444 protein-coding genes, 3 tRNA genes, 1 other RNA gene, 4 pseudogenes, 1 riboswitch and 2 other annotated features (1 of these 455 only partly in view) are annotated in these 461373 nt (G+C 47.1%); of the genes and pseudogenes, 69 read left to right on the top strand and 383 right to left on the bottom strand.

All coding sequences use genetic code 11. From position 1 onward, the window contains the following. Positions 1-90: 90 nt before the first annotated feature. The 19 genes from B4V02_RS10715 to B4V02_RS10625 all read right to left on the bottom strand — a co-directional run bounded on the left by B4V02_RS10715 (position 91) and on the right by B4V02_RS10625 (position 19775). Positions 91-1593, bottom strand: a complete 1503-nt coding sequence (locus tag B4V02_RS10715; RefSeq protein WP_094154753.1) for an AAA family ATPase — start codon at positions 1591-1593, stop codon at positions 91-93. Beyond that, complete coding sequence (locus B4V02_RS10710; protein WP_007430788.1) at positions 1586-2119, bottom strand: hypothetical protein; 534 nt, start codon at positions 2117-2119, stop codon at positions 1586-1588. Before B4V02_RS10710 ends, B4V02_RS10715 begins: the two co-directional genes overlap by 8 nt. A 661-nt stretch (positions 2120-2780) precedes the next feature. Continuing rightward, a complete protein-coding gene (locus B4V02_RS10705) occupies positions 2781-3563 on the bottom strand; it encodes a (S)-acetoin forming diacetyl reductase (RefSeq protein ID WP_094154752.1) in 783 nt (260 codons plus the stop codon). A 764-nt stretch (positions 3564-4327) separates the two neighbouring features. Next, the gene (locus B4V02_RS10700) at positions 4328-4852 is read right to left on the bottom strand and encodes a cell wall elongation regulator TseB-like domain-containing protein (RefSeq protein WP_094154751.1); all 525 of its coding nucleotides are present in this window, start codon (positions 4850-4852) and stop codon (positions 4328-4330) included. A gap of 38 nt (positions 4853-4890) precedes the next feature. Continuing rightward, the gene (locus tag B4V02_RS10695; protein ID WP_094154750.1) at positions 4891-6192 is read right to left on the bottom strand and encodes an amidohydrolase; all 1302 of its coding nucleotides are present in this window, start codon (positions 6190-6192) and stop codon (positions 4891-4893) included. After that, positions 6179-6832, bottom strand: a complete 654-nt coding sequence (locus B4V02_RS10690; RefSeq protein WP_007430792.1) for a redox-sensing transcriptional repressor Rex — start codon at positions 6830-6832, stop codon at positions 6179-6181. Before B4V02_RS10690 ends, B4V02_RS10695 begins: the two co-directional genes overlap by 14 nt. A 45-nt stretch (positions 6833-6877) precedes the next feature. Further along, positions 6878-9745: an ATP-dependent DNA helicase DinG gene (gene dinG / locus B4V02_RS10685; RefSeq protein WP_094154749.1), complete on the bottom strand. Its 2868-nt coding sequence runs from the start codon at positions 9743-9745 to the stop codon at positions 6878-6880. A 161-nt stretch (positions 9746-9906) separates the two neighbouring features. Continuing rightward, positions 9907-10554 carry a tetratricopeptide repeat protein gene (locus tag B4V02_RS10680; protein ID WP_094154748.1) on the bottom strand — a complete coding sequence of 216 codons (648 nt, stop codon included), beginning with the start codon at positions 10552-10554 and terminating at the stop codon, positions 9907-9909. A gap of 82 nt (positions 10555-10636) precedes the next feature. Continuing rightward, the gene (gene panD / locus B4V02_RS10675; protein WP_007430795.1) at positions 10637-11020 is read right to left on the bottom strand and encodes an aspartate 1-decarboxylase; all 384 of its coding nucleotides are present in this window, start codon (positions 11018-11020) and stop codon (positions 10637-10639) included. Next, the gene (gene panC / locus B4V02_RS10670) at positions 11013-11954 is read right to left on the bottom strand and encodes a pantoate--beta-alanine ligase (RefSeq protein ID WP_094154747.1); all 942 of its coding nucleotides are present in this window, start codon (positions 11952-11954) and stop codon (positions 11013-11015) included. Before panC ends, panD begins: the two co-directional genes overlap by 8 nt. Beyond that, positions 11951-12850 (bottom strand): 3-methyl-2-oxobutanoate hydroxymethyltransferase, encoded by a 900-nt coding sequence (panB, locus tag B4V02_RS10665; protein ID WP_094154746.1) that lies wholly within the window; start codon positions 12848-12850, stop codon positions 11951-11953. Before panB ends, panC begins: the two co-directional genes overlap by 4 nt. Positions 12851-13197: 347 nt before the next feature. Continuing rightward, complete coding sequence (locus tag B4V02_RS10660; protein WP_094154745.1) at positions 13198-14172, bottom strand: biotin--[acetyl-CoA-carboxylase] ligase; 975 nt, start codon at positions 14170-14172, stop codon at positions 13198-13200. Continuing rightward, on the bottom strand, positions 14165-15511 hold the full coding sequence (locus B4V02_RS10655; RefSeq protein WP_094154744.1) for a CCA tRNA nucleotidyltransferase: 1347 nt from the start codon (positions 15509-15511) through the stop codon (positions 14165-14167). Before B4V02_RS10655 ends, B4V02_RS10660 begins: the two co-directional genes overlap by 8 nt. A 54-nt stretch (positions 15512-15565) precedes the next feature. Continuing rightward, on the bottom strand, positions 15566-16729 hold the full coding sequence (gene bshA, locus B4V02_RS10650; RefSeq protein ID WP_094154743.1) for an N-acetyl-alpha-D-glucosaminyl L-malate synthase BshA: 1164 nt from the start codon (positions 16727-16729) through the stop codon (positions 15566-15568). Between the two features lie 128 nt (positions 16730-16857). Then, a complete protein-coding gene (gene bshB1, locus B4V02_RS10645; protein ID WP_094154742.1) occupies positions 16858-17550 on the bottom strand; it encodes a bacillithiol biosynthesis deacetylase BshB1 in 693 nt (230 codons plus the stop codon). Next, on the bottom strand, positions 17547-17984 hold the full coding sequence (gene mgsA, locus B4V02_RS10640; protein WP_007430802.1) for a methylglyoxal synthase: 438 nt from the start codon (positions 17982-17984) through the stop codon (positions 17547-17549). Before mgsA ends, bshB1 begins: the two co-directional genes overlap by 4 nt. Before the next feature lie 57 nt (positions 17985-18041). Then, the gene (dapB, locus tag B4V02_RS10635; RefSeq protein WP_094154741.1) at positions 18042-18845 is read right to left on the bottom strand and encodes a 4-hydroxy-tetrahydrodipicolinate reductase; all 804 of its coding nucleotides are present in this window, start codon (positions 18843-18845) and stop codon (positions 18042-18044) included. Positions 18846-18876: 31 nt separating this feature from the next. Then, positions 18877-19395 (bottom strand): tetratricopeptide repeat protein, encoded by a 519-nt coding sequence (locus tag B4V02_RS10630; RefSeq protein WP_094154740.1) that lies wholly within the window; start codon positions 19393-19395, stop codon positions 18877-18879. A gap of 50 nt (positions 19396-19445) precedes the next feature. After that, entirely contained in the window at positions 19446-19775 is a 330-nt protein-coding gene (locus B4V02_RS10625; RefSeq protein WP_007430805.1) for a nucleotide pyrophosphohydrolase, read from the bottom strand. A 213-nt stretch (positions 19776-19988) separates the two neighbouring features. Between B4V02_RS10625 and B4V02_RS10620 the strand changes: the two genes are divergently transcribed. After that, entirely contained in the window at positions 19989-20858 is an 870-nt protein-coding gene (locus tag B4V02_RS10620; protein WP_094156982.1) for a YitT family protein, read from the top strand. 95 nt (positions 20859-20953) lie between these two features. Here B4V02_RS10620 and B4V02_RS10615 read toward each other — a convergent pair whose 3' ends face one another. From B4V02_RS10615 to B4V02_RS10575, 8 genes are all read right to left on the bottom strand, one after another. Continuing rightward, on the bottom strand, positions 20954-21811 hold the full coding sequence (locus B4V02_RS10615; RefSeq protein ID WP_094154739.1) for a sporulation protein YpjB: 858 nt from the start codon (positions 21809-21811) through the stop codon (positions 20954-20956). An 86-nt stretch (positions 21812-21897) separates the two neighbouring features. Continuing rightward, entirely contained in the window at positions 21898-22548 is a 651-nt protein-coding gene (locus tag B4V02_RS10610) for a DUF1405 domain-containing protein (protein ID WP_094154738.1), read from the bottom strand. Positions 22549-22828: 280 nt separating this feature from the next. Continuing rightward, positions 22829-23008, bottom strand: a complete 180-nt coding sequence (locus B4V02_RS10600; protein ID WP_007430809.1) for an IDEAL domain-containing protein — start codon at positions 23006-23008, stop codon at positions 22829-22831. Between the two features lie 22 nt (positions 23009-23030). Further along, positions 23031-23537, bottom strand: coding sequence for a gamma carbonic anhydrase family protein (locus B4V02_RS10595; protein WP_007430810.1), 507 nt, complete (start codon positions 23535-23537; stop codon positions 23031-23033). A gap of 52 nt (positions 23538-23589) precedes the next feature. After that, on the bottom strand, positions 23590-24699 hold the full coding sequence (locus tag B4V02_RS10590) for a hypothetical protein (protein WP_094154737.1): 1110 nt from the start codon (positions 24697-24699) through the stop codon (positions 23590-23592). Between the two features lie 168 nt (positions 24700-24867). Next, positions 24868-25470: a histidine phosphatase family protein gene (locus B4V02_RS10585; protein ID WP_094154736.1), complete on the bottom strand. Its 603-nt coding sequence runs from the start codon at positions 25468-25470 to the stop codon at positions 24868-24870. A gap of 33 nt (positions 25471-25503) precedes the next feature. Next, entirely contained in the window at positions 25504-26130 is a 627-nt protein-coding gene (locus B4V02_RS10580) for an anti-sigma factor (protein ID WP_094154735.1), read from the bottom strand. Then, entirely contained in the window at positions 26127-26723 is a 597-nt protein-coding gene (locus B4V02_RS10575) for an RNA polymerase sigma factor (RefSeq protein WP_007430814.1), read from the bottom strand. The genes B4V02_RS10580 and B4V02_RS10575 overlap by 4 nt, the downstream gene beginning before the upstream one ends. Positions 26724-27410: 687 nt before the next feature. Between B4V02_RS10575 and B4V02_RS10565 the strand changes: the two genes are divergently transcribed. After that, a complete protein-coding gene (locus tag B4V02_RS10565; RefSeq protein ID WP_094154734.1) occupies positions 27411-28025 on the top strand; it encodes a class I SAM-dependent methyltransferase in 615 nt (204 codons plus the stop codon). Positions 28026-28307: 282 nt separating this feature from the next. On the opposite strand, the gene B4V02_RS10560 is transcribed toward B4V02_RS10565, so the two are convergent. The 21 genes from B4V02_RS10560 to mtrB all read right to left on the bottom strand — a co-directional run bounded on the left by B4V02_RS10560 (position 28308) and on the right by mtrB (position 47289). Then, entirely contained in the window at positions 28308-29396 is a 1089-nt protein-coding gene (locus tag B4V02_RS10560; RefSeq protein ID WP_094154733.1) for a prephenate dehydrogenase, read from the bottom strand. A 26-nt stretch (positions 29397-29422) separates the two neighbouring features. Next, positions 29423-30526 (bottom strand): histidinol-phosphate transaminase, encoded by a 1104-nt coding sequence (gene hisC, locus B4V02_RS10555; RefSeq protein WP_094154732.1) that lies wholly within the window; start codon positions 30524-30526, stop codon positions 29423-29425. Between the two features lie 59 nt (positions 30527-30585). Beyond that, on the bottom strand, positions 30586-31392 hold the full coding sequence (trpA, locus tag B4V02_RS10550) for a tryptophan synthase subunit alpha (RefSeq protein ID WP_094154731.1): 807 nt from the start codon (positions 31390-31392) through the stop codon (positions 30586-30588). Further along, the gene (gene trpB / locus B4V02_RS10545; protein ID WP_094154730.1) at positions 31389-32585 is read right to left on the bottom strand and encodes a tryptophan synthase subunit beta; all 1197 of its coding nucleotides are present in this window, start codon (positions 32583-32585) and stop codon (positions 31389-31391) included. The genes trpA and trpB overlap by 4 nt, the downstream gene beginning before the upstream one ends. Continuing rightward, complete coding sequence (locus B4V02_RS10540; RefSeq protein WP_094154729.1) at positions 32582-33268, bottom strand: phosphoribosylanthranilate isomerase; 687 nt, start codon at positions 33266-33268, stop codon at positions 32582-32584. Before B4V02_RS10540 ends, trpB begins: the two co-directional genes overlap by 4 nt. Continuing rightward, positions 33265-34059 (bottom strand): indole-3-glycerol phosphate synthase TrpC, encoded by a 795-nt coding sequence (trpC, locus tag B4V02_RS10535; RefSeq protein ID WP_094154728.1) that lies wholly within the window; start codon positions 34057-34059, stop codon positions 33265-33267. Before trpC ends, B4V02_RS10540 begins: the two co-directional genes overlap by 4 nt. Continuing rightward, positions 34049-35095 carry an anthranilate phosphoribosyltransferase gene (gene trpD, locus B4V02_RS10530; protein WP_094154727.1) on the bottom strand — a complete coding sequence of 349 codons (1047 nt, stop codon included), beginning with the start codon at positions 35093-35095 and terminating at the stop codon, positions 34049-34051. The genes trpC and trpD overlap by 11 nt, the downstream gene beginning before the upstream one ends. Positions 35096-35170: 75 nt before the next feature. Next, positions 35171-36721, bottom strand: coding sequence for an anthranilate synthase component I (gene trpE, locus B4V02_RS10525; protein WP_007430823.1), 1551 nt, complete (start codon positions 36719-36721; stop codon positions 35171-35173). 382 nt (positions 36722-37103) lie between these two features. Beyond that, positions 37104-37478 (bottom strand): chorismate mutase, encoded by a 375-nt coding sequence (gene aroH, locus B4V02_RS10520; RefSeq protein ID WP_007430824.1) that lies wholly within the window; start codon positions 37476-37478, stop codon positions 37104-37106. Between the two features lie 2 nt (positions 37479-37480). Beyond that, positions 37481-38575: a 3-dehydroquinate synthase gene (gene aroB / locus B4V02_RS10515; protein WP_094154726.1), complete on the bottom strand. Its 1095-nt coding sequence runs from the start codon at positions 38573-38575 to the stop codon at positions 37481-37483. Position 38576: 1 nt separating this feature from the next. Beyond that, the gene (gene aroC, locus B4V02_RS10510) at positions 38577-39746 is read right to left on the bottom strand and encodes a chorismate synthase (protein ID WP_007430826.1); all 1170 of its coding nucleotides are present in this window, start codon (positions 39744-39746) and stop codon (positions 38577-38579) included. A 232-nt stretch (positions 39747-39978) separates the two neighbouring features. Next, positions 39979-40779 carry a CheR family methyltransferase gene (locus B4V02_RS10505; protein WP_007430827.1) on the bottom strand — a complete coding sequence of 267 codons (801 nt, stop codon included), beginning with the start codon at positions 40777-40779 and terminating at the stop codon, positions 39979-39981. 30 nt (positions 40780-40809) lie between these two features. Beyond that, the gene (gene ndk / locus B4V02_RS10500) at positions 40810-41253 is read right to left on the bottom strand and encodes a nucleoside-diphosphate kinase (protein ID WP_094154725.1); all 444 of its coding nucleotides are present in this window, start codon (positions 41251-41253) and stop codon (positions 40810-40812) included. A 111-nt stretch (positions 41254-41364) separates the two neighbouring features. Beyond that, positions 41365-42339 (bottom strand): polyprenyl synthetase family protein, encoded by a 975-nt coding sequence (locus tag B4V02_RS10495; protein ID WP_094154724.1) that lies wholly within the window; start codon positions 42337-42339, stop codon positions 41365-41367. Next, complete coding sequence (locus B4V02_RS10490) at positions 42336-43202, bottom strand: menaquinone biosynthetic enzyme MqnA/MqnD family protein (protein ID WP_094154723.1); 867 nt, start codon at positions 43200-43202, stop codon at positions 42336-42338. The genes B4V02_RS10495 and B4V02_RS10490 overlap by 4 nt, the downstream gene beginning before the upstream one ends. Next, positions 43159-43821 (bottom strand): UbiX family flavin prenyltransferase, encoded by a 663-nt coding sequence (locus B4V02_RS10485; RefSeq protein WP_094154722.1) that lies wholly within the window; start codon positions 43819-43821, stop codon positions 43159-43161. Before B4V02_RS10485 ends, B4V02_RS10490 begins: the two co-directional genes overlap by 44 nt. 5 nt (positions 43822-43826) lie before the next feature. After that, positions 43827-44693, bottom strand: a complete 867-nt coding sequence (locus tag B4V02_RS10480; protein ID WP_007430832.1) for a UbiA-like polyprenyltransferase — start codon at positions 44691-44693, stop codon at positions 43827-43829. After that, complete coding sequence (locus B4V02_RS10475; RefSeq protein WP_094154721.1) at positions 44686-45414, bottom strand: demethylmenaquinone methyltransferase; 729 nt, start codon at positions 45412-45414, stop codon at positions 44686-44688. Before B4V02_RS10475 ends, B4V02_RS10480 begins: the two co-directional genes overlap by 8 nt. A 9-nt stretch (positions 45415-45423) precedes the next feature. Then, positions 45424-46293 (bottom strand): heptaprenyl diphosphate synthase component 1, encoded by an 870-nt coding sequence (locus tag B4V02_RS10470; RefSeq protein WP_094154720.1) that lies wholly within the window; start codon positions 46291-46293, stop codon positions 45424-45426. Positions 46294-46408: 115 nt separating this feature from the next. Beyond that, positions 46409-46960, bottom strand: a complete 552-nt coding sequence (locus B4V02_RS10465; RefSeq protein WP_094154719.1) for a hypothetical protein — start codon at positions 46958-46960, stop codon at positions 46409-46411. A 98-nt stretch (positions 46961-47058) separates the two neighbouring features. Beyond that, entirely contained in the window at positions 47059-47289 is a 231-nt protein-coding gene (mtrB, locus tag B4V02_RS10460; RefSeq protein WP_007430836.1) for a trp RNA-binding attenuation protein MtrB, read from the bottom strand. Positions 47290-47445: 156 nt separating this feature from the next. Here mtrB and B4V02_RS26105 point away from each other — a divergent pair, with 156 nt between their 5' ends. Next, the gene (locus tag B4V02_RS26105; RefSeq protein ID WP_007430837.1) at positions 47446-47619 is read left to right on the top strand and encodes a hypothetical protein; all 174 of its coding nucleotides are present in this window, start codon (positions 47446-47448) and stop codon (positions 47617-47619) included. An 87-nt stretch (positions 47620-47706) separates the two neighbouring features. Here B4V02_RS26105 and B4V02_RS10455 read toward each other — a convergent pair whose 3' ends face one another. From B4V02_RS10455 to B4V02_RS10435, 5 genes are all read right to left on the bottom strand, one after another. Continuing rightward, entirely contained in the window at positions 47707-47979 is a 273-nt protein-coding gene (locus tag B4V02_RS10455) for an HU family DNA-binding protein (RefSeq protein WP_007430838.1), read from the bottom strand. Positions 47980-48223: 244 nt separating this feature from the next. After that, a complete protein-coding gene (locus B4V02_RS10450; protein ID WP_007430839.1) occupies positions 48224-49210 on the bottom strand; it encodes an ABC transporter permease in 987 nt (328 codons plus the stop codon). After that, positions 49207-50724: a sugar ABC transporter ATP-binding protein gene (locus B4V02_RS10445; RefSeq protein WP_094154718.1), complete on the bottom strand. Its 1518-nt coding sequence runs from the start codon at positions 50722-50724 to the stop codon at positions 49207-49209. Before B4V02_RS10445 ends, B4V02_RS10450 begins: the two co-directional genes overlap by 4 nt. Before the next feature lie 74 nt (positions 50725-50798). After that, positions 50799-51914 (bottom strand): sugar ABC transporter substrate-binding protein, encoded by a 1116-nt coding sequence (locus B4V02_RS10440; RefSeq protein ID WP_094154717.1) that lies wholly within the window; start codon positions 51912-51914, stop codon positions 50799-50801. Positions 51915-52138: 224 nt separating this feature from the next. Beyond that, positions 52139-53071 (bottom strand): zinc-binding dehydrogenase, encoded by a 933-nt coding sequence (locus tag B4V02_RS10435; RefSeq protein WP_094154716.1) that lies wholly within the window; start codon positions 53069-53071, stop codon positions 52139-52141. A gap of 134 nt (positions 53072-53205) precedes the next feature. On the opposite strand from B4V02_RS10435, the gene B4V02_RS10430 reads away from it, so the two are divergent. Continuing rightward, on the top strand, positions 53206-54117 hold the full coding sequence (locus B4V02_RS10430; protein ID WP_094154715.1) for an MmyB family transcriptional regulator: 912 nt from the start codon (positions 53206-53208) through the stop codon (positions 54115-54117). 202 nt (positions 54118-54319) lie between these two features. Here the strand turns inward: B4V02_RS10430 and spoIVA are convergent, their stop codons facing one another. The 15 genes from spoIVA to B4V02_RS10355 all read right to left on the bottom strand — a co-directional run bounded on the left by spoIVA (position 54320) and on the right by B4V02_RS10355 (position 68236). Further along, positions 54320-55798 (bottom strand): stage IV sporulation protein A, encoded by a 1479-nt coding sequence (spoIVA, locus tag B4V02_RS10425; RefSeq protein ID WP_007430844.1) that lies wholly within the window; start codon positions 55796-55798, stop codon positions 54320-54322. Positions 55799-56213: 415 nt separating this feature from the next. Beyond that, positions 56214-56564, bottom strand: a complete 351-nt coding sequence (locus B4V02_RS10420; RefSeq protein ID WP_094154714.1) for a 2Fe-2S iron-sulfur cluster-binding protein — start codon at positions 56562-56564, stop codon at positions 56214-56216. A 42-nt stretch (positions 56565-56606) separates the two neighbouring features. Beyond that, the gene (locus tag B4V02_RS10415) at positions 56607-57257 is read right to left on the bottom strand and encodes a hypothetical protein (protein ID WP_094154713.1); all 651 of its coding nucleotides are present in this window, start codon (positions 57255-57257) and stop codon (positions 56607-56609) included. A gap of 194 nt (positions 57258-57451) precedes the next feature. Continuing rightward, complete coding sequence (locus B4V02_RS10410) at positions 57452-57727, bottom strand: stage VI sporulation protein F (protein WP_007430847.1); 276 nt, start codon at positions 57725-57727, stop codon at positions 57452-57454. A gap of 168 nt (positions 57728-57895) precedes the next feature. Continuing rightward, on the bottom strand, positions 57896-58936 hold the full coding sequence (locus B4V02_RS10405) for an NAD(P)H-dependent glycerol-3-phosphate dehydrogenase (RefSeq protein ID WP_094154712.1): 1041 nt from the start codon (positions 58934-58936) through the stop codon (positions 57896-57898). Continuing rightward, positions 58929-59537: a glycerol-3-phosphate 1-O-acyltransferase PlsY gene (gene plsY, locus B4V02_RS10400; RefSeq protein ID WP_068499469.1), complete on the bottom strand. Its 609-nt coding sequence runs from the start codon at positions 59535-59537 to the stop codon at positions 58929-58931. The genes B4V02_RS10405 and plsY overlap by 8 nt, the downstream gene beginning before the upstream one ends. An 11-nt stretch (positions 59538-59548) precedes the next feature. Then, on the bottom strand, positions 59549-60871 hold the full coding sequence (der, locus tag B4V02_RS10395; protein ID WP_007430850.1) for a ribosome biogenesis GTPase Der: 1323 nt from the start codon (positions 60869-60871) through the stop codon (positions 59549-59551). Between the two features lie 145 nt (positions 60872-61016). After that, a complete protein-coding gene (gene rpsA, locus B4V02_RS10390; protein ID WP_007430851.1) occupies positions 61017-62243 on the bottom strand; it encodes a 30S ribosomal protein S1 in 1227 nt (408 codons plus the stop codon). A gap of 120 nt (positions 62244-62363) precedes the next feature. Then, positions 62364-62957 (bottom strand): lysophospholipid acyltransferase family protein, encoded by a 594-nt coding sequence (locus B4V02_RS10385; protein ID WP_007430852.1) that lies wholly within the window; start codon positions 62955-62957, stop codon positions 62364-62366. Beyond that, a complete protein-coding gene (gene cmk, locus B4V02_RS10380; RefSeq protein WP_094154711.1) occupies positions 62954-63661 on the bottom strand; it encodes a (d)CMP kinase in 708 nt (235 codons plus the stop codon). The genes B4V02_RS10385 and cmk overlap by 4 nt, the downstream gene beginning before the upstream one ends. Before the next feature lie 129 nt (positions 63662-63790). After that, positions 63791-64450: a flagellar brake protein gene (locus B4V02_RS10375; protein WP_094154710.1), complete on the bottom strand. Its 660-nt coding sequence runs from the start codon at positions 64448-64450 to the stop codon at positions 63791-63793. Positions 64451-64615: 165 nt separating this feature from the next. After that, entirely contained in the window at positions 64616-66010 is a 1395-nt protein-coding gene (gene ypeB, locus B4V02_RS10370) for a germination protein YpeB (protein ID WP_094154709.1), read from the bottom strand. A 263-nt stretch (positions 66011-66273) separates the two neighbouring features. After that, positions 66274-66969 (bottom strand): glutamic-type intramembrane protease PrsW, encoded by a 696-nt coding sequence (gene prsW, locus B4V02_RS10365; RefSeq protein ID WP_094154708.1) that lies wholly within the window; start codon positions 66967-66969, stop codon positions 66274-66276. An 84-nt stretch (positions 66970-67053) separates the two neighbouring features. Beyond that, entirely contained in the window at positions 67054-67668 is a 615-nt protein-coding gene (locus tag B4V02_RS10360; protein WP_007430857.1) for a genetic competence negative regulator, read from the bottom strand. A 199-nt stretch (positions 67669-67867) separates the two neighbouring features. Continuing rightward, the gene (locus B4V02_RS10355; RefSeq protein WP_007430858.1) at positions 67868-68236 is read right to left on the bottom strand and encodes a hypothetical protein; all 369 of its coding nucleotides are present in this window, start codon (positions 68234-68236) and stop codon (positions 67868-67870) included. Positions 68237-68329: 93 nt separating this feature from the next. On the opposite strand from B4V02_RS10355, the gene B4V02_RS10350 reads away from it, so the two are divergent. Next, a complete protein-coding gene (locus tag B4V02_RS10350; protein WP_094154707.1) occupies positions 68330-69214 on the top strand; it encodes a polysaccharide deacetylase family protein in 885 nt (294 codons plus the stop codon). A gap of 106 nt (positions 69215-69320) precedes the next feature. On the opposite strand, the gene B4V02_RS10345 is transcribed toward B4V02_RS10350, so the two are convergent. Continuing rightward, on the bottom strand, positions 69321-69662 hold the full coding sequence (locus B4V02_RS10345; RefSeq protein WP_007430860.1) for a hypothetical protein: 342 nt from the start codon (positions 69660-69662) through the stop codon (positions 69321-69323). Continuing rightward, on the bottom strand, positions 69659-70246 hold the full coding sequence (locus tag B4V02_RS10340) for a type II CAAX endopeptidase family protein (protein ID WP_094154706.1): 588 nt from the start codon (positions 70244-70246) through the stop codon (positions 69659-69661). Before B4V02_RS10340 ends, B4V02_RS10345 begins: the two co-directional genes overlap by 4 nt. 709 nt (positions 70247-70955) lie before the next feature. Between B4V02_RS10340 and serA the strand changes: the two genes are divergently transcribed. Further along, positions 70956-72548 (top strand): phosphoglycerate dehydrogenase, encoded by a 1593-nt coding sequence (serA, locus tag B4V02_RS10335; RefSeq protein ID WP_094154705.1) that lies wholly within the window; start codon positions 70956-70958, stop codon positions 72546-72548. A gap of 203 nt (positions 72549-72751) precedes the next feature. On the opposite strand, the gene B4V02_RS10330 is transcribed toward serA, so the two are convergent. The 6 genes from B4V02_RS10330 to B4V02_RS10305 form a co-directional block, all read right to left on the bottom strand. After that, positions 72752-74203: an ATP-binding protein gene (locus tag B4V02_RS10330; RefSeq protein WP_094154704.1), complete on the bottom strand. Its 1452-nt coding sequence runs from the start codon at positions 74201-74203 to the stop codon at positions 72752-72754. Position 74204: 1 nt separating this feature from the next. Beyond that, positions 74205-74921, bottom strand: coding sequence for a response regulator transcription factor (locus B4V02_RS10325; RefSeq protein ID WP_007430864.1), 717 nt, complete (start codon positions 74919-74921; stop codon positions 74205-74207). Positions 74922-75030: 109 nt separating this feature from the next. Continuing rightward, complete coding sequence (locus B4V02_RS10320) at positions 75031-75789, bottom strand: pseudouridine synthase (RefSeq protein ID WP_007430865.1); 759 nt, start codon at positions 75787-75789, stop codon at positions 75031-75033. Between the two features lie 78 nt (positions 75790-75867). Further along, on the bottom strand, positions 75868-76398 hold the full coding sequence (locus B4V02_RS10315) for a spore maturation protein (protein ID WP_007430866.1): 531 nt from the start codon (positions 76396-76398) through the stop codon (positions 75868-75870). Between the two features lie 7 nt (positions 76399-76405). Continuing rightward, the gene (locus B4V02_RS10310) at positions 76406-77149 is read right to left on the bottom strand and encodes a nucleoside recognition domain-containing protein (RefSeq protein WP_094154703.1); all 744 of its coding nucleotides are present in this window, start codon (positions 77147-77149) and stop codon (positions 76406-76408) included. A 12-nt stretch (positions 77150-77161) separates the two neighbouring features. Then, positions 77162-78424 carry a D-alanyl-D-alanine carboxypeptidase family protein gene (locus B4V02_RS10305; protein WP_094154702.1) on the bottom strand — a complete coding sequence of 421 codons (1263 nt, stop codon included), beginning with the start codon at positions 78422-78424 and terminating at the stop codon, positions 77162-77164. 195 nt (positions 78425-78619) lie between these two features. Here B4V02_RS10305 and B4V02_RS10300 point away from each other — a divergent pair, with 195 nt between their 5' ends. Next, entirely contained in the window at positions 78620-79345 is a 726-nt protein-coding gene (locus B4V02_RS10300) for a protein-glutamine gamma-glutamyltransferase (RefSeq protein WP_094154701.1), read from the top strand. Positions 79346-79432: 87 nt separating this feature from the next. Here the strand turns inward: B4V02_RS10300 and ytfJ are convergent, their stop codons facing one another. The 19 genes from ytfJ to B4V02_RS10205 form a co-directional block, all read right to left on the bottom strand. Further along, entirely contained in the window at positions 79433-79924 is a 492-nt protein-coding gene (gene ytfJ / locus B4V02_RS10295) for a GerW family sporulation protein (protein WP_094154700.1), read from the bottom strand. A gap of 85 nt (positions 79925-80009) precedes the next feature. Continuing rightward, the gene (locus B4V02_RS10290) at positions 80010-80711 is read right to left on the bottom strand and encodes a DUF2953 domain-containing protein (protein ID WP_094154699.1); all 702 of its coding nucleotides are present in this window, start codon (positions 80709-80711) and stop codon (positions 80010-80012) included. A gap of 134 nt (positions 80712-80845) precedes the next feature. Further along, positions 80846-81454 (bottom strand): SMC-Scp complex subunit ScpB, encoded by a 609-nt coding sequence (gene scpB, locus B4V02_RS10285; RefSeq protein ID WP_094154698.1) that lies wholly within the window; start codon positions 81452-81454, stop codon positions 80846-80848. Next, positions 81423-82217, bottom strand: coding sequence for a segregation and condensation protein A (locus tag B4V02_RS10280; RefSeq protein ID WP_094154697.1), 795 nt, complete (start codon positions 82215-82217; stop codon positions 81423-81425). The genes scpB and B4V02_RS10280 overlap by 32 nt, the downstream gene beginning before the upstream one ends. 173 nt (positions 82218-82390) lie before the next feature. After that, positions 82391-82855, bottom strand: a complete 465-nt coding sequence (gene ribH / locus B4V02_RS10275; protein ID WP_007430874.1) for a 6,7-dimethyl-8-ribityllumazine synthase — start codon at positions 82853-82855, stop codon at positions 82391-82393. A 31-nt stretch (positions 82856-82886) separates the two neighbouring features. Then, on the bottom strand, positions 82887-83570 hold the full coding sequence (gene ribB, locus B4V02_RS10270; protein WP_094154696.1) for a 3,4-dihydroxy-2-butanone-4-phosphate synthase: 684 nt from the start codon (positions 83568-83570) through the stop codon (positions 82887-82889). 61 nt (positions 83571-83631) lie between these two features. Then, positions 83632-84297, bottom strand: a complete 666-nt coding sequence (gene ribE / locus B4V02_RS10265; RefSeq protein WP_094154695.1) for a riboflavin synthase — start codon at positions 84295-84297, stop codon at positions 83632-83634. 327 nt (positions 84298-84624) lie between these two features. Then, positions 84625-84798: riboswitch (FMN riboswitch) on the bottom strand. A 68-nt stretch (positions 84799-84866) separates the two neighbouring features. Then, positions 84867-85334 carry an IDEAL domain-containing protein gene (locus tag B4V02_RS10260; protein ID WP_007430877.1) on the bottom strand — a complete coding sequence of 156 codons (468 nt, stop codon included), beginning with the start codon at positions 85332-85334 and terminating at the stop codon, positions 84867-84869. Between the two features lie 174 nt (positions 85335-85508). Next, complete coding sequence (locus tag B4V02_RS10255; RefSeq protein WP_094154694.1) at positions 85509-87797, bottom strand: thiamine pyrophosphate-dependent enzyme; 2289 nt, start codon at positions 87795-87797, stop codon at positions 85509-85511. After that, positions 87797-88810 carry a 2-oxoacid:acceptor oxidoreductase family protein gene (locus tag B4V02_RS10250; protein WP_007430880.1) on the bottom strand — a complete coding sequence of 338 codons (1014 nt, stop codon included), beginning with the start codon at positions 88808-88810 and terminating at the stop codon, positions 87797-87799. The genes B4V02_RS10255 and B4V02_RS10250 overlap by 1 nt, the downstream gene beginning before the upstream one ends. Positions 88811-89054: 244 nt before the next feature. Further along, a complete protein-coding gene (locus tag B4V02_RS10245) occupies positions 89055-89489 on the bottom strand; it encodes a peptidylprolyl isomerase (RefSeq protein ID WP_007430881.1) in 435 nt (144 codons plus the stop codon). Positions 89490-89649: 160 nt separating this feature from the next. Beyond that, positions 89650-91017, bottom strand: coding sequence for a diaminopimelate decarboxylase (gene lysA, locus B4V02_RS10240; RefSeq protein WP_094154693.1), 1368 nt, complete (start codon positions 91015-91017; stop codon positions 89650-89652). A 110-nt stretch (positions 91018-91127) separates the two neighbouring features. Next, a complete protein-coding gene (locus tag B4V02_RS10235; protein WP_094154692.1) occupies positions 91128-92822 on the bottom strand; it encodes a spore germination protein in 1695 nt (564 codons plus the stop codon). Between the two features lie 26 nt (positions 92823-92848). Next, positions 92849-93271 (bottom strand): stage V sporulation protein AB, encoded by a 423-nt coding sequence (locus tag B4V02_RS10230; RefSeq protein WP_094154691.1) that lies wholly within the window; start codon positions 93269-93271, stop codon positions 92849-92851. Continuing rightward, positions 93268-93921: a stage V sporulation protein AA gene (locus tag B4V02_RS10225; protein WP_094154690.1), complete on the bottom strand. Its 654-nt coding sequence runs from the start codon at positions 93919-93921 to the stop codon at positions 93268-93270. Before B4V02_RS10225 ends, B4V02_RS10230 begins: the two co-directional genes overlap by 4 nt. A 172-nt stretch (positions 93922-94093) precedes the next feature. Continuing rightward, positions 94094-94849 (bottom strand): RNA polymerase sporulation sigma factor SigF, encoded by a 756-nt coding sequence (gene sigF / locus B4V02_RS10220; protein ID WP_007430886.1) that lies wholly within the window; start codon positions 94847-94849, stop codon positions 94094-94096. An 11-nt stretch (positions 94850-94860) separates the two neighbouring features. Next, positions 94861-95316: an anti-sigma F factor gene (gene spoIIAB / locus B4V02_RS10215; RefSeq protein WP_094154689.1), complete on the bottom strand. Its 456-nt coding sequence runs from the start codon at positions 95314-95316 to the stop codon at positions 94861-94863. Continuing rightward, positions 95313-95666 carry an anti-sigma F factor antagonist gene (spoIIAA, locus tag B4V02_RS10210; RefSeq protein WP_007430888.1) on the bottom strand — a complete coding sequence of 118 codons (354 nt, stop codon included), beginning with the start codon at positions 95664-95666 and terminating at the stop codon, positions 95313-95315. The genes spoIIAB and spoIIAA overlap by 4 nt, the downstream gene beginning before the upstream one ends. 96 nt (positions 95667-95762) lie before the next feature. Next, entirely contained in the window at positions 95763-96956 is a 1194-nt protein-coding gene (locus tag B4V02_RS10205) for a D-alanyl-D-alanine carboxypeptidase family protein (protein WP_094154688.1), read from the bottom strand. A gap of 237 nt (positions 96957-97193) precedes the next feature. Here B4V02_RS10205 and B4V02_RS10200 point away from each other — a divergent pair, with 237 nt between their 5' ends. Beyond that, complete coding sequence (locus B4V02_RS10200) at positions 97194-98405, top strand: O-antigen ligase family protein (protein WP_094154687.1); 1212 nt, start codon at positions 97194-97196, stop codon at positions 98403-98405. A 126-nt stretch (positions 98406-98531) separates the two neighbouring features. Here the strand turns inward: B4V02_RS10200 and B4V02_RS10195 are convergent, their stop codons facing one another. The 7 genes from B4V02_RS10195 to B4V02_RS10165 form a co-directional block, all read right to left on the bottom strand. Further along, positions 98532-99356, bottom strand: coding sequence for a purine-nucleoside phosphorylase (locus B4V02_RS10195; protein WP_094154686.1), 825 nt, complete (start codon positions 99354-99356; stop codon positions 98532-98534). A gap of 84 nt (positions 99357-99440) precedes the next feature. Beyond that, positions 99441-100385: a site-specific tyrosine recombinase XerD gene (gene xerD / locus B4V02_RS10190; protein WP_094154685.1), complete on the bottom strand. Its 945-nt coding sequence runs from the start codon at positions 100383-100385 to the stop codon at positions 99441-99443. Positions 100386-100427: 42 nt separating this feature from the next. After that, complete coding sequence (locus B4V02_RS10185) at positions 100428-100601, bottom strand: DUF4227 family protein (RefSeq protein WP_244188540.1); 174 nt, start codon at positions 100599-100601, stop codon at positions 100428-100430. A gap of 233 nt (positions 100602-100834) precedes the next feature. Further along, positions 100835-101332 (bottom strand): ferric iron uptake transcriptional regulator, encoded by a 498-nt coding sequence (gene fur, locus B4V02_RS10180; protein WP_043891159.1) that lies wholly within the window; start codon positions 101330-101332, stop codon positions 100835-100837. A gap of 100 nt (positions 101333-101432) precedes the next feature. After that, positions 101433-102086, bottom strand: a complete 654-nt coding sequence (gene spoIIM, locus B4V02_RS10175; protein ID WP_094154684.1) for a stage II sporulation protein M — start codon at positions 102084-102086, stop codon at positions 101433-101435. Between the two features lie 191 nt (positions 102087-102277). Continuing rightward, on the bottom strand, positions 102278-103474 hold the full coding sequence (locus B4V02_RS10170) for an endonuclease Q family protein (RefSeq protein ID WP_094154683.1): 1197 nt from the start codon (positions 103472-103474) through the stop codon (positions 102278-102280). Continuing rightward, complete coding sequence (locus B4V02_RS10165) at positions 103471-104079, bottom strand: NUDIX domain-containing protein (RefSeq protein ID WP_094154682.1); 609 nt, start codon at positions 104077-104079, stop codon at positions 103471-103473. The genes B4V02_RS10170 and B4V02_RS10165 overlap by 4 nt, the downstream gene beginning before the upstream one ends. Positions 104080-104205: 126 nt before the next feature. On the opposite strand from B4V02_RS10165, the gene mciZ reads away from it, so the two are divergent. Next, on the top strand, positions 104206-104349 hold the full coding sequence (gene mciZ, locus B4V02_RS10160) for a Z-ring formation inhibitor MciZ (RefSeq protein WP_094154681.1): 144 nt from the start codon (positions 104206-104208) through the stop codon (positions 104347-104349). A gap of 59 nt (positions 104350-104408) precedes the next feature. On the opposite strand, the gene B4V02_RS10155 is transcribed toward mciZ, so the two are convergent. Further along, positions 104409-105542 (bottom strand): tripeptidase T, encoded by a 1134-nt coding sequence (locus B4V02_RS10155; protein WP_007430899.1) that lies wholly within the window; start codon positions 105540-105542, stop codon positions 104409-104411. An 85-nt stretch (positions 105543-105627) separates the two neighbouring features. Between B4V02_RS10155 and prli42 the strand changes: the two genes are divergently transcribed. Beyond that, positions 105628-105732 carry a stressosome-associated protein Prli42 gene (prli42, locus tag B4V02_RS10150; RefSeq protein ID WP_016822268.1) on the top strand — a complete coding sequence of 35 codons (105 nt, stop codon included), beginning with the start codon at positions 105628-105630 and terminating at the stop codon, positions 105730-105732. Positions 105733-105863: 131 nt separating this feature from the next. On the opposite strand, the gene lipB is transcribed toward prli42, so the two are convergent. The 6 genes from lipB to B4V02_RS10120 all read right to left on the bottom strand — a co-directional run bounded on the left by lipB (position 105864) and on the right by B4V02_RS10120 (position 111966). Further along, the gene (gene lipB, locus B4V02_RS10145) at positions 105864-106556 is read right to left on the bottom strand and encodes a lipoyl(octanoyl) transferase LipB (protein ID WP_094154680.1); all 693 of its coding nucleotides are present in this window, start codon (positions 106554-106556) and stop codon (positions 105864-105866) included. Positions 106557-106618: 62 nt separating this feature from the next. Then, positions 106619-107998, bottom strand: a complete 1380-nt coding sequence (locus B4V02_RS10140; RefSeq protein WP_094154679.1) for a dihydrolipoamide acetyltransferase family protein — start codon at positions 107996-107998, stop codon at positions 106619-106621. An 88-nt stretch (positions 107999-108086) separates the two neighbouring features. After that, positions 108087-109073 (bottom strand): alpha-ketoacid dehydrogenase subunit beta, encoded by a 987-nt coding sequence (locus tag B4V02_RS10135; RefSeq protein WP_007430902.1) that lies wholly within the window; start codon positions 109071-109073, stop codon positions 108087-108089. Positions 109074-109075: 2 nt separating this feature from the next. After that, complete coding sequence (locus B4V02_RS10130; RefSeq protein WP_094154678.1) at positions 109076-110104, bottom strand: thiamine pyrophosphate-dependent dehydrogenase E1 component subunit alpha; 1029 nt, start codon at positions 110102-110104, stop codon at positions 109076-109078. A gap of 141 nt (positions 110105-110245) precedes the next feature. After that, on the bottom strand, positions 110246-111667 hold the full coding sequence (gene lpdA, locus B4V02_RS10125) for a dihydrolipoyl dehydrogenase (protein ID WP_094154677.1): 1422 nt from the start codon (positions 111665-111667) through the stop codon (positions 110246-110248). An 86-nt stretch (positions 111668-111753) separates the two neighbouring features. Continuing rightward, the gene (locus tag B4V02_RS10120) at positions 111754-111966 is read right to left on the bottom strand and encodes a hypothetical protein (RefSeq protein WP_208618714.1); all 213 of its coding nucleotides are present in this window, start codon (positions 111964-111966) and stop codon (positions 111754-111756) included. 228 nt (positions 111967-112194) lie between these two features. On the opposite strand from B4V02_RS10120, the gene B4V02_RS10115 reads away from it, so the two are divergent. Continuing rightward, positions 112195-112791 (top strand): thymidine kinase, encoded by a 597-nt coding sequence (locus B4V02_RS10115; protein ID WP_007430906.1) that lies wholly within the window; start codon positions 112195-112197, stop codon positions 112789-112791. Positions 112792-112927: 136 nt separating this feature from the next. Beyond that, positions 112928-113704: a sporulation protein gene (locus B4V02_RS10110; protein ID WP_094154675.1), complete on the top strand. Its 777-nt coding sequence runs from the start codon at positions 112928-112930 to the stop codon at positions 113702-113704. An 89-nt stretch (positions 113705-113793) separates the two neighbouring features. Here the strand turns inward: B4V02_RS10110 and B4V02_RS10105 are convergent, their stop codons facing one another. The 3 genes from B4V02_RS10105 to B4V02_RS10095 form a co-directional block, all read right to left on the bottom strand. Next, complete coding sequence (locus B4V02_RS10105; protein WP_094154674.1) at positions 113794-114204, bottom strand: hypothetical protein; 411 nt, start codon at positions 114202-114204, stop codon at positions 113794-113796. A 174-nt stretch (positions 114205-114378) separates the two neighbouring features. Beyond that, positions 114379-116079 (bottom strand): methyl-accepting chemotaxis protein, encoded by a 1701-nt coding sequence (locus B4V02_RS10100; protein WP_094154673.1) that lies wholly within the window; start codon positions 116077-116079, stop codon positions 114379-114381. A gap of 124 nt (positions 116080-116203) precedes the next feature. Continuing rightward, positions 116204-116818, bottom strand: coding sequence for a TetR/AcrR family transcriptional regulator (locus tag B4V02_RS10095; RefSeq protein ID WP_167383752.1), 615 nt, complete (start codon positions 116816-116818; stop codon positions 116204-116206). A 194-nt stretch (positions 116819-117012) separates the two neighbouring features. Here B4V02_RS10095 and B4V02_RS10090 point away from each other — a divergent pair, with 194 nt between their 5' ends. Continuing rightward, the gene (locus B4V02_RS10090) at positions 117013-117771 is read left to right on the top strand and encodes an SDR family oxidoreductase (RefSeq protein WP_094154672.1); all 759 of its coding nucleotides are present in this window, start codon (positions 117013-117015) and stop codon (positions 117769-117771) included. Positions 117772-117884: 113 nt separating this feature from the next. On the opposite strand, the gene spo0A is transcribed toward B4V02_RS10090, so the two are convergent. The 29 genes from spo0A to B4V02_RS09945 form a co-directional block, all read right to left on the bottom strand. Next, positions 117885-118688 (bottom strand): sporulation transcription factor Spo0A, encoded by an 804-nt coding sequence (gene spo0A / locus B4V02_RS10085; protein ID WP_094154671.1) that lies wholly within the window; start codon positions 118686-118688, stop codon positions 117885-117887. A 216-nt stretch (positions 118689-118904) separates the two neighbouring features. Beyond that, complete coding sequence (gene spoIVB / locus B4V02_RS10080) at positions 118905-120059, bottom strand: SpoIVB peptidase (protein WP_094154670.1); 1155 nt, start codon at positions 120057-120059, stop codon at positions 118905-118907. Positions 120060-120182: 123 nt separating this feature from the next. Further along, the gene (gene recN / locus B4V02_RS10075) at positions 120183-121901 is read right to left on the bottom strand and encodes a DNA repair protein RecN (protein WP_094154669.1); all 1719 of its coding nucleotides are present in this window, start codon (positions 121899-121901) and stop codon (positions 120183-120185) included. Positions 121902-121947: 46 nt separating this feature from the next. Further along, positions 121948-122397: a transcriptional regulator AhrC/ArgR gene (gene ahrC, locus B4V02_RS10070; RefSeq protein ID WP_007430915.1), complete on the bottom strand. Its 450-nt coding sequence runs from the start codon at positions 122395-122397 to the stop codon at positions 121948-121950. Positions 122398-122413: 16 nt separating this feature from the next. Then, entirely contained in the window at positions 122414-122890 is a 477-nt protein-coding gene (locus B4V02_RS10065; RefSeq protein WP_094154668.1) for a hypothetical protein, read from the bottom strand. A 148-nt stretch (positions 122891-123038) separates the two neighbouring features. After that, complete coding sequence (locus B4V02_RS10060) at positions 123039-123890, bottom strand: TlyA family RNA methyltransferase (RefSeq protein WP_007430917.1); 852 nt, start codon at positions 123888-123890, stop codon at positions 123039-123041. A 78-nt stretch (positions 123891-123968) separates the two neighbouring features. Beyond that, positions 123969-125867 carry a 1-deoxy-D-xylulose-5-phosphate synthase gene (gene dxs, locus B4V02_RS10055; RefSeq protein ID WP_094154667.1) on the bottom strand — a complete coding sequence of 633 codons (1899 nt, stop codon included), beginning with the start codon at positions 125865-125867 and terminating at the stop codon, positions 123969-123971. A 107-nt stretch (positions 125868-125974) separates the two neighbouring features. Further along, a complete protein-coding gene (locus tag B4V02_RS10050) occupies positions 125975-126898 on the bottom strand; it encodes a polyprenyl synthetase family protein (RefSeq protein WP_007430919.1) in 924 nt (307 codons plus the stop codon). Continuing rightward, positions 126870-127130, bottom strand: coding sequence for an exodeoxyribonuclease VII small subunit (gene xseB / locus B4V02_RS10045; RefSeq protein ID WP_094154666.1), 261 nt, complete (start codon positions 127128-127130; stop codon positions 126870-126872). Before xseB ends, B4V02_RS10050 begins: the two co-directional genes overlap by 29 nt. Continuing rightward, positions 127120-128484, bottom strand: a complete 1365-nt coding sequence (gene xseA / locus B4V02_RS10040) for an exodeoxyribonuclease VII large subunit (protein WP_094154665.1) — start codon at positions 128482-128484, stop codon at positions 127120-127122. Before xseA ends, xseB begins: the two co-directional genes overlap by 11 nt. A gap of 12 nt (positions 128485-128496) precedes the next feature. Then, on the bottom strand, positions 128497-129354 hold the full coding sequence (gene folD, locus B4V02_RS10035; RefSeq protein ID WP_094154664.1) for a bifunctional methylenetetrahydrofolate dehydrogenase/methenyltetrahydrofolate cyclohydrolase FolD: 858 nt from the start codon (positions 129352-129354) through the stop codon (positions 128497-128499). Between the two features lie 37 nt (positions 129355-129391). Continuing rightward, entirely contained in the window at positions 129392-129841 is a 450-nt protein-coding gene (gene nusB / locus B4V02_RS10030) for a transcription antitermination factor NusB (protein WP_068499346.1), read from the bottom strand. Positions 129842-129975: 134 nt separating this feature from the next. Further along, complete coding sequence (locus B4V02_RS10025) at positions 129976-130209, bottom strand: DUF2273 domain-containing protein (RefSeq protein ID WP_007430925.1); 234 nt, start codon at positions 130207-130209, stop codon at positions 129976-129978. 15 nt (positions 130210-130224) lie between these two features. Continuing rightward, positions 130225-130764: an alkaline shock response membrane anchor protein AmaP gene (gene amaP / locus B4V02_RS10020; RefSeq protein ID WP_007430926.1), complete on the bottom strand. Its 540-nt coding sequence runs from the start codon at positions 130762-130764 to the stop codon at positions 130225-130227. 73 nt (positions 130765-130837) lie between these two features. Beyond that, a complete protein-coding gene (locus B4V02_RS10015) occupies positions 130838-131251 on the bottom strand; it encodes an Asp23/Gls24 family envelope stress response protein (protein WP_007430927.1) in 414 nt (137 codons plus the stop codon). Positions 131252-131376: 125 nt separating this feature from the next. Next, the gene (gene accC / locus B4V02_RS10010; RefSeq protein WP_094154663.1) at positions 131377-132720 is read right to left on the bottom strand and encodes an acetyl-CoA carboxylase biotin carboxylase subunit; all 1344 of its coding nucleotides are present in this window, start codon (positions 132718-132720) and stop codon (positions 131377-131379) included. A 61-nt stretch (positions 132721-132781) separates the two neighbouring features. Further along, a complete protein-coding gene (accB, locus tag B4V02_RS10005; protein ID WP_094154662.1) occupies positions 132782-133273 on the bottom strand; it encodes an acetyl-CoA carboxylase biotin carboxyl carrier protein in 492 nt (163 codons plus the stop codon). Between the two features lie 138 nt (positions 133274-133411). After that, positions 133412-134170: a SpoIIIAH-like family protein gene (locus tag B4V02_RS10000; RefSeq protein WP_007430930.1), complete on the bottom strand. Its 759-nt coding sequence runs from the start codon at positions 134168-134170 to the stop codon at positions 133412-133414. 61 nt (positions 134171-134231) lie between these two features. Further along, positions 134232-134873 (bottom strand): stage III sporulation protein AG, encoded by a 642-nt coding sequence (gene spoIIIAG, locus B4V02_RS09995; RefSeq protein ID WP_094154661.1) that lies wholly within the window; start codon positions 134871-134873, stop codon positions 134232-134234. Between the two features lie 16 nt (positions 134874-134889). Beyond that, positions 134890-135660, bottom strand: coding sequence for a stage III sporulation protein AF (spoIIIAF, locus tag B4V02_RS09990; RefSeq protein WP_094154660.1), 771 nt, complete (start codon positions 135658-135660; stop codon positions 134890-134892). A 38-nt stretch (positions 135661-135698) separates the two neighbouring features. Beyond that, the gene (gene spoIIIAE, locus B4V02_RS09985; protein WP_007430933.1) at positions 135699-136889 is read right to left on the bottom strand and encodes a stage III sporulation protein AE; all 1191 of its coding nucleotides are present in this window, start codon (positions 136887-136889) and stop codon (positions 135699-135701) included. 12 nt (positions 136890-136901) lie between these two features. After that, on the bottom strand, positions 136902-137291 hold the full coding sequence (gene spoIIIAD / locus B4V02_RS09980; RefSeq protein ID WP_007430934.1) for a stage III sporulation protein AD: 390 nt from the start codon (positions 137289-137291) through the stop codon (positions 136902-136904). Positions 137292-137299: 8 nt separating this feature from the next. Beyond that, positions 137300-137503: a stage III sporulation protein AC gene (gene spoIIIAC / locus B4V02_RS09975; RefSeq protein WP_010345636.1), complete on the bottom strand. Its 204-nt coding sequence runs from the start codon at positions 137501-137503 to the stop codon at positions 137300-137302. A 12-nt stretch (positions 137504-137515) separates the two neighbouring features. Continuing rightward, on the bottom strand, positions 137516-138034 hold the full coding sequence (gene spoIIIAB / locus B4V02_RS09970; protein ID WP_010345634.1) for a stage III sporulation protein SpoIIIAB: 519 nt from the start codon (positions 138032-138034) through the stop codon (positions 137516-137518). Next, a complete protein-coding gene (gene spoIIIAA, locus B4V02_RS09965) occupies positions 138027-139022 on the bottom strand; it encodes a stage III sporulation protein AA (RefSeq protein WP_094154659.1) in 996 nt (331 codons plus the stop codon). The genes spoIIIAB and spoIIIAA overlap by 8 nt, the downstream gene beginning before the upstream one ends. Positions 139023-139357: 335 nt before the next feature. Beyond that, a complete protein-coding gene (locus tag B4V02_RS09960) occupies positions 139358-140611 on the bottom strand; it encodes an aspartate kinase (protein ID WP_007430938.1) in 1254 nt (417 codons plus the stop codon). Positions 140612-140810: 199 nt separating this feature from the next. Further along, on the bottom strand, positions 140811-141368 hold the full coding sequence (gene efp, locus B4V02_RS09955; protein ID WP_007430939.1) for an elongation factor P: 558 nt from the start codon (positions 141366-141368) through the stop codon (positions 140811-140813). A gap of 33 nt (positions 141369-141401) precedes the next feature. Next, positions 141402-142475 (bottom strand): M24 family metallopeptidase, encoded by a 1074-nt coding sequence (locus tag B4V02_RS09950; RefSeq protein ID WP_007430940.1) that lies wholly within the window; start codon positions 142473-142475, stop codon positions 141402-141404. A gap of 81 nt (positions 142476-142556) precedes the next feature. Continuing rightward, entirely contained in the window at positions 142557-143141 is a 585-nt protein-coding gene (locus B4V02_RS09945; RefSeq protein WP_094154658.1) for a YqhR family membrane protein, read from the bottom strand. Positions 143142-144003: 862 nt separating this feature from the next. Between B4V02_RS09945 and B4V02_RS09940 the strand changes: the two genes are divergently transcribed. After that, positions 144004-144996, top strand: a complete 993-nt coding sequence (locus B4V02_RS09940) for a DUF1385 domain-containing protein (protein ID WP_094154657.1) — start codon at positions 144004-144006, stop codon at positions 144994-144996. Between the two features lie 7 nt (positions 144997-145003). Next, positions 145004-145324 (top strand): hypothetical protein, encoded by a 321-nt coding sequence (locus B4V02_RS09935; protein WP_094154656.1) that lies wholly within the window; start codon positions 145004-145006, stop codon positions 145322-145324. A 114-nt stretch (positions 145325-145438) separates the two neighbouring features. Here B4V02_RS09935 and B4V02_RS09930 read toward each other — a convergent pair whose 3' ends face one another. The 3 genes from B4V02_RS09930 to mntR form a co-directional block, all read right to left on the bottom strand. Next, on the bottom strand, positions 145439-146428 hold the full coding sequence (locus B4V02_RS09930) for a patatin-like phospholipase family protein (RefSeq protein WP_007430944.1): 990 nt from the start codon (positions 146426-146428) through the stop codon (positions 145439-145441). Positions 146429-146523: 95 nt separating this feature from the next. Further along, positions 146524-148263, bottom strand: coding sequence for a family 10 glycosylhydrolase (locus B4V02_RS09925; protein ID WP_094154655.1), 1740 nt, complete (start codon positions 148261-148263; stop codon positions 146524-146526). Positions 148264-148401: 138 nt separating this feature from the next. Next, a complete protein-coding gene (mntR, locus tag B4V02_RS09920; RefSeq protein ID WP_007430946.1) occupies positions 148402-148827 on the bottom strand; it encodes a transcriptional regulator MntR in 426 nt (141 codons plus the stop codon). Positions 148828-149078: 251 nt separating this feature from the next. Between mntR and splB the strand changes: the two genes are divergently transcribed. Then, positions 149079-150143: a spore photoproduct lyase gene (splB, locus tag B4V02_RS09915; RefSeq protein ID WP_094154654.1), complete on the top strand. Its 1065-nt coding sequence runs from the start codon at positions 149079-149081 to the stop codon at positions 150141-150143. Here splB and B4V02_RS09910 read toward each other — a convergent pair. The 8 genes from B4V02_RS09910 to adhE form a co-directional block, all read right to left on the bottom strand. Then, a complete protein-coding gene (locus B4V02_RS09910) occupies positions 150136-150852 on the bottom strand; it encodes a cytochrome c biogenesis CcdA family protein (protein WP_094154653.1) in 717 nt (238 codons plus the stop codon). The genes splB and B4V02_RS09910 overlap by 8 nt on opposite strands. Before the next feature lie 155 nt (positions 150853-151007). Further along, positions 151008-153026, bottom strand: a complete 2019-nt coding sequence (gene metG / locus B4V02_RS09905) for a methionine--tRNA ligase (RefSeq protein ID WP_094154652.1) — start codon at positions 153024-153026, stop codon at positions 151008-151010. 392 nt (positions 153027-153418) lie between these two features. Next, positions 153419-153715, bottom strand: a complete 297-nt coding sequence (yidD, locus tag B4V02_RS09900) for a membrane protein insertion efficiency factor YidD (protein WP_094154651.1) — start codon at positions 153713-153715, stop codon at positions 153419-153421. Between the two features lies 1 nt (position 153716). Then, a complete protein-coding gene (locus tag B4V02_RS09895) occupies positions 153717-154208 on the bottom strand; it encodes a Fur family transcriptional regulator (protein WP_007430951.1) in 492 nt (163 codons plus the stop codon). A 254-nt stretch (positions 154209-154462) separates the two neighbouring features. Then, positions 154463-156682, bottom strand: coding sequence for a copper amine oxidase N-terminal domain-containing protein (locus B4V02_RS09890; RefSeq protein WP_007430952.1), 2220 nt, complete (start codon positions 156680-156682; stop codon positions 154463-154465). A 213-nt stretch (positions 156683-156895) separates the two neighbouring features. Further along, positions 156896-157654 carry a pyruvate formate-lyase-activating protein gene (pflA, locus tag B4V02_RS09885; RefSeq protein ID WP_007430953.1) on the bottom strand — a complete coding sequence of 253 codons (759 nt, stop codon included), beginning with the start codon at positions 157652-157654 and terminating at the stop codon, positions 156896-156898. Positions 157655-157720: 66 nt separating this feature from the next. After that, entirely contained in the window at positions 157721-159982 is a 2262-nt protein-coding gene (gene pflB / locus B4V02_RS09880) for a formate C-acetyltransferase (RefSeq protein WP_007430954.1), read from the bottom strand. Between the two features lie 316 nt (positions 159983-160298). Beyond that, complete coding sequence (adhE, locus tag B4V02_RS09875) at positions 160299-162911, bottom strand: bifunctional acetaldehyde-CoA/alcohol dehydrogenase (protein WP_094154650.1); 2613 nt, start codon at positions 162909-162911, stop codon at positions 160299-160301. A gap of 258 nt (positions 162912-163169) precedes the next feature. Between adhE and B4V02_RS09870 the strand changes: the two genes are divergently transcribed. Next, positions 163170-163886: a Crp/Fnr family transcriptional regulator gene (locus B4V02_RS09870; protein ID WP_007430956.1), complete on the top strand. Its 717-nt coding sequence runs from the start codon at positions 163170-163172 to the stop codon at positions 163884-163886. Between the two features lie 121 nt (positions 163887-164007). Here the strand turns inward: B4V02_RS09870 and B4V02_RS09865 are convergent, their stop codons facing one another. The 7 genes from B4V02_RS09865 to B4V02_RS09830 form a co-directional block, all read right to left on the bottom strand. Then, positions 164008-164775, bottom strand: coding sequence for a DODA-type extradiol aromatic ring-opening family dioxygenase (locus B4V02_RS09865; RefSeq protein WP_094154649.1), 768 nt, complete (start codon positions 164773-164775; stop codon positions 164008-164010). Positions 164776-165521: 746 nt separating this feature from the next. After that, a complete protein-coding gene (locus tag B4V02_RS09855) occupies positions 165522-165866 on the bottom strand; it encodes a winged helix-turn-helix transcriptional regulator (RefSeq protein ID WP_043891085.1) in 345 nt (114 codons plus the stop codon). Between the two features lie 246 nt (positions 165867-166112). Continuing rightward, entirely contained in the window at positions 166113-166844 is a 732-nt protein-coding gene (locus tag B4V02_RS09850; RefSeq protein ID WP_094154647.1) for a ThuA domain-containing protein, read from the bottom strand. 20 nt (positions 166845-166864) lie between these two features. Further along, entirely contained in the window at positions 166865-167833 is a 969-nt protein-coding gene (locus B4V02_RS09845) for a sugar phosphate isomerase/epimerase family protein (RefSeq protein ID WP_094154646.1), read from the bottom strand. A gap of 39 nt (positions 167834-167872) precedes the next feature. After that, positions 167873-168955, bottom strand: coding sequence for a Gfo/Idh/MocA family protein (locus B4V02_RS09840; protein WP_094154645.1), 1083 nt, complete (start codon positions 168953-168955; stop codon positions 167873-167875). Beyond that, positions 168948-169715, bottom strand: coding sequence for a sugar phosphate isomerase/epimerase family protein (locus B4V02_RS09835; protein ID WP_094154644.1), 768 nt, complete (start codon positions 169713-169715; stop codon positions 168948-168950). Before B4V02_RS09835 ends, B4V02_RS09840 begins: the two co-directional genes overlap by 8 nt. An 18-nt stretch (positions 169716-169733) precedes the next feature. Next, positions 169734-170840 (bottom strand): Gfo/Idh/MocA family protein, encoded by a 1107-nt coding sequence (locus B4V02_RS09830; RefSeq protein ID WP_094154643.1) that lies wholly within the window; start codon positions 170838-170840, stop codon positions 169734-169736. Between the two features lie 165 nt (positions 170841-171005). Here B4V02_RS09830 and B4V02_RS09825 point away from each other — a divergent pair, with 165 nt between their 5' ends. Next, complete coding sequence (locus B4V02_RS09825) at positions 171006-171824, top strand: AraC family transcriptional regulator (protein ID WP_094154642.1); 819 nt, start codon at positions 171006-171008, stop codon at positions 171822-171824. Positions 171825-171909: 85 nt separating this feature from the next. On the opposite strand, the gene B4V02_RS09820 is transcribed toward B4V02_RS09825, so the two are convergent. From B4V02_RS09820 to B4V02_RS09800, 5 genes are all read right to left on the bottom strand, one after another. After that, a complete protein-coding gene (locus tag B4V02_RS09820) occupies positions 171910-173394 on the bottom strand; it encodes an alpha-N-arabinofuranosidase (RefSeq protein ID WP_094154641.1) in 1485 nt (494 codons plus the stop codon). A gap of 280 nt (positions 173395-173674) precedes the next feature. Further along, complete coding sequence (locus B4V02_RS09815; RefSeq protein ID WP_007430967.1) at positions 173675-173956, bottom strand: DUF6171 family protein; 282 nt, start codon at positions 173954-173956, stop codon at positions 173675-173677. 91 nt (positions 173957-174047) lie between these two features. Next, positions 174048-174368 (bottom strand): hypothetical protein, encoded by a 321-nt coding sequence (locus B4V02_RS09810; protein ID WP_094154640.1) that lies wholly within the window; start codon positions 174366-174368, stop codon positions 174048-174050. Positions 174369-174447: 79 nt separating this feature from the next. Further along, entirely contained in the window at positions 174448-175389 is a 942-nt protein-coding gene (locus tag B4V02_RS09805; protein WP_094154639.1) for a Gfo/Idh/MocA family protein, read from the bottom strand. A gap of 160 nt (positions 175390-175549) precedes the next feature. Continuing rightward, complete coding sequence (locus B4V02_RS09800) at positions 175550-176239, bottom strand: TerC family protein (RefSeq protein WP_007430970.1); 690 nt, start codon at positions 176237-176239, stop codon at positions 175550-175552. A gap of 352 nt (positions 176240-176591) precedes the next feature. On the opposite strand from B4V02_RS09800, the gene B4V02_RS09795 reads away from it, so the two are divergent. Next, positions 176592-177209: a TVP38/TMEM64 family protein gene (locus B4V02_RS09795; protein WP_094154638.1), complete on the top strand. Its 618-nt coding sequence runs from the start codon at positions 176592-176594 to the stop codon at positions 177207-177209. Positions 177210-177387: 178 nt separating this feature from the next. Further along, positions 177388-178359: a peptide-methionine (S)-S-oxide reductase MsrA gene (gene msrA / locus B4V02_RS09790; RefSeq protein WP_094154637.1), complete on the top strand. Its 972-nt coding sequence runs from the start codon at positions 177388-177390 to the stop codon at positions 178357-178359. A 93-nt stretch (positions 178360-178452) separates the two neighbouring features. Here msrA and B4V02_RS09785 read toward each other — a convergent pair whose 3' ends face one another. The 3 genes from B4V02_RS09785 to B4V02_RS09770 all read right to left on the bottom strand — a co-directional run bounded on the left by B4V02_RS09785 (position 178453) and on the right by B4V02_RS09770 (position 181642). Then, entirely contained in the window at positions 178453-179256 is an 804-nt protein-coding gene (locus B4V02_RS09785) for a lipid II flippase Amj family protein (protein WP_094156979.1), read from the bottom strand. Positions 179257-179582: 326 nt separating this feature from the next. Beyond that, positions 179583-180287: a YitT family protein gene (locus B4V02_RS09775; protein ID WP_094154636.1), complete on the bottom strand. Its 705-nt coding sequence runs from the start codon at positions 180285-180287 to the stop codon at positions 179583-179585. A gap of 464 nt (positions 180288-180751) precedes the next feature. Then, complete coding sequence (locus tag B4V02_RS09770; protein WP_094154635.1) at positions 180752-181642, bottom strand: DMT family transporter; 891 nt, start codon at positions 181640-181642, stop codon at positions 180752-180754. Between the two features lie 336 nt (positions 181643-181978). Here B4V02_RS09770 and B4V02_RS09765 point away from each other — a divergent pair, with 336 nt between their 5' ends. From B4V02_RS09765 to B4V02_RS09750, 4 genes are all read left to right on the top strand, one after another. Beyond that, positions 181979-182392, top strand: coding sequence for a YhjD family protein (locus tag B4V02_RS09765; RefSeq protein ID WP_094154634.1), 414 nt, complete (start codon positions 181979-181981; stop codon positions 182390-182392). A 110-nt stretch (positions 182393-182502) separates the two neighbouring features. Beyond that, on the top strand, positions 182503-183966 hold the full coding sequence (locus tag B4V02_RS09760) for a spore germination protein (RefSeq protein ID WP_094154633.1): 1464 nt from the start codon (positions 182503-182505) through the stop codon (positions 183964-183966). Continuing rightward, on the top strand, positions 183959-185050 hold the full coding sequence (locus B4V02_RS09755; RefSeq protein WP_094154632.1) for a GerAB/ArcD/ProY family transporter: 1092 nt from the start codon (positions 183959-183961) through the stop codon (positions 185048-185050). The genes B4V02_RS09760 and B4V02_RS09755 overlap by 8 nt, the downstream gene beginning before the upstream one ends. Continuing rightward, positions 185047-186168: a Ger(x)C family spore germination protein gene (locus tag B4V02_RS09750; protein ID WP_094154631.1), complete on the top strand. Its 1122-nt coding sequence runs from the start codon at positions 185047-185049 to the stop codon at positions 186166-186168. The genes B4V02_RS09755 and B4V02_RS09750 overlap by 4 nt, the downstream gene beginning before the upstream one ends. Before the next feature lie 14 nt (positions 186169-186182). Here the strand turns inward: B4V02_RS09750 and B4V02_RS09745 are convergent, their stop codons facing one another. From B4V02_RS09745 to B4V02_RS26570, 4 genes are all read right to left on the bottom strand, one after another. Further along, complete coding sequence (locus B4V02_RS09745; RefSeq protein ID WP_094156978.1) at positions 186183-188708, bottom strand: transglycosylase domain-containing protein; 2526 nt, start codon at positions 188706-188708, stop codon at positions 186183-186185. 549 nt (positions 188709-189257) lie between these two features. Continuing rightward, positions 189258-189911, bottom strand: coding sequence for a glycosyltransferase (locus B4V02_RS09740; RefSeq protein WP_208618713.1), 654 nt, complete (start codon positions 189909-189911; stop codon positions 189258-189260). A gap of 208 nt (positions 189912-190119) precedes the next feature. Further along, positions 190120-190797, bottom strand: a complete 678-nt coding sequence (locus tag B4V02_RS09735) for a pyridoxal phosphate-dependent decarboxylase family protein (RefSeq protein ID WP_244188537.1) — start codon at positions 190795-190797, stop codon at positions 190120-190122. A gap of 81 nt (positions 190798-190878) precedes the next feature. Beyond that, positions 190879-191076, bottom strand: coding sequence for a hypothetical protein (locus tag B4V02_RS26570; protein WP_244188493.1), 198 nt, complete (start codon positions 191074-191076; stop codon positions 190879-190881). Between the two features lie 75 nt (positions 191077-191151). On the opposite strand from B4V02_RS26570, the gene B4V02_RS09730 reads away from it, so the two are divergent. Beyond that, the gene (locus B4V02_RS09730; protein WP_244188492.1) at positions 191152-191712 is read left to right on the top strand and encodes a LysR family transcriptional regulator substrate-binding protein; all 561 of its coding nucleotides are present in this window, start codon (positions 191152-191154) and stop codon (positions 191710-191712) included. 78 nt (positions 191713-191790) lie between these two features. Here B4V02_RS09730 and B4V02_RS09725 read toward each other — a convergent pair whose 3' ends face one another. The 9 genes from B4V02_RS09725 to B4V02_RS09685 all read right to left on the bottom strand — a co-directional run bounded on the left by B4V02_RS09725 (position 191791) and on the right by B4V02_RS09685 (position 202456). Beyond that, complete coding sequence (locus B4V02_RS09725) at positions 191791-193059, bottom strand: DNA polymerase IV (protein ID WP_094154629.1); 1269 nt, start codon at positions 193057-193059, stop codon at positions 191791-191793. A gap of 205 nt (positions 193060-193264) precedes the next feature. Further along, entirely contained in the window at positions 193265-194065 is an 801-nt protein-coding gene (locus tag B4V02_RS09720) for a Cof-type HAD-IIB family hydrolase (protein WP_094154628.1), read from the bottom strand. 52 nt (positions 194066-194117) lie between these two features. Further along, on the bottom strand, positions 194118-194303 hold the full coding sequence (locus B4V02_RS09715; protein WP_094154627.1) for a hypothetical protein: 186 nt from the start codon (positions 194301-194303) through the stop codon (positions 194118-194120). Positions 194304-194662: 359 nt separating this feature from the next. Continuing rightward, the gene (locus B4V02_RS09710) at positions 194663-195883 is read right to left on the bottom strand and encodes an MFS transporter (RefSeq protein WP_094154626.1); all 1221 of its coding nucleotides are present in this window, start codon (positions 195881-195883) and stop codon (positions 194663-194665) included. 160 nt (positions 195884-196043) lie between these two features. Next, on the bottom strand, positions 196044-197042 hold the full coding sequence (locus B4V02_RS09705; protein WP_094154625.1) for an ROK family protein: 999 nt from the start codon (positions 197040-197042) through the stop codon (positions 196044-196046). 265 nt (positions 197043-197307) lie between these two features. Next, positions 197308-197595 (bottom strand): stage VI sporulation protein F, encoded by a 288-nt coding sequence (locus B4V02_RS09700; RefSeq protein ID WP_007430988.1) that lies wholly within the window; start codon positions 197593-197595, stop codon positions 197308-197310. Positions 197596-197706: 111 nt separating this feature from the next. Next, positions 197707-199755: an ATP-dependent DNA helicase RecG gene (gene recG / locus B4V02_RS09695; protein WP_094154624.1), complete on the bottom strand. Its 2049-nt coding sequence runs from the start codon at positions 199753-199755 to the stop codon at positions 197707-197709. 1 nt (position 199756) lies between these two features. After that, positions 199757-200626, bottom strand: coding sequence for a DegV family protein (locus tag B4V02_RS09690; protein WP_007430990.1), 870 nt, complete (start codon positions 200624-200626; stop codon positions 199757-199759). A gap of 51 nt (positions 200627-200677) precedes the next feature. Next, positions 200678-202456, bottom strand: a complete 1779-nt coding sequence (locus B4V02_RS09685) for a DAK2 domain-containing protein (RefSeq protein WP_094154623.1) — start codon at positions 202454-202456, stop codon at positions 200678-200680. Between the two features lie 508 nt (positions 202457-202964). On the opposite strand from B4V02_RS09685, the gene rpmB reads away from it, so the two are divergent. Beyond that, positions 202965-203153, top strand: coding sequence for a 50S ribosomal protein L28 (rpmB, locus tag B4V02_RS09680; RefSeq protein ID WP_007430992.1), 189 nt, complete (start codon positions 202965-202967; stop codon positions 203151-203153). A 223-nt stretch (positions 203154-203376) separates the two neighbouring features. On the opposite strand, the gene spoVM is transcribed toward rpmB, so the two are convergent. The 20 genes from spoVM to B4V02_RS09580 all read right to left on the bottom strand — a co-directional run bounded on the left by spoVM (position 203377) and on the right by B4V02_RS09580 (position 225939). Next, entirely contained in the window at positions 203377-203457 is an 81-nt protein-coding gene (spoVM, locus tag B4V02_RS09675) for a stage V sporulation protein SpoVM (RefSeq protein ID WP_010345573.1), read from the bottom strand. A gap of 141 nt (positions 203458-203598) precedes the next feature. After that, a complete protein-coding gene (locus B4V02_RS09670; protein ID WP_244188491.1) occupies positions 203599-203826 on the bottom strand; it encodes a hypothetical protein in 228 nt (75 codons plus the stop codon). Between the two features lie 20 nt (positions 203827-203846). Then, complete coding sequence (rpe, locus tag B4V02_RS09665; RefSeq protein WP_094154621.1) at positions 203847-204515, bottom strand: ribulose-phosphate 3-epimerase; 669 nt, start codon at positions 204513-204515, stop codon at positions 203847-203849. Between the two features lie 4 nt (positions 204516-204519). Next, positions 204520-205437 carry a ribosome small subunit-dependent GTPase A gene (gene rsgA / locus B4V02_RS09660; protein ID WP_007430995.1) on the bottom strand — a complete coding sequence of 306 codons (918 nt, stop codon included), beginning with the start codon at positions 205435-205437 and terminating at the stop codon, positions 204520-204522. Positions 205438-205510: 73 nt separating this feature from the next. Continuing rightward, positions 205511-207787: a Stk1 family PASTA domain-containing Ser/Thr kinase gene (gene pknB, locus B4V02_RS09655; protein WP_094154620.1), complete on the bottom strand. Its 2277-nt coding sequence runs from the start codon at positions 207785-207787 to the stop codon at positions 205511-205513. After that, a complete protein-coding gene (locus tag B4V02_RS09650; protein ID WP_010345568.1) occupies positions 207784-208560 on the bottom strand; it encodes a Stp1/IreP family PP2C-type Ser/Thr phosphatase in 777 nt (258 codons plus the stop codon). The genes pknB and B4V02_RS09650 overlap by 4 nt, the downstream gene beginning before the upstream one ends. A 6-nt stretch (positions 208561-208566) precedes the next feature. Next, on the bottom strand, positions 208567-209607 hold the full coding sequence (gene rlmN / locus B4V02_RS09645) for a dual-specificity RNA methyltransferase RlmN (RefSeq protein WP_094154619.1): 1041 nt from the start codon (positions 209605-209607) through the stop codon (positions 208567-208569). Between the two features lie 185 nt (positions 209608-209792). Then, the gene (rsmB, locus tag B4V02_RS09640; RefSeq protein WP_094154618.1) at positions 209793-211208 is read right to left on the bottom strand and encodes a 16S rRNA (cytosine(967)-C(5))-methyltransferase RsmB; all 1416 of its coding nucleotides are present in this window, start codon (positions 211206-211208) and stop codon (positions 209793-209795) included. Continuing rightward, positions 211205-212194 (bottom strand): methionyl-tRNA formyltransferase, encoded by a 990-nt coding sequence (fmt, locus tag B4V02_RS09635; RefSeq protein WP_094154617.1) that lies wholly within the window; start codon positions 212192-212194, stop codon positions 211205-211207. Before fmt ends, rsmB begins: the two co-directional genes overlap by 4 nt. A 6-nt stretch (positions 212195-212200) precedes the next feature. Then, positions 212201-212698, bottom strand: a complete 498-nt coding sequence (gene def, locus B4V02_RS09630; protein ID WP_094154616.1) for a peptide deformylase — start codon at positions 212696-212698, stop codon at positions 212201-212203. Between the two features lie 135 nt (positions 212699-212833). Next, entirely contained in the window at positions 212834-215446 is a 2613-nt protein-coding gene (priA, locus tag B4V02_RS09625; RefSeq protein WP_094154615.1) for a primosomal protein N', read from the bottom strand. Further along, entirely contained in the window at positions 215446-216762 is a 1317-nt protein-coding gene (gene coaBC, locus B4V02_RS09620; RefSeq protein WP_094154614.1) for a bifunctional phosphopantothenoylcysteine decarboxylase/phosphopantothenate--cysteine ligase CoaBC, read from the bottom strand. The genes priA and coaBC overlap by 1 nt, the downstream gene beginning before the upstream one ends. 90 nt (positions 216763-216852) lie before the next feature. Then, on the bottom strand, positions 216853-217053 hold the full coding sequence (gene rpoZ, locus B4V02_RS09615) for a DNA-directed RNA polymerase subunit omega (protein WP_007431004.1): 201 nt from the start codon (positions 217051-217053) through the stop codon (positions 216853-216855). Between the two features lie 122 nt (positions 217054-217175). Next, complete coding sequence (gene gmk, locus B4V02_RS09610) at positions 217176-217748, bottom strand: guanylate kinase (protein ID WP_094154613.1); 573 nt, start codon at positions 217746-217748, stop codon at positions 217176-217178. A 14-nt stretch (positions 217749-217762) separates the two neighbouring features. Continuing rightward, on the bottom strand, positions 217763-218023 hold the full coding sequence (remA, locus tag B4V02_RS09605; protein ID WP_005548256.1) for an extracellular matrix/biofilm regulator RemA: 261 nt from the start codon (positions 218021-218023) through the stop codon (positions 217763-217765). Between the two features lie 56 nt (positions 218024-218079). Beyond that, on the bottom strand, positions 218080-218967 hold the full coding sequence (locus tag B4V02_RS09600) for a YicC/YloC family endoribonuclease (protein WP_094154612.1): 888 nt from the start codon (positions 218965-218967) through the stop codon (positions 218080-218082). Between the two features lie 35 nt (positions 218968-219002). Further along, positions 219003-220895 (bottom strand): bifunctional homocysteine S-methyltransferase/methylenetetrahydrofolate reductase, encoded by a 1893-nt coding sequence (locus B4V02_RS09595; RefSeq protein ID WP_094154611.1) that lies wholly within the window; start codon positions 220893-220895, stop codon positions 219003-219005. A 155-nt stretch (positions 220896-221050) separates the two neighbouring features. Next, a complete protein-coding gene (locus B4V02_RS09590; RefSeq protein WP_094154610.1) occupies positions 221051-222076 on the bottom strand; it encodes a hypothetical protein in 1026 nt (341 codons plus the stop codon). A gap of 123 nt (positions 222077-222199) precedes the next feature. After that, positions 222200-223030 (bottom strand): diaminopimelate epimerase, encoded by an 831-nt coding sequence (dapF, locus tag B4V02_RS09585; protein WP_094154609.1) that lies wholly within the window; start codon positions 223028-223030, stop codon positions 222200-222202. 110 nt (positions 223031-223140) lie between these two features. After that, positions 223141-225939, bottom strand: coding sequence for a calcium-translocating P-type ATPase, SERCA-type (locus B4V02_RS09580; protein WP_094154608.1), 2799 nt, complete (start codon positions 225937-225939; stop codon positions 223141-223143). Between the two features lie 229 nt (positions 225940-226168). On the opposite strand from B4V02_RS09580, the gene B4V02_RS09575 reads away from it, so the two are divergent. Then, entirely contained in the window at positions 226169-227914 is a 1746-nt protein-coding gene (locus B4V02_RS09575) for an Rqc2 family fibronectin-binding protein (RefSeq protein WP_094154607.1), read from the top strand. Between the two features lie 146 nt (positions 227915-228060). Here the strand turns inward: B4V02_RS09575 and B4V02_RS09570 are convergent, their stop codons facing one another. From B4V02_RS09570 to B4V02_RS09530, 9 genes are all read right to left on the bottom strand, one after another. Then, entirely contained in the window at positions 228061-228930 is an 870-nt protein-coding gene (locus B4V02_RS09570; protein WP_094154606.1) for a PHP domain-containing protein, read from the bottom strand. Beyond that, on the bottom strand, positions 228927-229886 hold the full coding sequence (locus B4V02_RS09565; protein ID WP_007431015.1) for a selenium metabolism-associated LysR family transcriptional regulator: 960 nt from the start codon (positions 229884-229886) through the stop codon (positions 228927-228929). The genes B4V02_RS09570 and B4V02_RS09565 overlap by 4 nt, the downstream gene beginning before the upstream one ends. A gap of 235 nt (positions 229887-230121) precedes the next feature. After that, positions 230122-230559 carry a hypothetical protein gene (locus B4V02_RS09560; protein WP_007431016.1) on the bottom strand — a complete coding sequence of 146 codons (438 nt, stop codon included), beginning with the start codon at positions 230557-230559 and terminating at the stop codon, positions 230122-230124. Between the two features lie 227 nt (positions 230560-230786). Further along, positions 230787-231047 carry a YlbG family protein gene (locus B4V02_RS09555; protein ID WP_007431017.1) on the bottom strand — a complete coding sequence of 87 codons (261 nt, stop codon included), beginning with the start codon at positions 231045-231047 and terminating at the stop codon, positions 230787-230789. Positions 231048-231085: 38 nt separating this feature from the next. Then, positions 231086-231526: a YlbF/YmcA family competence regulator gene (locus B4V02_RS09550; protein WP_007431018.1), complete on the bottom strand. Its 441-nt coding sequence runs from the start codon at positions 231524-231526 to the stop codon at positions 231086-231088. 104 nt (positions 231527-231630) lie between these two features. After that, positions 231631-233673, bottom strand: coding sequence for a helicase-associated domain-containing protein (locus B4V02_RS09545; RefSeq protein WP_094154605.1), 2043 nt, complete (start codon positions 233671-233673; stop codon positions 231631-231633). A 6-nt stretch (positions 233674-233679) separates the two neighbouring features. Then, positions 233680-235503, bottom strand: a complete 1824-nt coding sequence (locus B4V02_RS09540; protein WP_094154604.1) for a DNA repair helicase XPB — start codon at positions 235501-235503, stop codon at positions 233680-233682. Between the two features lie 145 nt (positions 235504-235648). Next, entirely contained in the window at positions 235649-236077 is a 429-nt protein-coding gene (locus B4V02_RS09535) for a CBS domain-containing protein (protein ID WP_007431022.1), read from the bottom strand. A gap of 97 nt (positions 236078-236174) precedes the next feature. Next, the gene (locus tag B4V02_RS09530) at positions 236175-237377 is read right to left on the bottom strand and encodes a M20 metallopeptidase family protein (protein WP_094154603.1); all 1203 of its coding nucleotides are present in this window, start codon (positions 237375-237377) and stop codon (positions 236175-236177) included. Between the two features lie 251 nt (positions 237378-237628). On the opposite strand from B4V02_RS09530, the gene ftsW reads away from it, so the two are divergent. Beyond that, entirely contained in the window at positions 237629-238882 is a 1254-nt protein-coding gene (gene ftsW, locus B4V02_RS09525) for a putative lipid II flippase FtsW (protein WP_007431025.1), read from the top strand. Positions 238883-239049: 167 nt separating this feature from the next. Here the strand turns inward: ftsW and B4V02_RS09520 are convergent, their stop codons facing one another. Further along, on the bottom strand, positions 239050-239415 hold the full coding sequence (locus B4V02_RS09520) for an Asp23/Gls24 family envelope stress response protein (protein ID WP_007431026.1): 366 nt from the start codon (positions 239413-239415) through the stop codon (positions 239050-239052). Positions 239416-239607: 192 nt separating this feature from the next. On the opposite strand from B4V02_RS09520, the gene cax reads away from it, so the two are divergent. Beyond that, a complete protein-coding gene (cax, locus tag B4V02_RS09515) occupies positions 239608-240678 on the top strand; it encodes a calcium/proton exchanger (protein ID WP_007431027.1) in 1071 nt (356 codons plus the stop codon). 244 nt (positions 240679-240922) lie between these two features. Here the strand turns inward: cax and B4V02_RS09510 are convergent, their stop codons facing one another. The 5 genes from B4V02_RS09510 to B4V02_RS09490 form a co-directional block, all read right to left on the bottom strand. Beyond that, entirely contained in the window at positions 240923-241213 is a 291-nt protein-coding gene (locus tag B4V02_RS09510; RefSeq protein WP_094154602.1) for an Fpa/YlaN family protein, read from the bottom strand. A gap of 140 nt (positions 241214-241353) precedes the next feature. Next, positions 241354-241596, bottom strand: coding sequence for an HPr family phosphocarrier protein (locus B4V02_RS09505; RefSeq protein WP_007431029.1), 243 nt, complete (start codon positions 241594-241596; stop codon positions 241354-241356). A 91-nt stretch (positions 241597-241687) separates the two neighbouring features. Further along, on the bottom strand, positions 241688-242803 hold the full coding sequence (locus B4V02_RS09500; RefSeq protein WP_007431030.1) for an aminopeptidase: 1116 nt from the start codon (positions 242801-242803) through the stop codon (positions 241688-241690). A gap of 76 nt (positions 242804-242879) precedes the next feature. Further along, positions 242880-243731 (bottom strand): hypothetical protein, encoded by an 852-nt coding sequence (locus B4V02_RS09495; RefSeq protein ID WP_094156977.1) that lies wholly within the window; start codon positions 243729-243731, stop codon positions 242880-242882. Between the two features lie 200 nt (positions 243732-243931). Then, the gene (locus B4V02_RS09490) at positions 243932-245917 is read right to left on the bottom strand and encodes a sensor domain-containing diguanylate cyclase (RefSeq protein WP_094154601.1); all 1986 of its coding nucleotides are present in this window, start codon (positions 245915-245917) and stop codon (positions 243932-243934) included. Between the two features lie 436 nt (positions 245918-246353). Here B4V02_RS09490 and rpsD point away from each other — a divergent pair, with 436 nt between their 5' ends. Beyond that, a complete protein-coding gene (gene rpsD / locus B4V02_RS09485) occupies positions 246354-246953 on the top strand; it encodes a 30S ribosomal protein S4 (protein ID WP_007431033.1) in 600 nt (199 codons plus the stop codon). 78 nt (positions 246954-247031) lie between these two features. Here the strand turns inward: rpsD and B4V02_RS09480 are convergent, their stop codons facing one another. Both B4V02_RS09480 and tyrS read right to left on the bottom strand, forming a co-directional pair. After that, positions 247032-247901 carry an AraC family transcriptional regulator gene (locus B4V02_RS09480; protein WP_094154600.1) on the bottom strand — a complete coding sequence of 290 codons (870 nt, stop codon included), beginning with the start codon at positions 247899-247901 and terminating at the stop codon, positions 247032-247034. Positions 247902-248104: 203 nt separating this feature from the next. Further along, positions 248105-249358 (bottom strand): tyrosine--tRNA ligase, encoded by a 1254-nt coding sequence (gene tyrS / locus B4V02_RS09475; protein ID WP_094154599.1) that lies wholly within the window; start codon positions 249356-249358, stop codon positions 248105-248107. 67 nt (positions 249359-249425) lie between these two features. Beyond that, positions 249426-249693, bottom strand: a binding site (T-box leader). A 135-nt stretch (positions 249694-249828) separates the two neighbouring features. Here tyrS and B4V02_RS09470 point away from each other — a divergent pair. Beyond that, the gene (locus tag B4V02_RS09470; protein WP_094154598.1) at positions 249829-252852 is read left to right on the top strand and encodes a penicillin-binding protein 1A; all 3024 of its coding nucleotides are present in this window, start codon (positions 249829-249831) and stop codon (positions 252850-252852) included. 84 nt (positions 252853-252936) lie between these two features. On the opposite strand, the gene acsA is transcribed toward B4V02_RS09470, so the two are convergent. Next, positions 252937-254652, bottom strand: a complete 1716-nt coding sequence (acsA, locus tag B4V02_RS09465; RefSeq protein ID WP_094154597.1) for an acetate--CoA ligase — start codon at positions 254650-254652, stop codon at positions 252937-252939. A gap of 250 nt (positions 254653-254902) precedes the next feature. Here acsA and B4V02_RS09455 point away from each other — a divergent pair, with 250 nt between their 5' ends. Continuing rightward, on the top strand, positions 254903-255535 hold the full coding sequence (locus B4V02_RS09455; protein ID WP_043891090.1) for a GNAT family N-acetyltransferase: 633 nt from the start codon (positions 254903-254905) through the stop codon (positions 255533-255535). A gap of 10 nt (positions 255536-255545) precedes the next feature. Here the strand turns inward: B4V02_RS09455 and B4V02_RS09450 are convergent, their stop codons facing one another. From B4V02_RS09450 to B4V02_RS09435, 4 genes are all read right to left on the bottom strand, one after another. Then, complete coding sequence (locus B4V02_RS09450) at positions 255546-256244, bottom strand: 5'-methylthioadenosine/adenosylhomocysteine nucleosidase (RefSeq protein WP_007431039.1); 699 nt, start codon at positions 256242-256244, stop codon at positions 255546-255548. Positions 256245-256370: 126 nt separating this feature from the next. After that, positions 256371-257378 (bottom strand): catabolite control protein A, encoded by a 1008-nt coding sequence (gene ccpA / locus B4V02_RS09445; protein WP_007431040.1) that lies wholly within the window; start codon positions 257376-257378, stop codon positions 256371-256373. Positions 257379-257484: 106 nt separating this feature from the next. Further along, complete coding sequence (gene ytxJ / locus B4V02_RS09440; RefSeq protein ID WP_094154595.1) at positions 257485-257826, bottom strand: bacillithiol system redox-active protein YtxJ; 342 nt, start codon at positions 257824-257826, stop codon at positions 257485-257487. A gap of 101 nt (positions 257827-257927) precedes the next feature. Further along, positions 257928-258374 carry a hypothetical protein gene (locus B4V02_RS09435; RefSeq protein ID WP_094154594.1) on the bottom strand — a complete coding sequence of 149 codons (447 nt, stop codon included), beginning with the start codon at positions 258372-258374 and terminating at the stop codon, positions 257928-257930. Positions 258375-258772: 398 nt separating this feature from the next. Here B4V02_RS09435 and B4V02_RS09430 point away from each other — a divergent pair, with 398 nt between their 5' ends. Beyond that, positions 258773-259309, top strand: a complete 537-nt coding sequence (locus B4V02_RS09430; RefSeq protein WP_094154593.1) for a type 1 glutamine amidotransferase domain-containing protein — start codon at positions 258773-258775, stop codon at positions 259307-259309. Positions 259310-259401: 92 nt separating this feature from the next. Here the strand turns inward: B4V02_RS09430 and ptsP are convergent, their stop codons facing one another. The 4 genes from ptsP to aroA form a co-directional block, all read right to left on the bottom strand. Further along, on the bottom strand, positions 259402-261147 hold the full coding sequence (ptsP, locus tag B4V02_RS09425; protein WP_094154592.1) for a phosphoenolpyruvate--protein phosphotransferase: 1746 nt from the start codon (positions 261145-261147) through the stop codon (positions 259402-259404). Continuing rightward, a complete protein-coding gene (locus tag B4V02_RS09420) occupies positions 261144-263027 on the bottom strand; it encodes a glucose PTS transporter subunit IIA (RefSeq protein WP_094154591.1) in 1884 nt (627 codons plus the stop codon). Before B4V02_RS09420 ends, ptsP begins: the two co-directional genes overlap by 4 nt. Positions 263028-263267: 240 nt before the next feature. Then, a complete protein-coding gene (locus B4V02_RS09415) occupies positions 263268-263702 on the bottom strand; it encodes a CoA-binding protein (protein ID WP_094154590.1) in 435 nt (144 codons plus the stop codon). A gap of 34 nt (positions 263703-263736) precedes the next feature. Next, positions 263737-265029, bottom strand: a complete 1293-nt coding sequence (gene aroA / locus B4V02_RS09410) for a 3-phosphoshikimate 1-carboxyvinyltransferase (RefSeq protein WP_094154589.1) — start codon at positions 265027-265029, stop codon at positions 263737-263739. A gap of 269 nt (positions 265030-265298) precedes the next feature. Between aroA and B4V02_RS09405 the strand changes: the two genes are divergently transcribed. Next, positions 265299-265604 carry a rhodanese-like domain-containing protein gene (locus B4V02_RS09405; RefSeq protein WP_094154588.1) on the top strand — a complete coding sequence of 102 codons (306 nt, stop codon included), beginning with the start codon at positions 265299-265301 and terminating at the stop codon, positions 265602-265604. A gap of 191 nt (positions 265605-265795) precedes the next feature. Here B4V02_RS09405 and gndA read toward each other — a convergent pair whose 3' ends face one another. After that, a complete protein-coding gene (gene gndA, locus B4V02_RS09400; protein WP_094154587.1) occupies positions 265796-267202 on the bottom strand; it encodes an NADP-dependent phosphogluconate dehydrogenase in 1407 nt (468 codons plus the stop codon). A 178-nt stretch (positions 267203-267380) separates the two neighbouring features. Further along, positions 267381-267980 carry a hypothetical protein gene (locus tag B4V02_RS09395; protein ID WP_007431051.1) on the bottom strand — a complete coding sequence of 200 codons (600 nt, stop codon included), beginning with the start codon at positions 267978-267980 and terminating at the stop codon, positions 267381-267383. Positions 267981-268260: 280 nt separating this feature from the next. On the opposite strand from B4V02_RS09395, the gene B4V02_RS09385 reads away from it, so the two are divergent. Further along, entirely contained in the window at positions 268261-268893 is a 633-nt protein-coding gene (locus B4V02_RS09385) for a YktB family protein (protein WP_094154586.1), read from the top strand. Positions 268894-268935: 42 nt separating this feature from the next. On the opposite strand, the gene B4V02_RS09380 is transcribed toward B4V02_RS09385, so the two are convergent. Continuing rightward, positions 268936-270222: an MFS transporter gene (locus B4V02_RS09380; RefSeq protein WP_094156976.1), complete on the bottom strand. Its 1287-nt coding sequence runs from the start codon at positions 270220-270222 to the stop codon at positions 268936-268938. Between the two features lie 186 nt (positions 270223-270408). Here B4V02_RS09380 and B4V02_RS09375 point away from each other — a divergent pair, with 186 nt between their 5' ends. After that, on the top strand, positions 270409-271884 hold the full coding sequence (locus tag B4V02_RS09375) for an aminotransferase class I/II-fold pyridoxal phosphate-dependent enzyme (protein WP_007431054.1): 1476 nt from the start codon (positions 270409-270411) through the stop codon (positions 271882-271884). 112 nt (positions 271885-271996) lie between these two features. On the opposite strand, the gene B4V02_RS09370 is transcribed toward B4V02_RS09375, so the two are convergent. Then, a complete protein-coding gene (locus B4V02_RS09370) occupies positions 271997-272302 on the bottom strand; it encodes a DUF1292 domain-containing protein (protein ID WP_007431055.1) in 306 nt (101 codons plus the stop codon). Positions 272303-272381: 79 nt separating this feature from the next. Then, entirely contained in the window at positions 272382-272921 is a 540-nt protein-coding gene (locus B4V02_RS09365; RefSeq protein ID WP_043891169.1) for a hypothetical protein, read from the bottom strand. A gap of 219 nt (positions 272922-273140) precedes the next feature. Between B4V02_RS09365 and B4V02_RS09360 the strand changes: the two genes are divergently transcribed. Further along, the gene (locus tag B4V02_RS09360; RefSeq protein WP_094154585.1) at positions 273141-273902 is read left to right on the top strand and encodes an MBL fold metallo-hydrolase; all 762 of its coding nucleotides are present in this window, start codon (positions 273141-273143) and stop codon (positions 273900-273902) included. 121 nt (positions 273903-274023) lie between these two features. Here B4V02_RS09360 and B4V02_RS09355 read toward each other — a convergent pair whose 3' ends face one another. Continuing rightward, positions 274024-274260 carry a DUF3892 domain-containing protein gene (locus tag B4V02_RS09355; RefSeq protein WP_007431058.1) on the bottom strand — a complete coding sequence of 79 codons (237 nt, stop codon included), beginning with the start codon at positions 274258-274260 and terminating at the stop codon, positions 274024-274026. A gap of 87 nt (positions 274261-274347) precedes the next feature. Then, on the bottom strand, positions 274348-274791 hold the full coding sequence (locus B4V02_RS09350; protein ID WP_007431059.1) for a GNAT family N-acetyltransferase: 444 nt from the start codon (positions 274789-274791) through the stop codon (positions 274348-274350). Between the two features lie 138 nt (positions 274792-274929). Between B4V02_RS09350 and B4V02_RS09345 the strand changes: the two genes are divergently transcribed. Beyond that, a tRNA-Val gene (locus B4V02_RS09345) sits at positions 274930-275001 on the top strand. Positions 275002-275226: 225 nt separating this feature from the next. Here B4V02_RS09345 and B4V02_RS09340 read toward each other — a convergent pair. The 3 genes and pseudogenes from B4V02_RS09340 to nirB (B4V02_RS09330) form a co-directional block, all read right to left on the bottom strand. Continuing rightward, positions 275227-276072: pseudogene (locus B4V02_RS09340) on the bottom strand (Rpn family recombination-promoting nuclease/putative transposase). A gap of 349 nt (positions 276073-276421) precedes the next feature. Then, the gene (nirD, locus tag B4V02_RS09335; RefSeq protein WP_094154584.1) at positions 276422-276754 is read right to left on the bottom strand and encodes a nitrite reductase small subunit NirD; all 333 of its coding nucleotides are present in this window, start codon (positions 276752-276754) and stop codon (positions 276422-276424) included. 13 nt (positions 276755-276767) lie between these two features. Next, the gene (gene nirB / locus B4V02_RS09330) at positions 276768-279200 is read right to left on the bottom strand and encodes a nitrite reductase large subunit NirB (RefSeq protein ID WP_094154583.1); all 2433 of its coding nucleotides are present in this window, start codon (positions 279198-279200) and stop codon (positions 276768-276770) included. A gap of 450 nt (positions 279201-279650) precedes the next feature. Between nirB (B4V02_RS09330) and B4V02_RS09325 the strand changes: the two genes are divergently transcribed. Together B4V02_RS09325 and B4V02_RS09320 are read left to right on the top strand one after the other, a co-directional pair. After that, a complete protein-coding gene (locus B4V02_RS09325; RefSeq protein ID WP_094154582.1) occupies positions 279651-280253 on the top strand; it encodes an ANTAR domain-containing response regulator in 603 nt (200 codons plus the stop codon). A gap of 19 nt (positions 280254-280272) precedes the next feature. After that, the gene (locus B4V02_RS09320) at positions 280273-281343 is read left to right on the top strand and encodes an anthranilate phosphoribosyltransferase (protein ID WP_094154581.1); all 1071 of its coding nucleotides are present in this window, start codon (positions 280273-280275) and stop codon (positions 281341-281343) included. A gap of 109 nt (positions 281344-281452) precedes the next feature. Here B4V02_RS09320 and nasC read toward each other — a convergent pair whose 3' ends face one another. Continuing rightward, the gene (nasC, locus tag B4V02_RS09315) at positions 281453-283576 is read right to left on the bottom strand and encodes an assimilatory nitrate reductase catalytic subunit NasC (protein WP_094154580.1); all 2124 of its coding nucleotides are present in this window, start codon (positions 283574-283576) and stop codon (positions 281453-281455) included. A 72-nt stretch (positions 283577-283648) separates the two neighbouring features. Then, positions 283649-285850, bottom strand: a complete 2202-nt coding sequence (nirB, locus tag B4V02_RS09310; RefSeq protein WP_094154579.1) for a nitrite reductase large subunit NirB — start codon at positions 285848-285850, stop codon at positions 283649-283651. Positions 285851-286267: 417 nt separating this feature from the next. On the opposite strand from nirB (B4V02_RS09310), the gene B4V02_RS09305 reads away from it, so the two are divergent. Next, entirely contained in the window at positions 286268-287518 is a 1251-nt protein-coding gene (locus B4V02_RS09305) for a nitrate/nitrite transporter (RefSeq protein ID WP_043891170.1), read from the top strand. Positions 287519-287760: 242 nt separating this feature from the next. Further along, on the top strand, positions 287761-289479 hold the full coding sequence (locus B4V02_RS09300; RefSeq protein ID WP_094154578.1) for an NAD-dependent malic enzyme: 1719 nt from the start codon (positions 287761-287763) through the stop codon (positions 289477-289479). Between the two features lie 148 nt (positions 289480-289627). Here the strand turns inward: B4V02_RS09300 and B4V02_RS27205 are convergent, their stop codons facing one another. After that, positions 289628-289708, bottom strand: a complete 81-nt coding sequence (locus tag B4V02_RS27205; RefSeq protein ID WP_094156975.1) for an IS3 family transposase — start codon at positions 289706-289708, stop codon at positions 289628-289630. 176 nt (positions 289709-289884) lie between these two features. Next, positions 289885-291012 (bottom strand): L-dopachrome tautomerase-related protein, encoded by a 1128-nt coding sequence (locus tag B4V02_RS09290; RefSeq protein WP_094156974.1) that lies wholly within the window; start codon positions 291010-291012, stop codon positions 289885-289887. Between the two features lie 266 nt (positions 291013-291278). Here B4V02_RS09290 and B4V02_RS09285 point away from each other — a divergent pair, with 266 nt between their 5' ends. Then, the gene (locus tag B4V02_RS09285) at positions 291279-293042 is read left to right on the top strand and encodes a methyl-accepting chemotaxis protein (protein ID WP_094154577.1); all 1764 of its coding nucleotides are present in this window, start codon (positions 291279-291281) and stop codon (positions 293040-293042) included. A 124-nt stretch (positions 293043-293166) separates the two neighbouring features. On the opposite strand, the gene B4V02_RS09280 is transcribed toward B4V02_RS09285, so the two are convergent. The 7 genes from B4V02_RS09280 to B4V02_RS09250 all read right to left on the bottom strand — a co-directional run bounded on the left by B4V02_RS09280 (position 293167) and on the right by B4V02_RS09250 (position 303677). Further along, positions 293167-294219 carry a glycoside hydrolase family 53 protein gene (locus B4V02_RS09280; protein ID WP_094154576.1) on the bottom strand — a complete coding sequence of 351 codons (1053 nt, stop codon included), beginning with the start codon at positions 294217-294219 and terminating at the stop codon, positions 293167-293169. 55 nt (positions 294220-294274) lie between these two features. Continuing rightward, positions 294275-296362 carry a beta-galactosidase gene (locus B4V02_RS09275; RefSeq protein ID WP_094154575.1) on the bottom strand — a complete coding sequence of 696 codons (2088 nt, stop codon included), beginning with the start codon at positions 296360-296362 and terminating at the stop codon, positions 294275-294277. Between the two features lie 30 nt (positions 296363-296392). Next, on the bottom strand, positions 296393-297271 hold the full coding sequence (locus B4V02_RS09270; RefSeq protein ID WP_094154574.1) for a carbohydrate ABC transporter permease: 879 nt from the start codon (positions 297269-297271) through the stop codon (positions 296393-296395). A gap of 27 nt (positions 297272-297298) precedes the next feature. Next, complete coding sequence (locus B4V02_RS09265; RefSeq protein ID WP_010345499.1) at positions 297299-298189, bottom strand: ABC transporter permease; 891 nt, start codon at positions 298187-298189, stop codon at positions 297299-297301. A gap of 237 nt (positions 298190-298426) precedes the next feature. After that, positions 298427-300109, bottom strand: a complete 1683-nt coding sequence (locus B4V02_RS09260; RefSeq protein ID WP_094154573.1) for a type 2 periplasmic-binding domain-containing protein — start codon at positions 300107-300109, stop codon at positions 298427-298429. Positions 300110-300256: 147 nt separating this feature from the next. Beyond that, complete coding sequence (locus tag B4V02_RS09255) at positions 300257-301882, bottom strand: response regulator transcription factor (protein ID WP_094154572.1); 1626 nt, start codon at positions 301880-301882, stop codon at positions 300257-300259. Further along, positions 301857-303677, bottom strand: coding sequence for a sensor histidine kinase (locus tag B4V02_RS09250; protein ID WP_094154571.1), 1821 nt, complete (start codon positions 303675-303677; stop codon positions 301857-301859). The genes B4V02_RS09255 and B4V02_RS09250 overlap by 26 nt, the downstream gene beginning before the upstream one ends. Positions 303678-303791: 114 nt before the next feature. Between B4V02_RS09250 and B4V02_RS09245 the strand changes: the two genes are divergently transcribed. Further along, entirely contained in the window at positions 303792-303998 is a 207-nt protein-coding gene (locus B4V02_RS09245) for a hypothetical protein (protein WP_094154570.1), read from the top strand. A gap of 21 nt (positions 303999-304019) precedes the next feature. On the opposite strand, the gene B4V02_RS09240 is transcribed toward B4V02_RS09245, so the two are convergent. Then, positions 304020-304457 carry a NucA/NucB deoxyribonuclease domain-containing protein gene (locus tag B4V02_RS09240; RefSeq protein ID WP_094154569.1) on the bottom strand — a complete coding sequence of 146 codons (438 nt, stop codon included), beginning with the start codon at positions 304455-304457 and terminating at the stop codon, positions 304020-304022. Positions 304458-304596: 139 nt separating this feature from the next. Between B4V02_RS09240 and B4V02_RS09235 the strand changes: the two genes are divergently transcribed. Together B4V02_RS09235 and B4V02_RS09230 are read left to right on the top strand one after the other, a co-directional pair. Then, a complete protein-coding gene (locus tag B4V02_RS09235) occupies positions 304597-304791 on the top strand; it encodes a hypothetical protein (RefSeq protein WP_094154568.1) in 195 nt (64 codons plus the stop codon). Positions 304792-305173: 382 nt separating this feature from the next. Beyond that, a complete protein-coding gene (locus tag B4V02_RS09230) occupies positions 305174-305476 on the top strand; it encodes a hypothetical protein (RefSeq protein WP_007431081.1) in 303 nt (100 codons plus the stop codon). 69 nt (positions 305477-305545) lie between these two features. Here B4V02_RS09230 and B4V02_RS09225 read toward each other — a convergent pair whose 3' ends face one another. The 8 genes from B4V02_RS09225 to B4V02_RS09190 form a co-directional block, all read right to left on the bottom strand. Then, positions 305546-307423 (bottom strand): Ig-like domain-containing protein, encoded by a 1878-nt coding sequence (locus B4V02_RS09225; protein WP_094154567.1) that lies wholly within the window; start codon positions 307421-307423, stop codon positions 305546-305548. A gap of 119 nt (positions 307424-307542) precedes the next feature. Continuing rightward, a complete protein-coding gene (locus B4V02_RS09220; protein WP_007431083.1) occupies positions 307543-307965 on the bottom strand; it encodes a hypothetical protein in 423 nt (140 codons plus the stop codon). A 16-nt stretch (positions 307966-307981) separates the two neighbouring features. Next, the gene (locus B4V02_RS09215) at positions 307982-308650 is read right to left on the bottom strand and encodes a uracil-DNA glycosylase (protein WP_094154566.1); all 669 of its coding nucleotides are present in this window, start codon (positions 308648-308650) and stop codon (positions 307982-307984) included. A gap of 242 nt (positions 308651-308892) precedes the next feature. Then, a complete protein-coding gene (locus tag B4V02_RS09210; protein ID WP_094154565.1) occupies positions 308893-309570 on the bottom strand; it encodes an S-layer homology domain-containing protein in 678 nt (225 codons plus the stop codon). 100 nt (positions 309571-309670) lie between these two features. Continuing rightward, positions 309671-311731, bottom strand: coding sequence for a glycosyl hydrolase 115 family protein (locus B4V02_RS09205; RefSeq protein WP_208618712.1), 2061 nt, complete (start codon positions 311729-311731; stop codon positions 309671-309673). 299 nt (positions 311732-312030) lie between these two features. Continuing rightward, a complete protein-coding gene (gene iolG, locus B4V02_RS09200; protein WP_094154564.1) occupies positions 312031-313053 on the bottom strand; it encodes a bifunctional inositol 2-dehydrogenase/D-chiro-inositol 1-dehydrogenase in 1023 nt (340 codons plus the stop codon). A 20-nt stretch (positions 313054-313073) separates the two neighbouring features. Continuing rightward, a complete protein-coding gene (locus tag B4V02_RS09195; RefSeq protein ID WP_167383795.1) occupies positions 313074-314048 on the bottom strand; it encodes a sugar phosphate isomerase/epimerase family protein in 975 nt (324 codons plus the stop codon). A 339-nt stretch (positions 314049-314387) separates the two neighbouring features. Further along, a complete protein-coding gene (locus B4V02_RS09190; RefSeq protein ID WP_094154562.1) occupies positions 314388-315296 on the bottom strand; it encodes an AraC family transcriptional regulator in 909 nt (302 codons plus the stop codon). A 722-nt stretch (positions 315297-316018) separates the two neighbouring features. Between B4V02_RS09190 and B4V02_RS09180 the strand changes: the two genes are divergently transcribed. Both B4V02_RS09180 and B4V02_RS25880 read left to right on the top strand, forming a co-directional pair. Further along, the gene (locus B4V02_RS09180) at positions 316019-317869 is read left to right on the top strand and encodes a terpene cyclase/mutase family protein (RefSeq protein WP_094154560.1); all 1851 of its coding nucleotides are present in this window, start codon (positions 316019-316021) and stop codon (positions 317867-317869) included. 158 nt (positions 317870-318027) lie between these two features. Then, on the top strand, positions 318028-318309 hold the full coding sequence (locus B4V02_RS25880) for a hypothetical protein (protein WP_007431090.1): 282 nt from the start codon (positions 318028-318030) through the stop codon (positions 318307-318309). Positions 318310-318662: 353 nt separating this feature from the next. Here B4V02_RS25880 and B4V02_RS09170 read toward each other — a convergent pair whose 3' ends face one another. The 4 genes and pseudogenes from B4V02_RS09170 to B4V02_RS09160 form a co-directional block, all read right to left on the bottom strand. Then, positions 318663-319046, bottom strand: a complete 384-nt coding sequence (locus tag B4V02_RS09170) for a hypothetical protein (RefSeq protein WP_094154558.1) — start codon at positions 319044-319046, stop codon at positions 318663-318665. A gap of 164 nt (positions 319047-319210) precedes the next feature. Further along, a pseudogene (locus B4V02_RS26565) lies at positions 319211-319516 on the bottom strand (glycoside hydrolase family 25 protein); the annotation flags it as partial. Between the two features lie 105 nt (positions 319517-319621). Then, positions 319622-319996: pseudogene (locus B4V02_RS25875) on the bottom strand (phage holin family protein); the annotation flags it as partial. A gap of 8 nt (positions 319997-320004) precedes the next feature. Beyond that, a complete protein-coding gene (locus B4V02_RS09160) occupies positions 320005-320223 on the bottom strand; it encodes a hypothetical protein (protein ID WP_094154557.1) in 219 nt (72 codons plus the stop codon). Positions 320224-320732: 509 nt separating this feature from the next. Between B4V02_RS09160 and abc-f the strand changes: the two genes are divergently transcribed. Beyond that, a complete protein-coding gene (gene abc-f, locus B4V02_RS09155) occupies positions 320733-322220 on the top strand; it encodes a ribosomal protection-like ABC-F family protein (protein ID WP_094154556.1) in 1488 nt (495 codons plus the stop codon). Between the two features lie 202 nt (positions 322221-322422). Here the strand turns inward: abc-f and B4V02_RS09150 are convergent. Next, positions 322423-322623, bottom strand: a pseudogene (locus B4V02_RS09150) (nitric oxide synthase oxygenase); the annotation flags it as partial. Between the two features lie 534 nt (positions 322624-323157). Between B4V02_RS09150 and B4V02_RS09145 the strand changes: the two are divergent. Next, positions 323158-323451 carry a hypothetical protein gene (locus tag B4V02_RS09145; protein ID WP_244188490.1) on the top strand — a complete coding sequence of 98 codons (294 nt, stop codon included), beginning with the start codon at positions 323158-323160 and terminating at the stop codon, positions 323449-323451. Between the two features lie 5 nt (positions 323452-323456). Further along, entirely contained in the window at positions 323457-324014 is a 558-nt protein-coding gene (locus B4V02_RS09140; RefSeq protein ID WP_244188489.1) for an SAM-dependent methyltransferase, read from the top strand. A gap of 216 nt (positions 324015-324230) precedes the next feature. Here the strand turns inward: B4V02_RS09140 and B4V02_RS26560 are convergent, their stop codons facing one another. From B4V02_RS26560 to B4V02_RS09070, 15 genes are all read right to left on the bottom strand, one after another. After that, positions 324231-324317: a terminase small subunit gene (locus B4V02_RS26560; protein ID WP_244188536.1), complete on the bottom strand. Its 87-nt coding sequence runs from the start codon at positions 324315-324317 to the stop codon at positions 324231-324233. Between the two features lie 317 nt (positions 324318-324634). After that, positions 324635-324793, bottom strand: a complete 159-nt coding sequence (locus B4V02_RS09130; RefSeq protein WP_244188488.1) for a hypothetical protein — start codon at positions 324791-324793, stop codon at positions 324635-324637. 1162 nt (positions 324794-325955) lie between these two features. After that, entirely contained in the window at positions 325956-326258 is a 303-nt protein-coding gene (locus B4V02_RS09125; RefSeq protein WP_094154553.1) for a phBC6A51 family helix-turn-helix protein, read from the bottom strand. Between the two features lie 57 nt (positions 326259-326315). Then, positions 326316-328421, bottom strand: coding sequence for a phage tail tape measure protein (locus B4V02_RS09120; RefSeq protein ID WP_094154552.1), 2106 nt, complete (start codon positions 328419-328421; stop codon positions 326316-326318). A gap of 31 nt (positions 328422-328452) precedes the next feature. Then, a complete protein-coding gene (locus B4V02_RS09115) occupies positions 328453-328803 on the bottom strand; it encodes a hypothetical protein (protein WP_094154551.1) in 351 nt (116 codons plus the stop codon). A gap of 10 nt (positions 328804-328813) precedes the next feature. Further along, a complete protein-coding gene (locus B4V02_RS25870) occupies positions 328814-328951 on the bottom strand; it encodes a hypothetical protein (RefSeq protein ID WP_157739730.1) in 138 nt (45 codons plus the stop codon). A 23-nt stretch (positions 328952-328974) separates the two neighbouring features. Continuing rightward, positions 328975-329352, bottom strand: a complete 378-nt coding sequence (locus tag B4V02_RS09110; protein ID WP_094154550.1) for a phage tail assembly chaperone — start codon at positions 329350-329352, stop codon at positions 328975-328977. Positions 329353-329550: 198 nt separating this feature from the next. Continuing rightward, entirely contained in the window at positions 329551-329751 is a 201-nt protein-coding gene (locus B4V02_RS09105; RefSeq protein ID WP_244188487.1) for a phage scaffolding protein, read from the bottom strand. Between the two features lie 59 nt (positions 329752-329810). Continuing rightward, entirely contained in the window at positions 329811-330692 is an 882-nt protein-coding gene (locus B4V02_RS09100) for a hypothetical protein (protein WP_094154548.1), read from the bottom strand. Positions 330693-330711: 19 nt separating this feature from the next. Further along, the gene (locus tag B4V02_RS09095) at positions 330712-331032 is read right to left on the bottom strand and encodes a cold-shock protein (RefSeq protein WP_157739729.1); all 321 of its coding nucleotides are present in this window, start codon (positions 331030-331032) and stop codon (positions 330712-330714) included. Beyond that, a complete protein-coding gene (locus B4V02_RS09090; RefSeq protein WP_094154546.1) occupies positions 331029-331382 on the bottom strand; it encodes a hypothetical protein in 354 nt (117 codons plus the stop codon). Before B4V02_RS09090 ends, B4V02_RS09095 begins: the two co-directional genes overlap by 4 nt. Continuing rightward, on the bottom strand, positions 331382-331663 hold the full coding sequence (locus tag B4V02_RS09085; protein WP_094154545.1) for a hypothetical protein: 282 nt from the start codon (positions 331661-331663) through the stop codon (positions 331382-331384). The genes B4V02_RS09090 and B4V02_RS09085 overlap by 1 nt, the downstream gene beginning before the upstream one ends. Before the next feature lie 299 nt (positions 331664-331962). Further along, on the bottom strand, positions 331963-333369 hold the full coding sequence (locus B4V02_RS09080) for a TOTE conflict system archaeo-eukaryotic primase domain-containing protein (protein ID WP_094154544.1): 1407 nt from the start codon (positions 333367-333369) through the stop codon (positions 331963-331965). A gap of 206 nt (positions 333370-333575) precedes the next feature. Then, positions 333576-333851: a helix-turn-helix transcriptional regulator gene (locus B4V02_RS09075; protein ID WP_208618711.1), complete on the bottom strand. Its 276-nt coding sequence runs from the start codon at positions 333849-333851 to the stop codon at positions 333576-333578. Positions 333852-334055: 204 nt separating this feature from the next. Continuing rightward, a complete protein-coding gene (locus B4V02_RS09070; protein WP_094154542.1) occupies positions 334056-335036 on the bottom strand; it encodes a hypothetical protein in 981 nt (326 codons plus the stop codon). A 246-nt stretch (positions 335037-335282) separates the two neighbouring features. Between B4V02_RS09070 and B4V02_RS09065 the strand changes: the two genes are divergently transcribed. Next, a complete protein-coding gene (locus B4V02_RS09065) occupies positions 335283-335621 on the top strand; it encodes a hypothetical protein (protein ID WP_094154541.1) in 339 nt (112 codons plus the stop codon). 136 nt (positions 335622-335757) lie between these two features. On the opposite strand, the gene B4V02_RS25865 is transcribed toward B4V02_RS09065, so the two are convergent. From B4V02_RS25865 to B4V02_RS26555, 5 genes are all read right to left on the bottom strand, one after another. Further along, positions 335758-336024, bottom strand: coding sequence for a hypothetical protein (locus B4V02_RS25865; RefSeq protein WP_157739727.1), 267 nt, complete (start codon positions 336022-336024; stop codon positions 335758-335760). A gap of 76 nt (positions 336025-336100) precedes the next feature. Next, entirely contained in the window at positions 336101-336469 is a 369-nt protein-coding gene (locus tag B4V02_RS09060; RefSeq protein WP_094154540.1) for a hypothetical protein, read from the bottom strand. Continuing rightward, entirely contained in the window at positions 336459-336626 is a 168-nt protein-coding gene (locus tag B4V02_RS09055) for a hypothetical protein (RefSeq protein WP_157739726.1), read from the bottom strand. The genes B4V02_RS09060 and B4V02_RS09055 overlap by 11 nt, the downstream gene beginning before the upstream one ends. 50 nt (positions 336627-336676) lie before the next feature. Then, positions 336677-336880 (bottom strand): hypothetical protein, encoded by a 204-nt coding sequence (locus B4V02_RS09050; protein WP_094154538.1) that lies wholly within the window; start codon positions 336878-336880, stop codon positions 336677-336679. Positions 336881-336973: 93 nt separating this feature from the next. Beyond that, the gene (locus B4V02_RS26555; RefSeq protein ID WP_244188486.1) at positions 336974-337255 is read right to left on the bottom strand and encodes a hypothetical protein; all 282 of its coding nucleotides are present in this window, start codon (positions 337253-337255) and stop codon (positions 336974-336976) included. Positions 337256-337654: 399 nt separating this feature from the next. Here B4V02_RS26555 and B4V02_RS09040 point away from each other — a divergent pair, with 399 nt between their 5' ends. Both B4V02_RS09040 and B4V02_RS09035 read left to right on the top strand, forming a co-directional pair. Further along, positions 337655-337903, top strand: a complete 249-nt coding sequence (locus tag B4V02_RS09040; protein ID WP_014282208.1) for a helix-turn-helix domain-containing protein — start codon at positions 337655-337657, stop codon at positions 337901-337903. Positions 337904-338115: 212 nt separating this feature from the next. After that, the gene (locus B4V02_RS09035) at positions 338116-338667 is read left to right on the top strand and encodes a DUF3102 domain-containing protein (RefSeq protein WP_244188485.1); all 552 of its coding nucleotides are present in this window, start codon (positions 338116-338118) and stop codon (positions 338665-338667) included. A 119-nt stretch (positions 338668-338786) separates the two neighbouring features. Here B4V02_RS09035 and B4V02_RS09030 read toward each other — a convergent pair whose 3' ends face one another. The 4 genes from B4V02_RS09030 to B4V02_RS09020 form a co-directional block, all read right to left on the bottom strand. Further along, positions 338787-339401, bottom strand: a complete 615-nt coding sequence (locus tag B4V02_RS09030) for a hypothetical protein (protein ID WP_094154535.1) — start codon at positions 339399-339401, stop codon at positions 338787-338789. A 545-nt stretch (positions 339402-339946) separates the two neighbouring features. Next, positions 339947-340021 (bottom strand): putative holin-like toxin, encoded by a 75-nt coding sequence (locus B4V02_RS27200; protein WP_425270788.1) that lies wholly within the window; start codon positions 340019-340021, stop codon positions 339947-339949. Positions 340022-340176: 155 nt separating this feature from the next. After that, the gene (locus tag B4V02_RS09025; protein WP_094154534.1) at positions 340177-341127 is read right to left on the bottom strand and encodes a tyrosine-type recombinase/integrase; all 951 of its coding nucleotides are present in this window, start codon (positions 341125-341127) and stop codon (positions 340177-340179) included. 142 nt (positions 341128-341269) lie between these two features. Further along, a tRNA-Leu gene (locus B4V02_RS09020) sits at positions 341270-341355 on the bottom strand. Positions 341356-341592: 237 nt separating this feature from the next. Here B4V02_RS09020 and B4V02_RS09015 point away from each other — a divergent pair. Continuing rightward, positions 341593-341751 carry a hypothetical protein gene (locus B4V02_RS09015; protein WP_007431130.1) on the top strand — a complete coding sequence of 53 codons (159 nt, stop codon included), beginning with the start codon at positions 341593-341595 and terminating at the stop codon, positions 341749-341751. A gap of 155 nt (positions 341752-341906) precedes the next feature. Beyond that, entirely contained in the window at positions 341907-342098 is a 192-nt protein-coding gene (locus tag B4V02_RS09010; RefSeq protein ID WP_094154533.1) for a hypothetical protein, read from the top strand. 67 nt (positions 342099-342165) lie between these two features. Here B4V02_RS09010 and B4V02_RS26100 read toward each other — a convergent pair whose 3' ends face one another. The 3 genes from B4V02_RS26100 to B4V02_RS09000 form a co-directional block, all read right to left on the bottom strand. Then, on the bottom strand, positions 342166-342318 hold the full coding sequence (locus B4V02_RS26100; RefSeq protein WP_007431132.1) for a hypothetical protein: 153 nt from the start codon (positions 342316-342318) through the stop codon (positions 342166-342168). A gap of 95 nt (positions 342319-342413) precedes the next feature. Beyond that, a complete protein-coding gene (locus B4V02_RS09005; RefSeq protein ID WP_043891174.1) occupies positions 342414-342740 on the bottom strand; it encodes a YnfA family protein in 327 nt (108 codons plus the stop codon). Positions 342741-342792: 52 nt separating this feature from the next. Continuing rightward, the gene (locus B4V02_RS09000) at positions 342793-342975 is read right to left on the bottom strand and encodes a hypothetical protein (protein ID WP_094154532.1); all 183 of its coding nucleotides are present in this window, start codon (positions 342973-342975) and stop codon (positions 342793-342795) included. A 682-nt stretch (positions 342976-343657) separates the two neighbouring features. Here B4V02_RS09000 and B4V02_RS08990 point away from each other — a divergent pair. Then, positions 343658-344689 (top strand): glycosyl hydrolase, encoded by a 1032-nt coding sequence (locus B4V02_RS08990; RefSeq protein WP_043891097.1) that lies wholly within the window; start codon positions 343658-343660, stop codon positions 344687-344689. A gap of 73 nt (positions 344690-344762) precedes the next feature. On the opposite strand, the gene B4V02_RS08985 is transcribed toward B4V02_RS08990, so the two are convergent. The 6 genes from B4V02_RS08985 to B4V02_RS08960 form a co-directional block, all read right to left on the bottom strand. Beyond that, positions 344763-344978 carry a hypothetical protein gene (locus B4V02_RS08985; RefSeq protein ID WP_007431136.1) on the bottom strand — a complete coding sequence of 72 codons (216 nt, stop codon included), beginning with the start codon at positions 344976-344978 and terminating at the stop codon, positions 344763-344765. 187 nt (positions 344979-345165) lie between these two features. After that, complete coding sequence (locus B4V02_RS08980; RefSeq protein ID WP_094154530.1) at positions 345166-346266, bottom strand: glycerol dehydrogenase; 1101 nt, start codon at positions 346264-346266, stop codon at positions 345166-345168. Between the two features lie 133 nt (positions 346267-346399). Continuing rightward, the gene (locus B4V02_RS08975) at positions 346400-346948 is read right to left on the bottom strand and encodes a GNAT family N-acetyltransferase (protein ID WP_007431138.1); all 549 of its coding nucleotides are present in this window, start codon (positions 346946-346948) and stop codon (positions 346400-346402) included. Between the two features lie 250 nt (positions 346949-347198). Beyond that, entirely contained in the window at positions 347199-348185 is a 987-nt protein-coding gene (locus tag B4V02_RS08970) for a ketoacyl-ACP synthase III (protein WP_094154529.1), read from the bottom strand. A gap of 32 nt (positions 348186-348217) precedes the next feature. Further along, positions 348218-348568: a hypothetical protein gene (locus B4V02_RS08965; protein WP_094154528.1), complete on the bottom strand. Its 351-nt coding sequence runs from the start codon at positions 348566-348568 to the stop codon at positions 348218-348220. A gap of 200 nt (positions 348569-348768) precedes the next feature. Further along, positions 348769-349422 (bottom strand): cell wall hydrolase, encoded by a 654-nt coding sequence (locus B4V02_RS08960; protein ID WP_094154527.1) that lies wholly within the window; start codon positions 349420-349422, stop codon positions 348769-348771. 434 nt (positions 349423-349856) lie between these two features. Between B4V02_RS08960 and B4V02_RS08955 the strand changes: the two genes are divergently transcribed. The 3 genes from B4V02_RS08955 (at position 349857) to B4V02_RS08945 (ending at position 351617) form a co-directional block, all read left to right on the top strand. After that, complete coding sequence (locus B4V02_RS08955; protein ID WP_094154526.1) at positions 349857-350522, top strand: cupin domain-containing protein; 666 nt, start codon at positions 349857-349859, stop codon at positions 350520-350522. A gap of 113 nt (positions 350523-350635) precedes the next feature. Continuing rightward, the gene (locus B4V02_RS08950) at positions 350636-350866 is read left to right on the top strand and encodes an LSm family protein (RefSeq protein ID WP_094154525.1); all 231 of its coding nucleotides are present in this window, start codon (positions 350636-350638) and stop codon (positions 350864-350866) included. 484 nt (positions 350867-351350) lie between these two features. Continuing rightward, a complete protein-coding gene (locus tag B4V02_RS08945) occupies positions 351351-351617 on the top strand; it encodes a DUF2642 domain-containing protein (RefSeq protein ID WP_094154524.1) in 267 nt (88 codons plus the stop codon). A 68-nt stretch (positions 351618-351685) separates the two neighbouring features. Here B4V02_RS08945 and B4V02_RS08940 read toward each other — a convergent pair whose 3' ends face one another. Both B4V02_RS08940 and B4V02_RS08935 read right to left on the bottom strand, forming a co-directional pair. Continuing rightward, positions 351686-353236, bottom strand: a complete 1551-nt coding sequence (locus B4V02_RS08940) for a GH25 family lysozyme (protein ID WP_094154523.1) — start codon at positions 353234-353236, stop codon at positions 351686-351688. 235 nt (positions 353237-353471) lie between these two features. After that, entirely contained in the window at positions 353472-354497 is a 1026-nt protein-coding gene (locus B4V02_RS08935; RefSeq protein WP_094154522.1) for a YeiH family protein, read from the bottom strand. 117 nt (positions 354498-354614) lie between these two features. On the opposite strand from B4V02_RS08935, the gene B4V02_RS08930 reads away from it, so the two are divergent. Next, positions 354615-355538 carry a LysR family transcriptional regulator gene (locus tag B4V02_RS08930; protein ID WP_094154521.1) on the top strand — a complete coding sequence of 308 codons (924 nt, stop codon included), beginning with the start codon at positions 354615-354617 and terminating at the stop codon, positions 355536-355538. Between the two features lie 10 nt (positions 355539-355548). On the opposite strand, the gene B4V02_RS08925 is transcribed toward B4V02_RS08930, so the two are convergent. The 7 genes from B4V02_RS08925 to B4V02_RS08895 form a co-directional block, all read right to left on the bottom strand. Continuing rightward, on the bottom strand, positions 355549-357117 hold the full coding sequence (locus tag B4V02_RS08925) for a glycoside hydrolase family 43 protein (protein WP_094154520.1): 1569 nt from the start codon (positions 357115-357117) through the stop codon (positions 355549-355551). Beyond that, the gene (locus B4V02_RS08920; RefSeq protein ID WP_094154519.1) at positions 357083-358087 is read right to left on the bottom strand and encodes a pectinesterase family protein; all 1005 of its coding nucleotides are present in this window, start codon (positions 358085-358087) and stop codon (positions 357083-357085) included. The genes B4V02_RS08925 and B4V02_RS08920 overlap by 35 nt, the downstream gene beginning before the upstream one ends. Positions 358088-358112: 25 nt before the next feature. Then, entirely contained in the window at positions 358113-358997 is an 885-nt protein-coding gene (locus tag B4V02_RS08915; protein WP_094154518.1) for a dienelactone hydrolase family protein, read from the bottom strand. 24 nt (positions 358998-359021) lie between these two features. After that, positions 359022-360383 (bottom strand): glycoside hydrolase family 28 protein, encoded by a 1362-nt coding sequence (locus tag B4V02_RS08910; RefSeq protein ID WP_094156972.1) that lies wholly within the window; start codon positions 360381-360383, stop codon positions 359022-359024. 204 nt (positions 360384-360587) lie between these two features. Next, positions 360588-362108: an extracellular solute-binding protein gene (locus B4V02_RS08905; protein ID WP_094154517.1), complete on the bottom strand. Its 1521-nt coding sequence runs from the start codon at positions 362106-362108 to the stop codon at positions 360588-360590. A gap of 28 nt (positions 362109-362136) precedes the next feature. Beyond that, a complete protein-coding gene (locus B4V02_RS08900; RefSeq protein ID WP_094154516.1) occupies positions 362137-362760 on the bottom strand; it encodes a YesL family protein in 624 nt (207 codons plus the stop codon). A gap of 21 nt (positions 362761-362781) precedes the next feature. Continuing rightward, positions 362782-363699: an ABC transporter permease gene (locus B4V02_RS08895; protein WP_007431155.1), complete on the bottom strand. Its 918-nt coding sequence runs from the start codon at positions 363697-363699 to the stop codon at positions 362782-362784. 267 nt (positions 363700-363966) lie between these two features. Here B4V02_RS08895 and B4V02_RS08890 point away from each other — a divergent pair, with 267 nt between their 5' ends. After that, positions 363967-364866, top strand: coding sequence for a carbohydrate ABC transporter permease (locus B4V02_RS08890; RefSeq protein ID WP_094154515.1), 900 nt, complete (start codon positions 363967-363969; stop codon positions 364864-364866). A gap of 29 nt (positions 364867-364895) precedes the next feature. Here the strand turns inward: B4V02_RS08890 and B4V02_RS08885 are convergent, their stop codons facing one another. Next, positions 364896-367157 (bottom strand): helix-turn-helix transcriptional regulator, encoded by a 2262-nt coding sequence (locus tag B4V02_RS08885; protein WP_094154514.1) that lies wholly within the window; start codon positions 367155-367157, stop codon positions 364896-364898. 220 nt (positions 367158-367377) lie between these two features. Between B4V02_RS08885 and B4V02_RS08880 the strand changes: the two genes are divergently transcribed. Both B4V02_RS08880 and B4V02_RS08875 read left to right on the top strand, forming a co-directional pair. Then, positions 367378-368874: a GDSL-type esterase/lipase family protein gene (locus tag B4V02_RS08880; protein ID WP_094154513.1), complete on the top strand. Its 1497-nt coding sequence runs from the start codon at positions 367378-367380 to the stop codon at positions 368872-368874. Positions 368875-369041: 167 nt separating this feature from the next. Next, the gene (locus tag B4V02_RS08875) at positions 369042-369374 is read left to right on the top strand and encodes a hypothetical protein (protein WP_007431160.1); all 333 of its coding nucleotides are present in this window, start codon (positions 369042-369044) and stop codon (positions 369372-369374) included. Between the two features lie 131 nt (positions 369375-369505). Here the strand turns inward: B4V02_RS08875 and B4V02_RS08870 are convergent, their stop codons facing one another. The 12 genes from B4V02_RS08870 to lspA form a co-directional block, all read right to left on the bottom strand. After that, positions 369506-370129: a LysE family translocator gene (locus B4V02_RS08870; RefSeq protein ID WP_094154512.1), complete on the bottom strand. Its 624-nt coding sequence runs from the start codon at positions 370127-370129 to the stop codon at positions 369506-369508. Between the two features lie 682 nt (positions 370130-370811). Beyond that, positions 370812-370885 (bottom strand) — tRNA-Ile (locus B4V02_RS08860). 113 nt (positions 370886-370998) lie between these two features. Further along, a complete protein-coding gene (locus B4V02_RS26095) occupies positions 370999-371163 on the bottom strand; it encodes a hypothetical protein (RefSeq protein WP_010345444.1) in 165 nt (54 codons plus the stop codon). A 148-nt stretch (positions 371164-371311) separates the two neighbouring features. After that, positions 371312-371953, bottom strand: a complete 642-nt coding sequence (gene pyrE / locus B4V02_RS08855) for an orotate phosphoribosyltransferase (protein WP_094154511.1) — start codon at positions 371951-371953, stop codon at positions 371312-371314. Continuing rightward, positions 371950-372687, bottom strand: coding sequence for an orotidine-5'-phosphate decarboxylase (gene pyrF / locus B4V02_RS08850; RefSeq protein ID WP_094154510.1), 738 nt, complete (start codon positions 372685-372687; stop codon positions 371950-371952). Before pyrF ends, pyrE begins: the two co-directional genes overlap by 4 nt. Before the next feature lie 125 nt (positions 372688-372812). Then, positions 372813-376031, bottom strand: a complete 3219-nt coding sequence (gene carB, locus B4V02_RS08845; RefSeq protein WP_094154509.1) for a carbamoyl-phosphate synthase large subunit — start codon at positions 376029-376031, stop codon at positions 372813-372815. A 1-nt stretch (position 376032) separates the two neighbouring features. Next, positions 376033-377169, bottom strand: coding sequence for a glutamine-hydrolyzing carbamoyl-phosphate synthase small subunit (gene carA / locus B4V02_RS08840; protein WP_094154508.1), 1137 nt, complete (start codon positions 377167-377169; stop codon positions 376033-376035). Positions 377170-377232: 63 nt separating this feature from the next. Next, positions 377233-378555, bottom strand: a complete 1323-nt coding sequence (locus B4V02_RS08835) for a dihydroorotase (RefSeq protein ID WP_094154507.1) — start codon at positions 378553-378555, stop codon at positions 377233-377235. 59 nt (positions 378556-378614) lie between these two features. Continuing rightward, positions 378615-379529, bottom strand: a complete 915-nt coding sequence (locus B4V02_RS08830; protein ID WP_094154506.1) for an aspartate carbamoyltransferase catalytic subunit — start codon at positions 379527-379529, stop codon at positions 378615-378617. Continuing rightward, on the bottom strand, positions 379526-380092 hold the full coding sequence (gene pyrR, locus B4V02_RS08825; protein WP_094154505.1) for a bifunctional pyr operon transcriptional regulator/uracil phosphoribosyltransferase PyrR: 567 nt from the start codon (positions 380090-380092) through the stop codon (positions 379526-379528). Before pyrR ends, B4V02_RS08830 begins: the two co-directional genes overlap by 4 nt. A 505-nt stretch (positions 380093-380597) precedes the next feature. After that, positions 380598-381569: an RluA family pseudouridine synthase gene (locus B4V02_RS08820; protein ID WP_094154504.1), complete on the bottom strand. Its 972-nt coding sequence runs from the start codon at positions 381567-381569 to the stop codon at positions 380598-380600. A 1-nt stretch (position 381570) separates the two neighbouring features. Further along, the gene (lspA, locus tag B4V02_RS08815) at positions 381571-382062 is read right to left on the bottom strand and encodes a signal peptidase II (protein WP_007431170.1); all 492 of its coding nucleotides are present in this window, start codon (positions 382060-382062) and stop codon (positions 381571-381573) included. A 226-nt stretch (positions 382063-382288) separates the two neighbouring features. Here lspA and B4V02_RS08810 point away from each other — a divergent pair, with 226 nt between their 5' ends. Beyond that, a complete protein-coding gene (locus B4V02_RS08810; RefSeq protein ID WP_007431171.1) occupies positions 382289-383026 on the top strand; it encodes a TraR/DksA C4-type zinc finger protein in 738 nt (245 codons plus the stop codon). A 28-nt stretch (positions 383027-383054) separates the two neighbouring features. Here B4V02_RS08810 and B4V02_RS08805 read toward each other — a convergent pair whose 3' ends face one another. The 37 genes from B4V02_RS08805 to B4V02_RS08625 form a co-directional block, all read right to left on the bottom strand. Beyond that, positions 383055-383447, bottom strand: coding sequence for a DUF5665 domain-containing protein (locus B4V02_RS08805; protein WP_094154503.1), 393 nt, complete (start codon positions 383445-383447; stop codon positions 383055-383057). A 140-nt stretch (positions 383448-383587) separates the two neighbouring features. Next, positions 383588-386677 carry an isoleucine--tRNA ligase gene (ileS, locus tag B4V02_RS08800; protein ID WP_094154502.1) on the bottom strand — a complete coding sequence of 1030 codons (3090 nt, stop codon included), beginning with the start codon at positions 386675-386677 and terminating at the stop codon, positions 383588-383590. Between the two features lie 80 nt (positions 386678-386757). Continuing rightward, positions 386758-387039, bottom strand: a binding site (T-box leader). Between the two features lie 173 nt (positions 387040-387212). Continuing rightward, a complete protein-coding gene (locus B4V02_RS08795; protein ID WP_007431174.1) occupies positions 387213-387722 on the bottom strand; it encodes a DivIVA domain-containing protein in 510 nt (169 codons plus the stop codon). Positions 387723-387894: 172 nt separating this feature from the next. Then, a complete protein-coding gene (locus B4V02_RS08790) occupies positions 387895-388677 on the bottom strand; it encodes a YlmH family RNA-binding protein (RefSeq protein WP_094154501.1) in 783 nt (260 codons plus the stop codon). An 8-nt stretch (positions 388678-388685) separates the two neighbouring features. Beyond that, positions 388686-388940, bottom strand: a complete 255-nt coding sequence (locus B4V02_RS08785; RefSeq protein WP_094154500.1) for a YggT family protein — start codon at positions 388938-388940, stop codon at positions 388686-388688. Between the two features lie 6 nt (positions 388941-388946). Then, entirely contained in the window at positions 388947-389399 is a 453-nt protein-coding gene (locus B4V02_RS08780) for a cell division protein SepF (protein WP_010345429.1), read from the bottom strand. Then, positions 389390-390091 carry a YggS family pyridoxal phosphate-dependent enzyme gene (locus B4V02_RS08775; protein ID WP_094154499.1) on the bottom strand — a complete coding sequence of 234 codons (702 nt, stop codon included), beginning with the start codon at positions 390089-390091 and terminating at the stop codon, positions 389390-389392. Before B4V02_RS08775 ends, B4V02_RS08780 begins: the two co-directional genes overlap by 10 nt. Before the next feature lie 8 nt (positions 390092-390099). After that, positions 390100-390984 carry a peptidoglycan editing factor PgeF gene (gene pgeF, locus B4V02_RS08770; RefSeq protein WP_094154498.1) on the bottom strand — a complete coding sequence of 295 codons (885 nt, stop codon included), beginning with the start codon at positions 390982-390984 and terminating at the stop codon, positions 390100-390102. 81 nt (positions 390985-391065) lie between these two features. Continuing rightward, on the bottom strand, positions 391066-391401 hold the full coding sequence (locus B4V02_RS08765; RefSeq protein ID WP_094154497.1) for a YlmC/YmxH family sporulation protein: 336 nt from the start codon (positions 391399-391401) through the stop codon (positions 391066-391068). Positions 391402-391518: 117 nt separating this feature from the next. Next, the gene (sigG, locus tag B4V02_RS08760) at positions 391519-392301 is read right to left on the bottom strand and encodes an RNA polymerase sporulation sigma factor SigG (protein WP_007431182.1); all 783 of its coding nucleotides are present in this window, start codon (positions 392299-392301) and stop codon (positions 391519-391521) included. Between the two features lie 96 nt (positions 392302-392397). Further along, complete coding sequence (sigE, locus tag B4V02_RS08755) at positions 392398-393138, bottom strand: RNA polymerase sporulation sigma factor SigE (RefSeq protein ID WP_013311082.1); 741 nt, start codon at positions 393136-393138, stop codon at positions 392398-392400. Between the two features lie 53 nt (positions 393139-393191). Beyond that, entirely contained in the window at positions 393192-394205 is a 1014-nt protein-coding gene (gene spoIIGA / locus B4V02_RS08750) for a sigma-E processing peptidase SpoIIGA (protein ID WP_094154496.1), read from the bottom strand. Positions 394206-394393: 188 nt separating this feature from the next. Then, a complete protein-coding gene (gene ftsZ / locus B4V02_RS08745; RefSeq protein ID WP_094154495.1) occupies positions 394394-395518 on the bottom strand; it encodes a cell division protein FtsZ in 1125 nt (374 codons plus the stop codon). Between the two features lie 67 nt (positions 395519-395585). Then, positions 395586-396857 carry a cell division protein FtsA gene (gene ftsA / locus B4V02_RS08740; protein WP_094154494.1) on the bottom strand — a complete coding sequence of 424 codons (1272 nt, stop codon included), beginning with the start codon at positions 396855-396857 and terminating at the stop codon, positions 395586-395588. 199 nt (positions 396858-397056) lie between these two features. Beyond that, positions 397057-397821: a cell division protein FtsQ/DivIB gene (locus B4V02_RS08735; RefSeq protein WP_094154493.1), complete on the bottom strand. Its 765-nt coding sequence runs from the start codon at positions 397819-397821 to the stop codon at positions 397057-397059. Positions 397822-397877: 56 nt separating this feature from the next. Further along, the gene (murA, locus tag B4V02_RS08730) at positions 397878-399188 is read right to left on the bottom strand and encodes a UDP-N-acetylglucosamine 1-carboxyvinyltransferase (RefSeq protein WP_007431189.1); all 1311 of its coding nucleotides are present in this window, start codon (positions 399186-399188) and stop codon (positions 397878-397880) included. Further along, positions 399178-400083 carry a UDP-N-acetylmuramate dehydrogenase gene (murB, locus tag B4V02_RS08725; protein ID WP_094154492.1) on the bottom strand — a complete coding sequence of 302 codons (906 nt, stop codon included), beginning with the start codon at positions 400081-400083 and terminating at the stop codon, positions 399178-399180. The genes murA and murB overlap by 11 nt, the downstream gene beginning before the upstream one ends. Positions 400084-400229: 146 nt before the next feature. Beyond that, complete coding sequence (gene murG, locus B4V02_RS08720; RefSeq protein ID WP_094154491.1) at positions 400230-401339, bottom strand: undecaprenyldiphospho-muramoylpentapeptide beta-N-acetylglucosaminyltransferase; 1110 nt, start codon at positions 401337-401339, stop codon at positions 400230-400232. Between the two features lie 6 nt (positions 401340-401345). Then, a complete protein-coding gene (gene spoVE, locus B4V02_RS08715) occupies positions 401346-402443 on the bottom strand; it encodes a stage V sporulation protein E (RefSeq protein WP_007431192.1) in 1098 nt (365 codons plus the stop codon). Positions 402444-402492: 49 nt separating this feature from the next. Then, positions 402493-403914, bottom strand: coding sequence for a UDP-N-acetylmuramoyl-L-alanine--D-glutamate ligase (gene murD, locus B4V02_RS08710; protein ID WP_094154490.1), 1422 nt, complete (start codon positions 403912-403914; stop codon positions 402493-402495). Positions 403915-403918: 4 nt separating this feature from the next. Then, the gene (gene mraY, locus B4V02_RS08705; RefSeq protein ID WP_007431194.1) at positions 403919-404887 is read right to left on the bottom strand and encodes a phospho-N-acetylmuramoyl-pentapeptide-transferase; all 969 of its coding nucleotides are present in this window, start codon (positions 404885-404887) and stop codon (positions 403919-403921) included. Between the two features lie 22 nt (positions 404888-404909). Next, a complete protein-coding gene (locus B4V02_RS08700; protein WP_094154489.1) occupies positions 404910-406313 on the bottom strand; it encodes a UDP-N-acetylmuramoyl-tripeptide--D-alanyl-D-alanine ligase in 1404 nt (467 codons plus the stop codon). Continuing rightward, on the bottom strand, positions 406313-407800 hold the full coding sequence (locus tag B4V02_RS08695) for a UDP-N-acetylmuramoyl-L-alanyl-D-glutamate--2,6-diaminopimelate ligase (RefSeq protein WP_094154488.1): 1488 nt from the start codon (positions 407798-407800) through the stop codon (positions 406313-406315). The genes B4V02_RS08700 and B4V02_RS08695 overlap by 1 nt, the downstream gene beginning before the upstream one ends. A 55-nt stretch (positions 407801-407855) precedes the next feature. Further along, on the bottom strand, positions 407856-409772 hold the full coding sequence (locus B4V02_RS08690) for a stage V sporulation protein D (protein WP_094154487.1): 1917 nt from the start codon (positions 409770-409772) through the stop codon (positions 407856-407858). Between the two features lie 82 nt (positions 409773-409854). Next, a complete protein-coding gene (locus B4V02_RS08685; RefSeq protein ID WP_094154486.1) occupies positions 409855-412227 on the bottom strand; it encodes a penicillin-binding transpeptidase domain-containing protein in 2373 nt (790 codons plus the stop codon). A 59-nt stretch (positions 412228-412286) separates the two neighbouring features. Then, positions 412287-412667, bottom strand: a complete 381-nt coding sequence (locus tag B4V02_RS08680; RefSeq protein ID WP_007431199.1) for a type VI secretion system membrane subunit TssM — start codon at positions 412665-412667, stop codon at positions 412287-412289. A 23-nt stretch (positions 412668-412690) separates the two neighbouring features. Further along, on the bottom strand, positions 412691-413641 hold the full coding sequence (rsmH, locus tag B4V02_RS08675) for a 16S rRNA (cytosine(1402)-N(4))-methyltransferase RsmH (protein ID WP_068502155.1): 951 nt from the start codon (positions 413639-413641) through the stop codon (positions 412691-412693). 17 nt (positions 413642-413658) lie between these two features. Next, positions 413659-414096 (bottom strand): division/cell wall cluster transcriptional repressor MraZ, encoded by a 438-nt coding sequence (gene mraZ, locus B4V02_RS08670; protein WP_007431201.1) that lies wholly within the window; start codon positions 414094-414096, stop codon positions 413659-413661. Positions 414097-414433: 337 nt separating this feature from the next. Further along, positions 414434-415699: an adenosylhomocysteinase gene (locus B4V02_RS08665; protein ID WP_007431202.1), complete on the bottom strand. Its 1266-nt coding sequence runs from the start codon at positions 415697-415699 to the stop codon at positions 414434-414436. A gap of 79 nt (positions 415700-415778) precedes the next feature. Continuing rightward, positions 415779-417410, bottom strand: a complete 1632-nt coding sequence (gene bshC / locus B4V02_RS08660; RefSeq protein WP_094154485.1) for a bacillithiol biosynthesis cysteine-adding enzyme BshC — start codon at positions 417408-417410, stop codon at positions 415779-415781. A gap of 122 nt (positions 417411-417532) precedes the next feature. Continuing rightward, positions 417533-418471, bottom strand: coding sequence for an ABC transporter ATP-binding protein (locus B4V02_RS08655; protein ID WP_179032928.1), 939 nt, complete (start codon positions 418469-418471; stop codon positions 417533-417535). An 11-nt stretch (positions 418472-418482) separates the two neighbouring features. Then, positions 418483-419433 (bottom strand): ABC transporter permease, encoded by a 951-nt coding sequence (locus B4V02_RS08650; RefSeq protein WP_094154484.1) that lies wholly within the window; start codon positions 419431-419433, stop codon positions 418483-418485. A gap of 4 nt (positions 419434-419437) precedes the next feature. Next, positions 419438-420370: an ABC transporter permease gene (locus tag B4V02_RS08645; RefSeq protein ID WP_094154483.1), complete on the bottom strand. Its 933-nt coding sequence runs from the start codon at positions 420368-420370 to the stop codon at positions 419438-419440. A gap of 193 nt (positions 420371-420563) precedes the next feature. Then, positions 420564-422267: a peptide ABC transporter substrate-binding protein gene (locus tag B4V02_RS08640; RefSeq protein ID WP_094154482.1), complete on the bottom strand. Its 1704-nt coding sequence runs from the start codon at positions 422265-422267 to the stop codon at positions 420564-420566. 153 nt (positions 422268-422420) lie between these two features. Further along, positions 422421-422810, bottom strand: a complete 390-nt coding sequence (locus tag B4V02_RS08635) for a DUF3397 domain-containing protein (RefSeq protein ID WP_094154481.1) — start codon at positions 422808-422810, stop codon at positions 422421-422423. 4 nt (positions 422811-422814) lie between these two features. Next, a complete protein-coding gene (locus tag B4V02_RS08630; protein WP_094154480.1) occupies positions 422815-423774 on the bottom strand; it encodes a ketopantoate reductase family protein in 960 nt (319 codons plus the stop codon). A gap of 126 nt (positions 423775-423900) precedes the next feature. After that, positions 423901-424551 (bottom strand): RsfA family transcriptional regulator, encoded by a 651-nt coding sequence (locus B4V02_RS08625; protein WP_010345394.1) that lies wholly within the window; start codon positions 424549-424551, stop codon positions 423901-423903. Between the two features lie 297 nt (positions 424552-424848). Here B4V02_RS08625 and B4V02_RS08620 point away from each other — a divergent pair, with 297 nt between their 5' ends. Beyond that, positions 424849-425946 (top strand): coiled-coil domain-containing protein, encoded by a 1098-nt coding sequence (locus tag B4V02_RS08620; protein WP_007431210.1) that lies wholly within the window; start codon positions 424849-424851, stop codon positions 425944-425946. 100 nt (positions 425947-426046) lie between these two features. On the opposite strand, the gene B4V02_RS08615 is transcribed toward B4V02_RS08620, so the two are convergent. The 5 genes from B4V02_RS08615 to B4V02_RS08595 all read right to left on the bottom strand — a co-directional run bounded on the left by B4V02_RS08615 (position 426047) and on the right by B4V02_RS08595 (position 432379). Beyond that, on the bottom strand, positions 426047-427378 hold the full coding sequence (locus B4V02_RS08615) for a PhoH family protein (RefSeq protein ID WP_007431211.1): 1332 nt from the start codon (positions 427376-427378) through the stop codon (positions 426047-426049). 376 nt (positions 427379-427754) lie between these two features. Continuing rightward, a complete protein-coding gene (locus B4V02_RS08610; protein WP_094154479.1) occupies positions 427755-428816 on the bottom strand; it encodes an LCP family protein in 1062 nt (353 codons plus the stop codon). Positions 428817-428933: 117 nt separating this feature from the next. Beyond that, positions 428934-430775, bottom strand: a complete 1842-nt coding sequence (gene typA, locus B4V02_RS08605) for a translational GTPase TypA (protein WP_007431213.1) — start codon at positions 430773-430775, stop codon at positions 428934-428936. A gap of 292 nt (positions 430776-431067) precedes the next feature. Further along, positions 431068-431559: a hypothetical protein gene (locus tag B4V02_RS08600; RefSeq protein WP_094154478.1), complete on the bottom strand. Its 492-nt coding sequence runs from the start codon at positions 431557-431559 to the stop codon at positions 431068-431070. Between the two features lie 160 nt (positions 431560-431719). Further along, a complete protein-coding gene (locus tag B4V02_RS08595) occupies positions 431720-432379 on the bottom strand; it encodes a TerC family protein (RefSeq protein WP_094154477.1) in 660 nt (219 codons plus the stop codon). Between the two features lie 249 nt (positions 432380-432628). Between B4V02_RS08595 and B4V02_RS08590 the strand changes: the two genes are divergently transcribed. After that, on the top strand, positions 432629-433330 hold the full coding sequence (locus B4V02_RS08590) for a TerC family protein (protein ID WP_094154476.1): 702 nt from the start codon (positions 432629-432631) through the stop codon (positions 433328-433330). 73 nt (positions 433331-433403) lie between these two features. Here the strand turns inward: B4V02_RS08590 and thiI are convergent, their stop codons facing one another. The 6 genes from thiI to B4V02_RS08560 form a co-directional block, all read right to left on the bottom strand. Then, positions 433404-434630 (bottom strand): tRNA uracil 4-sulfurtransferase ThiI, encoded by a 1227-nt coding sequence (thiI, locus tag B4V02_RS08585; protein ID WP_094154475.1) that lies wholly within the window; start codon positions 434628-434630, stop codon positions 433404-433406. 1 nt (position 434631) lies between these two features. Further along, positions 434632-435780, bottom strand: a complete 1149-nt coding sequence (locus tag B4V02_RS08580; RefSeq protein WP_094154474.1) for a cysteine desulfurase family protein — start codon at positions 435778-435780, stop codon at positions 434632-434634. A gap of 153 nt (positions 435781-435933) precedes the next feature. Further along, positions 435934-436632, bottom strand: coding sequence for a lytic transglycosylase domain-containing protein (locus tag B4V02_RS08575; protein WP_094154473.1), 699 nt, complete (start codon positions 436630-436632; stop codon positions 435934-435936). Positions 436633-436817: 185 nt separating this feature from the next. Continuing rightward, a complete protein-coding gene (locus B4V02_RS08570; protein ID WP_068502095.1) occupies positions 436818-437213 on the bottom strand; it encodes a hypothetical protein in 396 nt (131 codons plus the stop codon). A 44-nt stretch (positions 437214-437257) separates the two neighbouring features. After that, complete coding sequence (locus B4V02_RS08565; RefSeq protein WP_029390016.1) at positions 437258-437485, bottom strand: DUF1540 domain-containing protein; 228 nt, start codon at positions 437483-437485, stop codon at positions 437258-437260. A gap of 179 nt (positions 437486-437664) precedes the next feature. Next, positions 437665-438171, bottom strand: a complete 507-nt coding sequence (locus B4V02_RS08560; protein WP_094154472.1) for a YpuI family protein — start codon at positions 438169-438171, stop codon at positions 437665-437667. A 186-nt stretch (positions 438172-438357) separates the two neighbouring features. Here B4V02_RS08560 and B4V02_RS08555 point away from each other — a divergent pair, with 186 nt between their 5' ends. Next, entirely contained in the window at positions 438358-440238 is a 1881-nt protein-coding gene (locus B4V02_RS08555; protein ID WP_094154471.1) for a S8 family peptidase, read from the top strand. A 111-nt stretch (positions 440239-440349) separates the two neighbouring features. Here the strand turns inward: B4V02_RS08555 and B4V02_RS08550 are convergent, their stop codons facing one another. After that, positions 440350-440574: a hypothetical protein gene (locus tag B4V02_RS08550; protein ID WP_007431224.1), complete on the bottom strand. Its 225-nt coding sequence runs from the start codon at positions 440572-440574 to the stop codon at positions 440350-440352. An 88-nt stretch (positions 440575-440662) separates the two neighbouring features. Next, positions 440663-442138 (bottom strand): MocR-like pyridoxine biosynthesis transcription factor PdxR, encoded by a 1476-nt coding sequence (pdxR, locus tag B4V02_RS08545; protein WP_094154470.1) that lies wholly within the window; start codon positions 442136-442138, stop codon positions 440663-440665. 116 nt (positions 442139-442254) lie between these two features. Here pdxR and B4V02_RS08540 point away from each other — a divergent pair, with 116 nt between their 5' ends. After that, the gene (locus B4V02_RS08540; RefSeq protein WP_094154469.1) at positions 442255-443475 is read left to right on the top strand and encodes an aminotransferase-like domain-containing protein; all 1221 of its coding nucleotides are present in this window, start codon (positions 442255-442257) and stop codon (positions 443473-443475) included. Positions 443476-443931: 456 nt separating this feature from the next. On the opposite strand, the gene rnpB is transcribed toward B4V02_RS08540, so the two are convergent. The 17 genes from rnpB to yqfD all read right to left on the bottom strand — a co-directional run. Continuing rightward, positions 443932-444329, bottom strand: an RNA gene (gene rnpB, locus B4V02_RS08535) — RNase P RNA component class A. Between the two features lie 100 nt (positions 444330-444429). Continuing rightward, positions 444430-445545, bottom strand: a complete 1116-nt coding sequence (locus B4V02_RS08530; protein ID WP_094154468.1) for a Nif3-like dinuclear metal center hexameric protein — start codon at positions 445543-445545, stop codon at positions 444430-444432. Continuing rightward, entirely contained in the window at positions 445521-446282 is a 762-nt protein-coding gene (locus tag B4V02_RS08525; protein ID WP_094154467.1) for a tRNA (adenine(22)-N(1))-methyltransferase, read from the bottom strand. The genes B4V02_RS08530 and B4V02_RS08525 overlap by 25 nt, the downstream gene beginning before the upstream one ends. After that, complete coding sequence (locus B4V02_RS08520) at positions 446279-447118, bottom strand: hypothetical protein (protein WP_094154466.1); 840 nt, start codon at positions 447116-447118, stop codon at positions 446279-446281. The genes B4V02_RS08525 and B4V02_RS08520 overlap by 4 nt, the downstream gene beginning before the upstream one ends. 86 nt (positions 447119-447204) lie before the next feature. Next, positions 447205-448338: an RNA polymerase sigma factor RpoD gene (rpoD, locus tag B4V02_RS08515; protein WP_007431230.1), complete on the bottom strand. Its 1134-nt coding sequence runs from the start codon at positions 448336-448338 to the stop codon at positions 447205-447207. A 43-nt stretch (positions 448339-448381) separates the two neighbouring features. Continuing rightward, positions 448382-450256, bottom strand: coding sequence for a DNA primase (gene dnaG, locus B4V02_RS08510; protein WP_208618709.1), 1875 nt, complete (start codon positions 450254-450256; stop codon positions 448382-448384). Next, positions 450249-450731, bottom strand: a complete 483-nt coding sequence (locus B4V02_RS08505; protein WP_007431232.1) for a YaiI/YqxD family protein — start codon at positions 450729-450731, stop codon at positions 450249-450251. Before B4V02_RS08505 ends, dnaG begins: the two co-directional genes overlap by 8 nt. A 115-nt stretch (positions 450732-450846) precedes the next feature. Continuing rightward, positions 450847-452922, bottom strand: coding sequence for a glycine--tRNA ligase subunit beta (glyS, locus tag B4V02_RS08500; RefSeq protein WP_094154465.1), 2076 nt, complete (start codon positions 452920-452922; stop codon positions 450847-450849). Continuing rightward, positions 452915-453802, bottom strand: a complete 888-nt coding sequence (gene glyQ / locus B4V02_RS08495; RefSeq protein WP_007431234.1) for a glycine--tRNA ligase subunit alpha — start codon at positions 453800-453802, stop codon at positions 452915-452917. Before glyQ ends, glyS begins: the two co-directional genes overlap by 8 nt. A gap of 401 nt (positions 453803-454203) precedes the next feature. Beyond that, entirely contained in the window at positions 454204-454956 is a 753-nt protein-coding gene (gene recO, locus B4V02_RS08490) for a DNA repair protein RecO (RefSeq protein WP_007431235.1), read from the bottom strand. A 42-nt stretch (positions 454957-454998) separates the two neighbouring features. Next, positions 454999-455136, bottom strand: coding sequence for a YqzL family protein (locus tag B4V02_RS08485; RefSeq protein WP_081276746.1), 138 nt, complete (start codon positions 455134-455136; stop codon positions 454999-455001). 526 nt (positions 455137-455662) lie between these two features. Beyond that, entirely contained in the window at positions 455663-456565 is a 903-nt protein-coding gene (era, locus tag B4V02_RS08480; RefSeq protein WP_010345365.1) for a GTPase Era, read from the bottom strand. Positions 456566-456613: 48 nt separating this feature from the next. Next, the gene (locus B4V02_RS08475) at positions 456614-456991 is read right to left on the bottom strand and encodes a diacylglycerol kinase family protein (RefSeq protein WP_094154464.1); all 378 of its coding nucleotides are present in this window, start codon (positions 456989-456991) and stop codon (positions 456614-456616) included. Beyond that, on the bottom strand, positions 456991-457488 hold the full coding sequence (gene ybeY, locus B4V02_RS08470) for an rRNA maturation RNase YbeY (RefSeq protein WP_094154463.1): 498 nt from the start codon (positions 457486-457488) through the stop codon (positions 456991-456993). Before ybeY ends, B4V02_RS08475 begins: the two co-directional genes overlap by 1 nt. Positions 457489-457543: 55 nt before the next feature. After that, the gene (locus B4V02_RS08465) at positions 457544-459790 is read right to left on the bottom strand and encodes an HD family phosphohydrolase (RefSeq protein ID WP_094154462.1); all 2247 of its coding nucleotides are present in this window, start codon (positions 459788-459790) and stop codon (positions 457544-457546) included. Between the two features lie 93 nt (positions 459791-459883). After that, complete coding sequence (locus B4V02_RS08460; RefSeq protein ID WP_007431241.1) at positions 459884-460855, bottom strand: PhoH family protein; 972 nt, start codon at positions 460853-460855, stop codon at positions 459884-459886. A 6-nt stretch (positions 460856-460861) separates the two neighbouring features. Continuing rightward, a protein-coding gene (yqfD, locus tag B4V02_RS08455) for a sporulation protein YqfD (RefSeq protein ID WP_094154461.1) crosses the window boundary here: on the bottom strand, positions 460862-461373 show its end. Its footprint extends 682 nt past the window's final position; 512 of the gene's 1194 nt are visible here — the last part of the coding sequence; its start codon lies off the right edge, out of view — the gene reads right to left on this strand; it ends in the stop codon at positions 460862-460864.

Genomic DNA, 461373 nt, shown 5'->3' with positions numbered 1-461373 from the left:
TCTTTGTCGAAAAATACATGTTTATGTCCCAATAGATAATAATATCTTAGCACGGACTAAATGTAAAAAAAAATAACCAGCATAATAAAATTATGCTGGTAATAAAGCATTTTCACTAAATTGACATCTAAATTGGTCTCCGGACAGTGTTTCTTCCCTCATCAGGATGTCAAGAGAGTTGTCGAACACAGGACGATGCTTCTCAAGCAGGTCCAGCGTTCGGGTATGCAGTCCATCCATAATCTGGCTGTTTTCCCTCATAAGTTCTTCTTTTGTTACCATATCCATGTTAATAATTCCAAGTGAAGTCAAACCGGAGGTCATCATTGTATGAACGATATTCAGCGCCTGCTCAAAATCATTACTTGAGCCTGTACTGCGACCGCCATAGTACATTTCCTCCGCTACAGCCCCGGCGAGGGAGATCATAATCTGCTCCTCCAGGAACTGCTTGGTATATAGATAATGTTCTTGCTGTGGATTGTGACGCACATAGCCGAGCGCTTTCCCGCGTGGGCTGAGCGCAACCTGGCTCACACTGCCGGGACGAACGATTTCGGCCATAATAGCATGTCCCAACTCATGAATGGCTACACGCTTTTTCTCTTCCAGCGTTGATTCACGGTCCGTTTTCTCGCCCATCATCACCTTGTCAATGGCCATCGACAGATGTTTCTGGGCAATCATCTTCTCTTCCTGTCTCATCGCATAGATGGCCGCTTCATTCATGACGCTTTCCAGCTGTGCACCGGAAAAGCCATAGGATTCTTCAGCAATTTTGTCCAGATTCGCATCTTCCTGAATCGGTTTATTTTTGGCATGGATTTCAAGAATATGCAGACGACCCTTTTTATCGGGCAAATCCACTTGAATATGACGGTCAAAGCGTCCTGGACGGGTTAAAGCACTGTCCAGCATTTCTTTACGGTTAGTAGCCGCAATGAGCAAAATACGTGGCGTATCCGTTGAATAAATGCCATCCATTTCTGTCAGCAGCTGATTCAGGGTCTGATCATATTCACGCTGCTGTCCACCCTCACGCTTACCGCCAATCACATCGATCTCATCAATAAAAATAATCGCATTTTCTTTCTTTTCCTTGGCGGCACGTGTACGCGCCTCGCGAAACAGCTCACGAATACGACCTGCACCTACACCAACGTACATTTCAACAAATTCACTGCCTGAGGCAGCAACAAATACAGAATTGGTATAATGTGCGGCTGCCTTCGCCATCAATGTTTTCCCGGTTCCCGGAGGGCCTGTGAGCAAAATGCCTTTTATCGGACGAATGCCAAATTTTGAAATTTCATCATGCCGATTCAAAAAGTCCATGGCCTCGCGCAGCTCCTGCTTGGCGCTTTCTTGTCCGCCGATTTCTTCAAAAGTCAGCTTGTCCGGGCCATTTTTTTTACGTTTACGCTCTTGCCCGGCACCTACAGCCAAGCCACCGCGCGCATGCATGAGCATTAACAAGCCGCTGATCATGATGCCTACGAGCAGCAGAGGGATAATGTTCACCCCGATAAAGATGAGAAATATAATGGTTACCGGCACAATGCCGATTAGTGCTTCCTTGATCCATCTAGGCATTAGGCCATACCCCCATTTGCTGAGATTGACGTGGCAAAACGATAAATTTGGTCGCTTTACCTTCGCTGAGTCGGATATAGACATTATTCGAATCCATATCGGTATCAGCCTGAATACCCGTCTTTTTCTTTTTCATCTGCTCAACGGTAGATGAAATTTGAGTATATTTTTTATTTTCCATCGCTTCCGCTACGGGAAACATAGCCTCAGACCACCATTGATTCAGTGCTGAATTGGAATGATCTGCAATGTCCAGCTTGATGGTACGGCTGCCGATGATGGACTGCCCTTTTTGCTTAACTACATTGACCAATCCGGCCACATCTGCCTGTGGCTTGAGATCCAGTTTCAATACAACCTCTTCCGGTTTAATATCTATTTGAGCGCTTGTCACGCCGGGATATTGAGTAACCAATGTTTCCAGAGGATTTTGCATTGTAACCTGACGGTAAATGAACCATCCTCCAAACAACAGCGATGCTGCCAAAACTGCCGCAACAACGATAGGAACTACACGCAATTTCAAATAACATCCTCCTCTCAAAATGTAAAACAAAGAAGAAACGGGACGAATGTCAACAACAAACAGACTTATGATCTTGAACTTGCAGCAATCAGCAAGCTTTTTTCTATCATATTTGTCTATCACTCAGAAATATAGTATATCATATCGTATATCGAATATCGAAGGCAATGTGTGGGGAAGTTGAGGTTAGGCAAAATCATTGGTTATGGGTGGGTGGGGGAGACGCTGCGTGGAGGATTTGATCTTACGATCGCTGTTGCCATGGGATTCTCTTGATGGTATAAAACATTTAAAGGTTAGAATCCCATGGCAAAGGCGAACGCTCCGCTTCTCCAGATTCAAATCCTCCACTCCGCTACTGCCCGCCATAAAGATGAATTTTGCCTTAGCAGGAAAGTTGGGTAGGCAAAGATGCTTCGCTGGCTTTCAGCCAAGCTTCGCAGGGTTGGTAGTTAAAAAGACGCAAATACGAATTTCATCGTATTTACGTCTTTTTAATTTTTTCTTCAATCTCTATAGTTACTTTAGCCAATTTCGGCTTTCTTTGCTTTCTTTCAGTTACTCCTGCTTTTACAAGTTCTTGGCTGCAGCAAAAATTGCATGTAGCGTCTACGCTGCATATATAAGAGTTTTATTACCTCGTCGCTAATAACATAGTCCTTTACAGGAACATCATGCCGCCGTCGATCAGAGGGGATTGCCCTGTCATGTAATCGGAATCCGGACCTGCCAGGAATGAGACGAAGGCTGATACATCTTCCGGTGTAGAGAGACGACCAAGCGCAATTTTGCTGCCGAATTCCTTGGTGGCATCGCCTACAGCTTCACCTTTGGAGGCCGTAATTTCTTTATCAATTCCACTCCACATCGGAGTTTGTACAATACCGGGACAGTAGGCGTTAACTGTAATGCCATATTGCGCATATTCCTGAGCCGCGGTTTGTGTTAATGCTCGAACTGCAAATTTAGTTGCAGAGTAAATGCCCAGATTGGCGTTACCGACATGACCTGCCTGTGAAGAGGCATTGATGATTTTCCCCCCATGACCCAGCTCTCTAAATTCGGCTGCGGCCGCCTGAATGCCCCACAGTACACTGGTCACATTGATATGAAACAGCTTATCAAAATCAGCCAGCGTAACATCTTCCAACAGCTTGGCGGGAGCAATCCCCGCATTATTTACGATAACATCAAATCCACCGAGTTTGTCAGTTGTCTCCTTGACGGCGGCAAAAACCTGATCCCGGTTGGAAACATCGACTTTAAGCGCAATCGAGCGCCCTCCTGTCTTTGTAATTTCATCAGCCACACTTTTAGCCGTTTCTTCATTCAAATCTACGACTGCCACGGCGAAGCCATCTTGACTCAGACGTAAAGCGATAGCCCGCCCAATCCCTTGACCTCCACCTGTTACCAATGCAACTTTCCCATCCATTTTTCCCATGTTCATGAATCTCCTTTGGTGAATAAGTAGTCATGATAACATAGCCACAAAATTATGGGTTACGTTAGTCCGCGTCTATGATTAAACCATTTTTAGGAAAAAAATATTATGATATATGTAATAGACTTCATATTTAGACTCTTTAAGGGAAATGAAAAAACATCTAATTCAAACTTATAAAATTACATATGAAGGCACTGCACAGGCGGATATGGTTTTATACTCAAATAGTCATGCTATGATAAATACGAATCAAACATAAAAACTAAAAAGACGTAAATACGAATTTAATCGCATTTACGTCTTTTTAGCTTTCAATCATTCCAAACTATATAAACCGAGTATAAAAGTTACATTTTCGCCAATCCGCAGTGGGACGGTGCTTTCCAGATTTCTCGAATAAACCTATTTAGAGGAGAAATCCGGGAACAAGAGTGACAGATGTAAAACTCAAAACGGAGACAAGCGCAGCGCGGCGTCCGTTCCCTCCTACCTCAACTCCCTGGTGTTTGGAGTGACTCCATGGCGGTCAGCCAGCGGAGTGGGCCATTTGAATCTGAAGAAGCGAAGCGTTCGCCTAAAAGCTTTCTGTAAGAAAGCTCGCTTCGGAAGCATATACTGCCACCGGATTTTCCCCATAAGAATCTAATCGAAAAAAATCCGGCGGCAACAGCGATCGTAAGATCAAACGGACTAGCAGCGCTCCCAGGCGCTCCTAACGCTCCTAACCCTTCAAACTACCATCAGCCACTCCCCACGTCACTCTAGTAATTAGGCAATGTATACTTTACCCCCGTCGATCCCCCATCTGAGAAACGGTAAAAGGTATAGTTATGATGGCTTCCATCATTGTAAAACAGCTGCCACACATATTCGCCATTGAACACACTTGGCTGGAGGCTCACGATCTCTGCATCTGGAAGCTGCTGCTGAATAATTGCCGTCATTTTCTCCTCGTCGACTCCGTTTTTCAATAGCTCGGTATGAACACCACTATTATCTGCGGCAGGTACATTAGGCTGTCCCTCCACTTTTTGAAAGGGAACCCACACCATTATATTTTCATTTTGGGCATTTTTCCCTTGAACTACCCAATATACCTGACTCCATACTGACTTCCATGTACGAGTCGTGCTGACCAGACCACCCGATTGCTTGGCCTTTATGATAGCGGCATTTCTCTCGGCCACCTGGTCTTGCGTAACGTAAGAATAATACCAGAACATGCTGACCAGGATCAGTATCACGGCCAAAATAGCGACCGCTATCCATTTTTTCTTATTTTTCAAAGCCTGTGCTTCCTCTCTAAGGGGATGTGACACCTGAATTAGCGCGACAGCAGCCCTTCAAAGGCGGCTTGTGCCTCATGTTTGATGCGTTCCTCGTCCATAGTCAGGCACTCACCGTTTTTCACGACCTGACGACCGTCTACCCACACATGGGCCACATCCTTGGCACTTGCAGAGTATACAGCATGGGAAATAAGGTCCGTACGCGGCAGGAAATGCGCCTGATTCAGATCCAACGCGATAAAGTCAGCCTTGTTGCCTGCTGCCAGCACTCCCACCTCGTTTAAACCAATCGACTTCGCGCCGTACTCGGTTGCCAGACGCAGTGCTTCATTCGCAGGAACCGCCGTAGGATCACCGGATACTCCCTTATGAATGAGAGCAGCCAGGCGCATTTCCTCAAACATATCCAGATTATTATTGCTGGCAGGACCATCCGTACCGAGCGAAACGGTAACCCCTGCACGCAGCAGCTCAGGCACTCTTGCTACACCACTTGCCAGCTTCAGGTTGCTGCCCGGATTATGGGAAACCGCTACACCACGTTCAGCCAGCAAGGCTATTTCCTCGTCGTTCAAATGAACGGCATGGGCAACAAGCGAAGGACGGGAGAAAAAGCCGAGCTTATCCAAATGTGCAACTGGACGCAAGCCATAATCAAGTACGTTTTGCTCAACTTCGGCAATAGTCTCGGACATGTGGGTGTGCAGCGGTAAATCCAAATCATGCGCAGCCTGTACAAATTTTTCGATAAATGCAGGTGGACATGTGTATGGCGCATGTGGAGACATCATTGTTGTAATGCGACCATCCGCCTTGCCATGCCAGTTACGCGCAAAAGTCACAGCCTCAGCCAGCTTGATTCGCTGCTCCTCCTCTGAGCATAATCCAATCGCTCCACGCATCAGACTCGCACGAATGCCTGACTCTTCAGCTACACGAGCCACCTCATCCATATGATCGTACATGTCCAGGAAGGTCGTCGTACCGCCTTTCAGCATTTCCAGCACAGACAAGGAAGTACCCCAGTATACATCTGAAGCTGTAAATTTGGCTTCCATCGGCCACATTTTCTCCTGAAGCCATACTTGAAGTGCCAGATCATCGCCATACCCACGCAGCAGTGACATCGCCGCATGACCATGCGTATTAATCAGACCTGGTAAAAAGAGCAAGCCTTTGCCGTCAAACGCTTCTGTATCTTCCTCTCCCGCAGGCAAAGTCTCGCCAATGTAAGTAATCCGGCTATCCTCCACAATCATATAGCCATGGATTACCCCGGCTTCAGGTCCGTTTACGGCAAAGGAGCCGTTTTTAATCATCCATTTATTCACTGTCATCTTGCGATTCTTCCTTTCCATCCTCTAAATAATAAGCGAGGCTTAGCAAATCGGTTGTAAAATCTGTGGTATGTACCCGGATGTTGTCCGGGGTTTTCAGAATGATCGGTGCAAAGTTCAAGATCGCTTCAATACCACACTCAATCAGCTTGTCGGCCACGTGTTGCGCTTCGAAATCCGGTACAGTAATAATCCCGATCCGAATATTTTTTTCTTTCACAGTCGCTTCCAATTGATCCATTGGCTGAACGACCAGCGTATTGATCATCGTTCCGGTCTTCTCTGGAACAGCATCAAATACAGCTACAATTTTCATATTGTCTTTTAAGTACGCATTATAATTCGAGAGGGCTTGCCCCAGATTACCTGCTCCGACCAATGCAACGTTGATTTGCTGGTCAATTTTCAGGATATGACGTATTTTTTCAATCAGATAAGTCACATCATAGCCGATACCCTTTCGGCCAAAATCTCCAAAGTATGCGAGATCCTTTCGGATTTGGGCCGGATTCAAATTCAGCCTTTGCCCCAGATCCTGGGAAGAGACCGTAGCCACTTCCCTTTTGTTCAGTGCATTCAGATAGCGTAAATATACGGGCAACCTCCGTACAACTGCCTCAGAAATTTTTTCTGATTTCATACTTGCTCCCCCTAATTGTAACGGACATTTTTAGATGCCCGTCCATTATGCCTCAGTCTCCGGGGCGGATTGGAGCCATTCAGAGATGCGGGGCACCATTTGCTCCGTCGGCATATGCTCCATTTTTGGTCCCGGTAACGAGTACAAAAAGTGCTTTCCGTAATAGGATTCGATGACACGTGTATCGTAAACGATGACGACCCCGTGGTCGCTCGCTGTACGTACCAAACGTCCAAATCCCTGTTTAAAACGAATGACCGCCTGTGGAACAGACAGCTTCATAAATGGATTTTTCTTCTGCTGCTGCAGCAGCTCGCTTTTCGCCTCCAGCAACGGGTGATTCGGCGGTTGAAACGGCAGACGGACGATGGCCAAACACGTCAGCGCCTCGCCTGGAATATCAACACCCTCCCAGAAGCTGCTGGTTCCCAGCAATACAGAAGCCTTGGCATCCTGAAAACGCCGGGTGAGCTTGCTGCGGCTCCCACTGTCTACACCCTGTCCCAGCACAGTGATGTCGCTGGAAGACAATGCCTCTTTGAGCGGCTCATACACTTGCCGGAGCATCCGGTAGGAGGTAAACAAAACGAGCATTCTCCCCCGGGTCGCCTGAGCAGTCGCGCCTAGCGAGCTGACAAGCATATTAACAAAATGCGCATCTCCTACACTGCCCTTTACACTCGGGAAATCGCGGGGAATGACCAGCAGCACCTGATCCCTGTAGTTAAAGGGCGACGGGAGCTGCGAAGTCATCAGCCGTCCCTCATCTGCAGCTTCCTGCAAACCGAGCTGATCGGTCATGTACTGAAACGATTTATCGACCGATAAGGTGGCTGAAGTCAGAATAATGCTTCTTTTTTTGTCAAAAAACATTTCTTTCAGCTGGCGGCTCACATCTACAGGCACTGCATAAAATTGCAATGATTTACTGCGGAATTGCCCACTCGCTTCAAGCCAGTAGACGGTCGTCTCATCATCAAGACGTATAAAGAGACGCAAATTCTCCTTGATTCCGGCCAAATCCTTGAGCAGTCCTGTAATATCCGTAATAAGGCTGTCAGCCGCATAATCATCATATTCTTCCTTTACGTCCAGCATGAGCTTGTCACCCTTGCGCAAAATTTCGCTTAGTGTGACATTTAACTGATTTTCCAGCGCAGACGCTTGATCCCACTTGGCAGGCTTGGCCGACGGCTTGAGACGAGAAGAAAATTGTCCTGTTTCACCCGGTGTCGCATCACTTCGCTCCGGCAGCATACCAAACAGCTTGTCGCTCAGCAAATCCCATGTTTCCTTGACCTCCAGCACAAGCGGATATAGCTGGTCGATGGTCGAAGCCCAATCTGCCGACTTCTCATGACCAGACTTCACCAACTGCTGACGCAATGAAGGCAGCTGTCCATTCTTGCTGTCTTTGAACAGTCTGGTCAACGTATGAACGAGTGTGAAATATTTCATATGCATGCCCAGATGCTTGCCGGCGACCTCCTCCAGATGGTGTGCTTCATCAATGACCAGATGCTCATAGCTTGGCAACAGCTGATGGCTTGCCTTGACATCCGTAAACAGCTTGGAATGATTCGTAATAACCACATCCGATATTCCCGCCTCATGACGCGCACGATGATAAAAGCATTTACGGAACCACGGGCAGGAGCGGCCGAGACAGGACTCCGAATCACTTGCCACCGTTTCCCAAAAATCTCCGCCACGATTGCTCAGATTCAATTCTTCATCATCACCGGTTTCTGTCAGCGTCAGCCAGACGATCATCTGAGCCGCCGTTATTAAATCTTCCTTTGGTGTTGCGAAGTCTCTTCTGTTTATTTTATGTTCAAACTTGCGCAGACACAAATAGTGCCCCCGACCCTTAAAAATGGCAGCCCGGAACGGAAACGGAATCACCTTCGTCAGCATCGGAATATCGCGCTCGCGCAACTGCTCCTGCAGGTTGATTGTATGCGTGCTTACTGTAACCCGCTGTCCATATTTTACACTGTGATACAGTGATGGAAGCAAATAACCGAGGGACTTGCCTGTCCCTGTACCTGCCTCGATCAACAAATGCTTGTCTTCACTCAGCGCCTGATTTACATCCTCTATCATTTGTACCTGCGCTTCGCGCTCCTCGTATTGGCTCAAGGATGATCGCAATTGATCTCGCACATCATCCATGTATTCCTCAAAGGAAACACCTGACAACGGATTCGGATCATCTTCTCTGCGGGGAGCTGCCAGCTCTGTCCAATCCTCCACCTTCAGTGCAAGCTGACGATAAAACTGATGCCCCTCCAAATCCTGAATGGGATCAAGCTCTTTCTCTTCACGCACCCCGTCAAGAAACCAGCCAAGATCACTGTCTTCCTCTGCAAACAAATCGCTGAGCCGCTGTATCGTGATTAAAGGTAACGCTTGAAGCTCAGCCAGACACTTTAAGAACACCTCAGCCGTAGCCAGCGCGTCGCTGTCTGCTTGATGGGGGCGATCATGAGCCAGCCCGAACTCAGAAGAAACAAATCCGAGTTGATAGGAGGAGAGCGATGGAAACATGATCTTCAGAAAATCCATCGTATCCAAAATTCTGCCGCTAAACGGCAGGTATCCGCACCGATCTAAAGCGTTTTGCAAAAAATTAAAATCAAATGCCACATTATGACCGACCAGGACAACATCATCCAGCAAAGGGACAAGCTCCATCATCATCTCTTCAAGTGCAGGAGCATCCTTGACGTCATCGTCTGTAATTCCGGTCAACCCCGTAATAAAAGGCGGAATGGGCCTGCCAGGGTTCACATAAGAACCGTAAACACGGGAAATGCTGTTATCATGATCTATAATTGCAAGTCCGACTTGAATGATGTCATCCGCGGACTGGGTGCCTGTCGTTTCAAAATCCAATACCGCAAATTTCATTCGAGCTTAATCCTTTCTTTTGACACATACAAAAAATAATAACTCTGTATAACAGCATATCAGAAGATCGCCTTTTTGGAAATTAAGACAGCCAAAAAAGACGATGCACACGCCGCCTGGGGAGGTGGGCATGCATCGTCTTACCCGGTGTCTGACAACAGCTACATCCAGGTCATCATCGAGCTGTCGTAGCGAAGCATTTCGGTACCGAACAAACAGGCTTCCATATTGTGCAAGGGCTCGGGCATCGCAGGATCAAGCTGGTGCGCGAGAGCAAAACATTTTTGCGCAGCCTCTACGTCAGCCTGTTTGGCCATCAGACAGCCAAGCGCGTTATAGATGGCCGCCTTGAGTGTCGGCTGCTCAGTCAGGTCAAGCACCTGCTCAAAATGGCGTACAGCCTGCGCTGTATCCTCCAGTTGAAAATACGCCATTCCTAAATACATACGACTTTGCCAGCTGTTCGGAAAATGCTGTAATACCTGCTCGAACTGTTGAATTGCCTCAGGGTACATAAGCAGTTGATAATATCCTTGTCCCCGATTATAGGCAGGCAGCTCTTTTTCAGGCTGTTCCTTTCCGGTTAGCTCCGTGTCAGACATATCGGACTCTGCGGAAAAACCGGCCGCTCGCAGGCAAACCATTTTTTCCTCAAAGGCCAGCCATTCATCCATAATTCTGTCACTCATTTTCCGCAGCAAACTCCAATGCTGCAGCAGCTCCTGTTTGCGCGAGCCTTGGGCTGATGGGTAATGCTTCACGATATCATCTAACATGCTGTTCATTTCTGCGAATACATGCTGGAACATGTGCATCCCGCCCTTACGAAAGATGGATTAGTACACTCACATTTTTCGCCTAAAGGGCGGGTTTCATCCGCACTCCCATTCATTACATGATCGTAGCGTGTACTTCCTTATTCGCTGTCTGAGCTGGTTTATTATGCTCATCCACGAATACTACAGTCGGTTTGTATGTTTTTGCCTCTTCATTTGACATCGAAGCGTAGGAAATAATAATGACCGTATCACCAGGCTGCACCAGACGCGCTGCCGCACCGTTGAGGCAGATCACGCCGCTGCCACGCGGTCCAGGGATAACATAGGTTTCCAGCCGCGCTCCGTTGTTATTATTCACAATTTGAACTTTTTCATTTTCCAGCAGATCGGATGTCTCCATCAAATCCTCATCAATCGTAATACTCCCCACATAATTAAGATTGGCTTCAGTCACCGTCGCCCGGTGAATTTTCGATTTCATCATCGTTCTAAACATGGGAAAGCACCTCCGCTTTTTGTAATCTTATATTGTCAATCAGTCGGGTGTTCCCAAATTTCACAGCCAGCGCTACAATGATGTCCTCTTCAACATCACTTAGCCGCTGCTCAGGAAGAATTGGCTCCAAGCCGGGAAAAGTTAATATTTCAATGTAGTCAATGTCTGCCAAAGGCGAGGAAGCAATGGTGGACTCCACCATTTGGTGTATCTGACGAATCGTAAACGTATTTCGGACAACATCCTCGCTCACTTCACGTACCTTGCGCAGTGACCTGGACAGCACCAGCGCCTGCTCCCGCTGCTCTGCACTCAAATACACATTGCGCGAGCTCAGCGCCAAACCGTCAGCCTCTCGAACGATCGGGCAAGGCACAATGGTCACATTCATATTGAGATCGGTCACCATCTGCTGTAACACAGCAACCTGCTGCGCGTCCTTCATACCAAAGAAGGCCAGATCAGGATTGACCATGTTAAACAGCTTGGCCACCACCGTCGTCACACCATCAAAATGTCCTGGACGTGAAGCGCCGCACAAGCGTTCGGTCAAGGCGGATACGTGAATCTTGGTTCGGGTTGGCTGCGGGTACATTTCTGCTACAGTTGGCAAAAACACAATATCCACGCCCTCACGCCGTGCTACCTCCAGGTCACGTGCTTCATCACGAGGATAGCTGTCCAGATCTTCATTAGGTCCAAATTGAATCGGGTTGACGAAAATGCTGAGCACCACTGTATCCGACATTTCACGCGCCTTTTGCATCAAGCTCGCATGGCCTTCATGCAAATATCCCATCGTCGGCACAAAGCCGACTTTATATTGCTGCTGCACAGAGGCAGAATCATTTACCGCTTTTGCTCCATTTGCTCCAAGCTGCCGACGTTCAGCGATAGCCTGTCGCAGCTGGGCCACTTCTCTTACGATGATCATGACCGGGATTCCACCTTTTCCTTAGCTTGTTCCTGTGATTGCCCTTTCGCCTTACCGTACAGAGCTTCCACGACACGGTCATCCGTACTGAACACATGCTCTTCAGCCGGAAAGGCCCGTCCCTTCACATCGCTCACATATTGCTCAATGCTGCTGCGGATCAAGCCGCCTACATCGGCATAGGTTTTGACAAAGCGCTTGCTGTAATAAGGCGATGCATATTGAATCAGATCGTGGTAGACCAGTACCTGGCCGTCGCATCCGCGTCCAGCGCCAATGCCAATGGTCGGAATGGATAGTTCTTTGGAAATGGCAGTTGCGACTTCCTCAGTCACCAGTTCCAGTACAATGCCAAAGGCTCCCGCCTGCTCCAGTGCCTTGGCATCCTCCATCAACCGACGTGCGTCTGCTTCGTCCTTACCTTGAATGCGATAGCCACCAATCTGATTGACTGCCTGTGGTGTAAGACCGATATGTCCCAGTACAGGTACACCTGCCCGAACAGTCGCTTTTACGACATCGGAAATTTCCGCTCCGCCTTCCAATTTGACAGCATGCACATGTCCTTCCTGCATCAGACGGCGGATGCCCTGAAGGCTTTCCGATACGCTGCTGTGGTATGTCATAAAAGGCATGTCCGCTACGATAAATGTATGCTCCGCGCCTCTTGCTACCGCACGGGAGTGGTACACGATATCGTCCAAAGTCACGGGAATGGTCGAATCGTAACCAAGAACCACATTACCCAGTGAATCACCCACGAGAATCATGTCTATTCCCGCCTCCTCGGCTATTTTAGCCGATGGATAATCATACGCGGTCAGCATACTGAGCGGAATGCCCTCCTTCTTCATTTTTTTCATTTTCACAATATTCAGTGCTTGTTTTCCCGCCATTGCGAATGGCTCCCTTCCATCTTTTTTTTGGCACAAAAAATAACCTTTTATGAACGCCTGCATATGTGCGTCATTAAAAGGTCCGAACAGCCAAAAAAGACACTCATTTTGAGATCGTCCCTTCTGTCTCGGTCCTGTTCGGCTCAGAGCAGAATCCAACGTAACCTTCAAATGAAGTTATGATGGTTTTACAAACTTGCTAAAGTAGAGCATGTGCCCTTGGAGTGCAGCTCGGACCGTCCGATGCCGCCTCCTGCACAGTATAACAAAAAACATCCAATTTTTCACGTGAAGTTTTGCACAGGGAACATAGCGATTGTGGGCGCTATTCACAGCTATATTCGCTCTTACAATTGTATATCGCCTGAAATGACCTGAATTCGCTCTCCCTGATCCGTTTCAACCACTAGTGCCCCTGATGGGTCCAGACCGACGGCTGTACCTTCCACCGCTATCCCTTGTCCGGTATGTGCCCGTACGCTGCGGTTTATCGTTACCGATAAAGCCTCCCACAGCATGGCTATCGGCTGAAAGCCCTGCTCCGCATACAACCTGCATAGCTGCTCCATCTCTTCCAGCACCGCAGCAATCAATTCAGTACGGTCAATTTCACGCTCTGCTTCTATTTTCAAGGACGTTCCCAACTGAGTTAATTCTTCGGGATAATCATCCGTATTCAAATTCACATCAATGCCGATGCCGGCAATACAATAGCGGACCCGTTGATCCTCTGTTGCGGATTCCAGCAGAATACCGGACACTTTGCGGCCATGAATAAGCAGATCATTGGGCCACTTGATGCCAGCCTCCACACCCGTCAGCCGACGAATGGCCCTGCACACCGCCACACCTGTAAGCAGTGTCAGCTGGGGAGTAAAGCCTAGGGGCTGGGTGGGACGCAACACAATGCTCATCCAGACGCCTTTGCCACGAGGTGAAAACCACTTCCGACCCAAACGTCCCCGTCCTGCCGTCTGCTCCTCCGCCAGCACTACGGTCCCCTCCGGTGCCCCCTCTTCTGCCAAACGCATGGCATCCTGCTGAGTGGAGACCGTCGAATCCAGAATAACGATACGTTGACCAAACGATTCGGTATTCAATGCACGTGCCAGCTTGGAAACCTCCAGTCGGTCTGGGTGGGACACCAATCGGTAGCCACGACGCGAGGAGGCTTCAATGGTGTAGCCCAGCTCACGCAGCTTGTTAATCTGCTTCCATATGGCCGTGCGGCTGACCGAGAGGCGGCGGCTGATTTCCTCACCCGATACATAATCGGATGCCCCCTCCTCCAGTATGCCTAACAATCTTTCATGATTATTCATTACTTATCTCCTGTTTCGTCACCTGTTCCGTCACCCGTTTCGCTTCCTGAAGCAATGCTTCTGTTTCATTCGGTATATCTCCGCAGGCGGCAGCCAGTAAAAGCCGTTCCATCGTCTGTCCCAGCCAAGGCCCACCCCGTCGATTCATCACTTGAACCAGTATATTTCCTGTAATGTTTAAATCCTTAATACGAATCACTGCAGCTTGCTTCGTCCATGAATTTGCCAATTCTGCCATCCGCGCCACATGCTGATCTGCCTCCAGCGATAATCCACGAAATGAAGCAGGCAGTACTTGATAAACCTCAAGCCAGTCTGAAGCGGTATCCCGTCCCAGCTTAATTAACAGTTGAATCCAGCTGCGGCGGAGTGCCTCATCGTGGCTGTCGTCATGTTTTTCAGAAGCGGAATCACCAGCTATTGCAACAGCACGGCTGACTAGCTCAGTCTCCCATTCCAGCAGATGAACCAGTCGCAGACGTACAGCGTTGGAGAAGGTCCAGGCTCTCAGCAGCTCGTCCGCCGCCTCTGAGGTTAGTCTGCAAGACAGCAGAAGCAGGCCCCAACGCAGTTCATCTGGCAGCTGCACGATCCCGCTAAGCGCGTCCCCTTCACATTGCTCCCAGGGAACCGGCACCTTTGTACAGGCCAGCAATCCGCTCCGGCTCAGCATGTCCAGACCGCGTAGCGGGTCCGGTCCGGACAGCATCTTTTCCAGTTCGACTCGCACGCGTTCCATCGCTATATATCGAAGTCCTTCTCTGCGCCCTATCATCCCTTTCCAGGTGTTGAAAGCGATGCGGAAACGGAAAACAGAGGCAAAACGGATGCAACGCAGCATCCGCAATCCATCCTCCTCAAACCGTTCCTCGGCTCGCCCCACACAACGGACAAGAGCAGCGCGCAAATCGGCTTCTCCTCCAAAGGGGTCCACTCGCTCTCCATATTCATCCATCGCGATCGCGTTCATGGTAAAATCACGGCGCATCAGATCCTCCCGGATCTCCTTCACAAAAGCAACCTCCGTTGGGCGGCGGTGATCAGCGTAGCCGCTTTCCGTACGAAATGTGGTTACCTCGAATGCATGACCGCCCTGCATGACCGTAACCGTCCCATGCTGAATTCCTGTCGGAATGACATGAGGGAACAGGGCTATGACCTGTTCAGGCTCAGCTGAAGTGGTCAGGTCCATGTCATGAATAGCGCGGCCTAATAGCTCATCCCGTACACAGCCGCCAACCCAGTAGGCCTCGTGGCCTGCTGTCGTAAGTGTATGTATGACCTCTTTGCCATGAAGAGCCATCTCTTGATCCGCATATTGCCAGGTATTTGTCTTCACAGGGTTTCCCCCTTTGCAAATATTCAATAAAAAAACGGACGCGAGTCCGCCTCCTTAAACGCAGATCGGTTTAAGCTCCGGCACCTCGCGTCCCAACACACGGTAATATATTTCTTCATATTGACGGCTAATCAGTTCATCACAGAAAACGGTACGAGCACGTGTCAGACAGGCTTCACGGAAACGTTCTGCCATCGCTTCATCGGATAACAGCTCGATTGCATATTCAGCCATCGCCTCGGTGTTGCCAATTTCAGCAAGATATCCCGTACTTCCATGAACAACAAGTTCAGGTATACCGCCTGCCTGTGAGCCAACGGTCGGTACCCCGCAAGCCATAGCTTCCAGTCCAACCAGCCCAAAGCTTTCTTTTTCCGAAGGAAGCAGCAGCACATCCGCCATGGAAATGACCTGTGCAATCTCATCCTGCTTACCCAAAAAGAATACCTTATCCTGTAAGCCTAAATCTTCGATTTTACAGCGGATTTTTGGAAGGTCCGGCCCTTCCCCGACCAGCAGCAGCTTCGAAGGTACTTTTTCCTGTACTCGTGCAAATATATCCAATACGTCTGCCACCCGTTTGACAGGGCGGAAATTGGAAATATGCATCATGATCTTTTCATCCGGCTGGGCAAAATCTCTCCGCAGCGCAGCCGCATCCCTTGGATAATACACCCGTTTGTCGACAAAGTTGTAGGTCAAATCAATGGGCCGTGTAATCTCCAGCGCATCTATCGTCTCACGAATCAAATCCTTGGACACTGCGGTCACAGCGTCGCTTTTGTTAATAGCCAGTCGAATCAGGTCCTTCAACGATTCATCCTGCGCCAGCACCGTAATGTCCGTACCGTGCAGCGTGGTTACCACCTTGAGGTGATCGCCGACCATTTCCTTGGCCAAATAAGCGCATACCGCATGTGGTACGGCATAATGAACATGAAGTACATCCAAATTCTTCATTTGTGCAACCTGAGCCATTTTTGTCGCCAACGACAAATCATAAGGCGGGTATCTGAACACATAATAATCGTTAACCTCAACCTCATGATAGAATATATTTTTTTGGAATGCCCCGCCTAATCTGAACGGAATGCTATTGGCAATAAAATGAACCTCATGCCCCTTCTCGGCCAGCAACTTGCCCAGTTCTGTCGCTACTACGCCGGAGCCACCCAGCGATGGATAACAGGTAATTCCAATTTTCAATTTGTCATTCAAGTTAAGCTGCCCCCCTTCCGTTCATCAGTAATGACTTTTAATAATAGTGATACACCAAATACAGTGCACATCTCTGTCCTTTTTACGTTGGATTCTGTGCATTCATATGTCAAGAAATTTATAAATACTTATGTGAATAGCTTAACCAGATGAGGCGTTTTGGACGCAAAGCCCTCTGCATATGGAATCAGCTTGCGCTGACCGAGCAGAGAATCCCGGGCTTTCACGCGCTCCACATAGCCCTGATTTAACGGCGTAGCTACCGTGTCCTTGCCCGGTGCAGCCTGAAACTGCGAAGCATAGCTTAACAGCGATTGCTCCTTGGCTTCATAGTGCTCCGTAATGTCCACGACCAGATCCGTTCTGCCGATGTCATTAATAAAATAAAAATATAATTGCTCCACCTGCACCGCAGGTTTTTCCGGCATAAAGCGTCGTAGCTTGGCGTTAAACACTGCTTCTTCCACCAGCTTGCTGCACATCACATGATCGGGGTGCCGATCCTCCCAATACGGAGCAAATACGACTTTCGGAGCATGACGCCTGATCTCTGCTGTAACTGCAGCTACATGCTCGGGTGTCACATATAATCCACGGTCAGGCAGTCCGAGATTCGTACGTACGGCAAGCCCCAGCGCTTTCGATGCCTGCTCAGCCTCTGCCATACGAGTATCCACATCCCCATTCGAGGACATTTCGGCTCTTGTCAAATCGCACACGCCCACCTTGAAACCAGCAGCCGTATGCTTGGCAATCGTGCCTCCCATGCCAATCTCAGCATCGTCGGCATGTGCTCCAAAAATCAGTATATCCAGCGTCATTTTATATCACCCAGCTCGCCAATACCCGGTTTATATTTATGTACCAGCTCACGCCACGCAAAATCACCGCGATCCAGCGCTTTAACCAGTATCTCAGCTGTTGCAACATTGGTTGCAAGAGGAATGCCCTGCACGTCACACAGACGCAGCAGCGCGCTAATATCCGGCTCATGCGGCTGTGCCATTAACGGGTCACGCAAGAATATAATCATATCCATTTCGTTTTGCGCAACCAAGGCCCCGATTTGCTGGTCTCCCCCAAGCGGCCCTGACATGAAACGGTGAATTTGAAGCTTCGTTTGCTCCATAATGCGCAGACCTGTCGTACCTGTTGAATACAATTGATGTTCTGTAAACACATGCTCATATGCTGTTATAAAGTTAACCATTTCATCCTTTTTACGATCATGCGCTATAAATGCAATCTTTAACATTCGAAATTCCTCCTGCCTCATTCTATATTTCCGTTCGTTAATTCATTCGCATTTTTCTTAATCAATGTAATGCTCAAACCCGTATACAAGTCCTGGCTGCTCCATAACCTTTTGAATACCGATTTTGACACCAGGCATATAGCTTGCCCGCTCATAAGAATCCTGACGGATTTTAAGGGATTCTCCAAAGCCTCCGAATATCACTTCCTGCTGCGCAAACACGCCGGGAAGCCGGACACTGTGGATACGAAAGCCCTGATAGTAACCGCCACGTGATCCTTCCAGTAATTCCTCCTCTTCCGGGTTGCCCTGTCGCAGCTCCTGGCGCTGCTCCGCAATCAGTTCTGCCGTTTTAATGGCCGTCCCCGAGGGCGCGTCCAATTTTTGGTCACCGTGATATTCGATAATTTCCAAATGCGGGTAGTATTTCGCCGCCTGAGCCGCAAACCGCATCATCAAGATGACTCCAATGGAAAAGTTAGGCGCAATCAGACCACCAATATGCTGTTCCCGGCACTGCTTGTCCAGTTCATCAATCTGTTCGGATGTAAACCCTGTAGTTCCGATAACCGGACGAACTCCATGCTTGATCGCAAGCGCGGTATGTGCGTACGCAAAACGCGGCCCCGTAAAATCGACCATGACATCGGGCCTGCTATCCAGCAAAGCCTGCTCCACATCCTCCACAATAGCGATGCCCGCTTCCGGCAGTCCGACGAGAAGGCCGGCATCACTGCCGGCGTGCGTTCTGTTCACTGCAGCCACAAGCTGTAGTTCCTCATCCTGAAGAACCAACTTAACAACCTCACGGCCCATACGCCCTGCTGCTCCTACGACAGCTACTTTTATTGGCTCTGACATATCCCTACAACTCCTTATGCATCAATTTATGCTAGATTTGTTCATTCATCTGCTGGCATAACTTCTTCATGAGATTGGCAAGCTGTACATTGTGAGGAAACAAGGCAGCCGCTTCGCGAGCAGCCTGCACAGCCAGCTTATATTCATTCAATTCGTCATAAATCAACGCGAGTAGCATAAATGCATCACCGCATAGCGGATCAAGGGCAATCGCCTGTTCCAACAGCAAGATTGCATCTCGATGCAGCTGTGGTGTAGTTTTGTCGACATCCAGCATCTTTCTGGCCTTCTCCGTAAGTTGCCTGGCTTGCTGCGCGTGCAGATGAAGCACATATTCATCCTGGTGTGGAGCCAGACGAACCGCGTGCTCTGCGTAAGTGAGCGCCTGCTCCAAACGTCCACTGCGGGCATAGGTAACCGAACACCGGAAATAATGCTCCGCATGATCAGGCTGGGCTGAAATCGCTTTTTCAAACCATTCCACGGCCTGCTCAAAATCGTTCTGCAAAATGCATTGATAAGCTTTCTGAACGTATTCCTCCACCTTCATGACACTGCACCTCCGGGTAACCGGTTTGGTACAGCATATGTACAAAACGCCTAATCGGTGTCCTTTTTGGTCCAGCGATTCGCGTCACGTGTATTAAATTTATGCATGACCTTGTCATGAGCCTCGGTCAAATTTATACCCAGCGAATTCGCAAAGCAAACCGTGATAAACAAAATGTCCCCCAACTCCAGTTCAATGGAATTGTCGGCCTCGTCCGTTTTTTTCGGCTTCTCGCCAAAGGAATGATTCACTTCCCTCGCCAGTTCCCCGACTTCCTCGGACATCCTGGCCAACATCGCCAAGGGACTAAAATACCCTTCCTTGAATTGAGATATATACTGATCTACCTCACGTTGAATCTCATCTAACGATTTTTCCATGAAGCATACAATCCCCCTATGTGCAGGTTTATTCATATGTTATCGTAAAGCACATTTTAAAACAAATATTTTTTAAATTGAACTTGCGCCTCCAGCCTGTGATCATTCGTCTTTTAAAGCTACCATAAAAAGGTATACTAAACATAAGGATCTACAGTTCACCCTAAATACATGAAATCGTTCATTACCAAACTGTTAATGCGAGGGATTACATTGAAGATATCCAAAATCATGGAACAGCTTAAAATGATTTTACCCATTCTGCTCGGCACGGCCATCTATGCATTCGGTCTGCTGTATTTCATTATACCCAGCAAGCTGATGGAAGGCGGCATTACAGGGATTACCCTGTTGCTGAATTATGCTTTTTCCATTTCACCTTCCCTCTCCACCTTACTCCTGAACATTCCTTTATTTTTAATCGGGTGGAAAATGCTTGGCGCCAAGCAGATTATATATACGGGGGTAGGTATCGGGTCGCTCACTTTTTTTCTGTGGCTGTTTGAAAAAATGATTCATTTCGGATGGATGGGGACATTTCAGACCGAACATGATTTTATACTTTCTTCATTATATGCTGGGGTTACACTCGGGGCGGGGTTAGGTATAGTATTCCGCTTTGGCGGCACCACTGGCGGCTCGGATATTATCGCTCGTATTTTAAATCGAAAATTTGGCTGGAGTATGGGGCGAATTCTGCTGGTGATTGATATTGTCATTATCAGTGCCTCATTACTTTACATACCAAAAGAAAAAATTCTCTATACGCTAGTCGCCGTGTTTATCGCGTCCAAGATGATTGATTTTATACAGGAGGGGGCTTATTCAGCCAGAGCTTTTATGATTATCAGTGACCATACGATGGATATTGCCGATATGATTACAAAAGATATGGATCGGGGAGTTACGATTATTCCCGCTGTAGGTGCATTTTCCAAGCAGGCGAAGCATGTTGCCTACTGCGTCGTGTCACGACAGGAAATACGGCGTTTGCATCAGATTGTGAAGTCCGTCGATCCACGAGCGTTTATCATCATCCAGGATGTACATGATGTGCATGGAGAGGGCTTCAAAGAGGAATAGCCCGGAAAAACCGGGCGAGAACTAGCGTGTTCAAAATGGATTAATGGCTAAAACTGCAACGCTCCCAATAGTTCGGACTGTTCAGCTGCTCAGCGTTATCCGAAGAACCCGGTTCTATATTTGCGGTAACCTACATACGTCAGCGCCAGCAGAACCACCATCCCGATTGCCAATTCTGCTCGGCGCTCGCTTTCACGCGGGATGAATGGCGCCAGTGCGGTGGCATCTTTTTCACGTCCAAACAGGGCATTCAACGTAGGGTTTCCCTGTTCCAATGCCCCCCTAATCGCTGAGGCATCTACATTTTGCCGATCTCCCAATCCTTTGACATAGGAAATCCATGAATCGGTTCGCACGACCTCGCTTGTCTTGCCGTCGATCAATGCTGCTGTACGAATCGTTTCATAGTGATCCTCCAGCACCGCAGCCCCTGCTGCGAAACCCTTCATATTACCTTTTGCAAATTGGGTGTTCAGGCCGCTGACATCTTCTTTTAAAATTTTATAATACTGCTGCCATAAGGGCTGGCGCGGATGTGCAAGCACATCTGTCGCAAGCCGCAAATTGGCCGCTGCCTTCACCCACTCATCTGGCGAAGCTTGTACGGACTGTGTAGCCTGCTGCACCTCAAGAATGCTGCCGGATAAAGCATGAATGGCCTCTACAGATAGCGCTGCCTGTACCTGACCAGTGCTGAACCATCGGCTCACCTCGCCTACATCCGCGCGTGCTTTTTCAATATTTCCGTCCATTACATCCCGATACAGTATCGCAGCAGCTTGATCCAGTTTCTGAATTTCATTTGCATTGCCTACGGATTTTGATTGTACAGGCTCTGGCTGATCACGTGCTTCTGCTATACCTGGAGGGACGCAGACGGACAGCACGACCATAGATAATACAACACCCAAAGCAACACGGAACGTAACACGAAACACCTGACCCCAAATCATGGGACATCCCTCCTCACCTTACTGTATGGCAAGGTTACCGGGACTAGAACTGGCATTAGGTGAATCGTATGAAAGTCAGCTACGACTCAAGCTGTATCTCGATGAGACGATGCCTTTTGATTGCGCGCCAGCATAGCCAGCCATGCTGCTACGATACTGAAAAGCGTCAGCATATAGGTAAACGCACGCACTTGCGGTACATCATTCGTTAGCGTCTTCGGAAGGTACGGATAAATGCCAAAAGTATAATCCATCGTATCGTTTAACAGTGTCCACATAGCGGCCAAACCTAAAGCAATCCATTTGCAGGTAAAAAAACGCACGAATAGCAGTGCTTCGACGGCCATGGCCGTATGAGAAGCCACCAGCATCCAATCCTGCCATACCATATGTCCACCCTGGGCGACACCCCAAAAAATAATAGCCGAGGCCCAGATGCCGTATTTTACACTCGTAACGATAGCCAACGCCTCCATAACCTGACGAATCACCTTCAAGCTCTTGAAGCGTGGAGGATAAAGCAGAAATGCGATAGAGATCGTAAAAAACAGGCTGGCTGTCGGACTGTCAGGCACAAATACAATTTGCCACAGCGGATGATAGTTTAGCGTATATTCCAGCTGTCCTTTATACCATATGTACCCATACACGGTTCCAACCAGATTACACCAGAACAGCAGCCATAAAAAAGGCCGGCTCGTCAGGAACGACCGGCTCCACCAATAAGACAATGACACGTCCTTCATCCTCCGTTCATACGACAGATGCCCTTGCAGGCTCCATCCTACCAAGACTATATCATATCCAAGCATATAAGAAAAACGTCTATCGACGTACTTTCACGGAAGTCAGAATGCGCTTAGCAGAGGCTTTTCTTGCGATTATAGAATTATTCGGCTCCGCTGAGCAATTCTATAATCTTCAAAAAAACCTGACCGCTGCTACGGTCAGGTTGGTGATTATGATCTTGAACTGACGAGGGGCTGGAATGGCAAGCCGAAGCTTCCTGAAATCGTTTCAACTCATCGCTCTCAGCTCATCCGTAAGATGACGAAATGCTACTTCATCTCCTGTGGCCAGCGCCTCATCAATATCCTTGTAGAGCTTTTCGCTCCGGTGCTTACGTAATGCCTCGTCCAAAACCATTTCAGCAGACAGGCCCAACATGACTTCATAAGTAACCTTCATTTTATCCATAGGATGCACCTCCAACATGAGTTTAAGAGATCCTATATTCTTTTCCTTTCGCCACATAGCTGAGTGCCGTTCGTGACATCCGCTGCAAATCCGCATCAGTCAATTCGCGCACCACTTTGGCAGGTGTACCGAGAGAAAGAGTATAGGGTGGTATTTTAGCATTTTCCGTAACGACCGACCCTGCTCCTATTAAAGCATATTCACCAAGCTCCGCTCCGTTGAGTACAATGGCCCCCATACCAATTAAAGTGCCTTTGCCCACCGTACAGCCATGGATAATGGCAGCATGTCCCACCGAAATATCATCCGCCAGCACCAGTGGCTGGTCCGTGTTCACATGTCCCACGACCCCATCCTGGATATTGCAGCGTTCACCGATGATGACAGGTGCCATATCCCCGCGCAGTACGGCATTAAACCATACGGAGGAATCCTGGCCGATCGTTACTTTTCCGACAATTTTTGCTCCTTCTGCCACATAGACAGATGAATGGAGCTGCGGCAAATTTCCGTTATAGTGAATCAGCATCATGTTCACCCTCTCATTTTGGGTGAAATTCTATCAACATGCTTGCTGCTTGTCAATGGAGCCGTATACCCGGGTCGTTCCGCCCAATGCGGCACTCCCCTGCCAGCTTCAGCCCCCAGGCCGTCATCTGTACAGATGGCTCCGTCGGGTGCTCACCTTGACGAAGCATACCCAAATGCAGCATCATTCGGATGATCCTCTGATCAAAGACCGAACGGGGCGTATCATAGTAAAACGGTCGGATCAGCGGCCCGATATGTACAAAAAGCGACTCTGAGGATGTCCAGGGCCTGGCACATTCTCCAATCCAATAGACTAGAGAAAGCAGATTGGGAACGGCTCCTTTATACAATCTTAACCAGAACCTGAATAGCTGTATCATTTCATCCTCAATTGCGTGCTCCCTATGCGCCTCCCCTTTTGCCGTCAGCACAACCCGATCTCCCTTCTCCTCAATGTACCTGGAGTGACGGGCATAATCATACAGTAGTGCCATTCGGTCTGGATAAAACTTAAAAGAGGAACCGTATCCGAAACGCCAGCCCCCCTTACCCAGTAGGGGCTCTGCAATATGCAAATGCTCCATCAGTTGCTGCTGATTGCGACGGTACCAAGCCCCCTCGGGATTTAACGGAACCTCATGCTGCTCCATGTATTGAAGGAAAAGCCGTAAATCCTCCGCCAAAAGATGTCCCTCTTCCCGATACGATGACGGTTCACTTACCCGGGTCATTCCGTTTTGGAGATCCCGCACCATAACACGGCGAAAGCGCTCCTTCATATCCAACGGAATTTGGTATAAATATCTCGTATTGTGCGTAGAACCGTTGAACAGCCAGCCGCTAGAGCGCAGGCGGGTCACGATGTCCCGTGGCCGCTCGCCAGAATCCACGTCTCCATCGACGGATTGCTTGGCAATCGCAATCAATTCCTCCATACTAAAGTAAGGTCGATCATCGAACAGCAGTGCATTCAAAAACCTTATCTCTGACAATCTCAGCTCCCTAACCTGCGTCTCAAAAAAACTGCTGCTGCCGAGCTTTGTCAAAATACCCTGGATTAGCTCATGCTTGGAATTGGGCTTACAGTCACAATCGTAATACACCGCAATTCTGTTCAAGTGCACAATATCCGCAAATGTCAGCATATCCGCCAGATTCATCGTTCCATCGCCTCGCCACTGGACTGTCATCCGGAAATGATTCTTACCTGTTGTACCCACAGCTTTGACGGAATGCTCAGACTCTAAACCTCTTTTTTTGTAAAGGTATAATTAAAAAAACAAAAAGGCCACGATATTCTAGGTTGCGTAGAATATCGTGGCCTTTCCTTATCTTTTTGAATTACAATCACATTTTTCTTGTAGATGCTTCGTACAATTATACAACAGTGGTGTCCAATCGGCATCTTCACGTTGAAGTATACTCAATGACAAATTTCCAATTCGTTCTGTGTACTTATCCTGATACAAGGCCTTGTACAAATTAGCCAAAAAACCGCCGTGGGAAACGACCAACAGATTCTTCTCCCGATTTTCTGACCAAATGGCCTCCATAAAAGCCAGCCCGCGCTGCTGAAGAGCCTCATCGCTCTCCTGCCCCAGATCAAGCAGATGCCAGTCGATCCCCCACTTTTTCTCACGTTCAGCCTGTGTCATTCCCTCGACCTGACCATAAGCACGTTCTCTTAATCGATCATCCGACTCCAGTAGCGGAAGCTGCAGAGCAGAAGCAATAATCTCTCCCGTCTCTTTCGCTCTGGAGAGGCTGCTTGTAATAAGCCCGTCCCATTGATAAGGTTCTTCCTTTAGTCGTTCTGCCAGCAAGCGTGCCTGCCGTCGGCCTTCCTCGTTTAACGGAATATCACTGTGGCCCTGAATTTTCCCCACCGCATTCCAGTCTGTCAATCCATGTCTGATCAAACCAATAAGCATCGTGTCATTTCCTCCGCTATTCTGTTATTCAGGTTAATTTCTAACCCTTCTCGTCCGATGGATCCAGCCCAGAGAAAATAAGGCAAGCGCGAGCGCCAATATGGACAACAATATCCAATATTGCGGATAAGTCGGAACAATGTTTGCAACCAGCGGGTCCATAATGCCCCTATTCATATCTTTAATGTGATATTGATATTGTGGAGATGTACTTGTAGTTTCCAGCAAGCCTGTTGGTAAAATGCCCGTGTCCAAGACAGGTGCCGCTTGAGGGGGATTTTCCTGAGAGGAGCTTCCATTCCAATTCAAAAACAAAAAGCTGCACAAAAATACGGCCAAAAAGCCGGCAATCCATACAGACATATACTTACGGGCTGCCGGGTTCACACGCGCACGTCGATGCTCGCCAGGAACAAGCCACGGTGACTCTTCATAAATCCGATCCATGACCCGGCGATTCATCGCCTCTACCTGCTCATCTGTTATTTCAAAAGAAATATCACGGATAGCGGATCGACTTTCTTTTGGCAAATTCCATTCTTTCTCTTCCGAACCAAGCTCCCACTTGTCAGACGAGCCTTTGGCTCGTCTGCGCTCCGAGTCTTGTTTCGATACATTTTTGCCTGTAGCGAACAAATCCTCAGCGTCCCTGGATTTCATTGGCTGCTCATCCCTTCGTTTTCCTCATAGAGAGGTTCAAAAAAATAAGGCTCCAACTGCGTCTTCACACTGGTTCTTGCCCGGAAGAGCAATGACTTTACCGCACTGACCGTCTGCCCTAAAATAGTCGCAATCTCCTGGTAGTCCAATTGCTCATATTCACGCAAAATCAGCGCTGATCTCTGCTTTTCAGGCAATCTGTTGATCGCTTCACGGACCATCTCTACCTTCTCGCCGCGCAGGACAGCCTGCTCCGGAATCACATCCGGTGGTGCTACCGGCACATAACCGCTCTCCTCCAATGGAACCTGACCGCTACGATGCTTGCGAAGCTCGCTTAACACTGTATTGCGTGCAATCGTATATAACCAAGTGGAGAACGATGCGTCAACCTCACGAAAAGAATGCAGGCTCCGGTACGCTTTATAAAACGTCTCCGAACATAAGTCCTCAGCGATCATTTCCAGGTTCGAACTTTTCAGCATATGATAAACAAAAGCTAAAATTTTACGTTGGTGCCGCCTCATTAATTCCGAATAAACCTCAACATTACCTTGTTTGATTTCCTGAATCATCTGGGAATCTGTCATCATCCGAGTGAGACCCTCCTCGCCCATACATGTGCTGTTTCCCCACCCGATTCTGTCTATATATACCGAACAGGTCAAAAAAAGTTGCGCCCTCTGCGCAAATGATGAAACAGCATCATGGAACATTTGTTATTTTCTTACCCTATGTACTGCCAACATTAACGGTGCTATCCCCAACATTACTCAATATCCCAAATGGACTTACCTATTGTACCACAAAATGCCCGCCAATAAAAAAGTCCAAAATCCCCGTAATTTCCAACAATGTCTCCCTGACACTGGCAACAGATTCAAATATACGACTTTTCAATTGATTTTATGTTTTTTCAGATAAAGTGGATAAAGCGACGTATCTATTGAATCCATTTTCTGGATACAAGGTTTGAATAATTAGCAAAAAGAAAACGCTTTAAAAAACGATTGACAAAATGAAAACGTATACATATAATGAAAGTACAGTATGGTTTCTCTCCACTCCTATCCTACTCAGCTACTTCAGAAAAGTAGCTACCACCTGGGGCTTTGCCCGGGTGGTCTTTTTTTTGTTTACAATTACTCCTTTTTAGCGTATTCAGTTGCCTCACATGTGGGTTGATAAACTCCAATTTTCAATAATTTACCAATTATTTGATTATTCTATTAAAACACATTATTATATAATAAATTTTTTCAATGGGTAGGAGGCAAGAAATGAATAATAACTGGAACAAGGCAATATATAAGATTTGGTCTCCAATTTATGATAAGTTTTTCAATTCAGGTAGCTTCCTCAATTCTAGAAAGATCATATTTCAAGAAAAGTCATTTCATAGCGCGCAAAAAATACTTTTTGTAGGTGTAGGAACTGGGGCAGATTTAGAATTGATAAATCACTACGGGCTGGATATTACTGCCATAGATTATTCACCTGAAATGCTTAACAAAGCAAAAAAGAAATTTACCAATACCTCCATACAATTCTTAGAAATGGATGCTCAACAAATGAATTTTATGGATGAGCAATTTGATATAGTAGTAGGAAGTTTAATTCTCTCGGTAGTACCTGACGCAAAGAAATGCTTCGATGAGATGGTGCGAGTTTTGAAAAAAGACGGGGAACTTATTATTTTCGATAAGTTTTCTCCTAAAGGAAAAAAGCCCTCATTATTCAAAAAAACGATAAGGCCCGTTATTAAGGTGTTAGGAACCGATATCGGGTTGAATTTTGAAGAACTGTATGAAAAACAAAAGCTAAAATTGCGGATCAAAGAGGATGTACCTATAATGTTCGACGGTATGTATAGAAAAATCATAGTAACCAAGTAACACCTAGAATGATTCCACTTGCTCTTTAAGCAACAAAAAAGCGAGCATAAGAGAACCTTCGCTCGCTTTAAATCTTTTCCTGCAACTTCACTCCCAGAAAGTGTGGTGCTTTTAAGGCGGTCCGTAACGCAGAGGTTCATTTGAATCTGGAAAGCGGAGCGTTCGCCTTTGCCGCCGGATTTTCCCATTAAAGCATCTGATCGAAAAAATCCGGCGGCAACAGCGATCGTAAGACCAAATGGATCGCGGAGCGACCTCCTTAACAAACACCCGCTTTCCTTCCTATACCACTACTTTATAGCTCATCGAATCAAGCAGGACTTTGGCACGTTCCCAATCCCGCTCCTGTCGGAAGGAAAGCCGCAGAATGCCTGGAACATCCTCCCTGCTTTCGATGATTTGCATATTGCTCAGGTTAATACTGTGATTTCCCAGTTCCATCGCAATCCTGCCGATAATACCAGGGGTATCCGGTACATCAATATACAGATCAAACGTTGAGACGATGACACCTTTGCGGCGCTCCGGCAGTTCACTACGGAAATTACCTGCCGTCCAAAACTCGTCAGCGATTCCCTCTCCGTCTTGTGTTCTCAGTAAATGGGTAAAACGCTCAATCTGCCCGTTCCATTCTTCCAGCAGACCTAGCAAAACATCGCGATTACTTAGCAAAATGTCCCGCCACACAATCGGATCACTAGAGGCTATGCGCGTAATATCACGGAATCCGCCCGCAGCCAATGTGCGGTATAGCGGATTTTCATCATTGTGCTTTCGCACCTGATTGACCAGGGCCGCTGCAATAATGTGCGGAAGATGGCTGATTGCTCCGACAATGTCATCGTGCATGTCAGGCTGGACGCGTACAACCTGAGCCCCCGTATATTTTAGCAGCCGCTCCAGCGAGCCGTACGCTTCCTCAGGCACATCCTCTGCCGGGGAGAGCACATAATAAGCGTTCTCAAACAGCAGCGCGGAAGCAGCCTTTACACCTGAACGCTCCGAGCCGGCCATCGGATGACCGCCGATAAAATAAGCGTTATGCAAAGAAATTTCCGCTGCTTTTTTGGCAATCGACGATTTCGTGCTGCCTACATCGGTAATAATACAACCTGCTTTAAGCGGCAGCCTGCTTAACAGTTCCAGATAATGCTCCAGTAAACCAACCGGTACGCATAAAAAAATAAAATCGGCATCCTCTGCCGCCTCTTCAACCGAAAGAGTCGCGGTGTCCACGACACCACGGCTTAACATGGGTTCCACCAGTTCAGGGAGATGGGCATGACCCACAACGGTGATGCCCGGCTTCCCTTTAAAACAAAGTGCGAGGGACCCACCAATCAATCCCACGCCGAAAATGGCAATCTTCATCAATTATCAAATCCCATCTGCGGAAATTATAGGCGTACTTTCGCCGCTTCCGCCCCCAGGACCTGTTCCAGCGCACGGATAAACAATTCATTTTGCGGCTGCGATCCAACGGACACCCTAATATATGTCGGATATTTATGATGACCAGCGCGAATGATCACGCCTTTACGAAGCAATTCCTGAAAAACCTCACCGGATGGACGACGCACATCCAGCATAATAAAGTTACCGTGTGCCGGAAAAGACTCCAGCCCAAGACGCTCCAGCTCATTTTGCAAATAAGCTATGCCCTCTGCGTTGCGATCCCGACATTCCCGAACAAATTCCTGGTCCTCCAAAGCTGCAATCGCCGCAGCCTGCGCTACCCGTGAAGTATTGAACGGCTCACGAACCTGATTGATCAAACGGATGGTAGACTCGGCACCCATACCATAGCCGATACGCAGCGAAGCCAGACCATAGATTTTGGAGAACGTGCGAAGTACCACCAAATTCTCATACGCTGACAACAAACGAATGCCGTCCGGATACGAGCGGTCCGTCACAAACTCGGCATAAGCCTCATCCAGCACGACCATCACATGCTTTGGCACCTGGTCCAAAAAGGCAATCAGCTCTGCTTCGGGGACAATGGTGCCTGTCGGATTATTCGGATTACAAATCCAAATAATTTTTGTACGGTCATTGATTTGAGCCAGCATAGCGTCCAAATCATGCACACCGTCGCGCAAAGGCACCTCAACAGCAACCGCTCCCTCAATTTCCACGTTACTTTTGTATACGGAAAAAGTCTGATCGGCCATGATGCTTTCTTCCCCGGGAAGCAGAAACGCACGCGTAATCAACGCAATAATTTCGTCAGAGCCACAGCCATAAATAAACTGCTCCTCTTTCAGGCCCGTCTGTTTGGCCAGCGCCTGTGTCAAAGCTACCGCGCTTCCGTCAGGATAGACACTAATGTTGGCAAACTCCTGCTGAATGGCCTTCAATACTTTGGGAGAACTGCCATACGGATTTTCATTGGAAGCAAGCTTGATCACTTCATCAAGTCCCAGCTCGCGTTTTACGTCTTCAATCGGTTTGCCGGGCTGATATACTGGCAAATGTACAATATGCGGTTTAGGTTGCATGCCCCTACCTCCTCTATCCAATCAGAACTAAATGTGTTGCTCTCTATATTGACGCCAAATTACTGCTTTAATTGTGCCACAAAATCACGAATTTGCAAAAGCCCTTCTTCTCTGCGCGCAGAATCCTCCAGCAATGGAATGGCTTCCTCCACCTGACGCACAATGGCACTGCCAACCACAACTCCATCACAAATGTCTGAGAACCGGACGACCTGCTCCCGATTTGAAATACCAAAGCCTATCGCCACCGGAATGTCGGTATGCCGTTTGACCTGCGTAATAAAGCCCTCAATCCCTTCAAAAAAGGAAGCTCTCTCCCCGGTTACACCAAGCGAGGATACACAATATACAAATCCACGGGCATGACGGACAATCCGCTCAATCCGCTGCTCAGAAGTTGGAGCCACCAGCGGGATTAGATGCACTCCTACCTCTGCCGCCCGTGCTCCCAGCTCTTCCGCTTCCTCAAGCGGAAGGTCGGGAATAATCAGACCGCTGATACCGTGCTTCTGCAAGCCACTAAAGAAAGCATCCATGCCCATCTGCAATACAGGATTGTAATACGTAAACAAAATAAAAGGCAGGCTTGAACCTGCCGCCCTAGCCAGAGAAGCTGTTTCCATGCAGGTGCGGATCGAGATTTGCCGTTTGAGTGCACGCTCAGACGCACGCTGAATGACAGGACCGTCAGCCAGCGGGTCGGAATACGGAACACCCAGCTCCAATATATCGGCTCCGGCAGACTCTAACTGCCGAATAATCTCCACCGTAGTCTCCACATCTGGGTCGCCCACCGTCAGAAAAGGAATTAATGCCGTTTTGCCTTCACTTTTAAGGCGTTCAAACGCCTGATCAATTAAATTCATGACGGATTTCCTCCCAAATACTTGATAATGGAGTCCACATCTTTATCCCCGCGCCCGGACAAGCAAATTACGATAATATCATCTGCCGTCAACGTAGGTGCCAGCTTGACGACCTGCGCAACGGCATGCGCCGACTCTAATGCAGGAAGTATGCCTTCTGTACGGCAGAGGAGCTGGAGTGCATCGAGCGCTTCCTGATCGGTAATTGGAACATATTTGGCCCGTTCAATATCTTTCAGATACGAATGCTCCGGTCCAACACCTGGATAATCCAGTCCGGCCGAGATGGAATGCGCAGGCTGCACTTGTCCGTATTCATCCTGAAGCAGATAACTCATCGAGCCTTGGAAGACCCCTTGCGTTCCCTTGCTCATCGTTGCCGCATGGAATTCTGTGTCAACGCCTTTTCCAGCAGCTTCCACACCGATTAAAGCAACGCCCTCATCCTCGATAAAAGGATAAAACATGCCGATGGCATTGCTTCCGCCACCGATCGCTGCCACGACGACATCCGGGAGTCTGCCTTCCTTTTCCAAAATCTGACGGCGAGTCTCATCACCAATCACTCGCTGGAAGTCCCGCACCATCATCGGATACGGATGGGGACCAACAGCCGAACCCAAAATATAAAATGTATCATGGACATGGCTCACCCAGTAACGCAAAGCTTCATTCCCGGCATCCTTAAGTGTACGTGTACCCGATGTCACCGGAATGACCTCTGCACCCAAAAGCTGCATCCGGAATACGTTTAACTGCTGGCGCACAGTATCCTCTTCACCCATAAACACCTTGCATTCCAGTCCAAGCAACGCGGCTACAGTCGCTGTCGCGACACCATGCTGTCCTGCGCCTGTTTCGGCAATGACCTTTTGTTTGCCCATGCGCTTCGCCAGCAATCCCTGTGCCAAGGCATTATTGATTTTGTGGGCACCGGTATGATTCAAATCTTCGCGCTTCAAGTAAATTTTAGCCTCGCCTAAATGCTTGCTCAGACGCTCTGCATGGTAAAGCGGTGTTTCCCGGCCAGAATAGTCCTTTAGAAGTCCGTTCAGCTCTGCTTTAAATTCCGGATCATCTGCATACTTCCGGTAGGATTCCTCCAATTCAATCAGTGCGTTCATTAACGTCTCCGGTACGAAGCGTCCGCCAAATGTCCCAAAACGTCCGTTGCTATCAGGTAATTGTGTCATGCCTGCTTCACCCTTTCTACGAATGCCGTGATTTTTGAAATGTCCTTGACTCCATTTGTCTCTACGCCGCTGGACACATCCAGCCCTTCAGGATGGTACTCGGCAACCAGCTTTTCCGCATTATCAGCTGTCAGTCCGCCGGCTACAAACAAAGGAATTCCATGTTGATGGGTCCAAGCGTGATAGGCCGGAATTCGATCCCATGCAAACGTTCTGCCAGAACCGCCACCATACAGTGGGTCATATGTATCCAGCAGTAAAGCGTCAATTGTACCTGCATAGGCTTCCAATTCGTCTGCCGGACGTTCCGTCTGGCCCTTCATCGGCTGCTGCTGACCGTCTACAGACCAAGCCTTGAATACCTGTACGCCAAAACTCTCCCTGATCTCGCTGCAGCGCTGCGGACTCTCCTGTCCATGCAGCTGAATGACATCCAATGGAGCTTGCTCCATCACATCATTTAGCAGCGCATCATCTGGATTCACAAACACACCCACGCTGCGCGGTCTGCTGACCGGAGTCCATTCATCCAATACGCGAAGCAGCTCTCCAGCCTGTGCGCCGTCAATCCGGCGCTTACTGTCGGCAAACACAAAACCTATATAATCGACCGGTAAGTTTACCATAGATTTTAGCACTTCAACGCTTTGAAGTCCACAAATTTTTACGCCCGTTTTCTTCATGCTGTAACCCCGTTCATCAAATCCGCTACAGCTTGACCCACATCATCCTTGCGCATCAGGTGCTCTCCTACCAGGATACCGTGTGCGCCTACCGAATGCAGATATTTTACATCCTCAGGCCCGGCTATGCCGCTTTCACTAATAAACGTAACTCCTTTAGGGATCAGTGCAATCAGCTCTTCCGTCGTTTGGAGGCGGGTCTCGAACGTCCGCAAATTGCGATTGTTTACTCCAATCAGAGTTGCTGTGCCCAAATCCAGCACCCCTTTAAGCTCCTCGCTGTCATGCACCTCCACCAATGCGTCCAGCCCCAGGTCTTTGGCGATCTGTATAAACGACCCCAAAACACGTGGCTCCAGTATAGCTGCAATCAATAGCACCGCATCGGCTCCCAGTAGACGAGCTTCATAAATTTGCCGTTCATCAATGATAAAATCCTTTCGCAGCAGCGGAATGTTTACTTGCTCACGAATTTGCTGCAAATATTCTGGACTGCCCTGAAAATACGTCACATCTGTCAGGACAGAAATACAATCGGCTCCAGCTCCCTCATAGGCACGGGCAATGTTCACCGGATGGAAATCCGGTCGGATGAGCCCTTTGGACGGAGAAGCCTTTTTCACTTCAGCAATCAGCCCCAGCGGCCGGTTGCGACGCACGGCTATCGCGTCCTCAAATCCTCTTGTTGCAGGCAAATTGGAAACCAGCCGTTCCGCTTCACGGATATTAAAATGCTCCTTGAGCTGCTCTACTTCCTGTCGCTTCGTCACCACAATTTTATCAAGATACATATTGATATTCCCCCGTCGCCTGTATTAATTGATCCAGCTTGGACAGTGCCAGCCCGGTGTCAATCGCTTCCGCCGCCCGCGCTACTCCGTCCGCCAAGGTATCCGCTGCGCCTGCTACATAAATACACGCGCCAGCATTCGCTAACACGACGTCCCGGTAAGCTCCGCGCTCTCCGTTCAAAATCCGCCGTATAATGCCGGCGTTAACCTGTGCATCTCCACCCAGCACCTGATCGAGATGATGCATCTGCAAGCCCAGGTCCGACGGCTGAAGTTCGAACGTGTGAACCCTGCCGTCCTTCAGCTCAGATACTCGCGTCGGAGCCGAAATACTGATTTCATCCAAACCGTCCAGACTGCTGACAACCATGGCCCGTTTGGAGCCAAGCTGATTCAGCACCTCGGCAATCACTTCCGTTTTTCCAGCATCATAAACGCCCAGCAGCTGTCGATCTGCACCAGCCGGATTCGTCAACGGACCCAGCATATTGAACACCGTCCGCACTCCCAGCTCACGACGCGGCGCAGCAGCATGCTTCATCGACGGATGATATAACTGCGCAAATAAAAAACAAATGCCGATCCGATCCAGACATGACCGAGCCTGATCACTCGTCAGGTGAATGTTGACTCCGAGTGCCTCCAGCACATCTGCACTTCCGGCGCGGCTGCTTGCAGAACGATTGCCATGCTTCGCCACCCGTACAGACAGCGAAGCGGCGATGATAGCAGATACTGTAGAAATATTAAACTTGTGAATACCCGAACCTCCGGTTCCGCATGTGTCCAGCAGACGAGTCTCACCTTCTCCAGTCAGCACTGGACTCGCGTAACTGCGCATAGCCTCGGCAAAGCCGGTGATTTCATCCACCGTCTCTCCTTTGATACGAAGAGCTGTCAGCAGCCCGCCAATTTGCGCCTGCGTGGCACTCCCACTCATAATCTGTTCCATTACACTGCGGGCCTCCGCACGTGAAAGATGCTGTCCCTCAATAACCCGGCTTAAACCCACTTGCATCATGTTATGTCCTTCCATCGTCGTCTCCTCCTCAAAATCAGATTTTTGTGTGTTCCGTCTCCCGCAATGAAGTGTTACTTGATCAAAACTTGCTTAGGGAGTGTACAAATAATCCTGATTGATGACGCTGTTGTAGGGCTGTGTCGTTGCCGGGAACATCGCCTCTGCCGTACGGATTGCCTTCAGCAATGCCTTGGCCTTGTTCACCGTCTCCTGGTACTCGCTTTCCGGAACCGAGTCCCACACAATTCCTGCTCCTGCCTGGACATAGGCCCGGTTCTTTTTAAACACGATTGTGCGGATCGTAATACAAGCATCCATATTGCCCGAAAAGCCCAAATATCCGATAGCTCCTGCATAGGGTCCGCGCGCTTCCCGCTCCAGCTCGGCAATAATCTCCATGGCACGCAGCTTCGGGGCCCCCGATACGGTGCCCGCTGGCAGGCAGGACAGGAAAGCATCAAAGAAATCTTTATCCTCACGCAGTTCACCCGACACGTTGGACACAATGTGCATGACGTGGGAATAGCGTTCAATCTCCATAAACGTATCGCATTTGACTGTACCGAACCGGGATACGCGGCCCAGATCATTTCTGCCCAAATCGACCAGCATCAAATGCTCGGCACGTTCTTTTTCATCCTTCAACAATTCTTCAGCAAGTGCTGCATCCTCTGTCTCCGTGACGCCACGCGGCCTCGTCCCTGCAATAGGGCGGGTTTCTACCCGACCGTTTTCTACCTTGACAAGCGCCTCCGGCGAAGTGCCCACGATGATCTCGTCATCCATTTTCAAATAATACATGTATGGCGACGGGTTCATCGTGCGCAGCACGCGGTATACCTGCAAAGGAGAAGCCTCAGTATCAATGTGAAAACGCTGGGATAGTACAACCTGAAAAATATCACCAGAGCGAATATATTCCTTTGCCTGCTCCACGTTTGCAATAAACTGCTCCTTCGTCACATTCGATTGAATCTCACCCAGTTCCACATCATCAGGAATGGAACCTGATCCCAATCTCTCCGGTGGTGTTTGCTTGCGCAGATACTGCGCCGTTTCCTCCAGCTTGCGCTCCACCTCAGCATAGGCAGCACGAATGTCCTCATCGCGGAACCCTTCGCCCACATGTACATTGCCAACCAGCAAAATTTGCTGCTTCACATGATCAAAAACAATCACCTGATCGCAGAACATAAAACGGATATCATCCATATTCAAATCATCTACCGAATGCTCCGGCAGCTTTTCATAGTATTGAAGCAGATCATATCCAAAAAATCCGATCGCTCCGCCTGTAAATGGAGGCATTTCTTTCAGCTTGGGACTGCGATATTTGCGAAGCAATGCCTTGAGCGCTTCAAGCGGCTTGTCGTTCAAAATTTGCCGTTTGCCATGTTGCTCCAAAATCAAACGGCCTTTTTTACCCGAAACCATCAGGAACGGATCGGTCCCGATGAATGAATGGCGCGCCCATTGCTCGCCTCCCTCTACACTCTCCAGCAGAAAGGCTCGGTCCCGCTCCGCATACCGACGGAAAATCCGAATCGGCGTCTCCATATCGGCCAGCACTTTTTTGTACACAGGAATCAGGTTAAATTCATTCGCCATCGTTATCACTTGCTCCACATGCGGCGTTAACATGAGATCACTTCCTTTCCAATTTGGCGCAGACCCAAAGGAGAGAATATAAAAAAGCCTCTACCTGGAAGGTAGAGGCTGTCAGTTATTGAAATTATAAGAATGCGACCATATGTAAAAAGATTACAACAAACAGGCAAAGTATGCACTTATCCCTCTGCATAACCCGTGGCTAACTCAAATAAGCTTCGCTGTCGAAGATACATCTTTTCATAGGCATCAGCTTACTGTCACCGTCGGTCTCTGTAATCTCATATGGAATTGGCTCGGACTGCACTCTTCTCATCTCAACTCAACTGGCTCTGGCTAACTCTACTCAACTCTGCTACACACACTATATCTCATCGGATGTTACTTTGGCAACCATCAACTTAAAAAAAGGGCGTTACTTCCCTTCGGAAGCCAGATCCGGTCTTAACGCCTGCGCTCCGTTTAAATATACATGTTTGATTTCACGTTGGGATTTATGGGTGTTCACCTGTACCAACAAACGGATACATTTGGGCAAACTACCTGCGACAGGGATTTCCAATCCACACATAAGTGGAACCATATCCCATCCGTCAAGCTGACGGATAGCCTTAGCTGGAAACGCAGCGTCCAGGTCATGGGTGACCGTAATCCAGACATTGCTAATGTCTTCAGGCTGAATTTCATTGTAGGATACGATTTCATCCAACAGCTGGCTGGTCGCTTCCAAAATTTCATTTTCTTCATTATTCGCTACAGTCGTCGCGCCACGAATTCCACGATTGTACATTTTTACGCCTCCTCTTTTAACTGTTCAATGACTTGCCTGATGTCAGAGACGGGAATATCCTTCACAACCTCCACGCGCCCGATGCTGCGCGGGACGACAAAAGTAATGCTGCCTTCTTTAAACTTTTTGTCATGCATCATCGCCTCCAGCAGCCGATCCGTATCAAGATGTGCTGGAAGGGAGGTTGGCAGCCGCAGAGAAGACAGCATATCTCTTGTCACTTCGACCAAAGCGGGGTCTGCCCCCAGCTTCACGCCCAGAAGCGCGGAGCCGACCATCCCAATCGAAATCGCTTCTCCGTGTAAAAACTCGCCATATCCCGCAATTGCTTCAATGGCATGACCAATCGTATGACCGAGGTTTAAAATAGCACGCAAATCATTTTCCCGTTCATCGCGTGACACCACTTCAGCTTTCACAGAGCAGCCCTTCTCTAGTCCATACTCCAGAGCTGCCGCATCCAAAGCCAGCAAATCTGCCGCATGATCACGGCACCAGTAGGCGAAATTGGCATCCCAGATCAAACCGTGCTTGATCATTTCAGCCAGCCCGGCGGATACTTCGCGCGGAGGCAATGTAGACAACGTATCTACGTCATACAGCACGAGTTCCGGCTGATGGAAGGCTCCAATCATATTTTTGGCCAAAGGATGATTGATGCCGACCTTCCCTCCTACACTGCTGTCATGGGCAAGGATCGTCGTAGGAATTTGTACGAACTTGACGCCTCTCATATACGAGGCCGCCACAAATCCAGCCAGATCGCCCACTACACCACCGCCAAGTGCAATCACGGCTGAATGGCGATCCAAACCGCCCTGAATGGCTGCAGTTATGACCTGCTCAAACACAGCCAGCGACTTGGATGTTTCACCCGGCTTGACGACAAAGGATTCCGTCTTGTAGCCCGACTTCTGAAGATTGCTCTCCAGTGTCGCCAAGTAAAATGACGCTGTATGTTCGTCAGAAACAATCAACAATGGACTTTTTTGCGCAATTCCTCGTTCCTTCAGAAACTCTCCGGCCCGATGCAGCAGCCCACGCCCGATGTGAATGGGATAGGAACGTTCTCCGAGTTGTACCGTCAGCGTACTCATCTTAATACCGTCCCAGTTGTTCTTCGTAGGATGCAATATTTGCGCGGATCTCTTCAATCGAATCCCCGCCGAATTTTTCAAGCAAAGCCTTTGCAATCTCCCAGGCTACGACATGCTCCATAACCACACTTGCCGCCGGTACCGCACATGCATCCGAACGCTCAACCTGTGCAGTGAACGCTTCCTTCGTATCAATGTCGACGCTTTGCAGCGGTTTATACAAAGTTGGGATCGGCTTCATGACACCGCGAACCACAACAGGCATTCCATTGGTCATGCCACCCTCAAAACCGCCCAAACGGTTGGTACGACGGTGGTATCCACGTTCCTCATCATACAGAATCTCATCATGCACCTGTGAGCCGCGCAGTTCTCCTGCTTCGAAGCCGATACCGATTTCTACGCCCTTGAAGGCATTAATGGACATGACGCCTTGGGCAATGCGTGCATCCAGCTTCCGATCATATTGTACATGGCTGCCCAGACCAATCGGGACGCCTTCCACGATACATTCCACTACCCCACCGACCGAATCGCCTTCTTGCTTGATCAGGTCAATGTACGCTTCCATTTTCTTTTCGGTTTCTGGATCGGTCACTCTCACGGAAGAAGCTTCCGTCACGGCAATCAGCTCATCGATCGGCAAATCACGGTAAGGAGCCTCGATTTCTCCAATGCGGATGACCTGACCTGCCACCTTGATTCCGAACTCTGCCAGCAATTGACGGGCCAAGCCACCACACGCGACACGAATCGCAGTTTCACGCGCACTGGAGCGCTCCAGCACGTTACGCAGGTCCTTCAGGTTGTATTTCATTCCGCCGTTCAAATCGGCATGACCCGGACGCGGACGGTGAACCCGGCGCTTTTCTTCATCACTGCCTTCGATCGGCTCAATATTCATAATATTCTGCCAGTGCTTCCAATCGTTATTTTCCACAATCAGTGCAATCGGTGCACCTGTGGTATAACCGTGACGTACGCCTCCGGCAATGCTCGCCGTGTCCTTTTCAATCTGCATACGCCGCCCCCGTCCATACCCTTTCTGACGACGGTGCAGCTGAAAATTCAGTTCCTCAAAATCCAATTTTAAATTGCTGGGCATGCCCTCTACAATTGCAGTTAGCTGGGGACCATGCGTTTCCCCCGCGGTTAAATAACGTAAACTCATGACGCGTTCCCCCTTTAAACTGTTAAACTGTGCATCGCTAAAATCTTTAACTGTGCTTCATTATAGTATACGCACCTTTCTTTGACAAGAAAAGCCACAGGTATGCAGATAAACAAAAAACACGCCCCTTAGGCAAAGCCAAAGGACGTGCATTTCAGATAAGCAAGCATCAACGTGCTCATGATCCAAAAAACAAAAATATCTCATTACGAATTATCGATATATGTCTGGGCTATGCTTTTTTACGATAAAAAAAGGTTTCCGTCGATTCCAGACCATATTGGTTGGGAGAAAAAATTTGCTCTGTACTGCCCACAAACAGTACACCGCCGGGACGAAGACTGGCTGCAAACTTCTGGTACAGCTTATGCTTGGCCTCTTCAGTAAAATAAATCATAACATTGCGACAGATAATGAGGTCATAGTTGTCTTCAAACGAATCCAGCAGCAAATTTTGCTTTTGAAATTTCACAGCCTGTTTCAAACGGTCATCCACGCGAAACATCGCACCATCCGGTTTGAAATATTTGCTGGCTACCTGCTCAGGCACATCCTTGAGCGAACGCTCCAAATATCTGCCTTCCTTGGCTTTGGCCAATGCACCATCATCAATATCGGAAGCCGTAATAGAACAATTCCCCAAGATCCCCTTGCCGTCCAGAACCATAGCCAAACTGTAAGGCTCCTCGCCAGTCGAACAAGCCGCGCTCCACAGCTTGAGCTTCTGCTTGCCTGCAAGCAGCTGTGGCAGAATCGTATCCCGCAGCACTTCCCACCGATTGGGATTACGCCAAAATTCCGAAACATTGATCGTCATACGATCCAGAAATTCATAAAACAGGGGTTTTTCCTTCATCATGGCATCATAAAAAGAAACAAAACTGGGAAACCCGTTTTTGTTGCGAAGTGTCGTTAACCGCCTTTTCATCTGTGCTTCTTTGTATTGTGCAAGATCAATACCTGTGCTGTCCTTAATTTTGCGGATAAACGCCGTGTAATCGGGGTCCGTCTGACCCAGTTCCAAATCCGTCATGCTACCATCCTTTTTCATACGAGATTAAACTTACATCCAGGTCGCCACGCTTTTCTCATACCGAACCGACTCTTCCGGCATGAAAAAATTCGCAATCTCGCGTTCCGCGCTCTCCGGTGAATCCGAACCGTGTATGAGGTTAAACGGTGTATGTGCAGCAAAGTCTCCCCGGATCGTGCCCGGTAGAGCCTCTGTTACTTGTGTTTTACCAATCAACAGGCGGGAAAGCGTAACGATGTTATCCCCTTCCCAAATCATGGCAAATACAGGGCCTGATGTGATAAAATCTACAAGCTCTTCAAAAAAGGGCTTGCCCACATGCTCCGCATAATGCCGCTGCGCCTGTTCTCTAGATACCTGCACAAGTTTGCCACCCGTCATTTTGAAGCCTTTGTCTTCCAGACGACTGATAATACGTCCAATCAGTCCGCGTTGTACTCCATCCGGTTTAACCATCAAAAACGTGCGATCCATCGGCTCACTCCCAATCCAATCTTAATGTATTTTTACAATACTAATTTGTATTGTAACAGAAAGTTTGAAAGCGGTTAAAGTATTTTATCACTGCAAAAACAAAACACTACTTTAGTAGGAGCGGCGTGTCACAAAATGAGCGATATCGCGGAGCGTTTTTTTCGTTTTGACATCTGGCAGTAAGTCCAGCGCGTTCAGCGCTTTCTTAATATATCGGTCAGCGAGAATTTCCGCTTTAGTGATTCCTTCACTTTTTTTGATCATATCCACCGCTTTACGCGCATCTCCTTGCCCATCCCCGGCCTGAATACGGCCGATTTCAGCCAGCAGATCGTCACGCAGTTCGGGCTGCTTGAGCGCATAAATCACCGGAAGCGTAATATTGCCCTGTCTCATATCGCTGCCCGGCGGCTTGCCAATCTTTTTTTCCGTACCGCAGAGATCGAGCAAGTCATCCTGAATTTGAAAAGCCATCCCTACGTTATAGCCATAGCTGTACAGCAGGGAATTGACTCTTTCCCGTGCCCCCGCAGCCATAGCGCCCAATTGGCAGCTAACCGCAATCAGCAATGCGGTTTTACGCCGTATGCGCAGCAAATAATTACGTACACTTTGATCTACATTAAAAAAATCGCGGATTTGTTCCATTTCACCAATGGACATCTGCACCAGCGCCTTGGACAGCACCCGGTGAATATCCGGACTCGGCAATTCGGCAACTATAGACAGCGCTCGTGCATATATGTAGTCTCCCGTGTACATCGCCACCCGATTGTCCCATTTGGACTTCACAGTGGGTTGACCACGTCTCATTTCAGCATCGTCAATTACGTCATCGTGAACGAGAGAGGCCGAATGAATCAATTCGAGTGGTACCGCTATGTGTTTGAGCTTGTCCAGATCGTATTCTCCAAACTTGCCTCCCAGCAATACAAACACTGGACGTAAACGCTTGCCTCCTGCTTTAAGCAGATGGAGCGACGTATCATTAATCAACGGCTCCGAGCTGTCAATGCTGCGATACAGCTCTTCTTCTATGAAGTTCATATCCTTCTTTAATAAACCGAACAAATCCAATCGTTTCATTCTTTCACCCGTGTCAGCGTATTGTCACTCCAGAGAAGCGGCTTCACTTGCCGGTCAAGCAGCCCCAATTCATGCGCATACTGAAAATAAAGCTCTAAGCCTCTTTGTTCCTTCTCTCCAAAATCATAACACAGATTAGTAAAGTAGCGCTCCCAATAATCTCGCAAGCCACCAATTTCGTTGCAAGCCTCAGAGACAACAGGCGTCAGATCAGCCAAGCTGCGCTGTTTGCTTGCACGAAACGCATTTGTAATTTCAACTAATGCATCGTGATTCTCAGCAGCAACTGCACGGCGCACCGCCCATACGGCAAAGGTCATGCTGTGTCCAGTCCAGCGTTTCCACTCTTCGCCCAGATCCGTTACATACAGACCTTCACTCCGCCAAGAAGCTTTGATCGCGTGATCTCCAATCAGTAGTCCTGCATCTGCCAGACTCAGCATCAAATCCAGATCCGGTTCACAGTCAAAATAGGAGGGCTGGCCTTCCCATGCCTTTTGCATCAGAATTTTCAGCAAATTCACGGATGTAGCAGACGTATTCGTCAATGCAATCGTTCCGTTTTTGATTTCGTTCAGCGGCTTGCGTGAAAACAATAATATGGATTGCACAGGACCGTCGGCACTAACGGATAAATCAGGCAACAGCAGCATCTCCTCCGCACCCGATGCATATGCAAAAGACGACATCGCGCTAATATCCAGACTTCCATTCAGCATACCCCGATTCAATTCAGCCGGGACTTTAGTAATCAGCTCTGCCGGATGCAGAAGCTCTGAAGAATTAAAATAATGAAAAATGGGCCAAGCATTTGTATATTTAATTTTTCCGATTGTGGTCGTCTTGTTGTCCGGTGTTGGCATCGGAATCCCCCCATCTCATAAACAATTGATGTTCGATACGCAAGCTGTCTAATACTTTGCCTACGAGGAACAATACAATGTCATCCAGCGTCTTCGGATGAAAGTAAAAGGCCGGCATGGCCGGAATCATTTTGACGCCGAGTCTCGCAAGTTTAAGCATATTCTCCAAGTGAATGGCATGAAGCGGTGTTTCACGAGGCACAAGGATCAGCGGACGCCCCTCCTTTATCATGACGTCTGCTGCACGTGCCATCAAATTATCGGACGAACCGTGTGCTACCGCAGACAGCGTTCCCATGGAGCATGGCATAATGATCATCGCATCTACAAGATAGGAGCCGCTCGCAATTGAAGCTCCGATATCTGTGAATGGATGGTATACAAGAGAACCGGGACGGCCTCTGAATTGTTCATTCAAAGCCCTCTCCCGGTCAGTCACGTTCCAGCCCAATTCCTCTTTCAGTACCCGCCAGCCGGCATTGGAAACAATCAGGTGAACTGTGTATTGCAAGTCCAGCAATGTTTCCACCAGTCGTACACCATAAATGCTTCCGCTCGCGCCTGTAATGCCGATAACAATCCGTTTTCCTTGATGACTGCTCGCCTGATTCAGATTCATTAGTATTAACGCACCACCAAATCAACCAGTGTAAAAACAAATACGACCATGCTAAGCGCACCGTTCATCGTGAAGAACGCCGTCTGCAAACGACTCAGATCTTTTGGAGATACAATATAATGCTCATAAAATAAAATAATGTACGAAATAATCATCCCTGCCAGATACCACCAGCTTAAATCTGCAATAAAGAAAAGTACAATAAATCCGATTGCCGTAATGACATGGAATGCCCGGGCAATGTTGAGTGCACCTGCTATACCAAAGCGGGCAGGAATGGAATAAACACCCTCGTTCTGGTCAAAATCAATGTCCTGACAAGCATAAATCACATCAAAGCCTGCCGTCCAAAATGCAATGGTGAGGTACAATACGATCGAGATCCAATCGATCTGTCCTGTTACCGCAACCCACGCACCCAGCGGCGCCAAGCCAATCGTCAGCCCCAGCACAACATGACAAAGCCAGGTGAAGCGCTTGGTGTAAGAGTAAAAAACAAGCATAAAAAAGGCCAGCGGGAACAGCTTGAACGCCAGCGGACTTAATTTGAATGATGCCCAGAATAATAACAACAAGCTGATGATAATGAAAATAACCACTTCACTCGATTTGAGCAGCCCTGCCGGGATAGCGCGTCCTGCTGTACGTGGATTTTTCCCGTCAATCACACGGTCAATCATGCGGTTGAAGCCAAAGGCCGCACTGCGTGCGCCAACCATAGCCAGTAAAATCCAACCAATTTGCGGCCATGAGGGGAGGCTGCCTGTCACGACAACCGACCCCAATACAGCCCCCATAAATGCAAATGGGAGCGCAAATAACGTATGTTCAATTTTAATCATTTCCAAAAAAATAGCAATTTTCTTAAACATGCTGACTCTCCTTGATTCCAATATGCAATGCCGCGATGCCTCCGGTGAGTGAATGAGCCTGTACATTCTTTAATCCGATTTCGCGGAAGATGTTAGCCAGCTCATCCCTTCCTGGAAAAAGCGCCAACGAATCAGGGAGCCATTTGTATTGCTCATAACGTTTGGCGAACAATTTGCCGAGCATGGGCAAGATGTGTTGAAAATATGTGTAGTAAATCCCCTTGAACGGCTGCCAGGTAGGCTTGGACAGTTCCAGACAAACGACCTGTCCGCCAGGTTTGACGACTCGTTGCATTTCCCGTAGTACACGGTGCAGATCAGGCACGTTGCGCAGACCGAAACCAATCGTCGCATAATCAAACGAATTGTCTGCAAAAGGCAGTTCCATCGCGTTGCCCTGAACGAGCTTGATTTGCTTTTCACGGGATTCTGATCTAATCTTGCGCTCGCCTACATTAAGCATGTTCTGACTAAAATCCAGTCCCACGATGTGACCACTTTCACTTGCATGCGCCATCGCAAGCGTCCAGTCACATGTCCCACAGCAAAGATCAATTGCCGTATCCCCGTGATGCATGTTCATTTTTTTCATCGTAAATTTTCGCCAAGCCTTGTGTCTGCGAAAGCTCAGTATATCGTTCATCAAGTCGTATTTGCCTGCTATACTTTCAAACACGCCATGAACGAATTGCTCTTTCGGCTTGGTGTCGCTTGCTCCCATGACGTTCACCTAACCTTCCCTCACAACCGGGTGCGGACTATTCAGCAGCTTCAGGAAAGGTTCCAGCATGCGTTCAATTTCCTCGATCCCCGTATTTTGATCATCAGACAGAATTTGCCGGATGTGCATAACAGCCGTGCGAAGCTTGTCCAGTATCGCATCCTCGGCCTTGTACTTCAGAACAAGATTACGCCATGCTTCAATATCAGTACCACTCTCTGAAAGCAGCGCCTGCTCGTTCTGGTCCCCGTTACTGTATACATGCCAGAACATATATCCGAAACGGGATTTGTCCGGTTCTGCTCGCTTGTCCCATTCCTCCACCAGCATATCACAGAGGGCGAATTCGTGGAGAAGCTGCTCCCAAATTTCCCGATCCTGTTCTGCTACAAGTGAAGTTAGAGATAAAAAAAGCTCCTTTTTAAGACGAAGCATCTGGGATAAATACTGAGCCGCATCCAGGCGGAAATGCTTCATCCCCCAATACAGGCTCATCTTACCGGCATTGACCTCACATACGGCATCACTCAGCTTTGAAATAGTCGCAATGCGGCCTGCCAATGCAAGCAGCTGATAAAAGCGGCTGCTAAAATAATCCCCGGCCAACACTTTCAGCTGTCTGGAACGCATCTCCTCCGGACTTCGAATACCGGATAAAGTATCGATCATATCATGCGTATCCAGCCCCATCTGCAAAAGCGAGGTGACCAATGCGTACAGCTCATCCTCGCTGGCATGCAGCTCCTGCATATTCCGGTTCAAAAACACAAATAGCAAGCGGGTACGGCTGTCAGGAAAAGCCGGCATTTCCGTATGTTGTTGAATCATGTCGTATTCCACATATTTCCTTGCTAATTGGGGTACGCGATACGGTTTCATCCTAAGCCTCCGAGCCATGACTTTCTGGTGTATCAAATAATTGCAATGCCTTATATTATATCACAATTTAAAATGATTCGCGACTAAAGTACCGTAGGTCCAACGGCAGAAATATCTAATCTATATATACACCGTCAAACCTCTTTTGCCACATGGGTGTAACTGTAATGCGGAAACGGGATTTCAGTTGCTCCGGTAATTCTGCGCCTTCGCGGCTTCTCAGCTGTTCCAGCGCTTCGTTCGTCCACTCATTCCGGCGTATATCGGATGCCAGCAGCAAATGGCGTTCACCCGACCATTTGTCCTGCGTCACCACACGGAGCAGCAATTGCTGTACATTCGTCGTTCCGTAAAAGCTAAAGGCAACAAGCTCCGCCATATTTTGATAAATCTCCAGCGGTGCAGTTTCTTCTTTTGACAGCTTTACATCCAGGGTCAGGACTGAATGTTCCCAGCTTACCCTGGCGATCGGTGTTGTCAAAGGAAGCTCCTTGAGCGTATCCACCAGATTGTCATCGGTCAGCCGCACTCGCTGCTGAGGCGATATCGCCGCCTGGGTCTCACGGACAGTCGCGGTCCCCGAATCCAGCATATGTAAAGAGGGCAGCAATATTGCTGCCGCAGCGGTTATGAGAATCGAGCTGCCGAGTACAATCCAAGGTTTCATCCAAACCTCCCCTGACCCCTACCCCATAATAGGAACTTGCTACGGTAAAGGTCCTCACTCTCATTGTACAACAAAAAAAAGCAGGCTATGCCTGCATTTTAATCCTCTGTATCCACAACTCCATGTTTGGTCATCACTACGGCTTTACCGCGAACTTTAATAGCAGAGGTATGATCCGTAAACTGGACGATCAGCACCTCGCCCTTGTCCAATTTTTCTGAATGATGCAAGCGTGTATCTTGGCCTCTGGTCAGACCAAAAACCTGACATCCGCTGCTTTTTGCTTTAATTACGACGTACTCACTATTGCCTGTCACATTATCTTCCATTTCTTTTCCCCCCTGAGAGCCGAAGCTATACTTTTTATGATGGAGATTTGAGCTCGTTTTGTCAACTGTATGCCTCCGGCGTTACTTGCAACAATTAGCGTATCACGAGCCATACTATCCGTGCAGCCTCATATGTTAACGAAAGGAGCAAATCTGATGAAAAACTATCTTCCGGCCAATCTCAGTCCTGCCCAAATCGAGCGACTCCAACAGCTGGAGCAAGAATTCGCCGAGCTGACAGGTGAACCACTGGTCCTGATCGCATATGCCTCGCGGAACGACAAGACAGCTTCCTCTTCTTCTGTCCAAAGTACCTCTACCCTGAAGTAAATCTATCCTGGAGTAAACAGAACAAAAAGAAAAGGCCGTGAATCAAATTCACGGTCTTTCCAGCGCAATGGGAATATGTAAGAAATCTTATTTAATTCCGTCCTTGAGCGCTTTACCCGGTTTAAATGCCGGAATTTTGCTCGCAGGGATTTCGATTTCTTCTCCTGTTTGCGGGTTACGTCCTTTACGTGCGGAACGTTCACGAACCTCAAAGTTTCCGAAACCTACCAGTTGTACCTTGTCCCCATTTTGCAGCGCTCCGGAGATCGCCTCAAATACAGCGTCAATGGCTTTGGTTACGTCCTTTTTGGACAATTCAGTGCTTTCAGAAACCTGATTGATCAAATCCGTTTTATTCATAATTTTCACCTCCTAATTCAAGTGTAGTCCAGCATTAAGGTTATCGGTGCAATAGACCGAACGAACGCCTGTATAAAATAACGCGGGCGGCATGCTGCCTTCCATAATGTTATCATCTGTTTCCGTTTCGTCGTTAAATATACATAGAATATACCTAACCTCCGCAATATAGGCCGAAACTGGCGTTTAATGGCACCCTTCTTGCGTGGAACAAGGTTTATAGTAATACAGTCCACAGACAATTTCAAGTACGGCGACGGTTTAACACGTAAAAAGTAACGGCCAACGCGAGCACCAGCACGACGCCCTTGACGATATCATGAGCAAAATATTGCACATTCATCATTGTCAGTCCATTGACCAATACCCCGATCAGCACCGCACCAATAAAAGTACCGATGACATTAGGTTTACCGGCTCCAAAGACCGAAAAACCAACGAAAACTGCAGCAACTGCCTCCATAAGTAATGGAGAGCCTGCATCAATTTGACCGGAGCCTACACGGGAAGCATACAATATACCGGCTATTGCCGCAAATACGCCCGAAGCCACGTAGGCTAGTGTACGGACTTTTTTTACCCGTATGCCTGACAAACGAGCAGCTTCTTCATTGCCCCCAGTCACATACATTTGACGCCCATGCTTCGTGTAAGTCAAGAAAATATGCACCGCCACCACAGCCAACAGCAGCAAAATAACTGAAATCGGAATGCCAAGCCATTTTCCTTGCCCCAATAGAAGAAATGCAGGAGATATCTCTCCCGGCGCCTTGCTGCCGTCAGGAAACTGCATATGGTTGTAAATGGTGTAACCCTGTGCATACGTTTTATGAATCCCACTTACAATATACATGATTGCGAGGGTTGCCAGCAAATCGGGAATACGCAGCTTAATAATCAGCAATGAATTCAGTAGTCCAACCAAAGCTCCGACAACCAAGGACACTACGATAACCACGGCCACTGGCTGTTCATACCAAACCATCAAAGAAGCTGAAACTACCGTCGTCAAAGATACCGTAGCTCCAACCGACAGGTCAAAACCGTCCACAATAAGTGACAACGTTACACCAATAGCGACGAAAGTCACAATCGCAATAGAGCCAAGAATGTCCATCAAATTATCATACGTCCAAAAATAGGGCAATGTGACTGAAAAGAACGCCAACACACCAATAATGACGACTACAGCACCATAACGAAATGAGACATTTAACCATTTTTCCTTCATGAAAGCACCTCTTCACCGCCGCTAGCATACAACAGGAGCTGTTCCTGTTCCACTTCGCCCCGCGTAAATTCCTTAATTATTTTGCCATCATACATCACTGCAATCCGATCCCCAATGCCGATCCCTTCAGCAAATTCACAGGTGAGATAAATGATTGCTTTACCTTGCGCCGCCAATTCACCAATGATACGGAAAATATCGCTTTTTGCCCCAATATCCACACCCTTGGTCGGCTCGTCAAAAACAAACACATCCGCTCCGGAATGCATCCATTTTCCAATCGCTACCTTTTGCTGGTTCCCGCCGCTCAAGTATTTAACATTCTGGCGCAGAGAGGGTGTCTTAATGCCAAGAGATGCGACAACCTTATTACCGTTAGCACGTTCTTTTGCTCGAGAGATGAAACCAAGAACACTCAACTTGCCCAAGAGCGGGAGACTAAGGTTTCGCTCGACATTCTCCTCGATCAGTACTCCCTGCTTCCGCCGTTCCTCGGGTATTGACACAATCCCTTGTACTACCGCATCCGCAGGCTCTCTCAAACGAATGGAACGGCCTTTAAAGACTAGCTCCCCCTGATCGGGTCTGTCTGCCCCTGTAAGAAGCCGTGACAACTCCGTCTTGCCTGCACCGACCAAACCCACAATAGACAAAATTTCTCCACGTCTGACCTGCAAATCAACGCCGTGAACTCGTAACCCCTTGCGAAGCCCTCTTGCTTCCAATATCGTTTCCCCAATAGGACTTTCAGTTTTCGGAAACTCCTCTTCAAATGTTTTCCCCAGCATATGTGTAACAATGTCTCCTACACTTAAATCAGAGGCAGAGCCCGTGAACACTCGCTCACCGTCACGCATCACCGTCACACGGTCACTGTGCTCGATAACCTCCGGCAACCGATGCGTGATCAGGATGCATGCAACCCCCTCATCCTTGAGGGTATGGATCGTGCGGAACAAGCGGCGCGTTTCTTCCTCGCTGAGTGGTGCTGTTGGCTCATCAAAAATGATCGTCTTCGCCTGCTGTGTCAAAATACGTGCGATGAGTACAAGCTGTTTTTCTGCCAACGTTAATTCAGACACGTATTGCCGTACATCAATATCAGCTTCCAGCCGTGCCAGCGCCTCACGCGCTCGTCTGTACATAGAGCCCGGCGCGGTCCACCATCGTCCTTCAGGTGCTGACAAATCGTCTAAAATAATGTTCTCAGCGACGCTTGACTGCGGCACAAGCGCCGAATCGACCTCCTGATATACACAGTGAATCCCGGCTCTTTTGGCCTCCCACGGTGAGTTAATGCTCAGTTCCTTGCCACCAGCTACGATGGTTCCCTGATCGGAACGATATGCGCCGGACAATATTTTCATCAATGTGCTTTTGCCTGCCCCGTTAGCACCTAACAGAGCGTGAATCTCGCCGCCATGTACTGTAAAATCCACGGCTCGCAGCGCATCCACACCAGCAAACTGCTTGCTGATTCTCTTCATCTCGAGCGTATATACTTGTGAACTCATTACTCATAGCAACCCCCTTACGCCTGCTTATGATAAAAGCGCGCCAAAGCGCGCCTGTGCATGATGCTTACATTTTATTTAGACGTTTCATATTCCTTCATCCAATCCTTATAGCCTTGCTCGCTTTGGCCCCATCCCTTCACATATTGAGACAGCTCGGATGTGGAAATTTGCTTATCTGGCAGTGCTTCGCGCTGCACATAGACAGCCTTCAGTACCACTTTCTCCTCCGGGTTATCCCCATGCAGCTTCTGATAGGCGTAGCGTACTTGTACCCGCCCGATATCTGTTGGATCTACGGCTGCCGAAGCCACCCAAGGGTTTTTCGGGTCCTGAATCATTTGCAGATCCTCGTCGCTCATATCAATACCATAGACTTTAATTTCCGTACGTCCCGCTTGTTGGATGGCACGGGCTGCACCTTTGGCAAATTCATCCCATGCAGCCCATACTGCTGTAATTTGGCCCTTAGGATATTGCTTCAATATGGCCTCCATTTTCGCTTGTGTGTCCAAAGCAGGGTTCTGCGCCGAACCAAAAGTCGCAATTTCTTTTATATCCGGATTAGCTTTCAAAAATGCATCGTAAGCAATCTGACGGCGTTCCATCGGTGCAAATCCGGCAACCCATACTTTGACGATGTTGCCTTTGCCGCCAATATCCTTTTTCATTTGCTCCAGCGTCAGCTCAGCCATGCTTTGATCGTCCTGCGAGAGCACTACCGCACCTGGAACGTTGACGGCAGCATCGAACACGATAACCGGAATATTGCGAGAGATTGCTTTTTTCAGTCCTGGCTCCAGCAGGGCATCACCATGATCGGTTAAAATCACATCAAACTGCTGATTAATCGCGCTATCCAGCAAGGAGGCCATTTTAGCCTTATCGTTATCTGCCACAAACTTAGTCAGTGTTCCGCCAAATTTCTTAACTTCCTCTTCCACACCTTGAACATACTGCTGCGAGAATGTGCCCGTGTTAAACTCCATAATCAGTGCAACACGTTTACCTTTTAGATTTGATTTGCCCGTTTTTCCGTCTGCTGCACTCGATCCCGCAGTGCTTGTCCCTTGAGCGCCGCTCTCTGTTTTCGGCACGCCGCATGCAGTGACCAGCAAAACCAGCACCAGCAGCATCATGGCCCCCAGTCCTAGCTTTTTGTTTCTTTGCAGCTCTTTTTGGATATTCATAATTTCATTTCCCCCTCGTTCCATCCACAAAATGATTCAAATTTGATATTTAATATATCGCGTTAAACCAAGTATGTAAATAGGTTTTATGAATATAAAAATATTTTCCGAGTTTATATAACAAAACAACCGTTCCCCGATTGAATACCGGAAAGCGGTTGCTGTAAAACGTGGTCTTTTTAGTACTGTCTACTTTGTCATTTTCAAAATGGAGTAGCTCACATCTAATTTATATGGAGCACTGCTTTACCGGAAAACTTCCGCTCGATCAGTTGTTGGGCAAGGTTTCCAATTTTCTTCCAGGATGCCTCCACTTCAATCCTAGGTACTAACTGGCCTTTTGAAACAAGTTCGCCCAGTAATTTTAGATCTTCCGCCGGCGAATAGCGATTGATCTCCTCTCCTAGAAAAAAGCTATACAAAGTTCTACCGCCTAACCCCCTGATATTGATCGTTGCGTAAGGTGAGGACGAATGTCCCATGGATACACATATCCCCTCTGGTCCAAGCTGAGGCAGTAAGGCAGCTAGTGTATCACCGCCTACTGAATCTATAATTAAATGATATGGTCCAAAGGTATCGACCGATGAAATCGCCGTATCTCCAACGATAACTTCATTAGCACCAGCTTCCTGAACAAGTAAGGCTTTTTCCTCTGTTCTGGCTATACCTACTGTAAAAGCTCCGGATTGCGCAGCCAGCTGATGTGCGAAAAGGCCAACTCCGCCAGTCGAGCCAGTGATCAATACTCGCTTACCAAGCAGCATTCCTCCTTTTCTAAGCGTATAGAGTGCCGACAGGCCGGCTACCGGTAAAGTAGCGGCCTCGGCAAAGGTAATATCATCGGGAATTTCGGCCAGTAATGAGGTAGGGGCGGCAACTTGTTCTGCCCATGCTCCCATCGGGAGAAGGCCAACGACGCGGCTTCCTTGTTTCGGACCAGTGCCATTTTGGGCTTGCTCGATGACGACCCCGGCAAAATCCCAGCCTGGTCTCATCTGCTTTTTATTATCCATTGCATCTGATATTTCACCCCGATTAAGAGAAAAAGCCTGTACTTGAACGATCGCTTCCCAAGGCTGGGCTTGTGGAGCAGCAACTTCCTTTATACTGAAAAATTCTGAAGCAAACGGATCTGTTACAATTGCACGAATCATATGATCTCCTCCATAAGCGTAATTGAGAGCTTTTTGTAAAATAGCTCCCTTTTTCACAATGTAGTATACTGTGGTGGATCATCTGCACCAAGTGTAGAACTACACCTCATTAATGCGAAAAGGATTGAAAAAAGATGACCGTGCATAAGGACGAGAACTTCCAGTATAAAACGTTAAAAATCGTATTGGGAGAAATTGAAGCTGTTCGCATGAAACGTCAACGGGAATATGCTGATCAATCTCACCCGCTGTTGAAACGGTTTACTCAACAGGAGCTTAATGATGAGGCATGTCCTACGTATAAAAATCTTTTGGTTGGACGTTCGCGTCGAGTGCCGGATCGTCAAACGATTATCCAAATTGCTGAATATCTGGAGTGCACTTCCGATGAGCGCAACGATCTGCTCCTGGCCGCCGAGTATCTTCCGATCCATCACGAATTGGAAGGACGGTCTCTGGAGCTGGCACTGGAGCATGCGCAACAGATCATGAGTAATTTGCCGTTTCCGGCAATGATCGTCACCCATACCTTAGATATCAAGGGGTTAAATGAGCCATTTCGCCATTTATTCGACATCCCCTTCGATTCTTTTATGAATGACAAATTGAATATGGCTGATTTTCATTTTAATCGGGATTTGCCCATTCGTCCCCGTTCTACCTTCGATACGGCGTCGCTCGAACAGTGGGAGTCACATGCCATTTACGGTATACAAGCTTTCAAAAGAAATAACATGTATTCCCGCTATGATCACTGGTATAAAAAGTTATTTAATAGATTACAGAAATACGACGATATTAATAAGTATTGGAATAAGCAGCCAAAGGATTTGGCAAACGAAGTTGAGCAATCGAAGACCATTTTGGCCAGAAGGGATACCTCAGGGGAATTAGTCCCCATCCGCTACAAGCACATTCATCTTTCTGTTAGCAGCCGCATGTATCCTGGAATTGAAGTTTACTTGCCAGTTGACGATCCTGCACATAGAGTATTTGAATACCTGGGGTGTCCTGCCGAGTGTCAGAACTACGCTGTCAATCAATAGTCAGTGGTTCTTGAGCGATACAACTCATTTCAGTCGTATCGTTGCAATAGCAACCCTATTCTGCCAAAGGGGAATATCAGTTCAATAAAACAGCGGCAGCCTGGGACCTTACTTCCTCGTCCGCAGCTACCGCTGTCTCATTTTTTGTGGGTCAGTCTAGACCTTCATTACATTTTATTGCATTTTTTTCATTTGATTACACTTAGAGAATAATTGCAATGAGACCGCCGGAGCCTTCGTTGATAATGCGACCCAGCGTTTCCTGCAGCTTGTAGCGTGCATTGTCCGGCATCATGGCGATCTTTCCCTGAATGCCTTCACGTACAATAGAATGCAGCGAACGTCCGAAAATATCTGAGTCCCAAATTTTGATCGGATCATTTTCAAAATCCTGCATCAGATAGCGCATAAGCTCCTCACTTTGCTTCTCTGTACCGATAATCGGAGCAAATTCTGATTCCACATCGACACGGATCATGTGAATGGAAGGCGCAGTCGCCTTGAGCCGCACCCCAAACCTCGTACCCTGGCGAATCAACTGTGGTTCGTCTAACGCCATCTCGGCCAGTGACGGAGCGGCTATGCCATATCCCGTTGTCTTGACCATTTCCAGCGCCTCAGCGAAGCGGTCATATTCCCGTTTGGCATGGGCAAAATCCTGCATCATTTGCAGCAAATGATCCTTGCCACGAATCTCCACCCCTACAACTTCAACCAAAATCTGATCGTACAGCTCATCCGGCGCATACAAATCAATTTCAGCTACGCCCTGCCCCATATTCATCCCGCTCAAACCGGCCCTGTCGATAAATTCATATTCCATAAACTGACCGACCACCCGATCTACATCACGCAGGCGTCGGATATCTTTAACCGTATCGCGAACGGAATTTTCATAATTGCTGCGAAGCCAATGATCTTCGTTCAGTACCATGACCCAGCTCGGCAGGTTCACATTCACCTCATGCACCGGAAATTCATACAATACTTCACGAAGTACGCCTGTAACATCATCCTCTGTCATTGTCGCTGCACTGAGTGTCATGACCGGAATATCGTACTTGGCAGCCAGCTCACTGCGAAGCTGAAGTGTTTCATCACTGCGCGGATGCGTGGAGTTAATGACCAGCACGAATGGCTTGCCAACTTCCTTCAGCTCCTCAATGACACGCTCCTCTGATTCCACGTAAGAGCTGCGCGGAATTTCAGCAATCGTACCATCTGTCGTGACCACAACACCAAGCGTCGAATGCTCCTGAATAACTTTGCGTGTACCAATTTCCGCTGCTTCCTGAAATGGAATCGGCTCTTCGAACCATGGTGTGGAGATCATCCTCGGACCATTTTCATCCTCGTAGCCCTTCGCTCCTTCTACTGCGTATCCTACACAGTCGACCAGACGTACATTTACCTCCAGTCCTTCCGTTACTTTGATCTGGACGGCATTATTCGGTACGAATTTAGGCTCCGTCGTCATGATCGTCTTCCCTGCCGCGCTTTGCGGCAGCTCATCTACGGCGCGGGCACGATCCGCCTCACTTGTAATGTTTGGCAGAACAATCGTCTCCATAAACCTCTTGATAAACGTTGATTTTCCTGTTCGGACTGCGCCAACGACCCCAAGATAAATGTCTCCTCCGGTGCGTTCGGCAATGTCTTTAAAAATGTCCACTTTCTCCAATGAAATCCCCTCCTCAAAAGTCTCCGAAGGAAAAATGCTTAAAGAGCATCCGCTTCGTGTTCAACCAACTGCTTGATCCCAGATGCGGCAGAACAGCCTTTAAAATGCCCGGAAGTCGTCCGCCGCCGAGATTCAGGAGACTGATGGAATCGGCGAAACGGCGTAAACTCGTACATGCATTTGGACTGATACCATCATATGTATCCCCTCCGTAAAATATGTTCAATTTTTTAAAAAAATAGAGCAGGCCACAGCCATCATTGCAAAAACAATATTTTACGTTTGGGTCCACTCACCTAATATATGCGGAGAGAGGGTTTCCCATGACTTCGGCGCCACGCGCCATATAAAAAAGGATGTTCTCCTGACCTCTTTGTAAGCGTCGGATAACATCCTTTGTTGTTATATTTTTCGATTACCACAGTTCGTCATCCATCGCTTGGCGCTCCAGTTGCCGCCTGATAGCAGCCTTAAGCCTATCCTCCGGTATCGTAGCCTCTACATCACCTTGAGCACGAGCCTGACAGGACAATCGTATGCCTTCCTCCAATAAAGGTCCCAGCTTACGCTGCTCTGCATCATTGGGACGGCCTGCGAATGCAGCCCATTCCGGTGAAATATATACCTTACACATGAGGCAGGCCGCTTTCCCGTCACAGCGAGTGGGAATATATACACCTGCTTTACGGGCAGCCTGGAGCAATGTCGTGCCCTGACCAACCCGTACGCGCCTGCCTGACGGCTTGAACGTAATCTTCACATTCATGAACGAGCTCCTCCCTTCGTCTTTCCTCTTAGCATACGAAGCTTATACATCATGTCCCATCCGGATGATGGAATGCAACTCCGGCCAAGGCAAAAGCTTTACCAGCCTGTCCAACTGCTCCTCTGCCCAGATATTACTGATCAGCAGTTGCTTGAGTACCACCAGATGACGCTGTGGATCACGCTTCATGACCTCTGCAATTGCTCCATATCGGTCAGGGCGATTTCGCAACAAATTAAATAGCAACTCGTGACTGAGCGGCATCAGATGTAGTGAAGCACGCTCCAAATCAAGCTGGATTCCCGCTGACCAGAGGAGCTTTTCGACCTCCAATCGGTATAACGCTCCGTCACAGAGCACCTCGAATCCCCCCACCAACTCAACGGGAAATCCCTCCAGCTCATAATGGCTTAGTAATGAAACGTACGAGCCGCTGCGGTCAACCTGCTGTTGATCTATATTTACACCCGGAGGGTGCGCATGAAGCTGCTTTGCTGCGTGAATATCCGCATAAATATCAATGTCCCGCGGCAGGCGATCCAGCTCAACTCCCTGCACTAATAGTGAACAGCTTCCTCCCAGCATCCACGGAACCGACACCGTTGACCAACGATCAGCCAAGCTACTCAGCGCAGCTGTCAAATCGTGAGGCAGCCCGTTTAATAGCGCCGATGATATGGCCTCTTTCAACATTGTTTCCTCCTTACTGTCTTTCAACCCGTTTCCTATTGGGCATCATTATATCATGTTCGGCATGGTAGTTCGATATTTTGTGCAGTGAAAAGCAAGCGAAAGCCTGCTTCAATATATAAAAAAACGTGAACATATAAAAAAAACCGCGAACCCACCCGGTTCACGGTGAAACCTGACCATTTGCGGCCAACTTTTTATTTTTTCATCATCATTTTCATCAACGCTTCCATATTGGAAGAACTCATTCCGCTCTTTTTGACGGCACTGACAATATCCCTTACTGTATCTTCCGACACCGGAATGTTGGCCATCGCAGATACCTGCTTGATAAGCTGACGCAACTGCGCTTCATTTTGAAGCGTGTCCGCCTTTACCGTGCCTGCCAGCTTTTTCACCGCATTTTCGGATATGTTTTTTCCGCCTTTTTTGTTAATGGCCTTCAACGCTTCTTTCGGAAAGTTTTTACTCACAATCTCCCCTCCTCCGCCATTGCTCAACTCAGTCTATGAATGGTGAAGATGAAAGGTGATTAAGCTTACAAAGGACATGCCTAACGCCTAACTAAAAAGGCTATCTCATTCGTAGAAAAAATCTACTTACGAGACAGCCTTTACTATATTTTTGGGATCACCCAGCCATTATGAATGCCATTGCTCCCAAGTTTGCAGCGGCATAACTTCCATCTCGGTCTTAGGGTCGCGACCCATCAGCGCCTCGACCGCTTTGCGGACGTCACGTCCTTCGAACAGTACCCCATACAACACTTCTGTAATAGGCATCTGAACACCCAGCTTTTGTGAGATCGCGTATGCCGCCTTTGTTGTGCGAATGCCCTCTACCACCATGCCCATGGATTCCAGCACAGCATCCAGCTGTTGACCCTGTCCCAATAGCGAGCCTGCGCGCCAGTTGCGGCTGTGACGGCTCGTTGCAGTGACAACAAGGTCACCAATACCAGCCAGGCCGGCAAAGGTCAATGGATTAGCGCCCATCTCAACCCCGGCACGGGTAATCTCTGCTAATCCACGCGTCAATAAAGCCGCTTTGGCATTATCACCGAAGCCAAGTCCGTCCGACATTCCCGCGCCTAGAGCGATAATGTTTTTCAACGCCCCGGACAGCTCTACGCCCAGCAAATCACGGTTGGTATATACCCGAAAATAGGAGTTCATAAACAGCTCCTGCGCAGCCCGTGCAGCTTGCTCATTGGAGGAAGCTACTACGACCGTTGTTGGGCATTTTCGCACCACTTCCTCTGCATGACTCGGACCAGACAGCACGGCAATATCACCCTCTGCGATTTCCAGTTCTTCCGAGATCACCGTGGACATACGCTTGAGCGTTTCGGTTTCAAAGCCTTTAATGGCATGCACCACCAACATATCCTTGGTAAAGTGAGCTTTTAGACTACGTGCTACCTGACGAGCGGCAGACGAAGGAGATACGATAATAACAGCTTTGGCACCAGATACGGCAGTCTCCATGTCGGTTGTAGCGGAAATACGATCTGACAAAATGGAGCCGGGTAAATAATGCTCATTCGTATGCTTTTCATTGATTTCAGCTGCTTGCTGCTCATTTCTCGTCCAGACAGAGACATCGTTGTTATTGGTCGCAAGAACGGAAGCCAGGGCTGTCCCCCAGCTACCCGCGACCAGCACAGCTATTTTCTCAGACAAGACGATCTCCTCCTTTAGAGCCAAGCTTATTTTCGTTTCCCCGTACCAGCTTGACGATATTGGTACGGTGTCTCCACACAGCGAACAAGCAAATGACTAGAGCTGTCCAGAAGAACGGCCATTCATATCCAAGCACAAGCAAAATCCATGGAGTCAGAATGACAAAAATCAGTGATCCAAGGGACACATAGCGGGTTATTACGATGGCGAGAATCGCAATGATCCCGGCATATAAAGCGGGAAGCAGGGCCAGCGATGCTAATACACCAATAGCGGTAGCAATCCCTTTTCCTCCGCGAAAGTGAAAATATACTGGCCAGTTATGGCCCGCGATCGCCGCGATTCCGCACAAACCCGGCAACCAAGTAGATTCTCCGCCCAGCCAGTGCCCAATCAGCACCGCAATAACCCCTTTAAGTACATCCAGCAGCAATACCAGAATAGCCGGGCCTTTTCCAAGCACGCGCAGCGTATTCGTCGCACCGGCATTGCCGCTTCCATGCTGGCGAATGTCGATTCCTTTTAATTTTCCATACAGCAAACTAAAGCTGACAGAGCCAAGCAAGTAACTGAGTACGATGGCAACGATCTGTAAAATCAACCTATTCGCTCCTAACCTTCGTCAGACTTGCGCCGTGTAAAGATACGAATTGGAGTCCCCTCAAAATTGAAGGCGGCGCGAATTTTGTTCTCCAGATAACGCTCGTAAGAGAAGTGCATGATCTCCGGATCATTAACGAATACAACCATCGTAGGCGGCTTGACAGCAACCTGGGTCACATAGTTAATGCGCAGACGACGTCCTTTATCTGTTGGTGGAGGATTGATCGCCACTGCATCGGAAATGACATCATTCAGCAAATGCGTCTGAATACGCATGACATGCTGCTGGGCTACATGCTGCACTACAGGAAGCAGCTTTTGCAAGCGTTGCTTCGTTTTGGCAGACAAGAACACAATCGGAGCATACGTCATGAACAGGAAGTGATCGCGGATTTTAGTTTCAAACTGATGCATCGTTTTATCATCTTTATCCACGACATCCCATTTGTTAACAACAAACAGCGACGCTTTACCCGCCTCATAAGCATAGCCGGCAATGTGCTTATCCTGCTCAATAATACCTTCCTCGCCGTTAATAACAACCAGGACAACATCTGCACGCTCGATAGCACGCATCGCACGCATTACACTATATTTTTCTGTCGTTTCATATACTTTACCGCGTTTGCGCATCCCAGCCGTATCAATCAGTACATATTTCTGACCGTCTTTTTCAAAAGGCGTATCAATCGCATCACGTGTCGTGCCTGCAATATCACTAACAATAACCCGTTCTTCTCCCAGAATGGCGTTCACAAGTGAAGATTTGCCAACGTTCGGGCGACCGATCAAAGCGACACGAATAACGTCATCATCATAGTGCTCTTCTTCAAGCTCAGGCAAATTGGACGTGATTGCATCCAGCAGGTCACCTATACCTGTACCATGGCTACCGGAAACGGGGATAGGATCTCCAAATCCATAAGAATAAAACTCGTAAATCAAATCGGCACGATTGAGGTTGTCCACTTTGTTTACCGCTACAATGATCGGTTTACCCGAACGGTACAGCATTTGAGCTACCTCTTCATCCGATTGCGTAATTCCTGCTTTCGCATCACTCATGAATACGATAACATCGGCTTCTTCTATTGCCAGTTCAGCTTGCATACGGATGGATTTCAATATGATATCTTCACCATCAATCTCAATACCACCGGTATCGATAATACTGAAGGATTTTCCATTCCACTCCGATATACCGTATATACGGTCACGGGTGATTCCGGGTTTATCTTCCACGATGGACAAACGATCCCCGATAATCCGATTAAAAATAGTGGATTTTCCCACATTCGGGCGACCAACGATAGCCACAACGGGTCTTGCCATAAATTCACTCCTCCTGTCATTCTCAGCTCTCATCATAGCAAAAAACATACCTATTGGCGATATCGTCACGTAACAACAATCGGCGAACCCTCTGGGTCCGCCGATGGTGTACGTTATGCTTATTATAAAGTGTATTGATTCAAACTCATTTAAATTTGTTCAGCTTATCGCCAAAACGTTCGCCAAGCGTAATGCTCAGACCGGAGTTGCTGAGCGAAACGTTCGGATTGTTCAGTTCCTCACGAGGCGCGCGAGCAGCACGTGGCGCTCTTTCTGCTTTTGGAGCAGCTTCAGGAGCTTCTTCAGTTTCTTTAATGCTCAAGCTAACACGTTTTTCGGAAGGATTCATTTCAAGAATTTTAACTTTCACTTCTTGTCCTTCTTCCAGAACTTCTTGTGGAGTTCCGATGTGTTTGTGGGAAATTTGGGAAATATGAACCAAACCTTCCACACCAGGAGCGATTTCAACGAATGCACCGAAGTTAACCAGGCGTTTTACAACACCAGTTACGATGTCATTGTTATTAAATTGTCCAGCAGCTGATTCCCAAGGACCAGGCTGTGCAGCTTTCATGCTCAGGCTGATTTTTCCTTTTTCAGGATCTACTTTCAGGACTTTTACTTTTACTTGATCCCCTTCGGAAACAGCATCAGAAGGCTTATCAACATGAGTCCAAGCGATTTCAGATACGTGAACCAAACCGTCCACGCCACCTACGTCAACAAAAGCACCGAACTGAGTCAGACGTTGAACCGTACCTACGATTTCTTGTCCTTCTTTCAGCTCAGCCATTACTTTCTGCTTGTTGGCTTCAAATTCTGCTTCCAGAACGTCTTTTTGAGAAAGGATCACTTTATTGTTTTCGCGATCCAGCTCTTTTACAACAACACGCAATGTGCGGCCTTTGTAATCGCTGAAATCTTCAACGAAATGACGTTCTACCATGGATGCAGGAATGAATCCACGCACACCCACGTCTACTACGATACCGCCTTTAACGACATCGTTTACTACGACTTCAAATACTTCTTTGCTTTCGAACAGCTGCTCCAGCTTTTCCCAAGCATTTTCGCTGTCGATTGCACGTTTGGACAGAACAAGCTTTTCTTTGGCATCATCGATGCTAATGATTCTAGCTTCGACTTCTTGCCCTACTTGTACTGCTTCTTCTGCGTTATCCAAACCAGAAGACAACTCGCGAATTGGAATAACTCCATCGTATTTATATCCAATGCTTACTACCGCTTGGTTATCTTCCAATTTCACGATCGTACCTTTAACGGTGTCACCTTTTTTCAGGGAGACGATTTGATCGAGCTCGTCTTGATTAGCCGCTTCAGCAGCTTCTTGATTTTTAATTTCTTCCGACATGTCAATACCCTCCTCAATTCAAAAAAACCATTTATTTAAACCTGCGCATGGCAGAGTTCAAAACATCAATTAAACTTTTGTTCTAGTTTTCCGAGCTTAGACATAATTCATGCAAGCCTTTCAGTTATTCGTAGGCTTGCCAGTTTCCTTCATCGTACGGATGCGGGACATAATTGCTTCTGTCGCCAGTTCAAGCGGGTCTCCCTCGATATCGGCACCTTTTTGGTAAGCCTCCAAATTGACAGGCTTGCCGTATATCACTTTCGTTTTACGGAAAAGCTTGTAATCACCTACAATGGCGACCGGAACGGCAGCCGCTCCACTGCGCAGCGCAAAGCTGGCAGCACCCTTTTTACCGATTCCTCCAGCTCCTCTAGAGCCTTCCGGGAAGATCCCCATCACTTTTCCATCACGCAAGATGTTCAATGCCAGTTTAATGGATTCCTTACTCACACCACCGCGTTTGACTGGAAAAGCTCCCAGCTTGTCAATCAGTGGACCCAGTACGGGAATATTAAACAGCTCGGCTTTTGCCATAAAGTGAACCTTTCGCTTCAGCAAAATACCAACTGTAGGAGGATCAAGATTACTAATATGATTAGAGCACAACAATACTCCGCCCTCAGCAGGTACATTTTCCCTGCCTACCGCCTCAAGTCTAAACAGAATGCGGTAAATGAGTCGCAAAATACTGGCGCATACCGTATATATCATTGGCTGATCTCCCCATCCTTCTTCGCCGCGCAATAAGATACGATCGTATCCACGACATCCTGAATGCCCATATGGGTCGTATCCAGTACGATGGCATCCTCACTGCAACGAAGCGGGGATACTTCCCTCTCCTCGTCAAACTTGTCACGTGCCGCAATGTCACGTTCAAGCTGCTCCAGAGTGATATCATCAGCTCCGTTCAATTCTTTAAAACGGCGAGAGGCACGTTCCTGAACACTTGCAGTCATGAACACCTTAACTTCCGCATCTGGAAGCACTGTGGTTCCAATGTCCCGCCCGTCCATAACGACGCCCTTACGCGCAGCCATTTCACGCTGGTTTTCAGTCAAACGTGTGCGTAAACCTGCAATACTCGAATACTGTGATACCTTGCTGGTCACTTCCATCGAACGGATTACTGTAGTTACGTCTTCCCCGTTACAATAAACCTTTTGACCTGTGGGGTCCGGTACTAATTCAATCACCAGCTCAGGTACATGTTGAAGCACTTTTTCTACATTTTCCGCCGGAATTTCCTTACATATCATATACCACGTTGCTGCCCGGTACATGGCTCCAGTGTCCACATATACATAAGAAAGTGCTTTCGCCACCAAGCGGGCCACTGTACTTTTCCCTGCACCAGCAGGTCCGTCAATGGCTACATTTATTTTTTTATTTGAAGATACTTGCTGCCTTGCCAACGGGGAATTCCTCCTAACCTATCCTCAAGAAAAAAGCAGGCATTGCCTGCGACGTGAAAATTATACCACACATTTATAGACGATGCAAAATGAACGGCAGGTTTACTGAAAAAGAATACCCCCGGATGATTACGATTTTTCCCGAAATTCCAGCTGTCTCTCAAAGCAATATTTAATCAGCTTTTGGCGCTCCTGATCAGCAATTTTTTCATATTTCAACATGATGAGCCTGCGGCCATTTTCCATCTCCTGAATGCGTATAACTTCAGACTGGAACCAAACATGCTCCAGCGTGCCGTTTCTATAAGGAACCAAAATCCAGCAGGACAACGATTCTCCTTCTTCCAGGTGGTGCGCTTCCTGAGTATGAAAAGAAACGCCCCCGCCTCCCACATCATGTGTCTCTGCTACAAATCTTGATTCGTTCACACCATGTTTTACCGCAATTTCCAGATTGGCCTGAACACGGAGATAGTTTCGACGCTGAATTTTGCTGATGCTGTCCGGGTCCGGCTTTTGAATGCGGACCATCCGCAGCACATCTTCTTTAAAACCCGTTACATGAGTATTAAAATAGTTTTTAATTCCACCCTCGCTCATGAAAAATATGGATAGCTCTTCCCCCAGATAGAGCCTTTTCAAACGCCCACTCGTTTGTGACATGGGGATTTCAATCAGAAAGTTCTGTGACTCCTCTTCCGCAATACGCGACTTGAATTCAAAAAGCTCGTCCTTGTGATCGTTGCCAGCCACTTGTATGTATAACACATCGTTAATTTTAGGAAACAAACCATTCACCGTCCTTGTCCATTAAAAGCTTTAACTAAGGTCTATAATACCACGACTTTATGCCTATATTAAGCATTTTATTTGTTGGAACCATGATTAAAGCGCAAAAAACCCCCTTAATTTAAGGAGGTTTAGAGCGGTTAAGGATTTATATCCCTTGTACCTTTAGCGATATGCATTTTTCGCTTTGGCTTGAGGCTCATCCGAGTCTTTCACTTGCTCAATCGTTTCTTCCATTCCTGTATCTGCATTAATGTATATCCGATAAACGGAGCCATTGATTTTTCCGCCGAATTCATAGCACAGAACTTCTTTCGACAGTTCATTTTTTATCAATGCTTTCCGGTGGTAGGTCTCATGAAACTCGGGATTCAACTTCGCTCGTGCAGCCTTCAAATCCAGTTTGGCCTTCGGGATACGTCGGAGAGGATTGTGCTCGTGCACATAGTCGCTCGCTTGAAGCCCGGTCACTGTTCCGTTATCCAGGCCCGATCTAACTGTGATTTTTTCTGGATAGATAATCACGTCCCCTTGCACGCTTGCATATGTGATGGCAGCTAAATTTGTTCTTTCATCATAAGCAACCGGCTTCATCCCCTTATAGCCCTTATGTGCGAGAAAATCACTAGCATGGCGAATCGCCTCATTGCGGGTGACTTTTTTGGGACCTACCTCTCTCATATCGTGATAAGAGATGAGCTTACCGCCCTTTTTCGTAAAATCCATGGTGGCCACAGGCTTCTGCTTGTTGTTGAGCAGGGTAGCCGTATAGGACGCCCATTCTGTTCCTTTACCATTTTCATGGACACGAATCTGGCTTTCCGGTTTGCCTGTAAATTCAGCAGCATTCCGTTTAATTTGCTCGGCACTCACGACCGGGAGATTCAAATTTTTCACAGAACGCTTGGCATAAATGGTGGCCACGGAAGGTCCCCAATCCAGCTCCTTGTAGCCCTCCACCTTTTTGTCCACGGTTTTGAAGCCATCAATAATCGTGTTATCCTTTGGCCCGGTTTGGGCGCCTGGGGCTTGCTCTACATCAGTCCATCGCAAGTTTTTACTCAAGGCCTTTGCTCGAACTTCGTGCATGCTTTTCGAAATTTCTCTGGAATTGTTATATAACGTTTTCAGATTGGATAATTCTTTCTTCGTTAAAGGCTCGTGATCCAGGTCACGCACGGCAGTCTGATACGAAAATGTAGATAAATGTGACAGCAAATCCTTGGCATGGTTAAATGGCATCACATTGAGAGGCAGCTGGTTAACCTCACTTTGGGCCTCACTTGTAATCCTCCACACATTCATCAAACATTTGCGATGCATCGCGTGTGAAGTATTATGGACAGCAACTGCGTTACCCAGTTGGGAATGCAGTTGATCCATATGAAACGACAAATCATGAAACGCACGCTGGTATTGATTTTCCGTTTTAATCGACATGCTTTTGGCCTGAAGAGATACCTCTTTTCTCATCTGGCTTTCCCGATAACCCCACACAAATGCTCCTATCATGAGCAGGGCAACAATCGGGAACAATACGGAACTAAGTCGCTTATACATATTGGGAGTCTCCTTTCTTCAAGTACACTACCGATAGTGTGACAAGAAGAAAGCTCTCTTATGCATGGTTTTCCATGAGTTCAACAATAAACTCGCAATGATCGCATATACAACGCTTAAAGCCAGTCTGAATTCGCCCTTGCTCCATGCGTCCTCTAAGCACAAAGCGTTCCCCGCATCTTTTACAATGAATTCTCACTTTAATACGCAAAAAAGACACCTCTTTCTCTAACAGGTTTGTCAGATCAGTGTGTCCCTTTTTGTTACATATTAACCTTTTCTTCCCGTTTTAATAATCTGAAAGGAGAACGGTTGTTAGCATGAGTGATTTTCGCCATGCCTCCATACCACAAAAATGCCATCAGAGGAATGATAAACCAAACCCAGTCATGCTGGAATTCCGTTAAAATCAGATCATATACACCGTGCCAAAACCATGGAAGCACCAATGACAGAAGTAGCATGTATTTGCTCTTCCACCCCTCTGAAAACTTGGCTTTTCCCAAGTAATAGCCCATCATTACTCCAAACATCGCATGACCAGACACAGGTAGCAGTGATCTCATCAGCATCATGCTCACAGAAGCATGCCCCGCCCAGGCATACAATAGATTTTCAACCGTAGCAAATCCGAGGGAGACCGCGGCCGCATACAAAATGCCGTCATAAGGCTCATCGAACTCGGTATGATTATATATAATGTGATACAACAAAAACCATTTAAAAAACTCTTCCACTCCGGCCGAAATGCCGAACACCTGGAATAACGTGTTATCCCCTAGCCAAAGCAGCAGCCCGCGTTGAAAAATCATAACAGGAAACACCACCAAGAAGCCGAGTAGAAACACTTTTACAACCATGTGCAGCGGCTCCGCATCATATCTGTCCTTCAAGTAAAAATACATCAATAAGGCAAGACCCGGCGCTGTGGCTGCCGCTAAAACCGAAAACAGAAGCACCGATCATCCCTCCATAAAAATCAGTCGGCCCTGCATTCAGCGCAGAGCCGACAAATTTACTTCATATCACTTTCTAAAGCCCGATTAAGAACGGCTGTCAAAATGAGTGCAGATGACAGCAACAGCCTGTTCAGGAATGATCAGCTTGCCGTACTCCTCCAGCATTGCTGGTGTTACGGATGAGCCTTCCCCGAATTCGGCAAGAACCGCGATCAAGGCGGCGAGCTTGGACTCCTCTACCTCTTCTGGCTCCAAATGCAGCATCCATTTTCCTCTATAATGATACAGCTTACCTGCTTCCGTAGTGTTGCTGCGGAGCATGTGAGCCGCTTCTATGAGTACTTCGAAATCGCTAAACGCGTAAACAATGGAATCACTGTGTTCCATCGTGACTTCCATTTCGTAGACTTCTTCTGGAAGCTCCTCATCGGGACCCGAACCATATTGCTGGTGATCGTATTTTCCCCGAGTGACGATAACAACCATTCCCTGAGCAGGAAGCGCAAAGACTTCGACAGCTAACGGTCCCGTGGCATCGAAGCCCAGCTCGCTGTATGCCTGATCCATCATTTCGGTGAACAGCTCATGGACTCTTGGGATTTCTTGCCACATATCGTCTTTTTGAATACCGCGTTCGCTCAAATCGTCAAAGGTAAGGAAAATCCGTATCTTGTCCTGACTTAATCTTTCTATTTTCATACTGGACCCTCCTCCTGGCAGCCGAGTGTTATTAACAGATTATGATGCAATTATGTTGCCTGTGATGAAAATGGTTCTATGTAATCATGTTATCATTTTATAATCGTAAATGCACGAAATAAAAATGAGAAAAAAAAGAATCATTTGAACGGCTTTCACAAAAAAGCCGCAAAATGATTCGGGATAGAGGGTTCCGGGGCTATAATCCCGGTACGGCTGTATGAGTTTCCTTCAATATCTGCTCGACCTCACGTTTAACATCGGGACTACTGCTGATAAAGTCTTTAATCAGCTTCATATTCTCTTCTTTGCTTTGGACAGTATGAACGGTTTTATCTGTTTTGGAACGATGATCATGATCCTCATGGGTATCATGTTTGTTTAGCGTAATATCGCCCATTCCGGGAAACGCAGCGTCCATCATTTTGGTGCGGGCTTTCTGCACCAAATTTTCGCCTTTTTTTCCATCCATGTTCATAGAAAAGCCCAGCATGTTGCGGTTACGGGAGATCATAGAGCCTGCGACAGCGCCCAAAACGATTCCCAGGAAAAATGAAGATGTCTTCACAATTAGAACCTCCCTTTGTGGTAGAATCAAGCATAGTGTTCGTCAGGAAAGACAAACTCATACGGTATAAATACAGGAAGGTGAGATGAATTAATGGGTACAAAAACAGCAGCCATTTTATTGACTGCATGTCTGCTGCTTAGTGCTTGCTCGGCGAACAAGCCGGAATCGGCGGCTACCGGCAACAATCAAACTTCGGCAGCTTCTGACACAAGCAACGGCAGTCAAACAGTCCCTAAAGATCATAACTCAGCAGGTAAAACAACAGCACAACATGACAAGTCCGTTGTTGACAACAGCAAATCGGAGAATTCAGCTACGGTGGCTGCCATCAATAAAACTTATCATTTAGACAAAGCGTATAATGTGGTTCCCAACCAAGAAGGAGTGGAAAAAAAGGTAATCTTGCTAACCTTTGACGATGGGCCCAAGGAAGCGGCCATGATTAATAAAATCATTGATACGCTGGACAAGCACAAGGCCAAAGCTATTTTCTTCGTAAACGGTTACCGTGTGAAGGAGCATCCTGAGCTGCTCAAGCTTATCCATGACCGCGGACAACCCATCGGCAACCATAGCTGGGATCACATCGTGCTAAAGAACAAATCGGAGGCTGAGGTCAAAAAGCAGATTGAAACCGTCCAAAAAATGGTCAAGGATATAACGGGTCAAGCACCAGTGTTTTTTCGCCCACCTCATGGGGCAGGCGGGGACGTAGGCCGTAAGGTTGCCAAGGAAAACGGACTTCTGTACATGACCTGGTCCGTCGGTTCTCTGGACTGGACTATGAACAAGAGTCAGCCTAACAAAACGGATGCGCTTCTCAAAAATGTAACGGAGCAGCTACATCCTGGCAGCAACATTTTGATGCATGAACTGCCATGGACAGCTGAGGCGCTGGACAGTCTATTGACTCGCCTGGAGCAAAAGGGCTACCGGTTTGTTGATCCGCAAAGCATTGAGGTTCCTGCCGACTAACAGGAATTTGGGTTTATGGTCAATAATCAGCGATAATTGCCAAAAAGGCCTTCATCTTCCGCATAAGCTTGTGCGGAGATAAAGGCCTTTTTTATACTCCCTTTTATTACCAAAGCAATTTACTGATAGGTGGTGCTCCCTTAATGCCCCACCATAGCAGCGCTGCTGTAATAAGTACAAAAAGCGTGCTCAAAAAATTTAAAAACCACTTGCTTACCCGGATGCGGCGGGACGGAAACATTTCTGCCCGCGTACGGTACTCACTGACAGGAGCGTCATCCTCCATCATCACAGCAACTTCTGGTGCAACGTCAACGTGGGCCAATTCAGGCACGGGTCGTGAAGCACGGGAACGGACTGGTTTTGATTTCGACCTGTCCTCCTCCTTGACTTTGCGACCATTACGACGGCTACCATAGGTCTGCACTCTGCTAAGCTCCTGATTCATTCTTCATACCTCCGAAAACGCAACGCTAAACCGGATATCAGGTCAATCACAAAATGACAAATGATCGGCGCCCATAGGCTGCCGGTCTCTACGTAGATATAGCCCAATCCGTAACTGCTAAGGAATACCCAGCCTGTTGGAATCCAATGCCGCAAATATCGGATATGGATAACTGCAAACAAAATGCTTGTCCAATAAGGTCCAAAGCTGTACTGAATCGCACCTCTGAACAAAAGTTCCTCACAGATCGAGACGACGGCCGCTATACAAATAATATGCCAAATCGGTCGATTTTGAAACAGCAATTGGTTAATACCGCCGTCATCCATAGCATCCTCAGGCATAACTCGGGATAACACCAGATCCACCAGAAGCATAGCAGCGGCCAATCCCAGTCCCCACCATAAGACATGTAAGCTGTTCGGCAAGGCAAACAGTTCCAACACATTTCTTTGCTGAAAAATAATCCAGACTGCACCGACCAGCAGGGTCAGTCCCTGGGTTAGATACAAATTGTAAAGCAGCAAGCGGTCATTCAATTCGTGAATTTGCGCTCTTTTCCATTTCACTTTAAGCTTTTTCATGATTAGTTAGTCCTCTGCATAGTCTTCATTAGCATCATAGCCAAAAAGTCAGGCGGATTCAAGAAGACCTAATTCTTAATTATTCCGCTTGTTATAGCTACTTTCTAGCCAGCTATCTATACATGTCGCATCTCCTATTGACATGGCCATGTAAGCCGTGATACATTATGAAAAAATTATTTACGACAACAACCTTGATGGAGAAAAGATATTGATTTCGTCCTCAGAGAATCGGTGCTTGGGTGGAAGCCGATGGCGAAGTAATGTTCTTCAGCGCTCCTGAGTTATTGCACCGAGGCCTAGGAAATTTTATTCCGGCATTAGATGCAATCGGCAGAAAACCGTTATCCTTTCGGTCATTATATGACCGCTGAAGGCAGTCCATTGCGAAATGGCTGCGAATTAGGGTGGTACCACGATAACTCTCGTCCCTTACTATGGAGATAGTATGTGATTCGGGAGTTTTTTTGATGCCCGAAAACCGCAAAGCGGTTCCCCACAGAGCTTTTGTCCATTAGCTTTGACCGAAAGCTCGGTGTGTAATGCTATTTTATCCCTTTTCTGCGTCAATGCGTTATCACACAAGTGTTAACCACGCTCTCCTGTACTTTTAGAAGCATTTCAAGTTTTTTCATGTTCTTTATGGAATGTATTTCAGTTAGAAGTACATCCTGTCCATAAAAGAAGTTAACTTTGAGGAGGAAACCAAATGTTTAAAGTGTTAGTATCCGATCCAATCAGTGACCTGGGCATTCAGCAGCTGATGGATGCAGACGATGTCACGGTGGACAAGAACACAGGTCTTAGCGAGGATGAATTGGTTCAGATTATTGGTGACTATGACGCACTGCTGGTCCGCAGCCAAACCCGGGTAACCGAACGCATCATGGCCGCAGGTAAAAACCTCAAAGTGGTCGGACGCGCCGGTGTCGGAGTGGACAACATCGACCTTGAGGCAGCAACGCAACGCGGGATTATCGTAATTAACGCTCCTGACGGCAACACAATTACAACATGTGAGCATACTTTTGCCATGATGATGGCTCTGGCACGCCATATTCCACAGGCATATGCCAAAACCATCGCCGGTACATGGGATCGTAAAACATTCCTCGGTGTCGAGCTGCGCAACAAAACGCTCGGTGTCCTAGGTATGGGACGCATCGGCAGCGAAGTAGCCAAACGCGCCAAAGCCTTTGGCATGAACATCCTTGGCTATGATCCGTTTCTGACGGAAGAGCGTGCCGAGAAGCTGGGCATCAAGCTGGCCAGCGTGGACGAAATCATTCGCAACGCAGATTTCATGACCGTACACACACCTTTAACACCGGAAACCAAGCATATGATTTCACGCCCACAGTTTGAAGTGATGAAAAAAGGTATGCGTATCATTAACTGTGCTCGAGGCGGTGTTATCGATGAAATGGCTCTCGTTGAAGCCATTGATAACGGAATTGTGGCCGGTGCTGCCTTTGACGTATTCGAGTCGGAACCGCCAGCACAGGATCACCCTTTCCTGAGCCATCCGAAAATTATCGTCACACCGCATCTGGGTGCCTCGACGGTCGAAGCGCAAGAGAACGTAGCCATCGACGTATCCGAGCAGGTGCTGCACATTTTGCGTGACGAGCCGTTTAAAAATGCGGTCAACATGCCTCCTGTTCCATCCAATGTGATGACGCAATTGCAGCCGTATTTCTCGCTTGGCGAGAAGCTGGGCAGCTTTGCCGCACAGGTGACAAATCAGGCTGTACGTGAAATCCATGTGGATTACGCTGGCGATTTGTCCTCTGTAGATACACAGCCGCTGACACGTTATATTTTGAAAGGTGTACTCAGTCGTCACCTGGGCAGTGATGTAAACATTGTAAATTCTGTACATCTTGCCAAAACACGTGACATCCATCTGGTCGTATCTCAGGCACCGGCTACCAAGGGCTTTACGAATCTGATCACCGTTACGCTTAAAACGCAAAGTGGCGAAGAGCAACGTGTAGCTGGCACCCTGCTTGCAGGTTATGGCGAACGTATCGTTCAGTTGAACCAATTCCCGGTTGATGTGGCACCAGAAGCTCATTTCCTGCTCATCTCCCACAATGACAAGCCAGGTATTATCGGCCGTGTCGGCACCCTGCTTGGCGAAAACGGCGTCAATATCGCCTCCATGCAAGTAGGACGTAAAATTGTTGGTGGTGAAGCGATCATGATCCTGACGGTTGATAAGGCTGTGCCAAAAGACGTGCTGATTCAGCTGGTCGGGTTGCCGGAGCTGAATACCGCTCAAGAAGTAGTGCTGGATTAAATATAGACAGAGCTTAAGAAAGTCCATTGACTTTCCCTATAAAAGTGAGGCGCCTGGGTAATCAGGCGTCTTTTTCCTATGCCAATGTCAAGCATCTATCTTGATGCTGAATGTTCCACGTTGAACAAGATAAATGTTGATTTTTCAACAAAAAGCACCCTCTTCCGAGGATGCTTTCGAACAGGCTAACCAGCTAAGTTTCCTTAGTCTGTGACAGAGCCTGACTTTGGTTTTTTGGAGATCGGCAGCAGAATCGTGAACTCTGTCCCTTCTCCCAATGTGCTGGCAGCAGAGACAGAGCCTCCGTGAGCCTCTACAATATTTTTGACAATAGCAAGTCCCAGGCCTGTGCCCTTATCCTCGCCTCGCACTCTGGCCTTGTCGGCCTTGTAAAAACGGTCAAAAATATAAGGCAAATCCTCGCTGGCAATCCCCACGCCTTCATCCTTAATCCGGATGCGTACAAGCTCATGCCGTTCCCCGAGAATTCGATCTGCCCCAATGGTAACCTTTTTCCCTTCGGGGGTATGCCTGAACGCGTTATCTAACAGATTGGTCAGTACCTGCTCCAGCCGATCCTCATCCGCATCAGACAACAGCAGCTGTTCGCCCTGATCATGATAATCAAGAGCCAGCCCCTGCTCCTTCGAGCGTACTGCAAATTTACGGTGAACACGCTCAATCAGCTCGTTCACATTCACTTCCTGACGATGCATGTCTGTATGACCTGCTTCCATTCGGGCCAGATCAAGCAGATCCTTAACCAGCCTTCCCATGCGCAGTGATTCATCATGGATGACCTGCACCAGCTCCTCGGATTCCTCCGGTGAACCAGCCATACCATCCAGCAACGCTTCACTGTAGCCCTGCATCATGGATAATGGTGTACGGATTTCATGAGATACATTGGCGACAAAGTCGCTTCTCATCTTTTCAAGCTTCACTTCTTCTGTGATATCCCTAAGCACAGCTACCGTGCCACGAATTACATTATCTGTGTACAGAGGGGCCATCTGCACCGACCAGGAGCCATTCTTTACATGAATATGGTCTCCGACGTCCTCTCCTTTGTCCATAACCGTATGAAACAATGGCAGCAACGGGTCTGGCACAGGTGCTCCAAACTCCTTTTGATCATGTCCTTGCCATTCCAGCTCTCCCCAGCTATCCAGCAAATTTTGCGCAGGCGGATTCGTCAAAATAATTTGCCCGCTTCTATCAAAGGTAATTACAGCGTCAGACATGCTTCGCAGTACCCTGGATAGATGGTTTTTCTCCTCATTCAGACTGCGGATCGTCGCTTCCAGTTCCGTAGACATATGATTAAAGGTTTTCGCCAGCTCCCCGATCTCATCACTGGTCACCAGCGAAAGCCGTGTATCATACTTTCCCTCACGAATGGCATTCGCCGCCTGAATCAACAGCTGCATAGGCTGTGTGATTTTGGTAAAAAGAAATAAAGCAAAAAAGGTCGTTAATAAAAATCCGACAATACAGGCATAGGTGAACAAATGCTTGATTTCCGTCGATTCATGCGCCGCGAAATTCCTGTTGATATACGGCAATAAAAAAAGTCCCAGGAAAATAAGCACGGAGCCTACAAGACAAATGATGGTGATCCACAGCTTGCCTACCAGTGATCTCCAAAAGTTCACGTTATTTTGGAACCTCCAGCTTATAGCCTACACCCCAAACGGTTGTAATCATAGCCGCTGCCTCCGGGGATACCTTATTCAGCTTTTCACGAAGCCGCTTCACATGCGTATCAACGGTGCGCAGATCGCCAAAAAATTCATAATTCCATACATCTTTTAGGAGTTCTTCACGCGAGAAGACTTTATCCGGCGACACTGCCAAATAGTGCAACAGCTCGTACTCTTTTGGGGTGAGACTGATCTCAATTCCGCCTGCACTTACCCGGTGTGCATCATGCTCAATAATAAGATTCGGAAAAACGATACTATTGCTTGGGACCGCTTCTTTGGTTAGAAAGGCAGTTTCCGAAGAACGGCGCAAAATCGCTTTAACCCGATAAATGACTTCCCGGGGACTAAAAGGCTTGACCACATAATCATCGGCCCCAACTTCAAAGCCTTGTACGCGGTTTACTTCTTCGCCTTTGGCGGTCAGCATAATGACAGGCGTTGCCTTGGTCTGACGCAGGCGTGTACATACTTCAATCCCATCCATACCCGGAAGCATCACATCCAGCAAAATAATGCTGTAATCGCTTGCAGTCGCTTTTTGGAGAGCAATCTCCCCATCCTCGGCTTCATCAATTTCATAACCTTCTTTTTCCAGATACATCCGCAGAAGGCGGCGAATGCGTTCTTCATCATCTACAATTAATATGCGGTTGCTATGTTCTGACATATTCCCAGCCCCTTCGCTAAAAAAAGCATTCTCTCTATTTTACTATTTTCCCGTGCGTGGTCAAACTTTACTCTTGTTCAACAGTCTCTTTACACCAAAAAGGCCGGGGTTATGACCCCCGTCCTGTCCGTTTCTTTTTCGTGTTGTCTGATTTGGCAAGTTGAATGAGACGGTTGATTTCGTCCTTGGTGAGGGGTCTGGTCAGACCACGCTTCAAGTTTTGCAGCAAAAGATCCCCGAAGGCAATTCGTTTAAGTCTGATAACCGGGTGTGAAATAGCCTCAAACATCCGTCTTACCTGACGATTTCTACCTTCATAAATGGTAATTTGGATAACAGACTCCTTACCATCCGGGTCTACATCTTTATATTCTACCTCGGCTGGTGCAGTAATGCCATCTTCCAGAACAATCCCTTTTTTCAGCTTGTCCAGCTCGGTACCATGCGGAACGCCTTTGACAGTCGCTACATATGTCTTGGGCACATGATGCTTGGGATGGGTGAGCAAATTGGCGAACTCGCCGTCATTGGTAAGCAACAGCAGTCCTTCCGTATCGTAATCCAGACGGCCTACCGGATACACACGTTCCTTGACACCTTTCAGGTAGTCAGACACGATTTTTCGACCTTCCGGATCGGAGGCGCTCGTAATAACCCCTTTGGGCTTGTTCATCATCAGGTAGATTTTTTTCTCGGTTTTGATCGGTCTACCCTTTACCGTAATTATATCCTGATCAGGGTCCGCCTTCGTTCCCAGCTCTGTTACGACAACCCCGTTCACTTCCACGCTGCCCGCCTGAATGAGCTCCTCACATTTCCGTCTGGACGCTACACCAGCCTGGGCCAATATTTTCTGCAATCTTTCCATGTTCGCTAATTCACCTCATGTTAATGATACCCATCTACGAACAAAATCACAACCCCCGTTCAAAAAACGATGCAGGAATCAAAATACAAGCAGGCAAATTGCAATGGCTGCGACAAAACCAACCACGTCGGAAAATAGTCCTACCTTCAGAGCATATCGTCCATTGCGGATACCTACCGCACCAAAATATACAGTCAGCACATACAAAGTTGTGTCCGTGCTGCCCTGAATGGTTGAAGCGATCCGACCGATCATAGAGTCCGGGCCATAGGTGCGAATCAGATCTGTCGTGAACGCAAGCGAACCGGTGCCCGTCAATGGACGGAGCAGCCCTAAAGGCAGCACCTCACCGGGGACACCCCAGCTTTTAATCCATGGTGTAACCCAGGATATCATATAATCCAAGGCACCAGAAGCTCGAAAAATGCTGATCGCTACCATCATGCCTACGAGATGAGGAATGATGTTGATCGCGGTGGAGAAGCCGTCCTTGGCTCCATCCACAAAGGAATCGTAGACGGGCACTTTCTTGGCATATGCATATAAAGGAATAAAAGCGAGAATCGCCGGAATGGCCCAAGTCGATATGAGGTTAATAAAATTGAGCATGCCTCCCTCACCCTTTCCAAGTGGTATCCCTGCTCTGGACAGCGGTGATTCCCGTCCGTCGAGCTGCAGGTGAAGATACAGGCGGCGCTGTCGAAGAGGACGCAGGGGTTGCCGTGGTTTGAGGAGGCTGTGGCGTCAATGCGGTCTGAGACGGCGGATTCGCTGGGGGGCGGCGCAGTTCTCGACTACGGTACCACCGATCTGCCACTATCGCAGCAAAGGTCGCTATCGCAGTTGCCACCAGTGTCGTGCCGACGATTTCTGCCGGATGTGCAGAATGATAATTAAGCCGAATCGCAATCAACGTTGTGGGTATCAGCGTAATGCTGGCCGTATTTAACGCCAGCAACGTACACATGGCAGGAGTAGCGGTCTGCTTATCCGGGTTGAGCGTTTGCAGCTCCTGCATCGCCTTGATGCCCATTGGAGTTGCTGCATTGCCCAGGCCCAGCAGATTAGCGCTCATATTGGACAAAATATAGCCCATAGCCGGATGATTGCGCGGAACATCCGGGAACAAAAAGGCAACGATGGGAGCAAGCAGCTTGGATATTTTTTGCAAGAGCCCGCCGTCTTCGGCCAGCCTCATCATGCCCATCCAGAACACAAGCACGCTGATCAGTCCAAAGCACACTGTAACACCTGTGGCTGCCCCGTCAAAAGCCGCCTTGGTCACTACCTCAATATTTCCCTGTGCAGCAGCAAATGCAAATCCGATACAAATCAAAGCCACCCATATGAGATGAATCACGATTGATCCCTCCTATACTCCAAACAGATTTCTGATAATCACACTCCATCCGCTTGTCCAGCTGCGTTGCTGAGTGCTGCTTACAGGAGCTTGATCAGTTGGAACCTCCTGTCCTGGCTGTATCGTTCTTGGGGTGGGCAGCTTACTGCCTTTTGCATACACAGGAACGGAACCGATCAGTTTGCCTTCCAGCAGAAACTCGACACGTCCTCGTAAACCGAAGGATACGTCCGATCTGCCAGCAGAGCGGGACTTTTTATACAGCACTAATCTTTTGTGCAGTTGGCTCTTCTCACCGTCGTTCAGAGGATAAGCAAAGCTCGAACCCGTCAATAGCGGATAGCCTTTAATGGGTTGTTGCTTGTCCGTAATCGGAATGAGTGGATAATATTGAAACCCGTAATCCAGCATATGTGCATGGTCATTCCAATCATCCCCGTCATTCAAAGTAACGGCAGCAAGCTGGCGACCGTCGCGCGTGGCCGAACTGACCAGACAACGGAAGGCTTTTTTGGTATAGCCAGTTTTCACACCATCTGCCCCTTCATAGAGCCTCAGCATCTTGTTCTTGTTACGCCACGAGTAATCCCAGGGATCGTTGGGATTCGGTGCTTTTTTCAGTTCTGTCTTAACGATATGTGCAAAAGTTGGATTATGCAGCGCATAAGCGGTTAGCCGGGCCATATCGTTCGCTGAGGAATAATGCCCTTCGGTATCCAGTCCATGAGGATTAGCAAAATGCGTATGACTTAGCCCAAGCTGAACCGCCTTTTCATTCATCAAATGAACGAATCCCTCTTCTGTCCCACCCACATGCTCGGCAATGGCAGAAGCAGCATCATTTCCGGAACGCAGCATCAGACCATACAGCATGTTTTCCAGCGTCATTTGTTCACCCATTCGCAGAAAAAGTGAGGAACCTTCTTTGGCATAAGCCGTCGGACTAACCTTTACCTGATCCTGCAAGCGTCCATGCTCAATAGCTACAATAGCAGTCATAATTTTGGTCAGGCTGGCAATACGCAGCTCCCGATCACCCTCGGCAGCATATATGATTCTTCCTGATGCGACATCAATTAAAGAGGAGGCCTGCGCATGGGTTTTTAATGCAGGTGGGGATACCTCTGTCTTCATCGCTCCCCGAACAGGCTGTGGACTCAGCAATGCGAGCGGCAATGACACAATAAGCAGCAGTGCCAGCGGCAAAACAAAGGCGCGTCCATTAGACGAAAGCTGGTTTTGGCCCGCGTGGATGTGTTGCTTCTTTTTAAACATTTGGATTCCTCCGGTTTTGAGCAAGTCTTGTACCATTCTATGTCCAAGCTGTTCAAAGTATGTCCACCTTTATAACAGAAAATTCCTCTACAAGATATGCCCGGTCAGGCAATTTACACTCCTGATCACATATATATAGTTGAGGATTTGCAAGATCCTGAGTAGCTAAATATTTAATTTGGATGGGGGTACAGCATGCAGCGCCTACAGTTTGAACCGATTTTGAGATCCCGGATTGTAGAGTCCGCAGAGGCATTACAACGAAGCGGCGTATCCTTTGCCACGTTTGCAACCGCGCGTCGCAATCCGCAGTTTTGGGATTTGACGGCAAAAGGTGGATTTCAGCTCAAAGCAGGTGTTACTCCGGCGCAGGGGATCAGGGATATCTTTATACATGGTGATCAATATGCCTTTGAATGTGCAACTGCTATGGTGATTGTTCTGTACAAAGCAGTGCTGGATTCCATTCTGGAAAGTGAATTTAACCGGATTTTTGCAGATATGCTGTTGTATGATTGGCACTATGACAGTGACCTCAAGCTCATACAGGAGCAAGGAAGTCATAAAGCGTCTCCCGGCGACATCCTGTATTTCAATAATCCGGATGTGTCACCCGAAACATTGGAGTGGAAAGGAGAAAATGTCGTTAAGATGAAGGAGGAGGACTCGTTTTATGGACATGGGATCGGCATCTTGCCAGCAAAAGGCATTATTGATTCCCTCAATCAGCATCGCAAGCCGGGGGCTACCATATCTGCTTATTTAACGGATGAGGTGATTTATCCGGACTTCGCTTATTTATCCCAGTTTGCTCCCGAAGAGAACCGTGAAGTTGAACGATCGCTGCATACTTCTTATCAACAGGAACATGGTCAACGTGTACATGCAGTCATTGGTGGAAGGCAGTATATTCGCAGATAAAAGCAAATGCAAGCAAAAGGAAGGTATTCCTTAGCCCATGTATGGCTTTGGAATACCCTCCTGAAGTAACATTTTAGTTCATGACCTTTACAAGTAAGCCGGGCCAGATTGGCTGGGATCTGTAGTGACATTTACAGGTACCTGTGGAGGTGGAGTCTGCATGCCGCCGCCTACATTTTGGAAGATAGACTGAACCTTATCAATCAGGTAGGGGGTGGAGTCGATTAATTTCTCAATCAGATGTGTTTGATTGTCCAAAGGAACGATTTGCGCCCCCTGTTTGCCAACAACCAGAAAAGCAATCGGTTGAATAGATACACCGCCACCGCTACCGCCACCAAACGGATGCCCTTCCTTCCCGCTATGATTACCCGCTGCCGAGGAAGTATGATGTTCTTCTTCATCAACATTAAAATCACTTCCCCCGGCTGCGAAACCAAACCCCACCTTACTGATTGGCAAAATAACAGAACCATCGGGTGTTTCCACCGCTTCTCCCACAATCGTATTTACGTCTACCATGGCTTTGATGTTTTCCATCGCGGTTTGCATGAGCCCTTGAATCGGGTGATCTGACATGATTATTCCTCCTCTGCTTATTTTCAAGCGTAGACTGCCTTTTCTTTCGCTATTGTGCACAGAGCACCTAGAAAATATGTATCGCTCATCCCTCATGCCGGATAGGCTTCTTGGACAAAACCCGTTTCCAAGCTTCCGGTCCACCCGGAACGCGCCATATCCGATAAGCTAAAATGAGCATGGAAAAAAATAAATATCCGAGCGACACATTTCCTTCACAGGTCAAAGTGGTGGTAAAATGCAAACGATTGGCCCAGTAGGGTACAACAAACAGCTTGGGCGTGCAGTTCATATGTACAAAGCTGGAAGCAAAACCGATCAGCGTCGTTTTCAGGCCCCATAGAATACCGGTTGAGGTAGCTGTATAGGCTGCGTCAGCAAGACTGATATTGGTGGACCATTCCATTTTGGTCATCGTCACATGGGCTAACGTATGCCGTAGCCAGCGGCTTAAGGCTTTCGTTCCTTTGAGCAAAACTCGTACATCGTGTATAAAATGCTTAATTTTTTCTGCATTAATATTTCCACTATCCACGGAAGCATCGGTTTTATGTATGTTTTTGTTGCGGTCAAGCCGATAGAGAAGCCCTTTTTGCAGATTGGCTATCAGAATAGCAGGAATATCATAATTGATTTTGATCAACCCGTACAGAAATCTGATCTCCAGATGCGCCCGATCATCACTGTCATGCTTGGCAATATCAAGCTTCCAGCGGATACGAGAGAACAAAACAGCCAGCACAAGTAATATGATAACAATGATGGCGATACCGATCCATTTCCACACTGACGAGTCCTCCCAACCTTTTTCTATGGATATACCATGGCAAAAATAGTATGGGTTCTTCACAGGAAAATCATGCATCCTAAAATAGCAAACAGCCAATCCCTCTCTGCAGGAACTGGCTGTTTCTTTTCTTATCAGGCTTCAAGATCCGGATCGTTTGCAGCAGGCTGGCTGCTCTCCAGACGCTCGAACAATAATTGTGTCTCCTCCTCCAGATTGTCCGAATCCTCGAACATCTCCGGTTGCGGTAGATCCGCGAGAGAGCCCAGACCGAAATAATCCAGAAATGATTTCGTCGTTCCGTACAATATCGGCCGTCCAATGGCCTCTGCACGACCTTTTTCCTCAATAAGCTCCTTGTTGACCAGTGTATGTATGGCCCGCTCGGATTTGACGCCCCGAATATCTTCGATTTCGATTCTTGTAATGGGCTGGCGATACGCAACAATGGCCAGTGTTTCCAAAGCCGCTTGAGACAGTGAGGCACGTGCCGGAGAATAAGCGAGCTTTTCAAAATAGGATGCATGCTCAGGTAATGTTGCAAGTTGATAATTCCCGGCAAGACGGACAAGTTGCAGACCTCTTCCTCCCTGCTCCATATCCTGTTTCATATCTTCCAGGCTTTTTTCAACCAGTTCTTGCTGCTGCTCTACAATGTCGGCGATCTGCTTGGCGGACAATCCTTCCTCTCCCGCGAGAAACAACAGTCCCTCAATAATTGATTTCAGCTTCAGATAATCCATTAACCCGTAAATCCCCTCTCCACTCCATTACAATATCATCAAAAATCTTCTCCTGATAACAGAAAATTTGCTTCATTTTCATCAGTTCGAGAATCGCCAAAAAGGTGACTACCACTTCATGCCGATACATATCCTCATGCATCAGCTTGGAGAACAGAAACCGCCCTCCTGCCCCCAATCCCTCTAACACCCCGACAACCTGCCGGATACGGTCCTTGACTGAAATTTCATCCCGGTGGACACGAGTTACCGTCGTACGTCGTTCTGCTTTACGCAATGCACGCTGAAAGGCCGCGACCAAATCGCTCGTATGTAGCCCGTGCACCGGATTTACGGGTTCGGTGGGCAGGAACGCACTCAGATCTTCCGGCTCTTTGCCATAAATCAGACTCCGTTCCCACTCACGTTCACTCAGATGACGAGCAATCCCTTTATATTTACGATACTCCACCAGCTTGCGAACCAGTTCTTCGCGCGGATCATAATCCTCTTCTTCATAATAATCCATATCGTCATATTCCATCACAGGTGGTTTGGGAAGCAGCAATTTACTCTTAATCGATAAGAGCGTCGCCGCCATCACCAGAAACTCGCTCGTAATGTCCAGTTCCAGCTCCTGCATACTGTGCAAAAAAGCCATATACTGATCCGTAATATCACTAATCGGGATATCCTGAATGTCGATCTCGGCTTTATCAATCAGATGCAATAGCAGATCCAGCGGACCTTCGAATGTTTCCAGCTTGTAATTTACGACTGTCAATGTGCTTCCCCCTGCCTTACTCCAATCATCATTCAACAATACCTTTCCCCATAGCACGTATGCTCGACGTTATCAATCCCTCTTTCTGTAGTATATACGTCATTGCCTTGCTTAACAATCCAATCCCTTGTTCGCTTTGCAATTACGCTTTCCTTATCTAGTTGCTTATATCATTAAAATTGCTTGCCCAGGTTCGCCATTTCAATCGCCGCCAGCGCAGAATCCCAACCCTTATTACCAGCCTTCGTGCCTGCACGCTCAATAGCCTGCTCAATATTTTCTGTAGTCACGACACCAAAAATAACGGGTACGCCCGTTTTCAGATTGATTGCCGCCACTCCCTTTGCCACTTCGTTGCAGACAATGTCATAATGCGAAGTAGAACCACGGATCACCGTCCCCAGCGTAATAACAGCATCATATTTGCCGCTTGCAGCCATTTTTTGCGCAATCAGTGAAATTTCAAAAGCACCAGGAACCCAGGCCACATCAATTTCATCTTCCTGTACACCGTGTCGTTGAAGTGCGTCAATTGCACCGCTTAACAGCTTGCTTGTAATAAACTCATTGAATCTTCCTACCACAATACCATATTTTAAACCATCCGATACAAGATTACCTTCCAGAAAACGTGCCATGCTTATCAACCTCTCTTTTTTTAAATGATTTTTACAATGACAAACGACGACGATAGTCAATTAAATCCTGAATACTGATCAGCTTCAGCTGATGATGCTTGGCGAACACGGCCAAATCAGGCAGTCGGGCCATGGTGCCGTCTTCCTTTATAATTTCGCAAATGACTCCGGCGGGCTTGAAGCCGCTGAGTCGGGCCAGATCGACTGCCGCTTCCGTATGACCTGCACGCTGCAAAACACCGCCATCGCGGGCAATCAGCGGAAACATGTGGCCAGGCTTGCGAAAATCGCCTCCTACGACTGTATCGTCAGCCAAGGCGCGTACAGTCAAGGAACGCTCGGCTGCCGAAATACCTGTTATTGTCTCCATATGATCAACCGACACGGTAAAGGCTGTGCCGTGGAAATCTGTATTCTGCTCCACCATTGGCTGCAGCTCCAATGCCTCGGCTCTTTGTTGTGTTATCGGCACACAAACCAATCCACGACCTTCAGTGATCATGAAATTAATGACCTCCGGAGTTGCCTTTTCAGCCAACGCAACAAAATCACCTTCATTTTCGCGCTGTTCATCATCCACGACGATAACGACTTTACCGTTCTTCAAATCCTCCAGCGCTTCTTCGATGGAATCCAGACGAATCTCTTCGTCCAGTTCCCCCTCGTCATGCTCCATTACGTCAGCCGCTGCACTTGTTTGACTCCCTCGATCCATAGTGCTGTCCTCCTTAGTTTTTGTGGCATAAGTACTCCTCTGGCAGATTTACCATTCCAGATCAGGCAAAGCCGTGCTTCGCCAGATAGTCCAGACTTATAGGAGCTTTTTCTGCTCCCTCCGTCGCCGCTGAGCCTCTGTAATTCAAAAGCTGTTCCACATACTTGCCCAGTATGTCGCATTCAATATTGACGGTGTCTCCCTCACGTTTGGCTTGTAAGGCTGTCTCGGATAAGGTATGGGGGATAATGGATACGGCAAAGGTATCTCCCGTACGCTGCGCGACTGTGAGGCTGATGCCATCCAGTGTGATCGAACCTTTGAGAAGAATATATTTGAATAATGCTTGATTAGAAGGTGCAACTTCGAACACAACCGCATTCTGGTCTGAAGTCACCCGGCGAATCGTGCCTGTTCCGTCTACATGCCCCTGCACAATATGACCTCCGAACCTTCCACTTGCTGCCATCGCCCGCTCCAGATTGACCCGGCTACCGGATTTGAGTTCTTTCAGATTGCTGCTGCGAAAGGTTTCCGGCATGACATCAACCTTAAAATCCTTAACACCGATCTGTATGGCCGTCAGACAAACACCATTCACGGAAACACTGTCTCCTATTTTCAAATCGTCCAAAACGACGGAGCCTTCAATACCTAGAACCATCGCTTCTCCGCTTTTGGAAATCGTTTGAATGCGCCCCACTTCCTCGACCAACCCGGTAAACATGCCCTCACTCCTTTCCATCTCGTTTCAGTTTATCCCTAATTCATCTGTCGTAAGCGCAAAAAAACCCCAGTACGGAATCTATCCGTCATGGGGGTGATGAGAGTCAAATCTACAGTATACAAGCGCAATCCATATGCATGTTGAAATCTCACGAATAATACGTATGCCAATAAAAAGCATGAGTATGATACAACCTAATTCGCTAGAAGACCTACGGAAAAGAAAGCTAAAAAGCAGTCTCCCCGATGCCGCCCTACAACGAAATAAGCCGTACGTACATTTACGTATGCTAATAATCGGCACATGTCACGTCATGCACATGCGCTCCGTATCCTTCTCCCATCCAGACTATACTGTCGGTCCCGGAATTGCACCAGGTCCACCTTCTGCTGATCGTTCAGCATCCGGGTCACGGACTAAGCCGTGCTGTGATCACAAAAAGCGATCCACAAGCACGTCATCACCGCCGGTGGGGAATTTCGCCCCGCCCCGAAGGATCTTGCTCTTATTCAATTGAATTAACAGTAAACTTGTTACGTATATTAGCACCAACTTCTAAAAAAAGCAAGTTATCGGATAGACGCTCCTGCTTTTGTTTTAACATATTGGCTGGAGAGTTCTTCAAACCAGGTTTTATCATTCATATGAAGCGCCAGATCAATCAGATCAGCCAGTTCTTCCAAGCCGAGCTGTGTAGCATGGTCAAAGGTAATAACCGCTGAAGCTGTGGGTCCGTGGCTTCCTTCAGAACTTGCGTCATAATCCAGCCGTACTTCAACGTGTCCATCAATAAATTCACATTTTAGAAAATAAATAATTTCACACATTAATATCGGGCGCACCTGTGTTTCCAACACGCAATCCATCACCTTGGCGGAATAATGTTGATTCGTCAGCGTAAATTTATGCTCCGTCCCCGCCAGTGATGCCCGTCCAAAATCATCTGTAAATTTCAGCTCCACGGGCTTGATGTTCATGACCTTAGGGATTTGCTTTTTTATAATTTCGATTATTTCAACTGTATTCAGTTTAATCATACCTGCACCTCATTGCATCTAAAAATTCAGAAGAAGACTGTTATTTAATCAATTTCATATAGGCCTCCACTCCTATATCGGAAATCATTACCTGTTTTTTTATGCTTCATCCCATAAACGACAAAAAAGATTCTTCACGCAGCAAGCGCAAAGAATCTTTTTGGAAAAACCGAATTATAGCTCCGAAATTTCATGTTTCTTTTTCAGAATGGTCCAGCGGCGTTCAATTTCCTGCTCAAAGGTGGCCAACGTCGCTTCCTCCTTAAGCAGATGCTTCGTTTTCCCCATTAATTTCAACCATTCAGCGGCTGGAATCCGTTTCCCCTTGTCTTCCGGGTTGTACGTAATCGTCGTATTGCCCTGCTCAATTTCGTACAATGGGAAGAAGCAAGACTCAACAGCAGCCTCCACAATGCTGGTGCCCAGCCGATCTTCCGACTTCCAGTTCAATGGGCAGGCACACAGGATTTTGCCATAGGCCGTTCCCACGTTGTTCGCATACCATTGCGCTTTGGCCGCTTTACGCAGCATATCCTGCGGATGGCTTTCAGCAGCTGTGAAGGCATACGGAATGTTACAGGCGGCCATGATTTGCACGGTGTCCTTGTGATGCCCTTGCTTCCCTTTTTGCATCTTCCCTACACCCGACGTACTGGTCATATGACCGAGAGGAGTGGAATACGATTGCTGCGAGCCTGTGTTCATGTATCCCTCGTTATCATATTCCAGCATGATCAGCTTATGATTGCGCAGAGCCGCACCAATCGCAGAACCCATCCCAATATCCATACCACCGTCGCCGCTGATCATAATAAAGGTTGGATCATCCGACATCTCAATCTCATTACGACGCTTCATTTCCAAGTAAGCTTCCAGTGCTCCCGAAAGTGTAGCTGCCCCGTTTTGAAAAAGATTATGGATCATCGGTTGCTTGTGTGATGTATATGGATAACCCGTTGTCACCACATAGACGCAGCCTGTCTGAAACAATACGACAATATCGCCTTCAATCCCTTTGAAAAACAGCTCAAGCGCAGATAGTGCTCCGCAGCCCGGACAAGCTCCGTGCCCCGGCGTAAGCCGACGTGGTTTGGTCGTCAGCGAACGCAGCGGCGGTACCTTGACCTTGAGCTTTCCGGTCGCCTCGTCCGGCGTGACCTGAATCAGACCCGTGCGGTACGCATCGCCCCGTGGCGGCTGCATGACCTGCGGCATCACCTTATCCGGTGAACCCGGATGAATGCCGTAATAATCAAACGGCTTCTCCGCACGGCCGGCTTCTGCCGCCTCGATCGCGAGCTGGAAGAACGCCTCTGCGTCTTCCGCATAAAAATCCTTGCCGCCCAAGCCAAAGATGCGGCACAATACAGTCGTCTTGTTCAGCGGGTCCTCCTGTAGAGCCGCCTTGATTTCGTGCGTCAAATTACCGCCGTCGGCGCCGTACGAATCCGCACGCTCGCCCACCACCAGCGCCTTGACGTGGCGCAGTGCCTCACGCAGCTGGGCAGCCGGGAACGGACGAATGATATTCGGACGAACGACCCCGGCCTTAATGCCGCGCGCACGGAACTGATCCGCCACATCCTTGGCCGATTCAGCCGCCGAATTCAGCAGGAATACTGCAACCTCGGCATCTTCCATATGATATAGATCCAAAATCGGATATTCCCGACCGGATAAAGATGCATATTCTGCCGCAACCTGCTCATATACTCCTTCAGACCGTCTTAATGCCTCAGACTGCTGGAAGTGATTGTTCGTCAGATCATCGCCATTCATATGAGCGCCTACCGTAACCGGATGATCAAAATCCAAAATATTCGGATGATTCAGATTGGGATTCGGCCCTACAAAATCCCGTACCGTCTCCGCATCGGCAAAATATTGCACCTTGCGCTTCTGATGTGACGTATAAAAGCCGTCATAAGCGACCATCACAGGCAATCGAACATCGCTGTGCTCCGCAATTTTCAGCGCCATGATATTCATATCATACACAGCCTGTGGTGTGCTTGCCGTCAAAATGACCCAGCCCGTATTCAGACCGTAGTACAGATCCGAATGATCCCCGCGAATATCCAACGGACCACTGACGGCCCGTGTCACCAAATTCATCACCATAGGGAAACGCGTACCTGACTGAACAGGCAGCTGCTCCAGCATATACAGGAAGCCCTGCGAGCTGGTGGCATTCACCACTCTTGCTCCCGCTGCTGCGGCACCATAGCATATCCCCGCCGATCCATGTTCTCCATCCGCTGCAACCAGCTTGATGTTATGCTGACCCCTCGTTCTCATCTGATCCAGGTACTGCGCCACCTCGGTCGACGGAGTGATCGGAAAATATCCCATCATATGATAATTGATTTGCGCAGCCGCTGTAGCGGCCATTTCATTGCCGGATTCGAACGTCGTTACTTGTGCGGCGCCTGCTTGTTTGAGCTCCTCCTCCAGTTTAGCCATTACACACGACCTCCTTCATACACCGGAAATTGGTGGGCAACTCGGTGCTGTTCCGACCAGCCCCATTGCTCACGACGCGAACTTAATGCTCCCGATGGGCAAATATCCACGCATTTTAGACATCCTTTACAATACTGATAATCAATTCCTTGCAAAAATGGCATCATTCTGCCGCGTTTGTCTGCTTGCTCTTCCCATACAAAGCAGTAATCCGGGCAAATTGAATCGCATTTGGCACAATGAGTACATTTGTCAGCTTCATATTCAGGTAAATAACCCTGGCGTGAGCCACTAAGATCTTTTGTCATGCTGTTCCCCTGCGTAGCAATAACTCCACCCAATGTTTGCGTTTCGTAGCCGAGCAAAGGCTGCGGACGTTCAAAAACCCGATCCTGCGTGTCATGGGTGACCGGATATACGTGCAGCTCCACTTCCTCAAACCCACGGTTAAACGTACGCAGGTTAGGCTCCACTAATTGTGGATATTTCTTTTCAAAGGTACTGCGAATAACCGATCTCATCGCTTCCGGGTCCAAAAAATCGCAGACACGGAACAAGGCTCCGAGCATGGACGTATTCAGTTTGGTTCGCTCCTCCAATGCGATGCCCATTGCATCCACCACCGCCAGCGTACCGGATACCAGTCCCAAATCAGCCCGTATTTCTTCTGCCGGACGCGTGGAATTGACCACAACGATCCCATCGGCTGGAAGTCCGCTGATCACATTTACCGTTTTGTATAATGCTTCATGGAAAATGCCTACCACATGCGGTTGTTCGATCGGACTGTGATCACGGATATCAACTCCCGGATCACAGAAGCGGACAAAGCTTTTAACCGGAGTTCCCTTCTTTTCTGAACCGTAGGACGAGAAATTTGAAGCATTCAGCCCCAAACCAAGCACACCGGTTTCGGCCAGCATTTTGCCAGCCAGATTAGCACCGAGTCCACCAATGGATTCCAGCCGGATTTCGAAAAATCCGAGTCGATTTGTGCGCGTTAAAATAGACAATGTGATAAGCCCCCTTCTTTTGCAACCTTCATTGAGCTTGAATACTCATAAAAATAAATGAAAATGCATTCTAATGAAAAGGCTATCACAACGCTTACTTTTCGAATGTGATCTTACTCACTGAAACAACTGCGTGATTGGGAAAAACAGCAAACCGTCAAATAAAAGACAACAAAAAGCCGTTCTGTCCAAAAGACAGAACGGCCTGCGTGCTAGGTCAAAAAATCAAGCATTTAACGGCATTTTATGCGTCAAATACTTTAACCTCTTTCATTTTGTCACCTTGTTTTACAGCATCGATAAATTCCATACCTTTGGTCACTTTGCCAAATACAGTATGTACTCCATCCAAATGCGGCTGTGGAGCGTAGCAGATGAAGAATTGGCTGCCACCTGTGTTGCGGCCCGCATGAGCCATGGACAGAACGCCTTTGGCATGCTTTGTTGTGTTCGTAGCTGTTTCACAGTCAATGGTGTAGCCAGGGCCGCCTGTACCGTTACCGATTGGACAACCGCCTTGAGCAACAAAGCCCGGAATGACACGGTGGAAACTTAGACCGTTGTAGAAGCCGCTGTTAGCGAGCTTTTCAAAGTTAGCAACCGTATTTGGAGCTTCTTCCGGGAAAAAATCAATTTCGACGATACCGCCGTTTTCAAGATCTATTCTACCTTTTTTCATTGTTTGTATCTCCTTTTCAACCTGTTTTGAAAGCTAAATAACATCAAGTTCCAGTTTACTATGAATTGCTGCGCTTAGCAAAGCCTTGTCCAAAAAAAAGACCACTGTACCGGTATAGTATCCCCGGCCCAATGGTCTGCTTGCTCACACACATCAAAAATCAGGACGAAACCGTAATTTTAGCATTGGAATGAAGTGCTGGACTAGCTTCGTCACGAACCAAGCGCTGCGGCACAACATCGTTGCGTACGATATCCTCGTAGGTTTCCCGGCGCACCACCAGTTCGGCTTCACCGTTGTTCACGAATACCACCGCCGGACGGCGTATCCGGTTATAATTACTTGCCATGGAGTAATTGTAGGCTCCGGTTGAGGCAACAGCGAGCAAATCCCCGCTATTCGGACGAGGCAGCTCCACATCCCAAATCAGCATATCGCCGCTCTCACAGCATTTGCCCGCAATGGATACGGTCTCTTCGTTCGCATCCTGTGCCCGATTCGCCAGCATCGCTTCATACTTGGCCTGATATAACGCCGGACGCGGATTATCCGTCATACCACCGTCTACCGAGACATATTTCCGTACCTGTGGAATATCCTTAATGCTTCCTACGGTGTACAAGGTTGTGCCTGAATCGCCCACAATGCTGCGCCCCGGCTCAATCCAGATTTCTGGAAGTTCGTCATAAAGCCCGGAAAAATGGGTTTTAACCGCTTCGCCAATAGCATGAACATAGGTAGAAATTTTCAGCGGTGTGTCCTCTTCGGTGTAACGAATGCCAAATCCCCCGCCCAGATTAATCACCTTGAAAGAAAACTGAAGCTGTTCCTTGATTTCTCTGGAAAAAGCGGCGACCCGCTCGGCAGCCATTTGGAAGCCGTTCACTTCAAAGATTTGCGAGCCGATATGGGAATGCACTCCCAGCAGATGCAGATGATCCAGCCCGATCGCCTGCTCTACCGCTTGGCGCGCTGTACCGTTCGCAATGTCAAAACCGAATTTCGAATCCTCCTGGCCTGTGGCCATATACTCGTGCGTATGCGCTTCAACCCCTGGCGTAACTCGCAATAAAATATTCACCTGCTGTTTCCGCTCGGAGGCAAGGGCCTGCAGCAAATACAGCTCCATCTCGCTGTCGACCACGAAGCAGCCAATGTGCGCATCCAGCGCCATTTCAATTTCTTCCGGTGTTTTGTTGTTGCCATGAAAATGGATTCGCTCTGCCGGAAATCCTGCTTGCAGCGCAGTGAACAGCTCTCCACTGGAAACAACGTCGAGCGACATTCCTTCTTCTGCAGCCAAAGCACACATCGCCATGACGCAAAATGCTTTGCTTGCATAGGCGACTTGAAACTTCAAGCCGGTTTCATGAAAAGCTTCTATAAACTCCCGGCAGCGCCGGCGTACTAACTGTTCATCTACAATATATAGCGGTGTTCCAAAACGCTCCTTCAAAAGCGTTGTATCACATCCGCCAATTTCCAAATGTCCATTGCTGTTAATTTTACTGCTTCCATGCAAATACATGTTCTGGCGCCTCTCTTTCTGGAACAAGCTAGTCATATTCCATCGAATGTTTACACCAGTATAGCAAAAAAAACATCAAGAACAATGGATTTTTATGCAGATCATTTAGATTAATGCTCCTGTCCATTGCCTGAGTCCGAATCTGTATTGGCATCCGTATGGGGCATACGCGTATTGTCCCTCGTTTTATTAAATGACGGGCGGTTAGGCGCATCTAGTACAGGCTTGCGGAACAAAATAGAAGCTAACGCCTTGGCATTAAAAGGGATGAACGGCCACAAGTAAGAAGAATTGTATGACCGATGCATTGTCAGCATCAAAATAATCAGGGTCGTTCCTACGACAAAGCCTGGAACGTGGAAAATGGCTACAGCGACCAGTAGAAATAACCGGATCAGTCTGTTGGCCAATCCCAGCTCATAGCTCGGAGTGGCGAACATGCCTATGGCGGCTACAGCCATATACAGCACAACCTCATTCACAAACAGCCCTGACTTAACCGCAATGTCACCGACCAGAACGGCTGCGATCAAGCCCATAGCGGAAGCCAGGGGTGTAGGGGTATGAACTGCCGCCATCCGCATGAGATCGACCCCTAGCTCCACGATGATAAACTGGGCGATCAGTGGAAGGTGAGCTTGCTTTTGAGGACCGATAAAATCGAGAAATGCCGGTTTTAGTTCGGGATTGATGACCATAAGCAGCCACATCGGAAGCAAAAACATCGAGGCGAAAATCCCAATAAAGCGTACCCAGCGCAAATAGCTTCCCATGAATGCCGTCTGCCGATTTTCTTCCGCATGCTGGCACAAGTCGAAAAAAGTGGTTGGCAAGATCATTACACTGGGTGAGGTATCTACGAAAATAACAAGTCTTCCTTCCATAATATGCGAAGCCACGACATCTGGTCGCTCCGAATATCGCACCAATGGATATGGATTCCAGCCTTTATTGATAATCGTCTCCTCTAATTGTTTGTCCGCCAGCGGAATTCCGTCCAGATTGACGTTTTTAATTTTGTCGCGTACGGTATCCACCATCACCTTATCCACGATATCATCAATGTAGCCCAGACATATGTCTGTCCTTGTTCGGCGTCCGACCTGCATCGCTTCAAATTTAAGTCCGGGGTCCCGCAAACGACGACGCACCAGCCCTACATTCGTAAGCATCGTCTCGGTAAATCCATCCCGGGCACCACGTACGACACGCTCCAATGAGGGCTCCTCCGGACTACGTACCGGGTAATTACGGGTATCCAGAATGACGGAAAAACGCTCGCCTTCCATAAGAAAGGCGCTATAGCCTGCTAGCACCTTGTTGATGACAACCGACATTTTGTCCGTCTTTTCCACTTGAATATGTGGGATATAATATTCAAAGTATGCTTGCAGCCCATCCGAAGACAGATCATCCGGCGTCAGATAGGTAAGCCGCTTCAGCACCTCAACCATGATCTGATCCTTTGCAAAGGTATTCAGGAACAGATACCCAATATGGCGCCCACCCGTTGTCATTTCCCTGAACACCACATCAAAAGTCTCTCCCAGGCCCAACACCATTTTGAGCGTTTCACGATTATCCTTCATTATTGGCGAAATATCATCTTCCATCTGCCAATAACGAATGGACTCCTCTACATTATCAGAATGCTCACTTTCTTTTTTGTGCTTAAGGCGTTTCGCTTCCTGCTGCTGCTTTTGCTTCCAAGAGCTCAAATTTTCCCCGTCAGTATCATTTTCCCTTCCAATTGCTCCGTCTGCCTGAACATACTCCTGATGCTCCTGATCTTCCCTGTGATCCATATCGCTTGCCCCCTCTGCCTTCGTTATTATCGGTTGTATACAAACCAGTCAAATAAGGAACCCGTTACCTTACCAAGTACCATCGCCATCAGCAGGCCAAACATATACACAGACATATGAAGCCTCTTGGCAAGTATGGGCAGGAGATTTAATACCTCTGTTAAAGCTGCGGCGAGCAAACCAATAAACAATCCACAAAATAACCCGGGTATCCATGTGAATATTTTAGGGAATGGCAAGTAAATATCCCAAAAATCAGCCACCGTTCCTACCACTGAACCTAAGATCATCGCCTTTTCGTATGCGCGTGATTTTTTATATGTGCGGGTGAGCTGGGCCAATCGTGGCATGATGTCCAGCACAATAAAAAACGCGATTACGCCACTCCCCACTGCCAGACCTCCAGCGATGCCCAAAATAATCTGCAGCGCGCCCTGTACAAATGTCATGGCTGCTTATCCTTTGAATGCAGGCGGGCCATTTTTTCATACTCCTCCGCCACAACGTACTGATCCACATTTTCCTGATACAAATACATTTCCACCTCCAGCGGTGTCGGCTCCTCGTTCCACTTTTTTTTGAACAAGTGATTGAAGAACACGATCATGCCAAAACCGATACCAAACGAGTAGGCAATTTGAAACAAGTACGGATGTTCGTCCTTATGTCCCGTAATCATCTCCACAATCCGAACCTGTACCTCCATCATGCTGACGTCGGCGTGAAAGTTCATAATCGTTAATGCAGAGCCAAAAAACAGAAGCACCCATACCAAAACGAACAATATTTTGGATGGCTTACGGGGTTTTTCCACGACTTCCACAAGTACATGCGGCTTGCCAAGGGATTCGACTACAACACCCGGAATATGTTCTTTAATTTTGGAAATGATCTGCAGCATGTCCACCAGTATCAGGTTGCCGTCCTGCTTCTGCGGCCGTTTGAGAATAAGCTTAAGCAGCTCGTTTTCCCATTCGGGATCGGCTAGCAGATGGGCCACATCTCCCAAACGCAAATCCTGCCCTTGGATCATCCGCACACGGCTACGAAGCCGCAAGTATACTATAGGAGCCACTGTAGGAGCCGGACTATGAGTCATCCGATCCCCTCCTTATCCTCGTAATTACCGATTATTATGGAACGAAGCAAGCAAATCTATTCTTCGACTTGTCCTTTTTCCCACGCAAAAAAGAGTATCCCCTGCCATGAAAAATGGCCTCGGAATACTCTTTAGACTCACGTAAAAGGATTTCACTAAATCCTGACTGCTATTATTGGGCAATTTGATCGCGGATCAGCTGCAGAATCTTTTTTTCCAGCCGGGATACCTGCACCTGGGAAATACCAAGTCGACTTGCAACCTCCGACTGGGTCTGATCCCGGTAATAACGCAGGTACACAATTAACCGCTCCCGCTCGGAAAGTCCGCCGATGGCCTCATTCAGAGCCAGCTTGTCAAACCATCTTTCCTGCGATTCGTCAGCAATCTGATCCATGAGCGTGATGGGGTCACCGTCATTTTCGAACACCGTTTCGTGAATCGAGGTAGGCGGCTTATTCGCTTCCTGCGCAAAAACAACATCCTCTGGCGTGACTCCCAGCTCATCGGCAACTTCCTTAACCGTAGGCAGTCGGTTGAGCCGTTTGGAAAGCTCGTCCTTCATTTTGCGGACCTTATTGGCCGTCTCCTTCAGGGAACGGCTAACCTTGAGTGTCCCGTCATCACGAAGAAACCGTTGAATCTCACCAATAATCATCGGTACCGCATAAGTCGAAAATTTGACTTCATAGCTGAGATCAAATTTATCCACCGATTTTAACAAACCGATGCAACCAATTTGAAAAAGATCGTCAGGTTCATATCCCCGGTTCATAAAGCGCTGCACGACAGACCAAACGAGCCGGATATTACTATTGACCAACGTCTCACGGGCATCATTATCACCAGACTGACTTCGTGCAATGAGCCGCTTGACTTCCGCATCCTCCAAATAGCTGTGTGAAGTTTTTTTTCCTCCTGCTTCCATAGGACCAACCCCTAATTATATAAAGCTTTCTTGGATTCAATCCTTTTCTTCATCCGGACCGACGTGCCTCCGCCCGGCTCACTGACTGCCTCAAACTCATCCATGAAGTTTTCCATAATGGTAAAGCCCATACCCGAGCGTTCCAACTCAGGCTTGGATGTATACAGAGGCTGCTTGGCCAGCTCCAGATCCTCAATTCCCCGTCCTGCGTCTTCAATGACCAGCGTAATCACGTCTGCTTCAATGCCGACTTTAATCGTTACGACACCTGACGGATCACTGTCATATCCGTGAATAATACTGTTTGTCACTGCTTCAGACACCACGGTTTTCAAGTCGCTCAGCTCATCCATTGTAGGATCAAGCCTGGAAATAAAAGCTGCAACAGCCACACGGGCAAAAGCTTCATTTTCGGATTTGGCGGCAAACTGCAAGCTCATGAAATTGTTTCCTGTGTCTTCTCTCATGATACGACCTCCAGTTCCGTGAGCGCATTTCCCTCGTTGTCATATATAGGCATAATTTTAAACAACCCTGACATCTCCAGCAGTCGATATACTGGCGGATTGACATCACAGACGGCCATTTTCCCGCCCTTTTGCTTGATCAGCTTGTATCGGCCCAGGATAACACCAAGCCCTGAGCTGTCCATAAACTGAAGATTCTTCAGGCTGAGCACGATGTGCTCGCATTGCCGACGCTGAATCGCCTCATCCATTTGCATGCGGACCATGTCCGACGTATGGTGATCAAGCTCACCGGCTAGCCTTACAATCAGTACCCCCCGGTGATGCTCCATTTCAATTTGCAGGTTCATGCTTGCTCACTCTCCTCCCGGTCTTGGACAAGGATTTCTACGCTGCCGCAGACGATTCCTGCCCTCCGACAAAACTAGAAGAAAACCCCGTCCAATCTACAAAGAAAACAGATTCGACATGGTGCGTTTTAACAATTTCCACCATCCGGCCTTCTCAATAGCCACAGGCGAAGTAATGTTAAACTCCTTTAACCGTTGACCATCCTGATAGACAACCAGCTTGCCGACCGGATCTCCTGCGCGGACAGGTGCTTTGAGACTTGGAGCCAGCTGCAGCTCATGACGCAGCGTTTGTTTAGTTCCACCTTTTTTCACCAGCACACTGTATGAGCGGTCTGCCTGTATTTTTAGCTCTGGCAATACGCCTTTTTCAACTTTTACGCTTCCCAGCAAGTCACCCGGCTTGTATATGGATTTCATTGTATATTGAGAAAATGCGTAGTCAAACATCGATGATACTTCATTGTTGCGTATCTTGGTATTCGGCTCACCGAGCACGACGGCTACGACACGCAAGCCATCACGCTTCGCCGTAGCGGAAAGACAAAACTTCGCTTCTGACGTATAGCCTGTTTTCAGCCCATCTGCTCCAGTGTAGAAGCGAACAAGCTTATTGGTATTCACCAGCCAAAAGGGCTTGACCGAGGATTTGCGCAAATAGTCCTGATATGCTCCTGTATACTTCGTAATTTGTGGATATTTCAACAGCTCCCGGCTCATTACCGCAATATCATGCGCAGAAGAATAGTGATTTTTTACAGGTAAACCGTTGCAATTGGCAAAATGGGTTTCCTTGAGTCCGAGTTGCTGCGCTTTGGCATTCATCAGCTCGACAAAAGCCTGCTCGGATCCTGCAATTTTCTCAGCCATGGCCACAGAAGCATCGTTCCCGGAAGCCATTGCAATTCCCTTTAACATCTCGTCAACCGTCATTTCTTCTCCCGGCTCCAGAAAAATTTGCGACCCACCCATCGAGGATGCATAATCGCTGGCCCGCACTTTATCGGTTAGCTTGAGCTTGCCGTTATCAATAGCTTCCATCGTCAGCAGCATCGTCATAATTTTGGTAATGCTCGCTGGGGGAAGCTTTTCACGACTGTTTTTTTCATAGATAACTGTGCCTGTATCTGCATCCATCAGGATCGCCGAGAGAGCCTCAGGAGCCAGCTCCGCCGCAGAGCCTCCCTTGGGTTTGCTTTCAGGTTTGCTTTCTTCGGCCCAACCGCCGACGGGGACAGCAGTCAAGGCCACGAGACAAGCCAGAATGAACGCCACCACTTTTTTCTTCACAATCGGTTCCCTCCTCAACATATTGGCGGAAAGCACCGGAGCCCGTATACTTGCCCCTCCGGCCTATTCGCGTGCTGCTAACCATTGTCGTCAGATTGGAAGAAAAATATTCCATATGGTTGATTATTCATTTTCTTAGCATGGACTGAGGATATGCACGAGAGAGGTTGCTCTAGGCTGTACAAAAAGATACGATTTGTATAAAATAGATACATAACGTATCAAGGCGGTGAAGACGTGAAGCATATACTCACAGTGGCCGGTTTACTGGCTTTTTCAATTCCTTATGCCTGTCAGGGCCTATCCCCCAGAGTCATCACAATTGCCCTGCTCATTCTGTTATTCAGCTATATCATGCTGCTGCCTTCACTCAAAACGATGATCGCAACTTTAGCAGACAATCCGTTGCTGACCTTGCTCATGATGTACATAGCCGCCTCCTGCTTATGGGCTGAACAGGAGCAGACCTCATCTATGCTGATGGTTCTCAAATTCCTTGCCTTCTCTACCTTTGGCCTTTATTTTGTTACCCACTACACAGCACAGGGCTGCATCCGCCTACTTGTCATTACATTAAGTATTTTGAGCGTACTCAATCTGCTGGCTGTTGTGCTTGTTCCCTCCTTTGCTATTCATGCAGGCGTAGAACATACTGGACTGTGGAAGGGGATCTCCGGTCATAAAAACACACTCGGGACCCTCTCTTTATTAAGTTTTGTTTCGCATGTCATATCCTTTTTCAAAGGAAAACACAAAGCTTTGCATATCGGCTTTATCCTGCTCAATGCCCTATTGCTCATTAAATGCCAATCTACCACCTCGTTGGTGCTGACATCCTCGCTGTTCGCATTTATTTTGTTTATATTGCTATTCAAAAGAATTCGAAGTGTCGCGTCGCGAGGTTTTTTCATTAGTACTTCCGGCCTGCTTGTGCTTTTGGGCTTGGTATTCGCCTTTACTTTTGGGGATGCGATTGCATCGGAGTTCGGAAAAACAACAACCTTGACCGGAAGGACAGAAATCTGGCAGGGAATCGCTGGTGCTATTCAGAGCCATTACTGGTTTGGTCATGGTTACGGCTCCTACTGGGCAGCCCGGCCCAGTATCTATGCGGGTGGAATCCGATTTGATCTGACAAGCAGTCATAGCGGCTTCCGGGATTTATGGATCGACGTGGGCCTCGCAGGACTCCTCGCCACGATCGCAATCGTTACAATCACCTTATTAAAATTCAGAATTGGCAAAGCAGATATGTATACATGGCTGACAGCAATGGTCTTTTTCCTGTTCATTGTATTAAACAATATAACGGATAGTCGTTTTCTGAACTCATTATCCATCTACTGGATCATTTTTATGGTGATTGTCATCAAGGTGCAGGAGCAGCATAGACTGGCTGTAACAGAAAAGACAAATTCGGCAGCATTGAGCACATCCCCACTTCATTAGGAGATATCACCACACTCAGGCAGCCCGAGGCAAAAAAGAACCCCGTATCCCAGCGCATCAAAAGACGCTCGGATATGGGGTTCTTTGGTTACATGTCCGCCATTTTGGCTCAGCGGCGCACCTTATCTACATTTGTGGAATAATCGCCAGTACAAGCTTCAAAAATTGCTCGCGTACCTTTTCCGCCGTCTCCATCACTTCACTATGGGACAGAGGCTGATTCAGAATGCCCGCTGCCATATTCGTGATACAGGAGAAGCCGAGTACCTCAATGCCCGCATGACGGGCTACAATAACCTCAGACACAGTCGACATGCCCACCGCGTCTGCGCCCAGGGTGCGCAGCATGACGATTTCAGCAGGCGTTTCATAGTTTGGTCCCAACAGACCGGCATATACGCCTTCCTGCAAGCTGAAGCCCTGCTTAGCAGCTGTTTGTTTGGCAATTTCACGCAGACGGCGGCTGTACGCCTCTGACATGTCAGGGAAACGAACACCCAACCCCGCATCATTCGGTCCAATCAGCGGATTCTGTCCTGTCAGATTCAGATGATCCGAGATGACCATCAGATCGCCTGCCTGGTAGGATGTATTTACGCCACCAGCCGCATTCGTTACCAGCAGGCTTTGAATACCCAGTTGCTTCATGACCCGAACAGGGAAAGCTGTTAGCTGCGGGCCATAGCCCTCGTACATGTGAAAGCGTCCCTTCATCATGACTACAGCGCGACCTTCAATCGTACCTAACAGTAATTCTCCCTCATGACCTTCTACCGTCGATATGGGAAAATGGGGAATTTCCTGATAGGGAATGCTAATTCCATCCTGAATCAAATCGGCCAGAATACCGAGACCCGATCCCAGAATAAGACCAATTTCCGGACGAATTCCGCTCTTGGAATGGATATAATCTGCTGCTTCCTGAATCATAGCTTGGTTGGCTGTTGACATCAATATCGCTCCTGACTTGTACAATCGTTAAGTTATAGTGCTCCTCACATTTTCTAATGACAGCAAAGCGTCATTACCGCAGCATTACCGATGTTCCTTGCCTTCATGAGAAGTGCGGTTGCTGCCGTGCGGGTGATGCCTTTCATATACTTCCTTCATATTCCATCTGGCCGTCTGCGCATAAACCTGCGTTGTAGACAGATCGGCATGGCCCAGCATTTCCTGTACAGAGCGCAAATCGGCTCCGCCCTCCAGCATATGTACCGCAAAGGAATGCCGCAGCGTATGCGGCGTAATATCCTCGTTTATGCCTGCCTCCTGACCATACTTCTTAATTATTTTCCAGAAGCCCTGTCTACTGAGGCGCTGACCAGATACATTCAAGAACAGGGCTTCCTGCCCCGCCTGAGCTTCTTCGTCCTGCATGGGTCGCAGCAACGATGGGCGCTGCTCATCTATGTAGGTCTGCGCCCACTGTGCCGCCTCACGGCTAATCGGCACTACACGCTCCTTGCCCGCCTCGCCGCCACAGTGAACAAAGCGCAGATCGGTGCGCACATCATGCACGTTCAGAGCAATCAGCTCGGATACGCGGATGCCTGTTGCATACAGCAGTTCCAGCATCGCCTTATCCCGTACCCCCTGCGGGGTAGTCACGTCCGGAGCTGACAGCAAACGCTCTATTTCATCCTGCGTGAGCACCGAGGGCTTCTTTTTGGTCGCTTTCGGCAACTCTAGCAGAACAGACGGATCTTGGCCTGCAATTCCCTCCCGAATCAAAAAATGAAAAAAGGAGCGAATGGAAGCAACGCTGCGAGAGATCGTCGCCGCTGCTTTCCCCTGTTCCTTCAAACGTCCCAAATACAGCACCAAATGTGACCGCTGGACGTTGTCCGGCTGCTCAAGGCCACAGGTTTCTGCGAACTCGGCAAACTGCTGTATGTCCCGATGATACGCTTCCAATGTGCTGCGCGACAAGCCCTTTTCCTCTTCCATATATCGAACGAAAGGTTGAATATACATTTTCATGAGTAGCAAAAGTCTCCTTGTCCTACCTACAGCGATTCATAGCTATTCCCCATACCAGTAAAAAAAACGCAAACGCTCCAATAACACCATTTGGTGCTCAGTTCCCTCAGAAAATGCCTGTCCGCCAATTACCTTAACTGCATGCCCTTCTGGTATCCGGTAATGATCCACAGGTGTTATCCAATCTGTAAACAATCTGAGGCTATAAAAGAACATGCATGCCAAAGCCCCGAAGAGTATGACTATACGCAGCCATTTTAGTACGTTTCGCATCGATATAACCATGTGGATCAGCCGCCTTTTCCCAGAATATAGAACCTATCAGGCTCTCTAAGCAAGGATATGACAAGCTATTCCTTTTTATACCGCTTGATCCTGTGCAGCCATCCCGAACTAAAAAGCTCCCCCCGAACGCGTCTTCGTCGGTGAGAGCTTGGGTTGTCAGCTTATTAATCCTGAGATTTGTTTTTCCTGGTTTTGCCCAAAGACTTTTGAGCAGTCGTATCGTTCTTCGCCTTGCAACGATAGCAAATACCGTGAAAGTCCAAACGATGGTCCACTACGGTAAAATTAAATTCCCGTTCCAGACGCTCTTCCAACGGCCCAAGCCAATCCTCCAGTATTTCATCTACACTGCCGCACTGCACACATATCAAATGGTGGTGGTGATGCTTGGACGTATCGCCACGCAAATCATAACGAGCCACGCCATCACCAAAATTAATTTTCTCCACGACATGCAGTTCACTTAGCAGTTCTAGGGTACGGTATACGGTTGCCAGACCGATTTCGGGAGCTTTCTCTTTGACGAGCATAAATACATCTTCCGCACTCAGATGATCATCTTCGTTCTCAAGTAAAACTCTAACGGTGGCTTCCCGCTGAGGCGTTAGTTTGTAGCCCTGGGATTGCAGTTGCTGCTTAATTTTTTCGATCCGTGCTTCCATGTGTCTCCCTCCCCCTGCAAAGCTACTGCCTACTGCACTTTTTTTCACTCCTATTATTATAGGGGGTCTATACAAATAAAGTCAAACATTTTGAAACAGGTTAGGATGGTACGGAAGCCGTTAGCATGGGAGTGACCCATTGCATCATAACCGGGGTGATCCAGGTTTCAAAGGACGCGCTACCGACGAGAAGCAGCATCATTACCGCCGTCAGTCCAGCGTAAGACAGCAAAGGACGCAGCATCCCGTCAGACGGGCGGGTAGCAATTATTTTAGTTTTGATCATATGAATGGAAAAGGTCATCGCAGCCACACTGCACACAAGCAGCACCGGAATCACAAGCAGGTTATGAGGAGCTACCGAGACGAGGGAAAATAACAGCCCTTTCCACGAGTATTGCCCTACCAAATAGCCCACTGAAAATCCGATTAGTACACCCTTGAGAAAATCCAGCACGAGAATACCGGGAAGACCGATGACCGAAAGGCCGCACACCCAAATTAAACCGACCCATTTCAAATGCAGAGACACGCTATCCCAAAAGGTCGAGGCCGCCTGTGGATCAGCAAAGCCCTGCTCGTTTTGATTGACCGTCGCAAAAAAATCCTTCAGATAACGCGACAAATCCTGTAGCTGCTCCAGCGAGAGCGCATTTACCATCAGTGCGCCAAAGACAACCCCCACCAGAAACAGCACAGCCAAAAAAACATAATACGGCGTCTGATCTTTTAACGTATGACGAAACCATTGCATCGGCGTCCTGCCCCTTTCATCTGCTTGTTTGTCCAAAAAACAACCGGAATCCGACAGCTGATGGCTATGAATGGAGGCAGTAAAGATTCGTAAAAGATGTGCCAAGCCAGCGGCGGCATAGATATTTTTATGGTTATTTCATGGTTATGAACAAGCAGATGCCGATATGACTTTATCAGGACATGGCTTTGCTAGGACTTGGCTATTTTGCCGTATGTTCCGCCGCCGCCGGACACGAGAGAGAGTCGTCCCTCACGGGACAGAATAATTTGCTCTGCCAATACTTCCCCGACAACGGCCGCCAGGTCACCCTGTTTGACCTTATGCAATATATTCATTTCCGTCCCAAACGCAGTCAACAGATGATTCAGCTTGGCTTTGCCCAGACCGGGAATAAACTCAAGCGGAATCTGATAAATGTACGGCGGGCGATGTGAGGGAATCACGGGCTGTTCACGGTCGGCAATGCTCCATATTCGATCCAGCACGCCCCGCACCAGCTTGGGGTGACCACAATCAGGACAACGTTCGTCCACCATCTGTTGCTCGTCAATAATCGTACCGCAGCTTTGACAGTAAGAACGGTGGTATTTGCCCAGCTTGGGGTTTAATCCGTAGTTGGCACACACCCTTCGTCCTTCCCGCCGCTCCAAAGCCATTCTGAATTCATCAAAGCACGGCTTCGTGAGCGATAATTTGTTGTATTCTCGTCCGATTTTCCCAAGTGAATGGGCATCGGAATTGGTAAGAAAGCTGAAACGATCCAGCTCCGAGATCATTCCGGCCATGGATGAATCTGCGCTTAGCCCCAGCTCCACTCCACTGATGAGCTCCATATCGAGCAGTTCTTCCATTCGGGCCGCAGAGCTGCCGTAAATGCCCTTATGAGGGGTAAACACGTGCGCAGGCACCATGATGCCTCCACGCCCGTAAATTTGCTGCTGTAATTCGCGTGGCGGTGCGTAGATGCGTTGTGAGCTGAGATTGACATTTTTCATATGTCGGGTCATCCATTGCGTAAAATCCTCCATCACCGCCAAATTTGGAAAGTAGGCCAATACATGCGCTTCGGGGCGTCCTTCGGCTCGGATTTCCAGCTCCGTGCCTAGCAGAACCACCGTATCACGGTAGGCGATGCCGCCGCCGCTGATTTCCGTCATTTCCCCTGTATGCAAATAAGCTTGAATATCTTCCTGTACATTCGGTGCGTGGCAATCAATGATCCCGATCAACCCGATCCCTTTGCGACTGGAGGCTTCCTTGGCAATGTTAGCGAAGGTCAGATCACGGCTGCCACTGATTTTCACCGGATCTCCCTTCTCTGTTCTGCCAATATGAATATGGAGGTCAGCGAAATAGTCTGTAAGTTCTACCTTATTTCCGTTCATATTGCTTGGAAGCTCCCTGTGTGCTGCTGGAGCTGCCATGCATAGACAGCCAAAATCGTTTTGGCATCACTTATCCGTCCTTCACGAATGAGCGCCTGCGCTTCTTCCATCGTCACCTCAAACAGCTCCAGAAATTCATCCTCATCCGGCTCCATTTCCCCTAGCTCCAGCTCTTCGGCCACATATAGATGTATGATTTCATCCGCAAAGCCGGGGGACGTATAAAAGGAATGCAGCAGCTTTAACGACTTGGCGTTATAACCTGTCTCTTCTCTCAGCTCACGTCTCGCCGCCTCCATCGGGTCTTCGCCTCGCTCCAGCTTGCCTGCTGGAATTTCCACCTCACATCGTCCCATAGCCTGTCTGTACTGGTCCACGACCAGCATTTTCCCCTGATGCAGTGCCAATACAGCCACCGCACCCGGATGCTTTACGATTTCACGCTTTCCAGTAGAGCCGTCGGGTAGCTCTACGGTGTCCACCTGTAACGTAATGACCTTTCCTTCAAAAATCGGCTGCGTAGACACCGTCTTTTCCTCCAGCGCAGGATTCGAATATAGCTTGCGATGCAAATCGTTCGTGTGGTGATTCACTTGGTCGCTCATTGATTATGTCTCCTTCTTCGTCATCTATCTTTTTCTTTATCTATTATCGCCAACGATAGTCTAACTTGTCCACTTCGGACATATGCTGGTGGTATAATAAACTTCCTGTGATAAGGAGCTGCTGAGATGAAAAGCTACCGTACCGAAACCACCCTCCATATTGTCGGCAAAGCCTGGCAGATTCAAGCTCTCTTGCATCAATGGCAAAAGGAACACGGTCCCTCAGCCACCATTGCTTCGCTGATGGTTCCAAAAAAGGTTCAGGTCTAAAGACAAGGAACGATATTCCTGTCTTTAGCCTGAACCTCTTTGTGCATAGGATACAAGTTTTACTTTGCGGTCTCCTGAATCAGAGCTACAACGACTTCAGCAACCTTTACCAGATCATCAGCCTTGATTTTTTCCTCTGTTGTATGAATGTTCTGGTAGCCCACAGCCAGATTCACCGTTGGAATCCCCAGTCCGTTGAATACATTGGCATCCGACCCACCACCGGAATGGAAGGTCGATGTTGGTAATCCCAGCCCTTGAATCGCACGCTGTGCTACCTGCACAACCTCATCATGCTCCGTAAAGCTGAATGCCGGATAGATCACCTCACTGCGGAACTCACCCTGTGCGCCAAATTCACGCGCTGTAGTTTCCAGTGCTTCACGCATATGCTGGATTTGATAGTTAACCTTTTCCTGCACAATACTGCGTGCCTCTGCGCGAATCAGGACAAAATCGCATACAATATTCGTTGCCCCACCGCCTTCGAAGCTGCCGATGTTGGCAGTGGTTTCTTTATCGATTCGGCCCAGCTTCATATTGGAAATCGCTTTGGATGCAACTTGAATGGCACTAATGCCGTCTTCAGGATTCACGCCCGCGTGAGCGGATTTCCCTGTAATCTTCATTTCAATACGTGCCTGCGTAGGTGCAGCTATACAAATGGAACCCACTTCCCCATTGGAATCCAAAGCATACCCGAAGTCCGAATCCAGCACTTCCGGCTTCATCGCCCGCGCACCCATCAGACCGGATTCCTCACCAGCTGTAATAACGAATTGAATTTGACCATGGGGAATGTTCTGCTCGCGCACGACGCGAATCGCCTCAAACAGGGCAGCAATACCCGCCTTGTCGTCAGATCCCAGAATCGTTGAACCATCACTGCGAATCCAGCCATCTTCACCCAACTGCGGCTTAATGCCTTTGCCCGGGGTAACGGTATCCATGTGGCAGGTAAAAAACAATTTGGGTGCTTTCTCCACACCTTCCGCTTTCCAGGTGACAATCAGATTGCCTGAGCCATGTCCGGTTCTCTCACGGGAATCGTCTTCCGTTACCTCCAGTCCAAGCGCATTAAATTTTTCTTTTAAAACACGTGCTATTTCCTGCTCATACTTCGTTTCGCTGTCCACCTGTACCAGTTCCATAAATTCCTGTACGATTCGATCTCTCACTACGTTTGCTCTCATTAAACTTTCCTCTCTTTCCCGTTTACGCTACAATACGAATAGATGGTCTTATCTATGACTTAAACCTTTACAAAAGGAGTTACACATGTCTAACAAAAAATGGGTTCGTTTTTTCGTTTATGTTATGCTTGCTGCTATGATTGGCTCTACACTGTTCATGGTCATCGAGCCTTTCATTATGCCACTATAATGGACAACAACTACGCTCATAGTATCTGGCCGCCTCATGGCTCGATAAAGGCTGTGAGCGGACAAGCTGTTGTAAATGCAAACAGGCGGGCTGTCGTGTCAATCACGTAATAGCCCGCCTTATCTTTATGGTTAGGAATGCGCTTGCCATTCCGCAGCAAACGAAAATTGCTGTTCGAAGTGCGGAACAATTTCCTTCGCAATTTGCTCCACCGAAAAAGTCTGCTGTGTACAGTCCTCCAGTGAAGTCACTCCATATTCCTGAATGCCACATGGGACAATACCTTTAAAGCCCTCATGCTGAATCCCTGATTTGATGTTGAAGGCGAAGCCGTGACTGGTTATAAAGCCCCGACGGTGCTTGCACTTGTTGAATTTCACACCAATGGCGGCAATTTTAAGATTCCCGACCCACACCCCTGTATATTCAGGCTTACGATTCCCCTCAATCCCGTGAGTTGCCAGCAGTCGAATGATCACTTCTTCCAAACTCCGAAGGTAACCGTGCAGATTCAACGCCTCCCGATTACCGAGCATAAGCAGAGGGTAACCGACAAGTTGTCCTGGCCCATGATATGTAATGTCTCCCCCACGGTCAATCTGAAAGACGCTAATTCCCTGGGCTTCCAGTTGCTCGGGTGTGAGCAGCAAATGCTCGGGATGCCGCTGAGAGCCAATCGTGTAGGTCGGCGGGTGCTGGAGAAGCATAAGCGTTTCCCTCGCTTCTCCGGCATCCAGCTTCCCTACGATCTCCTTCTGAACGTCCCATGCATGAGCATATTCCATTCTATCTATATAGGTTACTTCGAGCGGTCGTCTGTCCACGGCCTGTCACTTCCTCCCCGTCCATTTACCCAAATGTTCGGATGACCCAGCTGTTCGGAAAATTAGTACAGCTTCGTATCCAAGGTGTAGCCTTCCAGGTTTTCTTTGACCCGTTGCAGGAATCGTCCGCAAATGACACCGTCCAGAATGCGATGATCCAGCGACAAGCACAGATTAGCCATCGAGCGAACCGCAATCATATCATCAATGACCACCGGTCTTTTGACGATGGATTCAAAGGTGAGGATTGCTGCTTGCGGATAGTTGATCACCGGATAAGACAGAATTGAACCAAAGGAGCCGGTGTTGTTAACGGTGAACGTTCCGCCCTGCATATCATCCAGTTTGAGCGTTCCCTCCCGTGTTTTACGAGCCAGATCCTCGATTTCACGAGCCAGTCCAGCAATATTTTTCTGATCCGCTTTTTTGATGACAGGGGTGAGGACTGAATCCTCCGTACCCACAGCCAGCGAAATATTGATATCTCTTTTGATGATAATTTTATCCACTGCCCACACCGAGTTCATGATCGGATATTCCTTGATCGCATTCACGACTGCTTTCATGAGGAAAGCAAGGTACGTAATGTTGATCCCTTCTTTTTGCTTGAACTCGTTTTTGACCTTGTTGCGGAGCATCACCAGATTGGTCACATCCACCTCTATCATCGTCCAGGCATGTGGAATTTCTGAAACGCTTTGCCGCATATTACGGGCAATCGCACTCCGAATAGGTGTGACATCAATAAAATATTCTGATCTGTTATGGCTGTCACCCTCAACCTCAATCATAGGAACCTTTGGAGCCTCCGTTAAATGAATACCGCTGTTGCGTACCGGAATAGCAGGGTCCATATTTTGAATCGGTGTACTCTGCTGAGCGGCAGAAGGCTGTATTCCAGTAAAAGGCGAGCCTTGTCCCTGCGCCGTTCTGCTTGGCTGTTCTGGTACTACAGCCTGAGCAGAGCCGCCCTGCTGCACATAATTCAGGACATCCTTGCGGGTAATTCGTCCCCCCATGCCCGTACCCGGTACTCGACTTAAGTCCACATTGTGCTCAGCAGCCAACGTTTGTACCGCCGGGGAAAAACGTCCCCGCATCGACTGATCAGAAGCAGTTCCCTGCTGAGCTTGTGTATTGCTAGGGGCTGCTGGTGCAGCAGAAGTTGCTGATACCGCAGGTGCAGCCGACTTGGTCTGAATACGGCAAATCAACTCACCTACTGCTACCGTCTGACCTTCTTCTGCTAACAGATCACCCATAATTCCGTCCAATGTGGATGGGATTTCCGCGTTTACTTTATCTGTAATGACCTCGCAAATCGGTTCAAACTGCTCCACCGTGTCGCCAGGTTGTTTCAGCCATTTGGCAATAGTCGCCGATACGAGCGATTCTGCCAATTGAGGCATGGTCACGTCGTTCCATTGTGTTTGGTCTGACATTTTTTCAGCTCCTTAACATCATAGGAGGGCGCGTTTTACCGCTGCCCTCGCTACACTTTTGGAATGCTTTCGTCCAATCTGCTCCATTCTAAAACATGGCAAGACGACGCATGGCTTCCTTCACTTTGTCCTTGTTCAACATATAAAATTTCTCCATGGGTGGACTGATCGGCATGGCGGGGACATCAGGAGCGCACAGCCGCTCAATCGGGGCATCCAGCTCGAATAAACATTCCTCATTAATAATGGCCGATACCTCAGCGCCGATGCCGCCCGTTTTGTTGTCCTCATGCACGATAAGTACCTTGCCGGTATGGCGTGCAGCCTCAATAATGGCCTGACGATCCAGCGGCTGGAGTGTACGCAAATCCACAACGTGTGCGGTAATGCCCTCTTCCTTCTCCAGTTCCTCCGCAGCCTGCATCACAAAATGCAGCGGCTGGCTGTAGCCAATAACCGTAATATCGTCACCTTCACGCAATAGATTGGCCTTGCCAATCGGTACGATATAATCATCCTCAGGCACTTCACCCTTAATCAGCTTGTAGGATTTTTTGTTTTCAAAAAACAGCACCGGATCAGGGTCACGAATGGCGGCCTTTAGCAATCCTTTGGCATCATAAGGCGTAAAAGGAGCTACAATTTTCAGACCCGGCGTACCAAAAAAGATCGACTCCGGACACTGCGAGTGATACAAGCCGCCAAAAATACCCCCACCGATTGGCGCGCGGATGACAACAGGACAATTCCAGTCGTTGTTAGAGCGATAGCGGATTTTAGCCGCTTCACTAATAATTTGGTTCGTCGCCGGAAGCATGAAGTCCGAGTATTGCATTTCGGCAATCGGCTTCATTCCGTACATGGCTGCACCAATCGCAACCCCGGCAATTGCCGACTCTGCCAATGGCGTATCCATGACACGCTGCTCGCCGAATTGCTCCATAAGACCCTTGGTCGTCGTAAAGACGCCACCCTTCACACCGACATCCTCGCCTAGTACAAAAACCGTTTCATCCTGCTCCATTTCTTCTTTCATGGCCAGGCGAATCGCGTCAATATATTCCATAATCGCCATAATTATCGGCCCTCCCCATCGCTGTCGGCATACACATGCAGCAGCGTATCTTCAGGCTTCGGAAAAGGAGCAAGATCTGCATATTCAATCGCTTCCTTGACTTCGAGCAGCAGCTCAGCCGACAAATCAGCGTCCTTGGCCTCATCCCAAATGCCGCATTCGATCAAGTAATTTTTCATGCGGGCTACGCCGTCCTTGGCCCAGTTCTCATCCACTTCTTCCTTGGTCCGGTAAGCCAGATCATTATCCGAGGTAGAGTGAGGAGACAGACGGTACATCATCGCTTCGATCAACGTCGGACCATCACCACGCACAGCGCGTTCACGTGCTTCCTTCACAGCCGCATATACGGCCAGCGCATCATTGCCATCGACCCGAATTCCAGGGAACCCGTAGCCCAAAGCACGATCGCTCACCTTGCCCGCCAGCTGTTTATGAATCGGTACTGATATTGCATATTGATTGTTCTCACACATAATGATGACCGGTAGCTTCTGTACGCCTGCAAAGTTACAACCCTCGTGAAAATCCCCCTGATTGCTGGAGCCTTCCCCAAATGTAACAAACGATACAAAATCCTTTTTCTGCATTTTGGCAGCCAGCGCTACACCCACTGCATGCGGAACCTGTGTCGTCACTGGACTGGAGCCTGTCACAATCCGCAGCCGTTTACTGCCAAAGTGACCCGGCATCTGACGACCGCCGCTATTCGGATCATCTGCCTTGGCAAATGCTGACAGCATCAGCTCGCGTGGTGTCATCCCCACAGCAAGCACGAATCCGTAATCCCGGTAATACGGAAGAAAATAATCCTTTTCCCGATCCAGACCAAAAGCTGCCCCTACTTGGGCCGCTTCCTGACCAATGCCGGAAACGTGAAAATTAATTTTTCCTGCCCGCTGCAGGAGCATATTGCGCTCGTCAAATTTCCTTGCAAGCAGCATATATCTGTACATGTCAATTACTTGTCCGTGGGTAAGTCCCAGCTGTTCATGTCTGAAACCAGCGTCTACAGCGCCTTTTGAACTCATCGAGGCACCTCCTTAAGTATCAAAACGTCCTACTACCAGCACCTAGTACCATCTTGTCTTAAAACCTGGTACTAAACTCTGACTAACCCCATTATAATCCTTTTCTCCCCAAAAAGAAAAGCACCGATTTATTTGAATGGTTTATATGCCGATTGCCCGTCCATCAACCGCCAGCATCGCTTCTCCCAAAATCTCCGACAACGTCGGATGCGGGTGAATAAGCTGTCCGACTTCCCAAGGCGTAGCATCCAGTAATTGTGCAAGGGCCGCCTCGCTTATAAGGTCCGTCACATGCGTACCGATCATATGTACACCGAGAATATCATTCGTTTCCTTGTCGGCAACAACTTTGACGAATCCGTCCCGACTACCGTATACGAGCGATTTTCCAATAGCTTGAAAAGGGAACTTTCCTGTTTTCACCTGATGTCCCCGCTCACGTGCCTCTTGCTCCGTCAAGCCGACACTCGCTGCCTCAGGACGTGTATAAATGCAACGCGGAATCAGATGATTCGGTACGCTGTGAAAATCTTCGCCCGCCAGGTGGTGAACCGCCTGCAAACCTTCATGACTCGCCGCATGCGCCAGCTGTAAGCCCCCGATGCAATCCCCGATTGCATAGATATGCGGTTCATTCGTCTGTAAATGCTCATTAACCGAAATAAAGCCACGCTCTACCCGAATATCCGTATTTTCCAGTCCGATATTTTCCACATTCGCCTGACGTCCCACTGAAATGAGCAGCTTGGAGGCGCTGAGGGTTTCGGTTTCATCCCCTTTTTGCACGTCAATCTGTATGCCTTCCCCATCCTTGCCGTATGTTTCGGCCAGCACCTGCGAGCCCGTCAGCACCTTAACCCCACGCTTGGTTAACAAGCGCTGCATTTCACGCGAAATATCCTCATCCTCGGTTGGAATAAGGCGATGGGCTGCCTCAACTACGGTAACCTCCACGCCAAAATCATTTAGCATGGAAGCCCATTCCACACCAATGACACCTCCACCTACGATGATTAGCGACGCAGGTAATTCTTCCAGCATCAGCGCTTCGTCACTGCTTAAAATAAATTCGCCATCCGGCTCCAATCCCGGCAGCACACGCGGGCGTGATCCGGTCGCAATCATGAGATGGGCAGGAACGACCGTCTCCATCTCACCATCTTCCAGCTCCACAGCTACTGCACCGCTTTTTGGTGAAAAAATCGACGGTCCAATCACGCGTCCCTTGCCGCTCAGTACCGTGATTTTATTTTTGCGCATCAAAAATTGAACCCCCTGATGCAGCTGCTCTACCACGGCTTCCTTACGCTCCTGTACTTTAGGGAACACAAGCTGCGCACCCGACGTCTCGATGCCATATTGCGCACTTTCCTTAATGGTTGCATATACTTCCGCGCTGCGCAGCAAAGCCTTGCTCGGAATACAGCCACGATGCAGACAGGTTCCGCCAAGTTTGTCCTGTTCGATAATAACGACTTCCTTGCCGAGCTGGGCTGCGCGAATCGCCGCCACATATCCCCCGGTTCCTCCACCTAAAATAGCGACATCACAATGTATAGTCATGCTTCTCCTCCATTAACTATGATTATATATAGCTTATTGTACTCTCTTTATTTCTCTATACAAAATATAGCGTTTATGCACACAGCTCATTCATACAGCGCATCCCGCAATTTGGTAGACATCCTTGGGTTTTGAGCTGATTTGGCTCGCAACGCATTGCGATACGACTCATTTTGCTTGCGCAGCAGTTCCAGCTCTGTCTCCAGTTCAGAGATCAACTCTTGTGCTTGCAGGCTTATCAGCCCTTGCTCCAGCAATGTACTTTTTCTGGCACTATAATCCGTAGCTTTTTGGTTCATGCCTGTCCCCTCTTCCCTTGTTTCCACTACACTTCACCATATCATGCCCGTGGCAACAGAGCAATGACACCACATTCACATTCAATAACAGATATACACAAACATGTCGAAAAACAATATATTTTCTCTGGTCTGCATGCTGCTCATTATGGTAATCTATAATGGCTTTTTCTTTCGGAAATGATGATTCACAGCGTTATGCGCATGATACAGAGAGGGGAATTCGCGTTGCCTACAGGACGAATTACGATTATTACAGGCCCCATGTTTAGTGAAAAATCCGGTGAATTGATTCGCCGCTGTCAAAAACTAATCCAATACGGGCACCGCAAGGTGATTGCATACAAACCGGCTGAAGATAACCGCTATGCCACGGACGAAATTGTAAGCCGTATCGGATATCGGCTGCCTGCTATTTCTATTCCAAGAAAACTCACAGATGAGCTGGTTCAGCGTATTTTAGAAGAAACGAAGGAAGCCGACGTGGTCGCCTTTGATGAAGTCCAGTTTTTCAGCCGTCATATTATGGCTCTGATACAGGAGTTGGCTTATTGTGGCAAACACGTCATTGCGGATGGCTTGAATCTGGATTACCGGGGCAAGGAGTTCGGCTATATTGGCGGTCTGCTTGCCATGGCGGATGACATCGAAAAGCTGACTTCTTTTTGCGCCGTATGCGGCAGCTCGGAGGCGGTATTTACCCAACGGATGGTAAATGGAAAGCCATCCACAGTAGGACCCATCGTGATGATCGGCGACTCTGAGGCCTATGAGCCGCGCTGTCGCAAATGCTTTATACCGCCTCATAAAGTAAACTGCGATTAGTACGCGATCACCCATGACTTTTTCCTGCATTTTTTTGGAACGAATGGAGCGACCAGCCCGTATATTCGGTTAAGCTGTACAAGCTTCTAGTTTGTCGTTTGTATACATGACCATGAGATTATCGGGGGGCGTACTTATGAGTTTTTTCAACAAAATCTTAGCAAGCGCAGGAATCGGATCAGCCAAGGTCGATACATTGGTGGATCAAGCCGTATATGTGCCAGGGGAAGAGCTCAGTGGCATCATGCGTATCAAGGGCGGTAAAATTGATCAGGAAATCGGCAAAATCGACATCGAGCTCAAAACAGAATATATCGTAGAGCACGATGATAAAAAAACCATCACCACCTGCTGTATCACACGGGTCAAGGTGTCAGACGGCTTTCATTTAAAGCAAGGACAGGAGCTTGAAATTCCTTTTTCCTTCCAGCTTCCGCTGGAAACCCCTGTCACTCATGCCAAGCAGCCTGTGTGGCTGGAAACGGCATTAGATATCGACATGGCTTTGGACCCGACTGATCGTGATTCACTTAAAATCGAGCCGCATCCTTATATGAGTACGGTATTTGAGGCGGTTCACCTGCTCGGCTTCCGATTCCGTTCCTCCACCTGCGAACGTCATCCTAAGCTGGGACGCGGTGTTCCGTACGTGCAGGAATTTGAATTTGCGCCTGGACCGGAATATGCACGCGATATCGAAGAGCTGGAGCTGATCATGCAATTGGAACCCGAAGGCGTGCATGTGCTTGTCGAAGTAGACCGTAGAGGCAGAGGATTATCCGGCTGGCTGGAGGCTGCCTTTGATATGGACGAGCGTCACGCCTGGTTGAGCTTAAGCCGTGAAGAGTTATCCTATGGTCCAGATCACATTGCGGATGTGCTGGAGGAATTGATCGACAGACAGCTTCATTAAAATAAGCGAATGCAATCCCAAAAAATCCCCACCGTTAACTACGGCTGGGGATTTTTAACTATACTCTTGGTTGTCGACATCTATATAGACTAAAGTGGCAACATATCCTGTCTTTCTGCCTTAATCCTGCACTCCTTGCATGCCCCGTAGAGGGAACCGTTATCGTCGGCATAAAAGATTAATTTGTCTTCTTTTCTACAAAAGGAGCATTTTTGCTTACCCCTGTGCTGTATAGGATCAGACAGCCCAAACCCGGATTGGGCCTGCCTGCCTGTTGCTTCTGTCGTCGTGCTGGAACCAGAGGGAGAGGATACCTTAAACTTGGATGTGTTCCCAACACGAGGCTGTCGGACAGACTTGCGAGAGCGAAATTCAACGACATTGCTGCCTCGCTGTTCGTTCAATTGTTTTTTGCTGTTGCGACCACGCCATGTCATAACAATCCATCCCAACGCCACCATCAATACGCCGATGATCACCCAAGTTAAGCTATTCCACATGTTCTCACCCCGCCTTTGCTTTTCTTTTGATCACACTCCAGCCCGCATCATTATTTATCATTATATCATTGAGTGAACACAATCACCATATTAAGGAAAAGGGGGATATGGCAGAAAAAGCCGCTCTACAATAGAGCGGCTTTCCCCTGAAACTAAGTAATAATAGCCTTCAAATTATACTTTGAATTTGCCGATTTGCCCTTGCAGATCCTCTGCCATCGTAGACAGGTTTCTTGCAGATGAAGCAATTTCCTCCATCGAGGCCAATTGCTCTTGAGTTGCAGCAGACACGTGCTGTGTACCGGCTGCAGCTTCCTCGGCAATTGCCGAAATTTGCTTGACAAAACCAACAATCTCATCGGTACTTGCAGACATCTGCTCCGAACCAGCAGATACCTCTTCAATTTCGCTTGCCACTTTATTCACGGTTTCCTGAATCAGTTCAAAGGATGCACCTGCATTTTGTACAACTTCCCGACCTGTCATAACATCCTGCCCGTTGGCAGCTACCGCCTCAATCGCATGTGCGGTATCCTTTTGAATCAAGCCCACAAGCTCCGTAATTTGTTGAGCAGAATGAGCCGATTGTTCAGCCAACTTGCGCACTTCGCCTGCAACTACGGCAAATCCGCGACCGTGCTCTCCTGCGCGGGCCGCTTCAATGGCGGCGTTCAGAGCAAGAAGGTTGGTTTGACTCGAAATATTGGTAATTACATCAATTATTTTGCCAATTTCATCTGAACGTTCTCCCAATCCAGCCATCAGACCTGCCAAGCTATTCATCGAGTCATTCACAGCATTCATTTGCGTAACAGCCTGCTGAATCATCTGATTACCCTCAGCTGATTTGTGAGCCGCATCCTGAGCTGATGCAAATACATTTTGCGCACGAATGGCAATTTGTTCTACACCGATGGACATTTCCTCGATAGCCTGGGACGACTTGGTCACCATATCCACCTGGTTGCCCGTTCCGGTAGCTACTTCTTGTACCGTTTCGGTTATTTGTGCAGAAGCTTGGCTATTTTGCTCTGCGCTGGCCGTCAATTCCTCTGACGATGTGGTTACCATTTCAGTAGTCTTACCAACCGATTGAATCAGTTGGCGAAGGTTTTCAACCATTGTATTAAAGGAAAGGGCCAACGTACTAATCTCATCCTTGCCCTTCACAATGATAGCCTCACTTGTAAGATCACCCGATGCAATGCTTTCAGCAGCACGACTGATTCGCAAAATGGGTTTAGAAATAATCTGGGCGATGATGATTGCCATAATCAGTGCCAACACAACGGCAGCAATACTCAATATGATGACTATTTGTCTACCCGAGATAAAGTTGTCAACGGCTTCTTGCGTAATCTGTTTTGAACCGTCCGAGTTCAACTTGATAAGTTGATTGATCGTGTCGTTCGCACTATACCATAGCACATAGGACTCTTTGTGCAGAATGCTGGATTGAACATAATCGTTAGCTTTCCCTGCCGCGATCACCTCTGGCAACTTATCCAGATATTCTGTATATTTTCTGGAGAAATCCTCGTACATTTCACGTTCTTTAGGAGTGGCAATTAATTTTTCATATGTTTTCCGGTCGCTATCCATCTTTTTCAAAACATTATCGTACTCCGCCAGGACCTTCTTCACTTCTGCCGGGTCGCGTTCTACAATAATATTCAAGGAAAGCCGTTCTACATCAGAGATATCGCCGTTCAGCGTTCCCAGGATCGTTACACTAGGCATCCAACGGCTATCGATTTCCATCGAATTATCACCCAGGTTTTTCATTTTTGAGATGGACACTAAGCTAATGACGATCAATAAGACAATAACCGCAAGAAAACCCAATAACAATTTCGCTCGGATGTTAAATTTCATATTTTCGCTCCTCAATCTCTTTTTATAATAGATATTATATCGACAAGAATCGACAGTTTGTTTATATCAAATTTAAGAGATCTTCAGAAATGTTTCCAATAGGAAAATGATTTTTTCGTGTAGGTTAGTGCATCTGATTTGGGTTAATTTTATAAACTACGTTGAGGCTATTATATTTCATAATCTCCAGCAATTGTTCTGCCATATAGCGAGGGGAGTGCTGGAAATCTTCATTCACCCACTCTATGATCATCCCCAGAATAGCATAAGCATAATAACTAGACTGAAGTTCTTGATTTATATGATTATTCTGCTGTGTATTTACAAGATCCTGTATTGGAAGTTTTTTAAGTTCATTACAAATCTTTGTCTGGACTCCTGGAAGCATATCTGTTTTCAACACAATTTCATAAAAATTTGCATACTGCGCAATATGCTCGAAGATTTTAATGGTGGAAGCCACCATGTCTCCCACTACAAAAGTTTCAACCTGACGGTAAGGTTCCCGATAGGAATCAACTAGATCCAGTAGAACCTCATCAATAACCTCTCCCAAAAGATCTTCCTTGTACTGATAATGCTTGTAAAATGTCCCTCTATTGATGTCTGCCTGCTGTACGATATCCGTTATGGTTATATCCTTCAAATCTTTTTCTTTTAGAAGGCACACTAAAGATTCCCTCAATAGTTTTTTCGTTCTTCGAATACGTTTATCCTGAACTAATGTTGGATCAGTCATGCGGCACCACCATTATTTTAAATTTTATATACACATAATAGATATACTGTTCAAAAAGCAACAATTTGCTGCTTGTTTGCTGATTGTGGTTCATTCATTTCTTTGATTATACTATAAACAGAGGGGAATGATACTTAGTAAACAGGTGTTCGATAAAGTACATTGCACATGACTGAACATGCGGAGGGATCATCATGAAACTTCAAGGTAAAGTTGCCGTAGTCACAGGAGCTGCCTCTGGGATGGGCAAGGAAATAGCCATTTTGTACGCTAAAGAAGGGGCTAAAGTCGTTGTATCTGATATCCATTTAGATGCGGCCAACTCAACCGTAGCAGAGATTGAATTGTTTGGCGGAACTGCTATTGCTATTATAGCGAACGTTTCCAAAGAAGCAGATATTCAAAATCTAATTGATACCGCCGTAAGCACGTATGGAACGTTGGATATTTTAGTTAACAATGCGGGGATCATGGATAATTTTGTTCCGGCTGCTGATTTGACCGATGAGCTCTGGGAACGCATATTTGCAATCAACAGCACCGGACCTATGCGTGCCATTCGAAAGGCACTTCCTATTTTTACCGACAAAGGCACTGGGGTCATTATTAACATCGCTTCCCTGGGAGGGTTGCAAGGCTCTCGAGCGGGAGCAGCCTATACTGCAGCAAAACATGCTGTTGTCGGCCTAACTAAAAATGTAGGCTTCCAATATGCTAATAAAGGTGTACGGTGTAATGCTATTGCTCCCGGCGCTGTAATTACCAATATTGCAGCTTCCATTAACGAACCCAATGCATTTGGTATGGAAAGAGCGATGGCTGGGCAAAACCTGACTCCTAGGGCTGGGGAGGCCGAAGAAATCGCGAAGGTCGCTCTCTTCCTCGCATCAGATGATTCCAGCTTTATAAATGGAACTGTGATTACGGCTGATGCTGGTTGGTCCGCTTACTAAAAGAATGTAGTTAAACAAAAAACCAGTCCAACACAAAAGTGTCGGGCTGGTTTTTATGGTTATGCTACGATTTTCGGGCACAGTGTTTCTTACTCTTCATGCATTTAGCCTGTTCAGGACACCTTATTCTCAATCCGCAGCTTATCTGCCACCATTGCGATGAACTCTGAGTTGGTTGGCTTGGATTTGCTGATGTTAATGGTGTAGCCGAAAAGGTGGGAAATGCTGTCGATATTTCCACGTGTCCATGCTACCTCGATCGCATGACGAATGGCGCGTTCCACGCGGGATGCCGTCGTTTTGAATTTTTCGGCGATTGCCGGATATAATGTTTTGGTGATCGCACCTAAAATTTCGATATTATTGTACACCATCGTAATCGCTTCGCGTAAATATTGATAGCCCTTAATATGAGCGGGTACACCGATTTCGTGAATGATGGCCGTAATACTTGCGTCCAGATTTTTGGTCTTACCCATCGGCACAACATTGGAACGCATGGATGAAACGGTCACCGGACTGTTGCTGACTAGCTGTGGCCCCACCAATTGGCGAACACGGTTGGCAAGCACTTCCATGTCAAACGGCTTTAAAATATAATAAGATGCCCCGAGCTGTACGGCTCTCTGTGTAATATTTTCTTGACCGAATGCAGTCAGCATGATGATTTTCGGCTGTGGAGTCAGGTTCATTTCTCTCAAACGCTCCAATACACCGAGACCATCCAGATGAGGCATAATAATATCTAAAATAAGTACATCAGGTATGTTGCGGGATTCTGCGATGCGTTGAAGCACTTCTTCACCGTTATAGGCGATTCCTGTAACTTCCATATCCTCCTGATCGGAAATATATTCGGCAAGCAAATTCGTAAATTCCCGGTTGTCATCAGCCAACAATACCTCAATTTTTTGCAATGTACTTCCTCCTTATTGAGTGTTATTCCGTTGGGATTTCTATTTACAGTATATAAATATTTCTTGTCGGAGTATATGATTTCGACATCGAATTATGATTTCCTTCTGTCGAAAATTATTTTTATTTATTTTTTTTATCGTTTCCATTATAATTAAATTTTTATCTTGCTTTTATGAGCTAATTCCCTGCTTTTCGACAAAAAAATCTTAGGGCCACTAGCTCGCCTTAAGATTGTTTGTCATGCTCACATTATTTTGCATGATGCCTGCATCACGCAGCATCCATTCGATAAAGCAACCGTAGCCAGATTTCGGATCGTTTACAAATACATGTGTCACTGCCCCGATAAGCTTGCCATTTTGAATAATTGGACTACCACTCATGCCTTGTACAATTCCACCCGTTTTCTCCAGCAGCTTTGGATCTACAATACGGATCACAAGTCCTTTGGTTGCCGGTTTGTCCTGTTGAGAAATGTGTACAATCTCTGCTTGAAACCGTTGAATCTGCTGACCTTCGAGGACGGTCAATATTTCAGCGGGTCCTTCCTTTACTTCATTGGCAAGAGCCACAGGAATGGGCTTTGAATATAAGCCATATTTCGGCTCATCGGACATTTTCCCAAAAATTCCGAAGTTTGTATTACGTTCAATGTTGCCTAATATCCGATGATCTTTGAGAAAATGAGCGCGTTTTTCCCCTGGCTCCCCACTTTGGCTTTTTGCAATTGATGTCACATTGGACTGCACAATCTCTCCACTCCCCACGACAATAGGGGTTTGAGTATTCATGTCGGTAATTACGTGTCCCAAAGCACCGTAAACACCCTGATCAGGAGCGTAAAACGTTAATGTACCTACACCCGCAGCCGAGTCTCTAATGTACAATCCTAGCCGCCACGCTTTATCATCTGAATCATAGGCTGGTGTTAGCTTGGTCGTAAGGGTCTGCTCTCCTCGACAAAGCGTAATGTCAAGCGGCTTTTTGTTCTTACCTGCTTCGTCTACCGCCTCTGCAACTTTCGCCAGGCTATCCAGCGGCTTGCCGTTCATATGCGTAATCCGGTCCCCTAAACGAATTCCTGCTGTCTCTCCAGGTGATACCTTGCGATCATGACTTTCCTGGATGACATGGTGACCGACGACAAGCACTCCTGAGGATTTTACCTTGACCCCAATCGTCTGTCCTCCCGGGTATACTTTTAAATCGGGAATCACGCTCTCTTGAGCTGTTCTCGTGCTTTTAGAACCGAACCAATCCAAAGAAGCTTGTGGAGGCAGCGCTGCATGCACATACGTAGCGTTACCGATAGAACACATAAGAAAAACAAGCAAAAGACCGAGCAATTTGATCCTGGAGTAAAAATTCAATGGCTGTCACGCTCCCTTTGCTTCTTTCGCTTGACGAGTAAAGGTGGTCGCCAATTGCGTACCTATAAGGTAACCTTGCCCCCAGGCTTTTATAACTGTTAATCATTACGCCAGCCGCTCTTTTCAGGCTTTCTTTCCTTCCGCCAAATTCAACATTTCCTGTGCGTGATGCAATGTTTTTTCGGTAATTTCTACGCCGCCCAGCATACGTGCCAATTCCTTGACACGCCCTTCTTCGGTTAATCCCTCAATTTGTGTCATGGTCCGTCCATCATAAACGTTTTTCTCAATTAAATACTGGTGATCCGCCATACATGCCACCTGCGGTAAATGAGTAATGGAAAATACTTGGCAGACAGAGGACAATCGATACAGCTTCTCGGCAATGGACTGAGCCGCACGACCACTCACTCCGGTATCCACCTCATCAAAAATGAGTACCGGAATTTGATCATGACGAGCAAAAATGCTCTTCATTGCCAACATAATACGTGACAATTCACCGCCTGAAGCAATTTTGCCAAGTGGACGAAGCGGCTCGCCAGGATTGGGAGAAATAAGGAATTCCGCATTATCAATCCCTTGCTTGGTAGGTCTTACACGAAGTCCTTTATATTCATATCCTCGTGGATCTTCAATTGCATCAATACGCACCTTGAGTGACGTTCTTTCCATTTGAAGGTCTTTTAATTCTTGCTCCACTTGCTCTGCAAGCTCTTCCGCGCAAATTTCACGTGCTTCCGTAAGCTCTTCCGCAATTTCCAGCAAATCCGCAAGCAGCTGATCTCGATTTGCAATCAATTGCTCCAGTCGTTCATCCTTATTTTCCAGCAGGTCGGTTTCCTGCTCAATACGGCTATAGTATTCCAAAATCTGCTCGATACTATCACCATATTTTCGTTGCAGCCCGGTAATTTGATTCAAACGTTGTTCTACTTCGTACAGCTTCCCCGGATTAAATTCAATATCCTCACGATACGAACGTAATTGAAATGCTGCATCCTCCAACTGGTAAAAAGCTGATTGAATCTGCTCGGCAATAGGCTGAAGGCTTTTGCTGTCGTAGTTTTGGACATCATTTAGTCTGGACAATACATCATTGATCACGTCCAGTCCACCTCTGCCGTTTAGCAATTCGTAGGCTCCTGATATCCCATCCATCATTTTCTCACTATGGGATAGCTTGACCCGTTCTTCTGCCAATAATTCATCTTCCCCCAATTTCAGCTCCGCTGCAGCGATCTCTTCCAGTTGAAATCGGTACATATCCAATAGCTGATAAGCCTTCTGGCTGGAACTTTGCAATTCCCGTACTTCTTTTTCGGCCTTGACAAAAGCATTGTAGCGCTCTCGATACAACGCTTTGACCGGACCAATGACCGTATCCCCGAACGTATCCAAGAGCGCCAGGTGACGATCTGCACGCAGCAAGCTTTGATGTTCATGCTGTCCGTGGATATTGACTAGCTGCTCCCCTACCTCACGCAGCATCGTTAAATTAACCATTTGCCCATTAATTCGTGAAGAGCTTTTCCCTTGGACTGTGAGTTCGCGACGAATCAGCAAATGCTCCTCCGCATTGGCTTTAATGCCTTGCTGCTCCAACGTACTCCACACTGGATGATTGGCAGGTAGTTCAAACAAGGCCTCCATCTCTGCTTTATCACACCCATAGCGCACAAGATCGGCAGAGCCTCTACCGCCTGCAATTAGACCCAGCGCATCGATAATGATGGATTTACCAGCACCTGTTTCTCCACTCAAAACGTGAAAGCCTTTAAAAAAATGAACATCAACAGCTTCTACAACTGCCAAATTTCGTATAGACAAAGTGACCAGCATCGTTCTTTCACCTCATGATGTACAAATTAAAACGCCTGATTTGCAATTAGGAAATGAAGCCCATAAGACGATTCACGATGGCTTCGCTGTTCTCTTCCGACCGACAAATAATCAGAATGGTGTCATCCCCACTAATCGTACCCATAACCTCAGGCCATTCAATGTTGTCCAGTAAAGCAGCAATGGAGTTGGCTGTTCCCGGCAGACACTTCATCACAATCAGATTTGTTGTGTGATCAATATGCAAAAAATTGTCAACCAACGTACGTTTCAGCTTCTGCACCGGATTATACCGCTGATCTGAAGGCATCGAATATTTATATCTGCCATCATCCATTGGAACCTTAATGAGCAGCAGCTCCTTAATATCGCGTGATACAGTGGCCTGAGTCACCTGAAAACCAGCCTTGCGCAATGCTTCAACCAGCTCATCCTGTGTCTCAATCTCCTGTTGTGAAATAATTTCCCTGATTTTAATATGTCGTTGACCCTTCATATAATCCTCCTGTGGATTAATCTTCATATTCCTCTTCTTCGAGGTCTTCCATTAATGTAATAAGGCGAATACTTTGCTCGTCCGTATCGACGTACAATACACCCGCGCATCCCGGATAGAGTAGCAAATACGGCAAGAGCCTGTCCCGCAATTCAGGACCGCTCCACTGAATTGGTTTCTTCCGGCGTGATGTTGTAACCATATATGTCGAACCGTTTCGTACAGCCACGTAGTCTATAAACAAACGACTATACACGGTATTTCCATTCACTTTAAAAGCAAGCGGTATTTTCATTTTTCCGCCCACCACTTCATAACCTGCTTTTTCAAGCAGGTCCACGGCGGGGCCTTCGTCCAGCTCCTCGTTAATCGGTATCGTCTTTAATACAAGTGGTTCGGGCTCCTCTAACCATGCACGCAGGCTGTATAAAGCCCATATTGCTAATATCACCCCGATCACAACAATGATAACCGTATCATATCGTGTGTCCATGAATCGATCACCTCATGGACATATTCTAGGACAAGACGTAAAATTCCTCTATACTCCTCATTATAGGCGAACGTGAGTTCGATAATCAATCCCCCACACCAAAAAGGGGTTCCCTTAAGTTCACCGAACTCATGAGAACCCCTGAATGTTACTTGCGCGACGGGCCATTGTTAAAAGTCTGACCTGCTTCCTGAACGGTACGCTCAATCAGTGAACTGAAATCGTCGTTCTCCAGTGGCAATTTTGCAACCAGAGCCTCGTCCAAACGCCAATGCGCCAAAAATTCAATATTGCCCTCTCCACCTGTAATCGGAGAATAGGCCAAGTCTTGCAGCGAGAGGCCAAGCTCTTGCGCAAACAACAGGATGGTCTGCAACACTTCTTTATGCGTAGCAGGGTCACGGACTACACCGGATTTTCCAACCTTTTCACGGCCGGCTTCAAATTGCGGCTTGATCAGAGCTACAATATCGGCAGGTTGTTTCAGCAATGCAAGCAGCGGAGGCAAAATAATGCGCAACGAAATAAAAGAAACATCAATACTTGCGAAATTTGGAACAGGACCGTTCAAATCCGCAGGTGTCATATACCTGAAATTTGTTTTCTCCATGACACATACCCGTTCATCATTACGAAGCGACCAGTCCAATTGATTATAACCGACGTCAATCGCATATACGTATTCCGCTCCATGCTGAAGCGCACAATCTGTAAAACCGCCGGTGGATGAGCCGATATCCAGCATCGCCCTGCCATTCATGTCGAGCGCAAATTGGCGAATGGCCTTTTCCAGCTTCAATCCTCCACGGCTTACATACGGATGCACCGATCCCTTAACTTTAAGCTCACTGTCGCGTGGCACCTTCATACCCGCCTTCTCGATCCGCTCGCTGTCCGCCAGCACTAGACCTGCCATGATAGCGGCCTTGGCTTTTTCCCGGCTTTCAAAAAAGCCTTGTTCTACAAGCAATACATCAATGCGTTCCTTCGGAACAGACATGTTAATCTCCCTTTAGGCAGCCAAGCTGCTTTTGTCATACTTTTTTTGTAATTATTCTCGTCTTCGCTCCAGGTTCCCTTATACCGATTGTCCCATGCCATAAGCCGGCTCTGCAGTCCATTGACGAAGCTTGAGGCACACGGCTTCAGCGGTGAGCCCCACTTCAGCACGCTGCTCTTTAATGGAGCCATGCTCCACAAATATATCAGGAATCCCCATTAGACGCACCTGTGCATTTTGAATTTCTTCTTTCGCATAAAATTCCAGCACAGCGCTACCCAAACTTCCCGCTTCGGAAGCTTCTTCCAGAACGATCAGCTTCGTATGCTGGCGGGCCAGTTCACGCAGCATATCCTCATCCACAGGCTTGAGGAAACGGGCATTGACGACACCTACCTGCAGGCCTTCTCGTTTCATCGTCTCCGCAGCCTCCGTCGCCACCTGAAGCATCGGGCCTGAAGCAATTACAGCGTAGCCCTCACCCTTGCGCAAAAGCTCCCAACTGCCAATCGGTATGGCTTTCAGTTCCGAATCCAATGGCACACCCACCACATTAACACGCGGATAGCGATAAGCAATTGGGCCATCATCGTAGTCCAGCGCTGTTTTCATCATATGGCGCAGCTCGTTTTCATCCTTAGGCATCATAAGCACAAGATTAGGGATATGACGTAAAAATGCCACATCGAACACGCCATGGTGCGTTTCCCCGTCAGCCCCGACAAAACCGGCACGATCAATCGCAAACATCACATTCGCATTATGACGGCAAATATCATGTACAATCTGATCGTAAGCACGCTGCATAAAGGTGGAATATACCGCAAATACCGGCTTTAGTCCCTCCATCGCCAATGCGGCACACATGGTAGCTGCATGCTGCTCGGCAATGCCGACGTCAATCATCCGTGTAGGGAACTCCTCACTGAATGGTACCAGTCCAGAACCACCAGGCATAGCAGGCGTAACCGCTATAATGCGTTCGTCCTGTTCAGCCAGCTCAATCAGCGTCCGTCCGAAGATTTCCGTGTACATGGGGTTGCCCACAGCCTTAAGCACCTGACCGGATTCAATTTTGTACGGACTGATTCCGTGCCACTTGTGTGAATCTGCCTCCGCAGGCTTGTAGCCCTTGCCCTTAGTGGTTACGACATGCACCAACACAGGACCTGTGACGTTATCGGCCTGGTGGAAGGTTTCGATCAGCTTCGGCAAATCATGTCCGTCGACCGGACCAAGATACGTAAGACCCAACTCCTCAAACAGCACGCCAGGCACCATCATATATTTAAGACTGTCCTTGACACGGCCAGCCGATTTGGCAAGTTTACCGCCAATAGCGGGTATTTTTTTCAACAAAACTTCGAGCTCATCTTTGGCCCGCAAATAGTGACGATCTGAGCGGATTTTGCTCAAATAATTATGCATGGCCCCAACATTCGGCGCTATCGACATTTCGTTGTCATTCAGAATGACCATCAAATTTTTACGTTCATGACCGATATGGTTCAACGCTTCGAAGGCCATGCCTCCGGTCAACGCTCCATCCCCGATCACCGCAATAACTTTATTGTCCTCGCCCTTCAAATCTCGTGCCAATGCCATTCCCATCGCCGCTGACAGAGACGTGCTGCTATGACCGGCTTCCCAGACATCATGCTCGCTCTCGCTTCTCTTGACAAATCCACAAAGTCCATCACGCTGACGAAGAGTATCAAACCGGTCCATTCGCCCTGTCAATATTTTGTGCACGTAGGCCTGATGTCCAACGTCATAAATCATCTTGTCCTTCGGACTGTTATAGCAGTAATGCAGGGCGATTGTGAGCTCAACCACTCCCAGATTCGATGCCAGATGCCCCCCAGTCACGGACAGCTTCTCAATCAAAAAGCTCCTGATTTCCTCGGCTAGAGAAGCCAACTCCTCAACCGACAGTGATTTCAGATCGCCTGGTTGCTTTATGTGTGGAAGCAGCACGCATATCTCCCCGCTTTCCTTCAAGTTTGTGTGTAAAGTTAACAAATATTATATCATACTTTATGACCTTGCTTAAACGCAGACAAGTCAAAGCAGCTTTAACCGCACTAATGATCACGCTTCATCAGGTAATCCGCAATCTCCAGCAAACGCGACGAATCCGGTATACCGCCTTCTATTAACGCTTTTTTGGCAGATGCCGTAAGCTTCTCCACTTGCTGCTGGGATGCTTCCATACCGATAAAAAACGGATAAGTTACCTTTTCCTGTTCAACATCACTTTGTGTTTTTTTACCCATTTTGCTCTCATCGCCTATGAGATCCAGTATATCGTCCTGAATTTGAAAAGCCAGACCCAGGTCGCGTCCAAATTGGCGAAGCGCTTCTAATTGATTCTTGTCCGCTCCGCCGATTCGTCCACCTGCCAAGAGGGAGAAAATGATCAAATCAGCGGTTTTATGGAGATGGATATACTCCAGTTCCTCGATACCTGTCAACCCCTGCTCGCCGGACATATCCGCGACCTGGCCACCTACCATGCCCCGTGCTCCGCTCATTTCGGACAGCTCCTCTACGATGGACAGTAGCGCATCGGATGAAACCCCATGACGCCGACCTGCTTGTACGACGCTGTAAAAGGCATGGGTCAGCAGCGCGTCTCCCGCAAGGATAGCAACCGCTTCGCCATATACCTTATGATTCGTCAGCTTGCCCCGACGGTAATCATCATCATCCATAGCTGGCAAGTCATCGTGAATGAGGGAATACGTATGTACCATTTCTACTGCACATGCCACCGGCAACGCAGCCTCCCTGCTTCCGCCAAATGCTTCGGCAGCCGCGATCACAAGCAGAGGCCGCAGACGTTTTCCGCCTGCGGTGAGTGAATAATTCATAGATTCTCGAAGAACTGCAGGAATATTCCAATGGGCCGGGAACTGCTCGGTTAACGCAGACGAAACCGCGTCTGCCGTCCCGTTCAAATACTCCTTGAATGACGGTCTATTCAACCCCTTCACCACCGTTTTCATCCAATCCGCCGCCGAAAGGCTTCTTGCGCAAATTTCCATCCTCTTCCACGATCATTTCAATTTTACGTTCGACCTGTTCCAGCTTCTGGCTGCAAAGCTGAGACAGCTTCATGCCGCGCTGAAACAGATCAATGGCTTGCTCCAGAGGAACGTCTCCGTGCTCCAGTTGCCCGACAATTTCTTCAAGAGCGGCCATCGCCGCTTCAAAATTCAGTTCCGTTTCATTCGCCACCGTGCTTCGCGTCCTCCTTCATTCCCCATACTTGACAATCCAACTGCCCGTCACTCACTTTAATCCTGATGGAATCTCCCGGCTGTACGTCTTTGAGCGACTTGATCAGCCGTTTTTCCTGCTCATCATATACCAGGCTGTAGCCTCGGGCCATGACCTTGAGCGGGCTCAGCGCATCCAACTGGCGAATGCCCGCATGCAGTTGCTGCCGTCCCGATTTCGTAATCGCACGTATCGCTGACTCCAGCTGACGCTGCGCCATATCCGTCTGCTTGCGTGCCGAACGAATTTGTTCACGCGGATTAAAACGCTCCAGCACCTGACGCATACGCGCGTTTTTTTCCGCGTTTAAGCGCGCACGGTGGCCTGCTGCACGGATTAGCCGCTGCTGCAGCATGTCCATTCGTTCCGCATGCTGCAGCATGTAACGGCGCGGATGCAGCAGCACCGGCGAACGCTGGAGCCGGGCTAAGCGTTCACGGCCGGTTTCCAGCCGCTGCCTTAGAGCGTTGCGCAACCGCTGCTCTCGCTGGAGCAGCTGATCCCGCAGCTCTCCCTGATGAGGCACAGCCAGCTCGGCCGCTGCGGTCGGCGTAGCGGCACGCAAATCGGCCACAAAATCGGCAATAGTAAAATCCGTTTCATGTCCGACCGCCGAAATAACCGGGATGACCGATGCATAGATGGCGCGCGCAACGGCTTCCTCGTTAAACGCCCACAGCTCTTCCAGCGAGCCGCCACCCCGCCCGACGATCATCACCTGCACCTCCTGCATGCGATTCATGGCTTCAATCGCCTTGACGATGGAGGGGGCAGCCCCTTTGCCTTGTACAAGCACAGGATACAGGACAATTCCCGCCTGCGGGTATCGCCGTTGAAGCGTCGTGATAATATCCCGTACAGCCGCCCCGGTCGGCGATGTAATCACACCAATCGTTGCCGGGTGAGCCGGCAAATTGCGCTTGCGAGCAGGTTCAAATAAACCTTCGGCATCCAGCTTTTGTTTGAGCTGCTCGTAAGCAAGATACAGGCTTCCGATGCCGTCGGGCTGCATTTGGGTCGCATAAAATTGATATTGTCCATCCCGTTCGTACACGGATACGTTTCCCCGGGCAATAACACGCGTACCTTCCTTAGGCACGAAAGGGAGTCGCTTATTATGGGTCGCAAACATAATCGAACGTATGCGGCTCCCCTCATCCTTGAGCGTAAAATACATGTGACCACTCGAATGATGCGTAAAGTTAGAAATTTCCCCGCGTATCCATACGTCGGACAGAACCTGATCCGATTCGAGCTTCATCCGGATATAACGATTCAGGTCCTTTATGGAGTAAATACGCTGTTCAGCCACAGGCAGTCGCCCTTAAGCCAAACCGTGCGACCGCTTGGCCGCTACGAGCGTATTTTGCATCAGCATCGTTATCGTCATTGGGCCTACTCCGCCGGGAACAGGCGTAATCGGACCGGACACTTGCTTCACGCTCTCATAATCAACGTCACCCGCCAGCTTTCCGTTTTCTAGACGATTCATTCCAACATCGATAACTACTGCACCGGGCTTTACGAACGAAGCATCAATAAAATTGGCTTTGCCGATGGCAACAACCAAAATATCCGCTTGCCGGCTTAACTCGGCAATATTCGCTGTGCGGGAATGACACATCGTTACTGTAGCATTTTCCCGCTGCAACAATAATGACACTGGCTTACCTACGATATTACTGCGACCAATAACCACCGCATGTTTACCCGCTATTTCTACCCCTGTACGCTTAATCAGCTCAATCACTCCAGCGGGAGTACAAGGCAGCAGGCTATCGTCACCGATAACCAGATTGCCTACGTTTACCGGATGAAATCCATCCACGTCCTTCTCCACGGCAATAGCATCAATGACCGCTTTTTCATGAATGTGCTTGGGCAGCGGCAGCTGCACCAAGATTCCGTGAATATTGCTTTGGTGATTCAGCTTGTCCACCAGCTCCAGCAATGCTTCCTGCGAAGTATCCGCTGGCAGACGATGAACCTCGGAATAATAGCCGAGATCATGGCACGCCTTTTCCTTGTTTTTAACATACACCTGCGAAGCGGGATCTTCACCTACCAGTACAACTGCCAATCCGGGTTGAAACTGGTGATCTTTCAGACGAATGACCTCTTGCTGAATGCTTGCGCGAATATCCTGAGAGATTTGTTTACCATCAATGATCGGTGCCGACATGTTTAACCACTCCCCAACCTGATTCAGTAGTTTCAACTTAAAAACGTGCTTTTAGCTGCTCCAGCTCTTGTATCACCCGACCCAGCACACCATTAACAAATTTGCCCGACTCTTCGGTACCAAAATGCTTGGACAATTCGATGGCTTCGTTGACTGCTACCTTGGCTGGAACATCCTCACGGAAAATCATTTCATATACGGCAAGTCTTAATATTTGACGATCCACGCGTGAAAGTCTGCTGATCTGCCAGCCTTTAAGGTAATCCACCAACAGCCCATCAATGGCTTCTTTGTGTTCCCACGTACCGCGCACATGCTCCAAAACGTACGATCTCAACGCTGCTGCGTTTTTAATGACAACTTCCGCTTCGTTCTCCTCAGCGGCCTCCTGAAGAAGCATGTCCACCGCTGCTGCTGCATCCACTTCATTCATTTCCATATGGTACATGCTTTGTACCGCTAATTCCCTCGCCAGACGTCTTTTCATGCCCTGCCTCCTACGCTTGCCTGTATCTATTTTTCATTTTAACCATTTTCACAAAAAAACCTGTGAACGCATCCTCCAAAACGTTGGGCGCAAAGAAGCTACAGCTCTATTTTGGAGAACACGTATCACAGGGTTCATTTAAAAGGACGCCAACGCTGCGACAGCCAGTCGCTCCATTCCTTCCAAGGGAGGAGGGAACCGAGCGCTGAATCGCTACGTCTTCCTAGCGTGTATCCGATGAACACCATCAATGCAAAGAACAACATATTCCAAAAGCCTGCCCACAAATAAATAAAACCAAAAAAAATACCGGCCGTAATCCCCGTGATCCGGCCCTTGTAACTTCCCCATATTTCTTTCCAGGGCATCAGGGAAAATCACCTCTATTCCACACGACTCTTAAAGCTTGGTGACTGAGAAACATTAGCGATGTACACCGATACATTGGACACAGGAATGCCTGTAATTTCTTCCACATGATCGTGTACCCCTTTTTGTACCTCGGAGGTTAACACCGGAATGGATCTTTCCCCGTCTACAACCGCCCGAATCGTAATATCAAGTCCCGATTCCAGCACGCGAACACGTGCCTTCAAATCCTGCATCCCACGAAAGCGGGATGACGCTTTGAGACACAGATTTTCAATGGTATCCACCGAAATCTGAATGTCGCCGTATTCCGTTCGTTGATCAATAGAATGCTGCACAGACTGGCTCCGGCGAATAGAGATATAAAAAACCCGGAGACTCAATAGCAGCAGAACTCCTGCAATGATCAAGCTGGCAAACCATACGACTCGCTCATCCTCAATACTTATAGCATACGGAATGGCCCCGCTCAGGAGGAGGATGGCGAGAATGGAAATAATTCCGATACTCAAGCTGTATAAGAACAGCAGAAGTCTGTCCATAACTTTGGCCACGAAACGCACAGCCTCCTTAAATTAGAGTAAACCCTCGACCCAAAAGGGTCGGGGGTTTGTACAAAGTATCGCTCTATTTAACCCGTCCGGCGCCCAGAACTTCCGGCTCTTCTACTTTTTCGGCACTTTTGAATTGAACATCATGAATTTGCACGTTCACTTCAACAACGTTAAGTCCTGTCATCGTTTCAATGGAACGCTTAACATTATGCTGAATAGCAGCAGCCACCTCAGGCAGACGGTTACCGTACTCAATAATAACGGAGACGTCTACAGCCGCTTCACGCTGTCCGACTTCCACTTTCACACCTTTAGACAAATTTTTGCGGCCCAGCAGCTCGGCAAATCCGCCGGCAAATCCGCCACTCATTCCCGCCACGCCTGGCACCTCAACGGTAGCCAGTCCGGCAATCACTTCAATCACTTCCGGGGCAATCTGAATCTCCCCAATTTCTGTACGTTCGAATTCGGTTGGCACTGTGCTCATACCTTCAACACCTTTCGGTCAAAATAAGTTTCATTCCAGCTTTGGATATCAAAGCAGACATGCTCACTTATTATCCATACTATATCATTTGGCGTTCATTATGACAAACGGAGGAAATATACCGATTAAACTTCGTTTTCCTCCAAAAATTTAATATCAAAATCGCCTTTAATAAAGGTCGGATGCTCCAGCAAACGCTGATGAAAAGAAATCGTTGTTGGTATACCCTCAACAGCAAACTCAGTTAAAGCCCGCTTCATTTTGGCAATTGCATCCTGCCGTGTAGGTGCCCACACAATCAGCTTGGCGATCATGGAGTCATAATAAGGAGGAATGCTGTAACCCGGGTAAGCTGCGCTGTCTACGCGCACCCCAGGACCGCCTGGAGGCAGATAAAATCCGATTTTCCCCGGTGCAGGCATAAAATTGCGATCCGGGTCCTCGGCGTTAATACGGCACTCTATCGCCCATCCATTGATGACCACTTCTTCCTGTGTAAAGGACAACGGATGCCCTTCAGCGACCGAAATCATTTCCTGGATCAGGTCTACACCGGTAATCATCTCCGTCACGGGATGCTCTACCTGAATACGTGTATTCATTTCCATGAAGTAAAAATGATTGTCCGGACCAAGCAAAAATTCCAGCGTACCTGCACCAGAGTATTGCACAGCCAAAGCTGCACGAACCGCTGCCTGACCCATTTCTTCACGCACATCCGGTGAAAGTACAGGACATGGCGCTTCCTCTAATAACTTCTGACGGCGGCGCTGCACAGAGCAGTCGCGTTCGCCCAAATGCACGACATTGCCGTGCTTGTCCGCTATGATCTGAATTTCCACGTGCTTCATACCGGTCAAATATTTTTCCAAATACACACCCGCATTGCCAAACGCTTTTTGCGCTTCCTGCTGGGCAGTAGTAATTTGCTGAATGAGGTTATCCTCATCCTCGGCAATACGAATACCCTTACCGCCGCCACCAGCAGTGGCCTTGATAATCACAGGATAACCAATATCGCGTGCGATGCTAATCGCATCCTGCAAATCCTCGACAAGCCCGTCCGAACCCGGAATAACCGGAACTCCGGCATCCTTCATCGTCTGCTTGGCTACGGCCTTGTCTCCCATTTTGTTAATCGCTTCGGGAGAAGGACCAATGAACGTAATATTGCACGATTCGCAAATTTCAGCGAAGTCGGCGTTTTCCGCCAAAAATCCGTAGCCTGGATGAATGGCATCACATTCAGTCAAGGTAGCAACACTCATCAGGTTCGTAAAATTCAGGTAGCTGTCCTTGGACAGTGTCGGTCCAATACAGTAGGCCTCGTCTGCGAGACGCACATGCAGCGAATCCTTATCGGCTTCCGAATATACGGCAACCGTTGAAATATTCATTTCGCGGCAAGCGCGAATGATGCGAACCGCAATTTCTCCACGATTCGCAATCAATACTTTTTGAAATGTCATGACTTTATCCTCCCTGGGAGCAGTCTTGTTTGGCCCCCGAAAGAGGGCTCAAGCAAGCTTCTTACTCCGGTTTCACAAGGAACAATGGCTGGCCATATTCGACCAGCTGTCCGTTTTCGGCCAAAATTTCCACAATTTCGCCCTTCACTTCAGCTTCCAGCTCGTTCATCAGCTTCATCGCTTCAATGATACATACCGTTGTTTTATCGCCCACTTTGCTGCCGATACTCACATACGGAGCCGCATCCGGGGATGAAGAACTATAGAAAGTGCCTACCATCGGAGATACGATTTTATGTAGATTGCTTGCATATTCCTTGGTTTCCCCAGCAGTTGCTTGTCCAGCATCGGACTGTACTTGTGGATTTGGAATAGCAGCTTGTGGTGCCGCTGTATAAGCAGGTACTGCCACAGGAGCCTGAACTGTAACGATCTCGCTCTTGCCCGGTTTGCGGATCAACAGGCGAGTTCCTTCATTTTCAATTTCAAGCTCATGTACAGACGTTTCATCCACCAGCTTGATCAATTCCTTAATCTCGCTTAATTTAAACATCTCTATTAATCACTCCTTCAGCATTTTGCCGGTTGCTGATAACATTGTTGAAACAGCTTTATGTATTATATCACAATCATTAAAAATAGAAAGAGCCCGGGAAAATGCAGAAATCCGGGCTTTTTCGCGATTTTTGTCTTATTGTGTAACATACTGCACGCTGATTTTGTCCTGCGTTACATTCAGTTCTTTCATGACTTTATCGACAATGGTTACCGCTTGTTTGGCGTCCAATTTCTCACTCAGAACAACTACTTTGTATTTATCAGCATCTTCCTCACGCACGACCGCATTGGCAAACTGCTGCTGAAGCTCTTCTTCAATTCCGGTAATTTTGGCCTGTTTATCTTCCAGCACATGCAATTCCTTTTGCGCCTCTGCAGCTTTCTTAGGTGTACTGTCGTTCATGGCTGTTGTTAGCTCGTCATTTTTCTTTTGATTTTCCACATCCCGTTCCAGCAAATAGTTATCAATCACCGCTGCTGCTGTAGGTTTGGCCTCTTGCTCTGTGGCCACTTGATCAAGTACCTGCTGGTCAGTTTTGGCGGTAGAGGTTGTTTTATCTTCACTTTTTGCGGTTGTGTCCGTCTTAGCTGCCGTGTCCTTATCGCCCTTTGAGGTCTCTGTTCCTGTGTCCGACTTCGTGGAAGAGGCTGCCGCATCGCCAGTGACTTCCCCATTCGTCACCACTTCATTCACTTTCAGCTCATTCAATTGCTCTTCTGCCTTCGAAGTTGCTTCCTGTGCGGTTCCCTGCTTATCCTTGCTCACTTGCTCACTGTCTGCCACTGGCGGGTTTGCCGGGCTTGAGTCCTCCGTAAACAAATAATACGCAGACAGCACGACCATTAAACTCAGCATGGACACCAGCCAAACGGTTTGTCTTTTATTATTCATGTTCCGTCCTCCATATTCATTAATGGTTAATATACTAGCTTCTTTGCCTGTGAATCCCATATTATCCCTGCTTGCGCGGCACAACTGAGATTTTGTAGGAAGGCACATTAAGCCCCTTCTGTACAGCATCAATAATGAGCTTCTTCACCGTAGGGTTTTCTGCCCCCATGGCCACAACGAGTACTCCCCTCACCTGCGGCTTTACTTTTTTGGTAACGATCGGGGTGTGCTGGCCTCCTGACGATTCATAGGTGACAATCTCTCCATCGCGTGTATATTGAGTGGTATGCCGTTGGCCGCCATTAGCATCCGTTTCGTTATTTTCTTCCTGCATATCCTTCACATTGCGCTGGACGATAACCTCTTCGGTGGAGTCTACGGTAACCATGACATCAACCGTTCCCACACCTACAATTTGCTCCAGCATCTGCTTCATATTGTCCTCAAAGACCTTCTCGATCCCGGCAAAAGAGCTCTTTTCCCCCGCTGTTGTCTCTAGTGCAGGCTCATTTTTCATCACGCCAGGCGGTTCACGCCCTACGTTTTCCGGGTCCACCTTTTTCACATTGACGAATGAGTTAAAAAGCATGATGGCTACGCCGATCAGACCTACAATAAGCAGCCAGCGAAACGAATTGAACCTTTTGGTTCCCTCCTCCCCTCCCCCCATCCATTTCTCCAGTTTTTTCATCCATTTGCCCATTTCTGCTCACCTCCTGTTACCATTCATGTGTTCCGTTCTGTGCAAGAAGTACTTGAACACTTTTGCTGTCGATTCCCCATTTTTCACGCAGCACCCCCGTGATTAAGCCAAAAGCTTGTGTGCTCGCTGCTGTTGCATCCTTAGCGATTTCATCAGAACTCCGGGGATTCGATTGCGTTCCCTCAGCTTGATCGGAAGCATTCGAAGGTGTTGGCTCTACGTGAATATGAACTGTCTTTTCAGCAACAGGCTCTACCATAATTGGCTTGGAATCCGCACCAGACGGTTCGTTCATGCTTTTCTTTTCATTTTCTGGCTGCTGCTCTGCTAATTTGACCACAACGGACTGAATGCCTGTTCCAGCCTTTAATCCCGATTCCTTCTGCTCAATTTGTGCCAATGTAACTTGAACCGACTGAATGGGTAATCCGGTATACTGCTCCAACTGGGCTTTCATTTCCTTGGCTACTTCTTGACCGGCCCATTGCATGGAGCTCTGCTCCTGCTGTTGCTTCAGCTTGTTGCCTTTTGCTAAAATCTCCTCCAATGTCGGTTCCCTCTGGTTCATCTCCGCCTGACGTTGAAGATCAAAGGCTCGCCCCAAAATCTCCGAGGGACTGGTGCTCAGCAGACGTACGACCGGAGAGAGCAGCGTCAGTAAAATAAGCAGGCTGAGTACGAGCTTGACATACCTTTCCATGGATCGGCTCGGTAAGATCATATCGACAAAAGAAGCCAGCAGCACAATCAGCACCAGTTCCTTAAGCCATCCTCCCAGCCAGGTCACGTCACTCCCCTCCCTCCCGTTGGATTGCGTGCATTGATTTACCTCATCATGACCGTCATATTGCCTGCTGCGAGCATTACAGTAATCGCAAGAAAGGACATCAAGCCCACTGCCGCCAGCGCTGCGAAAACATAAATCATGCTTTTGCCGATCGCATCCAGACATTCCACTATGGGCGTTTCTCCCAGAGGCTGCATGATTGCAGCAGTCACTTTATAAATGAGAGCCAGTGTCAGAATTTTGAGGGCAGGGAAAGCGCACAGGAATAAAATAATAATGACTCCCACCAGACCAATGGCATTTTTAACAAGCAACGAAGCCGAAATGACTGTATCTGTCGCATCCGTCAACGCTTTGCCAACCACCGGAACAAAGCTGCCCGTAATATATTTGGCTGTACGAATCGTTAATCCGTCCGTAACCGACGACGTCAAGCCCTGTACCGAAATGACTCCGAGGAAAATCGTCAGCAGCACCCCCAGCACCCCTACTCCAGCCTTTCGCAGCAGATCGGCTAACTGGGTCAGCTTGTATTTACCCGTAAGTGAGTTGACCAGATACAGCACGGCCGAGAAGAAGAGCAACGGGAAAACCAGCGTATGAATGACTATCCCGACCGTGTTAATCATAAAAACGATCAGCGGGTGGGTGACCGACACCGTGACGACGTTACCCATGGAGGCCAACATGGTAAACAGCAAGGGCAGCATTGCCATCATGAAGTGAATCATACTGTCAATAGCTTCTTTGGCATAACCAATGGCTACACTAAAACTGTTAATCGCCAGGATGATAATGACCATGTACACGATGGCGTAGGCGACTTTACTGACCTGCTTGCTTTCAAAAGCGCTTTGCAGCGTTTCCAGCACCATACTCATAATGCTGAGCATGACAATGGTGACGAGCAACTTGGCATTTACCCGGATTTCATGAATAAAAAAATCAACGATAGCGTTAAGTACACTCTTAATGCTAAATCCTTCACCACCCGGAAGAAGCATGTCCATGAAAGAAGGCATTTTCTGATCAGGGAAAAATCCGCCGTATTGCTGCATTAGCCCATCCCAATAGTGTTCAACCTCATCTTTTGGCATTTGCTCCGCCTGCTGTTTGATCCATTCGTTGGAAGGCGTATCTGCAAAGAGGACCGCAGCCGAGGCGCACCAGAGACATAGCAGCAAAACCGTAATGACTTTGAGATTCGGCATGCCCCCCAGCCTTTTCATGGCATCACCCCCTCAGGCGGGCATCAGCTTCAGAATCGTGTCAATAATAATGCTGATAATCGGGATGGCCAGCACCATAATAAGCACCTTTCCCGTAAGCTCAATTTTGGAGGCAATGCCGTCCTGCCCCGCATCCCGAACGATCTGCGCTCCAAATTCGGCGATATAAGCAATTCCGATAATTTTCAGTACCGTTTTAAAATAAATCATGTCCATACCTGAAGATCTGGCCAGTCGCTCCAGCACGGAAACTACGGATCCGATCTTGCCAATCAGCAGTAGGAAAATAACGACTCCCGCAGCGGTTGCAATTAAAAAGGCAAACATCGGCTTCTGTTCCTTAATGACCAAAATGAGGACTGTGGCAATGAGTGCAAATCCCACCACCTGAATGATTTCCATGTATCCACCTACTGAAAAAGAAAGATTGATTTGATCTCTTGCAGAAGGTTATCCAGCATTCGTACCACCATGAACAGCACCACAACAAAACCAATAACCGTTACCCAATGGGCCATGTCCTCCTTGCCCATTTGCTTAAGTACGGTATGAATCATGGCGATGATAATACCGATTCCGGCTATCTGGAAGATCGCGTTCACTTCTAAATTCATTCGAGCACCCCGCTAATAGATCAAAATGACGATCAATGCTCCGATCAGCAGTCCCAGGCTTCTGCTCATGCGCTCGTATCTCACCTGATCTGCCTGCGCCTGCGCTTCTTCATGGGATAACTGCTGGATCGTTAGCGCAATGTGCTTGATCTGGTCTTCACGGTCGCTGGTTCCGAGGCTGTAAGCAAGCTGCCGCATCGCCTCCTTCTCGGCCTGCTGCATAGAGGAACGGCTCCACGAATCTTCAATTGCTTTATGCAAGCTTTCTCTGGCGGTCAGGCCAAAAGAGGGGTGCATCCAGCGTGAGGCTTGTGTAAACAAGGTTCGCAGCGGCTCCCGCAGCGGCTCTCCTGTCTTGGCGAAAGCATCCGGCAGCGGGGACACTCCGTAGGAGACCTCGGTGGTCAGTCTTTGCAGCGCGAGAATTAGTTCCCTGATCTGCCGCGGCCTCATCGCAAACTGCCTTGCCCGCTGCCAGCCTGCCAGCGTAGCGGCTAATATAACCAACGCGGCTCCCAGCAGCTTAAGCATAGGATATGCCCCCATTCTGCCCATCTCCAGGCAATGTCAGCCTACGCTGCTTGGCATCTGCCAGCCGGAAGGAGACGCCCCGGCTCGTCCTCTCCAGCATGACATAGAGCTGAAATAGCTCCTGCCCTGCTGTTAGTCCGGCAAGAGCAGAACGGGTCGCCATTTCGGCTACATCACGGCCATGTGCAGAGGCAATGACTGCGATGCCCGCATGTAGTGCTTCACGCACCGCCTCGGCATCCTCTGGCCGCCCGATTTCATCGACAATGAGCACATCCGGTGACATCGAGCGAATCATCATCATCATGCCTTCTGCTTTTGGACATCCGTCCAATACATCGGTGCGAGGTCCGACATCAAATCCGGGGATCCCCTTGTGACTGCCGGCAATTTCAGAACGTTCGTCTATAATCCCTACCTTAAGTCCACTTCGTCGCCCCCCATTACTTCCCACCCCTCCGTAGCTTAGCTGCCGAGCCAAGTCTCTAAGCAGTGTCGTTTTGCCATGCTGAGGAGGAGATAAGATGAGGGTATGCCGGATTTTTCCGGACTTTTGATCCGCTACATAAGGCAATATCCGATCAGCTATACCGGGAATTGCCCGGGCAATTCTTACATTAAAGCTGCTTATATCCCTCAAGTGCTCCACTCGTCCCCTGCTAAGCACGGTTCTTCCCGCCAGCCCAATACGATGACCGCCTGGGATCGTAATAAAGCCTTTGCGCAGCTCCTCCTCCATGGTATACAGGGAATGATTGCTGATAAAATCCAGCAAACGGTGGGCATCCTCCCGGTTAGGCTTATAGGCTTCCACATGGTTCAAAGTCAGTCGACCCGCGGACGTTACAAAATGATGTTCACCATTCGTGTTAATTTCCAGCGGCCTTCCTTCCCGGACCCGAATTTCTTCCAGTTGCCTAAATACCGTTTCTGGAAGCTTTCCGAGTATACCGTGCAACGGTTCGGGAAATAACTCCAGCCATTCCATACCGATGCCGCCCCCTCACAGTTGTCCTTATTCTTTAAGACAAGTCTATGGCTGACTCTCGTTTTTTATGCCGAAAATATATCGAAAACCTAGTCGAGAATTTCACAGCTTCTATCAGCACGTAACAGGCCTTTTCTTCACTTGTTCAAGCTCCTTTGCTTCATTTCCAGAAATCAAAAAAAGGCACCTCAAAGCCTTGTCGGCAAAGAGATACCCTTGAGTAGAAAAGATAGATTTACAACAAAAAGAGGCTGCCCCACAGTCAGACTCATACTGTTGGACAACCTCTTAACCTACCACAATATTCTATGATTATAAAACTATAAGTAGCTTTATTAACGACGGTCCTTCGGTCCACCTACAAATGCTTGCTCCTCGGTATCCAGGTTGTACGCTGTGTGCAGCGCCTGAATAACCTCATGAAGCTTACCAGCCTCAATGACACACGATACTTTAATTTCAGATGTGCTGACCATTTTAATGCTAACGCCTTGTTCCGCCAACACAGAGAACATTTGCGCCGCAACCCCCGGATGGCTAACCATGCCTGCGCCCACAATAGATACTTTTACCAGATTTTCCTCAGACGTTACTTCACGATATGGAAGCTCTGTGCGAATTCCTTCCAGTGTCTTCAGTGCTGCCTCACGGTCTGTTAGAGCTACTGTAAAGGAGAAGTCTGCTTTACCCGCTTCAACCCCGCTCTGTACAATAATATCTACATCGATTTTGGCTGCCGCCAGTGTTCCGAATACTTTTGCGAGTACACCAGGGATATCGGCAACGCCCAAAATGCTGATTCTTGCTACATTTTTATCATATGCAATCCCACTGACTACAACGCCCTGCTCCATTACTGCATCCTCCTTTACGACCGTTCCTTCATTATGGTTAAAACTGGACCGCACAATCAATGGCACCCGATTATGTTTGGCATATTCTACCGCACGGGGATGCAATACAGCCGCACCCAGATTGGCTAATTCCAGCATTTCATCATACGAAATTTCTTTCAGCTTGCGAGCAACCTTCACGATCCGTGGGTCTGTAGAATAAATGCCGTCTACATCTGTGTAAATTTCGCATGCATCGGCCTGGATCGCTGCCGCCAGTGCAACCGCCGTCGTATCGGAACCTCCACGTCCCAGCGTCGTAATGTCTCCCTCGGCAGACATCCCCTGGAAACCAGCTACAACGACAATCTTGTTGCTGCTCAGTGCATCCAGCACACGCTGAGGCTGAATGTCCGTAATCCGTGCCCGACCAAAGTCAGATTCAGTACGGAAACCAGCTTGCCATCCCGTAAACGATACCGCCTCATGACCCAACTGCTGAATAGCCATTGACAATAATGCGATCGAAATTTGCTCGCCTGTTGTCATCAGCATATCCAACTCACGTGCAGGCAACTGCTCATTCAGCAATTTGGCCTGGTCAATCAGTTCGTCTGTCGTGTCTCCCATTGCGGAAACGACCACTACACATTGATGCCCTTCACTCTGTTTCTCAACAACGCGTTTTGCCACGCGTTTCATGCGTTCCGTATCACCGACGGAACTGCCTCCGAATTTCATGACATACAAAGACAACGATATTCACTCCCTCAGACTCAACAGTATGTAACCTTGAGATGGCACAACCGGCTCGAACGTGACATCCTGCGGCATAAACTTTAGTACAGTATAATACGAAAGTGCTATACGGAGCCAATGTTTTTTAATCATAAATCCTTATAAAAATATCCCCTGCCCTTAACAAGGACAGAGGACTCCAAAAACTGGAAAATAATTATGCGCGAGACATGTATTTGCCGTCACGAGTATCGATTAACAAAATGTCATCTTGGTTAATGAACAAAGGAACCTGAACATTCAGACCTGTTTCCAATTTAGCATTTTTGGTCGCGCCTGTAGCCGTATTGCCTTTAATACCCGGTTCGGTTTCGACTACTTTAAGCTCTACGCTCGTAGGCAAGTTAATCCCCAGAATTTCTCCGTTATAGCTGACAATATTTACATTCATATTTTCTTTCAGGAAGTTAAGCTCCCATTTCAGCTGATCGCTGGACAATGTGAACTGATCATACGTTTCGTTGTCCATGAATGTATGATCATCTGCACTTGCATAGAGGTAGGATACACCACGATTTTCGATTTGCGCACGACCAATTGTTTCACCCGCACGGAATGTACGTTCAACGGTGTTGCCGTTGCGCAAGTTTTTCAGCTTGGAGCGTACGAACGCTGCACCTTTACCTGGTTTTACGTGTTGGAAGTCCAGCACCGTAAAAATATCTCCGTCTACCTCGACGGTCAAACCTGTTTTAAAATCATTAACGTTAATCACTAAAATACCCCTCCTACAGGACTGTTATCGTTATTAAACGACCGTAAATTCTTTGCTTGAATGTGTTAATACTTTGATGCCGCTATCTGTAATAACGATATCATCCTCAATCCGCACGCCGCCCAACCCAGGTACATAAATACCCGGCTCGACCGTTACAACCATACCCGGCTCCAGAATATCGTCACTCGCCTTCGACAGACGTGTGGATTCATGCACTTCCATACCCAGACCATGACCTGTACTGTGCCCGAAATTGTCTCCATAGCCATGACTTGCAATGATATCGCGAGTCAGCGCATCCGCTTCTCGGCCAGTCATGCCAGGTTTAATATGTTCCAGAGCGTGAAGCTGCGCCTTGAGCACAATATCGTAGATTTCACGCAGCTGAGGCGATAAGTCCCCTTGCGTAGCGACTGTACGAGTCAGATCGGAGCAGTAGCCATCCAGCAATGCGCCAAAGTCAAACGTAATCAGTTCGCCCGCTTGTACCAACTTGGCACTGGCTACCCCATGAGGCAATGCCGAACGAACCCCGGATGCCACAATCGTGTCAAATGAAGAAGAGGTAGCTCCTTGCTTGCGCATGAAAAATTCCATTTCCAGATCCAGCTCACGCTCGCTGACACCCGGTTTGATGTAAGGTAAAATGTGTGCAAATGTGGCGTCCGCCAAATCCGCTGCCCGCTGCATTACTTCCAGCTCTTCTGCATCCTTGTACACCCGCAATTTCTCCACAATGCCTGACACCGGAACCAGCGTAAGAGGCGACAGATCTTCGCTGTAAGCTTTATGCGTAGCAACAGATACATCGTCTTGCTCGAAGCCTGTTTCACTGATCTGATGGGAGGACAGCAACTCTTTCACTGTTTCCATGACCTGCGCAGCGTGCTGCACCACCGTAAAACCTTTAGCTTGCTCGGTCGCCTGCGTCATATAACGAAAGTCGGTCAGCAGGTAGCTATGGGATTCCGTGATCAGCACATAACCCGCCGAACCTGTGAAGCCTGTCAAATATCGGCGGTTGACAGGGCTGGTAATCAGCATGGCACGCAGATTTTGCTCGCCCAGCGCCTGCCGCAGCTTTAACACCCGGTCATTCTTCATCCTTCATTCCGCTCCCCTCTGTCAAATAACCAAATGCTATTTTAACACAGGGGATAGGCGCTTGAGAAGTTTTTGTTACGTTCAATCCCCAGCTTTCTCAGGCTCGCGCTTTCTTTCATCCGTATACTCCACAGCAATCGTGTAGCCGATAAACAAGCCCCACAATAAAAACAAGCAAATTTCCGTATATATGGAATTCCATGTTAGCCGATGAGGCGGATTCATCATCCCGAGCTTGGGGCCGGTTAATACAAATAAAATAACCCACCAGACCAGACCGTAAACGATGCCGGGCATAGGTCCTTTAAATCGGCGGAGCATCAGTGTGTATACCAATGAAGCTATAACGGATAGTGCGATAAAAAACAGCAAGCCTACCAGATGCCCCGCCGTTGTTTTCATGAACGAATGCTTGAAAAATGGCTCTGCCAGAAAGCCAGGTGCTACTATCGTAAAATGCATCGTAAAAAATAGCCACCGCAGCAATCCCCAAAGTAAACCTGCAAAAAAACCAAGCTCCAGCGCAAAGGGAATGAGCGGCGTATGTATTTTGCCTGACTGTTGTCTGCCCCTACTACTGTTATGGTTATGGCTGCGTTGGTCCTGAGATTCACGAGACTGCTCCTGATTATGTCTCCCCTTCGGTACGGAGTAGGTTTCACTCATGTCGTTTGCTCCCCTTTCATGATGCTACACGTTGTGATGCGTTTGTATATCCGTTTTGCTAGGTAGTATGCTCCGAAGGGGTGAGTTTAACACTGACGTTAGTGAGTTCTTATTACATGAGGGGCAGGTGTGGCGAAGATTGGTGATGACTTGTACTGCGTGCATATATGGTCGCTACGCGAACGGATCATTCCTCCGATCGCTGTTGCCTCCAGATTTCTGATTTATACCCTCAAGGGTAGAAATCCGGAGGCAAAGGCGAACGCTGTCGCTTCTTCAGAACGATTCCGTTCTCTCCGCTGCTTTATGCGCTTGTGCCAACTTTTTCTTTGATGGGCTTAGTTAATAAACGTATTTACGTCCATTATTCAACACTCAAAAGCTCTGAGTCTAAAATTAGTTTTTTATACATACTTACGCTTAAAGGGGTAGTAATATCAGACTTTTCACAAATCTGATAAAGAAATTTAATACAGGGACACCGCTTTCGTAAATATTCCACAACCGAAATGCTTTAAATTCGGAAAAAGCTAAATGGGGCTATAGCCCCGCAACAAGCTTTTCATAGAGGTATAAAACACGATTTTACTCCCCCACCTAAAACAAATTGAGAGGGCGGGTAGCTGCGGAGGGATCGGATTCGTCCTGAAGAAGCGTTAGCGTTCGCCTTTATTCACGGATTTTAACCTCTACATCTTTTATTTAATCCAAAAAGTACGGGAATAACAGTGATCGGAAGGATGATCCGAGCTTGGAGCGGCCTTAATCCCACTTCTCGAATTTGCCCCAACTAGATATTCACTCCCAAATTCGATACAATATACAAAAAAGCACGTATCACGTATAAAGAGAGGTGAGTCGGTTGTCACAAGCATCGAAGCCTGTAAGTTACGGTGGCCAGGCAGTTATTGAAGGTGTCATGTTCGGCGGCAAGCGTGTCAATGTCACGGCAGTTCGCCGTAAAACCGGCGAAATCACATATTTGGAAGTACCGCGCAAGGAGCAATCCTGGGTATCCAAATTTCGTAAAATACCGTTGCTGCGAGGAATTGTAAGTATCATCGATTCCAGTGCCAAGGGTACCAAGCATTTAAATTATTCAGCTGATGCCTATGCAGATGATGAGCTCGATCCAGAAGAACGTGCAGAGCAAAAGAAAAAAGAAGAGTCCCGCTGGAGCCTGAGCATGATCATCGGTGTGGCGGCCGTCGGGATTATCTCCTTTTTGTTCGGCAAAATTGTGTTAACCCTCGTTCCGGTTGTCGTAGAGGACTTTCTGTTTGAAAATGTATTTCACAACCAGATTCTGCACAATCTCGCCGAAGGAGCTATTAAGCTAATTCTGTTGCTGGCTTATTTATGGGCTATTTCCCAAACTCCACTGATCAAGCGGTTGTTTCAATACCACGGTGCGGAGCATAAAGTAATTACTGCATTTGAAGCAGGAGAAGAATTAACGCCAGCCAACGTGCAAAAATATAGCCGACTGCATTACCGTTGCGGAAGCAGCTTCATTATGCTCACCGTGATTATCGGCGTACTCGTCTATTCCCTGTTTACGTACGATAGTCTGTGGGAGCGTATGGGACAACGGCTTCTGCTGCTTCCGATTGTGTTGGGCCTCTCTTTTGAATTCCTCAAGCTGACCAATGCCCTGCGGGAGATTCCGGTACTTCGTTATTTGGGCTACCCTGGCCTGTGGCTGCAACTGCTGACCACCAAAGAACCGACCGATGATCAAGTAGAGGTATCCATTGCTTCTTTTAAGCGAATGCTTGAATTGGATGCTGAGTTGGAAAATGCACCTGCAAAGGAGACCTTCAACAGCCCGGTTCTTGATCCTGTGAAAGGATGAGTAGATGATGAACAGACATGCGGTTATTTTCTGGCTTACCCTTGCTTTGGGTGCATATGGAATTGTGGATATGGTATGGAAAGGTAGCTTGGGCTTTCTCATGAGTTTACTGATTCCTGTCCTTGTTTTTACAGCTATTTTTCTGCTATACAAATACTTGCCGGGACGACGAAGCCGTTCTCCCAAAATCAAGCCCTCTGCGCGTACGATGGCCAAAACAGCCAACTCACGCAAGCAGCAGACTTCAAGCAAGCGCAAGGCGTATCCTTTTCATGTCATTGAAGGTTCTAAGGGCAAAAATGAAGAAGAGCAGCCTAAGTATCATTAGTCAGGCAAAGACTACGTATGATGCAGTAAAAGGAGCCACCCCCGTGTAATGAAATATGTCCATGGGAGCGGCTCCTTTTTTTACCTTCTAATCCAATTTAGCTGTTGGTAGCGATTACTTCATGGCGTACATTGTATTTTTCATCAATTGATACTTGCTGTACTGCTGTTGATAGGATGTAATGCTCCATTTGTGGAAAAAGGCTTCCCCTGCCTGCACACCGGAAGCATACAACAAATTGCTCTGCTCTGGAGAAATGTTGAATTGCGCGGTGCGGATACCCAACGTTGGGATTTTAATAGTCCGGTATCGGTTCTCCTGCTCGATATATCGTTCATCGTGCGCCGATAGCATCGTATCAAAAATAGCCTGCAGCATCGTCAATGGCCCCCGGATATAAGAAACCTTGGTTTCCGTCCCCGTTCTGCCCACCATCTGAAATCCTACCGTTGGAATCGTCTTGGCTTCACGTTCGTTCACAGGCTCATCAAATAGCCACAAAGGCAGATTGCTTAGCAATGCTCCATCAACAACAAAAACAAATTGTTGGGAAAAAGTTTTCCCTTTGGCAAGTGCAGAATCAAGTCTTAACATCACCGGATCAAAAAAATAAGGGATACTTGTGCTCATTCGAATGGCCTTGGCGACCTCCAGCGAAGAAGGGTTGATACCAAAACGTTTAATATCCTCAGGCAGTACCAAAATGCGGCCATTCGTGATGTCTGAAGCAATAATCCGCAGCTTGCCAGGGGGTAAATCCGCGAATGTACGGACTCCCTTGGCTCGCAACAGTTCACGTACCCAGTGCTCCAGTGCTTCCCCTGAGTAGAGCCCTTTTTTCAGGAAGATACGAGCAGCCGGCCCAATCCACTTGATGTTAAACACCGGAGAACGCCGCAACAACTTAACCAAGGGGGTCTTCTCAATCACGGCTTTCATTTCATCTGCCGAGTATCCTGCCGCCAATAAAGCAGCGACGATAGCTCCTGATGATGTGCCGGCTACACGATTGAATACAGTCCCATGCTCCTCCGCAGCCTTAACTGCACCCGCCAGCGATATACCCTTAACCCCTCCACCCTGGAACACAGCATTGATCAGCATAGATCAAAAAACCTCCGTTCTCTTGGGAGTAAGCAGTTCTACTGCTTATGTATGAGAACGGAGGCCCAAATAGAACCTATATGATCCAATTTATATCACATTTGATAATAATTTTGAAGAAGTTGAATGAGTCCGTAAGGATTTTTGCGCAAATGCTGTGCACTAAAGTAGATATCCCCTTTGACCTGCTTATAATTTTCGTTCAGTTCAAGCTGCTTAATGAGCTCTTGAGCCGTTTGCCAGCCCTTTTCTGGGGTGCCGATTTTATACGGAGAATGACCGATATACAGCTTAACATCTGAATTTTTGACCTCATTGGACCACCATGCGACAAGCTTGTCATAACCGGCTGCCGGGAAACCGATACTCCAGTAAATTTGTGGAGCTACATAATCAATCCAGCCCTTGTTGATCCAGGTCCGTACATCTGCAAACGTCGTATCATACGCCGTAACGCCTGCCTTCGTGTCTGATCCGGTTAAGTCCTGAGACTTGTTGCGCCACACCCCAAAAGGACTAATCCCGAATTGAACCTTGGACTTGCTTGCATGAATGGTTTTGCCCAAACCTCGAACAAAACTGTTTACATTATCTCTCCGCCAGTCGCCCTTGTTCGAGATATTGTTGGCATTATATGCTTTGAAGGTTGCATCATCATCAAAAGTTCCGCTGTAAGGATAAAAATAGTCATCCAAATGAACGCCGTCAATATCGTAGCCGTTTACCACTTCCATGATCGCTGTAATGACATGCTGACGTGCGGCTGGAATTCCCGGATTGATGTACAACTGGCTGCCATTTTTAACAATCCAGTCTGGATGCTGGTTAGCCACATGATTTGCAGCCAATCCGCTGGTGGTTCCTGTCGAATTAGCACGGAACGGGTTAAACCAGGCATGAAATTCCATTCCTCGCTTATGCGATTCGCTGATCATAAATTTTAAAGGATCGTAGCCTGGGTTCTTACCTTGGGTATTCGTCAAATACTTGCTCCATGGCACGAGACTGGATGGATAGAGCGCATCCCCACTGGCACGAACCTGGACGAACACCGCATTAATGCCCATGCCCTGCAAATCATCGAGCATTTTAGTAAATTCCTGCTTTTGCTTCTCGGCACTACTTCGGGCCGCCGAAGAAGGCCAATCTCCATTAATCGTAGAAATCCAGGCTCCGCGCATGGAAGTCGAGGCCTTCACTTGAACGCCATTTCCGTTTGCAGCATTTGAACTGTTCTCGCTCGTAGGTGTGGACGGTGAAGTACCCATCGCCTGCCCATCATCGCTGGCATTCTGATCCGTACTTTCACTTTCCTGATTGACAGATGCAGACGTATCTGGAATAGTGCTATTCCCCGCAGAGGTATTTGCACCTGTAGACACACCTTCTTTACCACTGCTTAACGTAATAACTCGCTCAGTCGCCTGCCAGTCTACTTTTAAACCTAACGCTTCTCCTACAAAACGCAGCGGCACCATGACTCTCCCGCTTGTCATACGGGCAGATGCGTCCAATCGAACAGACTTGCCGTTCACGGTCGCGCTTTGTCCGCCGTTCTCCATCGATATATTTTGGTCCTGCGCTGTAATCGTTACCGTGCCGGATGCTTCCGACCAGTTCACCTGCGCACCCAATCCCTCACTGATCACCCTCAAAGGAACCATCGTTACATTGGCTCCCTGTACAATATACGGTGACGCATCACTTTGCAGGGACTTTCCGTCCAATATAATCTCAATATCTCCGTTTGGAGCTGCTTGAGCTCCAGGCATAATAGCCGTCTGCACTGCCAAGAGTAAGCCCGCAGCCGATGCCCCTATTCTCTTCCAATTCATTTTGTTACAGTCCTCCGCTAACCCAGTTAATTTTAACCCCTATCTTGTCCTGCTATATAATGGATAGACGCTAACAACCGGATGTTTGTTGCGGTCTTTGCAAATAAAAAAAGCATCTGTCCTTACGGACAATGCTTTTTAGGAATCCCCACTCAATTCCTTGTGTATATCATGAAGCTGGCGCAAGCGATCTTCATCCCGGCGGAAATATTCGACCAATGTTTCAATGCGGGTGATGGAATCCCAGCTCAAATGGTGCTCAATACCTTCCACGTCTTTATAAATCAGGTCCTTGTCAACCCCAATCATATCCAGAAATTGCTCCAGTAGCTGGTGACGATCAACTAACCGTTTTCCAACCTTTTTCCCTTTGGGCGTCAAAATCAGTCCCCGATATTTCTCATATACAAGATAATCGTCTTTATCCAGCTTCTGGATCATCTTGGTAACGGACGAAGGATGCACCTCCAGCCCCTCTGCGATATCCGAGACACGAGCGTAGCCTTTCTCATCAATCAGCTGGTAAATGCGCTCCAAATAATCTTCCATGCTTGGCGTTGGCACTTATTTCCCTCTTTTCTGTAATTGAACGGGCGCTACCGCCTTCATTTCCTGCGTTAAACCTACATATGTAATGATACATGTTATCATTGTCTATTGGCAAGTCTCCTACAGTTGCTCACAGCGATTGCCATGATTTGTTCAATCTTAAGCCGGGCACACTAGCGATATCGTCTTTGTATGTTTTATCCTGTGGCATGAGTCAGAGATGAAACATCTGAATCCTGAGTTTTATTCGGAAAGGAGCGTCACCCTTGTCTACGCTTAAACGTACTCCTGTCCAAAGCAGAGGAACCAAGCCGTTCCTGCCCGATCTGGTGTTTTTTGAGCCGGATGCACTGAATTATCCCAAAGGCCAGCGTATTATGGATTGGGTGAAAGCCAAGGGTATTCCGTATCGGATGACCACCTCGCACAACCGGATTACCAATTTGCCGGGTGAAACTGAGGTTGAAAAGTACCGAATGGCCAAAAAAACACTGGTCGTCGGTCTTCGCAAAACGTTAACCTTTGACCAGTCCAAACCTTCAGCTGAATACGCTATCCCCATTTCGACCGGTTGCATGGGACACTGTCATTACTGTTATTTACAAACCACCTTGGGAGCAAAACCTTATATTCGTGTGTATGTCAACACCGACGATATCCTGACCGCAGCTAAAGCCTATATTCAGGAACGTGTCCCTGAAATCACTCGTTTTGAAGCAGCTTGCACCTCCGACCCTGTTGGTCTGGAGCATATCACCGGATCACTCGGAGACTTGATTCGTTTTATGGCAGATGAGAAATATGGTCGGCTGCGCTTTGTTACTAAATATCATCATGTCGATCCATTGCTCGATATTGAGCATAATGGTCATACTCGCATCCGTTTTAGCATTAATTCCGATTATGTTATTAAACAGTTTGAGCCTGCAACCTCACGTTTTGAGGAGCGAATTGAAGCAGCGGGAAAAGTAGCACGCGCCGGTTATCCGCTGGGCTTCATCATTGCACCGATCATCTGGTATGACGGCTGGGAAGAAGGCTATGGTGAGTTGCTGCGCAGACTGGGAGAAACCTTGCCCCAGCATGCTGCTACAGATTTGACGTTTGAATTAATTCAGCACCGTTTTACCAAAACATCCAAAGCTGTTATTGAAAAGCGTTACCCGAAAACCAAGCTCGAAATGGACATGGAGAAACGCAAGAAAAAATGGGGACGCTGGGGACAAAACAAATATGTTTATCCCGACGAACAGCAAAACGCACTACGGGAGTTTATCACAGAGCGCATTTTTGAACATTTTCCATTAAGCCGTATTGAGTATTTCACATAATTAGCATCCAATCCGGTGTAATCCGTTGTAAAAACAGGGTTAGATCTGTCATATGATCGGTCACTAGCAAAATACCCGTAATAATAAGCAGTATACCACCTGTTTTGATAATAATGGATGTATAACGAGAGGATAGCCGAAAAGAGCCTGCCAGTAGAGCCAATGCAAAAAATGGAATCGCAAAGCCAAGCGCGTAGCCTGTAATCAGCTTGAACCAGGTGTGATGCTCAACTGCCGCCAAAGCGATAATAGCTGTCAGCATGGGACCGATACAGGGGGACCAGCCTGCCGCAAACCCAATTCCGATCACAAAGGAACCGGCATAACCGGCAGGCTTCCATGTCCAACGAAGCTTATGCTCCCTCATTAAAATCAAAGGACGCACCACACCAAGAGATACCAAACCCATAATCAAAATCAGCAACCCAGCCAACACTCTTAGCGTATCCCCATAATTACCAAACCATTCTCCGAGCAGCCCGACGCTTGCACCAAGTGAATAGAACACAACCGAAAAACCCAGTACAAAAGCAAGCGTGTGTCCCATCGTACGGTAACGCACCTCTGCTTTATGCCGTCCTTCGGCAAGCTCACGGGCCGACATTCCCGTCATATACGATAAATAAGAGGGATACAGCGGCAAACAGCACGGTGAAAAAAAAGAAACCAGCCCGGCTATGATCGCCAACCCGGCGTTAATATCCGTCATCTTCACGTCCTCCTACCTGTCTAGTAGACACGGGCAAACAAGCCCTATTTACTACAACATACGTGAGAAGGGAGCAAAATATGATGCAAGCCAAAAAGCGCAGGCCCGGACATGAAGCTGCCCGGACATACGCTGATACATCTTTTCTATTTATTCTACTTTACAATCGCACCATTCGGCATACCATCCGGTACGGTGGCCAGCGTGAGCTGATCTCCATGCGATGCTGCCAAAATCATACCTTGTGACAGCTCTCCACGAAGTTTCACAGGCTTAAGGTTGGTCACACAAATCACCTTGCGTCCAATCATATCCTCTGGCGTATAAAACTTGGCAATTCCCGATACAACCTGGCGCTGCTCATAACCGAGATCAAGTTGAAGCTTCAACAGTTTGTCAGCCTTCTTCACAAGCTCACAGGCAATGACCTGAGCGACTCGCAGTTCTACCTTGGCAAAATCCTCAATGCCAATCTCTTCCTTCGCCTCTGGTGCCTCCTGGCCTGCCTCAGCTGCATTTTGTGGCTGAACTTGAGCCGCAGCTTCCTCCGGCTTCTTGCCTCCCGTCATGGCTTCCACAATGAAAGCAACCTCCTGCTCCGAGTCCAGACGCGGGAAAATTGGATTGCCTTTGACCAGCTGCGTTCCTTCTGGAATACGTCCAAACTGCTTGCCGCTATCCCATGTAGTTAGCTCACCTTGGCTGATACCGAGTTGTTCCCAAATTTTATGAGGAGCACGCGTCAAGAACGGTTGCAGCAGAATGGAAGCGATACGCAAGCTTTCTACCAAATGCACCATGACGGATGCCAATTCGCGGCGATTGTTCTCATCCTTAGCCAAATTCCATGGTTGCGTCTCGTCAATATACTTGTTGCTGCGGCTAATAAATTGGCTAATCGCTGTCAATGCCACGGAAAACTCCATGTTTTCCATCGCTTCTTCTACTTTACTGTAAGTCGATGTTGCCATCTCTACCAAAGCTCCGTCGAATGCTGTTACATTCGCTTCATAAGCTGGAACCTTGCCTGCAAAATATTTGTCTACCATCGCTACGGTACGGTTCAACAAATTACCCAAATCATTGGCCAGATCCGAATTCACCCGATCCACAAAGCTTTCTGGTGTGAAGGTTCCATCCGCCCCGAAAGGCACCTCGCGCAGCAGGTAGTAGCGAAGCTGATCCAGACCATAACGGTCAATCAACGTAACCGGGTCTACGACATTGCCTTTGGACTTCGACATTTTACCGTCTTTCATAAGCAGCCAGCCATGTGCAAATACCTTTTTGGGCAACGGAAGATCCAGCGCCATCAGCATAATCGGCCAATAGATCGTGTGGAAGCGCACAATCTCTTTACCTACGATGTGCACATTTGCAGGCCAAAATTTATCATACAGCTCAGTATTGGAGGAACCATAACCCAAGGCTGTAATATAATTGGAAAGCGCGTCAATCCATACGTATACGACATGCTTCGGATCACCCTTCACTTTAATGCCCCAGTCAAAGGTTGTGCGGGATACTGCCAGATCCTCCAGCCCCGGCTTGATGAAGTTATTAATCATCTCTTTTTTGCGGGATTCCGGCTGGATAAACTGCGGGTTCTCCTCATAAAATTGCAGCAACCGATCAGCATACTTGCTCATACGGAAAAAATAGCATTCTTCCTTGACTAGTTCTACCGGGTGTCCACTATCCGGACTTTTACCTCCAGCTACATTGCCTTCAGCGTCCTTCACCACATCAACCAGTTGAGTTTCGGTGTAGTAAGTCTCGTCAGGAATGCTGTACCAGCCTTCGTATTCTCCCTTGTAAATATCGCCTTGCTTCAGCAAACGATCAAAAATGTCCTGTACGACTGTCTTGTGACGTTCTTCTGTGGTACGGATAAAATCGTCATTGGAAATGTCGAGCTTCCGCCACAGATCTTGAATACCTGCCACGATATCATCAACGAAACGCTGCGGCGTTTTACCGGCTGCACTCGCCTTCTGCTCAATTTTCTGACCATGCTCATCCGTTCCTGTCAAATAACGAACCTCATAGCCTCGCAGCCGCTTGTACCGAGCCATCGCATCACCCGCTACCGTCGTATAAGCATGACCTATATGAAGCTTGTCACTGGGATAATAGATCGGTGTCGTAATGTAAAATGTGTTCTCATGGGACATGTGTATTCCTCCTGTTTTGTTTTCCTGTTACTCCAATTCATGATTTCGACACAAATTGGGCACAAAAAAGACCCCCGCCCCTATGGGACGAGAGTCACCTCACGCGTTACCACCCAAATTCCCTGTATCCTCGCAGACTACAGGCTTCACCAGTCACATCTGACCGCCCATTAACGCTGGATCACGCCTTTCCCTTACAATTGCCCCACGCTTGCACAAAAAACGTTGGCAGATACGCTCGAAAAAGGTTCCTCCAGGACCATATTCAGGCTTCGCTCCAGACCGGTTTGCAGCTAAACCCGGCTCTCTGTACTGGACTCTTACCCTACTCATCCCTTCACAGGAAAACAATATTAACCAAAATATAACCAAATCCACGCAGCGATGTCAAGTCAGCCCCTTCCCGGCATCCTCTCACCGCGGTCAGCCAAACGGTCTTCGCCGGACTTATCTGCCCGCTTTTGGATAGGAGGAACCAAATCTACCCCGCCCGGATGAAAGGGATGGCACTTGGCTATACGCTTGGCGGCCAGCCATGAGCCTTTAAGCGCACCATGCACCTCTACCGCCTCCAACGCGTATGCCGAGCATGTTGGATAAAACCGGCAGGTCGCCGGCTTTAACGGTGAGATATAGGAACGATAAAACTTGATCGGAGCCTGAACCACTCTGCGTGTGGTGATTTTCATTTTAATAGCCCCCGTGGCTGTGAGTGTGACTGCTCGTCTGCCTGAATCCTCCATCAGAATTACTCTCATGATGCCCGTTTTTTTGTTGGCAATTTTTGCAATACCCGAAAATTTCAAATTTGTGCTCAACGATTTGGAACTGATCCGTCGTATCTGTCATCTGCATCGGGCAAAAAGAAATCGGTAATGTTTTTTGACAGCTCAAGCAAATCATATGATGGTGATGATGATGCTCATTACAGCTTACCTTGAACTTCATTCCATCCTCAAAGGATACCTGCTCAAGCACACCCAACTCCTGCATTACACGCAGATTACGATAAACCGTGTCAAAGCTGAGTCCACTATATTTTTTACCCATATATTCATAAACGTCTTTAGGAGACAAATACCCTTCATTCTCGGAAAATAACGTGGCCAGCGTCTTGCGCTGATCTGTAATACGCAGCCCTTGAGCGGACATTGTTGCGATGATTTCGTCCTTTGTCAGCATGCGTTTCACCCTCCCCTGTCTGTAGTTTCAGGTATTCTGATGCAGGCTTAGGCTTGCATTTTTTTATTATACCACGATTAAAGTCAATATTATAAGAGATATTCGCACCTGTGAGTAAGAAAAAGACGTTCTCCAGGACTGCGAACAAATCCGCAGCAGGAGAACGTCTATATTCTGCAAATGACATCTGACTTTTAAACGGTGAATGATGAGACCAATGGTCTAAGCCGGTGAACAGCACCGGTTATTTCATATTAGTTTTTAATAGGCGGCAACGGCATAACAACTACAGAAACCGGCAAGTTGCTTCCTGCCGCTGCAGTGAAATACATCTCTACGCTTTCCTCGATATGACCTGTACGATACAGCACGCTCATCTCATTCGGTGCTTGCACAGAACCATTCGTTGGAATACCCACAACCTGATTGTTTACCATCGCATAACCGGCATATTCACCACCACGCGGGTTGAAAGCAATCAGGGAATACGGTGCTACATGGTCCAGCTTAACTTTATAGACGACACCAAAGTTACCGGCATTGGAAGCAGAAGAGCCGTCCAGACCGTCAGTACCCAGCAGGTTCGGGTCTACTTTATTGTCGCCAAGAACGATACGCTGAGCTGTTTTACCAACCTCTTCCGTATAATTGAGCGAGATATCGGAATTCGCATACGTTCCACGGTTATGAATGCCGTCCTTTGGCAGTTTTGCCAGAGTAGGCAGTGCAGTCAACGGATCTGCATTTGCATCTAAGACAACAACCGTGTATTGAATAGGTTGATCCGTATACAAGTCGGACAAGAGAGAAATGACCTGTTTTTGCTTAATTTTTTGCGCATTCAAATCCTGTAAAATAACACGGCTTTCGCCCGGATTCAGAACTGTGCTGGAGCGTTTGCTTCCATCCAACATGGATTGAAAGTAGCGTTGAATCGAAACCTTACCCGCAGCTGTCGCAAACTCAGATGGACCAGCAAAACCGGAATTTTCGACATTTATATTGGCAGGCGTAATATTATTGTTGGTTGCAATAACGTACATTTTTACATCTCTGCCCGTTTCATTCACATGATGGACGAGTATACGCGTGCTGCCTGATCCCGTTTCCTGATACACGATGCCGTCCTGGAATACCCGTTCCGGACTGTTGGCACGGATCAAAAGACGTGGTGAAGACGTACTCGTCACTGGAATGGTAGCCATAGTAGGCACCTGACTGCCGTCTGCACTATATTTATCACCATAAGGAGTAAAAATTTTGTTGAAATCATCTTCATTGTAGAGCAGTTCATTTGTAATTTTAATCGTCTGGCTTACAGTACCTGTTGCACCATGCTTGTCAGTGACGGTCAATGTAATGGTCACGTCACCCGGTTCGAAAAATGCCAGTTTCTTGTTTACCCAATCACGCTTGGTGATCGCATTTTCATCATCCGTACTCAGATCCGTAATCGTGATTTTTTCACCCATTTTGTATTCTTTTTTATCTGTTGTAAACAGAGCAACCGGCGGCTGATTCGGCGGTTTCACCGTAATCGTAACCGAGTATGGATCACTCCAGTTCCCTGCGGAGTCAAGAACGGAATAGGTAACTACATATGTACCTGGCTCCTGAAACACGTCCTGCTTGCCTTCCCAACGTTGATTCACAATCGGAAGACCTGTAGGAGAAGATTCCTTCGTTAAATACGTAACTTGGGTTTCACCTGCATAGATATCTTTTTGCTGAACCGTGAAGGAAGCTTTAGGCTTCTGATTCAAATCCATGATAACCTGTTTAGTTGTATTATTCACAGTATAAGGAATATTTAAGGCCTGTGTAATAGAGGTCAATGGGACCATAAAAACGTTCTTTTGTTGGAAAGCCGGGCCCTTCATTTGTCTAGCTTCACCATTAACGGTGTAAACCTTGCTGTCCGTCTTGAAGCGCAACACGTTTGTTCCTTGGGTGATTACAGTTTCTTTGGTTGCAGTGTCATAACTAAACTGTAATCCGACGCGGCTGACAAGTGAACGGATAGCTACATAGGAAACGCCGTCCTTGACTGTCATAGGCTGAGTCGCCGTGTATACCTGTCCGTTCTGTTCCATTTTTGCGCTGTTCAAATACAAAATCAATTGATTTGCGCCCATGGATGTTGGAGAGCCGCCAGGATTGGTGATCGTTCCATCCCCGTATACATCACTGGATACGTTTGATCCGTTGGTTGTATCCGTAGGCAAGCCAGACAATGGATCATTGGTTACGCCTGTATTATCAGACGTTGTCGTGCTGTTTGGTGTTCCCGTGCTATCTTGACCTCCGCTGCTATTCTGAACGCCAGATTCTGCGACATTGGCTTGAGCCTGCTGTCCGCTAACCGAATCGGTAGATTGAACGGTTGTTGTTGTTGCTTCTGCTCCTACAGGGGCTACTGCGGCCACCTGAGCTACCGCAAGCGCGGTGAGCATGGTCCACTTCTTGAAATTCATTGTCTGTCTCCTTCTATCCCAAATTATTATCATTCCCGTAAAAAGTCATACTATTAGACGCGGCAGTTACCAAAAAGTTGCTGGGAATTTTTCTTAATATGAAAATAAAAAACCTCCTCCTGCGAATTCAAAAATTCAACAAAAAAAAACCGCCGCCATCTAATCTGATGTGCAGCGGCTTTATAACAGTAAGTAGCTTGGGAGCCATCCTCATTATGACAGGCGACAAACAGCGTTCTTCTCTGCAGTCTCCAGACGACCCTCTTCAATGAGTCGATAAGCACGTTGAACTTCTTCTTCAGTAGGGGACGGAACCCCTTCCAGCGGATACGCCTTGCCGAGCATTTCCCATTTGTATACACCCATTTGGTGATAAGGCAAAATCTCGAACTTTTCGACTCCGTTCAACGTTCCGATAAACCGACCCAAATTCAATAGATCTTGCTCGTCATCATGAATGCCTGGCACAAATACGTGTCTAATCCACATTTTACGCCCTTGTTCAGATAACCAGCGTGCTGTTTTTAACATACGGTCATTGGACTTGCCTGTGAGCTTAATATGCTTGTCGTTGTCAATATGCTTAATGTCCAGAAGCACCAAGTCCGTTACGTTCAGCAAATCTTGGATACGGTCCGCGTCATTAAAACCGTTACTGTCCAGCGTCGTGTGCAAATTCCAGCGACGCTTCACTTCCGTGAACAGCTCTGCTACAAAATGAGCTTGCAATGTCGGTTCTCCACCGGATACGGTCAAACCGCCTCCTGAAGATCGGTAGTAGGCTAAATACGGTTCTATTTCAGCCAATACCTCCTCCAGTGTCATCGGATTACCTTCATTTAAAGCCCAGGTGTCCGGATTATGACAATATTGACATTTCAACAAGCATCCTTGCATAAAAAGCACGAAGCGGATGCCGGGACCATCGACGGTCCCGAAGGTTTCCAATGAGTGTATATGACCTTTCAACATGTTGCATCATCCTTCCCGCATCCGCTATGCGTGCGTCGTTTGTAATATATGATAGGTTAAGCCTAATTACATCGTACCGTGGAATGTACGGTTAATAACATCCAGCTGTTGTTCACGAGTCAGCTTGATGAAGTTAACGGCATAGCCCGATACACGAATCGTAAGCTGTGGATAATTTTCTGGGTGTTCCATGGCATCCAGCAGTTGCTCACGAGCAAATACGTTGACGTTCAAATGATGCGCATGGCTTCCGAAGTAGCCGTCCATCATCGAAACGAGGTTCGTTTTGCGTGTTTCTTCTTCCTTACCCAGTGCTTTAGGCACGATGGAGAAAGTATTCGAAATACCGTCCAGACTGTGCTCATAAGGCAGCTTGGCTACGGAACTCAGAGATGCCAAAGCACCTTTTTTGTCACGGCCATGCATTGGGTTCGCACCTGGCGCAAACGGTTCGCCTGCTTTACGTCCATCCGGTGTTGTACCTGTTTTCTTACCGTACACCACGTTGGAAGTAATGGTCAGGACAGATTGAGTAGGAAGAGCATTCCGATAAGCTTTGTGCTTGCGAATCATACTCATAAAGGTCTCTACCAGTTCTACTGCGATGGTATCTACACGATCATCGTTGTTACCATAGCAAGGGTATTCACCTTCGATTTCAAAATCAACAGCAATCCCTTTTTCATTACGGATTGGTTTTACTTTTGCAAATTTAATAGCGCTCAAGGAATCAGTTGCTACTGACAGACCAGCAATACCACAAGCCATGGTACGAAGAATATCACGGTCATGCAGCGCCATTTCAATGCGTTCGTAGCTGTATTTATCATGCATGTAGTGAATCACATTCAGTGTGTTCATATACAGTTTTGCCAGCCATTCCATCATAGGTTTGAAGCGGCTCAACACTTCTTCATAATCCAGCACTTCGCTTGTAATGGCTGGGAATTCAGGCCCTACTTGAACGCCGGATTTTTCATCCTTACCACCGTTAATGGCATACAACAGAGCTTTAGCCAAGTTGGCGCGAGCACCAAAGAATTGCATTTGTTTACCGATTTTCATGGCGGATACACAACAAGCAATACCATAATCATCGCCATAGATTGGACGCATCAGATCGTCATTTTCATATTGAATGGAGCTTGTTTCAATAGAAACTTTTGCACAATATTTTTTGAACCCTTCAGGCAATTGTTCTGACCATAGCACAGTCAAGTTAGGTTCTGGAGCAGGCCCCAAGTTGTACAGCGTATGCAAGAAGCGGAAGCTGTTTTTGGTAACACGAGTTTCTCCAGTGACAGACATACCACCAATAGATTCTGTTACCCATGTTGGGTCTCCACTGAACAGTTCATTATAGTCAGGTGTGCGCAGGAATTTAACAATACGCAGCTTCATGACAAAATGATCGACCAATTCTTGAGCTTGTTCTTCTGTCAGCGCGTTTTCTTCAAGATCACGTTGAGTATAAATATCAAGGAACGAAGATACACGTCCCAGGGACATTGCTGCGCCATTTTGTTCTTTGATCGCTGCGAGGTAGCCAAAATATACCCATTGGAAAGCTTCTTTCGCATTGTTAGCTGGTTTTGAAATATCAAAGCCATGTTCAGCAGCCATTTGTTTCAATTCATTCAAAGCACGAATTTGTTCGGAAATTTCTTCGCGCAGACGAATTACGTCCTCTTCCATAGCGTCAACTTCAAGGCTTTTCAGTTGAAGCTTTTTATCTTGGATCAGGAAGTCTACTCCATACAGAGCTACACGACGGTAGTCACCGATAATCCGACCACGACCGTATGCATCTGGCAAGCCAGTAATAATACCAGCTTTACGAGCTGCTCTCATCTCATCCGTGTAGGCATCAAACACACCTTGGTTGTGCGTTTTACGGATATGCGTGAATATATCAATAATGCTTTCAGGCACTTCAAAGCCATAGGCTTTACATGCGTCAATCATCATCCGAATTCCGCCGAACGGTTGCAAGGAACGCTTGAATGGTGCATCTGTTTGCACACCAACAATTTGTTCTTTATCCCGGTCCAGATAACCCGGCTTATGTGAAGTAATAGTAGATGGCGTATTCACGTCTACATCAAGTACACCGCCGTTTGCCAGCTCTTTTTTAGTAAGATCAGATACAATATCCCACAGTGCAGTTGTGTTGGCAGTAGGGCCAACCAGGAACTCTTCAGTACCTACATAAGGTGAAATATTGGTTTGGATAAAATCGTTAACGTTGACTTCTTTCATCCATTTGCCTTTTTTAAAACCTCTCCAGCCAGCTTGTTGTCCTTGTAAATCTCTCTCAATCACCGACATGTAAATCCCTCCAAATTGTTTGGTCTTCCGGGTTTGTGATTTTTTTCACTATTTTATCCCGGCCTTTTCACCGATGCCTTAGCTCAGTGTCGGGACCTTTCTTACACTCTTATTGTAGAATAATGACAGAGTGCAGTATGTGACATAAATCACAATATGAGTGATTTATGTCACTTTATTTTTCCCTTGCTCCCGCCTGATCCTGTAAACTTCTCACTCACCTCCCTTCCCAAGCCAACAGGCCCTCTATCAAAGAGAGCCTGTAGTGGTATTGAATAGGAAAATGCTTGTTACAAGCCTCTTCATACCTATTATATTATTGGTCAAAACGTCCGTAGAAGGCATTGCGGTATACATCAGCCAATTCAGTAACCAGCGGCAGCTTCGGATTCGCAGTTGTACATTGATCCTCAAAAGCGCGGTCAGCCAAATAATCTACACGTGCTTCAAAATCCTTCGGATCGAAACCGAGTTGCTGGAACGATTCCTCGATACCGAGTGTTTTGTTCATCTTACGGATCGCTTCGATCAGGCTGTTAACTCCTTCTTCCGTGGTGCGAGCAGGCAATCCCAGTATGCGAGCAATCTCCGCATAGCGCTCATCCGCAACAAAATGCGAATATTTAGGGAACGAAGCGAATTTTGTCGGTTTTTTCGCATTGTAGCGAATGACGTGCGGCATCAAGATCGCATTCGTGCGACCATGCGCTGTATGGTACTGTCCGCCCCATTTGTGCGCAAGACTGTGGTTAATACCCAAGAATGCATTGGCAAACGCCATCCCTGCGAGCGTGGAAGCATTATGCATTTTTTCGCGAGCCAGCTTATCACCAGTCAGAGCTGATTGCTCCAGGTATTGGAATACCAATTGAATGGCTTTAATGGCCAGACCGTCTGTGTAGTCATTTGCCATTACGGACACGTAAGCCTCAATGGCGTGTGTCAGAACGTCCATACCTGTATCCGCTACAGCTGTTTTAGGCAGCGAATATACAAACACAGGGTCAATAATTGCCACATCCGGGGTCAACTCATAGTCAGCCAGCGGGTACTTCGTGTTGCCCAGGTTTTTGTCTGTAATTACCGCGAAAGAAGTAACTTCCGAACCTGTACCCGAGGTTGTAGGAATGGCTACGAATTGTGCTTTTTGGCCCAGACGTGGGTACTTGTAAATCCGTTTGCGAATATCCATGAATTTTTGTTTCAGGTTGTTGAAATCTGTATCTGGATATTCATAGAACAACCACATGCCCTTCGCAGCATCCATTGGGGAACCGCCGCCCAGTGCGATAATGCAATCCGGTTGGAAACGTCTCATCATTTCAGTACCGCGTTCTACCGTAACTGTCGATGGATCTGGCTCTACTTCAGAGAAGACCTCGATCGCTACTGGTGTTTGGCGTTGGTGCAAATAATGAATGACGCGATCCACATAGCCAAGCTTCACCATCATAGGGTCTGTGACAATAGCTACACGTGTGATGTCAGGCATTTTAGCAAGATACTGAGTCGAATTTTTTTCAAAATAAACTTTGGAAGGTACTTTGAACCATTGCATATTCACCGTCCGTTTCGCCACCCTTTTCACGTTAATCAAATTGACTGCCGATACGTTCGACGAAGTTGAGTTACGTCCGTACGAACCGCAACCGAGCGTCAACGATGGAAGGTTGGTGTTGTAGATGTCACCGATCGCACCATGCGTGGAAGGTGAATTTACAATGATACGGCCTGTTTGCAAACGGTTTGCGAACCGGGCAATAACGTCCTCATCGTTCGAATGAATAGCGGACGAGTGACCCATGCCCCCGAACTCTACGACTTCAGCAGCGCGTTGAATACCTTGTTCAGCATTTTTTACTTTATAGCAAGCCAGTACAGGACTCAATTTTTCCGCGGACAATGGGTATTTTGTTCCTACCCCTTCAATCTCAGCGACCAAAATTTTGGTTCCTGCCGGTACGGTGATACCGCTCATTTCAGCAATTTTTACAGCGGACTGTCCGACGATAGCCGGGTTCACTGCACATTTCTCTACATTCATAGCTCCTTGAGTGAGCTTAGCTGCTTCTTCTTTATTTACAAAGTAGCAACCGTTAGCGATCATCAATTTTTTCACTTGCTCGAAGATCGGCTCTTCGATAATAACCGCTTGCTCGGAAGCACAGATCATACCGTTATCAAAAGATTTCGAGAGGATCAGATCGTTCACAGCCTGCTTGATGTCCGCTGTTTTTTCAATGAAGCAAGGCACGTTACCAGGACCTACGCCCAGAGCAGGTTTACCGCAGCTATATGCCGCCTTAACCATGCCTGATCCACCAGTTGCCAGAATCAGTGCCACATCCGGGTGATTCATAAGTGAATTTGTCTTATCCATCGAAGGAGCTTCAATCCATTGAATACAGTCAGCAGGAGCCCCGTGTTTAACGGCTGCTTCAAGCAAGACGCGGGCTGCTTCCGCACTACACGATTGAGCGGATGGATGGAAGCCGAAAATGATTGGGTTACGTGTTTTAATGGCAATCAACGCTTTGAACATGGTAGTCGAAGTCGGGTTTGTCACTGGAGTAATCCCCATAATGACGCCGACTGGCTCAGCTATTTTTTGAAAACTGTCAAAATCATTATCTTCAATGACACCGACGGTTTTTTCATTTTTGATGCTATGGTAGACATATTCTGTTGCAAACATGTTTTTAGTGATTTTGTCCTCGTACACACCGCGTCCTGTTTCTTCAACAGCCAGCTTCGCCAGGTACATGTGTTTATCCATCCCTGCGAGTGCCATAGCTTGTACGATTTCGTCAATCTGTTCCTGATTCATACTCATGAAAGCTTGCTGTGCCCGGTTCGCCCGGTCAATCAGCGTTTGAATATACTGCTCTGCGCTTTGCTCTTTTTGGATAACCTCGTTTTTAACAGCCATTTCCCTCATCCTCCTGTTATCTCGTGTACTTTCTCTTGTTCACGCACTGATCGTAACACAGCTTTCCAAGATATTTTGTGATTTTTTTCACAATCTATTTAAAATTTTATTTTTGTAGTGAATTAAATCACAAAGTTTGCAAATCTGCCACTTTTCCCCCCACTTCTTGCCCCAAAAACGCATTGCACAGGTATATAATAAATTTGAATTGATCAAGTTGCAGATAAAAAAACATAGGAAACAAAGGGGAAATGGACGATGAGAAACCCTGCAAACGTAATGGAAGCTCACGGTAACACCTGTTGCTTCTCGGAGGCCAGCTTCAACCGGCTGCAAGTGATGATGAAAGATCGAGTCATGCCAGAAAGCTCGCATTTGTTTTGGGAAGGAGATACAGCAGATAAGCTGTTTTATATCAAACGCGGACGCGTGAAAGTGACAAAAACAACGGATGAGGGTAAGGAACTTATTTTATATATGTATCAAAGCGGCGATCTTGTGGGTCAAGCTGATCCATTTTTCGGAACTAAACATTCCTTTTCTGCTGAGGTTCTGGAAGACAGCGATATTGGTGTAATTGATCATACAGACCTGGAGCTGCTCATTTGCCAGCATTGCGATTTTGCCATTGACTTTATGAAATGGATGGGGTCGCATCACCGAATTACTCAGACCAAGTTCCGCGATCTGATGATGTACGGTAAGCCCGGAGCTCTCTGCTCAACACTTATTCGGTTATGCAACACCTATGGCGAGCCTCACGGTGATCATATCCTGATTCATAAAAAAATTACGCATACTGACCTTTCCAATATGATCGGTGCCACCCGAGAAAGCGTAAACCGGATGCTAAGCGATCTGCGTAAGAAAAATGCAGTTGAATATGATAACGGCATGATTGTTGTCAAAGATTTGGAAATGCTGCAAAGCGTATGTCATTGTGAATTGTGCCCACGTGAGATTTGCCGAATTTAGTTAATCTTGTCTAAACAAACGGGAGTGTTTATGCCATCCTGGCTATAGAACACTCCCTCATTTTATTTCCTCTTCTCACCAAAAAGCAACTAACGATATGCCTTCTTGATCCATCCCACCTTTAGAACTGAAAGCACAGGTAACTTAAATTCCCCATTTCATAGCTTCTATGAATGACCCTGGCCTTGTTCGCTGGATTACCACTCCCCATTGCAATAAACAAAGGCACAAAGTGCTCTGCTCTTGGTACCGCCTGACGGGCATACGGCCCTTCACTTTCGTAGCGATCCAAAGCCTCTATATCCCCAAGTTGCACCTTGTCTATAATCCAGTCATCAAAATCAATGGCCCAAGGCTCTGTTGTCGTTGCTCCCCATTGGACGATGCGCAGATTATGGACGGTTACACCACTGCCAATGACCAGAATATCCTGTTCCCCCAGTCCGCGCAGCACTTCACCAATAGCATATTGTGCTTTGGGCGAGAGATATGGATTTACAGAAATCTGAACGACCGGGATGTCTGCCTCAGGATACATACGGTGCAATAGTGTCCAAGACCCATGATCCAGTCCTCTTACCTGATCAGTTTGTACGTCAATGCCCTTTTGCTCATATAATTCTTTCAGCTTATTTGCCAGTTCTATCGAACCATGTGCAGGATATTTCACCTCGTACAGTTCCGGCGGGAAGCCGCCAAAATCATAAATCGTTTCATATACGTCATCCATCGAGCTGATTGTCAATACCTGCGTCTCCCAATGGGCAGTGAAAATAACAATAGCCTTGGGACGAATACTCTTCCCTAATCGCTCCAAGAAAGCAGTATAGTCAGTCTGTTCAATAGCAAGCATCGGCGACCCGTGGGCCAAAAATAAAGCTGGTGTCATACGGAGATCTCCTTATCATTCATCGATTTATTTTTCTCAATAAGTAACTTTATGTAAGTCATAATACATAAGTAACAAGGTTATGTCAATCAAGAGTTTTGCATATACTTAAAGATCAACAATTGTTAAATAAAGATTGATATAGGTATAAAGTCATAGTAATATATAACTAATAAATTTTTAAAAATTTCACCACACTTCGATATAAAGGACTGGTTTCTATGGAGATACATACTGCTAATTGCCCAAAATGTGGTTCTGTTTTCCGTCGAAATCTTAGAAACCTGTGCAACACCTGTATTCAGGAGGAAAATGTATTCTTCGACCGCTGCTCCAATTATTTATGGAAGCACCCAGCTACGCACACCCGCCAGCTCAGTGCTGCAACCGGAACACCCATGAATTTGCTCACAGATTGGGTAAGAGCAGGCAAGTTTCCCTCTACATACAGCCAGCTTGATTATCCTTGCGAGTCCTGCCAATCCCCCATTTATGCAGGAAGACTGTGCCATTCATGTCTAGGTACATTTCGTACAGCCGCACTGGACATTCAAACTCGTATCCCACGCCGTACGGCAACCGGATTATTTTCAATTGCCGAACGCGTCAGAAGTTTTTAAGCGTACTAACTCATCTATATTGATCATTGCGGTATAGCGGAAAATAGCCCTTACATACAAAATAAAAACAGCCTTTTTCTAGGAAAAGGCTGTTTTGCTATGAAAAACGCTTATTTAGTTTGGTGCTCATCTAATCCATTCTTCAGCCCAAAATTGAATCTGCTCCATTACTGGCTGAAGTGCACGGCCTTTGGTTGTAAGCTCGTATTCAATGCGGACAGGAGTTTCCGGGTATACATGACGCGTAAGAATTCCTTCATTTTCCAAGTCTTTCATCCGCTCTGATAACATTTTGTCACTCATTGTGGGAATCAGATTGGAAATATCCTTAAACCGCTTGGGACCGCTCATCATAGATTGAATAATCAATCCGTTCCAGCGCTTTCCCAGACATGAAAAGGCGGTTTCAAAACGCGGACACATTTTTGTAAATTGCGGTTGACCCTCCAAATTTTTCACCTTCTTTTGCATTTCGGTTTGATAAGGCTTTCCTTTTGTTAGTATATATCATTTTAGCATACTTTATCCCGAAAGAAAACACTTTCTTCTTAAATTAATACTTGCTCCGATAAAGTTGCCATGACCAAAGCTGATTATACAACAACAACAGCAACTGGTATATGTCTAAATCGTTAAATGAAAAGACAGGCGGAATCTCTTGGGATTCTGCCTGTCGATCTTTTCATTATTAAACTTATTGAGACATGATGAATGTCTTTATACCAGCACTCCACCGAGAGGTCTTATCGCCTCGCTTTTACCATATATTGGGTTGATTATACCTGTCGAGCAGGCCCAACGTATGCTATTGGCAATGACCTTCAATATATCAGGCTGGTAATAGGTCGGATATGTTTCATGTCCGGGACGGAAATAAAATATTTTGCCGCTGCCTCGACGGAAAGTACATCCGGTTCTGAATACCTCGCCGCCTTCAAAGTTACTAACAAATATCAGTTCATCCGGCGTAGGAATATCAAAGAACTCCCCATACATCTCTTCATGCTCCAACAAAATTTTGGAATTTACTCCTTCTGTAATGGGGTGTGACGGATTTACGGACCAGATAATCTCCTGTTCGCCTGCAACTCTCCATTTCAGATCACAACTGGTTCCCATCAGAGCTTTGAATGGCTTGGAAAAGTGACCCGAGTGCAGAACGATCAAGCCCATGCCATCCTGTACTCGTTTTACAACACGAGCTGTAACCTCATCACTTACCTGATCGTGGGCTTTATGCCCCCACCACAGCAGCACATCTGTGGAATTCAGGACTTCCTCTCCCAAACCATGCTCAGCATCATCATGCAGAGTAGCCGTTCGAATAACAAATTCCTCACCGGCCAGGCCGGCTGCCAATGCCTTGTGTATCCCGTCAGGATACACCTGTTTTGCCTCATCATTCAGCTTCTCATTCAGAAATTCATTCCAAATGGTGACGTTAATCATCCACATTTCCCCCTATTAGGTTAGACCCACCACATCTCGCTCAGCGGCTCTTCAATTAGAACCTGACGAAGATTGTGAACGGCCTTAGTAAAGCCTTCCTCTACAGACATCAGACCATCTTCATGCTCAATGCTTACCACATAATCGTAACCTACCAGACGGAGAGCACTGATGATATCCGCCCAGGTTTTAACATCATGTCCATAGCCGACGGTACGGAACTGCCATGCGCGATCCAGCATATTGGTATATTCCTGCATATCGGTAAGTCCGTATTTATTCACATTGATCGGATCAATCGTCGTATCCTTGGCATGAAAATGATGAATGGCTCCTGCCCGGCCTAAAATTTGAACTGCCTGCACCGGATCAATGCCCTGCCACCACATATGACTCGGGTCCAGATTGGCACCAATGACCTCCCCGACCGCTTCACGCAGACGAAGCAAGGTTGCGGGCGTATGAACCGAAAAGCCCCCGTGTAGCTCCAGTCCAATTTTTACATGGTGATCTGCTGCAAATTTCCCCGCCTCACTCCAATAAGGAATAATTTTGTTCTCCCATTGCCACTTTAGCACTTCCTGAAAATCATTAGGCCACGGAGCTACCGGCCAGTTCGGATACTTCGCATCCTCATGATCACCTGGACAGCCAGAAAAAGTGTTGACAACGGGAACTTCCAGCTTTTCAGCCAATTGAACGGTTTTATGAAACGTTTCATGGTCTGCCTGAGCCAAGTGTTTTTGCGGGTGAAGAGGGTTGCCATGGCAGCTAAGCGCACTAATCGTGAGTCCCCGGGACTCTACTGCTTTTTTGAAGTTTTTGAGCGCCGTTTCATTGGCCAGCAGTTCATCTGGCTTGCAGTGTTTATCTCCCGGATTGCCGCCTGTACCGATTTCTACAGCATCCAGTCCTTGGGAAGCTACATAATCCAGCGCTTCCTCCAGTGAGCGTCCGCCGAACAACACCATGAATACTCCAAGTTTCAAAAGAAATCCCTCCCTGTATCATATGTGAAAAAAGCGACTTTAATCAAAATAAACCGCCTTCCCCGTACGTGCCGATTCATAAATGGCTTCCAGAATTTCAGTGACAACCAGTGCCTGTTCGGGCTTCACAAGCGGCTCTTTGTCGTCCAGAATGGATTCGATCCACAGACGGGCTTCCCGGTCTGCCTCATTTTCCGTTTCTCCTGAGTAAAAGGCCACACCGCCCGCATCCAGATCTATTTTCGTATCAAACAAGCGGCTATTCTTTTCTCCGTTAATGCGCAATCCATCCTGCATATCGGCTCCGCCTTCCGTTCCGCATAGCAGTGTCTTGGCTTCGCCAAATTCTACAACGTTTAATGCCCAGCTGGATTCCAGTACGATCGTAGCTCCATTTTGCATTGTAATAAAACCAAAAGCAGAATCCTCCACCTTAAATTCCTCAGGATTCCAAGGTCCAAAAGCATTCGCCGCATTTTTACGATCCCCCAGCTTATGGAAGGTTGATCCCATTACGCTTTTAGGCTTGTAATTATCCATCAGCCAGAGTGTCAAATCGAGTGCATGTGTACCAATATCAATCAGCGGGCCACCGCCCTGCTTCTCTTCATCCAAGAATACTCCCCATGTCGGAACCGCGCGTCGACGCAGAGCGATTGCTTTGCCCAGATAAATTTCACCAAGCTCTCCCTGCTCGACCAATTGCTTCAGATACAAACTATCATCACGATAACGGTTCTGATACGCAATGGACAGCTTTTTACCTGTACGGTTGGCCGCAGCAAGCATTTCCCGTGCCTGCTCGGCCGTTTTGGCCATTGGCTTTTCACATAGCACATGCTTGCCTGCCTCAAGTGCGGCGACCGTAATTTCGGAGTGTGAGTCGTTGGGCGTACATACATGTACAACTTCAATGTCTTTATTTTCAAGCAGCTTACGGTAATCACTGTAGACTTGGGAGCCTTCAGCACCAAACTTTGCTGCGGCCTCCTCAGCGCGTCCCGGAATGATGTCACAAAAAGCAATGATCTCTGCACGCTTTTGCTTGGCAAGACTCGGCAAATGCTTGCCGCTCGCAATCCCCCCACAACCAATAATCCCGACTTTGAGTGTTTTAGACATGAATATTTCCTCCCTCAGCTGCGTAGTGTTGGAGCCACTTAAAGCTAGTTTCAATGCTTTCGATTGGAGGATTTGAGCTGAAATCCTGTTCCACCACAATCCAATCCACGCCTGCCTGAATAGCGGCGTCCGTAATAGCCTGAAGCTGTACTTCTCCTTGGCCAAGCTCTACGGTAACTGCTTTTTGCTGTTCGTCACGTGCCATATCCTTTAAGTGAATGATAGGCAGGCGACCCCGATAACGTCCGATGTATTCCACAGGATCATAGCCTCCATAGTATACCCAACAAGTATCCATTTCGACCTGTAACAAATCAGCGGGAACTTCATCATATATAGCATCAAATACCGGACGATCATTAATTTTCTCCGTCATTTCAAAATCATGATTATGATAAGCCAAAATCAGGCCCTGTTCCTTCACCTTTTCACCAATACGATTCAGATTGGAAAAAAGTTCATCCCACTGGCGCTGTTCGTCGGTTAAATAAGGAACGATCAGGTACTTATTGCCCAATTCCTTGTGGTATGCAATCTCTTCATCCAAATGATCCAGCAAGCGAGTATATGGCACGTGAGTTCCGACAACTTCCAGTTTCAGTTCATCCAAAAGTGCTTTGACATCCTTGGCGCTGCGCCCGAAAAAGGTATGAAATTCTACCCCTTTATAGCCAAGCTCAACGACCTTGCGCAACGTACCTTCAAAATCCTGTTCAAGCTCTTCCCTTACTGTGTACAATTGCAATCCTACTTTTGCCATTGCCCTTCACCTCTTCTATTAGGATGGATGTACCGTTATATCTGTTCCTTCATACAAATCCTCGTCCGGCTCAAACGTGCTCTCCAGCATAATATGCTTTCCTTCCAATGAGGAACGTTGAAAAGCATGCATGGCTTCCAACACATGATAGGCTAGCTCCGCATTGGCATGATGGTTCTTTTCACTGCGAATGGCTCTCACCATCTCGCCTGCACCTATTCCACGCTCGTTTTTTTCACATTCAAAAAGAGGCTTCAACACCTCCACGTTTTCCTCTCCAGGTCGACGAAGCTTAACATCGCCGTTAAAAAAGTTAGGGTCCGGTAGATTCAAAGTCCCTTTTGTTCCGTAAATTTCGATACGCGGCAGCTCGGAAGCTCCCTGAATATCAAAGCTGGTGATCAGCGTTACGATAGCACCGTTATCAAAATCCAGGGTCCCGGCCAGATGCGTTGGTGTCTCCACTTGCAGTGGCGTGCCGCTTTTGGGACCGGAATGTATATAACGTTCCGGAATCTGAATCCCTACGGAGCCGCTAATTCGCCGAATTGGCCCGAGCAGGTGGATCAGCGAGGTCAAATAGTAAGGCCCCATGTCAAACATCGGCCCACCTCCAGCGGCATAGAAAAACTCCGGATTCTCATGCCACCACTCTGGGCCCCTGCCCATTAAAAAGGCCGTAGCAGCTACTGGCTGACCAATGATTCCGGACTGTATGGCATGGCGTGCAGTCTGAATGCCCGCGCCGAGAAATGTATCCGGAGCACAGCCGACACGCAGGTTTTTTGCTTTGGCTACATCCAGAATGCGTCTGCCGTCCTCCAAAGATACCGCCAAAGGCTTTTCACTGTACACGTGCTTGCCTGCCTCCAGTATCGCCACATCTGTCAGTGCATGGCTGCCAGGCACAGTCAGATTAAATACAAGCTCAATCTCAGGCTGACGCAGCAACTCATCCACTTTGTATACGTTTTCAATGTTGAATTCATCGGCCTTCGCCCTGGCCCTTTCCTCCAGCAGGTCAGCGACAGCTACCACCTCAATAAGCGGACTATTTTGCAGATTTTCAAGATATACCGTACTAATGTTACCACAACCGATGATCCCGGCCTTCATTCGTTCCACATCGTCACACTCCTTGGCCTCCAACATGTACTTTGTGATCTAGCATGTAAGCTTTACAGTTCACATGGTATTCTATTTCGGTTTCGTTTAAAATGAATAATATGATTAAAACATGAACAATCTGGTCAATATTTGAAACAGCTAATTGCCCAAAGGAGTCATCATATGTCCATCGTCGAGTCTTGTCAGGTTCTTACCGCAGGCTATTCCTTTCATCGTAAACCCTTTTATTCGAACCAGCCTGATGGGATTAAAAATTATTTATTTCGACTGCAAACAGACGGACGCTGCCAGGCCCGCATTAATGGAAAAATGACACGAATTGAGGCGGGAGACCTGTTGCTGTTTAGTCCAACTGAGCCCTATGAGCTGGATATTCACAATGAGTTGAATTCCATGGGTGAACAGATCGTGGAAAGCGGAGATTACCACATCTTTTTCGGTGGCGCTTGGGTAGATGAGTGGTGGAATCACCACAAACGGCCTAACCGAATCAAGGTTCAGCTCACAGAAGCCCTGCTCGGCCTATTTCGCCAGCTAGTGATGGAACAGCGTCGTATTTCTAATCCTTACCCGGAAATTTCAAGCTATTACATACGCATTTTATGTTTGGAGTTCGACCGTATGCTGTCCGAGCATCCTATTGCTACACATCATAATTACCTGGCTTATCAGATTAAAAATTATATTGAGGAAAATGCATCCTCCAACTTCAAACTGGATGACGTTTCTTCACATGTCGGCATCAGCGTATCCCGAGCCGTGCATTTGTTCAAGGAAACATTCGATACAAGCATTATGCAGTACACGCTGGACATCAGGCTCAACATGGCGAGGGAGCGAATCATTTTCAGTCCTATGTCACTGGAACAAGCCGCAGAATCGTCCGGATTTGCAAACTATACCTATTTTCACCGTGTATTCCGTTCCCGCTTTGGCATGTCTCCCAAGGAGTTCAGAGTGATTCACCGCGAGCAATTATAAATAAAAGAGAGCGTTCGCCTGAACGCTCTCTTTGTCAAACTAAATGATAAAGCGAGTACTGCTTTACATACCACAGCCTGGATTATTACGGAGCAATCGCCAGCATCACTACCGACATCGGCGGCAATACAATATCCAAACGCTGACCCTGCTGCTGGAAGGACGTAAAAGCTGCCTTTTTTACGCGCTCCGGCTGGTCAAACGTATTATGTGCCTGCATTTCATCGCTGACAAGGACAACTCCACTGATCTCCTTAACCTCTTCCAGTCCTCTCAGCTCCAGATTTAAATTTGCAGACTCGCCCGGATGGACATTGCACAAGCTGATATGAATATAGCCATCCTGTGCCTTGGAAGCAGACACACTTACTTGCGGGATGGAATCTCCATCATATTCATAATTGCCTAGCTTGGTATGAGTAGCAAGTGCTTGTGCATCCTGATGCACCTTGAACATTTCAAATACATGATATGTCGGCGTCAACAGCATAGCTGGCCCTTCGGTCAGAACCATCGCCTGCAAAACATTGACCATTTGGGCAATATTCGTCATCTGCACACGGTCATGGTGATTATGGAAAATGTGCAGGTGCAGTCCAGCTACAAGCGCATCGCGCATCGTATTTTGCTGATACAGAAAGCCCGGATTCGTACCCGGCTCGGTCAGGAACCAGGTTCCCCATTCATCGACGATCAATCCGACCCGCTTATCAGGATCATATTTGTCCATAATGGCAGAATGGCGGGTAATCAATTCGTCCATGTGCAATGATTTTTTCATCGTCTCAAACCATTCCGCTTCATCAAAACCGAGTGCTTGCCGTTTCGCTTCCCAAGTACCCGGGACCGTGTAATTGTGCAGACTCAAACCGTCCATAAGATATCCGGCTTCTCGCATCAGCACTTCGGTCCAACGGTAATCATCCACATTTGCCCCGCCTGCAATCCGATAAATGCGGTTATCGCCATAGTTACGAACATAGGTCTGATAACGACGATACAGATCGGCATAATATTCCGGACGCATGTTGCCGCCACAACCCCAGTTTTCGTTCCCCACTCCAAAATATTTGAGCTTCCACGGTTTCTCACGACCGTTTTCCTGACGCCATGCAGCCATAGGCGATTCCCCATCAAAGGTCATATACTCTACCCACTCCGACATTTCCTGCACTGTACCACTGCCTACATTTCCACATATATAAGGCTCTGCATTTAACAGCTCACACAACTGGAAAAACTCATGTGTACCAAAATGATTATTTTCAACCACACCACCCCAGTGCGTATTTACCATTCTCTTGCGATTTTCTTTCGGTCCGACACCGTCTTTCCAATGATATTCATCAGCAAAACAGCCCCCTGGCCAACGCAGCACAGGAATATTCAGCCTTTTAAGCGCTTCTACCACATCATTGCGAATTCCGTCCGTGTTCGGAATCGGAGATTCCTGGCCAACCCATAAGCCTTCATAAATACATCTTCCAAGATGCTCGGCAAATTGCCCGTAGATATTCTTGTTAATAACGCCTTGTTCCCAATCGGTATTTACAATAATGGAACCCTTCACAACAAGCCCTCCCCTAAAATATAAAGATTGCTGCATCATTCGCATAAATGATTACGCTTTCAAAATAACGAAATGTAGCTCTTTCTGCCGCACTTTTTACTGACCTAATCTTTGTGTTTTCATCAAGTCCAGCAAGCATTTGATTAATAAAAACATTAATAATTAAACAAAATCATTTTACACGTTTAATATATTTTATTGTCTACTATTTGTCAATCTTAAGCAAAAAGGTTCATTCAAACCAAAAAGCCTGCCATTAAGGCAGACTGGGATGGGGGTATTATGAGGACGCTCCTTGCCAGCGTGAACCACTATAACTGGGACAGTTATGCGTGGCTGCCAAGGCACGTACACGGACAATGCTTCCGCTAATGCCGCATGTATGCCCAGCCATTAAGTCTTCGCATTGTGAGCAGGCCAACAGTCTGGCCTCATACACTTCATCGTTCACACATTCCACTTTGGGTCTCATGTTATTTAGAATTCTGGTAATTTGTTCCTCAGATATCGTGATGTCTCTTTCGCAGCCCTTACAGGTGCTTGGTACCGTTACATCTTTCATCGTCAGTTTACCCTCCCTATAACAAGATCCTAATTCAAGCAGTTGATCCCATGCTATCGTTATTATAGCATTTCCTTTATTCTGGCTAGCCCTATTTTCGTTCCTGCGGAAGCTGGGCAGCCGCCTCAGCTACGACCATCGCCAAGTCCTCGTTTCCGAACATGGATAGCACCCCCAATACCGTATCGAGCGGAATATCGCCCGCTTCTTCACGCGATACAGTCAGCTTGCGTACTCGTAGCAGACGCTCGTTGCTATCTTGCTGTGGATAAGCTGCACGATATAATTCCTCCGGCTCCAGTCCATGATTGATGCACCATTGCGCAAACACCAGAATCATCATGTCCTCTTCCTGCTTGTAATTTTCGATAATGGCTTCTTCTAGCTGTTTACTACGGTTATCCTCTACCATTTATTCATTTCTCCTTCAACCTGTTTCCTGATGTCTGGATTCGTCATGATCGCTGTCTTCCGTTCAATAAGTTTTGGTATTAGTCATTCAGATGATTGACCAGTTCTTCTGCCAGCATATGGCTTTCCAGCACCTTTCCAGCACTTATCGTGCACTCCTCCGGACGATGAATATGCTCCAGAAAATGGTTCACGACTCCGCTGAATCCCCGTCTTTCCAATATCGTGTCCCAGCTTCCGAAAACTTGCGTTAGTGGCAGCTTGCTTTTTTCCGTGAAAACAGCCTGTTCCATATTGGTTACTTCAGCAGATCGACCTGCCCCATGCAGCTCCAGCCTCTCTATGTCAGCTCCTGCCTGTCTGCTCATGCTATAGCTACCGAAGGCATTTCCCAAACGTACGGAACCAAACGAAGCTTCCATATACCCTTCATTCGTCGTCGTCAGTTTACTGTGCAACAGCTCATAATGATCGCCGCCCAGCCACAATAGCAAATCAAGCATATGAATCAAATCATCATAGACCGTTTGTTCAGCAGGTCTCCGATCATACCCCGTTCGGTGTTTAATGGCTGCACATTGACTGAAGCCGCCCACTGTCTCCAGCCAAGCTTTAGCAGCTACATAATGCGGAGCAAAACGTCGGTTAAAGCCTACCGCCAGCAGCACAGCTTGTGCCTCCGCAAACGCGGTCATCTCCACACTTTGACGAACATCATAGGACAACGGTTTATCTACATACACCGCAATTCCTTTTTCAATACACGCCATAACCAGATCAAAATGAGCTTCCGTCGCGGCATGTATAAATACAGCTTCCGGCTCCCACGCCAGCATCTCCTTTACATCTGTCGTTCCTTTCGGCAGCCTGTATTGCTCCATGATAGAATTAACCGGCTCCTGCGAACGGTTCATGACACCTATAATGTCCACACCTTCGTGTGCAGCCAGCAATGGCAAATACACTTTGCGAGCAATACCTCCCAGCCCTGCAATGGCCACTCTTGTTTTCTGCTTGTTCATACTGTTGTCACCTCTTAATTACTATTCATCTGTTGTCTAGTTTACATGGAAGTCTGCTGACAAGCAAAGAAAAAGAGACTGCTCCGGTCCAGTTGGACTTAACGGAACAGCCTCTATGTAAGAATGCTCTGCTTAAGCTGCAATGACTTAAAAGGCTTGCTTAGGCGTGAAGCGCTTGTTTTTTTGTTTTCTCCGACTTTATTTTTTTAACGCGCAGCCCAATGGCTACAACCAGAACCACAATCAGAGCTTCAAAACCGTATTTAACGACCCCATTTGCAAACCACTGTGCAATTAACGGCTCAGCCACCACCATTTTTGCAGCGGTATAGGCTAATACAGCAGCTCCAATCGTAATGACGACCGGATAACGTTCAGTCAGTTTCAAGATAATCGTACTTCCCCATACCATAATTGGAACGGAGATCGCCAGACCAAGAATTACAAGCAGCATATCACCATGAGCCGCTCCCGCGACAGCAAGTACATTGTCGAGTCCCATCATTGTATCCGCAATAATAATGGTGCGAATCGCTGCCCACATTTGATTGGTTGCTGAAATTTCGTGCTTCTTTTCTTCCACCAGCAGCTTGTAGGCGATATAGATGAGTGCAAGTCCCCCGATCAATCGCAAGCCATAAATTTGCAGTAAAAACGTGACCAATACCGTAGCAATCACACGAATGATGACTGCGCCGACCGTCCCCCAAATAATAACCTTCTTTTGGTTGGCCTTGTCAACATTGCGAGCTGCCAGGCCAATTACGATCGCATTATCTCCAGCTAGCACCAGATCAATGATAATGATGGACAATAATGCGGTAAAAAACTCAATTGAGAAAAAATCCATACGTTCCTCCCACCTTCTTTATTTATTTGTTATACTTGTACATAGTTCAGCGCTTTATACTAAAAAAGCGCCGCTTCACGGAAATCCGGAAATGGCGCTTGACCCAAATTTAGCATCAAAAAAAGACCATTTACCCGGATTCCGAAAATCCTGGCAAAGGTCTCGCTTACAACATAACGTTGCCAATAAAGCCGGGGATTTATGATCCCGTAATGACGACTTTACTCGTTGAGCTACTCCCCTTTGGGAACTATTCTGTTAGTGGCAGTATAACACACATTATTGGGAATGTGAACCCTATTTTTTCCGTATAAGTGATAAGCCAAACAGAAATAATGAAAGAGGTATGTAAATGAAAAAATGGCTATTCGCCGCTGCTTATGTTTCGCTGCTCTGCATCGCGTTTATCTACAGATATGATTGGCTTGCTTGGGCAAATAAGCAAACCTCCTTCCCGGCTCTGCTGCTAATTGCATTTTTATTCGCGTTAATTCCGTTCGTGCCTTACAAGCTGATTATCGCTTCCATTGCTTATGCGGCAGGTGCCTGGCAAGGCGCTTTGATCTGCTGGCTTGGCACTACCTTGGCTGCACTGGTCGTTTATGGTGCGGTACGTACCCTGTTCCGCGACAAAGGACGAGCATACCTGAAGCGGTTTCCCGCGTTGGAACGCTTGAATCAGGTCATGGAGCGGGAGCCTTTTACCGCTGTGCTGCTGGCTCGCCTGATTCCGGTCATCCCGCAGGCGGCTGTAAATGTATACACCGGAGTAGCGGGGTTTCCGTTTTGGAGCTTTCTGCTAGGGACTGCTATTGGCAAACTGCCCGCAATTGCCGTATACGCTTATGCAGGCGGCACCATTGCGGAACATCCGATCACCGGCTTGCTCATTTTGCTGTTGTATACTTCGCTGCTGGGTGGCTGCTTTGTACTGTATCGAAAAAGACTTCAACGTGCCAATAGAACATAACGTTGTGGTTTTTTCCCCGAATCTGTTGGGTTGTAGAACTATAATTTTGAGGAAGAGATCGTTGCGGAACCGATCAGCTTGTGATGGTTCGTTGGATTTTGCGAAAATGTCATATATAATTTAATTGTAAGCTATTTAAATATCAACTAATTAACAAACTCAGATTGGAGTGACGAGTATGAGCACCAACAATCCAAACACAGTGGAAAAGGCAACTTTTGCAGGCGGCTGCTTCTGGTGCATGGTTTCCCCTTTCGAGGAATTGCCCGGTATTTTAAAGGTTAGATCCGGCTATACAGGAGGACATACAGAAAACCCCACCTATGAAGAGGTGTGCTCTGAAACTACGGGACATGTGGAAGCAGTACAAATTACATTTGATCCACAAGTTTTCCCGTATGAAAAACTGTTGGAGCTTTTCTGGCAACAGATTGACCCGACAGATGAAGGGGGACAATTCCACGATAGAGGCTTGTCCTACCAAACGGCTATTTTCTATCATAATGAAGAGCAGCGAATCCAAGCAGAAGCCTCTAAAGAAGCTCTGGCTCAAAGTGGACGCTTCGACAAGCCCATTGCTACACCCATCCTGCCTGCGGCAACTTTTTATGAAGCGGAAGAATATCATCAGGACTATCACAAGAAGAATCCCGCTCATTACAAACGCTACCGCAAAGGCTCAGGCCGCGAGGACTTTATCGAGCAGAATTGGTCCAACAAGATTGATAAATCTGATCTTAAAGATCGGCTGACCCCTATCCAATACGAAGTAACACAAAAAAACGCGACTGAGCGCCCTTTTCAAAATGAATTTTGGAATCATGAGGGTGAAGGGATTTACGTGGATATCGTATCCGGAGAGCCTTTGTTCAGCTCGCTGGACAAATATGATGCGGGCTGCGGTTGGCCGAGCTTTACCCGCCCCCTGCGCAGCTACAGCATCAAAGAAAAGACCGATCTCAGCCATTTTATGATCCGTACCGAGGTCCGTAGCCGTGAAGCAGACTCTCATTTGGGGCATGTATTTGACGATGGTCCAGGTCCAGAGGGACTCCGCTATTGCATCAATTCCGCCGCACTCCGCTTTGTTCCTCTAGAGGACTTGGAGCGTGAGGGGTATGGAGCCTATAAGTCATTATTTGAAAAGTAAGTGAACCACAAAAGCATCTCAGGCTGGCTCAAGGCATCCCTAACGGATGACCTCAGGTCAGCCTTTTTTCAATGTATAGCACATCGTTGCACCTCAGCCCATAACCCATCCAAGCCAAATGGCCAGCGGTACCAGTAACAACTGGGCAAGCAAGGTACCTGCCAATCGCGAAATGATCATCCAGCCGTACATACTGTTCATCCGATGTAAAGGCAGTTCTCCACGCAATGTTTTTTCCGACAAAACGGCCAATCGAGGATCAATTAACAGGGTCAATAGTACCGTTGCTACGCCATTGATTAGACCTGACGACATGGACATTACCGTACTTTGAGCGGGCCACAGGAACGATGCGTACAAGGCGGATACCACCCCGGTCGTATAAATTGCGGTAACCGTCATATTCAAAACAATGAGACGCTTGGGTATTACTCCACTCAACAGTGAGGTGAGCATGGACCAGGTAGGACGCTTTATATAATAGCCCGCATACTTCCAGCGATTTCGCAGCATGAAATGACGCACCATAGCCGGAATAGACCCAGTATGCTCCAAGTGTACAATCCATCTGGCTGACATGCGCACAACCGTTGGATACAACAAAATAGCGAACATTGTTCCAACGGTTGCGGCCAATAACACTCCATGCATATGTAACTCCAGTCCGACATCCGCTCCGCCCATTTGTGCCGCAGCTTTGGCCTGGTCAACCATTCCTCCCAGCAAAGGCCCCTGCGCCATATTAGAGGTACGTGAAACCAAGAGCAGCATCCCCGCTACGGTTAACGCCAGTCCGATACGACGCGCCCGTAAGCCTCCAAGACGTAGGGCGTAAGACAAGCTATCCGTAGTATGTATGATGATGGTAAGTAGAAAAACAACCCCCCAGGCAAACAAATGCTCCACCCCTTTTCTGGTATTCTGTATTCTGCATTCTGCATTCTGCATTCTGCATTCTGCATTCTGCACATCATTATACGCTTTTTCTCAAAATACATTTTACAGTATTTTCATTCTTTTTTGTTTACATTGCTAACGCACTACTTCGTGACGGCTATAAAGAAGGACGCTCCATTGCCATTGCAACTTCTCAAGCCAAGGAATGGAACGATCACCATCATTCTGGACGCATTCAGTCTGCTCAGAAGCCTTTCTGACAGAGCTTAGATACAGCGAAAGGGTGTTACGTAAGAAGATTTCTCTCCTAACGTAACACCCTCTCCTTATTGACGAAGGCTGTGGACGACCGGCACAGTTTTGGCAACTACCTTGTTGGCTGGAACAGCCGCAGGCAGCACCTTTTTCACAGGTCGGTGCAGTTGGAATGTTGTCGTCCATGTAATTATTTTTCCGGCAAGCCACACAGCCAGTATTGTAAACATTGTTTCCTTCACAGGTAGATACAATAGTGATAATCCTAATACGATAATGTCACTGACAATAAACACATTGCCGATTTTCCATCCGCGCCACTCACTGATCAGCAGGGACAAAATGTCATCGCCCCCGGTTGCTCCACCGAATCGCAGCACGATTCCGGCTCCCAACCCAGTCAGTACTCCACAAAGCAAAGCCGCTATTAGCAAGTTGCCGTGCAGATCTATAACCAGCGTCGAATATTTTTCAAATCCTGCATAAAACAGGGAAAAGCCGACTGCTCCGATCAATGCCAGCAGCATGAATCTTCTGCCCTTCAACACCCATGCCAGAATGATGACAGGAATATCCAGCAACAGCATACTCCACGCCGGAGATATGCCAAAGGCATAATGTCCCAGCAGGGCCAGGCCCGCAAATCCGCCTTCTGACAAATGATTTTGAGCATTAATGTGATAGTACGTAAAAGCTAAAATGCATGTTCCGAGCAGCATGACAACAATCTGCCTTAGTGCTCCATTGTTCACGATAGATTCGTAAGTTTTCCTCATACAGGCTCCCTCGGTTTCTCGTAAGTTTATTGTGGATGAGCCCACTCTTACGGAAGCTACCGGGTAAAATGTGCCTTGAGGACTTGGTCCTTCGCATGTACAATCCCCTCTTCCGCAGAGTTGGCTTTCGCAACTTGACGTTACTCCGCGGAAAAGCTAAGTATAAGACAGATCAAATCGTTTCCAAATCGTCCTTTGGGGAAGTATCCTTCGGGGACACATGGTATCCTGATCCTTTCTTTTGTGGAATAAAACTCCGACATTTCTGTGGTACTTGTATTTCTATAAATTATTATACCACACCTTACCACTTGCTAAAAAGCTTGCTTTTTATGGCTGCACCATATTTTTTATGGTATGTGCGAGCATGCTTTATTGTATGTGCGAATTACAGCATTATACCGAAGGTTTGGCGAATGCACATAAAATATACTCCCGCGTATTTCTACCCGTTTACAGCGCTATTATCCAGCTAATTTGACTGTTCTACGCTGATTGGCCATAAATACACCTCCCAGGATAAGAACGAGTCCGGCAAGAACATTCCAGCCAATATGCTCATTCAGCAGCAAAAATCCCCATACAATAGCGCTCACTGGTACAAAATAAGTCACCGAAGCAGCAAATTCTGCACTTCCTCGCAATATCATATAGTTGAACAAAATATACGCTACTCCTGATCCCAGAACCCCTAGTCCTACGAGGGAACCAAACACACCGGGAACAAAAACAATCGACAAATCAGGTCTCTCTACAATTGTCATCATGATACCACCCCCAACTGCCGCACCAAACAGTGTCGCAAAGGTAGCCTGATACATGGACAGATTGGAGAGAAAACGTTTGGACAGCTGCGTTCCAAATCCGTAGCAGAGAGTCGCAAGCAGCATACATCCAAAACCTACAGGATCAACTGAAATAATGGATGCAGGATTAATGCCCAGTAAAATAATGATCCCTACAAAAGCGAGACACATTCCCAGCCACTGTAGGCGATGAAATATAGCTCCGAAAAGGACAAGCCCCACCAACATGGTCCAAATGGGCGTTGTAGCATTTAATACCGAAGCCATGCTGCTAGCTATTCTGGTCTCACTAAAACCGATCAAAGTCCATGGTAAAACCATGTTGACCAAAGCTACCAGAATAACGGACTTCCACGGAATGCTGTTGATTTTAAACGGTATGCGCATAAACAGCATCAACAAGACAATAAAAACAAATCCGAAGCTGGAACGGAGAAAAACGATGGTCCACGGTCCTACTTGATGCAGCAATAACACTTTAATAAACAGAAACGAACCACCCCAAATAAGACTCAGTAGCAATAACGCTGCATACAACGAACGTGACAATATGTATACCTTCTTTCTCTACCTTCTTATGATAAATAATAGCAACTGACCGCAATCAGTAACGATCTCTCCTTTTATGTAAGTTTTTTAAGCATTAGCTTAACATAAATCCCGTTTCACTGTCACCGGCGATCCAAGCAAAAAGTTCTGTGTATTGACACCCCGATTAGTGCTTCAAACCAGGTATAAAACTATAAAATTTGCTTTCCTGCTGCTTTTCCAATAATTGATGATTGCTTACATAACAGAAAAATTCCTATGATGAGGTATAAAGGGAACGTTTGTTCTGTACACTTATTATATATTGTATTCTTACTCCGAGTAAAGGAGATTTTTATGACAAACAAAAAGCTGCATGACAACAAGAGTAAAGCCCCTCAACCTTCCGAAAAAGATGCGGCGTTGATCAAGATCTGTGTACTTTTAACCCTTGTGCTGGATGTTTTGGAGCGAGACATTCGTATTCTGAGTACCTCTCCTTTAAAAATGCCCGATCTGTACGTTCGTAGCCTGACTGAAGTACAACAGCGCGTTGCAGTTCAATTAGCAGAGACGAAGGCCCAAATGAAAAGACAAGGGATTAAAATATATAGTGAAATCCGAAATCATGAAGGTGTAGAGGTTTTGTATATGTGCCGCGGTTATCAAAAGCGGTTTTTCATGCTTTCCTCCTTTGCCCGCAGTGAGGTCAGACGGAAACTGGGACATTATCTGGGAATTGATCTGACCCAAGATGATGTTCCCTTGTAATCTCGTCTACAGTCCAATAGATGCGAGAATGGATAATTCACCAGATCGTGGATAAATCCAATCCATTTGGCGCACATTATACCTATCTCATCCAAAAAGGAGGTGCTCTCTTGACCAGACATGACGCAGCTTTCTTTGAATTAAGCAGCAATGTTTCTTTTATAGAGCAAGCGCTTTTTTATACGGATGATTTACAAAAACAGGCGATTTCCGTTGACGGTAAAGATAGTATGCTTCTCTATATTGATTCGCTCGTGGATCAGGAGATGATTCAGACGCATATCCTGAGTGCTTTATACGAGAAGACCGACACAAGCTCCCATCAAATGTTCACTACCCTGAGCAGCCAAAAGGATACTAACCTCCAAAATGCCATTGATTCGCTTATTCAGGGATATTGCATTTTTATGATAGATCGCACGGAAGAGTTTTATATCCTTTCTTCCGAAAAAACATACACTCGCAGTACGGATGAACCGGAAAACGAGGGGATTATTCGCGGACCCCACAACGGATTTATTGAGCAGCTATCCATCAATCTCAATCTAATTCGCAAACAAATTATCAACCCGTCGCTGGTTGTACGTTATTATTATGTCGGATCTAGAACGAGAACTAAAATTGCTATCGTCTATGTTCAAGACCTGGCTAATCCTGAGCTGGTGGAAGAAGTGAAGATGAGAATTAAAGCGATCTCCTCGGACATGGTACTCCCTCCCGGTTTTATTCAAGAGTTTACGGAGGACAATCCTTTTTCCCTGTTTCCTCAGCAGCTCAGCACGGAACGGCCGGACCGGGTAACTGCTAATCTAATGGAGGGACGGATCGCAATTTTGGCTGAAGGTAGCCCTACCGCTTTAATTGCCCCCGTTTCTTTTTTTGCATTTTACCAAAGCCCTGATGATTATCATGGCCGTTGGATTATCAGTTCATTTCTAAGAATGATTCGGATGGTTAGCTTTCTGATCGCTTTTACGCTGCCTGCCGTTTACATTGCAACGATAGCTTTTCATTCTGCTATTTTGCCATTAGAACTGGCACACACCATCAAAAAATCACTGGGGAACATTCCCTTTCCAGCTATTATCGAGGCCATGCTGCTTGAATTGATCTTTGAGGTGCTGCGGGAAGCCGGGGTCCGCCTCCCCAGTCGGGTCGGTCAAACCATTGGTATCGTTGGCGGTTTGGTCATCGGGGATGCTATCGTTCGGGCAGGCCTCGTGTCATATACGATGATTATCGTCGTCTCGTTAACAGCAATTTCTTCTTTTTTGGTACCCTCTCATGAAATGAGCTCAGCTGTCCGTATTCTCCGCTTTCCAATGATGATTGCAGCGGCCTTGTTCGGATATATCGGCATTGCTTTTGGTTTGCTTATTCTCACCATCCACCTTTGTAAGCTGGAGACGTTTGGTACGCCCTATTTTGCTCCTCTTGCACCTTTTCGGCTTGGCGATATGAAGGATGTTTTTATCCGTTTTCCCATATGGACACTCCATCAGCGGCCCCATGATTCTAAAGCCCAAAAATTGAAGCAACAGAACAACTCTAGGAGCTGGAAACGACGTGAATAAAGAAAGTACTATTACACGGAATCAACTGTTTTTTTTGATCATCAAGTTTGAGATTGGCGTAGACATTTTATCACTTCCCTATCAAATGCACCTTTCATCCAAAGGAGGGGGCTTGATATCTGTCCTTATTGGCGGCTTTCTGACCCAGCTTATCATTTTGCTGTGCTGGCTCTTGTTAAGGCGATTCCCCTCTTCCTCTATATATCAGATATTAACCCAGCTTACCGGATCCTGGATTGGCAAAATACTGACTGCCACTTACATTGCTTTCTATCTGCTTATGGGGACCTCGGTGCTTGTGAATGCTTATGACGTTATTAACCGCTGGATGCTGCAGTTTACTCCCCGTTGGGCTATACTGGCACTGTTTTTGTTCAGTAGCATCTATCTGGTTCGGGAAAATTTGAGAACAATTACACGGGTGCTTGTGTTAATCTCATTTCTGATTTTGCCAATGATACTATTAATCAGCTATGGCATAAAGCAATCCAACCCACTTTATTTGTTGCCACTAACTGAGGCGGGATGGTCCCGTATTATTGTCGGTTCAAAAGAAACACTGATGGCGATGTTTGGTTTTGAGTTTATTCTCGTCGTCTTCCCTATGATAGAGGGCAAAAGTGTGGGCAAGCTCAAGACAATTCTGGCAGCTAACGTGACCGTGGTCTTGTTGTATTGTTTTACGGTATTCACCTGTCAGACTGCATTTAGCCCCCAGCAGCTTGATTTAATGCCCGAGCCGATCATTTATTTGCTCAGGTCTATTCCGCTGGGAACGATGGATCGGGTCGATTTTATTTTCCTGCCGATTTGGCTCATTTCGATCTTTGGTGCCATAAGCGCCTACTATTATGCTGCGTCTTACGGAATAAGCTACCTACTCAAGCAAAAAAGTCACAAAAAAGCAGTTCCCTTTGTTGTGCTCGCCTCATGCATAATTGCTTATTTGCCCCAACGAAGAGAAGATTTCGAGTTCATTGGTTCCCTAGCGAATAGTTCCGCTTATTTTTTCCTGATTGTGCTCCCTTTTCTGCTGTTGATCCTATCTTATGTTTTCAAAAAAAAGGAGGAAGCCGAAACATGAAAAAAAGGAGCAGAGCGCTTGGAATGCTGGCTCTACTCATTTTTACAACGGGCTGTTGGGATCAGGACAGCTTGAGGGATGCCAGATTGGCAAATGCATCGGCTTATGATCTCACTCCTGAAGGTATGCTGAAGCAAACGCTGGAAATTGTAGATGACTCTCAAAGCAATCAAGGCAAAAGCACCAATGAAATTCATTCAAGCACCGGAAATTCCGTCCGGCAGAGTACAGACAAAATCCGGGCCAAAGTAACCGGGGATATCCGCTTTTTCAAATATGGAATTATCTTGTATGGTGAAAGCGTGGCTCGAAAAGATTTATACTCTTTTTTGGATGTGCTGTACCGGGAGCCTGACTATCCAACTTCCCATGTCAAGATTGCTGTTGTAGACGGGCTGGCTGGAGATATCCTAGAACAACAAAGCATAAGCAGCCTTTTAATTGGTGAATTTATAACCAAAAAAATCAGAAGCCTCGAAAACATATGTGTTTTCCCTGAAATGACGTTGGAGACATTGCTTCCCCCAATGCTTGATCCGGGTCAAGATTTCGCACTTCCCTATCTTGCCAAAGAAGGAGAAGATATTATAGCGCGTGGAATTGCCTTATTTCACGGACAAAAGTTCACAGGAAACCTAAGCACCAAACAAGGTCCTTTATACGTCCTGATGACTGGAAAATGGAAAAAGACAGCTACCTTCGTAAAAAAGGTACATCCAGGGCCTGCCAGTGATGTGCAAAACTTTATTACGTATCAGGCCATTACGCAGAGCGTCAAACGCCACCTTGCAGTGAAAGTTCAGCGAGATGGCCAAATTGATGTGAATCTCAACTTGAAACTGCCTGTTAATGTTGTTGAATATGCACGAGACCATCTTCAAGATAAGACTAATGTACAGCGTCTGAATGGTCAGCTTTCCGAGATCATGACCCAGGATGCGGAAAAAATTATTCGTACACTTCAAAAAAGCGGATGTGATGCCTTTGGCATAGGCAGACAGTTGATTGCCCACCATCCAGCCGTATGGAAAAGTGTGGATTGGAATAAAGAGTACCCTAATGTCCGTTTTCATACGCAGGTCACTGTCGACATTGTCGGGAACGGCATTTTAAACTAGATCATCCTACGTTGTTAGTTTTTGGGTTGATCAGGCGTTGTTTCAGGATAAATAACCTCATCAGGCTGCGTTTTTGGAGTCTCGTCCTGGCTCTCTGCATTAGAAGGAGTCTCCTGCTCATTTTGGGCAGCAGGCTGCGAAGTATCTACTGATGGCAAATCAATGTTCTCATCAGGCATACTTATCCCAGTGTCTGTGTCAGGAACAGGAGGAGTCATCTCTTCTGATGGAACTTTCTCTTGGTCTGTTGCAGGCACTTCTTTCTCTGGAATCTCTGCCTCCTTTATATCTGTTTTGGTCGATACCGATGGTTTGGAAGAACGGGGAAGCTGTTCCCTCCCGACTTCGGTCGGCACATATTTTTGGTTAAACCAGTCGGTCACGAGCTGACCAGATTGGCGGGAATAATGCCCCGGAAGTTTACCTGTAAGACTAGACACCGTAACTTTCACAACACCTTCTGGCTGTATAAAATGCTTATTCTTGAAAAGCTGGGGCTGAGCCTTGATCGCCTCATTCATGATTAGCGCCCACACCGACTGTGCTCTGGTATGCCCTGCTTGTGATAGTGTATTCACCTGTTGACGATAACCAGCCCAGACGCCAAGCGTAACGTCAGGGGTGTAGCCCATGAACCACACATCACCAAAGTTTTGTGTCGTACCGGTTTTACCGGCAATATCAATGGTGCCGTAGCTTCTAAAAGCCTTTTGCAGTCGTTTCCCGGTTCCCCTCGGGTCAGATATAACAGTTCTGAGCATATCCGTCATCAAAAATGCGGTTTGCTGCGAATATACCCGCTTCGACTGTGGTTTATATTCATATACAATCTTGCCATTGGCATCCGTAATTTTGCTGATCAGATGAGGTGCATTGTATACCCCCATATTAGGAATCGTTCCATATGCTGCAGTCAGCTCCTCAACGGATACGCCTTTACTTAGTCCGCCCAGTACACCTGTCTGGGCATATTCATCCTGCGGCTGTATCGTCGTAATTCCAAGAGAACGAACAAAATTCCAAGCATTATGAATTTTAACTTCATATAAAAACAGCCTCAGAGCAGGAATGTTGATTGACCGATTGAGCGCTTCACGGGCCGTCATAAGCCCTTCGTATCTTCTATTATAATTTTTAGGAATATGATAGCCTTTACGTCCGTCTTTCAATATAATTTGCGAATCATCAATAAGACCAGCAGGCTGAGTATAACCCTTTTCCAAAGCGGGCAAATAAGCAGCAATTGGCTTCATGGCAGAACCGGGCTGACGTGTCATTTGCGTTGCATAGTTCATTTGCTCGGTATTAAAATCCCTGCCCTCGATCATACCGAGTATTGCTCCCGTTTTATGATCAATCATGATGGCTGCAATCTGCTCTAATCCCTTCTGCTTGCTGTATGGAGAAAAGTTTTGCGGATTGGCTGCAATCTGCCGCATATCATTATAAATTTTCTTATTTATCGTTGTATAAATTCGGTAGCCAGACCGCTGCAGCTCTTCTCGTGTATTTTGAAGAAGCTCAGCATGCTCGGGCTTAGAAATCTCGGCTGCCGTAAGATTTGGATTTTCCTGAAGCGCTAATAACTGAGCGGCCTCACGCTCTGTCTCCAGCATCAAATAAGGGAATGTATTATAGCTTTTTTCACGATGTGGCGCAAGCGTGGCCTTAACATCAAATTGGAGCGCTTCATAATATTCTGTTGGTGTGAGTTTACCTGTTGCCAGCATTCTTGCCAGCACGACACGTTGGCGCTCCATTGCTTTGTCGAAGCCTTCTTCATCGAACTTCCCTTTACCATCAAAAGCAGAATAAACAGACGGCAATTGCGGCAGACCTGCCAAATAAGCCGCTTGAGCAATATGAAGCTTATGTAGATCACTTACATTAAAAATTCCTAATGAAGCAGACTTAATTCCATACAAATTATAACCAGCTGAACCGTTGCCAAAAGGCATTTTATTTAAGTAGGCTGTTAAAATTTTATCCTTGCTCATGAAACGCTCCATACGCAGTGCAAGCAGCATTTCCTTCACCTTACGGCTGTCCGTCTTGTCGAGACTGAGGAAAACCCGTCGCGCTACCTGCTGCGTCAGTGTGCTACCACCCGTTTGGCGGTTCTCATTCAGAAGCTTCTGTTTGACAGCCCGAGCCGTTCCTTTTAAATCAACGCCACGATGCTCATAAAACTGACTGTCTTCCGTTGAAATAAGAGCATCTATAATGGACTGAGGAACATCCTTCAGGTCAACGAGCTGTCGATCCTCCTCCATGCGCATTCGTCCAACCGGAGTTACCTGATCATTAAAATATACAAAGCTGGTCAGAGCATTTTCATCTACCTTCTCATATATCAACTGACGTGATCGTACAGGTTCATCATGAACGAGCGCTGCCACATAGCCAGATATAAGCCCTCCGGCAAATAGCACTCCCAACAAGCCTGCCAGCGAGAACCACTTGATATTAATCAGTAAAACTTTACCGAAAATACGCCACCTGCTGCGTTTTTGAGATGATGGTCGACGTTTTGGGTCCATAAAAATGATTTTCTCCCCTCGATGTTCATTCATTTTCCATCTATTTACGTTCAACATAATATGATACGCCATGTTAGGTTTCCCGTAAACTGCAACGTTCCAAAAAATACATTTGCATTAAGAACACTTGTTCTGTATATAATACTACTATATGAGTTTACATTCAAGAATATTTTGGAAAAGTAATGGACACATATCTGGAAAGAAGGTTGTAATTAGTGAAGGAGCAGAAGCAGTAAAAAATGTCCTGACCTTATCATTGTACGCCCGAGTATGCAGCATTATATCGACATTTCATTAAAATAACTAAAATCCATTATGGACGTAGTACCCAACCCATTAGATAGCAGACCGGAGCCTGGGTCAGAATATCCCAAACTCTTTAGTATGGTAACCTCGTTAGGTGCAGTTGATTTCAATGAAATTGAGCTTGCGGGAGGATACATTTCGGTTCAACATCCGACTGCATCCATAAAAAAAGCTTTCCATAGCCACCCTTTGGGGTGATTATAAAAAGCTAATCTGCTTTGCAGCGTCTATAGCGCCCGCTTAAAATTTTCCAGGAAACTGTTTGACAATACCTTCTGTCAGGATGTCCGCAAAATGAATCATATGAATCTCGTTTTTGTCGGTTGCTGCAATATCCGCTTTCCAATCTCCTTTGATACAGTTAAGGACTATTTCCGTAATCAACTGAAGATGCGTATACAGCATATCTTGTAGCACTTTAAACTGCCAGTTCGGATTCGCTGTGCTTAAAAATTTGGCGATATCGTCAGCGTTTGTATGCCAATCCGCCTCTAACTTTTTTACATCCGCCTGATTGCCCGCTTTGGCAGCCGCTACAATTTTAACTGCGATCAGAATATGCTCTCTCAGAAGATCAGCCAGCTTATTACCGACGGCTTCCCCATAATAAGGCTTGATCACATTGCCTATGTCCTGCTGGTTCCGTAAAAGCCGATCCAATACATCCTTCTGATCTGGACGATCAGATATGGCGCTGACAATATAGCTTCTCGTCCATATCGTATGGTCGATCCATACCTTCTGCATATCGCCTTTTAGTTGCACCATTTTGGGACTTATGCAAGCAGAATCCTTCTCCTCGCCTACCTTCGCTTGCGCGGATACAACTACCGGAGTCATGCTAAAAACGAACGCCAAGGTTAACGGCAACGCCAGCAACCATTTGTTTTTCACATTCATCTGCTCCTCTGCACGTTTGGAATAAACAGGCTGTCTTATTATGGTTGAAATATCCGATTTTATACAGAGGATTATTTACGGCGTTCCGCCATTCTGCGAAGCCATGCATAGAGCACATTTAATTTTGTCCCCTCCCCTTCATGAATGTCTTACTTACCAGTTAAAATGAGTTTGACTTTTCCATCGTAGAAAACTATTTCTCTCATTCGATGCTCCGTCCTATATTCGATAGAAGCTGAATTGTATTCCTCATCTCATCTTCGGTAGTATCTGGATGGATTGCACAGATTCTGAGAACCGTTTTTCCATTGAGCTGCGTCGTAAGCACAGAGGCATATCCGTTTTTCACCATTTCTTGGGAGATCCTCTTGTTGAGTGAATCTAATTCTTGGTTGGATAATCCAGTTGGAGCATATCGAAAATTAACAATCGCTAACTGTGCCGGGGATACAATTTCCCAATGATTATAATTTTTAATTTCATCTTCAGCCCATTCTGCGAGTTGAACTCCATGCTCTATGGCTTCACCGACAGCATTAGTCCCTAATGCTTGCAGTGTCATCCATAGTTTCAAACTTCGAGCAGGGCGCGTTAATTCAGGGCCCATATCCCAATAATTAATCTGTTCTTCACCCGTCTCGGCATCTTTCAAATATTCAGGATGTGTGCTGAAGCAGTTTCTGAGGTGCTGCTTTTCTTTGACTAAAATTACGCTGCAGCAATACGTCTGCATTAACCATTTATGTGCATCCCAACTAATGCTATCTGAACGTGATATCCCGTTCAAAAGGGGCTTATATTTCGAAGAAACCAAAATCGATGCACCGTAAGCTCCATCCACGTGTAGCCAAATATTATGTTTTTCACATAGATCAGCAATTTCGTTTAACGGGTCAATGCTTCCCGTATTGGTTGTGCCTGCTTGGCAATGATCACAAAAGGTTTCATTCCAACCGCCCGATCATCCATTATTGCTTTTTCTAAGAAAACCTTTATCACTCGGAATCTTTCTGATTTGATCACCACGTAATCCAAGGATGCGTAACCCTTTGGAGACCGATGAATGAGTTTGCTCTGAAACGTAAGCAATTCCAATGGCATATTCCTGCTCGGATAACCTTGCATTGCGTGCAGCCGCTAAAGCGGTCAAATTCGACATCGATCCACCCGACATGAATATTTACAGATTGGGGTAATCGAATCGCTGTCCAGTAGCGTTTTACCTTCTATATTAATGGAATTTCAGAAGTTGTGCCCTCTAGTTGAAACCAGGATCAAAACCGGTCTCAACACGGATATGTATGATATGGTACAGCGTAATGAAATTGACATGATCTACTTTTTAGATCAAAAAATCTACCGTCCTGAATGGGTAAAGATTATCGAACGACCGGAACCTATGGTCTTTGTTGCCTCTAGTGAACATCCATTAACACAAGAAAAGAATGTACGGGTGGAAACTATTCTTAAAGAATCATTAGTACTAACAGAAAAGGGATATAGCTATCGTTATGATTTAGAGCAAATCCTGGCAGCCCAGGGATATGAACTTCATCCCGTTTTGGAAATTGGAAATACGGATATTATTCTCAAGTTTCTTCTGAACAATGTAGGGATATCATTTCTCCCTTTTTTCGTAGTACGCGAGCTTGTGGATGCAGGGAAATTATCAATCATCAATACCGATTGCGTCAGCATTCAAATGTGGAGCCAACTTGCGTATCATAAAAACAAATGGATCACTCCGCAGATGCAACGATTCATGGATACCATGAAAAAGCATGCATCCAAGTGAAGACTTGTGACAAGAGCTTAATTCCTTAAAACAAAAAGCCGCCGATGGTTGCGCGGCTTTTTGTGCTCTTTATTTGTCTTACTTATAATGCCCCCCGATTTTCAAGGATCTTTCCAGAGCCTGACCGGCCTGCATTAAGGAGGAGGCTCTTACGATCGCCGCGTTGCCATAACGATCCTTGATGCTGTCCGTGGCTTTCTCTAAAGAACGTGCTCGCTCCTGATCTTCAAAAAAGGAAAGCTGATACGTCTCCGCGTTCGTCAAACCGCTCAGGCTCACGCCCAAGCGTCTCACTGGCATATGGTTCCAGAATTTATAGAAGATCTCCTTCACAGCTTTGTAGACTTTATTCGTATTGTTGGTCGGATCGGGCAGCTTCATTTGGCGTGAGAATCCGGTCGGCGCCTCATACGGGCTGCACATACAGCCGACGGTAACGACAGACCCCATATGCCCTTTGCGTCGGCTGTCCCGGCACACTTCTTCGGTGAGCTCCAGCAGAATGGTCTCGATCTCGTGAGGCTCTACATAATCTTTAGGCAAGGTCATCATATGGCCGATTGACTTCTGAGGGGTGCTGAACGTATATGGAGCGACAGGGCTGTCGTCCAGGCCGTTAGCGGTTCTCCACATCACCTCAGCCTGAATGTCCGATTGCTTGCCGAAATGGGCACGGAATTTGCGCTTCAGCTCCGGCAGCGGTGTTCTGGCGATATCCCCTATAGTGGTCATCCCGAGCCGCGCGAAATGGGTCGTCATGCGCGAGCCCACGCCGAACATTTTATTCACCGGCTGCGACCATAGCAACTGCTCGACATCTGTCTTGAGAAGTGTAAAAATGCCATTCTTGTTCTTTTTGGCCCATATATCGGTTGCGATTTTAGCAAGAATTTTGTTTGAACTAATTCCAATCCTAACCCAGACTCCGGTCTGCAAAAGAACCTTTTCTTGAATTTCCTTTGCAATATCTAAAGGGTCACCAAACATTTTTAAACTTTCAGAAACATCTAAAAACTGTTCATCTATACTAAAAACTTCCACTAGGTCGGTGTATTCTTTGTATATATCTGTAATTGCCAGGGAAACATCGATATAATATTTCATACGGGGCCGGACAATCACAAGCTCAGGACACTTCTTGAGAGCTTCACCGAGCCGTTCTGCTGTAGACACCCCGAAACTTTTTGCTATAGGACATGCGGCCAGAATAATCCCGGACCTGCGTGCAGGGTCACCCGCTACCGCAAGCGGCTTATTTTTATACTCCGAGTGGGAAGCTTTTTCTACACTGGCATAAAAGGACTGGCAATCCGCCAAAAGAATGGTCCGCTCAATTGTTTTAGTCATGACTGCACCTCCAAAAAACCGATTACATACGAACATACATTCCTGATTTATTATAAGACCAAACACTAGTTCTGTATTCAGGTAATTTATAGGATTGTATTAGATGAAGTCAAAAGCGCCATGAACCTGATGATCAGGTCATAGCGCTTTTGAATGCACACAATCCGTAGTAAGAAAGGGCTATGGGAATTGCTTCGCTTTCTGCCTACTGCAGATCCAGCAGCTTCTGAATAGTTAATAACACCCCGTTCTCTTCATTGGATTTTGTAATAAAACTGGCCGCCTTTTTAGTATTCTCACAAGCATTGCTAACTGCAAAGCTGTACTTCGCAATACTCATCAGTTCCACATCATTTTCACCGTCTCCAAAGGACATGGTTTCCTCAAACGTCACGCCAAGCATATTCTGCAGTTTTTTGACTGTTTCCCCTTTATGTGTGTGAAGAGCGGTAATATCCACCCATTTGGGTTCAGAATCGACAATGTAGATTTGTCCCAGCAACGTATTTTCCACATGTTTTCTCAATGCAGAGCTTCGGCTTTTGATATCGAAAACAGTAATTTTATTAAAATCACTGTCAATTTGTTTAAATGAATTGATTTTAACCACTTTTTCGTAAGAGCCTTTAACCACATTGAACAATTCATCTTTTATTGTAGAAAGCACATAAGCCGTATCACGGATACATGCAATAATCGTAACTTCCGGATCAAAACGTTGAATCTCATCAATGGCTTGCTGAGCCAGATCATGTTCAATCGTAAACTCCTTGACAACTTCCCCGTCTTTCTTGATCCTTGTTGCGCTATCCCCCAGTATCCAGACGCCTTTGCCATGCTCCCCGAACAATTTCTCTACTCTCTCGCACTGCTTCCCGGTACAAGCAACAAAAGCAACATCTTTTTTTTGCATTTCGTCATATACCTGGTTAAATAAATCAATATCAAATAACCCTTTGTTATTCAAAAAGGTTCCATCCAGATCGGTCACGACGAGTTTAAGCATATAAGTCCTCCTAGTATTCTAATAATCTGTCTGTTCTAATGCGATTTCCTTATCAAGTATCACCTTCACCTTCACCTTCATTCCCATGCCCATTCCCATGTAGTCCACGGATAATTCTCTCGTGTGAACGTTGGGCGTAAATATATGTTTGGGGAGATTCAGTCACACCTCTAACAGCAAAATATGCGCCAATCAGTATAAACACACCTAAAACGGCTTGAACGATGATTGACATCATGTATTCGACCTCCTAAATAAGCGTTCAAAAGTAAATACACTAACTTTATAATGTCATTTTACAAAGTATTCACACCAAAGATGTGACTTTTCTTTGTCAAGAAAGATGTAAACCCGGCATTTATACCCCTTCCCAGACTAGTAGCATTGGGACCGCCCTAGGGAAAGCTGTTTGCTACATTGCAATCGTAAACGTTGTAATGCATTACATGTCAAGATTTATTTTTTGACGTTGTGTTCTATTCAAACAGATCGTCAATCGAACGAATCGGTTTCACTTCAATCGACTCTCCAGACATCACCATACATAGATAGGTCCCAATCCATATGACAGCACATAATAACACGTACGCTAACATCCTAATTCCTCACTTTCTCTCGTTGGTTTAAAATGCGGTTTACCCCCTCTGCACTCATCAGCATAAAAATAAGGAAAACAAGCACAACAAACGGGAATAAGTTGATGCTCGTCTGTGTAGCGATTATGCCAAAAAGCGGAGGGAGAAACGTCGTTCCCGTATAAGCGACAGCCATCTGATATCCCATCAGCCTTGCCGAATTTTCCCTTCCAAACCGGGTTGGCGTTTCATGAAGAAGCCCGGGATAGATAGGGGCAAGCCCAAGTCCAATCAAAATGAATCCAACCAGGGAAAGAGCGCCAGGCAGCGGAAGCAAAAGAATGCCCCCGCCTGCAATGGCAACAAGCTGACCGCACCGGATTAACACACGATTATGGACTTTCAGCGTAATAAAGCCTGTAATCATCCTTCCAATCGTAATACCACCATAGTATAAAGAGATCCATCCCGCAGCCGTCTCTGCTGTGATATGCCTCGCACCAACCAAATAACTGGCTCCCCACAGTCCCACCGTACTTTCAACCCCGCAATAGAACAAAAAGGCGATAAGGGAAGGCTTGACGCCTTTGATATGGAGTACATTGGTTTTGACATTTCCCTCTGTCTGTAATAGTACGGATTCAGCCTGATCATGCTGTACGTCATTTTGTGCAGACACAGGTTCATGACACGCCCCGATACGTTTCCATAGGGGGAGCGTAACAAACAAAATGAGGACGAGGGCGAACTGGATCATGGCTACTGCTGTATACCCCCCTCTCCAGGAGTTATGATCAGCAATATAGTAGGACATAATAATCGGACCCATAGTTGCTCCTAAGCCCCAGAAACAGTGCAGCCAGTTCATATGATGAGCCTTGTAGTTTTCGGCTACATAATGATTCAGAGCCGCATCTACGGCACCTGCGCCAAGGCCAAGAGGAATAGCCAAAATGACAAGCCAAAACATGAAGGGTGCCATAGAGAATCCAAGCAACGCTCCGGCAGTCAGCAAACAGCTGATCAGGGTCACTTTGCCTGTCCCCAATCGTTGAATCAAGTTTCCGCTAGCCAGACTGGATATGATCGTCCCTCCGGCTACAACCATGGACAAGATGCCGGCGGAGCCGAGTGAAGCCCCCATGTCAGGCCACATCACCGGCCAGGCCGATCCAAGCAAAGAATCTGGAAGCCCCAAGCTACCAAATGCCAGATAGATAACAATTAAAAACCAAGTTGCCATACCTCACCTCTCTCACTATGAGTGAATCTTTATTGCCATTCCCACCATAAATAAATATCTTTATAAAGTATATTTATTTAATATGCATCAGTAGCTTTTCTTTGTCAAGACATGATGCAGAAAGAACCCTCAGTGAATTCTGGGGGTTCTTTCTACTTATTTAAATGATCAGGACCGGCTCCAATTCTTTGAGCGTGAGCCAGCGCATGCCTGCTTCAAAGTCCTGTTGAAATGTATCCTGTAAAATCACTTCAGGAAACGATGGCATAGGCTGCTGAGTCTGATAGATTTCCCATGCATTGTACCAAGTATCTGCTTCCACTCGATCCTGATAGATCACAATTTTGTCTGGAGCAAGAACGGCATTGACGCTTTGAATGATTTGGCATAATGCATCCACAAATGTTTCCTTATCCATTTCACGATACCAATCAAGACTCATGGGGAGAAACTTGATTTCTCCGGCCATGCCGTTCTTTCCTTTGACTATCTTTCCATCCAGATATATCCCCATTCCTGGCGGGTACTTCGTAGGAAAATATATGCCAAGTACACATGGCACGTCATCCAAGTCCTGTTTCGCACAATACCCACTTATGGCGGCATTAATATCATTTTCCACCATAACGGGCAGTCCAAATTGCGATTCAATCTCTTCAATCACGCGAAAACCCGTCAGCTCCCGATGACTGCTCACCGTAATTTCACCATTGACGGCCTGTCCAGGAATGCCTATGCCGATCACTTTAATGGAAGGATACAACGCAAGGAAACGCCCAATAACCTCATGGAAATGCTGCCGTTCAAAAACAGGTATCAAATATTCTTCTTTTAGCAGAATATGATCTTCCAGGTTAACGACTGCTGCTGAAACAAACCCTTGTCCTTGCTCCTCTTTCATGTAAATGACAAGCGCGAGGCTGAAATCATAATTGTAACGATAGGTTAGCGCAGGTCTTCCGCCGTTGGACGGAACGGTTTCATCTTCGAATATCTCTCCAAGGTCATGCAGTTCCTTCACAAGTGAATTCACCGTAACTACACTCAGCTTGGTGAGCGAGGCCAACTGTGGTTTGGTAGCCGTTTCAACACGTTTCATCACCTGGCGCACATTGTTTAAATTGATTGCTTTCATCAAATTAGCGTTTGCTTTTTTCATAAGTCCCCCTCTTTATGCATTTCATACATATACTATGATTTTACACAGATATCGATCGGTTTTCACCTTTATCTATACGGCAGAACCGGGCTTGAAAAAGTATATCCTTGTCTGAATACCTCAAACGCATACGTTTTTTGGGGCAAAAAGAAAGCTATGAATAGAAAAAAGTAATAAAAAAGGATCGCCTGGCACCAGGCAATCCTTTTCCATAAGTGCTTCACACAGCACATGGGAATGCTTTAAAATCTCCTACCACATGCAATCAACGGAACATTCCCCACAGCTTGATCAGATGGAACGTGTTAGACGGGTCAATTTTTTGTGCCAGCACAAAGGCTGTCAATTGCTCCTCCTGTGCAGGCGTCAGCCGCTCGTTCAAAATTGCAGAAGTGGACTTTACAAGTTGACGTACTTTAGCCTTGTTTTGCAGATCTGCTTTGGTCACACCTTCGATCTGCTGCTTAACCCGTTCCTTGAGCACACGGTTTTTCATTTTCAACTTAATTCTCTCCACCAGTTGCGGGCTGATTCCATATTGCTGATAGCTCAATGTTGCCACACCTCCCATATCATTCGGTCATTCCCAAATATATGACGGCCAGCCTGTCCATTGTGCCTATCTGTTTAAAACGATTGGAACAACCTCATGATTCTTGCTGAATCAGTCAATGAGATCTCCTTGGAAAATCTGCTCTTTTTGCAAATAGCCGCGCAGTACTTCATACTGTGGAGATGTCCAGAAGGACGAATCCTTGATCAGATCCGTTGCATCCTCACGAGCCTTTTCCAGCACCTCAAAATCCGCTACCATATCTGCTAAGCGGAATTCGGGCAGCCCGCTCTGCTTGGTGCCAAAAAAGTCACCCGGTCCTCTCAGGTCCAGATCGCGTCTGGCGACCTCAAAGCCATCGTCCGTATCGGTCATAACCTTCATCCGCTCCTGACCAACCTCCGACTTGGGATCAGCAACCAGTATACAGTACGAGGCATGGGAGCCCCGTCCGACGCGCCCACGCAGCTGATGAAGCTGGGACAGTCCGAAGCGATCCGCATCCATAATGATCATGAGCGTCGCATTCGGCACGTCTACTCCTACCTCCACAACCGTCGTTGAAATGAGCAGCTGAACCTCATTCGCATAAAAAGAACGCATAACCTCTTCTTTTTCCGCAGGAGTCATTCGTCCATGCAGCAACCCGACATGGTAATTCGGAAAAGCCTGCTGCATTTGAATATGCAAATCAATGGCATTCTGTACGTCCAGCTTCTCCGACTCTTCAATTAACGGACAAATCAGATAAGCCTGCCGCCCCTGATCCACCTCACGGGAAATAAAGCCAAGCACCCGATCCATCAGATCATGCTTTACCCAGTACGTCGAAATTGGAATACGTCCCTTGGGCCGCTCTGATATTGTAGAAACATCCATATCACCAAAAGCAGTAATCGCCAACGTACGCGGGATCGGTGTTGCCGTCATGGTCAGCACATCGGGATTGTATCCCTTGCGACGCAATATGCTGCGCTGGTTCACGCCGAATCGGTGCTGCTCATCCGTCACGACAAGCCCGAGCTGGCGGAAATATACATCCTCCTGAATGAGGGCATGGGTGCCTACCACAATGTCCAGCAGCCCCATCTGCAGGGAAGCAAGCAGCTCCTTACGTTTCTTTCCGGTCGTACTTCCTGTCAGCAGCCCCACACTGATTCCAAAGGGCTCAAACAGCTTCTGAAGCGACCTCATATGCTGCTCGGCCAAAATTTCGGTTGGCACCATCAGTGCCCCCTGAAAACCGGAACGCACGGTAGCAAATAAACCAATAGCGGCAACAACCGTTTTCCCCGACCCGACATCTCCTTGAAGCAGACGGTTCATACAATAGGGCGAGCGCAGATCATGCAGTATTTCCAGCTCGACCTTCTTCTGTGCATCCGTTAATTCAAAAGGCAAGGACCTCACGAATTCACGAACTGTAGCATTGTCCACCGTATGCACAACCCCGTCTGCTCGACCACGGTTTAACGCCCGGAATGCCTGCATTTTCAGCTGGAATAAAAAAAGCTCCTCATACACCATGCGGCGGCGAGCCTCTTGCCCTTCGCGGTTGTCCTCAGGCTGGTGTATACCCGTAATGGCCTTTTTACGAGGCATCATGCTATATTTACGTACAAGCAGCTCTGGCAAAATTTCAGGAATCATTTCACCGAACTGCTGAAGCGTCTGATTCATGGTTTTTCGCATCCAGCTTTGCGTAATCTTGCCGCCTATAGAGTACACAGGCTGAAGTGTCCCTGAACGGGCCACTCCTTTATCGGGAAACTCGGAATCCGAAACGGTCATTTGCATCCGCTTAAGGTCCCATTTACCAGTCACCACAATTTCACGACCTGATGTTAGCTGATCCTTCAAAAAATGCCGATTAAACCACGTCGCAGTAAACATCCAATCCTCGGCCATCAATTTACAAGTCAACCTTGATTTGCGGCCGTATCGTTGAAGCACCGGAATACCCATAATTTTGGCCTGTACCGTAATCTTATCTCCGTCTTTCACTTCGCTTAGCGAACGCAGGCGATAATCTTCATACCGAAACGGATAATATTCCAGCATGTCCTGCACGTTAAAAATGCCAAAAGCGTGAAGCTCTCCTTCTTTGAGAGCACTCACGCCGTGTATTTGTTTCAATGGTATTTGATCCAGTTGCAACATATTACCTCTCATCTCTGGCCGGCCATGCAAAAATGCCAATCGTTCCTGGCCCTACATGGGCTCCAATCACAGCGCCAAGTTCAGTATATATTCGATCTCCCAGCTCAAAATGCTCTGCCAGCTGAGCCACGAACGCTTCTGCCACCGAGCGATCTGCCGTATGACCCACAGCAATATTAATTTTTTGGCCTTTTAAATCCCGCTCCAGCAGTTCGATGATTCGTGCTGTCGCTTTTTTATGTCCTCTCGCCTTATCAACCGAATAAATAATGCCTTCTTTGTCAATCGAAAGAATCGGCTTAATGTTAAGCAACGTACCAACCATAGCCGCTGCCTTGCCAATACGTCCGCCTTTTTGCAAGTATTCCAGTGTATCCACCAGGAAATACAAACAACGGCGCTCCCCACGACGTTCCACAGCCTGAACAATATCAGCCGGAGATTGCCCGGCAGCAGCCAGCTCTGCGGCATAGACCACAAGCATACCGTATCCGTATGAAGCTGATTTGGAATCTACCACGGTCACTCTATCTTCATGCTTCTCCAGCATGGATTTGCCCAGCAGAGCGGACTGATACGTTCCGCTCACGCCGGAGGACAAATGGATAGAAACAATCTGGCTCTCAGGATGCTGCTCCAGCAACGTCGTATAAGTCTCCAAAAAACGGGCTGGTGAAGGCTGTGACGTCGTAGGCAACTCATCTGCCCGCACCAGTTCGCTGTAAAACTGCGCCGCTGACATTTCAATCCCATCCAGATAAGCTGTGCTGCCGAACATGACCGTCAGCGGTACAACGACTATACCGAGACGGTCTGCCAGTTCCTGTGGAATATCAGCCGTGCTATCCGTCACAATGAGGGTACTGCTCATCAGTCAGACCTCCTTTTTGGTGGTGGGCTTCCATAGGCGCTCTACAGCCCATCAGCTTTCCACTGAGAACAAATAAGGATAGATCGGCTGACCACCTTCATGCACTTCTACTTCAGCATCCGAATAATGCTCTCCAAGCCATGCAACGAGCTGATCTGTGTCTTCTTGCTTCGCATCCGAACCTGTGAGAATCGTAACAATTTCATCACCATTCACCAGCATTTTCGTCAGCAAAAGACGGGACGTTGCGACTAACTCTTCCTCTGTCGCCACAATTTTGGAATCTTGAATACCGATATAATGGCCTGCCCTAATGTGCAGGTCATCAAGCGTCGTATCCCGTACCGCATAGGTCACCTGTCCGGATTTCACACGGCTGACCGCTTCTCGCATATTATCCTGATTGGTCTCAAAGGATTCTTCCTCCTGAAAAGCAAATGCCGCCGCAATCCCCTGAGGAATCGTTTTGCTTGGGATAACCGACACCAAGCGTTCCATCTCCAGTAGTTCACGCGCCTGCTCTGCCGCCAAAATGATATTGGAATTATTCGGAAGAATGAAAATATGTTGAGCCGCAATCGAGCGTGCCGCATTGACAAAATCCTCTGTACTCGGATTCATGGTCTGACCGCCGGTAAGCACAACATCGACGCCCAAGCTTCTGAAAATATCGGCAATTCCTTCACCAGAAGCCACAGCGATAAAACCAAAGGGTGCCAGTTCATGAGCCGGAGGCACTGAGGGCTCCTCCTCACGTACAGGCTCTGCTGGTATTTCAGCAAACCACTCAGGCTCAGGAGCACCATCCATACCTGCCGACAACAAATCACGATGTTGCTCGCGCATATTCAGAATACGGATCTGTGTAATTTCCCCGTAACGCAGTGCCAGATTCAACACTTCACCCGGAGCTTTGGAATGCACATGAACCTTAATAACGTCATCGTCTGAAATTACGATAATAGAATCACCATCAACTGATAACGCTTTCCGGAAAACTTCCTCATCAAAGGCCGTACCTTGCGCTCCGCCCAATTGCCGATTGATAAAAAACTCCATATCATACAAAAATTCAATATCCTCGGTTTCGAGCTTCGCTTGCGCTGAAATCGGCGCATCCGGGGAAGGCGCAACTGCCGTAGGTCTCCCGGCTACCTGAGGAGGAAAAACGGGACGCACCTTATCGCCTTTTGCAGCTGTAGCTGTCACCAGACCGCTTGCGAGATATTGCATAAATCCTTCATAAATATACACAAGCCCTTGTCCACCCGAGTCCACAACTCCCACTTGCTTCAGTACCGGGAGCATGTCCTGCGTCACGGCAAGCGTTTCCTTCGCTTTAGCAAGCACTTCTTCCATCAGTTCCGTGATGTCGTTCGTCCGGCGCGAGAAAAAAACAGCATGCTTAGCCGCTTCCTTCGCCACGGTAAGAATTGTACCCTCCACCGGCTTAACCACCGCCTTGTAGGCCGCATCCACCCCGCTCTGCAATGCCGATGCGAACTGAAGGGTATTCAATTCCTCGTATGGGGCAGCGTAACGGCTGAAGCCACGGAACAACTGGGACAGGATAACCCCTGAATTACCGCGGGCCCCCATCAGCAAACCTTTGGATAGTATGCCGGACATGACACCGATAGAGGAAGAATTCCCCCTCTTTATTTCTGTTACGCCCGCGCTCATCGTCAAATTCATATTGGTACCCGTGTCACCGTCCGGTACCGGAAATACATTTAGTGAATTGACGTGTTCCGCATGCTGCTGTAATTGTTCCGCCCCGGCTAAAACCATTGCGGTAAAATCTGTTCCATTCAAAGAACGATTACTCAAGAGAATTCCCCTTCCTAGCTTAATACACTTGTTTTACAATCAACCTTGCACAACACCTTATTTAAAGGTTTAATTGAATTATACTAAAGCCAGACGATGAATACGAATGTCACACTTTCGTAAGCTTATTGTACCCATGGCCTGAGCCGTTCTTACACAGGTCATATATATGAAAAACCAGCCAACCGCCCAACTATAAAGCATCGGCAGGAATGGTAACTATGGGTATGGTTTCCGCCTCTGATCTGTCCGGCATGACTGGAATAAATTCACATTTTAATATATACAAGAATAAATGGAGCTATAACTATCCCATATTGTACTATAATGCGAAAGAGAAATAAATAAAGTTTTTGAATCAGTTGACGGAGCTTTTTTGACTATGATATTATATAAAAGTATTGTTTTGTTCAGGTTAGTGACTTACAAAGTCCGGCTGACCCAGTCGGCCTGAAGAGCGACCTGTTCCATACGGAACTTGGTTATTTTCAGAATAGGAGGTGGAATCATGTCTCGTAAATGTTCTGTAACAGGCAAAAAGCCTAGCAGCGGTAACCACGTATCTCACGCTAACAACCGTAATCGCCGTACTTGGGGCGTCAACGTACAAAAAGTTCGCATTCTCGTTAACGGTAAACCGAAACGCGTTTATGTCAGCACTCGTGCATTGAAAGCCGGTAAAGTGACTCGCGTGTAGTCGTAAAAAAATAACGTTATAAACAAAAGGCACCTCGTTTTAAACGGGTGCTTTTTTGGTTATTCGAAATGTAGTATCCAACTGTTCCAGAAGGACAAAATGTCAGGCACCTTCCCGCGCGTTCTTGCCGATTCCTTCCGAGCTGCCGAGCTGATGTGCCCGGGAAGCATGCCCTGCTACCTCTGGTCTTCATTCTGCAACCTGTGTTTACCTTACATGAAATTCAGTTTTTCTGGAATGTATTCAAAATGGCTTTAACGAACCCACCCAGAAATTTTGGCAACTTGATCGTATAAAACTTCATGCTTCACCCTCCCCATCATCCTCCTGCATCCGTTCTCTGTAGTTTATGCAACCTATAGATAGTTGTTGCCACACAAAAAAGGCTACATGAGAATCCCGCTCATGTAACCATATTTATGCACAACCATCCCAGGCTATACCATCAGACAAGTCCGCGAACATAGAGATATGCCGAGAGTATAAAAATAAACAGGAAGTAATAAAGCACGCTGCACACCACAAAGCCGATGCGCAAACCACGCCGTTCATTTTTACGAAAATAAAATAGCGCAATTAGAACAGCGAAAAGTGAAAGAAGGGCATTCCATGGAGCCTTCACCAGCGAGAAGCTACTAAGGGTCAAACCTGTCGCCATACTCGCTGCAGTCATCCACAACGCTTCAGTTAGCTTCACTTGGTTAAACGGGCCGCGCTGTCCCGAATAGCCGCAATAGCTGCGCCGCGGTCTTCTCTACCGAAAACCGCGCTGCCTGCCACCAGAACATCAGCACCTGCTTCAAATACGACGGGTGCCGTCTCCTCCGCAATACCTCCGTCTACCTCGATATGTACGTCCGGACGCCCTATTTCGTTCAGCCAAGCACGGATCTGTCTGATTTTATCCACCGTCTCTGGAATGAAGGATTGCCCCCCAAAACCAGGATTGACCGTCATGACTAGAACCATATCCACATTAGGCAGTACTTCCTTGATCGCATATGGGGAAGTACCTGGATTGAGGGCCACTCCTGCCAGCACACCTTGCTGTTTAATCATATGAATAACTCCATGCAAATGAACACAGGCTTCAACGTGAACAGTGACAATATTGGCCCCAGCCTTTACAAAATCAGCAATGTAACGTTCAGGATGCTCAATCATCAGGTGAACGTCCAGAGGAAGAGTCGTATGAGGACGAATTGCCTGAACGATAGGTGGACCCAGTGTAATATTGGATACAAAATGCCCATCCATTACATCCACATGAATCCAGTCTGCTCCCATGGCCTCGGCTTCCGCAACTTCACTGCCCAAACGGGCAAAATCAGCGGATAAAATCGATGGTGCTATTTTTAACATATGCTCAATACCTCCGCTTTTTTTCTTTTAGTTCCTGGTAGAATTGCAAGTAGCTGTCATACCGCCCCTGAGAAATATGTCCTTCTTCCACGGCCTCTCTTACTTTACAACCGGGCTCGTGAATATGGGTGCAGCCTCGAAATTTACAACTCTCCGCATACTGCTGGAATTCACGAAAGCAGGGTGATAACTCATCCACACCCAGCTCCAAAAAATCCAACTGACTAAAACCTGGTGTATCGGCTACAAAGCCGCCGTTATCCAGAGGAATTAGCTCCACATGACGAGTCGTATGTTTTCCTCGCCCCAGCTTATTGCTAATAGCGCTCGTCTCTAGCGTCAGCCCCGGCTGCAACGCATTAAGCATAGAAGACTTTCCTACACCTGACTGCCCGGAGAACACGCTAATTTGACCAGCCAGCAGGTTCTTAAGCTCAGCCGTGCCTTCCCCGGTACGGGCGCTGGTCACCAGCACCTCATAACCGATCTTCCGATATATTTCCTGAACGGCCAAAACCGTATCATCCTCCGAAGGACTGCCTTCATACAAATCACGCTTGGTCAGACAGATAATCGTATCCAGCCCAGCGTGCTCAATATGCACCAAAAACTTATCTAGCAGCGGCAGATTCAAATCCGGCTCACGCAGGGAAAACAATAGCACGGCAAGCGTGGTATTAGCCACCGGCGGACGGATAAGCTCTGTCACACGCTTTCTAATCTCTTTGACCATACCTTCCCCGTTCTCAGTCAGTTCGTAAACGACCTGATCGCCGACAAGAGGCGTAATCTCTTTTTTCTTAAAAATGCCGCGTGCTCTGCATTGTACTGTAGCTTCGCCGGATACCGGGCGCCCATCCTGATCCAGGCTGGAGACATAATAATATCCGCTGAGTGCCTTGACGATCAGACCTTCAGGCATGTGTAAGACGTCCTCCTTCATAATACTTAAGTTTCATTGCTTGTAACAATACAAGCACTTTCATCCAGCAGGTTTACTGATGCTGTACAGCCTCAATCACTTTTCCCTTCTTTTTATGGGAACCGCTCCCTTTGCCCAAGTTGTTATAATGACTAACTGCCAACTCACTGCCCGCAACTCCCGTAGAATCCGTTCCAGGAACAAAGGCGGAAGGCTCGCCTCCGGTCCCATCCGGGTTGTTAGGGTCGCCTCCGCTATTATTAGAAGGTTCTCCGTTATTCCCTTCCCCGTCACTTCCACTGCTACTGCCACTCTGTGAAGAATTGCCATCAGAAGGATCCGTTGGTGACGTTCCGGCAGGCGGAGCAATTTGAGGCATCGTCACCGTGCCATTTTTCGCATCAATATAAGAAACAGGATACGTATCAACAAAAGCTCCGTCTCTAAATACAGAGACAACACTGTCCTTGTTCGGTGCCATCAACAGATTGATCGTGAACACCTGTGTCGTATTAATCGTACGGCTTCCCCATTCCTGATTTTCTCCACGTGCATCCGTATAAGTGATACGAATTTTGCTGTTTTTGCCCTCTTCCTTTGGTGCAACAGGCACATTGAATGGCAGCATAATCGCTTCTGGCGGGTAACCGGTACTTACATAAATCGTAATTTCCGTATTTGGAGGCAACTCACTGCCTGCCTCTGATGGCCATTGTTTGGTTACTTTACCTTTTTCCTGCTCATAGCTATATTCCTCTTTGATCGAGCCAACCCTCAGCCCCATCTTTTTGACCTCATTTTCTGCTTGGTTCTGCGTCATACCCACCAAATTCGGCATTTTTACCGTGTTCGCACCTTTGCTGACCGTAAGGACTACTTGAACCGAGTCCTTATCGAAAGGCTCATTTGCAGCCGGTGTCTGACTGAGGACGGTTCCTACGGCCTGATCACTGAACTGCTCATTTTGCTGAATCTGCGTCTCCTTAATTTGCTGGGCGGTCAGCAGCTTCACTGCATTCTCGTAGCTTTGCCCCTTAACATCCGGCATCGGAGTAAGCGGCTTGGCAATCCCGACTTTCAGACTAATCTTGGTCCCTTCCTTGACTAAAGAATCTGCCGGATAACTTTGATAAAAAACAACTCCTGGCGCAATTCCCTCTTTGTATTCATGCTGGACGGGCTCCTCAATGAGCAATCCTAGTTTAGTAAGATTTACTTTCGCTTGGTCTTCTGTCAGTGTCAGTACACTGGGTACTTTTACATCAGGCACGACGAGTGCACTTTGCACATAGTATACCAGTCCACCCATGGCAAGCAGCAGCACCAACACTAGTGTTACCCAAAAGATCGCCTTTTTTCTATTCTTCTTGGACGATTGCTTGCTTGGAAGCTGTTCTGCTTCACGAGGTTGGACAGGCGCGTCGCTTCCATTGGAAGACATCCCCATTTGTTGAGGCTTTATCGCCGGAATAACCCGTGTTTGATCCTCATCATCCAAATGTGCAAATTCCAGCTTGGATTCATTGCGACGCCCCGGTAGTAGACAGGTTTCCAAGTCTTGCAGCATTTCGTCTGCCGACTGATAGCGTTCCTCCGGATTTTTGCGCATAGATTTTAGAATGACATTTTCCACGCTTTGCGGAATCAACGGATTAATTTTGCGCGGTTCCTCAAATTCCTCTTGCAAATGCTTGAGCGCTACACTGATTGGACTTTCTCCCAAAAAAGGAAGCTGCGCCGTCAGCATTTGGTATAACACAATCCCTAAAGAATATAAGTCCGATTTCTCGCCAGTGACGACTCCTTTTGCATGCTCAGGTGAAAAATAGTGAACAGAACCCACAACAGAGCCAGTCTGAGTAATTGTCGTTGACGTAACAGCTCTGGCAATCCCAAAATCGGTTACCTTGACCCGTCCATTACGTCCAATCAATATATTATGGGGCTTAATGTCCCGGTGAATGATCTGATTTTGGTGGGCGTGCTCCAGTGCATCACAAATCTGGGAAGCAATCCGCACTGCTTCATCTACCTGCAACGGCGCACGTTCTTTAATAATCTCATTCAAATTTTTACCTTCGACATACTCCATTACAATATAATGGATTTCATCCTCTTGGCCGACATCATAAATACTAACTACATTCGAATGGGAAAGTGAGGCCGCAGACTGTGCCTCACGCCGAAAACGGCGAATAAATTCCTCATCATGAACAAATTGCTGACGCAGCACTTTAACCGCCACATTACGATTCAGCAAAATGTCTTGAGCCTTATACACCAGCGCCATACCACCGCCACCGATGCGCTCAATAATTTCGTATCTTCCCCCTAGCAGGTGTCCGATCATGCGTCACACCCCTTTTCACTCAATGAAACCGTATCGTCAGGCAATTCAAACAAAGCTACCGTGATATTATCATCTCCTCCGGCAAGCAATGCCAAATGTAGCAAACGATCCGCTCGTTCCTCCAAAGGATTGTCTGCAGCCCCTACTACCTTGCTGATTTGTTCCTCGGTGACCAGATTGCTTAGTCCGTCACTGCACAGCAACAACACATCACCTTTGCCCAGCGCAATGGAGTCAATATCCACTTTCACCTCGGAATCAGTGCCCAGCGCCCGTGTCAGCACATTGCGACGGGGATGGTTCTCCCGCTCTTCCTTGCTGATCTGACCATTTTTGAATAACTCATTAACCAGAGTGTGATCTTCTGTAATCTGACGTACCGTCCCTTTGGATATCACATAGGCTCGGCTGTCCCCGATATGTCCGATAATTCCGGAAGCATCGTTTAGCAAAACAGCCACAACTGTCGTTCCCATATTATGATACTTTTCATCGCGCGCAGCCGTTTGGAAGATCACTTCATTGGCATGCAAAATAGCGTCGCTGAGCGCCGCGGTCAAAGAATGTGCGGATAATCCGCTCTCCAACGTCGCCAAATCAGCGGCAAGTGTCTCAACCGCGAGGCGGCTGGCCGTATCACCGGCCAAATGCCCCCCCATTCCATCGGCAACAATCCCAAGAATATACCCTTGCTCCAAATGCCTGATCCAGGCAGAATCCTCATTCACCGAACGTACACGTCCGACATGGCTGACATGAACTGTTTTGATCAAATAATTTCACCCCAACTCCATATGCTTTGCACGCAACTGGCCGCAGGCAGCAGCGATATCGTGACCCTGTTCACGCCGGATCGTCACATTGATGCCCTTATCGGCAAGAATACGCTGGAAATTGAAAATATCGCTGCGCGATGTGCGTACGTACTTGCGCTCAGGCACATGGTTGACCGGGATCAAATTGACGTGGCACAACATGTCCTTCAATACATCCGCCAGCTCTTCTGCATGCTCTGCCTGGTCGTTTACTCCACCAATCAGGGCATATTCAAATGAAATTCTCCGTCCCGTCTTGGCAAGATAGTAGCGAAGCGCATCCATAACATCGTTAAATGGATAACGACGATTAACAGGCATCAGTTTGGAACGAAGCGCATCATTAGGCGCATGAATGGATATTGCCAGATTAATCTGGGTATCCTCGTCTGCAAATTTATAAATATTCGGTACAATGCCACTGGTCGAAACCGTGATATGACGTTGACCTATATTCAGACCCTTTTCATGAATCATCGTACGCAAAAACGTCATGGTCGCTTCATAGTTTTCAAAAGGCTCGCCTGAGCCCATAATCACGATGCTGCTCACTCGTTCATTGGTTTTATCCAAAATTTTCTGTGCTTGCACAACCTGCGCTGTAATTTCACCGGCTGTCAGGTTCCGTTTGAGGCCCCCAAGCGTCGAAGCACAAAAAGTACATCCAATCCGGCAGCCCACCTGAGTCGTTACACAAATACTGTTTCCGTAATTGTGTCTCATAATAACCGTCTCAATGGCATGATCATCGTGCAAACCGAACAGAAATTTCACTGTACCGTCTTTCGATTCCAGCTTTGTAATTTCATGCAGCGTCACAAAGCTGAATTGCTCTGCAAGCTTCTCTCTCAATCCCTTGGACAAATTCGTCATCTCACTGAAATCGTTGACCCGCTTTACATACAGCCAGTCAAAAATTTGTCCTCCGCGAAAAGCAGGCTCGCCATTATTCTTGGCCCAGTCCTGAAGCTCCTCCAGAGTTAAATCATATATAAAAGGTTTCATCAATGTTTACACCCGTTCCTTCTTCATTAAGTTCTGTTTGATCTTAGGCAGTTTTTTCATTCTTCCTATTTTAGCACAAATCCCTGAGGGGGTAAAAATTTTTCATCTTTATGCAAAAAACCGCCGGAGAGGTCCGGCGGAATGTGGAAATACTGGTGGGCGACTGCCTAAAATACTCTTCCGAACTACTTTAACCGGCGCAGACGCGCGATATAAAATCCGTCACTGTGAAAATGCTGTGGCAACAGCTGCAACGAGCCGCACTGAGCGCCCTTTGTATCGCGGCTCACGCCCGGGAAAGAATGTCCTTCTGCCAATTCATACTCGGGATGCTCGCTTAAAAACCGGGTCAATTGTCCTTCGTTTTCGTCAGGCTCAATCGTACATGTGCTGTATACCAGAATACCACCCGGCTTCAATAGTCCGGCTACACTGTCGAGCAGCTTATGCTGAAGCTGTGTAATGTCGCGCACATCCTGCTCCGTTTTACTCCAGCGCAAGTCCGGCTTACGGCGAATGACTCCAAAGCCGGAGCATGGCGCATCAAGCAAAATGCGGTCAAAAGAAGCTGGAGCATAACGTTCTTTCAGCTCCAGCGCATCTCCGGTGACCGTCTCCACGGCCTCCAGTCCCAGCCGATCAGCCTGCTCCTGAATCAAATGATGCTTATGGGCATGCAAATCGTTCGCAATAATCCGGCCTTGGTCCTTCATTAGCTCAGCCATATGAGCTGTTTTGCCACCCGGAGCGGCACAGCAATCCAGTACCAGCATGCCAGGCTCAGGCGCAACTGCTTCCGCAACAAGCATGGAGCTTTCATCCTGTACGGACAACAAGCCGTCCGTATACCAGGAGGTAAGCGCCATGTTGCCGCCGCTGCGAACAACTATCCCGTAAGGGCTAACTACCGAAGGAACAGCGTCCACCCCTTTGGCGAGCATCTCGTCCAATAATTGATCACGGCTGGTCATGGTCGTATTTACCCGCACGCTGACCGCAGGTGGCTCATTATCAGCCTGACAAATCGCCTCTGCTGTTTCTACACCATATTGCTTAATCCAGCGCTTAACCAGCCATTGTGGATGGGAATGCTCTAATGAGATCCGCTCCTCGGCTGACAAACCGTCAGGAATACGCAGCTTGTCCGGCTCGCGCAGCATGCTGCGCAGCACACCATTGACCATACCCGAAATCCCCTGATGCCCGCGCCGCTTGGCAATGGTCACGGCTTCACTAACGACGGCATGATCCGGGATACGATCCAGATACACAATCTGGTACACACTCATCCGCAGTAGTGAACGTACCCAGGCCTGGAGCTTGGCCGTTCCTTTTTGAACAAACTTGTTCAAATAATAATCCAGTGTATTACGGCGTGCGACTGTGCCGTACACAAGTTCTGTCGCCAAGCCGGCATCACTTGCGGACAAGCCTGCTTGCTGTAGCCGACGATTTAGCTCGAGGTTGCTATATGCGCCCTCTTGCTCCACCCCGGTCAACACATCAAGTGCAACCTCCCGCGCCGTTAGTTTACGGGTGCTGCCAGCTCTGGCACCTGCTCTCTTGCCTTGGTCTCCCTGACGGGAGTGCCCCCCGCTCACCCGAGCACCATGCCTGGCTTCATTTGTCCGCCGCGCGCAAAGTTCCCGGCTTCCATAACCTTCTTGCCTGCCGGTTGAACCTGAGTCAGCCAGATCGTACCGCTGCCCGTCTGTACTTCAATGCCTCGGGCGTTCAATTGAAGAACCGTTCCGGGCGCTGGAGTATTGGAGCCATCCGCTTCATTACTTATGGAAGCTCCTTTGGTGGAAGCCCATTCAGTGGAAGGCTGCTCAGCAGCCCACACTTTAAAAACATTTTCCTCCCACAGCGTAAATGCCCCGGAAAAGGGAACAAGCCCGCGAATCCGGTTGTATATCTGCTGCGCACTATCATGCCATGGAATGCGCTCATCGTCACGACTCAGATTGGGGGCATAGGTGGCCTCTTCCTCGTTTTGCGGCGTGCGCGCCGATTGCCCTGCCAGCAGCTTCGGCAGCTCACCCTGTAAAAGCTTTGCTCCGGCTACGCTCAGCTTCTCGAAAATCGTACCGGACGTATCCTCCGGCTCAATAGCAACCTCAACCCGTGATATCATATCGCCGGTATCCAGCCCTTCCGCCATATACATCAGCGTCACACCCGTAACGGTTTCACCGTTAATGATCGCACGCTGAATCGGCGCTCCTCCCCGATAACGGGGAAGCAGCGAGCCATGCACATTCAGGCAGCCGAAACGGGGCAAGTCCAATACGGATTTAGGCAAAATTTGCCCATAAGCTGCGGTTACGATCAGATCTGGACGCAGCTCCGCCACCTGTGCCACCGCTTCCGGCTGACGCAGGCGGGTCGGTTGAAGCACGGGCAATCCGCGCTTCTCCGCCGCTTCCTTGACTGGTGTAGGCATCAATATTTTTTTGCGTCCCTGCGGCTTATCCGGCTGGGTAATCACACCGACCACATTGTAGCCGTTGTCCAGCAGCATGTTCAGCGAAGGCACAGCAAACTCCGGTGTGCCCATAAAGATAATACGAATGTCTTGACTCATCGAACCTCACTCCCCTGCCTTACGGTTCGATCCTGGCTGTTCCGGAGCAACCTCATATACTTTTTCCGCAATATCCGTGAACAAAACTCCGTTCAAATGATCGATTTCATGCTGAAAAGCACGAGAAAGCAATCCTGTCGCTGTAACAGTAATGGCCTTGCCCTCACGATCCAGTCCCTTGACTGTAACCTTCTCGGCACGACGCACATCCCCGTTCAGACCCGGAATACTCAAGCAGCCTTCAGGACCCAACTGCTCTCCTTCTTCTGCCACGATTTCCGGATTGATCATTTTAATCAAACCATGCTCATCTCCGGCATCCACAACGATCAGACGCTTCAAAATGCCTACTTGCGGAGCGGCAAGACCTACTCCCTCCGCTTCATACATCGTATCTGCCATATCGTCAAGCAGCTTCTGCACGTTAGGTGTAACTTTAGTAACCTCCTTGGCTACTTTATGCAGTACATCATCCGGCTCCAATACGATAATTCTAATTGACATAACAACAGAACACCTTCCTCTTTATCCTTCATTTAGACTTATTAATTGTATTCATCACAAACGCGACTGCTACATTATCCTATGTACGGACCGCTTGTCCGCATTAACTGTGCCGATAAGTTTTGCGCAGACGCTCTACATTAGCATTTGCGGATCAACATCCAGACTAATCAGCAGCTTTTGGGCCTGTGCGGATTCCGCCATTTCATCAGCTACCTGCTGAGCCAGACCAATCGCATCGATATTTCCACGCCATTTTATCATACATTGAAATCGGTATCTATTCTTGATTCTCGAGATCGGTGAAGCTACGGGTCCCAAAATGTCAAGTACATCCGATGTCAGCCGATCCATATTCCCGAACCAGCCCCGTTGTCTCGCCCGCCCCTGCAGGGTAGCTGAATAGTTTTCAGCCAGCCGGACCAGTACCGGAAGCTGTTCATGAGAAAAGGTCACCAAAATAAGACGACAATACGGCGGATAGTGCAAATTGCGGCGATGTTTCAACTCTTCCCTGACAAAAGAGGCATAGTCGTGACGACTTGCGTGAATCACCGAATAATGCTCTGGAGTATAAGATTGTACGAATACTTCACCTGGCAATTGATGCCTTCCGGCACGTCCGGCTACCTGTGTTAACAGCTGGAATGTCTTTTCTGCAGCCCGAAAATCCGGTAAATTAAGAGCCGAGTCCGCAGTAATAACTCCAACCAGCGTCACATCAGGAAAATCCAGTCCTTTGGCTACCATCTGGGTACCGAGCAGCACATCTGCTTTTTTATCACGAAACTGCTTAAGCAGCTTTTCATGGGCGTTTTTTTCTGATGTTGTATCCACATCCATTCGGACAACACGTATACCGGGAAACAGCTTTGCCAGCTCTTCTTCCACTCGCTGAGTTCCTGTGCCAAAGTAGCGAATGTGCTCACTGCCGCATTCCGGACAAATCTGCGGGACAGGCTCGGAATAACCACAGTAATGGCAACGCAAATTGTTCGAACGCTGGTGATACGTAAGTGAAATATCGCAATGCGGACAGCCCGCCACATAGCCGCAGCTGCGGCACATAACGAACGTAGAATGCCCGCGCCGATTCAACAGCAATACCGTCTGCTCCTTACGCTCCAACCGTTCTGCGATTCCTTGATGCAGCGCGCGGCTGAACATGGAGCGGTTGCCAGCCCGCAGTTCCTCGCGCATATCCATGATATGTACTTCAGGCAACGTGTTCCCGAGTGCGCGGGTTGGCATTTCAAGCAGCAGCGGCGCAAATTCGTCATTGCTTTGCGAGCGGGCGGCGTAGTAGCTTTCCAGCGACGGTGTAGCTGACCCCAGGATAACGACGGCTCCATGCTGATGGGCTCTGCGAATAGCTACATCCCGCGCATGGTATTTGGGGGTCTCTTCCTGCTTGTAGGACGTTTCGTGCTCCTCGTCCATAATAATGAGTCCTAGCTCCCGAAAAGGCGCAAATACTGCCGAACGGGCGCCAATCGCCACCTTCACACGACCTTCGCGTATCTTGCGCCACTCATCGTAGCGTTCCCCGCCGGACAGCCTGCTGTGCATCACTGCCACCTGATCGCCAAACCGCCCCTTGAAACGCTCTACCATTTGTGGTGTTAACGATATTTCGGGTACCAGTACAATCGCTTGACGGTTCTGACTGATACAGCGCTGAATCGACTGTAAATAGACCTCCGTCTTACCACTTCCTGTGACTCCATGCAATAAATAAGCGCCTTGCTCACGCATGTCCAACTGGCGAACAATTCGCTCATACACCGACTGCTGCTCTGATGTGAGGGGCAGCGGCTCTGTAGGCTTAAAGCGCCTGCCCCGGTACGGATCGCGGAACACTTCCACATCCTCTGTGATCACATAACCCTTATCTTCCAGCGCCTTGACCGTTGCAGCCGATACACTCAGTGAGGTCAGGACTTCCTTCAGCGGCAGAGGCAGAAACTCGCTACGTTCCAGCAAAAAAGCAAGTACCTCCCGCTGACGCTGCGCTTTGGCAGAAAATTTCTCCAATGCCGCTGAGGCCTTGTCTATACTTATAGCCAGGTCAACAGCTTTCATGGTCTTTTTGCTGAGTTTGTCTTTGATAACCTGACTTTCCTGGAGCACTCCCCGCCGCAACAGTGCTTTAATGACCTCCGCCTCCTCGGGAAAACGGCGACTGAGCTGCTGCAAAGGGACTTGCTCCTTCTCCTGAATAAAACTGACAATCCGACGCTCCGTCGGGTCGCTCATACCATCATCGGTGAGAAGAGCCCATTCGAGCTCTTCTCCTTGATCTGATTGCATGGTACGCTGTAAATCATCTGGGTCCTGGATAGCATGAACAGGCGAGGCATTTGCAAACGCATGCTGTTCAGCGATGGAAATGTAACGTTCCGCTTTACCCTTTAATGCGGTAGGAATCATCACTTGCAAGGCCATAATTTGATTGCAGGCATAGCGTTCACTCATCCATTTGCCCAGCTCCACAAGATCAGGAGATAATGGCGGTACCAAATCCAGCAACTCCTGAATCGCTCTCATCCGGTATTTAGGCGGCTCCTCGGCAGGAACTACCGAAATGACAAAAGCCTGCACCGTTCGTTTGCCGAACGGCACAGCTACCCGGCTACCCGGCTCAATCCAAGGCCTCATTGAATCCGGTATCAGATAATCGAAGGTACGGTCCGTATCCTTGGCTGGCACATCGACAATGACCTTGGCAACTAAATTGCCTGTCTCCATTAATGCAACACCCCACCCATGCGTCCCGCAGCTATCGTTAGCAATTTACGTGCGACTTCTTCCTTTGACTGTACAGGAATGCGCTCTACCATTCCGCCACGGTCATAAATTTGTACCGCATTATCATCGGCGCCAAAGCCGGTGCCTTCCACAGTTACATCATTTGCCGCAATCAAATCACAATTTTTACGTTCCAGCTTATCTATCGCATACGTCTCCATATTTTCGGTTTCTGCCGCAAAGCCAACTAAGAATTGATGTTTTTTGCTATGTCCAAGTGATTCAAGAATATCGACGTTCTTCACTAATTCCAGTGTAATGTCATTATCTTTTTTCTTGATCTTGGTCTGTGCCACCTCACGTGGCCGATAATCTGCTACCGCAGCAGCCATCACGACCATATCACACGCTTCCCATTGTCTTAACACAGCAGCATACATGTCTTCAGCGGACTGAACTCTTTCAAGCGAAATCCCTGAAGGCGGCTCCGCGCTGGTATTTGCAGCGATCAAATGCACCTCTGCACCCATCTCCTGAGCTACTTTTGCAATGGCAAAGCCCATCTTGCCGGAGGAATCGTTCGTGATGTAACGCACCGGATCAATTCTCTCGATTGTGCCGCCAGCAGTCACAATGACTTTTCTGCCTGAAAGCAACATTTCATTCTCATTGTCATCCTCGTTCACAAGTGACTCGGGCGCTTGACTTTCCGTAGCTTCTCCACCAAACCAACGTGGCTCAGACTTGCTTTGGCCTTTACCATCCTGACCTTGCTGTTCAAAAAAGCGTTCTATGGTTTGCACGATCGTTTCCGGCTCTTCCAAGCGCCCTTTGCCAACATAACCACAAGCCAGCAATCCTTCACCGGGCTCAATCATCATCACGCCGCGTGATACGAGCGTCTCCATATTTTGCATGACTGCCGGATGGGTGTACATATGCACGTTCATCGCAGGTGCCACCATAATGGGGGCTGTCGTAGCCAGCAGCGTAGTAGACAGCATATCATCAGCAAGTCCATGCGCCATTTTCCCGATGATATTCGCGGTTGCAGGAGCAACCAGCACCAAATCGGCCGCATCTGCCAGATGGATATGGGATACGACGGACGGTTCTCTTTCATCAAACGTATCACTATATACCGGATTACGAGAGAGCGACTGCAACGTAAGTTCGGTAATAAATTCCTTGGCGGAAGCTGTCATAATCACATGAACGTCGGCTCCCTTTTGCGTCAACTTACTGCACAGCGTAGCCGCTTTATAAGCGGCAATTCCGCCGGTAATACCAAGAATAATGACTTTCCCCTTCAACATCGTTAACTCCCCCTGACCGAAAAAAATAACAACCTTGCGGTTGTCAAAGGAATTGGCATTGCGCCTGGTTATAATGATTGTCTACAGTTCTTATTCTTCGCCGCTTTCAAGCAGAAGATGATCTGCGTAGATCTCTTCCAACGCTACTCCAACCTGTTTGTGTGATTTAGGGCTCTTCAGAGACGTCTTCTCACCCTCACGCAACTGTCTAGCCCGGCGTGAAGCCGCTACAACCAGCGAATATTTACTATCAACCTTTTTCATCATTTCATCAATGGAAGGATACAGCACGAATAGACACCTCTTCATGTAGTTTTGGAACTGTATAAGCTGAACTCAAGTGTACACCTTCAAGCCCAGCTTATACAGCATTATTTCACTTTAAATACGCTTGGCATATGTAAAGTCCTGATTTATGGATGAACCTTACAATGTTCGGCGATAATAATGGATTCTATTCGTTTACAAGCGAAATCAATCTCATCATTCACAACCGCATAATCATAGTGACGCAATAGGTTCATTTCATCCACAGCTACCGACATGCGGTGGTCAATGGTGGCTTGAGTTTCTGTTCCCCGTCCCCGAATTCTGTCCTTTAATTCATCCAGCGAAGGCGGGAGCAGGAAAATGAAAATGCCTTCAGGAAACTTTTCTTTGACCTTTAGCGCTCCCTGAACCTCAATTTCCAGAAATATATCTTTGCCCTGCGCAAGCGTCTGATCTACAAAATCACGTGGAGTACCGTAAAAATTGCCCACATACTCAGCATACTCCAGCATCTCATCCCGTTCAATCATACCTAAGAACTCTTCACGTGTTTTAAAAAAATAGTTTACTCCATCCTGTTCGCCCGCACGAGGTGCTCGAGTCGTAGCAGAAACCGAGTAGGTTATTTCCGGCAGCTTCTCACGCAACGCATTGCCTACCGTTCCTTTACCAACACCCGAAGGTCCGGATATTACAAATAATAATCCCTTAGCCATAGTACACTCCATTTTTATTCGTCATTATCATCATCTTTGGTGGATAGGCGATGAGCGACCGTCTCCGGCTGCACCGCAGACAGAATTACATGATCACTGTCCGTAATAATAACAGCCCGTGTCCGGCGGCCATAGGTAGCATCAATTAACATATGACGGTCCCTTGCTTCCTGTATAATCCGCTTGATCGGAGCAGACTCCGGACTGACGATGGAGATAATTCGGTTGGCCGACACGATATTGCCGAAGCCAATATTGATCAATTTGATTGCCATATTCAGGTCTTTCCCCCTATACATGTGACTATTGCAGCCGTGCCGCTACCAGGTAGCTACTCAATATTCGCAGCCTGCTCACGAATTTTTTCAAGCTCTGCCTTCATCTCGACGACCAAATTAACCAATGTGAGATGATTAGCCTTGGAGCCGATCGTGTTAACTTCCCTGTTCATTTCCTGGATTAAAAAATCTAGCTTGCGACCAGCCGGCTCGTCCGACAACAGCAACCCCTTGCATTGCCCAAAGTGACTTTGAAGCCGGGTAAGCTCCTCATCAATATTGCTGCGATCCGCGAATAAAGCAATCTCCATTCCGAACTTATGCTCATCAAGCGTAAATGAACCGTCCTGAAGTTCTTTAAGTCTGTTTTTTAGCCTGTTACGGTAGTCGCTCACAACATGAGGAGCCAGCACCGTCATTTCATGATGCAGGGATTCCAGATGCGAAATACGTGATTCCACATCTTGCGCCAAATGCCCGCCTTCTCGCCTTCTCATCTCCAGCAAGCCCTGCAAAGCTTCATGTAAGGCTCGCTGTAGCTGCTCTTCCCAGCCCTCTTCGTCTTCATTGCAAGCCTCTCCAGGCTCACCCAAAACGTCAGGCAAAGCAAGAATGTCGCTTATACCTAATGTTCCTTTCACGCCATAACGATCCGCCAGCTGCTCCGCTGCATGCAGGTATGCCTGCACCACAGTGTCATTCAACCGTGCGACGGGTATTTGTTCTTCATCACGTTCCCTATGGATGAAGACGTCGACACGACCGCGTTTGATCTGCTGCTGAACCGTTCTTCTCAAACCATCCTCAAAACGCGTCCATTCACGTGGAATCCTCATCATCACTTCGCAATAGCGGTGATTCACCGATTTCAATTCCAAGCGCACTTTATAGCCTTCATAATGAAAGATGGCTTGACCGTATCCGGTCATACTCAATGACATCGGCATCACATCCATTTTACTATTGTAATTGATTATTATAGTCGAAACAAGGGGGCCTGCACGCGGCCGGATTTTTGCCATACATAAGAAGTCAGCTCAGCCGTCATTTCATAGAACATGAATGGAGTCATCAAATAGATTCCATTAAAATGCTCCATCGCCGTATCAAGCAGCTCTTTGGCAATGGATACACCCATCGCTCGTCCTTCCGGCCCCTCCAGACCAGACATACGAGCACGCACCTCATCCGACAATTGAATGCCGGGTACTTCATTGTGCAAGTATTCTGCATTTCGCCCGCTAGCCAGCGGCATAATACCGATAAAAATCGGGACTTCCAAATGCCGTGTCTCTTCCGCGATGGCTGCGATGAGCTCACGATCGTAGACGGGCTGGGTCATAATATAATCAGCGCCGGAGGCAATTTTCTTTTCCAGCCGCTGCACAGCTTTACCCAAATGCTTGACATTCGGATTAAATGCGGCACCTACCACAAAATTAGCTTTCTGCTTTAGTGGCTTACCGGAAAATGCAACACCATCATTCAATTGCTTGATCATACGTATAATTTCAAAAGAAGTCATATCATACACAGAGCTGGCACCTGGCAAATCACCGAACCTTGCCGGATCTCCAGTAACCGCCAGTACATGGTCAATGCCCAGCGCGTCAAAACCCATCATGTGAGACTGGGTACCAATCAAATTGCGGTCACGGCAAGCAATATGGATTAATGGGCGCAAACCTGTTTCAATGCTGACCAAATGTCCAAGCGCCATGTTGCTCATCCGAGTAACGGCAAGTGAATTGTCGGCCAGCGTAAGCGCGTCGGCCCCGGCTTTCTTCAACGCATGTGCACCTTGCATAAACCGTGTTATATCCAGATCGCGTGGAGGATCAAGCTCCACAATGACCGTATGCCGCTCCTTGACCATTTCCACAATGTTGGGCTTGCCGGCATATCTGCCATTTCCACGTTCCCCTTGATCTACAGTCGACTCCTGCTCAGCCACGTGAATTGACTCTTTCAGCAATACTTCTCTTGGAGCCAGCGGAGGCGGCTGCAAGCCGCTCAAAGCTTTGGAAATCGCCGCAATATGGTCTGGCGTAGTTCCGCAGCAGCCACCGATCAGCCTCGTTCCCAGATCCACAAAGGACGCGGCACATTCTCCAAAATATTCAGGTGTTGCACCATATACATAGTGACCGTCCACATAATCTGCGAGACCTGCATTAGGATATACGGACAGCGGTACCGACAAGGGGCCTTTCAGCTGTTCCATGACACTCATAATCCCCTGTGGACCGGAATGACAGTTAAATCCAAGAATGTCCGCTCCCTCATCACGCAATACCGAAAAAGCTTCTGCTACTAAAAAACCATCCTGTGTGCGACCAACCTGATCGACCGCAAACTGACAGATGACTGGAATGTCACTGTATTTACGTACACCGTGAAGCGCAATACGCATTTCATCCAGTGAATAAAACGTTTCGCACAAAATGCCGTCTACTCCTTCGGAGAGGAGGGCATCAATCTGCTGGTCATAGTTTCGGGCCAGCTCCAGCTTGGATATGTTAAGCCGTTTCCCCCCGCATATGGAGCCTACCGCACCCACTACATAATGCTCAGGTCCGGCCGCTGCTCTGGCAATTCTTACTCCAGCACGATTGATCTCTTCCACCCTGGATTCCAGCCCAAACCGGGCCAGCTTATAATCATTTGCAGAGAATGTATTGGTCTCCAGCAATCGTGCTCCTGCATTTAAATATTGACTATGCACATCTGCTATAACGTCAGGTGAAGTCATATTCAACTCTTCGTAAGAAGTATTTACTGGAAATCCCAGCTGGTACAAATAGGTCCCCATTGCGCCGTCTCCGACAATAAGTTCACGATTCAGCACTGTACGCAAATCCGGTTTCATGTCCTCCGCTCCACCCCGCTGTTTATTTTCATATTAATGTAACATAAAAGCGACCGCAAACATAAGCCAAAAAACAAAAAAAGCCGCCTCACTCCCCAAGATGATGTCACCAGGAGTGAAGCGGTTTGGATTATTATTGTTATTTTATACTATAATTATTGCATTTTCCCATCTGCAGCATGAAGGAAGAACGCGTAAAAAACTCCTTTTTTATTCACCTTAGCCACAATAGAAGTCGTTCTCTTTTGCTTTTTGGAAAATGTATACTGATTCCCTTGAATCTCCACATCATAGCCGGACAAGTTGATATTAAACAAGAGCTGAACCTTGGGCTTGACCAGTTTCAAAGCTTCTGAGGCGGTATATTGGGGATTGGCAAATGATTTTTTGAAATCTGTATCATCATTCCAGTCTACCCCATAGGTGGATACAGCCAGCACTTTGCCGGTCGCCGCGCCGATTTTGACCTCACTCGACTCGTTTGCGTCCTCGAACGACCAATAAGAAAGTCCCTTTGCCTCGTCCTTGAAGCGTGAAGCATGCTGTACGGTGATCTGCTGACCACTAACACGCTTAAAAGTGTTCGTTGCACGGCTCAGCAACACAGGGTCCACTTGCTTCAGTGGATAGTCTGCATTAATGGTTATACTGTTGCCTCGATCCACATCAACGTACAATGAGGACGCCTTTTCTCCTGCCCCCCAAAATACCCAGTAATTCGAAGGCTTGTTGGACTGGTAAGGAGATTTAACCCGCCAGAAAGCCTCAAATTGCATGGAGCGCTTGGGGTCAAACGCTTTGGCACTGTTCAGCACTTTAGCCTTAAGTGGCGCTTCCAGCGCCTTGCCTATGCTGCTTATTTTATACCGTACGGTGGTAGAATCCACTCTGTTCTTTTCCTTATTATATTCCGTTTGGAACGTAGCTGTTCCGTCCTCCAGCTCGCCCTCGACAATCCAGGTTTTACCCATATCCGTCACATCGTCAAATTGAAATGGCGTTTTCGTACCGATCAGTTCCTGTACTGCCTTTTCCAGCCGGTTCACGACAGTTGGAGTTAGCGAGCCGACCTGCTTGCTCGTCGTGTCCACGGCAGCAGGGAGGGTAGCGGCTTGGGCCGGAAGGGCGGTGGCTACAAATATGAGGGCTGCAACTGCTGAAATCCAACGAAATTTCCGCACTATGAACGGCCTCCTTATTGTTTTCTCATTTGTTCATTATACATCGTTTAGACGCCAAAAACAGACAGAATGTTGCTAAATACCAAAAAAGGAGACCTCTCAAGATCTCCTTTTCACTCATTTTTATAATCGACCATCATACACAATTTCAGCTGGGCCCGTCATATACACGTGATTGTCGTCCTCGTTCCATTCAATATCCAGATCCCCGCCCTTTAGACTAACCATGGCGCGTCGGTCACTATAGCCGTTAAGTACGGAAGCCACAAGCGTGGCACAGGCCCCGGTTCCGCAAGCTAGCGTAGGCCCGGCTCCCCGTTCCCATACTCTCATCTCTATGTGATTCCGACTTCGCACCGTAGCGAACTCGACATTTGTTTTGTTAGGGAATAGCGGATGGCTTTCCAGCTTCGGCCCCCAGGCTTCCAGTTCAAAGCCAGGTGCATTTTCAACATAAATGACACAATGGGGATTGCCCATGGATACAGCCGTAAAACGAAACCCGCTTCCTCCAGCTTCGATGGGCTCATGAATTACACGATCCAGATCCAGCGTTGTCGGAATTTTCGAACCCTCCAAAATCGGCTCTCCCATGTCTACCTTGACCAAACGTACAAGTTCGTCCTCTACAGTCAATTCGACCTGCTGCACACCTGCACCCAGCGTCTCAATCGTAATCCGCTCACGACTGATATGCTTGCGGTCATATACATATTTGGCTGCGCAGCGGATAGCATTGCCGCATTGCTCTGCCTCTGATCCGTCTGAATTAATGATACGCATGCGGAAATCGGCTTTTTCTGAAGGCAATATATATACCAGACCGTCAGCGCCAACACCAAAATGTCGGTCACATAGCCGAACAGCCAATTCTGAAGCGTCCGACGGCAATTCCTGATGCCCAAACCAAACGATAAAATCATTACCCAAGCCGTGCATTTTTGTGAATTCCATAGCTTCCCTCCGCCATTGCTGCTAATCTCATGCTCCTCATGAAGCCTTATTTCCATGATAGCATACAGGGCAAGAGCGGGAAAGCCATGTGATGATACCTGACCTAAAAGCTAGGCTGAAAACTTCGTACGCCCCGTCGAAAAACGGGTATTTCCACCACGGTGACGGTTGCGTCTGCCGCCCCATACGCTTCCCGCCCCCATCAGGAAGGTCGGAATCCCGGCTGCGACGATGGACAGCGCCCACTCACGCAAGCCGAGCGGCACCGTTTTGAAAATAGGCTGCAGTACGGGTACGTACATAACCACCAGCATCAACACGATGGATGACAGCACAGCAAGTACGAGATAGCTGTTTTGAAACGGATTGCGGTGGAAAATAGAACGCGAACTGCGGCAATCAAATACATGAATTAACTGCGCCAGTACCAGTGTGGCAAAGGCAACCGACTGCGCTTTGATCAGTTGTCCTGCGTTATCGGGCGCAATGCGTAATGTCAGCCAGAAGGCAGCAAGCGTACATAAGCCGATCAATAGTCCGCGACTAATGATTTTCCAGCCCAGTCGACGGGCAAAAATATTTTCCTTTGCGCCGCGCGGCTTATGCTCCATGAGATCCTTTTCCGGCTGATCCACACCCAAAGCCATCGCTGGAAGGCCATCCGTTACCAGATTGACCCATAAAATCTGGATCGGAAGCAACGGCAGCGGCAGCCCTGCCATCATCGCGAAAAACATCGTCAAAATTTCACCAACGTTGGAGGCGAGCAGATAACGGATAAATTTACGGATATTTTCGTAAATATTCCGTCCTTCCTCAATCGCCGCCACAATCGTCGAGAAATTATCGTCGCTCAGTACAAGCGCAGCTGCTTCTTTGGTCACATCGGTTCCCGTAATGCCCATGGCAATGCCGATATCCGACGCCTTGATCGCCGGTGCGTCATTTACGCCATCACCGGTCATCGCTACGACATGTCCGCGTCTTTGCAGCGACTTGACGATTCGCAGCTTGTGCTCCGGCGACACACGCGCATATACGGAGACGGTGTCAACGGCTTTGTCCAGCGCCGTATCATCCATCGCAGACAATTGCTGTCCTGTCAGCACATGGGAGCCGCGCTGGAAAATGCCGAGCTGCTGAGCAATGGCCTCCGCGGTTGTGCCGTGATCCCCCGTAATCATCACGGTACGAATACCAGCACGGCGGCATCTGACGATAGCCTCGCGAGCCTCGCGGCGCGGCGGATCAATCATACCGGTCAAGCCGATAAAGATCAGCTGCGCTTCGGCATCCTCAAGCGTGGAGACATGCTCATGGGAGCGAACATCGCGATATGCGACCCCAAGTACACGCAGCGCCTCTGAGGCCATCCCTTCGTTGGCTGCCAGTACCTTTTGCCGCAGCGTGCCCGTCAAGGGAACGACATTCCCTTCCCATAAAATGTAAGAGCACTGGCCGAGCAGCACATCCGGTGCACCTTTGGCAAAGACGATATGCCCTCCCTGATGGCGCACAAGCACCGACATCCGCTTCCGTTCCGAGTCAAAAGGAAATTCGCGTTCCCGTGTGTACAGCTCATACAAGGCTTGTCGGGTGACTCCACCCTTGGCAGCTAACGTGACCAGCGCTCCCTCTGTCGGGTCGCCCTTCAGCTCCCATACAGCGGACGGTGTTGGTTCTTTGCTCTTTTTTCTCGCGCGCAGCTCTTCGATGTCGACTTGAACAATTTCTGCATTGTTGCAGAGTACACTGGCTTGCAGCAGTCTGCGCAATGATTGTCCGTTTTTCAGGTCGGCAGGAAGATCCCTGTCCATAATATGACCGTGTGGATCATAGCCCTCCCCCGTAACTCCCCAGAAACGACCATCCAGCCATAGCTTGGTGACCGTCATTTTATTTTGAGTCAGCGTACCGGTTTTATCGGAGCAAATGACAGACGCGCACCCGAGCGTCTCAACAGAAGGCAGCTTGCGTACGATTGCCTTGCGTTTGATCATACGCTGTACTCCCAAAGCGAGTGCAATGGTTACAATCGCGGGCAAACCTTCTGGTATGGCTGCCACAGCCAAGCTCACACCGGCCAGGAACATGCTCATGGCTGGCTGACCATGCAATATGCCAGCTACGACAACGAGCACCGTTAGCGCCAGCGCTACGATGATCAATATTTTCCCCAATTGCTCCAACCTGTGCTGCAACGGTGTCTCCTGCGACTCTGTATTTTCGATCAGGTCTGCAATTTTGCCCATTTCAGTGCTCATGCCTGTACGAATAACGATGCCCTGCGCAGTGCCTCTGGTCATCATCGTACCCATGAATCCGATGTTTTTTTGGTCCCCAAGCGGTACCTCCGCGGCATGAATAGGTCGGCTATGCTTACTTACCGGAACCGATTCACCGGTCAGGGCGGATTCCTCCACATCACAGCCGTTGGTACTCAGCCACCTCACATCTGCGGGAATACGATCACCGCTTTCCAGGAGGACGATATCACCTGGCACCAGCTCTCTGGCTTGAATCTGTACCCGTTTCCCACCCCGTAGCACTTTGGCAGTTGGAGCTGACAGCTTTTTCAAAGCCCGCAGCGAACGCTCTGCTCTAAATTCCTGCACAAAACCAAGAATTCCATTCAACACTACAATAGCAATAATGGTAACCGCGTCCAAATATTCACCAAGCAGACCGGAGATCAGGGTAGCCCCCATCAGGATGAGCATCATAAAATCCTTAAACTGGTTGAGCAGCATCAGGAGCGCCGATACACGCTTCCCCTCGCTCAGTTCATTCCATCCTGCCCTTTCTCTCCGCTGCGCAAGCTGTTCCTCCGAAAGACCCTGCTTCGGGTCGACTTCCAGACTTGTTGAAAGCTGTTCATTGCTTAGTTGGTGCCAATGTGCTTGTTCCATTCTCCCCAATTCCCTCCCGGTCAGATAGTCCGTTTCCGTCGGTTGTGCCTAGGATGGCTGTCCGTTATTACATTTTGTGCCGCGAATGCTGATAAGCTGGACAGACTTTCTTGATTCAATCTATTCGGACAGGACCCGAAATATCACAAAGCCGCTTAAGTTTTGTCCCAAATTTATGTATCATAGTAGGAAGGCGAAAATATATTGGCTTCAAAGGAGAACATACATTATGGCATTGGACGGAATCGTAACCCGCGCTATCGTACACGAGCTGCAAAGCATCCGTGGCGGGCGCATTAACAAAATACATCAGCCAAACGATCACGATATGGTGCTGAATATGCGGGCACAAGGCGGAAGTATAAAGCTGCTGCTGTCGGCTAATCCGACATTTCCGCGTGTACATTTTACAGAGCAAAACTTTCTCAATCCGACAGAAGCGCCTATGTTTTGTATGCTGCTTCGCAAGCATTGTGAAGGAGGCATCATCGAGAACATTACTCAGGTGGGCATGGAACGCATTATTCACATGGATGTGCGACAGCGTGACGAGCTTGGTGATATTTCACTCAAGCGGATTATCATTGAGCTGATGGGCAGGCATAGCAACATTATTTTGCTCGACCCGGAAACAGGCGTTATATTGGACGGCATCCATCATGTCACACCATCGATTAGCAGCTATCGGGTCATTATGCCCGGCTTTCAATACACGGAGCCTCCTGAACAAAATAAGCTGAATCCGCTGGAAACGGAAGAAGCAACATTCGTCTCCTCATATCAAACAGCTATGGAGGCGGGAGAAGCACCCAAACGCTGGATCGTAAATACTTTTACCGGACTCAGTCCCCTCATCGCCGAGGAAATACTGGCCCGAGTATCCAACAAAGCAACTGACGACGATCATCATCAGCTATGGAGTACATTCAGTCACATGATGGATGATGTGCTGAATCATCGTTTTCAGCCAGTATCCGGCTTGAACGCACAGGAAAAGGCAATATTTTCAGTCATTCCTCTTACATTGATTCAGGGAGAGCGCAAGGAATACGCTACGATAAGTAAATGCATGGAGGATTTTTTCGGTGAAAAAGCAGAAAGGGACACGGTCAAGCAAAAGGTTAGCGACCTGCTGCGTTTTCTGCAAAATGAGCGGAGCAAAAATGTGAAAAAACTCGACTATCTCCATCAGGATTTGGCCGAGGCGGAAGATGCCGATCAATTTCGCATTTACGGCGAGCTGCTGTTCGCTTCGCTGCATGAAGTAAAAAAGGGCGACAAAGAAGTGACGCTTACCAATTTTTATGATGAGGAACAGCGTCAGCTAACGATCCCGCTGGACCCGTTACTGGGCCCATCGGATAATGCACAGCGGTATTTTAAAAAATACAACAAATATAAAAATAGTCTGGCTGTCATAGACGAACAATTGGAGAAGACAAACGAAGAAATCAGATATATGGACAATCTGCTTCAGCAGTTAGCCCATGCCTCCATGAACGACATTGAGGAAATACGTGAAGAACTGGTACAACAGGGCTATCTTAGAGATCGGGTCAAAAAAGGGAAGAAAAAGAAGAAAAACGACCGTCCCACCTTGCACGTGTATACGTCATCCGAGGGCATTGAGCTGCTGGTCGGCAAAAACAACCTGCAGAATGAATATGTCACCAACCGACTGGCCGGACCGAATGACACCTGGCTGCATACAAAGGATATTCCAGGTTCACACGTTGTTATTCGTGCTGAGCAATTCGGGGATGCCACATTGGAGGAGGCAGCTCAGCTCGCCGCCTACTTTAGCCAGGCCAAACAATCCAGCAGCGTGCCTGTAGACGCCACCCTGATTCGACATGTGCGCAAGCCCAGCGGAGCCAAACCGGGCTTTGTCATCTATGACCATCAGCGCACGCTCTTTATCACCCCAGATGAAGAGCTGGTCAAATCGCTGCCCAATCGTATCAAAAACAACTAGCGTTCTCCAGGCTACCGCCATCGTAAAACAGCCAAAAAATAGACTATCCAGCAATTACCGGCTAATCTGATAATACGAAAGCCCCTTGTCTTATGTCGGGTACACTTCATGTGTGTGTTCCCATCCATAAGGCAGGGGCTTTTCCTTTACTTCTGTTCAGCGGCTGCCTTCCTCAAGTCCTCGACAACCTGATCATTCACACTGCGGCTGCCCAGATCACCGTGGAAAATAACACCTTGGCGTGCACCGTGAAAATCCGATCCGCCAGTCGCGATAAGCCCATAGTGCGCCGCCATTGCTGCATATCGTTTCTCGGTCGCAGCATCATGGTCCGAATGTCGCACCTCCAGCCCCGCAGGCTTCGCTTGCTCTATAATGGAGCGAACCAGCCCATCATCCCCGTACAACCCGGGGTGGGCGACCACAGGCACTCCTCCTGCTTCACGAATCCAGCTTATAGCCTCCGCAGGCTCTACACGGGGTACAGACACGTAGCCGGGCGCCCCCTCTGCCAAATAACGGTCGAACGCATCCCGCATGTCCTTCGCATATCCTTTTTGAACCAGCGTATCCGCCATATGTGGACGTCCAATGCTTTCATCCGGTGCGAGCGGTCTGCCCATCGTAGCCACCACCTCTTCCAGGGTGATGTCCACGCCCAGGCTCCGCAATCGACTCAAAATCAAATCATTGCGGGTATCCCGCGCCTGCCGCAGCTTTTCCAATCGCTTCAAAAACTCTTTATTATGGTAATCCATATAATAACCGAGTATATGAATATCCTTGCCGCTAGTCCGTGTACTGATTTCTACACCCGGTATCACGGTAATTCCTGTACGCCGCCCCTCCTCAAGAGCTTCCTCCAGCCCAGCCACCGTATCATGGTCTGTAATGGCCACACCCACCAGACCCTTTTCCTTAGCCCAGCGCACATTATCCGCAGGTGGCTGCATACCGTCAGATGCTTGAGTATGTGTATGCAAATCATATCGTTTCAAATGGGTCTGCTCCTTCATTGCACATTCTCCTCTTCTTTCATCCCTGCCGGCCCATCCACCGGGTCGCCAAACACGTCCCCTCCCTGATCGTGACGACGCAAGTAAGACAGGAAGGTCACGACCGGAATCGGCAGCAACGCCGACTTCAGATGAATGGCGTAAAACTCTCGTTTGAAGGTGATATCTGAAATATTAACGATTTTCAACAATCCGAGCGCAACCTCATGCTTCACGGAAGAAGGCGACAGCATTGTAATCCCGAGTCCAGCTTCTACCGCTGATTTGACCGCTCCAGTGCTGCCCATCTCCATAACGATAGAAAGTCGGGAGGCATCTACACCACGATTTTTCAGTCCGTCCTCTATGACCTGACGTGTACCAGATCCTTTTTCTCTCGCTATAAAAGGATGCTTAAACACATCCTCCAGCACTACTTTTTTAGCCTTGGCCAGTACATGTCCCGAAGGAACAATTAGTTTCAGCTCGTCCTGCATCACAGTCTCCACCACAATATCCGGATGCTGGACCGGAGCCTCGATTAGTCCTAAATTCAACTGATGCTTTAGTATATCATCCATAATTTGAGTCGTATTCATCACATTCATTGCCATGTGTATATGAGGGTACTCCTGACCAAACGGCCCCAACATTCTTGGCACAATATATTCACCAATCGTAAGGCTGGCGCCAATATGCAATCTTCCCTCCAGCATGTGGGTAAAAGCAGACATCGCCTCGTCTGCTTCCCGGATGAGCTCCATGCTTTTTTTGGCAAAAGGCAGTAATGTCGCTCCCGCCTCCGAAAGCTCGATTTTTTTAGTCGATCGGTGCAACAGCTTTGTACCAAAATAATCTTCCAATGTCTGAATTTGCATAGTCACGGCAGGTTGCGTCATATGCAGCGCTTGCGCCGCCGCCGAGAAGCTCCCCCGCTCCGCGACCGTATAAAAGATGTGCAGCTGATGAAAGTTCATACTGACCGCCCTTTCCCCTCTCTAGTCCCCCTATTTTAACATAAGAAAAACATCTGTTCACGAATTACCAAGAAAACTCACCGAAATGGGCGGTTTTAGTTTTGTACAATCCATACAAAATAAAAAAAGTATGCAACTGATACCTGCATACTTATACATACCTGACAGCGCTGCGATGAGCTTGAAAACTTTTTCATCAGAACCGTCTGATTCATTACCGACTATGTTTATTTGACTATTTTTGCTTGCGAGCGCTTTTCATTAGTGTCATACGCCGCGAATGGCGTAACCATGAATAGTAGGACTTCAAGTCCCTGAGTTCAATCGTCTCTGACATCCGGCCCAAAAAGGTAATGACAATCATCTTGTGGAGCGGATTCCCCGCAATATCCATCTCGCCTGGCAACTCACCAAATTCAGCCACGACAACCAGATCACCATCAATTAAATATACATCCTCTTCGTTATGATAGTAGGACTCCATCCTATTTTGCTTCAGACATTCCCAAAGCCAGGCGGCGATATGATTCGTCTCGGACTGTTTCTGCTCTACCCGATCTAAGTAACGTGTTTTTGCATGATTTGTAATCACGATATCAGCGACTTTTTTATCACCCATCTCTACGTAGAACGGTTCGTATGTACTCCATCGCTGCATTGCCTTGTCACGCACGGGATCACTCTCCCCACCATATAGGTCTTTATATCTACCAATATATTCATATGTTACCTCAACAGACCCGGGACTACAAGTTACAAAATTGAAGTTTATGACTGGTTTTAAAGATTTTTTAGGTCTAACAGCATTAAGACATATTATGCAAAAGTCCTGACTTTATAAAAAAAAGCCAGCCCGTAGGCCGACTTTTTTATTAATTTACAACTTATAACATTCGAAGATTATATTTCATATTCCTTCATCTTTTCCTTTTCGTCGTTATACTCCGTCCTAATCTCATTTCGGAAAGAGCGTTCGACCTTGCGCACATAGGAAAGCCTGCGAATATTTTTGACGGTATCCTCTGCCCGATCCGCATTCATATAAATGACTACATAATGCATGCGCCTTGAAATGTAGTGGACATTCCCGTATTTCTCCAAATTGCGGGCAGCTTTGATATCGCTTACCCATATGATGTACCCTGTCCGCTCGGCAAACATTCGCTTCATCTCCCCTCCGTCGCTATCCTCCCTATGGTTTATCCGCAGGAGCACTTGCCTCCGCTACCGCATCCACCCTTTTTCACATTCGGATCATTGCTTGGGACCTTTATCGTGTCAGACACGGAAAATGCAATCGTTTCGGACATCGCATGAAGCATATCATCCAACGCCTTTTCCGCCCGTTTGAACTCCACAACTTCCTGGAATTGTTCCAGTTCCAGCTCAACGACCTTCACTGCGTCCTTCGCTTCATGATAGTTCGGGTGAAAATGTCCAAAACGCTCCGTTTCCGCGAATAACTCCTTCTTGGCATCCAGCTTGCGCACACACGCCTGAATAGACGGGTTCTGTTCCACACGCTGCTTCCAATATAAATAATCCGATACCTCGAAGGATCGGTTGACCATATCGCCCAATTCATAGGCGTTAATAAGCACTTCTGCCATATTGACCGTATTCAATTCGGCTACGCTCATGAATGTTCATCTCACTTTGTATAAAGTTCTACCTAGTAAAGTAGACTCATTCATCATACCACATCCTCCTTTTGAGAAGAAGGAGTTTCATGCACTTCCCGGCTCTACGATGTAAAAGGAACCAGCAGCCGCATATCTGACCATTCACCTGGCTGCAGGGTCGCGCGAACTGGTGCTTCAGCACCTTCTTCAGAGGCATACCAGCCTATGACACTCCACGGTTCGCCGGGAATCACCGATTCCGGTATCCATTTAACCTCTGCCCTGCCGATTCGCAATCCCACCGCCGTCTGCCAGTGAATCGCTTGTTCGATCAACTGCCGGGCAGTGGACACATGATAGCTTCTCCATTCTTTTGTCCATGAGGAGGGCACTGCGGAGCTTTCTGGAAAATAGTCGAGCGGATCAGGCAGCGTATGCTCCCGCTCATAAAAGTGCAGTGTTCGTCCGGTATAAACCAGACCTGCTCTCCCCTCCTGGGAAAATGTGAACTCGGCTGTGCCATCGTTTATCGTTATGTCATACGGGCAAATTTCACTGTCAGGACTGTCTGAGCTTATGTGATCTGTTACCGCTGCCAATGGATAACGGTGAATGGGCTCGTCCGTACCTTCCAGCTCCCGGCGCGGACTCAATCCAATTGCAGCAAGCGTCTTGCGGATTTTGGCAGCCGAGCGGGCCGGAATAATAAAATCCCGTTCGCCGATCCGTTCAAGCAGCCCTTCCAGCCCGGGATGGCGTGCAACAGTGTCTGCATCGTCATGTGTACCACAGCGCAGGAGTGTTACCGATGCAAATGCTGTTCGTCCGACACTGTCAGCCCACTGCTCCACAGCCACACGCACATGATCAGGTACACCTGTCTGGCTATGCTTATCCAGAAGGGCAAAAATCGCTTGCGCCTCCATACCCAGTTCAATTGCTTCTGCAACACTTTCTCTCGTGAGACGGTATACTGCCATCCGATCTCCTGTCACACGTTCACAGCAGCATTCCAGCTGCCAGCGAACATCATAAGCTACATCCGGCGGTACCAATATTTCAAAATCTGGCTGCATGTAAAAGGTCCCCTGCTCTTGATGCCCTACCTCATCCTGATATAGCCGAAGCATATCCAGCGGGGATACATTCCAGCGAAAGCACAATTCGCCCAATGCGCTTAGTCCCCAATCGCCCATTCCAAAAGCGGTCAAGGCTTTCAGCCAGCCTTTAATCTCATCCATGTCATGTTCGCTAAAGTTAAATTCAATAGCCGTACCCTCCTCAAAGGCTTCAGAACTTCCGGATGCAGCAGCAAATTCCAAAGGGGCACTAGTTTGGGAGCCCGTTCTGCTCAGGCTCTCCTGTGAGATCAGGCCCACCTGAAGCATCCATTGCAGCAATGACTTGACAGGCAGCCAGCCCTCAGCTCCTGCATACTGGGAGGCAGCGCACAGCATGTATCGAAAATGCTGCATAGACGCTTCGGCCTTGCCGTATCTTTCCATGAGTGTGATAAAGATATGCTTGCGCATTTGCCAAGCAGACAAATGAATCCAAGCTGCCAGTTCCGTTTCCTGAATGCGAAAGGATACCGCTTCCTTGACCAGCAGCCCCAGGCTCAGCAGCAAATCCATCATTACCGCCGTTTGCACCGGATACTGATCGGTGTGCGCGTACTGCAGTCCAAGTCCCTCCAGATCCTCTGAACGGAAGGGAGTCAGTTCGATCAATTTTTGCAATGATCGCTTATGTATGGTTCCTTTGGCCGTCAAAGGAACTCCCTGCTTCGCAATATGTGACAGCACGTGCAGCAGCTCTGCCTCCAGTCCTGTCTTTGCTTCATGTACAGTCACTGGATGATCTGTATGCATCATATTCATCGTACCTTGCTCTAACAACATATCGTACAAGTCAGGTAGCCGATGAAGCGGGATATATAAAATGCGTTCCCCCCACGATTTGGTAACTGCCTCCATCCAGCCTCGGGCACGCAATCCATGCAATGCCAGCTTCGTTTCGGCTCCGCTTAACACTCCCCTGGAAAGCTGCAAAGGCTCTTCTTCCTTCATAGGCTGTCCAGCGTACCGGATAAAACAGCGTGTAAGCACCAACAGTTCATCCGAAGTTAGCTCCTTCCAGTCGCCTTTCGTGTTCGTTACACCCATCCTAGATTACGCCTCCTTTTTCTTTCCACCATCTTCAGCCTCATCATCCAGGCTTCCCATAGCCTCTGCGGGACTGAATCTGCGAACTGCATATTCATAGCCCTGCTCAATCAGAAACAGCTGACGACGGGCTGCAAAATCGGTCTCCCTGCTATTCTCTGTCACCAGTGCATAAAAATAAGCTTTATTCTCACCGGGCTTCGGTCGTAAAATGCGGCCAAGCCGCTGCGCCTCCTCCTGACGGGAGCCGAAACTGCCTGATACCTCTATAGCTATAGCCGCATCCGGCAAATCCACCGCAAAGTTCGCCACTTTGGATACGAGTAAAGTCCGGATGGTTCCCTTGCGGAACGCATCAAACCACCGTACCCGCTCACTCTGACTCATAGTCCCGGTAATCAATGGCACGCCGAGTTCCCGAGCCAATATACGCAATTGGTCCAGATATTGACCAATAATAAGCGTAGGCAGACCGCTGTGCCGCTGCATCAGGCTACGTACTGCTTCCAGCTTGGCCGGATTTTCGGCCGCAATTCGGTACTGCTGTCTGCCCTCGGCACGCATACTGCGTTCCAATAGTTCAGCTGTCATCGGAAGCCGCAGCTCCACACAATCAACCTGAGCAATCCAGCCCTGTCGCTCCAGCTCCTTCCAAGGCATATCGTACCGCTTGGGCCCAATCAAAGAGAATACATCCCGCTCACAGCCGTCCTCGCGAACCAGCGTGGCTGTCAATCCCAAACGACGGGTGGCCTGAATATCTGCCGTCGCCCGGAAGACCGGGGCGGGCAGCAAATGCACCTCATCGTATACAATAAGTCCCCATTTCCGCTCGCTCAGCAGCTTCATATGGTCAAAGTCCCCGTCTTTGCTGCGACGATGCGTCAGAATCTGGTAGGTTGCCACCGTAATCGGGCGCACCTCTTTTTTCTGACCACTGTATTCCCCGATCGAATCATCCGGAATATCTGTCTTTTGCTTCAATTCCTCAATCCATTGCCGGACAGAGGTGGTATTCGAGGTTAAAATAAGCACTTCACACTGAAGCCGATCCATCACCGCCATACCAATCACAGTTTTACCCGCTCCGCATGGAAGCACCAGCACACCGCTGCCGCCCAAGCCGTCAGCACCTTCAAACGCATCAGCAGCCTCAACTTGATAATCACGGAGCTGCACCTGTGCTTGTCCTTGTCCCAAGGAAAAACGGAGCTGATTTCCCTCAAGATATCCGGCCGTATCGACTACTGGATACCCCAATCGAGTGCATTCCTGCTTGAGCAAGCCACGGTTTTCAGGCGGTACAGAAGCGCTCACTTCACCAGTACGAATCATTCCAAGCTGCCTCAGCTCCTGCTTGCTCAGCAGCTCCTCCAGCAAAGCCGGAGTATTTGCTGTCAGGGTTAAGCGATCAACCATTGTATAGCTGCTGACTGTACCCTTCTCCATGTTCTCACTTGTCTCATGCTCAACACGATATGCGCTAACAGTATCTGTGCTACAAGCTTGCACTCCCTCCGCTCTGGCCCGTGACAGCGTCAGCGTTCCGTATCTGGAAACGAGCTGTTCAATGTCCTTCAACAAATCACGCGGGATATCCCAACGGGACATGGAATGCAAACTATCTTGAATGTCCTCAGCACTCCACCCAAGGGCAGCCGCATTCCACAGAGACAATGGAGTGATATGATATGTATGAAAAGCAGACGGGCTTTTAACCAGCTCCGCGTAAACCTGCAACTGTGAGCGAGCAAACTCCGAACGAGGCAAGCCCATTTCCAGCAGGATGGTAAAATCACGTTGTACAATACAAGGATGTTCCGGATTCATAGTTACCTCCCGTCAATCTAACCAAACTTCATCCCAACTTTATATGATAAACAGCTTGTCCTATTATCCGCAGTCCAACCGGAATAGCAAGAAGTTCAACCCCTATTCGGATTGAACTTCTAGGCATGCCAACCTTATTTTTCTTCTAGTGGACCTGTTCGGAAATTTGGCTAAGGGCCTCACCGGCATTATCTGCAAATATATTGCGTACAGCCAAGTCGCCAATCGAAACAATCCCGATCAAACGATCTCCTTCGGTCACGGGCAAGCGCCGAATTTGCTGCTCTGCCATCAGCTCGGCTGCTTGGTCCACCGACATGTCCGCTCTGGCTGTGCGAATACCTGTCGTCATAACCGTATCGACCGAACTGGAACCAGAATGCTTGGCCGCATAGCCGCGAACGACAAGGTCTCGGTCCGTTATTACACCGATCAGCCTGTCACTGCCTTCCCTTTCCATAACCGGGATAAAACCAGTATCATTGTCCTTCATTTTAACTGCAACCTCATAAATATTGTCCTGTGGGGTCACCGTTACGCATTCTTTAGTCATAACTTCCTGAACCTTTTTCATGGGTACTCCCTCCTTTTCAAGAGTAGGTTACCCCATTTTATTAAGCTCATACTCCGATTTGACCCATTTCCGATTCAACTCACTTTTGGCATTAACTCTAAATATCCATCCCTGCATTTCGTTCTGCTGCATATCCGGTGGACATCGCAATAAACAAACGAACCGCATGGATCATGGCATCCTCATCAAAATCAAATTTGGGATGATGATGCGGATACACCGCATTTTTAGCCGGGTTCCCCGCCCCCACGAACATGAAGCAGCCTGGAACACGTTCCAAATAATAAGCAAAATCTTCAGCAGGCATCAGCTTTGACGCCTCTTTTACATTCGCCTCGCCAAAAACGGGCACAGCTTCCTTAAAAAAACGAGCAGCCTCATGCGCATCATTCACAACAGGCGGATATCCCATAATGTAGCGAATCTGTGCTGTTGTACCATATGTTGCAGCGGTAAGCTCCGTCACTGAATGCAACCGCTCTTTCATCACCGTGCGTGTTTCCTCATCAAATGTACGGATCGTTCCACTCAAGCGGCAGGTTTCCGCGATCACATTTTGCGCAAAGCCTCCTTGAATGGTCCCCACCGTCAGTACAGCTGGTCGCAAAGGGTCGACTGAACGACTGACGATACTTTGCAACTGCATTACGAGAGCTGAGCCCGCCACCACACTGTCATGAGAGGACTGGGGCATACCACCATGTCCACCCTTCCCTGTAATTTCAATATAAAAATCATCAGCTGCCGCCATCAGCGGCCCTGCGCAGCTAGCAGCGGTCCCGACTGGAAATGGTGTCCACAAATGAATGCCATAAATAACATCCACTCCTTCCAGTACACCCTCTTTGATTACATGAACCGCACCGCCAGGAAGTAATTCCTCCGCAGGCTGGAACAGCAACCGGATTTCACCTGCCAGCTCGTCACGGTTCAGACTGAAATAATGCGCCGTTCCCAGTAGTATGGATGTATGTCCGTCATGTCCGCAAGCATGCATAGCCCCATCCACGCCGGAACGATATTCACAATCCTTTTCATCCTGAATCGGAAGAGCATCCATATCTGCACGCAGCATCACAACAGGTCCGGGCTTGGCACCACGAATAGTACCTACAACACCGTGTCCTCCGACCTGACGGCGAACCTCTATTCCCCAACTCTCCAGCTTATCCGCTACAAAAGCAGCGGTGTTGCTTTCCTGAAAAGAAATTTCGGGATTCTTATGTAAATATCTGCGCCATTCCACCATATGTGCCTGCAATTGATCAAACCAGGACCTGTCTGTCGAATGTTGTGTCATTTTGCTCCACCTCTCCTTGTTAAAGCACCGGGCAAACTCCCGATTTCTGATAAATCTTGCAGCTTCATTGCGTACGCGCTATCATAGGTCTTCATTATTTATCCTATTGTAGCAGATATGGAATTGTTGCGATATCTGTTGCTCCATGGAGGTTGCAGAAGCCTAACAAACATACTATGATAAATGGATAAACGATAAAATGATATGTCTGCGAGGAATGTACCTTGCGACGAATACCGGGGGAAGCTGATATGAGAAATACGAAGCCGGAGGCTCGAAGAAGAGGCACACCGGATTTCCAATTGCTGATCCTCACTTTGTTGCTTGTTGGATTCGGTGTAATCATGGTATTTAGCGCCAGCTCCAGCGTAGCTCTGCTGAATAAAGATACCAATTTTGACTCTTTATATTTTGTGAAGCGCCAATCGGCATTTGCTGTACTTGGGCTTTTCATTATGTTGGTAGCTATGAATATCAAAATGGAAAAATATAAAAAGCTTTTTGTGCCTTTGTTCTTCATAACCATACTGTTGCTGGTTATCGTTCTTTTCACCGGCTCTCTTAACGGCGCAAAAAGCTGGATCAGGTTTGGCAGTATTGGATTCCAGCCGACGGAGCTTGCGAAAATCTCCATTATTCTTTACTTATCCGCACTGATCGTTAAAAAAGGGGATCGCTTTAGAGACTTGCGGACTGGCTACATACCTGTAACCGTCATTGTGGGCTTTGTTGCAGGACTCATCATGCTTCAGCCTGACCTTGGCTCCTGCTTCATTCTGGTAGCCACCAGTGGCTTGATTATTTATGCCGGAGGAGCCAGCATCAAGCATATTACGGCATCAGTCGCTCTGCTCGTGTTGGGTGCTTCCATCGTTTTTGGCATAGGATCGTTGTTTGGAGATTCCGGCGTAGATGGACAAGCTGTAGCGAAGCAAGATTACAAAGTTGGACGTTTTCAAGCCTTTCTCAATCCCATGGAACATAAACAGGGTGTCGGATATAATCTGGTGCAGTCCCTGCAAGCCATAGGTGACGGCGGTCTAAGCGGATCAGGATTTGGCAAGGGCATTATCAAGCTTCACTATTTGCCCAATTCGTTTAATGATTTTATTTTCTCCGTCATTGGTGAAGAATTCGGCTTTATCGGAACAGCCATCTTCCTGATGCTATATTTGTATTTCATTTGGCGTGGGATGCTTATCGCCCTTCGTTGCCGTGATCCGTTCGGGACGCTGGTGGGTACAGGTATTATGGGATTGATCGCCATTCAGGCATTCATTAATATCGGTGGCGTAACACAGACGATTCCAATTACCGGGGTAACGCTTCCCTTTATCAGCTTTGGTGGTTCTTCTCTGCTCGTGATGATGTTCTCTATGGGCATTATGCTCAGTATTTCCCGTGAAAACACCAAGCAGGCAGTACAGGAGCGCACGACAGGCGTAGCTATCCGCAGCGAAGTACCCAACCGCTTCCAAGCCCGTAGAACCAACCGTTATCGTTAAAAAAAGAACTTCCATATGACCACTTACAACAGTGGCTTTGGAAGTTCTTTTGTATATGTATATGCACATGGCTGTCCGCATAATGCTTTTACTGTAGGTCCACAAACAAAAACTGGCGATGCTACAACCGCCAGCTTTCGTGTTCTTATTCTATCCGTTAGATCCTTTTATACCGCGTCGTCCTTGAAGGCAACACCTTCTACTTTTACGTTCACTTCCACGACCCGCAAACCCGTCATGCTTTCGACGGCTTCTCGCACATTTTGCTGAAGTATTCGGGACACTTCATGAATAGGTGTTTCGTAAACCACGATAATACGTAGATCAATGGCAGCTTCGAGCTGTCCGACCTCCACAGATACGCCTTTTTGCACATTTTTACCGCTCAGCCTTTTGGCCCAGCCTTCTGATAAGCCGCCTGACATTGCAGCAATGCCTGGTGTCTCTAGTGCGGCCATCCCCGCAATTTTACCTACGACATCGTTGGAAATCTTGATGTTTCCTGCTTCCAGTTGTTGAATTTGCTCTGCCATGACCTATGTCCCCCTTCATGCATCCTTTATTTGTATTGTAAAGCCTCTGCCACTGCAAATGCAAACCTTACGTATGAAAAACGACTTTCGTTTACAACCTATACCATTTTGGGTATATTAATTTAGAAAATCCGTACAAGTGACAGCATTCATCAAACTTGTACACATCCACTGATATCGAGGTGCTCTTCATTGAAAAAATGGTTATCTCCCGCTTTGCTTATAGCGACATTTGCTCTTAGTGCAGTCGCTCATTACACGCATTGGAACGCTATCGCCCAATTCATCATTTGTGCCATCGCTGTCGTGTTCGTAGCTGGTTTTCTCGGCAAAGCGACCGAAAGCGTAGCACATTATGCCGGGCAACGTCTGGGTGGATTTTTAAATGCCACCTTCGGCAACGCAGCCGAACTGATCATCGCCATCTTTCTTGTCAAAGAAGGTCTTTACGATATGGTAAAGGCTAGTCTTACCGGGTCCATTATCGGCAATCTGCTGCTGGTCCTCGGAGCAAGTCTGTTCGCTGGCGGATTGAAATACAAGGTGCAAAATTTCAATGTATCGCTGGCCTCACTAAGCGGCTCGCTGATGATTGTGGCTGTGATCGCTTTATTCGTCCCGGCTGTCTTTTTGAATACACATGTCATCACAGACAACGAATCGGACACGCTCAGTCTCATTGTAGCTGGCACGCTCATTGTCGCGTATATTGCGTGGCTGATTTTTTCCATGATTACGCATAAGGACTATTTGGACGATGTGACCGAACAAAAGGATGAAGAATTGCCGCATGAGCATGTCCCGGTGTGGTCCAGAAACAAGTCCATTGCCTATTTGGTGCTTGCTACCGCCATGGTGGCTTTTGTCAGCGAATGGCTGGTAAAGACACTGGAGGTATTCACGGTTCAGTTTGGGCTCAGTGAACTGTTCGTAGGTGCGTTCCTTGTCGCGATTATCGGGAATGCAGCCGAACACAGCGCCGCCATTTTGCTGGCAATGAAAAACAAAATCGGCGCATCCGTCGAAATCGCAGTGGGCAGCAGCCTGCAAATTGCGCTATTTGTTGCGCCTGTGCTGATTTTTGTCAGTTACTTTATGGGAAACACCATGAATATCGTGTTCACCACGATTGAGCTGGTTGCCATTGCCGTCTCTGTATTTATCGCCAAATCCATTACTCAAGACGGTTCAACCAACTGGTATGAAGGTCTGATGCTGCTAGTGGTGTATATCTTGTTAGGTGTATCCTTTTTTCTTATATAAAGTTAACAGGTGCTCAAAAACGATGAATTCTCACTCTAAGGAAAAATTTGGATGTATTATGCTTGCACAGCACTATTCCGACCACTCCGCTTTTGTATTTCATTTTTTGAGTCCACTTATTGCAACAGCGATCATAAGAACAAATGAAACATGGAGTGGTCCAATGCATTACCTTTACACAAAAAGGCATCAAAAAAAAGCATGCTCTCAGACTCCGCATGCTCTCATTCATTCAACCGTCTTTCTAATTAGCCTTATTGTTCATGGCCTCATATAGAATAGCCAGATTGCGTTCCAGCTCACTGACCAGCTGTTTACCTGCCATTTCCGGAAGAAGTCCGGCGCGAACCGCAAAATCCACTTCCTTGGAAAATCCGTACATCTGAGTATCCAGCACTTCCTCATAGAGAGGGCAGTAACGGGTTGCCAGATTCTCCATCTGTACTTCAATAAGCTTCTTTATTTTATCTGCATCTTCCTGAAGCAGATTAATGGCCTTGATATTCAATTGTTCCTGCAAATCAGATGAAGTCATGGATTCTTCCCCCCTATGTCTCAATGTCGCACAAGACGTCCTAACCTTAATATTAGACCAAATTGCAGGCTAATACAAGAACCTGACAAAAAAAGCATCCCTACAGTTACAGGTAGGGATGCTTCTGCTTATGAATAAAGTTAGGTGGCTACTGAAATGTGCAGTCCGTGCTTCTTGAATACCTCAATAATTGCTTCTTTGGCTTCCTCAGCATCAGGCCCGTGAACGTGCAGTTCATAACTGTGGCTGCTGACCAAGGTCGTAAACAAGCCCAGTATGCTTTTCACATCAATATACTTATTTTCGGAATGAAGGACGATGGAAGAGGTGAATTTGCTCGCCGTCTGTGCAATTTCAACAACCGCCGCATTATTGTTGGACATCGTAAGATCCCTCGCTTTACTGGATTGTCATGTATCACTGCTCATTCATTATGATACATTGAAATCGCTTTCTCATCAAGAAGGGATATCGCTATTTCAAGTTTTCAGGATTTAACGGCTCCAGCTCAGGCAATACAAAAATACCATCTTTACGGATCAGAACATCATCAAAATAAATCTCACCGCCGCCATATTCCGGACGCTGAATCAATACCAAATCCCAATGAATCGAAGAACGGTTACCATTATCCGCTGTTTCATAAGCTTGACCCGGTGTAAAATGCAAGCTTCCAGCAATCTTCTCATCAAACAGAATATCCTTCATCGGATGTAAAATGTACGGGTTAAACCCGATCGCAAACTCGCCAATATAGCGTGCTCCCTCGTCAGAATCCAGAATATCATTCAGTCGTTTCGTATCGTTGCTCGTTGCTTCCACGATTTTACCATTTTCAAAACGGAATTTGACATTCTCAAAGGTGATGCCATTATAGAGTGTTTGCGCATTATAGCTAATGGTTCCGTTAACGGAGTCACGTACAGGCGCACTGTAGACTTCACCATCTGGAATATTGCATTGACCCGAGCATTTAACGGCCCCGATTTGCTTGATAGAGAAATTCAGGTCTGTACCTGGCCCCTTGATCCGCACCTTGTCTGTGCGATTCATCAGGTCTGCCAGCGCATCCTGTGCTTTGTCCATTTTAGCGTAGTCCAGATTGCACACATCGAAATAAAAATCTTCGAACGCTTCTGTGCTAATGTTCGCCAATTGAGCCATGCTGTCATTCGGATAACGCAGCACGACCCATTTTGTATGTTTTACCCGTTGCTCGCTATGTACCGCATGTTGATAAATGGAATTATACATTTTCATTTTCTCTTCTGGTACATCTGACAGATCATTTACATTTTCTCCTGCGCGAATCCCGATGTAGCAATGCATTTGCTTCATCCGGTTGAGGTCAATTTCAGCCCAGGTTTCCAGCATTTCCTTTGTCGCATGGCGAAGCATGGCACTCTGTACTTTACGGTCCGTAAGCTGAACAAAGACATTGCCGCCTTTTTTGCCCACTTCATGAATGATGGCGTTAAGCAAATCGCGCTCCCCACCGATCATTTCAATCAGCACATTTTCTCCTGGCTGCACTTCAACTGAGTATCCTACCAGGTTTTCAGCCAATTTAAGTACTCTGGGATCTTTCATGAATTGTCTCTCCTTCTCTATTTCATTCTTTTTGAACAATGGTTAATTCAAAATCCATTGTATCATGCCTGCCCCGTTACTTGTAGTCCTCAAAAGCAACTCTGGTAATAAGTGCTTCTTCATGCACTTCTTCATTCGCTTCCTGCCTGGAAATTCGGCAATCCGATGATAGCTTCAAGGGTAAGCCCGTTTGGCGATCTATAGTCAAATGATACACAGCCTGCACAACGGAATGCTCCAACTGGCGGTTCAGTTCCTCGCAGCTTTGCACCCATACTTGGTTCAGCTTTTGTTGCACCTCTTGATTTGAACCTTTATCCTTCGTGCCTAATATCACAATTTGATCATTTATTGTTCTCATTTCTTTCATTAAACGTTCTTTCAACCAATGCTTTGCCGAGGCGGGTTCTAGCTCAATCCGGACCACCCAGGTTCCCCTCGCAGCACTGGCCTCCATACGAATCGTCTTATTTAGCGTGTTTAGCTCCTCCAGCTCCTGAATCGGATTAAAGCGATCTAACATGCCTTCGCCAGCCACAGTGTTATGGCCAGATGCCAGTGCATTCCATTTTCCATGCTGACGAACAAAACGTGCATGTGTTATTTCCTGCCCGGATTTGCCTTTTTTTAGTGCTGCATAGTCACCACGCTTACGAAAGACCTCCGTAGAGCCCCAGTCCATGGCCAGTTCATCGTGATTACTTACGATCCCACGATATTTAAACTGTTTATGCATAGGCAGACCGTTGCCGACTCTAACTCCAGTCCGCCCAGTAAACGTTAGCATCTCTTTGCCCGCTATTCCTGCAACGGCTCTTTTAAAAATCTGCTCAGGTGTATATTGCCGTCCTATTAGCGCACAGCCACTCAACAAACACATCACAAGTAATATAAAGACCATCATAACCCATTGTTTTCGCCAATGCATCCCATCATCCGCCTGTTCTATCCCGAACATCACTGAATCCTTGAGTAACATTCTACTCTGAGGCAATCATGTTGTCTGGTTTACTTATTCGTGGTAAGGCTAGCTTCATGTATATGCACCTTAAAGCTATGATTAGGATTTCCTGTCTGCAATGAGTTATGCAAGACAAAAAAAAGAGAACATTCCCGAAGGAGCATTCTCTATGCACTGCCTGCATGATCAATAACGATTCGATTACGTCCTTCATTTTTCGCCTCATACAGCGCCATATCCGCGCTATAAAACAAAGACTCAATGCTAATCTGCTCGTCCAGCCAATTCCATTCAGCAATCCCGCAGGAAACAGTCACACGAGGCTCGGTTTCATGCTGTACGCGGTAACGTATCTTTTCCGCATATTGGAGCGCCTGTAGAACGCCCAGTTGTGGCAAATAGATAGCAAGCTCCTCGCCGCCCCATCTAGCACATACGTCCTCATCACGAGTCGTGGAACGAACAATATCACTGACGCTTTTCAAAATTTCGTCACCCGTCTGATGCCCATACGTATCATTCACTTGTTTGAATTGATCAATATCCACCAAAATAAGCGATCCGCAGAAGTCCTTTTCTTGATGCTGCTGTATAAATTGATCCACATAATGACGTACATACAGACCCGTTAACATATCCATATTGGCCAATCGTCGCACCTCAGCATGCAGCATAGCATTGGTTACCGCCAGCCAGATGTGGGGGGCCAGCATTTGCAGCATCTTGTAATTGTCATATGAGAAAAAGTTCGGAAGCTTGCTGGACAATAGTATTACTCCCATGGGAGTACCGCTGGTTTTCATAGGTACAGCCATCAGAGATAGGGAGTCCGTCAAATCCATTAACGTTGAGGATATCTTCCCTTCTTTTCTATAGTCTGACACAATAACAGGATCACCTGTTTTACACACTAATCCAGCAAACCCTTCATCACGAGGATAACTGTGCAGCCTCACACTTTCCACATTGCTCGATGTAACCTTATAATAACTTTCTTCCTGATCAAGCTGCACAATACAGCAAAAGTCAGCCTTGAACATCTTCAATAGCTCCTGCATGGCAAACTCGAATACGTCATTTAACTTCAGACTTTGATTTAAGCGCTGAACCAGCTCATTAATGAGACGCAATTCATGAATAAGTATATTCGATTGCTCCAGCAGCTTGGCATTTTCAAATGCAGTGCCGGCTGTATCCGCCATCATAGCGATCAGTTCTACATCCACTTTGTTCATACTATCCGAACCCGATGGAAGAATCATATGGAAAACACCGTATACACCCTGCTTCCCACGTAACGGAATGCCGATTTCAGTCACTTCATTTTGCAAGCCAACAGGCTCATTGACAGCCATTTGCCCTTTCATAAATGCACGCACACATACATCCTCGTCCCGTTCATGCAGCAGCAATGGTTTGACCTTTGGATTGCGACTGTGCCGATCCTGACTCATATACAACGTAATATCCATTTGTGGAAATAAATAGGCGATGCTATCAAATACTTCGTCCAGCACGCCTTCCACATCAATTTTGTCATGCATCCGTTTTACAATCTGAAATAAAATAGAGCGACGTCTACCTTCACGATCACTTCGATTCTGCACTCCAAGAATATCTTCCATAAATATATACTCAAACTTCGAATAAAAGCAGGATCTAAAATGTAAAGCAGCCGCCAACAAAGCATCTTGTTCAGCAAAAACATGTTGCGCGGACCGTGTAAAACGAAGAAAAGCAAACAGATCTCTCTTGTGATTTCGGCAAAGTATGGGAACCATGTATACAAATCCAAGGCTTCCGTCACGGAGCGTACGCTGGCTCACTTCTATCTCTCTGGAAAAGCAGCAACGTTCAACTAATCCCAAATCCTCATTATCGTCCTCTTCCCTACCAGCAACCCGAACGCCTGTAAAATTAAAAACAGCAGTATCTTCTTCGTTGATCCAGGGTATACCATTGCTCTGCTGTAACCAGTTCCGATATCCTTGGACAAGAAGCTGGTCAATATAGGGGAAGTCATAGGGTGTCATATCCATCTTCTGAAGCCAGACGATAGACGTATATCCTTTATCATCAAACAGCGGAGCACCGCTTGCCTGGACTGTTGAACCGTCAAGCGTTTGCTGATCCGTTGTTGAAAATTCCGACATATTAAGGCGCTCCTTCACAGCAAAATTAGCTGTACCAAGACAGCGGCTATACACCACTATAGCTCGTAGTATGCTCTATTTTACTCTCAACTCTAGAAATTTGCATCCATTTTTCATAAATTCGTCCCATTTTTTTAGTTCTTAAGCCCTATCGACAAATTCTGACGTTTTCATTCTTTTTATCTTCTTGACATTGACCCACTCTTACATATAATATATATTATTGAAAAAGACTGTGCGGCAGAATTATCTACTGTGCGGATCTTAAATTTTGGGCGTAACAGTTTGTGTCACCCTCATCTTTTTTGTTGCTGACAGGACAGCGGCTGAACTTTTCTGTCAGTAGTGCGTCTCACCTTGATTGGTAGCGCCGAACAAATTGGAGCGCAAAGAGAGCCCCAACTCAAATTTTAATTATGAAGGAGTTAACTCTATAATGGCACGTTACACTGGTCCTAAATTTAAATTAAGCCGTCGTCTCGGTATTTCCCTGAGCGGCACAGGTAAAGAATTGAAACGCCCTTTCCCTCCGGGACAACATGGTGCAAACCAACGGAGAAAAATCAGTAACTACGGTATGCAGCTTCAAGAGAAACAAAAGCTGCGCCACATGTACGGCTTGGGTGAAAAACAATTCCGTACCCTGTTCAACAAAGCTCAACACATGCACGGTATCGCTGGTGAAAACTTCATGTTCTTGCTGGAAAGCCGCCTGGACAACCTCGTGTTCCGTCTTGGCTTTGCTAACTCCCGTGCAGGCGCACGTCAATTGGTAGCTCACGGTCACGTTACTGTGAACGGTAAAAAAGTTGACATCGCTTCTTACCAAGTAAGCCCTGGCGACGTGATCGGTCTTCGTGAAAGAAGTCGTTCCCTGTCTTCCATTAAAGAAGCTTTGGAAAACCGCAACCACTTGGCTGCTTACTTGGAGTACAATGACGCTGCTCTGGAAGGTAAATACATTCGTTTGCCTGAGCGTGGCGAATTGTCTCAAGATATCGACGAAAAACAAATCGTCGAATTCTACAACCGCTAATCCTTGCATTAGCACCGAAAAGCACCCGAACAAAGTTCGGGTGCTTTTTGTATTCCCCATGCGTCTAGTCTGCGGCTTTTATTCAATGGGGATATACACCTTGATGCTCAAATGATCAGGAAAGGAAGAATTCATCACATCCGTAATTTCAAAATCAGGCCCCTCCCTCCGTTCAAAATTAGAATTGGGAAGCCATATGCCGTAGATGAAATCTCGTACATCCTGAACTCGTCCATTTGAGCCTGAAGCGTCAAATTCGGCATACTTCCCCGCAGGAATCTCCATATATATGAAACCCTCTGCCAGCTCATTCGATTCTTTCCCAACTGCCTCGCCCACCACAAATGAAAATGCACCGTCGTCTTCAAAACGACAAGCAATCCCATATGACATTCCCGGTGCGATTTTGTTCGGAATACACATAAAATATTCATTGGCCCCAAAGTGATCATAGAATCCCGGGATTTCTTTATAATGTTGCTCATTGTTTAGATTTGTTTTATATTCATGCCCTATGATTTTAATCGTTTCGAGTTGCCGCATCACTGGCTTCTTCATATCCAAATCTCCCTTCGTGTTTTTTTGATAATCCAGAAAATTGATCTTGCTTTGCCCGGGGAGCTCAATATCACTGTCGCGATATTTCCCAGGGGTGATACCAAAACTCTTTTCAAAAGCACGGGTAAATGCTTCTTGCGAGTTATACTGATACTCAATAGCGATGTCTAATACCTTTTGACTGGATTGTTTCAGCCTTGCAGCCGCCTCGGACAATCTCCTCCTTCTTATATATTGTTGAACCGTAAAGCCCGAAATGGCCTGAAAAACCCGCTGGAAATGAAAGGCTGAAAAGCAAGCTTGTGAAGCAACCTCAGTAATGTTCAGATCCTCCCGCAGATTCAATTCAATAAATTCAATCGCACACTGAATTCGTTTAAAATAGTCCATACAAACCTTCCCCGCACTTGTTATTGTTTTGGTTATTTCCCTACACGAAAATTGTGCAAGCCCACGCAATCCATTATGAACAATCCTGCGCCTGCTTGTTTGATTATTTGTGCTAAGTTTACCACGGCCTTTCACTCGGCAAAAATAAAAAGCAACGCAGAGATGCTATACCGATCTCAGCGCTGCTTGTAAATGGATTTGAATTATCCGAGCTTGATTTTAGCAAATTTTCGTTTACCTACCTGAACAATGTCGCCTTCCTTCGGCGTGTATGCTTCGTTCACATCGGTCCACTTCTCTTCATTAATTTTGACCGAACCCTGCTGGATACTACGTTTTGCTTCACCATTAGATGCCGCAAAGCCCAGATGAGTCAGCAGCTGGATCACACGAATTCCGCCTTCTTCCAATTGATCAGCCGTCAAGGTGAACTCTTCGATATCATCAGGCAGCGCACGTTGCTGGAATACAGTCACAAAATGCTGCTTGGCTGCTTCCGCCGCTTCCTCACCATGGTACATGCGTACCAGCGTTCCGGCCAGCTTCATTTTAGCATCACGCGGATGCACGGAACCATCCTGCACGCCTGTTGCCAGCTCCGCAAGCTCCTCATTGTTGATATCCGTTGCAAGCTCAAAATATTTCAGCATAAGCTCATCAGGAACGGACATCGATTTCCCGTATATTTCGTTCGGTTCCTCATCAACACCAATATAGTTCCCCAAACTTTTACTCATCTTCTGCACGCCATCCAGTCCTTCAAGCAGTGGCAGCATGATGGTCGCCTGCGGCTCTACACCGTATTCTTTTTGCAGAGTTCTGCCCATCAGCAGGTTGAACTTTTGATCCGTTCCTCCCAGCTCAATATCGCTTTTCAGAGCTACCGAATCCATGCCCTGCATCAGAGGGTAGAAGAACTCGTGAATGCTGATTGGCAAGCCGTTTTGGTATCTTTTTGTAAAATCATCCCGCTCCAGCATGCGGGCAACAGTGACCTTGGCGGACAAGGTTACCACATCAGCAAAAGACATCGGTCCCAACCATTCGGAATTGTAGTATACCTTTGTTTTATCAGGATCAAGAATTTTAAAAATTTGTTCCTTATACGTTTGCGCGTTACGCTGTACATCTTCTTCAGTCAGTTGCTTCCGGGTTTCCGATTTGCCTGTTGGATCACCGATTCTCCCTGTAAAATCTCCAATAATCAGCTGCACATGATGCCCCAGTTCCTGAAACTGGCGCAGTTTGTGCATAACAACCGTGTGTCCGATGTGAATATCAGGTGCAGACGGATCAAGACCCAGCTTGATTTTGAGCGGCTCACCGCTTACCACTGACTTGATAACCTTGCGCTTCAGCTCATCCTCTGGCACAATTTCCGCCACTCCCCGCTGAATCACATCAAGTTGTCGCTCTACCTCTGCCTGTTGCTCAGGCTTCAATTCTTCCCATTTCATCCTGTATTCCTCCTATTTTATGATCCAAATATTACCATATTAAACAAACCAAAAAGCCCCTTTCATCCCAAGGGACGAGAAGGAGCTGCTCGCGTTACCACCCTAATTAAAGAAACGTATGCCAAAACAAGCGTTTCTTTCACTTCATTTCTATAACGGGTCTACACCCGGTACTGGATTACTATCGTCGTCTTCGCAAATCTGCAAAGGCAATGCCATTCATCCAGACAGCTCCAGACGGTAATTCAAAGATGGGACGCTACCGATTCACACCATCCATCGGCTCTCTGCACAACGTGATTCCACCTTCTACTGAAGTCTTTCTCTGCTTTTCACGATATTTACTTTGTCCTATTTATAACATACTGCTTTTGTGTAGTCAACGACACCAAAAGACAGGCTTTTTAGCATATGGGTTCATTTTGTAATTTTATGCTATAATAATGGCTGTTAAAAAGGAGGAAGACTTAATGGTTGAAGAAAAAAACAACGTATCAGAGCCAAAGCCTTCCCGCTTAAGGACAACCATGCGAAGGCTCGGCCGTGTCATAAAGTGGGTCATCATCATCGGTTGTATGGGGGTACTGTTCGCAGGAGGAGCAGCCGCCGGCTATATAGCCTCTATTGTCAAAAACGAGCCAGTGCGTTCCAGATCCATGATTGAACAGGAAGTAAATAAGAATGCAATAACGGGCTTTGCTTATTTCAATGACGGCTCTCCCATCGGACAGCTCCGGACAGAGGAAGATCGGCGGCCCGTCACGTTTAAGGAGATTCCGCAACTCGTCATTGACGCAGTCATTGCTATTGAGGATAACCATTTTTACGAGCACAAAGGTGTCGATCTGTCAGGAACGCTGCGCGCTGTAAAACAAAAAGCGCTGCATGAGTCTGTACAAACCGGGGGGAGCACCCTGACTCAACAGCTTGCGCGTCGTGTTTTTCTGAATCTTGATCGCACAGATGATCGCAAGGTCAAGGAAATTCTGCTGTCTCTGCGCCTTGAGCGCTTTCTGAGCAAGCAGCAAATTATTACAGCCTATCTCAACAAAGTACCTTTTGGAAACGGCTCAAGCGGTTACAACGTCTTTGGCATCAAAGCAGCCGCCAAGGGTATTTTTAACGAAAATGATCTAAATAAGCTCAATGTGGCACAGGCCGCCTATCTGGCAGGACTGCCGCAGCTTCCTTCTTCTTATTCTGCTTTCAACGGTAAGGGCGAGTTTAATGAGTCCGGCTTTAAAAGGGCAATAAATCGTCAACATCTGGTGCTCAGTCGAATGCTCGAAGAAAATAAAATCAATAAAGCTCAGTATGATGAAGCAATGGCTTTTGATATTAAAAAATCTCTTGCACCTCGTACTGTAAAAGCTTATAACACCTATCCATACCTTATGATGGAAACAGAACGGCAAGCTGCGCAGGCACTGATGTCCGTCACGAATCCGGGCCAGGCGGCCAATGCTGGTGCAGATGCCAAGACCAAGGATGATAACGATTTGCTCAAAGAGGCCGAACAACAGCTTCGCACGGGTGGCTATATGGTCTACACCACCATTGATAAGAGCGTATACAAATCCATGCGCCAAATTGCAGAAAATAAAAACAACTTCTCTGCCACCAGTAAAACCAAGGGTGATGAGCAAGCAGCGGCCATTTTGATTCAGCATAAAACAGGCGCGATTCTCGGGATGATGGAAGGCCGGGACTTCCAAAAGGAACAGATGAATTATGCTACTCAGATGGTGCGTCAGCCGGGATCAGCGATGAAGCCCATTGCCGCCTATCTTCCTGCATTGGAAAGTGGTCTTGTGCAGCCCGGCAGCATCGTGGACGACGCTCCTATTATTTTGAAAGATGGCAGCAACGGATATCATATTCCGAAAAATGCGAACAACCGCTATCAAGGATTGGTTACAGCACGTTATGCACTGAATCAATCGCTAAACACAATAGCGCTCAAGCTGTTTAACGAAAAAGTAGGTATTAGCAAGGCTTGGGCTTTCGCCAAAAAGTTGGGCATTACCACCCTGGAACCGAGTGATAATAACGCCCAAACGGGTGTGCTTGGCGGCTTGGCCCACGGGGTGACTGTCGAGGAGCTAACAAATGCCTACGGAGCCATTCCTAACGGCGGTGTATTTAATGACGCTTATATGATTGAAAAGATTGTGGATTCGCAAGGCAATATTGTGTACAAGCATCAGCCTAATCCTGTACAAGCCTTCACGCCGCAAACGGCCTATCTGATGACGGATATGTTGCGTACAGCAGTGTCGGAGGGTACAGGCAGACTGGTGAAGCGCAACTTCAATCAAGCTGGCAAGATTCCGATTGCCGGCAAGACAGGTACTACACAATCCTATACCGATGTTTGGTTCGAGGGATTTACGCCTGACGTTACATTGGGTGTGTGGGTCGGTTACAAGCAGCCTGTCAATAAGCTTGAAACAAAAGTACAAAAAGAGCGTGCACGTCGCTTATGGGCTCTGATTATGAATGAAGTAACGGCCAAAGATTCCCAGCTGTTCCAAACGGACAGCTTCAAGCGACCTGACGGTATTGTAAGCCGTACAGCATCCGCGTATGGTTCGGATATTTACAACAGTAAGTATTTACCCAAAAATAGTGAAAATGGCGTTACCCGTGCCAAATATATCACCTATCAAGGTGTGAATTACATTCCACGCGATAGTACACCGGATGATATGTTGTATGAACGAACGGTTCGAAAAAGGGAAAAACCCATCTCAGAATTGATTAAAGAGCTTGAGCAGGCCTTTACGGTGATGAAACGACATAACTCGTTGTCCTACTATCTCCCTGAGGATGCAGATAAGGAAGCTCCTACTCAGGTCGATCCACGCAAGGACGACGGTACTGCTCCTAATGCTCCGGCGAGCGTCAGCGTTAGCTACAGCGATGGAAAGGCCATAATCAGCTTTAGTCCAAGCGGAAACAGCGACGTCGTAGGATATCGTCTTTACCGTTCTACAGATGGCGGCAGCTTCCAACGGCTTGGCAAGGTTGTCATGGCTGACGGCTCCAAGGTGTTCTCAGACAGTCCACCGGGCAGCAGCTCCAGCTACTACGTGACTGCCGTTGATGTAGGCGGACATGAGTCCGAGCCTAGTGCCAAAGCAAGCGCGGCACCTGTATTGCCGCCTGTAAATTCGGAGTCTCCAGCCGTTCCCGGTGCGGGAGATGCAACAGGTGTACAGCCTACTGAGGTTCCTACTGCTCCTGGACAGCCCCAGGCTAAGGCAGCAGGCTCTTCTGTAGTACTTCAATGGAGTGCCGGAAAGCCTGCGGACGCTATTACAGGCTATAATGTGTACTACAGTGAAAACGGTGCGGAGCCCTTTACCAACATAGGCTCTACCACATCTTCCAGCTTTGAATACAAAGCTGGTAAAAAGCCGAAAGGCTGGTTCCGTGTCACTTCCATAAATGCAATAGGCGAATCGGCTCCTTCTGGAGCCGTCCGTCCATAACCGTAAACAAAAGTAAAAGAGGGAGTCTCCTTAGCTCATATGGCTTTGGAGATTCCCTCTTTTACTTTTATTATGAATAGCATTTTAATCCTCTATGGTAGACAAGTCCCCTGTAGGAAGGTTAAGCTCCCAGGCCTTCAGCACACGTCTCATAATTTTGCCGGAACGGGTCTTGGGCAGCTTTTCCTTAAATTCAATTTCGCGTGGAGCAGCATGAGCAGACAACCCCTCCTTGACAAAGCGGTAGATATCCTGCTGTAAAGCCTCAGAAGGTGTGTAGCCTTCACGCAGTGCGACAAAAGCTTTAATGATCTCTCCCCGCACAGCATCTGGTTTTCCAATGACTCCGGCCTCCGCAACAGCAGGATGCTCCAGAAGCTTGCTCTCGACCTCAAAAGGACCGATTCGCTCCCCCGAGGAATTAATGACATCATCAATCCGTCCCTGAAACCAGAAATAACCGTCCTCATCCATATAGGCAGAGTCGCCGGACACATACCAACCGGGGAACCGAAAATACTCCTGATACTTGTTCGGGTTATTCCATATACGGATCATCATCGATGGCCACGGTGTACGTATTGCCAAATGCCCCATCCGGTTAGGAGGCAGCACCTGTCCTTTGTCGTCCAGTATGGCAGCCTGAATACCTGGTAGTGGCTTTCCCATCGAACCGGGCTTAATTGGCAGCTCAGGGTAATTACAGATCAATTGCCCCCCTGTTTCTGTCATCCACCATGTATCGTGAATGCGCTGCGTATACACCCGCCAGCCCCATCTTACCACTTCGGGATTGAGCGGTTCTCCCACGGATAACACATGCCGCAGGCTGCCGAGATCATACTTGGCAACAACCTGCTCTCCCGCGCTCATCAGCATCCGAAACGCTGTAGGAGCGCTATACCATATGGTCACTTCGTAACGCTCAATCGTCCGGTACCAGTTCTCTGGACTGAAGCGACCCCCACGAATAACATTCGTCGCTCCGTTCAGCCATGGCGCAAAAATGCCATATGACGTTCCTGTGACCCAGCCTGGATCAGCAGTACACCAATACACATCATCTTCCCGCAGATCCAGCACCATCTTGCCAGTATAATAATGCTGAATCATCGCATTTTGTACATGATATACACCTTTCGGCTTGCCTGTGGAGCCTGACGTATAATGAATGATTAATCCATCCTCACGACTCAGCCATTCAGGTTCAAGCTCTTCTGAGGACATAAGCATTTCCGTTTCAAAATCAATAACCCCTTGCTCTCGTTCGTCCATATCACCAACCACAAAGATATGTCGCAGCTTAGGAAGCTCCTCGCGTTTGATCCGCGAAAGAAGTGCAGGTGTGGTCACTAGCGCCACCGCCCCGCTATCCTCCAGCCGATCCTTGACCGCTGTCTCCATAAACGCCTCAAACAAAGGGCCCACAACAGCTCCAACCTTTAAAATACCAAACAAGCTGATCACCAGCTCAGGTGAACGCGGCATGAAAATAAACACCCGCTCCCCTTTGCCAATACCGTATTTGCGTAGCACATTGCCAAATCTGTTAGAGCTGGCACGAAGCTGAGAAAAGGTGTAAGCTTCATGACGGCTTGCATCACAATACAAAAGCGCTGTTTTTTCACCACGGCCTTCTACTACATGTCGGTCAATGGCTTCATGTGCCATGTTCACCTTGCCTGTTTCATACCACGTAAAATGACGTTCTGCATCTTCCCACTGAAATCGGTTGTAAGCTTGTTCGTACGGGCCCATGTTGGATGTGGGAACTACAGCCTGGAGTTCTTCAATCTTCATGCATACAGCCTCCTCATAATATGATAATGAGAATTGCGCAGGACAAGATAGCGCTTACAAAAATCAATAAAAGCAAATGCACTCTCTTTGGTTTAATATCTAATTTAAAACATCTAATTGTGAACATTTTATGTCTAAAACAGTATATCATAGATGAGGATGTGACGACCATCCTTTTCATATATTTGTTTTTTTGTTATAAGTAGGGGATATGGAGAGCTAGCTGATGGTAAACAAGGAGGTCGTACGCATGCAGCATTTAAAACTGCACCACTTGGACACGCTGGATCATAACGGACAAACAATCTATGTAGAAGGACCGATTTCCGCTGATCAACTGCGTTCATTTGAAATGCATACGCAATTGGACGCCTTTCGTAAACCAAAGGAGCAATTCGACGCGCTGGTGGAAATTTCGGGACTGCCGGAAGGCAGAATCATCATTGCCCATGATGGGAAAACCCTTCTGGGATACGTCACCTTCCACTACCCGGATGAGTTGGAACGCTGGTCGGAAGCAGGCATGAAAGACCTGCTGGAGCTTGGAGCCATTGAGGTCGCCGACGACTATCGCGGACTGGGCTTGGGTAGTCGGATGATTCGAATTGCCTTTGAAGACGGGCAGCTTGAATCCTATATTATTTTTACGACCGAGTACTATTGGCACTGGGATTTAAAGGGCAGCGGCCTTTCCGTATGGGAGTACCGCCGCATGATGGAACGTCTGATGAAAACCGTAGATATGGTCTGGTACGCCACGGATGATCCTGAAATATGCTCACACCCGGCTAACTGTCTGATGGTACGAATGGGAGAGGATGTCCCTCTCGCATCACGAGAGCAGTTTGACCGCATCCGGTTTGTGCGAAGATTCATGTACTAAAATGGCGCCCTTAGCCTAAATGCTTGAGCATGTACTCCACAATACGATGCGAGCGATGAGATGCTTCCACCGTAAATTCGGCATAATTAACGTGAGCCGAGCCGTCGGCCTTATCTGACATAGAACGCAGGACAATATAAGGCACAGCGTTCATGTGAGCCGTCTGTGCCACCGCCGCACCCTCCATCTCGGTACAAGCGCCGCCCATTTCCTGATGCAATGCAGTTACCAATTCACGGCTTGCGACAAATTGATCACCAGACAGGACCTTGCCGACAATATAACGATCATCAAACGATTGGCAGGCTTGTTCAGCCAGGCGGACAAGCTCGGGATCAGCGGCGAATTCCGACGTATCCTGATAAGGGATAACCCCTCTGGCATAACCCAAAGCCCTTACATCCATATCATGCTGCATACATGTGGATGAGATGACAATATCCCCAATGTTTAAATCCGGGTGTACTGCCCCCGCGACTCCCGTGAAAATAATCTGTTCTACGCCAAAACGGTCAATCAGAATTTGGGTAGTTACCGCAGCATTGACCTTGCCGACACCGGATTTGCATACGACAACCTGTTTGCCGTGGATGATTCCTGTAGTGTAAGTGATTCCGGCCTTGATCGTCTTGCTTGCTTCCGTCATCGCTGACAGCAGCAATTCAATCTCTTCATCCATAGCACCCATTAGTCCATAAATCCGGCTCATTCTGTATCCCTCTATTCTTTAATGATGATTGTACCCACACGAAATATGTACCCGCGAAAAAAGCTCCATCAAAGGAGCTTTCGTCAAAGGAGCTTTCATCAAAATATATCCTGTTGAGCACTTCGCTTAATCTAGATAATTAACTGACAACCGCAAAATCGTTTCATGTGGCAAAATGACACGAGCATTATCCACATTTTCCTTTTTCATCAGTTTGGTCAGCAATCGCATCGCTACCGCGCCCAGATCGTACATTGGCTGCGCTACAGTTGTCAACTGAGGACGTACCATAGAAGCCATACGAATATTATCCACACTGATTACGGAAAAATCATCAGGTACTTTCAAACCTTCATCCTGAATGCTATGAATAGCACCAATCGCCATTTCATCTGTAGCAGCAAAAATCGCGCTTGGCTTCTTCTTTAAGCCCAAGAAGTATTTCATAGCTTCAACACCGGATTCATAGCGGTAGTTCCCGATTCGCACGAGATCCTCTTGATACTCAATTCCGGCAGTTTCCAATGCTCTCTTGTAACCTTGGAAACGTGCATAGCCGTTTGCAGGATCTTGAAGCGTACCACTGATCATTGCGATTTGACGATGACCGTGGCGAATCAGTGTATTTACCGCATCAAAAGCAGCTGCTTCATGGTCGATATCGACTGAAGGGTAGCTCCCTTTTTCATCACTCGTTGCACACAGAACGATAGGAACCGCGGCTGTATGAAATGCCTGAATATGCTCATCCGTGACTGTGCCGCCCATGAACAGAAGTCCATCCACTTGCTTTTCAAGCAACGTATTGATGACACGAATTTCTTTTTCCTTCCGCTTATCGGCATTACACAAAATAATGTTATAGTGATACATATTCGCAATATCCTCAATACCGCGCGCAATCTCTGCAAAAATTGAGTTCGATATATCCGGAATAACCACGCCAACAGTCGTCGTCTTCTTGCTGGCCAGACCTCTAGCCACCGCATTTGGGCGATATCCCAATTGTTCAATCGCTTCGTACACTTTCTTACGTGTCTGAGGTTTTACGTTAGGATTATTGTTAACTACACGGGACACCGTAGCCATTGAGACACCGGCTTCGCGAGCTACATCATAGATCGTTACCGTCACATTCCTTCTCTCCATTGCCAATAAATTTTCAACCGAATCCTAGATCAACTAATTAGAACCATGATACGACAAAATACTACTTTATGCAACGATAGCACTTCATCACCTAGGTCAGATGATCGTGGAGTGCACCGGCTGTAATATTCGAATGGGATGTATGCCAGACAGCCTCTCCATCCTTGATTAAAATGGCCTGCGGCGATTCATGCTTTATCTGGAGCCGCTCCGCAGCCTCATTGGATACCGGTCGGTCTTCTACTACATAAATGATACCGTATTCAATATTTTCGTTGGGAGCAGCTTGCAAATAGGACTCCATTTCCTGATATGCACCTGAACTAATCGGACAACGCGTACTATGTTTAAAGAGAAGCAACGGCTTGTCTGATGTCGCTTCCAGAGCCGTATTTAATTGTTGAACAGTAGTTATTTTCGTCATCGTCCCCATTGGATATACATTCCTTTCTGTGTCTTGTCGTATGGCCTATTCTCATCGTAACAAAAAGAACATGCAAAATCCAATGGTGACCATGAAAATTTTCATATTTTTTAGTTTTTTGTATTTGTAAACACCGATTTACTGGTAAAACCGGATAATTGAGTCAGTTTTTTCTCTACATCATTCATCCAATCCTCATCTCCCAGACTTCTCGCATAACGATAAAGGTCCAGCAAGAGATTGATCCGAAGCTCCATTCGCTCCTCCAGAGAGGATTGCCAGTCCACATTGGGATTGTCCGCTTCCTCCAGCACCAGCTTACGGATAATCTCAGCCAGTTCATTGCTGCGAGCAAAGGAAATTCGCCGTGCCGCAGGGTTATCTCCTAGACTTTGAAGCAGCTCCTTGATGTCCTTCGTCACATGTTGCAAAACCTCACTGGAAAAGCATGACGGGCATGAAAATACAGGAACATGCAGAATTTCAACCTTACCAGCAAAAATCACCTTACGAAGTTCCAGTCCCATCGTTGTGCCGCATTGGCATTGCTTATGCATTTAACCACCTCATTACATAGAATCAAGCTATATGAGGATCTCATCAAATCCAGATATATCTATCTACTAGTCTATAAAAGCTTTGTTAACTCTATAAAATCTTTCATGCCTTGTTTTATTTCGACTTTATACGCCTCAAATCCTTCCACAGATTGAAGCCATGAACAAATTACCAAAGGATTGGTGAAGTTGTCGTTCATTCCCGACCGTTTTTTTTGTAGCTGAGGCAAATGGCGAAATTGCTTTAAACAAGGTAAGTCACCAATACAATCATGTTTGTTATGTGCTCCACGGAACTTTAATGGGATATGGACTTCGGGCGTTCTTTTTCTTAAGATGTAAAGGTAGAGATTACAATAACAGCAGTGTCATCATATGACGCGCGAAAGGATGGTTGGATGTCGAGACTTGCCGGAAAAAAGGTTATTGCTCTGGTGGATGAGGAATTCGAGGATCTGGAGCTATGGTACCCGATTTACCGTGTTCGCGAAGAAGGCGCGGAAGTGCATCTAGCCGGTGCTGAAAAGGGTAAAAAATATATTGGAAAATATGGCGTGCCTGCTGAAGCAGAATATGCCTTTGAAGAGCTAAACAGCAGCGATTACGACGGGATTCTTGTCCCTGGCGGTTGGGCGCCTGATAAGCTGCGCCGCTATCCCAAGGTAATTCAACTCGTACAAGAATTTCACGCCGCACGTAAACCAATTGGACAAATCTGCCACGCAGGCTGGGTGCTGATTTCTGCCAAAATTTTGGACGGTGTTACGGTAACCTCCACACCAGGTATCCGTGATGATATGGAGAATGCAGGAGCGATCTGGAAGGACGAGCCTGTTGTGACCGACGGACATATTGTATCTGCTCGTCGTCCGCCGGACCTTCCACCTTACGGAAAAGCATTCTGTGATCTGTTAGCAGACAACAGCCAGAAATAAGAAAAAAGCACCTTCAAAACCAAAAATATATTGGTTTGAAGGTGCTTTTTCGTCCTGATTGGCGGCTGTGGCTTTCGAGACATTGCACCATATTACTGCTGTCCAGGCCCAGCCGGAATACAGTTGACATTCGCTGCGGTCAGCTTGTCTTCGATCGCTGCAACAGTAGACATAGCGAAGCAAGCCCGAGCGACCATCTTCGCCTCGGATGCAGTCGTATTCAGCACACGATGCTTAACCCGCAATAAAGATTGTGGGGACATGCTGAGCTGGTGTATCCCGAGCTCCAGCCAAAGGGGAATGGATCGTTCATCTCCAGCCATCTCACCACACACACTCACATCAATGCGTGCTTGATGTGCCGCTTGTGCTGCCATGCGCAGCATCCGCAGCACAGCCGGATGGTATGGGTGGTACATATGTGCGATCTGCTCGTTCATGCGGTCTACAGCCAGCACATACTGAACCAGATCATTCGTTCCGATACTAAAAAAATCAGCTTCAGCCGCCAATAGATCAGCGATCATCGCCGCGGCTGGAACCTCAATCATAATTCCGCGTTGAATGTTCGGATTGTAGGCAAGCCCTCTCGAATCCAAATCCAACATAGCTTCCTTCAACAGAGCATCTGCCTGGCGGAATTCCTCGACCGATGAGATCATCGGATACATGACCTTGATGTTCCCTGCTGCACTGGCCCGTAAAATTGCAGTTAATTGAGTTTTGAATAATTCCCTTGAATCCAGACTGATCCGTATAGCCCGGTAGCCTAGAAAAGGATTTTCCTCCTCCGGCAATTGAAGATAATCCAGCGGCTTATCTCCGCCGATATCCAATGTACGGATGACTACAGCGTGACTCCCTGCCTTTTCCGCTATCAGCCGATACACTTCATACTGCTCCTCTTCATTTGGAGCAGATTTTCGATCCATATATAAAAATTCCGTTCGGAACAGCCCTACTCCTTGAGCTCCATGCTTCAAGGCTGCCTCCAGTTCCTTAACGGAACTGATATTGGCCGCCAGCCTCAGTGAGGTTCCATCTTTGGTCACAGCTTCCACGGAAGCAAGTACCTGCAGCTGTTCTTTTTTGCGGCGCTGCTCATCACGCAATACCTCATAATGGTGGATAACCGTTTTTTCCGGATTCACATACACCTTGCCCAGGTCCCCGTCGACAATCATCATATCTCCGGTCTGGACAGACAAATTAAGATTGCTCTCCAGTCCCGAAACGAGCGGAATACCAAGCGCACGGGCCATGATCGCAGAGTGCGACGTTTTACCACCGTTCATGGTCACAATGCCTAACACATAGCTAGGATTCAAGTGAGCCGATTGGGAGGGTGAAAGCTCCTTGGCGACCAATATATAAGGCAGTGTGTCCTTAGGAAGAGTGACTTCCGGTGCACCCAGTAAATGCTTGAGCAGCCGGTTCCCCACATCCTTAATGTCGATCGCCCGCTCCTTCATATATTCATCATCCAATAAATCAAACATCGTCACAAAATGATCAATGGCTTCCTTAACTGCGACCTCGGCTGCCTTGTACTGACGCTCAATAATTCCACGGATTTCGTTCATGAACTCCGGATCTTCCAATATCGCAAGATGAGCATCAAAAATGCTGGATTCCTCCGGCCCTACCATCTCCCGAAACTCATCCTTAATAAACTGGATCTCACTTTTGGATGTGCGTATCCCTTCATACAACCGTTCAAATTCCTTCGCAAGATCAACCGCATCCATTTTTTGCTCAGGTAAATCCCACTCCCAGCTCGGCAGGACAAATGCCTTCCCGATTGCCACACCTGCTGCGGCGCCGATGCCTTCTATCATGTTTCTACCCCTCCAACATTCCTGTCATGCAGCACAACGGACATTACCGAGGCCTGACCTTTTTTCACTGTTTTAAACGGAGCAAAGCTCCATGACTTGACGCGATCCGGATTCGTGATAACCATAGGAGTCACCAGTGATGGAGCTTGCTCCCGCAGCGCCTGCAGATCAAATTTGATCAGTAATTGCCCCGGCTCCACCGTATCGCCTGCTTCTACCATAGCAGTAAAATTCCCTTTTAGCTGTGAAGTATCAATCCCGATGTGAAGCAGAACCTCAAGTCCCTCTCGTGTAGAGATGCCTAAAGCGTGCATTGTCGGATACAAATGCATCACAGTACCATACACCGGAGATACAAGTTCACCGCGTTCAGGAACAAAAGCAACACCATCCCCGACCAGTTTAGTCGCAAAAATTTTGTCAGGCACTTCATGAATCGGCAGCATTTTTCCATGTACAGGGGCATTGAACAAAATTTGAGGGAGATCACGCTCCATCAGCTTTGCAATTTCCTCACGAATCAGTTCTGAATACGTTCCGAATACGACCTGCAAGTTCCCCCCGCCCAGATTGATCAGCCCGGCCGAGCCCAAAGCCTTCATCGCTCCGGTATCAATCAGCCTGTCATTATGGACGGTCAGCCGCAAACGTGTGATGCAGGCCTCCACCCGCACTATATTTTCCTTCCCACCAAGCGCTTCCAAAATAAGCGGAGCACTGTAAGGAATATTGCCAGCCCAATCCTCCAGAACCGAACCTTCCTCGCGGCCGGGAGTTGGAATGCGGAATCGCCGGATGGCCCATCGAAACAGTACATAATATACAAGGCCATATGCTATTCCCACCGGAATCAGCAACCAGGCGTTATGTGATAGATGAAAATTAAGCACATAATCTATAAAACCCGCCGAATAGGAAAAACCGTGATGAATATCCAGTGCAAAGGTAAGCCACATCGCCAGCCCGGACATGACTGCATGAACGAGGAACAAATAAGGAGCAGCAAACAAAAAGGCAAACTCGATCTGTTCCGATACTCCGGTAAAAAAGCAGACAAGTGCAGCCGTCAAAAACGTTTTTTGTACCTTGGGCTTCAAATCTTCACGCGCTTCCTGAATGATCGCCAGTGCAATGGCAGGGATTGCAAACATCATAATAGGGAACAACCCGGACATAAAATAACCCGCTGTTGGATCGCCAGCAAAAAATCGGGGTAAATCTCCCTGCACGACGTTACCTGACGGCGTTTGATATGTACCCAGTTGAAACCAAAATATATTATTGAGCAGATGGTGAAGACCAAAGGCCGCCAGCAGCCGGTATAGAATACCGTATATAAACAGTCCAAAGCCGCCCAAGCTCGATTCCAGACCTGCTATAAATTGCAATCCACTCTGAATAAGCGGAGCAACAAGCAGCATAAGCCCTGCGAACACAGCAGAGAACAAGCCAATGAGCAGCAAAACAAATCGGGTACCCCCAAAAAACTGCAGCACTTCGGGCAACTTAATGCTTTTAAAACGATTATAGGCGATCCCTGAAATGACCCCCAAAATGATACCAATGAGCGTCGCCGGCTGAATGATTCCGTTTCCAAATCTCAATGTGACTTGATCATATATAGCCATACCAGCCAGCGCTGCCAGTCCCGCCTGACCTGCCTGATTCGACATGCCGAGTGCAACACCAACCGCAAACAGGTAAGGCAAAAAATAAAAAATCCCATGTCCCGCCGCATTAGCCATATCAGACACCATAGGGAATCCCCACGCGGACCAAGGAAGGCTGCCGAGACTTAGTAATATTGCAGCTGCCGGTAGTACCATCGTCGGGAGCATGACAGCACGACCAAGCTGTTGTAAGGATCCGAGCCAATTCATGGCATTCCTCTCCCTTCTATCCCTGATGGTAAGCTGAATACATACTTTTGTCAAAGCGATGATTCCGTCTGACAAAAAATATTTACTTACGCTTCTACAGGTAAAAATATCTTTATTGCTACAATACATACATTATATGGATTGCTATAAGTATAATATACTGTACGAAGTCCCCATTTCACACTAAAAACCTTCAACCCTGTGAAGCCAGGGAAGAAGGTTTTTGGCGCAGCTTTATGATTATCCTTTACGTACTGCCTGGGTCACCGAGTCCTCTACCTTAATGCAGCGATCCATAATGACCGTCATTCCATGCTCCTGTGCAATGTCAGCCGCTTCATGGCTGATAATCCCCTGTTGAAGCCACAAAATCTTGGCTCCAATCGCAACTGCTTCACGCGCAACCTCTGCACAGTATTCACTGCGGCGGAATACATTGACCAATTCGACGGGCTCGGGTACTTCAGCAAGACTGGCATAGCAAGTCTCCCCAAGAATGGTTTGCCCTGCTGCGGCAGGATTAACCGGAATAATCCGGTATCCCCGCTGTTGCATCGCATAAGAAACCATATATGAGGTTCGGTCTGATTTATCAGACAAACCAACAACCGCAATATTGCCTACTTGTTCCAAAATGGTTTTAATTTCTTCCCTGGACGGGTTTTCAAAAGCCATTCTGTCCCCTCCTGTTCACATTTTTAGTTTATTTTTATTTTACCCATTCGACCGAAGCACCAAGCGTCGTCAAATGGTCAAAATACTGTGGATACGATTTGGCGACATGATGCGCATCCTTGATCAATAGCGGCTTCTGCGCGCGCAAGCCTACAACCGTCAAGGCCATAATGACACGGTGATCAAAGTGCGCGTTAATTTCAACGCCTCCTTCGACACCCTCCGGTCTGCCATGGACGATAATCTCCGCTTGACGTTCTTCTACGCGAGCTCCGGCCTTGCTCAGCTCATTCAAATAATCGGTGATCCGGTCACATTCCTTGTACCGCAAATTTTCCACATTATAAAAACGAGACGTGCCTTCAGCAAATACAGCCGCAGCTACCATTGCGAGCACAGCGTCTGTTGCGGCATCTCCGTCAAACTCGATGGCCTTCAATCGGCCGTTCCCCTTCACGACAACGGTATCGTTCTCGTGCGTCAGCGGTACTTCCATCATACGCAGCACATCTACAATAGCACGTTCTCCCTGCTTGCTCTGCTCTTTTAGCCGATGGATGGTGACATCGGAATTTGTTACTGCAGCAGCAGCCAGCACTGCCGCACTCCCCGGGTAATCCCCCTGTACAGTATACGTACGTGGCTGATAGGATTGTCGGCCAGGTACACGGAAAGACATGTAATCATCGCTTGCATGAATGACAATACCAGCCTCCTGCAATACCTCCAGCGTCTGCCCGACGACCACTTTGGATTTCAAATCATGCAGCACTTCGATTTCGCTGTCTTTCTCCAATAATGGGGTAAGGAATAGCAACGCGCTCAAATATTGTGAGCTAACCGAGCCGGACACCTGAATTTTGCCACCCTTGGCTTGACCGCCCTGGATACGAATCGGCAACTTACCTTCGCGATGGTCCACCTTCACACCCAACTGGCCCAGCGCATCGATGAGATCGTCATGCGGGCGTTTACCCAATGAGTCAGGATATGTATTAACGAAAGTAACATCCGGACACAAGGATGCAATTGCCATCAAAAAACGAAGCACCGCTCCGGCATTCCCCACATTTAGCTCCTTCACGGATCGAGGATGGCTGCCAAAGCCTGTAATAACTATCTTCTCGTCATCCTCCTCCAGCACTGCGCCCAGATCAGCGATACAACGTCGCATGGCATCACTGTCTTCGCTATGGGCTGGATAATAAATGGTGCTTTTTCCATCCGCGAGTGCCGCTGTGAGCAAATAACGAGTAGTGTAGTTTTTGGAGGACAAGGCCCCAATCTCTCCTTGCAAGGAAGGGGTAGGTCTAACGATAACATCCATATTGTACATGCTCCTTTTCGATTCAAACCATCCTAGTTTACATTAATTATACAAGCTGTAGCATTCATTTCTCCACCAAAAAATATATAATATTCATTTAGGTCTGGCGGAGTTTAATCCGACATGTTCATTAATCTCCATCTGTCTTCAGGATAAGCACAATTGACAGCTTAGAGATAGCTTCGCTATCATACATAGAGAGTGTGATATTTCGCACATATTAATAACACAACGCAATACCCATTTCACATCAGAAAAGAGGTCCAGCCATGACGCAAATCGCCCTGATTGAACCTTCTGAGCTTCGCGCACGCCTGCAAGCAGGAGAACAACTGCAATTGATCGACGTCCGCGAGGCGGAAGAAGTAGCGGAAGGCATGATTGAAGGTGCCAAGCACATTCCGCTCGGACAGCTTCCGGGCCGTCTTGAGGAAATTGAACGTACCGGTGAAATCATCTTTATTTGCCGGAGCGGTTATCGCAGCGAACGGGCCTGCGAATATTTGCAGCAGCTCGGTTATGAAGGCTGCACTAACATGACCGGCGGCATGCTGCAATGGTTACAAGAACAGTAAAAAGCATAAACGCGTTAACGCATTAAAATCTGTTCTTATCATACCACAGCGTTAAAAGGTTACACAATCCTCTCCGTATGATCCCCTTTGACGCGCACATCAAAAAACGGAAGCTTCTTTTACCCGGTCGGGCCAAAAAAGCTTCCGTTTTATTTTATACTGCTATCCTTGTATATCCGCCAGATCGTTCATTAGAACCATTGGTGATGGAATACGCCTTCTTTGTCCACACGTTTGAACGTATGTGCACCAAAGTAGTCACGTTGCGCTTGCAGCAGGTTTGCTGGCAAACGTTCAGTGCGGTAGCTGTCATAGTATGCAAGCGCGCTGGAGAATCCAGGCACTGGAATACCTTGAGATACAGCCACAGAAATCACTTGGCGCCATGCATTTTGATAATTTTCTACTACGTTTTTGAAGTAGGAATCCAGCAACAGATTTTTCAGGGCAGGATCACGGTCATAGGCATCCTTGATGTTTTGCAGGAATTGCGAACGGATAATGCAGCCGCCACGGAAGATCATGGCGATATTTCCGTATTTCAAATCCCAATTGTATTCATCGGAAGCTGCGCGCATTTGAGCGAATCCTTGGGCATAAGACACGATTTTACTTGCAAACAGTGCTTTACGTACGTTTTCGATAAATTCTTTTTTGTCGCCGCTGAAGGATTCAACAGTAGGACCACTCAGCACTTTGCTTGCAGCAATACGCTCGTCTTTCATGGCAGACAAGAAACGGGAGAATACGGACTCGGTTATCATGGACAGAGGCACACCCAGATCCAGCGCGCTTTGGCTTGTCCATTTACCTGTACCTTTTTGACCTGCGGCATCCAGAATCACATCTACCATTGGTTTGCCTGTTTCAGGATCATATTTAGAGAAAATGTCAGCCGTAATTTCGATCAAGTAGCTGTCCAGTTCGCCTTTATTCCATTCCGTAAAGATTTCATGCAGTTCTTCCGCGCTCACGTTCAGGACAGATTTCAACAGGTGATAAGCTTCACCAATCAATTGCATGTCACCATACTCGATGCCGTTATGCACCATTTTCACATAGTGGCCAGCACCGTCAGGACCGATATATGTACAGCACGGGTCGCCATTCACTTTTGCAGAGATCGCCGTCAGAATCGGTTCTACCAGTTTGTAGGCACTCTCTTGTCCACCCGGCATGATGGCAGGACCGTTCAAGGCACCTTCTTCACCACCGGATACGCCTGTACCAATAAAGCGAAGTCCTTTTTCCTCCAGCTCCTTGCTGCGGCGCTGTGTATCAGGGAAGTAGGCATTGCCTCCGTCTATAATAATGTCGCCCTTGTCCAGATGAGGCACAAGCTGTTCAATCGTGGCATCTGTTGCTTTACCCGCTTGAACCATGATCAGGATTTTACGGGGCGATTCCAGTGAGTTCACAAATTCTTCAATGGAGAAAGTACCCGTCAGTTTTTTACCTTCTGCTTCTTTGAGAAGATCATGCGTTTTTTCTGGAGAGCGGTTAAAAACCGAGACTGTGAAGCCTCTGCTCTCAATATTAAGGGCCAAATTCTTACCCATTACCGCCAGGCCGATCACACCAATCTGCTGTTTTGCCATCTGGTTCCTCATCCTTTGCAACATATTTTTTATTCTATATCGCCGTTTTACCGCATTACACTTTATGTGAATCGGAACACGTGCACTTCTATTTTAACGTTTTTGGTGTCAGAAGTGAACCCCTGTCTATTCGCAGAGCAAAACACCCCATTTTCATGAGGTGTTCCGATGTAAAGTACTACGCTTCCATCATTAGCAATTGACGGGATAGCGTTTGCAGGCGTTCCTGGCATTTCCCTGCTTTCGCCGTATTTCCCTCACCCATCGCCATAAACAGCTTCTCCAACACATCGTCTACTTCCATTTTGAGCAACAGCAACCGGGTTTCGCCTTCATTGGAGGTGTACATATCCTCCATTTCCTGTACGGACAGCACCGGTCCCTTCTGATAAATAACACGCTGCTTAAAGCCAGTTACCTCGACCAGACGAATGACCTCACCGAACAAAATATTTTCCACTAAAATATGATGGTCCTTGACTCTTTTGACAATGGCATGACCTCGGGTGCTTCCAATCAGCTTCTCCAGCCACTCGGCCAGCTTGGCGTCGCGGATCACATAATCTCCAGCCAACTTGTAATGCCCTGTGCGCAATTGTTGAAAACGGAGCTTCACCAGCTTGCGCCCGGTTCTCACCGACAAAACCAGATACGACTCATCCTCGCTCCAGTACAGCGAATACCCTTCCGATATCAAATCCTTGATCAGATTATGGATATGCCGACGGCTAAACCGGAGCTCTAGATTACAATATTCTACCTCACAGCCCTTGTTCACGGCATTCCCTCCTTTTTCAAGTCCGATTCAAGAAGTCCGGCTACAGCAGCCTGCGGCTTTCCCGCTTGATCTTCCTTTGCTCTATTTTATACTTCATTTTATGTAAGGGTACTTGGTTATTTGACCTATTTTTATGAGTAACAGCGCACAATCCTACTTTTGCCTTATATGCTTGTACCGAGCCTGGTCTAAAGTCGGTCAAGCCCACCAGCATTATGCTATAATCGGACATAGTACGCCAAACGATATGGCTTACCCCAGAGATACAGGAGGAAACGGAATGACATTCAGTGGATTTACCGCAGAGGATTTTGAGGTTTTTGAAGTACCGGGGCTGGAGCCTCGCATGGAGGTGCTAGTTCAGCAGCTGCGGCCCAAGCTGGAGGCAATTGGCGAGGAGTTAGCCCCGTTCCTGACAGAATTATGTGGCGAGCCTATGCACGTTCACGTTGCCAAGCATGCACGACGCAAGGTCAATCCCCCGATAGATACTTGGGTAGCCTGGGCAGCAAATAAGCGCGGATATAAGGCCTTGCCGCATTTCGAGGTAGGTATGTTTGCTTCCCATATTTTCGTCATATTCGCAGTCATTTATGAAAGTCCGAACAAAATCACGTTTGCCCAGGCGCTTGAAGCCAACCTGAGCGATGTACGCTCCAACATACCGGGGCATTTTTACTGGTCCATGGACCACATGAATCCAGAAGGCACAGAGCAGCAACAAATGGACACGAAAGAGTTTCAAACCATCATTAACAAGCTGCAGCAGGTGAAAAAAGCCGAGATCATGTGTGGGCTCCGTATTGATCGGAATGACCCTCTGGCCAGTGACGGAGCAGCGCTGCTGCAGACGGTACGCTCCACCTTTGAGTATTTGCTGCCGCTGTACCGGATGGCGTTTCCAAAAGAATAACTTCCGATAAATGCAGCCCTGATCCGCTTTTAAGAGCATAGTTCAGGCCTTAACAACGGTTTTTCTACGCGGACGACGCGCCAGAGCCAAATGGCAGCCGAACATAAGCAGCATCACGACACCACTGATAATAAATGGGGCTGTGTGACCTGCACGGTCCCATAGCACTCCTGACACGAGCGGACCGATAACCATCCCCGAGCCTTGGAGCGTTAGAAAAAAGCCCCATACTGTTGCTCGTTCGCTTTCCGGGATCAGTTTGGCTAGAAATGTATTCCATGCAGGCAAAATGAGAGCATATCCCAAACCAATCAGCGCTACGGCTATGAACACAAACGGAATAGATCGGACGGTTGAGAAGAAAAACAACGTGATGCCGGCAAGCAAAAAGCCAATATGCAGAAAATACTCCGTTCCAAGTCGATCAACCAGCTTACCGCACGGAATCAGTGCCAGCACAGTCACCCCACCGCCTGCAATCAAAAGCACGCTGTATAGGTTCGGTGAAATTCCGAGGTCCGTCCGTGCGTACAGCGTCAGTACCGGGCTGATCAGACCGATAACAAACGACTGTAAAAACAGAGCCGGATAAATAAGTGGATTGACGTTTAGCTTTGTTTTGAGCGTGCTGATCGTTTCCTTGATTCCTTTCCATAGTTGCTGCTTCTGCTTGATGGTCCCACCGGAAGACACTGCAGCGCTTCGCTCGGGATTTTCTGTAGCAGTTGTTTTGTTCGATCCAGGCAGCATGAGAGCAACCAGCAACAATACAATGCTGCATCCTATCAAAATCATGAACACCATTCCGTAAGAATGCCCATAATATGACATAGCAAAGTTCATAACAAGCGGCCCTAGCCCCGTCCCGCCCATGGACGCAATTTCCAATGTTCCCATCGCTGCGCCGTTGCTGTTATTAGGTCCAGACATTTCGGTCGTTCCAGTCATGACACAAGGCCAGAGCGGAGAGGTGCCAAGTCCGAGCAGCAGACATGCTGCCACGAGCCACACAGGCTCCCTGAGCACGCTTAGCGTAATGATCGCTACAAGTGTAAATAACAGCGCGGTCGACATCGTTCCACGGTAGCCGAGCCGTTCAGCCATCCAGCCCGCCGGCGCCCGAAACGCATTGTCGCCAAAATATTGAAGCGAAAAGGCCAAACCAATAATGCCCGCTGACAGCCCAAGTGTTTCCCCCATATATACCGGTAGGATGGCCACCAGTAGAGAACCTTTCATAAATTCGACCAAAAATACCAGCACCCATAATTGCGCAAAAAAAGGAGACCACAGCCGTCGTGGAGCTTTTTCCTGTCCAATTTGCCTCATCCGTCCCACATCCTCACCTTCGTTTTTTGAGTTATCAAGTCCAGGTTCTTCCACTACTCCACTTTTCCACAAATAAATGCATCCTTAACCGCTTGCATTCCTACTTCAAACTGCTATACTCAATTTTGTTCTATTATCAATTGCACAGGATTGTCGAATCCTGCATGAAAGGTTGTGACAACACTAATGAATCAAAGCAACACCCCGCTTTTTACTGCTTTGAAAAAGCATGCTCAGAGCAACCCGGTTCAATTTCACATCCCAGGTCATAAAAAGGGAGTGGGAGCAGATCCGGAATTTCGCGAATTTATGGGGGATAATGCCTTTTCCATAGATATGATCAACATCGCTCCATTGGACGATCTGCATCAGCCGTCAGGCGTCATCGAAGAAGCTCAAAAGCTTGCAGCAGAAGCCTTCGGAGCTGATTATACTTATTACAGTGTACAGGGAACAAGTGGAGCCATCATCACTATGATTATGTCCATTTGCTTGCCGGGTGATAAAATTATTGTACCCCGAAATATACACAAATCCATAATGTCTGCCATTATCTTTGCTGGTGCAAAGCCGGTATTCATATCTCCAGTCAGTGATGAGAATCTTGGTATTCACCACGGGGTTACAACCAAGTCCGTACGCCGGGCATTGGAACGTCACCCTGACGCCAAGGGCGTCCTTGTCATCAACCCGACATATTACGGTGTGTGCGCCGATCTGAAGGAAATTGTTGATCTCGCTCACAGCTATAATGTGCCGGTCCTGGTCGATGAGGCTCACGGTGTACTGATTCATTTTCATACTGATCTGCCGATGTCCGCCATGGAGGCGGGAGCAGACATGTCAGCTACCAGCGTTCACAAGCTGGGCGGTTCCCTGACCCAAAGCTCGATTCTGAATGTGAATACAAAGAACGGATACATTAATCCGCAGCGTGTACAAACTATTTTCAGTATGCTGACGACGACATCCACTTCGTATATTCTGCTGGCTTCGTTGGACACATCCCGACGCAACCTGGCGCTTAACGGCCATGAAATAGCTCAACGCGCTCTGGATCTGGCTGAATATTGCCGGGCAGAGGTCAACAAGATTGAAGGGCTGTATTGCTTTGGCAGTGAGATTCTTGGCACCGAAGCTACCTATGATTATGATCCAACCAAAATTACGATTCATATCCGCCACTTGGGCCTTACCGGATACGATGTGGAAAATTGGCTGAGAGATCACTACAATATCGAGGTTGAGCTTAGCGATATGTACAATATTCTCTGTCTGGTGACCCCCGGGGATACCAAAGAGGATGTTGAGATTTTATTGAAAGCTCTGCGCGAACTGGCTTCTATACATTATTCTACAGGTCAGCAGCATGAGCTGATTGTAAAAATACCTGATATCCCGCAGCTCTCCCTCATTCCGAGAGACGCTTTTTACGGAGATACGGAAGTAGTTCCATTCAAGGAATCGGCTGGTCGTATTATTGCGGAGTTTATTTATGTATATCCACCGGGTATTCCGATCTTGCTGCCGGGAGAAGTGATTTCGCAGGACAATATTGATTATATTGTCGATCATGTGGAAGTAGGCCTGCCTGTTAAAGGACCTGAGGATCGAACGGTACATCAGGTGAAGGTTATCGTCGAAACGGACGCTATTTCATAATGCCGATCTGAGAGTCCGTGCTTGCAATACATGTTGATAGTCAACAAAAAAAGCCCCCATTCGGGGGCTTTTTAATGTCTTGAAGAGCTTCTAACAGCTGCTGTATCCAATTCTATTCGTATTGGGCAACAAGCTCGCTATATGCAGCTTCTACACGTTTCCATTCATCTTCGTCCTCAATATTGTAAAGCACCATTTCTTCGTTTTCTTCTTCCATACGAAGAATAATGCCATCCGCTTCAGGATTGCCTCGCTCCAGCAGAAGGGCGTAAACGTGATCTTCTACGTCAAAGGTCTCTACCAGCACCATTTCTACATCTTTACCATTTTCATCAGTTAGCGTAAGAACCATTTCTTCATGTTCGTGGTCATGATCGTGGTTGCAGGCTTCACCGTGTTCATGTTTGTGATCACTCATGGAAATACCTACCTTCAAATTGTTTTATTTTCCCTCGTATCGTAACATGATCAAGGATGCAGGTCAATTTGGGGTATGCCTAATTTATCGCTGTAATGACTTTTTCGGACACTAATGTATAGCTGCTGTCTTTGCTTTCTTTAATATAAAAACCGACACGGTAATTCCCTGCTGTTTTGAAATCATACGTAAAGTCACTGGTACGGAACCAAAAGTTATCCTTTTGTTCTCCTTTGATATCCTGGGACTGAATATCCTTTACATTGCCCGAAGGGTCGGTGATCGCTACCTTCACTCCAGAAATATCCGTTTTCAAGGTATCAATTTGACTAAATACATTGAATTTCACCTTGTTGCCTTTATTCACGTTACCAAACACAGTATCCCCCTTGAATAGGAACATATGCACGTTAGGCTGGTCGAAAACAACTTTCCCGCCAGATGGATCAAAATTTACAATTCCGTTAAAATCGCGAATAGGCACATACGTTTTTCCATCAATGACAACCGCGCCATCCTTCGACACTTCTCCATTAATAATCAGTTGCACTTGGTCCTTGGCGGATTCCGCCGAAATGACGGTCCCTCCCATTATCGAAAAGGCCATCATTAGGGCCATCACTTTTCTGAATTTAACCACCACTTATCCCTCCATCGTTATCTGTTAAAAACCTGTCGTTGTACATTTATACCTAGCTCAGCCCCACAAGTTGCGCTGTACTCCACAAATTGTCCAAAATTTTCACATAGCCTGCCAAATCCTTTAGTTCCAGCAGTATAGATGATAAAATACGACTGTAAAAGATCCTATACACATAGCCTGGAGGGTGAGCCTAAAATGAGCCTAACGATACAAATGCTTGGGACAGGCAGTGCCTTTGCTAAGCATTATTACAACAACAACGCGCTGCTGGATAGCGGTGAAGGGAAACTGCTGATTGATTGCGGAACTACCGCTTCTCTGGCTCTGCACCAAATGGGCGTTCCTTTATCTGAAATTGACGCTATCTTAATCACCCATATTCACGCGGATCATGTCGGAGGTCTGGAGGAATTCGGCTTCCAGATGAACATTCTCCACCGTCGCAAGCCTGTACTTTATATCGCTGAACCACTAATCCATCCACTATGGGAACACACACTCAAAGGCGGTATGTCACAGCAAGGCATGATTGATAGGCTCGAAGATGTTTTTGAGGTAAATGTACTAACACCTGGTAAATCTGCTGTTTTAGTATCTGGTATCCAGGTGGAACTCATCCCTACGCAACATATTCCCGGTAAAAACAGCTACTCGCTATTCATTAATGATCGTCTTTTTTATAGTGCGGATATGATTTTTGATCCTGATTTGCTTCATCACCTGGTGTATGAGCGTGGATGTCAGAGTATTCTACATGAGGTTCAGCTGCAAGGTGCGGGAGAAGTCCATACGACACTGGACGAGCTGCTAAGCCTGCCACAACCTCTTCAAGAGCGTATTCACCTGATGCACTATAGTGATGATATGGAACAATTTCGGGAGAAGGCAGGGGTCATGTCCTTTCTGGAGCAGCAACGCAAGTATCCCCTTGCCGAACTGGAACGTGCAAAGCAATAATGCCAATTACGGCTGAAGTGAGTAACAAAAAGCCGCCAAGCCTTCCTACAAAGGATAGCTGGCGGCTTCCATATATTTTTGCGTTTGATAGTAGACTTAAGTTTTAGTGTTAAACCCCGGGTCAGAACAACGGCAGCTGATCCAGATTATTGGTAGGATCCCCATCGGCATCTCCGCGAATTCGTTTGCTTCCATCCTTTGCCTTAAACACATTTACGCCTGCAATTGAGCCTGCTTCAATCTCATTTAGTGCCTGATTGTAATCCAGAATTCGCCCGGTGGACGTCTGAAAAGACGTCAGATCGCCATCCCCGTTTTTGCGTACCGCCGTAATCTGTTCCCGTTCTGTATTTGCCATGCTGCATCGCTCCTTAGCCATAGTATAGTGGAGGAACTCTCATTAGCATGGACTCTGTACAGAATTTTATGCATCTAGCACGATCGTTTACAGCTTTTTGCGCATACGTACGTGCGGAATTCCGGCATCGTCAAAAGGTTCATCGGATATCGTCTCATACCCGAGCTTTTCATAAAACTTTTCAGCTTGGCATTGGGCATCCAGCAGTGAGTATCTTAACCCCAGCTCACGTGCGCGTTCTTCCAGTGCCAGTAGCAATACACGCCCATAACCCGCCGCACGATACTCCTTGAGCACGGCAATACGCTGCATTTTAGCAGTATCTTCTTCATAATACGTCAGTCGACCAGTAGCCACCATTTCACCATGGTCACAAATTAGCAAATGATGAACGGCATCTCCCAGCTTGTCATAATGATCAAGCTCCAGTTCAAGAGGCACCTTTTGTTCCTCGACAAACACTTTGGTACGGATCGATATCGCTTCCTGTAGCTGTTCCTCTGTCGTTACACTGATAATTTCTGCGGCCATTCTCTGCTCCCCCTATCACCAATCCAATTGACAAACCTGGTAAATTTGAATTATATATATAAATGGCGACAAAATTCAAGTATCTTTATTTTTTTGCTTTACATATATGGTTAATACATGATATTATCTAGTAACCGCAGGACGGTAGCTCAGCGGGAGAGCATTATCTTGACAGGGTAAGGGTCATGGGTTCGATCCCCATCCGTCCTATACGTCAAAAGCCTTGATGATCAAGGCTTTTTTTATTTGTTTAGGGATAAGTTAGAATGTAAAGGGGAGTAAAACGACTTTGTGGTCAAGATTTGGTCAAGAATTGTTTTTTCGGAGTGTTTGGAACGTAGGAAATCGTCTATTGTTAGAATTTACTAGTCAAAAATATACTCCTTTGAAGATAAGAAGAGCCGACCGCATTATGGTCGGCTCTTCTATATGTTCTCACTGCAACGGCTTTAATACCTTGATTTCATCTTCCGTCAAACCAGAGGCTTTAGCTATAACTGACATTTCAACACCAAGAGCAAGTAGCCTTCTTGCCACTTCTTTTTTGGCTTCTGCTGTTGCTCTTTTGGCTGCGACTTCAGCCGCTTCATACATTGATGCTTCATCATGCAGATACTTCTGACGGTCTTCATACTGTCTCCGCGCTTCCAAGTCCTGACTCAAAAACTCCAACGTATCCATTGCTTTCTTTAATACAGGTTCATTTATTGTCAGCACCTCCCATTTGGATTGATCTGCACCTTTCAGGAACAGCAGCCAATTCACAAGCCCACCTTCCTCGATGGAGACAGCTTGTTCATCTAACTTGGGCAGCTCCAGAAAGTGGATTTCAATATCGTCGATTAACGAAATTCCGGTACGATCTTCTCGCAGATGAAACACATTATGATATTGATTATTCCGTAGTAAAGCATAGTCCAGAATGTTAATGGTCACACACCGTTTTAACTGGCTATATGGCTGCCCTTCCTGTAATTGCCCAGAGTATTGTTTACTCCAATAAAAGAGAGTTTGTTTCTCGGTATCCTATTTATTGAACAATTGCATTTCGACATTGATAATTTCTCCTTCTGTAGTTCTGGCTCAAATGTCAAGAATAGATTGCTTGTCACGTGGAGAGTCCTTGTCTGTATATGGGTTCAAAAGAATAATATCACTAAGCGGCGGCTTTCCGGCTTCCGCAAACGTGCGATTCAGAAAGGCCAACAGGACATCGTGGTTCTCTTCACTCCCAAAAATACGTTTAAATAAAAAATCATTCCGTGGATTAAGCAGCTTCATGAATGATCAACTCCGTTTTCTTTATTATATCATTATCACTGTTTGTTGCGTAAGCCAAACGTAAACACTCCAACCATTCTTTACCTCCTGAAGAGAAAACATAAATAGACCAAAGTGTCATTTGGTCGGCTTACACATTTATTATTCAGATACTTATGAGAAAATTCTAATCTTCATATAAGGCTCTACCAAGCTGTTCTTAGGAAACCTTCATTCATTATACTTAGAAGATAAAAAGCCGACCTAAAAATAGGATCGGCTTTTGTGCGTATCAGCTTATCATTATAGCTGCTCCATATTATAGAAGAAATATATTTAATAAGGTATTGAAGCACTCTATAATAGAACTTTAGATTACGATATAAACAGCTCCGCTTTCACGATCAATCTCTGTCGGGAAAGTTGTCACACAACCGGTATCCGGTTCTTGCACCTGACCGCTGGACAGGTCAATTTTCCAGTCATGGAGCGGACAATGGACTGCTGAGCCACATATCATTCCTTCGGATAGGCGTCCACCTTTATGCGGACAACGGTTTTCAAGCGCACGAACGCTTCCGTCGCTCAGGCGAAATAGGGCCACCTCTATATTACGAATACGAACTGTACGGGCTCCCTGTAGATCAATATCGCTCAGATTGGCTACTCTGATTCTACTGGTTGTTGTCGTGTTGATCTCCATTTTCTTCGGCCCCCTATTCTGTTACTGAGTTTAGCTCCGGTAGCTGCACAAAGTTTTTGAGCAGCTCTTTGTCATGGATGATTTCGCGCCAAGGATCAGTCGTCGCGCTTAACGTCTCCTCAATTCTGCTCACTAGCTCCTGTCTCGTCTCCGCATTCGCAAGCGCCTGCTTGATGGCTTCCAGTCCAACACGCTCTACCCAATGCGCTGTGCGCTCGCCCCAATTGGCTTGCTCGCGGTAATACTGCAGATAGGCGCCAGTCCATTCCATGACTTCATCCTCTGTTTTCACGGTGCAAAGCAGTTCAGACGCCCGTACCTTAATGCCGCCATTACCGCCAACGTAAATCCCCCAGCCACCATCGATAGCGACGACGCCTAAATCCTTAATCGTCGCTTCGGCGCAGTTGCGCGGACAACCGGATACAGCAAGTTTAACCTTGGCCGGGGCATTCATGCGCTCAAATGCCTTTTCCAGTCGGATCCCCATTCCCATCGCATCCTGAGTGCCGAAACGGCAAAAGGTGTTGCCGACACATGTCTTAACCGTTCGCAGCGTTTTCCCGTAGGCATGCCCGGACGGCATGTCTAACTCGGACCAGATACCTGGCAAATCCTCTTTTTTCACACCTAGCAGGTCAAGACGCTGTCCGCCCGTAAATTTCACCAAAGGCACATTATATTTCTCCGCAACAGCAGCAATTTTCTTCAGATCAGCAGGTGAAGTAACTCCTCCATAAATGCGGGGCACGACAGAATAGGTGCCGTCTTTCTGGATGTTGGCATGGTATCTTTCATTCGTGAATCTGGATTCCTTCTCATCCTCGTAATCCAGAGGCCACACCATGCCCAGATAATAATTGAGGGCCGGTCGGCATTTGGTACACCCTTCAGGTTCGCTCCAGCTCAGCACGTTCATCACTTCTTTGACGCTCTTCAATCCCATTTCCCGGATGCTACCAATAATCGCTTCCCGGTCAAGCGTTGTGCAACCGCAAATGCCTTCTTTAACCAGTTCTCCTGTTTCAGCACCTGTATACAGCTGCAATAGACCCTCCACTAATGGCTTGCAGCCCCCGCATGATGCGGATGCCTTCGTGCAGGCCTTAATCTCTCCAAGGCTCCGGCAGCCAGCCGCAACTGCCTCTCCAATGTCACCCTTGGACACACCATTACATCCGCATACAATTTCATCATCAGGCATTTGTTCCAGCATGATGGAGCCATTTGCTTCTGATTGACCAGGATGAAAACCGAGCAGCAGTTCTTTCTCGCGACCAACTATCGACTCGCCACTTTTGATCAGCGAAAACAACTTGGCTCCATCAGACGTATCGCCGAACAGGACGGCTCCGATCAGTTTTTCTTCCTTGATTACGATTTTTTTATAGACGCCGCCAATTTCATCCTGATATCGAAGGGATCGCGTTCCCGGTTCGTCCTTATAACACCCTGCTGAAAACACATCTACGCCCGATACCTTCAATCTCGTCGAAATGACGGAACCACGATAGCCCGGGGTCTCCATTCCCGCGAGCCGCTGGGCCAGCACACCGCCCTGTTCATATAATGGAGCCACCAGCCCATAGGTGATGCCACGGTGCTCTGCACATTCGCCGACGGCGTATATGCCGGGGATACCTGTTTCCATGTAATCATTTACGATAATGCCGCGATTGACAGGAATTCCTGCCGACACCGCAAGCTCAATGTCTGGTGTAATGCCTACTGCCATAACGATCAGATCCGCTTCCAGCTCACTGCCATCGGCAAATTTCAATCCCTCCACACGGCGACGGCCTGTGATAGCCGCCGTTCTCTTATTGACCAGAAAATTCATCCCCTGCTCCTCCAGCTCACGCCTTAGCATAAGGGAAGCAGCCTCATCCAGTTGCCGATCCATAATATGTTCGTGAATATGAATAACTGTAACATCCATCCCCAAATTGAGGAGCCCCCTGGCAGCCTCTAGCCCAAGCAATCCGCCGCCGATAACGGCTGCTTTTTTGTGCGTCTTCGCCGTCTCCATCATCGTTTCGCAGTCACGGATATCCCGGAAGCCGATAACCCCCTCCTTATTTGCTCCTGAAAGCGGCAGGATGAAGGCGTTGGAGCCAGTGGCCAACAGCAGCAAATCATAAGGGACGCATACACCGGAGCGGGACGTCACCTGCTGCTTGTCTGTGTCAATCTCTGTGACAGGATCGCCTGTAAACAACCGGATATGATTTTCTTCATACCAGCTCCAGTCGTTGATGACAATATCCTGCAAACCAGCTCCTCCAGCCAAAACGGAGGACAGCATGATCCGATTATAATTCGGATGGGGCTCGGCCCCGAATACCGTAATGTCATAGATGCCCGGAGCGATCTTCAGTAAATGCTCAAGGGTGCGTATTCCCGCCATTCCGTTGCCGACCAGCACCAGCTTTTTTTTATGGTTCATCAGACCTCTCCCCTTCTATTCATATCCTCAAAACATAAAAAGCCTGCTTCACACAAGGGGATTCAAAACATCCCTCCATATGCGAAAACAGGCTCCATTGCCGTTTCATTGAATACGCCGTTGTATCCATCTGAGTATGGAATTAAAAGTACTGTAGCCAATATATAATGATTCAAGTTCGATGTCAATATTCCTTACGTATTATCTTAAAAAAATGTATTTTATCATTATGTAACATATTTATGACGTATAAAATATCACCTTTTCATAAAATTTCGATTGATTTTCAGATGAAAACACGCCAAAATGGATTAAAAGTCTGTTTTTCTTTCAAAATGTTCAAAAAACACGTAGTTAAACCAAAAACACATGTCAGGTTTGTTATCAAGGAACACTTCTCAGCATCCCCATTGCTAACTATCCTTCATGTCGCAGAAAGGAGGAGCCCGCTTGCGTTCCTTGTTGGTAATTCACCCACATTCAGAGCATGTATCCGGAGAGGCTCACGCCGTTTCCTTACGTCAGGCAGGACCTGAGCAGCTTTTGGAGTCCAACGGATATTTGACACTACCCTGCCGTGATGAATCTGAAATCAAGCAGCTGATTCATGGTGCAGATGCGGCGGTGCTGAATATACCTGTCGGCACCATCAGCGCATGGTCCACCAAGCTGGAGCAAGCCAAAGCCATTCCACTGCTCTGGTGGTGCAGCGCGGAGTCTGCTCTGTCATCGACGGAATTCTGTGAAGCCAATGTTCCCGTCGACGGCATTTTAACCCCGTCCATGGCAGTACATGAGCTGAATTGGGCTCTTCACTTTAGCGCCAAACGCTTTTTTGAACGTCAGCACTGGCTCAGTGAACGCAAACAACTGACCGCTCGGCTGGAAGAGCGCAAATGGATTGACATGGCCAAAGGCATACTTGGTGAAGTAAACGGCATTCCAGAAGCGGAAGCATACGATCTACTGCGAAAAAAAGCAATGAATGAGCGCAAACGGATCGTTGATGTGGCCATCTCCATCGTCAAAGCACAGCAAATGCTAAAGGCATAGATTTGAAAGGGGCGTTCATATGAACATGATGGAAATATTAAAAGAAGTGGGACGCGGCAAAAGAGGCGCCCGGGATTTGAATTACGCCGAAGCCGAAGCCGCTGCCGAGCTTATTATGACCCGCTCGGCAACGCCTGCACAAATCGGAGCCTTCTTTGCCGCAGAACGCATCAAAATGGAGAGCATCGCCGAGTTGGAAGCATTCGTTAACGTCTGTCGTAAATACGCCCATCGCTTCCCGATGCAGGAAGGCATAGATTTCGCAGGTCCCTACGATGGCAGAAAATCCTCATTTATCGCTACCTTCGCCACCGCTTTTCTAGTTGCCGCGCACGGGGTCCCGGTGACGATGCACGGAAGCGCGCCCCTTCCTCCCAAATGGGGCATTACACTCCCCCTTTTGCTGCAGGAAATGGGAGTAGCGTCTGAAACCATGACACACGAAGCCGCCACTCACGCGGCAAAGCTGACAGATGTACTGTTCGCAGCCTCTGAACAATGGTGCTCACCTCTGAGAGAGCTGCGTACCATCCGCGAAGAGCTAGGGCTCCGCACTGTGCTGAACACAGCAGAGAAACTGGTTGATTACGGTGCTTCTCCGTATATCGTATTTGGCGTTTTCCACAATACGGTGTTCGACAAGATGGCGCAGCTGATGCAGCAGCTGAATTACCGCAGGGCTCTGATCGTCCAGGGTTGCGAAGGATCGGAGGATCTGTTCATTGACCGACCAACCCGAACCTACCTGCTTGCTAACGGAGAGGTATCGCTGCAGGTTATCGACCCGGAAATGTACGGGTTAGATTCGGTGGTACCCGAGCTTAACTGGACCCCTGCTGAACAGCTACGTATAACGGAGGAGGTATTGCAAAGCACAGCTCCTCTAGCCTTTTCGAATCAAGTACTGCTCAACGGCGCAGTCCGACTATTCGTTGCAGGCCGAGTCAACTCTATAGAGGAAGGCTTGTACACCTGCAAACCATTGCTGGAAAACGGGGTTGCCTGGGATCTGTATTGTCGCTGGCGTGAAGCTATGCTTACAAACGAAATGAAAACAGGAGCCATCTTATCCGAACCCCGACTGCATTGATCGTACGAGCATTACGCAATCTAGCAATTGTAGAACATGAATTGAACAGGTCAAATGGCCAGCTCCTGACTCAGGGGCTGGCCATTTGCATACAAGAAATGCCGTAGAACTAAAGCCATTCACCACGATCTGCACTGATCGCGACTACAGACAGGTGGAGGGGACGGATGTGTACAGCAGCCGTTTTGAAGCCCGGCATTCGGCAGAACGGATCAAGTTCTGCTCGGGTCGCCTGGTTTACATTTTGCACCCCGCCCCAATGCATAGGTACGAAGAGCGTATCTTCGCGGATATTCGGTTTGATCCGGCTGCGCACGGTGAAGCTTCCTCGCTGTGACGTGATTTCTACCCATTCCCCGTCCCTGATATGCCAGCGCTGCGCTGTACGTGGATGAATTTCCACAAAGTTCTCAATCTCACGCGCGGTTAGCGACGGACTCCTGCGCGTTTGTACACCTGTCAAATAGTGAGCAAGCACGCGGCCGTTTGTCAGAATAAGCGGGTATTCCTCAGACGTCTGCTCTCCAGCTCCACAACTTTCAACCACCGTAAAAACGGCCTTTTGATCAGAGAGGGCAAAGCTTTCCCGAAACATCATATCCATACCCGCTTCGTCCGGTGACGGGCATGGCCAATATACGCCTTCCTCACGACGCAGCCTGTCATAAGTGATTCCGTAATAATCGGCAGAACCGCCTCGACTGGCAAGTCGCAGTTCTTCAAAAATATGCTCAGCATCCTTATACAAGAAGTAGCTTCCCCTGTCCAGCCCCGCAGCTATTTGACATAAAATACGCCAATCATCTCTAGTCTCGCCCGGAGCAGGCCGCGCCGCTTCCCGCAATAGAACGCGCCCCTCCAGATTGGTCATCGTCCCGGTATTCTCCAGATAAGAGGTTACAGGCAAAACAATGTCGGCCATCCGCGCCGTTTCAGTAAGGAACATATCCGCCACAACCAACAGCTTGAGTTTTTTCAGCCCTTCCTCCACCAGTCGGGCATTCGGATTGGATACGACAGGATTAGAGCCCATCACGAACAGCGTCTCGATTTTTCTCTGATGAATGAGCTCCATCATTTCATAGGCCGATACTCCTTTTCCCGGCAAACTGTCCGGCTCAACTCCCCACACAGACGCCACATAGGCCCGATCCGCTTCATTCTCAATCGATCTGTAGCCGGGGAGCTGATCCGCCTTCTGGCCGTGTTCCCGTCCCCCTTGTCCGTTACCCTGACCTGTGATGGCCCCGTACCCACAGCCTTCTCTGCCAATCTTGCCGGTAGCCAGCACCAGATTAAGAAAGGCACGCACTGCCATATGTCCATCTGTATGCTGCTCGACCCCTCTGGCAGTAAAAATAATCCCCGTCTTTACACCACCAAAAGCGCGCGCGGCCTGTCGAATCACCTCCGGCTCAATTCCGCACAGCGCAGCTGATTCGTTCAGATCTACACCGTTCAAATGAGTCAGCAGTTGCTCATACCCATGGGTCCGCTTGCGGACAAACTCTTCATTCACTAATCCCTCGTCCACGATGACCTTTAGCATGGCGTTGGCTAGCATCGCATCTGTACCCGGTCTGATTTGTACATGCAGGTCGGCAGCAGCCGCCGTTGGAGTGGCACGAGGATCAATGACGATGATATACGCTCCGTTCTCCTTGGCCTGGTGAAAATAAGGCATGAGTGTCGGCTGGCATTCAGCAATATTCGTACCTGCGAGCACAATACACTGTGCTAGCGGAATATCTGCCAGCCTGCAGGTCAGTCCACGGTCAATACCAAACACCTTGCTGCCAGCAGATGCAGCGGCAGACATACAGAAGCGGCCGTTGTAATCGATATAGCGCGTACCTACAGCCACTCTGGCAAATTTACCAAGTAAATAAGCCGTTTCATTGGATAGCGAACCACCCCCGTATATGCCGATTGCATCTGGACCCTGTGTGGACAGCGTTGAAGCGAGACTTGTGGCGACAGCATCCAGCGCCTCCTCCCATGGAACCGGCATAAGCTTGCCTGCTTTACGCATAAGGGGCTGCAGCAGCCTTTCTGCATGGATTGTATGCTGATATGCATTCATTCCCTTGACGCACATTCTGCCCTGCGAGGCTGCGTTAGGTTTCCCTTCCGTCCTGTACACTGTACGGGTGACACCAGCAAGTGACTCTATATCTGTGCTAACGGTCATCTTGCATTGCACGCTACAAAACGGGCACTGTGTATCCATCATTATGTCTCCCCCTCTCCATTCTTCACAACTTTATTGTCTGCACGCGTACAAATGGATCGCCACCATTCCTGCTTAACCAGTTACCCTCTCAGCTTTGTCGACGCACAAACTGCCCGCCAATTCACTTCGAAGAGCTGCGTCGAGCACGTTCTCCCGCAATACCAAAATGTCAGTCCTTTCAATCCATTCCCACATTTTCTCCCCATACCGTGCGTTATACCGATACATTTGCAAGCAAGCCGCAGCCATCAAGACCGCTTCTTCCGTGTTCTCCTCCACACCAATCAGCCGTCCCTGGCGAACCGGATGCTCCGCATGACCACCAGCATAGACCTCCCACCCTGCCGGTGATCGGGAGAGTCCAATGTCGTGGACAAGCACACCTCCGGGATATTCCGGGCCCGGGCAAACTGCAACTGCAATCGGTGCTGGCAATGCGCGTCTCCCCCAGACAGCTGACAGTCGTTCTTTCAGCCAGGCTACTTCTGCAAAAGCCTCACCGTCTATCTGAATGGACTCGGAAATCAACTGACTCTCGCCATTCAGATCCATAAAATTCACAAAACACAGACTCGTAGAGGCTGACTCTCCGCTGTGCTGTACGGCGGCCTGGATCGCAACATCTCCAACCCATTGACCTGACGCAGACCTGTCCCGCAACCCAAGGGATTCCAGATAATAAAGTACAGCCGGACGGCAGAATCCACACCCCTGCTGTCTGGTCCAACCAAGGCGGGACACAACTTCCACTGGAGTCCGACATTGTGCGGTCATCATGGCTGTCTTGAGCGAATCATGATCGTAGTGCGTACATCCGCACACAGGAACAGCTTCTTGGACAGCCGGAGCAGCTACAGCTCCTGAAATTCCCGATAGGGACGAACCATTTTTGAGCAGTGCAGCCACCAGCGGTCGGCACCCCCCACAGGAGGCAGATGCCTTGGTCCGACTCTTCACCTCATCCACGGTTTTTAGCTTATCTATAGTGATCGCTCGTAAAATAGTCCCCTTGCTCACGCCGTTGCATGCGCATACCGTCTCCTCATCCGACAGCTTGGCGGCCTCTTCCTCCGCTCTGCTTACACCTTTACCTTTATCTTGTGTAGCAAGCTCTGCAACAGGTGCACCTCGTCGTACCATTCCAAGCAGCGAGGTACTTTCCGCCGTATCTCCAAACAAAATGGCGCCAGTGACCGCGCTATTACGCATCATCACTTTTTTGTAAATCCCCCGTATACCGTCATATTCCATTACTGCCGTCTCGTTTCCCTCTTCACGTATGTCTCCTGCGGAAAACACCTGGATCCCCGCAACCTTGAGCTGCGCATACGGAACCGACCCCTCATAGGGAGCCGTTTCACGGCCACAAATGACCTTTGCCAATACTTTACACTGCTCATATAATGGCGCCACCAGCCCATATGAAATCCCGCGATGCTCAGCGCATTCACCGACTGCATAAATACCGGGAATACTTGTGCGCATATAATCATCCACGACAATAGCATGGTTGACTTTCAGACCGCTGCCCTGCGCTAATTCGATATTCGGCCGGATACCAACCGCCAACACAACCAAATCCGTCTCCAGCCTGTTCCCGTCCGAAAACATCAGTCCCTGCGCCCTGTTCCGCCCCATAATGTTGACTGTTTTCTTTGCCAAATGAAACCGCATCCCCTGCTGCTCCAGTTCTCTTTGCAGAAGAACAGCCGCTGCCCGGTCAAGCTGACGATTCATAAGATACTGTGCATTATGGACAACTTCGACTTCCATCCCCAGATTCAGCAGACCTTGTGCGGCCTCTAAGCCCAGCAGTCCCCCTCCAATGACCGTGGCCTTCTCGTACGTTTTGGCATACTCAGCCATGGTTTCACAATCACCCACATTTCGAAAAGCGATGACTCCCTGTTTCCGGGCTCCGGGAATGGAAGGTATAAAGGGCAACGAGCCAGTTGCCAGTATGAGCATGTCGTATGGTTCTTTAATGCCTGATTCCGTTTCCACCGTACGGGCTGCAATATCAATGCCACAGACACGTTCGCCAGCGTACAGCCTTACTCCGTTCTCTTCATACCACGCCCAATTATGAGTAACGATATGTTCGAATGAACTTTCATCCTGCAGCATTTTGGACAGGAGCACTCGGTTGTACCCGGGACGGGGTTCTGCACCAAATATCGTGATTTGAAACTGATCCGGCTCGAGATCGAGTATTTCCTCTACACATTTGATACCTGCCATACCGTTGCCGACGATGACCAGTTTTTTCATCATAACGAACCAGCCCCATTCTCCACATAAAATAAGACAGAAAAAGCCCTTCTCCATTCAAAGGAAAAGGGCGCCGTTGCCGCAAATGCCGACACACCGTTGTGCCGATATGTACCTAAGATTAATGAATTGTGAGCATTATGTCAATATTCAATACATATATCCTGTGTCTTTGTCTTTATCTTTTTTATTTTCGCTTTTTATGTTATGTATATTGACATTCAACGAACCATTTTTTATAATCTGGATTAAAATCACTCGAACGTGATCATACCTGATTGACGCACAATGAGGTGTGTCAACTACGGCAATGAAGCCGCAAATCATCCCCAGGCACCATGCAAGGGAGATTTGCGGCTTTTCATGTTCAACATTACATTGGATGGACCAAGAACAAAATAGGAACAGGAGAGATGGAGAATGAACAAAAAAAGTTTCTGGCAAAGCGGACACAAGCCCACGCTATTTGGCGCCTTCCTGTATTTTGATATCAGCTTTATGATATGGGGGATGATCGGGCCTCTGTCTGTTGTCATTGCTAATGACTACCCCATGGACCCTTTACAAAAAGCCAACCTTGTCGCTCTTCCGGTACTAGGCGGTTCCCTGCTGCGGCTCGTGCTTGGCTTCATGTCAGATTATATCGGTCCAAAGCGCACCGGGCAGATCGGTATGCTTGTGACATTCATTCCTCTCCTGCTCGGCTGGTTGTGGGTTGATTCGCTAGATCAGCTGTACATGGTCGCCCTGCTGCTAGGTGTAGCCGGAGCCTCATTTGCAGCTGCGCTGCCATTAGCAAGTCAATGGTATCCCAAGGAGCATCAAGGCTTGGCTATGGGAATTGCCGGTGCCGGCAATAGCGGTACCGTTCTCGCGACCCTGTTCGCTAATCGCCTCGCACAGCATTTTGGCAGTTGGGAGGCCGTTTTCGGATTGGCCATTATTCCGATCTTCGTCGTCTTCATTTTATTCAGTATTTTTGCTCGCAACAGCCCTCACCGACCGGCACCCAAACGTCTGTCTCAATACGCTTCAGTGCTTAAACAGGGAGATGCATGGGTATTCTGCGCTTTTTACTGTGTGACGTTCGGCGGGTTCGTTGGGCTTTCTAATTATTTGACCATTTTCTTTAATACCCAATACGGGCTCTCTGCTGTACATGCTGCCGATTTTGCAACCGTTTGTGTGATTGCCGGGAGCTTCTTCCGGCCTGTGGGCGGCTTTTTGTCTGACCGGATCGGGGGTTCACGCATGTTGATGTATTTGTACGCTGGAGCCGGGATCATGCTCGCGGGCATTGCATTTCTACCGCCGCTTGCCCTGGTTGTAGTGCTGCTTTTTGTAGGCATGATGTGCCTTGGCGCTGGCAACGGCTCTGTATTCCAGCTCGTGCCGCAGCGGTTCGGAAACGAAATTGGGCTCATGACCGGCATTATTGGCGCTGCGGGTGGCATAGGCGGATATTTTCTACCACTTATTCTCGGCAATCTGTACAAATTAACGGGTTCCTATATGCCGGGTTTCATCTGTCTGAGCCTGATCACCTTCTGCGCTTTTGCTCTCGTCATCGTAATGCAGCTAAAATGGCGCAACAGTTGGATGCGCCCTCCTGCTCCAGCTACTGATGAAGCCGCCCGCCGTATTGGAGAATTAAAGGTTGATGTCCATTAAAGTTATCTTTTTTAGTTCAACCCATATGCTTTAACTTCAATGATATAAAATTGAGGTTAAGGCTATTTTTTTATTTTACTTTATTGAATTTTCATAATTTTCATAATTCTTCATATGAAAACACTTATATAACCATTTTTCACACAACATACTGGTTCACTTGAGTTAAAATAAAGCGTATACTTGTTCACGCAATGTTCAAGGTTTTACAAAATGTAATTTTTTAGAAAGAAGGAATCAGAATGCGTGCTTTTCATCTTACTGAAGATGGATCTATCGAAACCGGATTAACTGGAAAAGAACTGCTTGCCAACCCACTGCTGAATAAGGGAGTGGCTTTTACTCTTGAAGAACGGCAGCAGCTTGGACTTGACGGTCTGCTCCCTCCTACCATATTAACCATTGAGGAGCAGGTTCAACGGGTATATGAGCAATTCCAGAGCCAACCGGACAATTTACGCAAAAACGTCGCTTTAAATGATCTGTTTCATAGAAATACCGTCCTGTACTATCGTTTGCTCTCTGAGCATCTGAGCGAAATGCTTCCAATTGTTTATACGCCAACGGTTGGTCAGGCTATACAGGAATACAGCCATGAATATCACAAGCCCGGCGGTATGTATTTATCTATTGATAATCTCGCAGGAATTAATGATGCTTTTAAAAATTTGAACTTGGAACCTGATGATATCGATCTCATCGTAGCCACAGATTCCGAAAGTATTTTGGGTATTGGCGACTGGGGAGTCGGGGGAATTAACATCTCTATCGGCAAGCTTGCTGTTTATACAGCCGCTGCGGGAATCGACCCTAGCCGGGTACTGGCAGTCGTGCTTGATGCAGGTACAAACAACGAGAAGCTGCTGGAAGATCCTCTATATATGGGGAACCGTCATAAGCGTGTTCGCGGAGAGCAATATGACCAATTTATTGACACCTATGTTCAAACTGCACTTTCTTATTTCCCGAACGCTTTGCTCCACTGGGAAGATTTAGGCAATGTTAATGCGCGTAATATTATCAACAAATATGGAAACAGTATTTTGACATTCAATGATGATATTCAAGGTACTGGCGCGGTTACGCTCGCAGGTGTCATGTCCGGTGTTCAATTGTCCGGAACCCCGCTGAGCAAGCATCGAGTTTTAGTCTTTGGGCCGGGAGCTGCCGGTATCGGTAATGCAGACCAAATCAGTGCAGCCATGATGCTGGAAGGACTGTCGGAAACCGAAGCAAAACGCAACTTCTGGGCTTATGATTACCGCGGCCTGCTCACCAATGAAACGGAAGGACTTCTCCCATTCCAGGTTCCTTATGTACGAGATGCCGAAGAATGCCGCGACTGGGAGCATGCTGAAGATGGCAAAATCCCTCTGCTGGAAGTCATTCGCCATGTGAAACCGACAATTATGATCGGAACTTCTGGTGTTGCCGGAGCATTTAGCGAGGAAATCGTGAAAGAGATGGCCAAGCATACCGAACGCCCAATTATTATGCCTATGTCCAATCCGACTCCGCTGGCTGAAGCAACTCCGCAAGATTTGATCCGCTGGACGGAAGGAAAAGCACTTATTGCCACGGGAAGTCCTTTTGAGCCGGTCATCTACAACAATATCAAGTTTGAAATCGGACAATCCAACAATGCTTTCGTATTCCCGGGTCTTGGTCTTGGCGCAATCGTGGTGAAATCGAAAGTGATTACAGACAGCATGTTCGCCGCTGCTGCTCATGCAGTAGCTGAAATGGTTGATTTGTCACAGCCTGGAGCTGCCCTGCTTCCAAAAATCAACGAACTGCGAGAAGTATCTGAAGCTGTAGCCATAGCCGTAGCTAAAGCTGCAGTTCAGGATGGAGTAGCACGTCATCAGCCGGATGATATCGCGCAAGCGGTTCGGGATGCGATGTGGGATTGCAATTATAAACCTATCAGACAATATGGTCAGGAAGCAGTCTTGGTTTAAAAAATACGAACAGCATCAAGTTGTACTTGCATACAAGCAAAATGATTATTTAATAGTAATTATTTAAAAGAAATTATTTAATAGTAATTATTTAACTGGGGCTGAACTGCCCCCCCGTCAAGTAGACAGTACAAATAATAAAGGCGTTTTAAGCGGCCTTGGTCCTGAATTCCATCGGACTGAGGCCGTTTAATTTGGCTTGTAGTCGTTCGTAATTGTAAAAACGGATGTAGTCTCAATACATCTACCACACGTGAGATGCTTTGGGTCAGTTTCTTGGCAAATAACTTTCTAAACTTGGGTGAGGTGTACTGAAACCCCCGATCGCTATGAAGCATTGGTTTGCTGCCTCGCGTTTTACGTATAGCTATTTTCACGGTCTGAAAGACGAGGCTATTGTATCTACTAGGCATACAAATACGACTTGACTCCTTGACCCGCAAATGCTTTCCAAATCACGAAGTTATACGGATAAGTCCAATCGATGTCGTACCCGCCCGTGATTTCATGCAGTCGGTTGCTGTTGAACAGGATGGAGCCCTGCTGATCGAAAGCGACCCCGTCCACCCACACCATCCGGTCGTCCGACACGAGATCGTGGAACGTTTCGCTGTAGGGGCTGTACATCCCCACGCCCTTTCCCTCCAGCATCGTGTAAAAAACATTTCCTTGGGCATCGGCATGCATCCCATCCGTCGTGGTTCTTTTACTCCCTATCGCCTGTACGGCCCGCTGGATTTTTTCGGGCGGAGCCTGAAAATCCATCAAGACGCAGGTATCGATGGCATAAAGATTGCGTCCGGTCAGCGGGCAATAGTACAAGGTGGAACGGTCGGCGGACAAGGCGATGCCATCCACGCCGATGCGGTTCAGCATCGGCTTATTGTCAATGGCAAACTGAAAACCGGGAAGATCCTGTGTGCTGAATTGCCGGTCCAGCACCCGTCTGAGCGATCGCGTCCGCATGTTGTACACGATGATGCCGCCAGTCACCGGATGATTCGGCCAGCCGTTGCCGGAATCGGTAATATAGACGAAGCCGTTCTTATTGTCGACGACCAGATCGTTCAAAAAAGAGGTCCGATACGAAGCGATCTCATCGGGAATCGGGATGACGTCGATCATGCGGCGCGTATTCAAATCCCAGACAAGCAGCTTCTGCGAGCCTTCGGGCGAGGGAGCATAAGCGATTTTTCCTTGATCCAGCAACCAGATCTGGTTGAGCTCATCGATTTCATATCCCTGAATGGACCTCATCGCCCGCACATTCCCGGCCTCATTCCACTCCCAACTGGGAAAAGCCTCCAGGAGGGGGTTTCCGTTCTGGATAACAATTCTATTCATCGTGGCGGGAATGCCCGGGGCGAGACGGGGAACGCAGACGTAATAGTGCCCTTGCCGATCGACTTTGACGCCGACGAGGATCGCATTTTTCCAATACTGGCGGGCTTCAAATTCCTCCTTCATCCTGAGGTTCGGAAAACACCAATTCAACCGGCTCCAATGGAAAATCATATGAGAACGCAAGCGCATCCCCCCCTTCAGACCAAAGTACTTCATTCCTATAGGTATATGGCCTCTTCCCCGCAAAAATGACCGGGTCTTCCCCTCCATTGAAGATTGGTTATTTGACAGGAAAAGTTTTGTCGTTCTTTGCCATAAGTTTCACTGATAAGCATCCGATATTCTCCAATTTTAATAAATACCTAACATTTTGAAAGGTAATTGACGAAATATATAAGTAATAGGTCGTAAGTCGCACTTAAACTAAAATTTCTAATTCAAAGGAGAAGAGACACGTGAAAAACTTGAAGTGGAGTACTATGTCCTTTTTTGGTAAAAATCTATTAATTTCGTTTGTCAACATTGTATTAATAGGTGCTATTCTCATCACATCCAGCTATATTCTTCAAAAGAATATTTTGACCACCCAGTTGCAAGATCAGGTTAAAGTACTGACCAAAAAATGGGCAAATGATGTTGACAAAACAAAAATGCAACAAGCATTAAGCGAAAAAGATTATAACGGTTCTGCTCAACAGGATTTACGCGAATTTCTCGATTCTATTCATACCTTGTATCCTAATGTTGCCCAAGCTTACATATTCGGCACAGAATTAAAAGAAGGAAATCAAACCTCCATTATTGGCATTCCGACCAACTTAGTTCAGTCTTTCCAAGAGTTGAAACTGAATATAGGCGATATGTATACGCTCTCTGACGCAAATGTAAAAGCTGTAAATGACATGCTTGAATCCAAAGAAGCGGCGTTAAGCAGCTTCTACACTGACGAATTTGGTACATGGACAACTATTGCTTACCCGCTTACAGATGAAAGCGGCAAAATCACAAGTGCGCTTTACTTTGACGTAGACGCAAGCTCTGTACCAGCCGGACTTCATAAGCTGCTTGTATATGGCGTTTCCCTACTCATTCTGTTCCTTGCTATCTTCTTGACGATTCAATATTGGCTGGTCAAACGCACTCTCTCCCCGATTCGCTCCCTGATGAAGGGCATTGAGGAAGTCAGCGAGGGAAATCTGAATGTAAAAATCAAGACAGGTCTGGACGACCTTGGCATCATCAATCAAAAGTTTAATACCATGATCAAACGTATTAACGATACCATGGTAAAAGTACAGGATACGACGCAAGAAGTTACGGAGTCGGCTCAGGAATTGCTAAGTATCAGCGAGCAAAACAGTACAAACACGAACGTCATTAACAGCAATATGAAAGAAATTGCCCAAGGAATTGAGGCACAAGACAAAGCTGCAATGGAAAGCTCACGGGCTATGAGTGAAATGTCTACGGTCGTTCAGACGATTGCAGGAAGCTCCTCTTCTGTAGCAGACGAAGCTTATTCTATGGAAAAACGCTCCGTTGAAGGTAATCAGATCGTGCAAAGAGTTTCCGCTCAAATGGATTCAATCTCCAACTCGATGGAAAAAACCGTTGTCTCCATTAATGCACTGCAAAGCCGTTCCAACGAAATCAGTAACATCGTAAGCATCATTACTGGCATTGCCAGCCAAACCAATCTGCTTGCACTGAACGCCTCCATTGAGGCTGCCAGAGTAGGTGAGGAAGGTAAAGGCTTTGCTGTAGTCGCGGGAGAGGTGCGCAATTTGGCTGAACAGTCCCAAGAGTCTGCCAGACAAATCGCCGAGCTGATTGAGGAAATTCAAAAAGAAATTGAGCAAACCGTAGAAGGTGTCAGCCTCGGCTCGAAGGAGGTCCAAATTGGACTCGAAGTTACCAAACAGACAGGTGAAATGTTCTCAGAGATTTTAAATGCCGCCAATAAAGTATCATCACAAATTCAGGAGGTTTCCAGTGCAACGGAACAGATTTCAGCCAGTACACAGGAAATGACGGCAACCTCTGACGAGTTATCCTCCACGATCAGCAAAACATCAGACAGCAGCAAGGAAATTGAACATACGATCGGAGAGCAGGCCCAATCCATGGCTGCCATCGTGGATGCCTCCGACAAGCTGTCGTCGATGTCTCGTGAGCTGGAGGAGCTTATTTCATTCTTCAAAGTCGACCGAAAAGCCTAAGGATGTAGCTTCATCCATCCGTCATAGATAAAAATAGAGAACCTCTATTCCGCACAACATGCGAATTAGAGGTTCTTTGACATTTCCACAATTAGTTTCAGACTAGTTTCAGATTCGTTTTAGTTTAGTTTAGAAATCCTTCCAAAGCGGAGGTTGGCTTTCCGTCAGCCTGCCAAGCACCTTTGTTGTAGCCCTTGTTGTAACCTGGGGTTGCAGCCGGCTCCCAATAAAATACCCCTGCGCCTTTGCCACCCCCGATGTTCCGCACCTTTGTTTTGATAGCGGCAATAAATGCCTTGGAAGCTGCGGGTTCATTATAATCCATCCCGATTTCACTGATGACAATGCCTTTGCCGTATTTTGCAATGAGGCTATTGGCATTGGCAATCGTCTGGTCCACCTTGCCCTGCCAGTCAGAAGAAGACGGATACAGAGACAGCCCGACGAGGTCAAACTGGGCCCCATTGTCAATCAGCCCGCCAATATTCCAGTTTAACGTGGAACCGTTATCCCCGTTAGCCAAATGTACGATCGTCTTGGTGCTGCTGCTTACCGATTTTACAGCGTTATTGCCTGTATTGACGAGCCATGCATAGTTTTTCATATTCACCGAGGCTTTACCGTCATCCCAGAGCATTCCATTGTTCGTCTCATTGCCGATTTGTACCCAGTCTGGGGTCACGCCCTTGCTTTTCATCGTGTTCATAACATAAACCGTGTGGGACCAGACTGCATCCATCAGTTGTGTAAAGTTAAAATTGCGCCATGCGTAAGGCTTGTTCTGCTGGCCTGGATCAGCCCAGGAATCGCTATAATGCAAGGTCAGCATAACGCTCATACCCAATTTTTTGGCTCGCTGCGCCAGCTCTGCCGCCTTCTCCGCATTCATGTAACCGCTTGCATAATCGTTCATGTTAGGGTTTACCCATACACGGATACGTACCGAGTTGATCTGGTAATCGTCTCGCAAAATTTGCAGTACATCCCGACGAACCCCTTTTTTATCCTTCCAGGTCATACCTTGTGCTTCCATTCCTGCTACCCAGCTTATATCTGCTCCTTTGGCAAAAGCAGGGGCGGCTGAAGCCGTCCCCAACCCTGCAAAGCCAAACGGGTACAAAACACTGGATAACAAAATCAACACCGCAAATAGTATCATTCGGTTGCTTGTTTTCATAAGTCATCTCCTATCTGAATTTTGGAAAAAGTCAGCCCTTAGCCTTATACCATTTCTAATGTATGCGCTCTGTCTTGAGAACCTTGACAGCATAGTTATTCAATCGAAGTTTATCGTCTTCAATCACACGATTTTCCAGCATATCCACATAGATTCGTCCATCCAGTGTAATTTCTTGCGACTCATGCGTAAAATTCAAAATAAAAATATAATCGTAAACTCCATCAGTGCGAATCGCTGTATTTACTCCATGCGGCAACTTGACATGAAGTGCTTTACTGATTCCTTCACCCTCAATCAAGCTTCTGTAAAAATGACTGTTGAACGATCCCGTGTTGCGTGAAGCGATGTAATAAGCTTTTCCCTGTCCCAAACGGTTCACCGTCAAGGCTGGACGTCCTGCATAAAAGTCTGAACCGTATACAGCCAGTACCTTTGCACCTTCCGTATGAATAAGGTCGCACAGCTCTATAGCCTCATACTCACCATTCAGATTCAACTCATTGCCCTCAACCGGCAAAATGCGATTTCGGTCGTGATCATGCAGTCCGTCGATCTCTTCCGACCATATTCCCAGCGTCTTGCGAAGCGGCCCCGGAAAGCCTCCAAGGAAGCACAAATCATGTTCATCCACAATGCCGGACCAATAGGTTGCTACAAAAATGCCACCGCTTTCAACAAACTTTTGTATTCGCTCACCCACACCGCTGCGGACCATATACAGCATTGGAGCTACTATAAGCTTGTATTTGGAGAAATCGGCATCCATATGAATGACATCTACAGGCACACCCTGCTCCCACAATGCCAAATAATGCGCTTCGGCTGTCTCCTCGTATTTCACACCTTTATTCCGCGGCCCTTGCGAGTCATTGACTGCCCAGCGATTCTCCCAGTCGAAAATAACTGCAGCCTCAGCAGGCACAGATGTACCGATAACCTCCTCCAATTTTTCCAGCGCATTGCCGACCTCTGTCACGTCTGCGAATACCCGAGTGTGCTCATGTCCGACATGATCGACGACTGCACCATGCAGCTTTTCACTCGAACCGCGACTTTTCCGCCACTGAAAATATTGAACGGTGTCTGACCCGTGTGCTACAGCCTGTAAAGACGATAGCAGATGCATTCCTGGTCGCTTCAGCTTGCTGACCTCTTGCCAATTCGTCAAACTCGGTGTACTCTCCATGAGCATCCAAGGCTTGCCTCCTTTGATTGAACGAATAATATCGTGCATCATCGCTACCTTCGCAGCCTGACGGCTCTCATCACCTCCCCGGTCATGCCACGTCGGATAGCTGTCCCAGGATATAATATCCAGCAGATCGGCAAACTTCCAGTAATTCAGTCCTTCAAAAAATTCCATTAGATTGGTCGTGACCGGAAGTGCCGGGTTCGCTGCCTTGAGCGGCACAATTTCGTGTTGGATAAAATCTGCGGTCTGATCGGTCACAAACCGTCTCCAGTCCAAATTCATAGCATGGACCTGTGTTTCACCGTGAGGGGCCGGAGACTCGATTTGGCTCCAATCCGTAACCGTATGACTCCAAAAGGTCGTCCACCATGCGTGATTAAGCTTATCCAGTGTGCCATATTTATCCTGTACCCAGGCGCGGAATGCAACCTGACAATAATCACAGTGGCATTCTCCACCAAATTCATTGGAAATATGCCAGCCAATGACAGCCGGATGATTCGCATAGCGCTCGGCCAGCTTTATATTCATGATGCGTACTTTTTCCCGGTATACTGGCGAGGTAAAACAGTGGTTATGGCGGAACCCGTGCAGGTTGCGGACACGGTTAGCCTCCACTCGCAGCACCTCAGGATATTTTTGTGACATCCAGGCCGGTCTGGCTCCACTAGGAGTGGCCAAAAACGCATAAATTCCGTTCTCGGCAAACGAATCCAGGATACGGTCGAGCCATTCAAACGTAAATACACCTTCCTCGGGTTCCAATGAAACCCATGAGAATATGCCGACGGACATCACATTACATTTAGCCAGCTTCATCAGCCGGATATCCTCTTTTAGCACCTCGGGATCATGCTGCCATTGCTCCGGGTTATAATCCGCTCCATGCAGCATACGCGGAACTCGCTCACTGATTGGCGGGTATTTGAATATGTTTGGATGCGACACTGTAAATCATCTCCTTTAGATCAATAGGGTTTACTCCTTGACAGAACCAAGCGTCATACCTTTAACAAAATACTTTTGTAAAAATGGATATACAATAAGAATAGGCGCTGCACCAATAAAAATTTGCGCTGCATTCACCGTCGTTTGTGAAAGCAATTCCATTTCTTTGGGACTCATACTCATGGAGCTCATGTCCTTCTGAATGATTACCGTTTGCAGGAAGGTAGCCAGTGGATAATCCTTGGCATTGCTCAAATAAAGCAGACCATCGAACCATGAGTTCCAGTGAAATACCATACTGAACAACGCAATCGTCGCAATAGACGGCATGGATATCGGCAAAAATATACTAAACAAAGTCCGAAAATGTCCTGCCCCATCGATCAGTGCGGCCTCCTCCATCTCCTTGGGTATGCCTCTAAAAAAGTTCAGCATGAGGATGACCAGAAATGTATTGACCGCTCCCGGCAAAACAAGTACCCAAAAGCTGTCCATGAGATGAATCTTTTGAATAACCATATAAAATGGAACCAGACCACCGTTAAAAATCATACTGAATACGAACAGCCATGAATATACGTTGCGGCTGCGGAATACAGATGATTCTTTTGAAAGTGGATAAGCAGCTAAAAAGGTAATTAGCAGCGTCAAGCCAGTACCGAGCACGGTCCGGAGAACAGAAATCCAGATAGAATGCAGAAAAATAGGATTATTCATCGTCTTCTTGTAGGCTTCCAGTGAAAATTGCACCGGCCACAGTCCAACCAGATTGGCGTCTGCTGCTGATTTGGCACTAAATGATACTGCCAATACATGAATCAGCGGAACGATACACATGATGGATAAAAGCACAAGCAGACAAATGTTAAACACATTGAAGATGCGATATGCCGTTGTTTTATGATACATGACTCTCCCTCTTTCAGCCTTGTGGAATCAAAATATGCGGTAGCCTGCCCATTTGTATGCAAGTCGATAGGATATCAGAATGAGAATCATACTGATCACAGATTTAAACAATCCGATGGCGGTAGCAAAGCCCATTTCCCCGTTAATTAATGCTGTCCGATAGACGAACGTGTCAATTATATCGCCTTTTTGGTATACAAGCGGGTTGTACAGGTTGAAAATCTGGTCGAAGCCGGCATTCAGGACATTACCGAGTGCAAGTGTACCCACAACCACAACCATCGGAATCAGCGAAGGCACAGTAATATGCAGCGTCTGTCTCCAGCGGCTTGCCCCGTCCATCTCTGCTGCTTCATACAACGAAGGATTGATCCCCGCCAATGCGGCGAGAAAAACGATAGTATTATAGCCAAACTCCTTCCATATATCTGACACGATTACCGTAAAGCGAAACCAGTTATTGTCTCCCAAAAAAAAGATGGGCTGGATTCCAAAACTGCCAAGAATACGGTTCATAAAACCATCTGTAGCGAGCAGATCAACCAGAATCCCGCCCAAGATGACCCACGACAGAAAGTGTGGCAGGTAAACCAGTGTCTGAATGGATCGCTGAAGTCCAACCTTGCGAATTTCATTCAGCAGAATGGCGAAGACAAACGGAACGAGCAGATTGAAAAACATCTTCAGAACCGCGATAATCAGCGTATTCCAGACGACTTGCAGACTGTCCTCCCGTTGGAACAGAAAACGGAAATTATCCAGCCCAACCCACTCGGAGCCAGTTATACCCAGCCAAGGCTTGTAATTTTGAAAGGCCATCACGATCCCGCCCATTGGAATGTAGCTGAATACAATTAAAAAAATGATGGCTGGCAGCAGCATGATATGAAATGGCCACGTACGTTGCAGACTTCTCATTGCAGTTCCTCCTGTAACTCTCATGGTATACTTCAATTATAGAAGCGTTCCTACTAACGAAACAGTTCAAAAAACCAACATACATGGCACAAAAGCAATCATTTTTCAGCCTCGCCATGTGACTGGTAGTCTATCTCGCAAGCATAATGACAGCGCATTTATTTCCAATATAATCTGGTGATTGGTATGAAAAAGGCTGCCCGTGTGGGACAGCCCGTCTATCTATTTCAACTGTGTTTACTTCTCAACGCTCTTATACCATTCATTCACTTCTTTTGTAATTTGTTCGCCTCCGGCACTCTTCCACGTCTGCACGAAGGTATCAAAGGCCGAAATCGGCTGTTTGCCATAAATAATTTCATTGAAGGTCTGGTTTTCAATCTTATCCAGATAGTCCTTTTTGGACTTCATAGTTGGCGTAGTAGGTCCCGTGAACTGATCCTTCATGGAGATGTCCTTCTGTTCCATTAACACCTTGGCAGCCGCAGGTGTATCTTTGCCGTAATTGACCATTACATCCTTCTCCAGACGAGTCTTCGCTTCCGCGCCGTCAGCCAAACTTAACAAAGCCTTCATTTGGGCATCAGGTATACGCGCACCATCACGAACCAGCAAATAACGAACAGAGTTTACATAACCGCCTGGTATCTTGTCGATAGGCAACAGCTTTCCATTCGCATCCAGATCATAGTCGTAGCCCTTAAACAACCCGTTCGCCAAATCTCCTTCCGGTTTGGCATTTGCAAAATGATCAAACAAGTAATTTTGATAGGTGAAAAAAGCTTCAGGATGCTGCATTTGTTTGTTGATCAGTACGACACCATTGGTGTATTGAGTTCCATGGCGCATGGCTTTGTTGTCAGGCCCCACTGGAATTTTGATCGGCTTCCATACAGCGCTCTTCGCATTTTTCACCGTATCCTGAAGCGGCCAGCCGCTCATCCAGTATGGACCCGGTATGATGCCTGCTGTTCCTGCGACTGCAGGCTCTGACGTTTTATTCTCATCCCACAATGCTGCTTCCTGCGGAATGTATCCCTTTTTGAGCCATTCGCTCAGCTTTTGCAGACCCGGCTTCATACCTGGCTGCACGGAGCCATATTCCAGGCTGCCGTCCGCGCCTTTGTTCCATTGTTGGGGGAGTGTGCCATAGGCTCCGAAAATCCAGGACGGGTCACCCATCCAGGTGTTCATAGACGTTTTGAAACCGATGCTGAGCGGAATCACTTTGTCTGGAGACAGTCCGTCCGGGTTTTTATTTTTAAAAGCATCCATCACCTTTTCCAGTTCATCCATCGTCTGAGGAGCTTTCATGCCGAGCTTGTCCAGCCAATCTTGCCGCACCCACAGCACATAATCGTGGTTATAGGCGAAATCGAGTACTGGAATTCCCATTTTTTTGCCGTCCCGGCTATATTGGTTCCATACATTCGTATCCTGATTCATCGCCTGCTTCCAGGAATCCGAAGCATACTTATCGAACAACGGACCAGCTTCCGCGAACATGCCGGAATCGATCATATCCTGCGCCAGCTGCTCATTTTCCGTTCCCAGTACAACGACGTCCGGCATCTCCTGACCGGAGGACATCGCCAAACGCAGCTTCGTGGCAAATGCACCATTGGTATCCGTGACAGACCAGAGTGATTTTATATTAATACCGAATTTCTCTTTAGCCCATTTGGTCGCAACGTTATTTTCGATCGATTCGCCATTTTTAAATTTTAAGGTAGGATCTACACCCCATACGGTGGAAATGGTGACTTCCGGATTGTATTTTTCTTTGTATACGTTTTCAGTTTTGGCTGCGCTATTGGTATCTCCACCATTCCCCGTGCCCGAGCAGCCCACAAGGCCAACTCCTAATAGCATAGTTGCGGCGAGCAGCGACAACAGCTTTTTTTTCGAATGAACTCGCATATTGTTCCCCCTCAAAAAATCATTTTCTACTCTTTTATTATAAGAGGGCTTTTCTATGCAGCCTATGTCACAAAATAAATATTTCTGCACCTTTCCCAACCGATCCTTACTATTACCTCTTGCTATTACCTCTTACTGGTCCCGTCTTTATTGGTCCCGAAATTCATGCGGAGTCATTCCATAATGCTTTTTGAACATCTTGCTGAAATATTGGGGATTCTGATAACCCAGCTCTGTTGTAATTTCATATATTTTTTTGTTGGAGTACTTGAGCAAATACAGAGCCCGCTCCATTCTCATTCGGATGATATAATCTCCCAGACCTTCTCCGGTTTCAGCCTTGTAGATTTTGGACAGATAGACCGGATGAAGATAAACCTGATCGGCAATCGTCTTAACAGATAGCTCCTGACCTTTATCCTGGGAGATGAGCTCCTGAACCTGCTTGACCACATAGCTTTTGGCGCTTTGCTCACTTTCAGACCATTCCGACTTTAGCTTGTTCATCATCAAAAATATCCATTCCTTAAGATTGGAGAACGATTGAACCATTTGCTGCGCATGCAGCGGGTCAAAGCCCGTTTGATCCATCTGCGTAATGAAGCGTCCTTGCTTATGCGCCGTGTACATAAATGCGCTCGTTACCGTAATAAACAGCTCATATAAATGCTCACGGGTATACCCTGCTTCCTCTATCTTGCCAAATACACGATTTATCTTCGCTTCAGCCTCCTCCCATTGTCTGGACTCCAGAAGATGGGTCAGCGTTGGGTGTACGTATAACCCCTCCAGCAGCTTGGCTGAATTGTACGAATGTTCTGGCTGTTCTTCTATAAAGAGCAGCGTATCCGTTTCCTCCTGCTGGTTCCAGTATAAGGACCTGATAGCTGACTGGTATACCTTAGGCAGCTCCTGTGGGAACATAAACCAGCCGGTTACCGTAACGTAAATTTCGCCTTTTAAGTAGTTGCTCACATTTTTTCGGAAATTGTCAATCGTCGCACGCAAAATATGATTCTGCTCGTCCATGCTCCGATCGGAAATCAGATTCCAATTTTCTTCTATCAATACAATTAGACAGTCATGCGGTGCTTTACAGTGCCAAACGTAAAAATCGGGCGCAAACACTTCTTCAGCAATATTCCCAATCGCATACTCTATTAAAGATATTGAATGATAATCCATATCAGAAAAATGCTTGCCTAGCTGAATAAGCAGCATACTGGCACGTTGTCCTGTGCGCAGCATAATTTCGTACTGTGACAACTTGTCCTCTATTACTTGTATAGACAGATGACGCCCAAGCACCAAATCATGCATCAGGTGAGTACGCAGCACACCAAAATCGGTCCTGCGACTGTACTGTAATTGATGAACCTTGTCAAAGGCCTCCCATTCTTCCTTTAGCGAATCGATGGCAGCTGATACACATTTCATAAACTCCTCATCATCCACCGGTTTTAAAATATAATCAAAAGCCTTAAGCTGGATCGCTTTTTTGGCATATTCAAAATCGGCATAGCCTGTGAGCAGCAAGCATCGAATGTGCGGCCATCGCTCGTTCACCTCAACAATCAGCTCTAATCCCGTCATGCCGGGCATACGAATATCCGTAACCAGAATATCAATGTCGTACGCTTCAAGCACATCCACTGCTGCCAATGCGGAAGCTGCTTGATGAACCCTCTCGATGCCCAGCGTTTCCCATGGAATGGTAGCCGCCAGGCTTTCGGTTACATAGCTTTCATCATCTACCAATAATATCTGAACCATAAGGTCCCTCCAGTTTAACCATATTCGAATTTGGGGAAGGTACAATCAAGCCGTTCGTCTGCTCTGCTTCTGCTGGCAGCGGCCATTTTAGAACCGCACGCAGTCCTCCCAAAGGTGACAACGAGAAAGCCAGTCCGGCGTCTTCTCCAAAATGCAATCGCATGCGTTGATGTACATTCCATAAGCCGTAGCCATGTTTCTCTTCTACAGGCTTGTCAAGCGTTGATGTCAGGGCTGTTATAGCCTCTTGGCTCAAGCCTAGTCCATTATCATCCACAATCAGGTGTATATACGAGCCGACACACTCGGTTTTAATATGGATGATGCCATCCTCCACTTGAGGTTCTATCCCGTGCAGCACCGCATTTTCCACTAGCGGTTGCACTACAAGCAGCGGAATCAGCAGACTATTGGCCTGTGGAGAAACATCAATTGTAAACGTTAGCCGTGGCATACGCATCTGCTGAATTTTCAAATAATATTGAACAAACTCGACTTCCTCTGATAATGGCACCAAATCCCGTTCCTGCCTTGTCGTATATCGATAATACCTTGATAAATTATGCGCCATGGCCACGACCGCCTCATGATTGTGGAGCTTCGCCATACTTGTAATGAACGAAAAACAATTATAAAAAAAGTGTGGATTAATTTGTGACTGGAGCTGCTTTAGACGCGCTTCCTTGACATGCAGCTGCTCAACATACACCTTTTCAAACAGCTCCTGAATCTGTTCGACCATCAGATTGAATTGACGGGACAGGAAAGCAAACTCATGACTCCCCCTTGGGCTTAATCGAACAGCATAGTCTCCATCCTTTAATCTCCGAAATGCCCGCACAAGCTGGAGAATCGGCACTTGTACCTGTGAATGAAGCAGGTAAGCACCAATCAAGCCTACCAGCAGCAAGCCAACAACGGTGATATAAAATAATCGATTTGAAGAATAAATTGGAGACATTATATCGGACAAAGGCATATAGTCAATTAAATACCAGCCCGTCGTTTGCGAAAGAACGGCATGAACCAGGTAGCTCTCTTCTCCAATTTTCACGGTCAGATTATCAACCTCATGCAGCCCCATTTTTTCCAATTTTGTAATCAGCTTGCCGGACAGCTCTTCATTCGCAGTACGATTATAGATCGCTCCTACACCTTTTTTATAATAAAAAGGCTCCTTCCGTCCATCACCTTTAAAGCGGTCAAGCATGTCCTGAATGTTGCTGCCGTCAAATTCGACCTTAATAATCGTGTTGGCGGTTTCAGGATTACCAAGTGAGGAAAACGGGGATAACGTATACAATGAAAATATAAACTGATCCTTCCCGTACATTCTTTTTTTGGATACCTGCCAGCCATCTTTAATCAACTGGTTTAGTTTTTTCTGATCATAAAAACCGGCTCCATCTTCTGACACAACACGTCCAAGTGAAGGGGAATAGATATCCAGACCGGTTCTCCAATTCGATGAGCTTTCCTGAAGTCCCAGCTTGGTCTGGATACGTTTGATAAGATTAATTCCATCTAAATTGAGAGTCTTATCCTTTAAAAAAATGGCCTGAAAGCTGGCAACATCAGGATCATGAATCAACAAATGCGGCCAGGCGGATATCATTTCAATATTGGTGTTTACCTGATTTTGAAAAAAAGTCAGTTGATTATAATTGGACTGGTTCAGCTCGTTACGTAGCACTCTTGTCGTCATCTGATTGGAGTAGACGTACAAAACTAGTACAGGAATCAGCAATAGAATAACGATAGAGACGATTTTCGTATAAAAATTAAATTTTAACATGTGGTCTACACATCCTCTGCACAAAAAACAGGCATACTAAAAAGGTTTGCTTGAGCCCTGACCTTCCCCGCTGTCAGTACATACTATACATTATCAACGGTTGGCGGTGATAACATGTTTGACGCTAAGCAAATGGACTGGTTAAATCAACTATCCGCTGAAGATCTGGCGATATTAGGTGCCGGCTTCACTACATTAGGTGATTTTTTTGCTTTTTTGGCATTGGTTAAAGCCAAACAGGAACCTTCTAAGGGAAAGGGAAATGAAGTTGTGGCACTGATCAGGGCCAAACAACAACCTCATAAGGGAAATAAAAAATAACTATACGATTTCATAGCATTTTTATTTCACGACAAATTTTACACGAGTTCCATCCTCATACTCATCCAATTGGTGACTTACCCATGATCCTGCCCCACGATTATCCTTAGGAGCTATGTATTTGACATTTGCACCTTTACCACCTTCTGAGCACATCGCCATCGGCCATTCGTCACGATCGAAGCCTTTACGAGCGGGAACTCCTGCAAGCGAATGCTTGCGATTTTGCTCGGCTCCTTCACGATCAATTGTGCATACCGATGATTTTCCCGTCTGAATCGCTTCCTTGATATGCTGCGCCGTTTCTGGATACCGATCCGACGGAAAATGCAGTGTAACCTGTACCGATGAGGGCGGGTTCTCTTGTGGTGTTTTCGTAAGGAGATCGACTCCTTTAAACCAATACATACCCGCGGCCAATAGCACTACGGTTATAAAACTCAACAGTTTTTTCTTCAATTTTCCTCTTCCCTTCAAGCTATTCCAGTGGGTGCCTTCAACCAAGGAATCCCTGGATTTTATTTTTTGCAACCCCTTACGGACTATAAAAAATGGTTGAATATTCGACGACAAATAATACAGAGAGGAGGTTGCACAGATGAACGATGAGATCAAGCTGGCCGTGAGCCACATGCAAGCCGTTGTAATCCGGTTACACAATGGAAGTACCGTTATTGGCTGGCCTAAGCTCCTGTCTGACCAAGAGGATCAGCATTTCAAGCTCTACGATGACGAAAACGTATATACGATTGCAATTCAGGACGTGGATACTGTCGCACGAGTTATTGTATAAGATACATGAAGCGACTCAATGCAATATCCAGCGGACAAGCCCAAACAAGGCACACCACAGGAGAAGACTGATCAATAATCCCCAGAACAAACCTTTAAAAAGCTTCATACCATACTGACAACCTTTCCAACTGGCTTTTCGATATTATAACATGTCAGAAAGAGAGCTGTCGCAGCACGCTTCACATCATCTTTATATTATATTTTTTAAATTTTAAAATCACAGTACAAAGGCAGTGTGCAATAATTCCGAAAATTATGCCCGATCACCCATGAAAATGCAATCATGCCATAATAAAAGTCACATTTTAATTAAAATTTAAGGAAAGTTTCTCAAAAATTATGTATAATTATTGACATAATAAACATACGAGGTGATCATCATGGCATTACTAAATAGAGTTCAGGAATTAAAATTGCAACTGCCTAACGAGCATCATAGCATCTCGCAATACGTGGAGCATGCACTGCACTCGATTGATAATTTTGTGGAACAGCATCGTCAATTTGTAGCCGCTCAGGCTTTATATGGTGAGAAAATCAATGGCACGGAAGAAAGACTGTTTCGTGATACGATTTCCGAGATTAAAGCCCAACTGGTAGCCACTTTGGAAAAAACAGTTGAAGACTTCGCCCACAGGGGCGATAAGCACTGGAAAAACCATTATCAGGACGGCGTAGAGTAAGTTGAAAATAACCCCCGGTCTTTGGACCGGGGGTTATTTTGTATACGTGAATGTGGCAGCGTACGCAGACTATTTTAACACTCTCGCAGATGTCGATACAGTTTTACCACCATAGACCACTTTGATGCTTGAACTTCCGGTCGCCACTGCCTTCACCTGTCCGCCTGTTACCTGTACAATCGACGGCTTGGAAGATGTCCACACCGCTGAGCTTGTCACATTGGTCATTGCGCCTGAATCATAAACTGCATTTACACTAAGCACTTGAGAGGAGCCTTTAGGAAGCTTCAGGTTCTTGTTGCTCAAGACCAACTTGAGCAGCTTGGGCGTTACCTTGATCTCCACATTAAACGACTTGTCTTGGTATGTGCCTGTAATGGTTGCTGTTCCAATTCCAACCGCTTTAATAGATGACCCTTTTACGCTCGCTACAGAAGCATTCGATGTAGTCCATTTTACCTTGCTGCTCAGCGTAGCTTTTTTACCATCTGTATATATGCCGATAACTTTGATGGACTTGCTCCCTTTCAAATTCATATCAGCACTTGTAAAGCTTGGGGTCAATGTAGAAATGGCTCCTTCTACAATGACAGGCACCTTCACGTATTTATTCATATACATGGCCTTGATGCCTGAGTTGCCACCGCTTACCGCTTTTACTTTACCGTTTCCTACTGTAACTGCCGCTGTTGTAGCGGCCCAGCTTACCTGATTCGTAACATCAAGTGTTCCCCCACCAGCCATTTGTGCCTTGATTGTCGGAAGACTCGCTTCTTGTCCTGCAACCAGTACATATTTCTTTTCAGAAGCGGTCAGCTTGAGCACTTTGTATTGCACGGTCACTGGAATATCCAGCTTGAGCGCACCTACTGTCGCTGTCAATGTTGCGCTGCCTGGATTTACTGCAACCAGCTTGCCACCTGCTATTTTGACTGCACTTTCACTGCTTAAGCTCCATTTCACATCGGATTGAACTGCTTTTTTAGCCCCATTGACCAAATAAGCAGATATCGTCGGAAGAGAAGTTTTGCTGCCTGTTTCGAGAGTCAGACTCGCTTTGCTCGATACCAGCTTTTCCACAGTCGGCAGCACATTAATCTTCAGCGTCTTGCTCAAACCGTGATAGGACGCTGTAATCGTCGCATTCCCTGCGTCCATCGGAGTGATTTTACCCTGCTCCACTGTAGCAACCAGCGGATTAGACGAAGTCCATTCTGCCGTGTTGGTTACATCGGTTTTGCTGCCTGTCAGGCTCACATCGGTTGCATTGACCTGAATGGGGAAGCTGCCCAGAAAGACCGATTTGGAACCGGACTCGCTTAATGTCAATGCCTGGGAGGAAGAACGCACATACACGATGGTTTGTGCTTTAAGTCCATCCTTGTCGGCTTTAATGTAAGTCACACCTTTGGCAAGCGGGCGTACAAGTCCATTCTCTACGGTAGCAACGGTCGAATTCGAAGATGTCCATTCCACACCGGACACATTTTCCGTCCCGCCTCCGCTAAGCACACCTTGAGCTGTCAGTTGCTTCGATTCTCCGCCAATGGTCAGATTCAAAGGACCAGACGGATTTAATTGCAGCTTGCTGTAAGGCGATTTTACTGTAATTTTCGTCGCTACTGTCTTGTTTTCATGTGTGGCGGTAACTTTGACCTGCCCTATCGATACCGGGGTAATGAGTCCCTTTTCTACCTTTAAGATACTTGGGTCTCCGGAGATCCATTCAGCTTTTTCGGTTACATCCGTTTTCCCTTTTTCTGTCACCAACCACACTTTTAATTGCGCAGGGTTTCCACCCAGATTGACTGTGGTTGGATTTTGACTATCCCACTCCACTGTGTAAGACGTGCTCTCCTCAGCCCGGATCAAACCTGCTGGCCATGCTGCAACTACAAACATCAGCAAAGCAAGTAAGAAGGTACTCCGTTTGCTCATACTCTTCATTCGTTTCTCTCCCTTGGTTTCATCTTTATAAATAGGGTATTATTAACAGCCCCGTACCTTTTATCGGTAAACAACGCACTAAATTGAACCCTTCAACAAAAATAGGTGGAATATAACAGTTAAAGTTCCCCGCGCAGCGACCTCACCACGAACAAATGCTCTTCCTTCGACAAGGTTTGTCCATCTTCAAGTACGACATCATGATCCGTATGACTTGCTAATTTGATATTGTAAGCAATCAGCTGGTCATCTTTCCAAACCGTGACTGCCGATTGAAAATAGATGGCATTATCAAACTGTATTGGAACGCTCATCACATAGCCAATGGAGTTCAGCTTGGCCGGATGGCGGCTTCGGCGCTCACGTCCGGGAGGAAGCATGGTAATATACGCAATATTTTCAAAAGGAATAGCCAGCATTTTCGGGCCTAAAATAACGTACTTGCGTGTATCATCCCATTTCTCGAGCGTCCCGCGCACCTTTTGGGTATGACCGTTGTTGCCGTGATATAAGATGACCTGACGTCCCTTCCATTGACGCATGTCCCCACCTCCAGTGCTAGCGGCTAGGAATCTCCCACCGTATCGGTTCCATTCCATGCTCCTGCAAAAATGCATTGGTACGCGAAAAAGGTTTGCTGCCAAAAAATCCCCGGTGAGCCGCGAGTGGACTCGGATGGACGGATTTCAGTACCAAATGCTTGCTGGTATTCACGAAGCTTGCTTTTTTCTGAGCATGACTGCCCCACAAAATAAACACTACTGGCTGCTCACGTTCATTAATCGCTTCAATCACAGCATCCGTGAAACGTTCCCAGCCTATTCCCTGATGAGATTGCGGTTGTCCTTCACGTACGGTCAGCACATTGTTCAGCAGCAACACGCCCTGCTCAGCCCAAGGAACAAGGTAGCCCTGATTCGGAATGGGAGTCCCGATATCATCGTGCATCTCTTTGTAAATATTTTGTAGGGACGGCGGCGTGCGCACACCGGGTCTGACGGAAAAGCTCAAGCCGTGAGCTTGTCCCTCTCCATGATAGGGGTCCTGTCCCAATATAACCGCTTTGGTAAGATGATATGGCGTTAATTTGAGTGCTGAAAACAAATCTTCTTTTTGGGGATATACTTTGTGTATCTTGTACTCACGGGCTAATGTGTACCTTAATTCATTAAAGTAAGATTTTTCGACCTCTTCCCGTAATACATCATCCCAATCATTTCCAAACATAACTCCCGTCTCCTCTCGCTATGTAGATCTCGCAAATTGTAAGCTTTTTTATCCAAAAAAATAAGCCGACCCCTCATCCGGAGCCAGCTTATTTATTCGTTACTTGTGTTTTGCCGAAGGACCAGAAAAGTATTCTTACGATAGTCAGCTACCGCAGGGTCTAAATTCGATTTCCTTATTATAGCATTCACGATATTGATGTCAAGTGACTGAAAGCTTAAATCCGTCCAGAGAAAAGCTCTTTATTGCTGTATTTGTGACGAATTTGTATGAGTATTCAAATATTCCAATGCATTATATAGCATAACAGCAGCTTCAGCGCGTGTAATCTCGCTTTTTGGATGAAACTTTCCAGTCGCATCCAAAGTATTGACCTTGTACACTAGCGAGCGCTGAATGCTGCCTTGATAAGCAGGCTCCAATTCGCTGTCGTCAGAGATATTCACAGGTGCGATTTTAATCATGGGAAGAACGCCCGCTTTTTCGATGCCCTGAATCAGCATGTGGGTAAACTCCTCCTTGGTCAGAGCTTTGGCAGGATCGATATCTTTTGGAATGTCTACACCATTATAATGCGCGTTGATAAAAGCATCGGCGTACCATGCGGTATCCTTGACATGGGTGAACAGGTCGCTGGCCTGCGGTGCCTTTATAAAATCAATGGCAATCAAACTGAACCGGAATGCACCGGAGATCAGCTGAACTCCTTGTGCAGCGGTCACTTTAGAAGATGGGAGGAACTGCGTGTCAGAGACCCCTTTGAGTAGACCCTGATCTTTAAGGGATATGATTTTTTCTTTGCCGCTTACGTTGTCTAAATCCTTGAATTGGCTGTCTGCCGCAAACAATGGGTCTCCAATGGAAAAGGACAAAATGGCTACGGCTGTAACGGCTGCGAATGCACTTTTTTTCATACTCATATTAAGTTCCACCTTGTAGTTGAATTAGGCCGCTTGGCCATTAACAACTTCTATGACGTAGTACAAGCTGGAAAGGTTGCAGGACAAATTCTAAGATCCTTTAACATAGTACCTTCTCCAGGCAGTGTGCCAATTCATCATCAGATAGCGGCTTGCGATGCGTATTCTCCAGGTAGATATGTTTTTCGGTCTCCGGCATGATATATTGTTTGTACCACAGAAACATATCGGGGCTATCACCCTGAATCCGTAGAAATCTTCGCACCGTATCCGCATGAGAAATGGTGTTATCGAGATTGGTCAACCAATCCGCCCGGTAGAAATGCTCCCATCTTCCAGTCCCTGCGAGCGAGAGCGCTTCTTTCCCCTTCTGGTAGCTCCAAACGGCATGCGAAGCTTGTATAAATGCTCGTGGATAGTCTCCTTCAAGAAATAACCCGTAAGCGTTGCAGATGTTGGCCAGCCCTCGGCAACCGCTCAGATGCACTTCAATCTGCACAAGAAGCTGATTATACAGCCTGCGACATTCATCCTCCGGCAATTGCTTCATCGTTTGCAGACACCGCTCTTGCAGTTCAACCCAGCCCAGGATTGCCGATTCGGCTTTTTCCTTGAACCAGCGTACCTGTTCAGCAAAAGGTTTTTCTCCAGCAGCCCAACACAGCCGTTCATCATAGCCTTCTTTGCCTTGCAGCCAAAAGCCCATAATTTGCCGCGCTGGATGGTGATAGAATTCCTCCCCCGCCCGATCATCCTTGTGCGGACCATAAACGATACTACAACGGGAATAATCCTGGTACAATCGGGAAATCTCTTGATGCTGACGACTGTACAAGCGCCCGATAAAATCAGCAAGCTGCTGTCCAGCATCCGTGTTACCATACGTCCATAAATTCGCTGCCAAATCCAGCGTATATAAATGCGGCAAAATATTACCCGAATTGACCAGCAGATACTCGTCTGCTCCTACGGCAAATGCTGTTGTTAATTCGTCAACAATCAGCTCGGCAGAGGAGGGAAATTGAGTAAGATGGTTTGACGCCTGCAGGTCGTGGAAGGTCACATGATAATATACTCCGTTCTTGCCTTCATCCTCCACCTCGGGCAATGCCGGTACACGATGGTTGAGATTGCCATGGCGCCGGGATACCATTTTGCCGTAACCATTGTCCGCCCATATTTTAATTACCCCTTCGGGAACTTCAATGTGCCCCTGCTTGTATAACTCGGCAATCTCGCCATACATCGCCATACTGCACACGGGCTGCTCCACACATTCGCAGATCATACTGTACTGTTTGCGAACCACGTACGATATTAATTGTCCACGTTTCTCCGGCGTATTAAAGGAAGGGTCATTTTCCCAAAAAGGCTTGTCTCCCTGTCCACGAAAAGACAATACCCATACAATTTTCTCCCCCTTCTGCCGTTCGATTGCTTCCCGCCATAGCTGCTCAAACAGCTCGGGATGCTCCTTGTAGCTGGCCTGCTTCCCTGGAAAAGCGCGCAAAAACATCTCCGCACCCAGCGGCTCGGCATGATGGTGTGTAATCCATAATCCCATGTCTGCCGCAAGCTTATGATGGATACCTGTGCGCGGTAAATCCGTTCCCGGAATCACCATGTTGCCGCCACAGCGTAGTAATGCTTCAAAAACGGGCTCCCATACCTGCTCCGTCGGCGGATAATCATCCTTCCAACCAATCAGACATACCTCATCATTGACAAACCAGCCCCGATAGCGAACCTTGGGCGGTATACTGTCATAATCCTGGCCCGGGAGGACTATGGGATCCCGCCTGGTCGGAGGAAGTTCTGCCCAGAACCAGAACGGCTCTACACCCAGAACGAAGCGACTGTAATGGAGCAGCCCGTAAATGATCCCGAGCTCATCACGGCCAATGATATGAAGTACCGTTCTCTTGCCATCAGCAACAAAACGCAAACAATACCCCTCCGGCCACTGTGGGCATCCATCCTCTTCCTGCGCATAACGGATCATGATCGAGGCCTCTTCTTCTGTTTGCAATGGCTCTCTGCCAAACACTTGCTTATGATCTCGCGCAATCATTCTCCAAGCGTGTGCAATCGGCACATTTCCGCCAACTTGAAGATTGTATCCGCTTTCAGATGTAATGATCATAGGTTCACAGGGTTTCATGGATTGTCATCTCCTATTCAACGGTGAAGGTTCTTCTTACCTTTATTGTATAGATTGGCGACAGACTTAGATAGTCTATAATATTGCGGATATTGCTCAATCATACAAAAGATCAGACATCGTATGTACCCTTGGTTCGGCTTAAAAGTTTCACAAAAAATAAAACTCGGCGACCTCTTACCGATTCAATTTCGGAAAAGGTCGCCGCTAACCTTTAACTTACCTTATTCCAATCAAAAAAGGTAATCCGTTGTCCTTATAACTGTATCTATCATGTTAAATAGAATCACTATTTTTTATTATAAAACAAGTTGTTTGATATAAAATGATGGGCGTTCTTGTATAGAAATTGGAACAATCTGACCTGTATGCTTAGCTTTCACACAGGCATCCGCCGTCACTGCTACAACATAACCATCCCAAGCCGATGGCCCATTCACTTCACCTTTTACAGTACAATTAATCCATTCTTGCAGTTCAACATCATAGGAATCAATGAAACGATCCTTCCAATCTACTAGAATTTCGGTTGAAAGCTTCGCTTCGCTACGCATAAGTACACTGGATGGCTCAGGTAAGCTGGCTATACCTGTTTCTCCAACAACCTGGCATTGAATGTCATATCCATATTGACAATTTACAAATATTTCAGTGTCAACTCGGATTCCTTGTTTGGTTTCCAGTAAGACGATATGCGGGTCCTGTAGCCCTTCAGCTGCAAAACGTGTGTTTCTTGGCAGAATTACCTGGGCGGAAACATAATCGTCATTAAGTAACCACCGTAAAACATCTATTTCATGAGGAAAAGAATCAGTAAGCGCCATATCACCGGTACAGCCTGGGGCTGAAGGAGCTCGGTGTGCACAATGCACCATTAACGGTTCACCGATCCTTCCATGTTCAATAACATGTTTTAATGCGCGATACCCCTTATCGTAACGTCGCATGAATCCTACTTGAACCAACTGTTTACCGTGTGCAATCTCTGCATCAACGATTCTCTTACACCCCTCAGCAGTTGTAGCAAGTGGTTTTTCGCAGAAAACCGGTTTACCCGCAGCAATGGAAGCCAAAACAAATTCTTCATGGGTAGGACCCCAAGAGGTTACGATAACTGCATCAACATCTTCGGAGTTAATAACGTCATGTCCATTTTCATAAACCTTTGCATCCATATTTTCGTTATTAACAACAGCCTTGGCTTGTTCTGCATTCACGTCTGTCACTGCAACAATTTTAGCTCCCGATAAAGTGTTGGAGATCCTATGAATATGATCTTGACCAATAGCACCTGTACCAATAACACCTATTTTTAGAACCATGTAATATATACCTCCTTCTTTTATTTACTGATTGACAAGCTTAACCTTGTATTCTTAAAATCTCTAGGTAACGCTTCTTTGAGAACATCCATGGATTTTTTAACACCAGTAAGCGGTTCCATTGTTAAATCTTCCATTTCAAGAACTACTGGTCCCTCATATCCTGCCATTTTCACGACAGTAAAGAACTCCTTCCAATAACCAACATCGTGTCCGTATCCAAGTGCAACATAATTCCATGAACGGGTAGCAAAACTTTCCATCGGTTTCACGTCGATAAGCCCATGTATATCATTTACTCCTCTTTCTATCCGTACATCTTTGGCATGGACATGATATATTGCACTTCCTAATGCCCTTGCTGCTGCAATTGGATCTCCACCCATCCAAAATAAATGACTTGGGTCAAAATTCATGCCAACCATGTCCCCAACTTCATTTCTTAATTTGAAAAGTGTTTCTGGATTATGCACTAAATTACAGCCAAGATTCTCAATTGCAATTTTTTTGACGCCGCGTTCTTCCGCGACTTTCACGGCTTTTTCCCAGTATGGCAAGGCTACTTCATTCCATTGCCATTCTAGTATTTTAAAATGGGAAGGTAAAATAGGGTGTGTTAGCCAATTCGGTGTCACATCATTTGGACCTCCGCTAGGACAACCCGACATCATAACAACTGTCTCTACCCCTAAAAGCCCTGCAAGCTGAAATGTTTTTTCAATAACTGCTTTATGAGCTTTTCCCTCTTCCGTTGGGTCGAGTTGATTTCCTGAACAATTTAAAGCTGCAATTTCAAGCCCTCTACTTTTAATAGCCTCTACAAATTTCTCACGTTTAACAGCACTCTCCAGCAAACCATCCAAATCAATATGTGGTGCTTTAGACCAATTACCACACCCTAATTCTAGAGCTTCAAATCTCAGATCTACACATGTATCAAGCATTTCTTCCAACGGCATGAATCCTAAGATATCAGTAACTAAGCCAGCTTTCATCATTAACAATACCTCCATATATAATGAACAAATGGTATTTTAAAGACATACAATTAAATAGAAAATCGGTTCGTAATCTTAATATCAGCCTCCCTTTTAAGTTACTATTGAGCCTGGAACCTCTATTGCAAGCGTTGTCATTCAGATTAAACATAAATAAAAATTTCTCATTTACAATTGTGATTATAGGATATTACACAATACGTGTATTTAGATTATCAAGACGCGTTTTTATACTTTTAAGACATGATATTTCTAAGAAAACCATTGATTCGTCGTATACATATCCTTTTTAGAACAAAAAAACCACTTCAATGCATAACATTAAGTGGGGATAGTTCAATACTCTGTATATGAAGTTGTTTTTGAGTCTATATAAAGCAAGCGAAAGACTCTTGGTGGACTACCCATTACAGAGTGAAAAACACGAGTAAAATAGTGAACCGTTTTAAAACCAGTTTTTATTGAAATATCTCTGATGGATAAATCTGTTGTTTTAAGTAATGCGGCAGCTCTCTGTATTCTCTCATTTTGAACGTACTCTGAGTAACTTACACCTAATTCTGCTACAAATATTCTCGACAAGTGCCGACCCGATATATGGAATTGACGAGCTACATCGGGAAGTTTTAAAGGACTTTCCAGATTATCATTAATGTATAACTTTGCTTGACGAAGAAGTGGAGAAATCATTTCAACCGATTTTTTTGGGCGATCACTATGTGAATAAGGAACAAAAATTTGCAGTAATGAAAGAATAAGGGAGTAAGCTAGGTTTGTTAGCATTTCTTCATAAAAAACCTGTTCGGACTTTGTTGTTTGGATAAGAAGAGATTTCCAAAGCAATGTAGCAACTGTATCATCGCTTACGGGCACAACTACTTTGGAACATTTCCGAGCTTCCCTTATTATTTCTATCCATTCTTCACTTGATTCTGATTCTATTAGTTCAAATGCTACATAAAGGAGGGCTAATCCATCTTTACTTTTTATTTGGTGTAAAACATCTGGTCTTGAAAGGAACATCATATTTTTTTGTAAGGAGTAAGTACAATCGACGTCAATATAATACCCTTCGCCATCAACTACAAAACATATCTCAAAAAACGAATGTTTATGCGGTACAATGTCATAATGTTTTGGCATGACTCCCCAATAATGTAAATGAAAAGATGAGCCATTTTGTTCTAGACGATGAACATATTGATTCAAATAAATTTTTCCTGATATAAATTTACTTAAATCCAAAAAAAATACCTCCAGTTAAACGTATACTGAACCCTAAAATAGGAAAATAAAAAACACCTATACTCCCATTTTCTGTATTCTATGGGGGAACAGGCATCGTACCGTTTATAAAAAAGATGTACCGTTTTAAAGAAAATTATACCCTTTGCAAAAGGGTCGCACCGTTAAAATTAACGCAACAATTGATGAAAGACCACTTAAAATTAAATTAAAATGTTGAAAGGATGTGATGTAATTACCACCCGGTCTCTCGTCTGCCTAAATCAATTATACATAAAACAACTCTCTCAACATACCGAAATTTACTAAGACCAAGCTTCGTAATAGTTCTCCATGATGTCTTCCTAATACACAAAATAACAAACACCGCCCCGATGACGCTGAAGCTTCCGAGATAGTGGGCGTAAAGATCAGAAAGTTTCTTGTAAAGGCGACGGTAAAACATAGGCCTGTTATGGCCGGGCAGCATCAGAATTTTCACACCATACCATCCTTTAGATAATGTAGTGGCAAGCTAGTCCTGATTAACGGTTATTCATGCGTCACATAGCCCATCCCAAGCCCTATATCCTTCTTATGCATCGAACTTTCCCTTTTAATTTAAACAGTTCTTTAGGTACACACCTCCACCAATAACGAATCCCCTACATACGATAAGAGCATCACGGACAACAATGCTGTTTTTCCTTATACAGCAAACCAAGGTAGGGGGTGAAAAGTTTATGGAATTGCTGGAGAAAGTACAAGCCGAGATCAACCGTTATATGACCCGGATTCAGTCGGAACAGCAGGAAGATGGGTCATGGAGATATGATTTTGAAACAGGACCGATGACGGATGCCAGTATGATGATTCTCATCAGCTCCCTGTATCCTGAAGAACAAGAACTCCTTTCGCGGTTGGCCCAGCGCTTGGTGCATAAACAGGCGGATGGAGGCGAATGGAAACAGTACGACGACGATGATGGCCACCTATCCTCCACAATAGAGGCGTATACCGCGCTGTTGTTATCTGGTTATCTGGAGCGGGATGCACCGCCGATGAAACGGGCCAAGGATTATATTCTCCGCAGCGGCGGAGTCGAGAAGGCACATGTCTCTACTAAGTTTATGCTGGCCTTGAACGACCTGTATCCGTGGCCTGCGTATTATCCGATGCCTCTATTTTTGATCCATCTCCCGAAATGGATTCCATTTAGCTTTTACCGCTGGAGCTCGTACGTCAGGACTCATTTCGCCCCAATTCTCATTCTGGGGCACCTCAAATTCACTCTACCGCATCCTTCTGGTGCAGACATCTCCCATCTCTACACGACGCCGAAGTACAATAAGCTCCATCATCAGAGCCACGGCCGCAGACGGTCCGCGAAAGGAAAAAGGTCAAACCGTTCCATCCAAAAGGCCGAGAGTTTTATACTCGAGCATATTGAAGAGGACGGGACGCTACACAGCTATGCAAGTGCCACTTTTTTTATGATCTATGCGCTGCTGGCGATCGGCTATCAGCCGGACTCGCCTGTAATCTCCCGTGCGATGAAGGGGCTGCTCTCTTTTGTAACGAAGACGGATGACGGGGGGATGCATATTCAGAACTCTCCTTCCACCGTATGGGATACGGCGCTTGCTTCCTACACGCTGCAGGAGGCCGGGCTTTCAGCAGAGGATGATACCGTGCAGCGGGCAGCAGCGTTTTTGCTGTCGCTTCAGCATACAGAGAAGAAGGCGCAGGCAGAAGGCTCTCTGCTGCACATGACAGGCGGCTGGGGATTCTCCGAAAGCAACAAGGCGAACCCCGATGTGGATGATACGCAGGCGGTGCTGCGGGCGCTGACGCGGTACACGTCTTATCACGCAGACAGTCTTGAGTCATGGAGAAAAGGAGTACAGTACTTATTCCGCAGGCAAAATGATGACGGTGGCTGGGCCGCTTTTGAGCGGAACAGCACTTCCTTCATGACTCGTCTGTTTGCAGTAGAGAACTTCGAAGATACGGCGTTTGATCCTTCAGCAGCGGATGTGACGGGGAGGACTTTGGAGTTTCTGGGGAGTCATGTGAAGCTGACAACGAATCATCCGCGGGTACAGGCGGGAGTGCGTTGGCTGCTGAAGCGGCAGCAGCGGGATGGATCCTGGTATGGCCGCTGGGGAGTATCGTATCTATATGGGACATGGGCTGCCGTAACAGGACTAAGAGCGGTAGGTTTATCAGCAGAGCATCCCGCGATTCAACAAGCAGCAGACTGGCTGCTCCGCATGAGACAGCCGGATGGTGGCTGGGGGGAGTCCTGCAAGAGTGATGTAGCGAAAACTTACATTGCAGCTCCTTACTCCACGGTCGTTCACACCGCATGGGCGCTGGATCTGCTGATTGCGGTTCATGATACACCTGTGAAGGAAATCAAAGAAGCCACCTCCCTGCTGATCGACTGGAATCGAGAGGAAGGTAGCAAGCGAGTAACATATCCGACCGGAGCGGGTCTTCCGGGGCATTTCTATATCCAGTATCACAGTTATCCGCGGATCTGGCCGCTACTCACGCTTAGTCACTATGAACAGAAATATAAAGACTGCTAAAATGCCCCATTTTCCTGGATTGCAGGTATACACCCTGTACTTTCTATTCGATCCGCATATGCTATACTAACTCGTCTTCAAGATGATAAAAAGTAGTTTTTAACCTATAACTCCGGCTACAGACAAGAATGGAACATATGTGAAAGGAGACAACAAGCATGTCCCAACTTGATCCCCGTTTAATGGGAACATTCCGCCGTAGAATGATGGACCCACGATGTTTTCACAAAGTGTGCGGCATTTTACGTGCCCAGAAATATGAGGATTTAAAATGCTACCATGGCTGCTGCAGTATGATTGATCGCCTCTCCGAATGTATGGGTGTACCGGTATCACCAGTTGAAAGAGAAAATGCGGCACAATGGCTGATGGGCTGCGGCGTAGATCCCCAGAACCCTTACCACCGCAGACGGATGTGGAATATGGTGTGGGGTAGATAGAAAAAATAGGTTAAGGCGAAAGGCTGCTCATTCGAGCAGCCTTTCCTTTTGTTACATTTAAGAGAGTACACACACCTAGCACGCAGCATCCTTATATCGAAAGAAAAAATTGCCAATAGAATCAGCATGAAAGAAATTCAAGAATGGTTGGGACGCAGTAATTATTCCAGAACAGCTAACACCTATTCTCACTTGGAATACAGTTCCAAGGTATCTTCAGCGCAAACCATGAGCGAGGTTCTGACATTTTAAATAAAAAAATCGCATAGCTCTCATTACTTCATAAGAGCCATGCGATCTTCTCTTCTTTCTCTCCTCCGAAAAAAGGAGAGAATACTTTCCTTACAGATTTATCACTTTACTTTTTTTAGTCTAGCTGTGATAAAAGCGTTATAATCCCCATTAATTTCAACGTAGTAATAGCCTGGGTTAGGATTTCGGTGATAAGTTAGTAGATTCAGCCCTTTCATTTCAGGTCTGAAAACCAGTTGGCTCATTAATATTGTATCCTCAGTCTTTGCATCTTCAAACAATACATAGACATTAGCATTTCCAGCAGCCATCATATATGGATCAAATGATACTTGTTCACCTTCTGTATACAATTTTTCACTTTGTACATGATTTTCATTTTCATGTTTAGTTATATCGACATAACGGGTTGATGCGAAAGCGCTTGATGTAAACATCAAAAAGGCAGCGATCATTACTAATAATATCGGTTTAAACTTCTTCATACAGTGTTACCTCCTAGAATATTGTAATAATTACATTATCAATATACTATTCTAAGTTTGTCGAAGTAAGGGGAAGCTTGTCCTGCTAAAAAAGATTCTACTAGTTATTCGCAGGCAGGATTCTTTTTCACATCTACTCTAAATTCAAAACGATCAACCGTTTTGGATAGATTGCCAGGATTGTTTTCATAATCCATCACCGCTGGAAGGTCAAGCCCTTTCGCTCCGCCAACCTGTTCCAACACCTCGGCAAAATGCCGCGCTTCCGCTTTGGCTGCGTCAACACTGGTTGCATCTAAAAAGTGGTACGCGCCTAGTAATACCCCAACTGCTCTGGCCCCTTTTGCATTCGTGGTAAATGTCGGATCGACGTATCGTTGTCCTTGACTTGCCTTGATGAAAGCGAAAGAGATACCCTCTGCCTTTACCGCCTTCCAATCAATATTGCCCTGATAGTGAGATACGTCGATCCCCTGCGCGTTACCTTTTTCCTTGTCTGCATTTTCCCAGTCACCTTCCTTTTCTCCGCTTTTACTCTTTAAAATTTCCACAGCCTGCCGAATGATCGACGGGACTGGCGCACCAAGCCTACCGCCGTTTTCAACAATCGAAAGCAGCTTGTTTGCCATATAAAAATAAGCCGCCGCGTCCCGGAAAAGATGCGAGTCTCCCAACACCCCATCCACCAGATGCGTTACGGCTACCATTGCAAAAATAAAAGCCTTACGAGAAATACCAATAAGACCAATTTTACTTTTTAAGCCTGTTCCCGTTCCTTTCTTCCCTTCTGCTCCCGCTGCCAATAGTCCGGTCACACAATCAAATATGACCAGTGCCAGCAACACCCCCAATACTCCCGACTCCCCACCATAAAGATACGTCACTGCACTACTTCCTAAAGCTGTGCTGAACTTAAAATTCTCCCACTTATCCAACCTTTTTTCCCCCATCTCTCTGTTCAGGAAACTTTTCCTGAGCTATCATCGTTTGTTTTCTGATTTTCTTTTTGGACCTGTATCTCTGCTAATACATTTCCCACCGCCGTATCCAGCGCGTTAAGAATCTCCTTACGCTTATGTGGCTGCAAAGCAATTACAGCAGAAATAACCTCAGTCATTTCTTCAACCGGTCTGGTCAAATCCAATTGAATATCCAATGTAGATTTTATCTTTGCCATGGGTTTCATCACCTCCTAAACACACAAAATAAGCCTCTGAATTATCAGAGGCTTTCATGCTCGTATCTTAAATTGGTTCTGCTGCTATAACGCTACGAATTTTAAAACCCCATATGTTATTAACCTAATACGAACGAGCAAGATAGTTGAATAACAGTAATCAATCTAAGGAGCATGTCGACCTACGCGAGGCTTCAGCCTAAACGGGACTACGCAGGTTGTAGTTAATTTACTATTATGATAAACTGAATGTAATTTGATGATGGGAGTTGAACGGATACATGTAGAACTTTTCTTGCCTCGAGATCACGAAAAGAACGGACTCAGCGATCGGCTGTGGTCGTTTTATTTCATCTCTGCAAGAAAGGTCTGCGTTTCGTTTGCGCTCCCTCTCCGGACAGTCATACGGCCCCTTGGAATGGGGCCGTATTTCCTCGTATGGATTAGAGCCGCAAGATAGCACCTTTCTTGCGGCTCTTTTTTTATTTCCAAACGAAAGGATGATTGCCATGCCCGCCATTCAGGTAACCAATCTTACTTTTGCCTATCCAGGCAGCTATGACCCTATATTCGAAAATGTTCATTTTCAAATTGATACAGACTGGAAGTTGGGCTTTACGGGGCGAAACGGTCGGGGGAAAACGACGTTCTTAAACCTGCTGCAGGGGAAGTACGAATACAGCGGTACGATCTCCACATCAGTCGCCTTTGATTATTTTCCGTTTCCCGTTGAACACCCGGAGTATTTGACCTTAGACGTCGTCGAAGAGATCGTGCCAAGCTATGAGAGCTGGAAGTTGATGCGCGAACTGAACCTGCTTAAGGTTTCAGAAGACGTGTTGTACAGGCCATTCGAATCGCTGTCCCAAGGAGAACAGACGAAGGTATTGCTGGCCGTGCTATTCATCCAAGACAATCGATTTCTGCTCATCGACGAGCCGACCAATCATCTCGACTTGCACGCACGCAAGCTTGTCGCCGATTATTTGAATACGAAGCGCGGTTTTATTCTTGTTTCACACGACCGGGCTTTTCTCGACCGCTGCGTGGATCATATTCTATCGATCAACAAAACGAATATCGTAATCCAAAAAGGCAACTTCTCCAGCTGGTGGACGAACAAAACTCGCCAGGATACGTTCGAAATGGCACAAAACGAAAAGCTGTACAAAGACATACAGCGTTTATCAGCTTCTGCTAAACGTACTAGCAGCTGGTCTTTCGAGACCGAAAAATCGAAAAACGGCACACGAAATTCCGGCTCCAAGCTTGACAAGGGTTACGTCGGGCATAAGGCAGCAAAAATGATGAAACGCTCGAAATCCATCGAACAGCGGCAACACGCCGCTTTAGAGGAAAAATCGAAACTGCTCCGAAATATCGAACAGTCAGAAAGCCTTGCGATCTCTCAGCTCGTGTATTCCAAATCGGAACTGGCGATGCTGGATCACGTCACGGTTTACTACGGGGAAAGAGCGGTTTGCAAGAACGTTTGTCTGACGATCGAAGCAGGAGATCGGATTGCAATTTCAGGTCCAAATGGTTCAGGTAAGTCTAGCTTGCTCCGCCTCCTCAACGCTGAGGCGCTACAGTATACAGGTACGTTTCAGCGGGAGCCGCAGCTTCGCGTTTCCTATGTATCCCAGAATACTTCTCATCTGCGAGGAACGCTTTCCGATTATGCAGCAGAGCACAGAATTGACGAAAGCTTATTTAAGGCTGTATTGCGTAAGCTAGATTTCGCCCGCATCCAGTTTGAGAAGGATATATCGGCGTTTAGCGGCGGGCAGAAGAAGAAGGTTCTGATCGCGAGAAGTCTATGTGAGGAGGCTCATCTGCATATTTGGGACGAACCGCTCAACTTTGTCGACGTGATTTCCCGGATGCAAATTGAGGAGCTGCTGCTTGAGTACACGCCGACCATTGTATTCGTGGAGCATGATCGGGAATTTCATGACCGTGTCGCCACGAAAACGATTGAACTCGGTGGGGATTAGAATTTTACAAAGTGACTTGGAATAAGACATGATTTCAACGGCAGAAAGCTTTGCACAACAACTTTTATGAAAAGGGAAGAGATTGAACTAAAGAGACACGATAGTTCAATAGAACATCGGCAGTCTAGGATTTTATTTTCTCGGTCTTGGCTGCCGTTGTTTCTATTATTGAGTGCAGTCTAATACTTATAACTTATAAAAACAAGAGCTTGTCCCAAACCAATCGGCCGATACAGCAATTGCTATTGCGCCACGCCATCTGTGCCCCATGCGTCAGCTCATCATATGTATGATCATACGTTCCTGTGGTCTCAACATCATGACGAATATCAAGAAGCCGGGCCACCGCTTCATCGCGGCTACGGCCCAGCTCCTTATAACACGTATATATAATTTGAAAGATAAACTACGGGTTTTGTATAGGTGATGCCAAATTGTAAAAAGTAGCTGTTTTCCTCGTTCCACTGTACTTCCATTGGTACTCTACATTTAAGTTATTCCCGCTCCAATACATATTTTTAATTTCTGGAAAGATCTGATCCTGGTTTTTGTAAATCGATGTTGTCGATTTGTGCCATCTGGTCTCGTAGCGTAGATGGTTGCAAATAAATGAGTTCTGCGAATAGCACCTATACTATTATTTACCTTTCTGCAATTATACTCCTGTGTATTTAAGATTGGATTTTATACTTTGCAATCTTCAAACCAAATCTTAATAAACACTTGAATGTCAAAAGACAATATCCATTGAATAGTTATAATGCCACAAATGCTCTTTATAGAGAGAGAATAATTGATTTCTTCACAAAACTGAGAAGAAGTATTCGAGAAAGCACCATTACCATACCACAATACTTCTGTGGATAAAATAAACGCTTTCATCAAGGCGCAATTCCGCTTTTGGACAGAGGATGAATTTGGCTGCAATTTTCGCAAAATGATTACATTGGAGCAATACAGAAATCCTGATATAGCAGATCTATATCAAAAATGCCTTGCAGGTGGGCCGGTAGATTATATGGAGGATTTGTTCCATGAGATGATAGAGCAAGGTATTTTGAGCAAAAGTAATCCGAAGCAATTAGCACTTGAGTTTTATGCACCATATTACCTGTTGTTAAGTATTTATGACGTATCCCCGGATAAAGAGGAAGCCGCGAATCTTTTTGCGGCGCACATTGAGGGCTTTATGCAAAAAAACATAGCGAAAATGAGTAAAGATAAGGAGTAATCACAATGGAATATATTAAAAGCCAAAAATACGACTTACCCAAATTACAAGCAAAAATGATGGGACCTAACCCCTTAAAATTGCAGGAGGAAATGCTTATCAAGCATAAAATTCCCGCCGGAAGCCTCGTTTGCGACTTGGGCAGCGGGCAGGGGCTTACAAGCGTTATGCTTGTCAAAGATTATGGTTTCACTGTTTACGCCGCCGATTTGTGGAGTGACCCGGAGGAAAATCGCAAATTCTTTGACGAGATGGGGCTAACCCACGAACAGATTATACCAGTCAAGGCTGACGCCACCAATTTGCCATTTGAAAAAGAATTCTTCGATGAGGTAGTCAGCACAGATTCTTATAATTATTGGGGACGCGACCCGGAATACTTGGATGCAAAGCTACTGCCTTTCGTCAAAAGCGGCGGTTATATTTATGCCTGTGTCCCCGGCATGAAAAAGGATTGCCATAATAATCTGCCGGAAGAATTGCTTCTCTCGTGGACACCGGAACAGCTTATCTATCTGCGAGATATTCACTATTGGACAGCAATTGTAAATAAATGTAAATAAACAAAAATCATTTCCATATACGAGATGGAGGGCAATGAGGAACTTTGGGTGGAATGGCTGAACCAAGAAAATGAGATTGCGGTCAATGACCGCAAAACAATGGAAGCTGGCGGTGGGAAATACCTGAACTTTATCGCTTTCGTACTGCAAAAGAAGTAAATGAGGATTTGATATGTAAGACGGATTAAAAAGGATAGGAACATGAAGAAAAAACTGTTAGTTATTATTAGTGTGTGCAGTCTTCTTGCTGTACCCTGCGGACACTGCCGCTCTGGTTGCATTAAAATCTCTCAAATATTCCATTACGAATATGCGTTGTTTCGGGGTCAAACCTTCATCGTCTGGTATTTCTGGTTCCTCTTCAACAACTGGAGCGCTCTGTACTCTTTTGGAACGTTCCGAATTACTGCTCTTATGTAGTGATCGGTAATTTATAACATGCGGCTACCACTAATCCCCATGCCCGGATTGGGTCTTAAATGGGCATCCTTCTTGCTCTGGGTTTATATTACCCCCTGAGTCCTGTCTTCGGTTTAGTTTTGGTTTAAAAAAATTACTGAAGCTGGCCAGCTAATGCTTTAAGACCACTTGGTACAGCGAACTATCATGTTCATTTCCGTTTACATAGGCTGTGTTTTGTCTATATAGTAAACTACGCCTTCGCCGCCAATGATTGGGAAGCCGCTTTCGTCATAATCCAGATTCGTGCCGACATACTTGCCATGCTTGGCCGCTTCACTTTCCAGCGGATGAAGATGTAAAATTCCCGAATTGTCCAAGTATGCGTAACTTTAAAGTTCATCCCCAATCCGTCCCCAAAAGCGAAAAAAGCGCTCGTCCCCTATAAATGGGTGCTATGATCTCAATTCCTAAAAAAGCAAAAAACCCTTGAGTATCAAGGGTTTCATGCGATAAATAAATATGCCGAGGACCGGGATCGAACCGGTACGGTAGTCACCTACCGCAGGATTTTAAGTCACTTACGCTTAGTAAGCGTTTAGAAACCCCGCTGTATCAACGTTTTATATCAATTATATACGTTAAACTGACGACAAGTGCCCGAGGACCTCACCGTTCATTTATGCGTGATGTGATTTCGTAGGCTCCCGCTCCTGTGCGGTTGCTACTGTTATATTATACGGTAAATAATACCGGTATGCAACGCCTATAAACGAAGAAAAAGCGCCCGCCCACGGATCATTACCGTAGACGAGCGCTTTATAATTTCCGGAATTTAATTTTGATACGCCGATTTCTTACGCACCAGATTTCGGCCCGTCGCACAGGGGCCTTGGGGGTACGGCCCTCGCAATCTCCACGCAAAAATACGCTTATTCATTCGCTTTTGATAGCGTAAATAAGCGTTGTTTTCAATCGGACACGCGCTGCCGTACGTACCACCCGCCCACCTTTTATACACCGAATATGCACGGACATGTTCACAAAACTCAGCTTTTGCGTATATGTCTGCGCCCGGAACCCGCGCCGTTATGCGGTTGATACTGCGCTGCATAAACGTACCCTATGCACTGTATATACATTACCAGCGTATTAAACCGTATAAATCCCGTAGCTACGCAGATTTCCGCTCTCTCTGGCCACCTACCCGCTGGTAACATATGCAGTGGAATGCGCTGGTTACCACGTCCGTTATGCATTGCGTATGCAACCGGAATGTGTAACGTAAATCCGCCACACCCGAAAGTTTCCGTAGCTATAAAACTGCGAGACTCCGCGCCCCAACTGGACTCTCAGCTATAAGCACGCTTTCGTATATGAAAAATTTCGGAGGGGTCACGCGTCAGGAGCTTCGTGTAGAAAAATTCGCTATAAAATACACTTTTGGGACACGATAACTAGCCGCTAAAGCCTTATATATCGCTGATATAACGCCATTTCAACCGATTTCGCATACGGTATGAATCCGAACCGACTCGTAGCTTAAATAAGGCCGAACATTCGGCATCTCTCCGTGATTTCATCCGCTGAAAGCGCAAGCCAATCTACCGCACTCCTATGTCGTCGGCGTATTGCGGATATGAACCCTCGGTGTACCCTCTCGTATTCTTTATTAAAATCCTCACGCTGCCTCCAGCGGTACAATGTCCGCCTATCAACTCCGCATAGAGCCGCAATTTCATCCATCGTGTAATGTACGCCCTTGCGCGCTAGCATTTCGATTGCAAGCCTATGACGCTCGTCAAGCGGTGGCCGTGCGCGTCTTTTGCGTTTCTTATTCGTCATTGTAACGCAACTCCTTCCGTATGTAAAAAAGAGCGAGCCGCAGCCCGCCTGTGAAGATTAAGCACGTGACAACGCTTTTACAAGACGCCCACACAGTACCTCGATGTCAGAATCGTTGTTAATCGTGACCCCGCCGAGATATATGTTCACGCCTCCTGAACTACCCTTACCACGCTGTTGATCGCGCCACTCGGACGCTTCATGCTTAGTGAGGACTGTTTCGTCCTTATGGAGGCGCGCAGGATAGTCATTATACGGAACTCGGTCGAGTCCGCCTGCATGACCATTCGCATCTGGACGTTCGACTTGAATAACGCCGTCTCCACCAAAAGCCTCCGGCATACCTAACGAGAAATTACCAGATAATACCTGAGCCGCGTCTGAGTTTTTGAACTCTTGCCATTTCTTATACGCGTACTCGATTGCAGAGGCCACCGCATCAATCGCCGCCTCCATGAACTTCAGGATAGGCTTAACGGTAACCCACGCAGACGAAAATGCCTCGCCCAACGTTGGAAGCATTGGCCTCACAACATTGTCTATGAGGAACTTAATCCCTTGTGCGAGGTATCCGACGAGCTTGGCCGCAATCGGGAACACCGTGTTAAAGATGTCCAGAACAGTAGGCAATACCGCGACCACAACCTCACCGATCGCCTTGATGGCCGATTGGACCAACGTAAATACCGGCTGCATAAACGTCCAAGCCGATTGGAGAGCGCTCGATATCTGCGGAAAGTAGCTTTTAAATATGCCAACTACGTTCGTGACCCCGTTTACGAGTGCGGTCCATATCGCTTGCGCATTCGGAAGCCACGATTTAACACCGTTCATTACAGCCTGACCAACAGGAGCCAACGCAGCCATGACGCCGGTAAACGTGGACTTAATCGCATTGCCCCACGCTTTTGCTTGATCGGAGTCTAGCCAGTTATTTAATTGAATAGCGAGCTCGGACCCTTTATTCGCCAGCGCCGTTATTAGTGGCATGGTCGGCATTAGGGCGGAAATTTGCAATGTCTCTAGGGCTCCGGAAAATTGCTCCACTGCACCTGCTGCATTATTCATTTTTTCTTTCGCAACACTAAGCGCACTTACATTCGCCATTTCCTTTTGAAACTTCTTAACTCCTGCTGCGCCCTCTTTGAAGAGAATATTTCCCGCGCGAATCGCATCGGACCCGAACATCGAGTACATATAGGTTTGACGCTGTTCGGCGGTTAATTTCCCGAAGCGATCCCTCAGCAAATCCGCTACTTGTGCCAAGTCTTTAATCTCGCCCTTGTTATCGTAAAACGCCGAGTGAATGAGGTTGCTCGCTGTCAGGAATTTCTTCGTTTCCTTCGCGGCCTTAGACGTTCCGACCTTGAGTCCCGTCTGAGCTGCAACGTACTTCTCGATGTCCTTCGTGACTGCCTGGACGGAGGTCCCCGTAGACTTAATGCCTTTCTTCGCCATAAAAGCGAGAGCATCCGTAGTATTTACGGTCAGCAAATTGAAGTCCTCGAACAAGGCGTATGCTTTATCCGTCATTGGCGCGAGATTAGACAACATAGTCTTCAAAGAAGTACCTGCTTGCTCACCTTTAACGCCGTTGTTTGCGAAAAGTCCAAGCGCGGTATTCGTATCACGGAACGACATACCGACCTGGTCAGCCACGGAACCAACTTGCGCCAATGAATAACGCAAATCGTGAACGTCCGTAGCAGATGCGTTCGCAGTACCGGCGAGAATATCAGCCGCTTGAGCTGCGGTTAAGCCTTCTTTCTTAAACGAGTTGAGCGAGGTCGACATAATTTCCGCAGATTCCGCCAGTTCAAGTCCCCCGGCTGTGGCTAGGTTCAATGCGGAGTTAAGCCCACCATTCATTACTTGCGCGGTGGACATGCCCGACTTGAGAAGTTCCTCGATCCCTTGTGCCGCTTCCATAGCGCTATATTTAGTAGCCATTCCCTGCTCTAGCGCGAGTTTCTGCATCTGCTTCATTTGTTCGTCTGTAGACCCCGTCAGCGCCTTGATCGTGGACATTTGGCTTTCGAAGTCCATCGCTTTCTTAACACTATTCCCTGCCACCGCAACAGCAGAAACGGCAGACCCGAGAAGGCCCGCCGCTGCTCCGAACTTAACCATTCCGCCCATCGCTTTACTAAGCTTTCCGGACATTTCGTCCTTCAGGCGCAGATAACCCGTAATATCAAACGCGATGACGAATCACCCATTCCCGATAACGATCGATCGCACGCAGCAACTTACGCAGCGCATCGTGTACGGTTAGCGTCTGCCTCATTGCATTTCGACCGCGATCCACAGCGTTATCCGCTTTCTCAAGCGCATCCGAAAGCCTACGCATGTGATAACTCACGGTCTTAATTGAGTGAACCCCGGAAGCTTCAAACTGTGCGGCTGTCTCCGTCCACGTTGCGTACTGCTCCGCATGGTTTGTCCGAAATCTATAGTTACCCGGCCGAGTGTACGTAATGATCTCCGCGAGTAAGTTCGCGATCGGGACTACGCGCTCGAAAGCTACCGTAATATTGTCCGACATATTACTCCTCCTATCGTTGTTGCGCCGCCTTCGCTTCACGTTCGAGTTGCAGCATCATCGACGCGTACATAAACATCCGGTGTCTCCGGTCTTTGGCGTAAACCTCGTCGGGCGGGATGCCGTGACGCTGAAAGATTTCATGCAGCACGTACGATTCTCCGCCCGACTTAATCAGTTTTTTGCTTCGTCAATCAACTTCGCATCGTCCACGAATCCGGACAGTCTCAGCAACGCTTGTACGATGCGGGATTGTTCGCCGGGTAGCAGCGCTTTTTTGACGACATCGGCTGCGTCGGACGCTTCGTAGTGATCTTTAAGCGCCTTATCGTTAAGGTCCGGGTCAGCAACGGCTTTTACAATAAGCAGCCGGTTAAATAGCGACTCGTCGACCGTGCCGTCCTTACCGGTTGTTGCCTGTGCGCGAGCCTTTTCGAGCGTGTCTTCATCCAGCGCTTTGACGATGAAGTCCGTACCCAAGCGCGGAATATACACGCCTTCCTGTAAATCCGTAGTGGCTCCGAGTAATGCTTCAAGTCTGCTTGTTGTCATATATTCAGCCCCCGTATGTTTTTTTGAATTAAAAAGAGGCCCCCGAAGGACCTCCATGTTATCGATATAAAGCGTTAAGACGTTGACGCACGTTTAATTCTCGTGTAAAGGGCGAGATTATCAATCGAACTATTCTGGCGTGTGAGGCGTTCTACGTCGTCTAGGTCTTTTTGTGTAATCGTATCGCCGTTTGACAACTTATAAGTACCAACTGCCAATAGCTTTCGGCTTCGCTGGCTTTACTGGTGCAAATAAATAACCACTCCTAGTCCTAAGTGTTTCAATCGCGTCCTCAACTCCCCACACCTTGCCGTTATCGTCAATGGATACGCCGGACAAGTCCGCCAGTGTGTACGCGGCGTCGAGTGCATCTGGAAGCACGCCAGCATTTCTTGACACGACCAGAAACTCCGCCCGGACAAGGCGTTTATTTGCGGTCTCTAAAACACCATCGCTCATTACTCCGCCGCCTTTCCTGCCCCAACGCTTAACGTCGGATTCTCGTCGTCTTTATAAATCCAAGCCAAGTCTTCCTCAGTTTGGCGGATACGGTCCCCCTCTTCGTCCACAAACGGCTTTGGCGTGTATTCTGGATGTTTAACAAAAAACGAATCCGTATCGTTGATATAGCGCGCATAATCCGCCCCGAATGTTTCTTCTGCCGCGCTGTTTACGATAACGCTACGGTGAATGCGTGAATCCTCAACGAGCATTTGCGCAATCTCAAGGACTTCGCTGGCCCCGCGAAAATCCTCGCTTTGAAACGGCCTCATCAAACCGTCGTACATCTCGCCGAGTTCTCTACGGACGGAAGTCGTTACCGCTGCAGCGCCGGTGCCTTTTTGGGAGTTACCGTCCCCTGGAGTAGCGAGGACTTTCGTTGTGAGCTCCGCAAAGTCGTCCCGGACAAGCTTCGCAAGGTACGGGTCATCCAACTTTTCGATGAAGCCGCGCAGCTTATCAAACGCCGACTTCTGCGACGTGGCGAACATTAATTCCGTTTTCAGTGACCGGAAAGCGTCCTCAAATCGGCCGAGTTTCGTCGCATCCGGCTTTCTCGGCGGCGTGTAAATCACCTTTTCGGCTTCCTGGATTGTCTTTTTGATGTGCGCGACGTACTCTTGTCTCATCGTGTGTGTTTTTTGCAAGAATTCAATCGCATGCTTTTGTTTAGCTTCGGCTTTGACCTCCTGCTTGCCATCTTCGGTGAGGCGGCGGTCCGATTCTATCTGTGAAATTTCAGCGGAGAGTTTCCTTTTATATTCCAGCATCATACCAGTTGAGGATTGTTCAATTTCGCGTGCTCTCTCTAAACTTGCCTTTGCTTTTGCGTAACTCATTTTCATTTCCCCTTTTAGTTTAGTTTGCTTGTACGTCCTTCGCCGCAGGCTTGCCGCCTCTACCCTCCGTTAATACGTAACTCACGTGCAATCCGACCGGCACTTCTGCCGTGTCAAATGATTCGCAGTCGGATAGATGGAAAAATACACGATTATCACCGGACGAGATGAACCCGTAACCCCGATCGCTAAAATACGAAACTACGCCGGATTTACGCTTTACTCTCGCCAGTTCAACCGACTTCCTCCGGCTGATACCGAGTGACGGGCCGATGCTGGCGATCTCCTCACCCGTACCGATGCCGCCTGTCCACGTTTTTGAATTGATAAATTTACTCACGCTGATTCCTCCCCTTGTTCTTCCTCCGTCGCGTTTGACCATGATATCTTTGTACTCTGCTTTCCCGTCAGCCGATTTTGTACAAGCTTGCGACCATATCCGTTCCCTCTTTTGGTAAGTTGATAATGGCCTAATACATTGCAGTGATAATCAACGATGTCTGCTCCGAGGCATCGATGAACTATGCGCGTCACATGCTCAAAATTAGACCAAGCAACGTCAATAAGCGGATAAGCTTCGTAGGTTACGTTATGGCGATCTATGACGCTGCCGTTCTCATCCACGAGAATAACGAGCGTCATCGTCTTGTCGCCTGATACATACACGTACTGATAAACGGTCGCTTTCATCAAATCGCCTCCTCTGCGGCTAGGTATAGCGCGACAGCCTCCGGCACATTCGACTCATACTCGATCGCCTCGTCCTTCTTCGTCAGCTTTCTTGCAATGACTCCGCCGAACACTAGGCTTTGAATTGCGCATTCGATCTCGTCCCCAAATTGAACGGGAAATGCCCGATCCAGTACGTGAATGGGCTCCGCCTGGCCTTCGCGGAATATTTCGACACGCTCGTTACATTGAGGGCCAACTTTAATTAGCGTGTGCCTCACGTTTAGTGATTTGGTTTTCATACTCGTTGCCTCCTCGTTATCGTCTAGCAACCTGCGTACTTAGATAGCGACACGGGATTGAAGAGTCTCCGCGCCACACCTTGCAGCGCCTATCCGTTTTCGCCATCGCGTGGAGTAGCACACAGCTTGAGTCCGGTTTGAAATACGGGCAATAGGCTTTCGCGTCATCTTTAGCGCTAATCTGTTTCACCTCCTGAAAGCATGACAAATAAGCCGCCTCGAAATCCGGACCGCTTTAGTCGTGTACGTTTTGTCCTATAATAGGTTTATTTATTAACTTTAGTGAAATGAAGTAGGGATTAAGCAGGTATATCAGTGTCACGAGAGTTCACGAACGATTGAAACTGTCGGCGCGGTAACAACCTCCTCAACTCAACCTCTGTGTAGAAAAAAGCGAGGCATTCATTAATGTCCAAGTCACCCCCAACACCGTACTCTCGGCCGCCGCTCTCCAGCGTCATCCGGTAAACGTTGGGCTTCTTCTTGTACGTTCCTTTCCTTCGTTGGTCACGGTGTACAATCTCGATAACGCCGAGCTCTTGCAGTTTGTCAACCTGTCGTCGCGCTGTCCTCTCATCCGTTCCCGCAGTAGCCCCCATCTGAGCATAGGTCATGTAAAATGTTCCGCCCCCGCCTCCCCAACGCTTCGAATGCACAAGCAGGGCATATGCAAGCGCCTTTTGATTCTTCTGCGGACACTTCCTCATGATGCCATCAATCTCGCCGAAGGCTACGGTCAAATCACGCTGCTCTATTGTCAGCGTTAAATTCTTCTCGTAAACATAGTCAACGCATTCCTGAAGGTCGCATGCACAAAACTCGGCGTCAGAGTCGTAAAAGTCTGCGTTTTGCCAAGCGAACCAATCCGTGATCGCGGTATATGCCTCCGTTTTATCCACTCCGTTGTGGTTAAACAGTTGTGCAAGGAGAAGAAACGACTTATGACGCTGTCCCGGCCCAGTCAATCCGTTATGATACCTTTCGGCTGCGCGGCTCAATGTGTAACTCTCGCTTTGATCGTACGTTTCAAGCGGTTTGTGGCGAGCAACTGCCTCCTCCATGTCCGATGCGTCCCGACTATCATAAGCTGTATCATCGTCAAACGCGCCGAGAATAAGCATATGGTCTGCTTTCTTCAGCGCCAAGAAGTAAGCCTCGGACTCTTCCGGACTCTTTACTCTTAGTCCGTCAGATACTTCGCAAAATCCGCAATAGTTGCCGGTCTTCTGATGCGTCCCTAACGGAAGCTTAACGCCTTGTAGTCCCGACGGGCGAAACTCAACCTCCCCGCCTTCAACCACATCGACCTCCGAAAGTTTAACAACAAGATCAAAGAATCGCCGTGCTGCGTCTATAGAAATTGCCTTGTCCAAAAAGATGTCTACATGATACCCCTTATTTCCGCTGAACGAGATGGCATATTCGCGGACTCCTGTATCGTCGAGAGACTTTGCAATCTTATACGTGACCCAACGGGCGACATCCTGGTTACGGTAATCAATGTCGAACGTCAGGAATTTCGTAAAATATTGGCCGGCAAATGTTCCGACCGTCCGTTTTCCTTCAAGATGTTCCTTTAAGAGGTATTTTCTGAGCGGTTTGGATCGGTCATTGCGAGTCGTGTAATAGCCGCCCCTAAATTGAACAAGATAATGTGTGTTTTGGATCAGGTATAGCTCGAAGATTCTGTCTATTATTTTGTCCATTGTCTAATGTGCCCCTTTTTCATCTATTTGAGGTGGCCTGTTTAAGTGCCCGAGTTAATTCAGGCGTTTGTTGATACAGCCAAAACTTTCGGCCGGTTTTCGGATGGAGCGCTATCGTTATCGTCTCGAAGCCTTCTCGCCATAACTGTCGGCTGACGCTCTCGTCATAGCAAAAGTAATAGCCTTTCATTGTCTAGTCACTCCTTTTAAGTGGCCTCTTTGCCGCGTATTTTTTGGCGAGCAACTTCAGCAACACAGTGCGCCTTCTCACGGTTGTAGCTTCTCCGCAGGTCTGCCAACTTTTCCTCGGTTAGCTCGAACTCTGTAACGATAGCTGCGCTGATTCTGTTGGTCACAATCCGTTTTCCTCGCTCGATCATGTTGACATACGATGGAGTCACACCACACAAGGCGGCAAATTCCGTTTGACTCAACTCGTAGATACTGCGAAGCTCCGTCAACAATGTGGCATTTATGAGCACATTGCCCCCTCCCTTTGTTAGATAATTCTTAACTATCTGCGTAAATAAAAAGATTGCCATCATGTCGTCAAGCAATCGACACGAGAGCAATCAGTTTTAGTAGTTGTATTGCAAATCAAGGATTTTAGAAGTATAATAAGATTGGTTTATTATGCCCCTTCCCTGTCCCCTCGTCTATATAGATATACTGTCAAAAAGGGACAACTAGAGGCGAAAATTCCGAAATTTATTTTTGATTCTTGTTAACCTCCGCTTTGCGACCTCGTACGAAAGGCCGCTAACCTGCGCCGCATACGCTCCTTTCATTATGAATCGCCCTTCTCTCGTAACGCTGTAGCCCTCATTTCGGTTTTCTCGTATGTCCTCTTCCGCCTTGTCCGTAAGCTTGCGTAAGAACTCGCTCTGCCGCTCGGTTAAGCTTTTCGCCAACTTCGATGGCGGTACATCCATGCCAAGTATGGACGCGATCGGACTAGCGAACTGCGGTTTTATCATCCAATCGTCACCACCACGCCGGACACGTCGAAAGCCGTTCCGCTTTGATTGCTCGCCATAATACCGGGTCATCAGCGAGGCGTTAACGTATTTGACTATTTCTTGTTCGCTGCGTTCGAGGTCGACGTATTTTAGTACGTGTTTGAGTGCCTTCTCCATATCTTCCATAACTTCCGTACGGATGCGCGCTTCCTCTTTAACTGCCTCTACCTCCGTCTTCTCAATAAGAGTCAATACGTGAAGATACCATTTATAATCGTGTCCGAACCCGCCGTCTATAAAACGTTCCTCTATTGTGTTCTCTTCTTTCCGGAGCCACGCCATAAGTTCCGCGTTAATTTCGTATGTGTACAAATACCTATCAAATTCAACCGGCTCAAACGGAATATCAATGTTTAAGTCGATTGCCATTATGGAGAGATAGCGGTTCAACTCAGGATAGCTATATTTTAACGGCTGCCGAACGTACCAAGCGTGTTTTACCGCCATTTCACGTATAGCCTTGATCCGGTAAGCAATGTATTGTCGAGGCTCACTTAGCTCTACGGAGACATTTCGCGTTTCAGAAGCTATGTACTTCCGCGTAGGATTTTCCATAAAATCAATCGTTTCGACATCGTCCATGATACATTTAACAATAGAGAGGTCTCCACCTTCTTGGTACGCTCTGATTAATTCTTTAAATTGCATGCGTTTCCTCCCTTTCAAATTTCTTAGGCATATGCACGTAATTATTCCTCTCTCCCATTTAACTCTAAGTATTCATTTGATCATCAACATATTATATCGCACTAGTCGGTGTGGAACTATCAAAATTAACAATGTAATGTTTACTATGGTATCAAGCCCCCCCCCCCCAAATAAAGGTTCGTATTATTTAGGTGATCAATGAACATGCTAATTTCGTTAAATAATCTTGAAAGGAAGAATTAAAAAATGGCAACAACAGTTGATATGCAGGTGGTAAAGTCAAAACTTGAGCAGATCATTGCAGATAAGTTTGCAATAGGTAATGAGCGTAGCGCGCATATTGAGAATTGTGAACTTGAAGGTGAGGTGCTGAATTTCAAAGTTAGTGTTCGAAGTAAGGAAGTGAAAAAGGAACGAAACACAGGGATTAGAATAACTGTCTTCTCGATTACCTATGACGTTAGGGGACAAGTAAATTTATTTAATCCTGATCCTGACGATGTAAAAGTATGCGTTCATGCTCCTTCACCGGTAAATTTGGTATGTGTTAAAGCATCCGAAATAGCAAGGTTCATTATGGCTTAAAAATTAATTTTAAAACCACCTAATTTTTTATAGGTGGTTTTCTATTTCAAATAATTCAAAAACAGCTTGAAACCAAACGTAAGTTCCTATCGTATTACTCGATATAACAAGCGGACGACCGGTGCCTGAACCGGATTTACCGGCCGATCGTCCGAGGATGGAAATTTATATAAACTACGCCTGCCTGACGGATATTGCCGTATCCGGACGTAGGGATTATCGAAGCCGGCCGAACCGTAATACATGCGTTGGCGCGCAGTCTACGGATGGCCGGAGATTTAAAGCATCGACCTGTTAGCGCAGGACAAGCGTCCGCATGGCGATCCCTCCGATTGGCGTCGGAAGGTACGGACATGAAACGTTTAGCCGCCAATGTTGGCGCAAAGGCAGCCGGGTAATACACGCGCGTCTCCTCCCCATTTAAGTAGACGGAACGATTGGCGTCGAACCGTTTGCGTTTAGGTTCATTGGAGGACGCGTTATCCCTTCTTCTTAACGAGATTCAATTCGATATCACCGCGATCGTTGAGCCAGAGGAGTTCATCCACCAAAAATGTTAACCCGTCCATAGCCCGGAGCCGATCGAGCGTTTCCGTGACTACTTCCAATAAGTCGCGCTGAACGTTTTTACCGAGCTGAAGGCCGCCGGAATCCCCGTCGATAAATAGGTGCGTGTGCTCCGGATGGTCGACTTTGCGGACGTGACGAAGCCATAAAATACCGTTCTCAAGGTGGAAAAAGTAGTGATCGGCGTACAAAACGCCCTCCACGAGCTCATACATATGCGGCAGGTCGTACGGACCGTAAGCAAGAGCTGCCCGTTCTAATACGGTTGACTTAGTCTCCATTTTCGTACGCTCCTTCGTATCTAAATCCGACCGGTTTCATATCGGCGGCTGTAACGTTGTGTCCGGTGTCATTCGCGTTCTGAACCGCTTGCTCAATCGCAAGAGGCCGGAGTTCGTCCTTCGTAAGCCGACGCGATGAATACACCGGAAAGGTCATGCGGACGTCACCGAAATCGACTACGCATCTGTAACAGTGGTCGGCCGCCATTAAGAAACGCATTCTTTCGGAAATACGTTGTTAAATGCTACATTAAGTTCCTTAAGTGCTTCAATCCGCTCCACATCGGTGAAATGCGGACTCTCTAATATGTTACCGACCGCGAGTGTATAGAAGCGGAATGCGATCATTAGCGCCTCGCCCGTCGTTTCGGAACCAAGCCGGTAATCCGTGAAAATTTCCAAGTACGTCATTACGTCAACACCTCTCGCGCAATCAACACGACAGCGTAAATAAACTTGAGGACCGCGACAATACGTTTACGAACATTGCGTGATAATACGATGTTACGCGTAGCTGGCGAATTTACTGTAACGTTCAATCTGGACGCCCCCCTTCCCGACGATGAATCCGAGTTCTTTCATTACGTCCATTGACAACGTTAGGCTTCCGAGTGGTGACCGCCGACTGACTCCCGTTATCCGCCAGAACGCCCGCGCCTGTATGACGAGTTCCTGACGTGTGCCGACGTACCGAACTATGTAGTTCCCCGTAATCGGATCGAGTACATAGCGGACTTGAGCCGGTGTAACTAGCGGACGGACGACACGGAAGACTTCCCGTTTCATCTCTGCGTCCAACTCAAAGCCGAGTTCAACGAGCTGTGCCGGAGTAGCTTCGACTGTATCACCGTAGAGAAACGGATTAGCTTGCGGTATAATAGAAAAGAATAATTCCGATGTAACGCGGAGTTCTTGACGAGTGCGGCCGCTTCCGACCGTGATGATGACGTTACTATCGCGACGATTACGGATGAAACCTAACGTGATTGACATATGATTCGCCTCCAAGCGGGATATATAGGATGAATTGCGTTGATGCTTCGTTACGGTACGATGTTGCTCGGATAAAGATGAAACTATTAATAACTCAATACGTTAATAACCTGATACGATAATAACCCTATGAGTTAATATAGTCAAGCCCCTTTTATGATAAAATAAAATTAATTACAAGGAGGGTCGCGGATGATTCGTTTTACACTTGAAGAGATGCTCAAGAAAAGAGAAATGAGTATGTATGCATTGTCTAAAAGCTCAGGTATCCGCCCAAACACCATAAGCCAATGGGTAACAAACGAGGGCGTTGACGTAAAGTCTATTACTATCGAGACACTTGATCGAGTTTGCTCAGTATTAAACTGTCAACCGGGGGATTTGATTAAATACATAACGAATGTCAAAGAGAGTACCGAACCAAAGAAAGAAGACCGTTAATTTAGCGGTCTTTTTGCGTTAAATAAGCGCCTATCCTCCGTTCCCTTGCGTACCCCTTGACGTAGGCTTAAACGGGCTAATTCACGGTGATTTTACGGAGAGATGTTTCGACGTCGATACACATCTTCAGCTTAAAACCTCCGTTTGAGGTCTGGTTCACGATGAACCTGACCCGAACATTCGATAGTCTGAGTGCCTCGGGGCACCGAAGTTTGGGGGTCAAAGCCCTCTACGAAATCGCAACTCTATCATCCGATTTACCTACACTTACTGCGGAAATCAACGCATACAAGCGCGTCGCAGGCGAAGCGATATTCGAGATTGGGCGGAGATTAAAGCACGTACGTGATGAGCCTTCAAAGTACGGCCTGTCCGGGTATCGCGATTGGGAGCGTTGGTGTGCGGAAGAATGTGATACGAGTAGAAGCTCAGCTAATAAACTGATTTCTGCTTATGAGCAGTTCGGCGCGACGTCGCGTCGGATACCTGTCGGAAAGATATTCGAAATGCTCTCGTTACCGTCTGAAATCGACCGCCCATCTTTCGTATCTTCAGCGCACACCATCCCGTCAACCGGCGCCACCAAAACCGTCGACGAAATGACCGTACGCGAGCTACGTGAAGTAAAGGCTGCGCTGAAGGCGGAGCGCGAAGCACGAGAATTAGCGGAGGCGCGCGCAGAGAAGGCGGAGGACGATTACGAGGCGGTGAGGGATACGTTGGAGTCCGTAACAACGAAAAAGCCCGTAATCCCTCTACGTTGAGGACACGGGCTTTTCACGTGAAATTAGGCGTTTATGGCGCTACCCTTACGTGGGTATTCTGGACGGAGTTACGGCGCTGATTTACGGTGAAAATGGGACGAAGAGTAACGATTATACGGTTATTTCTCGCCCTCTAGCTTCACTTCTCCATTTTTTACAGTTGCTATTGAATAATTATTAACCGTTATATTTACAGGTGTACTACTGGTCCAATCCAGCGTGTCTGGGAACTTCTTATAATAATCTTCAACTTGATCCACAATTGGTTTAATTTTTGCCCTCAATTCCCGATCTGAGATATTATACTGCCCACTCTGTTTGTAGACCAATGCCATACGCGGTTGATTTTCGAGGTCAATATTAATTCCAGTCAGTTTAGTATCCGCATCTTCCGTATATATATTGATACGGTTAACTACAAAATCGTCCGTAACTAATGCTCCCTCAACCGTATGGGCTATACGTTGAAATGCAGAACTTATTTTAAGACTGTGCAAGTCCCTTTCAATTGCGGATTGTTTTTCAGTTACAGACTTCACAGTTTTAATCAGCGCTGCGTTCTCCGTTTTGAGCGTTGTAACTTGCGTTTTAAAATTATTATTCACTACTATTAAAGCAATGGCCCCCGCAATAATAGTGGTTCCAGATAAGACAGTCGCTACTAGAGCTAACTTATTTATCTGCGGGGACTGTTTTTGCTTATCTAGGCTTAAACTACTGCTTAATTCCTCCATGAAATACATCCTCTCGACTAATATAGACATATTTTACTATGGAACCCCGTCATAATCTAGTATATTTTCCCTATGTATAGAAAGAAAACGGACCCACCTGCGCAATATCGCGCAAATGAGTCCGTTAAAGTCCGTTACTTCGTATCTTCCGCCTTCTGCTCTGCTTTAAACGTAGAATACACACCCGTCCCAATTAACGCGTACGACACGATATCAACGCCGATTTGCCACGTTCCGAAATCCGGCGCTACGTTATACTTTTCGAGGATTTGGTACGCGAGGCCGACGGCCGCCGCGATGAATAACGGGTTAGTTAAACGCTGTTCCGCCAGTTAAATTTACCCATCAACTAAATAATCTATTTAACTTTTTGGTTTTATAACCAATTTAACTATTTAGTTAATGACATTCAAGATGATATTGTGTAAACTGAAAATGTAACGCATTACAAAAAGAAAAAGGCCGCTATTATCGCAAGACATAGCACGGCCCTGTTTAGGTATGAAATTACGAAAAATAGTCGGTATCTTTGAGCGGATCGTCGGCTATTTTTCGCGTCTTATTACAATGACGAGTGCTGCGAACATTATCATTAAAGACAACGTCTCATATACGGTCATAGGCGGTCACCTCCCATCGATAAAGAGAGTACCGCTTTTTGCTATGCCTTGCTTGCCTAATTATATAACACCTCCCCTCTCACTGCCTACCATTTTATACAACTCAAACAAAATAACGCCCACCTCCGAAGAGATGAGCGTTACGCACACATGTTTTATACTTTCGTATTCCGTTTTGCTTTCGTATTCTTAACTAGTCGATCGACCGGACTCGCCTTCGCGTGTTCCGTTTTCAAATCATCGTTTACAAGCGCTACATAACGCCGTGTCATTTCCATCGTAGAATGGCCGAGAGCTCGCTGCGCCGCAAAGGCATTCGCTCCATTACGAAGGAACTCCAACGCGAATACATGCCTCAAGTCGTACGGTCGAATATGCGTTCCGATCTTTTTGCAGTATATCTCCATTCGGTCGCCCCACGTATGGCGGTTGAGCGGTCGCCCTTCATACGAACAAAAGATCGGAACGTCATCGCCCCATTCAGGCGCACGCACCGATATCAATTTCCGCATCGCCTTCGTTGTAGTCTCAGATATAGGAAGCGTCCGCGCAACACGGCCTTTCGCCACTTTCGCCGGTACGTAAATTTCCCGCAAAGACGCGTTAAAATCCTGCGGTATTAGCTTCGTACCCTCCGACGGACGTATGCCGGTATCTAACGTTAGAAGGATAAGCGTATAGTCGCGTAGACCGACGAATGTGCCTTGATTGGGCGCAGCCAGTAACGCATTCAATACGTCAATTTCGACGGCGACGGCTCGGTTCTCCGTCTTGCGTTTCTTCACACTTGCGAGAGGGTTCGCGGATAGCTCGCCTTCCCTTATACAGTAGTTAAAGAACGTGCGCAAGTAGACGAGTCGGTTATTAAACGTTGGCGGAGCGATATCCTCCGCTAGGTGTTCCATTACCGCGTCCCTCAAGGCTTTTTCCGAGTCCCATGCGTTGGGAAACCGCTTGAATAGCAGCTTAACGGTCCGATCGTAGTCGTGTAACGTATAATCGCCGACTCCGTCCTCTAACTTCTTATACGCTAGGAACTCCGTGAGAAGCTGACGCCAGTCCGTTCGGTTGCCCGCCGTGGGTTTTATATTTCGTAATCTTGCCAAAATAAAAACGCCTCCTCCGCATGTTAACGGTGAGGCGCTTCGTCGATCCTGTGTACCTAAATCGGAATACTCCGCAGGTACGCAGGACCTTGCGTTATTTTCGTCCATTTAACGCTAATGTGATCGGGGTAAAACGTTGATATGCCGAGGACCGGGATCGAACCGGTACGGTAGTCACCTACCGCAGGATTTTAAGTCCTGTGCGTCTGCCAATTCCGCCACCCCGGCATGCATTTAGGAACGTTATTTTTACACTTACTTGTCTTACAAGTATCAGAGAAACATTCAACTTTTGTTCTCATTTTGTAAATACCGTTCAATTGGTCACCAACATATAATACGACAATTTCATCGCATTGTAAAGTGTTTTTTTCAAAATTAATAAAATAATCTGTTTGAATAACTTTAGCTCATTTGAATTACACTAATAAACGTCTTTCCAAACTACCAGAAGGGGTGTTACGAATGCGTGAAGGTATGATTCCAGCTGTTCTCGGAACGGTAGTATCGGCTTCAGGCGCTGCGTTGCTAAGCAGTAGGTACAAACTTGCAGCTACAGGCATTCTCGGTTTCGGACTGGCTCATGTTGTTCTGGGAGCGATTGATCTGATTGGGCGTCGCTAGTTGTTTGGGAAGTGCCGGGCGGGATGCAGTTCCTTCCCGGTTTTATTTTTATCAACATTTAGTCAGAGCGTTGGCATTTATGTACAGTGCGGAATCTGAATATATACCTGAGGAATTTTGCAAAATACTGACCTAAAAGGAGCTTGTAAAGCGCTATGAGAGAAAATAACTCCGAAGAAAAGAAGCGTACTGTCGATCAAATCAAGCACAAACAATCCCTGGACAAGCGCGAGCCGGGATTTAATCGTATTCCTGACGCCGATGCCGATACACCTGCTGCTACCGACATGATCGATGAAGCCGTAGGCCATGGAATCGATAAGCTGCGGAACGATTTTACAAAATAAAGCATAGGAAAACAGACCTAGTATCCACATATAATTGAGTCTGCGTATATACAGTGATTTCGCAAAATCACTTAAAAATAAGCATAATCCAGCCAATAATTGAAATCCACAGCATAGTGCTGATGACAAGCCCACACACAATACCTACAGAGAAATTACCTTCAGTCTTCGGCAGAGCTTTTCCTAGTTTCAATCTAAGCTTCATTTGATTCCAGTTCATAGAACCCCCTCCTTAAGTTCTATTTCGGAATATGAAGCTCAGTTTTGTAGATCAATAGTCATGTTTTATAAAATAAAAAAGGGTTTTTTGTCCTATCACCCTGAGCGGGGAATAAGTATGACAGCAATACCAACCAAACAAATCAATCCACCAATAATATCGTACATATCAGGTGTTTTTTTATCAATCCACCAGCCCCATGCAATAGAAAGAACAATAAAAACACCTCCGTATGCTGCATACACACGCCCAAAGGAGGAGAAAACCTGAAAGGTTGCAATGATCCCATACACAGCCAAAATCACTCCGCCGCAAAGTCCGACATACCATGTCTTCCCTTCACGCAGCCATTGCCAGATCAAATAACCTCCTCCAATTTCAGCGATGCCAGCCAAAATAAAAAGTAACGCTGCCTTTAACACCATTTCATCTCCTTCATTTTGCTCATCTATTCGATTGATTTTGAATATTTCATTAGAGCACCTGACTTAAAATAATAATCACTGCAATCACGCCAACCAGAATAAGCAGGTTACTGACCTGGCGCCATAAACCAGTCCCCCCCTCAGAGTGAAGCTTTTGCTGATTTACATCAAAGTTTGCTTTGGCTCCTTCAGCATCTACAGGCGTAGAAAACGGTCTGTTATCTTCATTCATGTGAACGACCTCCTTATTCAGTATCATCTTAATGATACCAAACTTTACCTCTCATTTCCCATTGTTTTCATACTGCACTTACGACTTGCTACTTGCTACTTGCTATATATTTTCCACTATGTCTTCATATTTATGAAGTGTATTACCAAGTGTCGATATTTCACTGAATATAAAGTATGATGGCGAATTAGGGCAGAGTAGGTATTTAGACGCCTTTCATTGCAGGACGGTAGTTATGGTATAATTTAGTCAACTTGTTCAAGAACGTAATCAGAGTATAGCTGCTTCCCCAACACTGATGGATTTACATCCAAACATCCGCATCCCGGTACATACCTGCATATTCTGATTGTAATTCCGAGGGAGGATACCGATGTCACCACTCTTTTTAGCTACTATAATGATACTGGGTCTGTTGTTATTTCAGTCAGCCATCGTTCTGGGCATTATACATTGGGTTTCCAAGCACACTCGCCGCCCGGTACAAACCAAAATGTATCTTACACTGGGTTTGCTCGCTTTGATAGTAGGCCTCATTGTATGGAAAAACTGGGTATATTCACAGGAGTTCAATGGTTGGACGATGATTTGCCTGCTAGTGATTATAATTAGCGCATGCATACAGCTTGGAAAACAAAAAGGAAACAGCTAGTCTCATAACATGCATCAAAGGAGGAGCGCCATGAAATCTCACTCAATACGCTTTTGGTTACAGAGGGTGCTACTGCTCATGCTTGTTTTACTTTTTAGCGGCTCACAGCAATCGTTTATCATAGCTGATGCCGCCCCACCTGTTAATGCTCAGGCCTCAGCTAAAGCAAGGCAGCTGCTTGCCTACCTTTCCAATGTGCCGACTGGCATGCTGATCTCCGGGCAGCACGATTACCTGGAGGCACCAGATGAACAAAATAACAAGCTTCAACAAATCAGTGGCCAATACGCAGGGCTGCATGGCTATGAGTTTGGAGGATTGGCCAACCAGTCCCGTACTGCCTTGCGAGAACAGCGGCAGCGTGTTGTGGACAGCGCTATTCGATGGAGTGAGGACGGCGGGATCGTAGCTATCACCTTTCATCAAGCGTTACCGGGTACACCCAAAACGTGGAAAAACGTACAGGCTAAACTGACTCAAGCTGAGTTCAATCGTTACATTACGCCAGGCACCCCTCAATATAAAAAGCTGATCGCTGATCTGGACGAGGCTGCTTTGTCACTTAAGACCTTGCGAGACGCAGATGTACCTGTTTTATGGAGACCGTATCATGAAATGAACGGCAGCTGGTTTTGGTGGGGGAACAAGCAAAATTACGCCAAGCTGTGGGATCTGATGTATGATCGGTTTGTACGTGTCCATCATCTGGATAACCTGTTGTGGGTATGGAGCCCCAATGCTCCGAACGCATATAGCACCCCCTATAATCAAACCTTTCCAGGCATTCATCGTGTGGATATTCTCGCAGCCGATATCTACAACAATGATTACAAAGCCTCCTACTACACCGAATTGCTAAAGCTTGCGCAGGGCAAGCCTATCGGAATCGGGGAAAGTGATATTCTGCCGAGTGCAAAGGTGTTGCAAAATCAGCCCGCCTGGGCCTATGCCATGACATGGGGAAAAGAGCTGTCTGCAGCCAACTCTCAGGCAGCGATCAGACATTTTATGAATCAGAACAATATTATCACACGAGAATTTCTCCTTGAATCCTTCCGCTGAAAGGACAAAAAAGCTTCAACTTCGCTCTATGAGTGAGGTTGAAGCTTCTTTATAATAAAACCCAATCAAGTCCTTAACTATTTCTGATTACTTCTTCCAGATCGATATCGGCATATGCCTCTTCACCAAGATGCACGGATACAATGGTGTAGATCCGCTTGGTCAGTCTTGACATTAGCCGATCACCCGGTACTACAGAATATTCTTCCCGAAAATCCCCAATTTTGTGAAAACCGCTGGACATATGGATGTACAAGTTGCCCCTTCGTGTTTTACCATGTACCAACATCAAATCTCCTCCTGATGTAACATCCTAGTTTCCCTGTTACATGTATATCGGTCAGAACAAGATAGGATATAAGTCCTTGGTACTCTTTACCCGTTTCATATAATTTTGCGCTTAAACGAAACGAGCCTGTCAGTGATGTGACAGACCCGTTTCTGTAAAGCTGTTTCCGTAACTTAAGAGGAAATTATTATTTATAGGATTCTGCTATCGCATTTGTTGCAATGATAGCATTGTACACGTCGTCAGGACTGACTGGAAATGGCATGTTGACCATCGTATCATTGGATGCACAAGCAGCCTCAGCTACTTGACGCCATTCGGCCTCAATAAATTCCTCTACCCCCAAATCACGAAGCGTCAATGGGAGACCTACATCCTTAACCAGCTTAATTACAGTTTCCAGTTCCTCTTTTGGAGCATTTTCCAGCACCAGCTGAGTTAACAGACCAAATGTAACCTTCTCGCCATGCTGTGCTTTGTGGAGCGAAGGAACAGCTGTCATACCATTATGAATGGCGTGTGCTGCTGCCAACCCACCTGATTCCGCACCAACACCACTCAAATAAATGGTCGCTTCGATCGTGTCCTCCACCGCACGAGTATATACTTTACGATCCACGGCACGTTTGGCCTTCACTGCATTTTCCAGCAGTGTTTCATAGCAAAGACGGGCAAGTCCCAGTCCTGTGGTGGAAGGCTTGTTCAAAACCAGGTTGTCCCCGTTGGACTGATAGCAAGCCCGGGCTTCAAAATAAGTCGCTAACGCATCACCGATTCCAGCTGCAAAGAAACGCGCAGGTGCTGCTGCCAGAATGCCTGTATCTGCCAGTACCACGTCTGGGTTCGTAGGCAGGAACAGATATTCATCAAAGGAGCCGTCCTTCTTATAAATAACCGCGAGCGCGGTACAAGGGGCATCTGTAGAAGCTATTGTTGGGAAAATAACGACAGGCAGCTTTTCATAATAAGCGGTTGCCTTGGCAGTATCCAGCGTTTTACCGCCGCCAATCCCTATAATGATATTTGAGCCATGCTTACGCACCAATTCACGGTTACGCTCAATTTCTTCTTTTGTACATTCATATTGGAATTTTTCGAAAACCGCCTGATTTCCAGCTGCTTCAATAGAAGCACCAGCTTCTTTTTGGGCCCTTTCAAGAATAAACTCATCACAAATAACAAAGGCTTTATCGCCATAATCCTTAAAGTAGTCATTTAATGACGAGAGCAGATTTTGACCAGAAATAAATTTCTTGGGTGAAGTAACGGACCTTACAATGTTTGTCATGTAAATTCCTCCTCAGCTTTGACTCATACCAAAACGAACAGCCATTTCAGCATGTGACAATCTAACTATATACCTCTTTTTACCATATTAAAAGGTGTTTTATGGGATATTTTATGAACAAACTGTGTAGTCATCATCCTTTTACGGCCGCTCTCCATTCAGAATACAGGATTCCCATCATGATACGGTCATAGCTATTACCATCACGCAGAACAGCAGAACGAACCCTTCCCTCAAGCTGAAAACCTGCTTTTTCGTAGGTCCGAATGGCCTGATTATTGTATTCAATGACATCCAATCCGACCCGGTTCAAATTTAATTCACAAAAGGCATAACGAAGAATGAGACGCACTGCTTCTGCCCCATAACCTTTACCGCGATATTCCATATCACCTATGCCAATTGCAAGCTGCCCGGTTCGATTGTTCCACTCAATCCCATGAATAGCAACAAAACCGATCAAGACATCATCTGCTAATGTTCTTAACCGAAAATACACCTCATTAGAGCTTGGAGTCCCTTCTGACTCCATCTGCTTCAATGTGTAAGGGAGTGCCAAATCCGTATCAACATTTCGCAGGTACTCTGCATCCTCTCCCCATTTGAACATCACCTCGGCATCCTCTTCTCTGACTGCGGCAAGTTTAATTCGTTCTCCGTAAAATAAATTTGCGATCTTCATACGCGCTTCATCTCCTGCTGTACATTTTGTCCGTTTTTTTCACCATAACTGTCAATCTATTAAATACCCGCAATATAAGCTCCCCTTTATGAATTCAATGTTTAAATTTTACAAAACAATCGAACATAACACAATCTATGCATCGCAAACACCATATACATTTATTTTTATAGAAAACATATCTTCTATCAACCATTTAATTTTCAGAATGCTCAAAAAAGACCTTGCGGCCGCAAGATCTTTCGTAGTCTTAATATTTAAACAGCATAGCAACCAGTTGATATCCGGCTCCAATCGTCCAGAACAGCACGTAATCACCACGACGGATACGGCCGGATTCAATCCCTTCATACAAGGCAATGAACGGGCTGCTGGTACCCGTGTAGCCATAGCGATCACCCACATAGATCATTTGGGCGTCCTCCAGCTGCAAATGGTCCTGGATCTTCAACACATTTGCCAACGAAAACTGAGATAGACAGTAAGCCCGTACATCCTGAGGTGCCAGTCCATTCTTCTTTAAAATACGTTCAAGCAGATCATATGTTGGGGGCAATGCCATATTGGCATCAAACGGAAGCCACTGAATATATTTTCCGGGTGTATTCCTTTGAAGTGTTGCCGCTAGTCCCTGAGCCGGATATAAAATTTTATCTATATTGATCGGGTCCGTATAATACATGGAATCTATAAAGCCGGTGTCCTCTTCTGTTCGCTCCAAAATAGCCGCACACGCTGCATCTCCATAATTCGCATAAGTAATTTCATCCTCGGGACCGGAAATGAGCGAGTTATAATCCGAACCAATAATAAGCGCTGTCCGCACACCAGGATTGGACAGCATCGATCGGCTAGCTTGATCAACCGCTACTGTCATCCCTGCACAATTTGCATTCGAATCCATCACGGCTACGTCATGCCTGGCCCCAATCGCTCGGTGAACAAACAGCGCATTCATCGGGAACAGCGACTCAGGAACTTGTGTGGAAAACACGATCATATCCACGTCACGACCTGTCATACCGGCTTGTTCCAGCGCTTTTTGTGCGGCTGCAATTCCCATCGTCAGACCGTTCTCATCCGGATGCTCAATGATATAACGATTTTTTCTGCCCATATGCTCCATGAAGCGTCGAATATCTTTGCCTTGCTCGTCAAAATGGCGAATGTAATATTCGTTATCCAGTGAATGGGACGGATGATAAACACCCAATGCTTTCATCTTAATATGGCTCACCAGCAGTTCCCCCTTGCACTCACCTTTGAGCATTATTTTACAACAATATCAACGTTGTTTAATCCCGCTTCACGTGCTACACGACCGAGCTGCATTTTAATAATTGTTTGCTGGAGGCTGATGTGAAAAACTACTTTGGCAAATCCGGTTTCTTTATAACGCACAAAAGAGCCCTTCAATTTCTCTACTTCTTCCGGGCCCAGCAGTTCCATTTGGGTGCAATCTACCGTAAGGGTAAACACGGATGCCTGAATGCTCGAAGTTTTGGCTACATAATCTCTTACGAAACTGTCATACTCCTCTTGGCTAAAAACTCCATTCACCGCCATATGTACCGTTTTCATAGCTTGATTCACTTCAATGTTGTAAGGATGTTGACTCATTTCAGCAATACTCCTTTAATTTCAATTTTTCCCCATAAGAATATGGGACTATAAGAATATCGGAAAAATATGTAGATTTATTAATATTAATCTTAAAAAATCACCACTAATTGTTTACAAATTTGTGAATATACAAAAAAACACCACTACTTCTGACTACCAGAGCAGTGGCGGAGAACAAATTATTATCTTACATTGAATTAATTCGTAAACGTATGCCTGCCAAGCGAAATGACAGCCGGACGGCTTTTACTCCATTTGGCTGTGGCAATGGCCGGATTGTAATAGTACAAGGACCCATTCGTCGGATCAGCACCATTCAGTGCTTGTCTTGCCGCACGGTATGCGGTCTGGTTTGGCTTGAGGCGGTATTGACCATCCTGTACAGCGGTGAACTGACCCGGCTGCAAAATAACGTCCGGAATGGAGCTTGGGAATTCACTGGACTGTACACGGTTTAATACGACAGCGCCAACAGCCACCTGTCCTTCAAATGATTCTCCGCGTGCCTCCGAATAAATGATACGGGCCAACTGTTCCAAAGCGGTTAAGCGCACCTTGCCGAAGGAATCCAGCTTGGCTCGTGTAGCCGCTCCGGCTACACCATCAGGCGTTAGACCATTGTCTCGTTGAAAACGGGCTACTGCTTTACTGGTCAGAGAACCATAGTACCCAGTAAAACCGGCCTTGAAATAACCGAGCGAATGCAGCTGCTGCTGAAGCTCCAGCACCCGAACGCTCTGAACCCCCTTCTTCAACGCCGATGCTTGCGCTTGTGCTTGCTCCGGTGCCACTGATAAGACAGTACCCAGCAGACACGCGCAGGACAAGATTAGAATAGATCGTTTTTTCATATTCCAGACAACCTCCTCTTTCATGTTCTGTCCGGTACAACCATTCCGGCCTGTACAACTCAGGGGCGTTTATCCGATGATGTTTCTTTTGCCATAGCTTATTGCCTAGCTGCGGAAAGACGCGTTGCTACATATGGAATCGGACAAAGCTTCTTTCATATGTCCGTTGCAGTATACCACAAGCCGCAATTACGTATCATCCGGCTCTGGTCCTAAGACTACACCAGCCAATAAACGCCAGTTCTAAAGGGCTGACGCGTAATAGAGACAATGTGTCCCGTTCTGACCACACTTGAATACGTGACTTTTTTCGCTATTTTTCGTCTCCACTCGCCGGGAATGCGCAAACCTGTCCATGCACACATGCATAGGCGAATACATAGGGTAGCGTACAGTCATCAAATTTGGAATAACAGAAAGGCAGGAAACCCCACGTGAATTCATATGTGGATTACACCTCTCCCTCCGTACAATTTACCTATGATTTAAGCGATAATATCTTGTTTCAAAAGGATGCTCAAAACTCAATTAGCGAGCTTTCGATCCAGCAACTGAATACGTTGGCCAATGTATCGTTGCTAGAGATCCGTCTCAGTACGGCAAATGTGATAGAGCCCCATTACCATCAAAATGCTACAGAATTGGTATACTGCGTCACTGGAGCAGTAACGGTCTCGCTGATTAATCCGTTTACCAGCGAGTTGCGACATTTCCCGATTACACCTGGTCAGGTGGCTAACGTCCCTCAGGGATGGTGGCATTATCTCGTTGCTACGGTGGACAACACTCATTTGCTAACCATTTTTAATGCCCCCATCCCTGAATTCATTCTTGGCTCCGACGTCTTGCGGCTAACGCCAAGTAATATCCTGGCTCATACGTACTGCCTGAATGAGAATAAAATTCAAGATGCGCTCAGCCCTATTAAAAAGCCCGTCCTCATCGGCCCTCCCAAGGATTGCAAGCAGCAGCCGCTTCAAAAACCGGGCATACATGTGAGACTTGCCGATACTGTGGCACATCATCAACCCACCCCCGAAAGAAGCTACGCATATACAAGCGGATACCCCGGTTTTTCCTTTAATCCCTATCAAAATTAGACTTGGCTCTGTCCAAAGCCTAAGCTCCAGGGAAGCCCCATTTCCTGTATGTTCGCCGTTACCATTCGATCCTTCCGCTCATACAATGCGAATGTACAAGAGGGGGTGATGGAATGGACGCTTATTACAACTGCATGAGATGTATGAACCAAAAGGTGCGTATTCTAACAATGGACGGAAAACAGTATGTAGGAACTATTATGGATGTCGATCGTTATAATGTGTACTTAAAACCCGAGTCAAAAGGTTGTGTACGAACATCCGGCTATTATCCTTACTGGGGAGTTAATGAGCAAATCTTAACATTGAGCCTGTTCACCTTGCTTGCAATTGCATTAATTTAATCCTTGATCCGTGTCATACCCTGTATGCACATGTCAAGCACCTCATATGACAGCTGTCCAGCCCGGCACATTGTGTTAGGGCTTGTACGCTGCGATTTGAGGTGCTTTATCGTATAAACCATCCAGCTTATTCTAAAATGATTAAACCCCTCACCGATTATATACCGATGAGGGGTTTAACCTGCTCATTTCAAATTAGACCCATAAAGACTTGGTGATGATGACCAGAAGAATGAACAATACCAGAATAGCGCCTGTTGATGTCCAAACACCTGGGTATCCTCCGCCGCCATAACCTCTTTCACATTCACTCATGGATAAGTTCCTCCTTTAATTCAAGGTACAACATATCTTATGTATTGAATTTCCCTATGGAGCGGGCTTTTTGGCAATGTTATGAATCTTTCCGTTTGATAGGCATTAGCCTACACCCTTTCTGGGCAGGAGCATACGATATCATAACTAATCTTAAGGAGTGAAGCAATTGAATTCGAATCAAGCGTTCAGTTACAGCACCAATCAACCTTTTCCCCATCACCTTACCCCTCACCATGTGGTGGTATACCCTGTAGACCCATGTGTAGTTGAAGCATTGAGATCCGCGATCGGCAGTTATGTTGTGCTTGAGACCACACGCGGCAGGATTGAGGGATGCGTAGTGGATTGTAAACCTGACCATGTCGTTTTGGATGTACATGGAAAGAAATTCTTTGTCCGTATCTGCGAAATCGTATGGATTATGCCCCACTAAATGATCAGACAACACAAATCCTCGCGTATCCTATCCGGATAAGCGAGGATTTATCGTGATGTATCCTGTTATTCAAGCTCTGCCGCCAGTGAAGAACGCAATTCATCGATCGTTCCGTTATATTCATCCAAATCCACTGCGCCATTAATACCCGGGACACTTCCAGTGCTGCTGTATTGCCAAGCCCACCAGCTGTTCCAGGCTGGAACTGCCGTCGGCTTTTGCGTAGTGCTGTATCTGGCTACCCAAAGTTTATACATAGAAAATGTAGGGTCAAACTTGGAGGCAAACACATTGCCTGTGTATACGATCGGCTGACGCCCGGTAAGCTTCTCCATTTCATCCAAAAAAGCATGAGCCACTTCACTAATTTGTGCGGGAGTAAGATTTTTGGGATTATTTTCATAATCAAGCACAGGAGGCAGATCCAGCCTACCTCCTGCTGAATCTATAGCCCTGGCAAAATTAGCAGCTTCCTGACGAGCCCCATCCGCAGTAGTCGCGTTCAAAAAGTGGTAAGCACCAACCAATATGTTGGCATCTCTGGCCCCCTGGACATTCGCTAAAAATTGACTATCTTGATATTTGGTCCCTTCCGTTGCTTTAATGAAAGCGAAAGTCTTGCCTGCCGCCGCCACTTGCTGCCAATCAATATTGCCATTGTAGTGGGAAACGTCAATCCCCTGCGCATGTCCGTCGGAAGCAATCGAAGGCTCAGCTGCTGTAATAGGTGTATCTGGCCCGGCAGGTATCGCCTCCTCTGTTTTCTGATCCAATGCTATAACAACCTTACCGTCATCCGCATTTTGTACATGATAAGATGTGCTGCTATTCAGATCTACCACAATGCGTACTGAAGCGGGATTTGTACTAAAGATAGAGTATCTGACCTGTGACACGTCCGGATCATCGGTGACTGGGAAAGCCCCTTGTCCGCCTCTATCCAAAGGTTGCGATGATAGAAAATCATCAGAGAGCTTTGAATCAGGAATATCTACCACAATACGATCTGCGTTAGTTAACGTAGTTACTTTGGGGGTTACTTTTCCATTCACCGCAATGGTTAGCTGATGATTAGTGAAGCTAATTTGGCTGATAGCCGCACGTGCACTCTCCTCTGCATTCGTAGCAGTCTGAGTGACAGAGCTGCCGCGGGTAGACTCGCTATTTCCGTTTGAGGTAGCTGGAGTAGTCAGGATCACTGTTTTAAGCTTGCTGTTCCAGTTCACATCAATTCCCGTCTGTTCAGACACAAAGCGAATCGGAACATAGGTCGTACCTCCTGTAAGCAATGGAGCTACTGCTAATCCCATTTGTCGTCCGTTAACAGTAGCAATGGGATTATTGACCTGAAGACTGAGATTCTGATTCTTATTTTGATTCTGTATAGTTACAGTGCTTGTCCTGGGCTCCCAGTTGACCTTATAACCTAATTCCTCCACAATGAGACGAAGTGGGACCAGCACATTACCCTTTACTTCCTGAATCTGAACTCCCTCTGCAGCACTTATATCTTTACCGTCCAACTGAATATGTGAGCTTGAAGATGCAGCGTGGCTTTCTTCTGGAAATAGGAGTAAAAATAAAAACAGAAAAGCAAACCAACGAATGTTCTTCATATGTACCCTACCATTCTCTAAATTTTCGCTTATCATATTGGAATCTATGATCTCAAAACCTTTTATTTTGATAGACGCGAACCATATGTAAAAGTTACGATTAGTTTAGCATATATTTAAAACTTCCTCACTCACTGTACAAAAAAAATTCTGCCAGCTTTACAGCAAGCAGAGTTCTTTCAGGTGTTTATACTGACTTTTTTCAGCACATACGAATGAATATTTTCTCTCTTATTCACACCGTTAAATAGGTTAAACCTACAAGCATGATCGAAGTGATAGATAGTACCAGTAAGGGAAGCAGCGCTTTCTCCCGAAAAGCCTTAAAGCTTACATTCAGCCCCATGCCTACCATGGCCATCGTTAGCATAAATGCAGTAACTTGGGAAAGTCCGTTCATTAGTCTTGCAGGTACTATAATGTATTTTCCAAAAACATAGCTGCCCAGCATACTTGTAGCGATAAAACCAATGAGGAACCAAGGGAACTCTACTTTTGCTTCGGAACTGAGCTTCCCCGTACGTTTCATCCAGTACATTAAAATAAAGCTGAGCGGTATTAGTAAAAAGACACGCCCCAGTTTGGCCAACAGGCCCACCGCAAGAGCATCCTGTCCGCCAGACGCCGCAGCTAAGGCCACATGTGCAATTTCATGCAGACTGCTTCCCGACCAGATTCCGTACTGTATATCCGTCAAAGGAATCCAGGGACGAAGCACTGTAAACAAAATGGCAAATACCGTTCCAACCAAAGCGATTAATCCAGCTCCAATGGCCGTATCCTCGTCTTTGGATTTCAGCAAGGGGGAAACAGCCGCAATGGCTGCTGCACCACAAACTCCCGTTCCAATACCAAGAAGAAGCGACAGCGAAGCATCTGCCTTGAAACGTTTGGCCAGCCCAATCGTAAACAAGATAGAAAATATAACAATGCCTACATCACGCAAAAGTAAACCCAGGCCCTGATGAATGACAACATCCATATTAAGCTTTAGCCCATAAAGCACAATAGCTCCTCGCAGCAGTTTTTTAGCCGAAAACTCAACCCCTGGGCGTACAGCTTCAGGATACCCCTGCAACTGCCGATACAGGACAGCAAGAAACATGGCGCAAGCCAATGGGCCAACATAATGAAAACCCGGCAATTCGTTCAGCGCGTAGCCTGCCAATGCGAATATCATCGTTAGCACGATGCCTAGTACACATTGAATCCATCGCCCTCTGTTTGATGATAATTTGATGTATTTTGTATGACTGCTCATGGTGACTCCCTCCAATCTGTATGTATCCAGCTTAGTCCGATTTTTGCCATAAGGAAAATAAATCATTATTATAATTATAATAAGCAAATAGATATGATCGATTTGGAGGAATGAGCATTGGATCAATCTTTAATCGTATTTGTTATGGTCGTGGACAAACAAAACTTCACACGAGCTGCTGAAGCATTGCACATGACTCAGCCTGCTGTAAGTCAATATATTCAAACGCTGGAGCGAGCCGTAGGAGCGCGGCTTTTGGAACGGAGCAATAAATATGTGCGCTTAACCAAAGCAGGTGAAATTGTGTATCATCATGCCCAGGAGATCATCCGCATGAACGCCCGAATGCAGTATTTGGTGGACGAGCTGATGAATACAGCACAAGGGAACCTGTCTATCGGTGCAAGCTACACGTATGGCGAGTACGTGCTGCCGCATGTGATTGGCAAAATGAGAGTACAATATCCGCTCATTCAGCCCTCCATTACTATTGGCAACACCCAAGAAATTGAAAGACTGGCTATCCGCAATCAACTGGATGTAGGAATTATTGAAGGAGAATTTCAGCATGATCATTTGTATATTGAATCATTTGCTGATGATGAAATGGTTATCGTCGCTCCACCAAATCACCATTTGGCTGGCAAACCTCAAGTGGATTTGAGCGAGCTGCAACAGGAGATCTGGATTCTGCGCGAAGAAGGCTCTGGGACCCGGGAAGCAGCTGAAAGGATGTTTGCACAGTTTCAATTTTCCCCTTCTCATATGATGGATTTTGGCAGCACACAGATCATCAAGGAGTCTGTAGAAGCAGGCTTGGGGATTTCGCTTCTGTCCCAATGGGTCATTCAGAAGGAACTCACTTTAGGCACATTAAAAATATTAAATATCCATGATCTCCCGGTTATTCGGAAATTTTCTTTTCTGACCCCTTCTGCGGTATTTGAGACCAAAGCGACCAGCGTTTTTTTGGAGATTTTGCGGGGATACAGCGTAAAAAAACTCGGAAGCAACAAAAAAAGCACCGACCAGGTGCTTTAATAAGTAAGCTTTAGAGATGATCTTTTCCATGATACAGGAAATGGGAGAAATCAGCGTAGCTGCCTTGAAATTGTTGCATATCATGGGCGGCAATACCTACAAAGTTCCCTGTAAATCCACCGGATAAAAAGCTGATATCTTGTATTTCAAAAAGTCGCGTCCGGACAGGTTCGTCTCCGACTCCATAATAAAATTGCGCTTGGGATGCATGAACTTCCACAGCCAAATGTACAGGAAGACCATCCTGAAGCGTAATCGCCCGCGGAACTAATGTAAATGAATTAGCTTCACACCGCATCATGCGCAGCACTTTTCCTTGCCCCTCTTCATAGCTAACATACGCATATAAATAATCCTCTTCGTTGAGATACAGCAAAAGCCCCGCCATTTGCAAATAGCTTACAGGCTGATACTCCAGGGCTGTTTCTGCCCGGAAATGATGATCCGTTTGCCGAATGGCCAGCACGTGATGCTGGAACAGGCTTTGTATCGATTCTCCAGCCCGAATTCGAAGATAGCCGGGACGCTGGCTCAGCGAACACCAGCTATCGTCTGCCAGTATGCGCAGTGTATTCCACGTTTTATCCAAAGCAGGTCCCTCGAAAAAATCTTCAAATATATAGCCTTGCTCTTGCTTGACAGAGAACGTCCCTTTAGGTGCAGGCACCTCCAGTTGAGGTGTATGGCCTCCAGCGGTTAATCGCAGCCAGCCTTCATCATCCCAGTGCACCTGCTGCAAGGCTGTTTCCCGCCCCAAAATGGCATATTTCCCTTCCACAGGACGTGTACACAAATGCGCCATGTACCATTCGCCGTCCGGTGTTTGTACAAGACTGCCATGCCCTGCACATTGCAAAGGATACTGAGGCTGATCACGCGACGTAAGCATCGGGTTATGCGGGTCCACTTCATACGGCCCGTCTATCTGCTTCGAGCGGGCTACGGTAACCGCATGTCCCGTACCCGTTCCGCCCTCCGCTGTAATAAGGTAATAATATCCGTTGTGTTTATAGATATGAGGCGCTTCGGTTTTCTTCAAAGGAGTACAATCAAAAATTTTAACAGGCTCGCCAATGAGCTGTTGCTGCCTGCTATCATATTCCTGCATGACAATCCCCGAAGATTTATTGCTTTCCAGCATGCGGTAATCCCACACCGCATTCAACAGCCATTTGCGTCCATCCTCATCGTGAAATAAAGACGGATCGAATCCGCTGCTGTTGAGATACACCGGGTCCGACCACGGTCCCTGGATGGTAGGTGCTGTCATCACAAAATTATGAACGTCCTTGAACGGACGCTTGGTGCTTTTCACATCCGTATAGAGCAGATAAAAAAGGTTATCCGCGTAGCTCAACTGCGGCGCCCAAATACTGCAATTTTTCGGGTTTCCTCTTAAATCAACCTGATCGGTCAAAATATCCGTACAATGCTCCCAATAAGCCAAATCTTGGGACTGATACACCCGTACGCCGGGCAGCCACTCAAATGATGACACCGCGATATAGTAAGTATCCTCGGTACGTATAATACATGGATCGGGATTAAAGCCTTTTAATATGGGATTTTGGATCATCATGAGACACCACTTCTCCTTGCTTCCAAAATGCAACTCCATCAAAAACCTGCTCCTTGCCCCACACCTCTGTTCCCGCTTCAAAACAATCCGCCCACGGAACGCGCTGGCTGCGCAGCAAAGCAACATCGGGTACACCGTATTCCTGATAACACACGGTTTTCTCATTCGCTGGATTGTCCCAATTGTCCCAGCCGCGTGGATCAATATGCTTGCCCATTTTACAATCGACAAACACCGTCTTGGCATACTCACGCCATGGACGTCCCAAAAATACCGGGGTAATATCAGGCTCTGCGGTTAAACAGCAGCGGTGGAATACATAACCGTACGCTTTCCCTTGTGGTGTAGAGGCGGCTGTGACGTAGCTCGTTTGGTTCTCATGATGGCGCAAACTGTGAATTTCACAATCCTCAAAATAAGCGGTAGCCCCGCCAAAAATAAAATCCACCGTCCCCTCAATATAGCAATGCTGATAAAGCTGGCGATAGTGAGCATGATGCTCTCTCAAAGGGATGCCGCCAAACTTTAAGCGCTCCTTCGGGGCTGGAGGCAGAGGACCTGTAAATAACGTGTCCTGGTGCCCTTTAAAGGTACAGTTTCTAAACACGGTTTTATCACAATGAGCATACACGGCAACGGCCTGCCCAATGGCTTCTCCCTGTCCGGCCGTGTTGGAAATTGTGAGATTTTCCAGGATCAGATGGCTGCCGCCCAAAAATAAAGTAGGTGTCGCAAAGGTGCCTATTTCCTCGCCTGCTTCATCCCGCTCCCTGGCGTACCGATTCATACGGATGTCGACCTGTCCGATACCTATGATATGTAGATTGGAACGGTAAATCCGCACCTCTTCCTCATAGGTACCCGATAAAATAGTTAGCGTTTCCATTTCATTGGAAGGCAGCTGCTCCAATACCGCAATCGCTTCCTGAATCGTATGGAAATCACAAAAGGACTCTTTTCCTACCAGCATGGTTTACCCAATCCTTTCATTCGATTTACAAGTGCTCGGCTAAAAAAGTTTGCCACGCCATTCGCATTTCCAGCGTCTCCATATGTCCGCCGCCCGCAATCACAGGCTGCCAATGCTCAGGGTGACCCGCTTCTTTGTACGCTTCCAGCAGTCCTTTTGCCAAATGCTCAACCCCTTCAATCGGACACATCCGGTCATTTTGGCCTGTTATACTCATACGCGGACGAGGGACAATCCGTTTTTGAATATCCAGGGTCGTAAAATGCTTTAACAAGCCGGGGACATAGGAATAGAAACCGTGATGATCCAGGCCTCTTTTGGCGATCAGCGTATGGGCATCGACCTGTCCGCAAATATCAATGGTGACCTGTATCCGTTCATCCAGGGCAGCCAGCCACCAGGCCATAAGTCCACCCATTGACATGCCGATCGTTGCAATGCGGGAAGCATCAATGTCCTCACGCTGGCACATATAATCCAATAAGCTACGGTTATCGTAAAGCATCATGCCCCACAGCACCTGCCCCTGCCAGAGCATCTCCTTGACCAGCTCACTCTCGGTTTTCCCCCCGCGCTCATTAAATCCCCACATGTCAATACAGCATACACAATACCCCATGTCTGTCAGGGTTTCAGCAAACGAGGGCTGCTGCAAATAAGAACTGCTCTGGATCAATTCTTTGCGTCCGTTCGTATAATTGCCCCCATGCGAATGGTTGAAAATGACCAGTGGAAACGGGCCGTCCCCCTGTAAGGGGGTGGCTACATAAGCGGGTACAGGCTCGATCCCATTCAAGTCCAGCAGGAGACATTCCAGTCGATATCCCTCCTGCTCCTCTTGGTTCAGCACAGTTGCTGTCACAGGCCGATCTTCCGGAAGATCTCCTAACAATGCTTGCAGCCTATCCACGTTCCTTCCTCCCTTCGCTCCTTCCTAATTCAAAATATTTTGGCTGGAAGGCTCCACAGTTACTTGTTCTATCAGCTTTTCTGGCCGGGCTGTATTCCTGGAATGGCAGCGATTGATTTCAACATCTTCCCCATTTTCAATGTAGAAGGCAGGACCCTCATGATTCTCAATCGTCACCTGCTGGAAACGGATATCTTTCACATTCCCCAGATAGAAGCCACGATTATTCATGTCCTCGATCCCTGTCATCATGGCAGGACGACCGGGAATCGCATTTTTCGCCATGGAAATATCTATATTGGAAAATGTAATTTCAGCAATGAATTGCTCTGCAAGTCCGTACAGGAACCCGGCTGCCGCATGAACCTGACGTGCCGTGATATCAGCAAAATGGATTCTTCTAAAGCACGGAGTTTCATCGGTAACCGGATAGGGATTTTTGTCCCAGACATATTTGTCCTTGCCACGAGGTCCGCAGAAATAATACAGGTTCAGAATAAATGGACAAATGACCTCCTCCATCACAATGTTGCTGACGCGAATATCCTCGATGATTCCACCGCGTCCCCGTCTGGATTTCAAGCGTATGCCCCGATCTGTTTGCTTGAACACGCAATTGCTGATCGTAACATTACGGATGTCTCCGCTCATTTCGCTTCCTAATACGACACCACCATGTCCATGCACCATCGTGCAATTGGTAATCGTAATATTTTCGCAAGCAATCCGCTCCTGCGTATCTTCGGTTCCTGCTTTGATCGCAATACAGTCATCGCCCACATCGATATTGCAGTTGCTGATGCGAACATTGGAACAGGATTCGGGATTAATGCCATCGGTATTGGGGGAGTCTGCCGGGTTAAGAATGGACAAATTGTCAATCGTCACGTTGTAGCAGGCGATGGGATTGATAGTCCAGCTGGGGGAATTTTTCAGCATGATATCTTTAATGGTGACCCGCTGACAACGGTCAAAGCTGATTAATTTCGGTCTCGGATACTGTAGCTCCTCAGGATGGTTTCGATGCTTTTCCCACCACGGTTGACCATTTCCCTCCAGGATTCCGCTGCCTGTAACTGAAATGTTTTCGAGGTTTTGCCCGTATATACATGAAGCATGTACTTCTCGCTGAACCCCTTCCCATCTGGATTCCACCACAGGATAGTCAGCCGGATTTGTACTGAAAGAAAGAATGGCTCCAGGGCTTAAATGCAGTTCAATATTACTTTTAAAAAAGATAGCTCCTGTAACGTACGTACCTGAGGGAATAACAACCGTGCCTCCCCCGGCATTGCTGGCCGCTTCAATTGCATTCGCAATTGCTTCCGTTGCTGGCGTCTTACCATCCTGAGGGGCTCCATAATCTACAATGTTATACGCTTGCATTTTGTTCTCTCCTATCTCTGTATTTTGGGAATGCGGAAAATAAAGGACGTGTATCCGTTCCAGTTTGGCAACATGGAGCAGTCGGATGGTGCTCTCCAAGCGAGCTTTCCTACAGAAAGCTTTTAAAGCGGCCGCTTCGCTGTACAGCACCATTCCGCCTATTCCGTTTTTATGGTCATTTTTTGACTTCGACTTATCTGGTCCTTATTTTTTGGATTTCTTATACGCTTCCTCATACTCAGCAGTAATTCGTGCTCCACCGGATTTTTTCCAGTTTTCTACGGCTGCCTTAAATCCGGCTTCATCAAGCTCACCCATAATAAATTTGAAGGAGGCGTCGGTAATGATTTTCTCCAGCTCTGTGCCTTGCTCATTAGCTGTGACTGAGTCCAGAGGCACCGTCGGGTCCAGAACTGCAAATTTATTATTTTCCCGGACTAACTCATTAGCCAGTTCCTTTTCTGGATTGGCATCTTTCAAGTTATAGGTCACTTCACTTGGTCTGGAGCTTGAAAACGGCTGAACATCGGCCTGCCACAAATCTGTATCAATAATTTTGAAGGCTCCGTCTTTTTCGATCTTATAATGAGTGCCTTCAATCCCACCGGTCATATACATATATACATCTTTGTCAATTAAGTCATCTACAAATTGCAGCAGTCTTTTCAGCTCAGCTTCCGTCTTTACTTCGGATTTAGGAAACGCCAGCAACCCACCTACCCCGCTGCCCTCAGACCATACGTGGTATTTGCCATCTCCATTCGAAATCTTATTGACAGGTACCAGCTTCAACCCCTTTTGCAAGCCTTGGGACAAGGTTCTGAGGTTAGAGATATCGATCATGCCCGTATAAATACCTGCTTTGCCTTGAGCAAATTGTTGCTGCTGGTCTGTTTTGGCAGTTACCGCAAAGTCTTTAGAGAGATAGCCGTTTTTGTATAGCTTTTGCGAATACTTTAACGTTTCCATGTATTGAGGAGTATCAAATTCCGGCGTAAACTTTCCACTTTCATCTACTTTCCAGCCATTCGGTGTACCAAAATAGGAACTTAAAGTTTTAAAGCTGCTGTAGCGCAGATCCGATCTGTCAACAAACCCTGTCGTATCATTTTTGCCATTCCCATCTGGATCATCTTCTGTAAACGCTCTCGCAACTTCATACAGCTCATCCAGCGTCGTCGGCACTTTCAGACCCAAGCGATCCAGCCAATCCTGACGAATGACCAGACCCGCACGAGCCAGATTCTTCTGGAACGGAACACCATACAGCACCCCTTCAATGGAAGCGGCTTCCCGCACTTCAGGCGGGATCTTTTTCAAATTTTCATAATCATCCAAATATTTTCCTACATCCCAGAATAACCCCGATTTCAATGAACTCCGCACTGAAGAATTTGTCATCATCGTCAGAGTCACCATATCTGCCAATTCACCCGAGGCTAATGCAGTGGTGATTCTCTCTTCCTTGGAAGCATCCGGCACCCAGTTGAAGGTGATTTTGGAATTGGTGTATTCTTCGATTTTACTTTTGATCGTTTCTGTAGGCGGCGAAGCTGTATGCAATACGTTTAACCAGGTAAATTCCAGTTTGGACTTCGGATCATAGGTTTGGCTGCTTTGATCCTCCGCTCCCTTGTCACCACAAGCAGCTAAAAAAACACTCATGACCATAAGTACGGCAAGAAGGCCCGATACTCCCTTTTTCATTGCGATTCCTTTTTTCATCGTGTTTGCTCCTTTTTTGTTTATATATTTATGCCATATCTTCCTCTTTCACCAGAACCTCTCGCTCTATTTTGCTGAACACCTGATGTGTCATCCACATCACGAGATAACCGAGGATACTCGCTCCGGCAAAAGTCAGAATTCCCGGGTACAAGCCTAAAATCAATGCAAACAGCACGACAATGGCTACAAAAAGAACGAGTGTATATTGTAAATACGAAAATCCAATCACGATCGACATTTTGATTTTCAGTTTGATGCCTTTCCAATCATAGTGAGCCAGCAGCGGAAAAATGTACGCCAAAGAGATCAGATACAAAAAGGCTCCCATAAGCGTCACCACACGAACATACCAGGACGAGACATTGACGATATCCACGTAAAGCACATAACCCACGAGGCTGTAGAGTCCGCCAATAATCGCTGCTTCTTTAAAGCTTTCTCTAAAGTAACGTACAAACGTCGAGAAAATGGGCACATCCTCATTGCCTCGAATCCATTGCCTTAAAACACTCAGCATGGCGACGGTGGCAGGCCCCACACCTATAAAGACCAGGCCCAGGATTGTCGCAACCGTCCATAGCAGGTTAAGGTAAACCAGCTGAAGCAGGCGCATGCACCATTTGTTCATGTTTTCTACAAACCGTACCATTGTGCATCCTTCCCGTCGTCATTAGTAAACGCCGTCCTCACCAAATTTCTTGGCCAGTCGATTGGAGAACATAATCAGGATTAACCCTACGACCCCTTTAAAAAGTCCTACCGTCGTACTGAAGCTTAATTGTCCATTCTTTAAGCCCGCGGTATAAATGTAGGTATCAAAAATTTCGGCAACCTCACGGTTCAGTGAGTTCAACAGCAGATACATATGCTCAAAGCCCAAATCCAGCGTGCTACCAATTTTCAAAATGAGCAGTGTAATAATAACCGGGCGGATCGCAGGCAAGGTAACATGCCATGTTTTTCGTAGGCGTCCTGCACCGTCCATCTCTGCTGCCTCGTACAATTGCGTATCTACCACTGTGATTGCGGATAAATAAATGATGGTAGACCAGCCGAGCTCCTTCCAGATGACTTGCCCCATGTAAACGGTTCGCAGCCATTCCGGAGAAGTTAAGAAGCTGATTTTCTCACCGCCCAGCGCGGCAATCATTTCATTCAATACCCCGCCATCCACCGTAAGGAATACATAAGAAATCGAAACGATGATAACCCATGACATAAAGTGCGGAATGTAGATGATGGTTTGAATCATGTTTTTAAAAAACAGCTTCCTGACCTCATTCAGCATCAATGCCAAAATGATAGGTAATGGGAAAAAGATTACAATGTTCAGTGCAAATAAAATTAGTGTATTGCGTAACAGCATAAAAAACGTAGGCTCAGTAAATAAACGGATAAAATGCTTCATGCCTACCCACGGACTACCCGTGATTCCCTGAAAGGCTTGATAATCCTGAAACGCAATGACCAAGCCCCCCATGGGGAAGTACTTAAAAATAATGAAGTACACCAGCCCGGGTAACACCATCAGATACAGCAGCTTGTGTTTTTGCATGCGTAAAAGGCTTTCTGGGGTTTTTTTGTTCATTTATTTGACCTCCTTCAAACGTCCTGTATACGTTTTCAAGAGTACGTGATTTTTTGCATTCCGCATATAATCATCAAATGACAGCGTTTACAAAACTGTGTGCACAGCCTACTCTTCAGCCTTTTCACCTTACCTAATGATTACTATACAACCTAATGATTATCCTCTTATTTCCACTCTTAGGGAACACCTCAAGATTTGATTATATACGGAATTTCTTCCTCTTGATAAGGTTGACATGTAAACGATTACGAGGAGGTCACCCTATTGACGCAACGATTACAAAAACAAAAATTACGAAAAAAAGAATCGCTGGGCAGTCGTATGTTCAACATTGTAAATAGTACATTATTGATTCTCATTGCCCTCACTTGTCTCTTGCCTTTTTTGAATATCATCGCCAGCTCTTTTGCCTCAACCGAAGAAGTGATAGCCAAAAAGTTCATTTTATTCCCGGTTACTTTTTCCTTGGATGCCTACCGTTATATTCTGTCGACTCCCACGATTTTTAGAGGTCTTGGGGTTTCGGTCGGAGTAACGATCGTTGGTACTGTCGTAAGTATGATATTTACCGCTTTTATGGCCTATGGATTATCACGAAAATATTTACTTGGCCGCAATACAATTAATTTCATTGTTGTGTTTTCGATGCTGTTTAGCGGGGGAATGATTCCGACCTTCCTGGTCGTCAAAAGCATGGGGCTTATCAATTCGTATTGGTCCTTGATTCTTCCCGTGGCCATTAATGCGTTTAACCTGATTATTATGCGTAACTTTTTTCAGGCTTTGCCGGATGATTTGGAGGAATCCGCCAAGATGGACGGGTGTAATGATTTTGGGATTTTCTTTAAAATTATGCTGCCGTTAGCCCTGCCTTCGATTGCAACCATTTCCCTTTTCTATGCGGTAGCCTACTGGAATACGTATATGCACGCGATTCTCTACATCAATGACTCTGCCAAATGGCCGATTCAAGTCTTGCTCCGTCAAATTGTAATCGTTTCCAGTGGTATGCAGGCAGAAGGAACCGCTGTAGATGTCATCCCACCTGCACAGACGATTAAGATGGCGGTCATTGTCATTGCAACCGTTCCTATGCTAATCGTGTATCCATTTGTACAAAAGCACTTTGTTAAAGGGGCCTTGTTAGGGGCGGTTAAAGGGTAAGCTACCCCTGGATTGCTGTGAAGTTCAGGTCAATTGGCTTGCTTCATCTTCCGATAAGCTCCCGGTGTGACCTGTTCCTTCTTCCGAAACGAGCGAATAAAGTTTTGCGAATTATGATATTGCAAGCGCTCGGCGATTTCTTTAATCGTCATATCCGTTTCGACGAGCCATTTCTTGCTCATTTGCAGACGGTAGCCCATCAGATATTCGCTGAACGTCGTTCCGTATTCTTTTTTGAAGATACTGCTCAAATAATTCGGATTGTAATGAAGCCGGTCACCAATGAGTTCCAATGATAATTCTTGATCATATTCAGCACGGATCATAGCGGCAATTTTTTCCGAGAGCGAGCGGAATTGCTGATTCGTCTTCTCCTTCATGCTTTTTACCATAGGCAAAATAATTTGCTCTACCAGCATACGCTCAATCTCTTCCGGGTTTCGGATATCCAGCAGGCGATGATACAGGGCATGATTGTCTTGTGTCAGCAATACTTCGATCCCTAACAGCTGCTCCAATTGGATGAGGTTATTCACAAACCGTACCAGCAGCACCTCAAAGTTCATGGAATGATTGTTTTTGGTCATCATTTCCGCCAATAAGGAATGGACCGTATGATGTACCTGCTCTTCATCCCCTATTCGGATGGCGTCAAACAGCTGCGATTCCAATTCCGCAGGATAGTGAAGCAGCACCGGACCTGAAATGACCATGGAAATATCTTCGTAAAAAATAATCGACTCTTTACCTAAATTCAAACGATGATGCAGGGCTTGCTTGCTCATCTCACAGGCTTCTTTACTTTCTAATAAGTTACTGTACGCAGTGCTAATGCCTACGCTGATGGATACATTCAAATACTCTTTTACGGCTTGAATCAAAAGGGTCGCATCATCCAGTACCTGCTTTCTTATTTCATGCTCGTTCTTGTCTGTCAATATGAAAATGGTAGCCTGGGTATCATCATTCAAAATGATGGGCAGCATGCGCTGCTGCTCTGGAATGGTTTCTTCTACGATTTTGTTAATGGCTAGCAGCAGTACATCTTTATCCGATGGCTCCCGATCGCCCAGATTGTCCAGTTGGATCAGCATCGTAATATACATTTGATTCTCAAGCTGCGAATAGCCGAGGCGAGGCATTTTTCGTGCCAATTCCTCCTCAGAAATACGCTTGCGGAACAGGTTGAGAATCAATTGGGTTTCAAGCTGCGGCATTTCGGACTGAATGAGGCTTTCCAGGCTTTCCTTCTCTGTTACAATGGTGTCGATGGAATCAATGATCCATTCAATTTCATTTTTGGAAGGCTCATTTTTGAAGGTGAAATTAGGGTTTTTTGGGAGGCTGCGTTGAATCTGCTGGAATGGCTTGGTAAAATAAATAGCAATGAAATACGCCACCACTACAATTAAAAGCGTCAGCACAAGTCCCATCAGGATGATCCCAAATTTGGTCGTTTGAAATGCATTCGCAATTTCATTTTTATCTAATACCGTTAAGTAAGTCCAATTGTTATATGCAGATTTGGCATAAATGATTTGCCGTGCAGGCTGATGCTTCGTTTTCTCCAATGTCAGCATGCCTGTGTTGTCTGATTTTGCTGTAACTTCTGAAATGTGCTGAAGCTGCTGGGCAGACAATAAGCGGGTAGCAGGCTCAGTTTCGTACATTAGATCGCCCTGGTTATTCAAAATAAAAACGGGCATATGATCCTCTGTTTGAATGGTATGACTTAACGTCTGCGACGAAATATCAGACAAAGCAATGGCCTGCTTCTTTTTGGAAAATACAGGAAGGGTATTCACAAAACGGATTCCTTTATCTGTTTTAATCCAGAATAGTCCCTTATCCTGCTGCTCGATATAAGTATGAATCAGCTTCTCCCGTTCCGTTGTTGTCAAATAGGACAGGCTTCCATTAGAAATTTTCCAATTTTGGTCCAAGCTGATCAGTGAATATTCCGTTCCTTCCAATCCCATCGTGGCAATATAATTGAGCTGCGTATTCACATTCCGATAGGCTATAAAGTCTTTTTCGGTAATGGGATGTTTCACAACTTCATTAAACGAGCTGGTCGTACTGTACGTATTAAAAGCATATTCAATCGTTTGTATCTTCTGCTCCAGACTGTTTCTGATCTGTGCCATGTAGCTTTGCTTGGTATTGGAAACTCTCTCCACAACGGAGCTAATTGTTGTAAAATAGATGTAGCTGCCAAAGCTGGCCACCAAACCTATTCCCAAAACCAGAATCGTAATAAAAATGGTGTAGAACATTCTTCCTTTTTTCATTGCGCTCCCCCTTTTTCTTGGTGTTATACCAAAATTATAGCGCTTTCATTATGAGGTTTAAATCATTTTTTTCACGTGTGCATTATTTTTTCTTTACATCCAGAACCGTACGACCCTGCTCTTCAAGCCGAAATGTTAATTGCCATTCTATCCGTATGGTTCCAGTTTAAGTTGATTTTTTTCGTGCGGCGGCATCTAAAAAGAAACCTGGAGGTACCTTATGTTACACGTTATCAGTCCTAAAGAAGAGATTATAAAAGAGCAATTTCCAGCAGACACGTCCTTTCTCTCCCTCTATCCAGTTGCAGTTCAGGAGGCTCGTCCCTTTATATTGGTATTGCCCGGCGGTGGCTATGAGCATTTGGCTTCACATGAAGGAGAACCTATCGCCCGATGGTTGAATGATTTGGGCATCCATGCAGGAGTGCTGGAGTACCAAGTCGGCGATTTCGAGATCACCTCCTTGCTGGACGATGTGGAGCATGCCCTGCAATGGGTGCGCCAAACCCCAAAGGAATGGGCTGTGATTCCTGAACAGGTAGGGCTGATCGGTTTCTCGGCAGGCGGACACTTAGCCTCCATCGTTGCCACCACGGGAATAGAGAAACCGAATCTCCTGCTGTTGGGATATCCCGTCATTTCGTTCCATGACTCTTATACGCATATCGGAAGCCGTACACATTTTTTGGGTGAACAGCCAACACAGGAGCAGCTTCAGGCCTTTTCATCCGATCAGCAAGTGACTTCACAGACACCTCCAACTTTTATGTGGACTACAGCCAATGATGCCACCGTTCCGGTAGAAAACAGCCTCTTGTTTGCTTCCGCATTGTCCAAAGAAGGGATTCCATTTGAGCTGCATGTATTCGAGGATGGACGGCACGGCTTAGGGCTGGCAGAGGACAACCGTGAATGCCGACAATGGCTCAAGCTGGCGGAGGCCTGGCTTCAAAAAAATCATTATGTTCAGGCAAAACAGCCGCTGCCAATCCGACTGTTTATCGCTGGGGACTCGACTGCAGCTCAAAAGGGAGCTACCGAAAAACCGATGACAGGCTGGGGCGAACACATGCAAAGCTACTTGGACCCGTCTGTTCATGTGGATAATCGCGCGGTGAATGGGCGCAGCACCAAGTCCTTTATAGCAGAAGGCCGGTTGGCTGATATTAAGAAGGATTTTCGAGCTGGCGATTATCTGTTTATTCAATTTGGACACAACGATGAGAAAAAAGAAGATCCTACCCGTTATACCGATCCTGATGGGGAATATCGTCAAAACCTTATTCAATGCATCGAATCTGCTCGGCAGCGTGGCGGGATTCCCGTGCTATTGACCTCTGTAAGCCGCCGCCGCTTTACCGCAGACGGTGAACCTGATCCGCTGGCTGTGGGAGCCTATCCCGCAGCCATGAGACAAGTTGCCAAGCAAACCCATACACCGCTGCTCGATATTTTTGAGGCTTCTCAGCAGCTCTATCGTTCCATGGGTGAAGAAGCCTCCCGGCAGCTATTTATGCATTTGCCTGAACAAACGCATCCGAATTATCCTGCCGGGGTAACGGATAATACCCATTTTTCCGACGAAGGAGCAAGACAGATCGCCAAGCTTGTAGCGGAGGCCATTGATCAATGTGCGGAATTGTCTGCATTAAAGCGACGTATGGTTGGATGGAATCAAGGCAACGGAGAATGTCTGATGCACGAGCTTACAAACTAACATGAAGAATTCTTTAATTGTTATATTTTAATTCTTTTGTATCTTATAGGACTTTAGAACTGTTTTGTTGTATGATTTTGATAACATTTGTCGAACGAAGTGAAATCAGCAATTTTACATGGTATATTTTGGGAGTTCGTTTAACAACACATCAGGAGGAATTCTTTATGAATATTAAAAAAGTAGTATTATCAACAGCCATGTCTTTGGGACTCATTGGCAGTATTATTGTTCCTAGTGCGTCCGCAGCAGTAGGTCCTTCTCCGGAAATTACGCCTATTGTACAAGTAAACGGGGTATATTACAGAACTGCTAAGCTCCCAAGAAATTACTCTTACGCGTTGTCTAATTACCCAGGAGATACTTATAAAGTGGCAAGCGGAAATGTCACAGTCTCCGCCTCCGGCGTGGTAACAACCACCACTGCAACGAACGCAAGAGTCGAAATTTATGGTGGTAACGGCAAATTGAGAATGGTGTACACGGTTAAGGTATCCTAAAATAAAAACGATAAAAATAGCACTGTCCGTTTATTTGGGCAGTGCTTTCTTTTTAGACTCCTTTCTTTATGGACTCAAATCCTGCTAGCCTATAGCGACGTATTCACGAAGTGCTTCAATATTATTGCTATTCAATGTCCTGTTCTTTGAACTCTAAAGATCATATTTAGACCGAATCCAATCAATACGAGACCCGTAGCTTTATCAATAACATTTTGTACTCTCGGAGACATTAACCATTTCCTTACATAGCTTAATAAGAATACGATTGTGGCAAACCAAACAATAGAAACAGCAGCATAAAAGAACCCCATAAGTAAGAATTGCAGACTTGGATTGTAGTCTGGCGTAATGAATTGCGGTAAAAACGTTAGAAAAAATATAGCTACTTTAGGATTTAAGGTGTTAGATATGAGCCCTTGCATAAAGGGTGACTTCTTCGAGTGTACTGACTGATCATAATTCTCTGTTGGTTTACGCCGTTTGATGAAAGATAATAGGCCCATATAAATCAAATAGATAGCCCCGATATACTTAACCACTTCAAATGCGAATGCTGATTTCATCAAGAGCAAGGAAAGTCCCAATGCAGCAGCAGCCGTATGAACAAGAACCCCCGTAGTTATACCTAGTGCAATTTTGATACCATCCCTTTTGCCATCGGTGAGTGTTCGCTTTGTAATTAATGCGAAATCAATCCCGGGTGACATGACTATAAAAATAAGTAATATCACAAAAGCTAGTATGTCATTCATGAATGTGCCTCCATTAATTGAAATTTCGGATACATAATACTAACGCGTTGCTGTTCTTTTTTCAACCTCCGTAGTCATCCTCCTACGTATGTAATGAACAATTTATTGCTTTATTAAGTAATTAGCACGCCCACAAGATTCAATATGTTGAGTTAGCCTATTTGTAAATATTTATAGAAAAACAGACCTAGTTCTAAATTGGTTCAAGGAAACAAACAATACGAACCAACGACTGATCGTGTAAGTTATACTTATCCTGAGTTACAGTCTGAAATACTACCTGGTATGAAGACAGAAGGAATTCTGACATTTTCAAAAGTAGACTCTTCTAAGGATTTAACCTTAATTGCAAAAGGGTCTTCGGAGGATTTTACCATTAAAAATAATCCATTCAAGTTTAAAATTTCAAAAAAGTAGTCTTTTTGGAGCTTCTTCTAGCGTATAGATTGCATCCCCCTAGAATAGATATTGATCCCCTCTGGGTAATTCAATATATTCTAAGGGGTGCATTCTTCATGGCAATGAAAGGTCAAAAAAATTAAATCGCATTCAGAAGAAGTGAAGAAAGAGAGAAGGTTCGTTAACAAATTATATCGCCCCCTTTTAAAGGCTACTTCACTCCATTTTCTCAACCTCTATAAACAACAAAAAAACCCTTGCTACGCAAGGGCTTTTGAGGAAATGGGCCCTGAGGGACTCGAACCCCCGACCAATCGGTTATGAGCCGACCGCTCTAACCAACTGAGCTAAGGGCCCTCAAAAAAATCTGTATATTCACGCTACATATTCATAACAGCAACGTTAATTAATATACAACATTTTCTTGTGTTTCGTCAATAGCTTTTTAAATATTTTTTTATTTTAATAGCTCACGGAATAAATCGGACGCCATAACGCCCCTTGCGCGAGCGGTACACCTCCACTGCACGGGGATCGTTGTAGCCGTACATCCAGCCGTCATGCTCCAGCCTTTTTGCCAGACACCCGGCCTGAAATTTAGTCGTGTACAGTCTGCCATAGTAAACCCAATACATCCGAACTCCCTCTTTTCACATGATGGTAGGAGTTAGTGTAACCGGATCGAATTCGATTTACACCGCCTGAATCATAACAATCTATGCTGGATGGCAATGAGTCTGTGCCGTACTAATCATTAGCTCCGTTGCCTCTATACGCTCCGCCTTATTTGCCAAAGGAAGCCGGGTCCTGACGCCAGGAACGCAACAGCTCCATCTCTTCCTCCTGAATGGTTCCTTCACGCAAGGCAACCTCCATCAGGGCCGTGTAATTGGACAAGCTTTGCAGCTTCACGCCCGCTTCTGCAAAAGCTTGAGTCGCTTTGTCCAGCTGGTAGCTAAAAATAGCCAGTACAGCTAACGGCTGAGCGCCTGCTTGTGCTACGGCCTGCGCTGCTTTAATGGAGCTGCCTCCTGTAGAGATAAGATCCTCGATAACCATAACCTTTTGTCCGGCGCTAATCCGGCCTTCGATTTGGTTCTCTTTTCCGTGTCCTTTAGCCTTATCCCTTACATAGGCCATCGGCAAATTCAGCTTTTGCGCCACCCAGGCTGCATGAGGAATCCCTGCTGTAGCTGTCCCTGCAATGACTTCGGTTTCGGGATATTGCTCACGAATGAGGGCAGCAAATGAGTCTGCAATCAGCTCACGCACCTCCGGGTAGGACATGGTAAGGCGATTGTCACAGTAGATAGGTGATTTGATACCGGATGTCCATGTAAAAGGCTGTTGCGGACGAAGTGCCACCGCCTGAATGCGTAACAGATGGGATGCAATTTGCTCAGGTATATTGTTTAATGTACTCATAATTGAATCATCTCCTCAATAATATGTTCCGCTGCGGCGCGTGGGTCTGGCGCTGCCGTGATCGGCCGGCCAACGACAATGTAGCTGCTGCCTTGGGCAATGGCTTGTCCAGGTGTAAGCACACGCGACTGATCACCTGTAGCGCTGCCTGCCGGGCGTATGCCAGGGGTTATGGTTTTAAAGTCAGATCCGCATACGGCACGAATCGCAGGCACTTCCAATGGGGAAGCTACCACACCGTCCAGCCCCGCCTCACGAGTCAGCTGTGCGTAGCGCACGACCACATCCTGTACCGTACCAGGAATGCCGAGCTCCGTATTCATGGTCGCCTGATCCGTGCTGGTCAGCTGTGTAACTGCAATAATGAGCGGCATGGCGAGCGAGCTGTCTGCGGAAATCGCTGCTTCGGCTCCGGCCCTGGCCGCTGCCATCATACTGCGACCTCCAGCCGCGTGTACGTTAAACATATCCACCCCTAAGCGGGTAATGCTTTCTGCCCCTCCACGCACCGTGTTAGGGATATCATGCATTTTCAAATCCAGAAATACGGAGTATCCTCTTGATTTTAACTGCTCTACAAAAGCCGGTCCTGCACTATAAAACAGCTGCATACCTACTTTGATATAGCAAGGGATACCCTCTAGCTGCCGAATGAACTGCTCCGCCTGCTGCGCATCCGGGTAATCTAACGCGACCATCAGCCGTCCTGCCATCTGCTGAAATGCTTCGTTCACCGTTCTACATCCCCTTTTTCACGACAATTCGGGTATATTTGCCCGTGATAAAGGACATCCGTCAGCAAAAGCTGATGAATGTCCTTCCTTGTGCTGCTTATTTTTCATCATCTATTGGCATCTTGTTAGCTGCTCAGAACCGGCATGGATTCGGACGTGAAATTAATTGTCTCCAGCATTCTCAGCAAGGCGCGCACCGTATCCAGCGAGGTCATGCAGACAATACCGTTTTCAACCGCTTCACGGCGGATACGGAATCCGTCACGCTCTGGCGTTTTCCCTTTAGTCAGCGTGTTGAATACGAAATTGGCTTCGCCTGTGCGGATCATATCGAGAATATTCGGATTGCCCTCACTCAGCTTGTTAACTGTGTTCACCGGAATGTTGGCCTGTTCCAGTGCAGTTGCCGTTCCACCTGTGGCAATAATTTTGTAGCCCAGTCTGTAAAAGCCCTGCATCAACTCAATAGCTTCTTCTTTATCTTTGTCCGCTACCGTGATGATGATCGCCCCGGTGGATGGAATTTTCATGCCAGCGCCCACGAGTCCTTTGTACAGCGCTTTGGCATACTGGATGTCACGCCCCATAACTTCACCTGTCGATTTCATTTCTGGTCCCAGCGTTGGCTCTACTCGGCGCAGCTTGGCAAAGGAGAATACCGGAACCTTAACCGATACATAGTTACTTTCAGGCCATAGGCCTTCTGTGTAGCCTGCTTCCTTAAGCTTACCGCCCAAAATAGCCTGTGTCGCCAGGTTCGCCATCGGGATGTTCGTTACCTTGCTCAGGAAAGGAACCGTCCGCGAGGAGCGAGGGTTAACCTCGATGACATACACCTCGTCTTGATGAATGACGAATTGAATGTTTACCAGACCGATCGTTTTCAATTCCTTGGCGATGCTGATCGTAATTTCCACGATTTTTTGCTTCAGCTCGGCAGACAAGTGCTGTGGCGGATACACGGCGATAGAGTCACCTGAGTGGACCCCAGCCCGTTCCACATGCTCCATAATGCCTGGTACCAGTACTGTTTCGCCGTCACAGATGGCATCAACCTCAACTTCTTTCCCCAGCATATAACGGTCGATGAGCACAGGATGTTCCGGATTGATTTTAACGGCTTCTTCCATGTACCGCAGCAATTCCGCATCCGAGTAGACAATTTCCATGGCGCGTCCGCCCAGAACGTAGGATGGACGTACCAGTACCGGGTAACCCAGCGCCTGAGCGGTTCCTACCGCTTCGTCTACAGAAGTAACCGTGTTGCCTTTAGGCTGTGCGATGGCCAGACGAGACAACAGTTGCTCGAACTTTTTCCGATCTTCCGCTTCGTCGATACTTTCCAGACTTGTACCCAAAATGTTCACGCCTGCCGCACTAAGCGGAGCTGCGAGATTAATGGCCGTTTGACCGCCGAACTGAACGATTACCCCGATCGGTTTTTCCTGCTCGATGACGTTCATGACGTCCTCGAAGAAAAGTGGTTCAAAATAGAGACGGTCGGATGTATTAAAGTCGGTCGAAACAGTCTCCGGGTTGTTATTAATGATGACTGCTTCGTAGCCTGCTTTTTGAATAGCCCATACCGCATGTACGGTGGAGTAATCAAATTCAATCCCCTGCCCGATCCGAATCGGCCCGGAACCGAGAACAATAACTTTCTCCTTGTTGGATGGAATGACTTCGTTTTCCACCTCATAAGAGGAGTAGTAGTAAGGCGTTGTGGCTTCAAACTCGGCTGCGCACGTATCTACCATTTTGTAGACAGGACGCAAGTTTTGAGTCAGGCGGAACTCCCGTACCTCTTGCTCCGTTGTCAGCTTGTTAGTGGTTTGACCCAGACTGCGAATCTCGGCGATAGAACGGTCGGTAAAGCCTTTGCGTTTGGCCTGATAGAGCGTTTCGCAAGTCAGCTCAGGCTCTCCTGCAATGACAGCTTCAAACTTGACGATTCCTTCTACCTTATCGAGGAACCACCAGTCAATTTTCGTTAAATCCTGAATTTCCTGCTGCTGCCATCCGCGACGGAATGCCTCGGCCACCAAGAACAAACGCTCGTCATCTGCTTTAATCAGACGCTCTTTAAGCACCTCATCAGACAGCTGATCGGCTCCCTTCAGGTGCAGACGATGCACACCGATTTCCAGGGATCGAATCGCTTTATGGATAGATTCTTCGAACGTGCGGCCAATGGCCATTACTTCGCCTGTCGCTTTCATTTGCGTGCCCAGCTTGCGGTTGGCAGAAATGAATTTGTCGAACGGCCAGCGCGGTATTTTGCTCACGATGTAATCCAGTGTCGGCTCAAAGCAAGCATACGTCTGTCCCGTTACCGGGTTCACGATTTCATCCAGTGTGTAGCCCAACGCAATTTTGGCAGCCATTTTGGCAATTGGATATCCAGTTGCTTTGGAAGCCAGTGCCGAAGAGCGGCTCACGCGCGGGTTGACTTCAATGACATAGTATTGATAGCTGTGCGGATCAAGCGCAAATTGTACGTTACAGCCGCCTTCAATATTGAGGGCGCGGATAATTTTCAGGGAAGCAGAACGCAGCATTTGGTACTCGCGGTCTGATAACGTCTGACTCGGCGCTACGACGATACTGTCGCCAGTATGCACGCCGACCGGATCAAAGTTTTCCATATTGCAGACCACGATGCAGTTATCATTGCCGTCACGCATAACCTCATACTCGACTTCCTTCATACCTGCGATGCTTTTTTCCACCAGACACTGTCCAATGGGACTGTAACGCAAGCCGGAGCTGACCGTTTCACGCAGTTCTTCTTCGGTCGCACAGATGCCGCCGCCCGTTCCCCCTAACGTATAAGCCGGGCGAACGATAATCGGATAACCGATTTCCTTGGCAAAATCGAGGGATTCCTCTAATGTAGTAACAATTACACTCTCCGGTACAGGCTGTTCCAGTTCGCGCATCAAGTCGCGGAACAGATCACGGTCTTCGGCTTTTTCAATCGAATCGAGCTGTGTTCCCAGCAGCTTTACGTTTTCACGCTCCAGCACTCCGGCACGAGCCAGTTCCACCGCCATATTCAATCCTGTCTGTCCTCCTAGTGTAGGAAGCAGGCCGTCAGGACGCTCTTGACGGATAATCTGTGTGACAAAATCAAGCGTAATCGGTTCAATGTATACCTTGTCAGCCATGTTGGTGTCTGTCATGATGGTTGCCGGATTACTGTTGATCAGTACCACTTCGACGCCTTCTTCTTTGAGCGCTTGGCAAGCTTGTGTACCAGCGTAATCAAATTCCGCTGCCTGACCAATAACGATAGGACCGGAGCCGATCACGAGTATTTTTTTTAGTTCTGTATTTTTCGGCATATTAGCGCTCTCCTCTCACTGCGGCGGCGATAACAGCCTGACGCGGTTGCTTTGGATGATTTCTTTTGTGCTCTCTGATCATGTCGAGAAAGCGGTCAAACAGATAACCGTTATCGTAAGGTCCCGGTGCAGCCTCCGGATGGTATTGCACGGAAAACGCGGGATACTTGGTATGTTTAAGACCTTCAATCGTCTTATCGTTGTTATTAATGTGTGTCACTTCAAGGTCAGTTCCCTGGATCGATTCCTCATTCACCGTGTAGCCGTGATTTTGCGAGGTGATAAAGCAGCGTTCGCTCGCCAGTTCTTTCACCGGATGGTTGCCACCACGATGCCCGAATTTCAGTTTCTCCGTGTCCGCTCCCGAAGCAAGCGCGAACAACTGGTGTCCTAAGCAAATCCCAAACATAGGATATTCCCCTAACAGCTCAGCGATCGTACGAACAGCATGAGGCACATCTTTCGGATCTCCCGGGCCGTTGGACAGCTGAATGCCGTCCGGGTTCAGGCGGCGAATTTCCTCAGCCGTCGTATTATGCGGAACGACAACCACATCGCAATCTCGCTTGTTCAGCTCGCGTAAAATACCGCTTTTGGCCCCATAATCAATCAATACGATCCGTTCGCCGTTGCCAGGACTGCTATACGGATGAGGTGTGGAAGTCAAAGGCACCTGATTGCGCAGTTCTTCAATGGTCATGTCAGCCATCATTTCCTTCAGTTCTTCCAGCGGCTGAGAGCCAGTCGTTAAAATGCCCTTCATCGTGCCATGATGGCGAATAATCCGGGTAAGCATGCGGGTGTCGATGTCGCTAATGCCAATGATGCCATATTCCTTCAGCAAATCGCCCACGCTGTATTGAGCGCGCCAGTTGCTTGGCACCGGCTCGTAATGTCGAACAGCAAAGCCGTGAACATAAGGCCGTACCGATTCAAAGTCATCGCGAGTAATTCCGTAATTGCCAATCAGCGGGTAAGTCATCGTTACGATTTGTCCGCAATAAGAGGGATCCGTCAGCACCTCTTGATAGCCTGTAATCCCTGTGTTGAAAACGACCTCGCCTGTTTTTTCACCTTCCGCACCAAATGATGTGCCTGTAAACAGCGTGCCGTCCTGAAGCAACAATCTTGCCTGCATCCCGTCTCACTCCTCTGTATTGTTTCCTGCTATAAAACTCTATTTTTCAAATGATTTGTATTTTTAGTTTGCTTGGTCTGCAGACCAAACCAGCTTGCCGTCTACCCAGGTTTTTACGGGCCAGCCTTTGAGCTTCCAGCCTGTAAAAGGAGTATTGCGGCCTTTGCTGGCAAACGTTTGCGGATCAACTGCCTGCTCCTGCTCCAGATCAATCATGGTCAGGTCGGCGGGTGCTCCTTCCTCCAAGCGTCCCGTATTGAGGCGGAAGACACGCGCCGGGTCAGCCGTCATACGGCGTACCAGAAAGTCCAGTGTCCATTGTCCGGTAGCAACAAATTTCGTGTACAGCAGCGGAAAAGCTGTCTCAAATCCGACAATACCGAACGGCGCCAGTTCCATCCCCTTTGCCTTCTCTTCCTCGCTGTGTGCCGCATGGTCAGTTACGATCATGTCAATCGTACCGTCCTCCAGTCCTTCGATACATGCCTGTACATCACGCGGAGAGCGCAATGGAGGATTCATTTTCCAGTTTGCATCCAGCCCGGGAATGTCCTCATCCGACAATACCAAGTGGTGCGGGCATACCTCAGCAGTTACCTTGATGCCAAAAGACTTCGCATGGCGAATCAATCGCACCGACTGCTCTGTACTGACATGGCATACGTGATAGTGTGCCCCGGTTGCCTCGGATAGTAGAATATCCCGTCCGACATGAATCGCCTCGGATTCGTTCGGAATGCCTTTAAGCCCGTGACGCTTGGCAAATTCACCGTCCGTCACCGCTGCTCCTTCCACAAGCGTGTTATCCTCGCAGTGCGCAATAACAGGCATATCCAACGCTTTGGCCCGTGCCATGGCATCCTTCATCATTTGCGCACTTTGTACCCCTACACCGTCGTCAGTAAAGCCGATGGCGCCTGCCGCCTTGAGTGCTTCAAAATCCGTCAGCTCGCGTCCCAGCTCATTTTTCGTAATGGCAGCGTAAGGGAGAACCTTGGCAAGCCCGGCTTCCTCCCCCTTTTTCAGTACCAACTGAACCGTGTCCACATTGTCCGTTACCGGGCGTGTGTTCGGCATACAGGCAATCGTCGTAAAACCGCCTTTGACCGCTGCGCGACTACCCGTTGCAATCGTTTCTTTATATTCAAAGCCGGGTTCTCTCAGATGCACATGCATGTCGATTAAACCGGGGATGACCAGCTTGCCCTGAGCGTCGATTTTTTCGATGTGGCGTTCTTTTTCGGATGCTCCCTCTGGTATCAAAACACTCAGTCCGGAACCCTCATTTACGATAGCCGCAATTTTTCCGTCGGCAATTAGAATGGATTTCAGTTCAGCCTCGCCCTGCTCATTCAATACGCTTGCATTCATAATTAATTGTTTCATGTGAAATGTTCCTCCGCTCAGGTTTTGTGCGACTTTTCCTACGATTCTGCTGACAGCTTCTACAGCTTCATTGCCCGTTCCATAACCGCCATGCGGATCGGAACCCCGTTTGCCATTTGTGGGAAAATCCGTGATTGTTCACTTTCCACAACTGCACTGTCGATCTCCACATTCCGATTGACTGGAGCCGGATGCATAATGATCGTTCCGGGCTTGAGACTCGCTGCTCTCTCCTCTGTCAAACCATACTGCTCTCGGTACTCATCCGCTGAGCGCAGCATACCTTCCGCATGCCGTTCGAGTTGTACCCGAAGCATCATGACCACGTCCGCCTGCAATGCTTCCTGCATCGATACATAAGGCGCGTACGTCGCAAGATCAGATGCCTGCATATTATCCGGTGCGCAGAAGCTGACCTTGGCGCCAAATTTCTGCAAGGCCCACAGATTCGAACGAGCCACACGGCTGTGCAGAATGTCTCCAATGATCGATACGCTCAAGCCTTTAAGCTCACCGAAAGCTTTGCGCATGGTGTACAGGTCCAGCAGAGCCTGCGTCGGATGCTCATTGTTGCCGTCCCCGGCATTAACCAGCGGGACATTGACTTTCTCTGCAAGCTCTTGCAGCACCCCGGCTGGCTTTAGCCGGATGACTCCAGCATCAATGCCCATGGATTCGAGTGTACGTACTGTATCGTAAATGGACTCCCCTTTTTCCACACTGGAAGCCGCAGCAGAGAAGTTCAGAACCTGAGCGCCCAGCCGCTTTTCTGCCATTTCAAAAGAAAAGCGAGTGCGTGTGCTGTTTTCAAAAAACATATTGGCCGCGAAGCGTGATTGCAGTACTGGAATCAGCTTTTCCTGCTGTGATTCCCAATAATGAGCGCGATCCAGAATGGATTCGATTTCATTGCGGCTCATTTCCTTTAATCCGAGCAGGCTGCGTTCTCTAAGTTGACTGGCTGTTGTGATCATTCCTGTTCCCCCCGGTTCTGATTGATCGTCACTTCGTCCTTGCCGTCCGTCTCCTGAAGCGAAACTACGATTTCCTCGGATTTGGAAGTCGGGATGTTCTTGCCGATGTAATCCGGACGAATCGGAAGCTCACGGTGTCCACGATCCGCCAGCACTGCCAGCTGAATCATTTGTGGTCGTCCGCAGTCCATCAATGCATCCATCGCCGCGCGAATGGTGCGGCCTGTGTACAGCACATCGTCAAAGAGAATGACTTTCTTATCATGAACCGATATGTCAGCAGGATACATCAAGAGCTCTTTTCCATTTCCCTTGGCTTCGCCGACGCTGCTCCGGTCATCGCGGTAGGCTGTGACATCCAGCTCTCCCCATGGGATCGGCGCACCTTCGATTTCGGCAATTTTCTCAGCCAGACGCTGCGCCAAATGAACCCCGCGTGTTCGAATTCCTACAAGCACACAATCATCAATACCTTTGTTTTTCTCCAAAATTTCATGTGCAATCCGTGTTAATGCCCGGCGAATCGCAATTTCATCCATCAGTACATGTGTTTCATTGCTCATGCTCCCAGCCTCCTCAGGTGATGTTCCCTTCAGACCTGGCCCCGTGTTCGGATACAAAAAAGACTCCTTGCCCAAGTTTGGCAAGGAGTCTCGTGTGAACAGTCTTCCACCGTTCTCCGATCTCTCGGACACACTGAAGACATACCGCCGCAGCGGATGCACTGATCAGTGATCCATTCACGTTACCTTGCCAGCCTCACGGGACTGATTTAAAGGTGCTATTCAGGATTTCCTTCATCCAGCTTCTCATAGTGTGAGATGGTGACCATCTCTTGGACAAAGTTCATCGCAACTACAAGAAGTATGACAGATTGAAAATCCTGTGTCAACACCTGTTCAACCGGGACCACCGGAAGCACTTTAATAATTATACAACTTTATTGTATAATTATCCATAGTTGTTTTTACCCATACCTTACCCAAACAATAAAAAAACCGCCAAATAGGCGGTTGTATTTAATAATTTATTCAGGTTTGTGAATACGAATACAGACCTTCGTTGCTTTTAGCGACTGCGTAAAGACGCCAATACATCTTCCATATCGAGAGGAATCGGTCTGCTGAACTCCATATACTCACCAGTGGCTGGATGCTTGAAACCCAATACCGCTGCATGCAGCGCCTGGCCATTCATGCGAATCCCTTTATTACGTCCATACATAGGGTCACCCACCAAAGGATGCCCAATAAACTTCATGTGTACCCGAATTTGATGTGTGCGCCCTGTCTCCAATTGAAGCTCAAGCAGGGTGTAATCCCCCAAACGCTCAATGACGAGAAAATGGGTGACTGCATGCTTGCTGTTGCGTTCCGTCACGGTAAACAATTTACGATCACCTGAATCACGGCCTATAGGAGCATCAACCGTTCCCTGGTCGTGGCTCAAATGGCCGTGCACCAACGCGATATATTTACGCGTGACACTGTGTTCCTTCAACTGTGCTGCCAGCGAAGCATGAGCCTTATCATTTTTGGCCGCCATGATCAGTCCTGATGTATCTTTATCAATGCGGTGAACGATACCGGGGCGCAATTCTCCGTTAATGCCTGAAAGATCATGACAGTGATACATCAGCGCATTGACCAGTGTTCCTGAAGTATGTCCCGGTGCGGGATGCACGACCAGGCCACGCTGCTTGTTAATGACAATCACGTCCGAATCCTCGTATACAACATCCAACGGAATATTTTCCGGTATAATATCGACACTCTCTGGCTCCGGTACGGATAATTCAATACGATCTCCTTCAGCCAGCTTGTAATTGGCTTTGATTGCGGAGCCATTGACCAGCACCAGACCGTTTCCGATCCACAACTGTATCTGGGAACGGGACACATCCTCCATTTTTTCGGCGATATATTTGTCTATACGCGTTTTGGCATCACCGGCTTCTGCTGTCCATTCTAATGATTCACGCTCCAGCTCCTCCTCATAAGACAGACCTGTGGATTCACTGCTTTCATTTGTTCCTTTCATGCTACGACTTCCCTTCAATGCTATCATTGCCATTTTCTTTATTCCGACGCGACTCCAGCAATGTATCCAAAATAATCAGGGCTACACCGATGACAATCGCCGAATCCGCCACATTAAAGATCGGAAACGTATAACTTCCAAAATTGAATTGCGCAAAATCGACCACTTCTCCTGAAATAGCCCGATCCAAAAAGTTACCGACTGCGCCTCCAAGCACCAAGCTTAGTGCTACGGGAAGCAATTTCTGACCAGCCTTCACCGTTTTTCGCAAGTACCATACGATGCCGATCACCACGACAATGGTAATCACGATAAAAAGCCAGCGTTGACCTTCCAAAATCCCAAAAGCGGCTCCACGATTACGATGGGACGTGATTAAAAAGAAATTGCCGATTACCGGTATTTGTTCGTACAATTCCATCCGCGTAGCCACCAAATATTTGACACCCTGGTCAATCAAAAAAATAATTAGCGCAATACCAAAATAAATCACAGTCCTTCGTCACTCCGATCTGCTTATATCCGTTGTCGAACCCATTTATTGTAGCATAAGCCTTCTCAGATCGTCCACGAGTCCCATAAGCTTGCAAGTACAGTTTTTGAGTAGAATTTCCTACTGTAAAAGAGGTCTTCCCGGGCAAACTATAAGCAACAAACTACAAAGAGCATACCCCAAGACAATGCACACGCATGTTAACCTAAAACAAGGAGCGGATTTCATGTCCCCATTGACGGAGCAACAATTGCAGGGATTGCGTAACGAACTACTGCAACGCAAGAAAGAGATTGAGCATCGTTTGCAAGGCAATGGTCATTACGGACTCGGCGAATCGCAACGGGATCAAACCGGCGAGCTATCTCCGATTGACAATCATCCAGGCGATCTGGCAACCGAAACCTACGAGCGAGCCAAGGACGTTTCCTTACTGGAGCACGATGAATTCCAATTGGAACGTATCGAATCAGCCATGATGGCGATGGAAAAGGGTACGTACGGCATTTGTGCCGCCTGTGGCAAACCCATTCCTTATGAACGCCTGCTGGCCGTACCCTATACGATTTACTGCAAAGAGCATAACCCCGAAACAGAGGTGTCCAAGCGCCGTCCAGTCGAGGAGGAATTTCTGGCTCCCGCATTCGGCAGAACAAGTCTGGATGAGCGGGAAGATCAAAACGGCTTTGACGGTGAAGATGCCTGGCAAATTGTTGAAAATTGGGGCACATCCAATACCCCGGCCATGGCTGAAAGTGGAGAAATCCATCGTTATGATGATATGGAGATTGAAGCGAACGATGACAATATGGGTTTCGTAGAGCCATACGAAAGCTTTATCGCCACTGACATTTATGGAAAAAATGTATCTGTTATTCGCAGCTCCATTTATCAGCGTTATTTAGAAAATGGCGAGGGTGAAGGTTTGCTGGAGCCGGATATGACGGACGAAGACGAAGCATAAACTTAGATTAAAACAAAAGATCTGTAACCTAGTACGTAGTAAGCTCCAGCTGTCGCTGCACAATCCGTACAATATCAGCAATATAATCACCGATAATCGGTAAATTGAGCGCCCCCAGTACTTGCAGCACATAAATAATGGTGGCCGCAAAGAAAGTAAAGCCCAGGGCAATGCCGACCCCGCGGGACACGCCTGATATTAAATTCAGCCAGAGTAATCGCCACGGCTTATTCAGCAGCAAAGCGTAATCGGCAATGCGTGTCCGTTCCATTTGCTTTGATACAGCATGTATCAGCTTTTCTACACGATTTAGCTTCTCTGCCTGATTACCTGCTGCACTTTTATCTGCGGCTATGGCAGCTTCTCCTTTGTTTATTTTTTGGCGACTGATCCCCTGTCTACGCCTTGATCGTGCCGTCATCTGCACAATCCCCCTTTTTCAATGGCTGCCCTGAACGCAGCAAACGAGCCGAAGCACGTAACGGAGAAGATCCGTTTTCGATGCTTAGGCTCGTTTTTATACGCTGCCTGTTCTTGTATTATGGGACAGGGGGCTTGTAATTATTCCCCAATATGAACGCTGATCGTTTTACCGTTCACCTCTACACGCTCTGCCGGCTCGGCCTGACCGAATGTCACGGTAGTGACCAGAACGTTTTCACGCAGTACAGAATCGAAGCTTTCGATCGCCTGACGCAGCTCGTTATCTACATCCAGCGTCAATGCCACGTACTTTTCAATCGGCAGATCCAGCTTTTTACGGTAATCCTGCACCGCGCGGACCACTTCACGTACCCAGCCTTCCTGTTCCAGCTCAGGCGTAATGTCCGTGTTCAACGCTACCGTTAAGCCATAGCCGGAAGCAGATGCAAAGCCTTCTTTTGCTTTTTTCTCCACCAGCAATTCCTCGGCCGTAACCTGCAGCTCTTCTCCCTCTGGAGAAGCCACGTTCAGCACTCCTTTTTCTACAACCGAACGGGTATCCTCAGCAGACATGCCTTTGAAAAGATTTTGCAGGAAGCCGACATTTTTGCCGTATTTCTTACCCGCTACCTTCAAGTTCAGCTTCAGTGTAAAATCTACAAAGCCGCTATCGTCCGTCTCAACATGAATATGCTTCACATTGATCTCATCTTTGATGATTTCCTCGTAGCCGCTCAGTTCAAAATCCTGATCCATCGACAAAATCAGTTCGGTCAACGGCTGACGCGTTTTTAGTCCCGTTTCGTTGCGGACATTACGCGCCAATTCTACTACACGACGTGCCGTTTCCATATCGCGCTCCAATTCCAGATCAATCAAGGATTCATTGGCTGTTGGATAATCATCCAGATGAACACTTTCGCCGTTGCCCAGATTGAGGTAAATATCCTCTGAAAGCAGCGGTGTGAACGGTGCAAGCAGCTTCGCTGTCGTCAACAGCACCTCAGTCAGTGTGCGGTACGCATCCAGCTTATCCTCTGTAAGGCCATTGCCCCAGAAGCGATCGCGCGAACGACGGATATACCAGTTGCTCAGCTCATCTACGAACGATTCAATCGCTTTGGAAGAATTCAGGAAATCATTTACAGACAATGCTTTGTCCACAACCAAAATCAGACTGTTCAGACGGGACAAAATCCAGCGATCCAGCTTATGGGCCGACGGCTTGAACGGATGCTGTGCCGGATCAAAACCGTCGATATCTGCATACAAGGTCAGAAAAGCATGTGTATTGACAAGTGTATCTACCAGCTTCGATTTGGCTTCGCCTACAATGCCTTTGGAAAAACGTTTGCTATTCCATGGCGCACTGTCGGACAGCAATGCCCAGCGGAAAGCATCTGTACCGTACTCGTCAATGACTTCCCATGGATCAATGACATTGCCTTTGGATTTGGACATTTTTTGACCCTGCTCATCCAGTACGTGGCCTGTTGCCATAACTGCTTTGTAAGGAGCTTTGCCAGTCAGCATGGTCGAAACGGCAAGCAGACTGTAGAACCAGCCCCGAGTCTGGTCAATCCCCTCGCAAATCATATCAGCCGGAAATTGCTGCTCGAACGTTTCATTATTTTCAAATGGATAATGATGTTGTGCAAACGGCATGGAGCCGCTATCGAACCATACGTCGATCACTTCCGGTGTACGGGTCATTTCGTACTTGCCGCATTTGCTACGCACCTTAATGTCATCCACATAGGGCTTGTGCAGCTCAATGTCCGCTGGTACGTCGCCAATCGCACGTTCCCGCAATTCAGCAATACTGTGCGGTGCGAACTGTTCCCCAGTCTCCTCACACACCCAGATGTTCAGCGGTGTACCCCAATAACGGTCACGGCTGATGTTCCAATCCACCAGCTCCTCCAAAAACTTACCGAAGCGTCCTTCACGCACATGACCCGGATACCATTCAACTTCACTGTTGTTGGCAATCAGTTGATCCTTGATCGCGGTTGTTTTGATAAACCAGCTGTCCATAGCGTAATACAACAGCGGAGTATCACAACGCCAGCAGAACGGATAGCTATGCTCGTATTTTTCCTTGCTGTACAGCAAGCCTTTTTCAGACAGCATCTTAACAATATCCACATCACAGTCTTTTACAAAACGGCCTGCAAAGTCCGTAATTTCCTGAACATAGTTACCTTGGAGATCCACCACATTGATGAATCCAACGCCATTTTCGCGGCATACCCGGTAATCATCCTCACCATGCGCTGGAGCCATATGAACGATACCTGTACCGCTGGAGTCTGTTACGAATTTCGCCCCCAGAATCTGATTACCCTTCTCGACCTGGAAATACGTAAATGGCGGGGTATAAGTTTGACCAACCAGCTCTGAACCGGACAGCGTGCCAAGCACTTCATGATCGCCTTTAATTACGTCCTCAACCAGATTTTTAGCAACGATGTATACAGCGTCTTCCTGCTTCACACGAGCATATTCCAGATCAGGGTTGACGGCAAGTGCCACGTGGCTCGGTAAAGTCCAAGGTGTTGTCGTCCAAGCCAGTACGTATTCCCCACTGCTATGCAGCTTGAATTTGGCTGTGGCACTCAGGTCCTTTACATCTTTGTAGCCCTGTGCCACTTCATGAGAGCTCAGCGTTGTCTGACAATCCGGGCAATACGGACTCACACGATGACCACGATACAGCAATCCTTTTTCATGAATCGTCGCCAAAATGTTCCATACACTCTCGATATAGTTATTATCCAGTGTAATATACGGGTGATCGAGGTCTGTCCAGTATCCGATCGCTTCGGTCAGATCACGCCATTGCTGCTCGTACTCAAACACGCTTGCCTTACATTTTTTAATAAACTTTTCAACGCCGTATTCTTCAATTTCAGGTTTGTGGGAGATGCCTAGTTGCTTTTGCACACCCAGTTCTACCGGCAAGCCATGTGTGTCCCAACCGGCCTTGCGTACGACCCGGTATCCCTTCATTGTTTGGTAGCGGCCTACAAAATCCTTAATTACACGACCCAGCACGTGACCGATATGCGGTTTACCGTTGGCAGTTGGTGGACCTTCATAAAACACAAAATTTGGCTTACCCTCACGATTGGTGATGGATTTACGGAATGTGTCCTCCTCTTTCCATTTGTTCAGGATGCGCAGGTCGCGGGACCGTGCCTTTTCTTTTACATCCACTCTGTTCATCATGTCATTCTCCTTCTTTGCTCATCATTTTGATTGTTGTAGCGTTTCCTAAAAAAGCAACAAAAAAAGCCCCATCCCTGTAAAGGGACGAGACTGTGCTCGCGTTACCACCCTGATTCCGTGAACAAACCCTTTCATAAGAAACGGTACTTTCACGGCGCTCTAAGCCCTACACAACTACAGCAGGGCGCCATTGTAACGTATGGCAAACGATGATTGCTTACACACGCCGTAAAAAACAAGCGCTTCAGCTCACTTCTCCGGGAGGATCTTCGGTCATGTTCTGAACGTTGGCTTGCACCAAGTGGCCAACTCTCTGAGGAACAAAATCATGACGTACTCGTTCCCATCAACGAATTACACATGTTAAATTCATCGGTGTATTGAATCAGCAGTATCCCCGCTGACTTGAATAACAACCCTTAACCGATACACGGATAACGGTTTATATTCAGTATAGTATTTACAGTTATAGCCTGTTTACAGATAAAAGTCAACCCTGACAATGCCTAATAAGCGCTGTCAGAAATGACTATTAGTAAATTTCCTTCATTTCACGCTCGCGCTCCAGCACTTCACGTTCCCGGTTTTCAAGCGCTTCCCAGCCGTCCTGACTTAACAGGTCAAGCTGCGCCTCCACCAGTGTCCGAAAACGCGCCCGGTAAATCGAAGCCTGCTTCTTCAGTTCCTCAACCTCCAACGCGATTTTACGGGATTTAGCCAATGCCTCATTCACAATGCGATCGGCATTTTTCTCCGCTTCCTTCACGATCAGTTGAGATTCTTTCTTGGCGTTGTTGCGAACTTCATCTGCCGCTTCCTGCGCCACGATAATCGTCTTGCTCAGCGTATCTTCAATCGTCGCGAAATGGTCAAGCTTCTCCTGCACGTTCAGCAACTCAGTGCTCAGTTCTTTATTTTCACGTATAACAGCTTCATAATCCTTGATCACCTGGTCCAAAAATTCATTGACCTGATCCTCATCATAACCGCGAAGCCGGCGGGCAAATTCCTTATTATGTATATCCAATGGCGTTAATGGCATGCCGTCCACCTCCTATAAGATTGACAAAAAATACATGTTCCGCGTCACGACGCTCACTATCATCTATCGGTCATCATACCCCGATTTGTGAATACTGTACAGAGCAAAATCGTTCCAGCTCTACCCTTTAGCTTAATTTTTTCGACACAAAGCTCGTGAATCCTGCCTTGAGCTATACAAACTTACCGATTTTGACACGGAATCTTCCCTTTTTTGTCATCCCGTCTGTTTCGAGCACTTTGAATCGGCCAAATCCTTGCATGGAAATAACATCCCCGGCCTTAAGTGAAGTAGATGGATTCTCTTCCACTTTCCAATTGACCCTGCACCGTCCGGCCCGGATTGGAGTCAAAATTTTGCTTCGACTCAGCTTGTACACGTCACTGGCGATACCGTCCAGACGCAAAGAAGCCACCGTCAAATCCAACGGCTCCAATTCAGCTTCCTTTGTCCGCAGGCTTTCTGAAGGCAGCAGTTCTGTCCATACATGGACACGATGAACCTGCTGTAAGTGCAGCATAATGAAATCACTGATTTCTGAAGCTACCAATACATGACATCCATCATCCAGCACCTGAATATCACCGATTTTTCCACGCTTGATTCCAAGTCCCAGTATGGCCCCCAAATAATCACCGTGCTCCAATGTGCTAATTTTATGATCATCTGAGCTGATGGAAAGAACCCGAATCCCCATATCCTCATCGTCTAAATATGAATAATCGGGCGCAATCAGCGCCCGCTTTCGTTCCGAAGCCTCGTAGCCGCCATCTAACCTGATCGTGACCTTATCTTCCTTCGAAGATAGAGTCTCCAATATGTACAGTTGGCGCGGATCCAAAAAATCAGTCAGCTTTTGCTCATGATATGCTCCCGCATAACTGATCCATTCGGAAGCGCGATCCACATAGTCCCGTTCATCCGGATGAAAATGCTCATAAATCTCGGTACGCATGAGTCCTCCTAAACAAAATTGCTAATTAAAGAAATCAAACCATACGACGCAAAACGCAGAGCAATCAGAGCCACGATGGGTGAAATATCAATCATCCCGATTGGCGGGATGAACCTGCGAAAAGGAGACAAATAAGGCTCCACACACTTGGCAAGTAAATCACCAACCACGCTCTCTCTGGCATTAGGAAGCCATGACAAAAGGACATATGCAATGATCATGTACGAATAAATCTGAAAAAGCCAACCGATTACCTCGATCAAAAAAACTCACCTCATTCTGTTAAATTCTTGTTCCGTGTCAGCTAGTATTTCCGTAATCGAACCTTGAATTTCAACCGTATCCGGAGTACACAGAAAAATATTGTTACCAACTTTGGAAATGCCACCACTTAGTGCATACACGGTACCGCTCAAAAAATCAATAATCCGCAAGGCCTGATCCTTGCGAATTCGTTGCAGATTGACAACGACGGTGCGGTGGGAACGGATATGGTCGGCAATTTCCTGTGCTTCATCGTAAGATCGCGGCTCATACAGAACAACTTTGACATTTTTCTGTGAATGGATACTGACAACATTATTGCCCTTCTGGTTCTTACGTTTATCAAAGCTTGGGGTTTCAATTTCTTGCTCTTCCGGCGTATTCATAATCTCTCGCTCAATAACTTCCTCTTCTTCCTGAAGCCCCAGAAAGTTCATAAACTTGTTCATTACGCCCAATGGAAATCCTCCTCTCGTCCGACCAGTACGGAACCAAGCCGCAGCCAGGTCGCTCCTTCCTCAACCGCTATCTCAAAATCATTGGACATCCCCATGGACAAATGAACGATAGGCTCTCTCGTCAGGGCTTGTCCATTTAGCGTATCACGCAATTCACGCAATCCGCGAAACACAGGCCGAGTTTTTTCCGGGTCTTCTTCATGAGGAGCCATCGTCATCAAGCCGATGACGTCCACATGCTCCAGCTCACGAATTTGTTCCAGGAAGGGAGCGACCGCCTCAGGGGACAAACCGTATTTGGAAATTTCCCCAGAGATATTAACTTGCACAAAGGCTTTGACTTTTACTCCAAAAGCTGCAGCCTTCTTCTCCAACTCCTGAGCCAGTGATAGACGATCCAACGAATGTATAAACTCAAATTTTCCAATCACATCTTTAACCTTATTGGTTTGCAGATGACCAATAAAATGCCACGTTCCCCGGTCACCCAGCTTGCTCCATTTATCCGCAGCATCCTGCCAGCGATTTTCGCCTACATGCTCCAATCCGCCGTCCAAAACCGATTCCATTGTCGCAGCCGAAATATATTTCGTAACAGCGATCACATTCACATCATCACGTGAGCGTCCACTGCGAGCACATGCTGCTTCTATACGGGCGTTCACTTCTTTAATCCGTTCCTCCAAAGACACGGGAGGACTCACCTCTCTTCCAGACCAATCCAGCTCGCCATTCTCCCTGTAATGCCGCCTTCCTTGCGATATGAAAAAAACAAATCACTACGGCTGCTCGTACATAAGGTAGTACATTCGATATGGCTCGGCAATATTCCTGCTTTCATCATAATGTGTCGATTGCATTGTTTCAAGTCAAGCAGCGTTTTCCCGCCAGTTAACGGGAAATAGATGGAGCCTTCCCAATCATCATTACCCGGGCAATCATGCTCTAAAACACGGATATGGCTCATTACATGCTCATCCACCTCATAAGCTTCAGGACCGATGGAAGGGCCAATGGCTGCAAGCAAATCAGATGGTCGTGATCCAAATTCGGTCTGCATGGTTTGCACCATTTTCAGGGCAATCTCCGCTACCGTTCCCTTCCAGCCCGCATGTGCCAGCCCAATGACACGCCGCACCGGATCACAAAAGTATAACGGTACACAGTCCGCATAAAAGGATGTCAGCAAAATACCCGGCACATCTGTCAAAAGTCCGTCTGTATCCTGAAAAGCAGATGCACGATCCATAAAGCCGCGTCCGCGGTCAGTAGCCTTGACGACAGCAACATGATTGCCGTGAACCTGCTCACCGCACGTCCATGCTTCAGCAGCAAAGCCAAGCTGCTCTGCAATCAGCTGTCGGTTGCGGATCACTTTCTCCGGTTCATCCCCTACATGAAACGCACAATTCAGACTGTCGTACGGCACCTCGCTAACACCACCATGACGTCCTGTAAAACCTGCTGTCAAGCCCTGAACCTTCCGCTTCCAGGATTGAATATATAACAGCTCCGGCACGGGACGTGCGCCATCTTCCATGGACGCAAGCCCCGTGGCCACGGTATTCACTACAAACGGTTCCATTTGTCTCACCTCTACTGCCCAGTGTACCAAAAAGCTGCCGCCGTGTCTTCACAAGCAGCTAAAATACATAACCCAACTGGCTTAGAAGCCTCGGCGGTCACTCCGCTCCTGACGTTCGATATACAGCTTTTCCTCCCCTGTAACTGGCTCATCCAGTCCTTCCAATCGTACAAGCACTACATCCGAACCGATCTTGACAATATTTCGCCATGGAATGACCAGTTCGCTTCCCCCTCCAAACCAGCCCATAAACCGGCTGTTACCCGGAACCACAACGGCTTCAATTTTTCCCAGCCGTACATCAATCTCCAAATCACTAATTTGTCCCAGTCGTCGCCCATCTACAATGTTAATGACATCCTTGGTTTGGAACTCGGAAATTTTCATCGCCCTTACCGACGTTTCCGGCGCATTCACACGCATCACATCCTTTATTTCACTATATGTGCGGGAGAACCCAAAAAATGTCCAATAAACGGAAAAACGATCCACGCAGGATCGTTTTTATCGCAGTCATTCAGGCCATTCATTTCGTTAGGATTTTACGTGCTTTTGCATTTGCTGAATAGCCGATTTCTCTAATCTTGAAACCTGGGCTTGAGAGATACCGATTTCGTCGGCAACCTCCATTTGCGTCTTTCCTTCATAAAAACGCATGGACAATATCATCTTTTCACGCTGGCCCAGGCGATGCATCGCTTCCCGCAGAGCGATCTCCTCAATCCATGAGACGTCTTTGTTTCTGTCATCACTGATCTGATCCATCACATAGATTGGGTCGCCCCCGTCGTGATATATCGGCTCGAACAGCGAAACTGGATCCTGAATCGCATCCAATGCAAACACAACGTCTTCTTTGGGCACATTCAACGCCTCTGAAATTTCAAAAATCGTCGGTTCGCGCGAGTTCAGATTCGTCAGACTATCCCGCACCTGAAGCGCCTTATATGCAATATCCCGTAACGAACGCGATACACGAATCGGATTGTTATCCCGCAAGTAACGTCGTATCTCTCCGATAATCATCGGAACCGCATAAGTGGAGAACTTCACGTTTTGCGAAAGGTCAAAATTATCAATCGCCTTCATCAGGCCGATGCAGCCTACCTGAAACAAATCATCCACAAACTCTCCCCGATTGTTAAACCGCTGAATTACACTCAGGACGAGCCGGAGATTGCCATTGACCAATTTTTCTCTGGCTGATCGTTCATTATTTTGCTGAAGTGATGTGAACAGCTCACGCATTTCTGCATTGGTTAATACCGGCAGTTTGGCGGTATCCACACCGCAAATTTCCACTTTGTTTCGGGTCATCGTGTCTTACCTCCCAAGGAGCAACATTAATGTACATTATCTCCTGAGGGCGTTTTTTTATTCGCCGTTTCCATCGCTTCCGGATATGCCCAAACGTTATACCATTTTGTTAAATTCTTTTCGTAAGCGCTTTATAATTCGTTTTTCCAGGCGCGAAATATACGATTGCGAGATACCCAGCAGGTCAGCAACATCCTTCTGTGTCTTCTCTTCTCCGTCCTGCAAGCCGAAGCGCAGCTCCATAATTAAACGCTCTCGATCTGTCAGCTTATCCAGCGCCTTATGCAATAATTTGCGGTCTACTTGCTCCTCAATATTACGGTAAATGGTATCATTTTCCGTTCCCATCACGTCGGAAAGCAATAATTCATTACCATCCCAATCAATATTCAGGGGCTCGTCAAACGAAACCTCTGTTCTCGTTTTGCTATTGCGCCGCAAGTACATCAAAATTTCATTTTCAATGCATCTTGAAGCATAAGTCGCAAGCTTGATTTTCTTTTCGGGATCAAAGGTGTTAACGGCCTTGATCAGTCCAATGGCACCGATGGATACAAGATCCTCAATGTTGATCCCCGTATTTTCAAATTTACGGGCAATATACACGACCAACCGCAAATTCCGTTCGATGAGCATGGAACGTACTGCTGCATCTCCAGAGGAGAGCTTTCCGAGCAAATACTCTTCCTCGTCTCTCGTCAGCGGTGGGGGGAGCGCCTCGCTGCCGCCAATATAATAAATTTCTTCACTTTTTAGGCCAAATAAAAATAAAATACGATAATATTGCAATTGCAATGCTAGCCTGATTTTCATTTTTAATTTCATCTGTTCCCGCATAACCTTCTCCCCCTTTTGAATTTGAAAATGGTGCAAAATCTCTTTCGTCTCCTTCAAGCCTCATCCTGTACTCTCGCTCCACGCTCCTGCGCCTGTAAAAGCTCGCTAAGACGTGCATCCCCCTTCTGGCTCATATCAGCATGGCCCTCTTCGTGTGCCGTCACATCCGGGTGAATAATCGCTCGGTATTGGCCCTCTGCCGACAAGGTCCCCCCATCCAAACCAATAAGCACTCGATCCTGTACATAACGAGCCCCATTCATAATCACCTCCACCCGATCGGGCTTGAGTGCAAGCATAAAGGAATGGCTGCGGTTGATCCCTCGATAGGGAACAAGACGGACACGATCCTGCCAGCTGAACGATTCTTCTCCCAGCTCCATCACCAGTTGGTCAACATTCCCCTCAGAACATTTTTGGAGCCAGGAGGAGGGCAAATAGCCTTCCCACAAGGCCGCCTCCATTACCATGACCGGGATTCGGGTCAAAGGATCATGCAGTTGGTTGCCTGTATCCAGCAAGCCTGTACACTCAATATGATCCTGCCCGATCCACACCTGCACTTCTCCCAAAAACCCACTCATCCTTTCTGTGCGCTGCTTTGAGGATTGTACAATACGAAAGAAAAGCATCACTCCGACAAATGCGCATAAAATAAACCAGAATGCAATTTTCAACTCAAAGGACATTCCACCCGAAGCGGTATACCAGATGCCATTAAACAATTCCCCCGTACTTTGGAGAAAATAATGCATCCCCAAAATTCCGCCTGCAGCTACAAAATTGATCATGTAAAAAGCACCCATGGTACGAAGATACTTCTGCATGCTGCCAAATCCAAAAGCCACCAGCAGCATAATGACCGATAATGCAAATTTGATCAGAAACGTAAATAAAAAGGACAGCTCCGGCACAAACATCATGACCACGTACATTGCACCAATGACAGCCGAAAGAATCAGCCTCCACCACGCCGGACGGATTTTTCTCATCCATGCGGTGACCATCAGCAATACAGCATCAATGAACAAATTGGTCAAAAAAATCAAGTCGATATAAACAACCAAGGGTTCACCCGCCCAGCATTTGCAGGATAGGCTTAAGTATAGTAGTCATGCTGTTCAAAGTCTGTCTAATGGTGGGGACGGTGATCGACTAATTTTGTCGGAAAGAGGAGAAGCTCCGGCAAGCGCGGATAGGGAAAACACAAAGAAGCCCGCATCTCCAAGGAGAATACGGGCTCTCTGATTTCAAACTAGTTATCGTTATTATTATTGCGTGAACGGTTACGTAAGAATGTCGGAATATCCAATTGGTCACTGCTTTGAGTATTACCAAATGGACGCAAGTTAGGAGAGCCTTTTTCCGTCGATTCGGAAGCCGCCGGATTAGCTGCCGGTCTACGTCCCGGTGCTGGTTGGCTTGGCTTACCCTCAAAGCCTGTTGCGATGACGGTAACCTTAATCTCTTCTTTTAATTCTTCGTCAATGATGGCACCAAAAATCATGTTAACCTCCGGATCGGAGGCCGAGGTTACAATTTCAGCCGCCTCATTGACCTCGTACAGAGACAGATTGACGCCGCCAGTGATGTTCATAATTACACCACGAGCACCTTCAATGGATGTCTCCAGCAACGGGCTCATGATAGCCTTGCGTGCAGCTTCAGCCGCACGATTTTCACCAGTCGCTTCACCGATTCCCATCAAAGCAGAGCCACGCTCCGTCATGATCGTTTTTACGTCAGCAAAGTCAAGGTTGATCAGACCCGGTACAGCGATCAGATCCGAAATACCTTGTACTGCCTGGCGCAGAACATTATCCGCTTCACGGAACGCTTCCAGCATTGGGGTTTTCTTGTCCACAATTTCAAGCAGGCGGTCATTCGGGATTACAATCAACGTGTCTACCTTTTCTTTTAATCCCTCAATGCCGAGTTCAGCTTGATTGGAGCGTTTACGCCCTTCAAACGTGAATGGTCGTGTTACCACGCCCACTGTCAATGCACCGCATTCCTTGGCAATTTCAGCAATGACAGGAGCCGCTCCTGTTCCTGTACCGCCACCCATACCTGCCGTAACGAATACCATATCGGCACCTTTGAGCGTATTCATAATGAGCTCACGCGACTCCTCAGCCGCTTTTTTACCCACATCCGGGTTAGCACCGGCACCCAAGCCGCGAGTCAGCTTATCACCAATCTGAAGCTTATGCTCAGACTTCGCTAAATGAAGTGCCTGGGCATCTGTATTGACAGTAATGAACTCCACACCTTGAACACCATTTTCGATCATCCGGTTAACCGCATTGCTGCCGCCACCGCCGACGCCGATCACTTTAATTTGAGCCAAGCTCTCCATTTCAAAATCAAATTCCAACATACTATTCCATCTCCCCCTCAATGTGCATGGATGGCCCGTCCATGATTGGCATAATTAGCAATGAACGTTATATAAATTCACTGAACATATTTTTTAAGCGTTCAATCAACCCCTGCTTTTGCTCGCCTTCCGCGGTGGGACTGCTGCTTTTGGTCCGGTTGGCCGGCTTCTTGGTACTTCCGCCACTGTTGCTAACGCTTGTCGATCTTCCACGATAGTAACGAATAGCATTATGCAAGATGCCAACTCCGCTCGTGTAGCCCGGATCCCTTACACCGATAAAATCAGGTACGGCGATCCTTACGGAAGCGGCCAGTTCGCTTTGTGCCACCTGAAGTACACCAGGCATGGAGACGGTGCCTCCGGTAAGTATATAACCCCCCGGAAGCTCTGTGTAACCCAAGCGCTTAACTTCCGCCTGAATGAGTTGAAAAATTTCCTGCACTCTAGGCTCAATAATAGCAGCCAAATCCTGCTGGTTAAACTCTTTATCGACATTACTGCCGATACGGGTTACTTTAAAGACGACATCGGCTGCCGCATCATCATACCATGCGCAGCCGTATTTGAGCTTTACTTTCTCGGCTTGATCGGTAAGGGTCCTCAATCCGTAGGCAATATCATTGGTTACAAATTCTCCGCCAATTGGAAGTGTTGATGTGGCAACAATCGATCCTTCCTGGAAAATAGCAACATTCGTAGAACCTGCACCAATATCCACCAGCACCGAACCCATCACCTTTTCATCCTTCGAAAGAGACAATTGCCCAGCCCCGAGTGGCAGCAGCACCAGATCTTTGATCCTCAAGCCGGCTTTCTCCACGCAACGCAACAGGTTATGTATCGGGGTCTTGCCTCCAGTAACAATCGTAGCCTCTACTTCGAGACGAACTCCGATCATACCGCGAGGGTCCTGAATTCCTTCAAGGCCATCCACGACATACTGCTTGGCTACCACGTCAATGATTTCTCTCTCCGGTGGTACGGCAATAACTTCAGCTGCTTTCAGTACACGCTCGATGTCCTCCTCACCGATTTCTCGGTCCTCGTTGGACACGGCTACTACGCCATGACTATTTTGCAAACCAATATGGTTGCCTGAAATCCCCACATACACTTCTGTTATTTGAATACCAACCATGCGCTCTGCGTGATCCACAGCGTTACGGATTGATTGCACGGTTTGATCAATGTCTACAATTGCACCTTTGCGAATCCCTTCCGAGTCGGCAGATCCAACTCCAATAATATTAAAGGTTCCATTATTCATTTCCCCAATAATAGCCCGAACTTTGGATGTACCGATGTCCAAACTAACAATGATGTCATTGTTGCTCAAGTCTGTGGCACCTCCTGACTCCAAAATGAATTTCGTTCTTTGAACACACACTGTACATATTCAACATACTCCATGCTTTCCCTCTTTTTTCTACAAATTTTTTAGAAGCCAATTTATGGTTGCAGTCACATAAAAATTCGAAGAAAAAAGAAGGAGGCAAGTCTATTACCCATAAAATTAATTCTAACATTTTTTCACATCACTGAGTAGTATCTTTTTCTTGACCCTCTTCATTCGTATCCGGCTTGAACGGAACGTAAGAATCCGCCGCCAACATGGTGATCAGACCGGGTTCTTCTGTTTCCAGCACCTGATTCAAATAGCTGATTTTAGAGTTCAGCAGCGAAACGGTTGTTATCACCTCAAACTGGGAGCGTGTATACATTCTTATGCGGTCCGGAAAAGAAGGAATCGGCGCGGGAATGATTTCCGAAATATCGGCTGTCCACTCTCCCGGAATACGCGATAATGCATCACACAGCTTCGCTTTATACGGATCATCTGATTTCCATTTGGTCAAAATCGGCTTCTCGACAGCTATTCCGCTGCTGCTCACGCCTACGCTTGACCCGTTTGCCAGAATTGCTCGCAGGCTGCCATCACTCTGCAGCTCGTAAGCGACCGTAGCAAACTCTTTAATGTGAACAGAAATGATACCTGGAAACTGCTTGTCCACCGTGACTTGCTGAATCGACTGAATCTCCCGCAGCTTTTCAGAAATGTCAGATGAACTAACTCCAAAATACTGATCCCCGATAGCTAGACCGCTTCGATTTAGAAGCTGCTCTCGGGTCGAAAATACATTACCGTCAAAGCGGATTTCAGAAACCCGACTTAACGAAGAACGGAAAAAGAGAACAGCGAGTAACACAATGAACAATAAAATGAGAAGAACGGCAATCTTCCGGCTTGTCCTTTTTTTCGTTTTATTCTTTTTAAGAACAGGTATTTGAGCATTTGGCATAGCTTCTCTCCACAAAAGCCTTTTGTCCCCCCGCTGCCGGAGGGACGTTCCAGGCATTAATTTACGAAATCCAGCTGCTCCAGCACCGGAGACTGACGGCTCATTAAGGCGCCCAGTCCCTGGAAAAGACGTTCGATCCGGTCATACCCTCTGTCAATGTGGTGAACCTGCTCAACAATGGTACGTCCCTGGGCAGCCAGCCCCGCTATAACCAGCGCAGCCCCTGCCCGCAGATCGGTAGCCTCTACCGTAGCCCCGTATAGACGAGAAACTCCTCTTATAAAGGCAGCATTCGCATCGACCGTAATATCGGCTCCCATCACATTTAATTCATCCACATGTTTGAATCTGCTTTCGAAGACGGTCTCTTTCATGACACTGAAGCCGTCCGCCAAAGAAAGCAGAACCATGACTTGAGACTGCAAATCTGTTGGAAAAGATGGGTAAGGTGAAGTCACAATCCTCTCCACCGCTTTGGGGCGGCTCATACAGCTTATGGTCATTATATCATTCAGGATGCCGATTTGAACACCAGCCCGCCTAAGGACATGAATCAATGCGGACAAGTGGGAGGGATTACAGTGTGTCAATGACACACTGCCACGTGTAGCAGCAGCTGCGATCATAACCGTTCCTGCTACAATACGGTCAGGAATGACCTCATACGTACACGGATTCAGGCTACTGACCCCCGTAATTGTAATCGTGTCTGTTCCTGCACCGATAATATGGGCACCCATGGCATTCAGGAAGTTCTGAAGATCCTGAATCTCCGGTTCCCTCGCTGCGTTGGTAATCGTTGTTCGTCCTTCAGCCAACACGGCAGCCATCATAATATTTTCCGTTGCTCCTACGCTCGGAAAATCCATATGAATGTCTGAGCCGGTCAGCTTGCGGGCACGGAACGTAATTTGCTCGTCTTTTTCCTCGATCTCTGCACCAAGAGCCTTTAAGCCCTCCAGATGAAGGTCGATTTTACGCTCGCCTATAGCGCAGCCTCCCGGCTGGTAAATGGAAACTTCACCATATCTGGCGAGCAGAGGTCCCATGAGAAAGATCGATGAACGCATTTGCTTCATCAAATCCTCCGGAATTTGGAACGATCGGACGGACGACGTATCCACGTATACCGTTTCCTCTTCATGTCGGCATGTACAGCCGAGTCTTTCAAGGATGTGCAGCATGACCTTAATGTCCAATAGATGGGGCACATTCCGAATTTCCACCTTACCTTGCGCAAGCAAACTTGCTGCAAGAATAGGCAGTGCCGCATTTTTTGCTCCATGGATACGTATGGTGCCTGACAGGGGACGGCCTCCCTCAATCACCAATTTGTCCAATGTATCACCTCCGAGTTTACCGCTCACCCACTACGAAAACCTCCGGAACTAGCTTGATGCCGGTTTGAGATGATATTGTACTTTGAATATGCTTCATTAGGGTAAGCACGTCCTCTGCTGTCGCTTGACCGGTATTTACAATGAAATTGGCATGCTGTACAGATACTTCAGCGCCTCCCGCCTTCAAGCCCTTCAGACCTGCGCTTTCAATAAGCCGGGCGGCATAGTCACCTGGCGGATTACGGAACACGCTTCCTGCGCAAGCTAACTGTAACGGCTGAGTCAGCCTGCGGCGGTCTTTAAAAGCCGCAAGCGCCGCTGAAATTTCCTCGCGGTCGCCCCGCTTCATCTGAAATACTGCCTTTGTCACCATTCCACGCTGCTCATGCAGCACGGAGTGGCGATAGCTAAAACGCATGTCCTCGGCATCGTACACAGCCAAATCCCCTGTATCCAGCACAATCTCAGCGGACTGGAATATTTGTGACACATCAGACCCATGGGCACCGGCGTTCATGTAGACAGCCCCCCCGACTGATCCCGGGATACCACCCGCAAATTCAAGGCCGGACAGCCCCTGCTTACTAGCCATAACACACAGTTTGACCAGTGACATGCCTCCGCCAGCGATGATCTGTTCATCCTCAAAATGGACATAATCAAATCCCGGCCCCAGTTTGATCACAAGCCCCCGTATTCCTTTGTCGGAAACGAGCATGTTGGAGCCCCTCCCCAACTGCATCCAGGGGATACCGTGCTCGCGAGCCAGCCGTAAAACCCTTGCCAGCTGCTCCTTGGTATCCGGGATGACAAGAGCATCCGCAGGGCCTCCAATCTTCCATGTCGTATATTTGGACAGCGGCTCATGCTCCAGCACTTTTCCGATATCATGCTCCGCTAATAATGGCATCCATTGCTGCATTGTACTGAAACCTCCTTGTTGCTTGCCCCCGCATAGTTATGAGGCTCTCACCTGACAACCGGCAGCCTGAGTGATGGTCACAATCTATAGGGTATCCTATGTCAATAGCGTCCGATATGTGACAACCGCCCAAACTGCGCTGCGGACTACCTTTTACGGGCAAGGCGCTCCATTTCTTTTACTAAAATATCTGCCGAGTCAGGCTTGCCAAGTGAAGACGCCGACTCTGCCATCCGGTTACGCAATGCTTCATCCCCCATAATTCCTGCAATAGTCTGAAACAGAGAAGAACCGCTCAATTCCTTTTCCACGATCATTACCGAAGCGCCTGCCTTTTCAAGCGTGCGGGCATTGGCCTCCTGATGATTATTGGTCACATTAGGTGATGGAATCAGAATGGACGGAATACCCAACGATGTAATCTCGGCCAAGAAGGACGCACCGGCGCGATTAACGATTAAAGAGGTACAAGCCAGCACCTCTGGCATATTGTGAATATAGGGAAGCACGTGAAGATGGTTGGGCAATGAGCCGATCTGATTCCGTATGCTGTCCAACGTCTGTTCATAGTAAGATTCACCAGTCACATATACAAAATGGACGTCTTTCAGTTGCGAAAGTTGCGGAGCCATGGCAATCATAGCATCATTAATAGCTTTCGCTCCCCTGCTGCCGCCTACCACAAGTACAACCGAGCTATTCATCGGAACCCCGATCGTAGCAAAGCCTCGATCCCGGTTAGCCAAACGAACTGTCGTCGCGCGTGGATTCCCGGTATACAATACATTTTTGGCTTTGGGAAAAGCCCCTTCAGAGCCTTCAAAGCTAACGGCCACCGTATCTACATAGCGGCTCAGAAATGCATTGGTCAGGCCTGGAATCGCATTTTGCTCATGAATCATGCTGGGTATGCCCAGCTTGGAAGCTGCATAGACGACAGGGCCGCATACATATCCCCCGGTACCTATGACGATATCTGGTTTAAATTTTTTTAATAATGCTTTGGACCTACGAACCCCCTGGAAAAAGCGCATGATCGTTTTAATATTTTCCAAGGACAAGCTGCGACGAAATCCTGTGATATCAATAGCCTCGAACGGAATTTTTTCCTGAGGAACCAGCTTGCTTTCGAGTCCTCGTTGACCGCCAATGTATAAAAATTCAGCGTCCGGATCAATCTCTTCGCACTGTCTGGCTACGGCCAGCGCCGGATAAATATGCCCTCCGGTACCGCCGCCGCTCAACACGACGCGCATAAACCTTCACCTCGCATAACGTGATAAATTCAGTAAAATACCCAACGCAGTTAGCATCAACGTCAGAGAAGAGCCTCCATAGCTGATTAAGGGCAATGTTATTCCTGTCACCGGCATTAAGCCGATGACAACACCGATGTTAATGACAACCTGTACGGCAACCATTCCGACAATGCCTACCGCCAGCAAGCTGCCATAGGTATCCGGAATAGTAATAGCGACACGCATTCCTCTCCATACGAGCACCAGAAAGAGTCCCAGCACCGTCATTCCACCGATAAAACCAAGCTCCTCCGCCAAAATAGAAAAGATAAAATCCGTCTGCGGCTCGGGAACATAACTGTATTTCTGCCGACTCATGCCAAGTCCCAGACCCGCCAATCCACCAGGTCCAATGGCATATAGCGATTGAATAATTTGATAGCCTGCACCAAGCGGATCGGACCAAGGGTCCAGAAAAGCCGTAATCCGCTGGAGTCGATAAGGCGCAGCCGCGATCAGTGCAGCAAACCCTGCTGCCCCCGACAAGGCCAGCAGGCCAAGATGCTTCATGCGCGCACCAGCTGTAAATACGATCAGCATAGACGCTCCCATCATCACTGTACCTGTACCCAAATCGGGCTGCAGCATGATCAGGCCGAAGGCCAGTCCCATGAGTCCAAGCGGAGGCAATAGGCCACGCGTAAAAGAACTAATATCATAATCTGCACGACTGAGCCATTGGGCGAGATAAAGAATCATGCCCAGCTTCATAAACTCGGAAGGCTGAATGCCGAAAGAGCTGATACCCAGCCAGCTCCGTGCTCCGCCTCTAACTACACCAATGCCGGGAATTAACACGGCAACCAGCAACGCGAGACAGATCAGAAGCACGACCTTGGCATATTTCTGCCAGATTCGATAGTCCGTTCTGGCAGTAAAATACATCGCTACAAGACCAAGCCCCGCAAAAAGCAATTGCCGTTTTACAAAATAGTAGGAGTCCCCGTACTCGTGAAAAGCGAGGACGGCGCCCGCGCTGTATACCATAATCATGCCGATGGCTAATAAGCTTATAATACAGACGAAAAGCCATATATCCGGCGCCGAACGAGATTGCTTCATCAGGAGGCCACCCCTTGCATAAAAGTAGGGGCTTATCCAACCCCCCTACTTACAATTTATGCGCCGCCTCTTTAAAAATACGTCCACGCTCTTCATAGGATTGGAACATATCCCAGCTTGCGCAAGCGGGTGAGAGTAATACCACATCTCCCGGCTCAGCAAGTTCTGCCGCCTTGTTCACAGCCTCCACGAGCGTAGCGGCGGCGTCCTCCCCATTATCGACGACCTCGACATGCTCTATTCCGGCCTGATGGGCCCGATCTGCCAGCTTATGCCGTGTCTCACCCAGAAGCACAACGGCCTTTACACGCTCCTGCAGGGACGGTACAAGCTCCGTATAATCTGAGCCGCGATCCAACCCTCCGGCAATCAGTACAACGGGTTGCTTAAAGGAAGATAGGGCCATCATAGTCGCTTTGGAATTAGTTGCTTTGGAATTATTGTAATAGGCTGCTCCGGCATGCTCGATGACATATTCAAGCCGATGTTCTACACCGCGAAAAGCGCTTAAGGGTTCTGCCAGCTTCGCAGGCTCTGCGCCTGCGGCAATGGCTATTGCGCAAGCAGCGAGCGCATTTTCCACGTTAAAGCGACCCGGCAGTCCAATCTCGTCCACACCTATAATGGGATGCACCACCCCAAGGCTATCGCGGTATACGATGCTTCGTTCGATATCATCCGTCACATCCGGTATGTATGGCGGGTCAGCAAACAACCCTTCCTGCAAGCGTTCCGTCATCGAGAACGGAAGCAGCTTCGCCTTAATATAGGGCACAAGCTCCCGGCAGACCGGATCATCCCAGTTCACCACCGCTGTATCAGCAGACGTTTGATTGGCAAACAGACGTGCCTTGGATGCAACATAATCCTCCATGCCTCCATGGTAGTCCAGATGGGTCTCAGCCACATTGAGCAAGCAAGCAACAGCAGGCTTAAAATCCTTTGTTCCTTTTAATTGAAAGCTGCTCAGCTCCACAACCATCCACTCATCTGTCTTGGCGTCCACAGCCGCCTCACATAATGGAGTTCCGATATTACCAGCCACGATCGGATTCATACCAGCAGACTCCAACAGCTTGCCCACCCACGTGGTCGTGGTCGTCTTACCATTGGAGCCTGTAATTCCGATGATCGGGGCTTTACACAGATGGTAGGCAACCTCAACTTCGGTCACAACCTCAATGCCGAGCTCGACAGCTTTCTGTACAGGCGGGGCGCTATAAGGGATGCCTGGATTTTTGACGACCAGCTTCACCCCCGGATGAATCAGTCCCTCCGGGTGCCCCCCGCATAAAACGGAAATTCCCAAAGCCTCTAATTCAGAAGCTTCGGGACATTGTTCCCTGTCTTTTTTATCATTGACGGTCAGCTTGGCTCCTGCCTGATGCAGCACCTTGGCAACCTGTACACCGCTTTTGGCCAGGCCTATAACGACAACTTCCTGATCTCGGTATGCGTCTGGATGGTTCATTTGTCTACAACCCCTTGTTGAGATAAAGTCCGAGTCCTGCCAGCAACAGTCCTACAGCCCAGAATGTGATAACTACACGCCATTCGGACCAACCGGACAGCTCGAAATGATGATGAATCGGGCTCATTTTGAAAATGCGTTTGCCACGTGTTTTAAAGGAAGCCACCTGCAAGACCACGGACAGCATTTCAATCACGAATACGCCACCGATAATAATGAATAAAATTTCGCTTTTCGTTACGATTGCAATGGCACCTATGGCGCCACCGATGCCCAGCGATCCCGTGTCGCCCATAAATACTTTGGCAGGGTGTGCATTGTATACAAGAAAACCAAGCACAGCACCAATCATCGCCGCTGAGCATACCGCAGCCGGAAGCGAGGTCGCCTGAATCGCGACAATCGCATAAGCGGCGAAGGCAATTGCACTGGTACCAGACAGCAGCCCGTCCAGCCCGTCTGTGAAATTGACAGCATTGCTGATTGCCAGCATCATGATAATAATGAACGGGTAGTAAAACCAGCCCCCCCAATCAAATGACCATGAGGTACCCGGAATGCCGATGACAGTACTATGATCATTGCTGAGTAGAAGCCAGCACATAATCCCGCCAAACAATAATTGCCCGAACAGCTTTTGGCGCGCCGTCAGACCCAGTGAGCGCTTGAATACAATTTTGATATAGTCATCCAAAAAGCCGATCAGCCCAAAGCCGAGCGTAGCGACCAATAAAACGTAAAAGTCCGTATTTTTGATAGCTGAAAACTTAAGAAAGGTCAGCGTAAAAGCCAGCAGAATCACGATACCGCCCATTGTAGGCGTACCAATCTTTTTAAGATGGCTTTGTGGCCCGTCATCCCGGACCTGCTGGCCGAATTTCATACGCCGCAGCAGCGGAATAAGCAGTGGAGCGGCGATGACCGCCAGTATAAACGATACGACGATCGTCAGCAGTAATAATTGAATATCCATGGGAGTCTTCCTCTCGTCAACATCAGTTCTTTAGCGGACCGTTTTTCAGCGCATCCACAATTTCTTCCAATCGCATCCCTCTGGATGCCTTAACCAGCACAATATCATTAGCATGGAGATAAGTCCGCAAATGCTGGATCAGCTTTTCCTTATCCGTATAAGCGTGTACTTGTTCAGTTGGCATTAGTCCTAGAGCTCCCTGCGCAATAGACATCCCCAGCTCACCGTAGGTAAACAGCTCCTCTACGTCGTGCTTAGCTGCAAAAAGCCCGATTTCCTCATGGAACTGCTTTTCCTCCGGTCCCAGCTCCAGCATATCACCAAGCACGGCAATTTTACGTCCGTCCGTTTTGTACCCGGATAACGTCTGTAGTGCAGCCTTCATTGAAGCAGGACTGGCGTTATAGGCATCGTTTAGCACAGTAAGTCCGTCAGAGCATCTCACAACCTCAATGCGCATGCCTGTCAGCTTCAAAGACGACAGCCCTTTGCGTATATGGTCTGCATCGACATTGAAATGACGCGCTACCGCCAGTGCTGCCAACCCGTTTACAATATTGTGCTGTCCAAGCAAGGGGAGTCGGAAAGCCTCTTTGCCAGATTGGGCGGTTGTGAATAAGCTGCCTTGTTCATCCGAAGTGATTGCTGTTGGATAATCATCATTGTTCTTGGATATACCGAACGTAAACCATTTTAAACCTTCAGGCTTGACCGTTGCAGGCTCCGCCAGCACTTGTGGCAATAGTGGCTCATCACCGTTGTAGATCAGCAAGCCACCGGGCTTGAGACCACTGGCGATTTCCAGCTTTGCACGAGCGATTTCCGCACGGGAACCAAGCTGGAGCAAGTGAGATTCGCCTATATTGGTAATGACGGCAACATCCGGCTTTGCAATATCAGTGAGCAGGCCGATCTCGCCACGTCCGCTCATACCCATTTCAAGAATAAGAATATCTGTATCCTGCGGCATGGACAGTACCGTTAAAGGCAAACCGATATGATTGTTATAATTTCCTTCGGTTTTGTGTACTTTAAAAGTCGTGCCCAGCAGAGCCGTCACGATGTCTTTCGTCGTCGTCTTACCGTTGCTTCCTGTGATTCCGACGACTGAAACGCCAGTTTCACGCAAATATGCAGTTGCTAGCTGCTGGAGAGCTTCTAATGTATTCTCTACTTCTATGGCGTTTCCCGCTGGAGGCGCTCCGTGATCCTTTTGCCATAAAAAAGCAGCTGCACCTGCCTCGCTCATGATCTGCTGCACATAATTATGCCCGTCAAATCGCTCGCCGGAAAGTGGAACGAACAGCCCTTGGCTTTGCGGCTTGCGTGAATCTGTAAAAACGCCCTCAATCATCTGTTCAGCGTCCGCTTCTTTGTGAAGTGTTCCTCCGCTCATGAAGGCAATTTGACCGATTGTTCTTTTCATCACTTGGATAAACCCCTTATCGCTTCTTTGGCTACGATGCGGTCATCGAATTCATGCACCGTTTTTCCGATCAGCTGGTAGGTCTCATGACCTTTTCCCGCAATCAATACTACATCGTCAGGGCTTGCCATTTCAATAGCTTTATGAATAGCAGCTCTGCGATCTACGATCAGCTCGTATCGTTCTGCGGCTACCCCTTCGTCAATCAGCCCCTGCTCGATATCTTTCAAAATAACTTCCGGGTCCTCTGTTCGGGGGTTGTCGGAAGTAATAAACGAATGATCGCTGTATCGCGCGGCAATCTTTCCCATCAAAGGACGTTTGGTACGATCCCGATCTCCACCGCATCCAAATACACACCATATTTTACCGACCGCAAATTCCTTAACCGTGCGAAGAACGTTTTCCAATCCGTCCGGGGTATGAGCATAATCTACAATCACAGCAAACGGCTGACCCGCATCTACAGGCTCTACCCGCCCGTCTACGCCTGCTATAGACTCCAGACTGTGCTTAATATCGGCCAGCGAGATCCCTTCCAGTAAAGCAGCCGTGATGGCTGCTAATGCGTTGTACACATTGAACTTGCCTACCATTCGAAGCTCAATATCGGTATCCCCTTTGAAAGTCGACACATGGAAGGAGGTCCCCTTCGCGCTAATCGCGATACGGGATGCCTGCACATCGGATTCCTTTTCCACGCCATATGTAATGACTTGGGCCGCAGTTTGAGCCTGGAAGTAGGAAGAGGCCGGATCATCCGCATTCAGAACAGCATATTTACTGTCCGACCAATCCCGCGAGAAGGCATTTCCCAATCTGGAAAACAAAAGTCCTTTAGCAGCACGGTACTCCTCCATTGTCTTATGATAATCCAGGTGATCCTGTGTCAGGTTTGTAAATATAGCGGTACGAAAATCAGTTCCTTTGACGCGTCCCTGCTCCAGTGCATGTGAGGATACCTCCATGACACAGCATTGAACACCTTGCTCTGCCATATTGCCGAGATAACGTTGCAGCTCTACCGCTTCGGGCGTAGTGCCTGACATAGGGTAAGACTGACCACCATAACGCATTTGAATCGTACCGATCAGTCCGGTGTTTACTCCGGCATCATTCATGATTTTTTCAATTAGATAAGTAATTGTGGTTTTGCCGTTGGTTCCGGTGATGCCGATCATGCGCAATCGACGGCTCGGTGAATCAAACATATAATCCGACAAAACCGCCATGGCATAACGAGCGTCCTTAACCACAAGCTGTGGAACAGACACATCCAGCTCCCGCTCTACAACTAAGGCTGCCGCACCGGACGCAATTGCCTGCACGGCATAGTCATGTCCGTCCACTGTAAAACCAGGCAAGCACAGAAACAAGTCTCCCTGCTCTACCCGACGTGAATCCGCCCCGATTCCTCGGCAATCCACTGTACCATCCCCCACGATGCGGGAGACGGCCAGCAGTGAAGCCAATTGTTGAAGCTCCATCTTTCATTCCTCCATTGCTCTCTCGTTATTCATAGTATGGTATAAAAAAAACCTATCAATCCCCCATATAAATACGGATCGTTGATCCCCGTTCCAATCTGGAGCCCGGCTTCGGCGCCTGACTGACCACCGTCTTGCCTGACCCGGATTTTACAAGCATAAAGTTCATATTCATATCTTCGTACAAATCAGCCACGCCGGCACCTACCAAATCCGGGACCGTATCAATTCGAGTTTCCCCGTACTTATACTCCTTGGCAATCTGATTGGTGCGAGGTGGTATTTTCAGAGCAAGCAGCGAATCCCGCAAAATATTTTGCACGATTGGTGCAGCGACTACCCCGCCGAATTGAACACCTTTCGGGTTATCAACAGCAGTGTACACCACAATCTGCGGGTCATCCGCGGGAGCAAAGCCGATAAAAGATACAATATGCTCCGAAGAAGAATACCGTCCATTAATGACCTTCTGCGCTGTACCCGTTTTACCTCCCACCCGGTAACCCTCAATAAAAGCAGGACGACCTGTGCCTTTGGCAACGACGCTCTCCAGCGCTTCCCTCACCTGTCGGGAGGTATCCTCTGAAACAACCCTTCGCACCAGCTTCGGTTCTACTTTTTCCAGCACCTTGCCTGTTTCCGGCTGAATCCAGGCTTTTGTAATGTGAGGCTTATAAAGGTTGCCACCATTAATTGCAGCAGATACCGCCGTCACCTGCTGGATCGGAGTGACTGAAACCCCTTGACCAAAGGCGGTTGTCGCCAGTTCTACAGGCCCGACCTTGGGAAGTTTGAACAAAATTCCATTTCCCTCACCAATCATGTCGATGCCTGTTTTGCTGCCAAAACCGAAATTGCGAATGTACTTGAACAGTGCTTCTTTGCCCAAACGCTGCCCTAGCGTTACAAAACCGGGGTTGCAAGAATTCTCCACCACTTGAAGAAAGGTCTCGCTGCCATGACCGCCTTTTTTCCAACAGCGCAGGCGCGCCCCGCCAACTTCAATATATCCCGGATCAAAAAAATGGTCATTTTTGAGATCTACTTTCTTTTCTTCCAACGCAGCGGCCAGTGTAATAATTTTAAACGTAGAACCAGGTTCGTAGGTCATCCAGATCGGCAAATTCCGATTGTAAATTTCAGGCGCATATTGCTTGTATAGCGCTGGCTCATAGCTTGGTCGTCCAGCCATGCCCAGTATCTCACCTGTCTTGGGATTCATGGCAATAGATAATGCCGAGTTGGCCTGAAATTTGACCATGGCTTGGTCAAGCTCTCGCTCCATGATGGACTGCACAGACTTATCAATGGTCAATTGTAAATTCAGGCCATCCTTCGGTTCAATGTACTTTTCAGAAGAACCGGGCATCAGCCGACCACCTGCATCAGATAAATATGCAATACTCCCATCAATCCCCCGAAGCTTGCTGTTTTGCTGCTTTTCTACTCCTGTCAGCCCTTGATTATCAATTCCCGTAAATCCGAGAATATGAGCCGCCAGATCGCCATAGGGATAATAACGTTTGTTGTCCTCAGCAACAACGATACCCGGCAGCTTCAAATCACGAATTTGCTGCGCTTTCTCCATCGTAATTTTCCGTCCGCCGGGTTGAAGTTTTTGGCTTGCAGTTCGTTTGGTAATAAGCTTAAGCACTTTATCCTCACTCATATCCAGCAAGGGCGCCAGCTTCCGTGCCGTTTCTTCCGGCTGCTTAATCTGTACGGGTATCGCCATAACTGTCGGCGAACTAACATTATAGGTCAATGCCGTACCCTGCCGGTCCAAAATTTCGCCACGCTTGGCGGCAAAAGGAATATTGCGGCGCCACGAATCCTCAGCCTTGGCCGAGAGCTCGCCTCCTTTACCCAATTGAACATAGGCGAGCCGGATCGACAAGGCCGTGAACAGTACAAACAATCCCAGCAGCCCCCACACCAGCCTGCGCCGCATGATCACGTTAGATTTTTTCAAACGCGCCCCCTCCGTTCCTCCAAATACTCATGACATGTCTTACCTCATGAATATTCAAAAAAACGGCCGTTAGAACAAGCTATCAATTATCCTCGCCTTTAATAGCAGCAGCACTTTTTTCATCTGCTATAGCAGAGTTTCCTCCACTTGGAGGCCTGACGCTTGTGCCTGCATTCGCAGTAGTATCGGTACCGGTGTCGGTTTTTGTATCGGGTTTGAGATTGGTACCCGTCTTCGCTGCACTGCCTGACTGATTTGTAGCCACACCTGTGGCCTGATCCGGCGTGTCCTCCGGTTTCACTCCAGTTACGGTTTCCTTGGCTGGCTGGAGCTTCACGCTGACGGTCCGCTTGCCATTCACCATTTGTGCCTTTTGAGAGACAACATAGCCCTCGCCACTCACCTGGACACCAACCTTCATAAGCGTCAAAACTTGAAGTGTGTCACGCAATGAAACACCTGTAAAGTCAGGGATGGTCATGTTGGCACTATCCTCGGTCAGCAAATAAATGCGTTGCCCCGATTTCATTTTGACGCCTGCCTCAGGATACTGGCGAACGATTTTGGAGCCTTTACCTACCGTTTCATAGGCAATCCCCTGTTTGAGCAATGCGTTTTGTGCATCCTTTTTCACCTGACCGGTTAATTGCGGTACAGTGGGCAGGTCGACCGTTTTCACAGCAGAGCCATCTGTCTTATTCGCCTTGGTTCCTGTTTTGGGAACTCCCATGTATTGCAGCGACTGGGACACGATTTTTTTAAATACAGGCGCCGCCGCCGTACCACCGCCTACCGATTTGTTAGGTTCGTCCATGACGACCAATACGGCTATTTTCGGATCATTTACCGGTGCAAATCCAATAAAGGAGACGACATCCTTCGAATGGTCGTATACTTTGCCGACGACCTTCGTCGCCGTACCTGTTTTACCAGCAACACGATATCCGTCAATATAGGCAAGACGTCCTGTACCAATTTCCTGGTCAGACACGACCTGCTCCAGATAGCTGCTTGTCTGGACTGCCGATTCCTTCGAAATCACCTGACGGACTTCCTTAGGTTGAATCGTCTGCACTTCGTCCGTATCTGGATTTACAATTTCCTTCACCAAATGAGGCACCATGAGCTTACCCCCATTAGCAATGGCCGAAATCGCAGCTACCTGCTGGATAGGTGTCACCTGAACACGTCCGTGTCCAAAGGAAGCCGTTGCAACTTCGGATTTGTATTGGGTATGGAATGTGATAGCTCCAGCAGACTCACTTGGAAGATCAATCCCCGTTTTTACACCAAAGCCAAAGTTATTAATATAATTTTTCAGCTTTTCGCCACCCAGCTTGTCCAGCCCTAGATGGACGAAACCGACGTTACTTGAACGCTTGACACCTTGAAGATAGGTTAACGTTCCCCAGTTACGGCTCACGTCGCGAATATCCCAGCCTCCGACCCTAACGATACCAGACCGGTAGGTTTCATTCGGATTAAATACCTTTTCCTGAACTGCAGCAGCCAAGGTTACAATCTTAAACGTAGAACCCGGCTCGTAGATAGACTGAGTAGCATTATTGCGAAAAGATTCCAATGGTGCACTCCCATATGTATTGGGATTAAAATTAGGATAACTCGCCATCCCGAGAACATCCATCGTTTGGGGATCTGCCGCGACAACAGTCATCGTTTTCGGATTGTATTTTGCAATAGCTTCCTGCATGGCGTTCTCTATATAATACTGAATCGTATCATCAATCGTCAGCTTTAAATTTTTCCCATTTTGTGCCGGCTCATAGATACTTTCCGATCCCTGAAGAGGGACACCCTTCAGATCCCGCTGATAAAGAAGCTTGCCAGCCGTACCCGAAAGCTCTTTATTATAATAAGCCTCCAGCCCCATGCCTGCTGTGCCGTCTTTTCTTTGATAGCCAAGAACATGGGAGGCCAGCTTATTTTCCGGATAATAGCGTTTGGATTCTTGAACAGTGTCCACAGCTCCAATTACTTCATACTTATCCTTCAAATATTTTTTGAACGTATCCACCTGTGCCTTGACCTCGGGATCTGCCTTCCAGCCACCATTACGAATCTCGCGATTTACTAAGTAGTTCCCCTTACTGTCCTTGGCCGAAAGATGTCTTCTCAACTCATCCTCAGGTGTTTTAAGTAACTGATGCAGTTTGGCTACAACCTCGTTTTCCAAATCGTATTCCTGAATGATACTCGGGTTGACCACTACCGTATAAGCAGGTGCATCCGTAGCCAGTACGTTTCCTTTACGGTCCGTAATGGTTCCACGCTTGGGCAGAATCACCTGATCTTTTTCCACTTGTGCAACTACCTGTTCATGCCAATATTCCCCGCTTACGACCTGAATCCAAAATACCTTTAGCAGCAGAACAAGAAAAAAGAGGGTAATACATCCCCCTATCAGCAGTGTGCGAAGCTTTATTCTCTTGACCATAGCTCAAACCTCTCTGCAAAAAATGTACATTAGAGCATAGCTTGAAGCTATGCTCTTAACTATTTGGCAGCCTGCTTTTCCACACGAATAGGTTCTTTTGTCGGCTCGATATATCCCTGCTGCTTTGCTGTTGGCGCAATCTGATTCTCGAGCCTCTCCTTTTGAATCTTCAGTTGGGCGATATTGGTCTGTAATTTAGAAATGTCCTTGCTGGCCGTATTAATCGCATAATTAATTTGATAAATATGAGCGTACCTGCCAATCAACATACCAGCAATGACTATGCACGCTACAAGGGTCAACAGATACAACAGCTTTTCCCGAATCGGCAGCTCTCTGCGGCGTGTAACGACTTTGGTGGTCTCACGGTACCGTTGTTGTTGAACCTGTTCCTGACGGGCTCTTTCTTTTACAGCCAAATTACCCCGTGTATAAGCCATGTCGCCTCTCCTTCTCATCAAATTTACAATTTCTCGGCAACTCTCAGCTTGGCCGACCGGGACCGTGGATTAAGCTCCAATTCCTGCTCTGATGCCACAATCGGCTTACGATTCACCAGCTTTAGATCGCCTACCATTTTGTCATCCAAAATAGGTAAATCAGACGGATAGATGCTTTTCGCCAAATACTCCTTGAAAATATGTTTGCATATCCGATCCTCCAAGGAATGAAACGTAATAACCGAAATTCTGCCCCCTGGAGCCAGACATTTTATTGCCTGATGCAAAGTATCTTCCAGTGCACCCAGCTCATCATTCACAGCAATCCGCAAAGCCTGAAAGCTGCGTTTAGCCGGATGTCCCCCGGTTCTGCGTGCCGCAGCCGGAATTCCTTCTTTGATAATATCGACAAGTTCCCCCGTTGTGTGAATAGGCTTGTTCATTCGACGTTCAATCATGATCTTCGCGATCCGTCGTGAAAACTTCTCTTCTCCGTATTGAAACAGAATACGTGCAATCTCCGCTTCCGGCCATTCATTGACAATTTCGTAAGCCGTAAGCGAGCTGCTCTGATCCATCCGCATATCAAGCGGTGCATCATGGTTATAGCTGAATCCCCGTTCCCCCTCATCGAACTGGGGCGAGGATACACCCAGATCGAACAAAATGCCTTGGACCTGCGGGACGCCGTCTTTTTCAGGCAATCCCAGTTCGGCCAGCTTGTCCTGCAGGTGGCGGAAGTTGGATTTCACTAATGAAATCTTTCCTTGATAGGCCGACAGCTTCTCACGCGCATTGTCCAATGCCCAATCGTCCTGATCAAAGGCGATGAGCCTTCCCTCAGGGCCGAGCTGTGACGCAATGACGGAACTGTGTCCTGCCCCTCCCAGCGTGCAGTCCACATAGATCCCGTCCTGCCTGATGTTCAGTGCCTGTGTTGCTTCTTCCTTGAGTACGGTAATGTGGTGAAACAAACGACTGACCTCCTAAATTACAATTCAAAGTTGAAATCAACCAATTTCTCAGCAATGTCGTTAAATGCTTCTTCTGATTGGCTGAAATATTGCTCCCAAGTGTGCTTGCTCCAAATCTCTACCCGAGTGGACACTCCCAATACGACGCACTCTTTAGTGAGCTTGGCGTATTCGCACAAATTCCCCGGTAAATTTACCCTGCCCTGTTTGTCCAATTCGCATTCAGTCGCTCCCGAGAAAAAAAATCGGGTAAACGCCCGCGCATCAGCTTTCATCAGAGGCAGTGCCTTTAATTTTTTCTCCATGACAGCCCACTCATCCATGGGATACACGAAGAGGCATTGGTCCAGCCCGCGGGTAACTACGAACGAGGCACCGAGAAGTTCACGAAATTTGGCCGGAACTGTAAGCCGACCCTTCTCATCAATGCTATGTTGGAACTCCCCCATAAACATTGGTTTCGTCACCCCTTACCCCATTTCTCCCACTTTGGCCCACTTTCCACCACCTAAGCATAATAGATTCGCTTTAAAAAATCAAAGACCTCTTTTTCATTACCAAAAAGTGATGAACGGCAAATCGATACGATTGTGTCTGTTATTGTAGCCCTCCGTCACAAGACGCCAAAAAGCCCCTTACTCCATGAAGCCGAACCCCCGACAATATGCATCAGGTTTCGAAACAACATGAAATAAAGGGCTTAATCTCCAATCCAGATGTCAACCTATACGAGCATCTGGTTAAAAAGCTGAATGTCTTAACAGCCAGCATTGTGACTGGAAAATGCTCCAGTTACGCGTTCCAGCTGTCCAGATAGATCTTTTGCTCTTCAGTTAAAGCATCAATTTTGATTCCAAGGCTATCGAGCTTGAAGCGGGCTACTTGCTCATCAATTTCATAAGGCACATTAATAACCGCTTTGCCCAGCTCGTTGTAACGATCATTCACATATTTCAAACCAAGCGCCTGAAGCGCAAATGTAGTATCCATAATCTCTGCAGGGTGACCATCCGCGGCAGCCAAATTCACGAGGCGTCCCTCTGCCAGCAAGTACATTTTACGTCCGTCTTTAAAGCGATACTCCTCAATGTTTCGACGGACCGTGCGAATGGACTCGGAGCGTTTGGCAAGCTCAGGCTTACTAACCTCTACATCAAAATGGCCTGCGTTGCACAGCACAGCCCCATCCTTCATAACATCAAAGTGCTCCCCGGTAATTACCGCTTTATTTCCAGTTACTGTAATGAAGAAATCACCCAGTTTAGCCGCTTCTACCATTGGCAATACATGGAAACCATCCATATGGGCTTCTACTGCCTTGATTGGATCAACTTCAGTTACAACAACATTGGCTCCTAGGCCTTTTGCTCGCATTGCAACCCCTTTGCCACACCAGCCATAGCCTACTACAACAACTGTGCTGCCTGCCACAACCAGGTTCGTTGTACGAATAATGCCGTCGAAAGCTGACTGTCCTGTACCGTAGCGGTTGTCGAACAAATATTTGCAGTATGCATCATTCACGGCCACCATTGGAAAGTGAAGCTGCCCTTCTTTTTCCAATGCCTTCAAACGAATAATCCCTGTAGTGGTCTCCTCTGCTCCCCCACGGATGGTAGAAATCAGATCAGGCCGTTCGGATTGCAACAGAGTTACAAGATCACCACCATCATCAATAATGAGGTCCGGCTTCGTTTCCAGCGCCTTAATTTGCAAATTTTTGAACTCTTCCGGATCCGGATTGTATTTAGCCAGGACTGTAATCCCATCTTCAACCAATGCCGCGCAAACATCATCTTGTGTGGACAATGGGTTACTACCAGTAATTGTGACCTGTGCCCCACCTGCCTGTACTACTTTAGCCAAATAAGCTGTTTTAGCCTCCAGATGCAGACAGATGGTTACCTTCAGACCTGCAAAAGGCTGCTCCTGCTCGAACTGTTGACGTATCCGGTTTAATACCGGCATGTGGGCTTCCACCCAATCAATTTTCAGATGACCTTCAGGGGCCAGTTTAAGATCGTGAACAATGCTGTTTTGCAGAGAATGGGAAGTCATTACGTTGTTTCCTCCTTAGTATGGGCTGAATCTGCTAACACGGTAAAATCAATACACTACACAAAAAATCTTACATAAATTATACATAAATTACACGATGCGTACCTGCCGGATCCGTTGGTATGTTCATAATGATATCAATCAAACCAAGCCCGTGACGGTTTAGAAAATGATAGATCGTGTACACCCGCTCCTGCGGCTGACCAAATGGAAAAAGTGACCACTCAATACGGTCCCACTGGCGAAGTGCCGTTTCATTTTGCCGAAGGAGCGCTTCCTGAACTTTCGCCTCCAGATAAGCAATCTGTCCCAGAATTTTCTTGCTGTTGGTTTCTCCGAGCCGAAGCAAACCTTTTTCAATCAATCCTGTCTGCTGTACAAGCGGCTCGTATAGACGGGCAAAGGCTTCTTTTACCCCGGAAAACTGATCCTGAATCCCAATCTGATCTTGGGCTGCAAGCCATTGTTTCTTCGACTCCTCAAGGCCGTCCCTAACCCGTCCAAAGGTTAATTCGTGCTTAAGCATATACTTCTCTACACCCGGGTCTAGCAGCGTAAAGGACATTCGGGGCAGCAGTATCGGCATCTGCATCTTCAGAACCCCGAAGGCGTCTCGGGTAATCGCCCAATAGGCAATTTCTCCTAGACCCAGCACAGATGCAAGTACCGGAAACAATGAATCCTGCATGAGAGGACGGGTTAGTACATTGTTACTAAAACGTTCCGGGTGTATTTCTATCTCCTCAAGCAGTTCTTCCTTTGTAAAGGCTACCAGGCCGCGCCGATCCGTAAATAGTCCGCCTTGCTTGAAAAGCAGCAAACGTTCATCTTCATGGATATAAAAAAGATTCGCGCCATCTTTGTGTACATCCGCTTGTAAATGATAGCCGTAATCCACGATTCGCGCAGCGGCCGTCCGGTAAGCCTGCTCCAGCTCATCATTGTGCTGAACCAACTGACGAAAAACGGATGCTTCCAGCTTGCGCAGCGAAGGATCCGCTGAATCCAGCAGTACTAGTCCATAGTCGCCAAATAAAAGGCCCAGCAGCTTGGCAAAGGCCTCACTTAGTCCATACGAATCGGTCAAACCGTGCTCAATCATACGCAAAATATCAGCCTTATGCTCTGAATCAGGCAAGCTTTGCTCTATATCCGCCATTGCCTGCTTCCACTCTACAGCATCCACTTTAATGGTACTAACCGAAGAACGGCGTTCAGGCTGCTTTTTCAGCTTGATTTTGATGGCTTGCGGATCATTCGCCAGTACGTATGTATGATTGACCTCATCCCAGTCATGATCTTCACCAGCAATCCAAAAGACGGGAACAACCGGACGTCCAAGCCTCTCCTCTGCTTCCCTGGCCGCCTTAATGATCGTGACCGCTTTGTAAATGACCAACATCGGACCTGTAAACAGTCCGCTCTGTTGTCCGCCAACTACGACTAAAGCGTCTGGACTTTCCAGCCGATCCAATGAAGCCCGAACTGCCTCATACGAATTATATTGCTCATTGTATATGCGAAGACATGCTACGACTTCCTTACGGCTTAATCGCAGATGCTCCGTCTCATCCAGCCACTTCGCCCGTTGGGCATATGCATCGGCATGCAGAACATCGTACTCATACAAATCGCGTGCGCGCCCTGTACCCTGTGTATAATCTTCTGCCAAAGCCGACCCTCCGCGAAGCATTTCAGGAATAATTCTCATGGGTCTGCCTCCTGTCTCCACCAAAACCTTACTGCTTGATTGTACCGAAAGCCCCTCTCCGCGTCAAAGCTTCCTACAAAAAAAACCGCCGAGCAACTCGACGGTTCGTGTGTAAAGCAGGATCAAGCATAAGGCTCAGCCACAAAATGTCCTTTGGACACTTCGATCAGTGTAGCATTTTCCAAGTTATAGGCCCCTGCCTTATTATCGGACGCATCATGAATTGGACCGCCTTGATCGTCAGGCATAATAATTCGTTTTTTGTTGGCTTCGACTTCCGGATCAGGAAGTGGAATCGCCGACAAAAGCATTTTCGTATATGGATGCATCGGGTTGGCATACAATTCAGAACTTTCAGCAAGCTCAACCATTTTGCCTCTATACATTACAGCTACCCGATCACTGATGTGCTTGACCATCGACAGATCATGCGCAATAAACAGGTATGTCAAACCCAAACGTTCTTGAAGCTCTTTTAACAGGTTGACAACCTGAGCCTGAATGGACACGTCAAGCGCTGAAATCGGCTCATCACAAATAATGAATTTCGGATTAACCGCCAGCGCACGGGCAATACCAATCCGTTGACGCTGTCCACCGGAAAATTCATGCGGATAGCGAGTTGCATGGTCCGGGTTCAAACCAACCAGATCCAGCAATTCTTCAATCCGTTTTTTACGTTCGGCACGGCTACCCGCCATATTATGAATATCTAACGCCTCACCGATGATATCAGAAACCGTAAAACGCGGGTTCAATGATGCATATGGATCTTGAAAGATCATTTGCATATCACGACGCATGGCTTTCATTTTGCTTGGTGATAATTTGTAAATATCTGTACCGTTAAAACGTACGCTACCTGCTGTAGGCTCATATAAGCGCAAAATGGTACGACCCGCTGTAGATTTACCACAACCGGATTCACCTACCATCCCAAGTGTTTCACCTTCGCGAATATAGAAATTCAGGTTATCCACCGCTTTGAGCACACGGTTTTTGCCAACATTAAAATACTTTTTAAGACCTTCTACCTCAATTAAATTGTTGCTACTCACCATGATCTCACCTCCTATTTCTTCAGCTTCGGATCAAGCGCATCACGCAGGCCATCGCCAAAAAGGTTGAACGCAAGCATAATCAAACTGATCAAACCTGCCGGGAAAAGCATACGCCATGGATAGTACATCCATCCTGTCAGAGCTGATTCAATCATTGAACCCAGTGACGCCTGAGGAGCCTGTACCCCTAATCCAAGGAAGCTCAGGAATGCCTCGGAGAAAATAGCGGTTGGAACGCTCAAGGTCAAAGTAACGATGATCGGACCAACAGCATTTGGCAACAAGTGGCGGAACAGCAGACGGCCTGCTCCAGCCCCCATGGAACGGGAAGCAAGTACAAATTCCCGATTTTTGAGTTGCAGCATCTCACCGCGCACAATCCATGACATGTTAATCCACCCCGTTACACAGAGCGCAATAATAATGGTGGTAATACTTGGCTCCAGTACAACGAGCAGCAGGATTGTAACCAGCAAATAAGGAATGGAATACAAGATTTCAGAAAATTTATTCATGATTTCATCAACGCGGCCACCAAAGTAACCCATAATTCCACCATAAATAACACCCATCAGCAAGTCAATCATTGCTGCAGCCAGACCGATCGTCAAGGAAATTCGCGCCCCCATCGCTGTACGGACAAACATGTCACGGCCAAGATCATCCGTTCCAAACCAGTGCTCCGCAGACGGTGCGAGATTTGTGCTCAGCAAATCATTAGAATAGTAGTTATAGGGTGACAATTTCGGACCAATCAGAGAAAAAAGCACGATTAACACCAGCACAATCAAGCTGGCCATAGCCACCTTATTTTTACGAAGCCGTTCCCAAGCATCACGCCAAGCGGATAAGCTTTCACGCTGAATAACTTCAGACTGCTTTTCATCCGCTCCGATTCTCTTAAAGTCTTCAGGTTTCACCTGAAGCTTCTCCAAGTTCACAGCATTATCTTTCACAGACATAAAGTTATCCCTCCTTTCCGCCAGTAAGCTTAATCCGTGGATCAATAAATCCATATGCAATATCTGTAATAAAACGCGCTACCATCAATAAGATTCCGTAGAAAATAGTTACTCCCATAATCATGGTATAATCACGGGTTGTAATACTATCAACAAATACCTTACCAATGCCGCCAATTCCGAAAATCCGTTCAATAACCACAGAACCAGTAATGATATTTGCAGTCATTGGACCAACATAGGTAACGACCGGCAAGATCGCATTCCGCACCACATGTTTAAACATAATCGTAACAGGCTGCAAGCCTTTCGCCTTGGCAGTCTTAATGTAGTCTGCATGAAGCACTTCCAGCATGCTGGAGCGTGTCAATCTAGCGATAAACGCAATCGGCTGAGCAGACAACGCAGCAACAGGCAGGACGTAGTCCAGTGGACCCTCAAATCCCATAACATTAAACCAGCCCAAATTCTGAGCGAAATAGAACTGGATTAGAGACGCCAGGACGAAGCTGGGAACTGCAATCCCCATAATTGCCAAGATCATTGCAATGTTATCAATGAGCCTGCGATGGTACATCGCCGCTATCATACCTAGCAAAACACCGACAATAATCGACACGATGATAGCAACAAAACCTAATTTTAGCGAAACCGTGAAAGTTTGCCCGATAATGTCAGTTACATCTTGATTCAGTTTTTTCATGGAAATACCAAAATCACCTGAAGCAATATCACCCAAGTACTTAAAATATTGAACATATACAGGCTTATCCAGCCCATATTGCTCCATTAACCGGGCTTGAATCTCAGGAGAAGTCGCTTTTTCACTCATGAAGGGGTTACCCGGAATTGCTTTCATGAGAAAAAACGTCGCAGAGATCAGAATGAACAAAGATAGCAGCATGTAGAGAAATTTACTGATCAAATAACGCGTCATTGCCCGTTTACACCCCCCATAATTTTTTCGACACCATTCGATTTTATCGAAATAGAATTGGACAATCCAATCTACTTATTTGCATGGTTACATGATGATGGAAAAGACTAGGACACAAAAAAAACGGGATATATATGGTTCAATCCACATATATATCCCGAAGTAACTATCAAACTTCAGAATTGAGCTTCAGTTACTGTGTAATATACGCTCTTGTGAAATCAATTGCTCCACTAAAGTCAAGCGCGATGTCTTTTACATTCGGTTTCGTTAAAGAAACATTTGAATAGTAGTAAATCGGAAGCATTACCATATCATCTTGAACCAGAATTTTCTCTGCTTTCGCAAAATCTTCCATACGTTTAGCTGGATCAGTTTCTGTCTTAGCTGCTTGAATCAAAGCATCATATGCAGGGTTAGAGTAACCCGCATTGTTGTTACCGTTGCCTGTTGTCCACATATCCATGAATGTCATTGGATCATTGTAGTCGGCAGACCAACCAGCACGGGCAATTTGGTAATTCAGCTTGTTACGATTTTGAATAAATACGCCCCACTCTTGGTTTTGGGTTTTGATGTCTACACCAAGATTTTTCTTCCACATATCAGCTACTGCCAAAGCAATCTTTTGGTGACTTTCACTGGAGTTATACAACAAGGTTACCGGAGGAAGTGTAGTCACGCCTTCTTCTTTCATACCTTCTTGAAGCAATTTCTTCGCTTCAGTGATGTCTTCTTTAAAGTAATCATCTTTATGCTCAGTACGGAATTCCTGAGAAACTCCTTTGATACCTGGAGGTACGAAGCCGAATGCAGGAAGTTGTCCGCCCAAGGTCACTCTGTCAACGATCGGTTGGCGTTGAATAGCCATCGCAAACGCTTTGCGGATTTTAACATTGTTAAATGGTTTTTCTGTTACATTAAATAAGTAGTAATACGTACTAGCAATTCCTTTAGCCTCGAATTCATTTGGCAACTCTTTTTTGACAGCCGGAATTTGGTCTGCAGGAATTTCGCCGTTCGGCAACCCAGAATAATCAAGTTGTCCACTTCTGTAAGAAGCCAGTTCCGTTGCACCGCTGTTTACCAGGGACATCGTAATTTTGTTCAGCTTGATTTGGTCTTTACCCCAATAGTTTTCGCTCTTGGTGACTTCGATCTTTTGACCGCTGTCCCAAGTTGTTAACGTGAAAGGTCCATTAGTGATCATGCTATCTTTCTGAACAGCCCATTTGTCATTCCCTTTAATAGAAGGATGTACAGGGTAGAAAGTATAGAACGAGGTCAAGCCAAGGAAGTAAGGAGTTGGGTTTACCAGTTCTACTTGCAATGTATGGTCATCAACAGCTTTGACACCTACATCTTTAAAGTCTGTAATTTTAGTTCCTTTAAAGGTTTTCGAAGTGCTCAGGTTGTAGCCCTCAGCATTTTTGATATAGTACAATTGATAAGCATATGGAGGTGCAGGAGCCGTGGAAGGATCCAATACCCGTTGCCAAGCAAATACGAAGTCACTTGCTTTGACCGGGTCGCCATTGCTCCATTTTGCATTATCACGAAGTTTGAACGTATAGGTTTTGCCGTCATCGGAAATTTTCCAAGATTCAGCTACGCCAGGGATTTCTTTGCCATCAGGCCCCATACGTACGAGACCTTCATACAAAGTTTTCAGAACCGTGTTAGTTTGGCTATCCTGAGCTTGTGCCGGATCGAAGGTTGGCGGTTCGGAAAGAAGGTTAATGCGCAAAATTTGTTTGTCGGCCGGAGCCGGCGTAGTTGATGCATTTTCTTGTGCGCCCTTACCATTGTTATCGTTCTTCGCGGAGCCACATCCTGCAAGTAGTGCGCCAACTGCAAGAACGAGTGTCAAAAGGACTAAAAAGCTTTTCCTTTTCATCTAGCGTTTTCCCCCTAGTTCTAAAGTGGTATATGTTTATAGATTATACAACCAGCGGTCAAAAAAATCTACATTACATTTCTTTAAATTGAGCTTTTTTTTCAAAAAAACATGATTAATTCATATTTTTTCACCAATTGATGTCATATTATATCACATGGAATTGAATATATTCTTAAATATACCAACAACAGTCAACAAAAAATACGCCAATGTCATCGCTATAAAAGTTAATCTCCAGACCGCTCTACATAATCTTTTACCATCAACCTTGCCTTTTATTCGATTTTGGGCACCTCCAATTAAACCCAGCGCCAATAGTAAAAGAAGTAAAATCAAATAAAAACCGAAGCGGGATGTGAAAATGACGTTAAAGAGTGCCGCGACGGAAAGAATCAGAAAAGCCGTGGTAATATCCATCGATGCAAGCAATGATTTCTTCTTTTCCATTTTAAGAATGTAGCGACAAACCACAAATACGATCAGAAACGGAAAAAAGGGAAGAATACTGAATGTGCTAATGGTACCTTGTATAATACTCAACTGATCACCCCTCTTTTAGCCGCATGCCTTCAATTAATTGCCACAATACCTCATGAGTTGGTGCAGTAACCCCAGCCTGCTCTGCCATCTGCACCAGCTGCCCGTTAATGGAAGCAACTTCTGTCATGGACTGTGCAAGCACATCGGCCAGCATGGACGAATGGTTTTCTGCCGTTGCCTGGCAAACATTCAAAATTTGGTCCCACCAACTGCTGTCCCAGCGGATACCACGGGCTTCATACACTTGAATGCCTTCATCATACAGCTTGCGCATCATATGTAAACGAACAGGGTCCAAAAGCAGCTCGCCGTTACGGATTCGCCATATCGCCGTCAGCGGATTGATCACGGCATTAATCAACAACTTGCGATACATACCATTCTCGATTTCTTTCGACAAGCAAACGTCAAATCCTGCTGCAAGCAGCCGATTTAGCACGTATTGTTTGAAATTCCTGTCCTGCGTCTTCCCCCGTTCCTCATACCAGCCAATTTCAGTCACACCCGCTCCGGCATGCACAATAGATGCGGCTCCCTGTCTCTTGGCTCCTTCGGTCGTTACGGCAGGGTATAACTCGGCTTCAGGCCAGGCCTGTCTAATACGTTCAATATGTCCGATCCCGTTCTGTAAACAAACGATTCCCGTTTCTCTTTCCGTCTTAGCCACAGGTAGAATCTGCTTTAATACTTCCTCGATGGCCCCCTGTTTGGTCATTAAAAAAATCCATTGTGCGGGAGCATGTGAATTTAAACGCTGCCAATCCGCCAATGGAGCTACCTTTAATGTATCTCCAGGCACATGAACAGCTATCTCCCCCCCTTTGTCAAACACTGTAATTCCGTCACAAGCAATGCTGCGTGCCTGTTCAAGTGTTCGTGTCCACAATCTCACATCAGTACCTGTGGCCGCCAGCCTTCCCGCGAACAATAATCCCAGTGAACCCGCTCCAATAATATCAATCACGTTTGTATCGTCTCGCTTCCATCTTTTTTTCTACTATATCATATGCACTCCAGAGAAATACAAAAAACGCCAACTACGGCAAAGCACGAGTTGACGTTTTATATGGTATTTGCTGATGTAATCTTGCTACTCAATACGCTCCAGATTCCCATTGGCGTCCATTTTGAATCTAGATTTAAGCTCATCCTCATCCTCAGTAATTAAAGCCAAGCGCCGTGCTCGGTCCATAATCTGAATCAGGGCTTTATAATCATCATTTACGACACGATAGTCGGTTTGCACTTCGTTGACTTCCTTGGACAGCCGATCATTAATGGAACGAAGCTGATTCAATTCTTCTTCCTTTTCCCGCAAATCTTTTTCCAGCATCTTAATCTGTCGATTGGTTTCCTGCACAGTTCCTTTCCATTGACGCAAAAAGCGAATCACCGCATCAATAGATAACGTATCCTCATTCATTCCATCCGATCTGTATCCCCCTTCGACCGTATCCAGTGTGGCAAAGGCCGCCACCTGCGATACTCCCACTGGGCTCTGCTTGCGGATATAACTACGTTTCTGACGCTGCGCTTTGGCAATGCTAATCGCTTCATCGTAGCGTTTGCGCACGCAGCTGTTCCAGCGGAAGCCGCATGCCGCGGAGGTTCTTCCAATTTTTTGTCCAACCTCCTCAAACGCAGCAAGCTGTGTACCGCCTTCCCGGATATGGCGCAATGTCACCTCCGCCAATATCAAATCATCTTCTGCACTCCATGCATCTTGTCTTATTGCAGTCATGCTCCTAGCCCTCCTAACAACATCCTGAAATAACCGTCTTCATGAACCGAGCTTGCCGGTATTTGAATAGGGTATAAAAGCTGTTTATTCATTCCTATGCCTCTCGTAGAGTTCATAGAATCTATTTGATACTAAATTGTATTTCCATTTCTGCAAGAACTCATACGTGAAACGCAAACAGTTTTGGGTTACAAGTATGCTCTGACTGCTGTACAATAAATGAATGGTTAAAGAATGAGAAAAGATCATATACATTATCATCAGTCTTTTTCGGTAATACATAAAAGGGGAAACCAAATGGAAAAACCAATAAAAATCATATGCTGTACCCTGCTGATCATCGCTATGATATTAACCTCGATGCTAACTTCAATGTATGTACGTCCTATTCTGGCTGCCCCTTCCCAGGAGGCAAACCAAATTTTACAAGATAGCCTGTCGATTATTGAAATAGACCATGAAATTGAGCGTATCAGCCAGGAACAAAAGACTCTTATACAGCATCAACAGGAATTACGAAGCAATCTCATCACACAGCAGGAGCAGATGACCTTGCAACGGAACCGTGCCGGGTCTGTGCTACGTTCTTATTATATGGGGGAAAGGGACAAGCTGCTCAGTGTAGTGCTGGGGGCGAAAAATTTAAAACAGCTTCTCTCCTTGTACGATTACTACTTGCTGTTAATTAGTCATGATCAGGATGTTCTTCAGGAATACGAATCCAATGTTCAGACTATGCGAAAAACAGAGCAACAAGTCACTCAGGCCTCGCTGGAATTGGAGAAGGTCAAAACAAACTTACTGGAACAACGTAAACGTATTCTCATGCTTCAGTCGCGTGTAAACGAGGGTGTTAGCGCCAGTAAAGACCCGGATACTCTCCGCAAGCTGATCAGTGAGCTGACTGCTTACTGGGAGAATGTAGGCGTCTATGAGGTAAATAGACACTTTAAAGCACTGGCGCAGGCTATGCAGGATTTACCTCAATTTATTCAACAGCAGCAAGGAGCCATGATTACGAACGGCAAAACCATTACGATAAACATTCGTGAGGAAGAGTTTAACCGGTTTTTAAAATCTGAAAATGAATTGTTCAATCACTTCAACTTTTCTTTCAAGCAGGACCATATTGTGGTAGAAGGCCAACAGGGAACGATGAAATTGATGGTAGAAGGGCACTACACTGTAGAGAACGAACCACAAAATGCAATTTTATTTCATGTGGATCGTCTAGTATTTAACGGGCTGGAACTGCCGGATACGACCCGTAACAAGCTGGAAAATGATTTTGATCTGGGCTTTTATCCACAGCAGCTCATTTCGTATGTTAAAGCCACAGAAGTACACACCTCGGCGGGAACACTTGAAGTTAAGCTCGAATTAAGCCTGAAATAGGCTTTTGCTCACCTTACATTATTCTGCATTTTACGTAAATAAAACAAGAGACCCCGGGATGCTCCCGAGGTCTTTAATATTTGTAAAAACGATATGAACCTTATAGCAGATCGGCAGCCAGCTGTGCGAGCTTGGAGCGTTCTCCTTTTTCCAACATAATATGCCCGCTAATCCCTTCCTGCTTGAACCGTTCCACCACATAGGTCAATCCGTTGCTGGCAGCATCCAGATACGGGTGGTCAATCTGTTCCGGATCACCCATCAAAATGATCTTGCTCCCCTCCCCGACTCGGGACACAATCGTCTTGATTTCATGGCGGGATAGATTCTGAGCCTCATCGATAATAATAAATTGCCCTGGTATTGAACGCCCGCGAATATAAGTGAGCGCCTCCACCTGAATGCTGCCCAAGCCCATCAAAATTTTATCAATATCACCTGATTTTTTGGCGTCAAACAGGTACTCCAGATTATCGTAAATCGGTTGCATCCATGGGCGAAGCTTTTCCTCCTTTTCTCCCGGTAAATATCCGATATCCTTGCCCATAGGAACAACAGGTCTGGCAATCAGCAATTTCTTGAAACGATGTTCATCCTCTACCTTAAGCAAACCCGCTGCCAGCGCCAGCAATGTTTTGCCTGTACCCGCTTTTCCAGTAATCGTCACAAGCGGGATATCGTCATTCAGCAAAAGCTCCAATGCCATCCGCTGTTGAGCATTACGCGCGCTGATTCCCCACACCGATTCGTTACTTAAATACAGTGGCTCCAATCGCTCTGCATCATGGTTCACTTTCAGCAAAGCTGACTTTCCAGTCCCCATTTGATCTTTCAGAATCACAAATTCATGCGGATACAGCGTATAGGGTGAATTCAGTGATCTGATTGATAAAAAACGATTGGAGTAAAATTCATCTATGATGGACGGATGCACCTGGATTGCTGAATACCCGGGGTATAGCTCGCTTGGATCACCTGTTCTATCGGATAAATAATCTTCGGTCAACAGTCCCAATACATCTGCCTTGATTCTGACGAGTACATCTTTACTGACTAACACGACCGAACGCGGTTCAGGCTGATCCTGCTCTTCCAGATGATAGTTCAAGGCGACTGCCAAAATCCGATTATCGTTAGAAACCTCCCCAAACATCTCCTGAACTTTCAAAAAACTCCGGTGGTTTAACTCAACCTTAAGCCTTCCACCTTGGGGAAGCGGAACACCACTATGCAGATGACCTACTTCTCTCAACCCGTCCAACAATCGTGATACATTGCGGGCATTGCGCCCAATCTCATCCGCGTTGCGTTTTTTGGAGTCGATTTCTTCCAGAACAACAGCTGGAATAACAACCTCATGTTCTTTGAAGGTAAAAATGGCTTTCGGATCATGCAGCAGCACATTCGTATCCAGCACAAAAATTTTCTTCATTAAAATCCCCTCCAAAGCGGCGTGGACAATCTCGTGTTTCATATCTATCCTATTCACAGGTTCCCCAATACTTGCTGATTCCCTTAAAAAAGACCTCTTCATGAGCATGAAGCAGCGAAAATTTTGTAGCTCAACATAGCCTATGAGCCTGTACACCTGAGGAAGACACAAAAGGCCCAGTGATCATTCACTGGACCTAGCTTTTTTCTCTCATTTCCATACAGAAACAACAGACGATATTTGATTCCAACCCGTTGCACATATCCAAACGATATGCTTGACGCACTACAAATTCAGACATACTTCAACCCCCTTATGTCATATAAGTGCTTTTACTCGCTGCGAGTATAACATAAGACGGAAGAAAGATACATACTCAGGAATTGGAAGAAGTTGCAGTACTATCATTTGCTTTTTTTGCCAATTCCTCTTGGAGCGCCTGTCTGGCTGCATCGAGCTGTTGCTCATCAATATATACATAAGGACTACGCCATGTTCCCGCTACCGGATTGTACTTCACATTTTGCTTGGAAATATTCCAATAGGTTTGTACAATATTTTTCATTTGCTGTGACTCGATATCAGTCATCATATTTTTATCAACTGATTTAATAATTGCGCTAAATTTGGTCAAAGCGTTAAAGGATTGCATTTGGTCAATTAGGGAATGAAGCACCTGGTTTTGTCGACGGTTGCGATCAAAATCGTCAGATTCAGCCGTTCTCGGACGACAATTCGATTTGCGGTAACGCACAAAATCAAGAGCTTGATCACCATTCAAATGCTTGGCTCCAGCTGTCAGATTAATATCCGTACCATCTGCACGGTCACGATAACACATGTTTTTATCAACCGTAACATCTACGCCACCCAAATTATCCACAACATCTCTAAAGCCCTGGAAGTTAATAACCGTTACATAATCAATATTAATGTTTAAATATTTGCCGATCATCTTCTTCATTTGCTCTTCAGCGACCTCACCAGATTCCTTCTCTCTGGCTTTAAAAACCGGATAATACTCATTTAGCTTGCGCGGTTTATATCCATCCATTTCCAGACGTGTATCGCGCGGCAAGGATACGATAGTAGACGATTTAGTATTGGGATTCAATGTGGCTACCATAATAACATCTGACAAATACGTCGGATGATCAGGACGGTAATCGGTTCCAAGCAACAAGATGGTCAAAGGCTTAGCTTCTGCCAATTCCGTTTGAGGTACTTCCTTGTTGTTTCCTGTATCCAAGACTTCCTCTACCTGATTATAAATATAGTAGGTATAACCACCTGCTGCCAAGATACCTATAATGAGCAGAAACAAGACAAACTTCATAAACGATCTGAAAAAGCTTTTTTTCTTTTTCGTTTTTTTCTGTTTGGGGGATTTTTTCCCGCTTTGTGTCCGGGGAGGCAATCCATTTGAAAGATTACTCATGATTCAACACCTTTTCCTGCGTTTTGAGAAAGACTCCGAGTTTATAATCTAAAAACACATACAGCGGCGCATCCCATTCCGGGCGTCGCCGCTGTGGCCAAAGACCAAACCAATTAATTACGCATTTGCTTGTGCTGTTTTACGTTGTTTCTCTGCACGCTCGCGCTCACCTTTGTTCAGGATCTTTTTACGCAAACGAATGGCATTAGGTGTAATTTCGCAATACTCATCATCATTCAGATATTCAAGCGCCTGCTCCAAGGAGAAGATACGAGGTGTTTTCAGCTTAACCGTATCATCTTTTGTTGCAGAGCGAACGTTGGTCAATTGTTTTTCTTTACAAATGTTAACGACAATGTCGTTATCACGCGTGTGCTCCCCAACGATCATACCCTCATAGATTTCAGTACCTGGCTCCAGGAACAAAATACCGCGATCTTCTACGCCGAGCATTCCGTAAAATGTAGAACTGCCGTTTTCGGTAGAAATGAGAACACCTTGATGACGACCGCCAACTTGACCGCCAACAAATGGGCCATAGTTGTCAAATGCATGGTTCATTACGCCGTAACCACGAGTCAATGTCAGGAAGTTCGTAGTGTAACCGATCAAACCACGAGCAGGAATCAGGAATTCCAAGCGAACCTGTCCAGTACCGTTGTTAATCATGTTAACCATTTCAGCTTTACGGGAGCCCAGGCTTTCCATAACTGCGCCCATGCTTTCTTCTGGAATATCGATGAGGAGACGCTCGATAGGTTCCATTTTCTTGCCATCAATTTCCTTAACGATAACTTCCGGTTTGGACACTTGAAGTTCATAACCTTCACGACGCATGTTTTCAATCAGGATACCCAGATGCAGCTCACCGCGTCCAGATACAATGAAAGCGTCCGGGCTGTCCGTTTCATCCACACGCAAGCTGACATCTGTTTCAAGCTCTTTTAGAAGACGCTCACGCAATTTACGGGATGTTACCCACTTACCATCGCGTCCTGCGAATGGGCTGTTGTTAACCAAGAAGGTCATTTGCAGTGTTGGCTCATCTATTTTCAGTACAGGCAAAGCTTCAGGATGACTCGGATCAGCAATGGTTTCACCGATGTTAATATCCTTGATTCCCGCAATCGCCACAATGTCACCAGCGCCCGCTTGATCAGTTTCAATGCGTTTCAGGCCTTGGAAACCAAACAATTTCTCAATACGTGCTGTTTTACTGCTGCCATCACGCTGAATAACAGTAACCGATTGTCCCTGCTTGATGATACCGCGGTTTACACGACCTACGGCAATTCGGCCTAGGTATTCGTTGTAGTCCATCAGAGTTACGAGGAATTGAAGAGGCTCATCTATTTTTTCAGTTGGAGCTGGAATATGCTCTACAACGGTTTCGTACAATGCCTGCATGTTATCGTCTTGCTTTTCAGCATCAAGACTGGAAGTTCCGTTCAGCGCCGAAGCGTACACAACAGGGAATTCCAATTGCTCATCATTCGCACCCAACTCGATGAACAGATCCAGCACTTCGTCAATGACTTCTGCCGGGCGAGCTGCCGGACGGTCAATTTTGTTCACGACAACGATAGGCGTCAGATTTTGTTCCAGCGCTTTCCGCAGTACGAATTTCGTTTGCGGCATGCAGCCTTCATAAGCATCAACGACGAGCAAAACGCCGTCAACCATTTTCATAATCCGTTCTACTTCACCGCCAAAGTCGGCGTGTCCTGGTGTATCTACAATGTTAATCAGATAATCTTTGTAAGTGATAGCTGTATTTTTAGCCAAAATCGTAATACCGCGTTCACGCTCCAGATCATTGGAGTCCATGGCGCGCTCCTGAACAGCCTCGTGTTCTCTAAAAGTTCCAGACTGTTGAAGCAGCTTGTCGACAAGCGTCGTTTTACCGTGGTCGACGTGGGCAATAATCGCAATATTCCGAATGTTCTCTCTTGCATGCATGGTTTGTATCCATATCCTTTCCGTATATCAAAATAGTGTCTCTATCCTGAAGTAATACTGACTCAAGGCTAACAATCGTTCTTCAGGCCCACTCCCTGCCAGCCTCCTATATGTTTTAGGCCTTATACAGACAGCTTCTCTCTCCGATTCGCGTGAAAACCTTAAAATAAGCGTCAGAAATCATTCCGACGCTCTTATCATATCCATTATATTATAGTTGAAATATGTCATAAAGCAAGACATTCTTCCCTGTTCCGTAATTTACCGCCATGAATCCTGACAGCTTGTTGTTCTACCATTTACGTGTGCCGCGGTTGTTAACGACCAGCCAAATTCCAGCCCCGATCAGCAAAACTGCAATAATATAAATAATGCCTGTTCTCAACAGGCTAATCATCAATAAAACCACCGATACCAAGCCTAAGATGACACCACCTGTGTATACATTACGAGAAAGTGATAAATCATTGATAGCATATTCCCACAATCCGATCGCCACCCCAAGAAGCAACAAAGGCCACAGGTAGGCCATTAAATGCCAGCCCCAGGTATTACAAAGAGAAAATAACAAGCCATAAACGGTCAAAATTCCGGCGGGCAGCAGCATAAAGGGGGATACTTTACGCATCATGTACATCGCATGCAGTACAATGCCCGGGATTAATATCAGCAAGGGCCAAAAGGTTCGTCCCAAAAAGGAGAATGCCCCCAGTTTTCCCAACAAAATAATCAGTCCTACGGCAACAATGCCCACTCCGATCATACGCTCTTTTCCGGAATTCATCGCGGTCTCCTTTGCTTGCTGAATTGGTTTGTGTTTTTTAATGTGATTGTTTTTGAATGTATTTTGATGAATATAGCGTATTTACAAAAACCGAGCAGAATCCCCGGCATCTGCAAAACCCTATGTATAGTTTAGCCGATGTCTTCCAAAAAAACTACGTTCAAATGTGGTGGGCTCGCAACTGACGATATATTCCGACAATGATAACTGCTGCGGCCAGCAATCCAGGTAACCATGCATGTAAAACTTCCCCTGCTCCTGCCAACCATACGCCTAATCTGGAATCACGCAGCAGCATTTCTCCTGCCGTGAAGGCTAAAATTGCAGCCCCGAGCAAAACAAGCACAGGGAAGCGGTGAAGCCAGATCGCAATAACATTGCTGCCCCAGACCACAATTGGAATGCTAATCGCAATGCCGATGACAATAATGGCGATATCTCCATTCGCAAGCGCTGCGATAGCTAATACGTTATCCAGACTCATTACAAAATCCGCTACCAGGATCACCTGTATAGCCTTCCATATGCTGGTTTCAGCTCTGATTCCGACATGATCCTCATTCTCGTAAAGCAGCTTAAACGCAATCCATAACAGAAGTAGACCGCCCGCCGCTTGAATAAAGGGTATGCGCAGCAAAATGACTGCTACAAAAGTCAACACACAGCGCAAGCCAACTGCGCCCCCCGCCCCCCACCATATCGCTTGGCTGCGCTGTCTTGCAGGCAAGTTTTTGCTCGCCATGGCTATAACAACCGCATTATCACCGCTTAATACCAAATTGATCATTAATATTTTTAACAGCAAAATGATATGCTCCATGTGTACAAACACCCCCATCCTACTTGTATGCACAACAGGAGGAGGCTATGCTCGTATCATCAAATACATAAAATCCCAATCAGTCAGGTTGTGTTGTTCATCATAAGTCATCGTTTCTTAAAAACTCATGTCACATTTGTTGAGTAAATACCTTGAAATCAGCAGCGATCAGCAATATAATAAATCGTATTTTCAAAAAAAGGTATGAATATACAGAGAGTAGAGATCTTGGGATGCTTAATCAGGGAGATGAGAACAATTGACATGTCCGGATTTCAGTTTATTTGGCTACTGCTTAATGTGATATTTATTGACCTTCTACTCGCAGGAGATAATGCAATTGTAATTGGACTTGCCGCTAGGAAGCTACCGCCCGCAACGCAAAAAAAAGCGATCATATATGGCACAGGAGGTGCCCTGCTCATTCGCATAGCAGCCACCATTGTAGTACTTTGGTTGCTTCAAATACCGTGGTTATTATTGATTGGTGGTGTAATGCTAATCTGGATCGCGCATAAGTTGCTGGTGGATCAGCAGGATCACACCGAAGTCAAAGCCGGAACCACTTTATGGGGCGCTATTCGCACCATTATTATAGCCGATGCGGCCATGGGTCTGGACAACGTAATTGCTGTTGCCGGCGCTGCCCAGCAGCATTTGGTGCTCGTGGTGCTCGGTCTGCTGATCAGTGTGCCGATCGTTGTATGGGGAAGCACTCTTTTTATCAAGCTTATTCATAAATTCCCCTGGATTATCTATCTGGGATCAGCCGTGCTTGGTTATACGGCGTCTAATATGATTACTGAAGAGCGTAAGCTTGAGCCGTACTTTACCGAGCACCCTGCGTTGCGCATCGCGTTTATTGGCTTAGTTATGGTTGGTATATTACTCACAGGGTATCTTCAAAACCGCAGGGCCATATCCAACCGTGAAAAAGCCGTTTTTAAATGATTAAAATCCTTGCAAAGCTCTAATCAAAAAGGCAAACCAACAGCGTCACTGATGGGTCTGCCTTTTTTATTCCTTAAAACCAATCTTCCTGCACAACTTCCTCCTTACGGCCCTCCATAGCCCCACCTGCCTCAAGAACGACAGTCTCGGTTGCAGCCACAGCCTGCTCGATCAAGGCATTCAAATCCCGAATAGAGGCTTCGACCTTTTGAACAACCCACAAGTTGGGATTGGTCGTCGGGGATTTGGGAACAAACAATGTACAGCAATCCTCATAAGGGAGAATAGATAGATCGTAGGTACCGATTTGCTTCGCGATTTCTGTGATTTCCTGTTTATCCATCATGACGAGAGGCCGCAGCAAAGGCAGCTCTGTCGAACGGCCAATGACATTCATGCTGGATAATGTTTGGCTGGCCACTTGACCCAGACTGTCACCCGTTACAAGCGCCAGTGCTCCTTCACGTTCGGCCAGCATCGTTGCAATCCGCAGCATAGACCGCCTCATGAGCGTAATCATCAGATTATCCTGTCCCGTGCGTGTAAAAGCCGTCTGCACCTCCGTAAACGGTACCAGATGGATCTTAATCCGCCCTGCATAACCAGCTAATACCCTTGCCAGATCAATAACCTTTTCTTTTGCGCGCTCGCTTGTAAACGGGTAGCTATAAAAATGAACACATTCGATTTCCAATCCTCTGCGCATGGAAGACCAGCCTGCCACCGGGCTATCGATTCCACCGGACAAGAGCAGCATGGCCTTGCCGTTCGTACCTAGCGGAAAGCCTCCTACAGCCGTAATAATCTCGCTAAATATATAAGCTGCCTGTTCCCTGACCTCCACGCGCAGCTCAATATTCGGTTGATGCACATCGACCTTTAACGCCGGAAACTCCCGTAATATAGGGGAACCAATAAGGTGGTTCATCTCATGGGAAGAATGGGCAAACTCCTTCCACACTCTGCGGGCGTTAACCTTGAAAGTTGTACCTTTTGCCACATTCAGCTCACGCATCAACTCTACAGCGGTCTTAACGATCTCATCAAGCTGGGCAGGAGCCATTTTGACAGGACTAATCGTGGTGATACCAAACACTTTTTTCAACACTTGAATGATCTGCTCATAAGGCTCTCCTCCGAGAACCACATAAATTCGTCCAAATTCCTTTCGCAAAGAGGCGCCGGGAAACGGCTTGAGCAGCAGCTTTACGTGATTCAATACCGCTTTTTCAAAACGGGTGCGGTTTTTCCCTTTCAATGTAAATTCGCCAAAGCGAAGCAATAGCATATCATAATGCATTTTAATGTTTCCACCTTTCCAGGGATTCCAGCTTAGCTACAGCCTGCCGCAGCGCAAGTATAAGCTCGTCGATATCCTGTTCCGTATGTTCGTCGCCGAAGCTGATACGAATGCCGCCGGACGCTTCCAGCTCACTGCGTCCCATCGCCAGCAGCACCCGGCTGGGCTCGGCCAATTTTGAGGAGCAGGCCGATCGAGTTGATACTGCCACGCCCAATTGCTCCAGCGTATGCAACAGCACCTCAGCCTTCATGCCCGGATACGAAAAATGGACAATATGTGGCGCTTCCTCCCCGCTGTTCAGCCGCAGTTGAGGAATCGTCTTCACTTCTGCAACCACCCGATCTCTCCACTCAGTCATACGCCGTGCTGTCTCAGCTTGCCGTTCGCCCGCCAGCCGTACCGCCTTGGACATGCCAACAAGCAACGGCACATTTTCCGTACCTGCACGCAATCCCTGCTCCTGAGAGCCGCCACTCAGCAGTGGGAAAAGCTTCACACCTTCCCGAACGAACAGCAGTCCAGCACCTTTGGGTCCGCGTAGCTTATGCGCAGAGAGACTGTACAGATCAGCCTGCCAGCCCCGAATATCAACCGGAAGCTTTCCATAGCCCTGTACACCGTCGACATGAAATAGGACACGAGGGAACTGTTTCTTCAATGCAGCCCCGATGTCATGCAACGGTTGTACCCTTCCCGTCTCATTATTAACATGCATGATACTGACTAGAATCGTATCTTGACGGACGGCATCACATACCTGCTCGGTGCTGACATGCCCTTGTGCATCAACGGGCAAAAACGTAACTTCAAAGCCCAGATCTGTCAACTGTTTGCAAGCCTCATATACAGACGGGTGCTCTGTCGATACTGTAACAATATGTTTGCCTCTGGCCTGGTATTGTATTGCTGCTCCCTTAATGGCCAGATTGTTGCTTTCAGTTGCCCCGGATGTAAATACAATCTCCGCCGGATGTACGCCCAAAGCCGCAGCGCATACTTCGCGGGAACGCTTAAGCAACTTATCCGCATCCTCTCCAAACCGATGCATCGAAGATGGATTGCCATAATGTCGTCTCATGACCTCGGCAATTGTTGTAATTACCTCTTCAAAAGGCGGAGTCGTCGCAGCATAATCAAAATATCTCATAAAACTCCCCTTTCTGCCCTACAACTGCTGCAACAAAAAAGAACCAAAACAGGGAAAGGCCGCTACGTTCCAGCGACACCCTTTCCCCATATTGATCCTGTCTGCGCACCTGATCTAATTAAAATTTCGCACATTTTTTATAAGCTATAGGGCTTACATCGTATATTTTTCACGTGCATTCTGTATTTTCGTAATATATTTTTGCGTTTCTAATGGAAGCTTATCCAGTACAGCCATCAATTGCTCATCACTGCTTACACCAAGACGCTGCACGCGTCCCGGGCCTGCATTATATGCCGCCAAGGCCATATTTTCCTGTCCGTTAAAACGTTTGATCTGGTAAGACAAATAACGAACACCAGCATCAATGTTTTGGGAAGGATCATATGGGTCACTAACTCCCAAACCTTGAGCAGTAGCATCCATAAGCTGCATAAGCCCTTTGGCCCCAGCCGAAGAAGTGACCAGCGGATTAAATGAAGATTCCGTATCAATAACCGCTTTAATCAAAGCTACCGGAACGCCGTATTTTTGGCTGGCCTCGTTAATCAAATCATCATACGCAGTAGGCTTCGTAGGTCCGTCGCTTCCTGTGCTGGAAGAAGCAGGGTATACTGCAAAAGGGGAAGACGTTCCCCTCGAAGGTCCCAGTTGTAGCCAAAGCAACCCATTTTCATCACGGGTAACATCGCCAGAATTCTCACGAGTCGCGGCATCATCTGTCTCCAACTGACCTACTTGTTCCAGCAATCCGGAAAAAGCATCCGTTGTGCCCGTTTGGGTTGTAGCACTCATATTATTTAACAGCTGCATGTCTAACATGGATTTGGACACGCGCGGATCAATTTGCATGTGGTATTCCCAACTTTCTGTAGTTGTTATATCCCAAATAGCCTGTCTTTATTGCTAATGATACAACTTTTTGCTATGTACTGCCATACCTTTTAACGAAAAAAAGCTCCTGATCTGTCGAAAAGACAGAGGAGCTTTATAATTACAGCAATAGTTAGGCGCAACTTTGCGGCACCTTTATAGGGTTAACGAACAAACGGGATAAAAGCGAAATAACTCAATGTTGCAAGCGCACCAAGTCCAATCGACCAAATACCTGTCGTTTTGCTACCATTCACATAAGCAAAAAAACCTAAAACCGCAGCGATTGGCCCCAGCACAATAGACCACATGAACAGGGATGCAATTCCTGCGGCTATGCCAACATAACCGGAAATACGACCACTGTTATTTATAACCTTCTGTTCACCTTTGTCCTCATCCCGAGTCACAGCTGGCGAGCCGGGAGCCACTTCTGCGGCATATTCTTCACGGTGATGACGTCGCTTGGCGGAATGCTTTTGAATATGACGTGGGTAATCTACTCGTTCACGGCTAAAATGCTCTTCATTTTGATGCTTTTCGGTTTCATGATCCTCCATAATACACTGCACCTCCAAATGCGAATGATTGGCGTTATGAGTTTTTACAAAGACTTCGGCTTAAAAGTGTGGCAACAAGTGGCAGCAGACGTGGCAGCTTTATCACGTTCTTCAGAGCTGAAGCTTTCTCCCGCGTATTCTTCCTTAAATTTCTTATCGGCATGACCATCAACTTCAATCATAATCAAATCCGCCTTGCAAAAGTTGTTTTCTCCCCAATAATGGCAATTGGCTACACTGCATTTAACTATGGGCTTGGCCTCTTGGCTCATGATCATCACCTCGGATTCATTTTCCCCCTTCTCCCGCGCACCTATGCGCGTCTGACATATGGCAGTTGGTGACATACGAAAAAAGCCGCTTTCTTCACCTCCTCCAAACTGGCAGGAAGCATGAGAAAACGGCTTGCTTGTCTTAGTTTTCGATTAAAAACGATCAACTCATGAATTGCTTAAGCATGAGTACGACGAGTCTGCATACGACGCTGAGTCAAATAATCACTTTCATAATAAGTCAGATCATCACGCAGCTCTTCAAAATTTTTAGTAATGTCCATGATCACTTCGCGCGCGGCAGGCACAGGCGTTTTACGGAAGCGAATAGCATCTTGTCCCGTATAAGCATAGCGTCCGTCCTCTGCGTAAGATTCATTTTTAGGATAAAAAAAGCTGTTCACGCAGTCATGGTAAACGTTATACAATGCCTTTTCCGCAAAATCGACGTCAAAGTTGGCACGGCGTAAAGCCACACCCAGCTTTTCATAGGATACTTCAGAAAAAACAAGGATATGGCGAAGATCCGACAAAAAGCCTTTATAAAAAAGTACGGACTCCTCATTTCCATCCACAGCAAGCTGCGGCAGGGCATGCTCATTGAGGAATTTTTCCACACGTTTCACGGCAGCTTTCAGTCTCTCCTGCGCCGACTCACATAATTTTTGTACGTTGACTGCTGACATCAAGGCAGCTCCCCCTTATTTGTTGCTTGTTCATCAATTTGGTTACCTGAAAATAGTCCCTTCTAACCGAAAGAGCTGTAATTTTCAGTATTTATCCTACCACAAATAAGCACTGAAAGGTATAAAAACATGCCAACCTCCTCACGCTAAACCATAAATTTATAAACACTCAAGGAGGATGGTCCCATGTCTCGGCAAAAATGGTTAAAGCCCCTGCTCGGTGCAGCTGCCGGAGTGCTTCTTATCACACTGATGTTGCCTTCCCGTGATCACCGCCACACACCGCAACCCGAGTATACGGCCAAGATGGTACCACAGCAAGAGAAGCAACTTAAAAAGGGAATACTGGCTTTGGATGTGTCCGCTACAGATTCACTCACTCGCATGGATGCCAGACAGGATATTCAATACGTCATGCGGGAGCTTCATGGCAAAACCAACGATCAGAAAAAGCATTTTATCCGCAAGCTGCAGCAATCGCACAACCATCTTCATTCGTTACAGTGGATTCATACGCGTAACGGGAAAAACAACACCTATACAGGCAGCAAAGCACAACCCCGTCTGCTGAATGATCCTCAAATCAAAAGCAGTATGGCTGTGGCTCGCCGTTCCGTCATGCAAAATAAATCCTACGAATCCGCTGCTTTTCAGGTGGATGGCGGTAAATATTTTATCATGGCAGAACCATCGACTGACGGAACCTATGGCGTTGCCGCCTTGGTCAGCCAACAAGTATTACATGACGTGGAGAAGCATCAGCGCAAAAATCTGCGTTTGATTCCCTACCCCAAGGAAGGGAGCTACAAGGTCGAATCCGTACATCCTGACACCCTGCACGATATTACCGTCAAAACCGGTCATGACAACGAAAATGCGAGCCATTATTTTGAAAATGAAATCGTCGTTCGCTTTCGTCACAATCCCGATCAACGCCAGCTGCGCGAAATCGCAAGAGATTTGCACTGTGAGCCTGGTCGTAAGCTGGGTTACACCTATGTGTTTCATTCCGATAACATGAGCTACAAGGAGTTAAATCAATACTTTTCGAAAAAATGGAATCCACTTTATACAGAACCTCACTATATGTATCTAACCAATGAAAAGAAGCTATTTAATTCTGATGGAAATGTTCCCAATGATTTGCTCTTTTCTCGGTATCAATGGAATCTGCCAGCCACCGAAACCAACCGGGGTTGGGGATTAAGCAAAGGCAGCAAGAATGTAACTGTTGCCATCGTGGACACAGGAGTGGATCTGGATCATCCCGACCTTAAGGGCCAAATCCTCTCGGGACATAACGTGGTAAAACCATCTAAAAAGCCTTATGATGACGTCGGTCACGGAACCCATGTCGCCGGGATCATTTCTGCACTCGTGAATAATGGCGAGGGCGTCGCCGGCATGACGTGGTATAACAAGGTCATGCCGGTTAAGGTACTCGACAAATCCGGCTCCGGTACGACATACTCGGTTGCAGAAGGTATTATATGGGCAGCCGATCATGGAGCCAAGGTTATCAATTTGAGTCTGGGCAACTATGCACAAGCTGAATTTTTGCATGATGCGATCAAATACGCCTATGACAAAGACGTCGTGCTGGTTGCAGCTACGGGCAATGATAATACGGAACGCCCCGGTTATCCTGCAGCGTACCCCGAAGTGTTTGCCGTTTCGGCTACAGATTCTTCCATGCACCGTGCCTCTTTTTCCAACTATGGGGATTATGTGGACGTCATGGCTCCAGGTGCAAGCATCGCCAGCACATATCCAGGGAATCAATACGCTGCTTTGTCGGGTACTTCGATGGCCAGTCCGCATGTGTCTGCGCTCGCCGCCCTGATTCGGTCAATCAATCCCGACCTAACCAATAAAGAGGTTATGGATTTAATGAGAAAAAACGTCATTGATTTAGGCGCGCCAGGACATGACAAATATTTCGGATATGGACAAATCGATGTGTACAAGGCGTTAAAAGCAGCACAACGTCCATATGTTCCTTTACAATTGTATCCACAGCATCTGAGCGACAAATTAAAATCCCTTTTAAAGAAGCTGGAAATGTAACAATTCCTTAATGGTCAAAAAGCAGCCATAAGTCATGAACTGCCCCCTATTGCTAGACACCAATAACAATTGGGATGCAGTTCATAACACCATGGCTGCTTTTTAGGCTCCTTAACGCTTGGAACTACCGCGACGCTTGCCATGGCCCAGAGTATGGCAGCATGGATCTCCAGGATCCTTTACACTCACCGGAAATACGTGGTGAGGTATAGGTACAATGTGCGTCTGATTAACAATTTCAATCGGATGAACCACAGGCACGACTTGTGGGACAAATTGATGATTTATAAATTGCATCGGCGGGCACACGATCGGGTCGTAAGAGCAATGACTCATAAGGTGCAACTCCTTTCGGTGAATTAGTACAGCATATTAAGAAGGAATGCCCTGTGCTTGGATGATTACCCCCAAATATAAATACCCTCTATAAAATAGGCTTTCTTTCCACAATGACCGAATGATCAAGCTGTTCGCCCAACAAACGACACAACTTGCGCAGACCTGTTTTGAGTGTTTCCTTGTCCGCATACGAAAAGGAAATACGGATATGATTACTGTCCATACCACCTGCATAGCACACCGCACCCGGTAAAAAGGAAATACCTTCTCGATCGGCCAATCGCCCCAATTCCGGAATATCAATAACAGATGGAAGCTTAATCCACAAATTGAGTCCACCTTCGGGAGTATACCAAGTAACCTCTGGGGGAGCATAGCGCTGGAGTGTATGCAATGCCGATGTCAGGCGATCCCGCATTTGATCCCGCAACCAGACGAGATGTTGATCAAGCCGATGGCTGATGAAAGGCAACAGTGCTTTTTGCGTTAATAAAGGACTCCCCAAATCCGCAGTTGACTTGGCGGCCACCAAACGATCCAATACACTGCCAGTAGCTGCTACACATGCTATACGACAGCCAGGGGCGACGATTTTGCTGAAGCTTTTGATATATACCACATGTCCGGACTGATCATGCGCCTTGATGGAAAGTGGCGGCTTCGCTTTGTAAAATAGTTCAGAAAATGGATCATCTTCAACAATCAGACAATGATAGCTTTGAGCTAAATCCAGCAATTGCGTGCGTCTGACCGTCGTTAAAGTCACTCCGGTAGGATTATGGAAGGTGGGAATCGTATAGATCAGCTTTGGCGGATGAGTATCACAAAGACGTGTCAGGATATCGATCCGCATACCCTGCTCATCCATCGGGATCATCATTACTTTGGCACCTCGACTGGTAAATACATCAATGGCCCCAGTATATGTAGGAGCCTCCATGTAGACAACATCGCCAGCGCCAACAAACGTACGCGCCACCAGGTCAATCCCCTGTTGGGCACCGCTGGTCACGAGTAGCTGTTCTGCTACCGTCCGTATGCCACGTTCGTTCATGTGAGCTGCAAACACTTCCCTCAATGCCAAATCTCCTTCAAACGTACCATAAACAGCCATTGCGTCAGGATTTTCAGAGGATAAACGCCGGGTATCTGCAATAATTTCACGTGTAGGAAGAAGCTCCGGCTGAATGGCTGCGATATGAAAAGAATAGGGGACCTGCCGGCTATGGTTGAAGTTTCTCCATAACTGTGCCCGCGGCAAATAATCGACCAGCGACATTTGCCATGACAAATCCAGCGCCCCCTCGCGTGGCACGGATACAGAAGGCTCCGCTACATAGCATCCTTTGCCTTGCGTACATGTAACCAGATGATTCGACTCCAGCTCTGCATACGCTTTGCTTACAGTTACGGGACTTACGGCAAGCAAACTGGACAAATGACGGACTGAGGGAAGCTTTGTACCCTGAGGCAGCAGTCCGGACTGGATGCGATCCGCCAAGGTTTTGGCAATCTGTAAATATAATTTGACGCTGCTATTGCGGCTGAGATCAATATGCATCGGAACCGTCCCCTCCAAAAATCAACTGTTATATTCAGACGTTTACTGTTATACTTCATTATCGTTATAATACAACAAATTTCATAGTACAGTATAGAACACAGGAGATGATTGGATTGGAATACAAATTTTCGGGTATGGCTCGTACTCAGGGCTCGTCCATCGTTAGGGACATTTTGAAGCTGACACAGGGAACAGAAGTGTTATCCCTGGCAGGAGGCCTTCCGGCCGATGCCTTTTTTCCCGTCGAAGCTGTTGCTCAAGCCTATGAACGGGTATTTCGTCTCGGCGGTACTACCGCGCTTCAATACGGTCTAACCGAGGGATATACTCCTCTACGGGAACGTCTTACAACCATGATGGCATCCCAAGGCATCTCCGTCACCAGAGATAACATCATCATGACGACGGGCTCACAGCAGACGATTGATCTGGTTTCGCGCGTGCTGCTTGATCCGCAGGATACTGTATTGGTGGAATCCCCTACTTATTTGGCAGCTCTTCAGGCGTTTAAGTCCTATGGCGCCAACATTGTAAGTGTAAATACAGACTCCAATGGTATGCAATTAGATGATCTTGAAGCCAAGCTCAAGGAACATCAGCCTAAATTCGTGTATGTCATCCCAACCTTCTCCAACCCATCGGGGAATGTATGGAGCATGGAACGCAGAACAGGCGTTGTTGAGCTATGCCGTAAATACGGAACTTTGATTTTTGAGGATGATCCTTACGGGCGTCTCAAATTTGACGAAAACCTTAACTTCCCATCCCTTTTCTCCATTGACCAGCAGCAAGGTGGAGACGGTCATGTCATGTACACCTCTACGTTCTCCAAAACCGTTGCTCCTGGTGTTCGTTCTGGATGGCTGATTGCCGATCAAGCGATTGTGGATAAAGTTGCAAAAGCCAAACAATCTGCTGATTTGCACTCCAGCAGTATCGATCAACGTGCTTTAAATGAGCTTTTGGACTTTTTTGATTTGGACGGACATATTCGTTCCGTATCCAACGAATATCACTCTCGTATGCTACGCATGACAACGCTGATGAAAGAGCGTCAATGGGAAGGCATTACGTGGAATGATGCACTAGGCGGCATGTTTATGTGGGTCACTTTACCCGAAGGCTTCCTTTCCGATCGCTTGCTGGAACTGGCTATTCAAGAAGGCGTCGCATTTGTGCCAGGACAGGTATTTTATGCTGATCTGAGCGGCAGCAACCATATGCGGATCAACTTTACGCATACTGATCCTTCACTGCTTCCTGAAGCGGTTGACCGTTTGGATCGGGCATTGAAAATGTATACAGAGGAAAGATTGGAAAAAAGCGTGCGCTAATGAAGTTGGCAGGGCACGTACGTGAGGCCGCTTCGCGAATCATTTGATCTTACGATCGCTGTTGCCCTCGGATTCCTTTTGAATTTAATTAGTATGGTGGAATCCGAGGGCAAAGGCGAACACTTCGCTTCTCCAGATTCAAATGCTCCGCTGCGCTGACTGCGTGCCTCGTCCCCACACGTTTTTACGGTAGAGGGAATGAGTAGATGAAAAACGAATGAAGCCCCCAACATAATATTGGGGGCTTCATTTTGCTTTGGCAAAGAACAACAAAAATAAATTTAGCACTATAAAAATGCAATCTTGCTGCGCAAATCGGTATGCAAAAAAAGGGTGAGTTATGTTTCCAACAGGAACATGACTCACCCTTTTTTAATAAATACATTTAGAGTAAAAGTTTTCATGCAAATAGGTTATTTACAAAGTTAAATTCATGCATTTTTAAAGTGTTGCAGTGGAGAAAGTTTTCCGTAAGCCGGGTTCTGTGCTATCGTGGTACAGACGGGAACTACCCTCCCACTACAAGCGACAATCATCTATCTAGGCCGAATATTGCTATCCGGCTCCAGCGACCAACCTAGACACACCTCGGGCTAAGGCTGCTTCGCGAAGAAGCTGTGTCCCATTAGGTCTTGCTCCAGATGGGGTTTACCAGGAACGAAGTCACCAGCGTTCCTCGGGGTCTCTTACACCTCGGTTCCATCCTTGCCTGTGCCGCAAGCGGCCATCGGCGGTCCATTTCTGTGGCACTATCCTTCAACTCGCGCTGACTGGACGTTATCCAGCATCCTGCCCTATGGAGCCCGGACTTTCCTCTCGCGGCTTACGCCGCCAGCGATTGTCTGTCAAACTTTCCGAACAACATTACATAGTATACAGGGAACGTGCTCACGATACAACCTGAAATTATTGTAAAACAGAAAAATTCCTTTTAACTTTCATAGCATCGAGGTTTTACAAAAATTGAAAGGGTTCAGTATTTACCTGTGACACATGTACTTCCGTTGAATATCGGCCTTCTTCCAACCGTTTGCGCATCCATTCTGCCGTTTTAGACTTCATAATCTTTTCAGCATTATGACCAGGGTCAATAATGGCGATACCCGCCATCAGGGCATCCTGTGCCGTGTGATAGTCGATATCCCCCGTGACTAACACGTCAGCACCTTTAAAAAGCGACTTGTTCACATATCGGCTTCCCGAGCCTCCCAGCACGGCTGCTTTTTTGATCGTTCGGTTCAAATCGCCCACCACGCGTACGTGCTCGACATTAAGACCGTTTTTCACGTCATTTGCAAACTCGCGTAAGGTGCGGGCCTCCTTGAGCTTGCCTACCCGTCCCAAGCCAAAGGTACGGCCCTGCAAATCCACATGGTATAGGTCATAAGCCACTTCTTCATAAGGATGGGCCTTCAGCATTGCTTGCACGACTTTATTGCGTACACCCTGCGGTACAATAGTCTCAATACGGACCTCTTCACTACGTTCCATTTTGCCCGGCTCACCCAAAAATGGCTGTGTGCCTTCACCAGGCACGAAAGTTCCGTAGCCATCAATGTTAAAGCTGCAATGGCTGTAATTGCCAATATGCCCGGCTCCGGCACCCAACACGGCGTCCAATACCTTTTGATGATGTGTTTTGGGTACGAAAACGACAAGCTTGAATAGTTGTTCCGTGTGAACATCCTCCAGCGAGCCTTCACTTTGAATACCCAATGCTTCTGCCATCCAGTCGTTCATGCCATCCTCTGCCGTATCCAGATTCGTATGACTGATATAGACGGCAATATCATTCTTGATCAGCTTCTCATACAATCTGCCCGCAGGCTGATCCGTGTTCAAAGCTTTAAGTGGGCGGAATATAATAGCATGATGGGCAATAATGAGATCAGCCTTTACGCGGATCGCCTCTTCGACAACCTCATCATTGACATCCAGAGCAATCAATATGTTCTTGATTTCCTTCTGCAAGCTGCCAAGCTGAAGTCCGATTCTGTCGTCCGGAACTGCCAAATATTTGGGTGCCAGCTGCTCCATATAGCTAATTACGGTTTGTCCTTTGGCAAACATGCAAGTACCTCCTCTAATTGTTCAATTTGTATACGCAATTGCTCCTGCTTATGCTGCGCAGATTCCTGCTCAGACCGCGATACTTGTGCCAGTACATCCTGAAGCTTCCGAATTTCCAGCTGCCATTTCCTGAAAAAGACATCATTCGGCTTTTTGACCAATAACGGTCCAAGCTGCATCAGCCAATCCCGAGTCAGTACCAATGAGCTGCCGGGAAGCTCCCATGGCCGATACAGCTCGTCCTGTTTCAACGGGCTTTCCGAAGCAGGTATTGCTGTTAGAACCTCGTATATTTTCCCGTCCTCTTCCATGATATGCTCGCCTGTTAATACCCACTGATGCTCAATCAACCAGCGACGTAAAATATCCTCGCCTACGTTGGGCTGTAAAACAAGCTGCTTCACGGAAGCAAGCTTGTCTTTCCCTTGATCCAATATCGAAGCGATCAGGGCACCGCCCATGCCGGCTATCGTAATAACATCGACCTCATGGGCCTTAATCACAGCCAAGCCGTCTCCCTTTCTAACCGTAATGCGATTAGCAAGACCTGCTTCAGCCACCTGCTTTTGCGCTGCACGCAACGGACCATCGTTGACCTCGCCCGCAACGGCCTGCGGCACTCTGCCACTACGCACCGCAGCTACAGGCAGTAGCCCATGATCCGAACCAATATCTGCAAGTCTGCTCCCGGCAGGAATTTGTTCCATAATATATTGTAATCGTTGCGAAAGTTTCATGACGTCACCCACGTAATCCATTTTTTTCGAGTCCAAAATAAAATACCTACAACAATAGCCAGCTTCAATATGCTGTAAAACACCATATTCCCCGCCGCTTGATGGCGCAGGATGATCATGTCTGCTTCAGCCATAAAAGCCAGTGTCATTCCAATAGCAAAATAGACCAAGGCCAGACGCGGGAAACGGCGGTGTACCCACCAGCTTAAACCCACCAGCAATACAGTGTGCAAAATCCAGAATACCTCAAGCATCATAAGAGTAGCCGTAGGCCAATAGCCGCCCATAAGCACTGCATACACTAAAATCAGCCCAACAAGGCCGCAGTAATGAAGCAAACTAATACGCAGGGTTATTCCCACGAGACACCATAACAAGCCACATAGGCCTACAAGCACGAGAAACCAAATCTTAGCTTCACCCTGATGAAGCTGAATAATCCATACACCCGAACCAAGCATAATCGCACTACCGAGGGTGCTCAGCATGGCACTCATACTCTTTTCAGAAGAACGCCAAATTGCGGCCAACCCATAGCAAATCGCGGTGATTACACATGCCGAGAATATTTGCATTGGCAACGGAAAAGCGGTAAAATAAAAACCAATCAAACAAATGCAGGAAATAATGACAAAACCAAGAAGCCAGACAAATCCATGCCCGTGTCTAAGATATGTAAGCAGCCCGGTGTTGTTACGATTTTGACTCTGTGGCGGATCTCCATCCTCTCGATACAGGTTGGACAAAAAATCACAATATTGCTCAGGTAGCAACCGGCTTCGCCGCCAATGCTCAATTTCATGTAACAGTATTGCCCGTTTCTTCTCTTGGTCCAAGCTTCTCCCCTCCACCAAGGCTGCCATGGGATAAAAAAAGACCCTCTGCGTGCTTCAAGCCGCAGAAGGTCCGCAATGGTTCGCTTCTATTCGAGGAAATCCTTCAGTCGCTTACTGCGGCTTGGATGGCGCAGCTTGCGCAGCGCTTTGGCCTCAATCTGACGAATGCGTTCACGTGTAACACCGAATACTTTACCCACTTCTTCAAGCGTTCTGGTTCTTCCGTCATCCAAACCAAAGCGGAGACGCAGCACGTTCTCCTCCCGTTCAGTCAACGTATCCAGTACATCCTCAAGCTGTTCCTTCAGAAGTTCATAGGCAGCCGCATCCGCAGGCGCCAGCGCTTCCTGATCCTCAATGAAATCCCCCAAATGAGAGTCATCCTCTTCACCAATTGGCGTTTCCAATGAAACAGGTTCCTGGGCAATTTTCATAATCTCCCGTACTTTTTCCACGCTTAGCTCCATCTCGGCAGCCACTTCCTCCGGCGTAGGTTCACGCCCCAGCTCTTGCAGCAGTTGACGCGATACACGAATCAACTTGTTGATTGTTTCCACCATATGCACTGGGATACGGATCGTTCTGGCCTGATCGGCTATCGCACGCGTAATGGCCTGACGAATCCACCAGGTTGCATACGTACTGAATTTAAATCCTTTTTCGTAATCGAATTTCTCTACTGCCTTAATCAGACCCATATTACCTTCTTGAATCAGATCCAGGAAAAGCATTCCGCGACCAACATAACGTTTTGCAATACTTACAACCAGCCGCAAGTTTGCTTCTGCCAGCCGACGCTTAGCTTCTTCATCACCGTTATTGATCCGTTTGGCGAGTTCTACCTCATCATCAGCTGAAAGTAGCGGTACACGACCAATTTCCTTCAAGTACATCCGGACCGGATCATTGATTTTAATACCGGGAGGCAGGCTCAGATCGTCATCGAAGTTAAAATCATCCCCGTCATTGTTTTCCGGGTCATCATTTTGACGCAATCTGGTAACTTCTTCGTCGTTGTCATTCACAACCTCAATCCCCAAGTCACCCAGCTGCTCATAGAATTCATCCATTTGCTCGGGGTCCTGATCAAACGGCGACAGTTTTTCCATGATATCTTTGTAGTTCAGAGAGGAACTTTTTTTACCCAACTCAATCAATTGATCTTTGACTTGATCCAGTGTCAGTTCCGTCTCCAGTTCAGTATGCTGATCATTCGCCATCTTTCGACTCCCTCCTCCCTAGAAACATCCGACCTCTGTGTGTTCATTGTCTCTCTAGGGCTATAATCTCACTTGCAATTTGTGCTGCACGCAAAAAGTCACCTACGCGCTCAGCGGCTCTCATCTCTTCCCTCTTCAGATCCAGTTGCTCCTGCAATGGAAATTTCCGCACCTGATGAATGTAATCGTCCAAAATGTGCGGTGCCCATACGCCCGGAGCATCCATCATCATGATCGAACTTACGTTTTTCTCCAGTCGGTCATCTTGCAAAGATGAAATAAAGCGGCTTGTATCCGGTAACTTTCCTTGTGCGTAATAGGCGTATAGATAAGCAGCAATCGCTGCATGATCCTCAATATTAAAGGCGTCGCCCAAATGCTTTTCAACATACTCTGCAGCTTCCAAATCCTGCATCATCCAGTGAAGCAATCTGCGTTCCGCCACATGGTAAGCCGGCAGTAAATTAGGTGTGGAGACCTGCCCTTTTTTATGCCTACCATTATTCCACCCATTTTCGTTATTATCCCCAAAGTCCTGTTTTTTTTGCAGAGACTGGCGGAGTATATTGCATTCTTGCTTTAAGGTTTCAAAATCCACCTTAACTTCGGCTGATACTTCGCGCAAATACACTTCCCGCTCGGTCGGGGATGACAGAGGTGCAATGACATTTAATGCTTCGCGGGAATACGCGATTCTTCCTTCTTCCTCTTGCAGTATATGGTTTTTTTTCAGATATATAAGCTTAAATTTCACCGTTGAAACAGCACTTTCGATAATTTGACGCTGAAAGCGCTCGCCGCCGTATTGCCGAATAAAATCATCCGGGTCCATACCGTCACTGATCAATGCTACCTTAACGTGAAGTCCCGCATTTTCCAACAGTGGAAAATTTTTAAGCGCAGCAGCTTGTCCTGCCCGGTCACCATCATAACAAATAATAACCTCGTCGCACAGTCCCTTTAACATCGTGGCATGATGCTCTGTCAGGGCTGTTCCCATGGCGGCCACCCCATTCTGTACACCCGCTTCCCATGCCGAGATGACATCCCCGTAGCCTTCAAAAAGAACGCTCTGGCGAAGCTTGCGAATTGAGGTTTTAGCATGATGAAGATTGTACAGCGTTCGGCTTTTGTTGAACAGCTTCGTTTCCGGTGAATTCAAATACTTTGGCTGTCCCTCGCCAAGAATACGGCCTGCAAAGGCAATAATTTTTCCATTTCGATTCCAGATGGGGAACATAATACGATCCCTGAATCGATCCACATACCCATCACCCTCATGTCGGGGAGAAATAAGTCCCCCCTTTTCCATCTCTACAGGATCAAAGGAACGTTTCTCCAAAAACTGAACAATCGTATCCCATCGGTTCGGTGCATAGCCAATTTGGAATTGATCAATAATCTTGTCACTAAACCCCCGTGAACGCAAATATTCCATAGCTGGTTTGCCGTGCTCCGTATTTTTAAGCAAAAAGTGGTACATCTTAGAAGTTAGCTCATACGCTTGCAGCAGCCTGTCCAACTCAGGATGCTGATGCGATGACTCACGTCCCTGCCATTCGCCGAGAGGGATATGACTTTCTTCCGCCATTGTCCTGACAGCTTCGGGAAAGGATAGTCCTTCGATTTCCATCATAAATTTGATGGCATTGCCTCCCGCGCCGCAGCCGTAGCAGTAAAAAATCTGACGATCCGGTGTCACGGTGAATGAAGGGGTTTTTTCGGAATGAAAAGGACAGAGGCCTTTCATATATTTCCCCTGCTTGGTCAAATGCACGTACTTGCTTACCGTATCTACAATATCATGATGCTGTAAAACCGCCTCAATGATATCATCCGGTATATTACCTTGTCCGGCACTCATGTTAACCACCTTCATCTCTTTAGCACGTAAATATAATTCGATACCGTTATTCATTCTCCTGCAAGTAGAGTAAAAGTTTTGTCAGTTTATGTTGAAAAACTTCGCGATCCTCTACTGTAAACGGTTTAGGACCTTTTCCATAGCGTCCCTTTTTCCGTTCTTTGGCAGAAGTATGACGGCGATCAAGCATAAAATCTATCGAATCGTTTCGATACATAGCTCCGCGAAAAGACATCACTTCACAGCCTTTAGCCAAGGCAAGGGCAGCAAGACCGTAATCGTTGGTAGTTACAATATCTCCTCGTCGGATATGATTAGCAATATAGAGATCGGCACTTTGGTCGCTCCGGTCCACTTTAACGACAGTCACGCCCTCGCTGCCCTGGATGAGATGATCATACGAGGATACCATAATAACCTGAACATGAAAACGGGAAGCCGTTTCTGCAATTTCGTTTTTAACGGGACAAGCATCTCCGTCAACAACGATCCGGACACCCCATAAATTTTCGGATATCTCCACCAGCATCCCCCATCTCCATGCGGATTCGAGTAAAATACGGAACGGGTGCAAGATCACTCTTACACCGTTCCGTATATTTATACCCATTTTTTCAAGTTATTCATACCATGACGACTGACGTTTAGCCTACAAGTTTAGAAAAATCAGCAAAACGCTTCAGTTCTGAGTCAATAGCAGCTAGCAACGCCAAACGATTATTACGAACAGCATCATCCTCAGCCATAACCATAACGGAATCAAAGAACGCCGTCACCGCAGGAGTAATGGATGAAGCAAGCGCCAACGCTTGTGTTGCATCGCCTTCCTGTAAAGCAGCATTATAAGATTCGTAAGCGCCATACCATGCTTCATAAAGCGCCTTTTCGCCCTGTTCCGTAAACTCACCGGTATTCACTGACTTATGAATCGCCTTGGTAGCCAAATTACTCACCCGGTTGAAGGACTCAACAGTTGACTTGAAACGATCACCTGTTTGCACTGCAGCCATCAGCGCAGCTCCGCGATTGACAACAGAAGCAACATCATCAAATCCGGCTGCAAGCACAGCGTCCACAACGTCATAACGAAGAGTCTCGGACAATAATTTTTTCACGCGCAATCCGAAAAACTCATGTAATTCTTTACGTATTTCATCGTCGGAGCGTTTCATATTTCCAAGGGTTCCGTGCACGTCGATCGCGATATTGAACACATCAGACAACGTAGCCGAAAGCTTGCGATCCAGCAAAATCTGCACGATCCCTGCAGCCTGACGACGAAGCGCATAAGGGTCCTGCGAGCCTGTCGGAATAATACCGATGGAAAAGCAGCCTGTGATCGTATCTATTTTATCAGCGATACTCACAATAGCCCCAGCGTTCGTAGAAGGAACCGTTTCTCCGGCGAAACGAGGCTGATAATGCTCAAACACTGCTCTCGCCACTTCTTCCTTTTCTCCAGCCTTGCGGGCGTAATCCTCACCCATAACACCTTGCAGTTCCGGAAACTCGTATACCATTTGTGTTACCAGGTCGAATTTACAAATATCTGCTGCCCGGCTAACCGATTCCTGTGTATCTGGGGAAACACGAAGCTTCTCTGCCAGAGCATCAGCAATGCGGCGAATCCGCCGTACCTTGTCCCCAACCGTTCCCAGCTCTTCGTGGAAAACAATACTTTCCAGCTTGGAGAGTGCATCCTTGATTTCCAGCTTCTGATCTTCTTCATAAAAGAATTTGGCATCAGACAGCCGCGCACGCAATACTTTTTCATTCCCTTTAGCAATGACTTCCAGCGATTGACTGCCACCGTTACGTACTGTAACAAAGTAAGGCAGCAGCTCTCCGGCGCGGTCCAACACAGGGAAGTAACGCTGATGCTCACGCATGGAAGTAATCAGTACATCCTTCGGAATATTCAAGAAGGATGGATCAAAGCCTCCAAACAGCACTGTTGGTGTTTCGACCAAATACAATACTTCCTCCAACAGATCATCCTTTATTGCAATCGTCCAGTCTTTTTCGGCTGCCAACGCTTCAATCTGCTTCACGATAAGCGCTTGACGTTCCTCAATGTCTACAATGACATGCTGCTTGCGAAGCACTTCAACATAGTCAGCCGGGCGCTCTACAACAGCGTCCTGTCCAAGGAAACGATGGCCTCTCGTCACATTTCCTGACTGTACTCCGGCAATTTCCAGGTTGATAATATCGCTGCCAAACAGGGCAATCAACCATCGGATCGGACGAACAAACTTGAAGTCATAGCTCGCCCAACGCATGAATTTAGGGAATGTCATTGCATGTAATACATGCAGCAACCCTTCAGATAGCACTTCCGCCGTCGGTACACCAACGCTGCTCTTGGTCGCATAAATATATTCCACGCCACCAAGCTCCTTGAACGTAAACTGTTCAGGGTCAACCCCTTGACTACGAGCAAAACCGAGAGCGGCCTTGCTCCAGTTGCCAGCTTCATCAAGCGCAATTTTGCGGGAAGGGCCTTTAACTTCTTCGTTGATATCCTCTTGTTTCTCTGCTACTTCCTTGACCAGCACCGCCAAACGGCGGGGTGTGGCATAAGCCTCTACAGCGCCATAAGCAATACGCGAGCTGTCAAGCCACGCTGCCATACGCTCCTTCAACTGCTGAATCGCATTCGGGATAAACCGTGCAGGCACTTCCTCCAAACCGATTTCAAACAATAAATCCTTAGACATGTGCCGCACCTCCTTTCTTCAACAGCGGGAAGCCCAGCTTCTCGCGTTCCTCCAGATAGGTCGCAGCCACCTGACGCGCCAAATTCCGCACCCGAATAATAAATCCGGTTCGTTCCGTCACACTGATTGCCCCGCGTGCATCCAGCAGGTTGAACGCATGAGAGCATTTCAGCACATAATCATAGGCCGGAAATACAAGATGCTGCGCCATCGCTTTATTAGCTTCTTCCTCATACATATTAAAAAGAGTGAAAAGCATTTTAACATCTGACACTTCAAACGTATATTTGGAATGCTCGAATTCAGGCTGATGGAAGACATCACCGTACGTGATTCCATTGACCCACTCCAAATCGAACACATTTTCCTTGTCCTGAATGTAAGAAGCAAGACGCTCCATACCATACGTAATTTCAACCGCAACCGGACTGGCATCAATGCCGCCTACTTGCTGGAAATACGTAAACTGGGTAATTTCCATACCGTCCAGCCATACTTCCCAGCCTAGTCCCCAGGCCCCCAGCGTTGGTGCTTCCCAGTTGTCTTCAACAAAACGAATATCGTGCTCCAGAGGGTTGATTCCCAAACGAGTCAAACTTTCCAGATACAATTCCTGAATATTGTCCGGCGAAGGCTTCAAGACCACTTGAAACTGGTGATGCTGGTACAGACGATTCGGATTCTCACCATATCGTCCGTCTGATGGGCGGCGGGAAGGCTCGACATAAGCTACGTTCCACGGCTCAGGTCCGATCGACCGCAAATAGGTCATCGGATTCATCGTGCCTGCCCCTTTTTCCGTGTCATACGGCTGTACAATAATACAATTCTGCTCGGCCCAAAATTGCTGCAGCGTTAAAATCATCTGCTGAAAATTCATGGTACACACTCCTTTTCCATTTACCTCAAATGATGGTGATTTCTTCTTATAAAAACTCGTATGTACAGGGCTGTCTACTTCCAACATGCCTTGCCAGAGACAGCAAAAAGCCCCCGCCTCTACGCCTGTACAGACGTAGGGACGAGAGCTCACTCCCGCGGTTCCACCCTACTTGATTACGATCCTCCATCACCAGTCAGACCATAATCCTCTTTTCCGTGTCCATTCAGACGCTCCCGAGTGCCTTGTTCACGAGCAATTCTCGCTGGGCTTACACCGTCCCCAACTCGCTAATCCTAGAGAATAATCCCGCTACTTTCTCGTTCAATGCATCTGCTCCCAAAGGAGATATAGTAGGATATTACACGTTTTCGGCAACACAGTCAAGAGATCAGGGCATTTCACATATCGTACTTATCGAGCTGATCCAAAAAGTTGCGTGATTTCAGCTTAACCTCCAGCTGCATATCCATAAATTGACGCATGACATGTTTGATCTCCAGCTTGGTGGAGTCCTTCACGTCAATGTTGCCAAGACGATTTAAATCCATTCTGGCGAACAAGCGCAGCAACTTCAACGTACGTGGAGTGACGCTTAAGGCAGCTGGATCAAAATGCTTGTAGCTCCGACACAAAACTCCGCCCAGCCTGGGACTGACAAACATATCCTCATCGGCACATTGTTGTCCGCTTGAGATACATGCATCTAGCTGAGGAGCATAACCGGCCGCCTGCAGTATTTTAAATTCATAAATACTCATGACGATCAGCGGATCTTTGCCGCTCTCCAACGCCTCCAGACAAGCTTTAAGCTGCTTAAACCAGAATGTTCCAGTTTCTTCATCCTGTAGCACTCGATCGAGCAGTTCACAGGCATACGAGGCGTAAGCAGCTTTGGTAATATCCTCGCGCAATACATGGTGAGATTGGATAATTTCACCGGCATTCAACGTGCCTAAGCCTGTATTTCGAAAATAAACAAATTCGCCGTACGTAAACGGCTGCGTCAAAGCGGCATGACGGCTTTTGGATTTTTTTGCTCCTCTGACCAACACGCCAGCTTTACCTCCGCTTTCGGTGCAAAGCGTAATAATTTTGTTCCCTTCACCGTAATCCATGCTGCGGATGACGATTCCTTCCACCCTGTAAAGCATGCCTCTTCCCCCAAACATTCGCGAAGAAGCCAGTGGCTCGCGCTATTCACAGGCTTCTTCATGCTCGTCCGACTCCCCTTCATCCGTGTCTTGCTCCCCAATTACGGCGCTCTCCCTGTATAACAGATACGCACCGACATCTCCAGTCATCGCAAAATACTTCCACGAAAAATCTCGCAATCGTATTCATCCTTTCTTCGGAAATGACGTTTGCATCTCAAAAGATAGGATGATGCGAAGAGAAGGGAAGTATGCGATGAAATAAATGGATTGCTTTAAAAAAGGTTGCTGTATGCACGGTTGGGATGCCGCTCTGCGAATGATTTGATCTTACGATCGCTGTTACCCCCAAAATTATTCGAATGTACAAACATACAAAGGGTTAAATTCGGGGGTAAAGGCGAACGCTAACGCTTCTACAGATTCAAATCCTTCGCTCTGCTGCAACGTGCACACAGTTACATAACCCTTTTAAAAAAACGTTCCTTATTTCATCGCTGGAAGAAAAGGGTAGAAAGAGCAAAGAGTTAAGCGCCGCACATGCGCGGCGCTTGGAATGACCAAAAGACATGTTACTTCACGGCTTTTGTCGAGGTCGGGACGGCTTTTTTATGATGCTCACAGCAACTATACATATTTATTGAATATCAATTTCAGCCTCAATAAACCCTTGAACTAAAGTGAACGTAGAGTCAAGTTATGCTTTTTAGGCGTCGCGGTGGAAGCCGAGGTCACGAAGAACGCGCTCCTGGTTGCGCCAGTCTTTTTTGACCTTAACCCACAGCTCCAGGAAAATTTTCGAACCCAGCAAATTTTGAATGTCCTGACGTGCCTGTTTCCCTACCTCTTTGAGCATAGCTCCCTGTTTGCCGATAATAATACCCTTCTGGGAATCACGTTCCACAAAAATAACAGCCATAATATGCACGACACCGTTGTCCTGCACTTTCATGTCTTCAATCATAACTGCAATAGAATGCGGCACTTCCTCGCGTGTCATATGCAAAATCTTTTCTCTTACCAGCTCGGCAATGACGAACTGCTCCGGGTGGTCGGTAATTTGGTCATCCGGGTAATACTGCGGACCTTCTGGCAAGTATTTTTGCAACTGCTCCAACAGACGGTCTACATTGTTGCCCATTTTGGCCGAGATCGGCACGATTTCCGCGAAGTCATACAGCTTGCGATATTGCTCAATCAGGGGCAACAATGCTTCAGGCTCAATCCGGTCAATTTTATTCAAAACCAGAATAACTGGCGTTTTCACTTGTTTTAGCTGTTCCACGATAAAACGGTCGCCTCCGCCCAAACCTTCAGCGGCATCAATAAGAAAAAGCACCGCCTCTACTTCACCCAATGCATTAAAGGCGGTTTGGTTCATGTAATCGCCTAATTTAGACTGGCGCTTGTGAATCCCTGGTGTATCCAAAAATACAATTTGTGTGTCCTCTGTCGTGTATACCCCGTGAATTTTGTTACGTGTGGTTTGCGGCTTGTCTGACATAATAGCGATCTTTTGACCAATGACATGGTTCATTAGTGTTGATTTTCCTACATTGGGTCTGCCAACAATCGCGACAAAACCTGACTTAAAGTGTTTCTTGACCATTTCGTTTCCTCCAGCGCTATTAAGCACCTATTTTTTGTTTTGTTATTTTCATTGCATGAGCTGACGAATTAACGTCAACAAAGGACTGTAAAATACAAATATGCCAATAATTACAGCAAAAACCGCTGCCAGGAGCACGGCTCCGGCGGCGGTGTCTTTAGCCGCTTTGGCCAGCGGGTGAATATCAGGTGAAATGAGATCCACCGCTGCTTCGACAGCGGTGTTAACCAGCTCGGCTACAATAACCAGGGCCATTGCTACACAGACAAACAACCAGTCGAGCCGGGAGATACGCAGGCCTAGGCCTGCTATAATGACAAGAAGCGCCACGACTACATGTATCCGCATATTAACTTGCGTACGCAGAGCGTAGAACACCCCTTCTGCTGCATAGCGAAAGGTCATTCTCCAAGGCTGATGTCTCATTACCGTGTCAACCCCGCTTGAGTCAGCACAGCTTCCTGCTTACCCATCATTTCGGCCTCACTCGCCTCATCCTGATGATCATATCCTAACAGATGCAAAAAACCGTGAACAAACAAAAAGCCGATTTCACGTTCAATTGAATGTCCATATTCTTCGCTTTGAGCTTGCGCTGTCTGCACAGAGATAATAATATCCCCCAGCACATCGGGTACATCCTCCAATGAATTTTCTTCAATCGGCTCGTAGATGATTTCAAGCTCTTCATCCAGTGTTTCCTTCATAGCAAACGACAACACATCGGTGGGACGATCGATTCCCCGATAATCCCTATTCAGCTCATGAATTTGCTCATCATTTACGAAGGTAAGAGCTACCTCACCGTCCGTTACTCCTTCCATCTTGCCTGCCTCGTCTAATAAAGTGTTCAGCAGCGAGATCAAGGATTCGCTAATGACCATATCATTTTGTTCATTATTCCATGCTAATTGAAGGCCCATGCCAACCGCTCCTTTTAATTCTTAATGCTACAGTCGTGCTTCATGACAAACGATATTAAGCTTTCTCGTTCTCGGACTTGGGTCTTTCTTCGGGATACTCAATGCGGGAATGGAAAATCCCCATTACCGTTTCTTTGAGGGTTTGAGCTATGATATCAAGCTCCCGCATGGTCAGCTCACAGTCATTAAACTGGTGATCATCAAGTCGGCTTTTAATAATTTTTTCAATCATGGACTCTACCTGTTCCACCGTTGGCTTCCGTAAGGAACGAACTGCAGCTTCCACGCTATCCGCAATCCCTACTACAGCAGACTCTTTAGACTGAGCCTTCGGCCCCGGATAACGAAAATCATCTTCAGTGAAGTCAGGCTCAATACCCTTCTCTTCCGCTTCACGCAATGCCTTGTGATAAAAATAGTGCAGGAACGTCGTTCCGTGGTGCTGCTCGGCAATATCACGAATCGGCTTGGGTAGCTTGTAATCCAACTGCATTTCCACACCGTCACGGGCATGGGCAATAATAATGGATTTGCTCAGCTTCGGCTCTATTGTATCATGTGGATTCTCCAATCCATTTTGATTTTCAATGAAGTACGACGGTCTCTTCGTTTTACCAATGTCATGATAATACGAACCGACCCGGCATAACAAGCCATTGGCTCCTATAGCTTCCGCTGCAGCCTCAGACAGATTTCCCACCATTACGCTATGGTGATACGTTCCCGGTGTCTCTGTAAGCAGCTTGCGCAGTAACGGATGGTTGGGGTTGGACAGCTCCACAAGCTTTAACGCCGACAAGATGCCAAAGGTGGACTCAAAAAATGGCATTAACCCGATCACAAGAATCGCCGTAATCAGACCGCCTGCAAAAGCAAAGGCTACTCCATAGAGGGTCGTTGCTTGAGTCCAGTTGCCTTGGTCAATCAATGCCAGAGAAAAAACAGTCAAGACACCGAACAAGCATACCATAATCGCTCCCTTGAACAATGTAGAGCGCTGGCTGGCCCGATGAGTTGAGAAAATGGCTGCCAGACAGACCACAAGGGCAAAAAATCCAAAATTAAAGTCAAAAATTTGTCCTTGACGGACATTCAATATAACACTTGCCAATATACTAAATATAACGGCACAAACGAAAGCCACCGACATATCAAGCAACAGAGTTACGAGCATAGCTCCAAGCGCGATAGGTGCCAGATAGCCGAGATAGGAACGTTCACTGTTCTGAAGTATAGAGACAAGCAGCATTGCCCCTACCGTAATCACAAAGATCAAAACCAGCATGAGCAATTGTGCGTTATTATACTTGAAGTTTCGTGTTCGCGATTGGAATTGGCGAATATACATGAACAGCCCCAGAGCCAGCATCATCGACAACATCAACAGGCCGAATTGTGGCCAATAGTTGATTTTATCCTTAAGCAGCTCGTTTTCATCAAGCAAAGTATAGATTTCCTGGGTAATAATTTCACCCTTCTTGACGAGTACCTCACCTTGTTTAATATAGACCGTTGGCGTATCTTCACGAGCTTGGACTTTGGCATCCTTCGTAGCTGTATCATCATAAAATTTGTTGGCTGTAATCACAAGCCTTGCAAGTTCCTGAACAACCTCCCGCGAGGTACGCTTGGTGAGCGAGCTTGTACTAACCCGTTCAGCCACCTTGGCACGGGCTGTCTGGGCATCCGTAATTTGGTCATTCATTAAACCCGTCACAATCTCACGGGCTACGGGGCGCATCTCGGCAATATCCTCAGATGTAAGTCGCGGAATTTTAATGAACGTTTCCTCTGGAATGCGGTACGTTTGCTCCTTCGTTTTTTGCAGCACCTCATCCAGCAGCTTATCCGGGTAAGCATCCGCATTCCGGCTGTTGTTCACAAAATTTTGCACAAAATCCCGTGCACGCTGAGGAATTTCATCCTTATAAATCGCAATCTTGTCCGCTCTGGAAACCTGATCATCCTGATTGAGTCGTTCAATTCGATCCAGAATACCGGTAATCAGGTTATCGTTGCGAATCGGTACAATCGTATACATAGGCTGCACGCGTTCAGCCGATTCCTCTTGTGCCTTCAAAGTCGCCTTGCTGTTTGGGAGCTGCATCGGAGCGACAATTTCCTTTTCACTCGGCTGATTTATCCGGATATCATAACGCTCGGGAAGCAGCTTGGACGCCAAACCCACATAAAAAAGAATCACCAAAAATAAAAACAGAAGATAGCGTGTCGCCACGCTATACTTCCATCCATTCATTCTATGTTGGAACGTTTTCCCATTAGATAATTCCTTCGAGGTCATCTAAAACAATCCCTCTCCATCATCTTTTTCAAGGCAGCTATGCTGCTCATTTCATTCTGCGGATTGAACCAGACCGCAATCGTAACATACATGCTACCCTTGATTTTCAGCAACTCGGTCATAGGCAACGATTATTTTTTGAACGAGGGAATGACGGACAACGTCCTCTTCCGCAAACTGGACAAAGCCAATTTCCTCAATCCCTTGTAAAATCGCATGGGCTTCAATCAGGCCGGATTTTTTGCCACGAGGCAAATCAATCTGGGTAACATCGCCAGTGATGACCATTTTCGAACCGAAGCCAAGCCGTGTCAAAAACATTTTCATTTGCTCCGGTGTGGTGTTTTGAGCTTCATCCAAAATAATAAATGAGTCATCCAGCGTCCGTCCCCGCATATAGGCCAAAGGGGCAATCTCGATCAATCCGCGCTCCAGTGCCTTTGCAGTCTGCTCTGGACCCATTACATCGTATAGCGCATCATATAACGGTCGTAGATAGGGATCAACCTTTTCTTGTAAATCCCCGGGCAAAAAGCCCAAATTTTCACCGGCCTCCACCGCAGGGCGGGTCAGCACAATACGCTTGACTGAACCTTCCTTCAGAGCGGCTACAGCCAGCACCACAGCCAAATACGTTTTTCCCGTACCCGCAGGTCCGATTCCAAATACAATATCACGTTTCTTAATCGTCGTTACATAGTGCTTTTGTCCAATCGTTTTGACCCGAATCGGCTTACCCCGGAACGTGGTCGTAATTTCTCCCTTGAACAAATCGAGCAGCTGGTCAGCACGCAAATCTTTTGCCAGCTCAATCGCATAATGGACGTCCCTTTCGGTCAGGATATACCCATTACGAATTAACTGGAGGAGCACATCGAACAATTGTTCGAGCACTTCCACCTCGTGAGCGTTGCCAAAAACATTCACTTCCGCCTCACGAGATGCTATTTTCGCGGGAATTGCCGCTTCAATCAATTTTAAAAAGGAATCCTGCGGGCCGAATAACGCCTGTCCTTCTCCCGCATTGTTCAATGCAATTTGTATGCTGCGTTGTTGTTCTGCCAAATAGCCTCATTCTCCTTGGTTATGAACTAACGGAAGTTCTTCCGCAATATCCTGTTCCACTTCAAAAAGCACTTTCATATAAACTTTACCATTGTCTCTCTTCTCATGCAAAATTTTTTGGCTCATTATTTTCGTTCCTTTACCATATTTGGCTAAAATATCGGCACGCGCTCCTTCGATCCCTGTTTTTTTTGCTTCCGCTTCCGTAAGCTTTTCCTCCTGTATCTTGGTCTCTCGTACACTTTCGGTCATCCATCCAACCGGAAGCTTGAAGGAGCGCCACGTTAGCGGGTCATGCTCAACTGTTGTTTTATGAGCAGGATAAGGTATTTTTCCATATCCCCATAACTGCACTGCACGGTTGCCCAGCACCAGATACAAGCGCTCGTGACTATTTCCCGTGTATGTACTGCTACGCCGCACCATAGGGCTGCTAATTTCGTATTCATGCCATACCAGTCCTTTGATCTCCCCCTTGGCCACGACTTGCTGCTGATTTTCTTCATCTCCAAGCGTTC

The sequence above is a fragment of the Paenibacillus kribbensis genome (assembly GCF_002240415.1).
Classification (GTDB): domain Bacteria; phylum Bacillota; class Bacilli; order Paenibacillales; family Paenibacillaceae; genus Paenibacillus; species Paenibacillus kribbensis.
Note: the sequence above shows the minus strand (reverse complement) of the source record. Positions and strands in the feature narration are given on the sequence as shown.

Excerpts from the sequence above, each read along its gene's own strand:
- B4V02_RS10715 (WP_094154753.1), bottom strand. The coding sequence starts at position 1,593 with ATGCCTAGATGGATCAAGGAAGCACTAATCGGCATTGTGCCGGTAACC.
- B4V02_RS10705 (WP_094154752.1), bottom strand. The coding sequence starts at position 3,563 with ATGGGAAAAATGGATGGGAAAGTTGCATTGGTAACAGGTGGAGGTCAA.
- B4V02_RS10695 (WP_094154750.1), bottom strand. The coding sequence starts at position 6,192 with ATGACAGTGAATAAATGGATGATTAAAAACGGCTCCTTTGCCGTAAAC.
- B4V02_RS10690 (WP_007430792.1), bottom strand. The coding sequence starts at position 6,832 with ATGAAATCAGAAAAAATTTCTGAGGCAGTTGTACGGAGGTTGCCCGTA.
- dinG (WP_094154749.1), bottom strand. The coding sequence starts at position 9,745 with ATGAAATTTGCGGTATTGGATTTTGAAACGACAGGCACCCAGTCCGCG.
- B4V02_RS10680 (WP_094154748.1), bottom strand. The coding sequence starts at position 10,554 with ATGTTCCAGCATGTATTCGCAGAAATGAACAGCATGTTAGATGATATC.
- panD (WP_007430795.1), bottom strand. The coding sequence starts at position 11,020 with ATGTTTAGAACGATGATGAAATCGAAAATTCACCGGGCGACGGTGACT.
- panC (WP_094154747.1), bottom strand. The coding sequence starts at position 11,954 with ATGATCATCGTAAGAGAAGTGGCCCAGCTGCGACAGGCTATCGCTGAA.
- panB (WP_094154746.1), bottom strand. The coding sequence starts at position 12,850 with ATGGCGGGAAAACAAGCACTGAATATTGTGAAAATGAAAAAAATGAAG.
- B4V02_RS10660 (WP_094154745.1), bottom strand. The coding sequence starts at position 14,172 with ATGAATAATCATGAAAGATTGTTAGGCATACTGGAGGAGGGGGCATCC.
- bshB1 (WP_094154742.1), bottom strand. The coding sequence starts at position 17,550 with ATGACGCTGGATATACTGATTTTTGGAGCACATGCCGACGATGCTGAG.
- mgsA (WP_007430802.1), bottom strand. The coding sequence starts at position 17,984 with ATGTTAAAGATTGCATTTATAGCGCATGATCGTAAAAAGGATGAAATG.
- dapB (WP_094154741.1), bottom strand. The coding sequence starts at position 18,845 with ATGTCAGAGCCAATAAAAGTAGCTGTCGTAGGAGCAGCAGGGCGTATG.
- B4V02_RS10630 (WP_094154740.1), bottom strand. The coding sequence starts at position 19,395 with ATGAAGGTGGAGGAATACGTTCAGAAAGCTTATCAATGCATTTTGCAG.
- B4V02_RS10625 (WP_007430805.1), bottom strand. The coding sequence starts at position 19,775 with ATGGAAAAATCGTTAGATGAGATTCAACGTGAGGTAGATCAGTATATA.
- B4V02_RS10615 (WP_094154739.1), bottom strand. The coding sequence starts at position 21,811 with ATGATTTGGGGTCAGGTGTTTCGTGTTACGTTCCGTGTTGCTTTGGGT.
- B4V02_RS10600 (WP_007430809.1), bottom strand. The coding sequence starts at position 23,008 with ATGGATAAAATGAAGGTTACTTATGAAGTCATGTTGGGCCTGTCTGCT.
- B4V02_RS10595 (WP_007430810.1), bottom strand. The coding sequence starts at position 23,537 with ATGCTGATTCACTATAACGGAAATTTGCCGCAGCTCCATTCATCTGTC.
- B4V02_RS10590 (WP_094154737.1), bottom strand. The coding sequence starts at position 24,699 with ATGAATCTGGCGGATATGCTGACATTTGCGGATATTGTGCACTTGAAC.
- B4V02_RS10585 (WP_094154736.1), bottom strand. The coding sequence starts at position 25,470 with ATGCTTATTGGTTTGATCAGACATGGATTGACAGACTGGAATGCGGTG.
- B4V02_RS10580 (WP_094154735.1), bottom strand. The coding sequence starts at position 26,130 with ATGAAATCCAGGGACGCTGAGGATTTGTTCGCTACAGGCAAAAATGTA.
- B4V02_RS10575 (WP_007430814.1), bottom strand. The coding sequence starts at position 26,723 with ATGATGACAGATTCCCAGATGATTCAGGAAATCAAACAAGGTAATGTT.
- B4V02_RS10565 (WP_094154734.1), top strand. The coding sequence starts at position 27,411 with ATGAATAATAACTGGAACAAGGCAATATATAAGATTTGGTCTCCAATT.
- B4V02_RS10560 (WP_094154733.1), bottom strand. The coding sequence starts at position 29,396 with ATGAAGATTGCCATTTTCGGCGTGGGATTGATTGGTGGGTCCCTCGCA.
- hisC (WP_094154732.1), bottom strand. The coding sequence starts at position 30,526 with ATGCAACCTAAACCGCATATTGTACATTTGCCAGTATATCAGCCCGGC.
- trpA (WP_094154731.1), bottom strand. The coding sequence starts at position 31,392 with ATGAATTTAATTGATCAGGCGTTTGAACGCCTTAAAAGTGAAGGCAAA.
- trpB (WP_094154730.1), bottom strand. The coding sequence starts at position 32,585 with ATGACACAATTACCTGATAGCAACGGACGTTTTGGGACATTTGGCGGA.
- B4V02_RS10540 (WP_094154729.1), bottom strand. The coding sequence starts at position 33,268 with ATGAAGAAAACGGGCGTAAAAATTTGTGGACTTCAAAGCGTTGAAGTG.
- trpC (WP_094154728.1), bottom strand. The coding sequence starts at position 34,059 with ATGTATCTTGATAAAATTGTGGTGACGAAGCGACAGGAAGTAGAGCAG.
- trpD (WP_094154727.1), bottom strand. The coding sequence starts at position 35,095 with ATGGAAGGACATAACATGATGCAAGTGGGTTTAAGCCGGGTTATTGAG.
- trpE (WP_007430823.1), bottom strand. The coding sequence starts at position 36,721 with ATGTTAACGCCGCATGTGGAGCAAGTGATAACGATGGCGAATGAATTT.
- aroH (WP_007430824.1), bottom strand. The coding sequence starts at position 37,478 with ATGTACAATCGTGGAATTCGTGGCGCGACGACTGTAGCGAATAATGAA.
- aroB (WP_094154726.1), bottom strand. The coding sequence starts at position 38,575 with ATGAGTACGCTGACGGTACAACTCGGAGAACGTTCCTATCCCATTCAC.
- aroC (WP_007430826.1), bottom strand. The coding sequence starts at position 39,746 with ATGAGTTTACGTTATTTAACCGCGGGGGAAACGCATGGTCCCCAGCTA.
- B4V02_RS10505 (WP_007430827.1), bottom strand. The coding sequence starts at position 40,779 with ATGACGGATTTGGAACTGGGTCAGACGGACCCCGATTACACGGCGTTT.
- ndk (WP_094154725.1), bottom strand. The coding sequence starts at position 41,253 with ATGGATCGCACGTTTTTGATGGTTAAACCGGATGGAGTACAACGCGGA.
- B4V02_RS10495 (WP_094154724.1), bottom strand. The coding sequence starts at position 42,339 with ATGAAACGATTGGATTTGTTCGGTTTATTAAAGAAGGATATGAACTTC.
- B4V02_RS10490 (WP_094154723.1), bottom strand. The coding sequence starts at position 43,202 with ATGCCAACACCGGACAACAAGACGACCACAATCGGAAAAATTAAATAT.
- B4V02_RS10485 (WP_094154722.1), bottom strand. The coding sequence starts at position 43,821 with ATGAATCTGAATCAGGCGAGCAGTCATCAAGGAAAACGGATTGTTATC.
- B4V02_RS10480 (WP_007430832.1), bottom strand. The coding sequence starts at position 44,693 with ATGTTTAAGAAAATTGCTATTTTTTTGGAAATGATTAAAATTGAACAT.
- B4V02_RS10475 (WP_094154721.1), bottom strand. The coding sequence starts at position 45,414 with ATGGGAGCAAGCGACACCAAGCCGAAAGAGCAATTCGTTCATGGCGTG.
- B4V02_RS10470 (WP_094154720.1), bottom strand. The coding sequence starts at position 46,293 with ATGAAACCGTATCGCGTACCCCAATTAGCAAGGAAATATGTGGAATAC.
- B4V02_RS10465 (WP_094154719.1), bottom strand. The coding sequence starts at position 46,960 with ATGAAACCTTGGATTGTACTCGGCAGCTCGATTCTCATAACCGCTGCG.
- mtrB (WP_007430836.1), bottom strand. The coding sequence starts at position 47,289 with ATGGAAGATAATGTGACAGGCAATAGTGAGTACGTCGTAATTAAAGCA.
- B4V02_RS26105 (WP_007430837.1), top strand. The coding sequence starts at position 47,446 with ATGAAAAACTATCTTCCGGCCAATCTCAGTCCTGCCCAAATCGAGCGA.
- B4V02_RS10455 (WP_007430838.1), bottom strand. The coding sequence starts at position 47,979 with ATGAATAAAACGGATTTGATCAATCAGGTTTCTGAAAGCACTGAATTG.
- B4V02_RS10450 (WP_007430839.1), bottom strand. The coding sequence starts at position 49,210 with ATGAAGGAAAAATGGTTAAATGTCTCATTTCGTTATGGTGCTGTAGTC.
- B4V02_RS10445 (WP_094154718.1), bottom strand. The coding sequence starts at position 50,724 with ATGAGTTCACAAGTATATACGCTCGAGATGAAGAGAATCAGCAAGCAG.
- B4V02_RS10440 (WP_094154717.1), bottom strand. The coding sequence starts at position 51,914 with ATGAATATCCAAAAAGAGCTGCAAAGAAACAAAAAGCTAGGACTGGGG.
- B4V02_RS10435 (WP_094154716.1), bottom strand. The coding sequence starts at position 53,071 with ATGATTCGTGCAATTGTAACAGATCCGTTTGCTTCAGAATTTTTCAGT.
- B4V02_RS10430 (WP_094154715.1), top strand. The coding sequence starts at position 53,206 with ATGACCGTGCATAAGGACGAGAACTTCCAGTATAAAACGTTAAAAATC.
- B4V02_RS10420 (WP_094154714.1), bottom strand. The coding sequence starts at position 56,564 with ATGAATGTGAAGATTACGTTCAAGCCGTCAGGCAGGCGCGTACGGGTT.
- B4V02_RS10415 (WP_094154713.1), bottom strand. The coding sequence starts at position 57,257 with ATGTTGAAAGAGGCCATATCATCGGCGCTATTAAACGGGCTGCCTCAC.
- der (WP_007430850.1), bottom strand. The coding sequence starts at position 60,871 with ATGGCAAGACCCGTTGTGGCTATCGTTGGTCGCCCGAATGTGGGAAAA.
- rpsA (WP_007430851.1), bottom strand. The coding sequence starts at position 62,243 with ATGTCGGAAGAAATTAAAAATCAAGAAGCTGCTGAAGCGGCTAATCAA.
- B4V02_RS10385 (WP_007430852.1), bottom strand. The coding sequence starts at position 62,957 with ATGATATATACGGTATGCGCCAGTATTTTGCGACTCATTTACCGCATT.
- ypeB (WP_094154709.1), bottom strand. The coding sequence starts at position 66,010 with ATGTATAAGCGACTTAGTTCCGTATTGTTCCCGATTGTTGCCCTGCTC.
- B4V02_RS10360 (WP_007430857.1), bottom strand. The coding sequence starts at position 67,668 with ATGAAAATAGAAAGATTAAGTCAGGACAAGATACGGATTTTCCTTACC.
- B4V02_RS10350 (WP_094154707.1), top strand. The coding sequence starts at position 68,330 with ATGGGTACAAAAACAGCAGCCATTTTATTGACTGCATGTCTGCTGCTT.
- B4V02_RS10345 (WP_007430860.1), bottom strand. The coding sequence starts at position 69,662 with ATGAATCAGGAGCTTAGCAGAGTGCAGACCTATGGTAGCCGTCGTAAT.
- B4V02_RS10340 (WP_094154706.1), bottom strand. The coding sequence starts at position 70,246 with ATGAAAAAGCTTAAAGTGAAATGGAAAAGAGCGCAAATTCACGAATTG.
- serA (WP_094154705.1), top strand. The coding sequence starts at position 70,956 with ATGTTTAAAGTGTTAGTATCCGATCCAATCAGTGACCTGGGCATTCAG.
- B4V02_RS10325 (WP_007430864.1), bottom strand. The coding sequence starts at position 74,921 with ATGTCAGAACATAGCAACCGCATATTAATTGTAGATGATGAAGAACGC.
- B4V02_RS10320 (WP_007430865.1), bottom strand. The coding sequence starts at position 75,789 with ATGGAAAGATTGCAGAAAATATTGGCCCAGGCTGGTGTAGCGTCCAGA.
- B4V02_RS10315 (WP_007430866.1), bottom strand. The coding sequence starts at position 76,398 with ATGCTCAATTTTATTAACCTCATATCGACTTGGGCCATTCCGGCGATT.
- B4V02_RS10305 (WP_094154702.1), bottom strand. The coding sequence starts at position 78,424 with ATGTTTAAAAAGAAGCAACACATCCACGCGGGCCAAAACCAGCTTTCG.
- B4V02_RS10300 (WP_094154701.1), top strand. The coding sequence starts at position 78,620 with ATGCAGCGCCTACAGTTTGAACCGATTTTGAGATCCCGGATTGTAGAG.
- ytfJ (WP_094154700.1), bottom strand. The coding sequence starts at position 79,924 with ATGTCAGATCACCCGATTCAAGGGCTCATGCAAACCGCGATGGAAAAC.
- scpB (WP_094154698.1), bottom strand. The coding sequence starts at position 81,454 with ATGGATTATCTGAAGCTGAAATCAATTATTGAGGGACTGTTGTTTCTC.
- ribH (WP_007430874.1), bottom strand. The coding sequence starts at position 82,855 with ATGGCACGTTTTCTGGAAGGTAATCTTGTATCGGATGGTTTAAAATAT.
- ribB (WP_094154696.1), bottom strand. The coding sequence starts at position 83,570 with ATGGATCGAGGGAGTCAAACAAGTGCAGCGGCTGACGTAATGGAGCAT.
- ribE (WP_094154695.1), bottom strand. The coding sequence starts at position 84,297 with ATGTTTACCGGGTTGGTCGAGGAAGTGGGGCGCATTCAAACGATTTCC.
- B4V02_RS10260 (WP_007430877.1), bottom strand. The coding sequence starts at position 85,334 with ATGATTAAACTGAATACAGTTGAAATAATCGAAATTATAAAAAAGCAA.
- B4V02_RS10255 (WP_094154694.1), bottom strand. The coding sequence starts at position 87,797 with ATGGCTAAACTGGAGGAGGAGCTCAAACAAGCAGGCGCCGCACAAGTA.
- B4V02_RS10245 (WP_007430881.1), bottom strand. The coding sequence starts at position 89,489 with ATGAAAAAAGGTAGAATAGATCTTGAAAACGGCGGTATCGTCGAAATT.
- lysA (WP_094154693.1), bottom strand. The coding sequence starts at position 91,017 with ATGTATTTGCATGGAAGCAGTAAAATTAACAGCAATGGACATTTGGAA.
- B4V02_RS10235 (WP_094154692.1), bottom strand. The coding sequence starts at position 92,822 with ATGGATCACAGGGAAGATCAGGAGCATCAGGAGTATGTTCAGGCAGAC.
- B4V02_RS10230 (WP_094154691.1), bottom strand. The coding sequence starts at position 93,271 with ATGACATTTGTACAGGGCGCGCTGCAGATTATTTTGGGCATCGCTGGA.
- B4V02_RS10225 (WP_094154690.1), bottom strand. The coding sequence starts at position 93,921 with ATGACTCATAGTCCGGCTCCTACAGTGGCTCCTATAGTATACTTGCGG.
- sigF (WP_007430886.1), bottom strand. The coding sequence starts at position 94,849 with ATGGAAGCAGGAGGAAAAAAAACTTCACACAGCTATTTGGAGGATGCG.
- spoIIAB (WP_094154689.1), bottom strand. The coding sequence starts at position 95,316 with ATGAGAGAAGACACAGGAAACAATTTCATGAGCTTGCAGTTTGCCGCC.
- spoIIAA (WP_007430888.1), bottom strand. The coding sequence starts at position 95,666 with ATGAACCTGCAAATTGAAATGGAGCATCACCGGGGGGTACTGATTGTA.
- B4V02_RS10195 (WP_094154686.1), bottom strand. The coding sequence starts at position 99,356 with ATGTCAACAGCCAACCAAGCTATGATTCAGGAAGCAGCAGATTATATC.
- xerD (WP_094154685.1), bottom strand. The coding sequence starts at position 100,385 with ATGAAAATGTATATTCAACCTTTCGTTCGATATATGGAAGAGGAAAAG.
- B4V02_RS10185 (WP_244188540.1), bottom strand. The coding sequence starts at position 100,601 with ATGTTCTTTTATAGCCTCAGATTGTTTACAGATTGGATAACACCTGTG.
- fur (WP_043891159.1), bottom strand. The coding sequence starts at position 101,332 with ATGGAAGCACGGATCGAAAAAATTAAGCAGCAACTGCAATCCCAGGGC.
- spoIIM (WP_094154684.1), bottom strand. The coding sequence starts at position 102,086 with ATGCAATGGTTTCGTCATACGTTAAAAGATCAGACGCCGTATTATGTT.
- B4V02_RS10170 (WP_094154683.1), bottom strand. The coding sequence starts at position 103,474 with ATGAACGGAAATAAGGTAGAACTTACAGACTATTTCGCTGACCTCCAT.
- B4V02_RS10165 (WP_094154682.1), bottom strand. The coding sequence starts at position 104,079 with ATGAGCGACCAAGTGAATCACCACACGAACGATTTGCATCGCAAGCTA.
- mciZ (WP_094154681.1), top strand. The coding sequence starts at position 104,206 with ATGAAAAGCTACCGTACCGAAACCACCCTCCATATTGTCGGCAAAGCC.
- B4V02_RS10155 (WP_007430899.1), bottom strand. The coding sequence starts at position 105,542 with ATGAGAGCAAACGTAGTGAGAGATCGAATCGTACAGGAATTTATGGAA.
- prli42 (WP_016822268.1), top strand. The coding sequence starts at position 105,628 with ATGTCTAACAAAAAATGGGTTCGTTTTTTCGTTTATGTTATGCTTGCT.
- B4V02_RS10140 (WP_094154679.1), bottom strand. The coding sequence starts at position 107,998 with ATGTCAGACCAAACACAATGGAACGACGTGACCATGCCTCAATTGGCA.
- B4V02_RS10135 (WP_007430902.1), bottom strand. The coding sequence starts at position 109,073 with ATGGCGATTATGGAATATATTGACGCGATTCGCCTGGCCATGAAAGAA.
- B4V02_RS10130 (WP_094154678.1), bottom strand. The coding sequence starts at position 110,104 with ATGAGTTCAAAAGGCGCTGTAGACGCTGGTTTCAGACATGAACAGCTG.
- lpdA (WP_094154677.1), bottom strand. The coding sequence starts at position 111,667 with ATGACTATACATTGTGATGTCGCTATTTTAGGTGGAGGAACCGGGGGA.
- B4V02_RS10120 (WP_208618714.1), bottom strand. The coding sequence starts at position 111,966 with ATGAACCAAAAAGCTACGGATTATAGTGCCAGAAAAAGTACATTGCTG.
- B4V02_RS10110 (WP_094154675.1), top strand. The coding sequence starts at position 112,928 with ATGAGTTTTTTCAACAAAATCTTAGCAAGCGCAGGAATCGGATCAGCC.
- B4V02_RS10105 (WP_094154674.1), bottom strand. The coding sequence starts at position 114,204 with ATGTGGAATAGCTTAACTTGGGTGATCATCGGCGTATTGATGGTGGCG.
- B4V02_RS10100 (WP_094154673.1), bottom strand. The coding sequence starts at position 116,079 with ATGAAATTTAACATCCGAGCGAAATTGTTATTGGGTTTTCTTGCGGTT.
- B4V02_RS10095 (WP_167383752.1), bottom strand. The coding sequence starts at position 116,818 with ATGACTGATCCAACATTAGTTCAGGATAAACGTATTCGAAGAACGAAA.
- B4V02_RS10090 (WP_094154672.1), top strand. The coding sequence starts at position 117,013 with ATGAAACTTCAAGGTAAAGTTGCCGTAGTCACAGGAGCTGCCTCTGGG.
- recN (WP_094154669.1), bottom strand. The coding sequence starts at position 121,901 with ATGCTGGTCACTTTGTCTATACGAAATTTGGCAGTTGTAGAAGCTGTT.
- ahrC (WP_007430915.1), bottom strand. The coding sequence starts at position 122,397 with ATGAAGGGTCAACGACATATTAAAATCAGGGAAATTATTTCACAACAG.
- B4V02_RS10065 (WP_094154668.1), bottom strand. The coding sequence starts at position 122,890 with ATGGACACACGATATGATACGGTTATCATTGTTGTGATCGGGGTGATA.
- B4V02_RS10060 (WP_007430917.1), bottom strand. The coding sequence starts at position 123,890 with ATGTCTGTTCCGAAGGAACGCATTGATGTATTGCTTGTAGAACAAGGC.
- B4V02_RS10050 (WP_007430919.1), bottom strand. The coding sequence starts at position 126,898 with ATGAAAACGGTGGTGAAGGGGTTGAATAGACCGTCATTCAAGGAGTAT.
- folD (WP_094154664.1), bottom strand. The coding sequence starts at position 129,354 with ATGTCGGCACCGATCATTGATGGTAAACAAATCTCTCAGGATATTCGC.
- nusB (WP_068499346.1), bottom strand. The coding sequence starts at position 129,841 with ATGAAAAGACGTCTGGCGAGGGAATTAGCGGTACAAAGCATGTACCAT.
- B4V02_RS10025 (WP_007430925.1), bottom strand. The coding sequence starts at position 130,209 with ATGCCCTGGAAAGAAATATGGGGAAGTTACAAGGGCCGGATCACGGGG.
- B4V02_RS10015 (WP_007430927.1), bottom strand. The coding sequence starts at position 131,251 with ATGAGCACAGTGCCAACCGAATTCGAACGTACAGAAATTGGGGAGATT.
- accC (WP_094154663.1), bottom strand. The coding sequence starts at position 132,720 with ATGACATTTCAAAAAGTATTGATTGCGAATCGTGGAGAAATTGCGGTT.
- accB (WP_094154662.1), bottom strand. The coding sequence starts at position 133,273 with ATGTTTAAATTAAGCGAGATTAAGGAATTGATCAAGCTGGTGGATGAA.
- B4V02_RS10000 (WP_007430930.1), bottom strand. The coding sequence starts at position 134,170 with ATGAATAATAAAAGACAAACCGTTTGGCTGGTGTCCATGCTGAGTTTA.
- spoIIIAG (WP_094154661.1), bottom strand. The coding sequence starts at position 134,873 with ATGGGCAAATGGATGAAAAAACTGGAGAAATGGATGGGGGGAGGGGAG.
- spoIIIAE (WP_007430933.1), bottom strand. The coding sequence starts at position 136,889 with ATGAAAAGGCTGGGGGGCATGCCGAATCTCAAAGTCATTACGGTTTTG.
- spoIIIAD (WP_007430934.1), bottom strand. The coding sequence starts at position 137,291 with ATGGAAATCATTCAGGTGGTGGGATTTGCACTCATTGCCACAGTCCTC.
- spoIIIAC (WP_010345636.1), bottom strand. The coding sequence starts at position 137,503 with ATGAATTTAGAAGTGAACGCGATCTTCCAGATAGCCGGAATCGGTATT.
- spoIIIAB (WP_010345634.1), bottom strand. The coding sequence starts at position 138,034 with ATGCTTAAGCTGCTGGGAGCCGCGTTGGTTATATTAGCCGCTACGCTG.
- spoIIIAA (WP_094154659.1), bottom strand. The coding sequence starts at position 139,022 with ATGGAATGGCTGGAGTTATTTCCCGAACCGTTGCACGGTATACTCGGA.
- B4V02_RS09950 (WP_007430940.1), bottom strand. The coding sequence starts at position 142,475 with ATGAAGAATGACCGGGTGTTAAAGCTGCGGCAGGCGCTGGGCGAGCAA.
- B4V02_RS09945 (WP_094154658.1), bottom strand. The coding sequence starts at position 143,141 with ATGAGTGAAACCTACTCCGTACCGAAGGGGAGACATAATCAGGAGCAG.
- B4V02_RS09935 (WP_094154656.1), top strand. The coding sequence starts at position 145,004 with ATGAACAGACATGCGGTTATTTTCTGGCTTACCCTTGCTTTGGGTGCA.
- B4V02_RS09930 (WP_007430944.1), bottom strand. The coding sequence starts at position 146,428 with ATGCTGATCAATGCTGTGTTCCAGGGTGGAGGGGTTAAGGGTATATCG.
- B4V02_RS09925 (WP_094154655.1), bottom strand. The coding sequence starts at position 148,263 with ATGAATTGGAAGAGAATAGGGGCATCGGCTGCGGGCTTACTCTTGGCA.
- B4V02_RS09910 (WP_094154653.1), bottom strand. The coding sequence starts at position 150,852 with ATGACGGATATTAACGCCGGGTTGGCGATCATAGCCGGGCTGGTTTCT.
- metG (WP_094154652.1), bottom strand. The coding sequence starts at position 153,026 with ATGTCCCATGAGAACACATTTTACATTACGACACCGATCTATTATCCC.
- yidD (WP_094154651.1), bottom strand. The coding sequence starts at position 153,715 with ATGAAAATCACCACACGCAGAGTGGTTCAGGCTCCGATCAAGTTTTAT.
- B4V02_RS09895 (WP_007430951.1), bottom strand. The coding sequence starts at position 154,208 with ATGCTGACAAAGGACGAAATCATCGCAACAATGTCCGCTCAAGGGCTG.
- B4V02_RS09890 (WP_007430952.1), bottom strand. The coding sequence starts at position 156,682 with ATGAATTTCAAGAAGTGGACCATGCTCACCGCGCTTGCGGTAGCTCAG.
- pflA (WP_007430953.1), bottom strand. The coding sequence starts at position 157,654 with ATGTTGAAAGGTCATATACACTCATTGGAAACCTTCGGGACCGTCGAT.
- pflB (WP_007430954.1), bottom strand. The coding sequence starts at position 159,982 with ATGTCGGTGATTGAGAGAGATTTACAAGGACAACAAGCTGGCTGGAGA.
- adhE (WP_094154650.1), bottom strand. The coding sequence starts at position 162,911 with ATGGCTGTTAAAAACGAGGTTATCCAAAAAGAGCAAAGCGCAGAGCAG.
- B4V02_RS09870 (WP_007430956.1), top strand. The coding sequence starts at position 163,170 with ATGAGAAACCCTGCAAACGTAATGGAAGCTCACGGTAACACCTGTTGC.
- B4V02_RS09865 (WP_094154649.1), bottom strand. The coding sequence starts at position 164,775 with ATGACACCAGCTTTATTTTTGGCCCACGGGTCGCCGATGCTTGCTATT.
- B4V02_RS09855 (WP_043891085.1), bottom strand. The coding sequence starts at position 165,866 with ATGCAAAAGAAGGTGAAAAATTTGGAGGGTCAACCGCAATTTACAAAA.
- B4V02_RS09850 (WP_094154647.1), bottom strand. The coding sequence starts at position 166,844 with ATGATTAACGTCACCATTTGGAATGAATTTCTGAATGAGAAGCTGAAT.
- B4V02_RS09840 (WP_094154645.1), bottom strand. The coding sequence starts at position 168,955 with ATGTCTAAAACACTCAAAGTCGGGATTATTGGTTGTGGGGGGATTGCG.
- B4V02_RS09835 (WP_094154644.1), bottom strand. The coding sequence starts at position 169,715 with ATGGCAAAAGTAGGATTGCAATTGTACACAGTAAGGGAAGAGCTTGAA.
- B4V02_RS09825 (WP_094154642.1), top strand. The coding sequence starts at position 171,006 with ATGTCCATCGTCGAGTCTTGTCAGGTTCTTACCGCAGGCTATTCCTTT.
- B4V02_RS09815 (WP_007430967.1), bottom strand. The coding sequence starts at position 173,956 with ATGAAAGATGTAACGGTACCAAGCACCTGTAAGGGCTGCGAAAGAGAC.
- B4V02_RS09810 (WP_094154640.1), bottom strand. The coding sequence starts at position 174,368 with ATGGTAGAGGATAACCGTAGTAAACAGCTAGAAGAAGCCATTATCGAA.
- B4V02_RS09805 (WP_094154639.1), bottom strand. The coding sequence starts at position 175,389 with ATGAACAAGCAGAAAACAAGAGTGGCCATTGCAGGGCTGGGAGGTATT.
- B4V02_RS09800 (WP_007430970.1), bottom strand. The coding sequence starts at position 176,239 with ATGGATTTTTTCTCAATTGAGTTTTTTACCGCATTATTGTCCATCATT.
- B4V02_RS09795 (WP_094154638.1), top strand. The coding sequence starts at position 176,592 with ATGAAAAAATGGCTATTCGCCGCTGCTTATGTTTCGCTGCTCTGCATC.
- msrA (WP_094154637.1), top strand. The coding sequence starts at position 177,388 with ATGAGCACCAACAATCCAAACACAGTGGAAAAGGCAACTTTTGCAGGC.
- B4V02_RS09775 (WP_094154636.1), bottom strand. The coding sequence starts at position 180,287 with ATGAGGAAAACTTACGAATCTATCGTGAACAATGGAGCACTAAGGCAG.
- B4V02_RS09765 (WP_094154634.1), top strand. The coding sequence starts at position 181,979 with ATGACAAACAAAAAGCTGCATGACAACAAGAGTAAAGCCCCTCAACCT.
- B4V02_RS09750 (WP_094154631.1), top strand. The coding sequence starts at position 185,047 with ATGAAAAAAAGGAGCAGAGCGCTTGGAATGCTGGCTCTACTCATTTTT.
- B4V02_RS09745 (WP_094156978.1), bottom strand. The coding sequence starts at position 188,708 with ATGGACCCAAAACGTCGACCATCATCTCAAAAACGCAGCAGGTGGCGT.
- B4V02_RS26570 (WP_244188493.1), bottom strand. The coding sequence starts at position 191,076 with ATGTCGAATTTGACCGCTTTAGCGGCTGCACGCAATGCAAGGTTATCC.
- B4V02_RS09730 (WP_244188492.1), top strand. The coding sequence starts at position 191,152 with ATGGAATTTCAGAAGTTGTGCCCTCTAGTTGAAACCAGGATCAAAACC.
- B4V02_RS09725 (WP_094154629.1), bottom strand. The coding sequence starts at position 193,059 with ATGACTAAAACAATTGAGCGGACCATTCTTTTGGCGGATTGCCAGTCC.
- B4V02_RS09720 (WP_094154628.1), bottom strand. The coding sequence starts at position 194,065 with ATGCTTAAACTCGTCGTGACCGATCTGGATGGAACCTTTTTGAATAAC.
- B4V02_RS09715 (WP_094154627.1), bottom strand. The coding sequence starts at position 194,303 with ATGATGTCAATCATCGTTCAAGCCGTTTTAGGTGTGTTTATACTGATT.
- B4V02_RS09710 (WP_094154626.1), bottom strand. The coding sequence starts at position 195,883 with ATGGCAACTTGGTTTTTAATTGTTATCTATCTGGCATTTGGTAGCTTG.
- B4V02_RS09705 (WP_094154625.1), bottom strand. The coding sequence starts at position 197,042 with ATGAAAAAAGCAAACGCTAATTTGATGAAAGCAATCAATTTAAACAAT.
- recG (WP_094154624.1), bottom strand. The coding sequence starts at position 199,755 with ATGTTGCAACTGGATCAAATACCATTGAAACAAATACACGGCGTGAGT.
- B4V02_RS09690 (WP_007430990.1), bottom strand. The coding sequence starts at position 200,626 with ATGAGCAGTACCCTCATTGTGACGGATAGCACGGCTGATATTCCACAG.
- rpmB (WP_007430992.1), top strand. The coding sequence starts at position 202,965 with ATGTCTCGTAAATGTTCTGTAACAGGCAAAAAGCCTAGCAGCGGTAAC.
- spoVM (WP_010345573.1), bottom strand. The coding sequence starts at position 203,457 with ATGAAGTTTTATACGATCAAGTTGCCAAAATTTCTGGGTGGGTTCGTT.
- B4V02_RS09670 (WP_244188491.1), bottom strand. The coding sequence starts at position 203,826 with ATGACTGCAGCGAGTATGGCGACAGGTTTGACCCTTAGTAGCTTCTCG.
- rpe (WP_094154621.1), bottom strand. The coding sequence starts at position 204,515 with ATGTTAAAAATAGCACCATCGATTTTATCCGCTGATTTTGCCCGTTTG.
- rsgA (WP_007430995.1), bottom strand. The coding sequence starts at position 205,437 with ATGCCTGAAGGTCTGATCGTCAAGGCACTCAGCGGATATTATTATGTC.
- pknB (WP_094154620.1), bottom strand. The coding sequence starts at position 207,787 with ATGATCGGACACCTGCTAGGGGGAAGATACGAAATTATTGAGCGCATC.
- rlmN (WP_094154619.1), bottom strand. The coding sequence starts at position 209,607 with ATGAAACCTTTTATATATGATTTAACTCTGGAGGAGCTTCAGGACTGG.
- fmt (WP_094154617.1), bottom strand. The coding sequence starts at position 212,194 with ATGAGTCAAGACATTCGTATTATCTTTATGGGCACACCGGAGTTTGCT.
- def (WP_094154616.1), bottom strand. The coding sequence starts at position 212,698 with ATGTCAATTAGAATTATCGTATTGGAGCCGGATGATGTACTGCATAAA.
- priA (WP_094154615.1), bottom strand. The coding sequence starts at position 215,446 with ATGGAGACAGGCAATTTAGTTGCCAAGGTCATTGTCGATGTGCCAGCC.
- coaBC (WP_094154614.1), bottom strand. The coding sequence starts at position 216,762 with ATGTTGAAGGGGAAAGTCATTATTCTTGGTATTACCGGCGGAATTGCC.
- gmk (WP_094154613.1), bottom strand. The coding sequence starts at position 217,748 with ATGGCTAAGGGATTATTATTTGTAATATCCGGACCTTCGGGTGTTGGT.
- remA (WP_005548256.1), bottom strand. The coding sequence starts at position 218,023 with ATGGCAATCAAATTGATCAATATTGGCTTCGGCAATATCGTGTCGGCC.
- B4V02_RS09600 (WP_094154612.1), bottom strand. The coding sequence starts at position 218,967 with ATGTCATTGAGTATGACCGGATACGGTCAAGCCATCTTTCATTATGAA.
- B4V02_RS09595 (WP_094154611.1), bottom strand. The coding sequence starts at position 220,895 with ATGAAACCGGATTTGCGTACAGTGCTGAATCGTGAACTTATTGTCGGA.
- dapF (WP_094154609.1), bottom strand. The coding sequence starts at position 223,030 with ATGGAATTCACAAAAATGCACGGCTTGGGTAATGATTTTATCGTTTGG.
- B4V02_RS09580 (WP_094154608.1), bottom strand. The coding sequence starts at position 225,939 with ATGGAACAAGCACATTGGCACCAACTAAGCAATGAACAGCTTTCAACA.
- B4V02_RS09575 (WP_094154607.1), top strand. The coding sequence starts at position 226,169 with ATGGCATTGGACGGAATCGTAACCCGCGCTATCGTACACGAGCTGCAA.
- B4V02_RS09570 (WP_094154606.1), bottom strand. The coding sequence starts at position 228,930 with ATGAAGGAGCAGACCCATTTGAAACGATATGATTTGCATACACATACT.
- B4V02_RS09565 (WP_007431015.1), bottom strand. The coding sequence starts at position 229,886 with ATGAACTTTCATCAGCTGCACATCTTTTATACGGTCGCGGAGCGGGGG.
- B4V02_RS09555 (WP_007431017.1), bottom strand. The coding sequence starts at position 231,047 with ATGTTTGCCGAGCGGACAGGGTACATCATATGGGTAAGCGATATCAAA.
- B4V02_RS09550 (WP_007431018.1), bottom strand. The coding sequence starts at position 231,526 with ATGAGCGTAGCCGAATTGAATACGGTCAATATGGCAGAAGTGCTTATT.
- B4V02_RS09545 (WP_094154605.1), bottom strand. The coding sequence starts at position 233,673 with ATGGGTGTAACGAACACGAAAGGCGACTGGAAGGAGCTAACTTCGGAT.
- B4V02_RS09540 (WP_094154604.1), bottom strand. The coding sequence starts at position 235,503 with ATGAATCCGGAACATCCTTGTATTGTACAACGTGATTTTACCATCCTG.
- B4V02_RS09535 (WP_007431022.1), bottom strand. The coding sequence starts at position 236,077 with ATGAAAAAGGTTCAGGAAGTTATGACTAAAGAATGCGTAACGGTGACC.
- B4V02_RS09530 (WP_094154603.1), bottom strand. The coding sequence starts at position 237,377 with ATGACACAACATTCGACAGACAGGTCCTGGTTTGATCAATTGCAGGCA.
- ftsW (WP_007431025.1), top strand. The coding sequence starts at position 237,629 with ATGAGAAATACGAAGCCGGAGGCTCGAAGAAGAGGCACACCGGATTTC.
- B4V02_RS09520 (WP_007431026.1), bottom strand. The coding sequence starts at position 239,415 with ATGGCAGAGCAAATTCAACAACTGGAAGCAGGAAACATCAAGATTTCC.
- B4V02_RS09510 (WP_094154602.1), bottom strand. The coding sequence starts at position 241,213 with ATGACTTCATCTGATTTGCAGGAACAATTGAATATCAAGGCCATTAAT.
- B4V02_RS09505 (WP_007431029.1), bottom strand. The coding sequence starts at position 241,596 with ATGTCCAACAATAATGCGGCGGTTGTTGAAATTGCACAGACGGCGAGC.
- B4V02_RS09500 (WP_007431030.1), bottom strand. The coding sequence starts at position 242,803 with ATGAAAGATCCCAGAGTACTTAAATTGGCTGAAAACCTGGTAGGATAC.
- B4V02_RS09495 (WP_094156977.1), bottom strand. The coding sequence starts at position 243,731 with ATGCATTGGCGAAAACAATGGGTTATGATGGTCTTTATATTACTTGTG.
- B4V02_RS09490 (WP_094154601.1), bottom strand. The coding sequence starts at position 245,917 with ATGTCGGAATTTTCAACAACGGATCAGCAAACGCTTGACGGTTCAACA.
- rpsD (WP_007431033.1), top strand. The coding sequence starts at position 246,354 with ATGGCACGTTACACTGGTCCTAAATTTAAATTAAGCCGTCGTCTCGGT.
- B4V02_RS09480 (WP_094154600.1), bottom strand. The coding sequence starts at position 247,901 with ATGGACTATTTTAAACGAATTCAGTGTGCGATTGAATTTATTGAATTG.
- tyrS (WP_094154599.1), bottom strand. The coding sequence starts at position 249,358 with ATGAAATGGGAAGAATTGAAGCCTGAGCAACAGGCAGAGGTAGAGCGA.
- B4V02_RS09470 (WP_094154598.1), top strand. The coding sequence starts at position 249,829 with ATGGTTGAAGAAAAAAACAACGTATCAGAGCCAAAGCCTTCCCGCTTA.
- acsA (WP_094154597.1), bottom strand. The coding sequence starts at position 254,652 with ATGAAGATTGAAGAACTCCAGGCTGTAGTTCCCACATCCAACATGGGC.
- B4V02_RS09455 (WP_043891090.1), top strand. The coding sequence starts at position 254,903 with ATGCAGCATTTAAAACTGCACCACTTGGACACGCTGGATCATAACGGA.
- B4V02_RS09450 (WP_007431039.1), bottom strand. The coding sequence starts at position 256,244 with ATGAGCCGGATTTATGGACTAATGGGTGCTATGGATGAAGAGATTGAA.
- ytxJ (WP_094154595.1), bottom strand. The coding sequence starts at position 257,826 with ATGGGGACGATGACGAAAATAACTACTGTTCAACAATTAAATACGGCT.
- B4V02_RS09435 (WP_094154594.1), bottom strand. The coding sequence starts at position 258,374 with ATGCATAAGCAATGCCAATGCGGCACAACGATGGGACTGGAACTTCGT.
- B4V02_RS09430 (WP_094154593.1), top strand. The coding sequence starts at position 258,773 with ATGTCGAGACTTGCCGGAAAAAAGGTTATTGCTCTGGTGGATGAGGAA.
- ptsP (WP_094154592.1), bottom strand. The coding sequence starts at position 261,147 with ATGATAGAAGGCATCGGCGCCGCAGCAGGTGTGGCAATCGGGAAGGCA.
- B4V02_RS09420 (WP_094154591.1), bottom strand. The coding sequence starts at position 263,027 with ATGAATTGGCTCGGATCCTTACAACAGCTTGGTCGTGCTGTCATGCTC.
- B4V02_RS09415 (WP_094154590.1), bottom strand. The coding sequence starts at position 263,702 with ATGGCTTTTGAAAACCCGTCCAGGGAAGAAATTAAAACCATTTTGGAA.
- aroA (WP_094154589.1), bottom strand. The coding sequence starts at position 265,029 with ATGGATGTTATCGTTAGACCTACCCCTTCCTTGCAAGGAGAGATTGGG.
- B4V02_RS09405 (WP_094154588.1), top strand. The coding sequence starts at position 265,299 with ATGACGCAAATCGCCCTGATTGAACCTTCTGAGCTTCGCGCACGCCTG.
- gndA (WP_094154587.1), bottom strand. The coding sequence starts at position 267,202 with ATGGCAAAACAGCAGATTGGTGTGATCGGCCTGGCGGTAATGGGTAAG.
- B4V02_RS09385 (WP_094154586.1), top strand. The coding sequence starts at position 268,261 with ATGACATTCAGTGGATTTACCGCAGAGGATTTTGAGGTTTTTGAAGTA.
- B4V02_RS09380 (WP_094156976.1), bottom strand. The coding sequence starts at position 270,222 with ATGAGGCAAATTGGACAGGAAAAAGCTCCACGACGGCTGTGGTCTCCT.
- B4V02_RS09375 (WP_007431054.1), top strand. The coding sequence starts at position 270,409 with ATGAATCAAAGCAACACCCCGCTTTTTACTGCTTTGAAAAAGCATGCT.
- B4V02_RS09370 (WP_007431055.1), bottom strand. The coding sequence starts at position 272,302 with ATGAGTGATCACAAACATGAACACGGTGAAGCCTGCAACCACGATCAT.
- B4V02_RS09365 (WP_043891169.1), bottom strand. The coding sequence starts at position 272,921 with ATGGCCCTAATGATGGCCTTTTCGATAATGGGAGGGACCGTCATTTCG.
- B4V02_RS09360 (WP_094154585.1), top strand. The coding sequence starts at position 273,141 with ATGAGCCTAACGATACAAATGCTTGGGACAGGCAGTGCCTTTGCTAAG.
- B4V02_RS09355 (WP_007431058.1), bottom strand. The coding sequence starts at position 274,260 with ATGGCAAATACAGAACGGGAACAGATTACGGCGGTACGCAAAAACGGG.
- B4V02_RS09350 (WP_007431059.1), bottom strand. The coding sequence starts at position 274,791 with ATGGCCGCAGAAATTATCAGTGTAACGACAGAGGAACAGCTACAGGAA.
- nirD (WP_094154584.1), bottom strand. The coding sequence starts at position 276,754 with ATGGAGATCAACACGACAACAACCAGTAGAATCAGAGTAGCCAATCTG.
- nirB (WP_094154583.1), bottom strand. The coding sequence starts at position 279,200 with ATGAACCATAAAAAAAAGCTGGTGCTGGTCGGCAACGGAATGGCGGGA.
- B4V02_RS09320 (WP_094154581.1), top strand. The coding sequence starts at position 280,273 with ATGAACATGATGGAAATATTAAAAGAAGTGGGACGCGGCAAAAGAGGC.
- nasC (WP_094154580.1), bottom strand. The coding sequence starts at position 283,576 with ATGATGGATACACAGTGCCCGTTTTGTAGCGTGCAATGCAAGATGACC.
- nirB (WP_094154579.1), bottom strand. The coding sequence starts at position 285,850 with ATGATGAAAAAACTGGTCATCGTCGGCAACGGTATGGCAGGTATCAAA.
- B4V02_RS09305 (WP_043891170.1), top strand. The coding sequence starts at position 286,268 with ATGAACAAAAAAAGTTTCTGGCAAAGCGGACACAAGCCCACGCTATTT.
- B4V02_RS09300 (WP_094154578.1), top strand. The coding sequence starts at position 287,761 with ATGCGTGCTTTTCATCTTACTGAAGATGGATCTATCGAAACCGGATTA.
- B4V02_RS09290 (WP_094156974.1), bottom strand. The coding sequence starts at position 291,012 with ATGCGCTTGCGTTCTCATATGATTTTCCATTGGAGCCGGTTGAATTGG.
- B4V02_RS09280 (WP_094154576.1), bottom strand. The coding sequence starts at position 294,219 with ATGAAAACAAGCAACCGAATGATACTATTTGCGGTGTTGATTTTGTTA.
- B4V02_RS09270 (WP_094154574.1), bottom strand. The coding sequence starts at position 297,271 with ATGTATCATAAAACAACGGCATATCGCATCTTCAATGTGTTTAACATT.
- B4V02_RS09265 (WP_010345499.1), bottom strand. The coding sequence starts at position 298,189 with ATGAGAAGTCTGCAACGTACGTGGCCATTTCATATCATGCTGCTGCCA.
- B4V02_RS09260 (WP_094154573.1), bottom strand. The coding sequence starts at position 300,109 with ATGCGAGTTCATTCGAAAAAAAAGCTGTTGTCGCTGCTCGCCGCAACT.
- B4V02_RS09255 (WP_094154572.1), bottom strand. The coding sequence starts at position 301,882 with ATGGTTCAGATATTATTGGTAGATGATGAAAGCTATGTAACCGAAAGC.
- B4V02_RS09250 (WP_094154571.1), bottom strand. The coding sequence starts at position 303,677 with ATGTTAAAATTTAATTTTTATACGAAAATCGTCTCTATCGTTATTCTA.
- B4V02_RS09245 (WP_094154570.1), top strand. The coding sequence starts at position 303,792 with ATGTTTGACGCTAAGCAAATGGACTGGTTAAATCAACTATCCGCTGAA.
- B4V02_RS09235 (WP_094154568.1), top strand. The coding sequence starts at position 304,597 with ATGAACGATGAGATCAAGCTGGCCGTGAGCCACATGCAAGCCGTTGTA.
- B4V02_RS09230 (WP_007431081.1), top strand. The coding sequence starts at position 305,174 with ATGGCATTACTAAATAGAGTTCAGGAATTAAAATTGCAACTGCCTAAC.
- B4V02_RS09225 (WP_094154567.1), bottom strand. The coding sequence starts at position 307,423 with ATGAAGAGTATGAGCAAACGGAGTACCTTCTTACTTGCTTTGCTGATG.
- B4V02_RS09220 (WP_007431083.1), bottom strand. The coding sequence starts at position 307,965 with ATGCGTCAATGGAAGGGACGTCAGGTCATCTTATATCACGGCAACAAC.
- B4V02_RS09215 (WP_094154566.1), bottom strand. The coding sequence starts at position 308,650 with ATGTTTGGAAATGATTGGGATGATGTATTACGGGAAGAGGTCGAAAAA.
- B4V02_RS09210 (WP_094154565.1), bottom strand. The coding sequence starts at position 309,570 with ATGAGTATGAAAAAAAGTGCATTCGCAGCCGTTACAGCCGTAGCCATT.
- B4V02_RS09205 (WP_208618712.1), bottom strand. The coding sequence starts at position 311,731 with ATGAAACCCTGTGAACCTATGATCATTACATCTGAAAGCGGATACAAT.
- iolG (WP_094154564.1), bottom strand. The coding sequence starts at position 313,053 with ATGGTTCTAAAAATAGGTGTTATTGGTACAGGTGCTATTGGTCAAGAT.
- B4V02_RS09195 (WP_167383795.1), bottom strand. The coding sequence starts at position 314,048 with ATGAAAGCTGGCTTAGTTACTGATATCTTAGGATTCATGCCGTTGGAA.
- B4V02_RS09180 (WP_094154560.1), top strand. The coding sequence starts at position 316,019 with ATGGAATTGCTGGAGAAAGTACAAGCCGAGATCAACCGTTATATGACC.
- B4V02_RS25880 (WP_007431090.1), top strand. The coding sequence starts at position 318,028 with ATGTCCCAACTTGATCCCCGTTTAATGGGAACATTCCGCCGTAGAATG.
- B4V02_RS09170 (WP_094154558.1), bottom strand. The coding sequence starts at position 319,046 with ATGAAGAAGTTTAAACCGATATTATTAGTAATGATCGCTGCCTTTTTG.
- B4V02_RS09160 (WP_094154557.1), bottom strand. The coding sequence starts at position 320,223 with ATGGCAAAGATAAAATCTACATTGGATATTCAATTGGATTTGACCAGA.
- abc-f (WP_094154556.1), top strand. The coding sequence starts at position 320,733 with ATGCCCGCCATTCAGGTAACCAATCTTACTTTTGCCTATCCAGGCAGC.
- B4V02_RS09145 (WP_244188490.1), top strand. The coding sequence starts at position 323,158 with ATGATTACATTGGAGCAATACAGAAATCCTGATATAGCAGATCTATAT.
- B4V02_RS09140 (WP_244188489.1), top strand. The coding sequence starts at position 323,457 with ATGGAATATATTAAAAGCCAAAAATACGACTTACCCAAATTACAAGCA.
- B4V02_RS26560 (WP_244188536.1), bottom strand. The coding sequence starts at position 324,317 with ATGGAATATTTGAGAGATTTTAATGCAACCAGAGCGGCAGTGTCCGCA.
- B4V02_RS09125 (WP_094154553.1), bottom strand. The coding sequence starts at position 326,258 with ATGACGAATAAGAAACGCAAAAGACGCGCACGGCCACCGCTTGACGAG.
- B4V02_RS09120 (WP_094154552.1), bottom strand. The coding sequence starts at position 328,421 with ATGTCCGGAAAGCTTAGTAAAGCGATGGGCGGAATGGTTAAGTTCGGA.
- B4V02_RS09115 (WP_094154551.1), bottom strand. The coding sequence starts at position 328,803 with ATGTCGGACAATATTACGGTAGCTTTCGAGCGCGTAGTCCCGATCGCG.
- B4V02_RS09110 (WP_094154550.1), bottom strand. The coding sequence starts at position 329,352 with ATGACAACAAGCAGACTTGAAGCATTACTCGGAGCCACTACGGATTTA.
- B4V02_RS09100 (WP_094154548.1), bottom strand. The coding sequence starts at position 330,692 with ATGAGTTACGCAAAAGCAAAGGCAAGTTTAGAGAGAGCACGCGAAATT.
- B4V02_RS09090 (WP_094154546.1), bottom strand. The coding sequence starts at position 331,382 with ATGAAAGCGACCGTTTATCAGTACGTGTATGTATCAGGCGACAAGACG.
- B4V02_RS09085 (WP_094154545.1), bottom strand. The coding sequence starts at position 331,663 with ATGAAAACCAAATCACTAAACGTGAGGCACACGCTAATTAAAGTTGGC.
- B4V02_RS09080 (WP_094154544.1), bottom strand. The coding sequence starts at position 333,369 with ATGGACAAAATAATAGACAGAATCTTCGAGCTATACCTGATCCAAAAC.
- B4V02_RS09070 (WP_094154542.1), bottom strand. The coding sequence starts at position 335,036 with ATGCAATTTAAAGAATTAATCAGAGCGTACCAAGAAGGTGGAGACCTC.
- B4V02_RS09065 (WP_094154541.1), top strand. The coding sequence starts at position 335,283 with ATGGCAACAACAGTTGATATGCAGGTGGTAAAGTCAAAACTTGAGCAG.
- B4V02_RS09060 (WP_094154540.1), bottom strand. The coding sequence starts at position 336,469 with ATGGAGACTAAGTCAACCGTATTAGAACGGGCAGCTCTTGCTTACGGT.
- B4V02_RS09055 (WP_157739726.1), bottom strand. The coding sequence starts at position 336,626 with ATGACCTTTCCGGTGTATTCATCGCGTCGGCTTACGAAGGACGAACTC.
- B4V02_RS09050 (WP_094154538.1), bottom strand. The coding sequence starts at position 336,880 with ATGACGTACTTGGAAATTTTCACGGATTACCGGCTTGGTTCCGAAACG.
- B4V02_RS26555 (WP_244188486.1), bottom strand. The coding sequence starts at position 337,255 with ATGAAACGGGAAGTCTTCCGTGTCGTCCGTCCGCTAGTTACACCGGCT.
- B4V02_RS09040 (WP_014282208.1), top strand. The coding sequence starts at position 337,655 with ATGATTCGTTTTACACTTGAAGAGATGCTCAAGAAAAGAGAAATGAGT.
- B4V02_RS09030 (WP_094154535.1), bottom strand. The coding sequence starts at position 339,401 with ATGGAGGAATTAAGCAGTAGTTTAAGCCTAGATAAGCAAAAACAGTCC.
- B4V02_RS09015 (WP_007431130.1), top strand. The coding sequence starts at position 341,593 with ATGCGTGAAGGTATGATTCCAGCTGTTCTCGGAACGGTAGTATCGGCT.
- B4V02_RS09010 (WP_094154533.1), top strand. The coding sequence starts at position 341,907 with ATGAGAGAAAATAACTCCGAAGAAAAGAAGCGTACTGTCGATCAAATC.
- B4V02_RS26100 (WP_007431132.1), bottom strand. The coding sequence starts at position 342,318 with ATGAACTGGAATCAAATGAAGCTTAGATTGAAACTAGGAAAAGCTCTG.
- B4V02_RS09000 (WP_094154532.1), bottom strand. The coding sequence starts at position 342,975 with ATGAATGAAGATAACAGACCGTTTTCTACGCCTGTAGATGCTGAAGGA.
- B4V02_RS08990 (WP_043891097.1), top strand. The coding sequence starts at position 343,658 with ATGAAATCTCACTCAATACGCTTTTGGTTACAGAGGGTGCTACTGCTC.
- B4V02_RS08985 (WP_007431136.1), bottom strand. The coding sequence starts at position 344,978 with ATGTTGGTACATGGTAAAACACGAAGGGGCAACTTGTACATCCATATG.
- B4V02_RS08980 (WP_094154530.1), bottom strand. The coding sequence starts at position 346,266 with ATGACAAACATTGTAAGGTCCGTTACTTCACCCAAGAAATTTATTTCT.
- B4V02_RS08975 (WP_007431138.1), bottom strand. The coding sequence starts at position 346,948 with ATGAAGATCGCAAATTTATTTTACGGAGAACGAATTAAACTTGCCGCA.
- B4V02_RS08965 (WP_094154528.1), bottom strand. The coding sequence starts at position 348,568 with ATGAGTCAACATCCTTACAACATTGAAGTGAATCAAGCTATGAAAACG.
- B4V02_RS08960 (WP_094154527.1), bottom strand. The coding sequence starts at position 349,422 with ATGAAAAAACGATCTATTCTAATCTTGTCCTGCGCGTGTCTGCTGGGT.
- B4V02_RS08950 (WP_094154525.1), top strand. The coding sequence starts at position 350,636 with ATGGACGCTTATTACAACTGCATGAGATGTATGAACCAAAAGGTGCGT.
- B4V02_RS08940 (WP_094154523.1), bottom strand. The coding sequence starts at position 353,236 with ATGAAGAACATTCGTTGGTTTGCTTTTCTGTTTTTATTTTTACTCCTA.
- B4V02_RS08935 (WP_094154522.1), bottom strand. The coding sequence starts at position 354,497 with ATGAGCAGTCATACAAAATACATCAAATTATCATCAAACAGAGGGCGA.
- B4V02_RS08925 (WP_094154520.1), bottom strand. The coding sequence starts at position 357,117 with ATGATGATCCAAAATCCCATATTAAAAGGCTTTAATCCCGATCCATGT.
- B4V02_RS08920 (WP_094154519.1), bottom strand. The coding sequence starts at position 358,087 with ATGCTGGTAGGAAAAGAGTCCTTTTGTGATTTCCATACGATTCAGGAA.
- B4V02_RS08910 (WP_094156972.1), bottom strand. The coding sequence starts at position 360,383 with ATGCAAGCGTATAACATTGTAGATTATGGAGCCCCTCAGGATGGTAAG.
- B4V02_RS08905 (WP_094154517.1), bottom strand. The coding sequence starts at position 362,108 with ATGAAAAAAGGAATCGCAATGAAAAAGGGAGTATCGGGCCTTCTTGCC.
- B4V02_RS08900 (WP_094154516.1), bottom strand. The coding sequence starts at position 362,760 with ATGGTACGGTTTGTAGAAAACATGAACAAATGGTGCATGCGCCTGCTT.
- B4V02_RS08895 (WP_007431155.1), bottom strand. The coding sequence starts at position 363,699 with ATGAACAAAAAAACCCCAGAAAGCCTTTTACGCATGCAAAAACACAAG.
- B4V02_RS08885 (WP_094154514.1), bottom strand. The coding sequence starts at position 367,157 with ATGAAAAAAGGAAGAATGTTCTACACCATTTTTATTACGATTCTGGTT.
- B4V02_RS08880 (WP_094154513.1), top strand. The coding sequence starts at position 367,378 with ATGTTACACGTTATCAGTCCTAAAGAAGAGATTATAAAAGAGCAATTT.
- B4V02_RS08875 (WP_007431160.1), top strand. The coding sequence starts at position 369,042 with ATGAATATTAAAAAAGTAGTATTATCAACAGCCATGTCTTTGGGACTC.
- B4V02_RS08870 (WP_094154512.1), bottom strand. The coding sequence starts at position 370,129 with ATGAATGACATACTAGCTTTTGTGATATTACTTATTTTTATAGTCATG.
- B4V02_RS26095 (WP_010345444.1), bottom strand. The coding sequence starts at position 371,163 with ATGTATTGGGTTTACTATGGCAGACTGTACACGACTAAATTTCAGGCC.
- pyrE (WP_094154511.1), bottom strand. The coding sequence starts at position 371,953 with ATGAGTACATTAAACAATATACCTGAGCAAATTGCATCCCATCTGTTA.
- carB (WP_094154509.1), bottom strand. The coding sequence starts at position 376,031 with ATGCCGAAAAATACAGAACTAAAAAAAATACTCGTGATCGGCTCCGGT.
- carA (WP_094154508.1), bottom strand. The coding sequence starts at position 377,169 with ATGCAGGCAAGATTGTTGCTTCAGGACGGCACGCTGTTTACAGGCACA.
- B4V02_RS08835 (WP_094154507.1), bottom strand. The coding sequence starts at position 378,555 with ATGAAACAATTAATTATGAATGCAAGCGTATTGAATGAGCAGGGCGAG.
- B4V02_RS08830 (WP_094154506.1), bottom strand. The coding sequence starts at position 379,529 with ATGATCACAACAGCCAGTCAACTTAGAGAACGCAGCCTGCTCGGATTA.
- pyrR (WP_094154505.1), bottom strand. The coding sequence starts at position 380,092 with ATGAGCAATGAAACACATGTACTGATGGATGAAATTGCGATTCGCCGG.
- B4V02_RS08820 (WP_094154504.1), bottom strand. The coding sequence starts at position 381,569 with ATGAAAGGAACAAATGAAAGCAGTGAATCCACAGGTCTGTCTTATGAG.
- B4V02_RS08810 (WP_007431171.1), top strand. The coding sequence starts at position 382,289 with ATGTCCCCATTGACGGAGCAACAATTGCAGGGATTGCGTAACGAACTA.
- B4V02_RS08805 (WP_094154503.1), bottom strand. The coding sequence starts at position 383,447 with ATGACGGCACGATCAAGGCGTAGACAGGGGATCAGTCGCCAAAAAATA.
- ileS (WP_094154502.1), bottom strand. The coding sequence starts at position 386,677 with ATGAACAGAGTGGATGTAAAAGAAAAGGCACGGTCCCGCGACCTGCGC.
- B4V02_RS08795 (WP_007431174.1), bottom strand. The coding sequence starts at position 387,722 with ATGCCATTAACGCCATTGGATATACATAATAAGGAATTTGCCCGCCGG.
- B4V02_RS08790 (WP_094154501.1), bottom strand. The coding sequence starts at position 388,677 with ATGCGTACCGAGATTTATGAGCATTTTCATCCGGATGAACGGGACTAT.
- pgeF (WP_094154498.1), bottom strand. The coding sequence starts at position 390,984 with ATGGAACCGTTTGTAGTGAATACCGTGGCCACGGGGCTTGCGTCCATG.
- sigG (WP_007431182.1), bottom strand. The coding sequence starts at position 392,301 with ATGACCCGAAACAAAGTGGAAATTTGCGGTGTGGATACCGCCAAACTG.
- sigE (WP_013311082.1), bottom strand. The coding sequence starts at position 393,138 with ATGCGGGAACAGATGAAATTAAAAATGAAAATCAGGCTAGCATTGCAA.
- ftsZ (WP_094154495.1), bottom strand. The coding sequence starts at position 395,518 with ATGTTGGAATTTGATTTTGAAATGGAGAGCTTGGCTCAAATTAAAGTG.
- B4V02_RS08735 (WP_094154493.1), bottom strand. The coding sequence starts at position 397,821 with ATGCCAAATGCTCAAATACCTGTTCTTAAAAAGAATAAAACGAAAAAA.
- murB (WP_094154492.1), bottom strand. The coding sequence starts at position 400,083 with ATGCAGCAATGGATGCCATTATTAGCGGAGCATGATATCGGAAAAGTG.
- murG (WP_094154491.1), bottom strand. The coding sequence starts at position 401,339 with ATGCGCGTCGTGTTGAGCGGCGGCGGTACCGGAGGGCATATTTATCCG.
- spoVE (WP_007431192.1), bottom strand. The coding sequence starts at position 402,443 with ATGAAGCAATCTCGTTCGGCGCCGGATATATGGCTTTTCGTCTGTATT.
- murD (WP_094154490.1), bottom strand. The coding sequence starts at position 403,914 with ATGAACCATCCAGACGCATACCGAGATCAGGAAGTTGTCGTTATAGGC.
- mraY (WP_007431194.1), bottom strand. The coding sequence starts at position 404,887 with ATGGATATTCAATTATTACTGCTGACGATCGTCGTATCGTTTATACTG.
- B4V02_RS08700 (WP_094154489.1), bottom strand. The coding sequence starts at position 406,313 with ATGAAAAGAACAATCGGTCAAATTGCCTTCATGAGCGGAGGAACACTT.
- B4V02_RS08695 (WP_094154488.1), bottom strand. The coding sequence starts at position 407,800 with ATGGAGCTTCAACAATTGGCTTCACTGCTGGCCGTCTCCCGCATCGTG.
- B4V02_RS08685 (WP_094154486.1), bottom strand. The coding sequence starts at position 412,227 with ATGGTCAAGAGAATAAAGCTTCGCACACTGCTGATAGGGGGATGTATT.
- B4V02_RS08680 (WP_007431199.1), bottom strand. The coding sequence starts at position 412,667 with ATGGCTTATACACGGGGTAATTTGGCTGTAAAAGAAAGAGCCCGTCAG.
- mraZ (WP_007431201.1), bottom strand. The coding sequence starts at position 414,096 with ATGTTTATGGGGGAGTTCCAACATAGCATTGATGAGAAGGGTCGGCTT.
- B4V02_RS08665 (WP_007431202.1), bottom strand. The coding sequence starts at position 415,699 with ATGACTTCCCATTCTCTGCAAAACAGCATTGTTCACGATCTTAAACTG.
- bshC (WP_094154485.1), bottom strand. The coding sequence starts at position 417,410 with ATGAGAATTATTCCTGAAATGCTTCGCGGAGGGTCGGCTTTGGCAGAA.
- B4V02_RS08655 (WP_179032928.1), bottom strand. The coding sequence starts at position 418,471 with ATGGTGAGTAGCAACAATTTAATTGAGGTAGAAGGTCTTAAAAAGTAT.
- B4V02_RS08650 (WP_094154484.1), bottom strand. The coding sequence starts at position 419,433 with ATGTCTGTGAAAGATAATGCTGTGAACTTGGAGAAGCTTCAGGTGAAA.
- B4V02_RS08645 (WP_094154483.1), bottom strand. The coding sequence starts at position 420,370 with ATGACGCGTTATTTGATCAGTAAATTTCTCTACATGCTGCTATCTTTG.
- B4V02_RS08640 (WP_094154482.1), bottom strand. The coding sequence starts at position 422,267 with ATGAAAAGGAAAAGCTTTTTAGTCCTTTTGACACTCGTTCTTGCAGTT.
- B4V02_RS08625 (WP_010345394.1), bottom strand. The coding sequence starts at position 424,551 with ATGACTGCAATAAGACAAGATGCATGGAGTGCAGAAGATGATTTGATA.
- B4V02_RS08620 (WP_007431210.1), top strand. The coding sequence starts at position 424,849 with ATGGAAAAACCAATAAAAATCATATGCTGTACCCTGCTGATCATCGCT.
- B4V02_RS08615 (WP_007431211.1), bottom strand. The coding sequence starts at position 427,378 with ATGAAGAAAATTTTTGTGCTGGATACGAATGTGCTGCTGCATGATCCG.
- B4V02_RS08610 (WP_094154479.1), bottom strand. The coding sequence starts at position 428,816 with ATGAGTAATCTTTCAAATGGATTGCCTCCCCGGACACAAAGCGGGAAA.
- typA (WP_007431213.1), bottom strand. The coding sequence starts at position 430,775 with ATGCATGCAAGAGAGAACATTCGGAATATTGCGATTATTGCCCACGTC.
- B4V02_RS08600 (WP_094154478.1), bottom strand. The coding sequence starts at position 431,559 with ATGAATTCCGGAAAAGAGCGTATGATCGGAGTGGGCATTGTTGCCGTA.
- B4V02_RS08595 (WP_094154477.1), bottom strand. The coding sequence starts at position 432,379 with ATGGAGCATATCATTTTGCTGTTAAAAATATTAATGATCAATTTGGTA.
- B4V02_RS08590 (WP_094154476.1), top strand. The coding sequence starts at position 432,629 with ATGAGAACAATTGACATGTCCGGATTTCAGTTTATTTGGCTACTGCTT.
- thiI (WP_094154475.1), bottom strand. The coding sequence starts at position 434,630 with ATGCATTATGATATGCTATTGCTTCGCTTTGGCGAATTTACATTGAAA.
- B4V02_RS08580 (WP_094154474.1), bottom strand. The coding sequence starts at position 435,780 with ATGAGATATTTTGATTATGCTGCGACGACTCCGCCTTTTGAAGAGGTA.
- B4V02_RS08575 (WP_094154473.1), bottom strand. The coding sequence starts at position 436,632 with ATGCAAATTGATCCGCGCGTGTCCAAATCCATGTTAGACATGCAGCTG.
- B4V02_RS08570 (WP_068502095.1), bottom strand. The coding sequence starts at position 437,213 with ATGGAGGATCATGAAACCGAAAAGCATCAAAATGAAGAGCATTTTAGC.
- B4V02_RS08565 (WP_029390016.1), bottom strand. The coding sequence starts at position 437,485 with ATGAGCCAAGAGGCCAAGCCCATAGTTAAATGCAGTGTAGCCAATTGC.
- B4V02_RS08560 (WP_094154472.1), bottom strand. The coding sequence starts at position 438,171 with ATGTCAGCAGTCAACGTACAAAAATTATGTGAGTCGGCGCAGGAGAGA.
- B4V02_RS08555 (WP_094154471.1), top strand. The coding sequence starts at position 438,358 with ATGTCTCGGCAAAAATGGTTAAAGCCCCTGCTCGGTGCAGCTGCCGGA.
- B4V02_RS08550 (WP_007431224.1), bottom strand. The coding sequence starts at position 440,574 with ATGAGTCATTGCTCTTACGACCCGATCGTGTGCCCGCCGATGCAATTT.
- pdxR (WP_094154470.1), bottom strand. The coding sequence starts at position 442,138 with ATGCATATTGATCTCAGCCGCAATAGCAGCGTCAAATTATATTTACAG.
- B4V02_RS08530 (WP_094154468.1), bottom strand. The coding sequence starts at position 445,545 with ATGTTTGCCAAAGGACAAACCGTAATTAGCTATATGGAGCAGCTGGCA.
- B4V02_RS08525 (WP_094154467.1), bottom strand. The coding sequence starts at position 446,282 with ATGAAACTTTCGCAACGATTACAATATATTATGGAACAAATTCCTGCC.
- rpoD (WP_007431230.1), bottom strand. The coding sequence starts at position 448,338 with ATGGCGAATGATCAGCATACTGAACTGGAGACGGAACTGACACTGGAT.
- dnaG (WP_208618709.1), bottom strand. The coding sequence starts at position 450,256 with ATGAATAACGGTATCGAATTATATTTACGTGCTAAAGAGATGAAGGTG.
- B4V02_RS08505 (WP_007431232.1), bottom strand. The coding sequence starts at position 450,731 with ATGCTGGTGGAGATATCCGAAAATTTATGGGGTGTCCGGATCGTTGTT.
- glyS (WP_094154465.1), bottom strand. The coding sequence starts at position 452,922 with ATGTCTAAGGATTTATTGTTTGAAATCGGTTTGGAGGAAGTGCCTGCA.
- glyQ (WP_007431234.1), bottom strand. The coding sequence starts at position 453,802 with ATGAATTTTCAGCAGATGATTTTAACGCTGCAGCAATTTTGGGCCGAG.
- recO (WP_007431235.1), bottom strand. The coding sequence starts at position 454,956 with ATGCTTTACAGGGTGGAAGGAATCGTCATCCGCAGCATGGATTACGGT.
- era (WP_010345365.1), bottom strand. The coding sequence starts at position 456,565 with ATGGTCAAGAAACACTTTAAGTCAGGTTTTGTCGCGATTGTTGGCAGA.
- B4V02_RS08475 (WP_094154464.1), bottom strand. The coding sequence starts at position 456,991 with ATGAGACATCAGCCTTGGAGAATGACCTTTCGCTATGCAGCAGAAGGG.
- ybeY (WP_094154463.1), bottom strand. The coding sequence starts at position 457,488 with ATGGGCCTTCAATTAGCATGGAATAATGAACAAAATGATATGGTCATT.
- B4V02_RS08465 (WP_094154462.1), bottom strand. The coding sequence starts at position 459,790 with ATGACCTCGAAGGAATTATCTAATGGGAAAACGTTCCAACATAGAATG.